We start from the raw sequence: 461,373 nt of genomic DNA on the forward strand, positions 1-461,373 counted from the left end.
GGGTGCAAGTGGCAACCCAAACGTACCAGGCCTGGGCTTCAGGTACGACTCAGATGAACGCTGGCCTTACCCAAACGTAACCGGCCTGAAAGGAATAATGGAAGGTTATTGCCCCCCTCATTACCCAACCATGCGTGCTGCAGTGGAAGCAATCTGCGACAGGAAGTTCGGAAAAGGCGGCCCTTTTAATACGACCACGCCCGGCCCTTGGAAAGAATCTGCAAAAGTACGTGGCGCTGCAGAAGTGCATCCAGAAGAATTCAGAGAATGCGTTGCCTTGCAGGCGCAATATATTTACGATACGTTTGGGAAGTTTCCGGGCACAGTACCTTCCATTTTTATACTTACCTACCTGCAGGCGCACCACCTGGACCTTGAATTTTACGATACCTTTTTTAAACCGGGCTCATACCTTACAACACACGCCGGGCACATGGCTAACTGGCATAAATTGTAGTTATTCAGCAAGTATAATTGCACCTCCTGTTTTCTCTTTTCATGCTGAATTACATAATGCGATAGCCATACTTAAAAAGCAGTGTCCCGCTCCAATCGCCGTTGCTGTAAGGCTGTGCCATTGCCTTTATACTTGCCAAAGACTTTTCGCCAACGGAAAACTCATTTTCCAGGATCAGGTTCAGGCCAGGCAATAATTTACCCTCCGGATTATCTGGTACAACATCGCCCTTATTTTTGTACCAGTGGTTCATGTATAAAATTGTAGCACCTGTTCCGAGCTTCAGGTTATAGTTTCGGTTATTCCCAAAAGGCGAAAGAAATACATTTCCATCCACATGTGTAGCCAGGGCATAATGTTTCAGATCTTCGCTTATAATACTGGTTCTGTTTCCATAACCCAAGCCTACAGCCACCGAACCACTAATCAGTTTATTATACTTCTTGGTCAGTTCGGCTTCCATCGCGCCAACTAAGATATTCGCATTTGTTTCTTCCTGTGCTAATAGCAAACCACCAATTCCTACTTTTATATCCAATTTACCTTCGAGCCCTGTTTGAGCCCGGGCAATTTCTGATAGCCCAAACAGCATGACAATAAATATGATTAACCAGAAATTCTTATTCATTTGCTTTTTATATGGCTTTTAAAATTTGACTGAATCTTTAACGGCAGAACACCTCTCTTTTATATAAATATTTTAATTTAATTTTTAATTTATTAATCAACAATTCCATAATGCAGTGATAATGGTTAATTATGAAAGCCATTTAAATAACTGACAACCAATCACCTAAATAATTTACAACAAACCACTTATACTCCATACTTCAATTACTATTTGCTTATAAAACACAAAACAATTTGCAGGTATAAGTAAAACCTTAAACCGCAGCTTTAAAAAAGCTTGCAGGAAACTATTGCATTACATGAAGCGTTATTGTTTATATTTGCATGTACATACATTATTTGTATAGATAATAATAAGAATAAATATGAGCCTTTTAAAGCATTTGAATTGGAGATATGCCACCAAGCGTATGACAGGTGAGCAAGTACCACAGGAAAAAGTTGATTATATTCTGGAAGCGACACGTTTATCAGCTTCGTCTATGGGTTTGCAGCCATACACTATTTTAGTAGTTGAGGATGCGGACCTGCGCAAGCAGATTCAGAAAGTTGCCTATAACCAGCCACAGATTGCAGAAGCATCGCACCTTCTTATTTTTGCCGCCTGGGATAATGTGACAGAAACACAGGTAGATGAGTATATGCAGAATATTGCCGCTGTACGTAATGTACCAGTTGAGTCTCTTGCTGATTTTAAAAACAGCCTGATGGGTGCTGTAGTTAGCCGTACACAGGAGCAAAAATATGAGTGGGCCGCACGCCAGGCGTATATTGCACTAGGCACCGCTTTGGCCGCAGCCGCAGAGCAAGGCGTAGATGCCACCCCTATGGAAGGCTTTGACCCTACTGCCCTGGATGAGCTCCTGAACCTGAAAGAAAAAGGATTACGCAGCGTAACAATGCTTCCGTTGGGTTACCGCCACGTAGAAGCCGATTTCTTAGCAACTGCTAAAAAAGTACGCCGTAGCAAAGACAAGCTGTTTGTAAAACTTGCCTAAGTATAAAAACATCACATAAACACAAAAGCCACCTGAATCGGTGGCTTTTGTGTTTATATAATTAGTGCTTCTTCCCTTGTTGCTGAAGAACAAGTATAAATGCTATTTCAGCATTGAGGCTGTGGCCGGGTTAGAAAGCAGCTCACCGAAAAGCTCCCATCGCTTGGCAGGGTTATCTTCAGTGCCGCCATTGGTTTCTATGTAATTGCGTACCAGTTGCTTGCCCAGGTTATAATTGATAACGTAGCTGCGGTATTTATCCATAAAGCGGGTGCGTTGCAGCGCTTTGTCTTTTGGGTACATGTTATACTTTACCAGCATATCAGCAGCTTGCTCGCGCGATATTTTTCCATCCAGGTATAGCCTGGCAGATTCGTTGCCGGCAAAATCAAGCTGGCCCATTTTACCAAGTATAGCATAGTAGCGGTCTGCCTCGGCAGCATTTAAACCTGCCAGCGGAAACAGCACTTCTTTCTCAAATTTTATACGCTCCTTCGCCGGGAAAGCCACATCAATGCCATAGTTGGCACTGCCTTCGGCTATTAAACTCTGTGGCGAAAAAAGAGGGTAAATTGAGTATTCTTTCCAACCTTTTTTATCCACTAAGTTCTGCTCCAGTAACACATTAAATACGTGGTGGCCCGGGTAACCTTCGTGCGAGGCCAGGTCAATGGCTCGCTCAATATAGATCGGAAAATCGGTGTTGATCTGTATTAAACTATAGCCTTTGCCTTTGTAATAATTGTAACCAGACCAGGCTTTATCGGTCACGAATTCGAGTTTAAAGTTTTCGTTTTCAGGCAGTTTATAATGCACTTTGGTACGATTGCGAGCTTCTGCAATGGCAGCTTTAAAAACGGCATCTAACTTAGCTTTCGGTATCTCAAATTTTACGCGGTAGGCATCCCAGCGCTCGCTTATACTTCCTTTGCCCGGCAACTCGCGGTCTATGGCTGTAAGTATAGAATCGAAATGGGCCAGTTCGTAGTGTGGAGGTACAGCATCATAAAGTAGTCTGGCTTCTTCGTCAAAGCTATACTTTTTGCCCTGCATCATCTCTACTTTGGTAATAGCAGCCAGCACCTGTTTCTTAAACATCACCAACCGTCGATTCTCATCTACAGGCAATTTATCGGTTTCCTGAGCCTCTAACTGCTGTTGTATAGCTTTAAATTCAGCTAAAAATTCTTCGGCAGGCAGCGAGTCGGCTGCTTCTCCGGTTGGTTTCCATTCTTCAGGCCCATAGTAAGCATCCACCACATCGCTGTCGTATTGGCCCAGTTTAAGCAGAGTTTTAACGTAGCGCTCGGCCAGTTGGTCCATGGTAACTACATCGGTTTTCCCGGTTTCAGTTTTAGTCGATGAACAAGCCCAGCAGGCAGCAAGCAGCAATAGAAGAAATGTTTTTTTCAGAGTTTGCATGTAAGGTAATTATAGTTCAGGAAGGCAAGTTATGGTTGTTTGGGCAAGATGAAAAAGTATAGCTCAGGATTTATACTTAGCCGGTAATTGTATCGGCTAAGTATAAGAAAGTGTCGGTAAAAGGACCAGACCTACGGCGTTCGCAAAACCTCGGAGCGTCTTCGCAGGAGCTACGCACGCTGAGAGGCCTGTTAGTTTATACTTCTATTTCGCCGGTGAGGTAGGTTACGGCATTGCCCGTTATTTTTACCCTGTCGCCCAGGTATTCGCATGTTAAGTCGCCCTGCCTTTTAGAGAGTTGTTTGGCTGTTAAGGTTTTTTTGTCCAGCTTTTTGTTCCAGTAAGGCGTTAGCGTGGTATGTGCCGAACCGGTTACAGGGTCTTCGGATATGCCTACCTGCGGGCAAAAGAACCGCGATACAAAATCCACTCCGTTGCCAGGAGCCGAAACGATAACGCCCCGCGCTTCAACCGAATTTATAAGGTTTATATCCGGTGCAAAACAAGCCACATCATCTTCCGAAGTATAAATCAACAGGTAGTCGGTTTTACCTTTATAGGTTTCCAGCGGAGCCTTTCCGAAGGCTTTTACCAGAGCTTCCGGTGTTTCAGTTTTTTCCAGCTTATCTGTGGGGAAGTTCAGCGTAAGGGCATTTCCTTGCTTTTCAACGGTAAGCAGTCCGCTACGCCGCGAGTATAGTTTAACCGGATTGGTTGGATGGTTGTAATAGCGGAACAACACATAAGCTGCGGCCAGCGTGGCGTGCCCGCACAGGTCAACTTCTACGGTTGGCGTAAACCAGCGTATCTCGTAATCCTCACCGGTTTTCACCACAAAAGCAGTTTCGGCAAGGTTATTTTCTGCAGCTATACTTTGCATTTTCGCATCATCGAGCCACGCATCGAGCACACAAACAGCAGCCGGGTTGCCACCAAAAACTTTATCTGTAAAAGCGTCTATCTGGTATAGTTTAATTTTTGCCAAGGCGAGTATGGTTTATAGTTTGGTTAAAGTATGAAAATAAGAAAAAAGGGTGAACTGTCAGCTTAACAATTCACCCTTCCCGCTAATGATGCTATACTTCTACTTCAAAATCAGCTTTTCTGTACTTTGGAATTCTCCCGGAACAGGCGTAAAAAGTTGCCGCCCAGAATCTTCTCAATATCTTTTTTGCTATAGCCTCTGGCCAGCAACTCTTTTGTTATCAGCGGCATATCTGCTACGCTATCCAACTGCTTTGGCGTTGACGTGATGCCATCAAAATCAGAGCCTAAACCTACATGGTCTACACCAACTAATTTTACTATATGGTCCAGGTGATCGAGCAGCAAAGCTAAAGGCGGGCGGAGGTCAGCGGCTTCCTGCGGATAAGCATTGGCAGCCCAAACGGCTATTTCATCCCGCGATTTATTGAGCTGTCGCAGAGAATCTATTTCAGCCTGATGCCTGGTCATGAACGCTTTCTGGCGCTTTTCAAAAGCAGGATCCAGGAAACCGGAGAAGAAGTTAAGGTGAATTACACCGCCGTTTTTACCCACAGCTTTTATCTGCTCGTCGTTCAGGTTACGAAAATGCGGATTAATGCCATGCACACAACTATGCGAAACAATTACAGGTTTTGTAGTGGTCTGGATTGCATCCCAGAAAGTCTGCTCACCAACGTGGCTTAGGTCCACCATCATTCCCAGCTCATTCATTCTTTGTACTACCTGCCTGCCAAAGTCGTTCAGCCCTTTTTTAGCGTTTGGCACCGTACCTTCTGCTTCATCTTTGGCCGAACTTGCCCAGGAAGTAGAGTTGTTCCAGGTCAGGGTCATGTAGCGTGCGCCACGATTGTAAAGTTCATCGAGGTAACTGAGGTTATCCTCTATCATATGGCCGCCTTCCACACCAATCATGGCTGCCATCTTCTTCAGCTTCACGGTTTTTAATAATTCTTCCGGCGTTTTTACAACCACCATTTTATCCGGGTTGCGGGCCGCAATTGCATTCAGGGTATCGATCTGTAGTTTTGCAAAATTAAAGCCCCTGCCCATGCCATAGGTTTCGTCGCTCCACACCGAGAATATCTGCACATCTACCCCTCCCTTTTTAAAGCGCGCCAGGTCAGAGTGCGTTTTGCCGGTCAGATCTTTAGCAATGTCCAGCCCTTCCAAAACAGAAATCAGAACATCGTTATGGGTGTCTACCACAATGGCTTTCTCATGGAGTGTTTTGTAATTCTGTGCATTTGCAGCCACGTTGCCCAGTAAAAAAGCGCCAAACGCAAGACTGCCGGCAACCAAACCTTTATACTTCATATTCAAGTTTTATAGCGTGATATCATTTAGTTAGGCAACAAAAGCGGCCTACGCATTAAATATAAGAAATCGAAAGTATAACTACTACTTAGGATGAAGTATGTAATACCCTATCTTTCCAAGATGGTCCTGTATAAGTCGTCGAAAACAGTAATACCTTATTTGCCTTCACTTCCCAGGATAAATATTCTGCCATAAACTGCTCCGGCCCTACCATTACCTAAGAAAGTAGCTACTATACTACAAACTCCTGTTAGCTGTCCATCCCGATTAATACTTACCTGCTGCAGCAGCCTGTTATTTTATACTTTGAATGATATCGCCAGTATCTACAGTGGCGCGTTTTACCTTCTCCTTCTTATCTCCCATAAGGAAGTAAAAGTTACTGAAGTAAGATGGCAATCCTTCGGCTGCGTGATCTGTGCTGGTTCTTATCTCAAAGTGCAAGTGCGGGAAAAAAGAGCTGCCGGAAACACCAATCTGCCCTATTTGCTGCCCCTGCTGTACATTGTCGCCAACTTTAAGAGGTATGCTGCTTTGCTTCAGGTGCCCGTACATGCTAAGCTCTCCTTTGCTATGCTCCACTACTACATAGTTGCCGTAAAGCGCCAGCGCGTTTGTTTTCAAGCTGGGCACATCGAACTTCTTGTTATCAGGCTGATCGTTTCGTACTGCCACCACTTTACCTGCTGCCACCGCCTGCACTCCGGCGCCGTAGCCATACCAGTCTTCATCTGCTTTCCCATCCGATTTATACTTTTTGTTCGCTGCATCCACCACTACAAAATCATAGGCATAGCGCATAAAATTGGAAGCAAGGCCTAATTCTTTAATCGGTGGAAATTCATAGTTGAAGCGGCGGTGGTGAGAAAGCTGGTCGTGGCCATCGTATACCAACAGCCTTTGCTTCAATGGAAGTATAAGCGCCGTTTTCTGCTTGTATGCCACAGGCTCTACAACTTTTTCTACTATCGTCTCCTGCCCTTTCGGACCAGAGAACACAAACTCATACTTTATAGTTTTAACAGGCAAGGCAGCCGGATAAGGCGGGAAAGGATTAAACAAAAGATGCCGCTCTGCACCGCTCCACTGCCGTACCGCGATGGTTTCTATACTTGGTGCTGTACCATTGTTATCTAAAAACTTTTGCTGCAACAACTGTCCTTTCGCATCATACACCGACATGGTTAGCTTGTCGAGTTGCAGAGAGTCCTGCGATTTATTTTCTATCACAAAATCAAAGTTGCAGACTTGTTGCCCCCGCACCTGCTCTATCAATATTACATCAGGTTTTGCGCTGACAACTATCTTTTGCTGTGCTTTCATACTTAGTGCAACAAATAGCAGCAGCGTGAGTAGTATGTGTCTATCTCTCATTATTAATTCTTTTTATTGATTTCTTTGGGTAAGCAATAAAGTTACTTAGCCATTTATATAATCTGGCAAAAATTACAATTATTCATACAAATAATAATAAACAAAAAAGAGAAGATTTGAGAAACAGCAATCCGTTTTGCTGAAAATGGCCTCAGCAACTATTAAACAAAAAAGCTATATTTGTTTAGCCTGCTGTTGGGCGAACTCTTAACCAAGTATAATTTGGCTATAGTCTTAAGTATAGAAAACCTCTCGAAGAAGTATGGTAGCCTGAAAGCGGTAGACCAATTAACACTTCAGGTAGAAGAAGGCAGCATTTATGGTTTGCTGGGGCCAAACGGCAGCGGAAAAACCACCACGCTTGGCATGGTGCTGGATGTGATACGGCCCGGTGACGGCAGTTTTTCTTGGTTCGGGAATGGCATCAGCAAAGAGACAAAGCAACGGGTTGGGGCTTTGCTCGAAACACCAAATTTTTACCCCTACCTGAGTGCTAAGCAAAACCTACAGGTAGTAGCCGATATTAAAGGCGCGGATTACAGCAACATCAATAAGATGCTGGACCTGGTAGGTTTGGGAAGTCGTGGCAACTCCGCTTTTAAAGGTTTTTCGCTGGGCATGAAACAGCGCCTGGCTTTGGCCGCGGCCATGCTTAACGACCCTGAAGTGCTGGTGCTGGACGAGCCTACTAATGGCCTTGACCCGCAAGGCATAGCTGAAGTGCGCGACCTTATACTTCGTATTGCGGCACAAGGCAAAACCATTATACTTGCCAGCCACCTCCTGGACGAAGTAGAGAAAGTATGCACGCACGTTGCCGTATTGCAAAATGGCAAATTACTGGCCAGCGGCCCTGTAGCAGATATTCTGGCTGCAAATGAAAATGTCCTTATCAGTACTCCAGACACTGAGCGGGCGCTTGCGTTGCTGGCCCATCTGCCTTACGTAGCCAATTTCAGGCGCGAAAAAGAGTTTATTATACTTACCCTTCAGGAGGGCTATAACAGCACAGATATTAACCGCGATATGTTTGCGCAGAATATTGTGCTGTCGCAACTAATAGTGCGCCGCAAAAGCCTGGAAGCCCAGTTTCTGGAAATCATTAACACGGAATCAAAATGAACTTACTACGCATAGAGTTTAGAAAAATATTCCCATACCGCACGTTCTGGGCAATACTTGGCATTTATACTTTGCTGTTAATCCTGATTGTGTATGCGAGCAGCAACATTACCATAAACGGACAAACGATGGGCAGTTCAACCTATCAGTTTCCGGGAATCTGGCAACGCCTTACCTTTATTGCCAGCTACTTTAACCTGCTGCTTGGTATACTTATAATTGTACTCGTATCGGATGAGTATAGCTTCCGTACTTTTCGCCAGCAAGTGATAGATGGCTTATCGCGTACCGAGCTGGTGAAGGCTAAATTTTATGTGGTACTGGCCATAGCTTCTTTCAGTACTATATTTCTGTTAGCACTGGGCTTATACTTTGGCTTGCTTTATAGTGCTACCAAAGGATTCGAAACGGTCGTCAGCCAGATCGATTTCCTCTCATATTATTTTGTGCAGTCGGTGGCCTATATGGTGCTGGCTTTGTTTTTCTGTATACTTATCCGGAAGAGTGGTTTAGCCATCATCGCGTTTATTGCCTACGCCAAAATAATAGAGCCATTACTGCATTTTGGCCTGGATGACAAGCTGGATAAATTTCTGCCTATGAAAGTGCTGTCGAGCCTTACGCCTATGCCCGGCCAGGAAATGCTGGACCAGTTAACTACCCCGACTGATATGCTGACGCCACAATGGGCTGTGTTACCCGCGCTGGTTTATACTGGTTTGCTGTTACTGTTTTCTTATTTGATTTTGAAAATGCGTGATCTTTAATGTTTACAAGCTGTTATAATAGTTAACTATAGTCGTTAGCTCATAAGGATCTTCGTAGCTCAGATCGTTATTCTTTACAAAAGCTTTAACCAGGTCCGATTTCTTACCAAAGAGAGCATGCAATTGCTTCCGCACATTTTTCAATGTCATAATATCACCATTGGGCAGCAGAGCGAAGTATGAAAAGCGGGGCTTCATTTCCGGATCGGAAGCTGAGGGTTCGTAATAAGTATCCAGAGATGCGAATCGGCGAATGGCACTGCGGCTGCTTCCCTTTTGTATATTCGATTCGCGCATGATCAGGGTAATGGCTCCCTGGTTAAGCTGTTCAAAAAATGTGGGCTTTTTAAAATCGCTGCCTTCCTTGCCTAAATTCCAGTTATATGATCTGTAAAGATGCGGGCGGCCACTGGGTACTTCGTTTACAATAAAATAATCCACATTTACCGGTGATAAAGTGCTGGTATAACCTTCGTTGTGCTTAACTTCTATCACATCCTGGCTGCGGTGGTACGTTATGGCGCCAATCAGGCTATCGCCGTTAATGAGCATTACTTTACCAGAAGGCCACTCCTGCACGTCCGGGTTACTGCTAATCTGTGCTGTTACTAATCCGGGTATTATAAAAAACATAAGTACCGGCAGTCTCAATAGCCAGTATTTTAATACTCTCTTCATAGACTTTTATAATTTAAGATAAGGATGAACGCCTCTTAAACAACATCACACTTTAAGCACAGTAAATCAACGCATTAATGCACATTGGTGGCAATCCTATATATCTTAAAATCAGAATTTTGTTGCCTATATAGTTCAATTTAACCAGTGTTTATACATAAAATATAATCGGTTTGAATTTCAATAGCAGTTATTTCAAATAAGTTTTCTTTTACATGACTTAATGAAAGACCGAATATTGTCTCTTTATTAAGTCTGGAGGGTTTAAAAACAAAACACCTGCACCATTGCCTGAAAGCAATGGTGCAGGTGTTCCTGATATATTAAAATTATACTTAGTCCTTCAGGATATTGTGACCAAGTTTATCGCGCTTTGTGGTTAGGTATTTCTGATTGTGCTCGTTAGGGGCTATTTCATTAGGCACATTATCAACCACTTCCAGTCCATAACCTATCAGGCCGGTTCGCTTTCTTGGATTGTTTGTAATGAGCTTCATTTTAGTAACACCAAGGTCGCGAAGAATTTGAGCACCAACGCCATAATCACGGTTATCCATATCAAAGCCAAGTTTCAGGTTAGCCTCAACGGTATCCAGTCCCTGCTCCTGTAATTTATAGGCCTTCAACTTATTAATAAGGCCAATACCACGGCCTTCCTGGTTCATGTACACAATTACTCCTTTGCCTTCGCGCTCAATCATACGCATAGCTTCATGTAACTGAGGACCGCAATCGCAACGGCAAGAGCCGAAAATATCGCCGGTTACGCAAGACGAATGCACCCGTACCAATACAGGCTCGCCCGGCTCCCAGGTACCTTTTACCAAAGCCAGATGCTTGGCACCATTACTGCGTTGCGTAAAGGCATACAAATCAAACGTACCAAAATCGGTTGGCAACTGTACTGCAATTTCACGCTCTATCAGGCTTTCCTTTTTAAGGCGGTATTCTATAAGGTCTTTTATAGAGATCAGTTTAAGGTCGAAACGTTCGGCAACTTTCACCAGGTCTGGCAGTCGGGCCATAGTACCGTCTTCGTTCATGATCTCGATAAGTACACCAGCAGGCGCAAGCCCTGCCAGTTGTGCCAGGTCAACGGCAGCTTCGGTATGACCGGCACGTCTTAACACGCCTTCTTTCTTGGCTTTAAGCGGAAAAATATGGCCCGGTTTTCCAAGCGAGTGCGGATCTGTTGTAGGGTCTACAAGGGCCTGTATGGTTTTGGCACGATCAGAAGCTGAAATACCGGTAGTACAGCCATGCCCGATCAGGTCTACTGACACTGTAAAAGGCGTAGCGTGAAGCGCAGTGTTGCGGCCAACCATCAGCTCCAGGCCAAGCTCATCGCAACGCTCTTCTGTTAGGGGGCAGCAAATAAGGCCGCGGCCATGCGTAGCCATAAAGTTGATGATCTCGGGTGTTACCTTTTCGGCAGCACAAATAAAATCGCCTTCATTTTCGCGGTCATCATCATCTACCACAATAATGATTTTACCCTGACGGATATCCTCAATGGCGGACTCTATTGAATCAAGTTTTATGGGTTCTGTTTGTGTAGTATCCATTTCTATGTTCTTATACTTGTTTCAGCTTTTGGCCACAAGTTTTAATGTTTAGCTAACTGCGATACAAATCTAAAAAGTTTATGTCGCAATCCCGTTTTATTTGGATAACACTTTAGCAAGAGGTTTAGTTGAATTGAGGAATAGTTAGTAGATTTTGCATGGGATTTTATACTTCTATGCGCTCCTTATTGTGTAATGGTGCTTTTAATTGCCACTATTTCTGTTATCTCGGTGGTATGAGAGATCTGAATCTGCTAAAGTATAAACCCACCCCTGCCCCCTCCAAGGAGGGGAATTTCTGCTATAGCTGTAGTTGAAAGTATACTTTTATAGTTACAAACCTCGCGCGGACAGGTCGCGACCTATCCCTACAAATCACTTGCTTCCAGTTGCATAACTGCTAAGAAAGCAGTGTTCTTTCCAGTCCTTGGGTTGAGCGCCTTCTATTGTTGCGGTGCCCGCAAGGGAAGCCCGCAGCGGAGCGAGGAGCAGCGTCAATAGACAGTGCGATGCCAAAGGACGAGCCCTCGCGGGCTTGGAGCGAGCCAAAGTATAAATTGAAACAATAGGTAAGCAAGGCTAAAGATAAAAGTATAGCCTGTTTACCAGTAGAAGACAACTAAACTTTGAAATAGTATCAGACTTCTCTTTCGTTGAAATGACAAACTACCATTTGAATTGAAAAAAGCACTTACTTAAACACTACAATCCCTAACATATCCCCCATTTGCTTATGGAGTTTCTTTAGGCTCATTACGTAAGTTATCTGGGTAATTTGCTCCTGCGGGTCAGTTACAAGTTTTAATTTACCGGCTTCTATGTTTACAACACTCTCCAGGTAGCGGAACTTCAGGCGTAAAACAGCGCGCTCGGTACCATAAGGCAAAAGATCCGACTCATGCGGTACATATATCTGATGGGTAGCCCAGTTAGGACTTAGTTCGTAAGGGTCCGAGAGCAGGTTAGTAGTTTCGGTACGTATTTCGTTATCCGGGTAATTAATAAAATCATCCGCTGACGGAAGTATACCCTGATTAAGCTTGTCTTTTACAATTTCTACCAGCCGGCGGTAAATCGGGGTCTGGAATTCGATATCTTCTAATTGCTCCAGAATATAATGGCTGGTTGTAATGCCATCTTCCAGTAAGCGGTCGGGGTAGCTAAGCAGCATGCGCACAATTTCGCGTTCGTAACGCTTAAGGGCATCATTTTCATTGGTATCAGTTTCATACTCCGCCGCCTCAGCAGCTAAAGCCGCCTGCTCATAATCAAAGTAATCTTCTTCGGGGCTGCCAGTTTTGGGCTGTTGCTGCTGCTGGCGCCCCTGTAACTGCATTTTATTGTATTCCGAGATCAGCAGTTGCTCATCTATATCAAAAATCAGGCTACAGCTCTGGAAGAATACAGTACGCTTGATTGAATCCGGTATCTTGGCAATAGACGTAACGATCTCACGTATGGCTTCGGCTTTCTTAACCGGGTTTCCTTGCGCTTCGGCAGCATACAGGCTGGTTTTGAAAGAGATAAAATCCTGTGAATGCTCACGGACATACTTTTTAAAAGCCTCATCCCCAACCTTTTGTATGTAAGAGTCAGGGTCATCGCCTTCCGGAAACGTAACTACATTCACGTTCAGGCCATTTTCCAGGATCAGGTCGATACCACGCAACGAAGCTTTTACGCCTGCCGCATCGCCATCATACAGTACCGTAATGTTTTGGGTATAGCGTGCAATTAATTTGATCTGCCCTTCTGTAAGCGAAGTACCCGAAGAAGCTACCACATTCTCGATGCCGCCCTGGTGCAGCGAGATCACATCCAGATAACCCTCTACCAGGTAGCAAAGATCCTGCATACGCATCGCCTGTTTCGCCTGAAACAAACCATACAGCACATTACTTTTGTGGTAAATATCCGACTCAGGTGAGTTAAGATATTTAGGACTTTTCTTGTCGTTTGATTTTAAGGTACGCGCCCCAAAGCCAACCACACGGCCCGAAACGTTATGGATCGGAAACATGACACGTGCCCGGAAACGATCGTATCGCTTATCGTCTTTAACTATGGTAAGACCGGTAGCCTCCAGGTATTGCTGCTTATAACCGGCCTTTAATGCGGCATCCGTAAAATCAGACCATCCGTCTAAACTATAGCCCAGCTCAAATTTACGTATGGTGTTGCCGCTGATGCCGCGCTCTTTCAGGTATGCCTGCCCAATTCCGCCCTGCTCGTGTTGCGTCAGGTTTTGCTGGTAATGCTTATTAGCGAAATCAGAAACAATAAAAAGGCTATCGCGGTCGCTTTGCTCTTTTGCATACTCCGGGTTTGCCTGCTCTTCCGGCACTTCAATGCCATACTTTTTGGCCAGGTACTTAAGCGCTTCCGGAAAGCTGGTGCCCTCCACATCCATGATAAACTGCACCGAGTTACCCGCCTTGCCGCAACCAAAGCACTTGTAAATACCTTTAGCAGGCGATACAGAAAAAGAAGGTGATTTCTCGTGGTGAAAGGGGCAGCACGCCCACATGTTCTGTCCCTTTTTCTTGAGCGACACAAAATCACCCACTACCTCTACTATATCAGCCTGGGCAATAATCTGGTCAACGGTTTCTTTGGGTATCAGCGACATGGAAGTATACTTTGAGGAATTACAAAGATAGTATTCTAGCTGAAGCTGGAGCTTAGTGAATTATACTTTTTATTATAAATGCGGATTGGAGGAGCTCAGAGTATATCTGTGCACTATTGATAACTTGCAAGTGGTTTATTGATAACGTAAACTTAGGAGTTCTGCCTTATCTATTGTAGCGGCCTTTATTCCTTAGTTTCATTTACCTAAAGTTTTATAGTTAGCATTTGCTCGCTCCAAGCCCGCGAGGGCTCGTTTTCCTGCTCGCCACTGTGGTGAGTCCTGCCTTCGGCTCCGCCTGCAGGCTGCCCTAAACGGGCACCGGACACACCAAGGCGCCTCACAGAAAAACTGGGAACAGTTTTCCTTCGATTAAGGACACAAGATTATACTCCTATTCTTTGATTTTAAATGTAACAATCTGAAAGACGATTCATTACCAAATCAAGTAGAAACAAAAAGGGCAAGTATAAACTTTACAGCTATACTTGCCCTGTTATACTTCTGATTAATGATTTTATAAAGCTGGCAAAACTTTCGCTTTTACCTCGCCGAAACCAATTCTGATGCCATCGCGCTCACCATAGCCGCGCATGATAACGGTATCTTCATCGTTAATAAACTTACGCTCTGTGCCGTCTGATAATTTTATAGGTTGCGTGCCGCGCCAGGTAAGCTCCAGCATAGAACCGTAAGAGTCCTTCTCATGGCCGCTTATAGTGCCTGAAGCATACATATCTCCAACCTGTATGTTACAACCATTACTGGACTGATGTGCCAGCTGCTGGTTCATATTCCAGTACATATACTTAAAGTTAGAGCGGCAAACGCTGTTTTCCTTTCCTCCCTCCGGCTTGATCAATACTTCCAGGTTAATGTCGTAGTTGTGGTGGCCGTTAAACTCCAGGTATGGCAATGGCTTAGGATCCTGAACCGGTCCTTTTACTTTGAATGGTTGCAGTGCATCCAGCGTTACTACCCATGGCGAAATAGACGATGCAAAACTTTTAGCCAGGAATGGCCCTAATGGCACATATTCCCAGGTCTGAATATCACGTGCCGACCAGTCGTTAAATAATACTAAGCCAAAGATATAGTTATCTGCCTCGTTTGGTGTTATACTTTCTCCAAGCTTAGTTTCCCTGCCTGTAATAAAAGCAACTTCCAATTCAAAGTCCAGAAGTTTAGTAGGGCCAAATGTCGGGGCATCTTCGTTAGGAGCCTTAGTTTGTCCGTTTGGTCTACGGATGTCGACACCGGAAACTACGATGGAAGAAGCACGGCCATGATAACCGATCGGAATATGCTTCCAGTTTGGTAACAATGCATTTTTGGGATCGCGGAACATGGTACCCACGTTGGTAGCGTGCTCAATGCTGGAGTAAAAATCGGTATAGTTGCCAACCTTAACAGGCATTAGCATACGGGCATCCTGCATTCTTACCAGGCAATCGTCCATCAGCTCCCTGTTGGAGCTTATCTCTTCGTTATCGTTGCGCAAAAGTTCTGATACCCGATTACGCACCGCGCGCCAGATTGGCTTACCCAACGAAATGAAATCATTCAGGTATGGGCGGTGAAATACTGTAGGGTCTATATCAATCAGCTCAAACAAATTATTCTGTGCAACTGCATACAGATCAAGTATATAATCGCCGATGGCAACTCCTACACGTGGGTCTTTCCCGGCAGTTTCAAAAATACCAAAAGGCAGGTTTTGTATAGGAAAATCGCTGTTAGGCGCTATTTGTATCCAGGAATGGAGCGATGGGTCGTTGGCTTTTAACATAGCTGTATCTAGCAGGTTTGTACAGACAAATATAGTTGTTTTGACTTGGAAGGTAAAGTATAAATAAAACAGGCGAAGTTACTAAGTATAACTTCGCCTGTTAAAGACTTATTTTTGAAAGTATAACGTAGCCTAAGCCATTGGTGTCATGTTCACAGCTTCAACAGCTTTGATTTCAGGCACAGCCTTCAACACTGATTGCTCTACGCCGGCCTTCAATGTCATAGTAGACATAGGGCAGGTACCACAAGCGCCTAGCAACTCCAGCTTAAGTACCATATCCTCTGTTACTTCCAGCACCTTCACGTTACCGCCATCAGCCTCTAAATAAGGCCTGATCTGGTCTAACGCACTTTCGATGCGAAGCAGGAAATCGTTGTCTACGTTTAGGACTGCCATTTCAATTAGCTTTTAATTTCTACAATTTTGGTTTTAGACAAGGTAGCATTGCGTACAGAAACCTGCTGCGCCACTGCCTGTGCCAACTCAATGAAAACACCTGAAGCCGGAGAATCGTTCTGCATGGCCACCGGTGTTCCCGCATCGCCACTTTCGCGGATGCCTTGTACCAATGGTACCTGGCCAAGCAAAGGCACTTCGTACTTATCTGCCAGCTGCTGGCCGCCACCTTCACCAAATATATAATACTTGTTTTCAGGAAGCTCAGCAGGTGTAAAGTATGCCATGTTCTCTACTATACCTAGTATAGGTACGTTTATCTGAGGCTGACGGAACATCTGAAGACCTTTCATGGCATCAGCCAAAGCAACTTTCTGTGGCGTAGTCACGATCACAACACCAGTTACCGGCAAGGCCTGTACCATTGTCAGGTGAATGTCTGAAGTTCCGGGAGGTAAATCGATAAGCAGGTAATCGAGGTCGCCCCATTCTACATCCGTAATAAACTGGCGCAAAGCCGAGCTGGCCATTGGGCCACGCCAGATAACGGCATTATCAGCAGGCGTAAGGAAACCAATTGACATCATTTTGATGCCATATTTTTCTACAGGGATAATAAAGTTCTTACCGTGGTCGCCCTGCACTACATGCGGACGCTCTTCCTCGGTACCGAACATAGTTGGTATAGACGGGCCATAAATATCGGCATCTATCAAACCTACTTTTGCACCAGTCTGCGCCAGCCCAATAGCCAGGTTTGTTGTTACCGTAGATTTACCTACGCCACCTTTACCCGAAGCAACTGCAATAATATTTTTCACGCCAGTAAGTACAGCGTTGTTATCTGCTCTACCCGATGTTACACGCGAAGTCATATTCACAGTAACTTCTGCTTCTTTATCCACCATTGTATGAATGGCCCGGATACAGGCATTGCGAATCAGGTCTTTAAGCGGGCAGGCCGGTGTTGTAAGTATAACAGTGAAGCTCACGTTTTTGCCGTCAACTGCTACATCCTCCACCATGTTCAGGGTGACCAGGTCTTTGCCAAGATCCGGTTCCTCTACATAGCTGAGGGCTTTTAATATATCTTCTTTTGTGATAGCCATAAGTATAGAATAGCTTGCTTTAAATGCCCTGCAAAGATACAAACAAATTATTCTATTCGCATGCAATAAGCCAATTCTAAACTAACAAGCTACTATGGTTCATAGTTTAGAGTTATAACTTGTTTTAGATATTGCGTGCTTAATCGTCGTTAAACTTGCTGAGTTTTAAAAATGAAAGTGAAGTATAAATTTTGGAGCCATATTCATAACTCTAAGCTTTCCAATTCGGATAAAAGCCAAGGTGGGGTTGGGGTGGTTGGATACCTGTAACAATAGAACTATATTGTCAACTATAGCATCAGCCAAAATGCATTCTTGGCAGAGGCTCCAATATAGGTTTATACTTTACTGTACCAAGTATCACAATCGTTATTGAAACCTTTGGCTAAAGTTTTCATTTATTTGGGCGGCATTAAATCAGGTAACAAAACTAATTGCCTCTTCAAATCAATCAGCATGGCAGAATCTGGATCTAAAATGGGCTGTGCTACTAGCTATACAGATTGGGTTCTTTAACAGATTTAAAAATGAGAAGGCCTGCAACTCATGTTACAGGCCTTCAATATTCATCAAATAAAGTATAAACTTTTAGTTCACCAGGGGAGAATCCAGCTTCTCGAATCTGGAATTTTTGCTGATAAACTCCGGTACGATGTCCTTCATTTTACGAACAACTTTGGTATCATCGCCGTGTTTATTTAAGCTGATAAGTTCATTTAAATCCAGCACCACTTTATCGTAAGCATACTGCCTAACTTTTGATATTTTGATTTTGCTGTGGTGCGTTGGTATTGTCTGCTCTTCTTCGTTCAACAACTCCTCGTATAGCTTCTCGCCTGGGCGAAGTCCTGTATACACGATCTCAATATCTTTAGCCGTTAACCCAGCCAGTTTTATCATTTTTTTAGCCAGATCTACAATCTTCACTGGCTCGCCCATGTCAAATATAAATATCTCACCTCCATTGCCCATAGTACCGGCTTCCAATACCAATTGTACAGCCTCTGGTATGGTCATGAAGTAACGGGTGATATCCGGGTGTGTAACAGTAATTGGGCCGCCTTTCTCTATTTGAGAACGGAATCGCGGAATTACAGAACCATTAGAGCCAAGTACATTTCCGAAGCGGGTAGTGATAAATTTTGTATGAGGCAACAGCATCTCGCTTAGCGAATCGTCATTGCCAAAATCTTCCGGACGCATGGTATTAAGCGATTGGATATAGATTTCTGCGATACGTTTAGATGCCCCCATAATATTGGTTGGATTAACCGCTTTGTCTGTTGAGATCATCACAAATTTCTCCACATCAAAACTCATGGAAAGATCTGCCAGGTTTTTGGTACCCTTTACATTTGTAAGTATAGCTTCCGATGGGTTGTTCTCCATCATTGGCACATGCTTATAAGCCGCAGCGTGGTAAACAAATTGTGGTGTATGCTCTTTAAACATGGCATACATCCTGTCGAAATTCTGGATATCGCCTACACAAAGAACAATGTTAGCATCCGGATAAGTCTCTTCGATTTCCAGTTGAAGCTCATGTAACGGCGATTCGGCCTGGTCGCAAATAATAAGCATTTCCGGCTTATAGTTTAATACCTGGCGAACAATTTCAGAGCCAATTGATCCTGCTCCGCCAGTTACAAGCACACGTTTTCCGGCAATGTCGTTACTGATCCTGTCGTTTTCAATAACAATTGGCGGGCGCTGCAGCAGATCTTCGATCTTCAGGTCCTGGATCTGGTTCATGCGCAGGTGCCCGGACATCCATTCATCTGTAGGCGGAACAGTTAGTACTTTTATACCAAGCTCAATACATTTTTCGATTGCCTGCTTTTTTGCCGGAGCCTTTAAGTCCTCGCTTAGTACCAGCAATTTATCAATGTAGAGCTTATTCTGCAGTTTCTCAATTTCATCTACATGATACACACGTACCTGGTGGATGTCCTTGTTTACTTTATTTGGGTTGTCATCCAGGAAACCGGCAATAACAAACTTACCCATACCACTGGCTTCAAGGGCATGTTTTACCAAGATAGAGTAACTATCTGCTCCGTAAATTAATACCGTTTCCTTTTCATCTGTGGTGTTTCTTCTTAAAAAGAAGAACATACTTTTTGCCCCAATTCTTAGCATCGTAAGCAGGGAGGCAGAAATAAAGAAATTAAGAATCAGAACGACGTAGATATTTACCGAGTCGATATGATACACAGGCTCTACCCATATATTTACAAGAGCACTGTATGTTAAACTGGAGGTAAGTACAGCTGTAAAAATTCGATATACATCCTGAATGCTGGAATATCTGATCAAGCCAGTGTGCAAACGCATCATGTAAAACACGACTACAGAAACGCAACAATATAGACCAATATAGATAAAGAAATGGCCTCTAAGGATATTTACAAATTCGAATTGCTTAATCAGGAAGAAAGATAGGATAAATGCCCAGCTCGTGATCACCTGGTCCATCAATAGAATTATCCATTTAGGCAATGATCTGTTCAGTAAAAATACCTTCATACTCTGAAAGTTTGTTTTAAGGGTGTTGGTGCAAGTGCAATATATTGTGCCTCTGTATAAAAACGTTGACCCATTTTACTATAAATACTATAAGTATAAACCCGAAATAAAATGCTTTACCTCAATTGCTATACTGTTCAATGATTTATTAACTCGATCTTGCAAAATAAATTGCATGCAAAGATAAGTCTAAAGCTAAAATATGACAAAACTATTTCAACTATTAAATAAGCAGCCTACTCAATCTTGGTTAATTACAAATTAAACTTATACTATATCAATTAACATGTTTTTAAATTCAATGCAAAATTGAACAAGAATACTCGGATTAAATCTACAGCTAGTATATTTTGAATAGAACAGAAGAAAATACCTAATTAATCATCTGATAATAAGGTAACTAATAAAACAAGTGTAATACTGACTTACTGAAGGGATTTTACACAGAACAAAATAACGTATAGTATAGCTTAAAACTTGGACAGCCTAAGTTTAGTAAAACTGAAAGAATATAATTTATGCTATATTTTAGTGAAGGGCTTTGTACTTATACTTAAAAGTATAAGTACACGGTAGATTTATCAATAATTAACATAACTAGGGCAACGAACTATATTCTTTGCCCCAGTTATGTTTCTATTTACTTAAAACTGTATTGAAGCAAGCTTCTGTCTTTTCTATAACTCTTTGAAGATCATCTTCGGTTAAGTTTGAGCCGGATGGCAGGCAAAGTCCTCTTTCAAAGAGTCTTTCACTTGTACCATCACCATAAAAAGGAGCTTCAGCAAAAATTGGCTGCAGGTGCATTGGTTTCCAGAGCGGGCGGCTTTCTATATTGTCTTTCTCAAGCGCCAAACGCAAATCTTCACGGCTAACACCAGAAGCATCATCCACCAATATAGTTGTCAGCCACCTGTTTGAATAGTAATCTGAATCCGGTTCTTCCGCAAAAGAAACAGCGTTGTTACCCTCAAAGGCTTTTTTATAGAATTCAGTATTCTTTCGGCGCTGCTGCACACGATCAGTCAATACTTCCATCTGGCCACGTCCGATACCCGCGCAGATATTACTCATGCGGTAGTTGTAGCCAATATGTGAGTGTTGGTAATGAGGAGCGTTATCACGAGCCTGCGTAGCCAGGAAACGTGCTTTTTTGATCCACTCTTCGTTAGTAGAAACCAGCGCTCCACCACCAGAAGTAGTAATAATCTTATTGCCATTGAATGACAAAATGCTCATGGCGCCAAAAGTACCAAGCTGTTTTCCTTTGTAGCTGGAGCCCAGCGCCTCAGCAGCATCTTCTACAACTGGTATTTCATAGGTATCAGCTATTTCCATAATGCGGTCCATTTCGGCTGGCATGCCGTACAGGTGAACTACTATGATGGCTTTAGGCTTACTGCCTTTGCTGATTCTGTCTTGTATAGCAGTCTCCAGATGCTCAGGCGACATATTCCAGGTGCGATCTTCGCTATCCACAAAAACAGGCGTTGCGCCCTGGTAAGCAATTGGATTAGCAGAAGCCGAGAACGTCATAGACTGGCAGATCACTTCATCGCCAGCCTTTACACCAAGTATGATTAATGCTAAATGAAGTGCTGCCGTACCAGAACTAAGAGCGGCCACATGCACATTGTTACCTAAAAAGCTTTCCAGGTCCTTTTCAAAACCATCTACATTTGGCCCTAGTGGCGCAATCCAGTTTGTATCAAAAGCTTCTTTTACATACTTCTCTTCCGAACCGCCCATGTGCGGAGAAGAGAGCCATATTTTGTTATTCATTTTATTTTGCTATATTCTTTTCTTCAGTAATCTGAATCTGTACTCTGTACTTTTTCCCGTTCTTCTCGAAATAAGCCGCCTCTGCCAAAGAGTTCGTTGTTAAGGCTCTTAATTTTTTAAGCAACTCTCCCGCTTTATACTCTTCTTCAAGATTTATCTCCTGAACCTCAGGCTTAAAAAGATCTTTCCGGTTATGAGATGTACCAAGACTTAGATTTTGCACCTGACCGTTTGGTTCTAGCTTTATAATAGATGGAAAAGCTTCTTTAAAAACATCTAATTCCAAGTCCTTAAGCCTTCTATATAAACTATTTGCTGTATCATTTGGCAGTACATCTAATTGTTTCTGATGTATTATGTCACCAGCATCTAGTTCTTCAGACATAAAATGTAAAGTTGCTCCGATTGGAGTTCCTTCTAATATGGCCCATGTAGGTGTATGCCACCCCCTGTTATAGGGCAGATAAGCCGGATGCAGATTGAGAAAGCCAATTTTAGGTATATTAAGAACTTCTTTCCGAATAATATAAGGAAAATGAATACCTATTATATAATCAGGCTGCAACTCTTCAAAAAGAGCAATAGCCCCCGGAGCCTTAAAATCTACTCCTCTAAAGATTAGCTCCTGTGGTAATCTACTTAACGAAATAAGTTCCTCTGCATGTGAAGCTCTGTCCTCTCCTGAAACTAATAGTGCTGCTGGTTCATAGCCTTGCTGCATTAGATAACTAAGAACACTTAATGCTATATCACGGTCACCTGCAAAAATATACTTCATACTTTAATTCTATTGTAGGCATTTAAAAAAGACTCTTTTGCTTCTTTAGGAAAGGGTAAGCTATTCGGAAACCTTTCAAAAACAAATATAGTGGAAAGAGAAGGATTTAATTCCTGTACGAGTTCATCAAACTGAGCCATCCATACATCATAATGGGCTATAAGCTGTAAGGCATGTACACTTTGCTCATCATCAAAGATTCCTAAGCTTGTTTCAAGCTGCTGATAGATTCTATCATTTGCCTTTCTAATACAAGAAGCGTAGAGGAAGATCTTCTCTCTTAGATAGCTTGCATAGGCATTGTCAGCCCTCTTAAACTGATAATACAGCTCTTTTAAAACGATAGAATTATCACTCATGATTTCCGGTAAAGTACTGCACAGTTGCCTGGCCCTCTTGGCTGATTCCTTCTGATTTAAAGACTTTAATTATAGTTAATAATACAATCTTTAAATCTAATAACAGACTGCAGTTATTAACATACCATACATCGTACTCAAACTTCCTGCTCCAGCTTATAGTATTTCTGCCATTAACTTGTGCCCATCCTGTTATACCAGGCCTTACCTCATGCCTTCTGCTTTGCTCTTCGTTGTATAGCGGTAGGTACTCTACAAGCAAAGGCCGTGGCCCAACTAAGCTCATATCTCCCTTGATAACATTTAGTAGCTGTGGTATTTCATCTAGAGATGTCTTACGCACAAATTTACCGATAACTGTAAGTCTTTTACCATCAGGCAACAGATTCCCATTGGCATCTTTCAAGTCGTTCATGGTTTTAAACTTTATAACCTTGAAAATTCTACTATTTTTACCTGGTCGTGCTTGTAAAAAAAATGGCTTTCCATGATTTGCAATTGCCAAACATATGGTAACAACTATAAAAATGGGCAGAGCAACAACAAATGCTGTAGAGGAAAGAGTAATATCAATGAGCGGCTTTATAAAGCTACGATACATAAAGATGTTTTTTCTGTTCTTGTACCTGAACCTCTTTAGTTAGACTCCTGTACTCTTTTAAGAGTTGCTGCCACAAATATTGCTGATCATAACGAGATACTATCATCTGTCTGCTTATACTTGCCATCCGTATCAACGTAGATTCATCTTTTATTAGAAACTCTAAAGCCTTTTCTAATGCTTTCGCATCCTTAGCTGGCACAATTAAACCGTTCAAACCATGCTCAATTATTTCATTGCAGCCATTTATATCACTTACAACGCATGGCACACCCATAGCTCCTGCCTGCATCACCACATTAGGAAAACCTTCTCTATAACTAGGTAAAATAAAAATGTCGCTTATTGCCAAGAATGGCCTGACATCTTCCTGATAATCTGTAAAGCATATATTTGGATTATGTAAGATAGCTCTTTCGGTTTGTTCATGAAGAGCATCTAACTCACGTTCAAAAGGACCTACAATTACTAATTTCAGGTTATGATGTTTGCTAATAAGGTTTATAAAAGACTCTACTAATTCGTTTACTCCTTTATCTGTCACAACCCGACCAACAAAACACAATACCTTATCAGTTGAGCTTATTTTCAGTTCAGCTTTGAGCTTCTCCTTAGCTGTATTATCAATAGTGGATGGAGCAAAATGGTTAGTATCTATGCCATTAGAACTTCCGTTACCTATTACACCAAGTTTACCAGGAGAGCACAAATCGTTCTCTAACATGATCTCCATCATCTTATAAGAATTAGAATAGACATTACAAGCACAAGCACTTGTAAGCCGTTCAGTTAGTACTAAGATTTTCCGCTTAATACCATCAGCTTCTAATAATGGTAAGCCTGCCACAGTATGCATACGAACAGGAACTCTTGCCAGCCATGCCGCCAACATCCCTATCAAACCTGCTTTAGGGGTATGTGTATGTACAATTTGGGGCTTCTCCTTTTTAAATAACAGGTAAAGCTTTGCTAGTGATACGAGATCACTAATAGGAGACACTATTCGTGTCATATTTATTCCTACAACTCTAATGCTCTGCTCATCAGATACTCTTCTAAGAAGCTCACCTTGAGAAGCCACCCCAATTACCTCATAATGGCTATTCATAAACTTAAGTTGTTTACCAAGTAGTTTATGTAAAGAAAGAGGAACAGTAGTGACTCTTACTAATTTTGGTTTGGGTAACATAAAGAAAATGGCAAGTTAAGCTAATTTAAGACTTAGATCTTTAAGAATAGATTGGTAAAAATTATCTCTCTTCTCATCTAATTTTTCCTTTTGAAATGGTCTTATCAATTCAATACTTCTAAGAGATTGTCTGTATAGTATTTCCCTATCACAAATGACTCTATTGATTTGTTCCGATAATCTCCTGAAGTCTTTTGCATCATGTAAAAATTCATCATCAACTATATCGGGTATACCGCCGACTTTAGATCCCAATACAGGACACCCAACACTCATTGCTTCTAATAAAGCTCTTGGCATTCCCTCAGTTAATGATGGTTGTACATATAAACTAAGGGTTGATAAAAAATCAAAAATTTCTTTCCCAGACTCTTTAGGACCTATAAATTTTATATTTGATGATAACTTTAATTTATTTGCCAAATCAATTATCCAAGCATGATCTCCCTTGCCTACAAAATATAACTCTATTTGGTCTCTCGCAGATTTGTCAATAAGTGATATTGCTTTTAACAGTACATCTTGACCTTTATATTTTGCATCAAACCCACCTATTAACCCAATCTTTACTTTTTGCTGCAAGAAGCGTTCTTTGACAATATCATTATATTCAAATGTTCTTGTTATGACAACATCTGAAATTGATGCATTAACACCATTAGTTGGATAATCTATCTGTAGCTTTTTCTGTGTAACATAAGACACGTAACTAGCTCTACTAACTATCCACCTATTAATAAATTCAAAAATTGAGCTGATAATTTTTCCTTTCAATGAGCCGTGTGTAACCATTGCTTCTTTTGCATTTCCAACTTGCTCAACAATGAATGGTTTATTGATCTTTATACATATAAAGCCTGCTATGAAGCTTAAAACACTTGGCAGTCTTATTAAAATCACATCAGCCTTCTGAACCTGCAGATTGATTTGTTTATACAATCTTCTGAAGTTAATAAAAAGGCTTAATGTTGAAGAATATCTTTCTGTTAATTCAAATACTACTGAATTATCATCAAGATTGGAAATCACTTTCTTATCTTTCTTATTTCCACTTCTTCGCGCAAAGACATGGACTTTCCTAAAATACTTTAAATAGTTTAACCAAACCTTACTAGGAAGTCCCCCCCCACTATATACTTTGTCAAGTTCTTGAAAGAACGGATGATCATGTATAAATAATAACTTCATATTTCTTTTATTAATCGGGCAGGCACTCCACCAAAAATTGCGTTAGACCTTACATCTCTATTTACGACTGCACCAGCTGCGACAATAGCTCTTGAGTTAATATTGACTCCACCTAAAATTCTGCACCCACATGCTATCCAAACATCATTATTGATAAATACACTTTTAGTAGTTACACTATTATACTTGATAGGTAAAGTGTAATCACTCCAATTATGATCAGCAGATAATATAGATGTATTATGTGCTATGGAAACATCATTCCCAATTTTGATTCCACCTGCACCATCTATATAACAGTTTGGATGTATACTCACATTGTCACCTATTTCTATAAATTCCCAGTAAATAAAATTTACATTTTTACCTACTCGTACATTATCTCCACATTTTTTTATTAAACATTTTAACAAAATATACCTCAATCCTACAAAGGGCAATTGAGAGAAAGGACTAACTAAATCCCATATAAATACATGTAATGCTTTTGGCAATGTTTTGAATCCAGCCACTAACAGATTAATCAAAAATATATTTTTTTTGAACTTCTGTCGTCCTGTTATTCTATTTGCGTTCTCTACATAACTCATCTAAAAACTCATTAAACAACTTATTTGGATTATATTTATTAATGGCCCATGCTGAGAGGTTATCTATAGTAGAATTACTTGATAGGTGATATGCTTCCAAAATTTGGCGACTATAACCTTCTACATCATTAGTGTCTAACAACTGTCTGTGCAACTCTTCTGGAACGGTCTCTTTTATAGGCTCAATATTAGATGCAATGATTGGTAGTCCTGTTATAAGAGCTTCTATTAAAGAATTAGGCTGACCTTCTGTAATGGAAGGGAAGAAAAATATATCAAAACTTTTAAGAACTCTATTTATATCAGCTCTATAACCAAGCAATAAAACCCTATGTCTTAGTATTGAATCCGAAGCAACATTTTTATTAATTAGCCTTTCTGTATTCTTACCACAAAGTATAAAATAAATATTATTATTTTCATTGCAAACTTTTTCAGCTACTTGAAGAATTGTTGAATGATTTTTAGCACTATTGACTCGCCCTGTATGACCAACAACAAAAGCTTTCTTAGGTATCCCTATTTCCTCTCTAATAATACTTTTATCTACACTCAAAATAAAGCTAGAAGCATCTATACCATTATATATTACTTTAAATTTATGTTTTTCAAAATTATAAAGGGAAGGAAAGAAGAAATGTAAAGCAGATTTAGAGTTTGAAAGAATCTTCGTAGCACTTTTGATAACAAGCCAATTCATAAGTTTGTTATAAATTAGCCTTAAAGTTGTTTCTTTAAAATGATTTTGAGAACCTCTGTAAAAGACTATTCTGTTTTTAACAGCAGCAACTCTAGCAATAAGTAGAGTTAACCCTGCAAAATTACCTGTGAAATCACAAACTGCATCAAATTGTTCGCGCTTAAAAAAAAGATAAAGAGTTTTCCAGCTAAGTATATTATAAAATCCAACAGGCAAGATAATGACGTTAACATTTTCTAACGCAGCATATTGTTGCTTGAGTTCACCTATTCTTCCACCTTTACAAATCACATATGCTTGATACTCTCCTCCGGTAAATCTTAAAAATCTCAATAGATAATTTTCTATACCACCTGCATCAAGGGCAGTAACAAAAAAAGCAAACTTTTTAACTTTACTCATATTTTATACTGAACCGCTTTATTATAAAACTATCAATCACGAGAGTCCAAACAATGGCTTTCAAAGGAGTTAAAATATTTGATCTATTTAGATAGAGTGCAACTGTAATTAAAATTAAATATACTACAACCACCCTATGTTTCTTGTTGTATAAAGCATTAAACGTTAAAAAGGAAATAAAATATCCAAAAACAATCATTATAAAAGCTGTGCCAACTATCCCCACATTTATATACAAGTCAGCAATAATTTCTGAGCCTTCACCATACTGAAAGAAGACCCCTTGACTTTGTATAGTGAAGAAATAAGATGATGAAAGATATATTATTGGCAAATTTGTTAAAGATATATAAGCACTACTACCAAACGGGACAACCCCTACAAGGTCAGAAACTATAGTTGCACCATTTAAATAAGGATGCTTTTCAGGCACAATATCTAAAGCTGAATAGAGAATTCTTACACTAGATGCTAATTCATCTGTGGGATTGAAATCCTTTTCATTGTCTTGCAAATTTTTAAATCCTTCAGAGAGTATATTTGTACTTCTCTGAGAAGCGTCTCGTGTTCTACCTTCTCGAATGATTGTAAATAAAATTGACCCTATCAAGATCAATGAGATGAGAAAGCCAAATGATACATGTTTTTGATAAATTGAATAACCACCTAATATCAAAAGTACTAATTCCATTAATGGGCCTCGATCGCCTGCTTTTAAAAACATTAAACAATAAACAAATAATAGGATAAGCAACGTTTTGTTATAAAATAAGATACTTACTATATTTTGTTTATTGAGTTTAATTCCTTTGCTGTTTATAAAAAAGTATATAATCCTTAGATATAAAATAATTCTTAAAAATAAAAAAATATAAGTCGCCCCTGCACCCCAATTTTCTGTTCCAGAATAGCTGCCACTTAAAAAATCCTTCCCAACTAAACCTATAAAAAATATCATTAAAACCCAAAGCATCGCATCTATTGCTTTTGTCTTAACATAAAAGTCTTTACTTTTTATTATTATATTAAATCTTCTTAAAAAAAGATTATATCCTATCAACCAAAGCAACAACAAAATCGAACTTAACCATGTCGCAAAATTAACTACATGTTTATTAACCCAAATAAAGCTAGGTTTTTCAGGCTCTATACCTAAGCTTGCTAGAAACGGAATTTGGAAATGAACAATTAGAAAGCCGATTAAAAATAAAACATCAAATCTTACCCACGTTTTATAGTATTTTCTAGTTGTATAGAAAAACCAGAAAACATTAACAACACAAATAATTGATAAAAATCCTACTTTTTCTTCATTAAAAACTTCATTCCTTCCGGGGGTTAAATATAGTACTACTATAAGTGATATAACTAAAAGCAAATATTTATTAAAAAGATATAATTTATTTTGCATTATTTTCTTTACAATTTTTATTTCTTCATAAATTGCTTATCTTGTAAAGCCAATAGATAATTCCGCTTTTCTACATATCCCATCATCTTTGTTCCAGTATTGAATTTAGAAAGCTTTCTCTTTAAATCTTTTACTTCTCCTACTACCCTACCAGGATTACCGACAACAACACAATTGTTTTCAATACTTCTTGTAACAATTGTACCCGCCCCAATTACAACATTATCCCCAATACTTACACCGGGCATAATCATTGAACAGTTACCAATGTAAACATTGTTACCAACTTTGATTTTCCCAAAGCAATCGAAAGAGGGATGTTCTTCTCTAAATACCCATCCACCACCATGTGTAAAAAATCGTACATCACTAGTTATCTGCACATGGTTACCAATTTCAATTAAATAAGGTTCTGATCCAAAGTACCGAGTGGCTATAGAACATTTATCTCCAATTTTTACACCAATATGCCTAGCATATTGTTCGTCTGTCCACAGAATTTTTCTATATAAATTAATTACCCTTTGCCAAATCATTTATATTAACTTTTTTATACCACTTGGCCAAAACGTACAATCGCCATATATTTATAGAATAATCATTTTTACCTAGTAAATGTTTATTTAATTGTTCCTTGAACTTTTCTATATCAAGATTTGAAACTGTTCTAAGGAACTTATCATTTAACTCTTTTAATACATCGTCTCTTAAATCTTCTCTTATCCATTTACCTAAAGGTATTGCAAATCCCTTTTTGGGTTGATTGAAAACATCTTGAGGTATGTACTCCTTCAATATATCTTTAAGTATTTTTTTCTTTGATCCTTTGTTATATCTATAATTTATTGGTAAGCTTCTAGCAAATTCTATTATTCTATAATCTAAAAATGGGCTCCTAACTTCTACTGAATAAGCCATGCTACCACGATCAACCTTTACATTGCTATCATTTTCTAACCATAATTTTATATTTAGGTCAGCAGCTCTTTGCTTTGGACTATGGGACAATTTTTTATATTGTTCATAATATTTAAGCCAACTATTATTTTTATTCTTATGAACACTGCTAAAACCAGTGAATATTTTATATGCAAGTTCATCACTATTCTTTGAGCTTAATATTTCACTAATAGTCTCTGGTCTGCCTCCAAAAATTTTGTACCATGGGATCCTCGCCAAAAACCTCCTTAACAAATGAGGCACAAACTGAATTTTTTCAAATTTATTTATTAAATCAAAATGAATATAGCCTAAAAAGCTTTCGTCTCCACCATCACCTGATAAAGCTACAGTAACATTTTCTTTCGTAACTGAGTTTAATAAAAGAGTTGGAAGAGCAGACGAATCCGCAAAAGGCTCATCAAACACTTGAAAAAATTTTGGAAGAAGCTCTAATATTTCATTCGGTCTACACTTCGTTTTTGTATGTCTACTACCAATTATTTTGCTATATTCTTCTGCAACTTTACTTTCATCATAATTTTTATCTTCAAACCCAATTGTATATGTTTGAATTGGATTATCAGATAACTTGCTAGCGAGACTGGCAACCAATGCTGAATCAATACCACCTGACAAAAAAGCTCCAATTGGCACATCAGATTGCATCCTAATTTTCACAGCATCTTTTAAAAGCTCATGTAACTCTCTCTTTGCTTCTTCATAAGAAATTGAATTTTTATGCTCAACTTTCTTAAGATTCCAATATTCTATTATATTGAAGCTCTTAGATTCTATATCTATTTCCATATAGTTTCCAGGAGACAACTTGTATACGTCCTTTAATATTGAAAATGGACTTGGTACATATCCGCAATCTAAATAGATAGATACAGCTTCGTCAGAAACTTTACTATTTTTACTTATTAATGGACCTAATTGACTACAAATCTCAAATTCACCGTCTTTCCAGTAATAATAAAATGGCTTTACACCTACCCTATCTCTTGCTGCAAAAATCTTGTGTTTTTCTATATCATAGATAGCAAAAGCAAACATTCCATTTAACTTAGCAAGGATTTGCTTTCCCCATTCCTGGTAACCTATTATCAAAACTTCTGTATCACTTTCTGTTTCAAATTGATATCCAATTTCAGATAATTCATTCCTAATATCCTTAAAATTATATATCTCCCCATTAAAGACAATACTTAGATTTTTATATCGATATGGTTGATTTGATCTAGTGTCTAAGTCTAATATTGATAATCTTAAATGCCCAAGACTAATTTTATTAATCTTTTCATAGCCTAGGTTATCAGGCCCTCTATATTCAATTAAATTTAATTTCTCGATAACTTTTGATTTTTCAAAAGGTATATTAGTTAGATATATTCCACACATACTTTGAAATTTTAACTTATTTTAAACTTATCAATTAAGCTTGAAATAAATCCATTAATCTTAATAAATTTAAAAAGGTTATTTGCTTTTACTTTCCTTATATAACTTATAAATAATTACTGTTAAGTACATCACTAGCATAAGTATTTCGTTAGTGATTATGACATAGCATATTTTGCTCAAATTTATTGTCTCATGTCCATTTATCCAGAGAAGTAGAAATAAAGTCGCGAAACCTATAATATGAATTGGTAATTTAACCCAATCAATTCTCATGCTAGTAATTGCAGTACCTATTAAATTATAGGAAAATGAAAATGCAGTTCCAATTAATATTAAAATTAAAATATCATTATATTTTGAATATGTTTCTGTATAGATAACCTTCAATATTGTGTCTCCCCAAAACAAGAATGGGATTAACAAAATAAGTCCAGCACTAAATCCAAAAACCACTAATCGAAATACTTTTAAAACAAATTCCTTATATCTTTCATTAATATAGCTATTAGCTAAACTAACTATTTGTACCTGAGCAACCGAAGAAACAACTTGTCCTCCGATATTTTTAATATACATCAATGCTCCGAATATGCTTAACTCACTTAACCCTATTTTTTTTTCAATAAACAATCTAGGATAATTAAAATAATAATTATTTAGTAGTAATGTAAAAAAAACAGGCCCACCAAGAATCAAAAAGCTTCGCCAATCATTTTTTGATAAGCTTGTAAAAGAAATTTTAGCAACAAAATTTCTTTTAATTAGCAATTTGCGTTCATAAATAATATAAAAGAGACACCAGACTAATAGATATACAATTAAAATCCCAGTTATATTTTTGATAAATATTGAGCAAATTAGAACAACTACAATGCTTGATATTCCTCTAAAAAGTTTTGAAATAGCTATCAAGTCTTGTCTACTTTCTTTATGATAAACTCCGTGTACTAAATCAATTTGTGATTCAATTACTTTGGAAAAAGCGACAACTATTATAATATTATATATTTCCCTTTTAGCAACTAGAATTAAAATAACAACTATTATTATCCCAACAATATTAGTTAAAGTTCTAAATGTCAGATATTGATTAAATCTTTGTTTTCCATTTTTATCAGTGATATAAAAGTATCTTAACTGCATATCTAATGCAGCAAAGATTGGCGTCACAAAAGCAAGTGCGTAAATAAAAGCACCAACATCATCCTCTGAATAAGTTTTAATTAATATTAAAAGGATACCATATTGACATAAAGAGTATATAGTATTACCAATAAACGCATAACCATAGCTAATTTTATCAATGAGTTTATTTTTTAATGCAAAAATCAAATCTTAACAGTTTTTGTTGTACTAGATTCCTTTGTAGAAAGTATATGTCAATTTTAAACCTTTGTTGATATCGAATTGCGGGACATACCCAAATAACATTTGCGCTTTTGTAACATCTGCTAAACTATGCTTTACATCGCCTTTCCGCTCTTCTCTATATTGAGGCTTTAAATTGATACCACCAACTTCATTTACCCTACTCCACAGCATATTTAAAGTTGTCCTTTCCCCAAAAGCAATATTCACTACTTCATGCTGTGTTATATTTACAGCTAATATTGCCTTAATATTAGCCTGAACAGCATTTTCCACAAAAGTGAAATCGCGACTAGTCTCACCATCTCCATTTATGAAAGGAGCTTCACCTTTCAAAGCTGATTCAATAAACAAAGGAATTACAGCAGCATATGGCCCTTTAGGATTTTGCTTTGGACCGAACACATTAAAGTAACGAAGTCCTATAGTATGAAAGTCGTAAGTTCTAGAGAATACATCACCATATAACTCATTAACATACTTGGTGATAGCATAAGGAGAAAGTGGCCTTCCAATTTTATCTTCTACCTTAGGTAAACCCGGATGATCGCCGTAGGTGCTGGAGCTGGCAGCGTATACCAGTCGTTTCACTCCTGCATCGCGGGCTGCCACTAACATGTTCAGGAAACCACTTACGTTTACATCGTTGCTGGTTATAGGATCATTGATAGAACGAGGCACAGAACCAAGAGCTGCCTGGTGACTTACATAATCTATTCCCTCCAATGCCTTCCTGCAAGTCTCCAGGTCTCGAATATCACCTTCTATTAATTCGAAAGCAGGGTTAGATTTAAACTCCTCTATGTTTGCATGTGAGCCAGTCGCAAAATTGTCCAGTACTCGTACTTTGCCTGCACCATATTTAAGCAGGTACTCTACTATATTAGAACCTATAAAACCGGCGCCGCCAGTAACTAAGAATCTAAATTGGCTAAGGTCTTCGGAATGATATTGGGTTTCGTACACTTCGGGGAGAATTATGAATGATGAATTAGGAATAATGAATGGGTGGTATTCAAACCACCCCTAACCCCTCCTTGTCTAAGGAGGGGAATTTATTCTGGTGTCATTTCGAATGTAATGAGAAATCTGGGAGCTGTAATTTGATTTTCAGATTTCTCACTACATTCGAAATGACAATTATTACATCTTTATGATTAATTATAGCCTTGCGTCAGCTAGTTCTTTTGGAAGTACGCCTTTTACATCGTAGATCACGGCATTTTCTTTGCAGAGCTTGCTTAGATCAAGATCTTTGAACTCATCATGAGATACTGCAAGTATAACAGCATCGCAGTTGCTAGTGCCGTTTAGCTCTTTTACCGAGTCCCAACCATACTCATGCTTCACTTCGGCAGGTTCAGCCCATGGGTCGTAAATCGTGATGTTGGTATCATAACCTTTCAGCGTTTGCAGGATATCTACAACTTTAGTGTTGCGCACATCCGGGCAGTTTTCTTTGAAGGTAACGCCCAGCACCAGGATGTTGGCTCCTTTTACCGGTATATCCTTTTTCACCATTAGTTTGATCACTTCATGTGCCACATATTCGCCCATGCCATCGTTCAGGCGGCGACCAGCCAGGATAATCTCTGGATGATAGCCTACTTCCTGCGCTTTCTGTGCCAGGTAGTAAGGGTCCACGCCAATACAGTGTCCACCAACCAGACCAGGTTTAAACTTCAGGAAGTTCCATTTGGTGCCTGCTGCCTGTAATACCTCATCTGTATCTATATCCAGGCGGTTAAAGATCTTTGCCAGCTCATTTACAAAAGCAATATTAATATCGCGCTGTGCATTCTCGATTACCTTGGCAGCCTCTGCCACCTTTATAGAAGTCGCTTTGTGCGTGCCGGCTACAATAACAGATCTATATAACTGATCTACCTTTTCAGCAGCCTCTGGCGTTGAGCCGGAAGTTATTTTCAGGATCTTGGCAACGGTGTGTTCTTTATCGCCCGGATTAATGCGCTCAGGGGAATAACCGGCAAAGAAGTCTTCATTAAACTTTAATCCAGAAACGCGCTCCAGCACAGGCACGCATTCATCTTCTGTTACGCCCGGATAAACAGTAGATTCATATACCACAATGTCGCCGCATTTCAAGACTTTGCCTACAGTTTCGCTGGCTTTGTAAAGTGGCGTCAGGTCAGGGCGATTATGTTTATCTACAGGGGTAGGTACTGTAATAATAAAGAAATTGCATCCCTGTATTTTCTCCAGTTCCGTTGTGCAATACAAGCCTTTATTTGTAGTGCAGTCCTCTGTGATCACGCTTTTCAGCAGATCTTCCGATACTTCCAGGGTATGATCCAGCCCATTATTCAGTTCCTCAACCCTTGCTTTGTTAATATCGAAGCCAAAGGTTTTAAATTTTTTGGCAAACTCAACTGCGAGTGGTAGCCCCACATAGCCTAAACCGATTACTGCAATTTTAGCGTTCTCTACTGTAGCTATACCTGACATATGATTATTATTAACTTGTTTACGTCTAATCTAAAATTAAAAAAGTTCTAAACACCTATTCCTACTTTACTTCTAATCTTTTTGTTCCAGGACTTTGTGGTATTATTTTCTACATCACCGTAGCCATAACCGTAGCCATAACCGTAGCCATAACCGTAGTTGTTTTCTTTCTTAGCATCATTCAGTACTACCATCGGGTGTTTCAGCTTTTTCTGCTTATAGATATCATCAATAATAGCTACATGGTTCTTATAGGTGTAATTGTAGCGGATAATGTAGATGCTGGAATCAATAAACGGTGCCAGGTTAAAGGCATCGGCTACCTGCCCTACCGGCGAAGTATCGATTAACACATAATCAAATTTGGACTTCAGTTCTTCCAGCAGTTGCTCTACCCGCTCACTCAGCATCAGTTCGGCCGGGTTAGGCGGTACTGGGCCGGAACCGATCACAAACAGGTTCGGCGAAATTTCAGTAGGCTTTACCACATCCTCTATAGAGAGGGCATCTGATACTAAGTAATTCGTAATACCAACATCGTTTGTCAGGCCAAGGCTGCGGATCAGGCGTGGCTTTCGGAAGTCGAAACCTAGTATAACCACCTTCTTATCGGTAAGCGCCAGGCTTGCGCCAAAGTTAATAGTAAAGAAAGTTTTGCCCTCACCACTGATGCTGGAGGTAACCAGGATTACTTTATTGCTTTTGCCAGCCGTTGCAAACTGAATGTTTGTGCGGATAAGGCGGAACATCTCGGCTACAGGGCTTCTGCTATCTTCTGTTACGACCAGGGTATTATCAGAATCACTATGGTAAATTTCACCCAAAACAGGTGTTTTAGTAGTGCTCTCTACATCTTTGTATTGCTGTACCTTATCGTTCAGCAGGTCTTTTACATATATACCAGCAAAAGGCACTCCTAACCCTACTAATAATGCCAGCAGGTATATTAATTGCTTTTTAGGCTCTACCGGGAAATCGCCTGCTGTGGCGGCATCAATTACGCGTGAGTTGGAAACTGTAGCCGCCAGCGATAGCGCTGATTCTTCTCTTTTCTGCAGCAGGTACAGGTACAAGCCCTCCTTTATACTTTGCTGACGCGCAATTTCAACCAGTTCCTTTTCAATGGAAGGCACCTCGTTGATCTTAGACTCAAACTGTTCTGAGCTTCTTTGTAGGTTATTACGCGTAATAACCAATCCGCCTTTAATGTTGCGCAGGTTCTCCAGCACATTGGCACGCAGGTTGGTAAGTTGCTCGTTAATATTCTGCACAAGCGGGTTATTAAGCTGCGTTGTTCTCAACAGGCGTTGGCGCTCCAGTTGCAGTTCATTGAATTTAGAGATCAAACTTAATAAGGTGGGGTCTTCGATGTTCAGTGTGCTAGGCACCAAGTCGAACTGGCCGTTTCTCCTGGAGAGGTAGTTTTCTATAGACTCCAGCACACTGATGCGTATACCAAGATCAGCCAGCTGTTTATTATAATCGCCGGCCTTCTGCAGGTATAAGCTTGCCTCCGACTTTACATCTGTTACGTTGTTCTGGCGCTTATACTTTTCTACATCTTTTTCCACATCAGAAAGCTCGGTAGTCAGGTAACCCATACGCTCATCTATAAATTTTATAGTGCTTGCCGCTATCAGGTTTTTATCTTCTACTTCTTCTGTGTTATAAACTTCGATAAGTTTATTCAATATAGCCTCTCCTTTTGCCGGAACAGGATCTAACAAACTCAGGCTAAGCACGCTAGCATTTTTATTAACAGGAACTACTATTAATTTTTGATTAAAATCCTCCGAAAGTTTACGTGTATCATGGAATTTCACCGTCACTTCACGGCCTTCGGTCGCACTTGCAGCCCCGGCTACAACCGTAAAGGTAGCATAAGGCTTCTGTATCTGCTGGCCGAACTGGTGCCTTGTTGTAGTATGGCCGTCTTCTTCAAGCTCAAAGTTGTTATTGCCTTTCAGGTGTACCGTAACTGTTTTGTCAAAGGCAGCCGAATCGAGCTTGCTGATGATAACTTTAATAGGCGCAGACTGGCCAAAAACTTCCGTACGCTTGATTCTGCCATCCACATAATAACTGGTGTGCAGCGAAAGCTCATTAAAAACACGATGCATCAGGCTCTTTGCCTTCAGCACCTCTATTTCGTTGTCAATGTTTTTACCTGTTTGAAAAATCTCCAGGTCTTCAAAAACAGCAGCCTCAGATAAAGATGGTCCCTTTTTGTCATCTTTGATTAGTAAGGTCATGCTTACCTTGTATTGCGGTGTTGTATAGCGCAGGTACAGGAAGGCAATACCCAGGCACAATACCACGGCTAAAGCAAACAAATACCAGTAGCGCAGGTACTTGTACAAAATGCCTTTAATATCTATTTGCTCAGACTCTAGCTGAAAAACGTCTTGCTCGGCCATGCCTACAGGTATTGATTAAAGAATTCTCGAAAGTATAATTGCTATTGCAGACATAGTTGCTGCTATAATTGTAGTGTTCCTTGGATTTACAGTTGCTTGTATTGCCTTGGCTTTATCAGGTTCCACGTACACGATATCATTCTGCTGCAGGTTAAAGTATGGGGAACTTAGTAAGTCTTTGCTATTAAGATTAACCCTAACTGTATTTTTAACACCTTCTTTTTCCCTGATGATCAAAACATTCTCGCGTCTGCCAAAAGCTGTCATGTCACCTGCCAGGCCGAGCGCTTCCAGTATGTTTATCTTATCGTTAGGGATAGTAAAAGTAGAAGGTTTATTGACTTCGCCGATTACTGTTACTTTAAAATTCAGGAAACGAACATTTACGATCGGATCTTTCAGATAATCTTTAAGCTCAGCAATAATCTTGTTTTTTGCTTCTGCTTTGGTCAGGCCACCAAGTTTTAATTTTCCAACAATCGGAAAATCTATGAAGCCATTTTCATCTACCAGGTAGCCTTCGTTTGTTGTACTGGCTGTGGGGTTCAGATTGCTTCCGGTTGGTGTAAGTACTCCTCGGTTAAACAATGCATTAGACTCAGGATTCAGGCTACTGATCGTAATACTCAGAAGATCATCTGGTTGAATTCTTGTCTGAGTGCTGTTAAGTGTATCAGAAAAAGCTGCCTGTTCCTTTAAATCGCTGAAATAAGCAAGGTTTCTGGTTGGACCGCAAGACACAAGAAAAAGAAAACCAAGAAAGTATAAAAGTTTAATCTTCATGTTTAGAATTCGTGGATCAAAGTCTGCATATATTTCTAATTTCTGCTAGAAACCTGAGACGCCATCTTGGATATCTCGTACTGCAAACATTTTTCAAAATTAGGCAAAATGTTTGCTAAAAGCATTTATAAAATGTTAAAAAAACAAAAAACTTATCTCAAACACTTTTAAATCAACAATTTAACACCCATTACAGCAATTCAATCTACAAATAAAGCCAATTTAGCTGCAAGCTCTAATTCAACTCAAAAATAAATAAATTACAATTTATTACACATTAAACTATAAAAATATTTAAATGGTTATAGAGCACAATGAGTATGATAAGGCAAAAAATCAGCTGAAAGTTTCAGCGTGAAATATTTTATTTAAAAAGTAAGGAGCATTAAGTGCTACAGATTTGTATTTAGACACATTGTATACTCTTATTGGAGCTATCAGATTAAAAATCATACTTATATAAAGTATTGTTATTTTATATAAGTACTACTACCTGTAGTCAATTATAGTGGTATATCTTCGGTATTGCATATTTAAACATAAACTGTTAGTCGCCCAAGACTGCCATACATTTTATGACATTATAGTATATTGCAAGGCTTTTTACTGGTTGAAGCTACTGTTTTCTCAGAGCCTCACTTACTAACGACCAGGTATACCTTAAAGTATCCAACATCAAAAGATGAAATCAATAAACCCGAAAGAAGTTAAAACTGCCGAGTTTCATGCTTTATTATTAGGCGCTATTGCGCCCAGGCCGATTGCTTTTGCCAGCACTACCGATGGTGAAGGCAACGTAAACCTGAGCCCGTTCAGTTTCTTTAACGTGTTCAGTGCCAAGCCTCCCATACTTGTTTTTTCACCTGCCCGGCGTGTACGCGACAACACAAGCAAACACACGTTGGAGAATGTGATCAAAACAAAAGAGGTAGTAATCAATATTGCCAATTTTGATATTGTGGAGCAATTATCCTTGGCCAGCACGGAATATGCAGAAGGTATAAATGAATTTATAAAATCTGGCCTTACCCCAGAAGCCAGCCAGTTTGTACAACCGCCGCGAGTTAAGGAAGCTCCTGTGGCTTTTGAATGCCGCGTGAATGAAGTAATTAGCTTAGGGCCAGAAGGAGGCGCCGGCAACCTCGTAATTTGCGAGGTTTTGCTGATGCATGTAAGTGAGCAGGTCCTGGATGAACATGGTAAGATCAGCCCTTTTAAATTAGATGCTGTGGCTCGTATGGGTGGCGATTATTACCTGCGCGCAAACGGCGACTGCATTTTCGAGCTTCCAAAGCCAGTTTTAAACAAAGGAATCGGGGTAGATGCGCTCCCAGATCATATCCGCAACAGTTCTATACTTACCGGGAACAATTTAGGAAGGCTTGGTAATACTGAAGTAATTCCATCTGAAGAAGATGTGGAAACATATAAATCAGAACCTATGGTAGACTATACATTAAACAAGTATAAAGCGGATACTCCTAAACTAAAGCATGAGTTGGAATTACTGGGCAAAAAGCTTTTGGAAGATAACCAGGTACAGGCAGCCTGGAAAGTACTTTTGTTAAGTGGGCAGGTATAAATAGTCGGAACCTATACTCTACAAAGTATAAATGCTGCAAATTTGAGTGCAGCTGTAATCAGTGACTGTGTGTTTGAGGAGGTGTGTAACTTGTACAAGTTGAAAATTTGCTGATAAAGCAACTCACATGTTAAGCTATCGCAAAACTTGAGGTATGCACGGACAAGGTATATTAAGCTCAAATTATCCTCTAAAGTATAAAACCCGCTAAGGCGGGTTTTATACTTTATGGAGGTATAGCTTCTAAAATCTATTGTCTATTGTCTACCGTCTAATTTCTTACTGCAATCATCAGCCCAAGCTCCTTATAACGCATTCCGAATTTCTTGGCAATGTGCGCGTTGGTTAAGCTACCTCTGTAAATATAGACGCCGCTACGGTAATGCTCATTAGTAAACAGCACTTCGTTTATGCCGCCATACTTTGAGATTTCAGAAAAAATTGGTGTAAATATATTGCTGAGTGCATTAGTCGCCGTTCTGGGCACACGCGAAGCGATGTTTGGTACGCAATAATGTATGATATCATACTTGCGGTAAATAGGGCGGCTATGCGAGGTAAGTTCTGATGTTTCGAAACAACCACCCTGGTCTATGCAAACATCAATAATTACGGAGCCTGGGTCCATTTGCGCAATTACGCTTTCTTCTACCATGCAGGTAATTTTACCTTCTTCGGCAACAAGTGCCCCAATAACCACATCTGCCTGCTTTATCTCGTTGTAAAGCACTGTTTTATCGAGCGTAGAAGTAAATATCTGCGAGCCAATGTTGTGCTTCAGGCGGCGAAGTTTGTAAATATGGTTATCAAAAACTTTTACTTCAGCCCCAAGTCCTAAGGCAGCGCGGGCAGCATATTCGGCTACAGTGCCGGCACCAAGTATAACTACCTTGGATGGTGGCACACCTGTAATTCCGCCAAGTATAACCCCTTTGCCATCGTTGCTGCTGCTCAGGTATTCTGCCGCAATCAGCATCACCGTACTTCCGGCAATTTCACTCATGGCACGAACCACAGGTTTAGATTCTGATTTATCGCGGATCAGCTCAAAAGAAATAGCATTGATTTTTTTTCGGAGCAGCGCATTAATGTAATCTGAGGTAAGATTGCCGAAGTGAAGAGCGGAGATTAGTGTCTGGCCGGGGCGCAGGTATTCAATTTCGTCGTAAGTTGGAGGCGCTACTTTCAGTATGATATTGGCCTGGTATACTTCATCTATAGAGTAAACCACTTTTGCGCCAGCCTCTGAAAATTCGTGGTCAGAGTACTTGGAAGGACTTCCGGCACCGGCTTCGATCCAGATATCATGCCCCTGATCTGTCAGCTGTTTTACGGCATCAGGCGTAAGGCCAATGCGGTTTTCCTGGAAAGACGATTCTTTCGGTATGCCAATAAACAGGTTTTTACGGCGATCTTCCACAGCCAGCATCGACTCTTTGGGATACAAAGCCTGGCTCGTTGCCAACTTTCCTAACTCTACGGCGAATCTCTCCGTCATTTTATACTTTGTTAATGATCATAGTACGCTCCTCGCTATCAGCATCAGGCTCAAGCGAAATTAGCAGATAATGTTCCGGCAATAAGTTCGGTATCAGCGACGGCCATTCGATCAGGCAAATATTACCCGATTCAAAATATTCCAACGCCCCGATTTCAAGCGCTTCACGCTCATCTTTGATCCTATAAAAATCAAAATGGTAAATAAGTTTCCCAGTGCCTGTGGCTTCGTATTCATTTACAAGCGCAAAAGTAGGGCTACTTACATTTTCTGCAACACCTAACTGGCAGCAAACTTCTTTTATAAGGGTTGTTTTACCGGCTCCCATGGGGCCTTCAAAAAGTATAACGGGCTCATCCTGGAAATACGTTATAAGCAAAGAAGCCGCCGCAGGCAAATCAGCCAACGACGACATCTTTATTTGAGCCTTTTCTACTCCGGTATTATACATTCTTCGGCGACAGTGTGATAAACGGAATTATTACTTCTTCTAACGACACGCCTCCGTGCTGAAAAGTATCTTTGTAATAATTCACGTAGTAGTTATAGTTGTTCGGATAAGCGAAGAAGTAATCTTCAATCGCGAATACAAACGTAGTAGAAACATTGGCTTTTGGCAAGAAAAATCGCTCTGGCTTGCGCACCGTAAATACATCTTTATCAGTGTAGCCCAGGTTTTTACCATGCTTGTAGCGCAGGTTTGTATTGGTTTGGCGGTCTCCGATAATCTTGAAAGGCTTTTTAACCCGAATGGTACCATGGTCGGTAGTAATAATCAGGCGGCCTTTTTTCTCAGCAATCATTTTCAGAGTATCGAACAGCGGCGAGTGCAGGAACCACGATTTGGTTATAGAACGGTAAGCCGATTCGTCAGGTGCCAGTTCGCGCACCATGTTACTGTCGGTGCGGGCATGCGAAAGCATATCCACGAAGTTATACACGATCACGTTCAGCTTGTTATTATCCAGGTTGCTGAACTTACCGAGCAGATCTTTTCCGGCAGCCACGTTTGTAATTTTATGGTAGCTGTGCTTATCGGTTACGCGGTTCTGCTGAAACTGAATATCCAGGAAATCGGGCTCGTTGAGGTTTTTGCCTTCTTCTTCATCATCACTCACCCACAGGTTCGGATATTTTTTAGCGATATCGGAAGGCAGCATACCGGAGAAAATCGCATTACGGGCATAGGCTGTAGTGGTAGGAAGTATAGAATAATACATCTCTTCCGAGTCTACGGTAAAATAATCCGAAATAAGCGGCTCCAGCACTTTCCACTGGTCGTAGCGCAGGTTGTCGATCAGCACAAAGTATACCGGCCGGTCAGATTCCTTCATCATCGGGAAAACCCGTTCTTTAAAGATCTGGTGCGACATCAGCGGCGCATCATCCGATTCATTGTTGATCCAGTCTTCATAGTTATCCATGATAAAGCGCGCGAAGTTGGAGTTGGCCTCATCCTTCTGCATGTTTATCACATCAGCCATACTTTTGTTCTCGGTCTCGTCGATCTCCAGCTCCCAGTAAACCAGCTTTTTGTAGATATCGGACCATTCGTTCGGGCTCAGGCGCTCGCCAAATGCCATACCCAGCTGCCTGAAATCGCGTTGGTAACTCAGGTTAGTGCGCTCTGAAACAAGGCGCTTATTCTCCAGCGCTTTTTTAACCGACAGCAAAATCTGGTTAGGGTTCAGTGGCTTTATCAGGTAGTCTGTAATTTTAGAACCGATGGCCTCCTCCATAATGTGCTCTTCCTCGCTTTTCGTGATCATGATCACAGGTACGGTCGGGCGTATAGTCTTTATCTCGTTCAGGGTTTCGAGGCCGCTGATGCCGGGCATGTTTTCATCCAGGAAAACAATATCATAAGGCTGTTCCTGTACTTTATCAATGGCATCGGTGCCGCTGTTTACCGGAGTTATATCGTACCCCTTATCTTCCAGGAAAAGAATGTGTGGCTTGAGCAGGTCAATTTCGTCATCGGCCCACAAAATAGTATATCTTTGCATAATTTTATCTTTGATTTGCGTAGTCAGTTATCAGTGTAGCATTGGGTAACGGCTATAGTTTGGCGGTAGCTACAGGATAAAGCCCTGCCCTACTTTACTCACTTTGCCAATGAACGGTTCGCTTAACTAAACCTATATTTATTTGAACAAGAAAAAAATCTTTAACGATCCCGTTTACGGTTTTATTACCGTTCCGTCTGAGCTTATCTTCGATATCATCGACCATCCTTACTTTCAGCGTCTTCGCCGTATTAAGCAGCTTGGCCTTACGGAGATGGTTTATCCCGGAGCTTTGCACACGCGCTTTCATCATGCGCTCGGGGCTATGCACCTGATGAACACGGCCTTAAGCACACTCAGGAGTAAAGATAACGAAATTAATGATAAGGAATTCGAAGCCTCACTTATCGCTATTCTGTTGCACGATATTGGCCACGGCCCTTTCTCGCATGCGCTGGAGACAGCCATTTTTAAGGAAGTACACCACGAGCATCTCTCGCTGCACATTATGCAGTTGCTTAACAAAGAATTTGGTGGAAAGCTGGATCTGGCAATTCAGATATTTAAAGGCACTTACGAACGTAACTTTTTCCATCAGTTGGTATCGAGCCAACTCGATGTAGACCGCCTGGATTACCTGAACCGGGATAGCTTTTATACCGGAGTATACGAAGGCAAGATCGGTGCTGACCGTATTATAAAAATGTTGGATGTTGCCAACGACAAGTTGGTAGTAGAGGAAAAGGCCATTTATAGTATAGAAAACTTCCTGGTGAGCCGCCGCCTGATGTACTGGCAGGTATACTTGCATAAAACGGTGATCAGTGCCGAAAATATGGTATTGAGAACAGTGCAACGCACACGCCAGTTACTGCAGCAAGGTATGGAAGTACCGGCAAGCACCTGCCTCAAGTTTTTCCTTTCCTCAAACCTGACCCTTCACGATTTTGAGGCGGATAACAGCATCCTGGAGCGCTTTGTATCGCTCGACGACCACGATATCTGGAGCGGCATTAAAGAATGGGCAGCACACCCGGATCCTATACTTTCATTCTTATCCAAAAGTATACTTAACCGACGCCTATTTAAGGTTATCATATCAAACAAACCAATAGAGGAAGATATCATACTTGGCCTGAGTGAGCTGGTACAGGAACACTTCAAAATTAAACCCGAAGATGTAGAGTACCTGATGATCTCAGGCAAAATCAGCAACAACGCTTATGATGCCATTGGCGAGTCTATTGATGTACTGACTAAATCAGGTTATGTCATAAACGTATCAGATGCCTCTGACCTGCCTAACATACAAGCACTTAGCAACAAGGTAGAAAAATATTATGTGTGTTACCCCAAAGAGGTAGCGCACCTGTAAAGTTTATACTTCATTTTAAGTTTCCTCAAGTCCTTCTCTTTAGAAGGGCTTTTGTTTTTATAAGCTCATCAATTATACTTCAAATACTCATCTAGAGCTCCAATATCAATTCAATATTTAAAGTTTTGCTTCAATCAGCCTGCAGCTGAACATATAAACAACGCCTACTCAAATATATATAGTTATAAATATAATAAGCGAAATCCAAACTAATTTATTATTATACTGTATAAGATCTATATATTTATATCATGTATATGATTAATTATAATTACGTTTTATGCAGCAACCTCTTCTATTTCGGTTAGATCGCTTGTCTATTTTAAGCTTTATGTGGGCCGTAACTGCTCTTATACATCCATGGCCATTTTATAGAAGAATAGTTTCAGGTCAGGAAGGTGTACTTTCAATTCTGCTTGCTCTTGCTGCAGTAGCTGTAATACTTAGGCCTAAATCGGTTTATCTTTTTTTGTTTATGCTGGCGGTAAGTATACTACATGCCATAGATGGAATGCCATTCTTGCAAAACCACATTATGTTTGAAGCAGCTTTGCAGCTCTTTATTTTAGGATGCATAGTAAGTATAATCGCCCCTGAAGCTTTTAGAAACAGATTAAAAGACCAATTAACCAGCACAGAATTCAGAAACAAGCTTTTTGACTCATTTGCTCCGGTGGCCCGGATAAGTATCGTTATACTTTACTTTTTTGCCGTATTCCATAAATTAAACTCGGGCTTTTTCGATATTACAATCAGCCAGAGTATACACCTGCTAAAAGATATTAAGCAGCATATACAGTTTCTGCCCCTTACCGATACCATAAAATATGTTTCAGTTTGGGGTACTGTTATTACAGAAACAGCTATAGCTGTTCTACTTTGCTTCAGGAGTACGCGGCTTCATGGGATTTTCCTGGCCATGATATTTCATATCTTTATCAGCTTTAACCCGATGCATCGTGGCTTTACCAGTTTCTCGGGTATGCTTTATACTTTGTTTTTCTTTTTTACCCCAAAAGAGTTGCCTGCCGCCCTTTCAGAAATAACTACAAACATCTGGTGCAAACTAACCTCTCCTAAAACCATAACTATAAAACTGATAGTAATTGCCTTGCTGGCAATCATTTCAGTGCTCGGTTACCTTATTTATAATTGGAACACTTTATATGGCAAAACAGGTCTTTATTATTCGGTTTACAGCCTGATCATAGTTTGGTGGTTGTTCCTGTTTATGAGTTTGTTATTTGCCACCCGCTATTATAAAATGACCCCGGAGGCCCATGCATTTCGCCTGCCATTTAAGCTACATATCCTTTTTCCGGCGCTATTAGTACTGAACGGAATGCTGCCTTACCTCGGTTTAAAGACCAATACAAGCTTTAACATGTTTACCAACCTGCGCACCGAAGGAGGCTATACAAACCACCTGTTTATACCTGCATCGCTGCAGGTCTTTGACTTTCAGAAAGACCTGGTGCAAATAAAAAGTACAAACCTGGAAGAGCTGAAAACCTACGCAGGTCCGTCTAAAAAAATGATGGTATATTTTGAGTTTTCGCGCACTATTGCAAATACAACCCAGGATGCCTACATAGAATATATCCATAATGGTTTGCCACAACGCCTGGAAATAAAAAACGGAAAAATACAGGCCACAGAAAGTATAAAAAAATACCCTGACACACTCTACAAGTTAATGTGGTTTAAACAAGTATACGCTAGTATGCATAGCCTCGATATAGATCATTAAACTCAAATTGTCAGTCATAATATTAGTTGTGAGTTGCCAGTTGGTAAACCCTTTTTTTAAATACCGCATACATAATACCTCCGCCGAAACGTAGCCCAAAGTTCTTTTTGTAAAAAATGCGCTAAACAAATCAGAACCCACTACATTGCAAATATCCAATTCCTAAATGCGGGTTAGTTAAAGCAAAAACCATCCTGTAATTTTTGAAATAATTTCCAAATCTGGTCATCTGCATGGCAACCGTTTGCCGGTTTAAGCCCAAAAAGTGTTAAGTTTGCAGCCCGAAACAAGAAGCATTTATTTTTTGCTCAAATTTTACAGAATGGAATTTACAGTTCAACAAATTGCGGACCTTTTACAAGGGAAAGTAGAAGGAGACAATCTGGTAAAGGTCAGCACGTTAGCTAAAATAGAGGAAGCCCAGCAAGGCGCTCTCGCTTTTTTATCTAATCCCAAGTATGAACCCTATCTTTATACCACCGGTGCCAGCGCCGTAATTGTTTCTGAAAGCCTGGAGCTACAAAAACCAGTATCGGCTGCGCTTATTCGTGTGGCAGATCCCTATTCCAGTTTTTCAACCCTCTTACAATATTACCAAACTGCACTAATAGCGTCTAAGGTTGGAGTAGAGGAGCCTAGCTTTATGGGAGAAAACACCCAGATTGGCGAAAACCATTATCGCGGAGCTTTCTCATACATCGGCCATAATTGCAAAATTGGTAACAATGTGCGCATCTTCCCGCAGGTATACCTCGGCGATAATGTAGTAATAGGCGATAATACTACCATTTTTGCTGGCGCTAAACTATATGCAAACACAGTAGTTGGCAGTAATTGCACCATTCATGCAGGAGTTATACTTGGCAGCGATGGCTTTGGCTTTGCCCCACAGGCAGATGGCAGCTACAAAACAGTACCCCAGATTGGAAATGTAGTAATTAAAGATGATGTATCCATAGGAGCCAACACTTCTATAGATTGCGCAACCATGGGGTCTACTATTATTGGCAAAGGCACTAAAATTGATAACCTGGTGCAGATAGCTCATAATGTGGAAATTGGAGAACATACCGTTATTGCCGCCCAGGCAGGCATTTCAGGCTCTACTAAAATTGGCAACCATTGTGTTATTGCTGGCCAGGTAGGTATAGTTGGCCACATTACAATTGCTGATAAAACAACTATAGGAGCACAATCAGGCGTTTCCAAAACAGTAAAAAACCCGGGTACGATCATACAGGGCTCCCCTGCATTCGATTACAAGGAAAATTTACGAGCTATGACTGTATTCAGAAAATTACCTGAGTTGCAGCGCCAGTTAGAGGAGCTTAAAGGCCAACAATAAGCTACCAATCATCACATCTCATTGCTTCAGCAAAAATAAAAGTGGCGTCTGCAAATTTAAAACATTAAGTTTGCAGACGCATAGCGTGAGCAACTGTGTACTTTAAACAGAGAACGCACCAGCCTAGCTAAGCCTTGTAACACATATACAAGCATTTAACAACACGACGGATACGTTAATGAATTACAAACAGCATACCATTCAGGGTCCGGTTACAGTATCGGGCATTGGCTTGCACACAGGCGTGGTTTCTAACATGACCTTTAAACCTGCGCCTGCTAACCATGGCTATAAGTTTCAGCGCATTGACCTACCGGGTCAGCCGATTGTAAACGCTGACGTTGATAATGTGGTGGATCTTTCGCGCGGCACTACCATTGAACAAAATGGCGCGCGCGTAAATACAGTAGAGCACACGCTGGCAGCCCTAGTTGGTTTGCAGATTGATAACGTACTTATTGAGCTTGATGGCCCGGAGCCTCCGATTATGGATGGTTCATCTATCGAGTTTGCAAAAGCATTGCTTGAAGTTGGTTTACAGGAGCAGAACGCGCTACGTAACTACTTTGAGATTACAGAAGGCCTTAGCTATAAAGATGAGCAACGTGGCGTAGAGATTGCGGCTTTGCCTTTGGATGACTACCGTCTGACGGTAATGGTAGACTATAATTCACCTGTACTTGGTAGCCAGCATGCATCTATAACAGACTTTAACCAGTTTGTTGATGAGATTGCCCCTTGCCGTACTTTCTGCTTTTTGCACGAACTGGAGGCACTTTTTAAGCAAAACCTTATCAAAGGCGGCAACCTGAGTAATGCTATAGTTATAGTAGACCGTGTAGTGGAAGATGATGAGCTTTCTTACCTATCTGAATTGCTTAATAAGCCAAAGGTAGAGGTTAAGGAAGAAGGAATCCTGAACAACACTGAGCTGCGCTTTAAAAATGAGCCGGCACGCCACAAGCTTCTTGACCTTCTGGGCGACCTTGCCCTGATCGGAAGGCCAATAAAAGGCCAGATACTGGCTGCACGCCCGGGCCATGCGGCAAACATTGCTTTTGCCAAGCGTGTAAAAAAACTGATACAGGAAGCTTCTATCAAGAATGTACCAACTTACGACCCTAAGAAGCCACCGGTAATGGATATCAACCAGATTTCGGCTACGTTGCCGCACCGTTATCCATTCCTGCTGATCGATAAAATCATCCACTTAGACGAAACCACAGTAACGGGCGTTAAGAACGTGACTATGAATGAGCCTTTCTTCCAGGGCCACTTCCCGGGTAACCCTGTGTTGCCGGGTGTGATCCAGATCGAAGCTATGGCGCAAACAGGTGGTATACTTGTATTAAATACAGTAGAAAATCCGGAAGATTACTGGACATACTTCTTAGGAGTAGACAGATGCCGCTTTAAGCGCAAAGTAATTCCTGGAGATACTATTATTTTTAAATGTGAACTGTTGGCTCCCATAAAACGTGGAATCGCCAAAATGTCAGGACAGGCTTTTGTTAATGGCCAACTGGTAATGGAAGCGGAAATGTCGGCAAGTATAGTAAAGAAAAACGCATGAACCAGCCATTAGCATACATCCACCCAGAGGCTAAAATAGCACACAATGTGGTAGTAGAGCCTTTTTCGACGATCTACAAAAACGTAGAAATTGGCGAAGGCACCTGGATAGGCCCGAACGTGACTATTATGGAAGGTGCCCGTATCGGCAAAAATTGCAAAATTTTTCCTGGTGCAGTTATCTCCTCAGTACCACAGGACCTGAAATTTGCAGGCGAAGACACTATTGCGGTAATCGGCGATAACACGGTTATCAGGGAGTGTGTTACTATAAGCCGTGGCACCATCGATAAGCTAAAAACGGTGATAGGTAATAATTGCCTTATCATGTCGTATGCTCACGTGGCACATGACTGTGTTATTGGCAATAACTGCATCGTGGTTAATGCTGTGCAATTGGCAGGCCACGTAGAGATGGGCGATTATGCCATTATTGGTGGTTCAAGTGCTGTTCACCAGTTTGTAAAAATTGGTCCTCATGCCATGATCTCGGGCGGATCATTGGTGCGCAAAGATGTACCGCCTTATGTAAAAGCTGCACGCGAGCCGCTTTCTTATGCAGGTGTAAACTCTATAGGTCTGCGCCGCAGAGGCTTCACCAGCGAGCAGATAAATGAGATTCAGCAGATCTACCGCATCCTGTTCATGAGTGGTTATAACAACACTGAAGCGCTGGATAAGATTGAGCTGGAGCTTTCGCCAAGCCGCGAGCGTGATGAGATCCTGAATTTCCTGCGTAACTCCGGCCGCGGTATTATTAAGAGCTACTCTTCTAAAGATGCAAATTAACCTAAGCAACTTAGGTAAACGATACAATTACGAGTGGATTTTCCGGAACCTGAACTATACTTTAGAACCAGGTTCATCCTATGCCATACTTGGGCATAACGGATCCGGAAAATCCACTTTACTTACCATTATCTCCGGCCACAACCTGCACAGCGAAGGAAGTATAACCTATACTTTGCGAGATAAAATCATTCCGTCAGAAGAAGTTTTCCGCTATCTGTCTATAACAGCACCTTACCTGGAGCTTGTAGAGGAATTTACCTTGCTGGAAATGCTGGATTTTCATACTAAATTCAGGCCGCTGCGCAATAACATCAAATCCGGGGAGCTAATAGATCGGATGGGATTGCAGAAAGCTCGCAACAAGTTTGTAAAAGATTTCTCTTCGGGTATGAAGCAACGCCTTAAATTAGGGCTGGCTATTTACTCCGACACTTCCCTGCTGCTTCTCGATGAGCCCACTACTAACCTTGACCAGGAAGGCGTAAGCTGGTACCAAGAGCATGTAGATCAAAATAAGGCGGATCGCCTTATTATTGTAGGTTCTAACATTCTGCACGAGTATAGTTTTTGCCAGCACCACCTGCGCATTTCCGATTTTCATGTGCCTGGCAAAAAATAATGCTAAAGCTCAGCGGTAATTTATCTATTTCATTATCAACTTATAGTACAGCGTTCCCTTACTGAATTTAGAAGGAACCTATAGGCGAACCTGTGCTAAGTATAAACCATACTTAGCGAGCAGCCCGCGGTTATACTTTAAGCATATACTTCGTAAAATAAAGTTTCTGTAATTATACTTTCCAAAAAGCAGCAATTTTATCAGCTATACTACCAATTTACGTACAAGCTGCCTAAATTTGCACATACACATAACCAGACATAAAATGGGACGCGCATTTGAATTTAGGAAAGCCCGTAAGTTTAAGCGATGGGATAAAATGTCGAAGGCTTTTACCCGCCTTGGCAAAGAAATAGTAATAGCTGTTAAAGAAGGTGGACCTAATCCGGAAACAAATGCCCGCCTCCGCACGGCTATGCAAAACGCCAAAGGCGTTAACATGCCGAAAGACAGAGTAGAAGCTGCCATAAAACGTGCTTCTTCTAAAGACGAAAAAGATTACGAAGAGGTAGTATATGAAGGCTATGGCCCGCATGGTATTGCTATACTTGTAGAAACTGCTACAGATAATATTAACCGTACCATTGCAAACATGCGCGTATACTTTTCGCGTGCAGGTGGTGCAGTAGGCAAAACTGGTTCTCTGGACTTTATTTTCACCCGCAAAGGTGTATTTAAGATCGCTGCCGAAGGTTTGGATGTGGAAGAACTGGAGTTGGAGCTAATCGACTTTGGTGCAGAAGATATTTACGAGCATGAGAACGAGATTATTGTAGAAACTGCTTTCACTGATTTCGGCCAGATGCAAAAAGCGCTCGAAGAAAAAGGCCTGAATGTTATAAGTGCCGAATTGCAGCGCATCCCTAATACTCGTACCGAACTTACCGAAGAGCAGGAAGAGGAAATCGAGAACCTGATTGAAAAAATAGAAGAAGACGATGACGTGCAGGCTGTATACCATAACATGGCGTAACGGCTTTTAAAGTATAGAAACGGCCACCTGAAGTATAAATCTTCAGGTGGCCGTTTTTTTTTATAAGGCAGCCCACTACCCGTTTTACCCGTAGTGCTAAACAACAGCAGCCTTAACCTTTATGCTCCTCTATGTTCTGTTCGTACTAGGATTCATTTTGCTAATAAAAGGAGCAGACATACTTGTATCGGGTGCAATTGCCCTTGCCAGGCATTTCCAAATTCCAGAAATAGTAGTTGGCCTGACCATTGTTTCATTTGGCACCTCCTTGCCAGAAATGGTAGTGAATATACTGGCAAGTATACAAGGTAAATCTGAACTGGCTATAGGTAATGTATTTGGCAGTAATGTGGCTAACCTGCTGCTCATACTTGGTATAACGGCATTGATCTGCCCTTTGCCAATCAGGCGGAATACAGTACTGACTGAGCTTCCATTTTCACTGATTGCTACATTGCTTGTTGGCTTTTTAGCTAATGCCGCACTATTTGATGAACAGAACGACCAGCTCTATATCAGCCGGGTAGATGGCTTGATTTTACTATTCTTCCTGATGCTCTTTCTGGCTTACATTTATAACATTGCCCACACACACAACGATACTTTAGTTAAAGAAGGTGAAAACGGGCAGCCTTTGATGGCTAAATGGAAGGCTATATTTTTTATACTTCTGGGAGCAGGCGGGCTGTTTATAGGAGGTAAATGGGTTGTAGACGGCGCAGTAGGGATTGCGAAAAACTTTGGCCTGAGCGAATCTTTTATAGGCTTAACCATAGTAGCAATTGGCACCTCGCTACCTGAGCTTGTAACATCTGCACTAGCTGCCTTTCGCAAAAACATTGATATTGCAGTTGGCAACGTAGTGGGTTCTAACATTTTTAACCTGCTCTGGATATTGGGTATAAGCGCCTTAATAAACCCGCTACCTTTTAATGTAGTAACAAATGCAGACATTGTAATGATGATATTTGCCAGTACCCTTTTGGTTATTACAATGCCGCTGGGACGCCATAAAAATTCTATAGGCCGCCTAAGTGGCACTATTTTCCTGCTTGTTTATATTACATACTTAGCTTTTCTGGTGCAACGGGGATAAAGTACATCACTGCTTAATAAACAAAGGGTATAGTTTGGCTTCTGAATCATCAAGAAAATAAGGGCATCAAAGTAGGCAGGAATAAAAGCAGGCACATACTTGCCAAACTGCTCATACCTGAGGTCGTAAACAACACCAATCGTATCGAGCGCTAAGTACTTTTGCAGTTCGTAAAACTCCCGCAGGTCTTTGCTAAGTATGATCTTAACATCGGTGCTGAGCTGGTGTAACATAGCTTCCCAGATTTATTATTCAAAATCCTTCAGCTCTTCATAATCCAGGCCACTATGTCAGATTCCACAACACTTTAATTTTCCTAAAGACCAGCGATATCAGGTAATAAAGCAAGGCTAAACATTACACCATAAATAGCTATGGATAAACTACTTAGGCATATTTAATTTTAAGTGACGTAGTTATGACGTAGTCAAAAAGTAGCTATGATGTGGCTACTTTTTGTTATGCTTCAGCCTAATTAGAGTAAAATTATATCACATAGCAGTGGACCTATACTTCAACTAAACTTTAGTCATTGATTTCTCAAAACAGTCGCATAAAAACCGCTCCTAAATTCCGATTATATAAGTTACTTATTTTTTAAAACCTCTAGTTCTTAAGCCTGTAAAATGAGTTTTACTTCTAACCTAACCAACACCTTCTTATGAGAAAATATTTATACTCAGCTGTGGGCTGTCTTTCCATGGTTGTCAGCATCCAAGCTTCTACCTATGCGGGCAATCCTGGCAAAGTAAAGTTCACAAAAGAAAGGCGCTTTGCTATTACAGTAACCGGCAAAGTAACCTCTGAAACAGGGGAGCCATTAATTGGAGCAAGTGTTTCCTTAAAGGGGACAACTATAGGTGCCATTACAGATGTAAAAGGTACATACTCTATAGAGGTACCCGATGCAGGAGGAGTATTATTGGTCTCTTACATTGGTTATGTAACGCAGGAAGTTCCTGTTAACAACCGAACTACGCTTAATATTATACTTCAGACTGATGCGAAATCGCTCGAAGAAGTGGTAGTTATCGGTTATGGTGTGCAAAAGAAAAGCGTGGTAACGGGCGCCATTTCCAGCGTTAAATCTTCGGATCTGGAAAACCAGCAGATCACGCGCGTAGAACAAGCCCTGCAGGGCAGAACATCCGGCGTAACGGTTGCTTCAAACTCAGGTGCTCCGGGCGCCGAATCTACGGTTAGGGTAAGAGGTATTACTACCTTAAATAACAACAGTCCGCTTTATGTAGTGGACGGCGTGGTGGTAAATGGCGGTATAGATTACCTGAATCAGTCGGATATTGAATCCATCGAAGTACTGAAAGATGCGGCTTCTGCTGCTATTTATGGTACTCGTGGAGCCGCCGGCGTTATTTTAGTAACAACTAAAAAGGGTAAAGAAGGAAGCATCCGCTTAAACTATAATGGTTATGTTGGAACACAGGCTCCTGCAAGAAAACTTGATCTCCTGAATGCAACGGAATATGCTACGCTACGCAACGAGGCATCTGTAGGAGGCGGTGGTGACATTGTTTATGAAGATCCTCGCTCCTTAGGCGAAGGTACGGACTGGCAGAAGTATGTTTTTAATGATAACGCCCGCATTCAAAGCCATGACCTTGCAGTAAGTGGAGGCAACAATGTTTCTACTTTCTATGCTTCTTATGGTTACCTGAACCAGGAAGGAATTGTATTAAGTGCAATTTCTAACTTTGAACGCCACAATGTAAGACTAAACTCTACTCACAAAGTAGCCAAATGGCTCACTTTAGGGCAAACACTTGGCTACTCCCATGTCAAGACCCAGGGCGGCTTTAACCCTAACACCGAGTTTGGTGGTCCGCTTAACTCTGCAATCAACCTCGACCCTATTACACCTGTTCTTATAACAGATCCGGCTATACTGGATGACCCGAGCAGCATCTATAACAAGCAACCAGTTATACGAAATGGGCAGGGCTACCCTTATGGTATATCCACCACGGTGCAGCAGGAAATGACTAACCCTCTAGCTTATATTCAAACGCAGTTAGGTAACTATGGCTGGTCTGATAATATAGTAGGTAATGCCTTCGCAGAAATTGAACCGCTGAAAGGGCTTAAGTTTCGTTCTACGCTGGGTGGCAAACTTGCCTATTGGGGTGGCGAAAGTTTCAGACCCATTTATTATCTGAATGCATCTACAACAAGCCAGCAAACAGCCCGAAGCCGCGACAGAAATCAGGTTATAGATTATAACATCGAGAACATCCTTTCTTACTCTAAAGAATTTGGCAGCCATAATGTTAGTGCTATGGTTGGCCAGGGTGCCTACAGAGATGGCTTAACAAGCGGGCTAAGCCTTAATTACAATGCCATTCCGGCTACTAATTTCGACGATGCTTCTTTTAACTTACCTGTGCCAACTACCAGCATTACAGCCGGTGCTTATGATGGAATCGCACATACGATCAGCTCCCTGTTTGGGCGTGTAACCTATGATTATGATGAAAAATACTTATTTACAGGTATTATCAGAAGAGATGGATCCTCGAGATTTGGCTCTAACAATCAATACGGTTATTTCCCATCTGTTTCAGTAGGTTGGGTAACATCCAGAGAGGCTTTCTGGCCAGAAAACAAAGTAGTTGATTTCCTGAAAATAAGAGGTTCTTACGGTGTAGTAGGTAACGATAATACCGCAAACTTTGGATTTGTGCCTACAATCGGGGCTGGCAGAAACTATACCTTTGGCTACGAAGGCTATACGATAGGCTACAGCCCGAATGCGCCAGCCAACCCAGACCTTAGATGGGAAGAAACTGCACAAACTAACATCGGTTTCGAATCAACCTTGTTTAGCAACTTCAATTTAACATTCGACTGGTTCAACAAGAAAACTTCGGGAATTTTAAGACCACTGGAACTGCCTGGCTATGTAGGTTCTACCGGAAACCCAATGGCTAACATTGCCGACATGCAGAACAGAGGTATAGAACTGGAACTGGGTTACAACCAGAAATTCGGAGAAGTGAACTTCGGTATCTCAGGAAATGCCTCTTATGTGAAAAATGAAATTCTTTCGCTTGAAAGCGGCAAGGATTTTACAGAAGATGGAAGCGCCAGTATCCAGACATTTAATGGCAGACTGAACCGTATGATCGTAGGCCAGCCTTTTGGTGCTTTCTACGGCTACAAGACAAACGGTATTTTCCAGAATGAGGAAGAAGTTGCCAGCTACGTTAATTCAGCCGGCCAGAAAATACAGCCCAATGCCGTGCCTGGCGATTTCCGCTGGGTTGACCTGAACGACGATGGCCAGATAAATGATGACGACCGAATGGTTCTTGGTAAGCCACTACCCGACTGGACCTTTGGTGTAACTATGACTGCTTCCTGGAAAAACTTTGACCTGCTTATGTTTGGTCAGGGTGTTACAGGTAACAAAATCTTCCAGGGATTACGTCGTCTGGAAATAACTAATGCGAACTGGCAGTCCAATGCTTTAGGCCGCTGGACGGGCGAAGGCTCTACAAACGAGTATCCAAGGCTCTCTACCAACGACCCTAACAGGAACTTCTCAAATCCTTCAGACTTCTACTTAGAAGATGGTGATTATTTCCGAATCAAAACCTTACAGATCGGTTATACACTGCCAAGCTCTCTAACTAATAAAGTTTCCGTTCAGAAAGCCCGCTTTTATGTAAGCAGCAACAACCTGGTAACCTTCACAAACTATACCGGCTACGACCCTGAAATAGGCGGCAGCATTATGGGTATAGACCGTGCATTTTACCCGCAGGCGCGCTCATTTATGGTTGGTGTAAATGTAGGTTTTTAGTAGGTAGGTATTCTTAAATAAAAAGAAAGATGAAAAGAAAATACATCATATATACTGCACTCTTTGCATTAGGTCTACCTATACTTAGCTCTTGTAAAGATGATTTTTTAGAGGTTGACCCAAAAGGCACTATCCTGGAAAGTAACTACTATAAAACGCCTGAAGAAGCTTTTACAGGTTTAGTTGCAGCTTATGACCCACTCGGGTGGCAGGCTGGCAATACCTACCACAATTTCGGAGCTGTTAACGCCGCTTCCGACGATGCACACGCAGGTGGTGGCGGTCCTTCTGACATGAACACCTGGCAGGTATGGAACAGGTTTACCCTCAATCCAGCTCTTGGCCCTCAGGAAGAATACTGGAACAGAAACTTCAGAGGTGTTTCCCGGGCAAACACTATACTTTCTAAAGTAGAGGCAGGTGTACCAGGGTTAGCCGAATCTGTAGCTAAAAGATATGTAGCTGAGGCTAAATTCCTGCGCGCATATTATTACTTCGACCTTGTGCGCCTGTTCAAAAATGTGCCACTATTTACAGCTCCCCTGGCAACATCAGAATTGTTTAACCAGGAGCAGGTTGGGCCGGAAGTGGTGTATGCCCAGGTAGAAAAAGACCTAACTGAAGCTATACCTAATTTACCTGTAACTGTACCTGCCTCAACAGAAGGTGGCCGTGTTACGCAGGGTGCGGCTAAAGCATTGCTGGGTAAAGTATTGCTTTATCAGAAAAAATGGTCGGCAGCGGCTGCTCAATTTGCAGATGTAAACGGCACCCCAGGTGGTACAAGCATGTATGGTTACAGATTATTGGATAATTACGGCGCCATCTTTAGCCCTGCCAACAAGTTTAACAGCGAGTCTATTTTCGAGATTGTACATACTTCGCTGGGCAATGGCGGCTGGGGCAGCTGGCCAAACTTTGAAGGCAACGTCGCCGTGCTGATGTTCGGCCCAAGAGGTTATTCCGGGCCAACTTACGAAGCTGGCTGGGGCTTTAATCCCCTTACCTTGGACCTGGTAAATGCACTGAAAGGTGACCCTCGTTATGAGCATACTGTACTTGATATTAAAAGTATAGATGGTGCAACGTACGAGCCCAGCTTTGACGACACCGGCTACTTTGTTAAAAAGTACGCGCCTACAACAGAATGGCTAAGCAAAGGAGGTGGCGACGTGATCCTGAACTACCCGAACGATTATATCGAGATCCGACTGGCAGACACTTACCTGATGGAAGCTGAGGCGTTGGTGCAGGCAGGTGGAGATGCCAACAGAGCAGGGCAGCTATTAAATGCTGTTCGTGCCCGTGTTAAGCTGGCTCCGGTTGCTGCTACACTGGATAACATTTATAAAGAGCGAAGACTGGAATTGGCAACCGAAGGCCACCGTTTCTACGACCTAGTACGAACAGGCAGAGCAGCAACCGTATTGGGGTCTATGGGCTTTGTTGCCGGCAAACATGAGGTGTTGCCAATACCTCAGCGGGAATTAAATAACACAAAACTGGTTCAGAACCCTGAATACAGATAAAAGCAAGGTTATTTACTTTAATCAGAAGAAATCATGAAATACAATAGATTTTTATCCAGCGTTTATTCCTACCTGGCGATGGCACTGATGGCAACTTTGTTTGCCGCGTGTACGCCCGATGAAATGGACGGCGGTTTAGCCCCGGAACCACAATCAGATATAGTGCAGTTCACGGCTACTTCTACCACAAACAATGCTAACATCATCACATTCACCAACCAAACTCCGGGGGCATTTAAAGCTATCTGGGATTTTGGAAACGGTACCACCGCAGAAGGCAACCAGGTGAATGGTTCTTTCCCTGTTGAAGGCAGCTATACTGTAAGGCTCACCATCTTTACAAAAGGCGGCTACGCCTCTAATACAAAAACAATCTCCATTGCTGAAACCAATGTTTCTATGCTCAACAGAGAAGATTATAACTTCCTGACAGGTGGTGCAGATGCAGCCAATGGCAAAACCTGGGTGATTGAGAAAGATGCAAAAGGACACCTTGGTGTAGGTGACGCGACAGCTCCCAACCCATCAGCTAACTGGTGGGCTGCTGGTGCCAACGAGAAAGCAGGCGTAGGCTTGTATGATGATGAAATGAATTTCAAACTGCAAGGCTTCTCTTATACTTACAACAACAACGGCGATACCTACTCTAACAAAGACTATGCTTCTGGTATAGGCGGAACAAACGCATCCTCCGATGTAACGGTAAATTATACCCCTCCTACGAATATGTCGTGGAGCATTACAGAAGAGAATGGCAAGAAGTTCCTTACCATTTCTAATGGCGGCTTTATCGGCTACTATGTGGGAGAGTCTAAATACCAGATCCTGGCGCTAAGCGAGAACGAATTATACCTGATGAGCTCTCAGAAAGGTGTTCCGGGCAACGCCTGGTTTTACCGCCTGGCACCTAAAGGTTACACCAGACCAGTAGAAGCCAAGCCATACAAGATCACTGACATCTATGACAACTTTGACACAGACGGTAATGTAACCTGGAAGAAAGAAACGTTGATGCTAAACGAGAGCTACGACAACCCTGCCCCGGTTCCGATTAACACCTCAGCCAAGGTAGCCATGTATGTAAAGCAGGATGGCCAGCCTTATGAGTTTGCCAACATGTTCACTGATTTTGCACACAAACTGGACCTGCGCCAGCGCCATATTTTTAAACTGAAAGTATACATACCAGGCTATAACGATTATGTAACGGCTGCCGGCGAAGACTGGGCTAATAAAAATTTGCTGAAACAGGTATCTGTAAAGCTACAGGATGGTACGGCTGCCCAGCCATGGGCAAACCAGGCGGAAGTAAAACAAGCTGTAACTGTAACCGACAAGTGGGTAGAACTTACTTTTGATTTTGGCCCTCATGCTGCCAGAACAGACCTTGACAGGATTGTGATACAGATTGGCGGCGAAGGTAACTTTATTCCGGGCATCTTCTTCCTTGATGATTTCAGACTAGAATAATGTCACAATTAAGATAAGCCGGAGCTACAATGGTTCCGGCTTATTTTAATTGCCTTTTCATACTTAATATCAGGTTGGACAATCAACCATCGAATTTCTATGCCTTTTATAAGCCGTTTAAAAAAACCGAATATGCTATTTATAGCCACTTCTCTTTTTCTTTCGCTGGTAGCTTCTTCATGCTCTACAACAGAAACGCCTAAACCATACATACCTCAGCCGAAAGCGCCTCAAGACCTGAACTGGAAGTTCGAAAATGCTCCTGTCTGGGCAGAAGAATTTAATTATACAGGCAAGCCAGATGAGACCAAGTGGGGTTATGACATTGGCGGAACCGGCTGGGGCAACAACGAACTGCAGTATTATACCAATAGTACCAGCAACGCCAATGTAGCAGATGGCACCCTTAAAATAACTGCCAGAAAAGAGAACAAAGAAGGGAAAGAGTATACTTCAGCCAGGCTGGTTTCCAAAAACAAAGGCGACTTCTTATATGGCAGGTTTGAAATAAAAGCCAAGCTACCTACAGGCAGAGGCACCTGGCCCGCCATCTGGATGCTGCCAACTGACTGGGCTTACGGCGGCTGGCCAAAATCCGGCGAGATCGATATTATGGAGCATGTAGGCTACGACCAGAACAACGTTCACATTACGGTACACACCGAAGCCTTTAACCACAGCAAAAATACCCAGAAAGGCAAGAGTAAAGTGATCGAAACAGCCAGCACAGCTTTCCACCTTTACCGCGTCGACTGGACACCTTATGCTGTAAGGGGCTACATCGATGATCTGCCTGTTTTCGAATTTATAAACAGCGGAAAAGGCTTCGAAGAATGGCCATTTGATAAACGATTCCATTTGCTATTAAACTTGGCCGTGGGCGGCAACTGGGGCGGCGCACAAGGAGTTGACCCAAGTGTTTACCCCCAAACTATGGAAGTAGATTATGTAAGGGTGTACAAAATGATTGAAAAGTAAGACTTAGCTCCCATAAATTCAGTGCCCCAATATAATTAACCAAGCTTAACAACATGAAATACTCTGCTGCGAACTATTTGCTGAAGCCCTGGATGCTGCTGCTAATGCTTCCTGCTTTTCTATCGTGCAAAAAGGAAATCTCTGAGAATAATACTGGAGACGGCAGAAAGGATATACAAACAACTGAGGAAGTGGCGCTTTGGCTTACTGACCCCGCTGTATCAATTCTGTTTCAGCAGCAAAACACTAAGCTTGCTTTTGGAGCTGTAGAAAACCAGCACCCGACCATCGACATCGACACCACAACCACTTACCAGACTATAGACGGGTTTGGCTATACTTTAACAGGTGGCAGTGCTATGCTCATCAACAAAATGTCTAAGTCTGCACGGGCCGCCCTGCTAGAGGAGCTTTTTGCTACAGATGGCAATAATATAGGCGTCAGCTTTTTGAGGGTAAGTATAGGCGCCTCTGACCTGGATAGCCGTGTTTTCTCTTATAATGATCTGCCTGCCGGGCAAACAAACCCTGAAATGACAAAGTTTAGTCTTGATCCGGATCGGGCAAACCTGATACCTGTGCTAAAAGAGATATTGGCTATTAACCCGCAAATAAAGATCATGGGCTCGCCCTGGTCCCCTCCGACCTGGATGAAGACAAACTACAACTCTAAAGGCGGCAGCCTGAAACCAGAGTTTTATGATGCTTATGCCAGATACTTTGTGAAGTATGTACAAGGTATGGCAGCTGAAGGGATTCGGATTGATGCGATAACGGTACAGAACGAGCCATTGCACCCCGGTAACAACCCTAGCCTACTGATGCCGGCCACGGAGCAGGCACAGTTTATTAAAAAAAGCTTAGGCCCTGCTTTTCAGGCTGCCGGAATTGCTACCAAGATCATAATCTACGATCACAATGCCGATCAGATAAATTACCCGATCAGCATTCTTAATGATCCGGAAGCCAGAAAGTATATTGATGGCTCTGCCTTTCACCTTTACGGAGGCTCCATTGATGCCCTGGAACATGTGCACCAGGCACATCCTGACAAGAATTTATACTTTACAGAACAATGGGTAGGTGCCCCAGGTAACCTTGCCGGCGATTTAGCCTGGCATACCAAAAACCTGACTATAGGCGCTACCCGCAATTGGTGCAAAACTGTGCTGGAATGGAATCTGGCAGCAGATCAGAACCAGGACCCACACACCGAGGGCGGCTGCACAGAATGCCTTGGAGCAGTTACTTTAAATGGAGGCATAACCCGGAACCCGGCTTATTACATCATTGCACACGCGTCCAAGTTCGTCAGGCCTGGCTCTGTAAGAATTGGCTCTAACTTGCCCGGCTCTTTGCCGAATGTGGCCTTTAAAACACCTAATGGAGATAAGGTCCTGATCGTTCTGAATGAAGGCCAGGCCGCTAAAAATTTCAACATCCGCTACAAAGGCAGAATAGTTACCACCACCCTGAATAAAGGGGCAGTTGGCACTTATATATGGTAAGACGCAAGGGCACATTAATCCGGCACGAAAAGAGTTTCAACGCTGGTAAGAGCAATCACTTCTGCTCTTTCGGGAAAGGATACAGGAAGTATAAAACCTTAAAGTTACCGGCTCAGCCAGAAGATTACCACCAGTAATACAGATAGAAAACAAAACGAATACCCAACAATAGACCAGCTACATGAAATTAAAAAATGTTACGCTCACAGCCGTGTTAGCTTATACTATACTTTCCGGTTGCCAGACACAGAAACCAGTAACCGCTCCTTCTGAAGAGTCAGCCGCTACTGCACAGTCAGACCGGAATGCATCGGAAATAGACAGGAAAATTGAAGACCTGCTCAGCAAAATGACGCTGGAAGAAAAAGTTGGCCAGATGGCACAGATTACACTGGACGTGGTAGGCAAAGGCGACAACAGGTACTCCAGCTACGAGCCGCTAAATCTGGACACAGTCGAGTTACGAAAAGCACTGGTTGATTATAAGATCGGCTCGGTGCTGAATACAGCTAACAACCGGGCGCGTACCCCGGAACAGTGGTACAAAATCATCAGCCAGATACAAGAGATGGCGATGAACAAAACGCGCATGAAGATTCCTGTTATTTATGGGTTGGACCAGATACACGGTGCTACTTATACGGCGGGTGGCACCATGTTTCCGCAGCAGATTGGCCAGGCAGCAAGCCGCAACAGAGAGCTGGTTAGACGTGGCGCCGAGATCACAGCATACGAAACCCGCGCCAGCTCTATTCCCTGGAACTTCTCTCCAGTGCTCGATCTTGCCCCGGACCCACGCTTTTCGCGCCAGTTCGAATCTTTTGGCGAAGACCCATACCTAACCTCAGAGCTGGGTGTACAAATGATCAAAGGCTATGAAGGTGATGACAACTCAATTGGCCATCCGGAGCATGTGGCTTCTTGTATGAAACACTTTCTGGGCTACCAGGTACCAACTTCCGGAAAAGACAGAACGCCAACCTATATCTCAGAAGAGGCACTTCGCGAATACCACCTGCCCTCTTTTAAGGCAGCCATAGAAGCAGGCTCTCAGACAATCATGATCAACTCCGGAATCATCAACGGGGTACCGGTGCACTCTAACCACGACATCCTGACCAAACTTCTGAAAGAAGAACTGGGCTTTAAAGGGCTGGTAGTAACTGATTGGGGTGATATCGAATACCTGCACACCCGCGACAAAGTAGCTGCCACTATGAAAGATGCCATTATGCTGGCCATCAATGCAGGTGTGGACATGTCGATGATTGCGTACCAGTATGAGCCTTTCTGCAACGGCCTGGTAGAACTGGTTAAAGAAGGTAAAGTAAAGCAGGAGCGAATAGATGACGCTGTTCGTCGCATACTTCGTGTAAAGTATAACCTGAACCTGTTCGAGAAACCAACTACCGACCCGAAAGACTATCCTAAATTTGCCAGCAAAGAACATGAAGACGCGGCATACCAGATGGCTGCCGAATCTATCACGCTGCTCAAAAACGAGAACAATGTACTGCCTCTGAAAAAGGGTACGAAAGTGCTGGTAACCGGCCCGAATGCCAACAGCATGCGCACTCTGAACGGTGCCTGGACTTACTCGTGGCAGGGCGAGAAAGTAGAAGAGTTTGCAGGCAAGTATAACACCATACTGGAGTCTGTGCAGAAAGAGATTGGCGCTGGCAACGTAACCTATGTACCGGGCGTGAGCTACAAAATGGACGGCTTTTACTACGACGAGTTTGCCGACAAAATGGACGCTGCAGTGGCAGCCGCCAGAAAATCAGACGTAATTATACTTTGCCTGGGTGAAAATACCTCTACTGAAACTCCCGGTAACATCAACGACATCTACATTTCTGACCTGCAAACAGAGTTGGCCAAAAAGCTGGCAGCCACAGGTAAACCGGTCATACTTGTACTGAACGAGGGCCGGCCGCGCGTGATCAGCCGCTTTGAGCAGCAAATGAAGGGAATTGTTCAGATTTACCAGCCAGGTAATTATGGTGGCGACGCACTGGCTGATGTGTTGTTCGGCGATGTAAACCCATCCGGCAAATTGCCTTACAACTACCCGCGTTACCCAAATGCCCTGGTACCTTTTATACACAAACCATCTGCAGAGCAACGCAAAGCGGAAGGCGTTTATAACTACGAGGCCGACTACAACCCGCAGTACGAGTTCGGCCACGGCCTGAGCTACACTTCGTTCAAGTATGCCAACCTTACCCTTGGCAAAGAAAGTGTGCAGATGAATGAGCCGATCAATGTAAGCATCCAGGTTACCAATACAGGCAAACGGGTTGGCAAAGAAGCAGTACACCTTTATACTTCTGACTTATATGCTACTGGCATTACACCGGATGTGAAACGCCTTCGCCGCTTTGAAAAAATAACTTTGGAACCAGGGGAAAGCAAAACACTCTCCTTTACCTTAACTGCTGATGATCTGAGTTATATTAACCGTGATGGCAAAAAAGTAACGGAAGCCGGCGAATTCGAGATCAGAATTGGCGACCAGGTAAAGAAGTTTATGCTTCTGGGCAATAATACAATTGGAAAAAACTAACCCTTATACTTTAAACCCCAACGTACTTTAAGCTGCATGTATAGTTGCTGAATAGGTGAGAGATTTGTAAGCAACTCAAATAAAAAGGGATAAGCCTGAAGTGGCTTATCCCTTTTTATTTGAGTATAAATGTGTTTAATATTTAAGTATAGACTCTGTAAGACTCACATCCTGGTCCAGGTTCATCTTTTTCCTGATGCGGTACCGGCTTGTTTCTACGCCTCTAAGCGAAAGCTTTAACAGAGAGGCTATTTCTTTGCTGGACAGGTTCAGGCGTAAATACGCGCACATTTTCAGGTCTTTTTGTGTCAGATCCGGATAGTCAATGCTCAGACGTTTTAAGAAATCCTGGTGCACCTGGTTAAAATGCGCTTCAAACTGCTCCCAATTGTTCTCAATCTTTATTTCCTCATCCACCGATCGTAAGATTTTCCTCAGCTGGTGCCGGGTTTCTTTATCAGAAACCTGCTCCATTACCTCTTCCAGCTGGTTCTTTACTTTATAAACAGCCTCCATGTTCTGCATCACGTGCATCGCCGAAGACGACAGTTCTCTCGATTTATGATTGAGTTCGTGCTCAAGTTTTTCGTTATTCAGCCGGATAATTTCCTTCTCTGCTTTCAGTACTTCTTCTTTGTGCTGTGCTTCTTTGAGTTTAAGGGCTTTTTCCTGCTCCTGTTGCAGCTGTTCCTCCGCTCTCCTGATGCGTATTTTGATTATCTTTCTCAATAAGAAAATTGCAAAGACACCAAGCAGTGCATACACCATATAAGCCCAGGCAGACCGGTACCAAGGGGGCAATATCCTGAAAGTATAAGTTGCCTCTTCGCTCTCCTGGTTATAAATGTTACGCGCTCTTACATGGAAAGTATAAGTGCCTTCTCTTAAACTGGTATATTCTTTCTGCAGGGCATTCGTCCACGGTGACCAGCCTTCATCAAACCCCTCGAGGTAGTATTGGTACTGCACATGTTCAATACCATCATAAACAATGGCCCCATACGTGAATTTAAGCGAATTAAACTTGTACAGAAAGGATGACACTTGTTTTGCGCCAGATTCCTGCCCTGGGTTAGCGCCACCGTAAACAAGTGAATCGGTGGCCTGTGCCGTAACTTTTACCTGCCGTACCAGCACATTGAATTTATCTTCCAGGATATTATTCTGCAGAAAAGTAGGCCGATAGTGCACGAAACCTTCATCTATACCTATCAGCACATGCTGGTTATTATAATAAGCCAGGTGTTCAAAGCCACCAACCAGTTTGCCTTCCAGTTTATTAAAAACGTTTTTAATTGTTTCGTAGCTACCGTTGCTGAGTTTCCGGATAAAGCCCATTTCATTACCTGCCGAAAACCAGATATTTCCTTCCTTATCTTCAACAAGTTTGCGTACTTGTTTGGTCTTATCGAAGTGCTTATTCAGCTCATCGTAAATTTCAAACCGGTCGGTGCTTTTATTGTAAGTATAAACTCCGCTCAGGCCGGTAAAAACCAGCCTCCCGTTTATTTTAAATACATTGATACCTAAATCAGATGGAAAGCCATGCTTCTGGTTATAAAAACTGACCTTGTCGATCTTCTGCAGGTTATCAGCTAACTTAAGTTTGAACAAACCAACATACCCGTGCGCAACCCAGATGTTTCCATCGCTGTCTTCTTCCATTATCCGCGCTGATGTGTTGAACCCCTCCAACTTGCGCTGAAACACTAGCTGGCCATTCACCATTTTGTAGAGCAGCAAGCCATAGTAAGTGCCACATACCATATATTCCGGATGCTTTTTGAGCTGCATAAACATCCAAGAACCTTGGTGCTCCGATAGCTTTACGGCCTTGTTATCGATTATTTCAAAAGGACCTTTATGATGAGACAGCAGAAGCTTGCCATTTATTTTCTGCAGATTGTATACCTGCCCCTCCGAATTTGCAATGCCTTGAAGCGGTATGGGATTAAGGGGGTTTTCCTGCGCAGATACTTGTTTATAAAAAAGCCCGTCGCTGGTACCAAGGTATAACTTGTTGTTATCAAATAACGAAGTATAGGCCGTTCCCGGCACTCCCATACGGGTATCAAAAAGTGTAAAAGGAGAATTTGATTCTATAAAATCTATACCGTTGTTAAGCGCCAGCCACAGGTTGCCTTTCTTATCCTGGTAAATGCTGCGGACTGTACTGTTCTGTAGCCCCCGCTCGCGGTTAAGGTGCTGGCGTGGTATGCCATCTGTATCAATTATAAGGATACCGTTCAAGGTGGTGCCAATTGCGTAACCCTCAGTTAGCGTTGTGGCGATGTTTATTTTATTTTTCTTAAGAAAATCTTCTATGCCCCAGTTGCTCTGGCTAAAGCCACTGTACTCATCATAAATAAAAATGCCATTTTCTTCGGTAAGAATGAGGGCTTTACCGCCCGGGTAGGGAAGTATGGAGGCTATACTATAGGATGCAATTTTCTCACTGCCGGGTACATGTGTTAGCTTTTCATCCCTTAACTCATAAAGCCCTTTACCCAGAACCGGCACAAAAAACCGGCCTTGTACATAAAAAGGAAAACCAGATGGGTCAGCTGGTGCCCGGTATACTTTTACCTTTTCGTTCTTATAGTGATAAATCCCGGATACTGTACAAAAGAAAACTTCATCGTCGTGGGTATAAATGTTCCATACATCGGCAAAGTTACGATCATCGCCTTTGATGGCATTTTTAAGCGAAACAAACGCCATCATGCCCTGCTTGTCAGGCTGCAGGTAGCCAAAATCGTTCTGGCCACCAACATATACCCTACCGGATTTACTTATAGCAAGCGACCTTACAATGGATCTGTTTGGAAGCCCTAACAGACGCCAGTAATTACCATCAAACTCCAGCACACCATAATTGTTACCGAAGTACATAATGCCTCTATGGTCCTGCACTACAGACCAGTTTTGAGGTGATGCCTGGTATTCTGTAAGTTTATAATTTCGAATGTAAGGGATACCCTCATTCCTAACCTGAGCCGATACAGACAGGCTGAAGAGGAGCATAAGAAAAAGAAATACACAATATTTTTTCACAAGACGGAGATTCCCAATTATTCACTTTAAATATCAGAAATCCACCGCTTATTTCAAACTTAAACAATAAAGTCCTCAGCCAGCCGTGTTTTTATACTTGGTATTTTGCTTATTTAACTTACTAACTGGCATTACTTTTTCCCATAATAAAGTCCCTGCACAAAACATAAAAGTTTTGCTCAGGGGCTTTAGTAATTATAGTTATACATTACCTTATTAATAATTCCACGGGTACAGTTCGGGTTCTTCGGTTCCGCGCGGTTTCATGTGCAACGGGTGTACGGCTTCTGTTTCATCAAAATAAATGAAAGCATCGTAGCGGGCCGGTATAATAGTAGGTACATAGTTGCCAAATTGCTCATACTTGGGGTCGTATACAACACCAATGGCACGGTGTCCGATGTGCTTTTGCAGTTCAGGAATCTCCTGCAGGTCTTTGCTAAGTATGATCTTATCATCGGTGCTGAGCTGGTGCAACATAGCTTCCCAGCTACCAGGTTTTGCAGGCGGCACGTCCATTTTCTGCATCGGGGCGCCCCACGATTTACCTGCGATCACACTGCCCTGGTAAGAGCCGAAACCAACCAGCTTCACCTGGTGAATTCCATACTTTTCGCGGGCCAGCTGGCCAATGTTTACCATGCCATCGTTTGCCATATCGGTGGCGCTGGCATCGCCAATGTGGGTGTTATGTTCCCAGATAATTGCTTTTGAATCGGGCCCATGAAGCTCCAGCAGGCGGTCCAGGGTTTCCATCATGTGCCTGTCGCGCACATTCCAGGAGCTGGCCCCTCCCCTAACCATAGCACGATAATACTTTTCTGCGTTTACAGCTACCAGCGCATTCTGTTTGGTATTGAAATCATACTCTGCATCGTCTGTATACTTTGGCTGGCGTTGTATGCGCTGCAGCATCTCGATCACTTCATGCTCACAATCTGTGGGCACAAAAGCAGTTGCCTGGGCGTAAACCTGTGGATCGCGGTTAAACGGCTCGAAACAGTTAATGGCATTACGGGCTGCTTCTGCCGCCTGCCCATCGTTCTTATCCAGAAAACGTACGATCTGCTCCAGCGACTCCCACAAACTATAAACATCTAAACCATAAAAACCGGCTTTTTCCTGTACCTGCCGCAGATTATTATACTCCCGCATCCATTCTATCAGGGCTGCTACCTCCCAGTTTGCCCACATCCAGGTTGGCCAGCGGCGGTAAACCTGCAACACATCGGCAATCTTACTACCCGAGTTCTGGTATCCTTTTATGAAACGGTTAACTGCATAACACTCCGGCCAGTCGCCTTCAACTGCTATAAAATTAAAGCCCTTTTCCTGTATCAATCTTTTTGAAATGGCAGTGCGCCAGGAATAATATTCTGATGTACCATGCGAGGCTTCTCCCAACATCACAACACGGGCACTCCCAATCTCCTCAATCAGCACATCCAGGTCTTTTTCTTTGGTGATGGGGCGGTATTTTAATTGTTTGTTTTCCATAGTTTTAGGCGCGCAACAAGCTAATTTGCAGGGTTTTAAACAGTGCTGTATTTTACTTTCTTTTAGCCTGTAATGTTTTCACAAAAAAGCCCGCTATACTTTTAAAGTATAGCGGGCTAAGCTTAAAGTATAAAAACTGAGGGTCTACGACTGATTCTCTCTCGTGAAAACGCGGCGAAGCAACTCTGTAGTTCGGGCAATCGGGTTCTCACGGATGTTGGCTTCTTCCTGCGCCACAAGTAAGAACAAACCATCAATAGCCTTTTGGGTCGCATACTCTTTCAGATCGGGGTTTGCTTTCTGCACCAACGGAATGCGGTTATACTGGTTTACAAGCTCGGTGTAATATTTTGTAGCATTGGTCTTATCAAGCGACTGCTGCACCACAGGCATAAAAGCGTTGCGCAGCTGGCTCGATGTAGTGCGCTTCAGGTACTGTGTGGCGGCATCCTTATCGCCTTTCAGAATTCCCCAGGCATCCTGTATTGTCATTTGCTTGATGGCACTTATAAAAATAGGCACAGCACTTTTGGCTGCGTCTTCAGCCCCACGGTTAAGCGTAAGTATAAATTTATCAACTTCATTGCCTAAACCTACTTTCCTCAGTGTAGTTTCCACGCGCTGCACATCCTGCGGAAAAGGAATGCGAATAAGGGAATTTCTATAATAACCATCTGTTTGAGATGCTTTGCCCGCACCACTTTTTATACCTACCTCCAGTGCCTGCCGCAGGCCGGCGGCTACTTCACTCTGCGTTACGGGTACTCCGGTAGCAGTGCCGGCAAGCACATCGTCTACGGAGCGTTGCACATCAGCCACAGTGCAGGCACTGGCACTTAAAGCCAAAGCCAAAAAAGAAGTGTAAACTAGTTTTTTCATATTTCAGAACATCTTTAACTTGATACAGTTTAACAAACCTACGCACAAATCAGACCAAAATATACATGAAAGCGGTAAACGCAGAAATCATTACCATCGGCGACGAAATATTGTTCGGCCAGATAGTAGATACCAACTCCGCCTGGATGGGCACTGAGCTTACTAAGATAGGTATCCGGGTAAATCAAATAACATCCATATCAGACAATGCCGGGCATATTGTAGCCGCACTGAACGAAGCAAAAAAACGTGCTGATATTATACTTATTACCGGCGGTTTAGGACCAACTAAAGACGACCTGACCAAAGATGTGCTCACTGCTTATTTCCATACGGAGCTAAAACTACACGAGCCATCGCTGGCGGATATTGCAGAAATTTTTAAAGCACGCGGACGAGAGGTAACAGAACTAAACAGGCAACAGGCATTTTTACCAGCAAACTGCACCCCAATCCGTAATGTACTGGGCACAGCACCAGGTATGTGGTTTGAACAGGAGGGCAAAGTATACATTTCGATGCCAGGCGTGCCTTTCGAAATGAAGCGCATGATGACAGATATTATACTTCCCAAACTCAAAGCGCATTTCAAAACACCGGAGATCATCCATAAAGTTATCCAGACCACGGGCATTGCCGAATCTATACTTGCTGCTAAAATAGAGGACTGGGAAAATAAGCTGCCTGCACACATAAAATTGGCTTACCTGCCGCACCTGGGCGGTGTTCGCCTGCGCCTTACGGGCCAGGGAGATGATGTGGCTATACTTGAGCAGCAAATTCAGGAGCAGGTCGAAAAACTTTCACACATCATACCAAATTATATTTTTGCCTATGGCGAGGTGTTGCTGGAGGCTGCCGTTGGCGAATTGCTGAAAGCAAAAGGACTAACTATAGCTACCGCCGAAAGTTGCACAGGAGGTTACCTGGCGCATAAGATAACAAGTATTAGTGGCAGCTCGGCGTATTACCAGGGAAGTATAATTGCCTATCACAACGAAGTAAAAATCCGGGAGCTGAATGTAAAACCTGAAACCCTGCAGCAGCATGGCGCCGTAAGTGAAGCCACTGTGCGTGAAATGGCAGAGAACATTCGTTTAAAATTTAAGACAAGTATAGGGGTTGCTACCAGTGGCATTGCCGGCCCCGATGGTGGCACGCCCGAAAAACCTGTTGGCACCATCTGGATAGCGTATGCAGATAAAGAAAAAACCGTAGCCAAGCTTTTGAACTTTAATAAAGACAGGTTACTCAACATCGAATACACCGCATTGGCTGTCTTAAACCTCATCCGCCAAAGTTTAACCAGAACCGTTGAGGAATAGGCCAAAATCATTAACTTTGTTTCAAATTAGACATCTAGTATATAGATGTTAGATAATAGACTCTTGGATAAGTAATGTAATACTGAGTTTCTGATTCGGTCTAGAATCTAACTTCTAATATCTAATATCATAGAAATCAACAACAAAATATGGCACTTGTAGAAATGGTTATGCCCAAGATGGGCGAGAGTATCATGGAAGGTACCATTCTGAAATGGCTCAAAAATGTGGGTGATACCATTGAGCAGGACGAATCGGTGCTGGAAGTGGCTACAGATAAAGTGGATACTGAAGTACCTGCCATACAAGGCGGTGTGCTAAAGGAGATATTGGTGAAAGAAGGTGATGTTGTAGCCGTAGGCGCTACTATTGCCATTATCAGCACGAATGGCGAAGAAACTGCCACGCCAACTGCCACCGAAGCTCCTGCCGCTCAGCCACAGGCTGCACCTCAGCAAGCCGAACAAGCAGTAAGCGCTGCTCCTGCAGCCAAGCTCGACCAGCCAGCTTCTGGCCGTTTCTATTCACCATTAGTACTTAACATTGCCCGCGAAGAAGGTATTTCGATGCAGGAACTGGAGTTTGTACCAGGCACAGGCAGCGAGGGTCGTGTTACGAAAAAAGATATATTGGCTTATGTTGAGAACCGTGGAAACGCGCCTCAGCAAGCTGCTGCTCCTCAGGCTCCTGCTGCGGTAGCACCTCAGGCAGCTCCTGTTGCACAACCACAGGCAGCTCCAACACCTGCCGTAAAACCGGCTGCATCTTTTGGCGGTAACGTCGAGATCATCGAGATGGACCGTATGCGCAAAATGATTGCCGACCGAATGGTTGACAGCAAGCGCATTTCGCCACACGTTACCTCTTTTGTAGAAGCGGATGTTACAAATCTGGTGAACTGGAGAAACAAGTGGAAAGATGTTTATAAGAAGCGCGAAGGCGAGAATTTGACCTTCACTCCTATCTTCATTGATGCGATTGCCAAGGCGATCAAAGATTTCCCGATGATCAATGTTTCGGTAGATGGTGGTACCATTATCCGTCACAAAGACATAAACATTGGTATGGCAGTAGCTTTACCAAGTGGAAACCTGATCGTGCCGAACATTAAGAATGCGGACCAACTGAACCTAAATGGCCTGACCAAGAAAGTGAACGACCTGGCAAACCGTGGCCGTATGAACAAACTGACCCCGGACGATCTGGCTGGCGGTACATATACTGTTTCTAACGTAGGTTCTTTCGGTAACGTAATGGGTACGCCTATTATCATGCAGCCGCAGGTTGCTATTATGGCTGTTGGCGCTATTAAGAAAAAGCCTGCAGTTATCGAAACTCCTGAGGGCGATTTGATCGGTATCCGCCACTTCATGTTCCTGTCGCACTCTTACGACCACCGCGTTGTAGATGGTTCATTGGGTGGCATGTTCGTGCGCCGCGTAGCAGATTACCTGGAAAACTTCGATATCAATACAACAATCTAAAGTATAATATCAGTCAAGTATAAAAGCCTGCTGCAGAAATGTGGCAGGCTTTCTTTTTGGCTATAGTTTTATACATATTCCAGCTTTCGCTCTCAGGACACGAGTGAGAGCATTCCCAGGTAAATCCTACCGATTTATAGTAGCGTAAAACATATCTTTTTGGTAATATTAAAAGTATAAACTAAGGCTGTTATAAGTATAACGGCAAGTATAACTCAACTTAAGCAAAACTATGAGAAGCATATTACCCTGGCTCTTAGCGGCCATTTTCCTGTTTATGGCGGTGTATTTTTACTGGCAGAAAAACGAAGCCGAAAGCAGACAAGCCATTGCCGATAAGCAAGTAGAGAAGATTGATGAAAAACTGGAGCAAAAAGATGAAACAGTAGACTCGCTGGAAGAAATGGTAATGCCACCTGATACAATGGAAATGGTGCCTCCGGGCGGTGCAGCCTTTGTAGATGAATTGGGCAGCCTGAGCGAAAGCGACATACAGAAACTACAGCGTAAAGGCCTGAAAAACCCGGAATCGGACCTGATGAACGACCTGAACCGCAAACAGAACCAGCTAATACCCGAAAAAGGCACCATGGGTGGCACCATGACCATACGAGACAGCCGTATCCTGAACGACCGTTATGCACTTGCCTATTATGAAGATGGCCACAACGGCGGTTACCTGCTGCTGAAGTATACTGTAAACAACGGAACTATAAACTGGACGGTGGTAGACAGCTCCAAACTATAACCAAACCAACCTTAACTTTTAGCCATACATGAAAATTAAACTTACGTTTATTCTGCTGTTGCTCTGCTTTATTGCTAAAGCCCAAACTGTTACACCTGAAAACCACATTGTAGTAATTGGCCATGCAACTATAGATGTGCCTGCCGATCAGGTAAAATTTTCTGTTACCCTACAAACTATAGATTCCACGAGCGTAGATAAAGTATACCAGTTACATAAAGTAAAAGAAGATAAGTTGGTAAAGCTATTACAGGCGCTTGCAATTCCGGCTTCCGATATAAAGTATTCTCTTTTATCAGTGAACAAACGACAGGATTACAACAACAGGAAAAGAGTAAGTTACTTTTCTGGTAATCAGTCAGTGGTATTTGTCCTAACCGATATGGCCAAGTTCTCTGAGCTTCAGACCCGATTGATAAATGATGGGTTTACTGATTTTTACAGCAACTTTACGTCGAGCGAATTGGAAAAGCGAAATACAGAAGTAATGGAAAAGGCCATAGAAGTTGCCCGCTCTAAAGCTCAGGTGATGGCCAAAGCAGCTGACCGGAAAATTAAACGCATCATAAAGGTAGCCGACACTGAAGATACAGACCCGGTTTTCAGGAACTATAATCAGTCTTATTCACTTGCTGAGCGGATCGAAACTAATTATAGCTCTGAACAGCTTATCAGGTACCCCCAAACTATAGCTGTTTCTGCGCAGGTAAAAGTAGTTTTCGAACTGAAATAACAGCACGAAATTTGAGAAAGGAAGTATAAACTATAAACATATACATATGCTATTGCTCAAGTTTATACTTCCCTTTCTATTTCCAATTCTGCCCGTACAGGTTGGTAATTTATTGTTAAAGCAGGATCTTGAAAAAGATCTGAAGCTGCTAAACAGCTCCTCTGTTTTTATCAGCGACAATACCTCTGCATCACCTTCGGTGCAAACTCTTGTGCACGATTTGCAGTTGTTTGGCGTGATAGCAACTATAGATTTAACAAACAGCAAGTATAGCAGCAGCTCACAGGGCAAGCATAAAATACAGAAATGGCAGTTTCAGGAAGGCAACATTAAAGCCATTTATCAGATAGAAACAAGTATAGCCCTGGATACTACGGTTACGCAACGCTACCTGGAAAGAGCTCCTACCCAACACCGCATCCAGAATAAATTCTTGTTCCGTACCTATGCGGTTTCCACTGCTGCAGATTCAGAACACTTATACTATATGACTGAAGCCGAGCAGGGACTATTGGAGTATAGGATAGGCACCCGCCAAATACAGGTAAACTATCCCGACAAAAAAGAAGGCCTTGATGATATTCTTCCTAAGATGGAAGAAGAGGTAAGTATAGTTCTAACTTCTGTATTGAAGGAGTAAAATATGACAAGCTTCATAGCTGAAGTATAAATTTACCCCAACACTCCCGGTAATTTTGGTTCTTGGATGAGTTGAAAGTATAAGTTTTATGTTGTCGTAATCCAGCCCCCTACCCCTCCTTGTTTAAGGAGGGGAGTTTTTACTGCCTTTCTTATAGTTACATTTATAGTTTTATGTTGGTGTGTAACATCCCCCTTCCCCCCCTTCAAAGGGGGAATTTCTGAATTTGCTATAGTTTGAAATTATTGTTCTATAGTTTACGATATTGAGCGGACAGGTCGCAACCTGTCCCTCCGGAATGGTATTGCAGGGAAAGCTAAGAGCTTATCAGTCTAAAGTATAAAAGTAGTTACTATCGAATTGATCTCAGTCTTCGGGCATCTCGGCCGTGAGCGCACCAAAGAAAACTATAAGACGGTAAGGAAGTAAAGCTCCCAGGATTAGACACAACTATGAAAGTATAGCTTGGTCGGGGAAGTATAGACTTCAATTATAGGACGTATAAGATTTCTCGGCTAACACTCAAAATGACATTAATAAGTCAACTATAAAACAACAGCGGCCGCTCTCCTAAGAAAGCGGCCGCTGTTGTTTTATAGCTAATCTATACTTTAGAGCGAAGCTAAACTCTGCTCAATCGCATTGATCTTGGCTTCGGCATCCGCCATTTTCTTACGCTCGTTGGCAATAACCGACTCCGGTGCACCACTCACAAAACGTTCGTTGCTAAGTTTTTTGCTAACCGACATCAGGAAGCCTTTGGTATACTCCAGTTCCTTCTGCAGGCGCTCACGCTCGGCAGCTACGTCAATGTTACCTTCCATCGGTATAAAGAACTCGTCGCCGGCTTCTACAAAGCTGATAGCGCCTTCCACATTTTCCTGCACAAAACTGATCTCGTTGATGTTCGCCAGCTTACGAATGATGCTCATGAAAGCTTCGTAGCCATCCTGGTTCATTACCTTTATAGACAGGTCAAGCGACTTAGTCTGCGGTATGTTCTTTGAGTTACGGATGTTACGGATGGCAGCCACAACTTTCAATACGCTGTCCATACGGGCGTTCAGGTTCTTATCAAACGTATCCTTCTTCGGCCATGCAGATACGATCAGGTACTCTTTATCTTTACGCTCTTTCAGGTCGTGCCAGATCTCTTCTGTGATGAATGGCATGAATGGATGAAGCACTTTCAGTACTCTTTCCAGGAAAGCTGTCGTAGCATCCAGTGTTTGCTTATCAATTGGCTGCTGGTAAGCCGGTTTGATCATCTCCAGGTAATTCGAGCAGAAATCATCCCACACCAGTTTATACACCGAAAGCAGCGCATCCGAAATACGGAACTTCTCGAAATGGTCTTCGATCTGGGCAAAGGCTTCGTTAAAGCGCGACTCAAACCATTTGATAGCTGTTTCGTTCGGGCATGGCAGGTTTTCGTCTACTTCCCATCCTTTTATCAACCGGAAGGCATTCCAGATCTTGTTGCTGAAGTTACGGCCCTGCTCAACCAGTTTCTCGTCAAACAACAAGTCGTTACCAGCCGGTGAGCTGAACAACATACCGGCACGAACACCGTCAGCGCCATATTGCTCGATCAGATCCAGTGGATCAGGTGAGTTGCCCAGCGATTTAGACATTTTACGGCCCTGAGCATCACGAACTATACCTGTCAGATACACATTCTTAAATGGCATCTCGTTACGGAACTCGAAACCAGCCATGATCATACGCGCCACCCAGAAGAACAAAATCTCAGGAGCAGTTACCAGATCGTTGGTTGGGTAATAGTATAGGATGTCCTTGTTATCAGGATCTTTAAAACCATCGAAAACAGAAATCGGCCATAACCACGACGAGAACCACGTATCCAGCACGTCTTCGTCCTGGTGCAGGTCGGTTAGTTGCAAGTCTGCGTTTCCGCTTTGCTTGCGGGCAAGTTCCAGCGCTTCTTCGGCAGTGGTTGCCACTACAAAAGAACCATCCGGCAGGTAATACGCCGGAATCTGCTGACCCCACCAAAGTTGGCGCGAGATACACCAGTCGCGGATATTCTCCATCCACGAGCGGTACATGTTCTTGAACTTTGGCGGATGCAGGCGTATCTGGTCTTCCATTACAGACTCCAGGGCCGGCTTTGCCATCTTATCCATTTTGCACCACCACTGCATCGACAAACGCGGCTCAATTACAGCACCGGTTCGTTCAGAAGTTTGCAGTACGCTTGGGTACTCATCTATTTTCACAAGAAGCTCAGCTTCCTGCAAATCTTTTACAATATTTCGGCGTGCAGCAAAACGATCCTGGCCAATGTATAACTGGGCTTTCTCGTTCAGCGTACCGTCGTTGTTCAGTATGTCGATAATCGGCAGGTTGTGCTTCTGGCCCAGTTCGTAGTCATTCAAATCGTGGGCAGGTGTTACTTTCAGCGCACCTGTACCGAAGTCTATACTTACATATTCATCCAGAATAATCGGGATAATCTTGCCCAGCAACGGAATGCGAACAGACTTGCCATGTAAATGCGTGTAGCGCTCGTCGTTTGGATTAACAGCCACGGCTACGTCGGCCATAATAGTTTCAGGGCGTGAGGTAGCTACGGTAATGTATGTTTTCTCGGCGTTGTCTGATACCACTTCATACTTCAGGTGGTACATTTTCGCCATTGTCTCCTTCGGAATTACTTCTTCATCAGAAAGGGCAGTTTTACCTTGCGGGTCCCAGTTTACCATGCGCACGCCACGGTAGATCTGGCCTTTGCGGTACAGGTCCACGAATACTTCGATAACGGCCGCCGACAGGTCTTCTTCCATCGTGAAGCGGGTACGATCCCAGTCACAAGAGGCGCCTAGCTTTTTAAGCTGCTCCAGAATAATGCCGCCATACTTCTCTTTCCACTCCCAGGCATATTTCAGGAACTCCTCGCGGGTAATATCTTTTTTCTCGATGCCACGCTCTTTCAGCATAGCTACCACTTTAGCCTCAGTCGCAATAGAAGCATGGTCGGTGCCCGGTACCCAGCAAGCCTCTTTGCCCTGCATACGCGCACGACGAATAAGCACATCCTGGATCGTGTTGTTAAGCATGTGGCCCATGTGCAGCACGCCTGTTACGTTTGGCGGCGGAATTACAATGGTGTAAGGCTCTTTATTCGGGTTTGGCTTAGAGCGGAAGAAGCCACGCTCCATCCAGCTGCTGTACCACTTTTCTTCTACTTCTCTGGGATTATATTTCTTTGCTATCGACATCTTGAACTATAAACTATGGTAAGCAAAATTAGGGAAATTTCTGAACCTTTGATTAAGAGGATCAGCAGGATTAATGATGATTTTAGTGTTAAATAACATAAAAGAACAACATTGGCAGCTTGAATCCTGGGCAATTAACGGTTACTGCATAAAAAAACCTGCCCTTTGTAGACAGGTTTTCAAATTGGTGTTTTTTATACTTATGCTTCCTGGTGCAACCAGCTTTTCTTAGCAAGCAATTCTTCTTCTGTCTCGCGGTAGTCCGGGTCGTCTACGCAGCAATCCACCGGGCAAACGGCCGCACACTGCGGTTCTTCATGGAAACCCATGCACTCGGTACACTTATCTGAAACGATGTAGTAATATTCATCTGAAATAGGAGTTTGTGGCGCATCGCCGGCAATAACCTCGCCGCCGTCAATTTCCACTTCTTTCAGCGCAGTACCACCGCCCCATGTCCACTCTGCACCGCCTTCGTATATAGCAGTATTAGGGCATTCTGGTTCGCAGGCACCACAGTTAATACATTCGTCAGTGATCATTATCGCCATAATCGTATCTCCTGTATATTTTTTATACTTTTGTATGTCTTATTTTCTAAACCGCAAAATTAGGAACATTAAGGCTGCCTATCAAATATTTTTACAAGCTATTTGCCATGACATTAGAGAACAGGATTGAAGCTTTCGTAGAGCTGGGACTAAGATTAAAAAAACTTACCCCCGATGAGCGCCAGATATGGGCCCGCATGGCCTCTGCTAAAAATAACTGGTTCAACGAAGAAAATGTTTCCTGTGCACTGCGCGGCATTGCCACCATGCTCGAAGAGCAGTACCTACGTGAGTGGATTTACCCCTATCACCTGAAACATGTGACGCCTAAAAAAGTAGGTGTGGTTATGGCAGGCAACATACCAATGGTCGGTTTTCACGATTTTTTATCGGTGCTGATGAGCGGGCATTACCTGAAGGCTAAACTAAGCTCTGACGATGAGGTGCTGATGAAAAAACTGGCAAGTATGCTGGTAGAAATAGAACCTGCATTTGCTAACCAGTTTGAGTTTGTAGATATGCTAAAAGATGCCGAAGCAATTATTGCTACTGGCTCAGATAATACAGCACGCTATTTTGAATATTATTTCGGAAACAGACCGCACATTATCCGGAAGAACAGAACAAGTATAGGTATACTTACCGGCCACGAAGAAGCCGACGACCTGGCAGCCCTTGGAGAAGATATTTTCCGTTACTATGGCCTTGGTTGCCGCAACGTTTCTAAAGTATTTGTGCCTGCAGGCTATACTTTTGACAAGTTTTTTGAAGCTAACCAACACCGCAGTACCATACTGGAGCACCACAAATACCAGAACAACTACGATTACAACAAATCGATACTACTGGTAAACCGCGTGCCACACTTCGATAACGGTTTTATGCTGGTGCAGCAAAGCGAAAACATGGTATCTCCTATTTCGGTTTTGTTCTATGATACGTTTAGTTCGCTTTCAGACCTGCGCCAGAAAATAAATGCTGTAAAAGACAAAACGCAGTGTATTGTTTCAGCGCATGGCTGGCTGGAAGGAAGTATACCATTTGGTGAAGCACAATGCCCGATGGTTTGGGATTATGCCGACGGTGTAGACACCATGGCATTTCTGCAGAAGCTGTAATTAGTTCTACTATAGAAATTATCGCCTTTGATGAGACATGGGGGATGACAAGTTTCCAGGAACGTTTTAGATGAACAAGAAGCTTAATAATAACTATAAAACAACACAGCCGGATGAATATGCTTCATCCGGCTGTGTTGTTTTATAAAGTATAAAGTTTAAATCCTCTCCAGCGTTTTTACGATCAGGCTGTCAATTACTTCTTCGGCATTAGGAGCGAACTGCTGCGTAATCCGGTTGGCAACTATAGCATTCAGCGACAACATTTCGTGGCCCAGCAAGCGGCCCATAGCATAATAACCGGCAGTTTCCATCTCAAAGTTTGTCAGTTTAAAATCGCACACGCTGAAATCCTGGTAAGTTTGCAGCAGGTTCTGGTTACGTAAACCGGCACGAAGCACCCGGCCCTGTGGCGCGTAAAAACCCGGACAGGTAAGTGTATTGCCCGGCACCATATCAAAAGCAATTTTATCGATGAGGCTCTTAGAACCATTTACACAATATGGTGTAAAGCCAATGCCTAATTGCTCTTTTAGCGCCTTCGTTATACTTTGTTCATTCTCATTTTGCTCCAGCGGATAAAACTCCATCAGCGAGTCCAGGCCTACGCTATAATGCGAAGCCAGATGGCTGCCCAGCGGAATAGATTCCTGCAACGAACCCGAAGTACCTACACGCACGATCTTCAGCGAAATTCGCTCCTCGTTTGGCTCGCGGCTCTGGAAATCAATGTTTACCAGGGCATCCAGCTCGTTCATCAGTATATCAATATTATCGGTACCCATACCTGTAGAAATAACGGTAATACGCTTGCCTTTGTAGTAGCCTGTATGCGTTACAAATTCGCGCTTTGCTACTTCTATTTCAATCTCATCGAAATACTTGCTCACCATGGGCACACGGTCCGGGTCGCCTACTGTAATAATGGTGTCGGAGATGTGCTCTGGTAAAAGGTTTAGGTGATAAACAGTTCCGTTTTTATTGATGATCAGTTCTGATTCTGGTATTGCAGCCATGGTTATAGTTAAATTTTGAAACAGGTATGACGCTATCCTGATTTATACTTTGCAGGTGCCGCAGGGTTCAAAATAAACATAACGGCAACAGAGGCAAAAGTAGGAAGCTTCCGGTACAAATACACGGTTAGCCTGATTTTCTTCTGTTATTGTGATTAAGTTAAACAGCAATATAAATGGCTGCTCTATCCCGTTTTGGCTAAGTAACTTACTCTGCTTGTTTGCTTTAAAATTTCTGTTACATTTACTTTATAAGTAATCTATATTCACATGAGGTCATTTTTAATATTGTTGCTGATGGTAAGTATGATTTCTCAGGTACGGGGCCAGGAGCGCAGGCGGGCCAGGGAATATGGCCTGAAGATAGGTGTACTGCCCACAGGCAAGTATAATGCGATTACCGATGTGCCAGGCGTGAAAGTGGGCCATACTACGCTTATCCAGGGCAACAATATTCGCACAGGTGTTACAGCCATACTTCCGCACGAAGGCAATCTTTTTCAGCATAAAGTACCAGCTGCCGTGTATGTGGGTAATGGCTTCGGTAAACTGGCCGGCAGCACACAGGTACAGGAACTGGGCAACCTCGAAACTCCCATTATACTTACAAACACACTAAGTGTAGGCACAGCCCTTAATGCTGTTGTAGATCATACTTTAAAACAGCCCGGCAACGAGGAAGTGCGTTCTGTAAATGCCCTTATAGGAGAAACAAACGACGGCTACCTGAACGACATACGAGGCAGGCATATATCCGAAACGCATGTAACACAAAGTATAAAACAAGCCAAAACCGGCGCCGTGGCCGAAGGCAATGTTGGTGCCGGAACAGGTACGGTTTGCTTTGGCTTTCAAGGCGGAATTGGCACCTCATCGCGCCGCCTCCCAGAAAAACTTGGAGGCTATACTATTGGCGTGCTGGTACAAACTAACTTTGGAGGTGTATTGCAGATAGATGGCGTTCCGGTTGGCGAAGAGTTAGGTCAGTATTTCCTGAGCCAGCAAATTAAAGACAGCGCCGATGGTTCGTGCATGATAGTTGTTGCCACCGATGCTCCGCTGGATGCCCGTAACCTGGAGCGATTGGCTAAGCGCGCCATGCTTGGTTTGGGTAAAACTGGCGGAATTGCCTCCAATGGCAGCGGAGATTATGTTATTGCTTTTTCTGCTAACCCTGCCATACGCGTTCCGCATACTTCATCCGATAAAACCCAGACAGGCACTTATCTCCGCAACGACGAAATATCACCGTTGTTTATGGCTGCGATAGAGGCCACAGAAGAAGCAATCATCAATTCTCTTTTTAAAGCAGAAACCATGGAAGGCGCAGACAACCATAAAGTGGAAGCCCTTCCGATAGATAAAGTCGTTAAGATCCTTAAAAAGCATCATGCAATCAAACCCTAAGCTTTTCGCCTATATTCATGGCAACATCCAGCCATTGGATACCGCCTTTCTTCATGTCAGCGATCTGTCTATTCAGCGCGGTTATGGTATTTTTGATTACTTTAAAGTACAGCAAAGCCAACCTGTTTTCCTGGATGATTACCTGGGCCGTTTTTACGAGTCGGCACGGCTGATGCAGCTAACAATTCCGCTGACAAAGGAAGCTTTACAGGATGTTATCCTGCAACTGATCGAGGTAAACAAGATGCCCCTATCCGGCATTAAAATGATCCTGACTGGCGGCTATTCGGCAAACGGTTACGACCCCGGAGAGCCAAATCTCATTATTATACAGCAGCCTCTCCTGTTGCCAACCCAGGAAATGATTGAAAATGGTATTAAGATCATTACCCATGAGTATGTGCGCGAAATACCAAGGGCCAAAACTATAAATTACTCGATGGGCATCAGGCTCATAAACCAGATAAATGCTTCTGGTGCCAGCGATGTGTTGTACCAGCAGCATGGTGTAGTAACAGAGTTTCCGCGCTGCAATTTTTTCATCGTTACCCAGGATAACACAATAGTTACCCCAGCCGAAGATGTGTTGTTGGGCATTACCCGCAAAAATGTACTTGCGGTGGCAGGTAAGAAGTATAAAACGGAGGAAAGAGCTGTAACTATGGAGGATGTTCACCAGGCGAAAGAGGCTTTCCTGACCAGTACTACCAAACGCATTTTACCTATCGTTCAGGTTGATGATGTGGTTATTGGCGCTGGAAAACCGGGAGAAGTTACACTCGGGCTACTTCAGGATCTGATAGAGCTGGAGCAGAAGCAACTATAGTTCAGAGATAAAACCGATATAAAACAAAAAAAGCGTGGCCAGCCGGCACACGCTTTTCTTGTTTTATGGGATATTTTATACTTGCACGTCTGATTTTTTGCGGCGGTTAAATCCTTTTAATGGGTTGTAACCGTTCATTTCTTTCTGGTAATAGCCGGTGCCGTCATATGGGCGTTTTTCAGGGTGGCTTTTGCATTCTGTAGAGCAGGCTCCTTCCAGTTCCCAGCCGCATTTCTTACAGATAGCCACATGCAGGTTACATACCGGGTTAGCACAGTTTACCATGCGGTCATCCTCAGTACCGCATACATAGCAGGTGGAGATCACTTTCGGGTTAACACTGTTCACATCCACAGCCACGCGGTTATCGAACACATAGCATTTGCCTTCAAAGTCTTCGCCGCCGGCTTCTTTGCCATATTTTATAATACCGCCATGCAGCTGATATACATCATCAAAACCCTGCTCCAGCAAAAAGGCGCTCGCTTTCTCGCACTTGATACCGCCAGTGCAGTAGGTTAGTATCTTCTTGTCTTTATACTTCTCCTTCAGCTCTGCCACCTTCTCCGGAAACTCACGAAAGTTCTCGATATCCAGGGTAACAGCATTCTTGAAACGACCAACATTATACTCATAATCTGAGCGAACGTCCAGCACTACCACATCGTCGCGGTCCTTCATTTCCCTGAATTCTTTTGGCTCCAGGTGCTTGCCGGTACGGGCATTCGGGTCTATGTGTAGCAGGCCGGAGTGTACGATCTCGGCTTTGGTACGCACGTGCATTTTTGTGAAGGCATGTGCATCCGACTCATCCACTTTAAAGTCGATCTTAGCGAATCGCGGATCAGCGTGCATCAGCTCCATGTACTTTTCACAGTCTTCTTTCAGACCGGAAACGGTACCGTTAAGACCTTCTTTTGAAACGATGATACGGCCAAGCAGATTCAGCTCAAGGCACATCAGGTGGTGTTGCTCACGGAAAACTTCCGGATCTGCTATCGGGGTGTAGCAGTAGTACAGTAGTATGCTGTATGGTTTGTTCATAACGGCTTAGTTTCAGCTAAGTGTTTTAATTGATTATTAGTTGTTGATTGTTAATTGAAGTAATGCCGAAAAGAAAAATCGACAATCATCAATTAACAATCAGTTTACAAAGCTATAGTTTACTTTTTTGACCTGAAATGACTTTTATCAGTTCGGCAGAATAACAGCAACTATACCTATAAAAGTTTACTTAATGGCTGCGGCCGGGTTTCCGAAGACAGTGGCTTTAGCTGGCACATCGGCCACTACTACCGAGCCGGCACCCACGCGTGCATTCTTTCCGATCTTAACGCCAGACACAATAACCGCACCCGAGCCTATAAACGCGCCTTCTTCTACCTTTACTTCAGAGTTGATGATAGCACCTGCACCGATCTGTACAAAATCAGCGATTTCAGCGTTTGTATCAACCAACGCTCTGGACTGGATAACGCAGTTGTCGCCGATCTTAGCATTGTTATTGATGATAGCACCAGCTGCCACCATGTTACCATGACCCAGCCATGCATACTCTGATACCGAGCTGAATTTATGAATAGCATTTACCGGAACCACTTTATACTCGTCCTTTAGCATGTTTATGAGGCCTTTGCGGGCAGCTGAATCTTCTACAGCCACAAACACATCGCACTTTTTACCTATCAGCTTCAGAAACTCGCCATCTTCGGTACTGCTCATTACCGACACATTGTTAATTTCCTGCTGCTGCAGGTTTTTGCTGTCATCGAGGAAACAGTATACTACTACACTGTTGCTGTTGAAAATATCTAAAGCGGCTGTACCCAGTTGCTGGGCACCCAATATAATTACAGGATTCTGCATAGCTTATTTCAAATAAGGTGCAAAGGTACGAATAAGTGATTGAGATTTAAAGTATGGTTATGAGAGTGTTTTGGGATGATGAAACCTGATCTAAAGCTGTTCCGGATTTCCTAGATCAGAAACTATACACTGAGGCGGACATCTCTGTCCATAGATAACAGGGGATTAGGAAATCCACGGCAGATTGCTTTCAGCCATGGAAGTCCGAAAGAGCGCAGGAGGCTCAAATAAAGTTCACAAGCAAAGGTGGTTGCGCTGTTTAAAGCTTTGCCAGTAGTTTTTGCGCTATTCTGTTTTGAAGCAACAGGTATACCAGAAAAGGCAGGAAAATAATACGGTAGCGGCTGAGAGTGCCGAAGTTTGGTGTGCTCAGCCCGATCATAGTGCCGGCTACAAGTATAAAAAGTAAGAGCACCAGGTGTAGCAGGTTCATATTTTGCAAACCATTTCTGATCAATGAAATTACCGCTATTACTACCAGCACTGCCAGCAGTACGTTTTCAAGCCCCATCAGAATATACAACCCTTGCCACGACTCGCCTAAGTATGGCCTGAAAATGCTGCTAAAGAATGCCTCCGGAGCATAAAAAACTATACTTTGCAGGTTTGGAGCTAAGGAAGGATAAGTAAGATGAGGGCCATGTTTAGATATAGCCAACAACCCTGTATAGGTTCTGACAAGCTGGTTTGCCACAAAATCAAACTTATAAAAACCAATGGTCTGCATGGCCAGTAAGCCAGGCACGGTTACAAAACCAAGTATAACCAGTAGCTGCACAGGCAATTTCAGGAAGGCTGGTTTATACTTTGCCAAAACCATGACCACCAGATACCCGATAAGTAACAGCAACAACGCCAGCGAGAAAAACACCTTTATCCGGACAAATAAATAAAGCATAAAAAAAGCCAGAAGCCACCTGCCTATACTTTGCGGCTTATTCTGAGCCAACTCAAGTATAAAAGCAACTATCCAGCACATACTTCCAATCATTACAGCGTCCTTCAATAAACCCGAACTCCAGAACACGACCGAAGGAAAAAACAAAAAGGCCACCACAGCTGCTCGTTTTGTGCCAGGGAAAAGTACACTTAAAACCGCTGTTAATTTCGCCGTGCCCCAGAAACTGAATAAGGAGAAGTATAAGCTATTTAGCCAGTAAGAGCTATTGGTAAAAAAATTCAGGGCACTCAGCCATTTTATAATAAAAAAGGAATTTGAAAAACCGGGGTGTCTTGTAAACGGAAGGGTAGCACGAAAAGCATCGCTTTCGAACTCATTAAAAAATAACAACCTCAGGTAAGCCGCGAAGTTATGTTCGGCATAAGCTGAAAGTTTCAGGGAAGCCTTGTAGTATGTGATGGTATCGCCGGCAGTGTAATAATAGTGATAGAGCAAGCCCAGCAGCAAGCCACAGATTAGCTTCAGCAACAGCGCCGGGAAGAAGTATGGTTTTATTTCCGTAAACCGGTATTGGCTTTGCAGCCACCATACCAGTACTGCCAGCAGCAGCGCATTTAGCAAGTATAAAAGCACACTCACGCGGTAGGGGTTTGTTTAAGTATCTTGTTGCCGATGCTGCAGTACAGGCAATTTACGGGCTGGCAATAATTCCTGAAAAGCCCAAGTGCTGCCTGGTTGTCGGCAGCAGATTTAGCGCTCCAGCCAAGCTCCTCGTACAGCCTTGTATACTTGTTGCTGGCTTCTTTTACTTTCTCCAATAGTTCTATAGCCTTTTCCAGGTAAGACCGTTCGCCGGTATAGTTTGCATAAGCTGCCAGTAACGGAACCGCCACATTAATGATAAGGTTATGCGCGCTGCTTTTACCCATACCTGCCTGCAAAGCTTTGGTAGGTTTGCCTATATCATAGTGCTGTTGCCAGTAGGCGGAAACAGGAACCATAAACAGCACTTCATATTCTTTTATAGTTTGTGCCGTTAGCACCTTTGAGAAAAAAGCCTGTGGCTGAAAAAGTATGGCTGCTAACTGTGCCAGCCTTACGGTGGGGAAATTAGCCGGCCGCATGCGTAGGAAATTCCAGTGGTGGCGCTGCAAGCCTTTTTCTCCCAATTTATACTTGTGCTGCAGAAACGAAAACTCTTTGGCAAGCTGTTGTACATACACTTTGGCTTCAGGTATTTCTAAAAAGCCTGCCATACCATACAAAAGCGCCTCCACCTGAAACATCGATTGCTGCCTCCGCACCACCGATAAAGGCAATGCTTTGGCCAGCCTCTCAAATGCCTCCTGATTAATTTTAAATCCAAAACCTTTACAAAGTATATGGTAAGCAGTTTGCTCCCAATCGTTGCCGTAGCTTTGGTATACCTGCAATACCTCCTCTCCTTTCTGCTCCAGGCGTTCTACAAGAGCACGCTCCAGCATCATGGTTTTAGTAATCTCAGGTATAAGCGGCCAGTAATTTTCGCAGGGGATAGTATGTTGCGACAGTTGCAGTTGCTTGTATTTATTAAGCAGTTGCAGGTCTATTTTTCCTTTGAGCGCTATCGTTGGTATCAGGCTGCCGTCAGTTCTGGTTATTGGAGCATCGTCTTCCCAAACGACATGCAGTATTATCTGGTCATACTTCTGGTCGGCTTCGTGGCCGTGGCGTTGCCAGTCTGATGCCCGCAGGTGTATTTCTATACTTCCGGCCCACTCCACTTCGCCTATTCTAAGCTTGGCCTCTTTAAAATCGGGGCCCGAATCTGTGTTATAAAAGCCTACCCGCACTACCTGCACCGGCTCGCCTTCCACTGTAGCCAGATCGGCCTTGTCGAAGTACTGGTGCTGCCAAATGTAGTGCAGGAATTCTTCTTTCATGGGATAACAATACGGGTATGAGTCGGAAGATTATATTTTTAAGCACTCAACTTAATTTGAAGCAGCTTGCCGCAATCACCTTCAGCCCGTCGTCAAACATCTTCCACACCCGGATGTATTTGAATTTTCCTTCGATAGGGTTTCCTAACATGCTGCCTTTGGTGTCATACACGATAGTAGACACAGCAGTATCGCCTATGATGCGAATGTCTTCAATGGTTGGGGTTAATTCTTCCACTATCATTTCCCCTGCTTTATGGGACGCCAGATCCATTGCCTTTGTAATGGTCCGACCATCCGGGCCCATACATAACAGGTCATCGTGGATGGTTTTATCTAAAAAGTTGATGTCGCTCTTTTTGATGCCTTCAATCAAGAGCATTTCCATTTTCTCGATTTCTGATCTTTGAATATCCATTTGATTGAAATTATAAAGACCTTTTAACTTTTAAGTATGACCACCAACGTTTTATGTACTTGCGCAGCAGCGGTTAACTATGCCTTTCGCACGAACTCCGATTTAAGACCCATCGAGCCAAAACCTTCAATTTTACAGTCGATGTTATGGTCTCCGTCTGTGAGTCGTATATTTTTAACTTTTGTACCAGCCTTAACAGGCTTTGGAGCACCTTTTACAGGTAAATCCTTAATTACAATAACAGAATCTCCATTCTGAAGCTCGTTTCCGTTTGCATCCAGCACTTTCAATGCTGCCTCTTCTTTTACCTCATCCGGATTCCACTCATGTCCGCACTCAGGGCAAGCATATAGTCCTTCACCCATTGCGTAACCATAAGGCGACTTACATTCCGGGCATTGTTTCATTTCTTCTGACATAGGGTATTATATTCGTTTTATCTCGTTTTGATTGTACACAACGTCTTTGCTAAAGCACGCCTTGGTGTGGTTTAGGTTTTGTTGGTGGAGGTGGTTCTTTTGTTCTTCTCTACAATATAGTAGTATCCTGCATTGATAATCAAAGAAGCTGCAATAATCACATAGTACAGTTCTTTTCCTAGGGTATTCACCGCTTCATTTAGAACAACTGCAAGTAGAGCTGGCACAAGCAATAGGAGGAGACGTCCACTAAACTTAGTTTGCTCACTTATATTGAAAAGCAAGCCGCTAAAGAAATTGTAAACTACAGCAGGGAACAGGTAAACTACTGGATACATAGATGCAGTATTTATATCTCCACCTTCTTTTATATAACCATAGAGTAGAATAGTAATGAACTGTAGAACTGCTACAACTATTAGGTAAATGCCAATTCTAAAGTTTTCCATTTTTTATCTATAATTTCTATCATCATCAACTACTGGATAGCACACATAAACATACGGTTTATTGTCATTTTCAACAGATAAACGTAACTGGCTACACAAATATGCTTCCTCTACAAATGCAGCACATACTGCTCCAGGTACTGCTCCATTTCGCGCTGCACTTCAAGGGCTGCTTCACGGGCTTTTTCGGCAAAGTCGGTGCCGGAAGAGGCATAGATAATGGCGCGGGAAGAATTCACGAGCAGGCCGCATTGCTGGTTCATACCTAAACGGGAAATCTCTTCTAAACTGCCGCCCTGCGCACCAACACCCGGCACCAACAGAAAGTGGTCTGGCACAATGGCGCGCACACGCTGCACATACTCGGCTTTGGTAGCACCCACCACATACATCATTTGGCCCGGCGTGGCCCACGTGGAACTTTCACGCAACACCTGCTCAAACAGGTACTCTTCGCTTCCATCTGCCAGCTTCAGCATCTGGAAATCCTGGCTGCCCGGGTTAGATGTAAGCGCCAGCAGTATAACCCACTTGCCACCCTGAACCAGGAACGGCTTTACAGAATCCGAACCCATGTACGGCGCCACGGTTAACGAATCGAAGTTCATGGTCTCGAAAAAGGCGCGGGCGTATAGCTCAGAAGTATTACCAATATCGCCACGTTTGGCATCGGCAATGGTAAAGATCTCCTCCGGTATGTGCTGCAACGTTTTCTCCAGGCTAACCCAGCCTCTTGGCCCCTGCGCTTCATAAAAAGCGATATTAGGTTTGTAAGCCACGCAAAGGTCGGCGGTTGCTTCTATGATCTGGCGGTTGAATTCGAATACCGGATCTTCATAGTCCAGCAGGTGCTGCGGGAGCTTTTTCGGGTCGGTATCGAGGCCGATGCATAGGTATGATTTCTTTTGCAGTATCTGCTCAAATAGTTTTTCTCTTGTCATGGGTAGGATGGGTTAGCGTGTGGTTTTACAAAAGTATAAATTTGCATCAGCCCGGGAAACTTTCCGGTATCTTTCCTGTGGTAGCAACCTATCATCTTATAAAAGGGTCTTTAAATTAAAGTGAACACATGAAAATAGCATATACCATATTTGCCTTTGCATTTTCTATGCTCCTTTTAACAGGATGCAGCAATAACGACGATGAAGCTACCCCTAACTGCCGGGAAAATAACTTAGAAGAAATAACGCAGCAGAACAAAAAGAAGGTAACAATACAACAAGGTATAACCGGCACGCTCACATACAAAGAAGGCAACTGTATACCTACCATCGGGCCAAACGGCCCCTGCGAAGGGTACAGCTCCTGCAAAGAGTACACGGTAAAACGGAAAATAATTATCTACTCTTACACCACCTTGCATCAGGCTACAGAGCATGATTTTGTATACTACACGCTTGATGCCAACCCAGTTTTAACTGTGGAAAGCGATGCAGAAGGGTTTTACCAAGCCATACTTGCGCCCGGCTCCTACTCGGTATTTATCCAGGAAAACGGAAAGCTTTATGCCAAGGGTTTTGACGGACAGGGCGGCATAAACCCGGTACGTGTTGATGAAGATAAGGTGACAAATTTTAACCTGCAGCTCAATTACTCAGTTTATTAACCGCCCCAAAGTATAAAAATAAAAAAGGCTGCCCTAACAGAGCAGCCTTTTCCTATCATAAAAGGTTAGGTGTTATCTTAAATCCACTACACTCACGCCTTTATACTTTGCCTTGTTAAAAGAGAAAGCATCGGCGGCTAGCGGAGGGTTTGCCTGAAAATTCTTGATAGCATAAGTATAGCGGTTGCCGTTGTTACGGAACATCTGCCAGCTTTTCAGCGATTTATCTTTCTGGCTTACATAGAGGCGAACCTTGAAAATCGGGTTGTTACGATCTTCCGGAGCCATTTCAATTACATCTACTTTCTCGCCAGCGCGGGTTTCGGTGCCGGCATACGCATACTTGTAGCCTTTTTTATACATCTCGAAAATCTTGCTCGGCGCCATTGCCTCTGCTTCGGCATCGGTTTCTGTAATAGTAACCTCGTTTACATCTTTCAGGTAGGTCCACATTAGTTTTCCATCGCTGATGATTTCCTGGCCGCTTACTTTTAGTCTATACTTCGGGCCTGCAACCAGGATATCGCCTTCCATGGTTTCTTTCATCTTGGAAGATGAGTTTTCCATAGTCTGGGCAAAAGTGGCTTTAAATCCTTTCATGGCTTTATACTTGGCGCTCATGGCGTTCAGTATTTTAGTGGCCTGCGGGTCTTTCTGAGCACTTGCCAGGTTCACAACCGTGAAAAGGATCAGTAAGAGCGAGAATATTTTTTTCATGTTGGTAATCTAAGTTGTGTTGTCTTACTACAACGTATTCAATAACTGTTCCAAACTGTATTCGTCCGGAATTTTTACTTCGCGGGCCTTGCTTCCTTCAAATGGCCCCACTATACCCGCCGACTCTAATTGGTCTATTAATCGGCCTGCACGGTTATAGCCCAGCTTCAGGCGGCGCTGCAACAACGAGGTACTTCCCTGCTGGTGCTGCACTATAATGCGGGCAGCTTCTTCAAACAAAGGATCTTTAGAGCTCGGATCGAAGTCTGTCTTCTCAGAACCACTTTCATCGCCAACAAATTCCGGAAGCAGGTAAGCATCGTCGTAACCTTGCTGTTCGCCAATATAATCGCAGATACGATCCACCTCAGGCGTATCCACAAAAGCACACTGAATACGAATAATATCCGACCCGATAGAGAACAGCATGTCACCCTGCCCGATCAGCTGGTCAGCACCACCGGCATCCAGAATTGTGCGTGAATCTATTTTAGAAGTTACTTTAAAGGAGATCCGCGCCGGGAAGTTCGCTTTAATGATACCCGTAATTACGTTTACCGAAGGGCGCTGTGTAGCAACAACCAGGTGTATACCAATTGCTCGGGCAAGCTGTGCCAGGCGCGCAATCGGCGTTTCCACTTCCTTACCGGCAGTCATCATCAAATCCGCCAACTCATCTATTACCAATACAATGTATGGCATAAAGCGGTGGCCTTTTTTCGGGTTCAGGCGGCGCTCCACAAACTTGCGGTTATACTCTTTCAGGTTACGGCAGCCGGCATCTTTCAGCAGGTCGTAGCGCATATCCATCTCCATACACAGCGAGTTCAGCGTGTTCACTACCTTTTTAGTATCGGTAATGATGGCTTCGTCGGAGTCAGGCAGTTTGGCTAAAAAGTGGCGCTCAATTTTATTAAAAAGCGATAATTCCACTTTCTTTGGATCGACCAATACAAACTTAAGCTGCGAAGGATGTCGCTTGTAAAGTAACGAGGTAAGTATGATGTTCAGACCAACCGATTTACCCTGGCCGGTAGCACCTGCCATTAGTAAGTGCGGCATTTTGGCCAGGTCGGTAATGAAAACTTCGTTGGTGATGGTTTTACCGAAAGCAATTGGCAGGTCCATATCGCTCTTCAGAAACTTCTCTGTACTCAGGATAGATTTGATCGACACCATTTCCTTTTTGGTGTTCGGCACTTCTATACCTATGGTTCCCTTACCCGGAATTGGCGCAATAATACGGATACCCAGGGCCGCTAAGCTCAGGGCAATATCATCTTCCAGGTTCTTGATCTTGGAGATACGCACACCGGCATCCGGCACAATCTCATACAGCGTTACAGTTGGGCCAATGGTAGCTTTAATGCTGGCGATACCGATGTTATAGTTACCCAGCGTTTCTACGATCTTGTCTTTATTGGCTTCCAGCTCTTCTTTGGATACCGATACTTTGCTGGCACCATAGTCAGTAAGCAATTCTATTGTTGGGTACTGGTAGCGGGCAAGATCTAAAGTTGGGTCATAGTTTTCGATGGCAAGGCCGGTTTCTTCTTCCGGGGCTTCTTCTATTTCCAGGTCCAGGGGCTCTTCCACTTCATCCTCTATAGTATCAAATTCATCGCCTGACGTATCAAATTCATCTTCAGCCAGTTCATCATTCAATTCCACATCCAGTTCCAGCGCAGGTGCAGCTGGCTTTACAACTACCGGCGGAATTGAGCGCAGTTCCATTTCAAGCGCGCGGTCTATGGCTTCCTCGTCTTCTTCATCAAAAGGAATCCCAAAATCCTCTTCGTCTTCTTCCTGTTCTAAAGATGCCGTAGGGTCTGCGTAATGGTTGATGCCACCACGTGCCGGCGCATTAATAACATCGCTAAGCGAAGAGGCACGGCTGTTGTCTATACCAGGATTTTCTTCGGATTCATCCTCAGATTTGCCCCAGTTTATACTTGTGACATTAAAGAAGAACACCACAAATACCAGCAGCAAAAAGCCCAGCACCAGCCACGAGCCGCCGCCAATCAGGCTGTTAAGCCAAAGCGCTGTTTCAATGCCAATGCCGCCGCCCAAGAAGCCAAATTCTTCGATGTTATCCAGCGAGAACACCATATAGCCCATGGTTAAGCTAAGCCACAACATAGAAAAGCTGCAAAGCCCCAGCACATAGGACAGGGAAACTGCCACACGACGGAACACAATTTTACTGCCGGCAAAAAACATAATCGGGATAAGGAAGAAAGCACCTATACCCAACCATTTAAAAATAAAAAGGTGCGAAATGTAAGCGCCAAAAAGGCCCAGCCAGTTCTCAGCCTCCTGCCCCGATTCTTTCACGCCTGTACCAGCAATAGACTCCACCACACTTTGGTCGGCGTGGCCGGTAAAGAGGTAAGAAACAAATGCTATGGTAAGGCAGAAAGAAATTAACAGAAACGTAAAGCCTACAGAAAGCTTAAATCGCCTGTCTTTCAGGAAACCGAACTGCAGATTTATACTTGGAAAAGAAAATTTAAAAGAGCGCTTTGGCTTTTCGGGCTGCCTTGGCTTTTCGCCAATAGGTGTGTTAGCCCTGCGAGGTTCGTTTCGTGCGCCCCGCATCTCATTCTTTGCCCTACTCCCATTAAGCGCTTCGTTTCTGTAAGTGTTCTTTGCCATACCCTCGACTAAGTTAGAATCTCAAATTTACAATTTTTCAGAAGAAAGCGTTCAGCAAAAACGGCAGGATGCAATTAAATTATTTTGTGAGCTGAGTATTGAGTTAAACAGCCAATAGCTTTCTATTGATCCGGCTGATAAGCGCAGGGCCTTCATAAATAAAACCAGTATATAATTGCACCAGATCTGCGCCTGCATTCAGTTTTTCCAGGGCATCTTCGGCCGTCATAATGCCGCCTACGCCAATAATCCGGACCTCCTGCGGCAGGTGCTGGCGAAGATACCTGATGATTTCCGTTGATCGTTCTGTCAGCGGTTTTCCGCTAAGTCCGCCGGCACCAATATCCTGTACTTTTTGGTTAGAAGTATGAAGCCCCTCGCGGCTGATGGTAGTGTTGGTAGCAATAATGCCGCTAAGCTTTGCTTCTTTGGCAATTTCGATGATATCGTTTAACTGATCTTCGTTCAGGTCGGGGGCAATTTTCAGCAGCAACGGTTTTGGTTTCGGCATTTTATTGTTCTGCTCCTGCAAAGCCAGCAACAGTTGCTGCAGCGGTTCTTTTTCCTGCAAGGCGCGCAGATCCGGGGTATTAGGCGAGCTAACATTCACCACAAAATAATCTACCACATCAAACAGCGCCTTAAAGCAATACAGGTAATCGTTTAGGGCTTCTTCGTTTGGTGTTACTTTATTTTTACCGATGTTGCCACCAACGATAACTTTGCTGTTCCGGCTTTTAAGGCGGGCAACAGCAGCATCTACGCCTTCGTTGTTAAAGCCCATACGGTTAATAATGGCCTGGTCCTCGGGCAAGCGAAACAAACGCGGTTTTGGGTTGCCTTCCTGTGCTTTCGGTGTTAGTGTCCCGATTTCGATAAAGCCAAAACCAAGGTTTGCCAGCTCGTCAATCAGTTTCGCATCCTTATCAAAACCTGCAGCCAGGCCAACCGGGTTCGGAAATTTAAGCCCGAACAGTTCGCGTTCCAGCCTGGGGTCCTGCACCTGGAACATACTATTGCTTATACCTTTCGCAAAGGGCAGCTTGTAAACAGTGCGCAGCGCATCGGTGGTCAGATAATGTACTTTCTCGGGATCGAGCTTGAAGAGCAGGGGGCGAAGCAGGCTTTTATACACGGCAGCAGATTTAGGTTATACTTGCTGCTGGCAAAGATACTATCTGAAACTTAGGATTACAGGATTAACGGCATTTTTTAAGCTGATAGAAGGCATAGATTTCTGACATACTTTTCAAGATAGATGAGTTGCCGGCACAATTGTTTCACCGAAATCATATCTTCTATCTTACAGCAACTCAGAACTATGCCTGAAGTATGATTCTCACCGGAATTAAGCGTCTACTTTCTGTTTAAGCTCATCTTCCGGTTGTTTCTCTTCCAGTTTGTTTTTCCTGGTCAGCCACCAATACATAGGCAATCCCGTCGACATCAGCACCAGGCCAATACCCGCTTCGCGTGGGCGCGTCATGATGGTGTTAATGAAAAGTCCGGCGCAGAACAGGATCATAAAGGCTGGCACAACCGGGTATCCCCATACTTTATAAGGCCGCGGTGCATCTGGCATTTTTCTACGAAGTATAAATACCCCTAAAGTGGTAGCACCATAGTAAATGAACACGGCGAAAATCACCATATCGGTTAACTGGTCGAAGGTGCCGGAAAGGACCAACAGGCAGGCCCAGATGCCCTGAAAGATAAGCGAGTTTACGGGAGTTTGCGCCTTATTAAGTTTGGCCGCTTTCTTAAAGAACATCCCTTCGCGGGCCATGGCAAAGTATGGGCGCGCACTGGCAAGTATGGTGGCATGGGTGCAGCCAAGTGTGGTTACAAGTATAAGCACCGACATAAACAAGGCGCCATTGCCGCCCCAGAAACTTCTTACAGCCTCTATAGCCGCTATTTTGTTACCGGCCTGGTGCACCTGCTCCAGCGCCGGAATTGATAACACAGAAAGGTAAGTAACATTTACCAGCAGGTAAATGGCTATCACTACAAAAACACCTATGGCAATACCCTTGGGTATGTTGCGACGGGCATCTTTAATTTCGCCGCCAATAAACCCGATAGCCGCCCAACCCTGGTATGCCCAAAATGCCGATAGCATGGCCGTAAAAAGTGCACTTATAGTTACAGGGGTATTGTTGACAGTGCTCAGGTTAACGGTATTACTTACTGCCGCACCTTTGCTACCTAAGCCAAATGCTACAATCGTAAAAATACCGATAAACACCAGCAATAGGATAATACTGCTCATACCTGCCCCGGTTTTAACACCTTTGGTATTTACCCAGGTAAGCAAAAGTATAAGTATGATGGCAGTCAATTTTACCGAAAAATCGGCAAAGGGATAGAATACGCCCCCTATGGTAAAAGTGCTTAAAGAAGGAAATAGCTCAGGCAAGGGCACAATGCTGTTAAGCGACTGCGCAAAAACATAGGCCAGAGAAGAAATGCCCGCCGTCTGAATTACCGTAAACAGCGACCAGCCATAAATAAAAGCAAAGAACCGGTTATATATCTTTTTATAGTAAGCATACTCTCCGCCGGTACTTGCCAGCAAGCCAGCCACCTCGGCATTGCTGAGCGCACCCAGTAAAGTAATAAGTCCACCTAAGGCCCATGCTATCAGTACCCAACCTGCCGAGTGTAGCTCTGAAGCCATTGGAGCCACTTTTTTGTAAACCCCGGAGCCGATTATATTGCCTATAACAACTGCAATTACAAAGCTAAGCCCTAACGACCTGTTGAGTTTGGATGGTGTGCCCATAAGCGATTTGCGGTGACCTTAATTATGCCCGGATTTCGGAATCTTAATATTAAGAAAGTTTAGCGAGTTATAAAGTATAAGCAGGCATTTATTCAAAACCCAGGTTAATGGAGTTTATACTTTGGTGGTTCATACTTTATAGCCATAATTACTTTACCGACTTAAGGGCTGCCCATGCGGCTTCCAGTTCAGGGTTAGGCTGCATTTTATACTTTGTTTGCTTTATCTGGCTTTCAATTTCTTTGATGCGGTCATTAGTATTTGGATGGGTGCTGATAAACTTCATAAACTCAGGTGCACTTGAATTAAGCCGTTCCATGAGCCAGACCATACCTTTCGGGTTCAGATTGTTTTGTTTCAGCAATTCCAGGCCAGCTTTGTCAGAATCTGATTCGGCACTGCGACTATACTCCAGCTTGTTCAACGTAGAAGCGTTATCCACTATAATGGCTGCAATGCCGCTCACATCGCCGAAAAGTATAGATAGCAACATATAGTAAGACAAACTGCGGGTAAGGGCTTTGGTGGAGTGGCGCATCTGTACGTGTCCTATCTCGTGGCCCAGCAAACCGGCCAGTTCTTCATGATGCTCCATTTTATCCAGTATGGCATCGTGCACCACAATAAAACCACCCGGCACGGCAAAAGCATTTACCATGTCGTTCTTTACCACCGTCACGGTTATCGGGAAATCAGATTTTACATCCAGAGCAGCCAGGTAATCTTGTAAAGCCTTTGTTTTGGCAGAATCTATACTTTTGCCCAGCATCATCTGCTCGTGTAACTGCTCTCCCATTGCCCGCTCATACGCTAACGGAAAATGCGCTGCGGCTTTTTCAGCCAAGGCCGGAATGCCCCATACGAACAGAACTATAGCCAATGCCAGCAAGGTCAGCCCGCCAACCAGTAAGCCCTTTACACCGGTTTTCTGGAAGGAATTATACTTCGACTTCAGGAATTTTGCCCCATTATACTTCTGATCCAGCGCCTCCCTGAAACCCTGTTCAAACACAGCTATACTTTGCCTCGGAAAGCTTCCATACTCCAGCACCGTGGTATCATCATTAAACTCGGAAGTATGGATATCAGGTAAATACCATAGCTCGGTACCGCTTTCTTCGCCGGTTTGCCAGGCAATGCTGATGTACGTGTGCTCCAGTGTAATAAAAGCGGGCATACCTTTGGAGGTACGCCCGTTATAATATTTGCCTTTAAACATAATCTATATAATGCCAATGTCCAGCATGTCGGCCATGTCTTCAAAGGTAGCGTTTTTATACTCTGCCTCGGTCTGGGCTAGTGCATCCGGGTTAAAATCTCCTATTATTTCGCAATTGTTAACGATGGCTGCCATGGTACGGGTAACCACCCAGGCATAACCAAGGCCAAGTGTAAATACCATGATCAGGAGGTTACCTACAGCCAGCTTAAAATATTTACCTCCTGTTAAAGAAGAATCGAGGCGGCTATACTTGCCATCCTGCTCAATTAATGTGTTGTTGATGTTGAAATTGATAAGGTCTTTCATGTACCAGAAACTATAGATACCCAGCGTAAGAAGTGTCAGGAAATAACCTTTAATGTGCACCAGCAGCAGGTCGCTGCCATCAGCGATAAAACGGAATTTTGCATTTCCGAAACGGGTATTACTCAGTATCTCTTTGCGCAGGTTTGTAGTGAACCAGAAACCATAGAAACCCAGTGTTATGACGCTCAGGAAAAAGCCTGTAAGGTATACTTTATACATACTACCCAGTGTGCCACGGTAGCCCATGTGTATGCCGCGCCAGCTTGTGCGCGAGGTGCGGTAGCGCAACATGCCATGAATAGCCAGCGGAATCAGGGCGAGTAAGCCAAGAAAATAAGCGGCAAAGCATAAAAATTTAACACTGTTATCGCCATGCATAAAGCCATACATAAATATACTTACCAATACAGCCATAATGCCTAGGCCTTTTATAAAGCCAATAAACATCTCTTTACCGGTGCCATGGAACGTGAAAGGACTGTCGGCCAGTTCGGTTTTGCGGTAAATGTATTGCAGGTTTTTAGCTTTCGCCCACGGGTAGTATAAGCCCAGCGTCACCAGCATCAGCGCTATGTTCACAATCTGGATGCTGAATAATTCGGAGCCCTGTCCTTTAAAGGCCAGCGTTGGTTTTGTAAGAGTTGTTCCCTGTACCGGTTCAGTAGAAGTGTCTTGCATAAGGTTTGTTTTAGGTTGTTTGGTAGATTAGCGAAGTATAGCCTGCTTGATTAAATCCTACAGATTATCCTTTTCTAAATATATATAACATAAGCTATATTACCAAATGCGGGCAGGGCTTTTTCAGTAGACAAGAACAAGTATAGTTAAAAAAGTAGTGCTGCTAGGTAGTTTATACCTATAATTTCACCTGTAAAGAACTGCATAAAAAAATCCGGAGAAATCAGTTTTAAGGACTTACCCGGATTAAGAATTGCTGTGAGTATATTCCTTTAAACAGTTACCCTCTGCGTCTTTCAAGCAGGATCATCATCATAAGGCTAAGGATTGTGCGCTCCTCTTCCCCATCCTGAAACTCGCCAGTTTTAGAAACTGTAAAGCGGCGCCCGAAAAACGATGGCTGCTTTTTAAGCCTGGCTACTTCTTCGCCGTCTGGCCGTAAAACCAGGTATGTCGGGTTAAATACATAGCCGGTAAACATACCAAGTATCGGAATTTCACCCAACAGGCCGTCAGCAACTTTTATCCAACCGTTTTCTTCCTGTATGACAAGGTCTTGAGACTGTTGAGCATCATAAATTTCGTAGCGGGCTTTCCACAACGAGGTCCAGCCTTTGCGGGCTACGCTACCTACCTTATTACCCTGCTGGTTTGTAAAATTATAAGCCGCTGAAAAATCGATCCATTTGTTAGCGTTAATGGTATATAAATGCTCCGTTTGCGATTCGTCGCTGAATACGTTTACTTCTTCTATAAACTTTAACAGCTTCTGCTTCACGTAGTTAATAGTTTGACCGTTTGCGTCTTGCACGGTAAAGTCGTTCGAGAAAGTAGAGATCTTGAAAGTAAGGGTAAGCGGAAACTGAATGTCTTGCATGGGTTAGGTTGGGTGTAGTTATGTATAGTTGTTTGATAAAGTATAGCTATTCAATTTATCTTTTAAGGTATAGTTGCGAAGTTTACAACTATGGTTTATTTGAGACTTTTTACCGCTTTGTATTGTGCATCTATCACAGCCTGGTTATGCCCGTGTGCAGCACCTGGTACAAGTATAAACTCTTTCTTCGGAGCTTTCACTTTGTCGAAATAAGCTTTTGTAGTTTCCTTAGCGGTTAAGATATCCTCCTCACCCTGAATGAAGATCACCGGTATTTTATAGTTCAAACCATTTTCCATAAAATTAACCCCAGCGGCCATCGATTTTATACCCATCTTTTTAAATCCCGCAAAGTGAATGAAAGAATAATCGTCGCCGTCATACCTGTGTTGGGCATCTTTCTCGTTGTCGTATTCGCTAGCCAGTTTCCACCAGGTGGCAGGTGCCGGTTTTGAGTTCTGCTTTTCATATTTTTTGATGATGCGCATCAGCTGGCCTTCTTTTTTAGCATCTTCGTAAGGCGGCGGGCCAAGTAACTTCAGCTTTTCTATCGACTCCTGGTCGTTAGTTTGTTGGGCCATTTCAGATACTTTTTTATAGGCAGTGGCAAACCCCGCTGAATAATTTACTACCTGGGAGTGACCAACGTAGGCTGAAAAAAGATCGGGGCGGGAAAGCGCCATGTTCGCACCAAGTATAGATCCCCATGAAGTTCCTACAAGAATTATTTTCTTCTTCCCGAGGTGTTTGATCAGGTACTCTGACAGTTCGATACCGTCAGCAGTCATTTGCTCCACTGTCAGTGGGTTTTCTATCCAGTAATCTTCAGTTACTACTTCGGGGGCATTCCGGCCAAAGGTTCTTCCTGCTCCCCGCTGGTCCCAATACACCAACACAAAATCTTTTTCCCAATGGCCATAGGCTGCGTCATCGTACTGGCTCATGGTGCTGCCCGGCCCGCCATGCAGAAACAGAACCACAGGTTTAGATCTGTCTTCTCCGCTTATAGTTACCCATTGCTCTATACCGCCTATCGGAATAAAACCAGCCTCGTTTATGGCCTTTGGTTGAGCTGCTAAACTACCCGAAACCAGGGCAAGAAATGCAATAAGTAAGAATTTATACATTTATAAAGGGCTTAAAAGTTAAACAGAAAATTGCGCTGTAATGTGTTTATGAGTGGATTAACAGTGCACATGTAGGTGTAGGAGCGCTTTTCTTTCGGTGTAGCACAAACTTTAGATGCACAGACTTTCGATTCACCACTTCGCCTCTATTGCCACAAATATGCTATCAGTGGTTCGGGCTTTTATCCGGTTTAGCTGTAAATTTCATTATCAGCTTCAGAATTAATGGTCTGATAAATCTATAAGTGATAATACCTATAGCTGCCAATACAAGTATAAAAACAGTTGGCAGGATTGCTCCAAAAGTATAGGTCATGCCAAGAATAAATCCTAATATAAATTCTGAGTAATATATGGGAATGATCAGGCTAAGCACTAATATGATGTAAGGAACATTGTCTAAAAAGAGGCTGTACCCATTCGTGAATGAGGTAGCTATTAAAACTCCAAGTACTAAGCCTGTTACAAAAAGCTTTATAACCTTACCATGGAGATTGTTCGGTTGGTGCACCTCAGAAGATTGTTTGCCAAGTCTCTTTTCGGTCCTGCTTAACAGAAACCAGGTAAGAACTGGAAGAAATAGTCCGTTCCACCAGTTAGAGATTGCAGGCAGGTTTTGTTGTTGCAAAATATGATGACTGGCAACACCACCATGAAAATGCTCCCAGAAAAGGAAGCCAAATATAAAAACCGTTACAACTCCCGTAATAAGGATTTTCATCTTTGTCATGTTTTGCCTTGGAAGGGCTTCCTGATTAATCATCATTTTTATCTGGCTTTTGATTGTTTTCTGGGGTAACTTGCTAGTGCATAGTATGGGGAGGCGAAGCCGAAGTATGGCTTATATGCCTTGTTAGCCAATTTTATTTTATTGTAAGTCTAAGATAAGAAAAGTCCTTCTGCTTTGGTTCTCCTTGAAGCTGTTCATACTGTTCTATTGGTATCATTTTTATGATGATTGCTTGTGTAGATTCCCAGCGCAATTCAAAAGGCTCCCATTCCTGTTGCTCTATTTCAACATACTTCACAATATCTTTTCTTGCTCCTTGTTCTACTATTTTCAATACTTGTATTCCATTAGGTGAAGGTTCCATCACAGTTGGAATAGAAATATTTGCTAAGTGCTTTTTGTCTGGTGATACAACTGGCTCTGTCCATGTTGTCGCTGCTACTTCACCAGTAGTCATGTCGACAAGGTAAGTCTGATAATCTTCGTAAAAGGTACCAGAAACAAGGTATTTGTTCAGGTCTATGTTCTGACCCAAATACCTATACTCTCTAATGTCAGGATCATCAGTATTCAGAAGCGTATCCGTGAATGCTTCTATTGACCTCCACTCCCCATTTATTTTTAAATTTATTACACCCTTTACCTTGCGAGCTTCCTCTTTGCCCATGTTAAAGCCAATAGTAGGTTTTGCTGCCGCTTTTATGAAATCTTCTTCTGTTGCTTGCTCAATAGTATACTTCGAAGAAGGTAATTTTTTCTCTTCTTTGCCTTGGATAATAGCTTTAACTGGAATAGCTTCATTTGCAGCAGCCTGTTCTTCGGTTTGACTGGTGCAACTAAGTATGAATAATGTTAAGGGCAGAAGAAGGGCTTTTTTCATTGTTACTAATTTTGGCTTACTATTAGATAAACGACTACATACGCTTATATGCACTAGTATTTAATTGCTGCTGTCTAATTTCTATACTTCCAACACTCATCGCATAATATAGAATTCACCCAATATAAACATTTCTTCCTGAACTTATACTTTTTGTTCTTTGGCTATAGTTTCTGTGCCACTCCCAAGTTCCAGCAGCATGTCGTAATAAGACCTTGAAAACATTTTAGCTTTTAACCAGGCATAGAAACTGATTTCCTGTATGTCAGTTCGCTCAAACGTAGTATAGGCCAGCGTTTCCTCCACATGCTGCATAAAAGCCGGGGTAGTTACTGCCTGCGGGTTATCAATCAGGAACTTAATCAGCTGTAGGAAACGGCTCACGTTACTATAAACAGGTTGTTGCAGCAGGTCTTTAAACACTCGTTCTATACTTCTGATCTTGTTCAGAGTCAGGTCGATGTTGCCCAGCTCTAGTTGTATGATCATCTCGCCCAGGTTCTTTTTAAGTATCCATTCGCGGCCCATTTTGCTCTCGCACCACTTATCCGAGCGCTTTATACTCATCAACACCCGGTTCGCCTTCCCGAACGCGCCTTGTGTAAAATAACTGAAACTGAGGCCAAGCTGGGCGGTCAGCTGGTCTTTGGTGCTAAGGGTAAGTTTTGCTTTGTGCAGCAGGTGCTCCATCAGTTTTATAGCCTCGTCGTTGCGGCGCAGGAAGATCAGGTTTGCTACCAGCAGGAAAGTATAACGCGGGTAAAAATGTGCGTAATGCCCTTTGCCATCGCCCTCCAGCCCTGCCTTTAGCTGCTCCAGGTACTGCACCGATTCCGTGAATTTCTTGTTGCGGTACAGCACGTGCGCGATCATGTACATCAGGCTCAGTTTATAGTATTGGTTGGCTTTCGAGAAACCGTACTGCTGCTCCGTTTCGTGGTACTGCTTTATAATGTAAGGCTCAAAAGACAGGAAATCCTTGCCGGCAAGTATAGCGCTCCGGGCAATAGACATGAGTTTAAACAGCAAAGCCGGACGCTTGCTTACCGCTTCCGAAAGCCCGTATTCCCTTAGTACATCCTGTATAATGCGGCCAAAATGCACATCGCTGCCCTGTTTTCTTACATCGCGCAGCCTTTTATGGATGATGCTGTTGGCAATATTGGCACGTTCCTCTTCGTCGGCGGCCAGTTTGTTTATGTTGCGCTTTGAGATGATCAGGTCCAGATCGTCGGCAAACTCGTTTTCGGCTTTCTCTATCTGCAGGTTATAGATCGTGTTCAGGAGATCGAACTGTTCGTTGGTTTGTGCTAGTTTCTCCGCTTTCCGCAAATATGCCCACGCCAGTTTATCCAGCCGCACCTCGAACAGGTAACGCGACAGAGATAGCATTCCCATGATTGCTGCCGATGCCGTGGTATCTTCTTCCATGCGTTTGAGCAAATTAAAATCAGAGATGTGGCGCATCAGCCGCTTGCGCAGGGCATAATAGGCTACCGGGTTCGGATCATCTTTATAAAGCCGGGCAATGATCTGCTCAGAGGTAAGTAGTTTTGGCAATTGAAGCAGGTGCAGCAGTTCCAGGTCTTTACGGAATGCCTTCTGTTTCTGTCGCTGTATAAAAGCAACCAGTGCCTGTTTGTCTTCTTCGTCCAGTGTATCGAGTGTCGTTTTCAGATCATCCATCCCGAAAGTTTTTCTAAAGTATAAAGTTGGTTTAATATTACAAATTAAAAGTCTGATTGCGACAATACAACAAACTATAAAACAGAAGATTACAAACTATGAATAAACAAAAATAAAGTCTGATTTTCAGAAAGATTGTTTTCTTACTATATAGAAAGGTTATACTTTTGATCCATCTTAAACACGAAAAACTAATATCTCAACATCAAAAGTATAACCATGAAAAAAACCATACTTACACTGCTTGCCTTGTTTATAGTTATAGTTTGCCAGGCCCAGGACGTAATGACCAAGCGCAACGGCGACGAGCTTAAGGTTAAGGTGCTGGAAATAAGCCCTTCTGAAATTAAGTATAAGCGCTTTGATAACCTGGAAGGCCCCATCATTTCTATACTCAGGTCAGAGGTTTTTATGATCGTTTTTGAGAATGGCACAAAAGAGGTTTTTACCACTGCAGCTCCGCAAGCCACCGCTTCACTGCCCGTTTACTACGAGCCGAAACATTTAAAATTATCGGGCCCGAGACTCGGGTTTACCATTCTAAGCCAGCGCTTGATCGACAACATGAAAGAAGAGCATGAGGAAAGTATAAGCCCGTTTATTACACAGTTTGGCTGGCAGTTTGAGACTCGCATTTTCACACTGGAAAACGGCACATCAGGTTTGTTTGAATTTGTGCCGCTGGTTGGTGGCCTGGAGCAAGGTAAGTTTCTGCCAAGTTTAAGTGCCCTGGTTGGCATTCGTGGTCCTAAAGGATTGGAGTTTGGTGTGGGACCTAACCTTTCGGTAGCCGGAGCCGGACTTGTGTTTGCGGCTGGCACTAACTTCCAGAGCCAGGGTATAAACTTCCCGGTAAATGTGGCCTTTGCTCCATCTAAAGAGGGCGCCAGGTTCAGTTTGCTGTTCGGCTTCAACTCACGCCGCAATTAAGCTATACTTACCACGAAAGCCATGAAACCTAGATATCTCGAAATATAAAAAAAGCCCTTCCGGAGATGTAATTCCGGAAGGGCTTTTTTATACCTGTAAAGGTATTATTGTTTATCGGTGGTCCAGGTTTCGAAGCCTTTAAAGTATGCGCTTTTCCAGAAATTATACCTTGGAATGATGGCGGTTTTAAGTCTGCGTTTAAAATCTTCGTAATCTTTTTTCTCCTTCGGCGACCAGAGCACTTCGCTTAGTGCCGTCATCCTCGGGAAGATCATGTATTCCACTTTTGCCGGGCTGCCTATGTATTCGGTCCAAACGTTGGCCTGTGCACCTATAATATAGCTATCAAGTTTCTGCTGGCGCAAAGCATCGGGCACCGGCTCAAAATTATAAACCGATTCGGTTGGGTTATAGCCATGTATGGCCAGGCTGTCGTTCGGGTCTTTAGACTGGTAATGGTCGAAGTATAGCGGCTTGCCCGGCGACATGATTACTTTGTGCTTGCGGGTAGCAGCAGCAATTCCTTCCTTTTCGCCTCCCCAGTTCATCACAATTGCCGAGGTATCCAGGTCGCCCTCCAAGATCTCGTGCCAGCCTATCACTTTTTTGCCTTTCTCCTGCAGGTAACCGGCCGTTTGCTCGATAAAGTATGTCTGCAGGCCTTTCTCGTCTTTCAGGTTATGGTCTTTAATAAACTGCTGCGATACAGAATCGGCTTTCCACCATATTTTGCTGCATTCATCGCCTCCTAAATGGAAATACTCGGAAGGGAACAACTCGGCTACCTCCTGGAAAACCGTCTTCAGGAATTTAAAAGTGGCAGGGTTAGGCTGTAGTACGTTGTTCTGGCGGTTATACATGCCCCAAGTGGTGGCCACGTTCCAGGTAGTATCGGGGCGGGTACTAAACTCAGGGTAAGCGGCAATGGTAGCACGGCTATGGCCAGGTATATCAATTTCAGGTATGATCCTGATGCCACGCACAGCAGCATACTTAATTACTTCGCGCACTTCGTTCTTGGTATAAAAACCACCGTAACGTGTAGAGTCGTAACGGGCCGGCGTATCCTTAAAATGCCCGATTAAGGTTGCTTCGCGCCACGAGCCGATGCTGTTCAGCTTTGGATAAGACTCAATTTCTATGCGCCAGCCCTGGTCGTCGGAAAGGTGCCAATGAAAGGTGTTGAACTTGTGGAACGCCAGGTAATCAATATATTTTTTAATGAACTCCAGCGGAAACATGTGCCGAACCACATCCAGGTGCATGCCTCTGTAAGCAAAGCGCGGGTAATCGGTTATTGCCACATCCGGAACCTTTACTTTTTCTACCTGCTTAAGCGGGAACAGTTGTAGCAGCGTCTGTATGCCGTACACCATGCCGGCAGTGTCTTTGGCCCTGATGGTAATATCTTTTCCTTTAACTGTTAAAGTATACATTTCAGCTTTGCTGATGGCTTTGGCATCGAACAATAAACGGATATGGTGTTTTACTTTACCAGTGCTTTGCCCGTTCAGGTTTGATTGCAGGTTGAGGCCGGTTTGCGCGGCCAGCATTTCTTTCAGGAAACCTGCTTGGTCAGTAAACTGCTTGTCAAATACAATCTGTGCTTTTCCGTCGATGGACACGTGCCCTCTCCGGGATTTCTTCACCTCAACCGGCCTGGGAACGATGTCGTCAACCGATTGTGCAATGGTAGTTAAAGAAATGGAAAAGAATAGAAATAGGGCTAAAAAGGTACGCCAGTGCTTAAAAGTCATTAGTTGTGCGGGTAAAGTATAATGTAATTATAGTTGTTAAGGGATAATCGTGCTTTTACTAAACGTGAAGCGTTAAAGGCAAAGTATAAAATTGCTCAACTCCTCGGATGAAAATCCTTGATCACCTGTTTCAGGTAATCGCGGTCCAGGTGGGTATAAATTTCGGTGGTGGTGATGGATTCGTGCCCCAGCATTTCCTGCACGGCACGCAAATCGGCGCCGCCTTCTATTAAATGCGTGGCAAAAGAATGCCGGAAAGTATGCGGGCTCACTGTTTTCTGTATGCCGGCTTTGGCAGCCAGGTCTTTAATGATCGTAAATATCATAACCCGGGTAAGTTTGGCTCCACGGCGGTTCAGGAACAGGATATCTTCGTGGCCTTTTTTTATTGTAAGATGGCAGCGCACGCCTTCGCGGTAAAGGTTTATGTGCTTCAGCGCATCACGCCCGATCGGCACCAAACGCTCTTTGTCGCCTTTACCAGCCACTTTAAGGAAGCCCATCTCTTCGTACAGGTTGCTCATTTTCAGGTCCAGCAACTCCGACACGCGCAAGCCCGAACTATAAAGTGTCTCGATGATAGCGCGGTTGCGGGTTCCTTCCGGCGTAGAAAGGTCAATGGCAGCTAACAGCTCCTCAATCTCATGAAAACTAAGCGTATCGGGCAGTTTCCTATCCAGCTTCGGGGCTTCAATGGTATCGGTCGGGTCCACGGTCAGCATATCCTCCATGATCATGAACTTGTAAAAAGCCCGGATGCCGGAAAGCGTACGCGCCTGCGAGTGGGCTGTCATGCCCAGTTCTGTAATCCACTCCAGGAAATCACGAAGTATAAGCGGGGTAATTTGCTCCGGTGCTACCTGCAGGCCCTTCAGCTCCAGGAAATCGGTTAACTTGCGGATATCGCGCAAATAAGCTTCTACAGAGTGCCCCGAAAGCGATTTCTCAAGTTGCAGGTATTGTTCAAATTGCTTTTTGCAGATATTCCAGTTCACAGGTATAGTATAAAGTTATTTTACTGCGGGCATTCCTTAACAGGTCATTTGGTAATTAACGCGTAGCAGCAATAATTTTTAGTCAAGCAAATATAGTTAATCCTTACCTTTGCAACTTGTGTTTTAAGCTGAAACCTATACTATGAAAATACTTATCCTGAACGGACCCAACCTGAACCTGCTGGGCAGGCGCGAAAAGTCTGTGTATGGCAGCCGCTCCTTTGAAGATTATTTTGAAGAGCTGAAAGAAAATTTTCCGAAGCTGGAGCTCGAGCATTTTCAGTCGAACACAGAAGGCGTGCTAATAGATAAGCTGCACGAAGTTGGTTTCAGCTACAAAGGCATTGTAATAAACGCTGGTGCTTATACTCATACTTCGGTTGCCCTGTCAGATGCCATAAAAGCTATTGATACGCCGGTTATAGAAGTGCACATCTCCAATGTGTATGCCCGCGATGCTTTCCGGCACAAAAGTATGCTGGCCCCGTTTTGCAAAGGTATAATAACTGGTTTTGGCCTCGAAAGTTATTGGCTTGCCCTTCAGTACTTTGAAAAACAAAAACCAAAACAAATCGGATTCGGGTCGCATAACTCGTAACATTTTTCGTTAAACCTTCGTCTGCGTATATTTTTATAGCATATAGCATAAAAGCTATATTATTCTTATCTTTCCTTTATGCTTAACTTTTATCCCGGTCCTTCTAAAGTATACCCTGAGGTGCGCACCTACCTGACAGATGCGTACGATGAGGGCATGCTGGGTACACCGCATAGAGGAGAGCAATTTGTGCAGCTTTCCAGGGCCGTAGTAGGCTCTATTAAACGCAAGCTCAATATTCCGCAGGATTATTATGTGTTCTTTGCAACATCAGCAACCGAGTGCTGGGAAATTCTGACACAAAGCCTGACCACAAAAAAAAGCTTTCATATTTACAACGGCTCCTTCGGCGAAAAATGGTACCAGTATGCCAAAAAGCTGCGCCCTAACGCAGAGGGGCTGCAGTACGATGCGAACGAGCCCCTGCCGGTAGAGCAACTTAACATCAGTTCAGATACCGAATTGATCTGCTTTACTCAAAATGAGACTTCTAACGGTACGCAGGTTTCATCTACTACTATACTTAACCTGCACAACCGCTACCGCAGTACACTTACCGCCGTAGATGCCACCTCTTCTATGGCTGGCCTGAACCTGAAATTAATTAAGGCAGATATCTGGTTTGCATCGGTGCAGAAATGTTTTGGCTTACCTGCCGGCCTGGCCGTTCTGGCTTGTTCGCCACGCACTATTTTCAGGGCCAAACAAATAAACGAACGCGCCCATTACAACAGCCTGGTAACGATGTATGAAAAAATGCTGAATTACCAGACCACGCACACACCAAACGTACTGAATATTTACCTGCTCAAGCGCATGCTCGAAGACAGGCCCTTTATCAAGCAGATAGACCTTGAACTATCGGATCGGGCGCAGGACCTTTATACTTTCTTTAGCCAGTTTACAGACATGAAACCGCTGATAGAGAACGAAGAAGTACGCTCTAAAACAGTTATTGCCGTGCAGGCAAGCGAGCGGCTGGTTGATGATATCAAGAAAAGGGCACTGCACCACAACATTCGGCTGGGCAACGGCTACGGCGCCTGGGCACGCAACACATTCCGAATTGCCAATTTCCCGGCTATACTTAACGAGGAATACGAAGAGCTGAAGCGTTTTTTCCTGCACTATTACGCCTAAAATTCTACCTTTGTCCGCAAATCAAGTATAAGCGCACATGGACATTTTTAACTTCAAGGAAATTATCTCTGTAACGCTGATCCTTTTTGCGATCATTGATATCCTGGGCTCCATTCCTATTATTATCAACCTGCGCAAGCGAGAGGGAGTGATTCATTCGGAAAAAGCCACCATCGTTTCCGGTATCCTGATGATCGCGTTCCTTTTTGTGGGTGATGGTATACTTAAGCTTTTTGGCCTCGATTTTCAGTCGTTTGCCATGGCCGGTGCTATCATTATCTTCCTTATCGGCCTGGAGATGATCCTGGGCAAAGACTTTTTCCATACCGATCCTGAAATTAAAAGTGGCTCTATAGTGCCTTTGGCTTTCCCGCTTATAGTTGGCGCCGGCACCATGACCACGCTCCTTTCGCTACGCGCTGCGTACTCGGTTCCTAATATCCTGGTGGGCATTGTCCTCAACCTAATTTTTGTATACATCGTGCTCAAGGCATCCGGGTGGATAGAAAAAAAGCTAGGCAAAGCAGGCGCTGATATACTTCGTAAAGTGTTCGGGGTTATACTTCTGGCCATTGCCATTAAACTGTTTAAGAGCAACCTGCCTGTTTAAAACCTTTAATTTGAAAATTTGGAGATGTGAAGATTTGAAAATTAATGACTTCTCCTTTTACAATTTTCACATCTTCAAACTTCCGAATCTCCAAATCTCAACTTCATGATAGAACTTTTCACTGACGGGGCTTCTCGCGGCAATCCGGGACCAGGTGGTTATGGCGTTATACTTCGCTGGAACCAACATGTAAAAGAGCTTTCCGCCGGTTTCCGGAAAACAACCAATAACCGTATGGAGCTGCTGGCCGTGATCGTTGGTTTAGAGGCAATTACAAAACCTGGCATTCCGGTTACTGTATTCTCTGATTCGAAGTATGTGGTAGATGCCGTAGAGAAACGCTGGGTATTTGGCTGGCAGAAAAAGGGCTTTGCCGGTAAAGCCAACGGCGATCTTTGGGCGCGTTTTCTCAGAGTTTACGCCAAGCATAACGTAAAATTTGTGTGGATTCGCGGGCATGCCGGTCACCCCGAAAACGAACGCTGCGATGAGCTTGCAGTTGCCAGTGCGCTCTCTCCTAACCTGCCCGCCGACGAAGGCTTTGAATCCGGAATGTTCAATTCAAAGTAATTTTGCTTGAATTTATATTTTTTAAGTATGACTATAGGTGAACGTATTAGAGTAGCTCGAAAAGCTGCCAAAATGAGTGGTGAACAGCTTGGGTCAACTATTGGAGTAGGTAAATCTCAGATTTCTAATTTAGAAAAAGGTGTAAGTCATGTAACTCGAGCCAATGCAATTGTTTTAGCAAACGCACTTGGTGTGAGTTTAGATTGGTTATTATTTGGGGTTGAAGATAAAGAAATTGTAAAACTTAAAACCGACCTTTCTGCCAGTAAACAAATGTCTGAGCATACGAATTGTGAACAACAATTAGCCTTAGCATTAGTTGAAATTGCTGGTTAAAAAAAAGAAGTTGAGCTTTATAAACAGCTAGTTGAAGCATTAAAGAATAAGTAACTCTTACTAACAACAGTGGCCAATTCATACTTCCAGTTTAAACAGTTTCGGGTAGAGCAGGCGCAATGTGCCATGAAGGTATGCACCGATTCCTGTGTGTTCGGGGCTTATGTGGAGGTTAAAGAGGCAAAACGAATCCTGGATATTGGCACCGGCACAGGTTTGCTTTCGCTTATGGTGGCGCAACGCTCGGATGCAAGTATAGATGCCGTTGAAATTAATAAAGAGGCACAACAGCAGGCCACCGAAAACTTTGCCGCAAGTATATGGGCTGAGCGGTTACAGTTGCACCCGGTAAGTTTACAGGAGTTTGCCAGGGAAAACCAGCAGACATATGATGTCATACTTTCAAACCCACCCTTTTTCCTGTCGTCGCTGAAATCGGATAACTCAGCCAAAAACACGGCCAAGCATACCGGCGATCTGTTTTTTGAAGATATACTCAGCTTCGCACAAAAGCACCTAACACCGCAGGGTAAGTTATACTTGCTGCTGCCACCTGCCGAAGCCAGGCACTTTGCTGAACTTGCCTTAGTTCATACTTTATACTTAGCCGAGACGCTGGAAGTCTATACTTATACCAACGGCCAGTGCATCCGCCACATCCAGACGTATACTTTTACACAACAACCTACCCCAACTATAAGCCAGCTCCACATCCGCGAAGCTGATAAAGTGACCTATACTTCTGAATTCAGGGAGTTGTTAAGTGAGTATTATCTTCATTTGTAAGCGCAATTCTATGGCGCGAGCGTCCTCGCTCGTGGCTAACTATAGCGTGGGCCTCTGGCCCATTCTAATCACAGATCCTAAAGTATATTTAAGCACAGAAAATACTTTCGCTCCTGTTTATACCTTCGCACCCTTTAGGGTTGCGTCGCCAAAGATTTCTACTTTTTGGAAAATGGGCCGGAGGCCCTGGCTATAGTTCGTCACGAGTCGTTGATCCCGGACTTATTCCGGGGCGAGGACGCTCTCGCCATACTTGCTTAGCTACTTTATACTATACCAACACTTTTTCCTGCTCCATAAAATCGACTCCGTACTGTTTCAGCTCTTCCAGCACCGGCTCGTAAAGCTCCGGAAGTATGGGTATAACCACGCCGCGATACTGAATCTTGCCCTGTAACAGCAATTTAGCAAGTATAGCTGCCGGCAAACCAACCGTTTTAGCCATGGCGGTATGTACTTCATCATCCCCTATTACAACCAGCGACGATGTTAGCGCATGGCTTTCACCATTCAGTTCATACTCAAACAGGTGCTGCATCACGATCATATCCTTATCGCCGGGCTCCAGCACCCATTTCTCTTTCAGGATTTTCTCAAGCACCTGCGCAGGCGTAGCCGCAGTTAATCCAACAGGAGTATCCGTAAAAATACCCAGCCACTCCAGTTTCTGCATTACCTCGCCATCAATTTCTATACTTAAGTAGTTGCTTAACTGCTCTTTTATACTTTGCGTAGCACCTGATGCCGGTGGCAGAAAAGAGGCCAGGTAGCTGCGGTAGGTCATGTTTTCGGAGCCTTCCAGCGTATAGGTATCGTCGGTTAAGCCCAGTTGCACGAAAACATCCCAGGCCTGGCAGTAGCCTTTGCGGCGCAATGTGCCGCGCAGCATGGTCGGGATGCCTTTTAAACCATAAGGCTCACGGTAACTCAGCGAGTCGCGGTTTGCATACCCGTCAAAGTGGCCATAGCCTTCTACATAAAGTTCTTCGGTGCGCCGGAAAAGCTGGTGGTATGGAATATACTTATAAGTTCCGTTTTCTATATACTTGGCCGTGCCTTGCCCGGCTAAAACCACGTTGCGCGGGTTCCAGCTGAATTTATAGTTCCAGGGGTTATTATCAGATTCGGGAGCTACCAAACCACCCGTGTACGATTTAAACGATGTGAACCTGCCGCCTTTCGCCTGTACTTTCTTTATTACAGCCATTGCCGACATATGATCTATACCCGGGTCGAGGCCAGACTCCATCAGCATGATCAGGTTTTTGCGCTTCGCTTCTTCGTGCAACTCCAGAAAGGCAGGTGTAACATACGATGCCGTTACCAAGTGCTTTTCCTGTTTCAGGCATTCGCGCGCAACTTCTATATGAAAAATGGCCGGCAACAGTGAAATTACCAGGTCGGCCTGGCTTACTTCCTGCGCAAGCTGTTCAGCGTTATGTATATCAAACTGCAATATTTCGGCAAAAGGTAAAGGCGCTACCATTGCCTGCAGGTGCGTAACAGCTATATCTCCAATCCTGATCTGCCAGTTTTCCTTCGGGGCATTTTCTAGTAAATAAGAGATTAAAGAAGAAGCCGAACGGCCGGCACCCAGCAACAGTATCCTTTTCATAGTGTGCGTAAAGTATGGTTTTGTCTCAAGTTAAGGATAATGATTTTGAAGGCAAACCCCTTATGTATTGTTTTATCAGAATATTGACTTAAATTTAAACCCCTTTTCAAATTCTGAGATTAATACTCAATTAAATGGCTACTGAGCTAACTATAAATATCAGCATTGACGTGCTGGAAAAAGCAGAAGAATTAAATGCACAGGAACGTGAGGCTATGCAACTGGCACAGGATGCTGCTAAAGATGCCTACGCACCTTACTCTAATTACCTTGTTGGCGCTACGTTGCTTTTAGAAGACGGTACTTTCTTTAAAGGCAGCAACCAGGAAAACGCGGCTTACCCATCAGGGCTTTGCGCTGAGCGCACGGCTTTGTTTGGCATGAGCGCCAACCATCCTAACAAAAAGATAAAGCTGATTGCAGTAACAGCACGCCGCCGCGAAGACACGCATTTTCTGCCGGCTATGCCATGTGGTGCCTGCCGCCAGGTAATGGCCGAGTACGAGCACAAACAGCACGATAAAATACCGGTGTTGCTGCAGGGCCCTGATGGCAGCTTCTATCGTTTCAAAGCTGTATCGGACCTGCTGCCTTTCCTGTTTACCAGCGATAACCTGTAACCATACCTGAATAACCCTCGGCAAGTATAAGCAGCCAGTTTGTTTATACTTTTACCTGCATCATACCTGCTTTACCAGCTGTGAAAGAGCATAAACTGACCGTACCGCGCACCGCCCGGTTTTATACATTGGGTACGCCATCTGCCGCAACACGCAGGTTGTGGGTAGTTTGCCACGGCTATGGGCAATTAGCTCGTTTTTTCCTGCGGCACTTTGGTGTTCTGGATGATGGCGAAACTGTAATAGTAGCTCCGGAAGCCTTATCAAGGTTTTACCTGGATGGTTTTTCGGGCCGTGCAGGGGCCACCTGGATGACCAAAGAAGACCGTTTGGCTGAAATACAGGACCAGGAAAACTACCTAAACCTATTGCTACAGGATATGCTGGAGCAACTACCACAGGATGTACAGGTTACAGTGTTGGGCTTTTCGCAGGGAGGCGCCACCGTTAGCCGTTGGCTGGCATCGGGTAATGTGCCGGTACACCGGCTTATACTTTGGGCTGCTGCTTTCCCAGAAGATATTGACTTTGCCACCGGCAAAGAAGCTTTTGCAAACTTACCTGTTGCCATGGTCTATGGCACCCAGGACGAATTTATCACTCCCGAATCGCTGAGCCGCAAACAAGAACTGATGCGCCAGCTCAGCATCTCTCCCCAGATTTATACTTTCGAAGGCGGCCATACTTTACACATCGAAACACTGCAACTAGTAAATCAGCAGCTATAGTATATAAGTATAATTTTATTATATTTAGCTAATAAAATTACTATATTTTCTGAGATGCTGCCTAATGCAACATCCATACATAGTACAGATAGCAGGAGTAGGTACTTCTGTTAGCTGATAGTTGGCAAGTATTACAATCAAAAAATGGAACCCAATATAACTGAGAAGAACTACTATGTTCCTTGCTTTTGGACAGCTTGCTGGAACTTATCTTATCTTGATTCCTTAAGAAAACTTGATCCTTTTATAGAAAGACCCAGAGATCAAGAAGTTATTTATCTGAATTTAAAAAGTAACAAAATTTTAAAGGGAAAAACTAAGAGTGTCTTCTTAGGAGTAAATATTGGTACTAGCCTCAAGAACAATTTACTGCAAATACTCAATGAGCCTAGATACCTGCATGTAAATAACTACCAAGGGGTATTAAGTAAATCAGAATATAAAATAGAGCTTATTGAAGAAAGAGTAAACTCATAACCACACCCATAAGCCAGCTACGCCGCCTTATGGCCAAGTCCGTTGGGCTTATGTTCCACAATATATTTAATGATAAACCATAAGAATGAAAAAAATCACATCTGCAATCCTAACGGTTCTGCTAATTACCTTATTCAGCTGTTCAGAAATGAGCGGAGAATTTAAATACATGAATCAACTAAAAGAATCTATATCCAAAAAATATGAAACGGAGAAAGTTGAAATAAACATCAAGAACAATAATGAATTGACTGTATCACTTATTGACCCAAAATTTGTTGATTACTCTCCAGCAAAAAAAGAACAAATTGCTCTAGAAATTGGAAAGTTAGCAAAGGACCTTAGTGAAGATAAGGAAACAATAAAATTAGGTGTTGTGAATTTCCGTGATGAAGCAAACTATGGTATAGTTAAAACCAGTGACTCGGAAACTTTCCAGATGTACTAATTGAAAAACCTACGCCCAAAAAGATGTAAACGTCAGCCTCCGGCCGGCGGCCTTGCACGTCGTTTACACGAGATCGTTACCAGTAATTATACAGCGACACAACAACAAATGAGACAATAAGAAAATGATAGAGAATTTACCGAAATACATTTCATTGACTTTTGGACTGACAACAGTTGCGATGTTGTTACTTTTTATTTGGACAATCAGAAAATCAGTATTTGAACAGACACGAAAAAAATCAACGCCTATTTTTATCGGTTTGATAATTTGGTTGACGATTCAAGCAGTTTTGACTTTAAAAAACATTTACAATCTTGATACTGATTCCTTTCCACCAAAAATATTATTGACAGGAGTTTTACCGACAATTTTGACAATCATTTTATTGTTCGCAACCTCAAAAGGCAGGCAATTTATCGACAGTTTACCACTCAAAAATTTAACCTATCTGAACATTGTGAGGATACCTGTCGAAATAGTCTTGTTTTGGCTTTTTCTCAACAAAGCAGTTCCAGAAATCATGACTTTTAGCGGTCGGAACTTTGACATACTCGCTGGGATTTCTGCACCAATTATTGCATATTTTGGACTGACAAAATCTAAACTGAACAAACAAACAATTCTGATCTGGAATTTTATTTGCCTTGGGCTTTTAATAAATATCGTTGTGAACGCACTATTTTCCACACCTACACCATTCCAAAAATTTGCTTTTGACCAACCCAATATTGCTATTTTATACTTCCCGTTTAGCTGGTTGCCTACTTTTATAGTGCCAATTGTATTGCTGGGGCATTTAACATCTATCAGACAATTATTGAAGTATAAAACAGAGATTAAAGCAAACGAAAAAACTACGAACGACTAATCAGCCTTTATGCCCGGCGGGTTAAAGTACAATACCGAAGTTCTGTACTTCTTTTGAAATTTATACTTTAACAACACGTTTCGGCCTCGAAAGTTTGACCATCAGCTGCGCAAATGCAGGCGCATTAACCTACCCTCCCGCTATAATTGGTATTCTCATTATCAATCCATTTTAGCAATCGCCTTTATACTTGCTGGCGAAAACATGCGGTCAAGGCATTGGTTGCAACGGCTTGCTACTATACAATCTCACTAACTTACTATAGCCTACTCTCCCATTTACTCATATAAATCAAGCCACACGAGTTATCTTTCCCACATTCCTTCCATTACTACCTCCAGCAAGTGCTGGTCCGGGTCGCGGAAGTAGAAAGATAAATACCCTTGCCCCCAGTCAAATTCCTGCTCCAGTTTAATGCCTGTTTCCAGTAGTTTTGTTTTGTAAGGCTGGTAATCCTGCTTTTTAACCTCAAAGGCCAGGTGTAGATGGCCAGACCCAAAATGGGGCGGCAGCTTTCCCTTCCTCCGGGATTGCGCAGCAATAAAGCATAGCAGCACCGACTCTCCCGCCCTGAAAAACACGTGCCTACCCTTTACTTCGCCTATTATTTCGAGGTGTAACAGGCCCTTATAAAATGCTTTAGATCGCTCCAGATCAGCCACGTATAAACAGGTTTCCTTTATTTTCCTGATCTCCATCCTGAACTATACGTTAGCAATATAGCCAGGTATGCTAACAGCAAAGCTGCAGATTACAAAACCGGCTCACCTGGCTTATCGTTAAAAAACATTCGTACTGCCCATTTTCTAACATACAACTATGAAGCTTATGATTAAAGTTTTTATAATTCTCGCATCGGTAACGGCGCTTGTAGCTTATTTCCTGAATAAACCCTTTGCTTCGGAAACCAAAGCGGATAAACACACCTCAAACAAAAATGGCCTGCAAATGCTTACGGCCTTACCAAGCCAGGTGAAAGAGAGCTCAGGTATTGCGGTATTATCGGAGCAAGGCCAATACATAACCCAGAACGACGCGGGTAATAAGCCATACTTATATAAGATCAATGAAAAGGGAAATTTGCTGGAAACTATAAAACTGGATTTACCCAATGTAGATTGGGAAGACCTTTCGCGCGACGATGAGGGCAATATTTACATAGCAGACACCGGCAACAACGACAACAACCGCCGCGAACTGGCTATCTATAAAGTAAACCCGGAAAACCCATCTGAGTTAGAAGCCATCCGGTTTACGTACGAAGACCAGAAAGAGTACCCTCCCGCTAAAAAAGACATGAATTTTGATTGTGAAGCGATCTTCTGGCATAACGGTACCATATACCTGGTATCAAAAGACAGGGGCCGGAAACAGACAGCCAAAGTATACAGCCTTTCAGATAAACAAGGCCAGCAGAAAGCAAAATTACTTGGTAGCGTAGAGCTTAAAGGAGAAGTTACGGGCGCAGCCTTAAGCCCCGAAGCTGACAAAATAGCCCTTTTAACCGAGGGCAAATTACATCTGTTTTCGGATGTAAGCGACCCTGCCACATTTTATAAAGACCAATTTCAGACAATACCATTAAAAGATGCTGGCCAAACCGAAGGCATTGCTTTTGAAGATGCCAATACTTTGGTCATAACCAGCGAAGGAGGCAACCTTTATAAGTATAGCCTGAACTAAAACGTATTAATAGTATAAAACAGAAGCGCCGGATATTGTTGTATCCGGCGCTTCTGTTTTATACTTTCTTATTTTCCTGATGGGGCTACTGCTATTCTGCCGCCGGGTAGTGCGGGTTTTGGGTTCATCCATACTTTAACCAATATCCCAATCCCGATCAGGATGAGTGGTATACTTAGTATCTGCCCCATGTTCAGAGCCATTGTATTTTCGAAGTCTTCCTGGTTCTCTTTCAGGAACTCTACCAGAAAACGGAACGTGAAAAGAGCTGTTACAAAAATACCGAACAGTAATCCTTTAGGAAGTGCTTCTTTATACTTGTTCCAAAGCCAGTACAGCAACACAAATAACAGGAATACACTTAGTGATTCGTATAACTGTGTTGGGTGGCGTGGTACCTGCGAGAACTCGGTGTTACGCACAAATATAAACGCCCAGGGTACATCAGTTGGTCTTCCAAAAATCTCGGAGTTCATCAGGTTACCCAATCTTATCAGGGCACCGCCCAGGGCAACTACTATAACTATGCGGTCAAGCACCCACATGTAATCAAATTTATAGCGACGGCTGAATAACCAGAGAGCCAGCAGTATACCAATGGTAGCACCGTGGCTGGCAAGCCCGCCTTCCCAAATTTTCAGAATCTCGATGGGGTTGCTCAGGTAATAGTCCGGGGCATAAAACAAAGTATGGCCGAGCCGTGCGCCTACAACTGTACCAATGATCATATACAGCGTAATCACATCAACATCGCCTTCGGTGCGGCCCTCTGTTACATAAATTTTGCTCAGAATACGCTGCCCGATCACAAAACCAAGTGCAAATAAAAGCCCATACCAGCGTACCGATAAAAAGCCAACATGAAATATTTCAGGATTTACATCCCAGGTAATATAGTTAAGTAAATTCATGGTTAGGGTGATGCTTATGCAGGTAAAGTTACAATAAATCAGGTAGCGAAAAAATCAGGAAGCTAAAGTATAGTAACTGAGGAATATAGTAAGAACGGCCTCTGCTATTATGGTGTAGCAAGAGGCCGTTTTGCAGGTATAAAGTCTTGAATTAAGCGTGCAGGTTGTTGAGCTCTTCCCGGAAGCCACCGCTCAGGATCGGGAAACGCAACCAGCTGCGCGGGTCCAGGTTATAATCATCGAGGTGGAAAGAGGCTGCATAGCGCTCGCGTTTCCATTGGTTACGCGACCACAATGTATAAAACTTCTGCAGATACTTTTCTATAGTTTCCACATTACCCACACCCTCGCCCACTAAGCGCTCCTGCACCTGCTGCGGCGACAGGCGTTCGTAAAAAGCCAACCTTTCTATTTTGTTTAGTATCTCGTAGGGCATCAGGTCTTTTTCATCGGTCTGCGATTCGGAAGCCGGCCTTAGCTCAGCGCTGGGTTGCAGGTTATTCACAAACTGCAGTCCTTCATAACCAAGCTCGCGTTGCATCCAGATCAAAAACTGACGGATAAAGGCTTTATCGATACCTGCAATTGGAGATATACTTCCGGCTGTATCGCCGTCCATAGTGGCATAGCCTACGGCTGCTTCGCTCCTGTTTGATGTGGCCAGCAGAAGCGCATTGTTAATGTTTGCCAGCATCCAGATACCCGGGGCGCGTACCCTAGCCTGTATGTTCTGGAGCGTCAGGTCATCTTTGTCCCAGGTAAGCGGGCGGTCCAGTACATCTTCAATTTTAGAAACATAGCCTTTTACTTCTTCATCTATTGTCCAGCTATAAAACTGTGCATTAATAGAATTGGCCAGCTCTTTAGCAGAAGTATAGGTATCGTCGGAGGAGTTAATGGTGCCCTGGTAGGCACAGGTAAGCAACCGGTTTACCAGCTCTCTGGTTGCCTGCTCCGGTGGTAGCTCGTCAAAGTATGCGGCATCTTTCACACCAAACATTTGCGTTTTAGCTACAAACCTTAGCACTCCGAGTTGCTCTACTCCGCGCCGTATCATTTCGGCAACAGCCACTGCACACAACGATGAATCAGCCCCCCCACTCAGCGACAGCACAAAACCACGGCTGCGGCTTTTGCGCATGTAATCAAAAAGGGCAAGGCTGAGTGCTGCAATAAGTTCTTTATTTTCATCTATCGGCGGCAGGTATTGTATTGTTTCTGCCGGCTCAATGTTATCTCCGAAATAAACTTCTGCACATTCCAGGTCTACATCTTTAAAAGAGAGTAATTCGTTTCTGCAGATCAGTTTACCACTCTGGGCTATCAGCACTTCTCCGTCATAGATCATCCTCCCAGATTCATTGCCCAGCAGATTCGCATAAAGGTAGGCGCAGTTATACTTTTTAGAGGCATCCACCACCAGGCGGTAACGCACATCTGTTTTGCTCAGCGCAAAGTGGCTGGCACTTGGGTTAAGTATAAGTTGCACGCCTTTGCCCATGTGCCGCTCAGCCGGACGGTTCGGGCGCCAGGCATCTTCGCAAATTTCAAAGGCAAATTTTACGCCTTGCTCTTCATATATAATATCCCCGAACGGGTAAAGTTTTCCTTGAATTTCAATTTGGCGTACTTCGTTTGCAGGCCAGGGCGTAAACCAGCGCGGCTCATAATGCACGCCATCTCTGGCAAGAAACTGCTTTGCAGTAAAGCCAATTATATCCTTATTCCGGATAACGCAGGCCGTGTTGTATACATCTTTATCTAACAGCACATGCACTCCCACGCACACAGTTATATCTTCACACCACTCCTTTATCTGCAATAGCTTATCCATTGCCTTTTCAGCAAGCCATGGGCTCAGGAACATATCCTCGCAACCATAGCCGGTAATGCACAACTCGGGCAGTAAAAGTATAGCGGCTTTTCTGGAGATTGCTTCTGTAATGGCAGATTTTATATTCAGCAGGTTACCTTCCCAGTCCATTGGTGTCTGGTTTAAGGCGGCTCCTGCCAACACAAGTTTCGTTTCTTTCATGAGTTTGTCTAACGCAAGTATGCTGAGGCAAGTTAAGCGTTGGAAAGCCAATTCTGAATAAAAGCAGTATAGAATTATTGAATAACGGGTGCAGGTTTAGCTAGCCATCACTATGAAAATGCATCGGATAGTTATTCAGAATAGAAAGGACAAGAATTATACTTAGCTGATTTTCAGAAACTCCAACCCTTTTTCTGCGGCAGACTGATCAGCTTTTTTCTTGGAGAGGCCTACGCCAATGGCAATAGGTTTATCATCGATGTATACTTCGCAGGTAAATTCGGTTGTGTTTCCCTGCTGTTTACGCTTAATAATATCGAACCGGATATTGAGGTTCTGGCTCTGTGCCCACTCAATTAATTTGCTCTTAAAGTTGGCCGTAGTATTAACAAGTGTATGCAGGTCTACATGCGGTTTAATGAGCTTGTTAAGTATAAACAGGCGGGTAGTATTGTAGCCTTTGTCTAAGTATACGGCCCCAACCAAAGCTTCCAAAGCGTTGCCATTCACAGATTTATGGCGCATACTCTGGTTACTGGTATCTACTTTTACCAGCAGGTTCAAACCAATTTTAAGGGCAATACTATTCAATGACTCACGATTTACAATGCGCGAGCGTATCTCAGTAAGAAAACCTTCGTCTTCGTAAGGAAATTTCTTGAACAGTAATTCCGCTACAACTGCACCAAGCACAGCATCTCCTAAAAACTCCAGGCGTTCGTTTGTATCGTGCTTGCTGGCTGCTGCCTGGCGCGCAAACGAAGTGTGGGTTAAAGCAAGCTTGTATAAACGGATATTATCAGGTGTGGAGCCAATAATACCGGAAAGGGCGCGTAGTAACTCTCTGTCTCTTGTAAATAAGCTGTGGTAGAAACGCCGTACCGGTTTTATAGGACCAAACACACTAATCGTTCAGTTGTCGGAATAAAACAGATGTATTATGACCACCAAAGCCAAACGTATTACTTAGCGCTATTTTAACTTCACGCTCCTGAGCCTTGTTAAATGTAAAGTTCAGAGCCGGGTCAAAGCTTTCGTCGTCTGTAAAGTGGTTGATGGTTGGCGGCACCAGGTTATTCTGGATAGCCAGGATAGAAGCAACAGCCTCTATGGCACCGGCAGCACCAAGCAAGTGGCCCGTCATTGATTTTGTTGAGCTGATATTCAGTTTATAGGCATGCTCTCCGAATACTGTCTGGATTGCTTTTACCTCGCTGATATCGCCAAGTGGAGTGGATGTACCATGTACGTTGATGTAATCCACCTCTTCCGGGCGAATATTGGCATCACGCAACACATTTTTCATCACATTCAAAGCACCTAATCCTTCCGGATGGGGAGCTGTAATGTGGTAAGCATCAGCAGACATACCGCCACCTATAACTTCTGCATAGATCTTGGCGCCACGCTTTTTAGCATGCTCATACTCTTCCAGTATAAGCGCACCTGCTCCTTCACCCAATACAAATCCATCGCGGTCCTTATCGAACGGGCGGGATGCAGCATGAGGAGCATCGTTACGCTCAGAAAGAGCTTTCAGGGCGTTAAAGCCACCGATACCAGCTTCAGTTACTGCAGCTTCTGAACCACCAGTTACCACTACATCAGCCATACCCAAACGGATATAGTTAAAAGAGTCGATAATGGCGTTTGTTGCCGAAGCGCAGGCAGAAACGGTTACAAAATTTGGTCCGCGGAAACCGTGCTTAATAGAAATATGGCCGGCACTGATGTCTGCGATCATCTTCGGAATGAAGAACGGATTAAAACGCGGTGTACCATCGCCATGAGCGAAGTTGACGCATTCTTCCTGAAAAGTTCGCAGGCCGCCGATACCAGATCCCCAAATCACGCCAACGCGATCCGGATCATAATTACCCTCTACCAAGTTTGCATCCTGTACTGCCTCATCGGCAACTACCATAGCAAACTGTGTAAACAGGTCCATTTTGCGGGCCTCTTTACGATCGAAATAATTTTCTGCGTCGTATCCTTTTACTTCGCAGGCAAATTGAGTCTTAAACTTACTCGCATCGAAACGTGTAATAGGCGCGGCACCACTCACGCCATTAGACAAACCGTCCCAGTAACCTGCAACAGTATTCCCAACTGGCGTGAGTGCGCCTAACCCAGTAACTACAACTCTCTTAAGCTCCATAAGCTGCTAATAGAGGACAGATAGTAAAAATTCGTAATCTTAATAAAGGGATATTATTTCGCGTGCTCTTCCAGGTAGCTAACAGCCTGACCTACAGTAGCAATGTTTTCAGCCTGATCATCTGGGATAGATACGTTGAATTCTTTTTCGAATTCCATGATAAGCTCAACAGTATCCAATGAATCAGCGCCAAGGTCATTTGTAAAGCTAGCCTCAGGAGTAACTTCTGATTCTTCAACACCAAGCTTATCGATGATGATAGCTTTTACTTTTTCTGCGATTTCTGACATTTTTCTTATAGTTATTTAAAACACTGTGCAAAGAAATATATTTCAGCAGACAATGTCAAAAAAAATTACACCATTCGTCTTATTATAAAAGTTTTGGTACTTGTTTGAGGGTTTTGCGCATAAGGTTTATAAATTTGGGAATCTGTACGATGCCTACATGAAAACACTGCTGCTGGACATTTCATACGATTACGACTTTGACCTTTACGGCCTGGTCTCTTCCAGCAAAGAATATAAATTAGCCTGGACTATAAACCAGTTATTGGGCCTGCGCCTTGTTAAACAAAAGGATCTGTGTTATGAACTGGTTGGCAAAGAGCAACTTCTTATATCAAATTATGAGCAAATTACAGATCACAGTATTATCCGGCTTATGCGCAACAAGGCATCAGGCATTTGTACGTTAGATAAACCTTACCTGCTGCCCGATATTAAGCAGTTTGATTATGTATTACAGATTACCGGAGCCATGCAGTGCTTATCTCCGCGTGAATTATTACAACAGCTAGCCCGTTTGCCTTTAGTACAGTATGTAAAACAGGTTGACCCCTTAAAATTAAAATTTAAAGAGAATCTTATTTTCTAGCATATTATATGAATATCCCGTTTAACAAAACCAAAATTCTTGCTACTATTGGCCCTGCCAGTAATACGCCTGAGCGTTTGTTTGCTCTGGTACAAGAAGGAGTTGATGCATTCAGATTGAATTTTTCTCACGGTGCTCACGAAGAACACCTTGAAGTGATGAACCATGTGCGCAACATTAACCGTGAGCACAACACCAATATTTGCCTTGTACTTGACCTTCAGGGGCCTAAAATAAGAATTGGCGACGTTGAAAACGGAGGCGTTGAAATAAAGCAGGGCCAGCGCATTAAGTTAAGATGCGATGGCTCCATCAGTACAAGCGACAAACTGGCAACCAGCTATACTGAGCTTGCGAAAGATGCCCGGGTTGGCGATGCTATCCTTATTGATGATGGCAAGCTGGAACTGAAAGTATTATCTACAGACCACGTTTCTGAAGTTGAGGCAGAAGTAATTTACGGTGGTGTAGTAAAACCACGCAAAGGCATAAACTTACCAGACACGAAGGTATCAGCCCCATCACTTACCGAAAAAGACCTGAGCGACCTTCATTTTGGCCTGGACCATGACATTGAGTGGGTTGCCTTATCCTTTGTTCGCCGTCTGGAAGATATAATTGAGATTAAGCGCATTATTAAAGAACGCGGCAAAGACACCCGCGTGATCGCAAAAATCGAAAAGCCGGAAGCCATTACTAATATTGATGATATTATTGAAGCATCTGATGCGCTGATGGTAGCCCGTGGCGACCTTGGTGTTGAAGTTGGTATGGAACAGGTGCCGATGATCCAGAAAATGCTGGTAGAAAAATGTAACAAGGCTGCCAAGCCAGTTATTATTGCTACCCAGATGATGGAAAGTATGATCGTAAATCCGCGCCCTACACGTGCCGAGACAAACGACGTAGCCAACGCTGTTATTGATGGTGCCGATACTTTAATGCTTAGCGCAGAAACTGCTGTTGGAGCTTACCCTGTAGAAACTATCCGGGCTATGAAGCTAACGATACAGACAGTGGAAAACCATGCCGATGTATTTAACAAAAGTTACATACTTAACCCGCATTCCGAAACTTTTTACAACGATAGCCTGGTTGCTAATGCCTGCCATTTAGCGCGCGACACAAACGCAAGTGCTATTATAGGTATGACAAAATCGGGTTATACGGCTTTCCATATTGCCAAGCATCGTCCTAAATCAAACATCTTTATTTTCACAGAGAACCACAAGCTTCTTAATACACTGAATTTAGTGTGGGGAACGCGTGGCTTCTACTACAACAAGTTTGAATCAACGGACGCTACAATTTCTGATATAAAGCAAATCCTGTTGGATGGCGGCTACCTTGAAAAGGGAGAGGTGTTCATTAACACAGCAAGTATGCCTATAAATGAACAGAAACGTACTAACATGATCAAGCTAAGTATAGCTTAGACTGATTTATACTTTAACAAAAAAGGCTTGGGCGCACAACGCGCTCCAGCCTTTTTTGTTTTTTACTTAGTTTTTGCTTTGCTCTAGGTGCAGTTATACTTTAAAAGTATTCTTAAAAAGTATTCTTCCCTAGGTAGTGTTATACTTCTTTGCAAATCATACTTATACTTTGCCACGCGCCCTTGCATATGCGGCTATAATTTTCATTACATAACTGCAACAATGCTTAAAAGTATAAATGCCTGATCAAAGTATATACAAATACAAAAAGCCTTACACTTGCGTGTAAGGCTTCGGAAATGGTACCAACAAAAAATTAAGCTGCAGCCAGTCCGTTTACGAACTTAGCCAGTTTAGACTTGTTGTGAGCAGCTTTGTTTTTGTGGATGATGTTTTTCTTAGCCAAACGGTCAAGCATAGAAGAAACTGTCTTGTACAGTTCCTGCGCCTCGGCCTGGTCAGTAGTGCCTTTCAGCCTTTTGATGAAAGTACGAGTAGTTTTCGCTTGGTATCTGTTACGAAGACGTTTAGCGTTGTTCGCTCTGATTCTCTTTATTGCCGACTTATGGTTAGCCATGTTATTCTATAAAATTAATTCTTTGTATCCGTTTCCTAAATGAGTTTGCAAAGGTATATCCTTTATACTTAATTTCCAAAACCTCATTTGGATAAAATATTGCAACCGCTATTTTGCGCTGCTACAGCACAAAGATAATGTAAGTATACTTTTGTTCAAGCACTACAGCCAATTTTTGATATATAAAAAACGGGCCACGGCAGCTTATGTGCACCGTGGCCCGTTCAAAGGCAGTTTGCCCGAAAAAAAATTAATCTTTATTCGTCTTCACATCTACGTCAACATCCACGTCGTCAACTTTTTTCAGACGCTCCTGCACTTTATTTTCTGTTTTGTTCCAGCGGTCTTTTACCTGCTGCCACTCCTGCTTAGCATTCTCGTCCCATGTTTCGCTTTTAGCATCCAGTTCTGCCTCGCGGCGCTTGTACTCAGCGTCCATTTCATCCCACTCTTCTTTAGTGGCAGTTTCGGCACGGGTACTATTTTCGTCTACCCAAACAGCGGTTTCATTCCACTCCTGTTTTGCTTCTGTGTTGGCCTCATTCATTTCTGTTTGGGCCTCGTCCACTTCGGCATTTGTTTCATTCTGTGTTTCCTGGCTGCAGGCAAACATGAACGTACCAAGTGCTATTGCTAAACCTAAGGTTTTTATCTTTGCTGTAATTTCCATAGTTAAAATAATTTGATTTAGCCTTGAATACGGAAAAAATAGAATATTGATATACAACATAATCTTATTAGACCGTTTTCGCACAATATTCGTAAAATAAGACAAAATTAGCTTACCAAATTTATTTACAAATGCCTGTTGTTTACTCTAACCATAAAGCACCCTTTTACCTGTTTAACGGGCACATGCAAACTATTTTACCCAGCCTTTTCAGGCAAGTAGCGGGTATACAGTACGAAAGAGAACGCCTCACAACCCCTGATGAAGATTTTATAGATATAGACTGGTCCAGGGTTGGCTCAGACGAGCTGGTAGTGCTTTCGCATGGGCTGGAGGGCGATACCGGGCGGCCTTATATGCAGGGGATGGTAAAGGCTTTTAACAACTCCGGTGTAGATGCCATGGCCTGGAATTACCGCAGCTGCAGCGGCGAGCCTAATAAGCTGCTTCGCTCCTATCACCTGGGCGCTACCGATGACCTTGATTTTGTGCTTCGGTATGCCCTGCAGGCTGGCTCATATAAAAGCATTTACCTGATCGGGTTTAGTGCGGGTGGAAATATTAGTTTAAAATATCTAGGTGAGGATCCGGAAAAAGTGCCGCAGCAGGTAAAACGGGCAGCTGTATTTTCAGTGCCGGTTGATCTGAAATCTTCTGCTCAGAAAATATCCTGGCTGTATACCCAGCGTTTTCTGAAAACACTGGGCGCTAAACTGGAGCAAAAACAGAAAATGTACCCCAACGAGGTTAACCTTAACGACTATAGTATACTATGGACTTTCCCGGAATTCGACGATAAGTTTACCGCCCCGATTCATGGGTTTAAGAATGCAGATGATTATTATGCGCGCGTTAGTTCGCGCCAGTTTTTGCCTAGTATAACAGTGCCTACCTTACTGGTAAATGCCAAGAACGACCCTTTCCTGAGCCCGGAATGCTATCCTGTGGATGAAGCTGAGCAGAACCCATACTTATACCTGGAAATGCCCGAAGAAGGAGGCCATGTAGGCTTTGCCGAAGACATGCGCAATAACGTGTATTACTCAGAAAGCCGCGCCGTCAGTTTCCTGCTCGATGGCGAGTAAGCAGAATGCGTTTGTAGCTGGGTTGTTAAGTATACTTGGCCAGCCTCTTGCTGTATAAGTAGCGGCTTTATAGTTACAGTATCTGTTATCAACCACATAACTACGGCATCGGCACAAATACTACTTTCTTGGTTTCGAAGAATTCTTCTGTGAAATAATCGCTCAGGTTATAAGTATGCGTAATCAGGCCAGATTCTGCAATCTCTTCTGCCAGGTCGCCGCCTTTTAAGTAATAGATGCCTTTCTCCGGCGATTTGCCTTTTTTAAAGCTATTGGCCACCCAAGGGTAAAAATTAGCCAGGCGGGTTACGGCGCGGCTCACCACAAAATCAAATTTATCGCGCACCTGTTCAGCTCTTGTTTGGGAGGCCGTTACATTTTGCAAATGCAGCTCGCGGGCAATTTCCTGCACCACATGAATCTTCTTGCCTATCGAATCTACCAAATGAAATTTTACATCTGGGAACATAACGGCCAGCGGCAAACCCGGCAAACCACCACCAGTGCCCACATCCAGTACATGCGCGTGTTCCGGAAACTGTATTACTTTGGCTATACCCAGCGAATGCAGAATATGGTGCACTCCCAAGGCATCCATATCCTTGCGCGAAATCACATTTATCTTCTCATTCCACTCACGGTATAGTTCGGCCATTTGCTCATACTTAGCCAGTTGGTCTTCGGTAAGTTCAGGAAAGTAACCTGACAGGAGCGTACGGATAGCAGTAGAATGTGGCATAGCCTATCGTTATTTATGAATTACGGGTTTATAAAATGAATGACCTCAGGCAGTAGCAATGTATAAAGCCACGGCTATAAGCCCAACTACGGCAACTACAGCTAAGGCCATCAGCAGATCGAACAGTAAAACCATTCCGGCATTGCTATACTTATTATCATACTTCACTGCCAGTTCCCGCTCTACCTGCTGCCTGTTGCGGTAGCGCAGGCGCAAGTATAACTTACCTACAAAATAAAGTATAGATCCGGAAGTCACAGGTTTGCTAAAGTATAAGTTAAAATGCTGGCTATAGTTACTTCTGCAAAAGTATGAAATTAGCAGCACTAAAAAACAAAAGCCCCCGCTATGGCAGTAGCAGGGGCTTTAAAATCAATAGTAACCTTAATTTATTATGCTGTTAGATCAGGTGCTTTTTGTTCTTAACCATGTCATAGAGCAATTCGCGTGCGCGGTGCAGCTGGGCCTTAACCGTACCAAGCGGCGCATTTAACTCGGTAGCTATCTCTTCGTAGCTCAGCTCGTTAAAGTAACGCAATGTTACCAGGCGCTGGTATTTTTCTGGCAGCTTTGCTACCACGTATTGCATGATCTCGATCTTCTGGTTCTTGATCGCCTCCTCCTGCGGGTTCAGGTTCTTATCTTTAAAATCGATGGTTATTTCGTCGCCGTTATCAATTTTGATTGCCGAGTCAATGCTCATCGTTTTGATCCTGTTCTTGCGGATAAAGTCGATACAGTTGTTGGTAGCGATGCGGAACAGCCAAGTACTGAAAGCATACTCCGGGTTAAATTTGTGCAGGTTACGGAATGCCTTGGCAAAAGCCTCTATTGTCAGATCCTCCGCATCGTCTGCGTTACGCACCATCTTCAATACCACGTGGTATACCGGTTTTTTATAGATACTCATCAGCTCAGCATACGCCTTCTCATCATTGTCCTCAACGGCAGCCTGAATGAGTTTAAAGTCGTGCTTTGCTTTAGCAGAGAATTGTTTGTTTACTTCCATCTGAATTTTTTATACATTAATACAGATACCCCAAGGATCATGTAATAAAAAAAGTACACCAGGTCTAAAACGAGTAGCAATGGTAGCGATATCTTCTCGCCTAGCCTTCGTGCTGCAAGCACATAAACCGGGAACACTGCCAGGTACCGAAAACCTGCTATAGCGCCCAATATAGCTAAATGGCTATTTAAAACAAGAAGAACACATATAAGTATGTAAAAAAGAATGTTTGATGCTACAAATGCTCCTATTCTTCTCCTATCTGCTGCTTTATACTGCCCGCCTACCGAAAGGTGCCTTCTTTTCTGGATAACCCACTCCCGAAACGTCTTTTTGGGAATGCTGGCTGTCTGACTGTCCTTGCTGATAACAATGCTTACTTTACTATTACGGGCTGCGTCGCGTACAAAAAGGTCATCATCGCCGCCAGTTGTTTTAATATGAGATGCAAAACCTTTGTTTTTAAAGAAACAAGTTTTGGTATAGGATAAGTTTCGGCCCACGCCCATATACGCGTGCCCCTTGTTTGCATGAGACAAATACTGAATTGCGGTCAGTAAGGTTTCAAATCGGATAAGATCATTTAAAAATCCTTTGATCTGTGCATACGGAGAATAGCCAAGTACTACTTCTGTCCCGTTTTTGTAGCCGCTCTGCATTTTATCTATCCAATGGTTGCTGCATGGCATGCAGTCGGCATCGGTAAACAGCAGGTGCTCATACTTAGCTGCCCGTATACCTAAGGCTAACGCATATTTCTTCGGATTCAGATATTCGGGCGTTCTTTTTATAGTTACTACCCTGAAGTTCGGGAACTGCCGCTCCAGCTCGTAAGTATAAAATTCGGTATCATCTTCAGAGCGGTCGTTTACCAGTATCACTTCAAACTCAGGATACTCCTGGTCGATGAGTGCTGGCAGCAACTGCATCAGGTTTTCAAGCTCGTTATGGGCTGCCACAATTACCGAAACAGGGCGCTTCACATCGGTTTCAGGGTCCTGGTATTTTGTAAGGGGCAGAAAGTAAAATAACGTATAATAAAGCTGCACAAGCACACAAATACCCAGCAGTGCTAAAAGTATAATTGGTATCAAATTACTGTAAACGATTAAAGGGTTGAATTGGTAAATCTGAACTTTGGCACCGCACAGGTCTCCATTATACTTCCTTTGGCCTTATTTCAGAATTATACTTCAAAAATAGCCATTCTTCAGGCATTTCCGAGGGCTAATGCGATTTAATAAATGTTTATGGTTTAGGCAGTGTAGTTCGTATCTTTGCAGATTAATTTAATCAAAGCATCATATTGCCAGTTGTACTATCAGCAGCTGCAATTGTCCGGTACTGTTTTAACTGCAGAAGCCGGCGTTTTTCAGAACTATGCAATTTAACTTAGTAGCCAAAGACGCACAGTCAAAAGCCCGCGCCGGCGTAGTGCACACCGACCACGGCGCCATCGAAACCCCGATTTTTATGCCTGTTGGTACAGCAGGCACTGTAAAGGCCGTGCACCAGCGCGAGCTGAAAGAAGATATAAAAGCTGAGATCATACTTGGCAATACCTACCATTTATACCTGCGCCCCGGCTTGGATGTGTTGGAGAATGCAGGCGGCCTGCACAAGTTTAACGGCTGGGACCGTCCTATACTTACCGACAGCGGTGGTTACCAGGTTTTCTCGCTGGCTGGCACACGCAAGATCAAAGAAGAAGGCGTTAAGTTTAAGTCGCATATAGATGGCTCTACCCTGAACTTTACGCCTGAGAACGTAATGGATACACAGCGTACCATTGGTGCAGATATTATCATGGCTTTTGATGAATGCACGCCTTACCCCTGCGACCATACTTACGCTAAATACTCGATGGAGCGCACCCACCGCTGGCTGCAACGCTGCGTAGACAGGTTTGACAGCACAGAACCAAAGTATGGCTATAACCAGACACTTTTCCCGATCGTTCAGGGCAGCACCTACAAAGACCTCCGCATACAGTCAGCAGAAACTATAGCCAGCTTTGGCCGCGAGGGTAATGCGATCGGAGGTTTATCAGTTGGGGAGCCTGCCGAAATGATGTACGAAATGACGGAACTGGTATGCGATATTTTACCAGCCGACAAACCGCGCTACCTGATGGGTGTGGGAACACCCGCCAACATACTTGAAAACATTGCTTTGGGTGTGGATATGTTCGACTGTGTGTTGCCAACACGCAATGCCCGAAACGGCATGCTGTTTACAACGCAGGGTATTGTAAATATTCGTAACCAGAAATGGGCCAACGACCACAGCCCGATTGATGCCGAACTGGGAGGCTATGCCAGCACGTTTTACAGCAAGGCATACCTGCGCCACCTGGTGCACAGCACCGAAATGCTGGGCGCGCAAATTTCAAGCGTACACAACCTTACGTTCTACCTGTGGCTGGTAAAGCAAGCCCGCGAGCAGATCATTAACGGAACTTTCCGGGAGTGGAAGGATGTGATGGTAAAGAAGCTGATGACAAGACTATAGAATTAAGAGTGAAGAATTAAGAATGATTTTCGCTTAACAATTCCTGATTCCTAATTCGCAATTCGTAATTCAACACATGAAACTACTCGACAAGTACATACTGAAGAAGTTCCTGACCACTTTTTTGTTTGTGGTGCTTATATTGGTATCAGTTATCTGTGTGATTGATTTCACAGAGAAGAACGATGACTTTATAAAGAACAATGTGCCTATCACGGAGATCCTGTTTGATTATTACCTCAACCTGATTCCGTATTATGCCAACATGTTAAGCCCGATTACGGTATTTATTGCTACCGTTTTTGTTACAGCAAAGCTAGCATCGCACACCGAAATTGTAGCTATACTTAGCAGCGGTGTCAGCTTCCGCAGGTTTTTGGTGCCTTACGTAATCGGCTCATCCATAATTGCCATTACCATTTTTGGCCTGATAGGCTGGGTTATCCCAAATGCAAATAAAGAGAGTGTGGCTTTCCAGGTTAAGTATGTTAAAAATCCCTTCACCTACGACAGCCGCAACATTCATATAAAAATCTCTCCCGACACTTATGTATACCTTGAAAGCTATAACAACACGGCGCACATGGGGTATAACTTTGCGCTGGAGCAGATAGAAGGTACCAAACTGAAACGAAAGCTTACTGCCAGCAGCGTATCCTGGGATGCCGAGAAAAAGAAATGGCACGTAGACAGTTATACCTTACGCACTTTCGATGGGCAGGATGAAACCTATTTTAAAGGTGGCGCCCTGGACACGACGCTTAACATGCTGCCCAAAGATTTTGAAAGTACCTACAAGCTGGAGCAAACCCTTACCCTGACCGAGCTTAATCGCTATATTAAGCAAAAAATGGACCGCGGCGCCGATGACATCGAAACCTACTTAATCGAGAAGTATGAGCGTTTCAGTTACCCGTTTGCCATTATCATACTTACTATAATAGGCGTAATTGTGAGTGCGCGCAAAGCAAGAGGCGGCGTTGGTTTTCAGATTGCGCTGGGCTTCTTCCTGGCTTTTATCTTTATCATTTTCGTGATCACGAGCCGCAGCCTGGCACAGGTTGGCGATATTGACCCTGCCATTGCTGCCTGGATTCCGACGATCATTTTCACCGGCATCGGCTTCTTATTATACCGCTACATACCTCGCTAATGCCTACTTTTAAACATTACCTGGAGCTTCATTTCGTTATTTTCCTGTGGGGATTTACGGCTATACTTGGCAAGCTGATTACCATTCCGGCAGTGGAACTGGTGTTTCTGCGAACCATGATCACGGCGCTGGCTTTGGGTGCCATCATTTATAAACAAGGTACACCGTTTTACCTGGGCCGTGGTAATGTGGTGAAAATAATGGGGGTTGGTGTACTGATAGCAGCGCACTGGATGCTTTTCTTCGTATCGGCACGCGTATCTTCAGTTTCTATCTGCCTGATTGGTTTGGCTACCTGCAGCCTCTGGACGGCTTTTCTGGAGCCGCTTTTTACAGAGAAGAAGGTAAAACCGCACGAAATCATACTTGCCCTGCTTATACTTATCGGCTTGTATATCATTTTCCGGAGAGAGACCAATTTCAATAACTTCCTGGGAATTGGTTTGGCGGTAGGTTCTGCTTTCCTGGGTTCGGTATTCACGATCATTAACTCCAGGCTGGCCAAAATGCACCCGGCTACTACCATTACCTGTTACGAAATGATGGGAGCCTGCCTGGGTACAGCGCTTTTCTTCCCTGTTTATACTTCATCTTTTGCAGAAGGTGGTACGCTTAATTTTGCCATGGCAAGTATGGATTGGGTATACCTGCTGGTACTGGCGCTGGCTTGTACGGTTTATGCCTATACAGCCTCAGTGCGCCTCATGCAGCGCATTTCAGCCTATACCATGAACCTGACCGTAAACCTGGAGCCTGTGTATGGCATTGTGCTTGCCTGGATCATTTTTAACGAAGATGAGCAGGTATCGCAGGACTTTTACTATGGTACGTTTGTTATCCTTTTCAGCGTGTTTATTTACCCGGTACTGGATGCTTATGCCGAGCGCCGCAAGAAATTAAAGCAGACCTTTCCAGACGAGGTAATTCTGGGAGAAGACTAAATTGGCCGGCACTTCGCCTTTAAACAAACCATACACAGCAGAGCCTGAACCTGTCATGGAAGTATAAACTGCTCCTGCTTCGTAAAGCTGTTCTTTTATCAGGGGCAGTGCCGGGTATTTGGGAAACAGCGCCTCTTCAAAATCATTTTTCAGGTGCTTCTTCCAGGTGCTTACATCCTGTAGTAACAACTGTTCCATGTCGTAATCAAGTACTTTAGGTACAATATTACCGTAAGCCTCGGCGGTAGTAATGTGCAGCCCCGGGTAAACTATAACACAACTATAGCCACTCAGATCTAAAGCTATCGGCTTAAAAACATCGCCTTTCTCGATGGCCATTACTGGCTTATTATCGATAAAAAAAGCGCAGTCGCTGCCCAGTTGGCGTGAGTAATTCTGAAGTGCTTCGGAAGCTAATTTAAGCTCAAACAGGTCGTTTAGCATTTTAAGAGCAAAAGCCGCATCCGACGATCCGCCGCCCAGCCCCGCACCCATAGGTATCACCTTGTGCAGGTGTATGTGCACCGGCGGCAAATTAAAATCCGCTTTCAGCAAATTATAAGCTTTAAGTATAAGATTTGATTCCGCATTGCCGGGCACTGGTAAACCGCTCATGCTAAAGCAGTCGGTTTCATCTGGCAGTATTTCTAAGGCATCACACCACTTTACCGGGTAAAAACAAGATTGCAGGTTATGGAATCCATCCGGGCGTTTGGCCGTAACAGCAAGTCCAAGGTTTATTTTTGCGTTCGGGAATTGTAGCATGCGACTTATACTTGTTTAAAAAGAGCTGCAATCTATAAAAAGGACATGAAAAGGCAGCGCCTTCTAAAAATTTACAGCCCCTCCTGCTATTGCAGTAAAAAGGAATATCGTATCTTGAGATGTGTTATATATCAAATTGTTGCCACCTGACGTTACAACGTTGTCGTGCCAGTAAACCCGCACGACATCCTGTTTAAAAAGTCATCAGCAACGTGTAAAGTATAGCACCAGACTATAGTTGGCGCCATTTTATTAAACCTGAATCCTGCATAAGTACTGCCAAAGAATTACTGGCGAAAAACATACACCATGATACACTACAAACCTGGCCGGATCTTTCTTTCTGTGCCGCACATGGGCGGACACGAAACCAACTATGTTCAGAAAGCACTCGAGGATAACTGGGTTTCTACAGCAGGGCCAAACCTGCCAGGCTTTGAGCACGACATCTGCCAGCACACCAATGCGCGGTACGCCGTGGCGCTTAACTCCGGAACGGCAGCTATACACTTGGCGCTTCAGTTACTGGGCGTAAAGGCTGGCGACGAAGTGCTTTGCTCTACTTTCACTTTTGTTGCCACGGCTAACCCTGTTTTATACATTGGCGCTACACCTGTATTTGTAGAAAGCGAGCCCGAAACGTGGAACATGTGTCCAGCTACTTTGCGCGAAGCCATTGAAGCACGCCTCAAGCTTGGCAAAAAGCCGGCCTGTATACTTTTGGTTCATCTCTATGGTATGCCTGCCAAACTGAAAGAATTGCTGGCCGTAGCCGAAGAATTTGATATTCCGGTAATTGAAGATGCTGCCGAAGCACTTGGCTCGCGTTATGGTGGCCATCAGGTAGGCACGTTGGGCAAGATAGGTATCTTCTCGTTTAACGGTAACAAGATCATTACTACATCAGGTGGCGGAGCCCTGATTACAAACGAGGAAGCATTGGCAAAAAAGGCTTTGTTTCTGGCTACCCAATCCAAAGACCCGGCCCCTTACTACGAGCACTCGCAAATGGGCTTTAACTACAGGCTGAGTAATATTTGTGCAGGTATTGGCCGTGGCCAGTTGGATGTACTGGAAAAGCGCATTAAGCAGCGCCGCGAAATTTATACTTACTACAAAGATCAGCTCGAAAGTATAGAAGGAGTTTCATTTTTACCTGAACCGAAAGGTTGTTTTTCTAACCGCTGGCTCACCAATATCGTGTTATCAGAAGAGCTGAACACTACTCCTGAAAGTATAAGACAAGCGTTGGAGCAGGAAAATATTGAAATACGCCCTCTCTGGAAACCCATGCACCTGCAGCCGTTATTTAAGGATAATGCTTATTATGGCGATAACTTCAGCGGTCGCTTATTCTCCCGTGGGCTAAGCTTACCAAGTAGCAGTAACCTCTCCGACGAAGACCTTGAAAAAGTAGTCAGATTCCTGAAACGAGAGCTATTGGCAGCAGCGCCCTCAGCCTGATCTATACTTCAGATTTTAGCAGTAAAGCAGCTATAGTTTATTTCCTGAACTACAGCTGCTTTCATCATTTTATACTTTATCTAACGCCTGTCCCAGGTCGGCTATCAGTTCTTCCACATCTTCTATACCAACAGATAACCTGATAACGCCCACAGTAATACCCATTTTCTGCTGCTGCTCCCCTGAAAGCGAACGGTGCGACGTACCCAAAGGGTAAGATAAAGATGTACTAACCCCAGCCAGCGACGGCGCAAAGGGTATACTTTCCAGCGCCTGCATAAAACGATTTACTGCTTCAGTGTCATCAGCTATCCTGAATGAAAGCATGCCACCAAACAGACCATTGCCTTGCTCCTGCGCCAGCTGATGTTGTGGGTGCTGTGCCAACCCTGGGTACCATACTTTGCTGACTTTCGGATGCTCTTCCAGAAAATGCGCGATTGCCAAAGCATTTGCAGCATGCTGCCTGATGCGGAGCTTCAATGTTTTAAGCCCCCTGGCAGCCAGCCAGCTTTCGAATGGGCTAAGGTTCAAGCCATAGGTTATCGCTATCTGCCTCGAGCGCTTATAGTCTTCCTCGGCACCGCAAACCAGCACACCTGCTGTTACATCGCTGTGGCCTGAAAGATATTTTGTAACACTGTGTACCGACATATCGGCTCCTAAAGCCAGCGGCTTGGTTATAACCGGCGAGGCAAAGGTGTTATCAATCACCAGTTTTATACCATGTTGCTTTGTTTCCAGAGCCAGCTTTTTAATATCCAGCACCTGCAACAGCGGGTTGCTCATGGTTTCGCCTAATAGCAGCTTGGTATTAGGCTGCACATAAGTCGCTAAAGTATAAATTTTATCGCCGGGCACATAGGTAACGGCAATTCCCATACGTGTCAGTTCTTGCGATAGCAGCACCGACGAGCCACCATAGATCTCTTCTGCGCACAGAACATGGTCACCGGCCTGGCAATAGGTTAGAATAGCAGTAAGTATAGCCGACATACCTGATGAAGTAACAACAGCTCCTGCGCCGCCTTCCTGCTCATTTACCTCTTCGGCCAGTTCATCGGAGTTCGGGTTACCATACCTGGAGTACATGTACTGCTGCCCCGGCTGCTCAAAGTATAACTCCAGTTCGTTCAGGTCTTCAAAAGTGAAAACGGAGGTCTGGTATATGGGGGTAACTTTCGGTTTTATGTGCGGCATAACTCAGGTATAAATTGAGCTTTAAGTTAAGAAGGAATTGGTTATCTTGTAATGGTCTGAAAAAGTAAAGAATTATTAAGTATAAAATTTCCATACAAAACGCAGGTAGTGGGAGTATGTACCACTGCTCGAATAGCCTAACCGTTAACGGTCATTATAAAAATATCTCTATATCAAGAATCAGACAGAAACTCAATTATGACAAAAAGCAGATTACTGGAAATGCACAATGTCGGTATCGTTGTTGAATCTCTTGATAACGCAATTGCTTTTTTCATGGAAATTGGTCTGACGCTTGAAGGGCGCATGCTGGTTGAAGGCGAATGGGCTGGACGGGTAACTGGACTTGGCAATCAATCAGTTGAGATTGCCATGATGGTTACTCCCGATGGACACTCCCGACTTGAACTTTCACAATTCCTGACTCCTCGAACAATTGCAGACCACAGGACTGCCCCGGTAAACTCTCTTGGCTATCTCCGTATCATGTTCAGGGTTGACAACCTTGACGAATTGCTAATCAGACTTGAAAAACACGGTGCTACAGTTCTGGGTGAAGTGGTTCAGTTTGGAGACATGTACCGGCTCTGTTACATTCGTGGGACAGAAGGGCTACTTATTGGATTAGCCGAGCAACTCGGCAATAAAACAGCATCAAATATTCTTGAAAATGCATGACAATTATAGCATAAAGAACTGTTTGACAAATGGTATCAATTGACACTTTCAGAAAGTTAGCTTTGTCTTTTCCGGAAGCAACAGAAGAAGCTCACTTTGAAAAAACTTCTTTTAGAGTGAAAAAGAAAATCTTTGCAACCTATGACAAAATAGAGCAAAGGGCTTGTATCAAACTATCAGAAATTGACCAGGATGTATTTTCTTCCGCTGATAAAACGATCATCTTCCCCGTTGGCAACAAATGGGGCAAACAAGGCTGGACACTAATTGAAATGAGCAAAGTGCGCGAAGAATTATTTATTGCCGCTTTGAAAACAGCTTATTGTGCTATTGCACCTAAAAAACTTGCGGAGCAAATCAGGCAAAGTGAAAACTTTTAGACACGAACGAACCGCTGACATCATTATTGGCAATAGCCGGCTGATAGCAGTAATTTCAGCGTTTATACAAATGTCAGGTAGGCATTTTATGGGAAGCAAAGATCATATGTTCCACAAAAAAGCACTTTGATTGCCTCTTCTGCTAGTATGTTCGAAGTCAAAGAATACAAAGTAGAAACGCTGACCGAAAAATAAATTCCTCACCTAACACAGTTCAGCCTTAATACTTGCCCCGCCTCGGGCTTTGGCTACAGGGCCCGTTAAAACAAAAATGCCTTCTGCTCATAAAGAACAGAAGGCGTTTTTGTTTATTGTAGATAGATATCGTTACTCGATCACAGATTCAGCAAGTACAATAATCTTATTGTTCAGCACTTCTACCACACCGCCATCTACGGTAAAGAACTCCTGTCCGTTTTTGGTAGTGATACGGATTCTGCCTTTTTCCATGGTGCTGATAAGTGGGGCGTGCATGTTCAGAACTTCAAAAGAGCCGTTAGCTCCCGGAAACTGAGCTGCATCTACCTCACCGGCAAATACCTTTTTATCTGGTGTGATTATCTCTAAATACATTTTTATGAGTTCTGAGTCACGAGTTCTGAGTCTTGAGTTAACCCTAAAACTCGGGACTCAGAACTCAGAACTCATAACTAGTTAAACCTATTTTGCTTCGGCCATCATCTTCTCACCTTTCGCCACTGCATCTTCAATTGTACCTACAAGGTTGAAGGCTGCTTCTGGCAGGTGGTCATACTTACCGTCCATGATCTCGTTAAAGCCTCTGATAGTGTCTTTGATATCAACAAGTACACCTTTAAGACCTGTAAACTGCTCAGCTACGTGGAACGGCTGAGATAAGAAACGCTGTACACGACGTGCTCTCGATACAACAAGCTTATCTTCATCAGAAAGCTCGTCCATACCAAGGATGGCGATGATATCCTGAAGTTCTTTGTAACGCTGCAGGATCTCCTTAACGCGCTGTGCTGTGTTGTAGTGCTCGTCGCCCAGAACGTCAGCAGACAGGATGCGTGAAGTAGAGTCCAGTGGATCCACCGCAGGGTAGATACCAAGCTCAGCAATTTTACGGGAAAGTACTGTAGTAGCATCCAAGTGAGCGAAAGTCGTCGCTGGAGCAGGGTCAGTCAAGTCATCCGCAGGTACGTAAACCGCCTGTACAGATGTGATTGAACCACGCTTAGTAGACGTGATACGTTCCTGCATGGCACCCATTTCAGTTGCAAGTGTTGGCTGGTAACCTACCGCAGATGGCATACGACCTAGAAGGGCCGATACCTCAGAACCTGCCTGAGTAAAGCGGAAGATGTTATCGATAAAGAAAAGGATATCACGACCTGCACCAGTACCATCACCATCACGGAAGTTTTCCGCTACAGTAAGACCTGCAAGGGCAACACGCGCACGCGCCCCAGGAGGCTCGTTCATCTGGCCGAACACCAGCGTAGCCTGAGACTTAGCCAGTTCGTCCATATCAACTTTAGTAAGGTCCCAGCCGCCTTGCTCCATAGAGTGGGCAAACTCTTCACCATACTTAATTACACCAGACTCGATCATCTCACGCAGAAGGTCATTACCTTCACGCGTACGCTCACCAACACCGGCAAATACAGAAAGACCTGCATAAGCTTTCGCGATGTTGTTGATCAATTCCATGATCAATACTGTTTTACCCACACCGGCACCACCGAACAAACCAATTTTACCACCTTTTACATAAGGCTCTAAAAGGTCAATTACTTTGATACCTGTATAAAGTACTTCAGAAGAAGTAGCTAGATCTTCGAAACGCGGAGCCGATCTGTGAATTGGAAGACCGCCTGCACTAACTGGCTGCTGAATACCGTCAATGGCTTCGCCGATTACGTTGAAAAGGCGGCCTTTAATGCCTTCGCCTGTAGGCATAGTGATCGGTGTGCCTAAGTCAACTACTTCAGCGCCACGGGTAAGACCTTCGGTAGAGTCCATCGCAATGGTACGTACACGATCTTCGCCAAGGTGCTGCTGACACTCCAGGATGATCTTCTGGCCATTGTCTTTCGTCACTTCAAGGGCATCCAAAATATTTGGTAGTTTAGTGTTTACACCCGCAAAGCTAACGTCCACAACCGGACCGATAACCTGGGTAATTCTGCCAATATTCGCCATTTGACTTTTTATATTGATTAACTTGTATAACGGAGTTATTTCAGGGTGCAAAACTAATGTATAAATCTATTAAATCCATGCAACACCCTAAAAACTTTTAACTTATTCAGTATCAGAGCTACGGTTTAAACAAAACACAGCTCCCCGGCAAAAGTATATAGTTGCCGGGGAGCTGTGTCTATAATTACTTTAAATATGTACTTCTACAGTGTTATACGCAATACCCATCGGCCTGGATCGTTTACCACGAAGCGCACTTCGCGGTCATATACTACAGTGCCGAGTTTGTTGGCGGCCTTAAACCGGATATTACCTTCGAAAGGAAGAATAATATTATCAAAGCCAAGAAAATTATTAGAAGAAACCGGAGTGCCACTACTACCCAGTAGCTGCAGATCATCTAAATTACGAATAGGCTGGCCTGAATTGATCACTTCAATTTCTACATGGCTGCCTTCTTCACTTCTCCGGGCTAAGGAGGCACCCTGTACATCACGTTTCATAACCACGCGCGTAGATTTATTCTGCACTTTTTTCGTGGTCTTCTTTTTCTTCTTATCTGATTTGGAAGTTTGCTGCACTGTATCCTGTGCCTGCAAATAAAGTGGGTTAGCAGTATCAGCAGCTACTTTTCTGCTGCCACCTTTGGTTGCCAGACCAGCTCCTGAGCCGATCAAAAGTAAAAACGAAAGTATGTATGCATAGCTCATAGAGGTAATTTTTGAAATGGAACGAAACAAACTATAAATATAATCCTTCCAAGTATAACTACCAATTTTTAAAGCCTGTTTTTTAAAGGTTCTTTAGCATCTCGATCTGCTCATCATTCAGCAGTATGTACCTGTTGTTAAAAGGGTTGGCATAAAACTTTTCAGCTATGATATATTCGCCAGAGTTTAACTTGAGAATGTTATAGCTGAATAAGCTGTTGGAGCGCTCAATTACCAGTTCGCTTGTGCTCAGATCTAGCTGACGGCCACAGGTAGTTGTAATGAAATCAGGGTTGGATGTCATGGTCAGGTACATAGAAAATAGAGTAAGGTTGGTCTCTTTACGCAGATTTATTTGGTAGGTGACAGTGCTGCAGGTAATTGCTATCATTATTTATCCACAGCCATTTAAAGGCAGCTATTAAACCTTATTACAACTATAGCTGAGCGGCATATTTAAGGAAAAACAGAAAGTTGTTCTACAAGCTTATGCTTTAAATTATTAGTTTTGCTAATCCGTTAAATCAACCCAGACAAACGTGGAACAACAACTGACAACAGTAGAAACCGCCCAGAAGCTTGGCCTTCTGGAAGAGGAATTTGAAAAGATAAAACAGATTCTGGGCCGCACGCCTAATTTTACCGAGTTAAGTATCTTCTCTGTAATGTGGTCGGAGCACTGCTCTTACAAAAACTCCATTGTCTGGCTGAAAACGCTGCCAAAAGACTCTCCTCGCATGCTGGCAAAAGCTGGTGAAGAAAACGCCGGCCTTGTAGACATCGGCGACGGTTACGCCTGCAGCTTCAAGATAGAATCGCACAACCACCCATCTGCCATTGAGCCTTATCAGGGTGCAGCAACTGGTGTGGGAGGTATAAACCGTGATATTTTTACTATGGGTGCCCGCCCGATCGCACAGCTTAACTCCCTGCGTTTTGGCAACCCTAATTCAGAAAAAACAAAAGGATTGCTACGCGGTGTAGTGAAAGGTATTAGCCACTATGGCAATGCCTTTGGTATACCTACTGTTGGTGGAGAACTTTTCTTTGATGAATGCTATAACATAAACCCGCTGGTAAATGCTTTCTCGGCAGGTATAGTTAAAGTTGGTGAAACAGCTTCGGCAACCTCTTATGGCGTAGGCAACCCTGTGTTTATAGTTGGTTCGGCCACCGGGAAAGATGGTATACATGGTGCCGCCTTTGCTTCTAAAGACATCAACGAAGATTCAGCAAAAGACCTTCCATCTGTTCAGGTGGGCGATCCATTCCAGGAAAAACTTTTATTGGAAGCTACGCTGGAGATCATTCAGTCGGGCCACGTAATTGGTATGCAGGATATGGGTGCAGCAGGAATCACCTGCTCTACTTCTGAAATGAGTGCCAAAGGCGAACACGGTATGGACATCTGGCTGGATAAAGTTCCTACCCGCCAGGCTAACATGGTTCCGTTTGAGATTTTGCTTTCGGAGAGCCAGGAGCGCATGCTTATAGTTATGAAGAAAGGCTATGAGCAAACTATAAAAGATATCTGCGATAAGTGGGATCTTTACTGCGAACAAATTGGTGTTGTGACGGAAGGCGGCCAGTTACGCTATTACCAAAACGGCGAACTCGTTGCTGAAGTACCAGCTAATGACCTGGTGCTGGGCGGAGGCGCTCCGGTTTACCATAGAGAATATAAAGAGCCAGCCTACTTCCAGGAAGCAAAGAAATTTAATATTAACCAGGTAGAAGAACCACAGGATTACCAGGCTGTAGCTGAGTTTTTAGCCACGCACCCGAATATTGCCTCTAAGCGCTGGGTGTACCGCCAATACGATTCTATGGTTGGTACGGCTACTGTAACTACTAACGCTCCTGCCGATGCCGCTATAGTTAAAGTAAAAGGTACCAATAAGTCGATTGCGGTAACCGTGGATTGCAACAGCCGCTACGTGTATGCCGACCCGGAAGAAGGAACTGCTATTGCCGTTGCTGAAGCTGCACGTAATATAGTTTGCTCCGGAGCCGAGCCGGTAGCTATTACCAACTGCCTTAACTTTGGCAACCCGTATGTGCCGGAAGTATACTGGCACTTTGTAGGCGCCATTAAAGGTATGGGTAAAGCCTGTACTGCTTTTGGTACGCCGGTAACAGGTGGTAACGTAAGTTTCTACAACCAGTCATCAGACGAAGGCCCTGTGTTCCCGACGCCAACTATAGGTATGCTGGGTATACTGGAAGATAAGAACAACAAAATGACGCTGGCTTTCCAGAATGCTGGTGACACAATCTATATGATAGGCGATGCGCAGAACGACATTGCTTCTTCAGAGTACTTGTATTCTTACCATAACGTGAAGCTCTCTCCTGCTCCTTATTTTGATATGGATGCTGAACTGAAGTTACAGGCAACTATAAAAGAAGTGATCGAGCAGAAGCTTATCAAGTCGGCGCACGACGTGGCAGACGGTGGTTTATACATCGCGTTACTGGAGTCGGCGATGCCAAATGAACTGGGCTTTGACATCGAGACAGATAAAAATTTCAGAAAAGACGCATTTTTATTTGGCGAAAGCCAGAGCCGCGTAGTTGTGTCAGTTTCGCCGGAACAACAGGCAGCTTTTGAAAGCGCGCTTCAAAATAAAGGGGTGAATTTCACTAAATTAGGTGTCGTAACAAGCCACGATTGCCATATTGACGGTGATCTTTTCCATGGCATAACGGTAGCCAAAAAGCACTACGATACAGCGCTGGAGCAGATTTTAGACTAATTTTTTTCGATTTTTTTTCGACAAATGTTTGCAGTTTAAAATCGTCTCTCTATCTTTGCATCACTGAACGACGAAGGGGCTTCCACTCTGAAATCTAGTAGGTAACTTGTCCGATGGTGTAACTGGCAACACGTCTGATTTTGGTTCAGAAGAGTCCAGGTTCGAAACCTGGTCGGACAACATAAAAAGCCCTTAGAGCAATCTAAGGGCTTTTGTGTTTTATAGCCTTTTATACTTTCTTTCCCTTGCTTGTCAGCAAAGTATAACTTAATACGTTTTATGCATTCCCAATCCAAAAGTTATACCAAGCCCCGCGTAACTATTCCGGGATACGTTGCCAAAAAACTTAAAACCTATACTGCGCGAAAAGGCTGTGGGCTTACCAATTGGCACCAACCCGTATAAAATCCTGAATCTATCCTTATTGCTTTTAAAAATCTTTAAATCCACCTCGAAAGGCAAGCCGAGGTATACATACTTCCGTTCCGGGCTATCATCAGCAGGATAAAAAGTATGCCTGTTATGCGACGCACCTAAAGAGAAGCTAAGCGAGCGGTTATCTTTTATAAAGCGCCAACCATACATAGCAGCAATTTCCGACGACTCTCTTTCTACCCTGATGGTGGGCAAAGCCATCATACCCATAAGAATTGCACCAGTACCTAAACCAACCGCACCACCATAGCGCAGGGCAAATACATGGCGGTTTACCTGGTAATTTAAACCAGCACCAACGGCAAATCCTCCTGCGCGCCCTCCGGCAAAACCTACATAAGTATCAGCAAAAATGATCGGGTTGGTTTTTTCGGTTTGCTGGGCATAAGCAGCCCTTACACCTAAACAAAGCCAACAAGCAAGTATAAGTTTCTTCATAACAAAGCTATCAGCCCGCTAAGTATAAGCAAGAAGCGCAGGTGTAAAGTATAAGCAGCACGTTAAACTATCTTAATATAAAGCAGATATTATATTAAAACTAACTATAACTCAACTTTATACATTTTATACTTATCGAATAAATCCGGCTACATTTTATATGCATAATCAGAGCATCGCTAACAAGTTATTTCGTAGCTTTGCAGGCATAATATCCTTAACCTAAACCTTCATTTAGCTTTAAGTAAGACTATGCCCCAGGTAAAAATCTTTTCCGGATCGGCCTCCCAGTACTTAGCTGAGAAAATTGCCGCTGCATATGGCACTAAACTCGGCGACCTAACTATCTCCCGCTTCAGCGATGGTGAAATTGGCGTACACTATAACGAGTCGGTACGTGGTGCCGAAGTTTTTATAGTTCTTTCTACTTTTCCGCCGGCTGATAACCTGATGGAACTGATGTTGCTGGTAGATGCTGCCAAGCGTGCCTCAGCGCATAAGGTAATTGTAGTAATGCCTTACTATGGCTACGCCCGCCAGGACAGAAAAGACAAGCCGCGTGTATCGATAGGTGCAAAAGTGCTGGCCAATGCCGTACAGTCTTGCGGCGCCGACCGCCTGATGACCTGCGACCTGCATGCAGGCCAGATCCAGGGCTTCTTCGATATACCGGTTGATCATCTGGATGGATCGGCCATATTTGTGCCTTACCTGCGCAGCCTTAACCTGGGCACTAACCTTATCTTCGCTTCTCCGGACGTGGGGGGTGTGGTAAGAACAAGATCATTTGCCAAGAATTTTGGTGCCGAGATGGTTGTTTGCGATAAGCACCGTGTTCGCGCAAACGAAATTGCTTCTATGCAGGTGATCGGTAATGTGGAAGGTTTGGACGTGGTACTGGTAGATGACATGGTAGATACTGCAGGAACTATAACCAAAGCTGCGGAACTACTGAAAGAAAAAGGTGCCAGAACGGTTCGCGCTATTGCTACACACCCTGTACTTTCGGGCCCGGCTTACGAGCGCATTCAGAATTCTGTACTCGAAGAACTTGTAGTTTCAGATACAATTCCGTTAAAGCAGGATTGCTCTAAAATAAAAGTATTGAGCTTCTCTGAGCTGTTTGCCAGAGCCATCAACAACGTAGTAACACACGAGTCTATCAGCTCGCTGTTTATTTAATTGATTTTTAATTGCTGGTTGTTTTTCGAAATGATCGGCAATCGGTTTAATATATACTTTTAAGGCAGACCGGGTAGGGAGTTTAAAGGTTGATTTAGAGTTAGTTGTACAGTAAAAGAAAAAAGCAATCAACAATTTAGCAATCAACAATTAAATCCATACCTTTGTGGCCTGAAAATTTTAACAAATTCATTTTATGAAAACTTTAGAGATTATAGGGTTTAAAAGAGCAAATCTCGGCAAAGCGCAGACAAAAGAACTGCGTAATGAGTCTTATGTACCAGGTGTATTATATGGCGGCGCTGAGCAAGTTCACTTCTACGCACCAGCTATCCTGTTCAGAGACTTAGTTTATTCTCCAGAAGTATACGAAGTAGACCTGAATATTGAAGGCACACACTACAAAGCTGTGATGCAGGACGTACAGTTCCACCCGGTTAACGAAATGCTGTTACACGTTGACTTCCTTGAGCTTCAGGAAGACAAGCCAGTGAAAATGGACATTCCGGTTAAAATGGTTGGTACTTCTCCAGGTGTAATTGTTGGTGGTAAGTTAGTAACTAAGCTACGTAAGCTTAAAGTGAAAGCTCTTCCTGCTAACCTTCCTGATTATGTAGAAGTTGACATCTCTGAACTTGAACTTGGTAAGTCTATCAAAGTTAACAAGATCAAAGCTGGTAACTACGAGATCCTTACTAACCCGCTTGCTCCGGTAGCAACAGTTACTATTCCACGTGCTCTTAAGAGTGCACAAATGGAAGAAGCTCGCGGCAAGAAATAAGCAGCAAACGCTTTTTATAGTACAAGATCCTGTTCTGCTACAAGCAGGGCAGGATTTTTTGTTTAAATTGGTTAGTTAATTAGCAGTTAGATATTAGTCGTTAGACTCTATACTTCACAAGATGAATAAAAACCTAACATCTACTGCCTGAGCAAATGCTACAAAGTATAAAACAATGGCTGGGCTTTGCACCGCAGGCTCCTGCCACACCCGAAGATAATAGTATGAAATACCTGATTGTGGGCCTGGGCAACATAGGTCCTGAATATGCTGACACACGACACAATATCGGTTTTATGGTACTGGATTACCTGGCTGCCAAGTATGAAGGCAAATTTGATGTTAGCCGCCATGCTTTCGTAACCGAGATCAAGACCAAAGGACGCATATTTGTACTGGTAAAACCTACCACCTACATGAACCTGAGCGGTAAAGCAGTAGGCCACTACCTGAACAGCCTGAAACTGCCGCCAGAGCAAATGATGGTTATAACCGATGATATAGCCATACCTTTTGGGAAAATACGCATACGAGTTAAAGGTAGTGCAGGCGGGCATAATGGCCTGAAACACATTGAGCAGACACTGGGCCACAACAACTACCCAAGGCTGCGCTTTGGGGTTGGCGACAGTTTCCATAAAGGCAAGCAGGTAGACTATGTACTAAGCAAGTTCAGTGCTGATGAACAGATCGAGTTACAGACGCTGATAGAAAAAGCGGCGGATGCCGTGGTCGCTTTTGGTACCATTGGCCTGGAGCGCGCCATGAACCAGTATAACACCAAGTAAAACTTACATGAACAGCAGAATATCATCGCTGGATTACCTACGGGGCTTTGCAGCCTTTGGTATTCTGGCTTACCACTTCATTAGCTGGAGCTATGGCCATTTGCCAGCCGATAGCTTTCTGGGGCGTGTGGGCTTGTATGGTGTTGCTGTATTCTATGTACTTAGTGGCCTGACGCTTTACCATGTGTACGAGCAAAAGCTTGTACCTACGCGTACTACCATAGCAGATTTTTACCTGAAGCGGGTGTTCAGGCTGATGCCTTTGCTGTGGGTAGTAATGGCGGCATATGTAGTGGTGGCACCCGAGTTCCGTGAACTGCAAATGATCCTTCTGAATTACACCGGGCTTTTTGGCTTTGTAAGCTGGGATAAAGCCATTGGCACAGGCGTATGGTCGATCGGGAACGAGTTGGTGTTTTATGCCCTATTCCCACTTTTTATTTTTGCGGCTAAGTATAGCAGGCTCTCCTTTATACTGCTGTGTGTCTTGTTTTTAGGTGTGGCTTTATACTTTGCCTATAGCTTGGTTTCACCTTCTGTTATACTTGAACAGCAGTGGCACTTGTATGTTAACCCGCTCAACCAGGTATTCCTGTTTTTAGGAGGCTGCGCTTTAGGCCGTTTCAGTAAGTATAAAAATTTTACTCCTGCGCTAACTGCAGCATTGTTGCTGGCCGCTATACTTATCTTCAGTTTTTACCCCACGCCTGTTGCCTCATCAGCAATCGTTACGGGTTTTAACCGCTTTGTATTTGCTGGCTGCTGTTTTATGGCTTGTTTGGCGATGTATAAACTCCCTTTAGTGCTGCCAGAGTTACCGGGCAAAGCGTTGAAAATACTGGGCGAAGTGAGTTATGGTTTATACTTGCTGCACCCCTTAGTATATAAAGTTTTTGATGCGAAGCCATTCGGGCTGGCACCCTGGCTGGTTGTTATACTTTCTACCATTACAAGTATAGGCCTGAGCTACTTTGTCTATCATAAATTCGAGGTCCCGTTTATCAGGTTAGGGCAGAAAGTAAGCAAGCAACTTCTCACCTCCCGGGAAATTCAGAACACGTCAGTAACCAGGTAAGCATCCGGGAGCTCTTTCAGGCTGTATCCCGGATTTTATACTTCAAAGTGTATAATTTTTAGCCAGGCACATTTTTGTTTCCGGCTAAAAAACTACATTTACTATTATGCCAATTCCCCCGCGACTATGAAGAAAGTACTTTTGCTTTACCGTAACGCTTTTGGCGGCCTCTCCCGGCAAGCCTGGATGATGTCGCTGGTGATGTTTATAAACCGAAGCGGGGCCATGGTTACGCCTTTCCTGGGCGTTTACCTGACAGAGGTACTGGATTATAGTTTAAAGGAAGCCGGGGCTATACTTAGTATCTATGGTATGGGCTCTGTTTGCGGTTCGTTCCTGGGTGGATGGCTTACAGATAAAATAGGCCATTTTAAGGTGCAATGTATGAGCCTGCTGGTAGGCGGCAGTTTATACTTTTTATTACTTAACCTAAAACAGTTTGAATATTTGGCAGCCGGTGTATTTATACTTAGCCTTGTAAACGATACGTTAAGGCCAGCCAACTCCGCCTCCATTGCCTCTTATGCCAAACCTGAAAATGTAACAAGAGCATTCTCGCTTAACCGTATGGCCTTAAACCTTGGCTTCTCGGTAGGCCCGGCTTTGGGTGGTTTGCTGGCGGCAGTTTCGTACAGGTGGCTATTTATAGCAGATGGCGCTACCTGCATTGCGGCGGGTATTTTCTTCTTTTTATACTTCCGTAACCAGCAAGGGCATCGCCCACAACACCATAAAACACAGCATTCTAAAGCTACTGCCCGCTCCCCTTACAAGGATCTTACATTCATACTATTTGTAATTTTCTGCAGTTGCTTCGCCATTGTCTTTTTCCAGTTCATTACTACCTTGCCGCTGTATTACCGCCAGGTTTATACTTTACCGGAAAGTAAAATTGGCGGCCTGCTGGCCATGAATGGGGTTGTTGTGTTCCTGCTCGAAATGCTGGCTGTATACCTTATTGCCGATCGCATCAAAAAATCCATACTTATTCCGGGAGGTGTGTTGATACTGGGTGCTTCTTTTGTGCTGCTTAACCTGGTTGGTAATATTGGCGTACTGTATGCTTCTATGCTGCTGCTAAGTATAGCCGAAATAATGGCAATGCCCTTTATGGCTACTTTAACCGTGGAACGCTCAAACGATAGTAACCGGGGTGCTTACATGGGGCTATATACCATCTCTTATTCTGCTGCCCACATACTTGCACCTTACCTGGGCACAAGCTTGGTAGCTGCATTCGGATTTGCTTCGCTTTGGTGGGCTACCGGCGGGCTGGCTATTTTTACTGCAATAGGTTTATACTTTGTTGTGCAGCACATGGAACGCGAAAAGCTTCAGGAGCAAGCTTTTGTTGCCTCCGGCGAGGCAGGTATAACAGTTAGTTAGCCTAATTTATCATTCCAACCGTAAAACTACAGTTAATTTATATTATATTTGATTTTTTACAGAGATCACAACCTTAAAGACTAACAGGGCCTTTAGAATCGTGTTATCTAGAGTTAGGTATCTGTTTCAGCTTTATGAAAAAAGAAATAAGCAACGCTTTCGGGAAAATCTTCCTGACAATAGAATACATCGAGAAAAATAATTTAACCCATAACAATTGGTTAGGGTACCAGACTTTGGATGGAATTATGCTGGGCGCAGACCAGTGCATTGATGTAATTTCCTTTTATAAATGCCCATACCTGCTAAATGATAACCGTTTGGTAGTAGGCCCCTGGGACCATGCCCTGGAGTGGATAGCCAACAACTGGACACCTCGTGCCATTAAAGCCGGACTTACGCATTTTGCCCATGTGGTAAGCCCCGAATCATTTGCGGCCTTATCTGCAGAAGCCATGAACGCCAAAATTGGTGATTCTTTTCAAATGCAGATCTTCGGCGATTTTGATGAAGCGAAAAAGTGGTTACTGGCCGCCCAGCAAGAAAAGGAAATGGCAGTATAAACTGGTTCAATTCCTGACCGGAAACAGAAAGGCCTCATGCTAAATACATGAGGCCTTTTTGTTATTTATCAGCTGCCTGGTTTATACTTAGCTAACGCCGCCGCCATTCATAATTTGTTTGCTTGGCTGCACAAATGCTAGAGACCCATCTGAGTTCTCTGCCATCAGGATCATGCCTTGGCTCGTGATGCCTTTTATATCGCGTGGCGCCAGGTTTACAAGTATACTTACCTGCTGGCCAATGATATCTTCCGGGTTAAAGAACTCCGCTATGCCGCTTACTACCGTGCGCTGGTCTATACCTGTATCTATGGTTAGTTTCAGGAGCTTTTTGGTTTTGGCTACTTTCTCGGCGGCAAGTATAGTTCCGATCCGGATATCCATTTTAGAGAATTCCTCGAAGGTAATATTCTCCTTGGCCGGCTCAGCTACTGCATTGGCTGCTTCGTTTGCCTTTTTTGTATCCAGTAGTTTCTGTACCTGTGCTTCTACGGCAGCATCTTCTATTTTTTCAAACATCAGTTCCGGTGTACCAATTACATGCCCAACAGCTAACAGATCAGCAGCGCCGGCTTCAGCCCACTTACCAACCGGCTTATTCAGCATATTAGATAACTTTTGTGCAGAAGCAGGCAGGAATGGCTCCATCAGGATGTTCAGGCTGGCAGAAATCTGCAGCGCTATGTTCATGATGGTTTTCACGCGTTCCTCATCTGTTTTTATCAGCTTCCAAGGTTCGGTGTCGGCCAGGTATTTATTACCTAAACGTGCCAGGTTCATCAGTTCGCTCAAGGCATCACGGAAACGGTAGCGCTCCAGGTAAGTAGAAATTACCAACGGCATACCTTCCAACACGCCCAGCACTTCTTTGTCGTAATCTGTCAGTTCGCCGCGCTCCGGCACAGCGCCATTGTAATACTTTTGCGTGAGTACAACAGCACGGTTAATGAAGTTACCAAGTATGGCCAGCAGCTCGTTGTTGTTACGCGACTGGTAATCTTTCCAGGTGAAGTCGTTGTCTTTTGTTTCCGGGGCGTTGGCGCAAAGCATGTAGCGCAGCACGTCGCCTTTGCCCGGGAAATCCTGCAGGTACTCATGCAACCAAACGGCCCAGTTACGCGAGGTAGAGATCTTGTCACCTTCCAGGTTCAGGAACTCGTTGGCAGGCACGTTATCCGGTAAAATATAGTCGCCATGCGCTTTTAGCATAGCCGGGAAAATAATGCAATGGAAAACAATATTGTCTTTGCCGATAAAGTGTACCAATTTGGTTTCCTTGTCTTTCCAGTATTTTTCCCAATCAGGCGTAAGCGCTTTGGTAGCAGAAATATAACCGATAGGAGCATCGAACCATACATACAACACTTTGCCTTCGGCGCCTTTAACAGGCACCGGCACGCCCCAGTCCAGGTCGCGGGTTACGGCACGAGGCTGCAGCCCTTGGTCTATCCAGCTTTTGCACTGGCCGTATACGTTTGGTTTCCAGTCGCTTTTATGGCCTTCCACGATCCATTCGCGCAGCCAGGCTTCATACTCGTTAAGCGGCAGGTACCAGTGCTTAGTTTCGCGCATTACCGGCACGGCGCCGCTTAAGGTACTTTTCGGGTTAATCAGGTCGGTTGCATTCAGGGTAGAGCCACAGCTTTCGCACTGGTCGCCGTAGGCATTCTCGTTTCCGCACTTAGGGCAGGTACCCACAATATAACGGTCTGCCAGAAATTGCTTTGCTTCTTCGTCGTAGTACTGCTGCGTGGTCTGCTCTATAAATTTACCATCGTTGTATAGCTTCAGGAAAAAATCAGAGGCTGTTTCGTGGTGTATTTTAGAAGAAGTACGGTCGTAGATATCAAACGAAACATTGAAATCTTCGAAAGATTGTTTGATCAGTTCATGGTATTTATCAACTGCCTGCTGCGGCGTGATACCTTCTTTTTTAGCACGTATCGTGATCGGAACACCGTGTTCATCAGAGCCACAGATAAATTTCACGTCGCGGTTCTGGGCACGCAGGTAGCGCACATAAATATCGGCAGGCAGGTATACGCCCGCCAGGTGCCCGATGTGTACCGGTCCGTTTGCATAAGGCAAAGCAGCGGTTACTGTATATCTTTTATAATTTTCAGCCATAGGTTCTGTTTGAGATAGCAAATATACGAATAGTGCGCCTAATGTACCTCCCCTGCCTGCACATCACTTTAATTCAGGTTTACAACTGCCTAAGCTGCCGGTTTTTCGTACACTCAACATCACTTATTTTATACTTTACATGAAGCAGCAAAACAGCCCGCGCACATCTAAAAAGAACGCCGAAAAACTGGGGCAAGAAACTGAAGGAAAAAATCTAAAGGCTAACCCTGCGCCCGATAATGATACCAGAGAATCAGATACGACCGCGCCCGACCATGAAGTATACGTAGACCTAGAACCGGACGAACTACACCCGGATGAGGAACCGCTGGATGTAGATGAAGAAGAAAGATAGTATGAAAGTATTTTAACTGAAACGCCCTGCCAATTGCTACTGGCAGGGCGTTTCAGTTAAAATTAATTTACCCGTTTTTTAGTTTTAAAGGGCCGTTGCACATTGTGATGCACAGTATCAATGGGGGCATTTGGCAGTTGCTGCGGCCTGAGCATGGGTGGCGTGGTGGCCGGGCTGTTACTGCCTTGCTCCTCTATGTTACGCTTGCGGTTTATATCGCTCGACTGCTCGTTCATTTGCCTGCGCAGTTCAGCATTGTTTCCTCTTTCGAACTGCACACGCCTGTCATTATCCGGGTTTGCCGGCAAATTACCACTTCCCTCCGACAGCGATGTACAAGCCACCATGCCAAACAAAAGTAATATTCCCCAACTGCCAGTTTTATACTTTGCCATACTTCAGTCATTTTTCAGTTTAGGTGAAAAACACCTGCTTATACTTTAGTCTTACGAAGTACAAAGTATAAATGCTCTTACTTAGCTTCGCTCAGCGACTTGTAGCCTACCTGCGTTAACATAAGCCCATCGGGAGCCGGGTTTACATAAGCTAGTTTGGCAAGGTGTTGTTCAGCTTCCTGTTGCACGTCTTTATACTTTGGGTAACGCTCCTGCAAGTATGGGTACAAATCCTGGTAGTTTAACACTTCGCCTTCCTGCACATTCATTTCTTTAAAAGCATTCATAATGCTTTGTGCGGTATTCTCTATATTTTCTGCTTCTGATGAAAGAGCCATAGTTTTAGGTTTAATAGGTTTGGATAAAAGATACGGCTCAGCGTTGTTAATTGTTAATTGCCAGTTGTTGATTGTTTTATTGCTGCTTGTTAGGTGGTTAATTATTTGAACAGGCTACAAACCATAAAAACCTGGTATCATCTAATCATATAAACCTGACTTAAACAATTAACTATCAACAATCAACTAACATGTAGCTATCACTTTTTCTTAAAGCCCAAAGCCACTGAATTAAGGCAGTAACGCAGCCCGGTTGGCTTGGGGCCATCTTCAAAAACGTGGCCTAAATGCGACCCGCAGCGCCCGCAAACAACTTCCGCACGCACCATGCCCATACTTTTGTCAGGCACTTCCTTTACCTTTTTAGCAGAGATGGGTTTAAAAAAACTAGGCCAGCCGGTACCAGAGTCGAATTTGGTATCGGAGGTAAAAAGCTCGTTGCCGCAAGCAGCGCAGGTATAAATTCCTTTCTCTTTATAGTTATTATACTTCCCTGAAAAAGCCCGCTCGGTTCCCTTCTTTCGCATCACATAATACTGCTCCGGGGTCATTTCTTTCTTCCATTGGGCATCCGTTTTTATCACAGTATCTTGTGTGGCCTTACTATTATTTGCTGATACGGGTGAAATAGAAGAAGTATAGCCAGCCTTAGTATCTGGCTTTTCCTGCTGGGCACAGGCCTGTAAATGCAGTAGTGCCAACAAGCTGATCGTAAATACATAAGTTGCTTTCATACTTATACTTACGAGGCAAATCATAGCCTGGCTTTCGCTGGTTTTACTTATTTTTTATGTGATTGAACAAACGTTGTCTGGCTTGTGTTAGCCTCCATAACCAGTGTCATTACATTGGCAGCGAAGTACTTAATACAACCATAACCTGTTTATTTCGAGCAGCATACTAATAATGTGAAGGCTTTTTAGTACTTTTGCGGCTCGAAAACCCAATTCAATGCAGAACATTCGAAATATCGCGATTATCGCACACGTAGACCACGGCAAAACAACGCTTGTGGACAAGATCATCCACGCTTCTAAGCTATTCGCTGACCACCAGCAATTTGATGACCTGATTTTGGACAACAACGACCTGGAGCGCGAGCGCGGGATCACAATTGTTTCCAAGAACGTGTCGGTTCGCTACAAAGACGTTAAGATCAACATCATTGACACGCCTGGTCACGCCGATTTCGGTGGTGAGGTAGAGCGTGTACTTAAAATGGCCGATGGTGTACTACTTCTAGTAGATGCCTTTGAAGGTGCCATGCCACAGACTCGTTTCGTATTAGGTAAAGCTATTCAGCTTGGCCTGAAGCCGATTGTAGTGGTAAACAAAGTAGACAAAGAGAACTGCCGCCCTGATGAAGTGCACGAGCAGGTATTTGACCTTATGTTTAACCTGGATGCTAATGAAGATCAGCTTGACTTCACTACGCTATACGGTTCTTCTAAGCAAGGTTGGATGAGCACTGACTGGATGCAGCCAACTGACAACATCACACCACTTTTAGATGCTATCATTGATGTGATACCAGCTGCTCCGTTCCGTGAAGGTACACCGCAGATGCAGATCACGTCGCTTGACTATTCTTCATTCGTAGGTCGTATCGCTATCGGTCGTGTTCACCGTGGTACACTTAAAGAAGGCATGCCTATCAGCTTGATGAAAGCAGATGGCACTATCAAAAAAGGTCGTATTAAAGAACTTCAGGTTTTTGAAGGCCTTGGTAAGAAAACAGTAACTGAAGTATCAGCTGGCGAAATCTGCGCTGTAACAGGTATAGAAGGTTTTGATATTGGCGATACAATTGCTGATGCTGAAAACCCGGAGGCACTGACTCGTATCTCTATCGATGAGCCTACGATGAACATGTTGTTTACGATCAACAACTCTCCTTTCTTCGGTAAAGAAGGTAAGTTCGTAACATCACGCCACCTGCGCGATCGTCTGTTCAAGGAAACAGAGAAAAACCTTGCCCTGCGCGTTCAGGAAACTGACCGTGAAGATTCATTCCTGGTATTTGGTCGTGGTATCCTTCACTTGTCTGTACTAATCGAAACAATGCGCCGCGAAGGTTATGAGTTACAGGTTGGTCAGCCACAGGTAATCTATAAAGAAATTGAAGGCCAGCGCCACGAGCCTATTGAGCACCTGGTAGTTGACGTTCCGGAAGAAACTGCCGGTAAGGTAATTGAACTGGTAACGCAGCGTAAAGGTGAGCTTACGATTATGGAGCCAAAAGGCGACCTTCAGCACCTCGAATTCAACATTCCGGCGCGTGGTCTTATCGGTCTTCGTAACAACGTACTTACTGCTACTGCTGGTGAGGCTATCATGAACCACCGCTTCCAGAGCTACGAGCCATACAAAGGCACTATCCCTGGCCGTAACAACGGTTCTATCATCTCTATGGAAACAGGTCCTGGTACAGCTTATTCTATCGATAAACTTCAGGACAGAGGTGTATTCTTCGTTGATCCGGGTGTAGATGTTTACATGGGCCAGGTAATTGGAGAGCATAGCCGCCAAAACGATATCACGGTTAACATTCAGAAAGGTAAGAAGCTGACAAACATGCGTGCTTCCGGTTCTGATGATAACGTAAAAATCGCGCCTGCTAAAAACTTCTCTTTGGAAGAAGCCATGGAATACATACAGAAGGATGAGTACCTGGAAGTAACTCCTAAGAGCATCCGTATGCGTAAGATCTACTTAGATGAGAACGAGCGTAACCGTATGTCTAAAAGCGATAACTAAAATACTTTAAGTATAAAATAAAAAAGGGAGCTACTTTCGGTAGCTCCCTTTTTTATTTTATACTTCTGATCGCGCGTAATTTTACACTATCAAAGTATAGATTTATTTATAAATCCCCCATACATTTTCCTCCCTGTTAGCTGTTTATACTTTCACCGGCTATACTTTCTCCTTCACTAAAAAAAAGCTGCAAAACACGGTAAAGGCTACTTGTAAATTATGATTTAAACAATATTTATTTTAATATTTACAATTAAAATAACTATTGTAACTATGAAAAAAATATTTTTTATGCTTACCTGGGCAGTAGTGTTTCTGCTCTTTGTACAACCAGTTTATGCGCAGTTTAATGTCGGAAGAAAGCTTCAGGACAAGCTTAATCAGAAAATCAACCAGAAAGTAGACCAACAGGTTGATAAGAAAGTGGATGATGCACTGAGCGGCAAAAAAGGAGGCATGTCTGGAAATGGTGATGCTGAATCAGAGGACGGAACAAGCACTGCATCAGCGGGTGGCAAAGGAGAAGGTAAATCAAAAGCATGGAGCAAGTATGATTTTGTGCCTGGCAGTAAAGTGCTTTTCTCAGATAACCTGGCAGGTGAAGAAATTGGAGAGTTTCCATCGCGCTGGGACCTGAACAATGGTAACGCCGAAGTAGCTGTTTTTGGCAACGACCGCGTGATAAACCTGGTGAGTTACGGAACAAGTATAAAACCCCTGATGAAAAAAGAGCACTGGCTGCCTGAAACCTTTACCATAGAAATGGATCTGTTTTTCGATAGCGACAACCCAAATGTTGAGTATAACATTTACCTGGTTGATGACAATAAAACCTATAAGGAAGAAATAAACGGCCATTTCTGGGATCCGATAGCGATAAGAGCAAACCAGGCTAAGTTTAAAACTTTTGGCACAGAGTCAGAAGATCTGGCTGCCCAGGATATTAAGAGCCAGTGGCGCCACGTTGCCATTGCCTTTAATAAGCGGAGTATGAAAGTATACCTCGACAACCAGCGCCTGATAAATATACCAACCGTACAGGGCAAGCCAACCGGCCTCCGTATCGAAATAGATAAGCGCATAGAGTCTAACACGATGGTTAAAAATGTGCTTATAGCCGAAGGTGGCAAAAAGCTTTATGACCAGGTAATGGCCGACGGCAAGTTTGTAACTTACGGTATTAAGTTTGATGTAAACAAAGCAACTATACGACCAGAATCAGCGGGTACGTTGGCAGATATTGCCCACCTGATGCAGGAACAGCCCACTATGAAATTTACAATAGAAGGCCACACCGACAGCGACGGTGACGAAAGCGCTAACATGAAACTGAGCCAGCAACGCGCCGAAGCCGTGAAATCATACTTAGTGGACCAAGGTATAAAAGCAGACAGACTGGAAGCGAAAGGTCTTGGAGAATCTAAACCTATAGACAAAAACAGTACACCGGAAGCTAAATCCAATAACCGCAGAGTGGAATTTGTGAAGCGATAAAACAAGTATAAAACTAACAAAGCATCAGGCCCGGCTAACTTCTAAGCCGGGCCTGATGCTTTGTATAGTTGCTGCAACGAAAGATTAACCCTTCTCCTTCTATTTCCAAAGTATAGATCTATACTTTCCATTTTACATACTTAAGTACACAAAGTATAACCTCAAAACAAATACAATCAAACACTTATATTGGCAGTGGTAGCCCCCATGAAAACATTATACCTGTTTTACGTTAAACAGAGTCATATATATATTCACCTATTCTTGTCATGAGAAACCACCTACTGCAATTTATATTTATACTCTGCATACTACTAAGTACCGGCTGTGCCAGGAAAAACTTTTTTACCGAAACTCCCCTTACAGATACTGCCCTGCACGACCAGTTACACAATAAAAACTCCAATACTTTAGATAGTGTAAACATCCGGGCAGGCGAGCATTACAAACGAGGTTTCTTTCATAATTTGTTTTGGGGCAAGCACTATAGCGCTGTTTGGGCAGCCCCGGTTACAGTGCCTGTTTTTCGCCTCGAAAAGGAATATGGAGGCCTTAAAATAGAAAAACTTGGCGGCGGTTTTCAGACTACCAGCATAACCCTTAGCGATAAAGATGGTTTTATGTACGCCATGCGCTCACTGGATAAAGATCCGGTAAGTGTGCTGCCTACTATATGGCGCAAAACATTTGTGGCCAACATCATCCGCAACCAGACATCGGCTATAAACCCTTATGGCGCTTTGGTTATACCACCAATGGCGACAGCTGCAAAATTACCACACTCCACACCTAAAGTAGTATATGTGCAGCCCAACGACAGCAGTTTCGGGGAGCATACTGAACGCTTCAGCGACAGGGTATTTATGATTGAAAACAAGTTCGATGACGATGGGGCTGTTCCTGAATCACTGGGCAATGCGAAAGCGATAGTTAACTCAAACAAAATGCTGAACAAGCGTTTCGAGAAAAACACCCATCATATAGACCAGCAGGCATTTGCTAAAGCCCGGCTTTTTGATCTGTTCCTGAACGATTGGGACCGACACGAAGGCCAGTGGGAATGGGCCGAGTACGAAGAGGGAGAAGAAACCATTTACCGCCCTATAGCCAAAGACCGAGACAATGCTTTCTTTAAATTTAACGATGGAATACTTACCTGGTTATTTAGCCGCAATTGGGCCATAAGGAAGTTCGAAACCTTTGATGAGAAGTATAAAGATGTGTATGCGCTGGCCATGAACTCTAAATTTATAGATGAGCGTGCCCTGTCAGAAGTTACAGCAGAAGATTTTCAGAAACTGGCCAAAGAACTGCAAACTGCTTTAACCGATGAAGTGATCGAGAAAGCCATTCGCCAGTTTCCGGATTCTGTATATGCATTGGTTGGTAAAGATACCGAACAAAAGCTAAAGAGCCGCCGTGATAAGTTGCCGGAAGCCGCACAGGAGTTTTACAGGATTCTGGCAAAAGAGCCAATAATAGTTGGCACTGACCAGGAAGAAAAGTTTGAAGTAAAGCGCCTGAACGACGATGAAACCCGTGTTATCGTAATCCGGAGTGATGATAAAAAGAAAATTTACGAACGTACTTTTAACCGTGCAGAAACACAACTGATTACCTTATATGGTTTAGCTGAAGGTGACAAATTTGAAGTGAGCGGCGAGGTAAATAAAGGTATAACTGTAGCTATAGTTGGTGGCCGCGGCGAAGACGAGATAAAAGATACATCGAGGGTAAAAAGTCCGGGCAAACAAACTATAGTTTACGATACCAAGCGTGGTACAGAAATAAAAGGCAGCAAAGAAACAAAAGACAAAACCGGCCATGATGTGCGCGTACATGCTTTTGATAGAGAAGGCTTTTAAGCTGCTTTCGCTTCAGAATAAATTCTTACAAAAGCCCTTATTCATCAGTCAACGTAACATCCTGCAATACAACATGTTGCATTTTATACTTTATGCACCTACAAACCAACTATAACTTTATCAAAATTTTTTTACCAGTGTTGGTGATGCTGCTTTTTGGCTGTAGTCAGCGGTTCAGCCATTCGGTACAGCAAATACCGCCACCCAAAAACTATAACGCCACCTCCATACCTGATTATAAAGACAGCACTATTGCAATTGCTCCTAACCCTGGCTATGACCATAGTAAGCTCTTCACATTATTTTATGGTAAGCATTACCGCAATGCCTGGGCTACACCGGTGCAGGTAAAAGTGCTGGATATCGGAACTGCCAAAGGTGGGCTCACCCCTTTAAAATCTGGTGGTAGCCGCCAAAGTATAAACTTGCGTTTGCAGGCACCGGATAGTACTGAATACGTGCTGCGCTCTATCGATAAAGACCCGGCGAGTGCATTGCCGGAAAAATGGCGCAAAAGTTATCCGGCTCATATCCTGCGCGATGCTACATCTGCCACCCACCCTTATGCAGCGCTTGTATTGCCGCATATGGCCGAAGCCATAGGTGTATACCATACCGATCCGGAGCTGGTTTTTGTTCCGCACGATCCGCGCCTGGGCGAGTTTGTGCAAAAAGTTGGTGGCATGATGGCGCTTCTGGAAAAAAGGCCTAGCGGCGATCAGTCCGGTAACCCGAATATGGGCAATGCCAAACACATCCAGGACACAGAAGAAATATTACAGGCCCGGCTTACAGATAATGATAACAGTATTGATGCCCGCCAGTACCTTAGATCGCGCTTATTTGACATGCTGATAGGCGACTGGAGCCGCCATGAAGATAACTGGCGATGGGCCGAGTTCAAGAGCAAAAATGGCAACGCATACCAAGCCATCCCGCGCGACCGCGACAACGTTTTTTACAAGCTTACGGATGCCCCTATTCCATGGCTTTTCATGCGCACCGGATTCAGAAACCAGTTTCAGACGTATCGGCCTAAGGTAAACGATATTAAAAGCCTGAATGAAAGCGGCCGCAACCTGGATGATCTTTTACTTTCGGGGCTATCGCTGAAGGATTGGCAGGAAGTAGCAGATAGTATAAAACTTGAACTTACCGATGAGGTGATAGAAGAAGCGTTCCGTGCCATGCCAGATACTATTTACAAACTAACGGCTGCCCCTATTATTAACAGCCTTAAAACCCGCCGCAACAACATCCAAAGTATAGCCAGCTCATACTTTAAAGAGTTGGCAACCTCTGCTATAGTAGTAGGCACGGATAAACATGAAACGTATGAAATAAAAATATTATCTGCTGATGAAGTGCAGGTAAGCGGTTTTAAAACAACCAAAGAAGGAGAACGGAAAGACGAAATTTTCAACCGAATATACCATGCCAGCACTACAAAAGAGCTTAGCCTTTTTGGGCTTGATGGCCGCGATATTTTTATAGTGGAAGGCCACGTTAAGCCTCGTATAAGTATAAAAATAAGGGGTGGCGCCGGCGTAGATAGTTATACTGTAAAAGGCCACGGCTCCAAGCTCGGCAAACAAGTATGGATCGAGGACTCCAAGTATAAAAATAAAATAGAGGCTGATAAGTATACCAAGGTTAAAGTAAACGATAATCCGCCGGCCAACACGTTTACCAGCACTGGCTGGCTATTGCGTTATTATTTAAACTAAAAATCTTAAGACTGATTAAAGTATAAAAAGGGCGCAACTTCAGGTTACTGCCCTTTTTAGTTGTATAGTTGAACGTATTGTAGTTACCGGGTCTTTTTATTTGTATTCTGCCCGCTATCGCTTCCGCTCCGCTTGTTATGATCTTTGGCACTTCCGAGGCCTTGCCCCTGCTGTTGCGATGCAGTAGCTTTTGTGCCATGCTGCCCTGTATCTACGGAACCCTTAACATTTGCTTTGTTAGAAACACCTCCTGCTTGGTTTTGCCCTGTAACATTAGCTTCCGGCCTGTTTTTATTCTGATTTTCCTGTTGCTGATTCTCTTCTCTGCTGTTCTTCATAGTATGGTTTAGTAAGTTTAAAAAACTAAAAGGGTGGTTGCATAACTGCAACCACCCTTTTAAATACGGCCTCAACTTTACAGAAGTTTACAGCCTATAGTTTCTTATCTACTATGGTTGCCGATGCCTGGGCAGCTGGCAAGATCAAAACTTCAGCAAGATTAACGTGGGCTGGCCTAGTAACCATAAATACAATCAGGTCTGCCAGGTCTTCGGCTTGCAAGGGCTGGTAGCCTTGGTAAACAGTAGCAGCGCGGGCTGTATCTCCTTTAAAGCGAACTTCAGAGAACTCTGTCTCTACCAATCCAGGGTTAACTTCCGATACTTTTATACCTTCCTGTAGCAGGTCTATGCGCATGGCTTTGGAAATAGCATCTACTGCAAACTTAGAACCGCAATAGACGTTGCCGTTAGCATATACTTCTTTGCCGGCAATGGAGCCAATGTTTACAATGTGTCCTTTTTTACGCTCGATCATGTAAGGCAGTATAGTATGCGTTACATACAGCAAACCCTTCACATTAATATCCAGCATGGCATCCCAATCATCCAGAGAGCCGCTTTGTATAGATGCTAAACCATGGGCATTGCCGGCATTGTTTACCAGCACATCTATACTTTGCCATTCTTCCGGCAACGAGCCCAAAGCCTGCTGCACCGCTTCTTTATCGCGCACATCAAACTCTAATGTTAATACAGGCACGTTTGTAATCTGAGCTTTAAGTTCTTCCAGGCGCTCAGTGCGTCGGCCGGCGGCAATTATACTATAACCTTGTGCGGCAAGCGCAAGGGCTGTGGCTTTGCCTATACCGGAAGTAGCTCCGGTAACCAGTGCAATTTTAGACATCTGCTTATTCAAAGAAAAGTATAAACGATATGTTGTGGTTGGTCATGCGCTGCAGGCTGCTGCTGTAAATGTTATCGTCTGGTATATGCTGGTTAAGCAAACCATGCGAAAAGCGCACTTCCGGGGCAAATTTAAAGAACGGGTAAAAAATATCAAGGCCTACGCCATACTCTAAAGCAAGATCAAATTTTTCGGTTCGCAGCTCAGAGCCGGGCTGGTCGGTTTTGCGGCTGCTCAGGTCAATACCGGGCTTTACGCCACCCACCATGTACATGCGGTAATTGGTGCGGCGCTTGGCTTTATACTTTAAAAGTACGGGCAGTTCCACTACAGTAGAGCTTAATGTAACATTTACATCTTTACGCTCGCCGCCTTCCTGCACTACGTTGGCATACTCTATGGTACGGCCATAAAATCCTACACCAGGCACAAAACGTGCATCCAGGTACTCGGCAAGGCCTACATTTAGTACAAGACCGGTATAAAAGCCGGGCGTTGTTTTAGCGTTCACGGTCATGTGCGAGCTAAAACTTAGTTGATCGGCATACTCCTGCGAGTGCTCCAGGTTATACTTTGTGAGCGGCAACGCCAGGTAAAAGCCATAGTGTACGGTTTTAAAGTCGTAGTCCGGTTTGTTTTTCTGGCTCAGCTTTTTTTGCGCTACTGCCGCGTTTCCGCAAAGCAGCAGTAAAGCCAGCAAAGGTAAAAGGGTTATTTTTTTCCGGTGTAAATAGAGCTGATGCCGAATGTAAGTGAATGCCATTTCGTTGATTTAAATCCAACTTCTTGAAAGATGTTTAGAAAAGCTTCCCCGTCGGGGAACGCCTGCACCGACTCGGGCAGGTAAGTATAAGCCGCCTGGTCCTTAGAAACGAATCTACCTACCACTGGTAGTATATTCTTAAAATAAAATTGATAGAGTTGTTTCATCGGGAAGCTACGCGGCATCGAAAACTCCAGTACGACAGCTGTTCCGCCAGGTTTCAGGACACGGTTCATCTCAGACAATCCTTTTTTAAGGTTCTCGAAATTGCGCACCCCAAAAGCTACTGTAATGGCATCAAACGTATTGTCTTCGAATGGCAGGTTCTCTGAATCGCCGTACAAAAGCTCTATTTTATGAGAAAGGCCTTTGCGCGCCAGCTTCTCGCGGCCAACTGCCAGCATACCTTCCGAAATGTCTACGCCAACAATTTTGTCTGGTTGTAAACGCAGGGTTTCGATGGCAAAGTCGGCGGTACCGGTAGCAATATCCAGTACCAGTTTTGGTTTTTCGGGAGCCAGCAGGCTTACTGCTTTTTTACGCCAGATAATATCTATGCCGGCACTAAGGAAATGGTTAAGAAAATCATACTTGCCGGCAATGTTGTTAAACATCGTGGCCACCTGCGATTTCTTATTATCGTTCTGGTCTTTATAAGGTATTACTGCCATTCGCTTCTTTAACGTGTAATCCTTGCAAAAATACTGTTCCTAAAACTATAAAGCATGGTTTATGTACCGAAATATAAAAAGAAACAGGCTGAGCGTTTGCCCAGCCTGTTTCTTTTTAGAGGTATGCCTATACTATTTTTTAGCTGGCTCGTCTCTTCTTGGTATAATTCTGAATTCAGTTCTGCGGTTAAGCTGCATGTTTTCAGCAGATGTGTTCGGTACTGCCGGACGACGCTCGCCGTAGGTAACTGTTACCATACGCTTAGGCGAAATGCCTTGCTTAACTAGGTAATCGTAAGCAGCATCGGCACGGTTGTTACCCAATGTCATGTTGTAGGCATCGCTTGCACGGGAGTCGCAATGGCCTTCTATGCTGATGTTTACAGTTGGGTTAGCTTTCAGGTAACGTGCTACGTTATCCAGTTCACGCACCGACTCAGCACGCAGGTTATACTTGTCTGTATCGTAGTAGATGTTCTTCATGCCGGCAATACGGGCAGCAGTAGTATCTACAAAATCAATATAGAAATCCTGGTAAATGGTAGTGGTATCGTTCAGTACAACCGGTACGTCCAGCTCCTGTGTGGCAACTATTCTTCCGTCTTTACCAAGCTCTACCTGGAATTTACGACCAGAAAGAATATTTACTTCGTAGGTGGCAGAATCAGGCTTTGTTACATCGCGGTAAGCTATCGGGCGTTTATCAGCCTGCTGGCCACTGAATGTAATTTCTATACCTGGTATGGCTGTACTATCAACAGAAGAATATACATGGCCTTTAACCTGCACAGTGCGTAGGTAGTTGATGGTGTAGATATCCTTTTCGCCGTAGCCACCAATGCGGTAAGACGACAGGTAAGCATAGCTTCCATCAGGGCTTAAACGATAGTAGGTATCATCATCGGGCGTATTTACCGGCGAACCTAAGTTAACAGGGCGGCTCCATCTTCTGGCTACCGAGTCATACTTGGCAGAGAAGATATCGTAACCACCCATGCTGTTGTGGCCTCTTGATGCAAAGTATAAAGTACCGTTTTTAGCCAGGTACGGGCTGTCATCATCAAAAGGAGTGTTAATGGTTGTGCCTATACTTCTTGGCTTATCCCAGCCGCCGCTTGCATTGCGCTTTGATACATAAATATCCAGGTCGCCGTTTTCTGAGTAGTGGCTTGTTGAGAAGAATAATGTCTGGCCATCTGGCGTGATGTATGCATCCGATTCAAAATCTTTTGTGTTGATGTTGCTGCTGATGCTCTTTGGTTCACCCCAGCTACCATCTGCCTGGCGCTCCGATACAAGTATATCGCCGTTGTCGCTTTTGCCACCACGGTACATAAGCATTTTGGTGTCGTTGTCGAATAGCTGGATAGAGGCATCGTGGCCGGAGCTGCGAAGTGCCGCTGCTACTGAGCGTGGGTTTTCCCACTCACCAGCTTCGTTACGGGTAGCTTCGTAAATTTCTTCAAAATATTCACCGTCGGCTGCTTTTCTGCCGCTGGCAATATCGCCACGCGAAGTATAAAGCAGGTAATTATCCTGAGATGAAATAACCGGGCTATGCTCAGAGAAAGCTGTGTTTACAGTACCACCCAGGTTTTTAACGAATACATCCTTCGGGTTAGCTACTTCGCGCTTGGCGTTGCGGGCATGCTGGATCAGCTGTGCAACCTCTTCGCGGCGCTCTTCATCACGCTTACGGATACCTGTTTTCTGATACGCCTGAAAATGCTTGATTGCATCGTCGAAACGATAGTTAATATGATCTACACGGCCCAGCCAGTATTCCAGGTCACGGTCTACTTTTGGGTCAATTTTCTGGGCGCGGTAAATATAATCGGCTGCCTTTTCCTTATCAAACGTCATATAACTGATACCCGCAAAGTATAAAGCCTTTGCATCGTTAGGGTTATTGGTTACCGCTTGCTCATAAAAAGGAATAGCTGCCCTATAGTTTTCCCGGTCAAAAAACTTGTTTCCACTACGTATCAGTTTCCGGTTGCTTTGTGCAGAGGCTGAGGCTGCCAGAAGGCAAACCACTGCAAGCAGCAGAGAAAATCGTGAAAACGATTTGGCTAAATTGCTCATGTTGTAAAAGGTTTGTTATATGTACTTAAGGTTTGGTTGAACATACAATAATAGAGAGACCACTGCAGAAGCTAGTCTGCGCCTTCCCAAAAGAAACTTCGGGTGTATACGTTAATTAAAAATTAAAGTATATCTGAATAGGTATACTTGCATGAAACTCCCCTGCCCCTGGCCGTATCTGATTCAGGCTTTTTGCTATAAATGTACGTTTCCGCAGTATAAAGTATAAAATTTTCTGCAAAATATTAAATCAATCTGCTAATATATATAAAATTTAATATTTATATACTTTTTAAATACTTCTTTGTGCGTAAAACAGTGTGATTTAGCCGCTTGCAAGTTCAAGAGCTTTTTCTTATGAAGTTTTATTACAGAAAAAGGTGAATGTTAGAATGCAAGTATGAAGTTACCAAACCACCTGATAAATATCTTTGGCTCCGTGTCCGCCGGGCCTGTCGGAAGAGAAATAAGCGCTGTTTTTTAGAGGTGAAAGTATAAAGTAGATATCGTCGTATGGGGAATTAATGGGTATGCCCAGGCTTTGCGCTTTGCTCCAGGAAGAACCCTTAATATGAGATTTAAAAATATCATAACCGCCTATGCTGTTATGGCCTGTAGAACTGAAGTATAACGTATTTGTAGTTGTATCTACAAAAGGGGCATCTTCATCATAAACAGTATTAACGGTTGGTCCCATGTTAAGGGCTTCGCTCCAGGTGCCATCCGGTTTCTTGTAACTGATGTATAGATCCAGGCCGCCGAAACCACCGGAACGGTCGCTCGAAAAAAATGCGAAGCGGCCATCTTCGGTAACAAATATTGATAGCTCTGTGCTTCCCTGGTTAAAGGGCGAGCTGAGGCGCTCTGGTTTTGCCCAGCCTGTCTCGGTTTGTCGGGTACAGTAAAGTCCTTTCCCGGTTAAATAAGTATACATTACCCGATCTTGTTGCGCTACCGAAACAACAGCATGGTTTGCCAACCCATTTGTTTCATTTAAAAACGGCAAAGCCGCTTGCCATTCCTTATTTTTAAGTACCGAACGATAGATCTGTTCCATACCTTTATTTTTAGCTGTAGAAGGCTGGCGGACAGAATAAAGCATTACAGAATCGCCCGACAAAAGAACGGGTACATAATCTGAGAAGCTGGTGTTTACTGCCGGCCCCAGGTTATGGATACTGGCTATTTGTGATTGCTCCAGCATGGCCATACCAGCTTTACATTCGTCTATACATTTTTGCAGAAACTCAATGTATAACCCGTCGCGGCGCGAAGATGCAGAAAGCTCCTGCTTATAAATTATAACAGCCTGCTCGAAGTCAGCATTGAGATGGTAAGCCCTGGCCAGCATTAGCAGTATTTGGCTAGAGATAGAAGCATTTTCTTTATAAGCTTTGTTCAGGTACAGTTTTGCATTTCCGGGCTCATTGAGTTCCAGGTAGCACAAGCCCGCTTTATAATTGGCGTAGGCATCATTTGGTGCCGATTTCAGGTAGCTGTTGTACAAGTTGCCAGCTAACCGGAAATGCTCTTGTTCAAAAGCTTTGTCTGCTTTTTTAAGTATAGCCTTATTACCCGGGCCAGCTAACCCGGTACTTACCATTACCAAACACGCCAGTGCTATCAGCTTAATCCAAATCTGCTTCACCTTATCACTTGTTTATAATGTTTAGGGGTTGCCTGCGTTTACTTACCCAAAGTATAGCCCAAGTAAAAGCATATACTTCATGATTATAAAATTATGTGGTAACTTTACAGGCTAAAAACTTTTTACCGCCTGCTCCGGCATAAGCGGAAAGAGTACTAATTACATGGCGCTGCATTACTTCCGGGTAAAATTAAGGTTGTAGCGCCTTTAAACAATACAACATGGTTATTAAGGAAGCAAAATTTTTGATGAGCAACACGCGTGTGGATCAGTGCCCCGTGGCGGATAAGCCGGAGTACGCCTTCATCGGGCGCTCCAACGTTGGCAAGTCTTCGCTCATCAATATGCTTACGGAACAAAAGGGACTTGCCAAAACATCATCATCGCCAGGCAAAACCCAGCTTATCAACCACTTCCTTATCAATAACGAATGGTACCTGGTTGACTTACCCGGTTACGGATATGCTAAAGTAAGTAAAGGCTCGCGCGACGACTGGCGCAAGATGATCAATTTCTATTTCCAGAAGCGTGAGAACCTGACCTGTGTATTTGTGCTGATAGATTCGCGCCACGACCCGATGAAAACCGACCTGGATTTCATAAACCTGCTGGGTAATATTGGCGTGCCTTTTGTGATCGTGTTTACTAAAACAGACAAGCAGTCGGGTACAAAAACCGACTCAACTATAGCCGCTTATGCCCGTAAACTTCGTGAAAGCTGGGACGAGTTGCCACGTATGTTTAAAACATCGGCTGTAGACAGGGAGGGCCGTGCCGATATACTTAATTTTATAGAGGAAGTAAACGAACAACTTAAGAACCAGCCGGAAGAATAAGCTTGCAGAAGTCCCTCTCGCTCCGTTAATTAGAATTTTTAATTTTTACCCTTATGAAAACCAAATTATCATTTTTGTTTATTTTGTTTGCCTTTGCAGCTATAACTGCATCAGCGCAAACCCAGGAGACTAAAGCTCAGGCCCCTCAGGAAGAGAAAGTATGGATGCCTGACAAAGTTATTCCGATTGCTGAGTACTACGAAGGTGGAAAAGAAGCTATGTATAAGTTTATAGCCAAAGAGCAGAAGTATCCGCTGCTGGCTAAGCGTAACCGCGTACAGGGCGATTGCATTATCAGCTTTACCCTGAACGAAGATGGCTCTACATCTGGCTTTAAAATTTTAAGCAATGCTGGCGCCGGCACGGGCGAAGAGGCACTGCGAGTAGCTAAGTTGCTGAAGTTTAAGGCGCCTGGCTTTAGCGTAGTGGGCAGCCTCCCGATTAAGTTTAAACTATAACCAACAGAATTATACCTGATTATGCCTATTGATTTAAGACAAGTTGCTGCCATTTCTGGCATGAGCGGCCTTTACCGCGTTGTAAAGCCTACACGTACTGGTGTAATTGTAGAAAACCTTGCCGATAACTCTCGCCTGGTAGCACAAGCCCGCCACCGTATGTCGCTGCTTGATGAGATTTCGATCTATACAACCGACGAAGAAACTACTGTGCCACTTGCCGAAGTATTTGACCGTATTCACCAGAAGTATGGCAACGACCTGCCACTAAGCGAGAAGCCAACTGATGCAGAATATAAGTCCTTTATAGAAAGCGTACTGCCTGACTACGACGAGGACCGCGTATATGTATCGGATATGAAAAAACTTGCCAACTGGTACAGCATTGTTAGTAAGCACATAGAGTTTACTAAAGAAGACGCAAAAGAAGAAGCAAAGGCAGAGAAAGCTGCCAAAGCAGAAAAAAAAGCATAACAGAAAGGCCCTTCTAACCGGAGGGCCTTCTTCATTTATCTGTACTTATACGTTACCTGCTGATGTCAGAATCACCAGTTATACTTACCAGTGCTGCCAACCAGCTGCAAAAGCTTTTTGACACGAACGAACTGCAGGCACCCGACCGCGACCAGCTGTTACGTAAACTTACCCACGCCGTAGCCTACCTGCTCCGCACCGATCTTAACCGCCTGATGCATATCCTGTACCGTATTGATGTGGAAGAGCGCCTGGTTAAGCAAGCTATGGCACCCGCATCTGTAGACGAAGATATAGCTCACAACATCGCCCTGCTTATACTGCAGCGCGAGCTTCAGAAAGCCCATACCCGCCAGAAGTATAGTCAGCTGTAAATTTTATACTTTAATACTCCAGCCTGGTTTAAAGTATACTTTGCTACAAAATGCAAAAGGCAGAAAGTCTCCTCTCTGCCTTCTTTATAAGTATAAACAGTAACCTTATACAGCTACTTCTGCTTTCATAAACTCTTCTACTTTATCTACCATATCGGCAGATCCGATTATAAGCGGGCAACGCTGGTGCAGCTCTGTTGGCTCAATTTCCATAATGCGGCGTATGCCATCAGTGGCCTTACCACCGGCTTGCTCTACTATGTAGGCCAGCGAGTTACACTCATACATCAGGCGCAATTTACCATTAGGTGCTTTTGCTGTAGACGGATAAATATAAATACCACCCTTCAGCAGGTTACGGTGGAAATCTGCCACCAATGAGCCAATGTAACGGGCCGAATAGTTATTGTCTTTGCAATAAGACAGGTAATTTTTGATGCTCTCCGGGAAGCCATTTACGCCACCTTCGTTGCAGGAGTAAATGGTGCCGGTTTTAGGCGTTGTAATGTTAGGGTGAGACAAGAAAAACTCGCCCAGCGATGGCTCATAGGTAAAGCCATTTACGCCATGCCCTGTGGTATACACCAGCATTGTAGACGAGCCATACACAATATAACCTGCTGCTACCTGGCGTGTTCCTTCCTGCAGGCAATCTTCCAAAGTGCCATTACAGCCTGCATCGGATGTTCTTCTGTAAATAGAAAATATCGTCCCGATGGAAACGTTCACATCTATGTTAGACGAACCATCCAGCGGGTCCATGGCCACAATGTAGCTGCCTTTGGTATTGCCTGTATGTATTACTTCATCCTCTTCTTCAGAGATAATAGCACATACCTCGCCGCCGTTGCGCAATGCTCTTATAAAACGAATGTTGGCAATTACATCCAGTTTCTGTTGCTCCTCGCCCTGCACGTTTTGCTGGCCGTAAGTACCGGTAACATCCAGGAGGCCGGCCCGGTTAATTTCGCGGTTCACGATCTTTGCTGCTAAAGCAATATCGCGCAACAACTGAGATAATTCTCCGGTTGCAAAAGGGAAATCCTCCTGCTTTCTCATAATAAACCTGTCTAGCGTGGTGCCAACAGGAAGGGCAAGTCTGTCATTCATAAGGGTAAGGGTTTAGGCTATTGCTACAAAAATATCAATTTTTATAAAATATATACGAAGGATACATAATTTTACGCACTAAGACGCAAAATCGGATGAAAGTTTACAAGTTTGGAGGTGCCTCTGTAAAGAGCGCCGAGGCATTTAAAAACCTGGCCCACATTGTACAGACCCAAGGCGCTGGCAGTCAGCTACTGCTTGTGGTATCTGCTATGGGTAAAACTACCAATGCACTGGAGTTAGTATTTAACCTGGCCTATGCTGGCAAACCATACACCCAGGAACTACAGCAGTGCTTTAGTTACCATACAGAAATAGTAAAAGAGCTGTTTACAAATGCGGGGCACCCTGTATACGAACGACTGGAACACTTGTTTTCAGGTTTAGAGCATGAATTACAAAGTATAAAGTTGCCAGATAGTTACGATAAACTATATGACCAGACGGTTAGCTACGGCGAGCTGTTTTCTTCTACTATAGTGCAGCATTTTCTGGAACAGCAAGGTATGAAGGCGACCTGGATAGACAGCCGCAAGTATATACAAACCGACAACACCTGGCGCGAGGCAAAAGTAGACTGGGCATGGAGCGAGCGCGTTATAAAACGAGACTTGCCTGCCCTGCTTGCGCAGCAAATAATAGTAACACAGGGCTTTATAGGTGGTACTAACAACAGGCTAACCACTACACTTGGCCGCGAAGGCTCTGACTTTAGCGCCGCCATTTTTGCTTATTGCCTTGATGCAGAGGCCATGTATATCTGGAAAGATGTGGAAGGTTTGTTAAATGCTGACCCCAAGTACTTTTCCGACACAGTGCGTTATCCCGAAATTTCGTACCAGGAAACGATAGAAATGGCCTATTACGGCGCTTCGGTTATACACCCCAAAACCATAAAGCCATTAGCCAATAAAAAAATACCGCTCTATGTAAAATCATTTCTGAACCCAACTGGCGCAGGAACACGCATCTGCGATTGCAGGTTTGAGAAAATAGCGCCTGCTTTCATTATCAAAGAAAACCAGTGCCTGATCTCGTTTAGTGTTAAAGACTTTACTTTTATAACCGAGCAAAACCTGGGTACTATTTTTAATGCTCTGTCAGAGTTACGCATTAAAATAAACCTGATGCAGAACTCGGCTATCTCCTTTTCTATCTGCACAGATTATAACGAAGAGCGCCTGCAAAAACTACTGAAAACACTTCAGCAAGATCAGTTCACGATTCAATACAACACTGGTTTACAGCTATTTACAATCAAAAATTATGATAATGAGTGCCTGCAACGAACCATGCAGGGCAAAGAAATATTACTGGAGCAACGTACCAGAACAACTTTCCAGTTTGTCAGTAAATAATTAGTAACATTTAAATATTTTTTACAATTATTTAAGCAATATATGTAAATTTTATCTATTTTAGATCCATAATACGCTTTATGCCGTATCTGTGTCTTTAGATCCATTATTCACCCCGAAAAAGTATGCAGGCAACTGAAAAAGTAAACCGCCAGTTTATCTTTAAACTTCTCTTGCTTTTTGCCCTGTTGATCACGGGGTTTGTTCTAAGGGTTTCTAAAGGAAATGAGAAAGCCTTGGCCAAAGAAGTCAGAAAACCTTCTGTTTCTTTGGTTAGCACACAGTTGCATCGCTAATACTTTTACTCCCAGTTCGGGCCTGCATTATAATTAGCCCCTACCCTATTTTTTCCTGTATTACTAAAAACCGTATCTTGAGGCTTAAATAAAAGATACAGGCAAACTATGGAATTTATACTTGTTACCCCCCAGGCACAACCTCATGTTGCGCTGATTCAATTAAATCGTCCCAAAGAATTAAACGCTCTGAACCTGCAACTGATGGGCGAATTGCGCGATGCCCTGAAACAACTTGACGAAGACGAAAATGTACGCGCCATTATTATAACCGGAAACGAGCGTGCCTTTGCTGCCGGGGCCGATATTAAGCAAATGGCTGGCAAAACCGCTATCGATATGCTGAATGTTGACCAGTTCTCGACCTGGGACCAGATCCGCAAAACTAAAAAACCGATTATAGCAGCAGTTTCTGGTTTTGCCTTAGGTGGTGGCTGCGAACTGGCCATGACCTGCGACATGATCATAGCATCAGAAACAGCCATGTTCGGTCAGCCGGAAATTAAAATTGGTGTTATGCCGGGCGCAGGCGGAACGCAACGCCTTACTAAAGCTATAGGCAAAGCCAAAGCCATGGAAATGGTACTTACCGGCAAATTCATGACAGCCGACGAAGCCGAAAAGCATGGTCTGATCAATCGTGTAGTTCCGGTAGAGCTATACTTAGACGAGGCTTTTAAACTGGCTTCCGAAATTGCACAAATGTCGCCGGTGGCAGCCAAGTTAGCCAAAGAAGCCGTAAACCGCTCTTTCGATACCAGCCTGGACGAAGGTTTATACTTCGAGCGCAAGAACTTCTACTTGTGTTTCGCCTCTGAAGACCAGACCGAAGGTATGAATGCCTTTGTAGAAAAGCGCAAACCCGAGTTTAAAGGAAGATAGAACATCTATTGCTCAATAACTTATACTTTATTTATTGCATTTCAAAAGTCATTCTGCGCATCAACAGAAATTTATCAGGCTTTCTTAAAGCTTATATAAAACCCTTGTATGATGCCAGGAATGACTTTTTTATTTCAACCAGTATCTACCACACAGGTAAATATTTTGCACTGGTTTGCATGTTAAATCCTTTCGCCTTACCTTTGCAAAAAATTCTTAGTTAGGAATTTTTCTTAATTAGAAAATGCAGCAAAGTATAACTCTTCACAATTTACGGCAACAACTGGTAGATAGCGGCCTGAAGGCTACGCACCAGCGCATTGTTGTGCTTGAAGCGGTAACGGCGCTGCACGGTTTGCACCCGATGGCAGAGGAAGTATACCAGCGGCTTAAACCAGCTAACCCCAGCATTTCGCTTGGCACGGTTTACAAAACCCTCGACACTTTTGCAGATACCGGCTTAGTACGCAGGGTATTATCGCAGGATGGAGGTAAACGCTACGACGCTAACACCGATGCCCACAGCCACATTTATTGCAGCAATACCAAAGAGATCGTGGATTTTGAGGACGCCGAACTAGATGAATTACTGACAGCTTTCTTCAAGAAACGAAACATCGAAAACTTCGACCTGAAGGGCTTTTCGGTGCAGCTGACGGGCACAAAAGTGGAACCGGATAAACAAATAAGGATTTCAAAAGCATAACAATAGATTTTTAACTTTAAAACAACACATAATGGCAGTATTAGTAGGTAAAAAAGCGCCAGCTTTCAAAGCTACAGCAGTAGTTGACGGCGAGTTCGTAGAAAACTTCTCTCTGGATCAGTACATCGGTAAAAAACATGTGATTTTCTATTTCTACCCAATGGACTTCACTTTCGTTTGCCCTACCGAGATCATTGCTTTCCAGGACAGAATGGAGGAGTTTGAGCGCAAGAACGTAGCTGTGGTTGGTTGCTCTACCGACACGCATTTCTCTCACTTCGCATGGTTAAACACGCCACGCGAGCAGGGTGGTATTGAGGGTGTAAACTACCCGCTTGTAGCTGACGCCGCTAAAACTATCGCTCAGAATTTCGATGTTTTAGCTGGACACTATGACTATAACGAAGAAGGCGAAGCAGTTTTTGTAGGCGAGCCGGTTGCTTACCGTGGTCTTTTCCTGATCGACAAAGAAGGTATCGTACGCCACCAGGTTGTTAACGACCTTCCGCTTGGCCGTTCAATCGACGAGGCTATCCGTATGGTAGATGCGCTTCAGTATTTCGAAGTAAAAGGCGAAGTATGCCCTGCTAACTGGGAAGAAGGTAAAGAGGCTATGCTAGCTACAAAAGAAGGTGTATCTAACTACCTTGCTCGTCACTAAGCATAACAGCTCAAGTATATAAAAAAGCCCCGGCATAGGTCGGGGCTTTTTTATTTTGTGTGTAAATGAATACGCTGTTTCCGGATTAGTGCTTTTGCTCGTAATCGTAGTTCACCATCCAGTTAATACCGAACTTATCGGTAAACATACCGAACAGCGCACCCCAGAAAGTTTTGTTCAAGGCCATAGTTATGTTACCACCAGCCGATAGTCCTTCGAAGAGTCGTTTTGCTTCTTCCTCGTTTTCAGCGTTAATAGATATTGAAAAGTTATTGCCTACTGTTGTTACCTGTCCAAATGCCTCAGATGAATCGCTACCCATTAGAACAGTTTCTTTGCTGATAGGCAGTGAAATGTGCATGATCTTGTTCGCTTCAGATTCCGGGATCGAGCGTTCGGAAGGCATGTCTTTAAAGCGCCCTACATACGGAAACTCGCCTCCAAAAACAGATTTGTAAAAATTGAATGCCTCTTCGCAGTTGCCGGCAAAGGTTAAATAAGGGTTAATAGCTGCCATTTTAATAAAGGTTATAGTTAGATTTTTAAATCAGTAAGGTTGTGGTTTGAAGTATAAAGTTTACGATTTTCAAATATAGAATATTTAAAATGTATCTCAATTGCTGCAACTTAAATTGGTCCTTATACTTTCAGGTATTGTAAAGATCTATCTTCTAACCTCAACAGCTATACTTCCCCGTCTCCTCTTTTCAACTCCATATGCAATATCGGGAAAGGCTTACCCATACTATCTAACTCCGAACGGCTTTTTATCTCAAAGCCCATGTGCTTGTAAAAATCCACAGCCTGCGTGTTCTGCTCGTTTACATCTACCAGCGTTGCATGCAGGTTATTTATAGCAAACTGTAACAGCATTTTGCCGATACCTGTGCCCCGTCTGTCCGGATGAATAAACAACATCTCGATCTTACCATCGGCTACCCCCAGGAAACCGGTTATGCTCCCGGCTTTATCGCGCTCACAATATAAATCTACAGCCTTCAGAAATTCATTTAGAATAAGCGGCTTGAAGTATAAAATATCTTCCTCTTTCAGAAAGTGATGCGTTGCTCTTACTGAGGCTTCCCATACTTCCACTATTTCGGGATAGTCGGCTGCGTGTGCTTTTTCCATAGCTTAAAAGTTGGTTAGAGCTCAGGTATTTTACAATCCTGCTCAAACAAATATAAGTGGCAGCGGTACATTATCCTTCTCCTGAAACTATACTGTGCTAAGCAAGTAGCAATACCTTATATTTGCAGCGCAGAAGGCTGTTTCTCCGGCCAAGTATAAAGAGTATAAATTTGAAGTTACTATACGATATTGGCTTAAAAGCCTACCAGGGTGCTATTGCATTGGCTGCTCCTTTTAACAAAAAAGCGAAGCTTATGCAAACAGGACGCGAACAGCAGTTTGAGCGTATGCAGCAGGCTTTTGCAGGCAATCAGGCACCGGTGGTTTGGTTTCATTGCGCATCGCTGGGTGAGTTTGAGCAGGGCCGGCCGGTAATGGAAGCTTTTCGCGAGACTTTCCCAAAGTATAAAATTATACTTACCTTCTTCTCCCCTTCCGGCTACGAGGTGCGCAAAAACTACGCAGGTGCAGACCTTATCTTTTACCTGCCACTCGACAGCGCCAGCAATGCCCGTACTTTCCTGAAAATAGTGCAGCCAAAACTGGCCGTGTTCGTGAAGTATGAGTTCTGGCATTACTATCTGCAGGAGCTGCACCAGCACGGGATTCCAGTGCTCTCCATATCGGCTATTTTCCGTGAAGGACAGGTTTTCTTTAAACCTTATGGTGGTTTTTACCGGAACATCCTGCAGCACTTCACTCACATTTATACTCAGAATAAAACATCGCTGGAGCTGCTTAAAAGTATAGGTATAACCCGTGCAAGTATAGCCGGCGACACCCGCTTCGACAGGGTGTTACAGACAGCTGCAAGTATAAAACCTATACCTTTGGTAGAAGCATTTACGGCAGGCCAGGAAGTATTTATGGTTGGCAGCAGCTGGCCTGCAGATATGAAGGTGTTGTTGCCGCTCATCCAGAAGTATAAACCAGATATAAAATTCATTATCGCGCCACACGAGATACACGAAAGCGGTATTAATACCATGCTCCAGCAGATAGGCGAAGGCGCTATCCGTTTCTCTGAAGCCAAAGCAGCTGATGTAGCAAAGTATAGAGTGCTGATAATTGATAACATTGGCATGCTCTCGGCGCTGTACAGTTATGGCACTTATGCTTACATTGGCGGTGCTTTTGGCAAAGGTTTGCATAACACGCTGGAGGCAGCTGTGTTTGGTTTGCCATTATTCTTCGGACCAAAGTATGGCAAGTTTCAGGAGGCAATGGAGCTAGTGGAGTTGGGTTGTGCATTTCCGGTACAAACATCGGAAGAGCTTTTAGAGAAGTTTGAGCAGGTACACGAGCACAAAACAGAACACCAACGTATAACCGACACCGAAAAACAATACGTAAAACAGCAGGCAGGCGCTACTGCGCAAATTATGTCTGATATTACACAGTTGCTTAAACAAAACGCATGAAAGGAGTTGTAGTAAAATCTACGGGGTCGTGGTACCTGGTTCGCGATGAAAAAGGACAATTGCACCGCGCCCGCCTGCGTGGCAAATTCAAGCTGAAAGGCCTGAAGGTGAGCAACCCGCTGGCTGTTGGCGACCGTGTAGAGTTTGATGTAGAAACTACCGGCGAAGACACCGCCGTAATTCATAAAATAGAAGACCGCGAGAACTATATCATCCGCCAGAGCACGCATAAATCAGCACACGCCCACATTATCGCAGCCAACCTTGACCAGGCACTGCTTATAGTTACGCTGGTATCGCCGCGCACTTCGTTTGGGTTTATAGACCGATTTCTGGTAACTGCCGAGGCCTACGATATTCCAACTGTACTTGTCTTCAATAAAACCGATTTGTACGATGATGACATCCGCGAATACCAGCGCCAGATAAGTTACATGTATGAGCAGATCGGGTATAAAAGTCTGGCTGTTTCGGCACAGAATAATGAAGGTATAGAAAGTATAAATGCGCTGCTGCACGGTAAAACCACGCTCCTGTCAGGGCACTCGGGTGTTGGCAAATCATCGCTCATCAACCTTATTGTTCCTGATCTGGATTTGAAGACTTCCGAGATCTCTAACTTTTCCGACAAAGGCGTGCACACCACCACATTTGCCGAAATGTTTGAAATTGATCCCGAAACGTTCGTGATTGATACGCCAGGTATAAAGGAACTGGGCATTGTGGATATTCCTAAAAACCAGTTGGGGCATTATTTCCCGGAGATGCGCCAGCTTATGAACAAATGCCGTTTTAATAACTGCACACACTTTAACGAGCCTGGCTGCGCTGTAATACAAGCCGTGCGCAACAGCGAAATTTCACTGAGCCGCTACGAAAGTTACCTGAGCATGCTGCACGGCGATGATAACCGGAAGTAAAGAGTAAATTCAAATACTCAACTATCATCCGGTTTCAGGAAAAATGACTTTATATAAAAGCAAAACAGCCTCAGCTTATACTTTAAGCTGAGGCTGTTTTGCTTTAAGTTGTTCAGTTTAAAAATTCCTGATTCTACAACAAATCCTTTTCTTCCGGCATCAGCACTTTGTCCACCACATGAATTACACCGTTGCTGCTAATGCCATCTGCGGCTTCCACAGAGGCGCCATTTATCATGATCTTACCTTCGCGGTTGCTAACCTCCAGCTGTTTGCCGCCGGCAGTTTTAAGTATCGTTCCGTTTTTCAGGTCTGCAGAGCTTAGCTTCCCGGCTACTACGTGGTTGTTAAGTATTTCGGTCAGGCGCTGCTTGTTTTCAGGTTTCATCAGGTCTTCAATGGCACCGCCTGGTAAGTTTTCAAATGCCTCTTCGGTTGGGGCAAATAAAGTATAAGGCCCCGAAGCATTAAGCGTTTCAACCAGGCCAGATTTGTTGAGCAAAGCGCCCAACGTAGCAAGTTTTTCGCCTGCTGTTATATTCTGAATAATGTTACGTGAGGGCGTCATTACCGTACCCCCCACATTGGAACTGGGAACTTCAGCTTTTTCGCTGGTTCTAGATTCCGTCTGAGTCGCATCCAGGTTTGCGCTTTTGTTTATACTTTCTTCTGATGTCGGGCTCTCACGGCGCGTATCGCAACTGGTTAAAGCAACGCTTAGCAGCAGCAGCATTCCCAGTGCTTTTTCTATTATTTTATTCATAAGTTCAGTGTTAAGCTGGCAGATTAATGGGCAATCGCCAAATTCTATACTTGGTTTTAAGTCTTAATTGTTTTGATTTCAGCGTGTCAGGCACACTGCATACGCATCTGTTCAGATACAAAAGACCTTATATAGGCCTCTTAAACTATAAATTACGTACTTTTGTTTATGATTATGTTTCACAGTAATTAGTATAAAAAGAATGAAGACAGCAGAAATCCATACCGGCAAAGGCGTAATGAAAGTTGAGTTTTACGAAAAAGACGCTCCTAACACTGTTCAGAACTTTGTAGACCTTGCCAAAAAAGGCTATTACGACGGACTTACTTTTCACCGTGTTATTCCTGATTTCGTAATTCAGGGTGGTTGCCCTAACAGCCGCGAAGGCGCTAAAGGTGTACCAGGTACAGGTGGCCCGGGCTATAAAATTGATTGCGAACTGACTGGCGATAACCAGTTCCACGATCGTGGTGTGCTTTCTATGGCGCATGCTGGCCGCAACACAGGTGGCTCGCAGTTCTTTATCTGCCACAGCCGCAAAAACACCGCACACTTAGACCGTAACCATACTTGCTTTGGCAAAGTGGTGGAAGGCCTGGATGTGATCGATCAGATCAAAGCCAACGATAAGATCGAGAAAATTGTAGTGAACGAGGAATAATCCTCCTGCATCATACTTCAGAAAGGCTGCCTGTTCGGGCAGCCTTTTTTATTTTGAGCTGTAACTGGTAAACACCAGATTTGTAAACAATCATTCCCTGAAGTATAAATCAGCCGGATAAATTCGCCAACATCTTACTTTTTCGTTATCTTAAAACATAAATCGTAAACAACTTACCACCCAACGTATAAAACCTGAGAGCTCCCCGGACATGAAACAAAAGGACATGCGCTTTTTACAGTTCTATCCGCTTGGAGACTCAGCTATTGTACTTCAGTTTGGCGCTATTATCAGCCCCGAAATTCACCATAAAGTCAGGGCATTTGCCAACTACCTGCAGAAGCACCCGTTCCCGGGCCTGGTTGAGTTTGTGCCTGCCTTTACAACGGTTACTGTTTACTATAATCCCTGGCTGGTAAGCGAAAAAGGCAACGTTGACCCTTACGAGAAAGTGCTGGGCATTATGAAGAGCATGCTCATCAAAACAAAAGAAAACACGGAAACCTATAAAGCTGATACCATAAAAATACCCGTGTGCTATGGCGGCAGTTTTGGACCCGATCTGGAGTTTGTAGCTGCCTACACCAAACTCACCCCCGAGAAAGTAATTTATTACCATAGCAAGGTTACTTACCTGGTTTACATGATTGGCTTTGCACCGGGTTTCCCATACCTGGGAGGCATGAACAAAAAAATTGCCGCTCCCCGGAAAGAAACGCCAAGGTCCGTTATACCTGCAGGCTCCGTAGGCATTGCCGGCAACCAGACGGGTATTTATTCTATCGAAACGCCCGGTGGCTGGCAGCTTATTGGCCGCACACCTATCTCGGTTTTTAATCCGCAACAGGAAAACCCAAGTTTACTACGAGCCGGCGACACCATCCGGTTTATACCTATTACAGAGCAGGAATACAACCTCAGAAAGGAGCAGCAACATGCCTCTTGAGATCCTGAAACCCGGCCTGCTTTCTACCATTCAGGACTTGGGCCGCTACGGTTATCAGAAAGATGGCATTATCGTTAGCGGCGCCATGGATGTCGTGGCGCACCGGATAGCCAATATACTTGTGGGTAGCCCTGAAGATGCAGCAACTATAGAAGCAACCCTTATCGGGCCAACCCTACGCTTTACTACCCCTGCGCTCATCGCCATTACAGGCGGTAATCTATCGCCGGAAATAAACGGGGAAGCGATGGGTATGTGGCGGCCCGTGTATGCAGCAGCAGGAAGTATACTCTCGTTTCAAAAGCCTGTTACAGGTTGCCGTACTTACGTGGCCGTTGCAGGAGGCTTCGCAATACCTGAAGTGCTCAAAAGCCAGTCTACTTACCTTAGGGCCGGGCTTGGTGGGTACCAGGGCAGGGCGCTGCAAACCGGCGACCTTATACCTCTAAATGAACCTGCAGATACTATACCCGAAGAGCTTAAACTACAGCAAAATCATACTTCATTTACCCAAACTACCTGGGCACTGGCTCCGCAGCTTTATTACACTTCCGAAGAGCAGCCAACTATACGTGCAGTGCACGGGCCAGAGTATGATCTGTTCTCGGAAACAAGTAAAACGGATATCTGGGAAAAGGAATTCCAGGTAACGATGCAGTCAGATAGAATGGGTTACCGTTTGAGCGGCGCGACTTTAGCCTTGTCAGAGCCTGCAGAGCTTATTTCGAGTGCTGTAACTTTTGGTACCATACAGGTTCCCGCCGAGGGCAACCCGATTATATTGATGGCAGACCACCAGACCACCGGAGGTTATCCGCGCATTGCGCAGGTTATAACAGCCGACCTCCCGAAACTGGCACAGGTACAACCGGGCAAAATAATACGCTTTCAGGAAGTAACCCTGGAGCAGGCACAACAGCTGTATATTCAGCAGGAACTCAACATCCAGAAAATTAAATGGGCAGTACACAACAAAACGCACCACACCAGCTAAGCAATAGCTTTTCAGTAGACCTTAACTGCGATATGGGCGAAAGCTTTGGTGCTTATACTATCGGTAACGACGAAGCTATTTTACCTTTTGTAACTTCGGCTAACATTGCCTGCGGTTTCCATGGCGGCGATCCTGCTGTCATGAAAAAAACAGTACTGCTTGCGCTGCAACACAAAGTAGCCATTGGCGCCCACCCAGGCCTGCCCGACCTGGCTGGTTTTGGCCGCCGCGAAATGGCAATTACGCCGGAAGAAGCATATGATATGGTGGTGTACCAGGTTGGTGCTTTACTGGCTTTTGTGAAGGCCGAAGGTGGCAAGCTGCATCATGTTAAACCTCATGGAGCACTTTATAACATGGCTGCTGTTAATAATGCCCTGGCCGAAGCCATTGCGGAAGCTGTTTATAAAGTATACCCCGAAGCTGTTTTGTATGGCCTGGCCGGAAGTGAACTGATTAACGCAGGACATAAAATCGGTTTAGCCACAGCCAATGAAGTCTTTGCAGACCGAACTTATCAGCAGAACGGCACTCTTACCTCCAGGCGTTTACCCGATGCACTTATTACAGATCATGATAAGGCAGTACAACAGGTAATACGCATGGTAAAAGAAGGGAAAGTACTTTCGCAGCAAGGCGTTGATATTGCCATAAAAGCAGATACGGTATGCATACACGGCGACGGGCCTCACGCACTTTCTTTTGCCACTCGCATAAGGGAAGCGCTATTGAATGAAGGTATAACCCTGGAGGCTACAACGGGCAAATGAAGCAGAAGAAAAACTGGAGCGTGCTATTAGGCGCTGCTTTCCTGATGGCTACCTCAGCTGTTGGCCCCGGCTTCCTGACCCAAACTACAGTATTTACACAATCGTTGCTGGCTAGTTTCGGCTTTGTTATACTTACCTCCATTATTATAGATATTGGCGTGCAGCTGAATGTGTGGCGCGTAATTGCGGTGTCGGAGAAGCGGGCGCAGGATATTGCCAATGCTGTTTTACCGGGGCTTGGTTTATTTATAGCTATACTTATTGTGCTGGGCGGGCTGGCTTTTAATATTGGCAACGTGGGCGGAGCCGGGCTTGGTTTTAATGTGCTGTTTGGCATATCTGCCGAGGCAGGCGCTATACTTGCAGCTGCCATGTCTGTAGGGGTGTTCCTGGTAAAAGAGGCCGGTAAAGCTATGGATAGATTTGCCCAGGTTATGGGCCTGCTCATGATCCTGCTTATTGTGTATGTGGCGGTTACTTCAAATCCTCCTGTTGGCGAAGCGGTAGTAAAAACTTTTGCTCCTGATAAAATAGATTTTATTGCCATTATTACCCTGGTTGGCGGTACAGTAGGCGGCTATATTACTTTTGCCGGTGGCCACCGTTTGCTCGATGCAGGTATAAAAGGCCGCGATGCGTTGCCGGAAGTAACTACAAGTGCCGTGTCGGGTATTACTATTGCATCTGTTATTCGCGTTTTCCTCTTCCTGGCTGCGTTGGGCGTTATCAGCAAAGGGCTTGCAATAGATCCGGCTAACCCGCCTGCTTCTGTTTTTCAGCAGGCTGTTGGTGCGGTTGGGTATAAACTCTTTGGCATTGTGATGCTGTCTGCTGCTATTACGTCGGTTATCGGGTCGGCTTATACTTCGGTATCCTTCATAAAATCATTTAACAGAAGTATAGCTCGTTATGAAAACTGGGTGATCATCGCTTTTATCACGCTTTCAACCATCATATTTGTTACCATTGGCAAACCCGTGAAGCTGCTTGTGCTGGCCGGTGCATTAAACGGCCTTATATTGCCTGTTACGCTCGGCACTATACTTATAGCTGCCCATAAAAAGAAAATCATCGGAAATTATAAACACCCGCTGTGGCTAACGATCTTTGGGTTTATAGTTGTGCTGGTAATGGCCTGGCTGGGCGGTTATACTTTAATAAACCAGTTGCCTACTTTGTTTGAGTAAGTATAAACTACAGTGCCAGCAAAAGTATGGCGTATAATCCTGCACCCACCACAAAGGCCCAATAGCGGCTTTCGCGGTCTTCTGGTAATTCTTCTTTTAGCACGTTCAGTATAATGCCGCCTCCTACAAAAGCCATCACAAGTACAATAAGCGTTTCGCTGAGCTCCACTACAAAACCGGTACCCCAGCCCAGCAGCAATGCTATTACCAGTATCCAACGGCCTACTTTTAAGTAGCTTTTGTGGTGGTGCTCCTGCAGGCCGAAATCGTTAACTATAAAGTGCAGCGCCATGGCCACAGAGAAAAGCAACATGCCCTGCAACTCGCCCTCTTCGCGCTGAAAAAGTATATACCCGATTAAGGCATTGTAAATAGCAAACGACCCGATATGTACCCAGAAAATGCCGCTATGCGTTACCATTTGCTCCTCGTTTTTCTGTCGCCTGCGCTCCGTTACAACTGCCCGCTCTAAACCATAAAATATAGCCAGGCCTAACAATGCCATCAGGTATACATGGTGCTTCAGAAAATCTTCTGCCCAGTTTGTTTTCTCTACATGCGCCTGCCCTGCGCCCAGCTCCGGAAACAAATGCAGAAACACATACGCCACCGAAACGCCACCAGCCGCCGACAGCCAGATGCTACGTGGCACGCCACCTAAAAAGCGAAGCCTGCTTCCTAAAAGATGTATAACTCCAAGCGCCAGTATTGGCCACACAGATATATGTTGCTCCATAAGTATAGGCTACCGAAATATAGCAACTTGAGTTATCCGGCAGGTATAATTTTGTGAGTTTATACTTTGAAGTAGCAACTATACTTATTTCTGAACAAATGGTTTATTGCAGATTTTGACAGATAAGCGTATGTTTATGTGTGCTATACAATAGTTGGGCAGAATTTGAATTAAGGAAAATGGTAAAGTCCCAATTCATAAAGGATATTCTCACTTTGCTTCTTGATGGCGATAAAGAAGGAGTTGAAGCAAAGAAACAAATTGACTTTTTAACAGAAAGTAAAATCGATTATACAGGTGTTGGAGTGTTTATTTCATTTAAATATGAGAAAGGAATTGAAAAATTTAAAGCAACAAAAAGCGATTTAATTCTAAACGGAGTGACAATCAAATCACCTATCTTGAAAAGAGGTGCTGATACAACTTTATTCTTTAAGGACGGGCTTATTGACAACCTAGAAATATGGTCATTTGATGGAGAATATCCTCAAAAGGAATTGAATGAATACGAACTAAAACAGGAATGGGAAGGCTCCCCAAGACGAGATATCAAAAAGAAAAACTAAAAAAACCTTTGCACAACAAAAGTTATAGTGCATAAACGCACCATAGCCTAACCGTTATAGGTAAACTAAAAGTATGAAAACAATATTATTGACAGGTCTTTTATGTTTTGCCTTTGGAATAGTAAGTCAAACTCTAATAATTGGCAATTTCATATATTTTGTTCCCGTTCTCTTCTCGTTAGGTGTAAGCATTGGCAATTACAATAAATTTAGAATTAACAGATTAAAAGGGTTGATTCTAAACGCTATTTTTTCCTTGGCTATATTTTTTCTCGCGATTCTCTTCGGGTTAGGAATCTCATATGTGATAGGCTTCGTCGCAATTCTTGTTTCAGGTGTCGTAGCAGCTTTAGGGCTATTCTTACTGAACAGCCTGATATTTAAAGTTGAAAGAAAAGGATTGGGGCTAATAGTTATACTTGCTTCTAGCATAATATTTTTGCTGATGTTACAAGGAATAAGAATGCTTTATAAAAACGAAAGTTATCTTCTAAATGAAGCTCAGCTATATGTGTTAATTTGGATGACGCTTATAGGTATAGGGTTCGGAATAGCATTGAATTTGAAAGAAGTAAGCCATCCCACAAAAAAACCCATAAGTTAGCTACGTTACCTTTAGAACTGTTACCCACAACTTACCTCAGCAGAACTTCAGTAAACCAACCAATGACCACCCAAGCATACACAATCAGAAATGCTAATCCTACCGAGCATGAGGAAATAGGCAAGTTAATGGTGCGGGTTTACTCACAGCTGGATGGTTTTCCGAAGGAGACTGAGCAGCCGGCTTATTATTCTATGCTGGCTAATGTTGGTGATTTTACACAAAAGCCCGGTACAGAAATTTTAGTCGCTGTTTCGCCTGCAGGCAACATAGCGGGAGCAGTTGTTTTCTTCAGCGATATGCAATACTATGGCTCTGGCGGAACAGCCACGCAGGAAAAGAATGCCGCTGGCTTCAGGTTACTGGCTGTTGATCCTGCTGCCAGAGGCTTAGGTATAGGCAAACTGTTAACAAATGCCTGCATACAGAAAGCAAAAGAAAAAGAACTTTCTCAGGTCATAATCCATACCACAAAGGCCATGCAGCAAGCCTGGAAAATGTATGAGAGCCTTGGCTTTAAAAGGTTTGAGGAGCTGGACTTTATGCAAGGCGAGCTTCCGGTTTTCGGATTCAGATTATACCTTTAACCTGAAGTATAAACACCATGATACAGCTGATCAGAACTGATTCTGAAAACCCGGACTTCCGGCACCTTGTCGTTTTCCTTGACCAGGAACTTAAAGTTAGAGACGGAGAAGAGCACGCCTTTTATGATCAGTTCAACAAAATTGATAAGATCCGGAACGTGGTGGTAGCTTACCAGAATAACGAACCTGTAGGCTGCGGCGCTTTCAAAGAATATGAGAAAGGGGTTGCTGAGATTAAAAGGATGTTTGTTTATACTTCGGTACGCGGCCAGGGAATTGCAAAAAGCATTTTAACAGAATTGGAGCATTGGGCTAAAGAACTGGGTTATGAAAAGTGCCTGCTGGAAACCGGTAAAAAGCAACCCGAAGCTATAGCCCTGTACCAGAAATCAGGTTATACTTTAATACCTAACTACGGGCAATATGCCGGTGTAGAAAACAGCGTTTGCATGCAGAAATATCTGCTCTGACTGCTTATAAAGTATAAAGGCAGAAACATGGGTTTCTGCCTTTATACTTTCAGGTTACTTATACTTTCTGTTAATAATCTTCGTCTTCTTCCTCGCCAAAGTTTGGCATGGTAAACATACCGCTAAGTATGTCTTTAAACTGAAGCCCGGTGCTGAGGCGGTTTTTACTAATTTGGCTGTGCTCGGCAAGGCCATGCAGGGCAAACTCCATCAGGAAAAGCTTTTCTTTTGCGTCAACTTTTGGCTGGTGTTTCTCTACCAGATCCTCCAGTCCGGGTATGTTCTGCAATGCTTTTTTATACTTGGCAGCATCGGCATCATTCAGAATATCAACTGTATTGCCATCTCCAAACCAATCGGTTATACTTTTATAGGGGTTAGCAACGGCCTTGTTTTTCTTGGCCTTGTCAGGGTCAGGGAAGTATTTCAGGAATTGCGTCCGAATGGCCTTGCCCATCAGTACCTGCGCCACATGGCCGGCCCCCTCCTGCTCGCCCTCGTACACCAGCTCTACCTTACCAGTTACAGAAGGTATGGTGTTCAGGAAATCAGATACCCGGATATAAGTCGATTTTTCGCCATTCAGCAAAGCGCGGCGCTCGGCAGCACTCAGTAAATTTTCGAAAGCAGAAATAGTTAAACGTGCCGAAACACCGCTTTTAGGATCTACATACTCACTTTCACGGGCTTCAAAAGCAACCTGTTCAATCAGGTCGCTGATGATCTCGTTTGTTTGTACAATCTTGCTCTGCTCCTCTTTTACATGCGCTTCCTGCAAAGTAATTTTCTTACCGGTTTCAATAGTTTTTGGATAGTGCGTGATGATCTGGGAATCAATACGGTCTTTAAGCGGCGTTACAATAGAGCCACGGTTGGTATAATCTTCGGGGTTGGCCGTGAACACAAACTGGATATCCAAAGGCAAACGTACTTTAAAGCCACGTATCTGTATATCGCCTTCCTGCAGAATATTGAACAGTGCTACCTGTATGCGCGCCTGCAGATCGGGCAGCTCGTTTATCACAAAAATGCCACGGTGCGAGCGCGGAATCAAGCCAAAATGGATAACGCGTTCATCAGAGTATGGCAACTTCATGGTGGCAGCCTTTATCGGGTCGGCATCGCCAATAAGGTCAGCAACGGATACATCGGGTGTAGCCAGCTTTTCGGTGTAGCGATCTGAGCGGTGCAGCCAGCTGATGGGTGTATCGTCGCCATGCTCGTGCACCAGGTCTTTGGCGTAGCGCGAGAGTGGTTGCAGCGGGTCGTCGTTCAGTTCTGAGCCCTGCACTACCGGTATATACTCGTCCAGCAAGTCTATCATCTGGCGGGCAATACGTGTTTTGGCCTGCCCGCGCAAACCCAGCAGGTTAATGTGGTGCATCGAAAGTATAGCCCGTTGCATATCCGGAATTACCGTTTCTTCATAGCCCCAAATGCCCGGAAAAACCTCCTCCTTGTTCTGCAGTTTTTTGATCAGGTTATGTCTCAATTCCTGCTTTACCGTCTGCGGCTCGTAACCGGCCGCTTTAAGTTGGCCCAGTGTCTTTATCTTCAGTAAATTCTCTGCTGGAATGTCTTTATATTGCATGTTTTCAGTTATCAGTGAACAGTTATCAGTAACCTTTTCATAGGGCTACCAAGCAACGATTGCATTTATACCTATCGTTTGCTGTTTAATTTTTCTCCTAGTTAAATCATATGGAGCATTTTAATCTTATATTTATCCATATGAAAAAGCCTTCTCTTTATACTTCGTTAATAATTCTTTCATTTCTTATTGCTGTTGGTACGCTTATCTTAAGAATTTCTCATGAGATCAGCTCTACCTTGTCGCAACTGCTGTTTGCCCTGGCGCTTTTGCTTCAGTTTATAGCAAGACGCTTTAAGGTTAAAAACGAAGATCAGAACGCATAATCAATAACTTGCTGCCTTATATCATTTGCTCTTTGGATTTCCTGATCCAAACAAACCATAATCATAAGACCTACAACTATTTACAACTCCACACTCTCAAAAACCCGCGGGATGCTGTGAGGTTTTATCAGTACATCAGAAGCTCTTTTTACGGTTCTGCCCGTAATCCCGGAACACTAAATGGCCTAAACCTTTCAGGCTGCTATAGTAGGCTTGTCCGTTATTTACCTTCGTGAACTCATCTACGAATTGCTGCAGGTATGGGTCTGTGGCAATCATAAAGGTGGTGATCGGAATTTTAAGCCGACGACACTGTGCAGCCAGGTTAAGGGTTTTGTTTACTACCTTCCTATCCAGGCCAAAGCTGTTTTTATAGTAACGAAGCCCCTCTTTCAGGCAGGTTGGTTTGCCATCGGTAATCATAAAGATCTGCTTGTTCGGCGTTTTGCGTTTTCGCAGGATATCCATGGCAAGTTCAAGCCCGGCAACCGTATTGGTATGGTAAGGACCTACTTCCAGGTATGGTAAGTCTTTTATCTCGATCTGCCAGGCATCGTTACCAAACACAATCACATCCAGGGTATCTTTTGGGTACTTCTGTTTCACAAGCTCGGCAAGCGCCATGGCTACTTTTTTGGCTGGGGTAATGCGGTCTTCGCCATACAGGATCATGGAATGCGAAATATCAATCATCAGCACCGTAGACGATTGCGTTTTGTGCTCTGTTTCGGTTACTTCCAGGTCCTGCTCCGTAAGCCGCAGGTCGCCGATGCCATGATTAATCTGGGCATTCCGGATAGAGTCTGTCATGGATATCTGTTCCAGCGCATCGCCGAAGCGGTATTCGCGCTGGTCGGTACTGGCTTCGTCGCCGGTGCCGGTATGCGGCGTGGCGTGGTTGCCCCTGCCGCCTTTCTTCAACTTCCCGAAAATCTCTTCCAAAGCACTTCGCCTGATGCCCTGCTCGCTTTTAGCGGTGAGCGAAAAAGCGCCACGCTCCTGAGGGTTTTCATCCAGGTAGCCTTTCTTTTTCAGGTCTTCTATAAAATCTCCTATACCATACTCGTCTGAGGTAAGGTTGTATTGTTTATCCAGAGAGCTAAGCCAGGCAAGCGCCTCAGCCACATCGCCGGAACTTATGGTTACCAACTGCAGAAAGATCTTGAGCAATGTTTCAAAGCTGGGCTTATCGTCCTGCGGCGGCACATATTCTGTAAATCGGAATCCTATAGCCATACTTTTGTAATTTATACTTTAACAACGTTGCAACACCTTATGTTCGTGCAGCGGTAAATAACCTTCCCTGTGTTTACGGCAACGGGCTATACTTTATACTTGCTTCAGAAAATTTATACCTACCAAAGCTGAAAAGTGCCGGTAAAAACAAAAGGCCTGAATTGCTTCAGGCCTTTTGTTTTATGGTTATAACGCTGCTTGCTTAGGCAATCCAGCGGAATTTGTATTCTAAAGATGGAGCTTTCATGCGGCTGGCCACACGCTTTAAGCGATCCGGCAGGGCAACTACATAATCGCGGGCACGCTCTCCGGCATCGTTCAGGCCGGTAAGTGCTTCAATTTTCCACTCCTGTATAAGGCCTTCCAGAATATCGGTGTAATCGTTGGCGGTATATACATTTATGCGTTGTGCGGCATCGGTAAAATGGCCGAAAGTTTTGCCCAGTTCCACACCCATTTCGCGCATATAGTGAGCCGGCATAACGATCTTTTTACGCATCATGTCTTCAAATGCCAGCATCATCTCGTTCGGGTCTGCTTCAAATATTTTGCTTACAAACGATTTATAGGCTTTCGCGTGGCGGGCCTCATCTGCAGCAACGTGGCCGCAAAGTTTAGCCAGCAGGTTATCGCCTTGTTTTTTAGCGATCTGGGCTACACGTCTGTGCGAAATATTAGTTGCCGTTTCCTGGAAAGAAGTATAAACAAACGCACGATACGGGTCATTATCTGTCTGAAGGTCAAAACCATCGGCGATCAGGTATTGCGTAGAAGCTTCCATCTCGCGCATGTTAATGCGGCCCGATAAGTAAAGATAGCGGTTCAGCACATCGCCATGGCGGTTTTCTTCGGCAGTCCAGCTGCGCACCCATTTCATCCACGGGTTATGTTCGTTTTGCGGCAGGCCTTCAATGCTCATCAGCCAGCTTTCGTATGTTGGCAGTGCCTCCTCAGTAATGGTATCACCTACCAGTACGGCAAGCAGGTCGTAAGAAAGGTCGCGGGCGCGCTCACGCAGTTGTTTTACTTCATCAAAAAAGTTATCCAGTGTCGAATCAGGCAAAAGGTCTGCAGGCTGCCAGCTCTCTTCAACAGTTTTAAGAAACTCGGAGTATTTTTCGCTCACAAAGTCTTCCATCCATCTTATAACTTCACTTCGGGAGGCAACTGTTGTAATCATGTCGGTTGTTATAGTTTAAAATTCAAATATACTTATAATAGCTCAGATAGAAGCGTTGTTGCAAAATATTTTGTTAACATCCTGCGTTTTAATCACTTCAGAAAGAGAGTTATGCAATTAAGTACGTAAAAAAAGCGGACAAAAGATACACAAAACGGTTTTAATCTAAAGTTGGGGAGCATCTTAGTGCAATAACCACCTATACTTCAAACTATAATACAATTTGCGTATGCTGCTTAAGTCAATTTTATACTTGTTAAGCAGATAAAGTCCTTTATAGCTTAATGATAAATCAGTTACCTGCTTTAGTAAAGCAAGAAAACTTTCTGCTTCTGTATAGTTTCCGGTCAGGTACGCATGGCGGGCTTCGTATTTAAGCCGTTTTGCCAGTGCGGCGCGTTCGGCCGGAGTTCGTACAAGCTTTAGTGCCTTCTCGCATACCCTAACAGTAGAATTTAAAAGTAAGTTGCCTTTGCGGTAAATACCCTGCGAAAGCGAGTTATCGTGAATGCGCCTTTTCGTTGTAACTTCAGGCAGGTATTGGTATTTATACCTGCGCGCCGACCGTACCCAGAAATCAAAGTCTTCGTAAGCCAGGCTTTCATCGTAACCGCCCAGATACTCCAATACTTCACGCCGCATAAGCATGGTAGGCGGGCAGATAAAATAGCGGCTGATAACATCGGCAAAAACATCACCGCAGGCAGTATAGGTATACTTCTGGCTATGGAAGCTAATGTGTTGTGAGCTATCGCTGATGTATTCGGCATCGGAATAAATTACACCATAGTTTATATCTAAAGCTGCAAATGCCGCTACCTGTTTCTCCACTCTGTCAGGAAGCAAGACATCATCGGTAGCAAAATCTATTATAAAATCACCGGTAGCCGCATGCCAGCCCATATTAAAAGCTGCACAATTGCCCCTGTTTTGCCCGGTGCTTATAAAACGTATCTGAGGATGTTGCTGCAGGTAAGTTTGAATGATGCTGACGCTATTATCAGTACTGCAATCGTCTACTACCAGAATTTCGAGGTTAGGGTATGTTTGCGCAAGCACCGAGTCAAGGGCTTCGCGGATAAACCTCTCGTGGTTATAACACAGGCAGATAACAGAAACCAGCGGCAGCTTATCCATGCAGGTGAGCGAAAAACGATTTTATACTTCGGATTACAGCCTGCTGCTCCGCTTCCTGCATTCCGGGGAATAAAGGCAAACTCAGGCTGGTTTGTGCCAGCTCTTCCACCACCGGAAAATCGCCGGGCTTGTGCCCCAGGTAAGTATAGGCCTGCTGCAAATGCACCGGCACCGGGTAATGTATGGCTGTTGCAATTCCTTTTTCAGTGAGCCAGGCCTGCAACTCGTTTCTATACTTTGTCCGGATACTGAAAATATGGTATACGTGGGTGCAGCTTTCAGCAGTATAGGGCAAAACAAGCGCATTTATACTTTGCAACTCCTGTAAGTATACTTTAGCCAGACGCTGCCGTTCAGAATTTAACTGATCCAGGTATTTTAACTTTACCTGAAGTATAGCGGCCTGCAGTTCATCGAGCCGTGAGTTCACGCCAATTATTTTGTTGTGATATTTTTGCTGCTGCCCGTAGTTACGGTATATACTTACAAACTCAGCCAAGGCAGCATCAGAGGTCACTACGGCACCGGCATCGCCAAAGGCTCCCAGGTTTTTGGTGGGGTAAAAACTGGTGGCATTTATACTTCCGAAACTACCAACCGTTTGCCCGGCATACGTGGCACCATGCGCCTGCGCGAAATCTTCTACAAGCTGTAATTTATACTTTGTGGCCAGCGTCATCAGGGGTTCCATTTCGCAGGCCTGCCCATACAAGTGCACGGCTATAATGGCTTTGGTTTTTGTGCTGATTACAGCTTCTGCAGTTGCGGCTGTCAGGTTGTAAGTATGCTTATCTACATCAGCAAAAACAGGCCTTGCACCCACCTGAACAACAGCATTAGCAGTGGCAATAAATGTATTGGCTGGAAGTATAACTTCATCGCCAGCGCCTATTCCTAATGCTTTCAGCGACAGCACCAAGGCATCGTATCCATTGCCAACACCTATGCTATACCTGGTGCCTGTAGCTTTGGCAAACTCATGCTCGAAAGCAGCAATTGCATCGCCTAAAATATAGTTGTTGCTGCGTACAGCTGCCAAAAGCGCCTGCTCTGTTTCAACGGTCATTCCCTCCGGAAAATCCCGGAATGCAAAGTATGGCACCACCTGCTCCATCATACGCTGGCCTTAGCAACTATGCTTCTGAAGTCCTGGTAATCCCGGATGTAATCACTTTCTTCGAAATCTGTAGAGGCCAGGCACACGGCCACCGTTCCTTCAGAAAAGTGCAGGTTGGTCCAGCAGAGGGCCGGAATGTATAAGCCAACAGACGGGCTATCTAACACAAATTCTATACTTCCCTGGCCCGAATCAGCAGTTACAGTTATACTTCCGGTTATGGCTATCAGCACTTCCTGCGTGGTTTTGTTGGCATGGTTACCTCTTATTACGCCGGCTGGAGTGGCATAGGTCCAGAACACACGCTTCACGGCAAAAGGCAAGTTACTGGCCTGCTGCGTAGACGCGATAAAACCGAAGTCCTGTTCCCCGATCTGGTCGAAATGTAAAAGGTAAGGTGGTGCTGGCAAAGCTTAATGAGTTAATGCAGGCACAATTTAACTATATTTTAAGATAATCATACATCCTGATTTATACTTGGTTTTGTGCTTGCTTATACTTTAAACTACCTTTGTTGCGGTTATAACCAGGGCTAAAAGCCTATACTTTATACTTGCTTCTTACATGTTATACTTGCTTTTAAGCGTTGCGTCCACCACCTTACTTTTCTTTATTTTCAAGCTTTTTCAGAAGTACAACATACCTACTTTTCAGGCGATTGTAGTAAATTATGTTACCTGCATACTCGTCGGGCTGGCCTTTCCGGGCGGCACTGCTGTACTCCATCCGCAGGTTTTCACGCAATCGTGGGCAATTTTTGCTTTTGCCCTGGGTATTATATTTATCGGTACTTTTTATTTGATGGCACTTACTACCCATAAAGTAGGCGTAACAGCCACATCGGTAGCCACTAAAATCTCACTCATTATTCCGGTGCTTTTTAGCTTGCTCGTACTCAAATCCAGCCTGAAAGAGTATACCTGGGTAAATTATGCGGGCATGGCAGCGGCAATTGCAGCCATTATACTTTCATCCATACGCCTAAGTAATAGTAACTCCAGCATCCGCACTCCTGCAGCAGCAGCCATGGCCTTGCCCTTTATTATTTTCCTTACCAGTGGCATCGCCGATTCGCTTATTAACTATACAAACCAATACCATTTACAGGCCGGTGAGGCCAGCCAGTTTACCATGCTCACTTTTACAACCTCCGCTACTGTGGGTTTACTGGTGCTGGCATACTTTATACTTGCAGGCAAAACGCGTTTTATACCCCGCAGTATAATTGCCGGTGTGCTGCTGGGCGTGCCTAACTATTTCTCTATTTTCTTCCTGATAAAGGCACTTTCTGCGTTCAACAACGATGGCGCTTTTCTGTACCCGATCAATAATATCGGCATTATACTGGCTGGCGCGGCTGGGGCAGTCATCTTTTTCCGGGAGAAGCTGAGCACCGTGAATTTGGTTGGTATTGGCATGGCCGTACTGGCACTTATCCTGATCTCGTACCAGGAAATAACAGCAAACCTGTTTTAAACCTATGGAAGATACCTACCGCACCATCGCTGCCCCATCCGAAGGTCTTTACAAAGAAAAAGGCAGCAAATTTATTGCGCTGGCTTACCCGGTTTACTCCGAAGAGGATGTGAAAGAGCACCTGACCGAGCTGCGTAAAAAGTACTTCGATGCCCGCCACCATTGCTATGCTTATAGTTTAGGAGCCGATAAAAGCCGCTACCGCGCCAACGACGACGGCGAGCCCAACCATTCAGCCGGCGACCCTATACTTGGCCAGATCCGTTCTGCCGACCTGAGCAATGTACTGGTTGTAGTAGTACGTTATTTCGGTGGCACAAAACTGGGTGTCAGCGGCCTGATACATGCCTACAAAACCGCTACTGCCGAAGCCATTGCTAACGCTACTATTATTGAAAAGCACGAAACTGCGCTGCTGCAGGTACATTTTACTTATCCGCAGATGAACGATGTAATGGGTTTGGTAAAAGAGTATGAACTGGCTGTGCGCGACCAACAGTTTGAGCTGGAGTGCCAGATGACACTGGAAGTACGCAAAAAACTACAGGCTGAGCTTACAACCAGACTCGAAGACCTTGATGCTGTTACTGTTGCCGTTGTAGCTTAATTCAAAGTATAAATCTACGTTTATACTTTCTCGCGGTACTCTAAATTAGCCCGCAATGCGTTGCAGCAAGTATAGCAGCATGTATATTTATTAAGTACCTTGTTACTTTCCTTAAGCTGCCATGTCGAAACACCAACGCCCACATACCCGGAGCAAAATTTTAGAACGCAAAGCAGGCAAACGCCCTGGTTATTTATTTGTTCCTTCTGATGCCATCGCGCCCCGTTTTTTCCTGATGTCGTTTAACGAGCAGGGTTTTGAGCAACAGGAATACACCTCCTATGATAAATTGCTGAAGCAAGTCAACACGCACCCGGATCAAAAGCACTGGATCGATATTCGTGGCTATGGCGAATTAAATTTACTTGAGCGGCTGGTTGATGATTTTGGTATTCACCCGCTGCAGATGGAGGATGTGATAAACGATTACCAGCGCCCAAAAGTAGAAGAGCACAATGGCAACCTGTTTATTATTACGCGCATGCTGCGCTGGTCGGCCACGCAACGTACCCTGGACGATGTGCAGCTTTCTGTTTTCTCAGGCCCCAACTATGTGCTTACCCTGCAAAGCGATTATGATGATTGTTTGGACCCGCTTCGCGAACGCATCAGAACCGGCAGAGGTGTTATCAGGCAGCGGCCTGTGGCTTATCTACTTTATGCCGTGCTCGATGTGGTGCTGGACTTTTATTTCCCGGTAATTAGCGAAATCAGCAATTACATCGAAGAGCTGGAGCAACGCATTTTAGACAAACCATCCAGGCAAACCTTGCAGGAAGTTCTTGCCCTTAAAAGCGAGCTTGTAAAACTGCGCCGCATTACCTGGCCACAGCGCGATATACTGAACGAATTGCTTCGCATGGAAGACGACATGATACCGGAAAACATTAAAGTATACTTCCGCGACGCTTACGACCATACCATACAACTCATCGACCTGATCGAAAGTCAGAAAGAAATGGCCTCCAGCCAGGCTGAGCTTTATATGTCCACGGTTAGCAACCGCATGAACGAGATCATGAAAGTGCTCACCATCATCTCCAGTATCTTTATTCCGCTAAGTTTTATTGTAGGATTGTACGGGATGAACTTCGCACATGTAAACCCTGAGACCGGTAGGGTCTACCCGCTCAGCATGCCCGAGCTATACCAGCCTTATGCATACCCCATATTACTTACAGTTATGGTTATACTTATACTGGTGCAGCTATACTTTTTCTATAAGCGGGGCTGGTTCCGGAGCTTCTGAACAGGGCAGTTACTATAGTTTATACTTACTTATTAGGCAGTTTAAAACTCAGCTTCTTAAGCTCGTTGCGGTATACTTTGTATAAGGTATAGCTGTTTGCCACGTCGTTATAGAAAATGGTAACCGGCTGGTTATTATCTAAAGTATGGTTGCCGATGAGCGTGCCTTTGGCGTCGTAGAGGTAGGTTTTCTGAGGGCCGGTTTCTGTAATGGCGTATACTTTCCTGTCGCCTCCAAAATGGAAATACTGCACAATTTTAGGCGCTGAAGTTACATACCGTTTTTCAAAAAGCTCTTTCAGATCCTGGTCAAACACTGTTACGCGGCCTTCGTCCTGGCGCACGATCACAAACGATTTGCCAGCATTTTCTGCTACCATTTCAAACATGGCGCGTTTGGTTGGCCGCAGCAATTGCTCTCTTTTTAAGACTCTGCCCAGCAGGTTAAAGACCACCACTTCGCCGTACTTGGTTACAGTAGTTATTTCTGACTTTTTAAAATCTGCCCCAGGCTTAACCAGCACACCAGAAGTTACCGGCGATCGTAAACTGAACGGAAAACCCGGATAGGTTTCGCCCTGTTTGTCGAGCGCGTATACATAGCCATTCTCCAGTAAAACCAGAATCACATCGCGGCCACCAACACGCAGGTGCTGCGGGGCAGCTGCAAGGCGGTAATCCATGCGGCGCGGCGACCAGCCATCTATAGCATTGCCCCGGATATCATACATATACAGGTTGCCCAGGTAATCATCTACCAGCAAGCGGTAGTTGCCGTTCTTCTCATAATCAAAAACAGACAGCTGCTGGATATTCAGGGAATCGCCCACGTTGAATGGGAAATTTTCGGCATCCTGCCCCTGGTTATCAATAGCATGAATACGGTTAGCAGTAGCAAAAACGTAACGAAGCTTTTTATCCGGACCAAATTCTATCTGCTGAATGCCTCCCCGGATGCTGCTGCTGAGCGTATCGGTCCAGCCGGGTTTGCCTACTGCAGAAATGTTGTGAAGTATATTAGCCGAATCCTGCACCACCACTTCGCTGCTTCTGTCTACAGCACTTTGCACCGGATAAGGTTTCGAATCAAGGCGCGAAGAAAATGGTAAAGCTACCTCTACCGCAAATTCATCTTTTGTAGTATTCGACCGGTCCTGGCTGCGGAATACAAAGCTTGTATAGTATTGCTCATCTGCCCTGGCAAACTGAAAGCTGATCTGGTTAAAGCGCTTTATAAGTGTGGCGTGTTGCAGCAAATCTTCACGGCTTTCGTCGGTCATGTAACGGCTGAGGATATACCAGGCATTTACCGTATTCAGGTATAAGCTGAAATTACTTTCATGCAGCGTTTCATCCAGAAAAGCTTTTTGCTGCACCGATTTCCCCCATACATTATCTGTTGCAATATCATCCAGTAACGAGCGCAGGGTGGCTACTTCCGAAGCGAACAACAGATAATCATCAATCTGCACCACGTAGCTTTGCTCAAACCCTGTAAATAATTCCCCGAAAAGCTGGGAGGGCAACTCTGTTACATTTACCTGCTGCAAAGTATAACTGCCGTAGCGTTCGCTATGCGGCCTTATCTTATTGGCGTTGCTTACCTGCTTGTTTAACTGGGCTAACAGGCTTGCCGTGCGTGCTGGCTTAGCCATACGCGCAAATACGATTTTTTCCGGCTTGCTTTTGATGTTATAAGCCTCTAGGTAGGCAATGGCAACTTCCTGCTTTATACTTGCCGCCAGCGAATCTAAGGTTGCAGCGTAAACAGTGCCTGCCGCCTTAGCCGGGTTGTGCAGCCTGGCAACCTGGTTCACACCAAAATGCAGCAGGGCTGCAGTACGAGCCGGGAGGTAATTTTTTACCAGTAACGGCTTTGGTGCAGCAGGCTGCATACGGTTATGTAAAGAGCTTTTTAATTCCTCCGGGTTAGAGAATCCGTTCAGGAAGATCTTGTTACTCTCGAGCTTCAGCTCCAGCATGGCATTCCGGCACAAGCTGCTCAGGTAACGCACCTGCGGCATAATATCATCCTGCAGAAAAAGCGCCAGCACACTGGGCAGCTCCCTGTAGTTTACATAAATGTTGGCGTATACGTCGGGCTGGCTCAGGTAATTGGTATGCTTAAACTCGGCTGCTATCGAAACCGGTTCGCCACGTTTTATGCGCCTCACAATCGCCTCTATCAGCACTGGCGAAGCACTAAGTATAATATTGTTATGGTGGGTAAAATAAGTAAAGCTGGTACCCAGGCTGGCGTTGGTAATATCTGTCAGCAGTACTCCCTCGTAATTCCGCGACTCTTCTTTAAAGAATTCGCTTTTAGATAAGTTTTCGGTGAGGGTACGCAGGAAACGATGTTCGCCAACAGTATTTACAGGCACATAGTATACAAACTCCAGGTCTGTTTTGCCAACTACGTGTACCGATGTCAGGATTTCTTTTTTGTTCAGGAAACGCTCCAGGCGCTGGTTACCCGGGGCTATACTATCGAGCCACAGTATATTTTCTTCGAAGCGCTGCACAACCGGCAACGTAGAAAAACTATCCCAGAGGCCTGTGCCACGCAGGTGCTTTACAAGTGCTGAATGATTGTTTGTTTCGATCACGAAGGCAGCATCCTCAGGCACAAGCGTCCAGAGGTCTACTTTTTCGCGCGCGCTCTGCCACCTGCTATAGCCGTAATAGGCCAGCGATGCAAGCACAACAAATCCAAGAAGGTATAACAGGATGCGTTTAGGCATGGCAAGCGTTCTCAGGCTGCAAAATTAACTTAAAAATCAGAAATACACTGACAGAAAGCATTAGGCGCTGCAATTACAAATACAAATATACATATAAGCGCCCTGAAAGCATTTTTATATCTGAATATTCAAACTTTAAAGACGCCCCGGCACGTATAAACCAGCCTATACTCAAGCTAAAACTATGTTTAAAATATTACTACCTGTAGATTTTTCCGATAGCACCGCTACCGCAAGCCAATATGCCCTGGCCCTGGCAGCCGTTGTGCCAGACTCCCAAATACTCCTCCTGCATTGCTCACAGGATTACCTGGCCGAAGGCGACATGACCATTACCCCGATAGATGAGCTTACAGCCTCAGAAATTGTAGCCGAACGCGTGCTCCACCGCAACGAAGAAGAAGCACAAAACCAGTTGGAAGAGCTTTACCTGGAGATGCAGAATCAAAACACAAAGTATGTATACCCGGTACTGATAGAGCGAACTTTCGTACATGGCCTGCCCGGAGACAAAATTCCGGAGCAGTTGCAACGCTACAAAGCCAATCTGTTGGTAATGGGTACAAAAGGAGAAGCCGGCCTGATGCGCAGTCTTTTTGGTACAGTAGCTACCGAAATAGCCCGAAATGTAGCCATACCTGTACTTACCGTACCTGAAAACTATACTTCTACTCAGCTTCAGAAAGTACTTTTCGCCACCGATTTTGACTCAGAAGATGTTAGTAGCCTGGCAACTTTACAACAGTTCCTCCACCCTTTCGGCGCATCTGTTGTAGTTGCGCATATTTCGGATAAGGGTGATAAACAGGAAGATAACCAAAAATTAGAGGTACTAAAGCAAAACCTGGAGCAAACCAGCAACAACAGTAACATAAGCTATACCTTACTAAAAGGCGATAACGTAGCAGAAGCACTGCAGGAATTTGTGCAGCAGCAAAACATAGATATGATTGCTGTAACTGCCCGCAAACACGAAGGTTTAAATGCCCTGCTCCGGACCAACACCGTTAAAAACCTGATACTGCATGCGCCTGTACCCTTACTGGTTTTTCATAGCCCGGAAGTAAGCTAAGTATACTTCTACCTGAGCTGTGCTGACAGTGCCTCGTAATAGTTTTCCAAAGCGTGCTCGTTGGTAGCCAGGAACAGGAATGGCTCGATCAGTTCCAGTTCCATCAGCACGAGTTCGCCATTCAGCTCAACGCCATCCACGCGGGCATACAGGCAATCAGAAGCAACGCTATTAATTATTTGCTGAGCAGTTGCCAGTAGTTCCTGCTGTGGAGTTGGTGTATGTATGGTACCTCCAAAAAAGTGCTGTACCCTGAAATCGCCGGGCTTGGCAGTTTTAAGCACCGTATGGCTATACTTGCCGTTAAAGAAAAGAAACGACCACTCGCCCTGCGTTTTTATTTCTTCCAAGAATGGCTGCGCCAGGAAAGGCTCTTCCTGCAGCAACTCGTTAATTCTGGAAGTATAAGCAGTTGCATCGGCTCGCTCTATGGCCAGCGTATTTTTAGCGCCGCCACTTACACGGGGCTTCACTATTATTTTATCGCATTGTAGGGCATCGAAGGCAGCTTCGGCATTAAAGGTGCTGCCTTGCTCCAGCCAAACGGTTGGCACAACCTGTATACCTTGCTGCTGCAGGTCTTTAAAGTATAATTTATCGGCATTCCAGCGCAGGGTACGCACAGGGTTTAGCACACGGCAGCCTAAATGCTCCAACTTATCTAGCCAGGTATAAAAAGCAGCAATTTTATCAAAATAATCCCAAGGCGACTTTATGATAATGGCATCAAAAGCGGCCCAGTTTACAGCTTCATCATCCCAGACCTGAAAAGAAATTTGCAGGCCTTTTGCCTGTAAAAAGTGGAAAAGGCGTTCGTCTTCGCTATCGGCATTGTTGGTGTAACTCCCCAGGCTCTGGCAAGTTACCAGCGCTATTTGCAGTGTTTGCATAATTGTTGATATTTGCTGCGAATTTATGCTTTATACCACGCAGATTATACTTCCGGAATAACATTTTTAACTAAAACTTTTTCTTGGTCAGCTCTCGTATGTCAGGTATAAATCTCACTCCTCTTTTATAAAGCGTTCACATGTTTTACACCTTCCACAACGGCATTTGCTGCAGGTACAGCTTAACTGTACGCTTGCTGCTTTTGGTGCTGCTTTTATGTCCGCTAACCGGCGCCTGCTCTGGCACCAGCGAACAGCACGACATGCCGGAAGAGCGAACGAACGAGGCTACCATTTCCGATACAATGGGCACAAAGCGCAACTCCACCTCGCCTGCTACTGTAGCCCTGCTGGAGAACCCATTCCTGAGCGACCGCAACCAGACAAGGAAACTGGAATCATACATAGCCCGCATTAACACAGACTTTACCGTAGAGGCAGCCCCTATAGAAAACATACACGAAGCCGGCCTTTCAGATACTATTTATACTATAAATTTTGGCAGTTCTTCGCTGGAGCTATACGCCCCTACCCAAACCGGCGAGCTTTTGCTGCAGGTAGCCGATATTAGAAGCAACGCCCTTACGTTGCGCAACAACATGCGCGTAGGCATGAGCCAGGCTGAGCTGATGACCAAATTAAAGAACTACGACGTACGCATACTGCAAACTAACACAGAAATAGTTGCTACCAACCGCGAAGGTGCCCCTACCTCGCTCCGCTTCTTCCTTAAGAATGGCAAAGTAAGCCGCATTCGCTACGAAGGGTATGTAGATTAAAGATTGGGAAATTTAAAGATGTAAGGATTTGAAAATAAGGTTATTTAGTAGCAAATCCAGATGATGAGATTATAGAATATCACTATAGAGGCGCATTCCATTTTCAAATTTCTAAATTTCCAAATCTCCAAATCAATACCTTTGCCACACACAAAGTATAAATTACTATGCGCATAGTTGTACAGCGGGTAACGCAGGCATCTGTAACAATTGATGGAAGTATAAAAGGGCAGATTGGTTTAGGCCTCTTGCTACTGGCTGGTTTTACACCCGACGATACCGACGAAGACCTTAAATGGATTGCTGGCAAAGTAGCCCAACTCCGTATATTTGGCGATAGCGAAGGCAAAATGAACCTGAGCGTACAGGATGTGCAGGGCGATATGCTTGTTATAAGCCAGTTTACGTTGTTTGCCAATACCAAAAAGGGCAACCGGCCTTCTTACATCGGGGCTGCCCCGCCGCCAATTGCCATTCCGCTTTACGAGAAATTCATTGTATACTTAGAAGAAGCTTTCGGCAAAAAAGTACAGACCGGCGAGTTTGGGGCAGACATGAAAGTTGCCTTGCTTAATGACGGCCCGGTTACGATTGTTATCGATTCTAAAAATAAAGAATAGGCCAGCTTTCCCAATCAATAACAATGTATTAGATATTGCTTATATTTAATAGCAATATCCATACTTCTGTTATATGCGCCACCTTACACTTCTGAAATTCCCGGTATTAGCCTTGGCTATACTTTGCCTGTTGTTACTTTCTGTTGCTGCAAAAGCACAAACCGATTCCACTTCTGCTCAGACCGACACTACTGCCCAAACCGGGGTTGGCAAACGTTGGGTAATCGAAACAAAAGACGGCTCAGTTATACAAGGCAGGTTTATGGGGCAAACAGAGGCAGGTATAAAGTTAATGACCGAAAGTGCAGGCGAAGTGCTCATCCCCAACAACCAGATCAGGAGTGCGAAAGTACTGGATGAGGCAAAGTTTAGAAAAGGTGTGTATTGGTTCGAGAACCCCAACTCCAGCCGTTATCTTTTCGGGCCATCTGCATTCAGTCTGCGCAAAGGCGAAGCCTATTACCAGAACACGTACCTGGTGCTTAACTCTTTCAGTTATGGCGTTACCAACAATTTTACCATAGGTGGCGGTTTCGAGCTTATTTCCACTTTTACAGGCAACCCGATTGTCTTTCTCACGCCCAAGTATAGCTTCCCGATAACTGAAAAATTACGTGCCGGCGCCGGTGTTTTTTACGCCAATGCCATCGGCACTTCCGATAACTTTTCAGGGCTTGGCATTGGCTATGGCCTGGTAACCTATGGTAACACAGATGACAATGCTACTGTAGGCCTGGGCTACGGTTTTGTAGATGAAGAATTCTCGAGCCAGCCCGTTATAACTATAAGTGGCATGAAGCGGGTAAGCCGGAAAGTAGGGCTTGTAACTGAAAACTGGATTGTGCCGGCTGATGGCAGTTATGGCATTTTCTCTTATGGTATGCGCTTTATGGGCGAGAAAATAACCGTAGACCTGGCCTTCCTCAACAATGCCGATATCGCTTCTGAAATTCCCATTGGTGTGCCTTATGTGGATTTTGTCATTAAATTTGGAAAGTAAACCAAACACAAAACTTACATGACCATTGCAGAGGCACAGCAGATTGTAGACGACTGGATAAAAGAAAACGGCGTTCGTTATTTTAATGAGCTTACCAACATGGCCATACTTACCGAAGAGGTAGGCGAAGTAGCCAGAATAATTTCGCGCCAATACGGGGAGCAATCGTTTAAGAAAAGCGACGAAGGCAAACAGCTTTCTGATGAACTGGCTGATGTACTCTTTGTTTTGATTTGCCTGGCCAACCAGACAGGTATAAACCTGACCGATGCGCTTCAAAAAAACCTGGAAAAGAAAACCAGCCGCGACAGCGAACGCCACAAGCAAAACGAAAAACTGAAGTAAGTTCAACGTATAAATCGCGGTTTAAACAGAACACATAAAAGTATAAAGGCCGGTTTATGAACCGGCCTTTATACTTTTTTATAGTTTACACTAAGCTATGTTTGGCATTTAAATCTACCAGGCGATCGTGCTTCCAGACTGGCAATACATTGAAAACATTGTGCTGCAAACAGAATTCGATATCCTTATGAATTTCCAGGTTTTCGAGGCGCTGCACATGCGACGACTGCCTCAGAAAAGAAACCATATCCGATTTGGCGGCATGATATAAGTATAAAGAAGCCAGTGTAGCGTCGTTTTCAAACTCAAACTGGCTTTGTAAACGCTCTGCCAATGCCCCTGCATACAGGGTATCTTCCAGGTTAAATTTACCTTTCCAGCCGGCACAAACAACAAGCACATCCAACTGCAGCTCTGCCAGGTGTTCTGCCACTGTCTGCAGGTTCAGGAAAGAACCTACCACAATCTCCTCAGCTGCTTCCGACATGCGAATGGCACGTGTACCGTTGGTTGTTGTGATAGCAATGGTACGGCCTTTTATACTTTCGCTCATGTAGGCAAACGGCGAGTTGCCCAGGTCAAACCCTTCAGCTTTCACGCCATCGCGCTCGGCAGCTGTCAGGCAGCCCTGCTCGGCATAAACCAAACATTCTTCCAGCTTCATTACCGGTATAATATCGGCAACGCCATTTGCGAAAGCCGTAACCATAGTAGAGGTGGCACGCAGAATATCTACAGCAACTACTGCCTTTCCCTTCAGATCATACAAATGCAACAGCTCCGGGCTGTAGCAAACATCTATACTTGGCATTACTTTTTATACTTTAGAAGACGCAAGACACAGAACTTTTCGAGCAAAACATTTCTGTCTTGTGTCTAACGTCCTGTGTCTTGCGTCTATTATAAAATTACTTCTTTACAAACGGTAGCTTCACCACCTGCGCTTTCATGTCTTTGTTACGTACGCGTACAAACACTTCGCTGCCCGGCTTGCTGAACTCGTTCTGTACATAACCCATACCTATACCTTTGCCCAGCGTTGGCGACATAGTACCAGAAGTTACTTCACCAATTTGCTCTCCTGCTGCATTCACGATCTCGTAATGCGATCTTGGAATAGCTTTATCAACCATCTCAAAACCAACCAGCTTTTTAGTAACGCCGGCAGCTTTCTGCTCTTTCAGGTTTTCTGAGTTTGTAAATTCTTTATCAAACTTCGTGATCCAGCCAAGGCCAGCCTCCAGCGGGGATGTTTTATCATCGATGTCGTTGCCGTAGAGGCAGAAACCCATTTCAAGACGCAACGTATCGCGGGCACCTAAACCGATTGGCTTAATTCCGAATTCTTTGCCAGCTTCCATAATGGCCTCGAATACTTTCTTGGCATCCTGGTTCTTCACATAGATCTCGAAACCACCCGCACCGGTATAACCTGTAGCAGAAATGATCACATCCTGGGCGCCAGCAAATTCGCCTTTCTCAAAAGTATAATATACCATGCTGGCCAGGTCTACACTTGTAAGCGATTGTAGCGCCTCAACTGCTTTTGGCCCCTGCACTGCAAACAAAGAAATCTCGTCAGAGATGTTCTCCATTTCGGCACCTTCTGTGTTATACTTGCTTATCCAGTTCCAGTCCTTTTCGATGTTGGAGGCGTTTACAACCAGCATGTATTCTTCTTCGCCTAAGCGATAAACCAGCAGGTCATCCACAATACCGCCGTCTTCGTTTGGCAGGCACGAGTACTGAATTTTATTATCTGATAATTTAGAGGCATCGTTAGATGTTACACGCTGGATCAGATCCAGAGCCTTTGGGCCGCGTACCATAAACTCACCCATGTGCGATACATCGAAAATACCTACAGCATTACGCACCGTATTGTGCTCATCTAGGTCTGATGAATAGCGCACAGGCATGTTATAGCCGGCAAAAGGCACCATTTTAGCGCCAAGCGCTTCGTGCACATCATTTAAAGCAATTTTTTTAAGGTCCATTTCTTTCTGCTTGTTCAAGTGGTTGCGTGGCAAAAATAACTAAAATTAAACCGCTTCCGAAATTTTATACTTCCGGCTTTTGCGCCATGCCTTACCGCCTTATTTATACTTACTTACAGCCGCTCTAGCCAAATATTCTTCTAATAATGCAGCACTATATTATAAATTAACCATAACTATACTTCTAACATGTGCGTAAGTTGTAGTTCATTCTTTTAGCCAAAAAACCATGAAATCAGATTTTACTCCTGCAATGGTTCAAACCAGCACAACCATAAGTTTACCCAGGGCATTTCATCTTCAAATTTGTTCTATTCAGCTGCTTCGCTTTATTTTGATGTAAATGCTAAACCCACAGTCAGTAATTTTTTAACCGGCTACTCTAACGAGAGCATTCTGCACTGTTTTATTCTCTGGTAATACTTTCTAATGAAATTATCCGTTAAGTTATTTGCCGGGTTCGTTATGATCTCGGTTCTGTTCACGGCGGTTGCCATCGTAAACTTCAGGCTTTCCGAAGATGTGATCGCAAACTCCCAATGGGTATCGCGTTCTCAGATTGTGGTACGAAACTCTGCTGCGCTGCAACGTAACATTATTGATATGGAAACCGGTTTGCGCGGTTACTTGCTTAATGGCGACGTGAAATTTTTATTACCATACGCCCAGGCTAAACAGCAGCTTCCAAACCTCTTCCGTGAGACAAAATCTTTTACAGAAAACTCTCCGGAACAGATAAAAAATATTGATAAAATGATGCGCCTCCACGATCAATGGGAACGCCAATACGCGGAGCCTCTTATCGAACTCAAGCGCATTGATTCTATTGATTTTATGGTTACCAGGTACGACCTGTCACGCGATAGTTTGCTGAATGGTGAAAAAGCCTTGATTGATACGCTTCGTGAAGGCTTTCGTAAATTTAATGCTTACGAGTATAAGATTCGCGAATACCGCCGTGAGCGCCTGAGCCAAAGTATAAACAATACACGCCAGATATCTACTGTTTTAACCATTATATCTGTATTGCTGGGCCTTAGCTGGGCATACTATATCACGCGCCTCATTACCAACAGAATCATGAAAATGGTAACGCTGGCCGATAAAATATCAAAAGGCGACTATAAAACGCAGATAATAGATACAGCGAACGACGAACTGACGCAGCTCTCTAACTCGCTTAACCTGATGTCGTCTACTATTGATACTACATTTACCGAATTGGACCGCAAGAACAAAGAACTGGACCAGTTTGCTTATGTAGTTTCGCATGACTTAAAAGCGCCATTGCGTGGAATAGAAGTAGCATCGCGCTGGGTAGAAGAAGACATGGGCCGCGACTTGCCGCCCAATGTGCAGGAATACCTGATGATGATGCGCGTACGGGTACACCGCATGGAAAACCTTATTAATGGTATACTTGCGCTTGCCCGCATCGGGCGAACTAATCAGGTAAAAGAAGAAGTAAATGTGCAGCAACTCCTGGCAGAGATCGTAGATATGATTTCCCCTCCAAAGGGATTCACAATAAAACTACAGGATAATATGCCAACTTTATTAACAGTACGTGTGCAACTGGAGCAGGTATTTTCAAACCTTATCAGCAATGCCCTTAAATACCACGATAAAAAAGCCGGCCTGATTACTATTATGCACCACGAAACCGAAACAGCGCACGTATTCTCTGTTTCAGATAACGGCCCCGGCATAGACCCGGAATATCATAAGCGTATTTTTGTGATCTTCCAGACCTTACAGGAGCGTGATGCCGTAGAAAGTACCGGCGTAGGTTTGGCCATTGTTAAGAAGATAGTGGAGCACCAGGGAGGCACAATTTGGGTAGATTCAAAGTTAGGGCAGGGAGCCACCTTTACATTTACCTGGCCAAAAAACAGGGCCTTAAAAGTATAATTTTTCAGTTAAATTTATTCAAAAGCAGTTTTATACAATTTACGATAGCATGAGCGAGAAAATAGTAAATATCCTTTTAGTAGAAGATGACTACCTGGATATTATGAATGTAGAGCGGGAGCTAAAGAAAATAAGTATCACTCACCCTATACACGTTGCCCGTAACGGACGCGAAGCTTTAAGTATGCTTCGGGGCGATGGTGTAGCCAAAATATCGCCGGCACCCAGCGTTATACTTCTCGATATTAACATGCCTAAAATGAATGGCCTGGAGTTTCTTGCAGAACTGCGTACTGAGCCGGAATTCAGCCATATCCCGGTGTTTATCATGACTACATCTAACGAAGACACTGACCGCCTGGAGGCCCAGCGCCTGAACGTGACCGGCTATATCGTGAAGCCCTTAAGCTTTGACAACTTCGAGAACAGCCATTCTTCTCTGGATAGTTTCAGCCTGTTCCTGGACCTGATCAAGCTAAAGTAATAGCCTCAGGCAACGTAGTAAAAACACCCGGTTTTATACTTCGAATAAAGTAGGTTGCTGCGGCAGTAAGGCAAATGAATGACGGTGATGCGGCGTTGTGCCATAAAGCGCAATGGCTTTGCGGTGCGCTGCAGTTGGGTAACCTGCGTTTTGTTCCCAACCATATAGGTTATGTTCTTCAGCCAACCTGCTCATCACATCATCGCGGTGGGTTTTGGCCAGCACCGATGCCGCCGCTATAGACAGGTATTTTCCATCACCTTTCACAATACAGGCATGCGGCAAAGCCTGATAAGGCTTAAAACGGTTGCCATCGATCAGCAGATATTCAGGCACGGTTACTAAACCGCTTATTGCCCGGTGCATGGCCAGGTAAGTAGCCTGCAAAATATTAATAGCGTCTATTTCCTGGTTTGTTGCCTCTCCTATTGCCCACGCCACAGCATCCCGGTAAATTTCTTCGCGCAGTTGTTCGCGCTGCTTCTTATTCAGCTTTTTAGAATCGGTCAGCAAGCCGTGTTTATAGTCTGCCGGAAGTATAACTGCAGCCGCCACTACCGGCCCGGCCAAACAACCCCTGCCAGCTTCATCTATGCCAGCTTCAAGTATAAATCCGCTATGGTTAGGTAAAAGCATGTTCGTATAGTTTTACAAGCCAAATATAAGCTAATTGTAAACTGTTATCAGGCTAACTTGAGTTTCCTTCTGACTAATTTAAATATCAGAAATGTACTTCAGGGCTCTTATACAAGTATAAACTCTCTGCAACCATGTATAAACAAAAAAGCCTCTTCATTTGAAGAGGCTTTTTTTAACAGCTAAATCAATATTAGGTTTTGCTTAAAGACCAGGGTTTGTTGTGGTCTCTGAAGTAGGAATTGGCAATACATAACGAGAATCTGTAGCGTCTATTGAAGCCCCAGCACCTCTCGAGTTAATTGGCAAACCTTTTCTGAACAAATCGTTTGTTCTAAAGCCTTCTCCTAATAACTCTATTCTTCTCTCGGTTAAAATTGCGTTAACAAGATCCTGCTTTGTAACACCTGTGTATAGCCAGGTAGCATCTGAACGGTTATGAACGGCTTGCAGTAAAGCAATAGCTCGAACCTGATCACCAACTTCAGCCTCTGCTTCTGCAATGTTCAACAGAACTTCTGCATATCTGATAAGCGGAACCCAGTCCGTATATGGAGAAACAGCAGAATATTTAAGTGAAATTACCGGCTTAGAAGACAAGCCTGTGTAAACAGCTGTTAAGTCTGTTTTACGTTTGTCATCAGCCTCGAACTGAGGATTATTGTAAATACCTTGGATACCTGTAGTATTAGTATTGAAGTAATACTCAATATTACCAGCATTGTAGTAATAACCAAGCTGATTCTGTGTACCAGGAGCATCTGTTTCAGTAAACGGTGCAGCAAAGATTATTTCCTGATTTACATCTGTTGCAAACACAGAAGCAGGATCAGGCAATAACTGGTATTTAACGCCTTCAGCTATACTGGTATTAGGTGCCGTTGAAGATACCAACTTGTTGCCTTCAGTAATTACATCAGCATAACGACCCATTACAAGATAAACTCTTGTTTTAAGTGCTATAACTGTGTTCTTCTGTGCGCGGGTAACATTAAGTGCATTGTTTGCAGTACCTGTACCATAGCGAGCAGGTAAATCAACTTCAGCCTCATTCAAATCCTTAAGAATCTGAGCATAGACTTCTGCTACAGTACTTCTTTTCAGGCTATTATTTTCTGTATTAGACTCTGCATTTAATCTTAGCGGCAGGCCTGGAGAAGCACCATTATCAAGTACATATGGTTTAGCAAACATCTGTACAAGTGATAAGTACGACATTGCTCTGATAAACTTAGCTTCTGCTCTATATTGAGCTTCTAAAGCATCATCTACTTTATCTGAATTCTCTTCAAGACCTTTCAGGAATGTGTTTACCCTGTTAATAGTCAGGTAAGCTCTTGACCAAAGATCAGTAGTATAATTCTCATCTGCACCTGCAGTCTGGTTCCAGATGCTGTAGCCCGTTACGTTGTTTGCAGTACGGTTAATAAACTCCTCTGCTCTTATATCATTATAAGCCTGATAACGACCACCTAAAAAGCGGCCATGCTTCATAGATGCATACAAACCATTAACCTGAGCCAGTACCAAATCTGGTGTATCAAAGTTCTTACCCTCTAACAAAGTCAGTTCAGGCTGTGCATCAAGAAACTCTTTTTCACAAGAGGTAAGCATTGGAGCGAAAGGTATGGAGAGTAAAGCAAGCCTTACTACATACTTCTTCTTTGAATGTATATCAAATATTTTCATTTCTAAAGTAATTTTAATTAAAAGCCTAAGTTAACACCGAAGGTAAATGCTTTACCTTGAGGAACTGTGTTACGCTCTACACCAGGCGCTATGTTTGAGCTACCATTTGAAGAAATTTCCGGGTCAACACCTTTGTAGTTTGTAAGCAGGAATGCATTATCAACCTGGCCGTAAACTCTCAGAGAGCTGATACCTGTTTTTCCGAAGAAGCGCTGTGGCAATTTGTAACCTAAAACAGCATTCTGCAGACGTACAAAGTCGCCTTTCTGAACGTTGGCATCAATTGGGAAAGCAGAACCGTTAGATACGTTATCGCCATAAACCGGGCGAGGAATATCAGTGTTTCTGTTTGCTTCAGTCCAGTGGTTAAGAACATCTGTATGGTTGTTCCAGATACGCTGATCTCTTAAGCCAGCTTGTGTACCGTTGTAGATGTAGTTACCGCCAGAGTAAGAAAGCAGGAAGCTTAAATCGATGTTGCCATAAGAGAAGTTATTAGTGAAACCACCATACCATTTTGGAAGCGTGTTACCACCTATAGCAGCATCAGCACCAGAAATTGGATTAGCTTTTGTTCCATCTAAATAAGTCCATGCATTAGCACCACCACCGTGCAGATATTGCACTTTCTCGCCTGCTTTGTTGATAAAAATTCTGCGGCCATTTTCAGGGTTCACGCCAGCTGTTCTAACTACAAAAAGGCTACCAACAGGCTGTCCTACAGTAGTAATGTTACTTGTTTCCAAACCACTGGTAACACCAAATATAGGAGCATCACCAACCAGTTCTGTAACTTCGTTTTTGTTCAGCGTAACGTTAAAGTTAGTAGACCATCTGAATTTACCATTGTCAATTGGGGTAGCATTCAGCGCGAACTCGTAACCTTTATTATACATTGAACCTACGTTTTGCAGGATTGAGTTACCAGGGATACCTTTAGAAGGCGCCTGCGGAACACCAAGAATCAAACCATCAACATCATTGTTGTAGTAGTTAGCTTCTAAATTGATTTTGCCGTTCAGTAAACCTAAGTCGATACCAATGTTAGTTTGCTTACTTGTTTCCCAAGAAAGGTCGTTGTTACCAGCCTGAGCATAAACTAAGCTAGGAACTGAAGCATAAACGCCATCAGAGTATTGTGTATAGGCACCGTAATTATCGCCTAAGTTACCATTACCTACACGGCCCCAGCTTGCTTTTAATCTTAAGTTAGATATCGCACTGCTGAAAGAGGCATTCTTAAAGAAATCTTCTTCAGAAATTGCCCAACCAACTGAAGCACCTCCAAAGTTACCCCAACGTTTAGCAGAAGCTAAAGCAGAGTTACCATCTCTTCTGAAGTTACCGCTTACAAAGTATTTACCGCCATAGTTATAGCTTAAGCTTGTAATATAGGCTTCATAAACTCGCTTACCGATAGAGCCACCTGCAGTTTGGATACCGTAAGTAGCCTGGAAGTCGTTAAATGTAGGGATTGACAAGCCCTGACGTGATGCCCACCAGTAGTTAGAGTTAGTTTCCTGCACATCTGAACCTACTAATAAAGATACATTATGCTTATCAGCGAAAGTTTTCTGATACTGAAGTGTATTTACCCAGTTCCAGTTTTCTCTTCTGCCATTTGAGTTTGTTGCTACACCCTTTTGGTTGAAACCGTCACCATTGATTGGATTATAGAACAATTTGTTCTCGGCATTGCTCAGGTCAAAAGAGTATGTAGTCTTAAAAGTAAGACCTTTTAAGATATTGAAATCAGCACCTAGGTTAGATAATAATCTGTTTGTTTCAGAGGTACTGTTATCATGATCTAAAAGAACAACCGGGTTATAATATGTCTGAGGGAAAAGGTTAGCCCCTGGTGCTAAAGCATTACCACTCAAGTTATAGCCACCTGTTGCGTTGTAAGGTGAAATATTTGGTGCAAGTACAAGACCAAGGCGGCCAAGACCTGCTACACCGTAAGCCTGACCTGGAAGTGAGCCACTGTTAGGAGATGAGTTTAAACCGTTTGTGTAAGTGATGTTACCTCTTAGGCTAAACCAGTCAGTTACCTGGTGTGTTAGGTTTAAACGTGCATTTTTACGCGTAAAGTCATTCTTTTTAATGAATCCTTGCTGGTCAGACAAACCGGTAGAGAAAAAGTAAGTAGTTTTTTCTGTACCACCAGATACTGATAAAGCATGGTTGTGAGACAGCGCTCTACGATAAACCAGGTCTTGCCAGTCAGTATCTACCATAGATCCGTCTGGGTTAGTGCTTGGGAAGAAACTCTTGTTTTCTGCATTGCGGTTAGCAGCAGGAACAAGTGCAGGGTTAACAGCAATGGCATTAGCTACAGCTAAGTTTTTGAAATCCATGTACTGTTGTGCGTTAAGCATTTCCGGTAATCTGGTAGCTTTGCTAGTACCAACCCAACCATCATAAGTTACTTTCGCTCTACCTTGCTTACCTTTTTTAGTAGTGATGATTAATACACCAGAAGCTGCTCTTGAACCATAAATAGAGGTAGAAGCAGCATCTTTCAGTATGTCGATAGACTCTATATCAGATGGATTAATATCTGAAAGCGGGTTATTCGCAGAGTTATTATCAGAAACATCGCCTGTAGAAATCGGAATACCATCTACTACAATCAGAGGAGAAGAGCTCAATGAAATTGAGTTAATACCACGGATACGAATTACAGGCGCATTGTTTAGCACTCCATTTGGCTGCACAATATTTACACCCGAAGCTTTACCAGTTAGCGCCTGAGCAAAGCTTTGCACCGGACGATCTTTAATTGCTTCAGCGTTTACAGTTGCTGCTGCTCCTGTAAATTCTTCACGGCTTTTAGTAGCATAACCTGTAACAACTACCTCACTCAGCTGCTTGTTATCAACTGCCAGTGTAACGTTAACATTGCTTGCATTACCGATAGCTCGTTCTACTGTTTGGTAACCAATAAAACGGAATACAAGTGTATTGCCATTTTCCGGAACATTCAGTGTATAAGAACCATCAACCCCGGTAGCAGTACCTACAGTGGTACCTTTTACTAATACGGCCACTCCGGGAAGCCCCTGACCTGTTGCCTGGTCGGATACCTTACCAGATACGGTCTTGCTCTGGGCCATTGCCTGCTGCAGCAAGGCGAACACCAGAACAAAACTCATTAGTAGTAGTTTTTTCATTGTGTTGTAATTAAAGTGAATAAATTGTTTAAGGTGTAAGTTGAGATAATTTAGAGCAAAAAATTCCCTGTCCACCTCGAAGGAGGCGGGTTAAACTATAAGCAAAGGCCACCGTTTATGGCCTATCAAAAACAGATACAGGGGAGAATATAAAATTTACTTCCTTGTTGTTAAAAACACTTAGTTGTATCCATACAAGGTTAAGGATTCAGGCTTATTTATGTCCAATTATGAGCCAGCACAATCTGCTAAACTCTAAAGCTCTTTTTCCTAAGCCAATAATATCAATATATTCAAATAAACGCAAGAGATTCACGAAATTTAATCAACAATCAAAACACTCTACATACCAATCACTTACAATACAAAACATCCTTAACAGGCCTAACCGAAGACTTTATTCAATAGCTTACAACCGTTTAACACAGGATACACTTAACACAACCACTCGCTTTCAACAACAATGTTTAAACACAATTAAACCAAAGCAAGCAGCCTTGCTCAAGCAAATATCAAATTCGGAAGAATTCCAAAAAGAGAAGTTCCCGAATGAAAACTATAGCTTAAAGAGCTTACCATAACGAACCCGATGAAAATCAGCGTTATAACATAAACCACTTTTGTTTGCTTACCCTTGCATGGCCCGGATGATAGTTGCAGCCTCGTGCTGTAAGCTTTGCCAATTTATATTTAGCTAAAGTGTCATTTAAAGAAACTACTTACAGCACAACATTGCTCAGATTCACTTTAAACAGAAAATGCCCGGCGATTGCTTGCCGGGCATTTTTAAGTGTTATATTTTATACTTGCACTTAATCTTCTGTGCCATCATCCCACCAAACACCATTTGTAATCTGCGTACTGGGTACGTTGGCAGCATTGGCATCTAGCTCTGATTGTGGGTACGGGAACCTGAGCGGCGCAGGGCCTATCGGGTGCGTGAGCGCAGGAAAACCTGTACGCCTGTAATCATTGAAAGCTTCGATTGGCTGAAAAAGCCAGAATGAGATCCATTTCTGGCGGATTATACTTTCCAGGTTAAGCCCGCCGCTTGCTATAGAAGCTACATAGGTTGTAATGGCAGCGTTAGAAAGCTCCGGAGCCTGGCGTTGCATGGCAGCCGTTACAGCTTCTGTAAAGGCAGTAACAGCTCCGGCTGCATTTCCAAGTCTTAGGTTTGCCTCTGCTTCAATAAACTTTAACTCATCGTAAGTCATTAACGGCATCGGCGAAGTAGCATTCAGTACAGCCTCTGTTGGGTCTGAAAATAACTGGCTGGCCTGGTCGTTTGTTTGCGTGCCATTAGGGGCTCCGGTAATTTCGCCAGTCTCGGGCGCAGGCGCTACCATTACTGCAAGCCGCGGATCATTGAGGTTATCCAAGGTATTCACAAAAGTCTGGCTTACGGCATGGTGGGCCCGGTCATTAGACTCCTGATACCACGGATGCTCCCCTGCTGACTGGGTCGTAAACTTATTGAACACGAAATTATCCGCTGAACTTTGGAAACCGTTTGCAGCAGCTGCCAGCGCCTGTGTTGCCGAGCCGGTAGCATCAATGTTACTTAACCTGTTATAATAACGTGCTTTTAATGACCAGGCGGCTTTTGTCCAGCTATCTGCATCACCACCATAAATCAGATCTGCCTGGCCAGGGCTGGGGCCACCTTTTGCCAAGTCGGCGATGGCCTCGTCTAACAGGGTTTGTATATTAGTATAAATCTCCTGCTGGTTATCAAACTTCGGCGTACGCAGCTCAGCGCCTCGCCCTATTTCTGCATAAGGTACACGCCCCCAGGCATCGGTTGCGATGGCAATAGTATAAGCTTTCAGAATTTTGGCAATACCTACTTCTATAAACTTACCTTCTTCATCGCCTCCTGCAGAGCCTTTTGTGATAATTGCATTCAGATCGGGCATGGTGGTGGCGTAAATGGTACCCCAGGTATTGTTCACCAACGTATTATTGGTGTTACCTGAACGAAGATCTGCTGCTTGTAGCTGGGCATGTACGCCTGCTGTATGTTGCACAAACACCGAGGAGTACCAGGCAAGGTCAGTGCCTGAAATGGCAAAAGACACATCGGTAATTACCTGGGGCAATAAGAGGCTAATGGGTACATCCAGCGGGTTGTTTGGGTTGGTGTCAATTTCATCCAGTTTGTCCTCACTGCAGGAGCCGGCAAAGAAAAGCAGCAACGTTACGGCTACAATCCGGCTTATATATTTATTCGTTTTCATGATTTTCAACTTATAAGGTTAAAACGTTACTCTGATACCGGCGCCATAGCTCCTGGTTTGCGGCAGCGATACATACTCAAGCCCCTGGAAGTTACCAGCTCCACCCACACTTGTTTCAGGGTCGAAGTTCGGGTAATCGGTTATGAGGAACAGGTTGCGGCCGGTCAGGTAGAGTGAAGCTCCCTGGAAAGGAGTTTTCTTAACCAGGTTTTCAGGTATAGTATAACCGAGGGTTACCTCGCGCAGGCGCACAAACGTAGTGGAGTATACATTCGACTCATCTATAACATCCATGGCGGTTTGCCAGAAAGTCTGCCCCTGTTCAACAGCTATATCGTTAGGACCTTCCACTACCAGGTTGCCATCTTCATCAATAAATCCTTTAGAGCCTTCGAATACTTTCGGTGTTTCACGATCCTCGGTTATTTCTGCCATACCATATAGTTTGAGCAATCGGGTATTACCTGCATAAGCATTTCCTCCTTTTCGCCAGTCTAGCTGAGCTGTCAGGTTAAAGCCTAAGAAGTTGAAACTATTCTGAAAACTCAGCTCAAAATCAGGCTGCACGTTAGCAATAGCTTTTGCCGGGCCTGCAAGTGGCATACCATAGTATGGGTTTGGCTCTCCTTCTATTGTTTCACGGCTGTCTACTACAATATTTCCACCGTCATCGCGCACAAACGAGGCACCGAAAATAACAGGGTAAGCGTCGCCTGCCTGCGCCCGCACGTTTGGTATCACAAAACCGCCCAGGAAGATATTTTCTACTCCGGGTGCCAGCTCTTTAACCTCGTTATCATAGGTAGAGAAGTTTGTAGTAAGCTCCCACTGGAAATTTGTGGACCTGACAGGAGTTATACCTACCACCAGTTCATGGCCCTTGGTTTGCAGTTTACCGGCATTGCGTAACTCGGCTGTAAAACCACTGGTTGGGGCTAATGGTACCGGGAAGATCTGATCTTCCGTGGTTTGGACGTAATAAGTATAATCTACTGTGAACCGGTTATCCAGAAATCTCAGGTCACCGCCAAACTCTGTTGTTTTGGTATTCTGAGGGCGTAACTGATCGGAACGTAACAGATCTGACAGTGAGTAACCGTTTAAGTCGTTAAAAGGAAACTGGATATTATCTGCAAGAAAGCCGGAACCCGAGCCCCCTACCAGGTAAAAGTTCCTAGTCTGGAATGCATCATCCGGTGCCTGGCCTACCTCTGCAAACGAAGCTCTTATTTTGGCAAAGCTCAACCAGTTGTTCTCGATCTCGAAAGCATCTGTTACTACAAAACCCAACCCAATAGATGGGTAGAAGAAGGATCGGTTATCGCGTGGCAGGTTAGAAACATAATCCTGGCGGGCACTGGCATTCAGGAAGAGATAATCTTTATACCCCGCTTCCAGGTTGGCATAAAAACCAGCTACACGCCTTCTACTTATAAAATCTGTGGCCCGCTGCGTATTTGTACTACCAATGTTACGGAAGCCTCCTATGGCTATACCTGTACCAAAGTTACTGATCAGCCTGCTACGTATATCATACACCTCATTACCCAATAGTAGGTTCAGGTTGATATCTTCTGTTACATCCCGGTTAAAATTCAGCGAAATGTTAGAGTTAATCTGGTTCTGATTATTGGTGTAGTCGTTTATCTGGCCGGCTCCGCCTGTATTACCTGAGCCTAACTCGTATACTTCCTTACCATCTGTTGTAAAATAATCTACACCAAGCCTATAGTTCAGCGATACCCAGTCGAGGGGTTTATAGGTTAAATTAGCATTACCTATAACCCGGCGTGTTTGCTCCGTAAATGAGTTATTGGCCAGCGACCATCTTGGGTTATCAATGGCACTTCGGTAATTATACTGGCGGTAAGGTTCTCCAGGAAAAGAGAAAGGAGATCCCCACAGATCAAATGTGCGGGGTGCGGCATATAATGTAAACAGTGGGTTAGATAAGTTACTACCTCCCGGTATCTTGTCCACATTTACATCCGAATAATTTACAGATGCTCCTAAGGTCACTTTCTCATTAAGGTTAAAATCGCCGGCAACTTTACCAGTATAGCGTTTCATACCTGTAGTTGGCACTATACCTTGCTGATCGGTAAAACCAAAACCGAAAGCATAGTTACCTAACTGCCCGCTGTTACCTACCGTAATGTTGTTGTTCCAGGTATGGCCGGTTTCGAAGAAGGGGTCAACGTTGTCGAAAACCCTGTTACCGGGCCGTGTATTGCCCAAGCGGTCGGTAATATCGCCGAGTTCGCTTATGCGCGGACCCCATGAAAGTGAAGTAAAATTGGAATAATTTCCGGCGCTACCTTGCGCATAAGTGCTCTGCAAATCTGGCAAGCGGGAGACTTTATCAAACGTATAATCGGAGTTAAAAGTAACGGTAGCTCCTTTTTTAGCAGTCAGGCCCTTTCCTTTTTTAGTGGTGATGATCACAACCCCGTTTGAGGCACGCAAACCATAAAGCGCAGCAGCAGCACCACCTTTAAGCACCGAAATTGATTCGATGTCGTTCGGGTTAATATCGAGTGCTCTGGAAGAAGCGTCTGCCCCACTTACACCACCTGTACCAGGGCCATTGCCGGATGCATCCTGGATTAAGGCGTTACTTTCAATAGGCATACCATCTACCACATATAGCGGCTGGTTGTTACCTATAAGCGCCCTGCTGCCACGTACCGTAATAGTAGAAGAAGAGCCAGGCAAACCGCTCGACTGCCGCACAATCACACCGGCTACTTTACCTTGTATGGCATTGGTAACGTTTGGCTGCCCTGCTTTGGAAACCGTTTCGCCTCCGAGCTGTTGCACCGAGTAACTCAGCGCCTTTTCTTCCCGCTCAATACCAAATGCCGTTACCACCACCTCGCTTAGTTGCTTTGTATCAACACCCATGGCCACATTTATAGTTGTAGCGTTGCCAATAGGGCGTGTAACTGTAGTATAGCCAATAAACCTGAACTCCAGCGCAGTACCAGTTGCCGGAACGTTTATAGTATAGGATCCATCGGCACCAGTGGTTGTGCCCACCGTTGTGCCTTTTACCAGAACAGCCACCCCCGGTAACGGCTGACCAGTAGCCTGGTCTGTAACCGTACCTGTAACCGTTCCGCCTTGCGCCATGGCTTGTTGCAATATGCCAAACACAAGGATGAAGCTTATTAGTAATAGTCTTTTCATTGTGGTATAGTTATAGTTAACAAAATTGAAGGAGTGTTGATTTTACTCGCTTCTAAGTAGCTTAAGAGCTAATAATGCCAGTTAATTTGTTCTTAACTGGTAATCAGGGTAGCAAATATGTTAGTGTGCATGTAAAGCAATTACCAGATTGCACAGGGGCGGTAACACCACGTGTTGTGGTGGCTGGAAGGGGTAAACTTATATTTCAATGGATTTAAAATATGCATTCCAAGCTTTTCAACTTGAATCAAGGATTTTTGTAGCCATAAAAGAATTAGTAAAAGTGTTATACCATCTATTTATACTTGGTTATTCAGATTAATTAAACAAAGCCCATATATACATACTACAATTTAATCTTTGTTTATTTTTAATATATACGCATCTCTTACTTTAAAGTATAGCCAGAAATTGCATTAACACACAACTTAAGACACAATTCAATCAGGTATAAAAAACTATAAATCAATATATTAAAATACATTTATTATACTTCGCTTATACTTTACACTACAACTCAAGCATAACTTAACTCTGCTATTTCAATTGAGAATTATAGTTAAGTGTAAAGCAATTAGTCCTTAAACCTGCCAACAAAAAAGGGCACCATTGCTGGTGCCCTTTTTTGTTCTAAACTTATACTTTATACTTTATGCCTGCATCAGGTAAGCTTTGATATATTCATCCAGGTCGCCGTCCAGTACGTTTTGTACATCTGTTCGCTCCACTCCGGTACGAATGTCTTTTATCAGTTTATATGGATGTAAAACATAGTTCCGGATCTGAGAACCGAAATCGATACGTTTTTTGGTGCTTTCGATGCGGTCACGTTCCTCGTTGCGTTTTTCCATCTCTATCTGGTAGAGGCGCGATTTCAGCATGCGCAGAGCATGTTCCTTGTTCATCAGCTGCGAGCGCTCTATCTGGCATTCTATTACAATACCAGATGGCTTATGCTTCAGGCGCACGGCTGTTTCTACTTTGTTCACGTTCTGGCCACCTGCACCACCCGACCGGAAAGTATCCCATTCGATATCGCTTGGGTTAACCTCAATGTTAATGGTATCGTCCACCACAGGATAGGCAAACACGGAGGCAAACGAAGTATGGCGCCGCCCACCCGAATCGAAAGGCGAAATACGCACTAAACGATGCACGCCGATCTCCGATTTGAGGTAACCATAGGCAAAGTCGCCGGTAATTTCCAGGGTAGCCGATTTTATACCTGCCCCATCGCCAGCGTTATAGTTAATCTGTTTTACACCGAACTTATGCGATTCTGCCCACATAATGTACATGCGCATCAGCATTTCGGCCCAGTCCTGGCTTTCGGTACCGCCCGCACCGGGGTTTATTTCAAGTATGGCACTGAGCTGGTCTTCTTCACCGCTGAGCATGCGCTTAAACTCCAGCCCCTCTACAGCATCAACTGCTTTTTTATACTCCTGCAGAATCTCTTCTTCGCTTACGTCGCCCTCTTTGTAAAAGTCAAACAGCACTTCAAAATCAGCAACTGCTTTCTCTACCAACTCGTAATGGTCGGTCCATACTTTTACTGATTTTACTTCTTTCAGCACCTTTTCGGCAGCTTTCGGTTCATCCCAGAAATCGGCGGCCAGGGTCTGTTTTTCGGTTTCAGCTATCTGCTCTTTCTTGGCATCGTAGTCAAAGATACCTCCTCAAAGCCTCTACTCTGGCCTTTAACTCTTTAAGTTGTTCTGTTGTCATGTTATAGTTTTATACTTGCCTGTACTAAAAAAACAGATGCTGAAGTATAAACGTGCAGCTTATACTTCAGCATCCGGTACATAGGTTATACTTTATAAGTTGATTTTGTATACCCAGTTATGAATATCGGGATCCTGGCCGGTCTTAATTCTGTCCAGCGCCTGCGCTATGGTATTGGAAATGGTTCTGCTCTCTACCGGCGGCAGCTCAAACTCTTCATCTTTATAAGCGATGGTCGCGATCTGGGCAATGGTGGCAGCCGTACCTGTACCGAAAGCTTCCTGCAGCTTACCCGCTCTGTGTGCCGTTACTATTTCATCTACGGCCACTTTGCGTTCTTCCACTTTATATCCCAGGTCTCTGGCTAATTGCAGTACGCTTTTGCGCGTGATACCATCCAGAATGGTTGTACTTACGGCAGGGGTTACCAGCACATCATCGATCACGAACATCACGTTCATTGTACCAGATTCTTCGATATACTTATGCTCTTTGGCATCGGTCCAGATAAGCTGGTGATAGCCGCGCTCCTGCATTTTTTTGGCCGGCAACAAAGCCGCGCCATAGTTACCGGCAGCTTTGGCAAAACCGGCGCCGCCCTCTACAGAGCGAACATAGTTTGGCTCAATAGCTACCTTTACCGGCTGGCCATAGTATGCGCCTACCGGGCAGGAGAAAATAGTGAAACGGTAATTTGAAGAAGGACGAACCCCTATAAAATCATCGGTAGCGAACATAAACGGACGGATGTACAGCGCCGAACCGGCAGTTGGCGGTACCCAGGCTGCATCCAGGCGCAGCAGCTGCTCCAGGCCCTGCATAAAAATATCCTCCGGTATTTCTGGCATGCACATACGCTCAGCCGATAGATTCAGGCGCTTCAAGTTATCGTATGGCCTGAAAAGCAGAATTTCTCCTTCAGCACTGCGGTAAGCTTTCATGCCTTCGAAAATAGCTTGCCCGTAATGTATGGCTGAGGTTGCCGGGCTCAACGACATATTACCATAAGGCAATATCTCGGGCGCTTGCCAGGCACCGTCTTTATAATCGGAAACCAGCATGTGGTCCGAAAATATCTTACCAAATTCAATGTTATTTACATCCAGGTCGGTAATACGCGATTGCGCCACCTGCTGTGTTTGTATAGTTAGGGTATCAACTGACATAAGTATAGGTTTTGTTGATGTATAGTTATAGGCGCGGCTTCCAGGCCACTTCTTCTGCCTTTAGCTCATGCGTCATCAGGCGGCAGAGTGCAAACAGGTAATCGGATAATCTGTTTAAATAAATTACCACCAGGTCATCTACCTGAGATTCTTCCTGTAACCGGATAACGAGCCTTTCGGCGCGGCGGCAAACGCAGCGGGCTACGTGGCAAAACGAAACCGACTGATGCCCACCAGGCAACACAAAAGAGCGGAGCGGCGGCACTTCCGCCGTATACTTGTCTATTTCCTGTTCAAGCAGTTCTATGTCCTCGGCGTGCAAGTCCGGGGTTGCCATTTTTACAGCTTTTTCGGGGTCTGTAGCCAACGTAGAGCCAATCGTAAACAACCTGTCCTGGATCTCTTTTAATATATCGGCCCGGTTTTTATTTACTTCCTGATCGCGCACCAGCCCTATGTACGAATTAAGCTCATCTACGGTGCCGTAAGACTCTATACGGAGATGCGATTTAGCCACGCGGGTACCGCCAATAAGCGCGGTAGTGCCTTTGTCGCCTGTTTTAGTATATATTTTCATTTAATTATGTGCTGCCTGTAATTTTGCGGCTGTTACCACATCTTCGTTCACCGTATCCGACTCTATCAGGCCATCGCGCAGGCGTACGATGCGGTGTGCATACTTGGCAATATCTTCTTCGTGCGTTACCATAATAATGGTATTGCCTTTGGCATGCAGGTTCTCGAACAGCTCCATTATCTCGTAAGATGTTTTAGAGTCGAGGTTACCGGTTGGCTCATCGGCCAGAATTATACTTGGGTTATTGATAAGCGCCCTTGCAATGGCAACACGCTGCCGCTGGCCACCTGAAAGTTCGTTTGGTTTATGCTTGCCACGGTTACCCAAGCCCACACTTTCCAGGGCAAGCTGTGCCCGCTCCTCGCGCTCGCTTTTATTGTAGCCGGCATATATAAGGGGTAATGCTACATTCTCCAAAGAAGTCTGGCGGGGCAACAGGTTAAAGGTCTGGAACACGAAACCTATCTCTTTGTTTCGGATCTCGGCCAGCTCGTTATCCGTCATGTTGCTCACATCATTGCCATTCAGGATATACTGCCCGCCGGATGGTGTATCGAGGCAGCCAATGATATTCATCAGCGTAGATTTACCAGAGCCTGATGGGCCCATAAATGCCACATACTCTCCTTTCTGAATGTTGATGGATACCGACTTAAGCGCGTTTATAGTTTCGCTGCCCATGTGGTATACCCTGGAGATATTGTGTGTTTCGATGATGGTGCTCATACAGCCGGATTTTATAGTTGCCAGTCGTCGGCGCGGGTCGCTGCAGCCTGGCGCTGTTTCTCAAATTCAAGAATAAATGTACTATATTCCGATTCAGTAAGCAAATTTCGAAGTTCCTCTAATGCCTGATCTGCATAGCTTACCAATCCCTGATTTATACTTTCCAGGGCATACGCTTTGTATAACCTTGTCGAGTACGGATTATAGGTGATGCCATCCAGCAGAATATTATAGGCTTTCATACCTTTTGGTGCTTGTTTTGCAAAAAAAGCAGCAGCTTTCTCTACTACTTCCTCATCATATAACAGCATTTTAACAGCCTGAGTATATTGCTCGGAGGCTTCGCGTGTACGACCTTTTGATTCGGCAATTCTGGCCCTGAAGTATACTAACTGACGTTTGTCTTTCGGAGTGAGGTAAAGCTTCTCCATACGCCCGAGCAGGGTATTATAGTTTTTGGTATACAACCATAACTTCATCTGTTTCAGGTTAAGCTCAGAGCGCAGGCTGCCTTCTGGCGGCAATTGGTTAGCAGTTTCTTTTACGGCATCGTTAGCGGCTTTCCAGTTCTTTTGCTGCATCAGGTAATCTATGCGGGCCAGCAAGGCTTGGCGGCGCAGCTCTTTCTCCTGAACGCTGTTAACAATAGCATCTACCTGACCTAGGCTAAGCTGTGGCAAATAGGCCAGCAGGTACTGCACTTTATCTTTGTCGGGTGCCTGGTTAACAATAGCCTGTGTATGCTGGTCCAGCACAGTAAGCAGCGATTGCGCTACTTCGATAGCAGGCTCGTATTCTGTAAAACCTACTTCCTTCAGGGCTTCTTTGGCGGCACCAGGCTGGTGGGCCAGCGCCAAAGCGTAACTATGCGCCAGGAAAGCATTGTTATAGCCTCTGTCTTTTGCCAGCTTAAAGTATGCGGCCGCAGCACCATAGTTGTTTTCCTCCATCATCCAGAGGCCCAAGGCATTGTAATAATACCCGCTTCTGCCCGAAGATGCCAGCGCCAGGTTCTCCACCACGCTTCGCGCCTCTTTCGGTCTACCGTTATAGTGTTGTATCAGGCCTTTCAGGTATAACAGGTCTTCCATAAAGAGCTGATTCCCTTTCTGGTTGAGGTATTTATTAAGAGGTTCAAGTTTGCTGGTATCGCCGTTACTAAGTGTGCTAAGCGTACTATTATAGAAAAGTGTAAAATCCTCCACCTGTTCCAAAGAATCAGGCGTAAAGCCATCCTCATTTGCAGGCTGTTGCCCTAATAATTGGCGCAGGGTAGTCAGGTTGGTTCTCAGCGGTTTATACTTGCCGCCATTACTTTCCAGCAATAGTTCTTCGGCCTGCTTCAGCATTGCCTGGCGTGTATAAAAGGCCAGCCGGTTGCTTCTTACAAAATCCTCATCCGAAGTATACTTCTGGGCAAGGTTAAAATAATAATCGGTGCTGTCGTTAACGCTGGTCTGGGAATAAAGCAGGGCCAGGTTGTTATAGATCTCCCCTGATTCCGGGAAAACTTCTGCACCTTGCTGCAGTACGTAAAGCTTCTCAAAGAAATATTCTTTCTCGTCGTAGAGGTTGGCCAGTCGAATATAAAGCTTTGGGTCAGGGCGCTTCTCCAACGATTCTTTCATGCGAAGTATCTCGTTGTTACGCTGATTTTTTTCGCGGTAAATACCGGCCAGGCTATAGTTGGCCTTCACGTTGTTGTTGTCGTAAAGGGCACTCTCCTGGTAAAAACGCTCCGCAAGTATGGTGTTATCAGTGGCTTTGTACAGATCGCCAAGGTAATTGTAGTAACCGGCGTAAACATAAAAGTAAGCCCTGTACTGCGTGCGCATCACAAGTATGGCCAGCAATATGGCACCCATCGTGAAGACAGTATAAAATGGCAATCGTTTAGCCTGGTACACCACTTTGTAAACCTGCAGGCGCTGGTCTATCAAACGCCCGAAGTTAAACATCACATACACAAAGAACATGAAGCCGAAAGCCAGGTGCGTATATACGATCAGGTCGTGGTAAACTACAGTGAGCGAGTCGTTGGCGGTAGCAAAAGCATAGCCTATACTTAAAACGGTAATGGTGGCAAATACCAGGTAAAGTATTGCTCCGGCTGGTTTAAACGCCATAAAACGGCCATAGTACTGCTCTCGCTGGCGCATGCCCCAGAAGCCCGAAATAATCGAAAGCAGCAGAATAACATAACCATTGATATAGAACAGATCTAGCTTTACATACCCGACATGGCGCAGGTATAACAGCAGCAGGTTAAGCAAGTATAAGATACTTACCAGCATAAACTGCCATAAACTAAAACGGCGTTCCGGCGTTTTGGCCTGTGTATTTATCCAGAGCAGCGCGTTTACGTTTTCGTAGGCTATCCAGATCATAAAAAGCAGGGAAGCGATCAGCGTACCGATAGCACTATAGTTTACAAGGTGCAACGCCGTTAGCGTAGCGGGAAACCTGGCCTCTGAAAACACAAAAAAGCTTAGCAGCAACAAGATGCCGCCAAGTATAAGTACACGGGTAGTAAAACGAATATGGCTGTAAAAAGCCTGAAAAGCATAACTGACCGAAGCCAGCACACCTATACTTAGCAGCAATACCGGCTGTCCGGCTTCTGTACCGTAAATTCCCAGCAGATCGAGGTTAAAACTGGCCAGCAAAAGCATCAGCAAAAGCACGCCAGCAAAGTATGCCAGGCGTTTCATGGTACTGATGGCGGCGGTATAAAAGGCAAGGCAAATACCCAGGATAGCCAGAAACACAGAGGCGGCAGTAGTATTTACCACAGGCGCGGCCACATCGTATTGTTCCGTTAGCAGGTAGCCATCGGCGGTAAGGGTAAAAGTCTCGAGCATGCGTGAGAACTCATGCACCGGCACCGGCACTACCTGCAACTCCGACATTTTATCCCAGCCAAAAGCCAGTTCTTCGCCAGAGAAATAGTAGTACACGCCCAGCAGCATGCTCAGCAACCCAAGTGCCATTAAAAAAAGATAGGGATACTTGGTGTCAGTATCCCAGTTCTTCCAAAACCTGATTTTATTCATAGAGTGGTTCTGTAGCTTATTCCAGTACTTTTGGTACCCTGAAATAATCAGAATCTTTCTTAGGCGCGTTTATAAGGGCCTGATCGTGTGTAACGGTGTTTACCGCCACATCTTCGCGCATTACATTCACCTCTTCCGACATATGCACCAGCGGCTCCACGTTTTCAGTATCAAGCTCGCGCAGCTGGTCTACCCAGTTCAGTATCTTGTTCAGGTCCTGCAGTACCTGCTGCTCTTTCTCCTCATTAAACTCAAGCCTGGCTAAGTGTGCTAATTTTCTGATGGTCTGAATATCTGTTGACATGCGTATTGTTATGTTTCGAAATTTCTGTTTGAATGATCTGAAATACCTGCTCTTTTAGCGCCGGCAAATCCTGCAGGGTCATGCCCTTTGTCTCGATCGGCTCGTGGAGCACGATTTTGAGCGGATGCCAGCGCACTTTCAGCTTTCCGTCCAGGTCGGGCAGGAAGTACTGGTTATAGGGCATTGTTACCGGCACTACCGGCAGCTGCTTTTCTATTGCCAGCTTAAAAGGGCCGTCTTTAAACTCCAGCAGCTTTTCACCGGCTGTTTTAGGTATAGTGCCTTCCGGAAAAATAACCAGATTACGGCCTGCCTCTAAACTTCTTACAGACTGGATATAGCTTTTGGCACTGCTCATGGCACTTTTCCTGTCTACAGCAATGTATAATTTCTGATATACTTTGCCCCAAAGCGGCACTTTGGTAAGCGAGCTTTTGCCCACAAAGTTAAGAAAACCCGGAATAGTGTGCAGCAGTAACGGAATATCGAGGTAAGAACTATGGTTTGGCGTGAAAACATACTGCTTGTTGCGGTCGAAATGCATGCGCCACTCAAGCTGCAGCGGAGCCAGGAACATGCGCAGCGATGAGCTGGACCAAAACCTATTGATGTTGTGCACATGCCTGTACCACTTGGCTTTACGCAACAAAACAACCTGAAAAGGATACGTTACCACAAACGGCAACACAAACCAGGTTACGCACCAGGTCGTGTAAATTCGGTGTGATAAATACTTCAGGGTTTTCATGCTTTCAAATGTACTAATAATACGTGAGTTCTCAATTGGGAGGCTTGCCTGTAAAACGCTAAGTTTATACTTAACCAAGCCTTTTACTCGGCCGGGAATTACTTTACAAAAGCAGATAATACAGAATTAAGAATTCCTATTTAACACCAAGTATAAACGCTGCTTTAAGTATACCTGCCACACTGATAGCATCTGTTATTTCGTTGTTCAGGGCCATGCGCACTGCCTCCGAAAAAGGCACACGTTTAATGTGCAGCTCCTCTGTATCTTCAAATGCTGTTTCGCCGGCAGTTAGTTCCTGAGCTAAGAAAACAAAGCCTTCTTCGTCGGTTACAGAGTTGGAAGTATGCAGGCGGCAGATATTGGTCCAGCGCGCAGCGGTAAAACCTGTTTCTTCCTGTAATTCCCGCTTCGCAGATTCCAGCAGGTCATTTTCTATCAAACCGCCACCCATTGGTATTTCCCAGCTGTACTCGTTTAGCGCATAACGGTACTGCCCAACCAGGTAAGTATAGCCTTCGTCATCTACAGGTATAATGCCGATGGCTTTATTTTTCATACTTACCACACCATAAATTCCTTCACCGCCTCTGGGGTTCAGCACCTTGTCTTCGCGTACTTTAATCCAGGGGTTCTGGTAGATATCTCTGCTGGAAAGAGTGGTCCAGGGGTTATGCTGCTCGTCGATCATAAGTATACTTTGTTGCAATGCAAAGATAAGGCGGTTGGCGGTTCATGAAGCAGAAATGCTTGAATTAGCAAATTTAACTGAGGTAAGTTTTTGAAGCAGTCCTAGCTAACAGACCTCTTTTCTCACTTCCCGATTAAGACGTTGTATTCTGATGGTATAGTTACTCCCCTGAACCGGTTTGTTAGCCCGTAAAAAACAAAAACTGTCAGGCAAACCCCTATCATTGAGATAATTATTGATTGTCCGAAAGGTGTTATTCCTAAAACATTGCGCTTCATTTTGGTATTATGAATACCAGCAATATGCCCGAAGAAAGACATGATTGCGAGCCCATAATAAGGAATAAAAACCAGGTTTAAAGGGAAGGTATTAAGGCCGGCTACCCCAAAATAAAAGTTTGTATCGAGTTGCAGGAAGTGCCGCCCAACTAGAACCGCACTTAAATGGATTATAAAAAAGATCGCTAAGTATAGCCCTGACCACACTTGCAGCCTTTCGAAAAATAATATTGCAGTTTTGCGTTTAAACAAAAAGAGCTTAAGCCCGGAAATAACCTGAAAAAGTATAGCACCTAATAAAATTGCTTCGAAGTATAGATTGCGATAAAGATGCCGGAGGTTATCCATTACCCTGATGTGTTCTTCTACACTTACAATACTATAAAAATGATTGGTCAGATGTATCCCGATAAAACCTGTAATGATAAGCCCGGAAATGTAATGCAGTTTCTTTATAGTCATATCTCCAAAATCAGGGAGTGATGCTCAAAACTAATATATAAACTGAACAAAAATACGGCTGCCTGTTTGAAATAACAGACAGCCGTATTCGCATAAGTAACTATAAAAACCTACAAAGCCCCTTCCTTTATCTCATCCACTACATCCGGGTCAAGCAAGGTAGAAGTATCTCCCAGGTTAGACGTATCGCCTTCGGCTACTTTGCGCAGAATGCGGCGCATGATCTTACCGGAACGGGTTTTGGGCAGGCCACTCACAATCTGTATCTTATCCGGCTTGGCGATCTTACCAATCTTTTCTACCACCGTTTCGATGATTTCAGCACGCAGGTAATCTTCGCGCTCCGGTTTTTCTTTGCAGATCACAAAGGCGTAAATCCCCTGCCCTTTCAGGTCATGCGGATAGCCAACTACTGCTGATTCTACCACATGCTCGTTATGGTTAATGGCCTCCTCGATCTCGGCTGTACCAAAGCGGTGACCGGATACGTTTATCACATCATCTACGCGGCCAATGATGCGGTAATAGCCATTCTCATCGCGTTTGGCGCCATCGCCGGTAAAGTATAAACCTTTGTAAGTTGAGAAATAGCTCAGGCGGCAGCGTTCGTGGTCGCCATAAGTGGTGCGTATAATGCCCGGCCACGGGAATTTCATACACAAATGCCCCTCTACTTCATTCTCGGTTATCTCGGTTCCATCGCTGTTTACAAGTATAGGCTGTATGCCCGGCAGCGGGAAAGCTGCGTGAGCGGGTTTTGTAGGCGTAACGTTTGCCAGAGAAGAAATCATGATACCTCCGGTTTCGGTTTGCCACCAGGTATCTACCAGCGGGCAGCGCTCCTTGCCAACATGCGTATGATACCAGTGCCAGGCCTCTTCGTTTATAGGCTCGCCCACAGAGCCCAGTACTTTTAAGGAGTCTAAACTATAGGAAAGCACGTGGTCTATGTCGCCGCTCATAAGCGAACGGATAGCCGTTGGCGCTGTATAGAAAATAGATACCCCGAACTTATCGCACACCTGCCAGAAACGGCCCATGTCCGGGTAAGTCGGCACGCCTTCGAACATAAGGGTAGTTGCGCCGCTCAGCAGCGGACCATACAACAAATAAGTATGGCCGGTTATCCAGCCGATGTCGGCGGTACACCAGTAAATATCGCTTTCCTCGTACTGAAACACGTTGCTGAAAGTATACTGGGCATAAATCATATAGCCACCACAGGTATGCACCACACCTTTTGGTTTGCCCGTTGAGCCCGAAGTATAAAGTATAAACAGCATGTCTTCAGCATCCATTTCTTCGGCCGGGCATTCTTTGCTTACACCCTGCACTTCGTCGTGGTACCACACATCGCGGCCTTCCACCATGTTCACTGCCCAACCCAAGCGCTCTACCACAATCACTTTCTCTACAGACGGACAGGTTTCCAGGGCTTCGTCTACCACACGCTTTACAGGTATTTGTTTGGAACCACGGTTCAGACCATCAGAAGTAAGTACCATTTTAGCACCGGCGTCGTTAATCCTGTCGGCCATGGCAACTGCTGAGAAACCGGCAAAGATTACAGAATGTATGGCACCGATACGCGCACAGGCCAGCACAGCAAATGCCAGCTCCGGAATCATAGGCATGTAAATACACACGCGGTCGCCTTTCTTCACGCCATTCTTTTTCAGCACATTGGCAAACTGGCATACACGCTCGTACATCTCTTTATAAGTGAAGCGCACAAAGCGTTCTTTGGGATCGTTAGGCTCCCAGATCAGGGCAAGTTTATTGCCGCGGGTTTTCAGGTGGCGGTCCAGGCAGTTTTCCGTGATGTTCAGTTTTCCACCTTTAAACCACTTTACATCCGGCTCCTCAAAATTCCACTCCAGGGTTTTATCCCACTTTTTACGCCATGTAAAGGTATCGGCAATGTCTGCCCAGAATCCTTCGGGATCTTCCACGCTTCGTTTATAGGCTTCCTGGTACTGTTCAAAAGTTTTAATCTGATAATTATTAATCATGATTCCAGTATTTTTAGGTAAAGGATTAGTCAGTTTATACTTTTTATATAAAGGCTTTGCCGATCCCGCGATCGCGCAGGCAATTATGTATTTCGGTAAGTATGGCAGGATCGTCTATAGTAGATGGTATGGCATAATGCTCGCCATCTGCTATGTTGCGAATGATCTTGCGTAGTATTTTACCCGAACGTGTTTTAGGCAATCGTTTAACTACCAGCGCGTTCCGGAAATAAGCCACTGCGCCAATTTTCTCCCGGATCATACTTACCAGCTCCTGTTCAATCTCACTTTCACTTATCGTCTGGCCATCTTTCAGTACCACCAACCCAATCGGCCGCTGACCGCGCAACTCATCTGAAATGCCCACCACGGCGCACTCGGCCACAGCAGTATGAGATGCCACCATTTCTTCCATTTCGCCGGTAGAGAGCCGATGCCCCGAAACGTTGATCACATCATCTATCCGGCCCATGATGTATACATAGCCATCTTCGTCTATGTAACCACCGTCGCCGGTCATGTAATAGCCTGCAAAACGCTCCATGTATGATTTAAAGAAACGTTCATCGTCTTGCCACAGGGTGGGCAAACAACCAGGAGGCAGCGGCAGTTTTACGGCTACATACCCCTCCTGCGCCGGAATCAGCACCTGCCCTCCTTCACCCAGAATCTCTACTTTATACCCGCACACCGGCTTGCCAGCAGAACCCGGCTTGGCTGGCATTAAACCATAGCCTACCATATTAGCCACCATTGGCCAGCCAGATTCGGTCTGCCACCAGTGGTCTATAACAGGTACTTTCAGCATGTCTTTGGCCCAATAGTAAGTTGCCACATCGCAGCGTTCCCCGGCCAGGAACAAATACTTAAGCGATGGTAAGTTATACTTTTGTTTATACTTTCCATCGGGATCTTCTTTCTTAATAGCACGGATGGCGGTAGGCGCTGTAAATAATACTTTTATTTCATGCTCCTGTATAATCCGCCAGAATGTACCTGCATCAGGAGTGCGTACAGGTTTGCCTTCGAACAATACTGTAGTGCAGCCATGTATGAGCGGGGCATATACCAGGTATGAATGGCCAACAGCCCAACCCACATCTGAGGCAGCCCAGAAAATATCGCCCGGATCTACACCGTACACGGCTTTCATACTATACTTCAGGGCTACAGCGTGGCCGCCGTTATCGCGTACTATGCCTTTGGGTTTGCCGGTGGTGCCGGAAGTATAAAGTATGTACAATGGGTCATGGGCGTCAACAGGCACGCAATCTACAGGATGGGCATGCTGCATTACCTCCATATAATCGAGGTCGCGGCCGGGCTGCATTGCTGCTACTACATAAGGGCGCTGTAAAACTATGGTATGGGCAGGTTTATGCTTACTATCGTTCAGGGCTTTATCGAGCAGGGGCTTATACGGGATGTGCTTATCAAACTCAATACCACAGGAGGCCGAAATTACAACCTTAGGCTTTGCATCATCTATCCGGACGGTGAGCTCATGTGGCGCAAAACCACCGAAAACCACTGAATGTATAGCTCCAAGGCGCGCACAGGCCAGCATGGCAATAACAGCTTCCGGAATAACGGGCATGTAAATTACTACCGTATCGCCTTTACTTACGCCCAGGTTTTGCAAGCCACCGGCAAAGCGTGCTACCAGGTCACGAAACTCCCGGTAAGTATACTTGCGCACAGTATCGGTTACCGGCGAATCGTAAATGAGGGCTGTCTGGTCGGCACGGCCATTTTCTACGTGGTAGTCCAGGGCCAGGTAGGCGGTGTTCAGTTTGCCGCCTTTAAACCAACGGTAAAATCCGTTCTCATCGGTGCTCAGTATTTGCTCCGGTTTCTGGTACCAGGCAATATCATCTGCCTGCTCGGCCCAAAACCCTTCCGGGTCATTTATACTTTGGTTATAGGCTTCGGTGTAGGTTGTGGATGAGTTCGCTATAGTTTCCATGGCTCCTGTTTTTATACTTGCTTATACTTCTGTCAGTTCATCTGTCTATTTAAGTAGGTGGCGCGGCAAATACGATTAGGAAATGATTAATCAGTGCTGCTTCGGGCCACAAAAACCTTGAACCTGTTTTTACGCATCATAAACTCTAAAGGCTCCTTGTTAAGATTCTGTTTACCAGACTCAATACGCTCTGGGTCCGGCCTTTGCCCAGCTTGCTTTACTCTAAAATAATGACCATACTTTTACAATGTAGAAGCCCCAATTATAAAGCATTGATTCAAAACCACTTTAACAGGTTGTTACCTTCAATATCAATTTAGCAAATTATACTTAAATATATCGCTACCGCTGTCAAACTATAAACCAAGTAGAAGCAGCAAAAAAGCCCGGCTGTTAGGGCCGGGCTGTATTTTAGTTAACGGAAAGTTGTGCACCTGATCACATATCACGCACCGATACTATTACCTCGTTATACTTATCTGTGTTGTGGAGGAAATGAACGATTTTGCTGCCTACTTCTTCCGGTGATGCAAGCTCTCCGCTGGCTTTATACTCCCTGAATCGCTCTACATTGCTGAAGCGCGCTGCGTCCGACTCCCGGATATGCTCCTGCATGGCTGTATCCACAACGCCGGGCGAAAGTGCGTATACTTTCACGTTGCTGCCGCGTACTTCCTGCTCTTTCTGTACGGTCATGGATAGCATATCGAGCGCGGCTTTGGAAGCGCAATAGGCAGCCCAGCCATCTATCGGGTATTTGCCGGCACCAGAGCTGATGTTAAGTATAACTTTTGGCACGTGCAGTGGCTGGTAAACCTTCAGGAAAGTATTCATCAGCATGGCCGGCACAATCACGTTTACATCAAACACAAACTCAAAGCGCTCGTTTGGGATGCCTTCGCCTACATAACCAATATCGCCCAGTACGCCGGCATTATTTACAAGTATAAGCCGATCTGCATCAGTATAAGGCAGAAAAACTTTTTGCAGGTTATGTTCTACGGCTGGAATGTCAGAAAAATCGAGGGGCTGGTGGCGGTAGTTTTTATGGGTGATGGTGTTGTTGCGACACACACCTATTACGCAGTTTTGCTCGTCTTTTAAAAGCTCTTCAGCTATGGCTTTGCCAATTCCTTTGCTGGCTCCGGTTACGAAGTAGTAATTCATGGGTGAATTAGTTAAGAGTTGAGAGTTATAGGTTAAGAGTTACGGGCTGGAAGGCTTCAAAGATATAATTTAGTTAAGAGGTTGATTTATACTTTCAGAGAGGGGTATCTCTTCCATCAGTTTGCTATATCAAAGTATAAAATCCCAGCCAAAAACAAAAGCCGGCAGCTCTGCTTCTGCAAAACTGCCGGCTTGTAAATTATAGTTATGATGTAAGCGAATCCGGAGACTCGCGCCCACCCTTCGTCGCCGGTCAAATACCGGCGCCAGTGTTGTAATTTTAATTCGCCATTAAAGTATATACTGGCTCAGATCGCGGTTGCGGACCATATCAGAAAGCCTTTCTATTACCATTTCGCGGGTAATTACGATTTGGGCATTGGCACCAATTTTATCCGGCACATCAAACAGAATATCGTTGAGCAAACGGCTCATTACGGTATGCAAACGGCGGGCACCAATGTTTTCTACTTCAGAGTTTACCTCATATGCAATGGCAGCTATTTCATCCAGCGCTTCATCGTTAAAGGTAAGCGATACGTTTTCAGCAGCCAGCAAAGCCTCGTACTGCTTGGTTAAAGCGTTTTTCGGGAACTTCAGAATCTGGTAGAAATCTTCTTTGGTAAGGCTTTGCAGTTCTACACGGATCGGGAAACGGCCTTGCAACTCGGGTATAAGATCGGATGGCTTTGCCACGTGGAACGCACCGGCAGCAATGAATAAAATATGGTCTGTGTTGATGACGCCATACTTCGTGTTAACAGTTGAGCCTTCTACAATCGGTAAAAGGTCGCGCTGCACACCTTCGCGGCTTACGTCTGGCCCGCCTCCGCCTTTCTTGCTGGAGCTGGCTACTTTGTCTATCTCATCTATAAAAATAACGCCGGAGTTCTCTGCTTTAAAAATAGCTTCTTCCTTCACCTCATCCATATCAATGAGTTTGGCGGCTTCTTCGTCCAGCAAAATCTTACGGGCTTCGGCTATGGTTACTTTACGCTTCTTGGTTTTCTTAGGCATCATGCCGCTGATCATCTCCTGGATGTTCATCATCGATGCCTCGTCCATACCCGGGCCCATTACGCCAACGCCCGGCATACCGCTATGCTGAATTTTGATCTCGATCTTACGGTCTTCGAGTTCGCCGTTACGGATCTTGTCTCTGAATTTTTCGCGGGTACGCTCGTTGAGTTCATAATCGCTGTCGGGCACACCGTTTATATCGGTAGAAGTAGTAGAAACCGGCGCACCTGCCCTGCCCTGAATTGGCGGAATTAGTGCATCCAGGATAATGTCTTCCACCATTTCGGCTGCTTTAACTTTTACCTCTTCTTTTTTGCGGGTTTTTACCATGTTCACGGCCTGCTCTACCAGGTCGCGTACCATACTTTCCACATCGCGGCCAACGTAGCCAACTTCTGTAAACTTAGAAGCTTCTACTTTGGTAAAAGGCGCATCTGCAATTTTAGCCAAACGGCGGGCAATTTCTGTTTTACCCACACCGGTAGCACCAATCATCAGAATATTATTAGGCACTATCTCTTTGCGGATGTTCTCATCGGCGTTCATGCGGCGCCAGCGGTTGCGCAGCGCAATGGCCACGTTACGTTTTGCATCCTTCTGCCCGATTATATATTTATCCAGCTCCTCTACTATCTGAGCCGGAGTTAAGTGTTCAATACAATCTAACATTTCTGTTCTTTTAAATTGAAAAATAAAAAAAGCTTATACCTGCGCCAAGTATAAACTGTAGTTATGTTTTTGTCTTCCTTTTCAGGAAAGTGCCTGTATCAGTACTGATGGTAATGTAATGGCTGGCCCCTGATGGATGATAAAAAGCACTGCCATAGTTTAGCTCGAAAGCCCGCACCCGCAACATCAGACCAGCCGAAAAACCTGCGCCTCCCGAACCGGATTCTAACTTAAGTTCTTTGCTACGTAAATGGTTATACCCCGCCCTCATCTGAAAGTTCTTGCTGAAGATAAACTCCGTGCCTATTACAAAGTGCCGCGCCAGCTTATCGCCGAACGTTTTCTCTTCCTTTATCTCGTTTCCATTCTCATCAAGCTGCCCTTTTTCATTCGGATCAAGGTACACAATATCGAACTGGTGCAGGTGATGCGCTGTAAGCGATAACCTCACCGGCATGTGTTCCGGTTTAAAGCTGGCTCCCAATTGTGCATCAAACGGCATTGGTTGCCGCGCTGCCCCATCAAAAGCTTTAACTTGGTAGCCTACATTTTTAAAAACCAACCCTACCGAAAAGTCGTGCTCAGGGTGCTTAAAACCCCCGCCTACATCGGCCAGCAGCCCCAATGCTTTATTACCTGCCATACTTGATACCGCTACTTTAGCAGTGGCGCCAATTGTAAAAGCATCCGACTGGCGGGCATGGCTCAGGTTTAAAGTATAATCATTTGCCGTAAAGGTACCTTCCGTAGCCCCGGTTGCATCGCGCTGCACAAACTCTCCATAATTGGTATAGTTTATACCTGCAGCCCAGCGGCCATACTTACGGTGGTTAAAGCCATAAGCCACATTGCTCTGCTTAATATCGGCCAGGTAACCCGCATAACTCAGACTCAGTTGCCTGTCCATTTCGGGGTTCAGCAGAGCGGGGTTTGCAGCCACCATGTTCACATCATGGCCACCGGCACTCACATTTATACTTCCCAGTGCCGCAAGTTTGGCGTTTGTAGGCAGGCGCAGAAACGAAAAGGCCTGCTGCCCTCCTACCTGCGCCTGCGTTGTAAGCGAGAAATTCAGCAACAAAAAAAGTATAAGTGCCGCTGCCTTTCTCATGCTATACTTTATACTTTAAAACTGCTTACTCGGCAGCTATTTTATCTTCGGTTACAACCAGCTTCAGCGGGTTTTTCACCTTTTCCTTCAGCAGGGCAATTTTCACCACATCATCCACCTTATCTACATAATGTATATTCAGGCCTTTAATGTACTGCTCCGGAATCTCGTTTATGTCTTTCTTATTTTTCTGGCAAAGTATAATATCAGAAATACCTGCACGCTTGGCGGCCAGAATCTTCTCTTTTATACCTCCTACCGGCAATACCTTACCACGAAGCGTAATTTCACCCGTCATGGCCAGGCGCGATTTCACTTTGCGTTGCGTAAATACAGATGCAATTGAAGTAAAAATGGCAATACCAGCCGACGGACCATCTTTCGGAACGGCACCTTCCGGGAAGTGAATGTGCAGGTCGTATTGGTCGAACAGGCGGTAATCAATATTCAGCAGTTCGGCGTGTGCTTTTAAGTATGAAATGGCCGTCATGGCAGACTCCTTCATCACATCGCCCAGCTGGCCAGAAAGTGTAAGCTTGCCTTTGCCTTTGCTAAGTATAGATTCTATGAAAAGTATGTCACCGCCAACCGAAGTCCAGGCCAGCCCTGTTACTACACCGGCCGTATCAATATCCTGGTAAATTTCCTTATCGAAGATCTCAGAGCCCAGGCGCTTTACAACTTCTTCGGGCTTAATGGTGGTAGGGTATTCCTCTTCCATTGCCTTTAGTTTAGCCGTATGGCGCACCAGCTGGCCCAGTTTTCTCTCAAGGTTTCTTACACCCGATTCGCGGGTATAATCTTCGATCACTTTCTGGATGGTTTGCTTCGGTATCTTTACATCCTCCTCTTCCAGGCCATGCTCTTGTATTTGTTTTGGTACAAGATGGCGTCGGGCAATTTCGGTTTTCTCTTCCAAGGTATAACCAGTCAGTTCGATGATTTCCATACGGTCGCGCAGGGCTGGCTGAATGGTATCGAGTGAGTTGGCTGTAGCTATGAAAAGAACTTTCGAAAGATCGTACTCTACATCCAGGTAGTTATCCATGAAAGTATGGTTCTGCTCCGGATCCAGCACCTCCAGCAAAGCTGATGACGGATCGCCACGGAAATCAGAAGCCAGTTTATCGATCTCATCCAGTATAATTACCGGGTTAGAAGAACCAACCTTTTTTAACTGGTTAATGATTTTGCCCGGCATAGCGCCTACATAGGTGCGGCGGTGGCCACGAATTTCAGCTTCGTCGCGCACACCTCCCAGTGACATTCTGACATATTTACGCCCCAAGGATTTTGCAATAGAACGGCCAAGCGAGGTTTTACCCACACCCGGAGGTCCATACAGGCAAAGTATAGGCGCCTTCATATCATTCTTCAGCTTCAGAACGGCCAGGTATTCCAGAATGCGCTCTTTTACCTTTTCCAGACCATAATGGTCGGCATCCAGTATTTTTTTGGTGCGCTTCAGGTTAAAGTTATCTTTGGTATACTCGTTCCAGGGCAGGTCTAACAGGAACTCGATGTAGTTTACCGCTACCGGGTACTCGGCAGCCTGCGGGTTAAGGCGGGCCAGCTTATCAATTTCTTTCTTTAGGTGCAGCGCTACCGGCTCCGGCCATTTCTTTTTCATGGCACGCTCCCGAAAACGCTCAATTTCCTGGTCTGGTCCTTCCTGCCCCAGCTCATCCTGCAATACCTTTATCTGCTGGCGCAAAAAGTAATCGCGCTGCTGCTGGTCTAAGTCGGTGTGTACTTTTGTATGGATTTCCTGTTTCAGCTCCAGCAACTGTACCTCGCGTAACATAAGCTGTAACAGTTGCGTGCCGCGCTCGGCTCCATCATTCACTTCCAGCAAAGCCTGCTTTTGGGCAACCTCCACGTTCAGGTTACTCGACAGGAAATGCGTAAGAAAACTAGGACTATCGATGTTATCCAAAGCTACCTGTGCTTCCTGCGGAATTTCAGGGTTTAGTTTCAGGATTTTGGCTGCAGCATCTTTCAGCGACTGCACAAGTGCCTTAACTTCTTTGCTTTTCTTGTTCGGGAATGTCTCCTGGCAATAGCTTATTTTGGCAGTCAGATAAGGATCTTCCTGGGTAATTTCATCTATCTTAAAGCGGCTGTGCCCTTGAATAATAATGGTGGTATTGCCATCCGGCAGCACCAGCATTTTCAGTATTTTAGCTACCGTACCTACTTCAAACAGATCTTCCGCCGATGGGTCGTCGCTGTTCACGTTTTTCTGTGCCACCACGCCAATGGTTTTATCGCCTTTGTGGGCTTTGCGCACCAGCCTGACAGATTTTTTACGGCTAACAGTAATCGGCAATACCACCCCCGGAAACAACACAGTGTTTCGTACAGCTAATAAGGGAAGTTCATCGGGCAATTCATCGGCAGGAATCTCTTCTTCAGGGTCTGTGGTTATAACCGGAATAATATCATCGTTGTCGTCGGAAGAGGCACTGCTGTTAAGTAGCAGGTTGTGTAGAAAATTCTTTAAAGTATAGTTCATATTGTGATTACGTGCCAATTTGACAGAATTCGTATCTTTTTCAGCCAAATTCTGAGTTGCATTTACTAATGTCAAGTCCTGTGCCAACACCTGTATCTGCCGTTTTTGTCGTGTGTAATTAATTGAGTTAATAAAATTTTACGCGAATTATACTTTAAGCAGCAATGGATTTCAAAAATATAGTATAAAAATAATATATTTGGCATAAGGTAACTAATCGAAGGCCAATGAGACGCGAATACCTGATTTTCCGCATTTTTATTCTGCTGCTGCTACCTGTAGCAAGTATAGCTCAATTTAAACATGTACCTCTTAACGAGGCACTTGGCCTTAAGGTAGATAAAAAATTACCAAACCCCGAACTGCACTTCGAATTTCCGCAATTAAACAGAACCACTTACTATCAGAACGAAAAAAAGCTTGCCACTATCCAAAAACTGGAAAGGGCCAAGCAATACAACCAGGTACAGCTTTTACTGGAAGAATATATAAGCAATTTCGGAGTTCAAAACTTTTACAAGGATACCAACCTGCTTTGGCGTTTGGGCCAGTTATACGAGAAACAGGGAAATCTAGAAAAGGCAAAAGTGCTTTACCGGCTCGTGCTCAAACACCACCGATCCGATATACGCCGTGTGCAATCTTACTACGACTCGCTGGAGCAGAATACCAGAGCCTACTACGTACCACTGGATTATTACTACAAGCTGGTGGAGTACCGCAAATCGGTCTCAACTTTTAAACCTCCCAAAGGTGTATACCTGAACATGGGCAATGCTTTAAACTCAGCTTACGAAGATTATGGCCCTGCTATCAATGACGAGAATGACACCTTCATTTTTACCTCAAAAAGACACATCCAGGGCCTGAACGGGCGTGCAAATGAAGACCTGTTTTTCTCGAAGCAGGTAAACGGTTTCTGGCAGGAAGCCAAATCTTTTGGCAAGCCTATTAACAGCATTTACAACGAAGGATCTGCGTGCCTGAGCCGCGATGGCAAAACCCTGTACTTTGCCCGATGCGAATCGCCGGATGGTTTTGGAAACTGCGACCTTTACGTGGCTACCATGCAGGAAAACGGCACCTGGGGCGATATTAAAAACCTGGGGCCAGATGTAAACACCTCCGGCTGGGATTCTCAGCCTACCTTATCCAGCCAGGAAGACACCTTATACTTTGCCTCCGACAGGCTGGGTGGCTTTGGTTTATCCGATATATACTTTACACACAAGTATAAAAATGGAGAATGGGCACCCGCACAAAACATGGGCCCTGTAATTAATACCCGAGAAAGCGAAGTAAGCCCGTTCTTCCACCCTTTGTACCAGGTTTTATACTTCAGCAGCAGAGGGCAGCTTTATAACTTAGGCGATTTCGATATTTACAAGACCTATAAAGTACAGGGCCGATGGCAGGAACCCCGCAACATTGGCCCTTTGGTAAACGGCCGTGGCAGCGAGTATTATTTTACGATAGATGCCGCGTCCAAAAACCTGTACTATGCCCGCTCCGAAGCCAACGACATACAGAACCTGGACCTTTTCTCGTTCCCGCTGCCTATGGAAGCACACCCGCTGGCTGTTACCAAAGTAGAAGGCGTTTTAAAAGACTCTGTTTCCCAGAAACCATTATCGGGCGTTATTTCCATTATCGATCTGGATAACGGCATCGAGATATCATCGAAATACATCAGGCCGGATGGCTCTTTTGAGTTTGACCTGATTGGCAACACACGCTACATGATGATCATACAAAGCCCCGACTTTTTTACTATTGAACGAGAACTGTCCCTGAAAGACGATACTTCCTTACAGATCATGACCACGCTGATCGACCACAGCATCCCGATCGTTTTTAAAAACATTGAGTTTGATCAGAACCAGTCGGAAATAAAAGATGGCATGATTACCATACTTGATGAAATAGCGCTTTTCCTGCTAGAGAACCCGGGCTTTAAACTTGAGATTGCCGGCCACACCGACCAGGCCGGAGATCCGGAATTTAACCTGGCACTGTCGCAGGACAGGGCCGATGCCATCAAATTTTACCTGGCCGAAAAATTACAGATGCCGGAGCAAAACAGGATAGAATCTTTTGGATTTGGCAGCAGCAAGCCTTTGCGGGAAGAAAAAACCGAGGAAGACCGCCAGATAAACCGCCGGGTAGAATTTAAACTTATAAAACCAGAGAAAGCAGAATAAGGTATAGGCAGGTAATATTCCGATTATAGATCATGCCTTTTACAGCCGCTCACCCTGCTATAATTTTACCTTTGTTTCGCTATTGCCGCTGGTTATCGGTAACAGGTTTGGTTACGGGTGCGCTTGCCCCTGATTTCGAATATTTCTTTCGGTTACAGGCAATGAGCACCATCAGCCATACTTTGCGCGGGTTGTTCCTGTTTAATTTGCCGGTTGCTTTGCTGTTGGCTACTGTATTTCAGGTAGTGGTGCGCGATGCCGTGGTACAGCAATTGCCCGTATACTTCCGGAAGCGTGCCCTGGCAGTTCCTAAAGTTGATTGGTTCGCGTATCTGCGCTATAACTGGCACCTATTTATACTTTCAGCACTTATAGGGTCATTCTCACATCTCTTCTGGGACAGCTTTACACACTATACCGGCTTTTTTGTAAGAAATTACCCTATCCTGCAAACGCCAATTCAGATCGGTAATAAATCGCTAATACTTTGCCGTGTGCTGCAGCACATCAGCACCCTAATTGGTTTCCTTGCACTTCTCCTGTACATCCACCGAAGCCCCATAGTAAAGCATGCAACATCCATACAAAAACCAGTTCATTGGCTAACGTTCTGGGCTTACGTATTCTTTCTGGGTGTCAGCTTTATGGTTTGCATTGTCCCAATCCGTATCAAATATTACATGGTACACCAAATGGGCATCACCCTTATAAGCGGCTGGCTATTGACAGTAATACTTCTCAGCACCATTCAAAAACTACAAAAGGCAAGGCAAAGGTACTTTTAGTTGAAGAGGTTAGAAGGGGGCTGCTGCAATGCCGGTAGCTTAAGCCGATTGTCATCCGGACACTAAGAAAAGCTGATTCGGGTATACTTATCCGGGTCTCCAAAGTCGACCCTACTCCATGCTATTAATTATTGAGCTATGGAATTTTAGGCCGAGATAAGCCAACAATTTCAGAAAAGTTATTTCAGATTAAATGCCTTTACAGCATCGTCTTTCTGCAGCAGCATACTTTCTATTTTACCTTTGTAATTGATGTTCACAATGTTCATCTGGTCTTCGAACAAGTCTGTAAGCACTGCATTTTTAACGTATAGTTGCTGCAGGTTTGGTGTGCTTACCGGTACTTCCACGTAAATCCAAACGGCGTCCGATTCTTCCTCTGAACCCACCAGTTTATACTTCAGCGGCTTTCCTTTAGTGGTTTCAAACGATAGGGTATTTTGCAGGTAAGCGCTCAGGTAGGTGTTTACTTTTTCAGAATTACTATAGGTAACCTTTACTTTATTTTTGCGCGAAAGTACATTCTCCAGGTCATCGGTAAATACCTTCACGGCAACCTCCAGGCTTTGCGTGCGCGGGTTATACTTTATATCAGTTATGCTGGTATGAAAATCGTGGGCGTGGGCAAAAAAGCTGAACGTTGATAGCGCCAGCATCAGAATTATACTTTTATACTTCATCTTTATTTTGATGCGGCAGGCAAATCAGAAAGTACACGCTTTGCCATAGAAGGCATATTATCGCTCACAATCCGCTGCACATCGTTCATATTTGAGTTATACAACACTTTCACTTTGTTCCCTGACACCAATGCGCCATTACTGTCATAGATCGAATAATGAACCAAGAAATTGCGCTCATAGTTCTGTGCAGCGCGATCGAGGCAGTTTTCATACACCGTTTTTACCTCAAACTGGTTGATAAAAACGTAGTAATCGATGCCGTATTGGTTATTAAAATAGCTGAAGAAGTTAGGGTCTTTTACCTTAACGCCGAAATGTTTGTTCTGATCCTGAGCAATGGGCACCACAGCAGGCGCGTTATCCACCCCCATTTTCTCTTTCTGGTCTTTTACCCAGTTCAGCACGCCGCCTTTTTCCTCGCTTTTTACTACAGGCTGCTTGTTATACTTTGATGTCTTGTTATCCTGGTAACTATAGCTAAGAGATTTGTAAAGCCGGCTTAACTCGTTTACGCTGTCGCGGTACACACCACCCAGCAAATGTATGGTTTCATACCCTTCCGGAGCCAGCAAGGCATTTAACCTGCCCCTGAAGGCGTGGCGCACATTCTGACGTGGTATATGGGATTGTTGTGCTATCTCATCATCGGCATCCGAAAAGTATAAATACGGGTCGAAAGGGATGACCATGATACGCTGCTTTGTTTTGTATTCAGCGGTTTTAGGAGTAGCAGAAGCAGAAAAAGAGTTGCTGCCCGCAGCAGGCGTAGCGGCTGGTTTGGTTACAGCATTCGATTTTACCGTAGGTTTCGGACTGCTAACCGGCAGATTGTTTTTAGATGCAGTCTGTCGGCTAAGGTATAGTTTCTGGCCAACCTGCAGCTGGTTATTGTTCCACTTTTGCAGCGAATCGACAGGAATGTTAAGGCGGCGGGAAAGGCTGTAGTAGGTATCGCCTTTTTTAACCAGGTACACGCTGTCGGTTTGTGCGACAGCGTGCTGGTTTATACTTGAAGGCCAGTCTGCCGGGGCGGCGCTGGTACTGTGAATCTTAAAAACTAAAACTAAGAGGGTAAAGACAAGGGCATACTTCACAATGGCTTTCATAGCAAGATCTTTGGTTAGAAGATAATCTTGAACACATCGTTAAATATAGCAAATGCCATTAAGCCTAACAATAAAACCATACCCACTTTTTGGGCATTTTCTAAAAAATTATCAGATGGCTTACGGCCACTGATCATTTCGTAAGTAAGAAAAACTACGTGTCCGCCATCCAAGGCTGGTATTGGCAGGAAGTTCATGAAAGCCAGCACCATAGAAAGCATAGCTGTAATAGACCAGAACTTGTACCAGCTGAACGTATCGCCAAAGATCTGGGCTATACCTATCGGGCCGCTCAACGATTTAGAAGCTGACACCTCGCCACGGAAAATCTTGCCAAAGCCTTTCAGGTTAGCGGTAATTACACCAAAAGCCTGCTCAGTACCTAACGGAATTGCTTCACCAATGCTATAGTCGCGGGTAGCATACTGTAGCAACGGCACCTGCATAAAACCAAGCGTTCCTTCTTCTGTTACCTGGGCCTGCAGCTTAAACGGCTTACCAGCACGCTCAACCATAATGGCTACCGGTTTGCCGGCATTGGCATGCAGCGCCTGCTGTAACTCGTTAAAGAACTTGATTTCGTTGTTATTGATTCTGGTAATAAAGTCACCTTCCTGTAAGCCTGCTTTGGCTGCCGGACTGCCAGCCATTACCTGGCCTACTTTAAATGGCACTCTTGGCTGCACAAAGAACATACGCTCTTTATTGTCAGAAACGCGGTCCATCAGGTTAGCCGGTACTTTTATATCAACACGCTGGCCGTTACGGTCTACAGTGTAATAAGCGTTGCGGCCCAGCAGCATATCCATAGAATATACATCTTCGAAGCGCTGCAGCTCTTTGCCATTAACAGCCACAATTTTGTCGCCGGTCTGGAAACCGATTTCTTTACCGATCTCATTGGCTACAACTCCATACTTGGCTTCGTTGGCTGGCAGGTAGCTTTCGCCATAGTTATAGGTAAGCGCAATGTAGATAACTATACCCGTGATCACGTTTACGATAATGCCGCCCATCATTACAATAAGGCGCTGCCAGGCCGGCTTAGAACGGAACTCCCATGGCTTTGGCTCTTCTTTCAAAGCTTCAGTATCCATCGACTCATCCACCATACCCGAGATCTTTACAAAGCCCCCGAGCGGAATAAGGCCCAGCATGTACTCTGTTTCACCTATCTTTTTACCAAACACTTTCGGCGGGAAGCCAATAGCATATTTTTCAACACGCATCCCAAACCATTTAGCAGCCAGCATGTGCCCCAACTCGTGCAGTCCTACTAAAATTGTAAGGCCCAGAATGAGCTGGCCTACCATTACTACAATATCCATCTAAGAAATTTAAATTATAATGATTTTAAACGTGTGTTATCTTACCTGTAAGGCTGCAAAGTATAAACTTATCTTTTTACCAGCTCAGTAGAGCGCAATCGTGCTTCTCTGTCTGTATTAACATAGTCTTCGAGAGAAGGATTCGCAATATACGCAACTTTTGCCATACAGCTTTCGATGATATCCGACATCTCCAGGAAACCAACTTCATCGCGAAGGAAAGAACTGACAGCCACTTCGTTAGCCGCATTAAGTATACACGGCATATTGCCTCCCTGCTCCATGGCATTAAAAGCCAGCTGCAGGTTGCGGAAGGTATTAAGGTCGGGTTGCTCAAAAGTTAGCTGTGGGTAATCTAAAAAGTTAAACCTCGGAAAGCTGGACTTCAGCCGGTTTGGATAACCCATTGCATACTGGATCGGCAGTTTCATATCGGGCAGGCCAAGCTGCGCTTTAATAGAGCCGTCTTCGAACTGCACCAGCGAGTGAATAATGGATTGCGGGTGCACTACTACTTCGATCTGGTCATTTCTTAACCCAAAGAGCCATTTCGCTTCTATCACTTCCAAGCCTTTGTTCATAAGCGAAGCAGAGTCGATGGTGATTTTAGCGCCCATATCCCAGTTAGGGTGTTTCAGAGCCTGGGCTTTGGTAACCTGTTGCAGCTCAGCCGCCGAGCGCCCTCTGAACGGGCCACCGGAAGCCGTAAGTATAATTTTCTCGATCGGGTTATGAAACTCACCGGCCAGGCATTGAAAAATTGCGCTATGCTCCGAATCTACCGGGTAAATGTTAACACCTTTCTCGCGGGCCAATTCGGTTATCAGCTGGCCGGCCACCACCAGGGTCTCCTTGTTTGCAAGCGCGATCTCTTTACCAGCCTGTATGGCACGAATGGTAGGCTGCAAACCAGCGTAACCAACCATAGCGGTTAGCACCATATCTACCGTGCCCATTTCTACTACCGAGTTCAGGGCATTTGCGCCTGCGTATACTTTAATGTCTTCGTGCTGCAATGCATCCCGCACCTTATCGTATAAGTCTTCGTTTGCAATTACAACGGCATTGGGTTTAAAGGCCAGAGCCTGCGCAATCAGTAAATCGGCGTTGCTATGGGCAGTAATTACTTCCAGCTCAAAACTATCGGGGTTGGCTTCTATTACTTCCAGGGCTTGTGTGCCGATGGAGCCGGTAGAGCCAAGTATGGCAATTCTTTTCATTAATTATGATTAGGGATTACGAATTTCGAAACGGTGTTTTTCCCAGCTTCGTGTTGCTCGTAATAATGATGCTATTTAAAATATTTATAATCTCCTCGCAGCCAGCAAGTATACTTCAAACTGTTTCTGTTTATGTAACCGGTAACTTGTAACAACCTGATCAGGCAACTTGTTTCTCCGGCCACTTAGCTGGCTATACTTCTAAGCCAATCAACTATACTTGCTTCTACTTTTGAGCCTTGCTTCAGTTGCTATCCGCTATCAGGAGCTGGCAATTTTAATGATATCGTCGGCTATACTTCTGTCGTTGCTCAGGCGAGGTACTTTGTTCTGGCCTCCAAGTTTTCCTTTCGATTTCATGTAGTTCCGGAAAGTGCCCAGAGGCAGCGACCGTATCTTAAGGTTAGACAGAATATTGCCGGCAATCAGGTCGTCGTAATAGGTATTCAGTTTCTGAAGCTGCTCGTTTAGTTCTTTCTCAAAAGCATCCAGATCCATTGGTGGCTTCGAAAACTCTACCAGCCATTCATGATAAGACTGCCCTTTGCCCTGGCTCACATAAGGTGCTACCGTAAACTCCAGCAACTCAACCGAAGTATACTTTGCCATAGTGCGTTGCATGGCCTTTTCTACTTCTTCTCCTATTACGTGCTCGCCAAAAGCAGAAATAAAGTGCTTGATGCGGCCGCTCACAATCAGCTTATAAGGCTTAACAGAAGTAAACTTAACAGTATCACCGATGGAGTAACCCCACAAACCGGCGTTGCTGCTAATAACCAACGCATAGTTTACCCCTGTTTCTACTTCGCCTATCGTTAAGCGTGTGGGGTTTTCATTAAAAAACTCATCTGTAGGTATAAACTCATAAAAAATACCCGAATCGAGCAGGAGCAACAGGCCTTTGTCGTTCTGCTGGTTCTGGTAAGCAAAGAAACCTTCCGAAGCCGGAAACAGCTCTATCGAATCCACTTCTTTGCCAATCGACTCGATCATCTTGGTACGGTAAGGCTCAAAATTCACGCCACCATACACAAACAAAGAGAAGTTCGGGAAAATATCCTTTATCTTTTTACCTGTCTGGCGCATCAGCTTATCGAAATACATCTGCACCCACGGCGGAATGCCCGAGATCAGTGTCATGTTCTGATCTATGGTTTCTTCTATGATCTGATCGAGCTTGGTTTCCCAGTCCTCGATGCAGTTAGTCTCGTAGGTTGGCAATTGATTGGTGCGCAGATAGCCGGGCACGTGGTGGTTGGCTATTCCAGACAACCGGCCTGTTTTTATACCGCCAACTTCCTCCAGCTCCGGGCTGCCCGACAGAAATATCATCTTGCCATCCAGAAACGCTGACTTACCGGTTTCGTGCACATAAGCCAGTAAGGCATCTTTGGCGCCGTTAATATGGTTCGAAATAGACTCGCGGGAAATAGGGATATACTTGGTACCGGAAGTAGTGCCTGAAGTTTTAGCCAGGTATAAAGGTTTGCGTGGCCAAAGCACATTGCTTTCGCCGGCTTTAACCCGGTTAAAGTATGGCAGTAAAGCTTCATAATCGCGTACGGGTACGGCTTTTACAAAATCGGCATGCGTTTTTATACTTGCAAAATCATGATCCTGCCCAAAGCTGGTATCGCATGCAGTTGCTATTATTTTCTCAAAAACGGCTTTCTGCGCCTCAACAGGGTTTTGTATCCAATGCTGGTGTTTTTTGTGCATGTAAGCCGCTAGGGGCTTACTCAACCAGGCCTTTACACCCATATCATTCAGTTTTGTCCGAAGGTAAATATAGAGAGATATACTTTCAAAGCCATACCACAGCACAATAATATCTGGCTGAACTATAACAATACCAACAATATCTAAAATTTAAGCAACCTATAGCCCCGAAATTAGTTTTATACTTTACCTAAAAACAATTAAAACTATGAAACAACACAACGCAAAAGCTCTTTGGAAAGGCAGCCTGAAAGAAGGGTCCGGTGAATTTGAGACCGGCAGAGGCAACGTTAAAACAGGTTACTCCTACGCCTCCCGCTTCGGCGACGATACCAAGGCCACATCGCCGGAAGAGTTGGTAGGGGCAGCGCATGCCGGATGTTTCTCTATGTTCCTGAGTGCACTGCTTAGCAATAAAAACCTGAAACCAGACTACATCAGCACTTCAGCTGTAGTACACTTAGGCGAAAAAGAAGGAGCTCCGCTGATCACAAAAATCGAACTGACTACCGAGGCCAGAATCCCTAACATCGAAGACAGTGAATTTCAGCAGCTTGTTAAAGAGGCAAAGGCTGGTTGCCCGGTATCGAAAGCACTGGCTGCTGTGCCCGAGATAACGGTAAATGCTACATTAGCGCAATAATTTCGCTATATTGCGGGAACGCCATATTTCGGCTGTTTATGTATAACCTTAATTTCCTTTCATGTCAGCAAGCGGAAACAGTGCAAGAGCATCGCTAATGGTACAGCTTAGCCCATCGCGAAGCACCAAAATATCATTTTCAGTGCAGTTAATTTTAACCTTATTCTGGCTTATATGGGCATCTATGCTGCTCTTTTCAGATAACGATCAAAATTACCTGTATTACGTGTTTTTTGCGCTGGCCCTGTGCTTCATGATCTATGTGATCTTGCAGAATACTTCTGTTTTCGGGGTGCAGTCTTACATTGAAGTTACGCCGCAATACATTGTACACAAGCTGGGAGTTTTCCGGACAAAGCACATTATTGCCATGCCTGATATCGCTTCAATACAGATCACACAATTAGGGCTGAATATTACAGAGCTTACAGGTGCTAAAATTTTCCTGAACCTGAAGCAGGTGCGTAAAAAGCGAGACCTGGATAAGATAAAGAGCAAGATCCGTGAAATGGGAAACCTGCATAACTTTAAAGTAACCGAAACTGCCGTTAGCTAAAGTTATACTTGTTAATCGCTATAAAAAGAAGCGGGCCATACTTGTAGTAAGTATGGCCCGCTTCTTTTTATACTTTATACTTCTTAACCGGCTTTGGATTTAAACTTCTTCTGAAGCTCCTGTATGCTGGCTTTAAATTTCTTATCAGTATCGATCAGGTCAGAAACAGTTTGTACTGAGTGAATTACAGTACTGTGGTCGCGGCCCCCGAAATGGTAACCGATAGACTTAAGCGAGTGGCTCGTAAATTCTTTTGCAAAGTACATAGCCACCTGACGTGCTGTTACAATCTCTTTCTTGCGGGTTTTAGCCTTCAGCGAGTCCAGGCTTACCTGGAAGTATTCAGCCACCGTTTTCTGGATGAAGTCGAGGTTAACCTCCGTTTCCACATCCTCGATGATATGTTTCAAAGCCTGCTTGGCAAGCTCCAAGTCTACTTCTTTTCTGTTAAGCGACGACTGTGCAATCAGTGAGATCAACACCCCTTCCAGTTCACGCACGTTTGTATCGACGCTGTAAGCCAGGTACTCCACCACGTTATCCGGAATATCAATGCCATCGCTCTGCATCTTTTTCTGGATAATGGCCATACGCGTTTCAAAATCCGGGCTCTGCAGATCGGCAGTTAATCCCCATTTAAAACGAGAAAGCAAACGCTCTTCCAAACCTTTCAGGTCGCGTGGCGGGCAGTCTGAAGTCATCACGATCTGCTTGCCGGACTGGTGCAGGTGGTTAAATATATGGAAGAACATTTCCTGGGTCTTGTCCTTACCGCTGAAGAACTGCACATCGTCTATGATCAGGATATCCACCAACAGGTAAAAGTTAGCAAAGTCCTGCACATTGTTCGTTCTTACAGACTCGATGAACTGGTTCACGAATTTTTCAGACGACACATACAGCACAAACTTTTCAGGGTTGCTGTTTTTGATATAGTTACCAATGGCCTGTACCAGGTGCGTTTTACCCAATCCTACACCGCCATAAATCATAAGCGGATTGAAAGAGGTAGTGCCCGGTTTATTTGCAACGGCATAACCCGCAGAGCGTGCCAAGCGGTTGCAATCTCCTTCAATGTAATTATCGAAATCGTAAGCCGAGTTCAGCTGGGAATTCAGGAAGTTGCGGTCAATGGTCTTAGACTCGAACGGGCTTTTAATAAAGCTTTGCTCGGGTTTATAAGAGTTAACAACAGCCTGTGGTATTTTTTTGGTAGGTATATTAACCGTCTGCGGTTTGTTAGAATCGTTTCCCTTATCAACAATAATGGAATATTCTAACCTGCCCTCGCTGCCCAGTTCCTGGTAAATAACCTTTTTTAACAGGCTAACATAATGCTCCTCCAGCCACTCATAAAAGAACTGGCTAGGCACTTGTATAGTAAGTACGCTATCGCGCAGCGATATTGGTCTGATTGGCTCGAACCAAGTCTTAAAACTTTGTTCTCCAATATTTTCCTTTATCACCTGCAGGCAGTTACTCCATACAGTAGAACAGTCTTTAATCATCCAATTTTCCAAAACTCACAAGATTCGTTAGGTGCAACAAACCTCTACTTAATCGGCAGGGGGTCACAAATTTGCTTAAATAATTTAAAACAAAAAATTATTTATTTATGAAGTTAATACAGGGTTATCCACAGGCAGCATTGCTGTTCTGACGCCCGCTTTTTCTTTTGTTTTTTTATTGAACTGAAAGTCGATACGTCCTAAAAATATACCCGACCAGCCAACCTGGTTGATCATGGTGTCGTAGCCTGTGGCGGCATGGCGCACTACCTCCGGCTCATCCAGGAAAGTATGGGTATGGCCACCAAGTATAAGGTCGATGCCGCTTACCTGTTGTGCGAGTTTACGGTCGTCTATCTTTTCTTCTTTGTAACTATAACCCAGGTGCGACAGGCAGATAACCATGTGGCATTTCTCGTTTTCGCGCAGCACCTGCACCATTTCCTCAGCTTTCTTTACCGGGTCAAGGTATACGGTTTCTTTATAGTTGTTCTGCGATACCAGGCCGGCAAGTTCTATACCTAAACCAAACACGCCAATGCGCAGGCCCTGCTTTTCAAACACTTTGTAAGGCTTAAACTTATCTTTCAGGATGGTATTCGAGAAATCATAGTTCGCCACCAGGAACGGGAACGCGGCATGCGGCAATTGCTTTTGCAAGCCTTCCAGGCCATTATCGAAATCGTGGTTACCCAATGTGGCTGCATCATACTTCATCTGCGACATAAGCTTGAACTCAGGCTCGCCGCCGAAAAAGTTAAAGTATGGCGTGCCCTGCCAGATATCGCCGGCATCGAGTAAAAGCACGTTGGCTTCCTGCTTGCGTATACTTTCTACCAGAGTTGCTCTGCGGGCCATACCTCCCATACCGCCATACTTGCGCCCATCATCCGGAATAGGATCGATGCGCGAGTGCTGGTCATTGGTATGAAGTATGGTCAGGTTTATAGTTTTGCCTGCAGCTTCAGAGGCAAAAGGCAACCCCAGCATGCTAAGACCAGCCGCTCCAACTGCAGTCGTTTTCAGAAAATCTCTTCTTTTCATCTTACTTTATACTTTATGGGAGCACGGTAACACGGTTTGCAGTTTCAGCTGTTACAGGTTTGCCTGCTGCCGTAAGCTGTTTAATGTGTGCAAGTATAGCATCACGCAACAGGATTCCCACTTTTTCAGTCTTTAGTGTTTTTTTCAGCATAGCCAGGTTGTCGCCGCCACCAGCCAGGTAATCAGAAGTAACCAAGGTATAAGTTCTTTGCAAGTCGAATGGCTTGCCTCCTATTTTGATATCGGTTGCTATGCCGTTTTTAACTGTGTAAGTAGCGTTACCAACATACGCTATTTTAGTTTTAGCAGCAAAATCGAAAAGCTCTTTTACCGCAGGGCCATCCAGTGTAAGCACTACTAACTCATTCTCGAAAGGCATTAGTTCAAACACATTGCCCACATTTATATCGCCTTTAGGCAATGGCACGCGCAGGCCGCCATTTGTTGTAAGCGACAGGTCAATGGGTTTGCCATAAAGCGGAAGGCTTTGCGAGCGCTGCAGGTCTACTACAAAATTACCTAGCGGCGATTGGTAATCTCCTTTTCCAAGCTCTACCGGTGCATTGCCAACCACCTCCGACATTTTGGTAGTTACCTCTTTGCGGTAAGGCACTATAAAGGTCTCGGTTTTCTGATCGGCCGAAAGGGTTTTATCGACAGGAACATCTGTTTGCGTAATAGCAGCCTCGGGTTGCCAGACGCGCTGCTGGCAGGCCACCAGGTTTAGCGCCAGTGCAAGGGCGCTTATACTTTTAATTAAGTTGCGGTTCATGTAATTGCGTAATTCCGACTCTAATTTACCAGCCTCATCAACAGCAACCAAATGCAGTAAGTTCTTGCCTTGGAAAATCCACTCTGTTCGAGCAAAATTTTGTAACATTTCTTATATTTTATTTACATATAAAAACGTTTTATAGTATATTCACTATAAAACCTGCCATACTATGAAAATAAAACTTTTACTACCTGTACTGGGGTTACTGCTGTTCCTGCCTCTTCTGAGCAATGCCACCCATTACAACGGCGGTTACATTAGCTATACCGTAGACCCAAAGAATCCACTGACTTATAATTTCACTTTTACCCTCTTTAACAATGATTTATCTACAGCTGATGATCCAGTTGTAAAAATTAACATGGGCAACTTTAATGAGGTCATTGTACCAAGGACAAAAGTAATCCGATACTTGAACTATAACAGTATAGAGGTTTTTGAGTGGCAGTTTACCTACCAGCAGCCGGGAGATTATCTCGTTTATTGGATTGGAATCAATAGGAACCCCAATATAATAAACACCATGGACACCTCAGATCAGTTGACACAATTTATACAAACAAGAATACAAGCGCGCCTTACAAACCCGAACATCAACAGTGTTAAAACCATAGTACCCGCTCCGCTCGAAGCATTTACCGGAGAACCTTTTAAAATGAACATGATTACCTATGACGCCGATGGCGACAGGCTCACTTATGAGTTAGTGCCAAGTCAGTACTGGAAGGATGCTTCTCCGCAGAATCTTCCGGGTTATTTCGTTCCGGAAGGGTTAACTATAAATAATGCAGGAGAACTTACATGGCAAAACCCTACTACCAAAGGCGAATATGCGCTTTCAATTAAAATAACAGAGTATAATAAGGATGAAAAATTGATGGGTTATACTATAGTAGACATGAACCTATTTGTAAAGGATAGACAACAACATCCAAAAGTAAGCCTTGTAAACGAAAATCGATTGCGCTATAACCAGGATGGATCTGTTTTAGCAACACCCGACCAGAAACTTAAACTGGAGTTTTATGTACAAAAAGCACCTAACAGCACTAAACCAATAAAAGTTAAGCAATTCAGCGACCTGGATACACTTGACTTGCTTACACCCTCCATGGCAACACGAGATTCGGCCGGCGGTTTTGCAGTAACAGTAACCCTTACCCCCAATGCAGCTATGCTTCCTAACTACCTTTATACTTTAGGATTAAGAGGCGGAGCTGCAGTGAATAACGAGTACGCTGAACATCAATTAGATTATAGTTGGGATTTTGTCAGCCTTTCCATCGGCGAGCCGAAGATAATACAACCTTCTCCCACTTCATCAGGAGATTTGCCAGAGAATGCACCTCCGCAACTATACCCGAACCCGGTGCGAGGGCAGGAATTTGTAGTGGAAGCTCTGAACGTGCCGTCTATACTTATACTTTATACTTCTGAGGGCAAAACCGTGCATCGTGTTCAGCTTGAGCAGGGCAAGAATAAAGTCAGAAGACATGCCAGCCTGGCTCCCGGCCTTTATACTTATCGGATCATCGGCAAGGGAAGTAAAGCTAAATCAGGAAAGATCATACTTCAGTAAAGTATAAAAACAAAGCTAAAAGGGCAGGTACAAAATAATGTACCTGCCCTTTTAGCTTTGAAGTATAAACCACTTATTTTTTACCTTCCATATAATTCAAGGTCAGGCTGGTAAGCGTTTTAACACCTAGCTTCATGCCGCTTTCGTCTATAACAAAATCCGGCGTGTGGTGCGGAGCTACTTCTTCGGGCTTCTTGCCTTTGGCCATGCCTCCAACAAAAACAAACAAGCCCGGTATCTTTTCCTGGTAGAAAGCAAAGTCTTCGGCACCCGTTACAGCTTTGGTATGCAACACATTTTCGCGCCCGGCTACGGCCTGCAGAGTTGGCAACATTTTCTCGGTCAGTTTCGGATCGTTGAAGGTAACCGGAGTCTGAGGAATGATGCTTACCTCGGCAGTGGCGCCGGCACTTTCAGCTATTTTGGTAGCCGTGAGTTTTATCTTTTCATGGATTTTTTTCTGCATGTCCACATTCAGGGCTCGTATGGTTCCTTCCATCAGCACTTCTTCAGGTATGATATTGTTACGTACGCCACCATGTATACTTCCTACGGTAATAACAGCAGCATCTTCGGCAAGTTCTGTCTGGCGGCTGATGATTGTTTGTAGTCCATTGATGATCTGGGCAGAAACCACGATCGGGTCTACGCCACCCCATGGGTACGCGCCATGTACCTGCTTGCCTTTTACTTTTACTCTGAAGATATCTGCACTAGCCATAGTACCGCCCGGCCTGTACTTTATTTGCCCTACTTCAGTTTGCGAATTAATGTGCAAACCGAAAATCACTTCTGGTTTTGGCCCTTTATCCAGCACGCCTTCTTTTACCATCAGGTAAGCTCCGCCTTCCTCCCCTACCGGCGATCCTTCTTCGGCAGGCTGAAAAATAAACTTCACAGTTCCTTTTAAATCTTTCTTCATACCGGCCAGCACTTCGGCGGCACCCATCAGCATGGCAATATGTGTATCGTGGCCACAGGCATGCATTACGCCCACTTCCTGCCCGTTATAAGTACTGCGTTCTTTAGAGGCAAAAGGTAGCTTGGCACGTTCCGTAACCGGCAAGCCGTCAATATCGGCACGCAGCGCTACAACAGGCCCGGGCTTTCCGCCTTTCAGTATGCCTACCACGCCCGTTTTTGCCACGCCGGTTTGTACTTCTATGCCCAGCGATTTCAGGTGCTTTGCAATTTTTTCAGCCGTTTTAACCTCTTTATTTCCAAGCTCGGGGTACTGATGAAAATCCCGTCGCCACTCTATTACTTTTGGCTCCAGTTTATCGGCCATTTCGTTGGCTTGCGTAAGTAATTTGATGTTTTGGGCAAGTGCAGGAGCAGTGGTTAGCAAGCCTAAGCCCAGGCAAACCGGCAGTGCTTTATGCAGTAAAGTATACTTGTTCATGTAGTTCAGTTTTTGGTGTTGTTGTTATCTCTAAATCTAGCAATTTTTCTAAAGAATTAAGTATAGAAATGCGATGATTTTAGCATTTACCTCACCCTGGTTTCTTCCTTTAAACCAGGAATTCTCAGACCTCGCAGCGTGCGCAGCTCCTACGAGCGTCTTGCTAATAGTTGTAGGTATCCAACCACCCCCAACCCCTCAGAGCTACGCCCGCTAGTTTCGAACTTGCGTTCTCACTAGTCCAAGGCGGGGAGCTTAACAGTCCTTTACTAAATGCTTCTAATAAAATTTATTATGTTGCTTTGAACTAGCTTTTCGCCTCGCCGGCTAGGCCTCACTTTTCTCCTTGATGAGAAAAGTAAGCAAAAGAATCAAGACGCTTTTGAACTCGCTGAACGCTCAAACAAAAAAACGTCATTTGATGCACCTGGTTGAAGTCGTTACTTTATAGTTGCAGTTTTCATCTCACCTTAGCCCTCTCCTCAAGGAGAAGGGCTTTGGCTATACTTGAAGTATAAGTGCTATAGTTGCAGGTATAGCACGGACAGGTCGCGACCTGCCCCTACAGATTGGTTCCTATTGCATAGCAGCTAACTATCAAATCTGATCCCAGTCCTTGGGTTGAGTGCCTTGTGAGATCCGGTGCCTGAAAAGGCAGCCGTAGCGCAGCGGAGGCAGGAGCGAAAGCAGCGCGATACCAAAGGACGAGCCAAAGTATAAATTGAAACGATAGGCAACTAAAGCTCTCAGGATAATAGGTAACTATGGAAATATAACTTGGTCCAAGCAAGTATAAACTTCAACTATAAAACTATACCGGCTCTCCCCTATCATTAAGATAACCCTTGTAAATCAATCCAATAAACCTTCATCACGTAAAAAGCATCATGCTGCAAAAATGGAAAGAGAAAACTAAAAAACTGAAGGAAGATATCTATACTTTATACCTGGCCCGGCGCGACCCGCGCATTCCATTTATGGCCAAAGCAGTTCTTGTAATTACTGTAGCATATGCTTTCAGCCCTATCGACCTGATTCCTGATTTTATACCTGTACTGGGTTACCTCGACGACTTGATACTACTCCCGCTTGGGATCTGGCTTTGGATCAAACTGATACCTCCCGAAGTACTGCACGAATATCGCAACAAAGCAAAACAGCAGCTACTCGAGCGTAAACCAAATTATATCGTGGCAGCGATCATCGTTATACTTTGGCTGTTGTTAGGTTTCTGGGTGTACCAGGTATGGTTTGCCAACATCCGCAAAGAAAGCTAAAACATCAACTATACTTCCGGTATAATACTCGTAAAGTATAAACAACTATATTTACAGGAAATAACACCAGAAGCATGAAGACTGACGAGCAGCACACACCGGGTAAATTATTCCCGGAGTTTAGCCCTGCCACGGCCGCCGATTGGGAAGAGAGAACACGCAAAGACCTGCGCGACACACCACTCGAAAGCCTGACCTGGCACACCTACGAAGACATTGACATTAAGCCATACTTTACCAGAGTCGATAGTGAGAATCTGCCGTTTGTGCAGCAGAAGCCTGGCAATTACCCGTTTATGCGCGGCCGCAACACCGGCAGCAATAAATGGTTGAACGTACAGCAGATAATAGCAGAAGGAGATGGCAAAGAAAGTATAACCAAAGCAGCTGATGCACTTACACGCGGTGCCGATGGTATTCACTTCATTTTAAAAAATGCGGCACAGTTTGATATAGCAAACCTCTGCGCCAGCATCGACCTTACAAAGCACACCATTAGCTATACTTTAAAGCAAACTCCTGCTGATTTTGTAAAGCGCCTGTATGAACAATTACATGCGCACAACATATCGCACCGCAACCTGAAAGGCTTTGTAAACACCGATTCTTTGTCAGATTCAGGCCATTTTGAGAAGGCAGCACAGGACGAACTTGCCAGTATACTGGATCTTACCAAAGACAGCCCGGAGCTGTATGGCATAACAGTAAACGGCACCAGTTTCAGCAGCATTGGCGCTTCGGCAGTACAGGAAATTGCCTATACTTTAAATGCGGCAGTAGCTTACGTAGATAAACTGACCGATGCCGGCGAAACGCTGGAGTCGGTGCTGCGCAACATGCAACTGCACCTGGCAGCGGGCACCAATTACTTTTTCGAAGTAGTAAAACTGCGCGTTATCCGCTTGCTGTGGGCCAACATACTGGAAGCTTATAAGGCCGAACCGGCTCTGGCAGCCCAGCTGCGTATTCATGTTTCCACGTCCAGCTGGTACCAGACTACCCTCGACCCTTACGTGAATATGCTGCGTGCCACTACCGAGGCTATGTCGGCGGTAATTGCCGGTTGCGATTCGCTTGCTGTTCTGCCTTTCGACAGCACCTTTAAACCATCTGATGAATTCTCGGAGCGCATTGCCCGCAACGTTTCCATCATACTTAAAGAAGAAGCATATTTAGATAAAGCCATTGACCCGGCAGCCGGCTCTTATTACCTGGAGTCATTAACAGACCAACTGGCAGCCAAAGCATGGGATTTGTTCCGTGAAGTTGAAGCAATGGGTGGCTTTGAACAAGCTTACCAGCAAGGTTTTATACTTGGCACCATCACAGATGTAAGTCGCCGGAAATTTAAAGCCATTGCGGCAGGCCGGCAAGTATTGGTGGGTACTAACAAATACCCGAATCCAAAAGAGAAAATCGATTTTGACCCGGAAGAGCTTATTCAGCACGCCGATTTTGACACAACCCGTGCAGCCTACCCAACAGAGGTAATGCGCATGGCAACCGAGCTGCATTTGCGGAAGCGCAAGCGCCGGCCAAAAGCTATTGTTGCCGTTATCGGCGATGCATTGAAACGACACATAAACGCTTCGTTTGCACAGGAGTTTTTTACCTGCGCCGGTTTCGACACAGAAATACAAAAGTATGAAAATGTTGAAGCAGCATCTGAAAGGTTATTACATGCTGCTGCAGAAGTGGTGGTGGTATCTACTTACGAGACTGCTTATGCCCGCGAGTTCGGACCTAAACTTAAATCACACCAGGCAAAACCAACTATTATTCTGGCAAATGATCCGCAAAACATGAAGGAAGAACTGATAAACCACGGTTTCGATGAATTCCTTTTTGAAGATTGCGATACTACTGCCATACTGGAGCTGATTCAGCGGCGCCTGGAGCAGAATGGTAATCATCATAATGCGTAAACTATACTTCACCCTGATGCTTATGGCTGCTGCAACTATACTTTCGTCGTTTACTATGCCTAAAGGCGATGCCGTTCAGGAGGTAAAAAAAGCGCTTGAAGGACAGATTGATGCCTGGAACAAAGGCGACCTGGAAACAGCCATGGCCTTTTACTGGAACTCTCCGGAGATGCTCTGGATAAGTAAGAACGGTACCGAAAAAGGGTATCAGCAAGTATACGACATGTTTCTGCAGGACTTTACTGACCGCAGCCAAATGGGCGTTTATACTTACGAGCCACTTCACATAGAGCAGGTATCTGATAAGGCCGTATACTTTGTTTTTAAATGGAAAATAGAGCTGGATGGCAAACGCCTGATGGGTGGTGTATCGTCGCAGGTCTGGAAAAAGATTGGCAACCGTTGGGTTGTAACCTCGGAGCACGCCAGTTAAACAATAACTGAATTTTGAATAATTGAATAACAGAATGCGAAGCAACAACTCAGTTATTCGATCATTCAGTAAATCAAAATTAGAATATGAAGCCTGACTTTTCTAAAATAGATATAAACAAGGTAGCCTCAGCTGAACACGGGCCGAAAGACCCGCTGCAGCCGAAGACCTGGAAAACGCCGGAGCAGATAAAAGTGAAGAGCTTTTATACTTCGGAAGATGCCGCGCACTTTGAGCACCTGGATTTTGCTGCCGGCTTGCCGCCATACTTACGTGGGCCATACAGCACCATGTATGTGCAAAAGCCCTGGACCATCCGCCAGTATGCCGGTTTCTCTACTGCTGAGGAAAGTAACGCATTTTATCGTCGCAACCTGGCTGGCGGTCAAAAAGGCCTATCAGTAGCGTTTGATTTGGCTACCCATCGTGGTTACGACTCCGACCACCCACGCGTAGTTGGCGATGTGGGTAAAGCCGGTGTTGCTATTGATTCTGTAGAAGACATGAAAATCCTTTTCGATCAGATTCCGCTGAACGAGATGTCAGTTTCCATGACGATGAACGGTGCCGTATTGCCGATTATGGCGTTTTATATTGTGGCTGCTGAAGAGCAAGGCGTAAAACCGGAGCAACTAAGTGGCACCATTCAGAACGACATCCTGAAGGAGTTTATGGTGCGTAACACCTACATCTATCCGCCTGAGCCAAGTATGAAGATCATCGCCGACATCTTCGCTTATACTTCCAAGAAGATGCCGCGCTTTAACTCGATTTCTATCTCTGGTTATCACATGCAGGAGGCTGGAGCCACCGCCGATATTGAGCTGGCTTATACCCTGGCTGATGGCCTGGAGTATGTGCGCACCGGTTTGCAGGCAGGCATGGACATCGATGATTTCGCGCCACGTCTTTCCTTCTTCTGGGCTATTGGCATGAACCACTTCATGGAGATCGCCAAGATGCGTGCCGCGCGTATGTTGTGGGCCAAACTCCTGAAGCAATTCAACCCGAAAAACCCGAAATCTTTAGCTTTAAGAACACACTGCCAGACCTCAGGCTGGAGCTTAACCGAGCAGGACCCATTCAATAACGTAACCCGTACCTGCGTAGAAGCCCTGGCTGCTGCACTTGGTGGTACGCAAAGTTTGCACACCAACGCCTTGGACGAAGCCATTGCCTTGCCAACTGACTTCTCGGCACGTATTGCACGTAACACGCAGATCTACATCCAGCAGGAAACCAACATCACCAAAGTAGTTGACCCATGGGGTGGCTCATATTACGTGGAGGCGCTGACGCACGAGCTGGCACATAAAGCCTGGGCACTGATAGAAGAAGTGGAAGAACTGGGTGGTATGGCGAAGGCTATCGAAACTGGCCTGCCTAAAATGCGCATTGAAGAAGCCGCTGCCCGCAAACAAGCCCGAATAGATGCTGGCAAAGACATTATAGTTGGCGTAAACAAGTATAAACCAGAGCAGGAACAGGAAATCGAGATCCTGGATATCGACAACACAGCTGTGCGTGAATCGCAGTTGCGCCGCTTAGCCAGTGTAAAAGAAACTCGTGACCAGAATGCCGTTACCAAAGCTTTGGAAGCATTAACAAATGCAGCACAATCTGGCGAAGGTAATTTACTGGACCTGGCTGTAGAAGCAGCACGCCATCGTGCTACTTTAGGTGAGATTTCCGATGCACTGGAGAAAGTATACGGCAGACATAAAGCAGTAATCAGAGCTATATCAGGAGTGTACTCAGCAGAAATAACCGACGACGAAAATTTTGAGCGTGCGAAGCAATTAGCTGATCAGTTTGAAGAACTGGAAGGCCGCCGACCACGCATTATGGTTGCCAAAATGGGCCAGGACGGCCACGACCGCGGCTCCAAAGTAATTGCCACCTCTTTCGCCGACCTCGGTTTTGACGTGGACATAGGACCATTGTTCCAGACGCCTGCCGAAGTAGCTATGCAAGCCGCTGAAAATGACGTGCACGTGGTAGGTGTTTCGTCGCTGGCTGCCGGGCATAAGACTTTGGTTCCTCAGTTGATAGAAGAGCTCCACAAGCTAGACCGTGATGATATTATGGTTATAGTTGGTGGTGTTATCCCGGCCCAGGATTACGATTTCCTGTTTAAAGCCGGCGCTGCAGGTGTGTTTGGTCCGGGCACTATCATTTCGGTAGCTGCTCAGAATATTCTGGAGAAGCTAATAAAACGAGTAGAAGCTTAACTAAGTCAACATCTTAGAGAAAAGCCGTAGCTAAACTAAAATAGCTGCGGCTTTTTAGCTTCTTACACCGGCATCCAACCGGTGCTAGCTTAAAACCCCTTTCAGCAAAAACTATCGCTAATTCCTGAATCAACCTCCTGTTAGCCCACATACCGCAAACAATCAATAATTAACCCTTTAAAAGCTGATGATAATTTAGCAATTTTGCAGCTTGATTTTGAGACATCACTTTTAGTATATAATCGCATGCAACTGAGCGAACAGGAACTACGCCGTAGACACGAGCGTGAAGAACTGGAGAAAATGGGCATTAACCCATATCCATCTGAGACATTTGAAGTTACGGCAACAGCCAAAGAGATAAAGGAGAATTTTGATAAGGAGAAGAACAACTACCAGGAAGTAACGCTGGCTGGCCGTTTAATGAGCCGCCGCATTATGGGTAAAGCTTCTTTTGCGGAGCTGATGGACAGCACCGGCCGTATACAGATCTATGTATCCAGAGATGATATTGCGCCAGGCGAAGACAAAGAGATGTACAACACCGTGTTCAAGAAAATGCTGGACATTGGTGACTTTATCGGTATCAAAGGCTATGCCTTCGTAACGCAGGTAGGTGAGATATCTGTGCATGTTACAGAACTTAAAGTACTTACAAAATCTTTGAAGCCGCTGCCAATAGTGAAGCGTGAGGTTGATGAGAACGGTGTAGAACATGTGTACGATGCCTTCAGCGACCCGGAGTTGCGTTACCGCCAGCGTTATGTAGACCTTATTGTGAACCCGCACGTGCGCGATACTTTTAAGAAACGTTCGCAGCTGGTTAGTACGATGCGTAATTTCTTAGGCGACAAAGGTTACTTGGAAGTAGAAACACCAATTCTGCAGCCTATACATGGTGGCGCGGCGGCCCGTCCGTTTAAAACGCACCACAACACCCTGGACATGACGCTGTACCTGCGCATTGCCAACGAGCTATACTTAAAGCGCCTTATAGTTGGTGGTTTTGATGGCGTATACGAGTTTGCCAAAGACTTCCGTAACGAAGGTATGAGCCGTTTCCATAACCCGGAGTTTACGGTAATGGAGCTTTACGTTACCTACAAGGACTACAACTGGATGATGGAGCTGGTAGAGGAAATGGTAGAGAAAGTTGCCCTTGCCCTACATGGTAAAACCGAAGTACAAGTAGGTGAAAACCTTATAAACTTTGCCCGCCCATGGAAGCGCTACACGATGTACGAAGCCATCGAGCACTTCACTAAGATCGATATCTCGAACATGGAAGAGCCGGAATTGCGCCAGGCAGCTCAGCAACTGGGCATCCACGTAGACCCAACCATGGGTAAAGCCAAGATCATCGATGAAATATTCGGTGAAACAGCTGAGCCATACTTAATACAGCCGACCTTCATTACTGATTACCCTGTAGAGATGAGCCCGCTGGCTAAGAAGCACCGCAGCAAGCCAGGTTTAGTAGAGCGTTTCGAGGCAATCTGTAACGGTAAAGAAATCTGTAACGCCTTCTCAGAGCTGAACGACCCGGTAGATCAGCGTGCCCGCTTTGAGGAGCAGCTGGAACTGGCAAAACGTGGCGACGTGGAAGCCATGGCGCTCGATGAAGACTTCCTGCGTGCACTGGAGTATGGTATGCCGCCAACCGCAGGTCTGGGTGTAGGTATAGATCGTTTAACGATGATCATGACTAACTCAAACTCAATCCAGGATGTGCTGTTCTTCCCGCAGATGAAGCCTGAGAAAAAAGACGAATAACTATAGTTTGACTATAAAACAAAAATCCCCTGCTAAACTATAGCAGGGGATTTTTTTATTTCTTTCAGTATATACCTGCTTGCTACCACTGTTGTTCGTCATCGTCCATGTCGGCCATCATACTTTTATCAGCAGCATTAGGACGGTTTTTGTACGTACCTTCTTCAGACCTTCCTGATTTATTTATGCCAGTCCAGGAGCCTACTTTCTCTTTACCTGAGGTAACCACATCGGTTATACCACGGCCAACCCAGGCAGCAGAATCGGCTACTCTGCGGCGGGTAATACGGCCCTTATCAGGAGCCAACAAAATACCGGCGAGTACGCCAACCCCGGCACCAGCCAGTAAACCAATGGCTACTTTGCCCGCACCGCTATCCCCAACAGCCTTCCTGCCTTGTGTAACCTGCCCTACAGATGAGTAAGTAGATCCACTTTCTTTTCTATAACCCTGTCCTGTGTTTGTCTCCATGGTAAAACTCCTTTCGTAAATAATTAATGAACTGAATGTATGAAGTATAAACGTTCGCCTATCGTTAAAGTTAAGACAATGCATTGCAGGTGAAACAAAAAAGGTTCAGCCGTACACCGGCTGAACCTTTTCTTTTGAGTTATGCAATTTGCAGCTGCTTTAGCTTGCAGATAGTTTATATCTAAGCCATTTCACCGACTGCCTTCCAAAAGGCAATTACATAAACGCCTTTTATACTTTAAAATAATTAAGCGTTTCCGCCGGTAGCATTGCCGTTACCAGAAGTTGAGCCTGAGCCAGAACCTGTAGTTCCGCCAGTAGTACGTCCGCTTGCAGAGCTTCCAGTATTAGAAGCACCAGTTTCGCCACCGCCTGTCATTTTACCCAGGTTGCCGCTCATGTTTTTCAGTTCTTCCAAACCAGCATTCAGGTTTTTCTCAAGGTCTTTGCTTAATTTGCCAGCCCACTTAGAAATACCTTTTCTGGTTGTTTCACCGTTATCCGGAGCCATTAATAAACCTGCAATAACACCAGCGCTTGCGCCAGCCAGAAGAGCTAATATTACTTTTCCGCTATTGTCTTTCATAGTAGTATAATGATTAAATTGATTATAGTTTTTTTCTCTTTAGGTAAATTCTGGTTTAATAACGGTTAACCATTGCATTAAGTTATATCTATAAACCGGAATACTATTATAGTATATTTTTAGAACTAAAAAAAGCTCAGAATGTAGTCTTTCTGAGCTTTTCGTTTTAAAAAAATTATACTTTAAAAGTTAGAGATCATTCGCATGATATCATCTTTTGTCTGGCCTAATTTGCGTTGCAGGCGGCCCAGTAATTCATCTTCCTGGCCTTCTACATACAACAGGTCATCATCTGTCAGGTCTGCGTAGTTTTTCTTCAGCTGGCCTTTCACATCGTCCCATGAGCCACGCATTACCAGGCTGCTGCCTGCGCCGGTTACGTTACGGTTTTCCAGTTTATCCATCCAGCCTTTTACAGTACTTTGCAGGTCATCGCCTACTTTGGTAAGCGATCTTTTTACTGCATCGCGGGTACCACGGCCATTATCAGGTGCCAGCAGCACACCTGCCATTATGCCTGCGCCTATTCCGGTAAGTGTAGCAAGTAAGATCTTTCCGTTGTCGTTACTCACGCTTGCAGCTACTTTCTGTCTGTTATTTTTAGTCTTTTTCATAATTTTGGTTTTGAGCTCGTGCACTAATAAAGTATAAACTCTATACTTTAATCTTTAATTTTACGCACCAACTAACATACGGTTAAGGCCCAGGTAAGTTAGTTTTGTAATTATTCTACCAATTAATCGCTCCATATGGTTTACCCGTTTCAGGAGTGTGCACGCTTTAGTTTACAATACTTATATAAACCTATGAAAAAAATGTTCCTGCTTATACCTGCCCTGCTGTTGGCCGGTATGTTTTCGTGTAAAAATGCCAAGGTTGCCAACTGTATAGACCAAAGCAAAATTAACCCCGACCTGATGTGCACTATGCAGTACGATCCTGTATGCGGCTGCGATGGCAAAACGTACGGAAATGCATGCGAAGCCCGTCGTGCCGGCGTTACCTCTTACACAAAAGGCGCCTGTGCTGAAGCAGGCAAATAACTTATACTTTAATACTGATATAATGAGCCAAAAAAGATACGTAAAGCAAACCAAGCCATTCCGGGTGCCTACCACTGATGGTAAATTAATTGAAGAGCATTTTGGCCATGCCTCTACCCGTACTTCCGGGTTTAGTGTAGCACACATGATTGCGCCGCCACACTGGAGCGAGCCGCACCAGAACCCTGAATTTGATGAGGTAACTATAGTATTGCGTGGCCGCAAACTTATTGAAATAGATGGCGAGGAGATAGAGGTAAATGCCGGCGAAACTATACTTATAAAAGCCGGGGCCCGCGTGCGTTATGCCAACCCATACGACGAAGAAACTGAATACTGGTCAGTGTGCGTACCTGCTTTCGACATTAATACTGTTCACCGCGAGGAAGAATAAGTATAGATCTGAAAATGTAGAGATTACAACATAAAAAACGCCACTGCTATAGTTTAGCAGTGGCGTTTTTTTATACTTCAAAATGTAAAGACCCTTTTTAGCTCTTCACATCTTCAAATTACTTAGAAATCAACTCCACGATATCCTCAGAGATTCCCATAGTAGAGAAACCACCATCGTGCATCAGGTTCTGCATGGTTACGTAACGGGTCAGGTCAGAGAACAGCGTAATGCAGTAGTCAGCGCAGGCTTCAGCTGGGGCGTTGCCAAGTGGAGACATTTTATCAGCATAATCAAAGAAGGCATCAAAACCACCTACACCTGTACCGGCTGTAGTTTTTGTTGGCGACTGAGATACAGTGTTTACACGTACTTTTTTGCTGCGACCTAAACGGTAGCCATAGTTACGGGCAATAGACTCCAGCACCGCTTTCGCCTGCGACATGTCTGTATAATCAGGGAATACGCGTTGCGCAGCGATGTATGACAAGGCAACTATAGAACCCCACTCGCTCATGGCATCCTGCTTCTCAGCTACGTGCATAACTTTATGGAAAGACAACGCAGAAATATCAAGTGTTTTCAGGAACCACTCATAGTTCAGGTCACCGTAAGACTTGCCTTTACGGATGTTCGGGCTCATACCAATAGAATGCAGTACGAAGTCGATCTTGCCACCCAGGATTTCCTGTGCCTTTGTGAAAAGGTTTTCCAGGTCTTCTACCGAAGTTGCATCAGCCGGAATGATCTGCGCGTTGCAGTGTTCAGCCAGTTTATTTATCTCGCCCATACGCATAGCAAGTGGCGCATTTGTTAACACAAACTCTGCTCCTTCTTCCTTAGCACGCATTGCTACCTTCCAGGCGATTGACTTCTCGTCCAAAGCACCGAATATGATTCCTCTTTTTCCTTTTAAAAGATTGTAAGACATGTCTTTATCAAGTTATTTTTTGTTCCTTTTCAATATTTCTGCTCGCTAAACCTTAGTTAGCCGAAATGAGGCGGCAATATAGCAATATCTTATTACAGTGAAAGCAACTCTTTTGCACTTTGATAGGCATTTGCACTTGGATTTGCGCCCGCGATCATATGTGCTATCTCGTTTACGCGTTCCTCATCGTTTAGTCGTTTTACACGGCTGATGGTGCGGTCTTCCCTATCCTCTTTGTAAACGAAATAATGTGCATTGCCCTGAGCTGCAATTTGTGGCAAGTGTGAAATAGCAATGATCTGGTGCTTCTGCGCCATTTGCTGCATCATTTTACCCACCTTCACGGCCACTTCACCGGAAATACCTGTATCAATCTCATCAAAAACGATGGTAGGCAGGGCAGTTTTATCGGCCAGCATATACTTTACGCTCAACATCAAACGCGAGAATTCACCACCCGATGCGGCTTTTACAAGGCTTTGAGGCTGTGCTCCTTTGTTGGCACTAAAAAGTATGCTTATCTCGTCGGTGCCAGTTGCTGTTGGTGATGTGGTGTTATGCTGGATAACGATGCGTGCATTAGGCATGCCAAGTTCAGCCAGCAAACTATATAGCTCCTGCTCAAAGTGAGGAAATACCGATTTACGACGCTCCGACAGAACTTTTGCATGTTCCAGCACCTCCTTTCCTGCCACTTCCATTGCTTTTTGGGTCTGCGCAATGGCCGCATCAAGGTTAAGTACACTACCTACTTTTTCTTCCAGGTCAGCCTGTATGGTTAGTAATTCGGCTATACTTTGTACCTGGTGCTTGCGCTGCAAAGTATAAATCAGGTTAAGGCGCTCTTGTACCTCTACAGTGCGTTGCGGATCGGCTTCTGTGTTGCGGTCAGCATCTTCCAGCTCACCGGAAATATCTGCCAGTTCGATCATGCAGCTCTCAGTGCGGGTGCGCAGCTCTTCATACTTTGGCGAGAATTGCGCCAGCTGCCCGATAATGTAAGCTGTATCTTTTAAAGCCGCTGTAATATTAAATTCCGATTCCGACAAAGACTGTACTGCCTGTGTCAGCTTTAGCTTAATATCCTCGGCATTCTCCAGTTGCTTTAACTCAATTTCCAGCGATTCCTGTTCTTCGGCCTGCAGGTTGGCATCCGATAACTCGTTTAACAGGAAAGTATGGTAATCAAGCTCTTTCTGAGATTGTGCCAGTTGGTCTTCCAGGCGTTTATATTCTGACTCCAGCTTTTTATACTGCCGGAAAACATCATTGTAAGCTTTCAGATAAGAGGTATTGCCTGCGTAAATATCAAGTGAGGTATTGCCTGCATACACATCCAGAATGTTCAGCTGGAAGCTGGTATCGCCGAGTTGCAGCGTATCGTGCTGCGAATGAATGTCCATCAGGTTATCCCCGATCTTGCGCAGCACGTCCAGCGTTACGGGTGTGTCGTTCACAAAAGCGCGCGATTTTCCGCTTGGGCTTATTTCGCGGCGCAGAATACACTGGTTATCAAAATCAAGGTCCTCGGCGGCAAATACTTCCTGCAGGTTGTAAGAAGAAATATCAAAAACGCCTTCGATTACGCATTTTTCTTCCTGCTTAAACAAAAGCTTGGAATCAGCACGGTTTCCCAGCAACAGACCGATAGCACCCAGCATAATAGATTTACCGGCTCCGGTTTCGCCTGTAATAATATTAAGTACCGGCGATGGGTTCATCTCCAGCTTCTCTATCAGGGCGTAATTTTTTATTTTAAGATCAATCAGCATATATAAGATACTAGACGATAGACACAAGTTACAGCTTTTTGCCTATGCCGGAGTTTGCTTTCTTTTATCTGTTAAGTATAAGCGTTGTTACTAATAAAGTATAAAATATACGCTGTTAGTACGCGGCTTCTTTATCGTAAATAATTTCTTCAATCTGGTTTACAGGCAGTTCATGTTTGTTTCTGCGCCCGTCAAGCAGTTCCAGCTTTTCAGTAGTAAGCGACAAGATCGTACCTTGCACCACCACTTTAGTACGCAACACCACCTGCACATTAGTTTGTTGCAAAATCTCTGAAATATGCTGAGGAATATCTTTTCTGAAGATCCTGTACTGGCGTTTGCCCATAGGTATGCGTTAAATCACGGCAGCTTTTTCTGCTCCGTGAATTTACACCCTTTTTAGTAAATTCTAAAAATTTTAGCGTTTTAGCAAAATCTCGTACTTCGAGTTGTTAGTGGGGTCAACCTGGGTTAGTACGGTATAGGCTGCTTGTTTATCGGCGGGGGCTGCCGTTTTAAACATGTTCACCAGCTCATCTGATTTAGCTTCGAAAAAAGAGCGGATAATGGCAGCGCCTGGTTTTTGCTGAGAAAGTTTCTGAATATCCTGCAAAACTGCCAGAACAGATTTCCGCGCTTTCTCCGGATTCTCGGCCATTAGGTCCAGACCCTGGCGGTGGAAAGTATAAATACCTTCGCGCAAGGGCAAAAACTGAGGGTCCTGCAGGTTATCGATCATCCAGTAACGGTTGCGGTTACTTTCGAAAGGCTTCCAGCCCGGGTAAACTGCTCCTTGCGAGGCAGCCAGGTTAAGTATAGCGCGCGCCTTATCAAAAGCGGGCGCACCACCTAATTTACCGAAACTGTCATTATCCATACCTATGATCATGTAGGCATAAAAGGCCAGCATAGATGACAGGTTGGATCTGTAATTATTTTCGGCGTAATCTAATGGCTGAGCTTCGTTGTACTGGAAAGTCCAGTCTTTATCAACAAAAGAGAAAAGAGTGGTTTCATAACCGGTGCCATAAGCAGGCCTAACCGAAATTACCTGCACATTTGCTTTAAAAGTTCCGATCTCGGGCATTTCGGTGAGGCTGATGAGCAGGCGGCATTTAATGCGCTCCTCTACCCGATATGCTTCGTCTGTCCACCGGCGGTTGTTCATAAACTCGAAAATGCGGTTCTGCATATCGGTAAACAACTGGCGGTCGGTATACTGTACCTGTTCGCTGTTAACTACTACATCGCATTGCAGCTCCTGTGCTTTAGCACCTAAAGCAAAGGCAAGTATAAACAGCAAAACAAGTATATTTTTAAGCATGCGTACGCTCCCAGATTAGGTTTACAATATCCTGTGCTACTTCAGTCTTTTGTTTAAGCTCAAATGCAGTTGTAGTTTCAGGCTCTATAATAGTGATCTTATTTGTATCGTGCTTAAAACCGGCCCCCGGATCGTTGAGCGAGTTCAGAACGATCATATCCAGGTTCTTTTTTTTCAGCTTTTCCTGCGCATTGGTGTTTTCGTTATCAGTTTCGAGGGCAAAGCCTACCGAAAACTGGTGCTCTTTTTTAAGCTTACCAAGGGCTGCAGCTATATCAACGTTCTTTACGAGTTCAATCGTCAGCTCGTCGCCGGATTTCTTTATTTTTTTTAAGCTGGCTGCTTTGGGTTTATAGTCTGCCACGGCTGCAGCAAATACCCAGATATCAGCATCAGATGCCAGCTTTTGCACAGCAGCATACATTTCGTCGGCGGAAGTAACGGGTGTAACCGCAATAGAAGTATGAGTTGGCTTCAGGTTTGTTGGCCCCGCTACTAACTTAACATTAGCACCACGCGCTGCAAAGCACTCGGCAAGGGCAAAGCCCATTTTACCAGTAGAATGGTTTCCTATAAACCGAACAGGATCGATGGCTTCGTAGGTTGGACCGGCTGTAAGTAGCACGGTTTTGCCGCTAAACGTTTTTTCCACTGCCAGCAAAATAATTCTCTAATACTTGCACTATCTCTTCCGGCTCTGCCAGTCGCCCCTGCCCTATAAGCCCGCTTGCCAGCTCGCCGTACCCTGCTTCTATAATCTGATTGCCATAGCTGCGTAGCTTCGCAAAATTAGCCTGTACCGATGGGTGCTGATACATATCCAGGTCCATGGCCGGCGCTACAAAAACAGGGCATCGGGCAGAAAGGTAGGTAGCACTGAGCAGGTTATCGCAGAAGCCGTTGGCAAATTTGGCTATAGAATTGGCACTTGCCGGCGCCACCACCATGGCATCAGCCCAAAGGCCAAGCTCTACATGGTTTGCCCATACACCGCGCTCATCCTGCACAAAACTGGAGAGTACAGGCCGCTTAGATAGGGTGGCTAAAGTAAGAGGGGTTATAAAGTCAGAAGCAGAAGCAGTCAAAATGACCTGAACTTCTGCTTCTGCTTTAACGAGTTGGCGAACAAGTATAGCTGCTTTATAAGCTGCTATACTTCCGCAAACTCCCAGTAAAATCTTTTTGTGCCGGAGCATCCGGATTACAGCGTATTTTCCTGTGTTTCTTCGTCTGGCACTCGTACGTATACTCCGCCTTCCAGAAACTCCTCGATAGCAAGGTTAGTTGGCTTAGGTAAACGCTCATAATATTTAGAGATCTCGATCTGCTCGCGGTTCTCAAATACTTCTTCCAGGTTATCTACTGTAGTAGCAAATTCTGCCAGCTTAGAGTTTAACTCCTCTTTTAGCTTAACGGCAATCTGGTTTGCTCTTTTAGAAATAACTGAAACAGACATGTAAACATTACCAGTTTGCTTAGCAAAATCGGCCATGTTACGTGTTACAATTGATGATGGAACTGATGCCATATATACTCCTTTATGAATTTTCCTTATTAATTTTCTTTATTTTCTCCAGCTCAGACAGCGTGTTCTCGTAGATCTGCTCGGCATTACGCAAATAACTACTTTCCGGATACTGGTCTATAAAGCCCTGGTAAAAATCAGCTGCTTCCATAAACCGTTCCTCCTGCTTGCTGGGTATACTTTCCATTGCAAATTTATACTGCGCATCCAGCTTCAGATATGCTACTTCTTCGCTGTAAGGCGATGCCGGGTGCTCGCGCTGGAAGTTTGTAAAAGCCACCACCGCAGATTTGTAATAACGCAGCTGATAGTATAAACGTGCACTCTCAAATGCCTTTTTGTCCAGCTTCACATTCAGGCCATCGATCATCTCGTTCACCTCTTTGGCGTGTTCGCTTGCCGGGTAGCGTACTAAAAATTCCTGCAACGCCTCTAACGAAGTAGCGGTGCTGGTCTGGTCCTGCTCGTGCGCCGGCGACTGGTTGTACAGCGATTTTGCCTGCAGGAACATAGCTTCTTCAGCCAGCGGACTTCTTGGGTAAGTGGTATAGAAAGTCCTGAAATAATTTTCGCTCAGGATATAGTCGCCTTGCTGAAAGTGAGTCATTGCCTGGTAATACTGGGCTTTCTCGGCCTCTTCGGTTCCGCTTAGCAAAGGAATAACCTGGTCCAGCAACTGGCTGGCGCGGTAGTAATCCTCTTTTTCGTAATACTGCAGGGCGGCCTGGTATTTTTTAGTTACGTCGTTGCTTTTCAGCAGCTTCTGGAAGTTACTGCAGCCAGTGGCCATCAGCAACAAGCCTAAAAGTACAACGGTATGGAAAAAGCCTCTATTCATGAACGGGCAAAATTATAGAATATCTGTGTGATTTACAAAGATGAAAAATATCGTGCAATATAACTGGTTACTTTTTAGGTCGGGCAGCTTTCTTTTGCTTTGTAGTTGCTTTTCCTTTTTTTGTTGATGACGCAGCTTGCTTTTTAGCCTTTGGAGCCGCCGGGGCACGTTTAGAGAAAACTGTTTTTTTGGTCGGCCGCAGGTCTGCCATCCAGTTAAAGCCTTCCAGTTTGCGGTCTGGCTCTTTCAGTTCATGCGGCGGAATAAAACTTGCATCCGGATTTACAAGAAACGAGATAGACTTGAGTTTATTTTCTGCAAACTTTAAAACCATATCGCTGCAGATGGCCTTGTTCATGCCTGTTAAGGTAGAGTCTCCTTCCAGGGCAAAGTATAAGCTCTCGCCATTCCCGTTCACATTTACCCGCCGGATATTTCCTTTCTGAAAAAAGGCTACCATGTCTCGGCCCTTCACCTGGTTATAGTTCTTCAGGGTATCTTCAGAAGTTATAAAGGCGTTGCCGAACATAAACATCCTGTCGATGGTTTTGTTGCGCAAATGAATACGGATCGTGTCTGACACCATCTGGCTCTCTTCGCTCCACAGTACCGGCTTTACATTCATGTACATAACAGAATCAGTGCGGTTGTAACTGAGCGAATCGCATTTACCCTGCAGGTCAGATTTAAAGATTTTCACCTTGTTGTAAGCATAAAGCATACTTGGCATCTTCGGATTCTTTGACTCCTGCGACATAAGCGTATCGGCAGACATGTATAAAGTATCTTTATCCATGATGGTTTCCATAACCGGGCTACCGTACACTTTGGCTACTCCCCTGTCGCGCCAGTAGCGGCCTACATTACCACGAATGGTTACATCATCTTTCAGCGAACGCAACGATACGTTTTTCTCAGCATAACCATACCCCCTGGCCTGATCATAGTATAATTTATCGCCACCTAACCTGTACTCTGGTGTAAGTATATAAGCGTTGCGGCCAAAGTTTGAGATTTTAGTAATGGTGTTATAATTACCTTCTTCCGCGTAAAGGTCGCCTTGCTGGCCTTTGATATAAGTAGGTCCCTGAAAGTATACAATCTTGCTTTGTGTATTATACTTCAGGTTCTGGGCTGTAATGTTATACTCTGCAGAAAACACTTTTACATTCTGCTGGAAAGTATACATGTTGGTTTTGGTGTCGTAAGATCCGCGGCGGCTTTCGAGTCTGTTCTCAGGGTCTACAATAGTACCGCCTTCGGTGTAAGTAGCTGTGCGGGTATTCAGGTCGTAATCTAGGCTGGGCGTGGTAAGTGTCATGCGCGGGTCGCGCATCACAACGTTGCCGCTCATACGGGCAGTGCGCTTGTTGCCATCGTATGTAGCACGGCTACCCGACATACTGATAGAATCGCCTTGCGCAACACGCACATTGCCAAATGCCTCCAACACCTGCCCATCGCTGTATCTGTAAACTGAATCGGCGTGCAGGAACGTTTCGTTTTGCTTAAACACCACGTTCCCTATCAGCTTGGTAATCCGCTGACCGTTAAAAATGCCACCTTCCAGATTATCGGCACCCTGCAGCTCTACTTTATCTTTTTTGGGTTGCTGGCCCTGTTGCTGTGCGAAAACCGACAGCGAAAGCAGCATAAAGACAATAGAATACAGTAGTTTTGTGATCTTCATTCGTTTTAGATGTTAGACAATAGATTTCAGATGTTAGACCTACAGAAATGACAGACCTTGTAAAGCTGAACACTTCTAATAGCTAACTTCTAAATACTAGCGTCTATTTATACTTCAAAATTATAAAAAATTTACCAGCCGCTGCCTTATGCTACAGAAAGTTTTAGGTTTTATCCAATCGCACAACCTTTGCCAACCCGATAGTAAGATTTTAGCTGCCGTAAGCGGCGGCATAGATTCGGTAGTGCTGTGCGAGGTGCTGCATAAATTAAAGTATACGTTTGCATTGGCGCATTGTAACTTTGGCTTGCGCGCCGAAGACGCAGAAGCCGACCAGTTATTCGTAAAAAAACTCGCCAAGAAGTATGAGGTACCCTTTTTTACTGAAAACTTTAACACCCGCGCATTTGCCGAGCAGGAAAAACTTTCGATACAAATGGCTGCCCGCACCCTGCGCTATACCTGGTTTGAGCAGGTAAGGCAGCAGGAAGGCTACGATTACATTGCCACCGCCCACCATAGCAACGATACCACTGAGACCATATTGCTGCACCTTACCAAAGGCACAGGCATAGCAGGTTTACATGGCATTCCGGCTAAAAACGGTCACATCATCCGGCCAATGCTTTCGGTTACCAAAGATGATATCTTTGATTTTGTTACAAGCAACAAGCTCATTTGGCGCGAGGATGTATCAAACGAGACCACCAAGTACCAGCGCAACAAAATACGCCACGAGGTAATTCCTATACTTAAAGAGATAAACCCGAACCTGGAAGAAACCATGCAGCACACTGCCGAACGGGTGAGCCATGCCGAAAGTATAGTTGCCGCTTATATCGAAAACCTGCGCGAGCAAAGTATAAAAGAAGCTGAAAATGCTTTTTACATATCGCTGAGGCCACTGCAGAATGCAACAGGTTTGCCTGTGGTGCTGCACGAGCTGCTGCGCCCATTTAACTTCAGTTATAGTGTGGTTTTAGAATTGGTGGATGCGCTGGACGGAATATCAGGTAAGCAGTTCGAGTCGCCGAGCCATATACTTGTTAAAGACCGCGAGCAGCTTGTAATTACCCCAAAAAACCTGGGCAACTTTGGAAGTATAAGTATAGCCGAAGGCCAGACTGAAGCTGAAATGGGCAACATGCACTTTACTTTGCGCTATGTTGATGCCGACAAGTATAAACTAAACACCAAACATAATGTGGCCGCACTGGATGCAGAACAACTGCGGTTTCCGTTGAAGCTGCGTGCCTGGCAGGAAGGCGACTGGTTTGTGCCGCTGGGCATGAACGGCAAGAAAAAGATAAGCGACCTGCTGATTGACAAGAAAGTTCCTGCAAACCTTAAGAGCCAAACACTGGTATTAGTATCTGACCAATCCATAGCCTGGGTTGTAGGCCAGCGCCTTGATAACCGTTTTAAGGTAAGCGACAAGACGCAGCAAGTGCTGGAAATAACTCTTGACAGATGCTAGCTATAAGATTTTAGCCGGTAAAATTTTTCATGCTATGATATTCAATAAAATTTTATAGTCTAATATCTAATATCTAACGCCTATTGTCTGTCTTTAATAATAGATTTTTCTAATTTTACAGGACTTAACCGAATTTCAAACTAACATAAAGTATATCCGACAATGAAAGTAACCGTAGTTGGAGCGGGTAACGTTGGGGCAACATGCGCCGATGTACTGGCTTACCGCGAAATCGCGAACGAAGTAGTGCTAGTGGATATTAAAGAAGGTTTTGCTGAAGGCAAGGCACTTGATATCTGGCAGAAATCGCCTATCAACCTGTACGATACACGCACTGTTGGCGTAACAAACGACTATACACGCACCGCTAACTCTGATGTTGTAGTTATTACGTCTGGCTTGCCACGTAAACCAGGCATGACCCGCGATGACCTTATCTCTACTAACGCGGGCATCGTTCAGTCGGTAACTGAGAATATCGTAAAGCACTCTCCAAACGCCATCATCATTGTGGTTTCTAACCCGCTTGATGTTATGACTTACGCAGCTCACATTACTTCAAAGCTGCCACGCACTCGCGTTATGGGTATGGCTGGTATCCTGGATACTGCCCGCTACAGAGCTTTCCTTGCTGAGGCACTTAACGTATCTCCAAAAGACATCCAGGCAGTATTGATGGGTGGCCACGGTGACACAATGGTTCCGCTTCCGCGTTACACTACGGTTGGCGGTATCCCGGTAACGGAGCTTATCGACGAAGAAACGTTGAACGCTATAGTTGAGCGCACTAAGAATGGTGGTGGCGAGCTTGTGAAACTGATGGGTACTTCTGCCTGGTATGCACCAGGTTCAGCAGCTGCTCAAATGGTAGAGGCAATCGTTCGTGACCAGCGTCGTGTATTCCCGGTTTGCGTGAAGCTTGAAGGCGAGTATGGCATCGAAGGCGTATACCTGGGTGTACCAGTTATACTAGGCAAGAACGGTATCGAGAAGATCATCGAACTGCAACTGAACGAAGACGAGAAGCAATTGCTTGAGACTTCTCGCGGACACGTGAAAGAAGTTATGGACGCGCTTGACAACATTAACGCAGCCAAAGCTTAAGTATAAATTTTATACTTGTAATTACTAAAAACGCCGCTTCTGAAAAGAAGCGGCGTTTTGTTTTATATCAGTTCCAGTTTTAGTAAAGGCCTCGTAGCGTTCCCGAAAGCTTTCGGGACAGGTCTCGGGCTCCTGCCAATGTCTTGCTACTAAGCAACGGCATTGGCATAGACCTTCTGACGCTCGGAGTTCTGAAGATCCTGCTTGAGATTCCTGCTATGGCTCAAAATAACAAATGTTCCCTACTCCTTCTGGCTTGCCTGGAACAGCTTCTGTTTTTCTTCTTTGGATAAGCTTTCGTAACCTGAGCTGGAGATTTTGTCAAGTATAAGATCTATCTCGGTCTGGCTTGGTTTGTTAGAAGCATAGTTCATTGTTGCGCCTCGGCTGGCTGTTGTAACCGTTTGGCGGTGGGTTACTTTCAGTTTTGGCCTGCGCGTGAATAAACCAGTAAAGAAATTTAGAACAGCATGCAAAGGCCGGCCCAGGTCGGTTCCGCGCTGCAGCTGCTTAATGTAAAGCCATCCCAGGAAAGCGCCGCCTAAGTGGGCAATGTTACCACCCGCATTATCGCCTACTGCTCCCGAAATAGAAAGTATAACCAGGAAAGCAGCAATATATTTTATGCGTACCGGCCCGATCAGGATCAGGTTGAAAGTATAGTTTGGCAATAAAGTAGCCGCCGCCACTACCGTGGCCAGCACACTTGCCGAAGCACCGATCATCACGGAGAAAGCGGCCCTATCTGCAAAGTATGGAATAAAGTTATAGCTCAGCATGTAAAGTATACCGCCTGCAACACCACCCAGCATATACAGGCTCAATAGCTTTTTATCCCCAAGGTATTCCCGAATCAACTGCCCAAACCAGTATAGGTTCAGCATGTTAAAGATAATGTGCAGAAAACCTTCATGGGTAAAGAAGTAAGTTATCAGCGTCCAGGGGCGGGTAATAAAAGTAATGGGGCTGGCATGCAGTGCAACAAAACGCATTAGCGAATTATAAACACCAGAGCTCCCCACTAAAAACAGCACGGTCTTCAACACGATCAATGCTACAAACACGATCACGTTGATCAAGATTAGCTGCTTCAGGGTGTTATTAGGCCTGCGGAAGGCGTCTTTTATATCTTCAAATATACTCATGGTAGGTTTAGTAGTGATCCTGGTAATCGTTGCTCTGCCACATTTTTACCAGTATATACGCAAACAACATCCCGCCGAGGTGTGCAAAATGGGCTACATTATCGCCCGGCACACGGTTAAATCCGGCATATAATTCATAAGCCCCATACATGAGCACAAAATACTTTGCCTTTATAGGTATGGGCAGGAAGAGCAGGAATAATTCGAGGTTCGGAAAGAGTAATCCAAACGCCATCAGGATACCAAAAACTGCACCGGAAGCACCCAGCATCGGGCTGTTGAATACCTGGTTAAATACATAACGCACCGCATCCTTGCTTTCTGATACATAGGCTTCGTTATCAGGGTTGCGCTGAAATTCTACGGCAAAATTCTTATCGAAACGACCGGCATAGTGCTCCTCCATATAGTTATAGTACCCCATTGGCGTAGGGGCTTCTATATACTGCGTGGTGTCTGCCCGCAGTTGATGTATTTCATAGGCTCTAACGCCAGAATATAATACACTTGCGCCCAGACCAGTAATCAGGTAAAAAGCCAGAAAACGCTGCCCCCCCCAGAATCGCTCCAGCAAAGGCCCGAAGATAAACAAGCTGAACATGTTGCTGAACAGGTGAGACCAGTCGCCATGCAGAAACATGTGCGTAAGCAACTGCACCGGCATAAAGTTTTGTGAGCCAAAGTGGTAGAGCGCAAAATCTGCCGAATTAAACAGCCTATCCTGCAGCATAAAAACGACCACATTAATGATCAGGAGGTTCCTGACCATAGGGGTGATATTGAACATGCGAATTTTCGTTTACAAGTATAAATTCTGAGCAGGTTTAGCCCGGAGTTATACTTAGGTCAAAGGTTGTGCTGTAAGTTATCAGCTAATAGCACCTAACAAACAACGGTTTAACAATAAACTCAGCCTTTCTGAAAAAGGGCGTGCAGCTGGTTAAGCTCCATCATTACCAGCGTTTTTTGTCCGCTTGGCGAATAGTTGGGCACTTCACAGGCAAACAGCTTATCTACGAGCGAATTCATTTCGAGGTCAGACATACGCGTCTGAAGCTTGGATGCCAGCCTTTTTGCCATAGCACGCGCCAGGTTTTCTCTTTTATCAAGCTTTAACGTAGCCGAATTGTTTTTATACTGCTCAATTAATTCTTCCAGCAGCTCTTTTTCGTTGGCAGCATGCACATCGGCAGGTATACCGTTCAGTATAATCGTATTGCCGCCAAAATCTTCAAACTGAAAGCCCATATCCTGAAACTCAGCATAAAGTTCTTTCAGAAGCGTAGCATCGGCTGGTGATAAATCTATAGTTTGCGGGAAGAGCAGCGCCTGCGAAGCTCCGGTTTTCCGGTGCTGCAGCGAGGCCATATACTTTTCATACAAAATCCGCTCCTGGGCTGCCTGCTGGTCTACTACCATTACGCCGGATTTAACCTGCACCAGCAAGTATTTCTGATGGATCTGCAATGCCTTGCTACTGCTGCCGCTTGCCGGACTTGCCGGCGCAAAGGCATCATCCAGAAAATTCATGGTAGAGGCTGAGGTGATGCGCTCTTCGCTGGCTGGCTGTTGCTTTAAAGGTTCGTACAATTGCTCCCACCCTTTCGAGCTCATGCGTTTTGGTGAGGCAGGTGCCGTAAATCCTGAAAAGCTGCTTTCTCTTTGGTTCTGGCCTTCGTTTTCAAACTCGCTTACCGTATTCTGAATCCGGATGGGCTGTAGAGGCGCAAAATTCACATCCCCGTCAAAATCCAGGGATGGTGCTATGTTGTGTAACCCCAACGATTTTTTAACAGCAGCGTGCACGATGGCATACACCGTTTTTTCATCCTCAAACTTGATCTCGGTTTTGGTAGGATGTACGTTTATATCAATTTTTTCAGGCTCTATATCGATGAAGAGCACATAAAAAGGATGGCTTTCTTTTGGCAGCAAACCTTCAAAGGCCGTCATAACGGCATGGTTCAGGTAGCCACTTTTAATAAAGCGGTTATTCACGAAAAAGAACTGCTCGCCACGTGTTTTACGCGCAAACTCCGGCTTGCCGATGTAGCCGCGCACCTGCAGAAATGATGTATCTTCCTCGCAATAAGCCATCTGCTCTTTATAGTTATTCCCAAACATGCCTACAATGCGCTGGCTTAATTTGGTAGCAGGCAGGTTAAAGATCTCGGCATCGTTGTGGTACAGGGCAAAGGCAACATCCGGGTAAGCCAGTGCCACCCGCTGAAACTCATCCAGGATATGGCGCATTTCTACTGCATTTGTTTTCAGGAAATTACGGCGTGCCGGTACGTTATAAAACAGGTTCTTGACAGCAATAGAAGTACCCGCCGGGGTAGCTACAGGCTCCTGTATAACAACAGCCGAACCTTCTACCAGCAGCTTGGTTCCGGTTTCGGCTGCCTGTGGTTTTGTCTTAAGTTCTACTTGGGCAACTGCACCTATAGATGCCATTGCCTCGCCCCTGAAACCCATGGTACGAATCCTGAAAAGGTCTTCAGTTGAGCTGATTTTAGAGGTTGCATGGCGCTCAAAGCACATACGGGCATCCGTTTCCGACATGCCTATTCCATTATCCACTACTTGTATCAACTGCTTGCCTGCCTCCTTCACAATCAGCTGCACACTGGTAGCATGAGCATCAATGGCATTTTCCAGCAACTCCTTCACTACCGAAGCCGGACGTTGCACCACTTCGCCGGCAGCTATCTGGTTGGCAAGGTAATCAGGCAATAAATGTATAATGTCGGACATCCGCTATAGTTAATCAAATACTAACTTATTACCCCTCAAAATCCCGGTTTTATACTTTGGTCAGGTTTTTGAGATTTACTAATTTGTAAAAACAGAACTTATTCAGAATTAAATTTATTACTAATTTACAGACCGAATACAAAAAGGACCGGAAATATCTGTAAATGCCACTTCGCCTTCCTTGTTGAAAATTACAAATTTGCTTGTATGAATTTTGGAAGATGTGGCGTTAGCAGTTATAAAGGCTGATTCCGGGTTACATGCTGTAACCCGCTCAGTCTGGTTCTCCAACTTAGCGCTGTTCAGCTATGGGCAAAAGGCAGCAGATATTTTATACTTCTGCACCTTGCCGCCTTCTGCAAAAATAGGCTTAATTTCGACTTGTTCCAATATTATAAATACCAGTGCAGGATGTTGAAGAGTTTTAGTTTAGGGCTGCTTATACTTATTTTTCTCGGGATGGGACCACTGATGTCTTTAAAGCCATCGGAAGAGGTTGTAGTGGGTGCCAAAGAGCAAAACTGGGTAGACAGCGTTTACAAATCTCTTACTCCGGACCAGCGCCTTGGCCAGCTTTTTATGGTGGCCGCCTACTCCAACAAGAACGAAACCCACTTTCGCGAAATAGACACCCTGGTTAGCCGTTACGGCATTGGCGGTCTGATGTTTATGCAGGGCGGGCCTGTGCGCCAGGCTGTGCTTACCAACCGTTTTCAGGGCCAGGCCAGAGTGCCTATGCTGATTGCCATGGATGCAGAATGGGGCCTGAACATGCGCCTGGACAGCAGCATGCACTTTGCCAAGCAGATGACACTGGGCGCATTAAGCGACGACAAGTATATTTACCAGATGGGCCGCGAAATTGCCCTGAAAATGAAGCGCCTGGGCGTAAACGTAAGTTTTTCGCCGGTAATGGACGTAAATGTTAACCCTGCCAACCCTGTAATCGGAAACCGCTCTTTCGGCGAATCTAAAGAAGAAGTGACCCGCCGCGGCATTGCTTACATAAAAGGACTACAGGACCACGGCATTATAGCGGTTGCCAAACACTTCCCCGGCCACGGCGACACAGACACAGACTCTCATCTTGCCCTGCCAGTTGTAAGCCACGATATTAAACGACTGACAGAAGTAGAACTATACCCTTTCAAGAAATCATTTGAAGCCGGCGTGATGGGTGTAATGGTTGCGCACCTGTACATGCCAAGTATAGATACTACCCGCAACCTGGCCACTACTTTATCTAAGCCCCTTGTAACCGGCTTGCTAAAAGAGAAAATGAAGTATAAAGGCCTGGTGTTTACAGATGCGCTGAACATGAAAGGCGTTAGCAGCTATTACAAACCAGGCGAAGTAGACCTGAAAGCCTTGCTGGCAGGTAACGATGTGTTGCTTTTCCCGGAAGATGTACCCACAGCTGTAACCAAAATAAAAGAAGCTATTACCGCTGGCAAGATCGATACTACGGACATTGGTTTGCGGGTAAGAAAGATACTGCATGCTAAATATTGGGCTGGTCTGAACAATTTTAAACCGGTAGTGCTGCAAAATCTGAAACAGGAAATTGACAGGCCGCTTAGTACAGTAGTGCAGGAAGAACTTTATGAGCACGCTGTAACTGTAGTGCACAATAAAGCCAGCCTGCTGCCATTCCGTGCCCTGGACACTTTGAATATTGCGTCTGTAGCCATTGGTGCAGGTGCAGATAATGTGTTCCAGCAGACGCTTGGCAACTATTCTCCGGTTACAGCCTTCAATATTTCAAATCGCTTCGCGCCGGATTCTGTATTTACCAAGATCATCCCTAAACTGGATGACTATAATGTGGTGGTGGTGAGCATACATAACATGAACAGCACGCCTCTTAAAGATTTTGGCATCAGTACAAGTGCAAGAGCATTTATCCAATACCTACAAGAGCGCACCAATAAGAAAGTAGTAGTAGCCGTAATGGGCAATGCCTATAGCTTAAAGTACTTTGAAGGTACTAACTGGCTTTTATGTGGCTACGAAGACAACTCTATTTCACAATCGCTGGTGCCGCAGGCTATTTTTGGTGCAAGAGCCGCAAAAGGCCGGTTACCTGTAACAGCATCTGCAAAGTTAACGGCAGGTACAGGAGTTATTACTCCATCGTTGGGCCGCCTGAAGTATGGCGTGCCTGAAAGTGTAGGTATGGATTCCAAAATCCTTTCTCAGATTGATAATATTGCCCTGGAAGCTGTTGCATATGCTGCCACTCCGGGCGCGCAGGTATTGGTAGTAAAAGATGGCACCGTGATCTTCAACAAATCATACGGATATTATACTTACGATAAAAAGAAACCGGTTACCAACAGCACCATTTACGATATTGCCTCTATTACCAAAGTTGCCGCAACGCTTCAGGCCATTATGTTCCTGAAAGATCAGGGCAAGCTTAACCTCGATGAAAAGGTATCTGCATACTTGCCGGAACTAAAAGGCACGAACAAGGAAAACCTCATAGTCCGTGATATATTGTCGCACCAGGCGGGCTTACAGGCGGGCTTACCGCATTGGCAGAAAACACTCGACTCTCTGCAACTAAAGCAGACTTTTTATGCCAGTACCCAAAACGATGTATTCCCGAATGAAGTGATTCCGGGCGTATACTCTATTAAATCTATGGAGGATTCGCTCTGGACCTGGACGGTAAAATCTAAACTGGTGCAACGAAAAAAAGGAGCTAAAACCTATGAGTACAAGTATAGTGATCTGGGCTTTTACATCATGAAAAGGGTGGCAGAGAAAATGCTGAACCAGCCGCTAAACGAGTTCCTTGACCAGAATTTTTATGCACCGCTTGGTCTCAGCACCATGACCTTTAACCCACTGCTGAAGCACCCGCGCGAGGTAATAGCACCAACAGAAGATGACCGCTACTTCCGCAAAAACCTGATATGGGGTACTGTGCATGATCAGGGGGCTGCTATGTTAGGTGGTGTTGGTGGCCATGCAGGCCTGTTCTCTAATGCCAACGACCTGGCCATACTTTTACAAATGGACATGCAGAACGGCACTTACGGTGGCCATAAATTCTATAACACCAACGTGGTTACTGAGTTTTCCAGAAAGCAATTTAAAGATAGCCGCCGCGGCCTGGGATGGGATAAGCCGGATCCGGATGGAAACGGGCCAACATCGGCACTGGCTCCTTTAAGCACTTTTGGCCACACTGGCTTTACCGGTACAGGTGCCTGGGTTGATCCTGAAAACAAATTGATCTATATTTTCCTTTCAAACAGGGTATATCCGGATGCAGGAAACTCGAAATTAGTGAAGTATAATATTCGTACACGTATACATGATGTGGTGTACAAAGCAATAGTACCTAAAACTTAAACTAAAGCAAACGGTTAAAGAAAGCGCAGCCATTCACTGCGCTTTCTTCATACATAGCAAAAACAACTCTATGAAAATCGGAATTGTCTGTTATCCTACCTTCGGAGGAAGCGGCGTGGTAGCCACTGAACTTGGCAAAGCATTAGCCATGAAAGGACATCAGGTGCATTTTATAACCTATAGCCAGCCTGCCCGCCTTGATTTCTTTAACGAGAATCTCTTTTACCACGAAGTATACATCCCTACTTATCCGCTTTTCCAGTACCCACCTTACGAGTTGGCGCTGGCAAGCAAAATGGTAGATATTGTGCAGTTCGAGAAACTGGATGTGCTACATGTGCATTATGCCATTCCGCATGCCTCGGCAGCTTATATGGCCAAACAGATCTTGAAAACCAAAGGCATACAGATACCAGTTATTACTACGCTTCACGGCACCGATATTACGCTTGTAGGTAAAGATGCTTCTTTTGAACCGGTTGTTACCTTCAGCATTAACCAGTCGGATGGCGTTACGGCAGTTTCTGAAAGCTTGCGCACCGAAACCTACGATTTCTTCCCGATAACAAAGGATATTGCCGTAATTCCAAACTTCATTAACCTGGATAAATTTAAGCGCCTGCAAAAAGAGCATTTCCGGATGGCCATTAGCCCGAACAATGAGAAGTTGCTAGTGCATACTTCTAACTTCAGGGAGGTTAAGCGCGTGGAAGATGTGATTTCTATTTTCAGTAAAGTGCGCGATAGAATGCCTAGCAAACTATTGCTGGTTGGCGATGGACCAGAGCGACCAAAGATGGAAAAACTTTGCCGGGAACTTGGTATTTGCAACGATGTACGCTTTTTAGGTAAGCTTGAAGCCGTGGAAGAAGTTCTCTCCATCGCCGATCTTTTCCTGATGCCTTCTGAAAAAGAAAGCTTTGGCCTGGCTGCGTTAGAAGCTATGGCCTGCGAGGTGCCGGTTATTTCATCGGATGCGGGCGGTATTCCGGAGCTTAACATTAACGGTGTTACCGGTTTTGTAAGTCCCGTTGGCGATGTAGCAGATATGGTAAAGAATGCCCTTTATGTACTGGACGATGCCAACCTGCCAACGTTTAAAGCAAATGCCCTGGCACGTGCCCATGAGTTTGACGTAGACAAGATTGTACCCCAGTACGAAATGTTTTACAGGCAAAACATAGAAGCTCAACTGGCCGAATTACCGAAAGTATAAAGTATAGCTAGTTACTATCAAATAATAAAGAAGGCGATCTGTTACGATCGCCTTCTTTATTATTGTATGATGTATGTTAGTTAAAATACCTGCCCTATTTCCTGTTTTAAAAAGTTGATGGCACGGCCTGTCGGGTCAATCTCTCCGGTTAATACATTCTCCAGTACCCGCTTCGCCAGATCAGTTCCTTTTGATTTGTCTTCTAAACTCTGGTAAGAGGTATTAATCAGGTTTACCACTTCTTCGCGGGCATGCTTTACCTGCTGCCATGCCTGGTCGGTCATGTATACCTGCTGCGACATATTGTGGTTAAATTCGTTGCGTATCTCAGCCAGCAAAGTTCTGTGATAATCGGAGGCTGTATGGCCAGAGCCGCTTACACGCAGCAGCAGGTTGCTAGGTGTTATACGCTCTAATAGAAGCACAACACGCTCGTATGCCTGTAGCCTGATTGGCACTACCACTTCAACATTCTTCTGGCGCAGCTCCAGCAGGCGTATTTTATAATCCCTCTCGAAATGTTTTTTCACGAGGTAATACATAGCTGCTGCCACAATCAGGGCTGGCAATGTAATTTTCAGAATATCGATGATAAAAATAAGTATCTGGTCCATGGTTTATACTTTACGCGTCTAAATATCGTAAAAATTTAATTCACACTTACATGAATCATTTGGCAAGTGTAGCTGTTTACTATCCAAAGGGCACAGCCATGTATATTAATTTATAATTGTGTAAGTTTGTGCCTACAAATAATGAACATATTACACTATGGCAACTGAAACCAAAACTGCACCTATAACGCTTACTGAAAAGGCTTTAGCTGAGGTTAAAAATATAATGCAGGAGAAAAACGTACCGGCCGAATATGGCTTACGCATTGGCGTACAGGGCGGTGGCTGCTCTGGTATGTCTTACCTGCTTGGCTTTGATAAAGCAAAAGAAGCTGACGAAGTATACAATGTGGAAGGCATTAGCCTGATTATGGATAAAAAACATGCTATGTATGTACTGGGCATGGAGGTTGATTTCCAGGATGGACTAAATGCCCGTGGCTTCGTTTTCAATAACCCGCAAGCCAAGAGTACTTGTGGTTGTGGCAGCTCTTTCTCTGCATAACAAGCACCTTCTTTCTCTTTGAATAGGCAAAGCCCGGCTGTAAAGTCGGGCTTTGTTGTTTTAATTCCGGACCTGAGAAGGACTTTATTGCTAATGGATTTGCAGGCTGTACTTTCAATTTTGCTGTTTTCCTGGGAGCTCTACTTGCCTATCGTTTCATTTTATACTTTGGTGCCCTCAGGCCGGGCGGCCTCGTCCTTTGGCATCACGCTGTGTTCCCTTCCTTTGCTCGTGCCTCACAATGCCTCACGGCACCGGAATCTCACAAGGCGCTCAACCCAAGGACTGGGATTGGCACTTCTTCGCAGGCGGTTATGCAACAGGAACTACAAAGCAATAGCTTTTCGAAGTGCACCTATTGACGATTCGATGTTTGAGCGTTCAGCGAGTTTCGAATTGTCTTGATTCTTTTGCTTACTTTTCTCATCAAGGAGAAAAGTGAGGCCCAGCCGGCGAGGCGAAAAGCCTGATCAAAGCCTAAAAGATGAATGTTAAACAGAATGTTTACAAAGAATCATTGAGTTTCCCGCCTCTGAGGGGCTGGGATTGGGTTTATACTTTTCTAAATCATATCTCTTACCTGCGAGAGTACAGAATCAGCAACTCTAGAAAGTTCTCGTCATACTTTCAGGTACTACAAGTATAAAATCGGCTTTGGCCTTGTTCTCGTCAATCAGCTTCTCTAAATTCTCCTGAGTAACAGTGGTTATAGTTGCAATTTTTAAGTTGGGGGTTGCTTGCTTCAGGTACCATCCAATTCCTTCAAAATTATCGGAGTGGTAAGCACCATTCAGGTGCAATAGCTTTTTGCCGTTTGCTACCTGCTGAAGTATAAAATGCGCCATGGTAGCATCTTTCAGGGCTTGTGCCTGCACAATATTTATACTTTTGGTATTACCGTGTGTGTTGCTGCCAAACATACTCAGCATTTTCTGATAACCAGGCAAATTCATATCAACCTGTATGGGCAGAGGCGCCATAAAACGTTTCGCATCGGGGCTTATACTTTCCAAAGCCGTTAAACTACCTCCCGATACCATGGCAGCATAACGGCGTGGCACGTTGGTAGCTATAAAAGGAATACCTGCTTCCTTGGCAAACTTAACCACCGGCTTATAGTCTGTTTTATAGTTGTTCCATGGCCGCGACTCCTGCTCGAAGTTATTCTCAGCTACCTTTCCGCTTAAATATTCATCCATCACTAGCTGTACATCCGCTTCAAACATTTCGGCACCTATTGCAAAATTTTGCTGATGGGCTTTGTGCAGATCTTTGGCTACTTCCAGCTGCAGCCAGTGCGCGATGGGGTCGTTGTGCTGTTCGCCAAACAAAACCACATCAGCTTTCTGTAGCTCATCCAGCATTTTGCCATACTTTATACTTTTGCCTTTTTTATTGAAAAGGTTGTAAGCCGGTTTTTCCTGGGCTGAAGCGGCAGTAGCTAACATAAAAAGCAGCAGTATAGTAAAACAACAGTTACGCATAGTTGGCAGGTTTTATCTTTATACAATATACTAAATTTACTTTTGATGTTTTGGTACACCCTGAACAAACATGTATGCGATAAGCCTGTTAAACCTCATTCCCTAAATGTATTGTGCCGACAAATTACTTTGATCATGAAAGAAATATATTACCTCCTGGCTATACTTGCCGGCCTGGCTGTTGCCACACAAACAGGTATCAATTCGCAGTTAAATGTATTAACCCGTAATCCTGTTTTTACGGCTCTTATCTCCTTTGCTATCGGTACTGTGGCACTGCTGCTGTATATTTTATTTACAGACAAGTCGGTGCTAATGCAGCAACCTCCCGGCATGCAAACGCAGTGGTGGAAGTATACCGGCGGGCTTTTAGGGGCATTTTATGTTACTGCTATTGTTATTATTGCACCGCGTTTGGGCGCAGCAACCACCATTAGCATAGTAGTAGCCAGCCAGCTTATTTTTGCCGTGATATTCGACCATTTCGGGTTACTCGGATTTCCACTTAAAGAGGTATCTTTTACAAGAATTGCAGGCGTTATACTTCTTATAGCGGGTGTTTACCTCATCCGTAAGTTTTAACCGGTTTACACTTCTGGAATTAAAAAGGCCGGCACTTTGCAGCACCGGCCTTTCCGTATCGTTTATACTTTATACTCGGTAGAATAACCACTTAGAGAGTTCTTTGTAATTTACTTTCTTGCCATACATCAGAATACCGACACGGTAAATACGGGCCGCAATCCAGGTTGTGAAGATGAAACCAAGCACCAGCAGCGCCATCGATAGCAGCAACTCCCAGGCAGGCACACCAAACGGCACCCGCACCATCATCACAATCGGCGATGTTAGCGGAATCATCGACATCCAGAAAGCAACCGGCCCATCAGGGTTTTTCAACACCATGGAGTACGACATAATGAACGAGATAACAAGCGGAATCGTGATCGGGAACATGAACTGCTGCGTATCGGTTTCGTTATCTACGGCAGAGCCAATAGCCCCGAAAAGTGAACCATACAGCAGGTAACCTCCTAAAAAGTAAAACAGGAAACAGCCTATAATAAGCGGAAAATTCAGGTTGCCTGCAGCATTGATCAACGACGCAATTTCATCGCTGGAGTTTGCTTTACTGGCTTCCTCTTCAGTTTCTTCACCGTTTACTTCTTCACCAGTTGCGGCAATTTGCCCCTGTGCCATCTGTTGCGCCGGCGATGTTGCCTGTACGCCAAACGCGGCCTGCACACCCGTTACCACCACCGATGAAAGAATAACCCAAAGCAAAAACTGGGTAAGCCCAACTCCTGCTATGCCTATTATCTTACCCATCATCAGCTGAAAAGGCTTTACAGAGGAGATCATAACTTCCACAATGCGGCTTGTTTTCTCCTCTATTACACCGCGCATAATTTGCACACCATACAGGAAAATGAAAAAGTAGATGATAAACGCACCAGCCAGCCCCGCCCCTGAAGTTACAATGGCGTCGTTGTCTTTTTCGCCTTCATCGCTCAGGCTGATGGATGCTACCGAAATATCAGCTTTCATACCTTTCAGCATTTCGCGGTCGATACCGGAGGCCACAAGTCGCTGATTTTCTACTTCTTTTTCCAGCATGTTCTCCAACCGGATTTTGGTCTGGAGGCTCGTATTTTTCTTTGAGAAAATTTTTATACCTGCCGGATTATCGATGGTAAGCTTCGGGATGTAAAGCAGTGCGGTATTGTCGGTGGCTTTGTAAATTTCTTTTGCCTGCTCCAGGGTACCGGAAACAAACACCAACGTCAGGTCTTTTTTATTTTCGAGCTTGCCTTGGAACAAACCACTTTCATCCAGCACCATCACGGTTTCATTCTCGTCCGACATGCTAATGAGCAGCCCCGGAATTATCATAAAAGCAGCCAGCAACAGTGGCGTCAGGAAAGTCATGATAAGAAAACTCTTCTTGCGAACGCGCGTCAGGTATTCGCGCTGAATTATAAGCCAGATCTTATGCATGGTGTGTTTCGGTTACTTTACGGATGAAAATATCATTTATACTTGGTACCAGCTCCACAAACGAGTGCACCTCAATTCTATCGATCAGGTAACGGAGCAGGTCGTTTGGCGTGCTGCCATTTGTAAGCCTGATAGAGGCACGCAATACGCCGTGGTTTTCGTGCTGCTCCAGCACCTCAAAATCAGGCGACAGCACCATCAGGCTGCCATTACCGATCACCTGGAACGTATCGGTTTTATAGGTATCCTTTATCTCTTTTACCGGGCCATCCAATACTTTTTTTGCCTGATTTATCAACGCGATGTTATCGCACAGCTCTTCTACAGATTCCATGCGGTGCGTTGAGAAAATAATAGTTGCCCCACGCTCGCGCAGCTGTAAAATTTCGTCCTTAATGAGGTTGGCATTGATCGGGTCGAAGCCGGAAAAAGGTTCGTCAAGTATAATCAGCGATGGCTCGTGCAATACAGTAGCTATAAACTGCACCTTCTGCTGCATACCTTTCGAAAGATCTTCGATGTTCTTGCCCAGCCACTCGCGTATTTCAAACCTATCTACCCAGGCCTTGATGCGGCTTGTAGCATCGGCTTTGCTCAGCCCTTTAAGTTGGGCCAAGTATAACAGCTGCTCGCCTACTTTCATTTTCTTGTACAGGCCGCGCTCTTCAGGCAGGTATCCTATATCTTTTATATGGCTGGGCCTAAGGCGCTCGCCTTTAAAGTATATTTCGCCGGAATCGGCACCTGTTATCTGGGTAATAATGCGGATAAGCGATGTTTTACCGGCACCATTTGGACCTAACAGGCCAAAGATACAGCCAGCCGGAATATCGAAGCTAACATGGTCAAGGGCAGTGTGGTTGGCGTAGCTTTTAGATACACCGTCAATTTTCAGGATGCTCAAGATTATTGGGGGTTGATACGTTTTTAAAATTACGCGCTTACTATATATAAACCAAAGTATAAAGCGCTCAACAAATATAAAATAGACAAAAGCCTGTTTTGTTTATACGAAAATCATTACACACACTTCGTTAGGGTTAAGTATAAAAACACAACGTAGCACAAGTTGTTCAGTTTTAGAAAAGAAGAAAGTTTCCACCCTGATAAACTAAAACAGCAGCGGGCACTCTGTTTAGAAAGCGCCCGCTGCTGTTTTATACTTTAACGTAAGTATACTTCTTACTGGAAATAATCTTTTACCTTCTCGAAAAAGCCCTTATCGTTTTTACCCGGATGCGGAGCAAAGTTAGAAGATGATCTTAGGTTTTCGAGCATGGCACGTTCTTCGCTGCTCAGGTGCTTCGGAGTCCAGACGTTGATATGGATCAGCTGATCGCCTTTGCCATACCCGTTAATGTCTTTTATGCCTTTGCCGCGCAGCCTGAAGATCTCGCCACTTTGAGTACCCGGCTTAATACTGATCTTTACTTTTCCGCCTATAGTTGGCACTTCTATATCGGCGCCCAGCGCTGCATCCACAAAGCTGATGTACTGATCAAAAACCACGTTATTGCCGTCGCGCTTCAGGGTTGGGTGTACTTCTTCTTCAATCTGTATTAGCAGATCGCCTGGTACACCGCCACGCTCAGGGTAGTTACCTTTGCCACCCATTGATAGCTGCATGCCATCCATTACGCCGGCCGGCACATTTATAGTGATAACTTCTTCCTGCAGTTCGCGGCCGCTACCGTGGCATACGTCGCAGTTTTTAGTTACAATGCGGCCCTCGCCGTTACAGGTAGGGCATGTTGCCGTAGATACCATCTGGCCCAGCATGGTGTTTACCACCTTACGTACCTGACCTGAGCCCTGGCAGCTACCACAGGTTTGCATCTCGGTGCCGTTTTTAGCCCCGTTGCCACCACAAGTATTACATGCTACGTAACGCTTAACCTTTATTTTTTTCTCTACGCCGTTGGCAATTTCCTCCAGGTCCAGCTTCAGCTTTATACGCAGGTTAGAGCCTTTGCGCATGCGCTTGCCACCGCCACCTGAGCGACCACCGCCAAAAAAGCTTTCAAATGGACTGCCACCGCCAAAAATATCACCGAACTGAGAGAAGATATCTTCCATGTTCATGCCGCCACCGCCGCCGAAGCCGCCGTTCATGCCCTGGTGGCCAAACTGGTCGTAACGGGCACGCTTTTGCTCATCGCTCAGCACTTCGTACGCTTCAGCAGCTTCTTTAAACTTATCTTCTGCTGTATGGTCGTCCGGGTTTTTATCCGGGTGATATTTGATGGCTAGTTTACGGTAAGCTTTCTTAATCTCCTCCTGGCTCGCCCCTTTGCTTACTTCTAAAACCTCGTAGTAATCTCTCTTAGCCATTGCTTAAGCTCCTATTATAACTTTTGCGAAACGGATAACTTTATCGTTCAGCGTATACCCTTTCTCAATCACGTCTACTATTTTGCCTTTCAGCTCTTCAGACGGAGCCGGAATCTGCGTTACAGCCTCATGCATATCCGCATCAAAACTAGTACCTGCAGGTATATCCATCGGCTTCAAACCTTTCTGGTGTGTTACATGCTTCAGTTTATGGAAAACCAGCTCAAGGCCTTGGAGCATGGCATCTACATCCTTGGTAGCTTCCATAGACTGGCGCGCGCGCTCCATATCATCCAACACCGGTAATAACTCGCTCATCAGGTCCTGGTTAGCTGTCTTAAACAGCTCCTGGCGCTCTTTGGCTGTTCTGCGTCTGAAGTTCTCAAACTCAGCCATCAACCGGATGTATTTATCTTTCATTTCTGCAAGTTCTGCCGCAGGGCCAATTTCAGGCTGGGTTTCCTCACTTTCGGCAGTTTCATCTACCTGGTTCAGGTTCTCGTCTGCTTCAGCACTGGCAGTATTCTCCTGCAATTCCTCGTGCTCCTGTTCTTTTTTAATATCTTTATCTGACATAATGCCTTAAAAAAGTTAGATTAATAGGTCTACTTTGTCTTTTCAATTGTCTTGCCAAACCGGTGCTTGTGCCAACTTGACACAAGTATAACTTTGATTGCGTGAATGACTGAATAGATAGCTAATATTCAATTACTCAAAACTCAGTTATTCAAAATTAAACCCGAAGGCGTTCAAAAAAAATCGGTAGATAGCCAGGAAGCTTCTACCGATCTGATTTTAAAGTATAAATATCTCCGGTTTAGCTGTTAAGAGCCGACCAGATCATATCTTTCAGTTCTGAAATATTCTTTTGGGTCATGCTGGAGATAAATATGGTTGGCAGGCCTTCCGGCAATGTCTTCCGCATTTCTTCTTCCAGTTCTTCATCCAGCATATCCGATTTAGTGATAGCTAAGATGCGTTTTTTATCCAGCAGCTCCGGGTTATACTTCTCCAGCTCGTTCAGCAGTATGTTATACTCCTGCGCAATGTCGGCACTCTCGCAAGAAACCATAAAAAGCAGCATGGAGTTCCGTTCTATGTGGCGCAAGAACCGGATTCCCAACCCTTTACCTTCCGCAGCGCCTTCAATTATACCCGGAATATCGGCCATCACAAACGATCTGTAATCGCGGTATGCAACCACACCCAGGTTAGGCTCCAAAGTTGTAAAAGGATAGTTGGCAATTTTAGGCTTGGCAGCAGAAATTACTGACAGTAAAGTAGACTTACCGGCATTCGGGAAACCTACCAGACCAACATCAGCTAATAGTTTCAGCTCCAGAATCACCCACTCTTCTATGCCTGGTTCGCCTGGCTGAGCGTGTCTGGGTGTCTGGTTTGTTGGCGATTTAAAATGAGCATTGCCCAAGCCGCCGCGCCCGCCGGGTGTAAGTATAATTTCCTGGCCATCCTCGGTAATTTCGCATTTAAGCTCGCCTGTTTCAGCGTCGCGTGCTATAGTTCCGAGTGGTACTTCTAGAATTATATCTTTACCCTGAGCCCCAAAAGAATGGTTAGGACCGCCGTTACCACCATTTTCAGCAAGTATGTGCTTGCGGAACTGAAGGTGTAGCAATGTCCAGAGCTGCGCGTTGCCACGCAGTATAATATGTCCGCCCCTGGCACCATCGCCGCCGTCAGGACCACCTTTTGCCGTCAGTTTATCGCGGTGTAAGTGAGCTGAACCAGCGCCACCGTGTCCGGAGCGCGAGCAGATTTTAACGTAATCTATAAAGTTGGATGAAGCCAAACTTGGTAATTAAAAGGATAATAAATTTACTGTACTGCAATCTTACTTCTGCTGCTTTTCCTTCAGAGAATCAATCTGGTCGCATAGCGCCTGAAAAATTTCCTCAATATCGCCTATGCCATCTACAGCACAGAACTTGCCTTGTCCGGCATAATAATCGGCAACCGGTGTTGTTTTGTCGTTGTATTCCTGTACGCGTTTGCGGATAAGCGCTTCATTCTGGTCGTCTGGGCGTCCGGAAGTCTGGCCACGCAGTAACAGGCGCTTGGTAAGCTCCTCGTCGTCTACTTTCAGGGCAATCATACAAGAGATCTCGGTGCCATGGTCCTGCAACAGTTTATCCAGCCCCTGTGCTTGTGGCACAGTGCGCGGAAAGCCGTCGAAAATAAAGCCGGTGGCATGTTTATTCTCTTTCACTTTGTTTGCGATCATACCAATCACAACGGCATCAGGCACCAAAAGACCATTGTCCATCAGCGACTTGGCCTCAAGGCCAAGTTCAGTTCCGGCAGCAATTTCTGAGCGAAGCAGATCGCCGGTAGAAAGATGAATAAGATTATATTTATCTATCAGCTTTTGGCTTTGTGTACCTTTCCCGGCACCCGGAGGGCCAAACAAAACGATATTCAGCATATTTTTCTAAATAAAAGGCAAAAGTAAGTATAATATTGATGTACTACTTATTTTTTTGGACAGGCTAACTGAAGTATAGAGAAAAAGCTCTATACCATTTCTAACGTTGCGATAGCCGGAATAGGTTACGAAACTATTTTATAAATATCGCGCAGGTTGCGGCCCAGGCCGTTGTAATCTAAACCATATCCAACCACAAAATCGTTCGGAATTGATTTGGCTACATACTTTATGTTGAGCTCGTGCTGCAAACACTCAGGTTTCATAAGCAGCGTTGCTATTTCCACAGAAGCAGGGTTGCGCTCAGCCAGCTGGTGCAACAGATTGTTTACCGTATGGCCAGTATCTACAATATCTTCCAGCACTACAATATGGCGGCCACTAACGTCCTCGGTAAGCCCTAATACTTCTTTTACTTTACCGGTGCTCTGCATATCCTGGTAAGATGATAAGCGGATAAACGAAATTTCGCAAGGTATAGAAACACGTTTCAACAGGTCGGCGGCAAACATGAACGAGCCATTCAGCACGGCCAGGAAAAGCGGGTTCTTACCTGCATACTCCTGATCTATCTGCTCGGCAAGTATGTTTATACGGGCAATGATTTCCTCTTCAAAAATGTAAGTACTGAAGTCGCAATCATGCAACGTAATCAAACGGGGCTCCATAATGGTTTTGGTTGTTTTGTCAGACAAAGGTACGTATAAATAAAAAATAAGCCCAACCTGAAAGCTGGGCTTATTCAAAATCAAACGATCATACCTTATTTACGGGCAGCCAAAGCGCTAACTACAACTGTATTTGCCTCTTTATCTGTTACCTTTCCTGTTTCCGGCGATGCCTTTGCAGCATCCATGTTTATTTCAACGGGAGCTTCCGGAATGGCTGGTGTGCGGTCTATGGCAATGTGCGGCGCAATTACCAGCGACACAATAGACATCAGCTTGATAAGAATGTTCATACTTGGGCCCGAGGTATCTTTGAACGGATCGCCTACAGTATCGCCTGTAACAGAAGCTTTGTGGGCATCAGAGCCTTTATACTCCATTTTTCCATTGATATCAACGCCTTTCTCAAACGATTTTTTAGCATTATCCCAGGCACCACCGGCATTAGACTGGAACATGGCCATCAGTACACCCGATACGGTTACGCCAGCCAGCAAACCACCTAAAATTTCGGCAGAAGAAGTATCTTCGAACACATTTCTGAAGCCAAAACCAACTACAACCGGCACGATCAGGGCAATAGCACCAGGCAACATCATTTCGCGGATAGCCGCTTTCGTAGATATGGCAACACATTTCTCGTATTCCGGCTGACCTGTTCCTTCCATAATACCCGGAATTTCGCGGAACTGGCGGCGTACTTCATGCACCATGGCCATTGCGGCTCTACCAACTGCCGAAATTGCAAGAGCAGAGAATATAAACGGAATCATGGCACCGATAAATAAACCTGCAAGTACAGGTGCTTTGTAAAGATCTATACTTGGGATACCGGCTATACCTACGAAAGCTGCAAAAAGGGCCAGCGAAGTAAGCGCAGCCGATGCTATGGCAAAACCTTTACCAGTGGCAGCAGTTGTATTACCAACAGCATCCAGTATATCGGTGCGCTCGCGTACTTCTTTCGGTAATTCGCTCATTTCGGCAATACCACCGGCATTATCAGCTATCGGGCCGAAAGCATCAATAGCAAGCTGCATTGCGGTGGTGGCCATCATACCTGCTGCTGCAATGGCAACACCGTATAAACCTGCCGCCGAATAAGATAACACAATACCAGCTGCCAGCACAATAATCGGCAACACAGTAGAGTGCATACCCACTGCCAGACCTGCAATAATGTTAGTAGCATGACCAGTAGAAGATTGCTGCACAATAGAATTAACAGGCTTTTTACCCATAGCCGTGTAATACTCTGTAATGATACTCATGAGTGCACCCACCACAAGGCCAACCATAACAGCCAGGAACACATCATTTGCTGTAAAGTCGAAGTTACGCAGGTTCATAGTTTCAGGCAGAATCCAGTGGATGGCAAAATAGGCCCCAACAGCAGTAAGCACCACCGAAATCCAGTTGCCCAGATTAAGAGCGCCCTGCACGTTACCACCTTCTTTAACACGCACAAACAACATCCCGATAAGCGAGAACACAATACCCATACCTGCGATAAACATCGGAAGTATAACCGGTGATATGCCGCCAAAATTATCGTCTACAATTACCTCGCGGCCAAGCACCATTGTAGCAAGTATAGTAGCCACATAAGAGCCGAATAAATCTGCTCCCATACCAGCTACGTCGCCTACGTTATCGCCTACGTTATCGGCAATGGTAGCCGGGTTACGCGGATCATCTTCCGGAATCCCTGCTTCTACTTTACCTACAAGGTCAGCGCCAACGTCGGCAGCTTTAGTATAAATACCACCACCTACACGGGCAAACAGGGCTATACTTTCAGCTCCCAGCGAGAAACCGGTAAGCACTTCCAGTGCCTTTTCCATTTCAATGCCATTGGTATCTGCACCGGTGCTCTGCACGAAAATATAGTAAAACACGATAAACAGAGAGCCCAGGCCCAGCACTGCCAGACCAGCCACACCCATACCCATAACGGAGCCCCCGGCAAAAGACACCGTTAGCGCTCTTGACAAGCTGCTTCGGGCTGCTTCGGCTGTACGAACGTTAGCTTTGGTAGCAATGCGCATACCTATAAAACCTGCCAGGGCAGATAAACATGCACCTATAATAAAGGCAACAACTATAAGAGGGTGCGAACGCTCGCCTGTAAAACCTAAATAAAATAAAAACACCGAAGCGATAAGTACAAAGAATATAAGAACCTTATACTCTGCTTTAAGAAAAGCCATAGCGCCATCAGCGATATGCTTGGCGATAGTGCTCATGCGCTCATTGCCATGCGGCTGCTTCGTAACCCAGGCCGACCTGATAAAGGTGTAAATCAAGGCCGCCAGTCCAAATCCAGGAATTGCGTAAAGAATAGTTTCCATTTAAAGGGTTTAAGGTGAGATGAAATATAGATATATAACTATTAAAGAAAGGATTTTAACCTGACTTTTCCAAACTGTTTTCATCTATAGTTACCGCCTTACCCTGCTCACTTATAAAATGTTGTAACTTTAATCAGGTTCTAAGCCCGATGATTTGTTGTTTTTGCTTTAAGTTGGCACAAAAAAAGCCAGCCCCTCCGAGCCAGCTTTTATACTTTAACCTTAATTTATACTTAACTATAGTTTCTCCATTAATACACGGTAAAGCGCTACCATACTTTCGATGTCTTTTTTATGCACGATCTCGTCCGGAGAATGTACATTATCTTCCGGCGCTCCAACAAAACACCAGTCCCAGGGGTAGGCAGCGTGCTGTAATTCTTTGGCATCGCTTCCGCCCGCACCTTCAACTTCCAACTGAAAAGGCACACCCGATTCCTTTGCTATACTTATAATTTTCTGCACATAGGCGCGTCTCGGTATTAAACTATCCCGCATAGAAATGGCCACGCCCTTGCCCGGGTGTACGCCCTCCGTTACCCATGTAATATCAGAAATGAGCGCCTGGCGCACGCCATATTGTTCGTAAATATACTTTGCCATATAGGCCACCGAGCCTCCACCGTGCTCCTCCCACGCACCAAAAGCGATAATGCCGTTTTCCAGGGTTTCAGCCACTTTCAAAGCATTCCAAACACCAAGGCGGTTGTCCATGTAACAGGACTGAACTGTTTCCTCTGTCTCCCTGAAATCGCATTTAAAAACGAGTTCGGTACCACGTTCTATTTGGCGCTCATAGTTATAGGTGAGCTCACCTTCTTCTTCATCGTAATGCAGCGTACATTCTATTTTACCCTGTGTGTCTTCTCCTACAAGTTTATAACCGGTTTCTGTCTGTGGGCCGCCAATTTTAACAAGCTGGTTTCCGTAGCGCACGGTAAAGCCAATAGAATCCATGTGCGCAAATATGGCTGTACGGGGCTTTCCAAATATTAACAAAATGCAATCCTGAAAAGCATCGCCCTTAACTATTACCGGCTGGCTCTTCCACTGAACTTTATGTGCTTCGATATAGTTTAGCAGGAATTCGGAAAGATTTTTTTCGTTGCCCGAAGGGGCATGAATTCTGCATAGTTGCTCTAAAAGCTTCATAGTTTATTTTATATTGTTGGAATTCAAAATTAGTATAATTGTTGTACTTTTAGGCTTTAGGCATGCTAACACAAACAGGAAAGCACGTTAGCACTGAATTTTCTTATTTTTCATGAAGAAGCTTTTATTAGTTGCCTTTATTATACTTGTGCCATTTTTAGCATCGGCACAACAGAATGGCACCCCTTCCGACACCACTATGCGTCATGTCACGTTCGAGTCTATCGAGGTGATTCCGAGTGCGGGTACTGTAAAAGGCATGTTGCTCCTCGACCGTGATATCCAGTACGAACTGGAAGGCGCCGTGGATAATATGTACAATTTCAAATATGAGCGTGCCGAAAAACAGTTCCGGTCGTTGCGCCGCCGCTACCCGGAGCACCCGCTGCCATACTTTTTGCTGGGCCTGAGCCAGTGGTGGAAAATTGTGCCTACCAACATCCAGACTACAAAATACGACAACCAGTTTTTTGCTTACATGGATACTGCCATTACCAAAGCAGAAACCATGTATGATAAGAACGAAAAGAACTTCGAAGCCTCTTTTTTTCTGGCAGCTGCCTATGGTTTTACAGCCCGCCTGCACTCTGAGCGAAGCAACTGGCGCAAAGCTACTGTTGCCAGTAAACGCTCGCTGGAATTTATGGAGAAGGCAAAAGCTGGTAACGGCCTGAGCCCCGAGTTCCTGTTTGGCGAGGCGCTATTCAACTATTATTCTGTCTGGATACACGAGAATTACCCTATGCTGCGGCCTGTGCTGGTTTTCTTTCCGGATGGTGAAAAACGACTTGGTCTAAAACAATTGCGCTATGTAGCTAACAGCGGGTTTTATACGGGTACCGAGGCCAAGTACTTCTTGATGAAGATTTATTCTAATGAAGAAAATAACCTGGAAGAGTCGCTGAAAATATCGCGTGAGCTGGCAACCAAATACCCAGACAATGCTTATTTCCAACGGTTTTATGTGCGCCTATTGTTTGTGATGGGCCATTTTACGCAGGCAGAGCGTCTTTCTCTGGAGATACTTCATAAACTGGAGCAGAAAATGCCGGGCTACGAAGCTATCAGCGGACGATATGCATCTTACATACTGGCTTATGTAAACCAGAATAAATACCGTGATTTTGCAAAGGCAAAAATGTATTACCAGAACTCGATCATGTATGCAGAAATGTCGAATGAGCGGGAATCCGGCTATTTTGTAAACTCATACCTTAACCTTGCCCGTATTGCTAACCAGGAAAATAATAAGCCTCTTGCCAAGCGTTACTACACCATTGTTATCAACAACACGGAGAAGAAATCAGCTGCATTTAAAGAAGCACGTACTTTCCTGAAAGCAAACCGAAAAGTTAAGTAAAAAGCTTAAGGAAAGTTTTCTGATGAGCTTTTGTGGAATAATTCTCCTCTACCCAAAGCTGCCCTGCTTTACCTATTTGGGTTCTGAGTTCAGGGTTTAGCAGCAGTTGTTCTAAGTAAGTATACCAGTCCTGTTGGCTTGAGCAAACAAAACCGGTTGTTCCATGCGGAACAGCGGTAGTGTTTGCTCCGACTTCCGAAACAACAGCCGGTATACCTAGTGCCATGTATTGAAGCGCTTTAAAGGCGCACTTTCCTTTCGCCCAATCTGTATCGGGCAGCGGCATTACTCCAATATTAAAACTCAGCAAATCTTCTATTTCGGTTTCTTTCTGCCATACTTTATACTTAAAGCTTCCAAGTTTTAGTTCAGGTACGGTATCTGCTATAACCAGGAAGTCGAAATCATACTTCTCTTCCAACTTTCTTAATACAGGCTCCAGAAGTTTTAAGTACGGCAGCGTAGAATGCGAGCCTGTCCAGCCGATTACCAGTTTCTCTGTATGCTGGTTCCTGGTTTTATTATGCAGGTTTCGTGTATCTATAGTAGTAGGCAGAAGTATGGTGTTGGAGTTATACTTTAATGCATAGTTTTGCAGGAAGCTATTGCCGCAACTTACCTTGTAACTCCACCGGCAGATGTCAGCAGTTTTGTTATGCCATTTATACTTAGCGACTAAGCTATTATCAGGAGAAATATTCGGCATCCAGATAGCATCATCAAAATCGAATATAATGCGCTTCCTAAAAACCCTGGAAACCAACCACTCAAACCAGGGAGGCCCAAGTGGCGTTGCCTCCCGATGGATGAAAACAAAGTCGTAAGTTAGTACCCGGGGCAGCAACATAACACGTTTCAGATAGCCAATTGTCAGGCCCAAGACCTTCTGCCAGGTTTTTCCGGGTTTGTAAAGTATAGCCCAGGTTTTGTTATTCCAGAAAGGTGCAAGTTTATACTTTATACTTTGCGCTTGTAACAGAGACAGGTATTGTTCATACCGAAAGCGCTGCGATGCTGCCTCATTAACAGGATACGGCACTACAAACAGTATTTTCATACTTGCCCGTTTCTGTTAAAAAAGTACTCATACGCCTCCCGTATCCGATCCGGAGAGCGGTATTTCTGAGCTAACTTCGGTATTTCCTTCCTATGGTTTGGATCGTTTAGTATCTGCTTTATTTTATCCATCGCCTGCTCCAGGCTCCCCTCCTGTTGCAAATTAAAAGTAGCTCCACCACCTTCTGAATTAATGATATCACTATCGTCGCCAACTCCTTCTGTAAGCAGCACTGGCAAGCCATTTGCCCAGTATTCACCTACTTTCACGGGGGACAGGTATTTTTTAGAAGGTCCGGGCTTGTAAGTAGCAAAGGCAAAATCGGCCAATGAAAGATAAGCAGGAACTTCATTGTGCGGCACGGACGCAATATAAATCCGGCCAAGGTCAAGGTTATACTGCTTTAGCTGCGTTGTAATCTCCTCTTCCGGTTGCGGAGAAAGTATAACCAATCTGAACCCAGAAATCAGTTTAAAGCAAAGCTGATAGATCTGGGAAGCTTCTTCGTTATAGTATAGCCCGCCAAACTTGCCAACATAAATACCTATAACTGCTTTTTCCCATTGCAACTGCCTGCGAATACTTTCTCTCTGCTTCTCATTAAACTCAAAAGCAGCTGCATTAACAGAGCAAGGCGCTACGAACACTTTTTCAGTAGCCATACCTTGCTCCAGTAACTTAGTTTTAAAGCATTCTGATACAGGCATCAGCCCGGCTGCATGTTTCTGTTGCTCATGTTCCCACTTTTTTTGAAATCTATACTTCAGGCCATACTTGTTCCACACTCCCGACTCATACATATAGTCTGCATGTGGTTCAAATAAACTTACGAAGAAAGGAGTTTCAGTTTGCCGCCATACCTGGTAAGCAATGGATCCAGCCGGAGAACCATGTGCGATAACCAACCGAATATCATTTTCATTAACAAGCTGCTTTAGTTGTTTATATCCATTTTGGTGATCCACTACCTGGCTCAGTATCCTGCTTTTATACTTAGAAGTTAAAAATGGCAACCAATGTATTTTCGGATCATTAATCAAGCAATTCGCTGCAGCATCACCACAATCCTTAGCATTATCTTCAAGTGTAATAAGTATAATCTTACTTATATGCTGAAACTCCACCAAAGCCAAAAGATGCGGTATTACTGTGGAAACAGTAAGCCCATCTTCTAATTTCCAGCGACAAAAGAATGCTATGTTCACAGTTACCAGGGCAGATATTGTTTATACAAACCTTCTAATTGACTCAAATACTTTTGCTTCTGAAACATTTCAGCTCTTGCCTTACCAGCTAAAGATAATTTATTTCTTAGCTCAGCATCCTCAGCCAGTTCTGTTATTCGGGCAACACAGTCTTCAGCATTATTCAGATCAAAGAAAATTGCATGGCCAGCAGTAACCTCTCTGTTAGGCTCTATATCAGAAAGAATACAAGGCAAACCTACCGCCATAGCCTCAATTACAGCCAAGCTCATTCCTTCGTAAGTAGAAGCAAGTATGAAGGCATCATAATTTTTCAGAATTTCATGCACGTTGTTGCAAGCTCCAAGCAATCTAACATTTCTCAGAGCGTTTTCTTCTACAATAGCTTTTAGCTCTTGCATTAAAGGCCCTTCGCCAATAACATCTAAGTATATTTCCCTTTGCTTTAGTAATGCCATTACTTTTAACAGGTATTGATAATTCTTCTGATGTTTCAAAGTACCCACTGCTATCATGTGCAGTTTGGTTTGCCGCTCTTTTGTTGGTTTTAGATAACGTTCATCATAAAATTTTTCAGCTACAAAATTATAAAGCACCGTTGCTTTTCCTTTTAAACCTATACTTGCGCTATAGTCCTTTTTAACTGCCTCAGACACAAAAACTGCATGCTGCTTGCTTTGGTAAGTATACTTTTCCAAGTAAAAACTCAGTCGATTTAAGTTAAATGCATCTTTACTTAAAGGATTATGCACTGAAAATATAAGCGGTACAGAAGTTGGTTTTGCCAGCCGCGCAACTATAGTTGGCCAGTAATGATGGGAGTGGATTAAACTTATATTCTCTCTTTGGATAATTTTACGTAACTGAAATATACTCTCTAAAAAGCTACGCTTACCTTTATAGTTAAGGCAATATACTTTATCAACTTTAACCGCTGACAGAAGCGTAGCCGGTTGCCGCATATATACAAGTACATGCCTATACTCGTTGGTAATATCTTTAAGCGATTCTGTAAGTAAAACTTCCGCGCCACCTACTGCCAACGATTCTATAATATGTAGTACAGTGGCTTTCAAGTTATCTTAACTGTGGGTAAATTAGCATTTGCAACCTTTATTACATGGTAACTAAACCAAATTTACTCATTGTTGGCGAATTCAACCGGAAAGATTATATAGATTTATTTAAAGCCAGTCAGCATTACTTTAACTTTTATTTTTTAGAATATATATCGCCTAAAGAAGTTAAAAGCAATTATTACCAGAACTATGGACAAGCCATTTTTTGGGGAGATTTCAAAAGCGCTAATGATTTACTTCATATAACCAGACCAGACAAGGTAATTTTCCTTTGCATAGAGTCTTATAATCATGTTGCGCTTAATCTTGCTTGTAAAAATGCAAACATACCTACTTACCTGTTAGAGCACGGACTGCGAGCAGATTATATACTTGGATTTGACCCTAAAATTAGCCCACCCTTACACCAAACAACAGCAAAAAAACTACGCTATTACGGATTGGTGTTTCAAACTATACTTGCGAGAATTAAAAACAGGCTTTTTCTTTTAAATACAATTAAAGTTTTACCACCAGCAGACGCTGCTTTTGTAAAACAATTTGTAAAAGTAAGGAAGCATTATAATTGTCTTGAAACTTTCAGGAGAATAAAGTCTGATAAACGTCTTGCTGACATCTATATTTCTTTTACTCCACAAATTTTCAAGGTTCACCAGGCACACAATTCTCTTCCTCCGGATCAGAGAGTTATTCATATAGGTGTTCCATACTTTGATCACCTAATTAATATTAAACCTAAAGCTATTGAAAAAGCTATACTATTAATAGATCAACCATTGGCTGAACATGGCTTACTAAAGTGGGATCAGAAGTATAAAGAAACGTTTATAGCGCAATTCACAACTATCTGTAAAAGCCATCATTTTAAGCTTTACATAAAGCCCCATCCAAAACAAGACGAATCTCTGTGGCTAAAAGCCCAACAAAATTCGTTGTGTGAGTTAATTGATGATGATAAACTTACGAAGCTGGCGCCCTCAATTCCAGTCATTACAGGCTTTTACTCTACTTATCTTATGCCGTTTGCAGCATTTAACTACACCACACTTTTAACCCTCGAAAACCACCCTGCTGGCAGACTGGACGTTTCAAAATCCTTTACAGATGCTGGTGTTGCCTATCCTGTTTATGATTTAGAGGAGCTTCACAATCTTTTACCTAACATTGAGCAATTACACGCTCAACAACTAACTAACAAAGCTAAGTTTACGAAAGATTGGATGTATAAATTTGATGGGAAAAGTGGCGAGCGCCTACGCGATATATTACTGAATGATGCATAATAAAAAAGCTCAGGCTACTTAGCCTGAGCTTTTTTATCAAGTATTGTTTTGTTTGTTAAGCGTTCTCTACCGTTTCAGCCGGCACTTGAATCTTATCTTTAAAATACTCCAGTGTTCTTCTTAAACCTTCGGCGCGGTTAACCTGAGGTTCCCAACCTAATATTTCTTTTGCTTTTGTGATATCAGGCTGGCGTTGCTGCGGATCATCTTTTGGCAGTGGCTGATATTCTACTTTCAGCTCTACGCCTGTTAAATTGCAAATCTCTTCAGCAAACTCTTTTATAGTTATTTCTGAAGGATTACCAATGTTTACCGGCATTGAATAGTCGCTTAACAGCAGGCGGTAAATACCTTCTACTAAATCATCCACATAACAGAAAGAGCGGGTCTGGCTACCATCACCGAAAATGCTAAGCGGCTCACCACGCAAGGCCTGGCTCAGGAAAGCAGGCAATACACGGCCATCGTTGAGGCGCATGCGCGGGCCATAAGTATTAAAGATGCGCACAATGCGAGTCTCTAAGTTATGGTGCATGTGGTAGGCCATAGTTATAGCTTCCTGAAAGCGTTTTGCTTCGTCGTAGCAACCACGTGGGCCCACCGGGTTTACGTTACCCCAGTAATCTTCTGTTTGCGGGTGCGCCAATGGGTCGCCGTATACTTCAGATGTAGATGCGATCAGCATACGTGCACCTTTTGATTTGGCAAGACCCAGCAGGTTGTGCGTACCTAAAGATCCAACTTTCAGTGTCTGAATTGGAATTTTCAGGTAATCTATCGGGCTGGCCGGCGAGGCAAAATGCAAAATATAATCCAGGTGGCCAGGCACATGCACAAACTTTGAAACATCGTGATGATAGAATTCAAAATTCTCCAGCTTAAACAGGTGCTCTATGTTATCAAGGCTGCCTGTGATAAGGTTATCCATGGCAATTACATGATAACCTTCTTTAATAAATCTGTCGCAGAGGTGGGAGCCCAGAAAGCCGGCACCGCCTGTTACCAGTACACGTTTTTTTGTCATAAAAATTTTAAACTGTCGCGTCTAATTGCGGAACATCCTGTTTTATACCAATGCCGTAATATGCAAAACCTTTTTCACGCATTTCCATTGCATCGTAAATATTTCTGCCGTCAAACACCACTTTATCTCTCATCAGCTTGCTGACTACAGCAAAGTTAGGCGAACGGAACTCAGGCCACTCAGTAACCAGCAGCAGCGCATCGGCATCGATCAGGGTTTCATACTCATCTTTGCCATATTCAATCGTGTCGCCCAGGTGGTGGTGTGCCTCTTTCATGGCTACCGGGTCATAAGCTCGTACTTTAGCTCCTTGCTCGAGTAGTTTATCAATAATTACCAGCGATGGCGCCTCGCGCATATCGTCTGTTTTTGGCTTGAATGACAGGCCCCAGATAGCGAAAGTCTTGCCAGTCAGGTCACCGTTAAAGTGGTTGTAGATCTTGTTATAAAGTACCGATTTCTGGTTCTCGTTCACTTCTTCCACTGACTTAAGCACACGCATATCATAGCCGTTCTCAGAAGCCGTTTTGATCAGGGCTTTCACGTCTTTTGGAAAGCACGAGCCACCGTAGCCAATGCCTGGGTAGATGAACTTGTTACCGATACGCACATCCGAACCGATACCTCTGCGAACCATGTTCACATCTGCACCCATGATCTCGCACAGGTTGGCAATGTCGTTCATGAACGAGATCTTGGTTGCCAGCATGGCGTTAGCAGCATACTTGGTCATTTCAGCAGATGGGATGTCCATAAAGATAAGCGGGTGGCCGTTCATCAAAAATGGCTTGTAGAGCTTGCTCATCACATCTTCGGCTCTTTCCGAAGAAACACCTACTACAATACGGTCTGGCTTCAGGAAGTCGTCGATGGCGGCACCTTCTTTCAGGAACTCAGGGTTAGAGGCCACATCAAACGGAATATTTACACCGCGTGCTTCCAGTTCCTGCTCTATGGCCTGGCGCACTTTATTGGCTGTACCAACCGGTACAGTACTTTTGGTTACGACCACCAGGTAATCGGTCATGTTCTGGCCAATACCACGGGCTACCGCCAGTACGTGTTTAAGGTCAGCAGATCCATCTTCGCCCGGAGGTGTACCTACGGCGATAAAGGCAACATCGCAGCCCTGGATCGAGGCGGCAAGGTCATTTGAAAAAGAAAGGCGCTCTTTTTGTGAATTACGCGTAACCATTTCTTCCAGACCCGGCTCATATATAGGCAAAATACCTTGTTTCAGGTTTTCAATCTTTTTAGTATCTATATCGATACAGGTAACATCTATACCAACTTCGGCAAAACAGGTTCCTGTTACCAGGCCCACATATCCGGTACCAACTACAGCTATTCTCATAGTAAAAATATTTAGTAGAATTTACAAATTTATAACTTTTATACTTAAGTGTTCTTTACAATATTATTCATTCGGTTCAGGCTTTATCCACTTCTGCCACCAATGCTGAAAAACCAGCAGCGTCCATACCTGGGTCTGCACAGTGCCAGCAGCTGATGTATAGAGTGCTTTCCGGAGTGCATTAACCTGACCTACATCAAAAATCCCCTGACTTTCCACAAAGTCTTCTGACAAGTACATCTCTGTTAGATCTTTTGCCTGTGTTTTTAAAAGCGACAGTAGCGGGATTTCAAATCCTTGTTTTGGTCTTTTGTATAGTTCGGGAGGCAGAATTGTTTTAAAAGTATCCTGCAATATCTTTTTACGGATTCCGGCATCAATCTTAGACTGCACCGGCAACGAAAAAGCAAACTTTACAAGACGATGGTCTAAGAACGGACTTCTTATCTCTAACCCGTTTGCCATTCCCATCAGGTCTGTTTTAGGCAGCATATCATTACCCAGTACCAGATGCCAGTCGGCACATAGTACGCTGTTTATGCTATATAGGTTTTCGTTTATGCAATCTAATAACCTGCTTTTGCGTGCAGCATACAATCTGTTATCGGCCTGGCGTTTATGCTTTTGCCCCAGCAAGTCGATAGCGGCGCTTTCAGTTTGCCAGGTTGCCCACAACCAATACCTGTTTTTAGGCGATAGTTGTGCCCCGGCTGCAAAACGCTGCAGTTGTCTTACTTTGTTTGCTGTAAAAGAGTTACGGGATTTTGGCAGCATGTTCCACAAAAAATGTAAACCCGTAACAATAGCTGTGTCAAAGCCGCCGCTAAGTAATTTATACTCTGCATGATGCTTGTTATAACCAGCAAAAAGCTCATCGGCACCGTCGCCGGATAAAACTACTTTCACATCCTGCCGGGCGCGCTTAGCCAATGTATAAACTGCCAGTGCCGATGCATCAGCAAACGGTTCGCTCATATTATCAAGCATTTCCGAAAGGTTAGCATACAGCTGATCGTTTGTAACCCGAAGCTCAGTATGATCGGTTTTATACTTTCTGGCTACCAAACGGGCATAACTGGTTTCATCAAAGTATGGCTCGCCTTCAAACCCAAGCGAATATGTTTTAAGATTAGGCACTTGTTTAGCAGCCAACGCCACAACTACCGACGAATCTATTCCGCCACTTAGAAAAGCACCAACTGGCACATCTGCTGTTAAGCGTTCAGCAACTGCCTGCTCCAGCAACTGACAAAGCTTTACTTGCTGCTGCTTATAATTTAGGGGGCCGTGTTCAGCTTTTTCAGCATCAAATGGTAGCCTGTACCAGACGTGTTCCTGTACTTTATTGCCTTTGATGAATAAAGAATGGCCTGGCAGTAGTTTTTTAACACTTTTCACCATGGAAGCCGGCGCTGGCACATAGGTAAGTTGCAGGTACTGGTATAACGAAACAAAGTCTACTTCACGTGGAACGCCAAGCGCAAACATAGCTCCCATTTCAGACCCGAACAGGAAAGTATCAGCATCTTTAAAGTATAGCAGTGGTTTTTCCCCGAAACGATCGCGGGCAATGAATAGTGAGTCTTCCAGAGTGTCGTAAATGGCAAAGGCAAAGAAACCACGTAGCTTTTTCAGGCAATCCTGGCCATACTTGGCATACAGTTGCAGTATAATCTCAGTATCCGAGTCAGTCTCGAAAGTATAACCTTTATCCTGAAGTTTGTGGCGCAGCATTTTATAGTTAAATATCTCGCCATTGTATACTATGGTATAGCGGCCATCTGCTGTTGTCAGGGGTTGGTTAGCGCTGGCCTCGGGTGCTATTACAGAAAGGCGCCGGTTAGCAAGGCCTATACGACCATGCTTAAAAATACCATCGGCATCAGGACCTCGATGCGTAAGCATAGCCGACGCTGCCTCCAACTTGCCAAAAACTGCCTTACCAGCTTCCGTAAAAGCCAAAACTCCTGTTATTCCGCACATAGTTGAAGTAAAGTTACGTTTTATCTACTTACAACTTACTTCTAATAAACCTTCCGGAGGCAGTATATTACATAGTTTGCAGCGTTTTTTAAATAAATAAACAACCTCGCTCCTTTACAGAAGTATAGCCTAAGTAGTAACACCCCATATTTTTATGAAACCAGAATGGCTGGATACGAAAGAATATCCCTTTGAATCTAATTTCCTGGAGTTGGAGGCTGGAAAAATGCATTACATTGATGAAGGTCAGGGCTCTCCGATTGTGATGATACATGGCACACCAAGCTGGTCGTTCCTGTATCGTAATCTTATTAAAATACTGAAGAAAAACCATCGGTGCATTGCCATGGACCTGATCGGGTTCGGGCTTTCGGATAAGCCCGAGGACTGGAGCTACAAACCCAGGGCCCATGCCGATAACTTTGAGAAACTGATGGAGCATCTTCAGCTAAAAGACATTACATTGCTTGTACATGATTTTGGGGCACCGATAGGCCTTGCTTATGCCATTAAACACCCACAGAATGTGAAAAACATTGTGATGCTGAATACCTGGACCTGGTCTCTGGCAAGGCACCAGAAATTATCGAAGGCAAGTAAATACCTGGTTGGCCCTTTAGGCAAGTTTTTGTATAACAAGCTTAATACTACCAACAGCGCAGCCGTTAGCGAACTTTTTGACGAAGAAACCAAATTACCAAAATCCATTCAGCAACAGTATGTGCAGGCCTTGGGAAATCCTGAAGACCGTGTTGGTACTTTAGCCTGCGCACGTGAGCTAGTGGGTGTTAGCAAATGGTACGATGAACTATGGCAGGATCGAAAAAAAATACAGGATATACCTACGCTCATACTTTGGGGCGAGCGCGACAAGCATGTAAAAATTGAAGCGCTACAAACCTGGAAGGAGTTTTTCCATGAGTGTTATGTGATCCATTTTGAAGACAGCGGCCATTTCTTACAGGAAGAGAACGCGGACGAAGTGGCCTGCTTTGTGCACAATTTCATCAAAGAGGAGCAGAAGAAAAAAGAACCTGCACACTTACACTCATAACCTTTAGCCGTGTTTATGGATAAAAACCAAGCCTTGCATCCTAAATCCCCCAATTCTGAGAAAGATCTGGAACGAGTAAACCAGGTACAGCAGGAACTCTATGCCATGCATAAGCAAACACATCAATCTGAAACCCGGCAAAATACAGAGCAGCCTATTCCCATAAACGAGTCGCCTTATAATGTGGTGCAATCATGGCATAAGCTCCGCGAGCTGGATGAAGATCTGGCTGAGCACAAGTATAAAGACATGGCGAATGATAGCGGTAAAGAAATACGTTAGTAAGTATAAATCCGGCACGTACACTATTTTATACTGCTAAAAATTTAAAGTATACTTTTCAAATCGTCAACAAGGCCCAAGTTTATACTTGGGCCTTGTTGATTTTAAGCCATCTTATTAGAAATTAAGCGGTTATAAGCCTGCTTAAACTACGTACCAGTTTTTCTTAAATAACCGCCTGAATCAATGTATAGCTTTTATAACATAGCTGCATAATATGGCTTGGCTAAGCGGCGTTAATAATTTTAATTACAACATCTTCCTATATTTCAGGCTTATAATTATCAACACAACAATCTGTCAACAACTTAAATATCAACATTTTACACAAAATCATCACTAAAAAAAGCAACCAGAATAACGACCGAAGCGGGCGAAGCAAGTTCAAATTTCATTTTTATTAAGTCCGGCTAATATTTAACTTTAACCAGAACTTATACTTTGTAAAACAGCATAGGCTACTAACAGTAAGGCTTTGAAAACATATTTTACCTCTTCCGTTTTATTCATCTTCTTTTTAATCCTGATGGCTTCCTGCCAGTCGTCGCAACCAGTATTCAGTAAGCGTGGCGAAACTTATAAATCTGCCCGTGAGATTGCAGAAGAAAAACGGATGGCCAGAAAAATGGCCCGTAAAAATGGCAAGCGAACCAATACAGTAGCATCCAAAGACAGAACCAGCCGCACGCGCGTACCTTCGCGCCATGTAAAAGAGGATGTTTCTACTGTTATTCAAACGGCCCGCTCCTTTACCGGCACCCCTTACAGATGGGGTGGCACTACCCGCGTTGGCATGGATTGCTCGGGTTTGCTATGCACTTCTTTCCAAAGTATAGATGTAAAATTGCCCCGCACATCTGATGAGCAGAGCCGCTTTGGGGAAGAAGTAAAAATAAAGCACATAAAAGAGGGCGACCTGGTATTTTTCGGGGCCAGCAAAAATAGCCGCGAAGTAACCCATGTGGGCCTTGTTACTGAAGTAATCGGCGACCAGGAAATAAAGTTTATACATTCCTCTACTACGCTTGGCGTTATCGAGAACAACCTCTTCTCAGAACATTATCAGAAAATCTTTATTAAAGCTGTAAGACCACCTGTTTTCTAAAAAATTGGTGTAGAAGACTTCAAACCAATACTTTCAGTACAATTTTTACGCAAAATCATTATTCAAAACTTGCGGCATACGTACTTATAAGCAATTGATAAGTAATTAGTTAACCAATTGCCGTAAGTATTATGAAAATTTTCTACACAAGATTACTCTGGGGCCTTTTTCTTGTTCTTCAGACACAGCTTGCCTGGGCACAGGGCGCCACTACCGCTGCTATGTCCGGTGTAATAAAGGACCAGAGCGGGACTGCCTTACCGGGCGCCACCGTCATCGCTATCCATACTCCTACCAACACCCAATATGTTGCTAATACTGATTCCGAAGGACGCTATAATATTCAAAATATGCGTGTTGGGGGCCCTTATACAGTTACAACCTCCTACATTGGTTACCAGGAACAGCGTCAGGATGGCGTTATGCTTGCCCTTGGCCAGACAGGTCGTGTAGATTTTACGCTTTCAGAAAGCAGCAGGCAATTAGGTGAGGTAGAGATAGTTGGAGAACAAAACGATGTGTTTAACCAGGACCGGACCGGCGCTGCTACCAACGTATCACGCGAGCAACTTGAGCAGCTCCCTACCCTTAGCCGAAGCCTGCAGGATTTTACCCGCCTTACCCCACAAGCCTCCGGCAACTCTATTGGTGGTACTAATAACCGCTATAATAATATTACAATAGATGGCGCCGTTAATAACGACGTGTTCGGGCTTTCGGGTAGCGGCACGCCGGGGGGCTCGGCGGGCACGCAGCCTATTTCGTTAGATGCAATTCAGGAAATCCAGGTAGTGATAGCCCCTTACGATGTAAAACTTGGCAACTTTACAGGCGGTGGCATAAATGCTGTTACACGCAGTGGTACTAACAAGTTCTCTGGCTCGGTTTATGGTTTTGGCCGAAACGAAGAGATTATAGGCAAAGCTGTAGAAGGGCCACGCGTTAAGGCTGATGAGTTTAAAAACATTCAGTATGGAGCACGTATAGGAGGCCCCATAATTCCGGATAAGCTTTTCTTTTTTGTTAACTATGATGCTACCCGTGTAAGAGAGCCTGTGCGTTTTGCCCCTGGCTCTGCAGAATCGCAAATTCCATTGAGCCTGGCTACTCAGGTTGCAGATTTTGCTCTGGAAACCTATGGTTATGACGTTGGTAGCTTCGGCGGATTTGACCGCGACACCGAGAGCAATAAATATTTTGCCCGTCTGGACTGGAACATCACTAATAATCATTCGCTTACTTTGAGGCACAACTTTGTAGATGCCTTCCAGGAATCTTTTTCCAGAAGCAGAGCTGAAGCCCGTTTTGGCAATAACGCCTATCAGTTCAACAGTAAAACCAATAGCAGCGTGCTGGAGCTGAACAGCCGCATCTCCAACAGCCTATCGAATAACCTGATCATTGGGTACTCCAGAATCAGGGAAAACCGTGAAACTTTCGGCAGCTTGTTCCCACAAGTAACTATATTTGACCCTATAGGCACGTTAGTACTGGGTTCTGAACGTTCCTCAACAGCCAATGAACTAGACCAGGATATTTTTGAGTTTACCGATAACTTTACATACCTGTATGGCAAACACAACTTTACTCTTGGCACACACAACGAGTTTTTCAAGTTCCGTAACCTGTTCATTAACAACCTGAATGGCCGCTGGGATTTTAACTCTGTAGAAGATTTTATCAATAACAGACCAGCACGTGTAAGGGCTTCTTACTCGCTTACCGATGACCTGAGGCCGGCAGCAAGGTTTAATGCCGCTCAGCTGGGATTTTATGTGCAGGATGAATACACTGCCTCAGAACAATTAAAAGTAACGCTGGGCTTACGACTTGATGTACCGATTTTCCCGGATGAGCCTGCCCGAAACACCAAATTCGAAGGCGATTTCCCCGGCCTGTCCACAAACCGTACGCCAAGCGGACAGTTGCTTTGGGCTCCTCGCCTGGGCTTTAACTATACCCCAACCGAAGACAGATCTTTCCAGGTGCGCGGTGGTACAGGAATATTTACAGGCCGCGTGCCTTTTGTGTGGTTGTCTAACCAGTTTGTAAATACAGGTACTATACTTGGCACTATCGATCAGCGCAACCCGCCTACGTTTGTAGCAGACCCTACCCAACAACAAAGTGCAGGTGCGGCTGTTAGAACGGTAGAGGTTAACGTGATTGATGACGAGTTTAAACTTCCACAAATATGGCGTAGCAACTTGGCCTTCGATTATACTTTACCATATGAAATTATAGCAACTTTAGAGGGAATCTACTCCAAAACTATAAACGATGTGGTTTACAGAGATCTGAACCTGGTTGATCCGCAAGGACAACTACCCGGCATAGATAATCGAAATATATACCCGGTGCAAAGGCGCATAAATGCTGATTACACAAACGTAATTTTCCTGGATAATACCAAAGAAGGATACCGTTACAGCCTGACAGGCCAGTTGCGCAAAGATTTTACCTTCGGCCTTAATACCTCTATTGCTTATACTTATGGCAAGTCGAAAGACGTAAATAGTGGTACCAGTTCAACGGCGCTATCAAATTACGAGTTTAACCAGATCATCAACAATCCTAACGATCCTGAACTTGCTTACTCCCGCTACGATGTACGACACAGAATTGTAGGCACTGGCGGCTATACTTTCCGGTATGCTGATAATTTTGCCACCACTATATCCTTGTTCTACCAGGGCCAGTCAGGTTTACCTATTACATACCTTTATTCGCAGGATCTGAACCGTGATGGCAACATAGCCAATGACCTGATTTATATACCGCGCAATCAAAGCGAGATTAACCTGGTACCTTTTACAGACCGATCTGGAAACGTAATACCTGGTTCTGCAACCCCAGACGAGCAATGGGCTGCATTAGATGCTTTTATTGAGGATGATAATTACCTGAGTGAGAACCGGGGAGAATACGCAGAACGTTATGCAGGCCGCATGCCTTGGACACACCAGTTCGACGTTCGTTTATTACAGGATTTTTACATTAACGTAGGCGATAACAAACATACTTTCCAGCTTACCTTCGATATCTTTAACGTTGGCAACCTGATCAACAAAGACTGGGGCCGCCAGTATTTTGTAAGTAACAATGCCAACGAGATCATTCGTTTTGTAGGTTATGATGCCGTAACAGGTGAACCGAATTTCACATTTAATCCCAGCACGAGAGCCTACAACATTTCCCAGTTCGACTCCAGATGGCAGGGTCAGCTAGGCTTAAGGTATATCTTTAATTAACTGCATAACATGCTATAAACTAAGAAAGGCGGGAAGATTCCCGCCTTTCTTTTTACTGATTTTTTGCTTCAACCAACGCTGCCAATATAAACATATAAATGCTTCTGTACAAGCAAATAACCCCTATATTAATAATAATAAATTCATGATACTATGATTGGAATATGCAAAAGCACTCTTACTTTTGCAGCAAAATCAATCAACCCTTTTATGAAAAAATTTTTATTATCAACACTTCTAATGTTGCTGAGTGTGGCTTTTTTGCACGCACAGGTAACAACTAGTAGTATTAACGGATCTATTAAAGATTCGAAAGGCGAGGCCCTTATCGGTGCAACCGTTAAGGCTACTCACCAGCCATCCGGTACTGTGTATGGTGCTGCTACAAATGCAGAGGGTCGTTTTAACATCCCGAACGCAAGAATTGGCGGTCCTTACATTGTTGAAGTAAGCTACCTTGGTTTTAAAACCAAAACCATCACGGGCATTGATCTTAAATTAGGTCAGCCATACGTTCTTAATTCTTCTCTTTCTGAGTCAGGTACTGAGTTACAGGAAGTAGTTGTAAGTGCAGACAGAACTTCTGTTTTCAACTCAACTAAAACTGGTGCAGCTACAAACGTAAGCAGCCGCCAGATTGCTACCCTGCCAACCATCTCAAGAAGTATTACCGACTTTACGCGTACTACTCCTCAGGCAAGCGGTAACAGCTTTGCAGGTCGTGATGCCCGTTATAACAACATACAGGTAGACGGTGCTAACCTGAACAACAACTTCGGTTTATCCAACGATCCACTTCCTGGTGGTGGCGCGCAGCCAATTTCTCTGGATGCTTACGAAGAAATTTCAGTAAACATTGCTCCTTACGATGTTAGACAATCAGGCTTTACTGGTGCAGGTATAAATGCTGTAACTAAAAGCGGTACTAACACATTCCACGGTTCTGCTTATGGTTTCTACAGAGACCAGAGCTTCTTAGGTACAAAAGTTGGCGATAACGATATCAGCAAACAGATCACAGACTCTAAGTCTCAGACTTTTGGTGGAACTATCGGTGGCCCGATCATCAAGAACAAAGTGTTCTTCTTCCTGAATGGTGAATTAGAGAAAGGATCTAAGCCAGGTATCACGTACTCACCTGCAGGTGGTTCCGGCATTGGTAACATCTCTACTACATCAATTGACTCTCTGAAGAAATTCTCTGATATCCTGAAAACCAAGTATGGTTACGATCCAGGTGCTTACGACAACTTCCCTAACTTCGAGAACAAAAACCGTAAGATCTTAGGTAAGATTGACTGGAACATTAACCCGATCCACAAGCTTACTTTAAAGTATAGCGACTTCGAAAACACAAACGATGTAGCGTTGAACGGATCAAGCGTACCTAATGGTGGTGGATTTACACCAGCAGGCGGAAGAAGCTCATTGAGCCGCTTGCCTTACAACCGTTTCAGCAACAACTCTATGGCTTTTGCTAACAGCAACTACGGCTTTAAAGATGTTGTAAGAACAGGTACTTTTGAATTGAACAGTAACTTCGGTGGCAGAATGGCTAACCAGTTCCTGGCTACTGTAAGCAAGATCCAGACTGTACGTACTTTCCCTGGCAGTGTATTCCCAACTATCGATATTTTTGATGGCAAGGGCAACAACTACATGTCTGCCGGTATGGACCCTTATACTTATAACAATGAAGTTATCAACGACATCTATAGCATCACGGATAACTTTACTTACTACTTAGGCAAGCACACGCTTACAGCAGGTGGTACTTACGAATACCAGAATGTAGGTAACATGTTTATGGCTGGTTCTAACGGTTACTATGCTTACAGCTCACTTGATGACTTCGCAAAAGACCGCGCTCCTGCTTACTTTGCTTATACTTACTCTTTAGTACCAGGTGTTAAAAACCCTTACTCTGCAGAGTTAAAAGTAGGTCAGTTGGGCCTTTATGCTCAGGATGAATACCAGATTAACCCTTCTCTGAACGTTACTTTTGGCGTTCGCGCTGATAAAGCTATCTACCACGAAGATCCAATTGCAAACCCTTCTATAGATGCTCTTGAGCTATATAACGAAGAAGGTAAACTGACTAAATATAGCTCAGGTAGCTGGCCAAAAAGCCGTATCCTTCTATCACCAAGAGTAGGTTTCAGATGGGATGCACTTAACAACAACTCTCTTGTTGTACGTGGTGGTACTGGTCTTTTCACAGGTCGTATTCCTTTTGTATTCCTTACTAACATGCCTACTAACTCAGGTATGTACCAGTTTGGTGGTGCTATCAAAGATGCTGCTACACTTTCAGGCATCCGCTTTAGCTCTAACCCGGATGCACACGCTGACCTGTTCCCTAAAACTGCCGGTACTTCTGTACCAAGCAACATCGTGCTGATGGATCCTGATTTCAAATTCCCACAGGTTATCAGAACAAACCTTGCTGTTGATAAAGAATTAGGCAATGGCTTTACCTTAACATTAGAAGGTCTTCACACACAAGACGTTAATGGCGTGAAAATGCGTAATGCTAACCTAACAACTCCAACTGGTACTATTAACGAGGGTAACTTAACAAGACCTAGATTTGTAGATACAAACGGAGACAACAAAGTTGATTCAAAAGACAGAAGCAAATACTCAGCAACTAACACTGCTATTGTATTAGAAAACACAGACAAAGGTTATTCAACTGCTTTAACAGCAATGTTAAGCAAGTCTTTCTCTAACGGTTTCTACGGTTCAGTTGCTTACAACTTTACGCATGCAAAAGAAGTTACTGCTAACCCAGGTTCACAGGCTTCTTCTGTTTGGAACTCTAACCCGAACGTAGGTACTTCTAATGCAGTTGAGATGGGTTATTCACAGTATGGTACTCCTCACCGTGTTGTAGCTAACTTATCATACAAAAAAGAGTATGCAAAGCACTTTGCTTCAACTCTTTCTGTGTTCTATGAAGGCTCTTACCAGTCTAGATACAGCTTCGTAGTTAACGGTGACCTTAACGGTGACGGTAACAGCTCTACTGACCTGATGTATATCCCGAACAATGCTTCAGAAATGAACTTTGCGGCGTATGAGATTAAAGATAAGGCAGGAAACATTGTTAACTCTTACACACCAGAGCAACAGGCAGCAGCTTTCGAACAGTTCATCAACAATTCTTCTTACCTGAAAAACAACAGAGGCCAGTATGCTGAAAGAAATGCAGCCCTGACTCCATGGTATAACAAGCTTGATGTACGTTTCCTACAGGACTTCTACATTGAGACTGGCGAGAAGAACACAAAGCATACATTACAGTTCACAGCTGATATCCTGAATGCAGCTAACCTGATCAACAAGAACTGGGGTATTCAGCAGCGTTACATCACTAACAACCCGCTTCAGTACAGAAGCATTAATGGTGATGGCGAGCCAGTTTATATTTTACAGAACATCAATGGTGAATTAGTAACTGAACACATTCAGGATAACATTAGCACAAGCAGTACCTGGAGTATGCAGCTTGGCTTACGTTACAGCTTCTAATCATCAACAAGATTAAATACCTAAAGAGCCCCGCAATGCGGGGCTCTTTTTTTGCCTATACTTTTATACTTGAGTGTAACTATAGGCCCTTAAGTATAAATATGTTTTAGCAAGTATAAATATGTTATAACACGCAAATCCCTCATATTTTATTCCTTCTGCACTTTAGCAACCATACAGGCTATGTTATTGATTTTAGATTAATAAATAACAATAAAATAATATAGCAAGAGATTGAAATACACAAAACTCCAGTTACTTTTGCGCCAAAATCAACCAAACACTTTTTATGAAAAAACTTTATAGTACGTTGTGCCTCTTTATGGCGCTAGTGCTGACTGTTCAGTTTAGCTGGGCACAAGGAAGTACCACCTCCGCCATGAATGGCGTTATCAGAGACGGAAGTGGCATGGGATTACCGGGAGCTACCGTTATAGCTATACACACGCCAACCAACACCCAATATGTTGCCGGCACAAATGCCGATGGCCGCTATAACCTGCAGAACATGCGCGTGGGTGGTCCTTACACTATTAAAACAAGCTATGTAGGTTTCCAGGAAAAGCGCCAGGATAATGTATACCTGAAGCTTGGTCAAAACCTGAGCCTGGATTTTAAACTGACACAAGGCGATATCGCTTTGGGCGAAGTTGAAATCGTTAGCAGAAAAGACAATGTTATCAACGCTGACCGTACTGGTGCTGCCACTAACTTAAGCCGCGATCAGATAGAAAAACTGCCAACCCTTAGCCGCAGCATCCAGGACTATACACGCCTTACACCGCAGGCAAATGGTAACTCATTTGCAGGCCGTAGCAGCAGCTACAACAACACTACCATAGATGGTGCGTTGTTCAACAACTCATTTGGTCTGCAGTCTAACGTAGGTTCTCAGACAAGTGCCCAGCCAATTTCGCTTGATGCTATTGAGCAGATCCAGGTAAACCTTGCCCCTTACGATGTTAGACAAGGTGGTTTTACAGGTGCTGGCATTAATGCTGTTACACGCTCTGGTACAAACGACTTTTCTGGATCAGTATACTGGTTCGGTCGTGATGAGAGACTTGTTGGCCGCAATGTAGGCGATACTAAAATGCCAAAGCAGGATTTTACTTTGTCTCAGCGTGGTGCCCGTTTAGGTGGCCCGATCCTGAAAGACAAATTATTCTTCTTTGTTAACTATGAGCAGGAGCGCCAGTCTACGCCGGGTTCAAGCTTTATCGCTTCCCGTCCGGGCCTTACAGGTTCTAACGTATCGGCTGCCGATGCAGCTCAGCTAGATCAGCTTAGCAAGTTCCTGAAGGATAAATTCAACTACGATGCAGGTCCTTATGAGAACTATAACATGGAGACCTGGAACAACAAGATCAACACTAAGCTTGACTGGAACATCAATAAGAATCATACTTTCTCTTTCAAGTATAACTACCTGAAATCATGGAAAGATATTCCTGCGTCAAACTCTGGTGCACCAGCAGGTAACCGCCAGCCAAGCGTTACATCGCTTCCTTTCAAAGCTTCTACTTATATCATCAACAACAACCTTAACTCATTTATTGCAGAGTTAAACAGCCGTTTCGGTGATAAATTTGCCAATAACTTTATTGCCGGTTATACTGCTTTCCGCGATTTCCGTGAGAGTCGTGGCGGTATCTTCCCGCTTGTTGATATCGAAAACGGTAACAAGGCTACATTTACCTCTTTCGGTTATGAGCCTTTCTCTGCTAACAACGTGTTAAATTCTGATGTTTACCAGCTAAGCGACAACTTCTCGATTTTTGCAGGTAAGCACGTTATTACGTTAGGTACAGCAAACGAAGCTTATAAATTCACGAACGGTTTTGCCCCTAACTACTATGGACGCTACCGTTATGCATCGCTTCAGGATTTTTATGATGACGTAAACAATGGTACAGCTAAAGCTACAGAATACCAGTTACAATATTCTGCACAGCCAGGTGGTTTCCCTTATGCAGTTATCAAAGCTATGCAGTTTGGCCTGTATGCACAGGATGAATGGTCGGTAACAAACAACCTGAAAGTAACCGGTGGTTTGCGTGCTGATATGCCAATTATCAACACAGATTTGTTAGAAAACCCTGCAGCAGCTGCACTTTCTTTCCGTAACGGTGAGAAGATTGATGTTAGCAAAGCTCCTGAAACACGTGTATTGTGGTCTCCTCGTTTAGGTTTTAACTGGGATGTAACCGGCGATGCTACTACGCAGGTACGTGGTGGTACTGGTATCTTCACTGGCCGTGTACCTTTCGTTTGGATCTCTAACCAGGCATCAAACAACGGTGTGCTGTTTGGCTCGTTCCTGGATACCAAGCAGAATTATAAGTTTACAGATGACGTAACGGCCTATATCCCACAAGGTGGTGCAGCTTCTGCTACCTACAACCTGGCTGTTACAGATCCTAACTTCAAATTCCCGCAGGTATTCCGTAGCAACTTAGCTGTAGATAAGCAATTGCCATTTGGTATGGTTGCTACTTTAGAAGGTATACTTACAAAGGACATGAACTCTGTATACCACAGAAACGCAAACCTGCCTAACGCTTCTGCTTCCATGAAAGGTGCTGATAACCGCCCTATCTATTATAAAGTAGATGCCAATGGCAACCCTGTTTATGAGAACTCTAAGCTAGTAGGCCTTAACCGTGTAAATGGCAATATCTCTGATGCCATTGTAATGGAAAACACAAGCAAAGGTTACTCTTATACTTTAACCGGCCAGCTGCAGAAGTCTTTCACAAATGGCCTGTTTGCAAGTATAGCTTATACTTATGCTGATGCCAAATCTGTTAACGACGGTGGTTCTATTGCGCAGTCTATCTGGAGAGACCGCCAGATCTCTGGTGACCCGAACGATAACGTGCTTTCTTACTCTAACTACCTGACACAGCACAGAGCTATTCTGGCGCTTTCTTACAAGAAAGAGTACATCAACCACCTGTCTACCTCCATCTCTACATTCTTTGAAGTAGCTTCTGGTAACCGTTTCTCTTATACTTACTCAGGCGACCTGAACGGCGATGGTTTATCTGGCAACGACCTGATCTATATTCCACGTGATGCAAGCGAAGTTGCCCTTGTTGCTGACAAACTTGATACGCGCGATGCAGGTACGATCTGGAGCCAGTTAGATGCCTACATCAGCCAAGATGAGTACCTAAACTCTAGAAGAGGCCAGTATGCAGAGCGTAACGGCGCTGTTACTCCTTACACAACACGTATGGATGTGCGCTTACTTCAGGACTTGTTCACAAACGTAGGTAACAAGAAGAACACGCTTCAGTTAAGCTTTGATATCTTTAACTTCGGTAACCTGCTTAACAAAGACTGGGGTATTGTAGAAACTACTAACCGTGCTGCGCTGTTAAACTTTGTTGGTTACAATGCACAAGGCCAGCCTACAATTTCTTTCCCGTACCTGAACTCTTCTAAACAGGAAGTACTTACTAAATCTTTCCGTGACAACACCAGCGATATTTCTCGCTGGAAAGCACAGATTGGTGTACGTTATATCTTTAACTAAGCCGGTTTAGCTTATACTTATGAAAGGGGCAGCAATAGCTGCCCCTTTTTCTTTCTGCTATTTTATACCAGTAAATTTTGCATTTAATAAAAAAGGCCTATTTTTGTGACACAAAGCACGGGGGATTAGCTCAGCTGGCTAGAGCGCTTGCATGGCATGCAAGAGGTCATCGGTTCGACTCCGATATTCTCCACAAAAGGCAACTATCTATAGTTGCCTTTTTCGTTTTGTGGCTTCTATACTTACATACTCAATCCTGCCATCAAAGACTGCTGTTGGCAGTTGCAAGAATCTTCACAAAAGGTAGAGCAACATAATGTAGCCCGCAACAGAGTATAATCTACAATAAGCTAATTGTTAGCCCTAACAACTATATAAAAGACTTATAAGTGTCTAAAACAAAAGCCTGCTCTATTGGAGCAGGCTTTTGTTTTAGACACTATTTTAACGATAATGTATAGTTTATAATACCATCAGCTTATAGTTAAACTGATCCTGTTGGGTTGTAACTTTCAGCATATAAACACTTTTACCCTTTACATACTTCCCTAAACCTAAAATCAGTTCCTGATTTGCCTCAATAGTGCCTTTGTACAGCACACCAACAGTTTTTCCAGTCAAATCCACCAATTCAATTTTTAACTCATCAGCTACATTTGAGTTTATTCTGAGCTGGCCATTATGGTTTACTGGATTAGGGTATACTGTAATTTGCCCCTGTGCTTCATCAAGATTATTAATGGCAATTGATTTAGATGTAGAGCTTGCCGATATCTTGCTAGCAGATGAAGTTGTAGTGTTGCATGGCCCTAAAACGGCTCCACGCTGTAGCTCTTTTGCTACATTTTGCTCATTCACTTCTTTCTGCTTACCATCTTTACACATAATTACTACTGTAGGCTTGTTACCATTAACAGGGGTTGTAGTAGTTGTATCACCTCTCACATCCTGTACTGTAACAGTTACATCGCTCAGGGCAGTGCAACCCAATGCATCAGTTACCATAAGATTATAGGTTGTTGTAACTGTAGGGCATACCTGCAACGATTGAGAGGTAGCTCCTGTACTCCACTTATAAGTATAAGGTGCCTTCCCTCCGGATGCAGTTGCTGCCAGCGTCGTGCAGCTTTCCGGGGCATAACCATAATAAACCACAGCATCAGCTCCTGCATCGGCTACCAGCGCATCCAGTACAACAATCGTTGCTGAGGCAGTATTGCTACACCCATTGGCATCTGTATAACTATAAACTATTGTGTGAGTACCTACTCCGGCAACTTCCGGATAAAACACCCCGTTCTGAATGCCATTCCCCTGGTAAATACCTCCATTCGGGCTTCCGGCTAATGTTACAGGCCCTGCATTTAAACATACTTCGGCAGGTAAGTTTAACGCTACCTGAGGCAGTGGAGCCTCATCAAGTGCTATATGCACATGCTTACTAACGCAACCCAGGGCATCTACTACTATGCCAGTGTATTCACCTGCTGGTAAGCCTTTAAATTCAGGAGAAGTCTGATAAGTATTGCCATCATTAAGTGAATATTTGAAAGGAGCAGTTCCGCCCACTACGTTAAAAGTGATAGCACCATTACTGCTGCCAACACAAGGCTTCGAAACTATAGTATAATTTGGAGCAGGCAGTTCGCAGGCAGCAACTTCAATAATAAAGTCGCGGAGAATGTATGCCCCCGTATAGTCCCCTCCTATCTTTTCTCTGAGTTTTACATTAACCAGCCATTTACCATTTACGGGAGTACCCCATGTTAACAGGCCATTGCTGCTTACCTGGAACCCTGTTGCCTGCATTTTTTGATATACGCTATCAGTCAGGCCGTAAGGTACCTCGAGCGCATATACTTGTTCATGCCCATCCGGGTCTTCCATATTCAGACTAAAACTAATATTCTGGCCAGCCTGGAAACTGAGCAAGGGCAGATCCTGAAACTTTGGCGAAGAACTTGGCGCTGACAGTGAGTAGTTTACTACAGCAAATAACCCGATAGAATTATTATTGAAGTTAGAACCTACAGATCGGCAACAGCTCTTCCAGGATATTTCGTAAACCCCTGGCAGAGCCCATTTAACAACCTGCCTCTGAAAGTGCTCAACAGTTGTGCTATCCGAAAGAAATGTTTGCGAAACAGTTTTCATTGAGGTTTCAAGCTTGGGGCTGCCCTGATAACGAGGTATAACAGATCCGACTTCGCTCTTATCCCAATAACTTTTTATCAGTATCTCATACCTGCCATCACCAAGATGATTATAAGAAATTATACCGCCTTTAAAATGAGAGGCTGTAGCCGAAAAACCTATTAGAAAGAAAGCAAGCAGGCATAACAGGAATCGAAAAATGGGAAAACCTTTGCATTGGCTGGCACTGTTCTTTATAAAGGCTGATGAATTGATGAGTAAAGCTTGCTCCATATAGTATCCTTTTAAGTTTGTAAAGCAACACATACTAGTGCGCCATTCATAAATTTCAGAAACAATATAGTAAGCTTATATAATTAACAATATAAATTATCGAATATTATAACAAATTATAATTTAAAGAATAAAACAAACTACTGCTAGCCCACCATTTGTACTAAATCATATCAGTAAAGCAATTCAGAAACGGCATGTTCACAAAGCAGTCTGATAACACCTACCGCACACAAGCAATAAGCAATTAAAAACATATCGGATTAGTAATATTGCAAATCCATCCACAGTTTACTAATAGCCAATAGTCAGCTATAAACACTTAATTAATTACAAAGGCATAATCACAACACAATCCAACCTTATTCACCTTAACACATTCAACCACTTAAATATTTGCAATTTCTACCAGAAGCTACTACAATTGTATAAAACATATCAATTTTGAATATACAATATCACTAACATTAAAATGTTTATAAAATTGATAATTTAAAAACTAATTCAACCAACTTCTTTAGGTTACTCAAAAATTAATATCAGGAGTATGTATGCTTGCATACATTTTTAATTATTCAGAGCCAATAAAATTATCTAGCCTTATAAATGCCTTACCAAACAGCTAAAAAATTAAATTTTTAAATATGATTATTCAATCAAAACCATAGCACTAATACAGTATTTATACTCCGTTAAAGCTGACATCAATCTGAGCCTCTTAATCTATACCATATGAAAACAATTCTACTACCATCAACACGTCTGCTATACCACTTCTGCCTGCTATGGATTGTTTTGCTTTTTGCTAATGCCAGAACGCATGCATGGGCCAATAACGCTTACCAACAGGCAACTACGCCGACTATTGAATTAGTGGATCCGCCTCAGACTATTACTGCAACAAACGGAGGAGAGCAAACTCAATTTTATGTTATTTATTTTAATGATATCCCGAAATTTCAATCAGCATTCATCACGGTTACAGACCCTTCTGGAGAATTTACTATCTCAGCCGACTCTGTTAATTTCAGTCAGGTATTAGAAATTAAATCGAACGTAGATGGCTCTTTTCCGGAAACTGTACAAATCCATGTCAAATATAAGCCCTCAGGATCTGGAGAGCATATGGCAACCATTTCTCATAGCACACCAGGCGCAGAAACGCAGAATTTTAATGTTACAGGAGTAACTATTATCCCATTGCCTGTTCAATTACGGTCATTTAAAGCAAATAAGAGTCAATCTTCAGTGGTGCTGTATTGGAAAGCCGCTGCTGATGAAGATCTTTCACATTTCGAAATAGAAGCCTCTGCCAATCCTGGAAACGGATTTAAGAAAATAGGCACCATTGCTATTAACCTTAAGAATACGAAACTGGAAACTGATTATACTTTTGTTCACAACACTGCTAATAAAAGTAACTGGCAATATTTCCGGCTGGCGCAGGTATACTTCAACCACAGCACTTTATACAGTAAAATTATTGCAGTAAATGTAGAACTGATAACCGAAAACACAACTGCTGTATCGCCAAACCCCTTTTCCACAACTTCTCAGCTAAGCATATCGGCAGTAGAAGCCGGAAAGGTGAAAGTAGTAATGCATAACTTAAAGGGAGCGGAAGTCTTTAATGGATCTTATGATGTAATAGGCGGCGAAAACAAATTAGACCTGAATGCCATGCAAGAGCAGCCAGCGGGTGTGTACATCCTAACCTCAGAACTACATGGTGTAGTGAATAAGCTTAAACTTGTTAAACTATAACTGTTAAACTGATCAGGTATAAACTATACTTCAGAAAAGGTTATACCTATTGCCTCAGTTTTAAGCCTTACTTACCCTTTAACTATACTTTATACGACCCGCCAACCCTGCTAAGCGTACTTGTAAAGACCAATCACTAATTTAAAACGAGGGGAGGAAAGTATGGCGTTTAACTTTGAGGACAATAAGAAAGATGCGGTAGTACTTTTAAATGCCGTAGCGCAGGAGCTTAATACCGATGATATGAATCAGGCAGGGCGCGTGTTCAGGGCGGTATTGCAAAGTATACGCGACAGGCTGCCGGTAAACGAAGCCGTGCATTTTGCAGCACAGCTGCCTATTATCTGGAAAGGAATATACTTCGACCAGTATGAACCGGATAAAGTACCGATAACAATTCGGGATGCGCAGGCCTGGCTCGATTACATCAGAAGCAAAAATGCGTTTGCAGCCAACAACGATTTTCAGCAGGACGAAGAAATAGCACACGCTTTCAGAGCTGTTTTCAACACTTTACAGAAGTATATTTCTGAAGGACAGTTGCAGCAGGTAAAACAGGCCTTGCACCAGGACATACAGGAAATGCTGGAAGTATAAGTATAAACAAAGAGCCACCCGACCAGGTGGCTCTTTGTTGTTAGCGGTATCGGGCTTTGGCAAAGTATAAAAGTATACCTATCCAGCCCCTATAATAATTGTTACACAAACAAGCCCTCCACAGAAAGGTAACGCTCGCCGGTATCGTAGCAGAAAGTAAGAATCCTGGAGCCTGCCGGCACCCCTTCATCTAACTTCTGGGCCACAGCGGCCAACGATCCTCCTGATGATACACCTATAAAGATACCTTCTTCCAGGGCAGCACGACGGGCATAATTAAAGGCATCATCCGCTTTTACCTGTATCACGCCATCTAAAAGTGTTGTATCCATTATTTTAGGAATAAAACCTGCTCCAACGCCCTGTATCGGGTGCGGCCCTGGTTGTCCGCCGCTAAGCACCGGCGAAGCTTCCGGTTCTACAGCAAATACTTTCAGGTTAGGGAAACGCTGCTTCAGCACTTTGGCCACACCGGTAATATGCCCGCCTGTACCTACACCTGTTATTAAATAGTCGAATCCTTCCGGGAAGTCGCGCAATATTTCCTGTGCAGTTGTATCAATATGAATCTGTGTATTGGCTTCATTATCAAACTGCATCGGCATCCAGGCATCAGAAATATCTGCTACCATTTCCTGCGCTTTTTCAATAGCTCCTTTCATGCCTTTCTCACGTGGCGTAAGTTCCAGTTTGGCACCATAAGCAGCCATCAAACGCCGGCGCTCTATCGACATCGATTCGGGCATTACCAACACCAACTGATAGCCTTTTACAGCAGCTACCATCGCCAGGCCAACCCCTGTGTTACCCGACGTAGGTTCTATGATCACGCTATTCTTGTTAAGTATGCCTTTGCGCTCGGCATCCTCGATCATGGAGAGGGCAATGCGGTCTTTTATACTTCCGCCGGGGTTGCTGCGCTCCAGCTTCATCCATACTTCTGCCTGCTTATCAAACAGCTTGTTGATGCGCACAACAGGTGTATTTCCTATAGTTTCTAGTATAGTATTGGCTTTCATATAGTCTAGCTTTATAGTTTAGATTGAATAATTAAGTATACCGGCCGGCTCAGAAACTTGGCTTACTTTTATTTGTGGCCGATGGTAGATACGTGAATAAGGAGGCACGCTTTCAGTAAGCCACACGTTGCCGCCTACTATGCTATAAGCACCCACTACCGTATTACCGCCCAGTATAGTTGCTCCGGAATAAATAATAACATAATCCTCTATAGTTGGGTGGCGCTTAATATTGGCCATAGCCTTGTCTACGCTAAGTGCGCCCAGCGTTACACCCTGGTATACTTTCACATGATTGCCGATGATGGTAGTTTCGCCGATGACAACGCCGGTACCGTGGTCGATGCAGAAATGCGAGCCTATTTTGGCGCCAGGGTGAATATCGATACCGGTTTTGGCATGTGCATACTCTGATAAAATACGTGGCAGGAACGGAATATGCAGGCGATAAAACTCATGGGCAAGCCTGTGCGCCGCCACTGCTCTGAACCCCGGGTAAGACCTTATCACTTCAGTTATACTTTGCGCAGCCGGGTCGCCGTCTGCAATGGCAACAGCATCCGTCATACAGAGGTGATAGACAGTAGGCAATTGCTGCATTATTTCCTCCGACAGTTGCTTTGCCGGCGCAGGCAACACCTTTTCCAGGTTCATCAGTATCTGCTGGAGTTCAATCTGCAGGCCTTCTGCATACACAGCCACTGCTTCGGTCGTATCCAGGCGCTGCTCCGACAAAGGCGGGAAAAGCAACTGCATAATGCCTTCCAGAAAATGACAGGCCGCAGAGCCAGGCATCTGGTTATGAAGCTTCTGGTGCTCCTCAAAAAGTTTCCTTATAAAATGATTGTCCATGGATATAGTAACAACAGGGTTTGTAGCCAACTGTTTTAAATACGAAAAGAGGACCTTTTGTGCGGTCCTCTTTTCAGGAGAATTCAAATTGAGTTTTTCAGCTACAGGAATACGAGCCAAAATAGATTAGTCAGCCTAATAAATCAGGGAGTTATAACAGGTTTTATGCAACCCCGCTGTGCAATGTAAAAGCGGTTTATACTTTGCTTCGATGACTTGAAAGTATAAGCTGACAGCGCCTATAGTTTATGATCCTGGGCTTTCACGATAAATACCAGGAAAAGGAAAGAGATGAATGCGCAGGCAGCAGCGGCTAAAAATACTATTGAAAAGTTTGCAGGATTGTTACCGTACAGCCACCCCGCTGCCAGGGCGCCTAAACCAATGCCGGCCTCCAAAGCAATATACATGGTAGCCATGGCGCGGCCACGATGGTCTTTGTGGCTCAGGTCGATGGTCCAGGCGAAAATGGTGGGAGAATTCATACCGGAGGCCACACCAAACAAAACACCCGACAGCAATAACTGCGTTGGCGTTGCCGAAAAACCTACTGCCAGCATGGCTAACACAAGCAGCGCTGTGCTTACACGCAACAAGTTCACACGCCCATACTTATCAGAAACGCGACCTGCCATAAACCTTATTGCCAATGAAGAGATCGTAAAACTCAGAAAGAACAAGCCTTTGTTTTTAATGCCCAGGTGCTCGCTCAGGTCAGGAATAATGGTTAGCACCACGCCATAAGCAAAGTAGCAGAACAACATAACCACAGAAGGAGCAAGTACGCGGGGTTCAAAAATTTCGCTACGCGATATCTTGAGCAAACCCATTCTGAAACGGTGCGGATCGCTGACTGTTTCGTGCATGCGGGCGATTACAGCTACAGATAAAAATGCTGCACCCGACGAAGCATAAAACATTGTATCCAGTGAAAACTGGTTAGCTATGGCCCCGCCCAAAGCCGGCCCGGCTGCCATGCCCAGACTACCCGACAAGCCAAGTAAGCCGGTAGCCTCGCCTCTCCTGTTTGTAGGTATAATATCGGCTACATAAGCAGCGGTGCCTGTTGGCGTAAAACCAGTAGAGAAACCATGCACAAACCGCAACAGCAGAAAAGCAGCTACAGAACCTGTTAAAGGGTATAAAAAGCCGCAAAGTATACAAACAGCACCGCCAACCACCATTACCGGTATTCTACCGATCTTATCAGCTAGCTGCCCGCTAAAAGGGCGCGATAAACCCGCTGTTAAAGTAAAAAGAGCAACGATAAGGCCTTTATACTCAGCGCCACCCAAACTGGAAATATAGGCAGGCAGCTCTGGTATGATCATGTTGAAGCTGGCAAAAAAGAGAAAAGAACTCAAACAAAGCAACCCAAACTGAAGCCCGTACACCCGCGATACCTGTTCTGCCATAATAATTAAAACGTGCCGCAAGTTGGCAAAAACCCGGAATAATGCCGCCAGATTTAAGCTATAGTTTGCATAAAAAAGGGGAGGCCGGCATTCTAGCTGCCGGCCTCCCCTTTTTTATACTTTATACTTTTGGGTTATGATGCCAACACAGTTTTAGCATGCATTTGAACCCCATTTACCTCAATATTTTTCTCGATGGCAGCCAATCGTAGACTTGTGGCTACATGATTTGCCACCTCGCGCGCAGGAATAGCACTCAGGCTTAACCTTTTTTTATGACCGCCCTGAAGTTCGAACAGAACAAAGGTTTCAGTTACCCGCATACTTAAAACCTCAGCCCAGTAAAGCACGCTATCGTTACCGTACAGGCCCAATCTATAAGATATCTTTTCTGGAGTCATAGAAAAATAAGCATCTTTAAGGCGCAGGCGATCGGTAGCTACGGCCAGGGCAAGTATACCCAGCAGGCTGATTATACCGGCAGCAACAATCCAGTCGAACCTGAGCCGTGCCTCTTGCAACTCACGAACAAGCGCGTAAGCTCCACCAGAAAATAAAAAGATCCCTGCCAGCAGGAAGCTTCTTTTAGTTCTTTTTAATTCTTTCTGTGGGTATAAACTAACATACATAGGTACTATACTTTAAATTGTAAGCAATCTGGCATAGATAACTGCTGTACTTCCTGCCATTAAAGAAATTTCCTCTATACTTTCCGAAGCTAAACAAGAGATTTTATAGCCCCTTTTCGCTTTACAAATTAAATATAGCTATATTTTACCATACAACCTTATTTTTATAACTATATTAATACAAATATTAATATACCAACAAATAAAATAAAATAGCCCGGTAGACAACTAAAACAAGTATGAAAAAACAGTATACTTTTGCTTTTGCCCTTCTCATGCTGGCATCTTGCCGCCAGCAACCCCAAGTAAGCACTCCTACGCAACAGCCGGCAGAGTCCAAAGCTGCGATTAATAAGTTTTCTGATAATACACTTCAGCAGATTTATACTTTGCAGGACGAGCGTAAAACCTCCGACTTGCTCCCGTACCTGCAACATCCTAAAGCAAAATACCGCTACGAAACCGCACTGGCCTTCGCCTCTGTGCAGGATACTTTGGCGATACCGCAACTACTGGGTTTACTTTCGGATACAACCACAAATGTGCGCAGGGCTGCGGCGTATGCTATTGGCCAGATTGGGAACAAAAAGGCACAGCAAGGTTTAATACAGCATATTCAGCAAGAAAAAAGGGCTGTAGTACAGGCAGAAATACTGGAAGCTTTGGGTAAACTTGCAACAAGCGAAGGCGTTTCTTACCTGGCTTATCTTCAGGCGACCGATACAACTGCACTGGCAGGCCAGGCCTGGGGACTTTACAGAGCCGGGCAACGCCAGAAGCAAAACACACAGGCCATAGAAAAAGCTGTTAGTTTTTTAAAACCTGAAATGCCATACGAAGCCCGCCTTGCCGCTGCTAACTTCCTGGGCCGCACTCCAAAACTAGACCTGACCAACTATAAGCAACAACTGCATGCCGCCGCAACCGCCGATAAATCTGCTGATGTGCGCATGGCTGCCACCCAGGCCCTGGCAAAAGTAAAGGCAAAAGATAAAGCAGTTTTACTTACCGGCATCGTACAGCACGACTCGGATTACCGTGTGCGCCTGAGCGCGATAAGAGCTTTAGCCGGGCTGGAGTTTGGAGCGATAAAAGATGTTGTAATGGCAGGCCTGCACGATCAGAATGTGAACACGGCGGTTGCCACAGCCGAATTTCTGCAGGCAAACTATAAAGGCGCTGATGTGAATGTGCTGAAGCAGGCGCTTGGCTCTGTAAAAGATGGCCGCGTGCGTGCCGGCCTTATCTGGGTTATACTGCATAACAGCCCTAAAAAAGAAGCACTAAGCGCACAGTACCGCCAGCTTTATACTTCTACCCAAAACCCTTATGACAAAGCACATCTGCTAAAAGCTCTTTCAGCCGATTACGGCAACTATAAATTTATTGAGCAGCAAACATTTAATGCGCCACAGCCTGTAATTGCTACTTATGGTATAGAGGCCCTGGCAGCTATGCGCCAGCAACCTGATTTCCCGAAAACACTGGAACAGGACTTTGCCGCAACATTTAAAAAGGCCATTGCCTCCGGCGATGTAGCTATAGTTGGCGTAGCTGCAGGCACAATCCGCGACCCTAAGCTGAACTATAAAGACCTTTACAAAAATTGTACTTTCCTGACCGAGGCCCAGCAGAAACTTGTATTGCCGCGCGATATGGAAACCAACATTGAGCTGCAGAAAACCATTGATTACTTGAGCGGGAAAGCTGAAACCACACAACCTCAGAACCCTTTTACCCACCCGATAGACTGGAAACTCATTCAGACGATAGCTGCTAACCAGCAAGCGATCATCAAAACTGAAAAAGGCGATGTAGTACTGCAATTGTTCGTAGAGGATGCCCCCGGTTCAGTGGCCAACTTTGTGGAGCTTACAAATAAGAAGTTTTTTGATGGTTTATACTTCCACCGGGTGGTGCCCAACTTTGTAGCACAAGGCGGCGACAAACGCGGCGATGGCTGGGGTAGCTCTGATTACTCTATCCGGTCGGAGTTTGCACCGTTGCATTACCGCGAAGGCTACGTAGGTATGGCATCTGCGGGCAAAGACACGGAAAGTAACCAATGGTTTATAACCCACTCTCCTACGCCACACTTAGATGGCCGCTACACTATTTTTGCCAAAGTAATAAAAGGCATGGATGTCGTGCATAAACTTAAGGTTGGCGATAAAATTATAGCAGTAGAGCTGAAGCAATAACAAGTATAAAGTATAAAAGGCAGCCCATAGAGGCTGCCTTTTATACTTTATAACCTATCTATCTGTTGGTTCTGCGGCTCAACCAGTTGAGACCAGTCTGCCAGTAAAAGCTTAAACTCCTGCTGCAAAGTCTGGCTGCGGTCTTTGGCATACCAGCCGTGTAATTTCTCTACAAACTCCTGATAAGGCGTGTTGTTTGCCTTCATTTCCAGAAACAGTTTCTGTGCCGGCTCCGGTCGTGGGCCCCAGGTTCCTAACTCTTCCAGTGTATCTGCTTTCAGGGCAACCAGTTTTGGTATGGAGCGGCCGCCGTTCGTTAAGTAGGCATCCATTACTTCGGGATTCTCATCACGTAGCAAAAGCTTTACTTCTATGTTTGGCGATGCATCGGCAATTTTAACGAGGGCTGGCACAATCTGAGCTGCATCGCCGCACCAGGGCTCTGTTAGTATGGCCCAGACCATTTTAGTTTGCACACTAAGCAATACCTGCAACAACTCATCTGTCAGCACGGTAGTCTTTTCCACGCGCCGCATCCGGTGCACATTCATTCGGGTGTATTCTATCATCGCTTCCGATTGGTTCGGGCCGGTTGTTTTCCCTTCTGCCAGCAGCTGATCGGTCATTTCGCGGTACTGGGTATAGGTAAGCGCCTTGGCTAAATGCTCTTTTGTTATTACTGTATTTGACATTATTTACTCTTTAAAACCTTTTATAAGTATACACTATACTTGCCGGCAATTAACTGATGGTTATTTTTTGAACTACACTTCCACCATCAGCATATTCCTTTATTAACACCTATCCAGGCAAAGTGTTTTCTTAAGCTTGTGGTATCAAGCCATACTTCCTAAACCTGATTTATGTACGTACGGAAGTATGGGTAATTGGTGAAATACAATGCGGTAGCCGACAATAGCCAACCTTAATGCCCGGCTTCGTAGCTTCTTTCTCCGGCAGGCACAGGTATAGGCAAAAAGTTTTGCCGTGGTGGCAGCGGGCAGGTGGCGTAAGGCACAAAAGCGCATGGCGGATTGGTAGCTTTGTTAAAATCCAGCACGGTGGTTCCGTCGGCAGCGGGCCTGGCGGCATACAGGTAACGGCCAGCACCGTAAGTTTCGGTTCCGTTGGTCTTATCAGCAAAAATGATGAATAACTTATCCTCTTCCTGAAGTGCATCGAGGCGGTATTCTTTCCCATCTACTGTAAACACCAGCGCACCCGGCGAATCCTCTTCGGATGTTTGCCCCAGCACGTTTGTTATGGCTATCTTTTTCGGAAAAGCGTTGGGTTCTAAGCGTGCCTGCACGCGCCAAGCCGGCGATACCTCGTAGCGATCCACGCCTTTAAAATTAGCGCGCGCCTTACTTTCCGAATCCCGTAACCTGATGCCATACTGGTCGCCGCGCCTAATCACAAACCAGGTTAGCGAGCCATACGTTAGTTGTGGCACTTCTTCTTTACCAGAAGTATAAATAACCGTTTCTTCGTTTATCGCTTCGCCGTTAAGCTTAATATTTATACTCGGGGCTGGTTTTATACTTACCTTATCGCCTGCAAGTATAAAACTGCCGGCGCTTGCAGGTACTTTACCCTCCGGAAACACTATGCTATTCTCTCTGGCACTGCCAAAGGTGTTTGTACCCGGCTTCAGCCAGAACAGGCCTGCTAATGCCAGCCAGCCATCTTCCTTTTTCAGGTTGGCTTCACGCTCCTGGTGCCATTGGTTTATACTTTCCACGTAAGCTGCTCCCGACTCAGGAGAGGCAGTTGTAGCCGGTGTTTCGGGTTGGTTGCTGGTGCAGGCTGTTGCGAGCATTAGCCCGGAAAGGCCAACAACAAAAAGTCTTTTTATCATAGTTGATTTTATACTTCAGGTATAGATTATTTGAGTTCAGTTTGTGGGAAAATTCCCTCTACATGGTGGCCTTACTGGCGCTTGAAAAGTATCTAACTCTTCTGCCAAAGTTACGCCACTTACAGAAGTAAAAACAAGAAAGCTCCCGGATTGATGCACCTATAGTTTACTAAAGTATAAAAGTATATTTTTATACTACAGCCAGAAGAAATACCTTCAACGGCAAAGGCTACAAAACATACGGTTATCTGTTAAAAATGACAATAAGCTGTATTTAAATGTGTGCAAGACAGTTGTTAGCAGTGAATTAATCAAGAACCAAAGCATTGAAAACAAAAAAATTTATACTGGTAACTCTAATCCTGCTAACTGCAGTAAGTAAGACTTTTGCTACAGCACAGGTTCCTGATATTCTTATTTATAACGGAGATACGCTTTCTATCTTCGCAAATCCGCTCGAACAGCTCCCTAACATTGATACCTTAAGACCAAAATTATTTGGAAGCAAAGAAGGCTGTACTACGACAGCTTGTTGGAGAGGATATCAGGCTGAATGGACTATAATTGAAAATCAACTCTTTTTAACGGGTATCTATAGTTGTTGCCATCATAAAGACAAGATTCAAGCAAATCTCAAACAACTGTTTGGCAATAAGCTAATTGATGAAAAAGTACAGGCTGATTGGGTTACTGCCGATTTAATTTCGCCTTTGGGGAAAGAGCTATACTATGTCCATATGGGATATGAGTCTTTATATGAGAAGGAAGTGTTATTCCAAATAGTGAAGGGGAATCTTATACGTAAGCACGTTTTTGATAACTCTAAATCAAGGCAGTCAATTTACAGTCAAGACAGTGAAAAATTGCTCAAACATATTTACAGTAACATTAACTGGGAAGAGCTGCCAACACAGGAAAAGACAGTAAAAGTTTTCATTCAATTTTCAGCAAACCAATACGGTACTATTGATAGTGTAACGATACTGAAAGGATTTAATGGAGTGTTTGACCGAGAAGCCGTAAGAGTTGTAAAGACCATTCCTGAGTGGGACGTTTATTATAGGCTTGGAAAACACGAAAGACGTGCTTGGTATATGCCAATTGTTTTCAGTGAGGAAAACTGGAGCAAGTATAAAAAGTAAAAGCTGAAAGAAGATAAAAGCCATTAGCTTTCATTTTATCTATCCTTTTCTAAATAAACTTGTATAAAAAAGGAGCTTTCACATTCCTTTATATTATTACCAGTTTTACTTATGGCACAACCAGATAAGAAAGTTACCGAAGCTTTTCTCCAATCCTTTGCCGATGCATTTAATGCCCATGATATTAAGGCGATAATGGCTCATATGACTGATGATTGTGTATTTGAGGCTTCGGCGGGGCCAGATATTGATGGTGAAAAATTTACCGGGCAACAGCAAGTCAGACAATCATTTGAAGATGTATTCACAACATTCCCTGATGCACACTGGGGCAATCCCAAACATTTTGTTTTAGGAGACAGGGGTTTTTCCGAGTGGGTTTTTACAGGCACTAAAACAGATGGTACTAAGGTTGAAGTTACAGGATGTGATTTATTCACTTTTAGGGATGGCAAAATAGCTATTAAAAATTCTTATAGAAAGAACCGCCTTCCAATGAAATAAGTATATAAATTCCCGCTAACAGTAACTAAAACATATTGAAACTTGCTTAAGTAAATCTGTTGGGAACAATATAGTTAACAGGAACACCTCTTTTACCTAGTCAATAAATTATAACTTTATTAATACTGTTTAGTATAAAAACACACTAAGTGTAGTATGTAAATTTCAACATATGAAAGCAAGACCGCTTTTACTGATAGTTTCTATCCTATTTATATGCGCCTGCGGAAAGGATAAAGATGCAAAATCATGTCTTGTACAGAGTATGATTGAAACACGAAATGGTTCCCCCATTATTAGTTCGTTCTTTACTTATGATGGTAGTAACAGGCTACTGGAGGTTAGCAGAACAGATCTGCCAGAAAGCCCTGATAATCGTGTTAAAACAACAACTTATACCTATGACGACAAAGGAAGGGTAATTGAAATAGTGCATCGCTATAGTGTCGGCGGAAGAACCGAAGATGCCTTAGATATTGAAACTTTCGATTATAATGAGCTAAATCAGGTTATAACTAAAGTGGTTTATGTTAAGCATGGCACCAATGCAAGAACTGAGTTACAAAGGCTTGAATTTACTTATGCAAAACCCTTTGAGCTTAAAATGGAGAAGTTATATTTTGAAGGTGCTCTACAGGTAACGAGTGAGTACACTTATACTTCAGGATTGATGACAAGAGTAAAGGAAACCTTCAAAGATCAAAGAACACATGAAGTGGAAATAAAGTATGATGGCAAGAAAAACCCTTATTCTACGTCTCCAGCCTTATTGGCCATTCAACTTGGCTATGGTTATCCTCACCAACACAATATAAGCAGCCTGTCTGGTAAATTATCGGGAGGAAGGAGTTATACAACTAGTATGAATTACACTTACTCTGAGAATGGTTATCCTGAAACCGCGCAGGAAATAACTTCACAGGAGGGCTCAGGGTTGAGTCTCAAGTATAACTATAATTGCTTTTAGAAAGTAATTAAGTTAACTCCTGTATAGTAAGAGGTCAGCTTAGCAGGAGTTAAACCGATTGTACTTCTCTTTTTAATACCCCGTCTCTTTCAGAATTCCCAGCCTGATTATCCTTTGCCAGCAACTTTTTGCTAACTTCACTACTGCACAGGAATCTACTGAACCAATGCCATACTTTAGTGTTGTCAAGCGAATGCTTACATTATATATCCGTTAGCTTGCCCTACATAATCATACTACAGCACCCCTATGAAGTATATTTTAGAAACTGAAAGACTAAGGTTAAGAGAATTTATACTTGCCGACACAAAGTTTATAATAGAACTTGTAAACACACCCGGGTGGATACAATACATCGGCGAAAGAAACGTAAAAACTGATGAGCAGGCAGTAAAATACCTCGAAAATGGCCCTCTGAAAAGCTACGCCCAACATGGTTTCGGTTTATACTTAGCAGAAACGAAAGACGACAAAAAACCAATCGGGATGTGCGGTATACTTAAACGCGATAACCTGGAAAACCCGGATATAGGCTTTGCCTTTTTGCCGGATTTTAACGGAAAAGGCTATGCTTTTGAAGTTGCCAGCGCTACTTTATCTTACGCAACAAATAAGTTAAACTTACCTACAGTTCTGGCTACCGTTTTACCTGATAATGCACGGTCTATTAAGCTTTTAGAGAAACTCGGGCTCAGGTTCATCAAAACGTTTTGTTACCCCGACAGCAAACAAGAACTACGCCTATACAGTAACTAAAAATACGGGCAAAATCTGTGTGGCATCAGACAATACAGAAAAATGGATCGAAATAAAATCACAACTGAAACCTGGGATAAGCTGGCATCGGCTTACCAGGACAGATTCATGGACCTGGACCTGTATAACGACACCTATGACACTTTTTGCCAATTAATTGAGAAGCCCTACGCTAAGATTTTCGAGATCGGGTGCGGCCCAGGCAACATAACAAGGTACCTGCTTTCTAAACGACCTGATTTCAAGATCGAAGGTATAGATGTGGCCCCGAACATGGTACAGTTAGCGCAGGCCAATAACCCAACCGCCAGTTTCAAGGTGATGGATTGCAGGGAAATTGATACACTCACCGATAAGTTTGATGCCATTATATGCGGGTTCTGTATGCCATATTTATCTAAAGCAGAGTGCGTAAAACTGATAAGCGATTGTTCAAACTTACTCGATAGCAACGGCATTTTATACTTCAGCGCGATAGAGGGCAACTACAGCAAATCCGGCTATGAAACCAGCAGCAACGGGCAATACAGCATGTATGTTTATTATCACGAGGCCGAATATCTACAGAAAGGGCTGCAGGAGAATAATTTTGAATTGATCGGGTTGAGCCGCAAACAATATCCCAAACCGGATAATTCAAGCTCAACTCATATGATCTTTATTGCCCGTAAAAAGTAAAACCTACCCTGGCAGATAGCTGCATTTTAGCTTCAAAATTGCTTTAATATTTATCAGCCATACTTTACAGCAAGTATAAAAATTAAAATGCCCCGCTTTTCTTAAGCAGGGCATTTAACTTCAAAAGAGTATAAATAAGTACTTATTTCCAGGAAGCCCAGTTAGAAGCTGCTGCCCAGTTATCTGTTCCTACTGCTCCTCTAAATGCTACCGTAGTAAAGAAAGTAGAATAATCCGGTCCGGAGAAATTAGCTCCCGTAAGCGCTGCTGCGCCACCCTGCAACGAAAAGTCCGGAGCTGCCGAGGCAGCATAAGGCGCTTTCAGTTTCAGGTCGGCAAGCGACTGGATTACCGTATTCTGGTTAGTTGAATTTGTTGCGAAGTTTGTTAGCTCTTCGTCTGCAACCACTTCGGTGTTTAGGTCCCAGGTAAAGGCTCTTGCAGAGTTATCGCTGTGCACCAGGTTAAACATAAATTCTGAGCCCTGGCCATTTAAAAGTATAGGCCGTGTTTTCATACATACCATTAAGCCGCCTTGCGGGTATTCTGCCACAATAGAGTTGCGCACGGCAAAGCGTGTAGCCTTCCGGATGTATACACCCTGGTTCAGGTTGGTTTTGGTAGTTTCGGCGCCTTGCGGGCCAAGTATGGTCATGTTAGAAATAACCGGGCGCGTATGAGGAACTGGCCCAAGGGCATCTTTGTCGTTGAGGCTTTCCATGCCGTTTGCCCGAAGCGCATGCGCAGATGGTGCCGCTGTACGATATGAGATTATGTACTGCAATTTGCCGGTATAGCCACGGTCAAAGTCAAAGTCGTCGTCGCCGTTGTTATAACCAATAAGGTATTTTGCGTTAACAGTGCCACCCACAAACTGAAAAGCATCGTCGCGGGAGTTGCGCACCATTACATGTTCTACTTTAGTTGCAGAGCCAACACTGAATAAGCTAAGGCCGCTGGCCATATCGGTTTCCCATTCATCTTCCGCATCCGGGTTCAGGCCACCGCAATACTCCAGGCGCAGGTAGTTTATTGCTCCGGAATTATCTCCGGCCACGTCGCCACCAAATTTAGTATCATCTGAAACAGGCAAACCAGGCACATTTCCGGTTACCAGGTTAGTAGGCGCTTTACCTAACAAAACTATACCTGCCCAGTCGCCGGGTGTTTTGGCTGTAGCTGCTGATGTAAAAACAACAGGCTTTTGGGCGGTGCCATTAACAAACAATTTAGCGCCTTGCTTAACTACCAGCCCGCCTTTTTCTGCTGTACTTTTTGCACCAACAAGAACGGTAACACCGGCTGGTATAGTAAGCGTTGCATTATTTTTTACATATACCTGCCCTTTCAGGTAGTAAGTGGCATTTTCCTTAAGTACCAGGTTTTCTGTGATAGCACCTTTTATAGTATCTGCCTTCTGTTCAGATGGGTCTGTTATATCAGGAGAAATATGGGATCCTTCGTCATCGCAGGACGCAAGGGATAGCAGTGCCAGGGAAGCACATAAAAAGTAAATCCTTCTCATAAATTAAGTAAAATTTTAAGTATCAATCTTATTTAGGGTAACAGTGCCAGGCTCCTGTTTAACTCATAGTTTATAAGTATAGCCTGGCATAATGATCTGAAACTACAACCCTGCATTTCTCCTCTATTTACAGGCAGTTAGCTAGTGGGCTACTGCAGAGAAGTATAGTACTTATGCAAAGTTTAGTTTAATCAGAATACGCTAATAAGAAGAACGTGAACTTCACTTAAATCTGTATAAACAGGATTTTTTAGTTAAAAATAAAAAATATTTAATGGATCGTTTCGTCTGAAGAGCAAGAAGCAATTAACTGAGCAAGTGCTGTGATGATAAGTATAATTTAGCTGTTATTAAGGTACCGGGTCATAGCCGCTTCCGCCCCAGGGGTGGCAACGCCCTATACGCTTTGCAGCCAGCTTACCGCCTTTAAAAGGTCCATACTTTTTTACAGCATCCACGGCATACTGCGAGCAGGTAGGTGTGAAACGGCAACTGGCGGGTGTTAACGGCGAAATCAGGTGCTGGTAAACCCAGATGAGCGCGAGCATTATTTTTTGAAGTATCCAGGCCATGGTTTAATAATTGTGTAAGCTAATTCGGCTAACATCCGTTAGGAGCCACATTTTTTTATAAATTTGCTTCAGTTAACTCATCTAAACAAAATTTCATGATAAAAAGGATTCTTTCACTACTACTTTTAGTCTCGCTGAGTGCGCCATTTGCTGCCAAAGCCGACGAAGGTATGTGGCTGCCTATGCTTATCAAGCGCTTAAACCACGCTGACATGCAGAAAAAAGGGCTTAAGCTTACAGCCGAAGAGATTTACAACGTTAACAACTCCAGCTTAAAAGATGCGATCGTACAGTTCGGTGGTTTCTGCACCGGCGAGTTCATCTCTAAAGAAGGTTTGCTGCTAACAAACCACCACTGCGGTTACGGAGCTGTTCAGTCTCACTCTACTACCGAACACGATTACCTGACAGATGGTTTCTGGGCTACTGACCGTAACAAAGAACTTCCGAACGAGGGGCTGTTTGTTGATATACTAGTGCGCATGGATGATGTAACCGGCAAAGTGCTGGAGGGCATTAATAACAATACGCCAGAACAGGAGCGCGCGCAGGCTGTAGCACAGCGCATGCAGGCCATTGCAAAAGAAGCCAGCAACAACGGCCAGTACGTATCTTACGTGCGCGATTTCTACAATGGCAACGAGTTTTACCTGTTCGTGTATGAGCGTTTCAACGACGTGCGCTTAGTAGGTGCTCCTCCGTCATCGGTTGGTAAATTTGGCGGCGACACTGACAACTGGATGTGGCCACGCCACACCGGCGACTTCTCGATGTTCCGTGTTTACATGGCCCCGGATGGCAAACCAGCTGCTTACAGCAAAGACAACGTTCCTTACAAGCCAAAGCACCACCTGCCAATTAATATTGGTGGCGTAGACCAGGACGACTTTGCCATGGTATTCGGTTTCCCGGGTCGTACCAAGCGTTTCATGACATCGCAAGGCCTGCAATTGGAAGTTGACCAGCTGAACAAGACCCGCATTAAACTGCGCGACAAAAAGCTTAACCTGTGGAAAGAAGACATGGACAAAGATGCGGCTACCCGTATCAAGTATGCATCCAAGTATGCGTCTATCTCTAACTACTACAAATACTCTATCGGCCAGAACGAAGGCATTAAGCGTATGAAAACAATCGAAGGCAAGCAAGCCGACGAGCGTAAGTACCAGGCTTGGGCAGATGGCGATGCACAGCGCAAAGCCCTTTATGGTAACGTGCTGAAGGATATTGATGAGGCTTATGCCAATATTGCCAAGTATAACTTGGGCAGCGTGTACCTGAACGAAGCCATATTAGGCACTGAGTCGCTGATGATGGCTTACCGCTTAACAGCCCTGAACAATGCGCTTAAGTCTGGCGATGCGGCGGCTGCTAAAAAAGCTGCTGAAGACCTGAAGCCTCGCGTTGATGCTTTCTTTAAAGACTATAATGCTGCTACCGATAAAAAGGTATTTGCATCAATGCTGAAGTTCTACAACGATGATATCGCTAAAGACCAGCAGCCGGAAGCTTTCAAGAAACTGGTAGCAAAGTATAAAGGCGACTTCAATAAACTGGCTGACTATGTATACAGCAACTCTATAGTTGTATCAGAGCAGAAAATGAATGATTTCCTGAAGAACCCGGCTCAGAAGAAACTGGAGTCAGATCCGGCTTTCCAGATCGTGAATGCCATCATGGAAAACTATACTGCTAACATCGCACCTAAACTGGCTGAGAGCAATGCGAAACTGGCTAAAGCCAACCGCGTTTATGTGGCCGGCCTGCGCCTGATGAACCCTGATAAAGTATACTCTGCGGATGCAAACTCAACCCTGCGCCTGAGCTATGGTACTGTAAGAAACTACAAACCTGAAGATGGTGTAACGTATGAGTTTACAACCACAATGGAGGGTATCATACAGAAAGAAGACCCGAACAACGAAGAGTTTATAGTTCCTGCTAAACTGAAGCAACTATACCAGGCAAAAGACTATGGCCGTTATGGCAAAAATGGTCAGCTGGTAGTTAACTTCATTACTGATAACGACATTACAGGCGGTAACTCTGGTTCTCCTGTTATTAACGGTAACGGCGAGTTGATCGGCCTTGCATTCGATGGTAACTGGGAAGCTATGACAGGTGACCTTGTTTACGACCCGGATTACAAGCGTTGCATTAACATGAGCGCAAACTACCTGTTGTTCATAATCGACAAATACGCAGGTGCTACTAACCTGATAAACGAGATGACGATTGTAGACACGAACAGCCCTGGCGCTAAAGATGCTACAACAACTGCTGCTGCAGGATCATCTGAACTACTGGAAGATGCTGTAAAGCAGGCAAAAGCTGACCTTGCTTCTGGAAAGAAATCAGTAAAGATCAAAAAATCTGCCGGTAAGAAAAGAGTAAAGCTGGAAGTGAAGAACTAAGCCATAGCTTTAAGTATAGAAAAGGCGCTGAAGATAACTTCAGCGCCTTTTTTCTTTTATACTGACTGTAGTTTCAACCGCCTAGCAATTTCACCTCACCCTAGCCCTCTCCTTGAGGAGAGGGGATTTGGCCTTTGACTATACTTCAAGTATAAGTTTTATAATTCATGTATCCAACCACCCCTGCCCCTCCTTGTCTAAGGAGGGGAGTTTTCCGCCTGTTGCTGCTTCAGCTTTCATCTCGACGAAAGGAGATATTATACTTTTATGCTTCAGATTTCTCGCCCTGCTCGAAATGACAAAGCATAAAAGACCTGTCCTTACAGATTGGTTCTAGTTGCATAGTCAGCAGCTAAGCAGTATCATTTCCAGTCCTTGGGATGAGCGCCTATGCGAGTTTTTCCGGTGCCTGCTAAGGCATTGCGACGTCAGGAGCAAAGGGAAAGCTCCCAGCGCGATGCCAAAGGACGAGCCCTCGCGGGCTTGGAGCGAGCTAATGCTGAAGATGAAACTATAGGTAAGTATAACTGAGGAATACAAGCAGCTATATAGCAACAGGCATGAATTCATTTTCTACTTAAAACCTATAATCCAAATCACAAAAGGAGCGTACAAGCAACTTCAATAAGTGCAAATTCAAAAATTTGGAGTGAAGCTACTTTTACGTACAATTTTATACTTCTCTTTTCTGTTTGTTCCGTGGGTGGCACGCGCCCAAGCAGGCATGCCTTTTGGCGCCCGCGCAGCCGGTTTAGCCAATGCTTCTGTTACACATCCAGGGCTTTGGGCCTTGCAGAACAACGTAGCAGGTATAGCTTCATTAACAAAACCACAGGTTGGCGTTCAAACCAGCAACCAATTCGGTATCAGGGCATTTAATACAGTAGCGCTTCATTCGGTTTACCCCACCACAAGGTATGGCAACTATGGCATAAGTATAAGTAGCTTCGGCGATGACCTGTATAGTCAGCAACATATCGGCTTTGGCGCAGCACATAAGCTAGGGCAATTTAGTTTAGGTGCGAAAGCAGATGTATGGCAGGTAGCCGTGCAGGGTTACGGCAGCCGGAAAGCAGTAACATTATCTATCGGTGGCCAGGCCGAAATCATTCCGGATTTATACTTTGGCGTGCATGCTTTTAACCTGAACCAGGCAAAACTAAGTTCTTTTGAAGATGAGCGTTTACCTACCATTCTGAAAGCCGGATTAGCATACCGGCCTTACAAAAAGCTATTACTTGCTGCCGAAACTGAAAAGCAAATTGAGTTTGATGCTGATTTTAAAGCAGGGCTTGAATATATGCTATTAGAAAAGCTGCCGTTGCGCAGCGGTTTCAGTACACAAACAAACCAGCTTACATTTGGTACCGGCTTCACGGCAAGACAACTACAAATAGATTATGCTTTCAGCTCTGCCACCTTGCCAGGCAATAGCCACCATCTTTCATTGGTTTATACTTTCAGAACCCCGGAAAGATGATAAAGTGGCTGACGACAAGCTTTTTTATACTTTATACTTGCCTGCCAGCAGCGGCACAGGATTACCCACGCCAGCAGATAGATTTTGACTTGTTTGTGCAGGAGCTTTTTGCACAGCAGGAAGACGACAACATACCTTACGAAGATTTCTACGAAACCCTTTTCCAATACTACCAGCAACCCATCAACCTGAACAATACCACACCCGAAGAACTCGCATCGCTGTTTATACTTTCGCGGCCGCAGATCGCCTCATTTTTCAACCACATCCAGCAAAACGGCAAACTGCTCAGCATTTACGAACTGCAGGCTATTCCCGGCTTTGACCTGATCACGATCTATAAACTAGTGCATTTTGTGCAGGTACCCGATGCCGGCCTGCAAGCCGACCAACGGCCGCTGTGGCAACGTATGATCGGCGAAGACAACAATGCATTTATACTCAGGCACGAACGTACCTTGCAACAGCGCCGCGGCTACGCCCCTGTTGACACCGGCAGCCGGTCCAATACACGCTATCTTGGCTCCCCGGACAAACTATACATGCGTTTCCGGAGCAGCCACACACAGGATTATAGTTTTGGCATAACCACAGAAAAAGATGCCGGAGAAGCGTTTACCTGGAGCCCCTCAACGCAACGCTATGGATTTGACTTTTACTCAGCGCATTTCCAGCTTTACAAGAAAGGCCGGTTTAAAACCATAGCCATTGGCGATTACCAACTACAGATAGGACAGGGTTTGCTACTTTCATCAGGGTATAGCATAGGCAAAGGCAGCGAAACCATTACTACTGTCAGCAGGGCCAACCTGGGCATCAGGCCTTACAGCTCGGTACTGGAGTATGCGTTTTTCAGGGGCGCAGCTGCAACTTACAGGGTAGGAAGTATAGATTTAACGGGTTTTTACTCAACCAAAAAAGTAGACGCTAACATACAAACAGACACACTGCAGGAGGCTTCTGATTTTTTCAAGGGTTACCAAACATCAGGCTTCCACCGCACACCCACTGAACTCGCCAACAAAGATGCCGTGCAGGAGCAGATTTTCGGGGCTAATGCCAATTATCAATCAAGAAACAAAAGCTTTACGGCAGGTATAACCGCCCTTGGCACACACTATAATTCTCCTATTAAAAAGGCAGAGGAAGCTTACCAGCAGTTCGAATTTGAGGGCCAGCGCAACTATAACCTGGGCACTAACTATAGCTATACCTGGCAAAACTTCTACCTGTTTGGCGAAACCGCGCTTAGCAAAAGTGGCGGCGTAGGAAGTATAAACGGGCTGATTGCCAACCTATCGAATAAGTTGGAACTGGCCATGGTTTACCGCAACTACAGCCGCAATTTTCATACATTTTATGGAGGCGCTTTTTCGGAAGGTACACGCAATATAAATGAATCGGGTTGGTACACGGGCATTAAGCTGAAGCCTTTTGCCAAATGGGAGCTCACCGCTTACTATGACAGGTTCCGGTTTCCGTGGCTGCGCTACCAGGTTGATGCTCCCTCCTACGGCGACGAATACCTGGTCAGGTTATACTTTAAACCAAACCGGCAAAGCTCGCTTTACGCCCAGCTTCGTACCGAGCGAAAAGGCCGTAACCTCCCCGGAAATAACTCGGCCATGGATATAGTTGGCCAGGCAGAACGCCGCAATTATCTTTTATACTTTGATACCGCACCTACCAAAACGCTTAGCCTGAAATCCCGTGTACAGTTTAGCAGTTATAAGCACGAATCGCCTCAAAGTACAGGTTACCTTATTGCACAGGACATTAACCTGAATTTCGGCTATTTTCAGGTAAGCACGCGCTATGCTTTATTTGATACCGATGATTATGAGAACCGGCAATATGTGTATGAGCGGGATGTATTATATGCTTTTTCAGTGCCGGCACTTAGCGGAAAAGGAACGCGGTTCTATACTTTGTTACAGTTTAAACCACTGCGCCGGGTTGATGTCTGGGTCAAGTATGGCCTCACACATTTCCGGAACCAGGATACGATTGGGTCCGGGCTGGAAACCATAGAAGGCCCCAGAAGATCAGATTTAAAGGCACAGGTAAGGTATCAATTTTAGCGTAGGAAGTGATCTCTTATGCTTACAAGTGCTTCGGACGATCAGAATGAGAAACAGTAAATCAATCTATACTTTGCCTTGCAGTGGCGTGCAATCGGACCTTACGTGGGCGCTTAAAAGTTCTCCGTTGCGGCCCATTTCCAGGTGGCAGCACTCCATAAATTTTTGCTTTAATAGCTGGCGTCCGCGCTGTACTCTTGACTTGGCTCCTGAGTAAGAAATACCCAAGCGCTCTGCTACTTCTTTCTGGCTTATGCCTTCTATCTCGCTCAGTCGCAACGGCTCGGCATAGGATGGCGGTAGCAGTTGTAGCAGTGGCAGCACCAGCATTTCCACATCCTGCTGATTGGGTTCCTGTTTCAGGTCGGCTAACTCGCTTTCTTCTTCTATACTTATGCTTCTGCCCTGGCTTCTGAAATAATCATTTACAGCATTACGTGTTATTTGGTAAAGCCATGCGCTCATGTTCTGCACCTGCTGCAGCTGTTCGCAATTTTTGTAAAGTTTCAGGTAAAGTTGTTGCAGAATGTCATTAGCCTCATCTTTATCCTTTACACGCTTTAAGACAAAACCCTTTAGTTGCGCCTCATACTCCAGAAAAACCGGGGCCACACAGGCACAAGCAGCGTTACCATCAGGCGATTTTATAATTTCATCAGCAGCCATCAGCTATCAAAGTATAAATTGTATTGAGCTCGAAGTATAAATTTTTTCTAACAACCAGAGATTTCGGAGCTCTTTAGTTCAATAGTTAAGTTAACATAATTTTAAAGCAAAAACTGCAGCCACAAGTATAAATTTATACCTGTGGCTGCAGAAAAATGTGTTTTATTTTGTACTAAATGGCAGCAGTTTCTTCTTTTGGTTTTCGCGCATTGGCACCTTCGCCATACACAGTGGCTTCCCCGAAAGTATAAAAGGTTTCCCAATCCACTCCCTGCGGGTCTGTAATCCACGACTTCTCAGATTTGGCGTAGCAACAGGTGCATTTTCCTTCTTCCCGGATGGCGCCTTTTGCGTTTTTCATCTGCGCATAAACGCCCTGCAATTCTTCCTCGCTTTCTACCTGAATCCCCAGGTGCTCAATGCCGGCATTCTCAGGGTGCAGCGAAAGCGCGAAATTGATACGCGGATCTTCCAGCATCCATTTGGCATAATCTTCTTTCAGTACAGTAGGTTTGGCGGCGAATAGCGCGGTATAAAAAGCTACGGATTCTTCCAGGTTCTTTACTCTTACGTTTACGTGAAATCTTTTCATGGCTATGGCTTTTTAATTGTTTCTGATTACTTACAACCTGAAGACGCGGCCACTTTTAAAAAGACGCAGCCCCACGAAAAAATATTTCGTGAGGCTGCAAAAAATTTCATCTTAACTAAAGTTAAGCCTGCTTATGGTACATTCTTTACAAAAACCACCTGCTGGTTATCGGCTTTAATGATGTTGTTATAAAACTCAAGCAGCTTTGTATAGGAGGCCGGGGTATAGCGCCCGGAGCCCATTTCTATGGTGCGAATGTATTTTACTTTCTGGCCATCTACTTTAACTGTAGCTTTATACTTGCCAAACTCAGAGGTATAGCTCATTTCCTGTGGCTGATATTCGAGTGTGTAACCAGCAGGCAGTTCAAACTCTACCACATCCTCATCCACAAAAGCCATTTCGCGCACTACCTCGGTTTTGCGGTTTGCAATCGGGTGGGGCGTATAGGTCCATTTGTTCATCAGGTTCGGACTCAGAAACATGCGCTTTCCGCTGATGGTGGCACATTTACGCACGCTCAGTTCCAGCTTTTCGGTTACCAGAGGCACACTTTTTTTCTCCTGTGTAAGTGTAAAATTGTTTATATCGAACAAAGGCACCTTCACCTGCTGATACAGCCATTTGCGCTGCTCTTCCGGTTTCAGGTTATGTATAGCCTGATCGCGGCTTTCCTGCTGAAGACCGGTATAAACTGTTGTTACATTGGCAGTAGCATTACCGGCTTCGTCCAGCTTCACCAAAGCAGTTCTTTTCTGAACATTATCATTTGCGTTATAAGCAGGTGTTTTTACCAGTTTGCCTCCCTCCGGGGTAATCAGCAAGGCATGGCGGCTTCCGGTAAAACTACCAGCATAACCGGCGGCGGCATTCTGGCTCGTACACTCCAGCCAAATGGTATCTTTAGCAGTAGGCACGCTCAATATTACATGGTTAAACTGACTGCTCGGAAAATCAATGGCAATATCGGTTACATCATCGCCGGCCCTGATCAAAGCCTGGTAAGAATTCACACCTACCGCCTTCAGCATTGCCTGAGTATAGTTGGTAAGCGCTTTGCAATCGCCGTAGCCTTTGCTGTCTACAAAAGATGCCTCGAAGGGCTGCCAGCCACCAATACCTAACTGAATGGAAACATAGCGCGTGTTTGCCTGCAGGAAATCATATATTTTGCTGATCTTCTCTTCCGGGGTTTTAGCGTTAGCTACCATGGCCTGCAGTTTCTGTTTGGTCGCTTCCGGTAGCACATCGCGGCCGCTGTTGAGTTTGTTTATCCACTGCCCGTAGCTTTTCCAGCTTTCCATATTTCCCTGGTACCCTTCCACCTCAAACGTAACCGGCGCTGTACGAACTTCCGGCACCAACTCGGCAAACGATGGCCCATACGGTTCCATATCTATCGGGGCCAGTTTTTCTACCTGCCAGGTATATACTTCATGCGTTGGAGTTACTGCTTTGGTCGCTTTAACAGGCAAGTTTGTTTCGCGGTAACGCAAAGGCATTCCAATCGGCATAAGCACCTGGAAATAAGCTTTTTCCACAGCCAGCTTGTCTTCATCCAAAGGGCGCCATAAAGGGTAAAGCATCATGTTGCGGGAAGTGGTCTGGTACTCAAACTCTACCGTGTAAGGATAAATAGAGTAGGTCATGTTCGCTATTTTTACCCGGTTATCTTCAAACAATGAGATGTTGGATACAGCACTTACATCTACTATATCACTGCTTTTCAAACTCTTTATTTTCTTACCGCTTTTATCGAAAGAAGTAGCCTTTATGTAATCTACCTTGCTCAGCTTATCATAAGGCACATACAGTTTGGCGCGGTGCATGCCGTTATCGTTAAGTATAGTTATGGAGGTTTTTACCTTGGTTGTGCCGCTGCCTATAGAGTTTACAGTAAATACTGTCTCTTCGGAGTTAATAATAATATGGGCACCTTTGGTAAAATCTTCCGGTATGGCACTATGCTTTTCGGCTCTGGCAGGCAATGCTGAAAACCCGATCAGGAAGTATAGGAATGTATAAAAATACCGCATGGGATCTTTGTATCGGTTTAAAGTATAAGATGTGTTAACCTGAAGTATAAAAGCACCTTATAGTTCAGAAGCTGAGTTATAAGGTGCCTTATTATTTTAGATAAAGTGTAGCCGATTTATACTTCGCTATTATTTGCCAGCTATCTTTTTCAGCACGATCTGCTCCGCGTGCTTGGCAACTATCTGGTTGTAAAACTCCTTCAGGTCAGCATATTCAGGAGCATAAAACATCGGCTTGTTAATGCTTATTTTGCTCATTACCTGTATTGTATTGCCATCTTTCTGCACCATATACGTGAAGCGTCCTCCATTTTCCGGCAGTGCCATAACTACGCTTTTAGGCGCTTCTTCCATTTCATACCCATCAGGCACAATAAATCTACCTACATAGGTCTCATCTATAGGTGCTCCGAAATCTACCGGATAAACGCGCTCTTCCAGTTTAAACGGATTTTCTTTTTCGCCGCGGCCCAGCATAGGGTTTAAGTATAAAACCGAATTCTGCTGGCCGTTGCCGGTTGCCGTAATATCGTATGTAATGTTCAGGGGTGCATCAATTTCGTGCAGGTTCTGGATGGCTGGCTTACCTACTTTAAAATCGCCTACTTCCTTGGCCAGTTTTTCGGCATATTTATCTTCTCCTTCTTCCAGGATTCTTCGGCGCAAGCTAAGTGCCTCGTAACCGCCCGCTGATTCCATGCCGCTGCCAGTCATATCGCCGTTGCTATTGATGGTCATGTTGCTGCTGAATACTTTCCTGAAGGGAGATGTACTTGTTAAGGCAACCCAACGCTGATCGTTTTTCTTGATCAGGCGGCCCTCGCCGTTCAGGCAGCGTACCGGAATAGAACCTGCTGGCAACAGAGGATCTGTAGCATCAAGCAGGTATTCATTTTCACCTATACGCACATGCGAAATCACATAGTTAAACTTTGAAAGCATAGGTGAGCCCTTGTGCACGCGGCCGTGGCTACGTGTACTTACCAGAACAGGTGCGGCATCAAGGCCTGCCTCCAGCAACATAGAAGTCATAAGCAGGTTGATTTCGGCTGCGTTGCCGGTTTTGGAATCGTATACTTTCCGGATCGGGGTTATAGCGTAAATACTGTTTTTACCATCCCACTTCACCGTCTTTTTAACCAGCCCATGTATGGCGGCCATCTGCTCCTCAGGCGTTTTATACTTTGCTACAATAGCGGCTACTTCATTTTTAAAGAAGCTATTCCTGTTCAGCTGGGTACCAAATTTTTCAGATTGCAACAGGTCACGTGTTACATCTTCCCAGTTACCGGTCATAACCTTGGGTGCTTGGCCGGGGTATTTAACCAGTTGTAGTTCAAATTCCAGTTTTGCCTGGTAATCGCTAAGTGTTGTAATGTATTTTTCCTCGCGCAGGGCAGGTACATCCTTCATAATCCAGATGTAGGCATCGCTGCGTGTATCTACCTGGTTAGTGCCGCCTGGCTGTCGTGTCATATTAAACCCTGCGCCAGTAGTTTCACCGCTGTAGCTTACATTAAACTTATCCTGGGATGCTTGCTTTTCGGAAGTATGAAATGGCAGGTAGCCCTGTTGCAAAAGTTTATAGTTAAAATACTCCGGTATGCGGGCATGGTATTCGCTCCAGGCTACTGGTATGGTAGTCTGGAATTCCCACTCGCGCATATTGTACAGGAAATCAGAATAAATAATGTAAGAATACTCTATCACAGAACCTTCTTTTACGTTAGGCATCGTAAACTTTTTCTGCGACCAGTTTTCGTTCATTTGCTCATCAAAAACGGCTTTAGTTTCAAGCTTTTCTTTCACTTGTTTACCATCAACCAAGTTATAGGTATAGCCTTTAATATTAGCTACCTTTTCTTTTCTGGAGTTCTGCTGGTAATAAGGCACTTCTATATCGGCCCACTCATAGCCGGATTTCTTAAGAATTTTAACACGTGTTTGCCGTTCGAACACTAGCTGAAATCCGGTGCTGCTTGAGTAAATAAAATGCGTATTGCCGTAGTCTGAAAGTATAACAGCAGCTGCTGTGGTGTCTTTATCATATACTTTCATGGTGAGCTCGGCATCTTCTATTTTGCCGAATTTTGGAACCTGTGCCAGCACATTTGTACTGATGCCGCTAAGTATAAAAAAGAGTAAACAATAAAAAGTAGAAGTACTTGATTTCATAAGCATGTTTTTGGCTAAAAGTAGAAAAAAGGCTTTTGTCTGTAAAAAGAACCAGCTGGCAGAATATCTTAACAGCAAGGCCAACCAGACGTAAATTGGATATAGCGGCTTAAGTAGAATTTTCATAAAAAAACTACAAATCTGCTATATTTCAAAATCTTGGTAACATAACTTTATTCAATTTATTCCGGATTAACTTAAATTCTTATTTTTAACCCACTTTAACTACCTACTATGAAAAAGCTCCTGCTACTATACTTTATACTACCATGGTGCCTTATGTTACAAGCCGCCCCAAACAGTGCACAAACTTCAGGAGCACGTATAAGAGAAAGAATGGTTGATGCTTTTGGCGGACAGCGTGCTATAGATAAGATCAAGTACCTGCAATACTCTATTTTAAAAACCAGTTATCGGGAAGATACCGTTATTACTACCCGCACAGATTATAAACTTGACCTGAAACAGCACTCTGCCACCGCCACTACCAATAGCAATAATGAAACTATAATTAAAAAGATTGGGCCCGACGGGGCATGGCTTATACAGAATGGCCAGAAGCAGCAATTGCCTGATAAAGACAAACAAGAGTTGGAGGCAATATTCTTTAACAACTTCTTATTGATGCTGCAAAACAAGAAACTTCGTTTTGAGCATGTTATGGAGTCGAGTTATAAAGGGCGCGATGCGGACGTGGTGCGTGTAACCAGCCCTGAAAACCCTGAACATACCCTGGATCTTTTTGTGGCGAAAGATAACGGGCAAGTTCTAACTTCTTCAAAAGCGCAACCGGGCAACGCCTTAAACTACCCTTATTATGCCGATGAACTGGAGTATAAACCGATAAACAGGAAAATCAACTTCCCGATGGTGTACCAGGTTTTTGCAAATGGCAATATGGTTACCGAAGGGCGTTTCGTAAATATGAAACTAAAGGATTAGCGTAAAGAGACAGGCCCAGGGAGTGCGTGCGGACCTGCCTCTTTACTTTATACTATAGGAAGGATGAAAAATTATTACTGTTTTGCCAAAATTGGCGGCATGATTCACGTTGCTCTTCTATAAATTCTGGTTTTCTCTTCAGCTCTTTCCAGTCGCCATAGCCAAGGCGCTCACATAGTCTGAAAAAGCTATCGCCTTGATTGTTGTTTCCTTTTGTGCGCACAAGGGCGCTTAATAATGGCCGGCCGGCAGCATGCTCTTGCTCAGATATCTCGGAAATAACCTCTGCCAATTGTAATTTCTCATGCGGGTTATCCAGGTTTAAGCCCAGGTCGGCTTCATAGATCAGGTTCTGGAAGGTCATCAGGTGTGCTCTGCCCCGGGCCACTTGAATCAGTTTTTTTCGGATGCGGACATTCATAGTGCAAAAAGCTTTAGGAGAAACAGCTGCTTAAACATTGCCTTAATGGCCATAGCTTACTAACTGCTGCATTACAACCAAAATCATATATATGTTTATATACTTATTTAGGCAGTAAAAAGTTGCAACACAGTGCAATTTTTCAGTAAGTCGTTTTAGATCAGGCTGTTTAATATATGTAGTACGTAATTTTTATAACAAAGGATGTACTTTCTTTTCAGATAAGTATTTCCAGTACCGTTTGGGCATGTGTCGCAGGTGCAGTTTTGGGTTTTTGCGTTCTGGTATATTCACGTGCTTAAAGTATACCTGCCACAGTTGCTGATACAAATCTTCTTCATAATGCCGTGCCGACTCAGGCAGTTTTCCCTTTTGCCTGCCAGCCTGCGCAGCAGACAGATGCATTAGAGAGGTTGAGGCAAGATCATAATAAGCACCATAGCTGCGCTTTATATCGTATATGGCCCAGCGCTGGTCGGCGTAGCGCTTTTCGAAATGCTGTATGATAAGGGGCAATACATTAAAATCCGGCGAGATGGTTGCGTAGAATAAGTCATCGGCTGTTTTCTCGAAACGTACAAAAGCCTCCATCCTGTGTTTCTCGCGGTGCACTTGCTTGGCAATTTGCTGTATTTGCAATACAGAAGCCGCTGTATAATTACCCTCTATACTGTCATTGCTGCTAAATGTAAGACGAGCGTAATCAAAGATCAGCATTTCGAAGCCCGGTTGCTCCCAAAGGTAAGTATGGTATAAAGCCTGTAGGGCACTTACCGAAAGCTTTTTTTGCAAGCCCTGCCATACCCTGGCCGCTTTTAAATCATCTGTAACTACTGCTACATTTTCACCAAACATAACAGGCTGCGCTATACTTTCCTGCACAATGGAGGTAGGCCAGGCTTTGCGCTCGTAAGCTTCAAAAACCACGCTTAGCAATCCTTCAAAAGTGCCGTCGTAGGTATAGTGGTGCATGCTTTTATACTTTGCTAAGCGTTGCCGTTCTTCGCTTTGTCGTGCTTTTGCTCTGCCTGCATTCTTGTCGAAAGGCTTTTTAACTGGGGCACCAGCATGTTCAGTTTGCAATGGATAGATACATGGGCAACTTTCTGATTCTTTCTCATGATTACTTTCTTGATAGTTTTAACGGGCGCTTGAGTTGATTTTATAGTTGAGGCATTCTTTTTTGTAGAGGCCATAATGTATACTTTAAGATTTAGCCAACCTGCCTGAACAGGTCTAACTGCTGCGTTAGCAATGCGCTCCTGACAGAGCGGTCGCCAAATAAAATTTTCTGACGTATCAGCTGCGATTCAAAGTCCTGGCGTTGCAGGCTTTTGGCCTGGCAGGTTATAAAATATTTAGCCCGCTTTAACACCACACCCATCTGGCGCAGATGTTCAAAGTTTAGTGGGGCGAATCTGCGTGCTGATACAATCTTCTTAGCCGACTTCACTCCTATTCCTGGCACTCGCAAAATCATTTCGTAATCGGCTGTGTTCATCTCCACTGGAAAACCATGGCGGTTTCGCAATGCCCACGATAGTTTAGGATCAATCTCCAGGTCCAGGTTCGGGTGCTGATCATCAACAATTTCTTTCACATCAAACCCATAAAAACGCATCAGCCAATCGGCCTGGTAAATGCGGTTTTCTCTAATAATGGGTGGCTCTGTAAGTATGGGTAAGCGGTTATCTGAACTTACGGGCACGTAACCGGAGTAGTACACGCGCTTCAGGCTATAGCTTTTGTAAAGGTTATCAGATAGCTGTAAAATCTGTTGATCATTCTCGGCAGAAGCGCCTACAATAAGCTGTGTGCTCTGGCCGGCAGGTGCAAATATTGGAGCCGATTTAAAAATCTTACGTTCTTCCTTTGCCTGCACCAACTGTTCTTTGATATTGCCCATCGGCACCAGTATTTCGCTATAGTTCTTTTCGGGGGCAAGCTGCTGCAGGCTCTGTTCTGATGGCAACTCTATGTTCACACTCAGGCGGTCGGCATACAGGCCGGCTTCCTTTATCAGTTCTTCGCTGGCACCCGGTATGGTTTTAAGATGAATGTAACCGTTAAACTTATGCTCTTGGCGCAGCTTTTTGGCTACCCTTACCAGGCGCTCCATGGTATAATCGGCATCCTTAAAAATGCCGGAGCTCAGAAACAGCCCTTCTATATAGTTGCGGCGGTAAAAGTTTATAGTCAGATCCACCACTTCCTGCACCGTAAAAGCTGCCCTTTTTATATCATTGCTTTTGCGGGTAATGCAGTAGGCACAATCGTAAATGCAAAAATTGGTAAGCAGTATTTTCAGCAACGATACGCAACGGCCATCTTCGGTATAACTATGGCAAATACCCATACCTTCGGCATTGCCCAGTCCTTTATTTTCATTTTTGCGTTTTCCTCCGCTTGATGAGCAGGAAACATCATACTTGGCAGCATCTGCTAATATTGTTAGTTTTTCTGTTATCCTCTCGTTCATCTATCCTTATACTTGCTGTTAAACGTTTTAAAATTAACTAACCTTACTAACAAAAGCCACTATATTTAGCATTTACTTTTACACAATCTTATCAACATGCTGTGTAAAACTAATTTTATTAGCATTCAGTTTTATTAAAATCGTGTGTTCATTCAAGGCCAAAAGCTGCTTCTTATCATTTAAAAACAGAAACCGTTATATTAGGAGGTTCAAACCAAGCCGAATCAGTATCCGGTAAAATCATGCCTCTTCTGCACCTGCTTTTTCGCATTAAAATGCTGCCTTGCCTGCTTGGCCTGTTATTGCTTTGCGTTGTTTGCCAGGCACAGGTTAAACCTAAAACAGACACTACCCGCACCGATACTACTTACCAGAAATTTGATGAGCGCATCATGAAAAATCTGCGCCAGATGTCGGAGCGCAAAACCATAATGGGCAAGCTGCTGAAATCTATACTTGTATTTGACCGGGTGGAGGAAGAAGTTACAGGGCTTGATGCAGAGCTGATTGAGCAGGAGTATGAAAAACACAACTATAAAATAGTTCGCCGCATTGATATCCGGACGCTGGATGCTTTTGGCTACTCTATAAATGACACCTCGCGCGTACCCCGCAATGCGCTGGAAAAAGCTGCGAACTCGGTACATATAAAAACAGGGCGCGGGCTAATCCGGAACAAGTTACTGTTTAAGAAAAACGAGCCGCTTGAGCCGCTGGCGCTCGTAGAATCTGAGCGTTTGCTGCGCCAGACCGAATACTTGCTGGATGCCCGCATTGTGGTAAACGAACTGACATCTACCAACGACAGTGTGGATGTTTTTGTAGTTACGAAAGACGTTTTCAGTATAGGTGGTTCGGGTTCTTACTCCCCATCTTCGGGCTCAGGCCGCATTTCGCTGCGCGACCTTAACTTTCTGGGGCAGGGCCACCAGGTACGCACCACTTACCGCTTCAACATGGACCGGCCCCGTCCATGGGAGCTGGCCGGCTACTATACCGTGGAAAACATTGGCAAAACATACGTTTCGGCTGATATAAATTATGTTGACCAAAATTACTACAAAGAGAAAAGCGCTTACCTGCGCCGTGATTTCTTCTCTACAAATACAAAGTATGCGGGCGCTGTAGGTATGGCCTCGATAGAAGAACTTATACTTATACCCTCTACCCCGCAAGATACCATAGCGCATTATGAGCAGCTTGGCTACCTGAAGCGCGATATGTGGATTGGCCGCTCCTTTAAATTTAAAACCTATAACCTGGGTTATGAGCCACGCAGCCGTCTTATAGTAGGCCTGCGCCTTACCGATACCGATTATTCCAAAATACCGACGACTAATTTCCAGGACAATACCGTGCTGTTGGGCAGTGTGGGTTACAGTTTGCGCCGTTACTATAAAGACAGGTTCCTGTATGGTTTTGGTAGAACAGAAGATATTCCGGCAGGCACATTATTTATGTTTACGGCAGGGTATGAGAAAGGCGTAGTAGCCAGCCGGCGTTACTTTGGTGTAGAATCCTCATTTGCAAAGTATAGCACGGGCAAAGGTTATTTTTACGGCCGGGCTGCGTATGGTTCTTTCATCAGAGATGATAATTGGGAACAAGGCGTACTAGATCTGGAAACTTTATACTTTACCCGCCTTTACGAGAACGGCAACTGGAAGCTTCGCCAGTTTATTATTGGCCGTGGCACATTTGGCATTAACCGCAACCCGGAAGATCTTATAAATATTAACAACGAAAACGGCTTGCGCGGTTTTCGGTCGGATATGCTGCGCGGGAGCCGGCGTGTGGTCTTAAACTACGAAGCCAACCTTTATACCCCGCTTTCATTGCTGGGCTTCAGGCTGGCAGCATTGGCTTTTGCAGATGTGGCCTGGCTTTCCAGTGGCAACACCAGCTCTCCTTTTAAAGAAAAACCTTTCCAAGGTTATGGCATTGGCTTCCGGTTTCGTAACGAGTATCTGTCTTTCAGCACCATACAGGTATTGTTTGCTTACTACCCCAAACTACCAGACACCGGTAACTACCGCGACTATAAGATCTACGAATCCTCCCGCCCTTACTACGACTTTGCCGATTTCCGCTTCCGCCAGCCCGGCACGGTTAGTTTCAGGTAAGTATAAAGTATAAAAGCCATACAAAGCCTCCAGCTTTTATACTTTACACAGAAAATATAGGTAATCCTTACTATTCGCTGTTTACACTTTTACCACACACTCGTTTTTTATAGATTTGTAAGACAGGCAACAGCAAAATTAAATACGGCACACCATGGTAGATCTTGGCAATTACAACGAACTGGAAATAGCACGCGAAGTAGACTTTGGCGTTTACCTTACTTCTGAAGATGGCGACATCCTGCTTCCAAGCAAGTATGTACCCGAAGGTGCGAAGGTAGGTGATAAAATACGCGTGTTTGTTTACCGCGATTCTGAAGACCGTGTAATTGCTACTAACCTGAAGCCTTACGCAACTGTGCGCGAGTTTGCCTGCCTTTATTGCAAAGATGTGGCTCCTTTTGGCGCTTTTCTGGACTGGGGCCTGGAGAAAGACCTTTTTGTACCACTGCAAAACCAGAAAGAGAAAATGCGCGCCGGCCAGACCTACTGTGTATATTTATACTTAGACGAAACCACCGACCGCGTTGTAGCCACTACCAAACTGGGCAAATACCTGCACAACGAAGACATTAAGCTTACCGAAAATCAGGAAGTACAACTACTGGTAATTGGTTTTACCGAGATTGGTATTAAAGTGATTATTGATAGCGAGTACATTGGCATACTTTACAAAAACGAAGTATTCCAGGATGTACGCCTCGGCGATAAACTTACCGGCTATATCAAGAACATCCGCCCGGATAATAAAATAGATGTAACGCTGCGAAAGCCGGGCGTAACCGGGCAGGTTGAGGTAGAAAGCGCCTCTGATAAAATTCTGGCGCAACTACAGAAAAACAAAGGCTGGCTGCCGCTTTCTGATAACAGCAGCCCCGAAGAAATTTACCTTGCCCTGAGCATGAGTAAAAAAGTGTTTAAAAAAGCCATCGGCACGCTTTACAAAGCCGGCCAGATCAGGATAGAGGAAGACAGCATCAGGCTAAACACCGATAGCAGCAAATAGCTTTCAGGCACTTTACTTCAGCAGTTTATACTTTCATTAACCATAAAGTCGCCGGTTTCTCACCTTAACGGCAGCAATTATGTTACGCACACCTCTACTTTTAGCCTTTTTAGTTTCTTCGCTAACCGCTATTGCCGGCCCGGGCAATACAGCGGCCAGCATACAGAAAACCACCAGCGCACACCGCACCACAGTAGCACCTGTTATTGACGGAAAACTGGAGCCTGAAGTATGGCAACAGGTAACTCCGGCTACAGATTTCATTACCTTCGACCCAGCTAACGGCAAGCCCTCTGCTCAGAAAACAGAAGTATACACGCTTTATGATAACGATGCTGTATACATTGGCGCCATACTTTACGATACCGCCCCCGACTCGGTACTTACTCAGCTTGGCTACCGCGACTCAGGCGAGAATAACTCCGATATGTTTGGAGTATACTTTGATACTTACAACGATAAGCAGAATGCCTTCTCATTTCTGGTTTCGGCTGCCGGGGTGCAAACAGACATTAAACTATCGCAGGGGCGGCAGGATGGCAGCTGGGATGCCGTATGGGCAAGCCGCGTGCAACTCCACGATAAAGGCTGGACCGTAGAAATGCGGATACCGTATTCTGCCATCCGTTTCCCGAAAACAGAGGTACAGACCTGGGGCCTTAACTTTATGCGTATCGTGCGCCGTACCCGCGAAAAATCGTACTGGAACCATGTAAACAATTCTGTAGATGGCTTTGTAAATCAGTCGGGCCGATTAATTGGCGTGCAAGGTGTAGAGTCGCCGGTTAGGTTACAGTTTGTACCTTATGTATCTGGCAGCGTTAACCATTACCCAAGCAACATCGAAGGCAAAAGCAACTATAGCCGAAGTATAAACGGCGGCATGGATGTAAAGTATGGCATTAACGACGCCTTCACCCTGGACATGACCTTGGTTCCTGATTTCGGCCAGACACAATCTGATAACCAGATCCTTAACCTGTCGCCGTTTGAAGTAAAGTATAACGAAAACCGCCAGTTTTTTATAGAAGGCACGGAGCTGTTTAATAAGGCAGGCCTGTTTTACCCGCGGCGCATTGGCGGCACACCTATAAAGTATGGCGCTGCATCGGCACAGCTACAGGAAGGCGAACAGCTAACAGAAAACCCAACCGTAACCAGCCTGGTAAACGCAACCAAAGTATCGGGCAGAACCAAGAAAGGCCTGGGTATAGGTTTGTTTAATGCGCTTACACGAAACACCCACGCCGTAGCCGAAGATGCCGAAGGCAACCAACGCAACATCCTCACAGACCCGATGACAAACTATAACGTGTTTGTGCTGGACCAGACATTAAAAAATAACTCCTACATAACGTTTACTAATACCAATGTTACCCGCGGCAGCAATTTTTACGATGCCAACGTGAGTGGTGTGAATGTGCGCTTTGCGGATAAAAGCAATACTTATGCTGTGCGGGCAAGCGGTGTACTTAGCCAGCTTTTTAACAAGTATACCAACAGCGAGGGCAAATTAGAGCCCCTTACTTTGGGCCATAAGTATGATGCTACCATAGCCAAGGTAAGTGGTAATTTCCTTTATAGTTTAAGCCACAACGTTGAGTCGGATACTTATGAAATAAACGACCTGGGTTACCTGCAGAACAATAACGAAATGAGCACTTCGGCGCAGGTAAACTATAACTTCTACCAACCTATCTGGAAGTTCCTGAGCTGGGGTAACCGCCTGAGCTTTAACCATAGTATGTTATATGCTCCGCGCCAGTTTTCGAGCTACAGCTTTGGAGGCGGCACGAATGTGCGCTTCCGTAATTTTGTGGGTGCCTGGTTTAACTGGGGTGTCCGCCCGGAAGATGCCCGCGACTATTTTGAGGCTCGCGCATTTCCGAAGGTAGTGTTACGACCACCCGCAGCAGATGCCAACATTGGTATTTCTTCTGATTACCGTAAGCGCGTTGCCCTCGATGCCTCTACAGGTTTGTGGTACTCAGGCAAGTATAACCAAACCAGCGTATGGTGGACTTTAAGCCCGCGCCTACGCGTGAACGATAAATTGATGCTCATCAACAGCAACGATTTCAAGATTGAAGATCACAACATTGGTTATTTCGGAAGCTCTACCGTATTAGGCGACCGTAACATTAAAACGCTTACAACTACTGTATCAGGGGCTTATATCTTTAACGAGAATACTGGCCTTTCGCTGAACATGCGCCACTACTGGTCTAGGGTTGCTTACAATGCTTACTATTCGCTGCTGGATGATGGGCACATCACTCCGCTGGCTACAGAACAATCTCTGGCAGATGATATCAATTTTAACCAGTTTAATATAGACCTTACGTACTCCTGGCGCTTTGCTCCGGGCAGCGAGCTACGCTTAATGTGGAAGAATGCCATTCAGGAAAAAACTAATACCATCCGTAGTAGTTACCCTGATAATTTCTCTTCTACCATACAAGCCCCGCAAAGCAACAATATTTCAGTAAAATTATTATACTTTATAGACTATATAGCAATTAAACGCGTACTTTCAGCATAAACCAAAATCGTTTATGCACAGAACCCGAAACGCACTAATTGCCGGTGCCAGCGGCCTTGTAGGCGGTCATTGCCTGCAGTTACTTCTTAATAGTGAAAGGTATAGCCAGGTTATTTCTATTGGCCGACGCGACCTGCCAGTTATTCACCCGAAACTGGACCAGCGCGTGATCGATTTCGATAACATGGAGCGCTACGCTACAGAGCTGGCAGCCGATGATGTATACTGCTGCCTGGGTACCACTATAAAAAAAGCGGGTTCTAAAGATGCCTTCTATAAAGTTGACCATACTTACGTTACCAAACTGGCGGAAATAACGCTACAAAAGCAAGCATCTCAGTTTCTGGTTGTTTCTGCCATGGGCGCTGATGCCGGCTCCATGATCTTTTATAACCAGGTTAAGGGTAAGATGGAAGAGCATGTAATGGAGCTTGGTTTCGAAACAGTGCACATTTTCAGGCCATCCCTGTTACTGGGCGAGCGAGAGGAGCACCGGGCCGGCGAGGAGTTTGCCGCAAAAATTATGAAGCCCTTGCAGGGCCTGATGGTTGGCCCCTTACGCAAGTATAAACCAGTTCAGGCCGAAACAGTAGCCAAAGCCATGCTGTATGCTGCTTCTCTGAACCAAACCGGCAACCACATCCACCCTTCCGACGAGATTCAGAAAATGGGCCGTAAACTATAATTTTATACTTCGCGTAAGTGCCAGGGCATCCAGCTTACAATAAAATGCCTAAAGCACAAAGTATACACCACGTTTTCCCGAAAGCCTCCCAATACGACCCCAAGTGGGTGCGCAAGCATTCTATGGGCGAAAATGTTTTGTTCAATTTAGAAAGCCTGACCAAATCGCTGAAACTGGAGCCGGGCATGCGCGTACTCGATCTTGGTTGCGGCAAAGCCATCAGTTCTATTTTTCTGGCAAAAGAGTTTGGGGTAACCGTGTGGGCAGTAGATGAAGCTATTTCGGCAAGCGCCAACTATGAGCGTATTCTGGAAGAAGGCTGTCAGGACAAAGTTATTCCGCTGGAAATTGATGCCCGCTCACTGCCTTTTGCCGAAGAGTATTTTGATGCCGTAATTGTAGTGGATTCTTATACTTACTTTGGCACCGACGAAAAATACCTGCCCTTCATTGCCCGTTTTATTAAGCCCGGCGGCCACATTGCCATTGTAGATGTGTGCTTTAAAGAGGAAATAGAAACGCTGGAGCAGGTGCCCGATTTCCTGCAAGAAGATTATCAGAACTACTGGTATTTTATACATACTATAGCCTGGTGGCGCAAACTATGGGAAAAAACCGGCCTGGTACAGATTGAGATTGCAGCACAATTACCCGAAACAGAATTAGTACGGCAGGAGTATATCCGGGATTATGAAAATGCGGAAGAACCCGACCCTTTTGCTAAAGCCTTACAGCTTGACGAGCAACATTTTATAGCATTTTTCAAGCTTATTGGCAGGCGCACTAAAAAGTCTGCTTACCTGCAAACGTATAAAACACAGCCTAAAAATTAAGTACCTTTACACAATAAAAACCGTTTACCACGTTAGAACTTGTAATTTTGCAGCCTCCGCGGCGCCTTATACGCACCGGATTCTGCTATGTTTAACTCTTAATAAAAAAATGAAAACTTTATTACGTATTTCTTTTGCACTGCTTCTTTTGCTTACTGTTACAGTTGCAGCACAGGCTCAGGATTATTCTACCGGTATTGGCGCCAGAGCTGGTGCTGCTGCAGGATTAACCATTAAACACTTTATTAAAAGCGATGCCGCTATTGAGGGTATCATCGGTACAAATTTCCGCTACAGAGGTACTACCATTACTGTATTATATGAAAAACATGCCCCTGCTTTTAACACATCAGGCTTAAAATGGTATTATGGTCTGGGTGGCCACGTTGGTTTCCATGAAGGCCATTACTACTACGATAAGCACCACGAGCACTACCACGATGAGCATGTGGTTGGTGTGGGTATAGATGGTGTACTTGGCCTTGAGTATTTTATCCGTGATATTCCGTTTACCATTGGCGCCGATATAAAACCATACCTGAACATCCCGCGCGGTGGTGGTTTCTGGGACTCAGCGGTACACGTACGTTACGTATTCTAAGCTGACAAATAACCTATGCTGGCTCTGACTGGCAAGTATAAAACAGAAATGCCCTGCTAAAGTATAGCAGGGCATTTCTGTTTTATACAATTATAAGTTTAGTGCTGGCAACTAAGTTCATGCCCTGTTTAGTCTGATTCTAAATTTCAACAAAAAGCACCCCGCTACAAACCAGCCTTGCTCTCCTGAAGTATAAGTAGATTATTTACATCCGTTTAATTAAAACAAACATACTATGGAAGCAACATGCAATCACTGCAATCATTGGGAGCAGGACCCAAATAAAGTACAGCTCCAGAACAAAGACTTTGGGGTATGCGATGAACTAACCGGACAGCATGCAATGGAGCCTTCTTATGTGCTTCCGCTAGTGCACGAAGCATCTGCCGACCTGAAACCTAAGCAGTTTGAAATGATAACAGGCGCCCAGTTTGGCTGCAACCACTTTAGCGAGCGTAAGAGCTGGGTATAAAATCTGATATACTTTAAATTAAAAACAGCGAGCTCCTTGAAAATATAAGGAGCTCGCTGTTTTTGTGTGGTACTATAATGATTTAAACTTTCAGCAAGTATAAAATAGAAGTATACTTACTGAATGTTATGTTTTAAAAAGCAATATGCAGGATGGCATCGCCCTGGTTCACGACCGGCATGTTGTTTAAGCCTACCACATAGCCGTTAGCCGGGGCATTCAGCCTGACTTCCATTTCGCCGTACGGGTCGGTTATACTTCCTACTACCTGGTTCTTTTTCACGTAATCCCCAACCTTTATAGTACTCCGGAACAAACCGGCATTTTTAGCCCTTAGCCAGATATCTTTCATGCATACTTTTGTATCCTCGCGCGACGCTGGCGCACTGGCCAGCATGCCCAGGTGATGCAGCAGGCGCATAGTTCCTTCCATACCTTCACGTATACCCAGTTCATCAAACCGAAGCGACTCACCCGTTTCAAACACAAGTATGGATTTATCTATTTTGGCGGCCTCTTTGCGCAGCGAGCCCTGCCTGTAGCCGGCATTAAGTATAAAAGGCGCACTAAATGCTTTGGCTAGCTCCTCGTTCTTTTTATTACTCATTACACAGCGTATCTGCGGATAGTTGGTACGGCTGGAGCCACCCGTATGAAAATCCACGCCATAATCTACGTAAGGCATTACTTCCTTCATAAAACGATGCGCCACGCGGCTGGCTAATGAGCCATCGCGGTTACCCGGAAAACTGCGGTTCACATCTTTGCCGTCCGGTACCTGCCTGGAGAAGTTCAGGAAACCATAGATATTAAGTATAGGCACTGCAATAATGGTACCTTTAAGCGGGTACAGCATTTTTTTGCTCAGCATGCGCCGTACAATCTCAATGCCGTTCACTTCGTCGCCATGCATACCTGCCATCAGCAATACCACAGGCCCATCGTGCACCGAACGGAAAACATAAATGGGTATTTCTATGACAGTGCCGCTGGGCAGTTTAGAAATAACAAGCTTGGTGAGCACTTTTTCGCCTCGGTCAATGCTCTTACCGTTAATCACAATAGTTTCTGGCATGCTACTCGGTAACTCCTTTCTTCAGCTTTTTCTTAGCCAGATTCTCCACGTACTCAATAATTTTGCCTGCTATGTCTTTCTGGGTGGCTTTTTCTATACCTTCCAGGCCAGGCGAAGAGTTAACTTCCAGAATAAGTGGCCCGCGCCTGGATTGCAGCATATCTACACCGGCTATACCCAAACCCATTGATTTTGCAGCCAGCAAGGCAGCAGCTTTTTCCTGGCGCGTTAACCTGATCAGGGTTGCCTTACCGCCACGGTGCAGGTTAGAACGGAATTCGCCCTCCTTGCCCTGCCGCTTCATGGCGCCTACCACTTCGCCGTTAACTATAAACGCACGAATATCAGCGCCTCCTGCCTCTTTTATAAATTCCTGCACAATAATGCGTGCCTTCAGGTTATGGAAAGCCTCAATTACCGATTCAGCAGCTTTTTTGGTTTCTGCCAGCACAACGCCAAGTCCTTGTGTACCCTCCAGCAATTTAATTACAAGCGGAGCGCCGCCCACTTCTTTTACCAGTTCGGAGGTTTCTTTGGAATAATTGGTGAAAGCTGTTTTAGGCATACCTAATCCGGCTCGGGAAAGAATCTGGAGGCTGCGCAGTTTATCGCGGGAACGAACGATAGCCTGGGAGTCTACAGCACTTTTCACTTTCATCATCTCGAACTGGCGCACTACCGCTGTACCATAAAAAGTAACTGAAGCCCCGATACGTGGTATAACCGCATCTATACCCGTAAGGCGCTCACCTTTGTAAAGTATGTGCGGGTCGCCTTGCTCAATAATAAGGTCGCAACGCAAATGGTCGAGCACAATGGCCTCGTGCCCCCGCGCTTGGGCTGCCTCTACCAAGCGGCGTGTAGAGTAAAGCCGCGGGTTGCGGGAGAGAATGGCTATTTTCATAAAGGGTTACTTTTTCTGATTTTGTTTGATTTTATACTTTCTGGCAACGTTTTTACGGGAAACGTCAACTATAAACCGCTTTTGCAGAAGCTTGCGCCCAATCAGTACGGGATATTTCATATCGCTGCGGTCTGATAACGAAAATTCGGCCTCTATCAGCTCGTCGTATACCTGGATTTTTGTGGTAATAACGTAGCGTTGCTGTACTTCGCCAAAAGAGCTTTTTATATCGCGGAGGTGATACTCCGTAAATTCCAGCTTTTTGTGGTTGTACTGTGGGTGCGAAGGGTCCAGCAGGTCCAGGCAAATTACCTTGGTACCATCGGCGCGCACCTCTTCGTGTATATCAGAGCAATGGATAGCCGAAGTATAAGCGCCGGTATCCACTTTGGCTTCTATCTCGTCTATACCCAGCTCGGGGAAGGCTACTAATTCGCGCCGTCCTATGAGTTTTTTCTCTGGTTTGGGCTTCTTTTCGATATCCTCTTTCATCAGAGGCCAAGTTAATAATTTGAATTACGAATGACGAATTATCAGGGTGGATTACATACTTGGGAAGTATAAATCAGCTTATACTTAATATACCCCGAAGTATAACTCCTGATAATTCGTTATCCGTACCTCGCAATTACTTTTTGTATGTAATGCGGTAAATGGCATTGTTGCTGTCATCGGAAACAAGCATGGAGCCATCTTTCATAATGGCAACATCTACCGGGCGGCCCCACTCTTTACCATCCTGCAGCCAGCCCTCGGCAAAAGCTTTATAGGTGGTTTTTCCGGCAGCATCCTGCGTTACAAGTGCTACGCGGTAACCAATTTTCTCGGAGCGGTTCCATGAGCCGTGTTCTGCAATAAACACCTGGTTTTTATACTCCGCCGGAAACATGTTGCCTGTGTAAAACTTCATACCTAACGAGGCTCCGTGCGGGCTTAATGTCTGCACCGGTTTTACAAATTCATCGCAGCTGCGCTGCTTGCCAAATTCTGGGTCTGCTATAGTGCCTGCGTGGCAGTATGGGTAACCAAAATGCTGGCCTTTTTTAGTAGCCCGGTTGAGTTCATCAGGCGGCATATTATCGCCGAGCATGTCGCGTCCATTATCGGTAAACCATAGTTCTTTGGTTACCGGGTGCCAGTCAAAACCAACTGTATTCCGAACGCCTTCTGCATAAATCTCCTGCCCCGAGCCATCCGGGTTTATAGTTGTGATAGAGGCATAAATTGGCTTTTCGGATTTGCAGATATTGCAGGGTGCACCTACAGGTACGTATAGTTTTCCATCAGGACCAAAGGCAATATACTTCCAGCCATGGTGGGCATCGCTTGGATATTTATCGGTTACAACTTCATACTTGGGCTTGTTCCGATAGGTGTTCTCTATATCCGGGAAACGGAGAATGCGGTTGATTTCGGCCACATACAAGGCGCCGTCTTTCAGGGCCACGCCATTTGGTGAGTTAAGCCCCGATACTATTTCAACAGTTTCATCGGCTTTGCCATCTTTGTTTGCATCTACTACGGCATATACTTTGTTGTCTTCGCGGGTACCCACAAACACAATTCCCGACGGGCTGATGGCCATAGAACGGGCATTCTTCACATTTTTGGCGTAGTAATCAATTCTGAAACCCTCTGGTAGTTTTATACGCTGCAGGTCTTTATCGATCGGGCCGGTTGGTATATTGGTGCTGTCGCTGCTGGCTACCGGCGGATTTTCTGTTTTAACATCCTGCTGCTTTTCATCATTAGACGTACATCCGATGCTTATACTTAAGAGGGCAAAGAAACAAAGGAAACTGACTGGTTTTTTCATGGTTGTGGAGGTTAAGGCTTTAACTGATTATCAGGTTCAGGTACGTATACTATGGCAGGCACCGGGTGGTTTTACATAAGCCAAAGTAGGTGAACAATAAATTCAGAAGTACTGAATTCTGCAAAGCCAATTTATACCTACCGTAACTTATACTTCAGAAATGCGCTTCTGGTGCAGCATAGCAGCCACATCCTGCAACAAGTGCGAGTGCCCGGTTTTAAGTATGATCAGCTCTCCCTGGTCCAGCGATTTCACAAATACTCCCACCCTTTTTGATTCGATGATCTGGTCATACTCGCCCAGGAACATGGTTACCGGTACGTTATACTTGTTCAGCAATTTCACGATCTTCCGTATGTCGAAACTCAGTTCCCGGAAGCCGATCCAGCTGCGGTATACGCGCAGGCGTTTCTCGGTGCTGTCCATCTGGTAGCGGGCAAAACGAATCAGGCTTTTGTGCACCATGTTATACTTGTGCAGCGCATCAAGCAGCTTAAAAAACAGGTTGGGCTTAAGTACAGTGCGTTTAAAAAGCTGCTGCATCCAGCCCGGATATGTGGCAATGTTATACCAGAAACTTGTTTTGATGCCGTCGGGCGCAATCAGGTATAGCTCCTGCACGCGTTCGGGCATTTGTTCTACCAGCGAAAGCGCAAACTTGCCTCCCATGCTAAAGCCCATCAGGGCAAAATTTTCAATCCCCTCTTTTTCCAGGAAGTGCAGGATCATTCCGGCCAGGTATTCTTTGGTCAGGGGCAGATAATTTTTATGCAGATCGCTGTTGCCATGGAAGAAAAGATCGAAGGCGTAAATGGTATAATCGTTGCCCAGCGCCTGCTCCATAGGTTCGTAATAAGCGCTGCTTTGCCCATATCCATGAAAAGCCAGCATAGGCCTGCTGCCCCGGCCTATAACCCGGTAAAACAACCGCGACTTATTGTAGAGGATCTGGGGCAAGCTCTCGGATTAAAGGGTTACTACGTGTAAGTATAGAATGAGGCAGCAATTTTAGATCTGCCTGATTAAAGTATGAGTTTATACTTTAAGTACTATAGTTTAGATACACCACCGGATACTACAAACTTCATCACTTCGCTGCTTGGCAGATCGAGGTAGGTTACGTTTGCCTTTGGCACTATAAAAAGCTCGCCTGAAAAGTTATAAGAGTGCGGAAAGTATACGGCCACTTTATCTTCTATATTAATGTTCTGCAACGACTCCTGTGTTACAAAGCCCAGCTTATAGTTGTCAGATTCTTCCGACATTTTTACCATCACCGGCTTATTGAATTTCTGATTATCACCAACAAAAGCATTGAACAGGTCTTTTATACTTGAATAGATGATGCTGATAAGCGGCACTTTATGCAGAATGCGCTCTGAGAGTATAATAAAAGGCTTTACCAAAAACGACGAGCTGATAAAACCAACCAGTGTTAGTAATGCCACCATCATCAGGATGCCCAGGCCAGGAACCCCCAGATCGAACATGGTATCAAGCCAGTCTATAATAGCCACCACAATCCAGATGGTGATGGAAATCGGGGCAATAATAAGGAGTCCGTTGAGGAAGTAGCGTAAAAAACGTTTCATGTTTATTTTGTTCACAAAAAAGGCCTTGCCGAAGCAAAGCCTAAATTAGCAATAATGCTTTATAGTTGATTATACTTTCCTGATTACACTGTTTCTGCGTTCAGGGCTGTAATACCTTGTTGCACCTGTTGCATCAGCCACATTGGTGTTGAGGTAGCACCGCAAATACCTACACTGCCGGCATTCGCAAACCACTCTTTTTCCAGTTCTTCCTCGTTCTCTACAAAGTAGCTGTTCGGGTTGTGCTGCTTGCAAACGCTGTAGAGCGCTTTACCGTTAGAGCTTTTCTTGCCGCTCACAAACACGATCACATCATGCTCGGTAGCAAATCTGGCCAGTTGTGGTTCGCGGTTAGATACCTGCCGGCAAATGCTGTCGTTAGCATCGAACACTGGCAAGGTACTATCTTCGTTAGCTTGTTTTATACGCTCTTCTATTAAAGCCTTAATGTGGTAGAAACCTTTGGTGCTTTTTGTTGTCTGGCTGAAGAGTGTAACCGGGCGCTTAAAGTCGATCTTATCCAGATCTTCTTCGGTAGTTACAATAATGGCTTCGTCGCCGGTCTGGCCTGCAATGCCAATTACTTCTGCGTGCCCCACCTGGCCGTAAATTACGATCTGGCTGTTCTGGCTTTTACCTGAGTCATAGGCATGTTTAACGCGGTTCTGCAATTTCAATACTACAGGGCAGGATGCATCTATCAACTCTATGTTATTTTCCAGGGCAGTTTTATATGTTTCCGGGGGCTCGCCGTGCGCTCTTATCAGCACTTTGCAATCGCGCAGGTTCTTAAGCTGTTCCCTGTCTATAATGCGAAGGCCTTTATCGTAGAGGCGCTTCACTTCCATGCCGTTATGTACAATATCTCCGAGGCAGTAAAGCTCTTCGCAATGCTCCATCTCGTCTTCAGCCATTTGTATGGCGAATTCTACACCAAAACAGTAGCCGGAGTTTTTATCAATTGTTACGTTCATAGCTTACGCTTCAACTCTGCTGAACTGAAATTTCTCTATCAATCAATTTGGACGTTACCTTATTCAGCACAAATTCTACCTGCTCATCAATTGCCATGTGCGATGTATCCAGTAAAAAGGCATCTTCGGCACGGCGTAATGGGCTTTCAGTACGGGTTGAGTCTATCAGGTCGCGCTTTTCAAGGTTCTGCTTTATCTCCTCCAGGTTTACAAGCTGTTTTTTAGCAAGTAGTTCCTGTTGGCGGCGTTTAGCCCGGGTATCAACATCGGCAGTCATAAAGATCTTTACTTCTGCATCAGGAAATACAGCTGTGCCGATATCACGCCCATCCATTACCACACCACGGCGCCTGCCCATTTTTTGCTGCTGCGCTACCATGGCACGGCGCACTTCCACTATCACGCTCACTTCGCTTACCTGGTTCGATACATACATTTTGCGTATCTCATCTTCCACGCTCAGTCCGTTAAGGAATACTTCGTTGCGTTTGGCCTTTGCGTTATAATGAAACGTAATATCAATATTATCTAGCGCTTCGCGGATCTCTTTCGGATTGGTAAACGAGACATGGTTCTGAAGAAAGTATAACGTAACCGCCCGGTACATGGCGCCAGTATCTATATAAGCATAGCCAAGTTCAGCTGCTACCAGTTTAGCGGTGGTGCTTTTACCGCATGAGGAGTAGCCGTCGATGGCGATAACGATTTTCTTCATAATAAGCGAAATGGTATTTAATTGGAATCGCAAGGACATGGCACTTTACCGCGCTTGCTCTTTTTCATGTATGAAGCCGTCTTTTTTTGCTGCGGTGTTTTTGTACTGCAACCGGAAAGTGTGCCCGTGGCCAGAAAACAGCCTACTATCAGGTATGAAATTATCTTTCTCAAAACGACCAAATTTTATGCAAATATAAAGTAATTTACGGGTTCCTGCCCAACGGCAAGGCAATTAATCTGAATAACCACCTACTACCATGCAAAGAGACTTTACCGTTAGCGGACGCATCATAAACCTGCACCAGCAAGAGATTTTTGAAGGCACAGTTCATGTGTCAAACGGCCGGATTTCGGAAATAGTTCGTGAGGCCACCTCTGCTACACATTATATTTTACCGGGCTTTGTTGATGCCCACGTACACGTTGAAAGCTCTATGCTGGTACCTTCCGAGTTTGCCCGCCTGGCTGTTCCGCATGGCACGGTGGCAACCGTATCAGACCCACACGAGATCGGCAACGTACTTGGTGTAAAGGGCGTGGAGTATATGATTGAAAACGGTAAAAAAGTGCCTTTCAAGTTTTACTTCGGAGCCCCTTCGTGCGTGCCCGCCACTCCTTTCGAAACTGCCGGCGCTGAGATAACGGCCGCCGATATAGAAGAATTATTTAAGCGGGATGAAATAAAGTACCTGGCTGAAATGATGAACTGGCCCGGTGTTTTGCACCGCGACCCGGTGGTGATGGCGAAAATCGCCCTGGCCCAGAAGTATGGAAAAGCCGTTGATGGCCATGCCCCTGGTTTACGTGGCGAGCAGGCCAGGCTCTACGCTTCTGCCGGCATCACCACCGATCACGAATGCTTTACCGCCGAAGAAGCGCTGGATAAGCTGGCTGTTGGCATGAAAATACTGATCCGGGAAGGCAGCGCCGCCAAAAACTTTGAAGCCCTTATCCCGCTATTAGCTGAGCACTCCGACAACATCATGTTCTGCTCTGATGACAAGCACCCTGATAACCTGGTAGAAGGCCACATTAACCTGTTGGTAAAACGCGCGCTGGCAAAAGGACATGACCTGTTCCACGTATTGAAAGCGGCAAGTATAAACCCGGTACAACATTACAAACTGGAAGTAGGCCTGCTGCGCCAAAACGATCCAGCCGATTTTATACTTGTCGATAACCTGGACGATTTTAACATTGAAGCCACATACATTAACGGAGAGCTGGTAGCTGAAAAAGGCAATACGAACATAAAGTATAGCCCAAGTGAGGAAGTTAACAACTTTAATACAGAACCTAAAACAGCAGCCCAGTTTGCAATACCTGCCGCTGATGCTACAAGGATCAGGGTGATAGAAGCATTTGACGGGCAACTGATAACGCACGAAAGCTGGGCCACTCCTAAAGTTGATGCCGGAAGTATAGTTTCGGATGTGGAGCAGGATGTGTTGAAAATTACGGTAGTTAACCGTTACCAGAATGCAGAACCCGCTGTTGCATTCATCAAAAATGTTGGCTTAAAGCGCGGTGCCATTGCCTCCTCTGTTGGCCACGATTCGCATAACATTATTGCCGTTGGCATTGACGATGAAAGTATAACCCGTGCCGTTAACCTGATCATCGGCGCGAAAGGTGGCGTATCGGCGGTAGATGGTGAGCTGGAGCAGCTTTTGCCTTTACCGGTGGCTGGTATTATGTCGGCAGTGGATGGGTATAAAGTGGCAGAAGCTTACTCGGCTATCGATAAAATGAGCAAAAACATGGGCAGCCAACTAGCCTCTCCTTTCATGACACTTTCTTTTATGGCCTTGCTGGTAATTCCATCGCTCAAACTCAGCGACAAAGGCTTGTTTAATGGCGATGTGTTCCAGTTTGTGCCGGTAACAGACAAATAAGTATAATTTAGCCGGTGTTATATTCCGGATCTAACTATGAAGTATGATTTCCAGCTATTTTAACTTTACAATTAGCCATAAACAAGGAGAGGCGCTAACAACAATAGCGCCTCTCCTTGTTTATACTTTTTATACTTTAGTTTTTAGTCGTTATTTCCTTGTCTAAATATTTCTTCAGAAGTGCGTCTACTTTCTCCGCTGTCAGTGGCTTTGTCAGGTATTCTGCTGCGTGTTTTTTCACACTTTGCATATCCTGCGGGTGATTAGAAGTGGTAAGCACCACCATTATTATCTTATCTCTGAAACTCTTGTTAAGGCGTTCGTAAAGGTCCAGCATCTCAAAACCATCCATTACCGGCATATTGATATCCAGAAAGATAAGTTCTGGCTGAAAATACTCTTTACTTGATCGTTCGTAGTTGTTATTACCTACATTATACAAATAATCGAAAGCCTGTTTGCCATTCACAAAGGTGCGAATATTCTCTGCCACATCCATCCTTTCCAGTAAACGCTGGTTCAGAAAATTGGTAGTCTCGTCGTCATCTATAAGCAGGATACCGGTAAGTTTTCTCATGCTTTATATAAGCTCCTTTTCTATTTTATGTATGGGTAAATGGTAAAGGCAAAAACTTGCCTGTAACCTGGGTCGCCAATCTTTAAATCATTTTAAATAATTAAGTCGGCTTTTAAGTATTAGTAAAATACGTTGCAGTAGTAACAGTGTACATAACAGCAAATTCTGTTCCGGGTTTATTCTGGCACTGGCCTAAACCCTAAACGAAGGATATAAACAAAAATAAAAAAAATTATCCTTTTTTGGAAGCAATTTTCAAACTGGTTCAGGCTTTTGCTTACCTTCCTTAAATGCGTGGCCCCAATCTGATAAAGGCTGCTTTACGGCATAACAACTATAGTGTTAGCACAAAACGGGGTTTTAAACTAAAAAGCCCGGAATATACATCCCGGGCTTTCAAATATTATACTTGCTAAACTTTATACTTAGTCGATGTAGCCCTGGGCACGCATCCATTCGTCGTTGTAGATCTTACCCAGGTAACGCGTTCCGTGGTCTGGCAATAATACCACAATCACATCATCCTCAGTTAAGTTATTCTCACGGGCATACTCCAATGCGCCAAACACCGCTGTTCCGCAAGACCAACCCACAAACAGGCCTTCTTCTTTCGCCAGTCTGCGTGTCATTACAGCACCATCCTTATCCGTTACTTTTATAAACTGATCGATCAGGTCGAAGTCCACATTCTTTGGCAGGATATCTTCACCGATGCCTTCTGTCGCATAAGAGTAGATCTCGTTCTCGTCGAAAATGCCAGTCTCTTTATACTTCTTGAACACAGAACCATAGGTATCAATACCGATCGTTTTTACAGCCGGGTTCTTCTCCTTCAGATATTTAGAGATACCGGTTACTGTACCACCCGTACCTACACCCGTAATAAAGTGCGTTACTTTGCCCTCGGTCTGCTCCCAGATCTCAGGGCCGGTGCTTTCGTAGTGAGCCGCCCAATTCGACATGTTATCGTACTGGTTCGGGTAAAATGAATTTGGAATTTCCTGGTTCAGGCGCTTAGCCACCGAGTAGTAAGAGTCCGGATGATCAGGGGATACGTTGGTTGGGCAAACTACCACTTCGGCACCTACGGCACGCAGGATATCCATTTTCTCTTTGCTCTGCTTATCAGCTAAGGTAAAAATACATTTATAACCTTTAGCAATGGCAGCCAGCGCAAGGCCCATACCTGTATTGCCGGATGTGCCTTCAATAATGGTTCCGCCCGGCTTTAGAATACCTGCCTTCTCGGCATCTTCAATCATTTTAATGGCCATGCGGTCTTTAACTGAGTTGCCCGGGTTCAGGTACTCTACTTTAGCCAGTATGGTAGCTTTTACGCCTTTAGTTACGTTGTTAAGCTTTACCAAGGGGGTGTTACCGATTGCTTCGGTAATATGGTTCAGGTACTTCATCTGAATTCTGTTTGGATTCGGGTGCAAAGGTAAGTAATTAAAATTATGTTTTGCTGCTATACCTGCAGCACTGTTATACTTAACCAACATAGTTACAGGCCTATCACGTTCCTTAAGTTGGCAAACGAGGGCTTATATTAGGTATAACTATTTTTTGTGCAGGCCATAAAAAAGCCTATTTTTGCACATCCTTATTATTAGACGGTCTATACACAACTAAATAAGATACACATGAGTGTTTTAGTAAATAAAGATTCGAAAGTGATTGTACAGGGCTTCACAGGTTCTGAAGGTTCTTTCCACGCATCTCAAATGATTGAGTATGGCACTAACGTAGTTGGTGGTGTAACTCCGGGCAAAGGTGGCCAAAACCACTTAGACCTGCCGGTTTTCAATACAGTGGCTGATGCTGTAAAAAAGACTGGTGCTGATGTATCTATCATTTTCGTACCGCCGGCTTTTGCTGCTGACGCTATCATGGAAGCTGCTGATGCAGGCATAAAAGTGATCGTGTGTATTACAGAAGGTATCCCTGTAAAGGACATGGTAGCTGCTAAAAACTACATCAAGTCCAGAAATGTAACGCTTATCGGGCCAAACTGCCCGGGTGTGATTACGCCAGGTGAAGCTAAAGTTGGTATCATGCCAGGTTTCGTGTTCAAGCCAGGTCGTATCGGTATAGTTTCTAAATCTGGTACATTAACGTACGAAGCTGCTGACCAGATCGTGAAAGCTGGTTTAGGTATCTCTACTGCTATCGGTATCGGTGGTGACCCAATTATTGGTACGCCAACTAAAGATGCGGTTCAGTTACTGATGGAAGACCCTGAGACGGATGCTATCGTGATGATCGGTGAGATTGGAGGTAACTATGAGGCAATGGCTTCTAAATACATCAGCGAAACTGGCAACAAAAAGCCGGTAGTAGGTTTCATCGCTGGCCAGACAGCTCCAGCTGGTCGCCGTATGGGCCACGCGGGTGCTATAGTTGGTGGCGCTGACGATACTGCTGCTGCTAAAATGGCGATCATGCGCGAGAATGGTATCCATGTGGTAGATTCTCCTGCTGAGATCGGCGAAGCAATGGTGAAGGCTTTACAGGAAGCTGGCATCAACGCGTAATCTGAAAGTATACTCTAAAGTATAAATCATAAGCAAAGGCTGCTCTTAACGGGGCAGCCTTTGTTGTTTATATAGATCTATAGCTTATCTGCTGACCCCGGTATCTAACTGGTAACGCAAAGTGCACCAGAGAGCCAGAAATCTTTGTAGTTGCTGTTTAATGCTCGCTGCAAGGTCATTAACCCTCTAACTTATACTTACTACTTTTTGCTTTTTCCTATTTCTTATACTTTCCGGCAGGCCTTCTAAAATTTCGTTCTGCAGTGCTTGTATCAGCTTCTTTTTCAGGAAACTTTTATGCACTACCAGGCTAACTTCACGCACCGGTTGCGGCTCACTAAAAGGTCGTACCAGTTTCTTTTTATCTTCCGGCATTTCCAGCACCGATAGTTCCGGTAGCAAGGTTAGGCCATGCTGCGTTTCCACAATGCGTTTTAAGGTTTCCAGAGAACCGCTTCTATAGTCGAAGTTTGCGCCCTCGGAACCGCCAACTTTACCGCCACGGTTACAGATATTCAGCACCTGGCTCCGGAAACAGTGGCCTTCATTCAGTACCCACAGGTCGTCTGGCAAAAGCTCTACGGGGTCTATTTCGGATTGCTTTGCCAAGGCATGCTTCGGATTTACATACACCATAAAAGCTTCGTAAAACAGGGGCAGCTCTTTTATACTTTTATCTTCGAGGGGTGTCACTAAAAGGCCAACATCCAGCAATTCATGGTTCAGTTTTTCTATGATCTGGTCTGTGAGCAATTCCTGCACTACCACGCGCACCTGCGGGTACTTCTCCATAAAGCTGGTAATAAACAGCGGGATCAGGTAAGGTGCTATAGTTGGAATCACACCTATGCGCAATACACCGGTTAGCTCCTGCTTCTGGTTCTGCACCAGTTCCTGAATTTTCTTCGATTCTGCTAGTACAATACGTGCCTGTGCAATTACTTCTTTCCCCATTTCAGTTGGCCGCACCGGCACCCGGCTTCTGTCGAAGAGTTGCACGCCCAGCTCTTCCTCCAGTTTCTGCAACTGCATGCTTAAGGTAGGTTGCGTTACAAAACAATGCTCTGCTGCTGTGGCAAAATGCCTGAAAGTATCAACGGCAAGCAGGTATTCAAGCTGTACTAAGGTCATATTTTTATTTTTTATACCTCCCGATAAGCATAGAAATATAGCTATACATTATCAAAAAGCACATCATCGAACCAAACTATAAAGGTATAAATATAATCAATTTGATTTATAATCACCACTCCGGCACCTTTGTATCGTAGCTATTGAGCAGAACTAAAATAATAAGAACACTATGGAAAACTTAAATCAGATCGGGTTAGAACAAGCAGATAGCAAGCAGGTTGCCGAAAAATTAAATGAGCTGCTGGCTAACTATCACATATACTACCAGAATTTACGCGGTTTTCATTGGAACATTAAAGGCGTTCATTTCTTCCAGTTGCACGCCAAATTCGAGGAGCTTTACAATAGTGCCCTTGCCAAAATCGATGCCATTGCAGAGCGCATACTTACGATCGGGCAAAAGCCGCTCTCCAGCTTTTCAGACTATATGCGGGTATCAAGTATACAGGAAGCTAATGGCTTAAGCGGCGATAAGGAAACTGTTTCGGCCACGCATGCCAACCTGACCACAATCATAAGCCTGGAACGGGAAATTTTAAGTATGGCTGCAGAAACCGGCGACGAAGGCACCGTAGGCCTGATAAGCGAAGACATTAACGAGAACGAGAAAACCCTCTGGATGCTGAATGCTTTCCTGAGCTAATCTAAAAAATAATCTACACCAAATCATACCTAATTACTTATTTACCATGCCTCAAAACAGAATTTTATCAGTAGGGTCAACATTCCCGGAGTTTAAGAAAAAGGCCGTTGTATCGCTTGAAAGCGGAAAAGAGTTTGCCGATATAACCAACAACACGCATATAGAGCGCGAGCAATGGATGGTGATGTTCTGGTGGCCGAAAGACTTTACGTTTGTGTGCCCTACCGAAATTGCTGAATTCAACAAAAATTACGACGAGTTCCGTGACCGCGATGCCATGCTGATAGGTGCCTCAACTGATTCAGAATTTGTGCACTCTGCGTGGCGACAGAACCACAACGACCTGCGCGACCTTCGTTTCCCGATGATGGCTGATACTTCTAAATCGTTGGCTGAAGAACTTGGCATTCTGGAAGCAGAGGAGAAAGTAGCTTACCGTGTAACTTACATTGTTGACCCACAAGGCATCATCCGTTGGGTTAGCCTGAATGACCTGAGTGTGGGCCGCAATGTGGCCGAAGTACTGCGCGTGCTCGATGCCCTGCAGACAGATGAACTTTGCCCTTGCAACTGGAAAAAAGGCGAAGAAACTTTAACAAAGGCTTAATCCCATCCTTTTAAAGATCTTGTTTTATGGTGATTGAATGAAGCAGACTGGCAGTGGCGAAAGCTACTGCTACCTGTTTCTTTATTGCCCAAAACGCAAGCCGTAATTATACTTTCCATACTACCTTTTATACTTATGCTAACCGCAACCCAAGAAACCAAATCTGACCTGCTTAAAGATCTGGGCTTACCAGAAAACAGTGCTTTTGCAGCTCTTGATAAATTAACCGACACCGAATCGCGCTACCTCCGCGACCTACGTGTAAACCTGAAAACGGCACTTGCCGGCGAAACGCTTAGCTTAAAAGAAGCTTACCTGCTAGCCGTAGCCAGCGCTGCCAATGAAGAAAACCACCATTTAAGCCAGGCATTTGAAGCGAAAGCCATAGAGAATGGAGCTGAGCAAGGCGAAATTGCTGAAGCCATTGCCTGCGCCTCTTTGCTGGCAACCAACAACATACTATACCGCTTCCGCCATTTTGCACACAAAGATGTGTATGAGCAACTGCCAGCCCGCGTAAAAATGAACATTATGGCAAATCCTGTATTAGGCAAAGAGTTCTTTGAACTGGTTAGCCTTGCTATTTCGGCTATTAATGGTTGCGAGCGATGTGTAGCTGCCCACGAAACATCAGTTTTAAAACTAGGAGCTACAGAAGCCCGCATCTTCGATGCTATCCGGGTTGCTGCCGTAGTTGTTGGCTTAAGCAAGATCATCAAATAAACTAATACAGCTTAATTATATAGGTAAAGCACCTGTGGTTTCCGCAGGTGTTTTTGATTTTATGGTAAGTATGGAAGGTAAATAAATCAAGATTTACAGGATTGCTCAGACCTTGAGCGGACAGGTCGCGACCTATACCTCATATCTATAGTAGATTCCTCACTATAATTGAAATAACAAATAGTATAAAACAAAACCGCCTGCTATACTAAAGTATAACAGGCGGTTTAACCTTAATTTAAAACTATAAATTACTTGGCGTAGCTGATGGCGCGCATCTCACGAATTACCGTAATCTTAATCTGGCCTGGATACTGCATTTCCTTTTCGATCTTCTGAGAAATATCAAAAGAGATCTGGGCAGCTTTTTCGTCGGTTACGTTATCGGCATCCACCATTACGCGCAGCTCGCGGCCGGCTTGTATGGCGTAGCACTGGTTTACACCATCAAACGAAACTGCTGTTTCTTCAAGTTCTTTCAGACGCTTGATGTAAGACTCCATCATCTCACGACGGGCACCTGGTCTTGAACCGGAGATCGCATCGCAGGCTTGTACCAACGGAGAGATCATGGCAGTCATTTCAATCTCATCGTGGTGGGCACCAATAGCATTACAGATATCCGGATGCTCCTTATACTTTTTGGCAAGCTCCATACCTATGATTGCGTGCGGCAATTCCGGCTCATCTGGCGTTACTTTACCAATATCGTGTAACAGACCGGCACGTTTCGCATGCTTCACGTTCAGGCCAAGTTCTGCGGCCATAGTGGCGCAAAGGTTTGCTACTTCGCGCGAGTGCTGTAGTAGGTTCTGGCCATATGAAGAACGGAAACGCATACGGCCCACCATTTTGATCAGCTCAGGGTGCAGGCCATGTATACCAAGGTCGATGGCAGTACGCTCACCGATCTCGATGATCTCTTCGTCAATGTTTTTGCGGGTTTTGGTTACCACCTCTTCAATTCGGGCCGGGTGAATACGTCCGTCAGCAACTAGGCGGTGCAACGATAAACGGGCAACTTCACGGCGAACAGGGTCGAAACCAGAAATAATGATTGCTTCAGGTGTGTCGTCTACAATAATTTCCACACCAGTAGCAGCTTCTAAAGCACGTATGTTACGGCCTTCACGACCAATGATCTTACCTTTGATGTCGTCACTTTCGATGTTGAAGACAGAAACGCAGTTCTCAATAGCATGTTCCGCAGCAGTACGCTGTATGGTTTCGATAACGATTTTCTTTGCCTCTTTTGTAGCGGTAAGTTTGGCTTGGGCTACAATGTCTTTGATGTGCGATGAAGCGCGTGTCTGGGCCTCATTTTTCAGGGCTTCTACCAGTTGCTCGCGTGCCTCGGCGGCAGTAAGGCCGGCAATTTTTTCCAGTTGGCCAACAATTTCTTCGTGCTGGCGCTCTACCTCTTCTTTGCGCTTTTTAAGGTGCTCCAGTTGCAGGTCAAGGGCTTCTTTCTCTTTGTCGAGTTCGGTTTCGCGGCGCTTGGTCTGTTCCATTTGTTTGGCAACATGCTGCTCACGCTGTTTTACCTTGTTCTCATTCTGGATAATGATGTTCTTTTTCTTGTTCGAATCTTCTTCAAACTCAGATTTCAGGCGCAGGTATTTCTCCTTAGCCTCCAGTATGCGGTCTTTTTTAATGCTTTCGGCATTCAGCTCAGCCTCGCGAATAATGGATTTCGCTTTTTGGCGGGCGACTTCTTCCTGCTGCTTGTACAATTTCTGCAGCAGCATACGCCCTATGTACACGCCCACCCCGAGCGCTACAATAGCCGTAATTAAAATGTAAAGAATATTGGGCATAACTATAAGCTTTTATGGTTGATAAAAACAAATAGCAGCACCTGCAGAGACAGTGTTTTAGCTTAAAACTGAAGTATAAATTGCGGCAGTAAAGATGGCTGCCAATTTATAGCTTTTACTTAGCTGATGATAAGAGATCGTCCAGAACGCTTAATTGATGGCCTACGTTGGAGATGTGATTATTCTTCTCCTCCTCCATTTTAAGCTTTTCTACCATGGTTTCAAAAGCAACCATAGCCAGAAGGTCCTGTTTATCCTGTATGCCGAACTGATCCTTGAAAAAGCGTAAACGCTCGTTCAATAGCTTTCCGACAACCCGAAGCCTTTCTTCTTCTTCTTCTTTCACCCGCATCGGATACTCGCGTTCCGCGATGCGAATCTTTATAGATAATTCACCCATCCGTGCGTTTCTTTATTTTTAGTCACCTCAGTTTCCATTGTTCGTAAGGGAGCAGCCATAAAGGGCCACAAGTATAAACTCCTCACGTTCAAATAGCTAGTCCTGTAAGTAAGCAATACATTTGTCGATTTCGCGAATGTATTCGTTTAACTTCAGCTTTAACTCTGTCGAATTTGCAGCGTTACCTGCTATCGTGTCTACAATTTTAACAATATTCTCCTGATTTTGAAAATTTTTTATTTGCTGTTCTTTCTCTTCTACCGTTGCTTCCAGAAGTTTAATTTCTTCCTGAGCCTGTATAAGACGCTGCTGCACATCGGCGTAGCGCGCTAAGAGCTTTCGCAGCTTATCTTCAATAGCATGGAGCTGTTGTATTTGCTTTTCTTTTGGCATAACACTATTTGCGGATAAAAGCTCCCAATTGTTTCTCAAATTGTTGCATCAGGCGATTCATAACAGAATCAATCACCTTATCGGTCAGGGTTTGCTGTTTATCCAGCAACGTGAAGCTGATGGCATAGGCTTTTTTGCCTGCCTCTATTTTATCGCCCTCATAAACATCAAACACATTCACATTTTGCAGCAATTTGCGCTCTGTTCTCAAGGCAATCTGTTTTACCTGTTCAAAGGTAACATTCTTATCCAGTACCAGCGACAGGTCGCGGCGTACTTCCGGGAATTTAGGCAGCTCTTCGGCTACCAGCGTGTTTTTATACTTCTTCAGGAGGTAATCCCAGTTCAGCTCGGCGTACCATACCTGCTCTTTAACTTCCATCTGGCGCGCAACTTTGGCATCAACTAAACCGATGCGGGCAATGGCAGTACCGTTTTTCATATAAGCGATGCCCTGACTTATAGTCGGGTTCTGCTCCAGAGGCTGTACTTCGTAATCGGCAGCATTCAGCTTTAGCAGTACATTCTGCACCACACCTGCCAGGTCATGGAAAGCGGCCTTCATACCTGGTTGTTTCCAGCTTTCGGCAGTTACATTACCCGCTATGTATAGCACCAGTTTGGTATGTTCTTTATACTTGCCATCTGCCTGCTCATAGGTTTTGCCCAGTTCAAACAGTTTCAGGTCGCGCTGGCGGCGGTTAATATTGCGGCGCAGCACCTCCAGCCCGGAGTATACCATGCGCTTGCGCAGCACATCCAGGTCTTCGGAGTTATAATTAACTATGCGTACCAGCTCTTCTTCTTCCTGGCCATAATAGTTGGAATTGGAAATTGAGTTAGTAATGATCTCATTAAAGCCATTGGCCGCAACATAGTTAAGTATAGTTTGCGTGATGTGCTCCGGATCAGGGTTCGGGAATTTAGCTAAGTAGGAAGTAGCCAGGTCTTCGCCCATCTCGATATTATTGAAACCGTAAATACGCAGAATTTCTTCCACGGCATCGGCTTCGCGCTGCACATCTACTTTAAATGGCGGCACCGACAACGTTAAATCTGTTTCGGTTTCACCGGTGATCTCAATTCCAAGATCTGTCAGAATTTCTTTGATGCGCTCCACACCAATATACTGCCCGATAAGGCGGTGCGTGCGTTCAATGTTCAGGTTAATATCGTGGTTCGGAACCGGGCTAGGATAAACATCCACTACCTCGGAGCTGATCTCGCCACCGGCTACTTCCTGCATTAACAGGGCAGCGCGCTTCAGGGCAAGTATAACCATGTTTGGATCGGTGCCACGCTCGAAACGGAAAGAAGCATCGGTTTTTAAACCATGTGCCTGCCCTGTACGGCGCACAAAATCCGGCGAAAAGTATGCGCTTTCAATAAATACAGAAGTAGTTTCGTCTGATACGCCAGAAGTCTTACCACCGAATACACCCGCTATGGCCATCGGCTCTTCAACATTGCATATCATCAGGTCGGTGGCCTTGATCTTGCGCTCAGCTCCATCCAGCGTAACAAAAGGAGTTCCTTCAGCTACCGTTTTCACTATTATTTTACCACCTGTTATTTTATCGGTATCAAAGGCATGCAGCGGCTGGCCCAACTCGTGCAGCACGTAATTGGTAACATCAACTATGTTATTAATTGGCGACAGATCAATTGAACGAAGGCGCTTTTGCAACCATTCCGGCGACGGGCTTACTTTTATACCAGTTATAGTTACACCGGCATAACGCGGACAGGCTTCTGTGTTTTCTACCTCAACGGCTATACTTTTAGATGTACTGGCAACTTTAAAACCAGCTACATCAGGCAATTGGTAAGGTGTTTTAAGCAGCGCCTGCAGGTCGCGGGCAACGCCTAAATGCGAAGCAGCATCGGCACGGTTTGGAGTAAGGCCAATCTCGAATACTTTATCAGAACCAAGCCCAAAAAACTCAGCGGCTGGCGTACCATTTGGCAGGTCCGTATCAAGCACCATAATTCCGGCATGCGATGTACCGATACCAATCTCGTCTTCGGCACAGATCATTCCTTCTGAGGCGGCACCACGGATCTTTGATTTTTTGATCTTGAACGGCTCGCCTCCGGTTGGATACAACGTACTGTTAACTGTGGCAACCACCACTTTCTGGCCGGCAGCTACGTTAGAGGCACCGCAAACAATCTGGCTGGGATTTTCCTCACCAATATCCACGGTAGTTATACTTAAGCGGTCGGCATCGGGATGGCGCTCACAGGTTAGCACCTCTCCTATAACAATGCCCTCTAGTCCGCCCTGTACCTGGTCAAAGTTATAAATGCTTTCTACCTCAAGGCCTGAGCTTGTCAGCAGTTCGCCTACTTCCTCAGCCGTTTTATCTATATGTATAAGTTGTTTAAGCCAGTCGAATGAAATCAGCATGGTGTTTCTGTTGATTTAAAGTATAACCCAGGCTACAACAGCCATGGATTGTCAAAATTAAGGATTATTCTGTTAAGCCATAATAGACTTTAGCCGGTTGTCGCATTTAAAGTATAACTTTAACTAACCTTCTGAACCGGATCTATACTTTGCTTTATTCTGTAGCGCCAGTTTTAGCCAGGTCGTAAGTCTTTTCACCTGCCGGTATGGCCACTGTCAGGCGGTTGGCTTTAGGTGGCACGGGGCAAACATACTCCGGGTTATAAGCGCAGAAAGGGCTATAGGCTCGGTTAAAATCCAGTACTACTGTCTTGGCATCTTCTTTAAAGGGCACATCGAGGTAGCGGCCGCCGCCATACGTATCAAAGCCATTGGTTTTATCGGTAAAAGGCACAAAAAGCTGTTCTTTTGCTTCGTTCACTTTTTTGTAGAGTACAAGGCGTTGCGGCTTATCATCCAGCTTGAAAGTGGCAATACCGTATTGCAGGTATGGCTCGGTAGTGCCGTTATTCATTTGCATGTGCAATGTATCTTGTTTCGGCAGCTTTTCTACCTCGGCTCTTACCCGGTAATCAAGGTTTGGCTCAAAGTATACCAGGTTCCTGAATTTCTGGCTTGTTTCGCTGGGGAACGGGCTGTTCTCTTTGCTTCTGAAAGATAAATCCTTTTCCTCCCGCTCCTTTTTTAAAGGGATGAGATAATTATCATCGCTCAGAAACGACTCTTTCACGAAATAATAAAGCACCAGCGCTATGCCGGCAAATACGATAAGCTTTATAGGGCGCTGCATAAGTATCTGCAAGTATGGTATAGTGCAAAGTTCGCAAAAATTCGGCGAGGTAGGAAGTTTACACCAGGTATAAGATTTTTAAAGAACCGTTATCCTTCTTTTTGATATCTGCCTATATTGGGCCGCCTACTACAAGTATACTTTTAAACGTATGCAGGTAGTTTATACTTTATACTTAACATCATACTTACAAACCAGCGAAATGAGACCGTACATTCTTGCAGAAACAAACTGGAAAGCGATAAAGGAACAACAAATAGACCTGGCTGTATTGCCCTGGGGAGCCACAGAGGCGCATAATTACCACCTGCCGTATGGCACCGATGTAATTGAGGCCGATTACATTTCAGCAGAAGCAGGCCGCATTGCATGGGAACAGGGCACCAAAGTGATGGTACTGCCCACCATCCCGTTTGGTGTAAACACAGGGCAATCCGATATTACCCTCGACATTAACCTGAACCCCAGCACGCAGCTCCTGATTCTGAAAGATATTGTGGAGGTGCTAAACCGGCAGGGCATTCATAAACTGCTTATCATTAACAGCCACGGCGGCAACGATTTTAAGCCTATACTTCGCGAACTGGGGCTAAAGTACCCGGAAATGTTTCTGGTAACGTGCAGCTGGTTTCAGGCATTGGATAAAAAAGAGTATTTTGATGAAAAGGGAGACCACGCCGATGAAATGGAAACAAGCCTGATTTTATACTTAACCCCTGACCTGGTACTTCCGCTGGAAGAAGCAGGCGAAGGCAAAGAGCGTAAATCGAAAGTAAGAGGCATAAAGGAAGGCTGGGCCTGGTCGGAGCGCAAGTGGTCTATGGTAACAGAAGATACGGGCATTGGCAACCCAAAGGCCGCTACCAAAGAAAAAGGCGAACGTTATTTTAAAGCAGTAACCCAGAAAATGGCCGAGCTGATGCAGGACATGGCCCAGGTCGACTTCCGGAACCGCTACGAAGTATAAACAGCTCAAATCCAGTAACAGGAAGTATAACTACGCGCATCCTCATTGCTACAGTTAATGCTGAGGTTATGAGGCAAGTGAAGTTATACTTCCCATACTTTGTTTTTCATACTTCATTACCAACTACAACTATAGCACAACCTAAACATAAGATCCTCAGTTAGTAAACTCAGCACCATTGCCGCCCAACATCATGCAGCAGGACACAGAAAAGCTGAACGCACTGGAATTGCAGATAGACACTTTTTTTGAGGAAGCGCTGGCGCTTGAAAAAAAGTTTGCCCCCACTCTGAAAGAGATTGATCCTAGATTCAGCAAAAGCGCCCGCAACCTGTTGCATTACCTGGCCCTGCGTCACCACGATGTCCGGAATTTACAGGATGAACTGGCGCAATTAGGCCTTTCGTCGTTGGGCCGTGCTGAGGGGCATGTGCTAGCCAGTTTGCAGGCCGTGCGCAACCACCTTTGTTTTCTTATCGGGTGCGAACCCCAACTCAGGCCGCTGGCAGTATCTTATTTCGAGAACAGGGAGCTTCTGGCCACCCATACTTCTGCCTTACTAGGGCCAGTGCAAAATAAGCGCAACACCCGCATCATGGTTACTTTTTCCACGGACCTGGCCACTGATTACGACCTGGTACTGCGCATGCTCAAAGCCGGCATGGACTGCGCCCGCATTAATTGCGCCCACGACAGCCCCGAAACCTGGCTTGCCATGATCCGAAACATAAAACAAGCTGAAAAAGAAACCGGGCTTTCGTGCAAAATCCTGATCGACCTGATGGGGCCTAAACTACGGACCGGGCCACTGGCTCCAGGCCCAGAAGTGCTGGTAATACACCCCATACAAAACGAAGTTGGCCAGATTGCTTCGCCTGCTAAAGTATGGCTCGCCCCGGTTGGTGCGCCTGCCCCTAAAACTACAGATGCAGCTTTGCCAGTTGATGCAGCCTGGATAAATCAGTTGCAGGAAGGCGATATTATCCGGTTCAGGGATACGCGTGGTCGCAAACGTAAGCTTTCTGTGGTGCAAAAAGAGGCGAACGGCGTTATAGCACACTTGCTTAAAACATCATACATAACCAGTGGACTTAAACTTATACTTAAAACCCACTCTGCTGCAGACCATACCACAACTGTAGGGAAATTACCTGCTATTGAAGTACCTATACTTTTGAAGAAAGACGATTTACTTATACTTCACCGCGAGGCCATACCCGGGAAACCGGCCAAATTTGATGCTAACGGTCATATTGTGGAGTCAGCCCATATATCGTGTACCTTACCAGCCATTTTTGACCAGGTAAAAACAGGCCAGCCTATACTTTTTGATGATGGCACTATTGAAGGGGAGATACAAGACGTTCGAGAAGATGCCTTGCTAATTAAAATAACCTTTGCGAAAGATAGTGGCAGCAAACTACGCGCCGATAAAGGTATAAACCTGCCCGACAGCAAATTGCGGCTGCCCGGCCTTACCGAAAAAGATAAGCAGGACCTGAAGTTTATAGTTAAGCATGCCGATATTGTTAACCTGTCTTTTGTGAACGATGTAAAAATGGTAGAAGACTTGCAGGCGGAGCTCAAAAAGTTAAGCACCCCTGACCTGCCCATTATGCTTAAAATAGAAACGAAAGAAGGTTTCCGGAACCTGCCTCATTTGTTGCTGGCCGTTATGAAATCTTACCCGGCAGGCATCATGATAGCGCGCGGCGACCTTGCCGTAGAATGTGGCTGGCAACGGCTGGCCGAAGTACAGGAAGAGATTTTATGGCTATGCGAAGCAGCTCATATGCCTGTGGTCTGGGCTACACAGGTGCTCGAAACGCTTGCTAAAAAAGGCCGCCCTTCGCGAGCCGAAATAACCGATGCAGCCATGTCGCAACGTGCCGACTGCGTGATGCTGAACAAAGGCCCCCATATTATTCAGGCCATCAATATGCTTGATGACATCGTGAACAGGATGCAGGCGCACCAGAACAAAAAAACATCGATGCTGCGCAGCCTTCACATTTCCGACATGGAACCCTAATTACATGATAATCACAAGGCTAATAATTAAAATTTTAGTAACTTCCTGAAAGTATACTTCAGCTTACCTGACGCCAACCAGTTCTATGAAAAAAATATTACTCCCTGCCTTTACAATGGCCTGCTTAGCTGCACATCCTGTGTTGGCCCAAACACCCTCAGCGTACGAGCATCCGGAATTAACAAAACGCCAACTGATTGTTGAAAAACCTGACCCGCTTGTTTTGGTAGGCACTCAGGAAACCCGCATGCCGGCACTTATCCTTAACCCCGAAAGAATCAAAAGTATGGATGTACTGAAAGCCGGGGCCGAAGCAAAGTATGGAAAAAAGGCGAAGAACGGGGCAGTTATTATCTCCTTAAAAGAACAGACTAACCTTGCACGCCTGGAGCAGATTTATGCAAAGTATACTATACCCAAAACCCAGCAAACTTTGCGGGTAGCAATTGACGGGAAACTTGTACCCGAAAAAGAAATGATATTGGCAGACCTGCGCGATATAAGTAAAATAGAAATCCGGAAACAGGATGTTACTGACCCTGCCCGCTGGGGCTTTAACGAAGACGAGCTATATCTGCACATCACTACATCAATAGAGTAACAGGTAAAAAAACAAAAAGGCTTCCGGAAATTATTTCCGGAAGCCTTTTTGTTTTGAAGGAGTTGATCCTTATCTGATATCTAAGAAAACACTTTCAGGAGCATTAGCAGCTACATTAATAGTTGCAGCAGCTTCACCAGTATCGCTCAGTTTGAATCCTAAGATCTTGTTAGCGCTTTTTTCTGCAACGTAGATCATGTTTTTACCTTCTCTGTCATCAATAGTAACTTCAACCGGGCCACTCAGCAGGTTGGTAGCATTACCTGTAATTGTGCGTGTAGCAGAAATTTCGCCGCTTGCACCAGACAGTACCGTGTTGGCATTATCAAAGATGTAGATTTTACCATCAGTAGCAGTAGCAGATGTGCTGGCACCCAGATCAGTTACAACCAGTGCATTGGCTGCGCTTGAGTAAGCTATACCGTGCAGACGTGAAGCACCTGCAATTTTAAAGCTAGCTGTTGGCGTTACTTTACCTGTTGTTAAGCTAGATGGAGAGTTGTATACTTCGATAGAACGGGCTGCTTCGTCAAGAGCTACCAGCAAACGGTTGTTTTTGCTATCGAAGTGCAGAGCCCAAGGCTTGCCACCAGCAAGTTTCAGAACTTTAGTAGCTGCTACTTCGCCAGTTAGCGCCAACGGATCGCTGAATACGTGGATGGTGCTATCATTTGGCTTAGAGATATAAAGCAACTTATTTGCTTCGTCATAAGCAATGTCACGTGCGTTTGTAACATTAGTAAGCTTGAACTTAGAAGTTACAGTAGCGTTATCGGCTAATTTCGCTGCATCAGCAAAAACCAGGATCGCTCTTTCGTCGCGGGATACCTGGAACAGGTGTCCTGAAATAGGAGCTACAGCTATACCGTTACCTTTATTGGCCGTAGTTTGCACCGTTTTTGGTGCCTGAAGTGTTGCATCAGTATTCAGGTCGTAAATGCTCAGCTGGCCTGCAGTTACATCATTAGAAACATATAAACGTGCCGCTGCATCAGGGTTAGTACCGCCGCCATTATCATCGCCGCCGTCGTCGTTGCCATCGCAACCTGTCATCATAAAAACTGAGCAGCATATAACCGGAAGGGCAAGGAATTTTCTGAAGTTGATCTTTGTAAAGGACATGGTTTCCATAGGTTTTAAAATATTATTATTTGTGGAATAAAACGCCTATTCCGTGGCTTAAGTATAATTTGTATTAATAAAAATTTATAGTAATCAGTTGAGAAAAGGTCAGGTGCCCGGGGAAGGAACACCAGTTTTCAGGCACCACACCCGGGGATACGGATGCTTAACGGTTCTGAAACACTACCATTACGGAGAAACTTGTTAAAAAGGATTCAATAATCGCTATTTTATTATAAACAATAGTTTTAATTAATTTAAAGCACCTTTTTTTGTGATATTACTAAGCTCAGGCTCCAAACATTATAAATGTGTAAATATGAACCCAACTAAACGCGCCAATATCACGGCAGGCCTTAAAGTAAAAATCGTGATGAAGGAAGACCAGCGCTCCGGCTATCTGACCGAAGGCTATGTTCAGGATATTCTAACCAACTCATCCACTCACCCGCATGGCATTAAAGTTCGCCTTGAAACCGGCGAAGTAGGCCGTGTGCAGGAAATCATGGAAGAAGACTGATTATTTGATCACGATTTTCGAATCCAATTACGGAGCCGTTTTCGAATTGTTTAAAAAATATTGCTATATCGCTATACCTGCCTGATATTCAGGCAGTATAATTTAAAACACTTTACTAAATGTGAAGGGAGTTTTGCACCATTCTACAGCAGTCCTTCGTCGGCGAAGCTGTAATAATCGGTATCGGTAAAGATGATGTGATCGAGCACAGGCAGGTCTAAAAACTGACCGGCCTCTTTCATTTTTTTAGTGAGGGAAATATCTGCGGCGCTGGGTTTGGTATTACCGCTTGGGTGGTTGTGCACCAGTATAATGGAACTGGCCAGCTGCTCCAGCGCTTTTTTGAAAATGATCTTAGGGTCAGCTACAGTTCCGGCTACACCGCCAGAGCTTATACTTTCCTTTTTCATGACCACATTGGCACGATTCAGAAGTATGATCCAGAACTCTTCATGCTGCAGGTCGAGTAGCTGGGGCTTTATGTAATTGTAAATATCGGTAGAGCAGGTTATGCGGGTGCGGGCGGCAGCGGCCAAGTTCCAGGGCACTTACTATAGTTATGGCTTTAGCTTCTCCTATACCTTTGTGCTTCATCAGGTCCTTCACTGATAATCTGGCAAGCTCGTTCAGATCGTTGCCAACAGCGGCAAGTATAAGTTTGGCCACATCTACAGCCGTTAGTTTGGGTGTACCGGAGCCTATAAGTATAGCAATCAGTTCGGCATCGCTCAGGGCAGCTTTGCCTTTTAACAGCAGTTTTTCGCGCGGGCGGTCTTCTTCGGCCCAGGTTTTAATGTTCAGCGATGTCTGATAAGGCGAAGCGCCTGCCGTAAGTATACTTTCTTCCACTGCGGTACAAAATTTGATAGGTACAGAATGTTAGCTGAATCCTATTTTTAAAGAAATAGTTCAGCTGGAGCCAATTCAGTTTTTATTTTGTTCTTTAATACTTAGCAATCAATCTTAATCAGGCACAGACTGCAACAGCTTTTTATGCCTCTAAACCATACTATGCAACAATTTCTTTCAAAGTTCTTTTCATTAGGGCTTGTAGTTTTAATCCTGTTTCTCATCGACCTTTACGTTTTCCAGGCAGTCAGAACGGTAACACAAAACCTGTCGCCGGTGGGGCAGCGGGTGATTTATACTTTATTTTGGTTGATTTTTGCCATAACGTCAGCAACTTTCATCTTCATAACTGCCACACGTGGCAGCATTTCGCTTAGCTTTTTTAAGACATACCTTACCAGCGCCCTTTTCATTCTTTTCGCCTCTAAGCTGGTAGTGGTTGTTTTTTTAATACTAGATGACCTGGTGAGGCTGGGCAAAATGGCTTTAAACGCCGCTTCCACCGATGCCTCATTCGATCCATCGCGTAATGCCTTCCTGAACCAGATGGGCCTGGTTTTGGCAGCTGTACCCTTCTCTGCTTTTATTTATGGTATGGTAAAAGGCGCTTATGATTACCGTGTAAAGCGTGTTACCCTCAAATTCCCTAACCTGCCCCAAGCTTTTGATGGCTATAAAATGCTCCAGATCTCGGATCTGCACACAGGCAGCTTCACTTCTACAGCCCCTCTAAAAGAAGCTGTAAAGCTAATTAACAAGCAGGAGGCAGACCTGGTATTTTTCACCGGCGACCTTGTAAACAACATGGCTGTTGAACTGACTGACCACCTGGATACCTTAAAAGAGATAAAAGCGAAAGAAGGTGTATACTCCATACTAGGCAACCACGACTATGGCGATTATGTAACCTGGGAAAGCCTTGAGGCAAAGCAGCAAAACCTGCGAAACCTGGTGGCGGCACATGGCAAAATGGGCTGGGATATACTCCTGAACGAACATCGCCGCATCGAAAAAGATGGTGAGCACATAGCTATACTTGGGGTAGAAAACTGGGGCAACCGACACGGCTTTCCGAAGTATGGCAAACTGCACCAGGCCCATCAGGGTACGGCTGAAAGCCCGTTCAAGGTGCTGCTCTCTCACGACCCCTCACACTGGGATGGCGAAGTAAACCACCTTTACCCCGACATTGACCTGACCTTATCCGGACACACACATGGCATGCAGTTTGGCGTTAACATACCTGGCCTTAAGTGGAGCCCGGTTCAGTACATTTACAAGCACTGGGCAGGACTTTATAAGAAAGGAGAGCAGTACCTGTATGTAAATACCGGCCTGGGCTTTTTAGGCTATCCGGGCCGCGTGGGCTTTCTGCCAGAAATTACGGTATTCGAACTGAAGAAAGCTTAAAGCCAATTACCTTATACTTCTACCTGAAAAGGGCGTAGCGCTATGCGCGCCCTTTTTCTGTTTACGCCCGGACTAACTTACCTTAAAAAGTATACACGAAAGCATTCTTAGGCATCAATACCTGACAATAGAGTGGTAATTCATCAATTTAAATTGCACTCTAAAACCCTCTGAAACAGCTTATACTACATAAGCTTTAATGAACATAATCAGGGGCATACCGTAAAAAATGAGTGGTTCTGGAAAATTAGTTTTATACTATTTCGGGAGCCATTACATTTTAATTTCATTAAGAGGGATGATTATGAAGAAGATATTTTTTTCGGTATGCTGTGCAGGTGCGCTCTTTTATACTTCGTGTAACGGAGACCGTGGAACTACTACGGAAGTGGTAGATGCTAATAAGAACGAGCAAGTAGACCCAAACACTATCAGGGGCTATGGCAATGAGCCCGCCAGTACCAATGTTCCGGCAGACGAAAATGCTGACATGATGTACCGCAAGCAGGCACAAACCACAGCCAGCATGATGGCAACCGATATGAAACTCGACAAAGCTACCCAGGATAAAGTGGCCGCCGTTTTGTACCAGCGCAACCAGCAAATGAGTGCCCTGGAAGACAGGTATAATTACAGCTCAACCAACCGCATGGGTGGCCAGGCCAAAAACGATACCGAGAACGATTCGGCCATGAACAAAAACACCAACATGGACGCCGCGCGCCCTAACAATGCCGGAAACAAGTATACAGGCAACGCGGCGAAAAACGATGCAATGGGCAATAACCTGAACATGACAGAAACCCAAATGAATGCTGAGCGCTCCAAAATAGACGCAAAAACCGACAAGGATATGAAAGCCATACTTACGCCGGAGCAGTATAGCACCTATACTAAAAACCGTAGCAAGTACAGCAACATGTAGCATTTATAAAAAACCAGCTTATGAAAGCTTACCAAAAGATAAACTAAGCTTTTAGGTTTACGTATACCTTATTAAATGAAAGCCTGCAGCGCCCGTAGCTGCAGGCTTTCGCTATTATAGCCTTTCAGTATTAGTTAACTTTGCATAACTTTATACTTTGCAATATTTTAAATCGGAGTTGGTATAATTTTTTAACCTGTTATGGCGTATAGTAATAAGTTAATATTTCATTAACCTGCTGCCACCACCCCTTTACATGCTCCGACACCCGCTATTATACTTCATTTTGGTTATTCTGCTGCTGGGCACTTTGCCAGCATCTGCACAGCATACCATACGGGTAAGCGGCACCATTCTGCAACCAGACAAAAAAACACCTGTAGCAGGGGCAGGCATTATTAAAGTAGGTACCAACAAAGGCGTAGTTTCTGACGCAAAAGGCCAGTTTCTTATTGATATCCAACAGCAGGACACGCTCCTGATCCGGGCTATCGGCTATAAACCGCTTTTGTACCTTCCTAAAAAATTACCTGTTTCAGAAATCAGAACAACGATAGTGCTGCAGGAAGACAGCGTACTGCTGGGCGAAGTAGAAATTACCAGCCGTCCGTCTGAGGAAATGATACAGCGCGCTATCCGTAACATGAAACGCTCAGAGACCAGCCAGGTTAAAAACCCGGGCTATATTCCGGGCTCAGAGCCACCCCCTCCCCCGCCACCTACACCGGCTACCATGCTCAGCCCCATGACAATGCTGTATGAGATGCTCTCCAAAGAAGGAAAGCAACGCCAGAAACTTCAGGAATTATACTTGCAACAGGAGCTGGAGCGCCGCAAAAAAGAGCGCGATAACTACAATAGGTTCTTTAAGGATAACAGAGGTTACTAATAAGTTTTCATCCCTGAAATACAGAATAGAGGAAATTATACTTTAAAAATTCTTAAAAACTGATTATCAACAACTTTATAGTATAGAATTTTATACTTCTACAAATCCTTTGAGCGCCTTTTATACTTTCGTCTGAACATTTAGCTGCTGCGTAGGTTAGGTAATACTAACACCTGACACTATGAAGATTGGTTACCCGTGCATGAACGAGACACTGGATTGTTCCTCAGCCAGAACTTTCCGGCTGGCATCTTATTCTGAAGAGCGCCTGATACAAACTGTAGAAATGAACCTGGCCTGCCTGCGCCGCATACTGGAGTATAACCTCGAACATGGCCTGCTCTTCTTCCGCCTTACCTCCGGGCTCGTACCTTTTGCCTCGCACGAAATTAATTCCTATAACTGGCAGGAGCATTTCAAGATGACCTTCCGGCGGCTGGGCGATTTTATTAAGAAGCATAACATGCGTATTTCCATGCACCCCGATCAGTTTGTGGTGCTTAATTCTCCTAACCAGAACACAGTAAAGAACAGCATTGCAGAATTGGTTTACCAGGGCTCTATACTTGACCTGATGGGCCTCGACAGCACTGCAAAATTACAGATACATGGCGGAGGTGCCTACGGCGATAAAGGGAGTGCGATCCATCGTTTTGCCGAAGTATACCACAGCCAGTTACCCGATGCCGTAAAAGCCCGCCTCTGTGTAGAGAACGACGACCGGACGTATAGTTTACAGGATTGCCTTGTACTGCATGAATTAACCGGCATGCCCGTTATACTTGATAACCTGCACCACGAGTGTGTGAATAATGGCGAACCGCTAAGCGAAGCTGTACTTCTGGCAGCCAGCACCTGGCACCCCGAAAAAGATGGCGTACTAATGATGGATTATAGCTCGCAATCGCCGGGCGAGCGCAAAGGCAAACACATCCAAAGTATACAGGAAGACCTGTTTCATGACTTTCTGGTAGAAACCGAAGGCACAGAACTGGATGTAATGCTGGAAATTAAAGACAAAGAAGGCAGCGCCAGAAAAGCCCTGGAAGTAGCCCGCGCTATGGGCCGGCTATAGGTAACTCCCTATTAAATGGTAAATCCACTCGGCCAGTTGCCATAGCGCCCATAACAAAAGTATAAACAGTAACACAATACCCACTAAAGCCCCTATAATAATGCCTTTGCCGCTGCCTTGATAACGGCCTTCTTCGTAGTGGCTGCGCAGCAGTTTTACGTTGCGTTGGTTGGCCTTAAAGAAAAAATCGAATACATTGCCCAGTACAGGTATACTACCCAGCAGCGTATCGAATGCAATGTTCAAAAGCATAAGCGCCACCACTTTTCCGCTGGCGCCATGTCGGGCCATGGTCATTACCAGCATAGCCGAAACACCAAACGAGGCCAGGTCGCCGGCAACGGGCAACAAGCCAAGTATAGGATCTAAACCAAAACGAAAATTAGTACCCGGCAACCGGAACTGGTTATCCATCAGCTTTACAATGTGGTCTACCCACTTCAGCTTTTCAGATTGCGGCGTGCGCGTATAATGTGTGTTTTCAAGGGCCATAAGCGCTTATACGGAGCATTCCGCCAAAGGGTAAGCAGAGGTAAATTATGAGGCAGATCCGGCTTAATAGCGGTTTCGTTTTTTATAATTTTTCTTTTTACCGCCTGATTTTTTATCCCACTTTTTACTTGGCTTGCTCTCTCTCCTACCATTCTCGTAGCGCATGCTGTGGCCATACTCATCTATAACTATGGCTTTGCTGCTTCTTTTAAGCGGGGAGCAGGAAGCAAGTATAACAACCACTAGCAGCAGTATACTTATACTTTGTAAAGCCGAGGTTAAAACCGGCTTTCGCGTTATGCCTGTATCTGGCACTTGTGCTTTTGTACTTATGATTTCTTCGGATACTTGCTGTAGTTGTAACGGTTTGAGTAAAATCTGTTTCATGTGTAGCTATTTTAAACATAGGCACATATACGACAAAACACAAAAACAGATAAATAATGTTATATAATATTCTGTTTACTATACTGATCATAAAACAAAAAAGGCCAGCCGTTAAGCTGACCTCTTTTTGATGTATTTGGGTATTAATGCTTTTTGCCTTTTCCTTTACCCTTGCCTTTTTTGCCAGGCGCAGCCTTAGCCGACGAAGAAGCAGAATTCTTGATTATTACCGTATTCCCTCCTTTTTTGTGTTTGGTGTGTCCAGGGTTTGTAGTATAGGGGTGGTGTGGGTTATTAGGGTTCTTGTACCAGCCTTTGTGCAGGCCGTTATCTTTTTTAGAACTACCTATACGCACATTTCTACCATCTTCCACTACAATTACCCTACCCGACCTGGATGTTTTCTTAGAAGAGGAGCATGAAGCCAGCGTAGCAACCGCTGCCAGCATCAATAGCCCGTGTTTTAAAATTTGCATGATAAAGTTTAGTAAACGTATTTCTGGCACCTTAACGTAAAGCGCCTTACAAAAGTATAAACTTCAAACCTCAATCCATAAAAACCACTGATGCTCAAGCCCTAAATTTACTTAAGCCTGCCTTAGCCAACATAAAAAAGGCGCAGCTTATGGTAGCTGCGCCTTTTTTATACTTTGGTTTTCTGATACAGTGCTTAAAGCCTGTTCTGAAGTATAACAATATTATGATCTGATTTTATGGCCTGCCACAGCATAGTACAGGATAAACAGGTAGCAAGGCACCATTATCCAGTAAGCTTGTTGCGAGTTAAACGCATCTGAAAGCGAGCCATAAACCAATGGCAGAATAGCACCACCGGCAATACCCATAATCAGAAGGGAAGAACCGATTTTTGTAAAACGACCTAACCCTGAAATAGCAAGCGGCCAGATAGCAGGCCACATCAGTGAGTTTGCCAAACCTAGCAGAGCGATAAACAATACCGAAGTATAACCTTCTGTAAGTATAGCAGCTATAGAAAACACAACGCCCAAAATAGCTGAAATTTGTAAGGCTTTTTCCTGCTTCAAATATTTAGGAATGGCTACAATACCGATAACATAACCTACCAGCATGGCACCCAATGTAAACGATGTAAAGAATTTAGCAGTAGATAGCGCTATACCTTGCGAAGCGCCATAGCTGATAATCGTATCACCGGCCATTACCTCCACGCCCACATACAGGAAAAGGGCAATAACACCCAGCACCAGGTGCGGAAACTGGAAAATGCTTTTCTTATTAGTGTTGGCAGCTGCTACCGTTTCGTCTTCCTGGTCAGTATCGATTTCCGGTAAAGAGGATAACAATACAAGTACAGCCAGTATTACCAGCACAACAGCCACAATAATGTATGGCGTTATCACACGTTCAGCCAGTGCATTCAATTCCAATGCTTTTTCTTCAAGGCTCAGTGTATCCAGTTTGCTAACCAGAGAGTCGGCATCAAGCAGTACAATGGTACCCAGTATAATTGGAGCCAGCATACCACCTATTTTGTTGCAGATACCCATAATGCTGATGCGTTTTGCAGCACTTTCGGCAGGGCCCAGAATGGTAATGTATGGGTTAGATGCTGTTTGCAGCAAAGCAAGGCCAGTACCCTGTACAAATAGTCCCAGCAGGAAAACACTGTAAGTACGCGTTAAGGCGGCAGGTATAAATACCAATGCACCTATTGCCATTACAGCAAGTCCGGCAGCCATACCTTTTTTAAAGCCTGTTACCTTTAAAACCCACGCCGATGGTATGGCCATTACCAGGTAAGAAATGTAAAAAGCAAAGGCTACCAGGTACGACTCAAAATTAGTAAGCTCACAGGCTAACTTCAGGTAAGGAATCAGTACGGAGTTAAGCCAGGTAACGGAACCGAAAATAAAAAACAAGGCCCCGATGATCATAATATACTTGGTGTAATTTGATCCGTTTGACTGTACTGCGGTATCCTTTGCAGTGGAAGCTACTTTTGTCATTGTGGTTAGTTTGTAGGTTATTCTGTGCAATCAGTTAGTGCTGCTTGGCAATTAACTTAAGCTTTCGGAAAGAAGACAATCCTTTATAAAAAGGCCAGTGTAATACTTTCTAACAAATCGCAGCATTAAGATAAAAAGAAAGATTGAAGCGCCATACTTCTTTTTTTAATTCACCATTATTTCATCGGCAAACAGCCAGGTTTTCTGCCCTGCTGATGGGTATTTTGCCGGGCTAACGCCTATACTTTTAGCTTTCACTTTTACAAAGCGTGCTTTTACAGGCGCTATATCTGCTGTAACCTCGCGCTTAAGTATACCTTCTGCTGCGTCCGGGTTAACTGTTGTTATCACTTTTACGGTTTTGTAAGTAACACCGTCCGTTGATACAGCATACTCTACCTGTGCCGGCAGGAAAATACGATAGCCAATATTTTGCATAAAGGAGCTGCTAAGTCTTTTAACCGGTGTTATTTCTTTCAGATCTATTACAGCTTCCATATCTGTGCCAAGAAATCCGGTCCAGTGGCCGTCTGTCTGGTCGGTAGAGCCTCCTAAGCCATTTACCAGGGTAGCCTTGTTAGCGTAGCTTTGGTGTGCCGGGATAATCAGGTTTACCGTGCGGGTAAAAGCCTTATGCGCATCAAAATGCTTTGTACTTACTTTCCCAACTACTTTTCCATCTGCAAAAGAGGCCGCCTTTATAACAGCCGATTGCTTCAGTACAAAAGGTTTGGTGTATAAATGCGAGGCTGTTGTCGGCTCAGTACCATCAAGGGTATAATAGATCTTCTCATCGGCTGCATCTGTCAGGAATTTCACTTCTACCGATCGGTTCAGGGTATCAACCTGCAGTTGCTGCCGTACATTAAAAGCGCTTCTGGAGTAGTTTACTCCCATCGCATCATAGCGCTTGTATTGTTGCTGCATGCGTATTTTAAAGTCCTCCCAGTTCTTCTTCTGAGCAGGTATCCAGAGTACTTCCGACAACGCCGATATGCGCGGCATGATCATATACTCAACGTGTTCTTGTGTCGGGATATACTCCGTCCAGAGGTTAGCCTGTGCGCCCAGAATATACTTCTTTTCGTCTGCTGAAAGATCTGCCGGTGTTGGCTCGAAAGAGTATACATTTTGTAAAGTGCTGTAGCCATGTATAGCAATCGGCTCCAGGTCGCGTTCGCCCTGGTAATGGTCGAAGTATAAATGCGTGCCGGGTGTCATTACCACGTAGTGTTTCTGCTTTGCTGCAGCTATACCTCCTTTTGTACCGCGCCATGACATTACGTAGGCATTCGGAGCAAGGCCACCTTCCAGTATTTCATCCCAACCGATAATGGTTCTGCCGTTTTTGTTCACAAACTTCTCCATGCGCTGCACAAAGTAGCTCTGCAGTTCGTGCTCGTCTTTCAGGTTTTCGTTATTGATGCGGGCCTGGCATTTCGGGCATACTTTCCAGCGTGTTTTCGGAGACTCATCCCCTCCAACATGAATAATCTTGCTCGGGAACAGATCCATCACTTCGCTCAGCACACCTTCCAGGAAAGCAAAGGTCTGCTCGTTACCGGCACAGAACACATCAGGAAAAATACCCCATTTCGACTCTACTTTAAAAGGACCACCAGTGCACGAAAGTTCAGGGTAAGCCGTCAGGGCTGCCAGTGCGTGGCCGGGCATTTCAATTTCAGGTACCACGTTAATGTAACGTTCCTGCGCATACTTTACTACCTCACGAATCTGCTCCTGGGTATAGAAACCACCGTGGCGCTCCTTTTTATAGGTCTGTGGCAGGTCCCAGTAATGGCCGATCATGGTGCTGTCGCGCCAGGCGCCAACTTCTATCAGTTTCGGATATTTTTTGATCTCGATTCGCCAGCCCTGGTCATCGGTAAGGTGCCAGTGAAAGGTGTTCATTTTGTGCATGGCCAGGTAATCGATATACTTTTTCACGAACTCCACCGGCTGAAAATGCCGTGTTACATCCAGGTGCATACCACGCCAGTTATAACGAGGTTTGTCGGTAATTTCAAGTGCAGGTATACTTACAGTTAAGGCAGCTTTTTTAACCGGAAGCAGCTGGCGTATAGTTTGCGTACCCAGGAAAATACCGTTGGCTTTATTTGCGGCCAATGTAATGCGCTTAGGCTGTACCTGCAAAGTATAACCTTCTTCGCCCAGCGAATCCGGTGCGTTATGCAAGGTCAGGAAAATCAGGTTGGCGGCCTTTGTTTTTGGCTTCTTACTGATCACCTCCGGCTGAAAACCTGCTGTATGCTGTATATCCTTTGCCAGGCTTTGCGCTATTTTTTTGAGTTCTTCGTTTTTCGGGTCTGTATAGATTTTAGTACCTGCCGAAAGTATAAAGCTGCCCTTCTGTTCAGTCAATTTTAATGGCTGCGGTATAATGGATATTTTTTCCGGCTGATTGCTAACCTGCGCAGTTGCAGGAGTAACTGTTGTAGCACAGAAAATACAGACTAGTAGTGCGAATAACTTCGTTTTGATGTTCATGCCAAAGCGTTTGAAATCGGGAATGATAGTATAAACTTTTGGTATAAATGGAGTTTTGTGGTACTCCTGCTTCTTCGTTTTATACTTGGGAAGAACCCGCCAAAGTATAAAGTATAAATTTTACCTGTGACTTTACAGATAAATAAAAAAGCCAACGGCAGGGCTGCTTTTACCCTACCGTTGGCTTTTGCCTGTTTTAGAATTTCCACTTCACAAAAGCTTCCATTGCCTCGTAGTTTGCAAGGCCCAGGTCGTCGTAGCTTTTTGCTGTTTCGCGGTTTCTTTCTTCTGCTCTTACCCAGAACTCGCGGGCATCGTCTCCCGGGAATACCGGCCTGTCTTTCTGCGACTGGTGCTTGAAGATAGCGTTACGCTTACGTTCCACTTCCTGCGGCGACAGCGGTACTGCCATCTCAATTTCGTGCGTTTCGAACTCGTGCCACGCGCCACGGTACATCCACAGCCAGCAGTCTTTGGTCCACTCTTCGGTTTTACGCAAGCGCTCCATTGCCTCCAATATAATTCTGAAGCACACAATGTGCGTACCATGCGGATCGGCAAAATCGCCGGCGGCAAAGATCTGGTGTGGCTTTACTTTTTGTAACAACTCCATTGTCAGCACCACATCTTCTTCAGTAACAGGGTTTTTAACTGTTTTTCCTGTTTCGTAAAAAGGCAGCGCCATAAAATGAATATGATCATCTTCCAGACCGGCATAACGCGCGCCTGCGATTGCCTCGCTCTTTCTGATAAAAGCTTTCACATCACGAATCTCCTGCGTATCAAGCTGGTTAGGCTGCTTCACTTCCAGGAAAACGCGCATATCTTCGTAAATCTTTTTCAGGGTGCTGTTATCCTGGCCAATGCTTTTGTTAAAGTCGATGGCAAATTCCATGTACCGCAGCACGTCATCATCCCAGACAGCCGTATTGCCGGAGGTCTGGTAGGCAACATGCACATCGTGGCCCTGGTCTACTAAGCGGATAAACGTACCACCCATCGAGATCACATCATCATCAGGGTGCGGCGAGAAGATTATTACTCTTTTCTGAGCTGGCTCGGCGCGCTCCGGACGGTAAGAAATGCCAGAACCTGGTTTACCGCCTGGCCAGCCGGTAATAGTATGCTGCAGGTTGTTAAACACATTGATGTTGATGTCGTAAGCCGTACCTTTTTCGGTAATCAGCTGTGCCATACCGTGGCTGTTATAGTCTTCTTCTGTCAGCTTCAGGATTGGCTTTTTAACTGCACCCGATAACCAGATAACAGCTTTCTTGATCATGGCATCATCCCAGATGCAATCTTTCACCAGCCATGGCGTGTTAAAGCGTGTCAGGTCAGAAGCGGCATCCTGGTCCAGCACAAACTCCACACTATCAGACAGCTGCAGGTAAGTAGCCGGCACCTCGCTCGACATTTCTCCTTCTACCGCCTTTTTAATGATCGGAGCCTTCTTTCCGCTCCAGGCCATCAGGATAATTTCGCGGGCTTTGAAAATGGTACCAATACCCATGGTAATGGCTTTGCGCGGCACATTCTCTTTACCACCAAAGTCACGGGAGGCATCACGGCGTGTCAGGTCGTCGAGGGTTACCAGACGTGTACCGGAGTTTGGCGCTGAGCCCGGCTCGTTAAAACCGATGTGACCCGTACGGCCAATACCCAGAACCTGCAGATCCAACCCACCCAGCGATTCTATTTTTTGCTCATAGTTCAGGCAGAATTCATGAATCGCCTCCAGTGGCAGCGTACCGTCAGGAATATTGATGTTGTCTTTTTCAATATCGATGTGATGGAAGAGGTTTTCGTTCATGAACGTTACATAGCTCTGCGCTGCCGTTGGCTGCATCGGGTAGTACTCGTCCAGGTTAAAGGTGATTACATTTTTGAAGCTTAACCCCTCTTCGCGGTGCATGCGCACCAGTTCTGCATAAACCTGCACCGGAGTAGCACCGGTTGCAAGCCCCAGAACTGCGTTCTCTCCTTTTTGCTGCTTTGCTCTGATCAGGTCTGCTATACGCTGCGCTACTTTTACTGAGGCTATATATTGGTCAGGGAATACCGAAACAGGAAGCTTTTCAAAACGGGTCTCTTCTAAAAGATTTAATCGGGCCATAGTTTAAAATGGTAGTATACTTGTGTTAAAAGAAAATTTCAATCTATAAAATACTTATTATTCATAAAGGGACGATTGGCGCAGGTCAAGCAGGGTTGCCTGCGGCGAAATGCGTTTTGCCCTTAAAAAGCGTTTAAATTCGGAGGCATCATAGTTAGGCGCTTCCGGGTTCATGCTGTTAATTTTTACTTTTCCGGCAGAGTGTATAAACTCCTGATTGCCGCCAATCCACATGCCTACGTGCACTACACGCTCCGGCTTATCGGCTTGTGCCGGTACGCCAAAGAAAAGAAGATCGCCGGGTTGCATATTTTGCCAACCCTGCTCTGTATTCACAAGCTCGCCTAAATGTATCTGCTGCGAGGCATCGCGCGGAAGAACCAGGCCATTCATAAAGTATACCGTTTTAGTAAACCCGCTGCAGTCTACACCTTTAAAAGATGTACCACCCCACAAGTATGGCACACCAAGCATGCGCTTGCTGGTAAGTACCAGGTTATCGGTGGTAGGCTGGCGGCTGGCTGCCCAGTCTTTGTAATTTACAGCTTCGTTAGCCTGCACATAACCAGAGCGGCCATCAGGTAACTCTACATGATAAAAACCTTTTACCTGGCCTTTTAAAAGCAGCACATCGCCATAAACCATGTCAGAGATGGTAGCTCCCTGGGCATCTGTTGTAGCATAGGCAAAGCCATAAGGGTGTGTATACAGGAGTTTTTTAGGCTGCTTCCATTTTTCGAACCGAGCTTCATCCATCAGGGTAATACCGCCGGCATCAACCCAAGCAATGTACTGGTCAGGAGTCTGCACGAGGTACCAGCCACCATCTTTTTTCAAAACATGCAAAGGCGTGCCCATTGTAGCCTGTGTTGCCAGTTCTGCCGCATGCTTCGGCTGCGACCGTATATTTGCCACCGAAATAGAAACTACAGCCCAATGTTTGCCTTCCAGCTCAGCCTCCGGAAGTACCTTTATACTATCCTGGAAAGAAATAGCAGCAGCATTAAGCTTTTCTAAAAGAGCGGCTTTTGCCTCAGGCATGTTTGTTTCTCCGGTAAGTGTAGTTCCGTTAAGCTCTACCTGAAACAGGGCTGTACGCTTATCCGGAGCATATTGCTGGCGAACAGCATCGATGTGAGATTGTGCCATAGCAGTTTTTGAAACAGTATCTGAAGTAGTTTTTGTAATTGTGCAGGATGCCAGAATGGCGAATAAAAACACTAAAGGAAAATTTCTCATTTTAAAGAAGTATAAACTATAGTTCTGAAAGCCAATTGTCGGTTTATAACCTGACACATAATACTTGAAAGTTTCTTTAAATTATACTTATCAGGGTGCTACATACTGCATCATGATGGCAGACAAATAACCGCCGTAAGTACCTAAAGCATAACCAAATATAGCCAGCAACACACCCACAGGCGCTAAAGCCGGATGAAAAGCACTTGCAACAATTGGCGCTGATGCCGCCCCGCCCACATTAGCCTGGCTACCAACAGCCAAGAAGAAGAAAGGTGCTTTTGTTAATTTACCAACTATAAGCAACAGCAACATATGAATGCTGATCCAGATGAGGCCTACTAAAAACAGACCAGGCTGGCTTACAACAGCTGTAATATCCATCTGCATACCTATGGTTGCCACCATAATGTAAATAAATACACTCCCAATACGGGTGGCGCCTACTCCTTCCAGCTCACGCGCTTTTGTAAAAGACAGCAGCATGCCAAATGCGGTTGCCAGCACCACTATCCAGAAAAAGCCGGAGGTAAGACTGAATTTTTCGAGGTAAGGGGCATGCACCTCAATCCAGGGCGCAATCAGGTCGGCAAAAAAATGAGAGATGCCGGTAATACCTAAACCTATACCTATTATCATCATGGTATCGGTCATAGTTGGTATCTGCATAATGCTGAGCCTGTACTTCTCTACCTTTTCTTTCAGGTCGTCTACACTAGAACTATCAGCTTTAAAAAATCTATCGATCTTTTCTGTTATGCCGGTGCCATACAAGAGAACAGCCATCCAGATGTTGGCTACAATTACATCTACTGCTATCACAGCAGAAAACAAATTAGAGCTTGGCTTAAATAACTCGAACATGGCCAGCTGGTTTGCTCCTCCCCCTATCCAGCTACCCCCAATTGTTGAAAGCCCGCGCCATACGGCATCAGGCCCCTGCCCTCCCACTATTTCGGGTGCGAAAGATGACACAATAAGTATAGCCAACGGGCCTCCGATCATGATACCGACAGTACCGGTAATAAACATAAGCCCTGCCTGCCTGCGCAGTTTCCATATTTCTTTCAGATCAAGGCTGATGGTGAACAGCACTAAACTTGCAGGTAACAAATAACGGGACGCCATCTGATACAACCCTGATTGCTCGCCCGAAATAATGCCAAAGGAATTAAGTAAGCTGGGAATAAGGTAACACAGCAACACCGAAGGCACTACCGAATAAAATTTCTTAAAAATGGGCCGTTTGCTGGCTGACGTTTTGAATACAGTGGCCAAAATAATAACCAGTATACCCAGCACAACGGCATCATTGGTAATTAAAGGTACTTGAGTAGCGGATTGCTCCATATCGGGGGGCTAAAAGTCTATTTTAATTGTAAAGGTTAAATGTTCGTTTTCATAGTTTCAGTGGCTTTCCGCATTAAAAGGATTCTGCTTCAAGGTGGTTAATTATACTTGCTACGCGGTCTACATCATCGGTTGTATGCAGGCTGCTAAGTATAACCCGCGTAATGGGCTCATCTGCCGGAGTTGGGTACCGGAAGCTCGATATCAGGACCTTATGCTGCAATAAAAAAGGGCAGAGCTCCTGATTCTGGGTATAAAAGACAGGGTACTGATCAAAAAAGTTGAACAGCTCCGGCCGGGCCAGTTGTTGCCTGAACTGCTTGATATTGGAAAACAACTTTTGCCTTGCTTCTGCAAACACGTTCTCAGACTTCAAAAAAGCATACAAGTAGGCAGGTATGGCCGGCGATGCCCCGCCAAACTGAGGCGAAACCCTGAGCTTATCAATTAGCTGTTTATCGCCAAGTATAACGCCTGCCGGCACGCCAAAAGCTTTTCCTAAAGAGCCTACCACCAGAACGCGTACTCCGGGCAGCTGCTTTTTTAATTCCTGAAATATTCCGGCACCATCTTTTCCTGTTACCCCAAACCCATGCGAATCATCTACAACAAGGGTAATTTTTTTATTCTGTGGCAAACCAGCTACCCAGCCAAACGAGTATTGCTGCGCTTTCAGGGGGTCGATGGAGTTACATACTATGATTACCTCTTCGCTTGTAGCAGCCTGCACCTCCTGCTCCGCTTGCTTAACCCAGTCTTCATACTTAAGGTTTGCTGAGGTTGTGTTTGCTTTGCTGTGCCAGATAGCCGGATGGGCGCCAGGCGCATATATAAAGTGCCCGCTGCCCTGCAATGCCTGTACCAGGGTTTGCCCGGCCAGGTACCCCGACGACATGGTAAGTACAGCTTCGGCGCCGGTATAAGCTGCCAGGTAGTTTTCTGCCTCCTCGAATACCTCCAACTGCAAATTTGAATTGCGGGAGCTGGCGTAGTTGGTACCGTAGCGGTTCATGCCTTCTACCACGTACGCCTGAAACGCGCGGTTACGTGGAATGCCCAGGTAAGAAGCACCACTGAAAAAAAGGTACTCCTCACCTTCTACCTGGAGGGTACGCCCCGGCATCTCGTTTACATGTACTGGCGCAGCGTCAAACATTAGCCTAGCAGGGTTGTTCCTGTTCCGTTAAGTTCACTGTAGCTGACCTTACCATATTCAATGGTAACGCCTTTGGCAATATCTTCGCGGAGCAGTAATGCGCCATCCATATCTACATAATCCAGGAGCGGTAATAACTGGGCGATGGCCGAAATACCTATACTTGACTCGGTCATACAACCCACCATAACTTTCATGCCCAGGCTTTTGGCTTCGGCTATCATTCTGCGGGCAGGTGTAAGGCCTCCGCATTTTACCAGCTTAATATTTACACCATGAAAATGCCCGTGGCATTTGGCAACATCCTGTTCGGTAATACAGCTTTCATCGGCAATAAGCGGCAACACAGACTGTTCGTATACTTTCTTCATACCTTCCATGTCATCTGCCTTCATGGGCTGCTCTATAAACTCTACACCAAGTGGTTTCAGCTGGCGTGAATTTTCTATAGTTTCTTCCACACCCCAGGCACAGTTTGCATCTACACGAAATACTGCATCGGTGTGTTTGCGCAGCTCCTTAACTATAGCCACATCGTTGGGGGTACCCAGCTTTATCTTATAAATCGGCCACGGGCACTCCTTTAGCTTTTTCACCATGTTCTCTATCGTATCAATGCCGATAGTATAATCTGTCAAAGGTGTACTGTCGGCGTTAAGCCCCCACATCTGGTATAAAGGTTTGCCGTGTATCTTGCCGAACAGGTCGTTAGCGGCCATGTCCAAGGCGCAAAGCGCGAAAGGATTATCGACAAGCAATGGCTGCATTTTAGCCCAGAACGCTTCGGTACTGGTTAACTCAGCTGACTCAATCTGCTCCCTGATATTTTCGAGGGCATCGGTCATACTTTCGATGGTGAAACCATAATACGGGTTGCTGGTAGCTTCGCCGTAGCCTTTATGCTCCCCATGCTGTAATTCTACAATCAGGGTTGGTTGTATATCGCGCGAGTCATAAGCTATGGTAAACGTGTGCTTCAGAGGCAGGTCGAAAGAACGGATGGTGAGTTTCAGCATAGTTTATAGTTTAGAATAAGATGTTTTTTGAGAGTTAAGGCCATACTTTTCATGCACTTCTGTCATGATGCGCTCCATTTCGTTGCGGATATCAGAAGAGGATACGTTAAAGTTATTGTTCATGAAGCTGTACAGTAAAACTTTTCCGCTTTTGGTAATGATGTAGCCGCTCTGATTATGCACATGCGAAAGCGTACCTGATTTTCCGAATACAAAAGGTACATTGGCTTTGTAAATATTCCGGAAAGTACCCGCCCGGCCACCTGCTGCCAGTAAAGGAAACAGCCGCTCGTTGCCACGCTCCTGCTGCAGTTTCTGCAACACGGCAATTATACTTCGCGGCGTGATCATATTCATGTTAGACAAGCCAGAGCCATCTACCCAAACAGGCGCATCGGGCAGGTCAGCCAGGTATGTTTTAAGTACATGCTTGATGCCGGTTTCTACAGATAAGGTATCTGATAAAGTACCCGAGCAAAGAATCATCAGCTGCTCCGCCAACAGGTTATCGCTTACCTGCAACATACGCTTGTATACTGAGTCGGCGGGCAGGCCTTTCAATATCCGGGCATTTTGTGGTATCGTTCGCTTCAATAATTTAACCGGGCGCTTCAGTGTATCGGCCAGCAGTTGCACGGTCATTTCGGGCGAGGTTATAAATGGTACTTCCTCTGAAAAAGTAGCTTTGGCATGTTTCGGGTAAAAGGTAAGATCGTTGGTACGCCAGGCTCTTACAAACGGGTCGCCGTGCTTGTAAGCTAACGTGTCGGTTTTCAGCGACCGTTTAAAATAGGCAGGAGCTGTGGCAAATGGTCCGTCTTTCTTACGGGTAAACTTTACGATGTTGCCATGAATTGGAAATACGTTTCGTTCCGGCTGGTAGTAGTAATTATAGTCGTCCCATCCCCAGTTTACGGCAAAAGGTGTGCTGGCAAACGGAGCATCTATATAGTATAATTTCTCTTTGCGGCTTTTCAGAAAATCATAAGCAACGGAGTTCTTCACATCCATGTGCGTAAATGTAGGATCGCCGGTTCCCCAGAATATAAGCGAGTCGCCGCTGGTGGTATACTTGAGCGCAGGTATAGTATCGCCAAGCATTTTAAGCGAAGCATAAAAAGTGAGCAGCTTCGTGTTTGAGGCCGGCACAAAATACCTGTCGGCATTATGCTCTACCACCATTTTACCAAGTTCAGGGTCGTAAAGGGCAAAGCCAACAAAACTGTGCTTCTGCTCGCTCAGCGCAACAATCTGGCGTTTAATTTCATCGGGGCCATAAGGTACAGATGCCTGCGGTTTCTCGCGGGTGGTGCTGCAACCTGAAAACAACAATACACCAAACCCGACTAGCAGGTACCGGCAAAGCTTAGAGACTAGAACTAGGTTTGATGTCATAGGTTCCTGTTTTTTTAACTACCTAAACTATAAATACTTTTTATAAAGGTTAAATAGAATCCGCTTATCTGTTTCGGTTAATACCGGTGTTGTGTCGTTTTGTATAAAATGCAGCTTAAAAGATCTGATGGCTGCTGAAAGATCGCGTGTATCGTACCCGATAATGCGCAACGCCTCCTGCGGGTTAAAGTTATCAGGAACATCGCCATGCACCGGCACAGATTCAAATACCAGCGATGGCTCTTTTGCCTTTGTAGTATCGATTACCGGAACCTGGGCAAGTATAATCGTATCCTGCAGCACATCCGCATCATACCATAAGCCAAAACCATTGTCAGCCAACAATTTCCACGGGAACACAGGGCTTGGGTCTACTTTACGAACAGGGGCAATATCTGAATGGCCTATAAAATTAGCAGTAGGAATATTATACTTTGTTTTCAGTGTGCCCAGCACCCCGATCAGGCTGGTCATTTGCGCTTCCGAAAATGGCTCTGACCCGTTGTTATCTAACTCAATACCAATAGAAGAAGAATTAAGATCGGTAGCATTTCCCCATTTGCTTATCCCACCATGCCAGGCACGCAGGTAATCGTTCAGCATCTGGTATACTTTGCCATCGCGGCCAATGACATAATGTGCGCTAACCTTGGTAGCTGGTTTGGTAAATGTATTCAGCGTTTGTTCTGTAGAGTTCTGCGCCGTGTGGTGAATAATTACATAGTTCGGCTTGCGCATATCAAAGTTAGTGGCACCTACCCAGTAATCGCCCTGCTTATAGGCCAGGCCTTCGGCATTGCCCAGCGGCGTTGCCCTTAAGGTGCGGGTATACGCCTTCAATTGTTTTTTATACGATCGGTTGGTGGCCGCATAAGGGTTAACTGCGCAAGAGGCCAGCACTATACTTGCCAATAAAAAGAAAGCAACCTGAGTTGGTAAAAACTTCATAAACCCGATCTTTGTAACTATAGATTTTAAAATTTAAGCACTTTAATGAAAAATACAATAAGCCAGCCTTATAGAATTATATACAGTGACAGCTCTTACTAAAAACGAAGTATAAAATTACAAGACCCTAATATTGCTTTTATTTGCAGGATTTAAAAAAAATAACGCAAATAAAAATGCAAACCAGCTGAATCCTATTAAATTGCAGTAATAACTGCTTTACCAAAAACCCTGATTACTTTGAAAAAGAATCAATTTATCTCTCTGTTACTCATCTGCATGATGATGGTTGGCCTGCATAATTTGCAGGCTCAGTCTAAAAAAGCAAAAATCCGCAAGGCTCCTGTAAAAAAAGCAGCCGCGCCTGTTTTTAATCCTGATCAGGACCCGCCTTTCCTGAATGCAAATCAGAAGTGGGTAGACTCTGTTTTCAAGTCTTTAACTCCTGACGAGCGCATTGCCCAGCTGATCATGATCCCGGTGTATTCGAACAAAAACCAGGCACACATCGACTCTATCAGCACCCTTATCAAAACTTATAAAGTGGGTGGGGTAATATTTTTCCAGGGTGGGCCGGTACGTCAGGCCAAAATGACTAACCGCTACCAGCAGGAAAGCAAAGTACCCCTGATGGTGTCTATCGACGGGGAGTGGGGATTAGCCATGCGCCTTGACAGCACTGTACGTTTCCCGTACCAGATGGCCTTAGGCGGCATAGATAACGAGAAGCTTATTTACGATATGGGCGTGGAAATTGCCCGCCAGTGCAAGCGCCTGGGCGTACATGTAAACTTTGCCCCTACTGTAGATATCAACAACAACGCCAACAACCCTGTTATCGGCTTCCGCTCTTTCGGTGAAGACAAGTATAACGTAGCCAGCAAATCACTGGCTTACATGAAAGGTATGCAGGACCAGCATGTACTGGCAAGCGCCAAGCACTTTCCTGGCCACGGCGATACTAACGTAGATTCACACTATGGACTTCCGCTGATCAACTTTTCCCGCATCCGCCTGGACTCTGTGGAGCTACACCCTTTCCGTGCACTGATGAAGAACGGCTTAGGCAGTGTTATGGTGGCGCACATGAACATACCGGTATTAGACAACACCGTTAACCTTGCTTCTACACTCTCTAAACCTATAGTTACTGACCTGCTTAAGAACGAACTGAAGTATAAAGGACTCGTGTTTACGGATGCTTTGAATATGCAGGGTGTTGCTAAATTTTACCCTCCGGGGGTGGTTGATGTAAAGGCTTTGCTTGCCGGTAACGATGTGTTGCTGAACACCATGGATGTAAAAACCACCATTGCAGAAGTTAAAAAAGCAATTGCCAACAAAGAAATTACCCAGGCCGAGATTGACGCCCGCGTACGTAAAGTACTGGCTGCCAAACAATGGGTAGGCCTGGATAAATGGCAACCGATCGAGACGGCACACCTGGTGGAAGACCTGAACAACCCACACGCCAATTACCTGACCCGCCAGTTAACAGAAGCTTCGCTTACACTGCTGCGCAACAAGAACAACATACTTCCTATCCATTCGCTGGACACGCTTAAAGTAGCGGCTTTAGCAATTGGCACAACAAAAGAGACAAATTTCCAGCGTGACCTGGCACGTTATACCCAGGTAGATACCTTCTTCCTTTCGCCAACCAGCACCATTGCCGATCTGCAAAAACTGAAAGAGAAGCTGCAAAACTATAACCTGATCATAGCTGGCGTACACCAGTTACAGTTAAAAGCCGGTAGCGGCACTTTTGGCATTACCGCCGAAATGAACCTGTTCCTGAAAGACCTGATGCGCTCTAAACGTACTATTGTAGGTGTGTTTGGTAATGTATACAGCCTGGCCAAGTTCGAAAATATCGAAAAAGCAGATGCTGTAATTGCAGCTTACCAGGAAAACGCCCTGACCCAGGACCTGACTGCCCAGATGATATTTGGAGGCATTGGTGCTAAAGGTAAATTACCTGTAACAGTTAGCAACAGCTTTAAAATCGGAGATGGCCTGCAAACGCAAGGTGGCGTTCGTTTAGCTTATTCTGTGCCGGAAGCTGTTGGTATTAGAACGCAGGACCTGGCAGGTATCGATTCGCTTGTGCACCAGGCCATAGCGGAAAAAGCAACCCCTGGCGCGCAGGTACTTGTAGCCAAAAACGGGAAAGTAATTTACTACAAATCATTCGGTTACCATACTTACGACAACAAAACGCCGGTACATAACACAGATTTGTATGACATGGCATCGGTAACCAAGATCAGCACATCGCTGGCTGCTTTCATGAAGTTAAAAGGCGAAGGCCGCTTCGATGTTGATAAAACCCTTGGTGAGTACCTGCCACTGGTAAAAGGCACTAACAAAGAAAACCTGAAGTACCGCGATATTCTGACGCACCAGGCACGCCTGTACGCCTGGATCCCGTTCTGGAAAGAAACTGTAAAGAAGAACGGTAAATTTAAGTGGAGAACATTTAAAGCAGATTCTTCGGCCCGCTTCCCGATCAAAGTAGCTCAGAACCTGTACATCCACCGCAAGTATTCTGATAAGATCTATAAAAGTATACTTGAATCTCCGCTGAACGAGAAGCCGGGTTATGTATACAGCGACCTGTCGTTTATACTTGCTCCGCTGGTAGTACAGAACATTGTTGGCCAGGATTTCGAATCTTACCTGAAAGAGAATATTTACAAGCCGATTGGCGCTACTACGCTTACTTTTAATCCTTATAAATATTACCCGCAATCGCGCATTGTGCCAACCGAATTTGAGCCACACTTCAGAAAGCAATTGCTGCACGGTACCGTGCACGACGAAGGTGCTGCCATGTTGGGTGGCGTTAGCGGCCATGCCGGCTTATTCGGAAACGCCAACGACCTTGCCAAACTGATGCAGTTATACTTGCAGGATGGTACTTACGGTTATAAGCGCTACATCAGCGGCAACACGGTAAGCGAGTTTAGCAAATGTCAGTTCTGCGACCAAGGTAACTACCGCGCCATTGGTTTCGACCGACCATCCAAGCCGGGAACTGAGAATGGCAATGCAGCCAAGAGCGCGCCAGTTGAAAGCTTTGGGCACTCCGGTTTTACAGGAACTTATACCTGGATAGACCCTGTAAATGACATCGTTTATGTGTTCCTGTCTAACCGCGTTAACCCAACACGCGAGAACAGCAAGTTAAGCAAGCTGAATACCCGCACCAGCGTTCTGCAGGTAGTATATGATGCTATGGAGAAAGCTAAAAAGACCCCAGAAACATCCATTGCTCAATAACAATTTCACTACAATAGCAACAGCCGCCTGGAAAATTCCGGGCGGCTGTTTTTTTATCCTCAATAACTATAAAATTTAAAGTATAACTGTTAAATTATACTTCCGGAAGTATAATTTAACAGTTATACTTCCGGAAGTATAAACCTAAACACAGGCATATAAGCCTGAAACTAAGCTACCTTTATCTTTCAACCGATACAATTTATGAACAAAGCCGCTGTGGTTAGTAATTATGCAGACACGGGTCTGTTGCCAAACAAAACCTCCGACCGATACCTTGCACTCGATGTACTGCGGGGGATGACAATTGCCCTGATGGTGATCGTGAATAACCCCGGAAGCTGGGGCAGTATTTATGCTCCTTTTAAGCACGCTGCCTGGCACGGCTTTACCATTACCGACCTGGTTTTCCCGTCTTTTTTGTTTGTGGTTGGCAACGCCACGAGCTTCAGCATGCGCAAGTTCGAAAAGCAGTCTGATTCTGTTTTCCTTCGCAAAGTTGTAAAAAGAACGGTTCTAATCTTCCTGATCGGTTTGTTCCTTAACCTTTTCCCGTTCGTGAAGTGGTCAGATGCAGGTGAGTTGGTAATGAAAGATTTTACGGCCGTGCGTATTCTGGGTGTGTTGCAACGCATTGCGCTTTGTTATTTTATTGCCTCGCTGGTTATTCGGTATTTAAAGTATAACGGTGCAATGGTTTTTGGCATTGCAACGTTGTTGGCTTACTGGGCTATCATGTACTTCTTCGGCGACCCAACCGACCCGTATAGCCTGGAAGGTAATGCTGCCCTGAAATTCGATCGCCTGTTTTTACCTGAGGCAAACACCTACAAAGGCTTTGGCATACCTTTCGATCCGGAAGGATTGCTGAGCACATTGCCTGCTGCCGTTAATGTAATTGCAGGTTATTTTGCAGGCGTTTTCATCCAGAAAAATGGCAACAACTTAAACTCGGTATTTAAGTTAAACCTGGCTGGCGCTGCACTGGTAGCTGTAGCTTTTGTATGGGATTTATACTTTCCGATCAACAAACCACTTTGGACAAGCTCTTACGTGCTGCACTCAGTTGGGCTTAGCCTGATCATACTTGGCGTACTCATGTTTATAATCGAGATTGCCGGTTACGTAAAATGGTCATACTTCTTTGAGGCATTCGGTAAAAACCCGCTGTTCATTTTTGCTTTCGCCACGCTGGTAATTAAGCTGTTAAACTTCATTAAAATTGGTGATGTAAGCCTGCAAAAATGGATCTATGAGCGCTTATTCCTGACATGGTCTGAAGGCGAAACAGCCTCTTTGCTTTTTGCAGTTTCATACATGCTGGTTATGTGGCTGGTAGGCTTCTGGATGGATAAGAAAAAGATCTATGTAAAAGTATAGCCTCCGTTTTATACTTGCTTGTTTAGCTATAAAGCATAAAGTTAAGAAGCCCGCCTGCTCCGCAAACCTGAAAAGGACGTGAAGCAGGCGGGCTTCTTTTTTACTTATAAATTACTACTTGCCTGATCTGTTAAATCATCTTAAAAGATACTCACCTATTATATAAAAAATAATTTATATTTGGATGATTACCATACAAACCACGATAACATGCTAAAGGAAGAACGTCAGTCTTTTATCATAAAACAGATAAATATACACAACAAGGTACTTTCTTCGGACCTGAGCCTAAAGCTTAATGTGTCGGAGGATACAGTGAGAAGAGACCTGCACGAGCTAGCCGAAAGCGGCAAAATATTGAAAGTACATGGTGGCGCGCTGTCTAAATCTTTCCATAATCCGTTTCAGCAGATCGAGGTTTACGCCAAAGAATCAAAGAAAGAAATTGCACGCAAAACAATACAGTTGCTGCAGGATGGCATGACGGTGCTGGTAGGTGGAGGAACAACCATGATAGAAGTGGCCCGCATGATACCGGATACCCTGAAATGTACTTTTTTTACTGTAAGCCCGCTTGTTGCGCTGGAGCTTGCCGAACGTTCTAATAGCACTGTTATACTTTTAGGAGGGCAGCTTTCCAAGAACTCGCATATTATGATAGGCTCACAGGTAGTTAATCAACTTTCCGAAATCCGGGTAGACCTGTGTATACTTGGCACCAACAGTATTTCGCTGGAAGATGGCCTTACAGATTCTGACTGGGAAGTGGTGCAGGTAAAAAAAGCCATGATACGATCTTCAAAAAAAGTAGCCATCATGAGTATTGCTGAAAAACTGGACTCAGTGCAGAACATGAAAGTATGCGACCTCAACTCTATTCATTACCTGATAACAGATATTAAACCAACTGACCCTTCTCTAAAAGAATACGCAAGAATAATTACCGTGCTATAGTCCTTTACACTTGGCGCAAGTATAGTTAGGGATAACGCCAGTTACGAACGGGATGCCATAAGCAACCACTAGTTATCGCTTTGCTCAAACTGGCAGCATCAACGGATTATAAAGCAAATCGCCCGCTTCTTTTGGGGAGCGGGCGATTTGCTTTATACTTTGTTTATACTTTAAATACACTCATCCAGCATGTACACGATCGATTCGTAGTTTTTACCTACTGCCTCGGTCATGGCCATTTCGCAGGTTTTAGCCGATGAATAATAACCGTCGTACTCGCATTGTTTTACTTCGGTTGCTTCTGGCAAAGTAGCTGAAGCCGTAAGCTCCGGCACCAAGAAACCTCGGTCGCCGGCCATGCCGCAACAGTCTGCGTGAATGGGCACCGTTACTTCTTCTGCCAGTTGTTTGGCTATACTTACAAATTTACCTTCGAGCCCCATTTTCTGCAGCGAGCAAACCGGGTGCAGCACCACGCGCTCTTTTTTTCGCAGCACGTTTGCTTTTGGCAACAGGTAATCGGCAATATAATCTATATTATCGATAATGCGGATGGCATCGAATTTCTGCTTGTTTTCCGGTGTAAGTACCGGGCGGCAATGCTGCAAAGTATAAGTACAGGAAGTAATATCCAGCACCAGTGGCAGGCGACCTCCGTCGGTCCATTTCCAGATCTTCTGAATTGTTTCGTTGGCGGTATAAATAAAAGCCTGGCTGTATCCTTTAGAGGAAAATATCTGCCCGCAGCAGGTACTTTGTGCATCCTGCGGTATCATAAATTTCACTCCTATCTTTTCAGAAACGCTGATAAAGGTTTCGATAATATTTTTTTTACCTCCTTCAGCGCCACCCATCGTGCGGGAAATACAGGTAGGGTAGTATACTACTTCTGCCTGCTGCTGTACTTTCTGCTCAGACCAGGATTTATACTTTGAAAAACCCGGAACAGGCTCGAGTAAATTAGACCACAACGGCATAGCCGGTACCACGTTTTTCACTCCCTGGGTTAGTTTAGCCAGTGTGTTTGCGCCTAATACCTTATTTATTCCTACCCCGGCTATCAACCCAACTTTTACGATAGCTGAAACCGGCTTGAAGTTTTTTGCTACCAGCAGCGCCAGGCTATTCGAAATATCATTGTGGCTTTCGCGGCGCAGGCGTTTTACAAGATCGCCTGTATTAATATCAACCGGGCATGCAGTAGAGCACAAACCATCTACAGCGCAGGTATCAAGGCCATCGTACTGGTATTGCTCCAGTAGCTCGTCATGCTGTTTTTTCTGTCCCTTACTTTTCAGGTTGAGCAGTTCCCGTCTTACTACAATGCGTTGGCGTGGTGTAAGCGTGAGGTTACGGCTCGGGCATTTGTGTTCGCAGAAACCGCATTCCATGCACCTGTCCACTTCCTCTTCCACCTTTGGCAGGTCTTTCAGGTTTTGGATATGCGCATTTTTATCGCTGTTGATGATCACGCCCGGGTTAAGCAGGTTCTTCGGATCAACCACTTCTTTCAGCGATTTCATGATCTGGTAGATCTCGCCACCCCACTCCGTTTCTACAAACGGCGCCATGTTGCGGCCGGTACCATGCTCGGCTTTCAGGGCGCCGTTATACTTTTGCACCACCAGTTCCACCACTTCTTTCAGGAAACGGTCGTAACGCTCAATTTCTGTTTTATTATCGAAAGCCTGCGTTACCACAAAGTGGATATTACCATCTTTGGCGTGGCCGAAAATGATGGCGTTAGTATAGTTATACTTCAAGAAAAGCTCCTGCAGGTCAAGTATAGCATCGCCCAGTTTTGCTACCGGCACGGCAATATCTTCGAGCAGCACTGTTGTACCACTGGCACGCACAGCACCTACGGCCGGGAACATCCCTTTTCGCACTTTCCACAGAAATGCCTGCTCTATCGGGTCGGTAGTAAATACAGGCTGCTCCAGCAAAGCCAGCTCCGGCGACAGCGCCATAAAGCTGAGTATCTTTTCCTGCACCTCTTCAGATGTATTGGCCTGATACTCTACGAGCAAAGCTGCAGCCATTTCCGGTAAGGTTTTGATTACTGCCGGCACGCCCGCCATGTGTTCTATTGAGCGCAACGATGCACGGTCCATTAACTCTACAGCTTCCGCACCCGACACTGTCAGAGGTACTATAGCCTGACAGGCAGCATAAATATCCGGGAAGTATAAAAGTGCAGTAGACTTGGCAGGGTAATCAGGCACCGTTTGCAATACCGCTTCGGCTATAAAGCCCAGCGTTCCTTCTGCCCCGATTAGCAAATGCGCCAGTATATCGAGCGGGTGCTCAAAATCGATGAAAGCATTAACAGAGTAGCCAACCGTATTTTTGGTTTTATACTTGTGCCGGATAAGATCGTGGAGTTCCGGGTTATGCTGAATCTGCGCTTTTAATTCCTGCAGTTTCAGATATAATTCGGGGCATTCTGTTTCAAACCTTATGTAGTCTGCCTGCGCTTCGGTAGTATAGGTTTTTCCGTTTGGTAATACAAAGCGGATAAACCGGGTAGTATGGTAGGAATTCTTACTGACGCCGCAGCACATACCGCTGGCGTTATTGGAAAGTATACCACCCATCATGGCCGAATTTATACTTGCCGGGTCCGGGCCTATCTTGCGTTTATACCTGCGCAGGTGCGCATTCACAATACCACCAATAATGCCGGGCTGCACCCGTACCATTTCACCCTCTTGCTCTACGGTAATCCTGTTCCAGAACTGGCTCAGATCTACCAGTATACCATCTGTTATAGATTGCCCCGAAAGGCTGGTACCGGCTGTACGGAAGGTAAGCGGAATGTTATGTGTATGCGAAAGCGCGAACAGATTTATTACTTCTTCTTCTGAAACAGGCTGCACCACGGCTTTTGGCCTGAGGTAGTAAAAGCCCGCGTCAGAAGCGTAAGACACGACATCAATCAGCCGCGCCCGTATGCGTGCTTTTGGCAAAACACTTTCCAAAAGCTTTTCAATTTCCATAAAGGATGTATGCTTAATAGGTTGTTTGTTTTACTTTGCTGCCTCTCTCCGCTTCTTTCAGGGCATCCATCATAACGCCTCCGCCCGGCTTGCTGGTTACAAGCAGCAGTATAAATGTAATGGCAGCATTGATCACGATCAGTTCAAAACTCATGGCATAACCCGTCCAGGCAACCGAGTTGCTATCAAGTATAAATGTGATGATCGGCGAGATAATGCAAATGTATGGCACCAACTTATCAGCTACAGCACGCTTGTTAGCCATACCAAAAGCGAACAGGCCTAGCAACGGACCATAAGTATAACCGGCAGCCTTAAAGATCGCATTTACGACAGAGTCATCGTTAATCAGCCTGAAAACCAGGATCACAAACAACATTACTACTGAAAAACCGATGTGCACCAGGTGGCGCGTACGGATCAGTTTAATATCATCGTGATTCTCTTTTTTAGTGAAGTTCAGGAAATCTACGCAGAAAGATGTTGTAAGGGCTGTTAATGCAGAGTCTGTAGTGGCAAATGTGGCAGCTGTCAAACCCAGCATAAACGTAACAGCCGGTACCAGGGCCATGTGGTTCAGGGCAATTTCAGGGAACAGGTGATCCGGCGTTTTAAGTGCCGTTACATCAATTCCTTTTGCCTGGGCAAACATGTAAAGCAGGGCACCTACGCTCAGGAAGAAAATGTTAATAGCAACAAATACAGCTGTAAAAGTCAGCATATTCTTCTGCGCTTCACCAATATTCTTGCAGCTCAGGTTCTTCTGCATCAAATCCTGGTCAAGGCCGGTCATAGCTATAGTTACGAAAATACCGCCCAGGAATTGCTTCAGGAAATGACTCTTGCTACCCATAAAATCTTCCCAGAAAAACATCTTAGAGTAAGAGCTTTCCTTTACCGCTTCAAACGTTTGCATCACGTTCAGGTCAAGGCTTCGGGCAATAAATACAATAGAAAGTATAACCGATGATACCAGAAACACAGTTTGCAGAGTATCCGTGATTACAATGGTTTTAAGGCCGCCTTTGTGTGTGTAGATCCAGATAAGGATGAGGCAGATGGCTACTGTAGCTGCAAAAGGCACATTCCAGGCATCAAAAATAAATTTCTGTAGTACGATTGCCACTAAGTATAACCTGAAAGCAGAACCGATCGTGCGCGATACCAGGAAGATCATGGAGCCTGTTTTATAACTCCAGTAACCAAACCTTTTCTCTAAGTAAGTATAAATGGAGATCAGGTTCATGCGGTAGTAGAGCGGCAGCAGTACAAAAGCAATTAGCAGAAAACCTACGGCGTTGCCCAGCACAAACTGGAAATAACCAAAACTGTTGTTGCTTACCGCACCTGGCACCGATATGAATGTAACCCCTGACAGCGCAGTACCAATCATTCCGAAAGCCACGAAATACCATTTCGAATTTCGGTTAGCGATAAAGAAACTGGAGTTATCCGAGGCACCTCTCGACGTGAAGTAGGAAATACCTATCAGCACGGCAAAGTAGCCAATTAAAAAAGATAAGAGAACGATTGGAGACATAAACTAATAGTTTCAGAGACAGTTACCGGGCCGTTAATGGTTAGTATTTCGCGGAAGCCTGCTGTCAGATTAAAGTACTAAAGTATAAAAAACCCGCCAACTATAAACTATAATTGGCGGCGCTTTAAATCAGGATGTAACAGAAACGCTTGCTACTGCCTGGCGTACGTTGCCATACTTTTCCAGTAATGCAGTTGCTGTTGCCTCATCTTTGCCGGTTTCGGCCATAATAATGCGAACGCCGCGCTGATATAGCTTATGGTTAGTTAGTTGCATATCAAACATTTTATTGCCTTTAATGCGGCCTAACTGTATCATTACGGTAGTGCTCAGCATGTTCAGGGCCAGTTTTTGTGCTGTACCAGCTTTCATACGCGTACTACCTGTAACAAATTCAGGGCCAACTACCACTTCTACCGGGTGTTTTGCTACTGCCGCTACCGGGCTTCCGCTGTTACACACGATGCAACCGGTTTCCAAACCCATTTCGTTAGCTTTTTTCAAGCCACCAATCACATAAGGCGTAGTGCCTGATGCAGCTAAACCAACTACCACATCGTTTTCATCTATCTGGTATTCTGAAAGGTCTTTCCAGGCTTGTTCGGCATCATCTTCGGCAAATTCTACCGCTTTACGAATGGCAGTGTCGCCACCTGCAATAATACCAACTACCCAGTCAAAAGGCACTCCAAAAGTTGGCGGGCACTCTGATGCATCCACTACACCCAAACGCCCGCTGGTGCCGGCCCCGATGTAAAACAACCTGCCTCCGGCCTTCATCTTCTCTGCCACCACTGTAGCTAGTTTCTCCAGTTGCGGAATCGCCTTCTCCACTGCGTAAGGCACAGTTTTATCCTCGTTATTAATATTTACAAGGATCTCCTTCACAGACATCTTTTCAAGGTTGTTATAGTTCGAGTCTTTCTCGGTGGTAATTTCCATTGATATGTAATAATTAAAATTAAGTCTTCTGTTGTTATGCTTTCTGATCAAGAAAACAATTTATACTTTGTTAAGGGTTTGTTTCTACCTCGAAATATACTCAAGGCAAGTCACTTTACCATCCATTGTGCTTACTACTACCCTGTTTTTCCCTAATGGCATAACCGGGTTCATCAGGCTGTTAGAAGTTTTATACTTCCAACGCACTGCCCCGCTTTTTCTATTGATGGCGGCAGCCATACCTGAATGCGAAGGCACATATACCACGCCATTGCTTTCAACTATAGCTGAAGGAGCCAGCTCGTAAGGCAGTTGCAGTTCGGATTTCCAGCTTACCTGCATCGAGTCGGAAGAGGTAGAAATGCCGTATAGTTGCCCATCCATTGTTTTTACGTAAACCAGCGCTCCATCTTCAGAAATCCCCATAGATTCCCGCACCCGAACATCCTTTTTCTGCTCACGCCAGATTACCTTGCCGGTTTCTGCGTCAAGTGCTGTCATAAAACGATCCGGGGCAACTAAAAATATGCGGTTATTTACGGCCACCGGGTAGCAGGCTGCCGGCGAGAACATGCGGTTTGCAGAGCCGTTGCTCCACTTCCAGGCTAACGTACCGGTAGCTGCGTCTAGTGCATAAAAATCGTTACCCCAGCTACCAAAGTATACTTTGCCTTTATAAAGCAAGGGCCTAGTAACCACAAAGTTATTTACCTGGCCAAAGTCCCAGATTGTTTTACCGCTTTTTAGGTCCATTGCCCGGAAATGCCCGTCGGAAGCCCCTATGTATACTTTATTTTTTTCGATTACCGGCGAGCCTAGTACAGCTTTCTTCGCTGCTGCTTTCCAGATAAGTTTGCCGGTTTTAGCCGACAGGCAGTAAATATAATGATCTGATGAGCCGACCACTACATAGTTTTTAGCAATGGCCGGGGTAGAATAGATTTTGCCATTGGTCTGATAGCTCCATATGCGTTTCCCGGTATTTTTATCAAGGGCATAGATCAGCCCGTTCGTATTAGTAGCTACCACCAGATTTTTGGCTGTTGCCGTGCCAGCGCCAACATCGCTATCGGCCTGGTACTCCCATACTTTTCTTACTGTAGGATATACCTGGTTTACCGCATAGGAAGGCCGATGATATTTCCCCGGATTTGTGCTGAACTGATGATCTGCCAATTGCACTTCCAGCCATGGCTTTTGTGCTTTTGTTACTGGGTTTCTTTCTGCAAAACTGGCCTTACCATCCTGAATTGTTACAATGTTATAGCCACCGATTTCAGCCTTGGCACGCAGGTTGGAGCGCCCCATTACAGTAGGAATGCCATCATAATTAAAGAGTTTGTTGTTATGCCCGTGGCCATGCAGCATCAGCTGTACATTACGTTTCTTTAGCAAGTCGATGGCATCGTACCAGTTATTCAGGGATGAATCCTGCGGGTAATGATTCAGGTAGATAACCGGCATTCGCGGATCTTTCATATTTGTCAGCACCGAATCGAGCCATACAATATTTTCGCGGGGCACCTGACCGGGGCCCATACGCATGTTTGGCCCTGAACTGGTAGCGGCAAACAGGTAACCATTATACACAAAACTGAACGTCTCGGCTCCAAAAACTGTCCGGAAAGAATTGCTACCACTCTCCGACCAGTTAGAATCGTGGTTACCGGCAATAATATACCAGGGCTTGTTCAGTTCATTTAAAACCTGCTTCGCCAGATTCAATTCTTCATCGGAACCAAATTCTGTTATATCTCCAGTAAAAACGGCAAAGCTTATGGAGTCATTGCCGTTGATGTCTGAGACCGTACGGCGCAGGTCTTCCGCTGCTGTCGGGTTACCGATATGCGTATCCGAAACAAAAGCGAATTTAAACGACTGTGCCTGCCCTAAACTGGCTAGCAGCAACAAAGCAATTATTCCGATATACTTCAGTAGGTTCATTCAGTATGGCTTACTATGAAGAAGCAATTTATATTTCAGGCCAATTGATATGTCAGAAATTCAACCCAAAAATCCAAATACGCACAAAAGCGCACTCCATCCAGATTATCCCTTCCTAATAATTAGATAAAAATAAGAAATCAGAAGCTAAAGTTACTATTGTATGCGAGCTTTTTTATTAAAATCCGCAAAAAAACGCAACCTTATACTTTTTAAACCCACTAACCTCTCAAAACTTACAGGCTATCAATTTGTGTCCACCTCGATTTCACAGGATATAAGATTAACAAGAGCAGTCAATTTAGTCAGCTTGTTTTCTTACCAGTTGCTGCAGTTGCCCTACTTCGGTATACAGTTTTTTACCCGGGCAGGCAGTCTGTGCATAGTCTTTGTGGGTGGCTATACTATCTGCCGGGATTTTATAACGCTTTGCCAGTGCCGGCACCAGCAGGTGCAAGGTTTTCATCTGCTTTTGAGTAAGTTCTTCTTCTTCAAAGTTGCCTTCCACCACTACCAGCAAATGGCCGGCAGGATCATAGGCCGTGTTTGAATCGCCAGCATACATTATATCACGCCCTTGCCCTACTTCTCCGTTCACATCTACATACAGGTGGTATGGTATATCGGCCCAGGCTGGCTTCATACGCCCATCAGCTAATAGACTCTCTGCCTGCGAGAATTTTTGTAGGCTTCGCATTTTATCTCCTAATGTTTTTTCCGGCAATTGCCTGGTAGCTGTGTGGTGGATAGTGAGTCGTGTGAGGGTATGGCTTCGCATTGGCAGCACCGGCGGGTTGGCGCCCCATGCCTCCCTTGTGAGATATGTTATACTTGCCGGAATAACTTTTTTTGAAGCCATTCGCTGGCAGCTTATTAACAGGCCGGCCATGGCGGCAACTATAAGCAATATTCTTATCTGCATCAGATTTTATACTTCAGGTTATTTTTCAGAAAGCTGTTGGTCTATTGTTACAAATTGGTAGCCTTTATACTTTAGTTTGGTTAGCAACTCATCCAGCCGGCTGTAAAACTTATCTTCACGCCTTGGGTCGGTGCCTATATGTAGCAATAATAAAAACCCATTCAGGCCATGCGAGTCCTGCTCCTCATACTTTAGTATCGACTGAAGTATGGTTTCGGAGCTAACGTACCGGTTGCCCATTTCCGGCCAGGTATAGTCGGCAGCAGAGCGGGTGCCGGGCGTAAAGTTCACAAGCCGGAGCCCTTCTGCTGTTGTCCAATTGGCGATCTGGCTGTTGTACCATTCGTAGGGTGGCAGAAAGTATAATGCATCCGTTTTCCTGATCCCGAACCTGGCCATCCTTTTATAATTGCGCTGCAGGTCTTCGCTAAATTGCTCCTGCGTTACAAGCAGGCTGTCGCGCTTTGCCCAGTCGCAGTACAGCAAATGCGCATCAGAATGAGCTCCCAGGTAATGCCCCGCCCGCTTCAGCTTCCGGATTTCCGTATTAAAATCAGAATTACCATAAAAGCGGCCTGTAAAAAAGAAGGAAGCTTTTGCTTTGTGTTTCTTCAGCGTTTTCCGGATACTTTCTGCGCCATCGGCAAATTCATCGCCTGTAAAAACCAGCGCTATACTTTTGTCTGATAAATCTCCTCTAACTATAGCGCCGTGTTTATCAGTTATTACTTTTTTACCTGCGCCCCCTCCTTGGCGCTATGTTCCTGGGCCGCAAGTAAGTATATGAGCGAGGCCGTGCCGTCCATAGTTGGTTCATTTGTACTATAGTCGCCGAAGTCATCGTGGTAGACTACGAAGTTGGATTGAAAAGCCGCATACTCATCTTCGTTATATAGTTTTATACTTTTCAGGTTGTTGTAAATGCTGCCGTAAACGGGCCCATCTACTAGGCCACCATCAAGCGGGTATTGGTGTAGGTAAGTAAGCGACGAATGCGGATCTACGGGTGTATTGCCGTTTGCAGGCAGGCCAAAAACCATACTGGTACCCCAAGGGTTGCAGCCAAAAAGCCAGTCTATATTGGCCTGCTCCAGCTCGCTATAAGTCTGGTCGCTGGTTAGCTCGCGGTACAAATGGCTCTGGATGGCAAATGATGTGGTCAGGTTGTTAGAGCACCAAATAAATGGAACACCGCGGTAAAAAGCGTTTTTCTTTGCTTTGGCAAACACCCGCTCGATACCTTCTTTATAAAAACCGATAAGTTCGGCTTTAGACTTTGCATCCGCTTTTTTGGCCAGCTCAAAGTGCCCGAAATTATGAAACGGGTACCACTGGTAATGGCGGGCAGTGTCGGCTCCCATCCACGGGGTTACTTTCTCCTGCAGCCCGTAAGTATAAGATTGCTTAAAGTAGGTTTGATCATCGGTTAGCTGGTATAGTGCCGCAGCGCCCAGTTGCATATCGTCTACCCAGTTATCTTCTTCATAAAAGTATGGTGCACGGTTTGGAGCTGTCTGGGCAACGCCTGGTTTGGCAAGCCCGAGCTTATAAGCTGATAATGCTTTCTGGCTGAACAGCTGCGCCAATTTATCGTCCTGGCTTTTGTAAGTTTGAGCAGCCAGAGCAAAAGCACTGGTAAATTTACCTGCTATAGAGGCTACGCCGGTTGCCCTGTTTTTATACTTGCCCAAGCCCTGCGGTTCGCCGGTGGCAAAGTATACCGGGCGTTCTTTCCCTTTGCCCATACCATAATCCACATCGTCTTTGGTGGGCAAGCGCATACTTTGGTGGTCGCGGTCATCGGCCAGCTGGTTAAAAAGCCAGTTTTCCCGTGGGTGCATTTTCAACAGCCAGTCCAGGCCCCACTTTGCTTCATCCAGCACATCGGCTACACCGTTATTGCCTTCCAGCCCATTACCCAGGTGCTTATCCGTAAATACCTCCGGAAAATCGCGGTAGGCAGCCAGCAGGTGATAGGTGGCATTGGCCGAGGTGGTAGAATATTGCAGGTAATCCGAAGCATCGTGCCATCCACCCGAAACATCAATTTTAGTGCTATCCGGCATCGGGCCATACATGGTATAGCCATCTTTGGTGTGGCACGAATCCTTCAGGTAAGGGTTAAATCCGCTTCGTTGCTGGCGCATATAACGCAAAGCAAAATCAGCAGTGCCTTTGTACAGATCGTTTGCCAACTTAAATACCGGTGACTTTACTTTGCCAGCCTTCAGGTAGTAATTGCCTGGTTTAGTATAAGCAGAAAAGTTTAACCTGTAGGATTCCTGAAAAGGACCATAAGCGCCGAAGGCCTGCCCTGCTTTGCCTTTAAAAACCACTTTGTTTGTAGCAGCATCCACCAGTTCAAAACGTTTTAAACCTTTTGATGATTTGCTCACCCATACGGCTACTTTTATACCCGAAGGCGTATAACCCAGCTGATTTATGCGTATCCAGGCATGCGTCTCGGTTTTACTTTCAGTGAGGCTGCTAATGGCAAAGTCTGAGCGTACTTGCTGGTTAAAAGCAATCGCATTTGCTGCCAGAATGCACGCCCCAAAGGCAACAGCCAGCCACGTTTTCTTTCTTTTCATCATTCTAAATATGCTTAAAAGAACTGAAAATTTATACTTATACTTTGGCAATTGAATGATGCATATGCATCTGTTTTACAATTTATCTGCAGCCAGAACCCACACCTAACCCCTCCAAGGAGGGAATTTGATTGTAGTTATAGAAAATCTGGTACCCGCTACTCAACTGTTATCGGTTTTTATACTTTACCGATACCTGAAAACTATACTTTAGATCAGTCCAGCTTCTTTCTGAAAAAGTTGGAAGGTGCGCTTTCATTTTTAAGCCGATCAATAGAAGTAACCACGTATTGGTAAGACTTGCCACGTTTCGCACTTTTGTCATGAAAGGATGTTTGCGCTTGGTCAAAACTGATATTGATTATATTTTGGGCACGATCCAGGTTTATACTTTCATTTTCATCGAAGCGGTAAACAACATAGCCAAAAACACTGGCATCCTGTGGTGCCTGCCATTTTAACCTGGCGTTTCGGAACGGTTTTATAAACAAGAAGTTTTTATCGCGAAGTGCTGTCGGAGCAGCTGGTGCCGTATTATCCAGCCACTTCATTTCTGGCTGTAAAGCAGGAAAACGGTAAAAATCATGTTGCAGGGAGTCGCGGAAGCCAGCCAGGTTATTGGTCAGTGATTTGGAGCTAAAATAAACGCTGCCCTGCACATTGGGATTATTACGTAGGTAACGAACCTGGTTCGGAAGCTGCTGCTTGTCGCGCCAGCCTTCGCGGTCTTCCATGGCCCGGTAAACGCCCTGGCCTATGTATACATGTTTGCCAAAAGCATTGGCGGCCCACCAGTCGAGCAGTTTTTCGTAAGGAGCGGCTTTATAGTTAAAAGGAAAGTATAACTGCGGATTTACGTAATCTACCCAGCCTTCCTGTACCCATTTGCGGGCATCGGCATACAATGCGCTATACCCTGATAAACCTGTACTTTCAGAACCAAGCGAATCTTGTGCCTGGTTGCGCCAGATACCAAAGGGGCTAATGCCAAATTTAACATGTTTTTTTTCTTTGTGTATACTTTCAGATAATGCCTGAATGAGTACATCCACGTTGTTGCGGCGCCAGTCTTCTATGTTCGCAAAGCCCTGCCCATGTTGCTGGTAGGCTATACTATCCGGGAGTTGCTCTTTGCCTGGGTACGGGTAAAAATAATCGTCGAAGTGGATACCATCTACATCATAGTTGCGAACAATATCCATGATCACACCTGTGATATAAGTCCGTACTTCCGGCAGGCCCGGGTTAAAATATTTTTTATCGCCGTAGGTAAAAAACCACTCCGGCTTGGTGCGGGTAATATGGGTTTGGCTGGTAAGAGAGTCAATTAGGCTGGTAGTGGCACGGTAAGGGTTAATCCAGGCGTGTAGTTCCATACCACGTTTGTGCGCTTCTTTTATGGCAAACTCCAGCGGATCGTAAAAAGGTTTAGGAGCCAAGCCTTGTTTACCTGTCAGAAATTGGCTCCACTCCTCGCGGCCCTTGGCATAAAAGGCATCGGTTGAAGGGCGTATTTGCAGCATAATGGCGTTGATACCGGTTTTCTGGTGCATATCCAGTATCTGGATCAGTTCCTGTTGCTGACTTTTTGAATCTGTGCCGGGTTTAGGTTTCGAAGGCCAGTCAATGTTTTGCACCGTCGCGATCCAGACACCTCTGAATTCACGTTTGGGTGTAGTGGTATTAGTTTGAGAAAAAGCAGTACCAGCAGTAAAAAGGCAAAGTATAAATAGTATAGAATTTCTGATCATAGTCAAAAGGTAAGTATAGGATATTAAAAAGCCCTCCAGGTTAGTACCGATGGAGGGCTTTTTTAATTAGCTTTTAAAGCATTATCTGTCGCGAACCAGTACCCTGTTAGTGGTAGCAGGCTTGTTTGTATAATTACCTCTTGTATAAAGCGTGTATACTCTGCCTGCAGTTGGCGCAACACCAGTCATTGTAGTGTATGCAGTAGTAGAACCGCTTACATAGATCGGGAAATCATATGTGCCTGGCTCAATTTCTACATAAGCCGTGTTGCCTTTATAGGCAACGTTTGTACCAATAACAGTAGTTGTTGATGGTTTATCGGCAGTGGCTTTGCGTACTGCTGACATATCAAAGTTAGCAGGAGCACCAGCCATAACGTTCACAAACCTGATGTAGGCTTTTGAATAATTACCTTCCGGCAATTTATCTTCAATTAACAGAGTTTCGAACGCGCCTGTCGTACCAATCAAAAAAGCAGAGTAAGGAGTTTTGTCATTTAAGTTAACAGATGCCGTAGATACTACAACTGCTGAGCCCTTTTTTGACGTGGTGTCAATCATCTGAACATTATAGTTACCAGCTGGTACATTGGCATAACCATAAGATGCCGGGAACACTGCTGTACCTGCGTATGATAAGCCTGTAATAATCGTATCAGTGATTGTAACAGTTGGTGCCAGGGCTGTAACTTTTTCATTGCCCAGGTACATATTCACCATTGGGGCATCCTGTGCTGCATGTATCATTTTGATATGTGCTCCGGATTCGAATGGTGCGAAATGTTCTTCAATCGTATTCTTTTCGCAGGCTCCTAATAAGAAGCCTGCTGCCAGTATTGCAAAAGATTTTGTTACTATATTCTTCATGGTGTTATCAGATTATTTTTTGCTGAACCACATTTCGTAAGTATGATAGTCAGGGTTTAAGCCGCCTATTTTTTCCAGAGCAGACACGTTCCACATATACTCAGAGTTATATCTCGGTCTGAAACGGTAAGCAGGCTTACCCTGGTTCAAGCCATACAGTGGATTAGGTAATTCAAAGCCAGTAAATACCTCGTTATTGTAGTGGTATCTTCTCAGGTCAGACCAGGTTTCCAGGAAGCCCCATCCCCACTGAGCGATATACTTCTGCAACATAATTTTAGGCAATGTCAGATCAGCAGCGTTCAATGGAATCAGGTCCTCGCTTGCTTCATATAACTTTCTTCTCTGTGCATAAACTGCAGCTTCGTCTTCTGGCGTAGCTGCATCGTTCACAGCATACTTCTGAACAAAGTCAAGGTGCGCTTTCACACCTTTAGTATAAGCATCAAGAGCCAGCGCTTTATCACCTTTCAGAAAGGCAGCTTCCGCTTTGATGAACTGCAACTGCGAGTAAGTCATGATCGGGAACCTTTCGTTGTTACCGAACAGGTATTTGTTAGGCGTTGTAGCAGCAACCACATCAGTTGGAGTGTTCCAAAGGTTGCGTGGGCGCTGTGCCTCTACATATTCTGTAACACCTACACCTGGGGTAACGCCTCTGTATTCGCCGTCAGCAGCTGGTGCCAACATAACCGGCAAACGTGGGTCTTTCAGGTGCTGGCCGGCAAACTTCGGATCAAGACCAATAAGATCAGCATCACGTAATGCAGAGTTTGTACCATCTAACAGGCCAACAATAAACTTAGACTGGCGATAAGTGTTCATGTTACCTCTTCTCGGGCCATAGAAGTTCGTATCATTAGACACGGCACCCTCAAAGCGAACAGATGCATCATCGGCGTTGCTTGCCAAAGACTTATCTACATACTCAATTACTTTGTCCGGATTGTAAGAAGACTTGTTGCTCAGGTGATGCTCGTTAATAGCAAGCAAACCATAAGAGAACTTTATCCATTTAGCACGGTCGCCACCATAAATCAGGTCGCCTTGCTTTAATTGTGAAGTAGCTACAGCACCATCTGTTTTCTCCAGGTTCTGAATAGCAAGCAGCGTTAAGCGTCTTACTTCTTCATAAATCTTGTCTTGGGTATCATAGTCAAAGCTCGTTCTGCCCGGCTCAAAAGCCTGCGATACGATAACCTCTCCATGATAATCGGTTAGGGTCTGCCAGCCAAAGGCTCTCATTACATAACCTACACCTGCGAAGTCCCACTTCTTATCCTGCTCTGCTTTCGAGATCATGTCGGTCAGGTTGGCGCCCATGCTATAGTAGATAGCTCTCCAAAGCTGGCCTGAAGCGTCGCTGCTGGCAACAAAACCATGCTGGTCCCACACATCGTTTGCAGAGTTCTGGTTCCAGTTTTGTACATACTTACCTATGTAACGTGCATCGAACTGAATACCCAGTGCAAGCTCCGACTGTATAGCCGGAAGGTAGAACTGTGGGGCCACAACCTGGTCAGGGCCGTTCGGGTTGGTATTAACGTCCAGGTAATTATCGCAGCTGGTAGCAGTAAACAAACCGGCTGTTAATAAAGAAGCGCAAAGTATCTTTCTCATTGATCGTTCTTTCTTTCTCATTGCTTTGTTAATTAAAATCCAACGTTTACACCAATATTCAGACCCATTGGCATTGGGAAGTTACCATAGTCGAAACCGGCACCACCGCTACCACCTACAGCAGCAGAGTTACCATTCACTACAGGATCAAGACCAGAGTAATTAGTCAGGATGAACACGTCAGTTGCAGTAACAAACACACTTCCATTTCTGATAAACTTAGTGTTTTTAAGCAGAGATGAAGTAAAGTTATAGTTAAGCGTAATATCTCTCAGGCGTACCCAGTTGATGTCTTTCTCGATAAAGTCAGTTTCAGGAAGACCGTATGTAGTAGACCAGAAGTTAGCATCACGAGAAGGATCGATCACGATTGTGTTTTTAGTTGGATTAGCACTGTTCTCTAAACCATCTTTCAACACACCTTCGAAAATTACAGGCTGGTTACGGCGGTCAACAGATCTCTTGCTAAGACCACGAGCAGTCAGGAAGTGCTCTGTACCGTTGTAGATATCGCCACCTTTTCTAATGTCTAACAGGAAGTTAAGCGAGAAGTCTTTGTATCTGAAGCTGTTTGTAAGACCAACTGTGAAATCTGGCTGTCTGTCGCCTACAATTACCCACTCAGTAGTATTTCTTAATGGGTAACCTGTAGTCGGGCTTATCAACATTTCGCCTTTTTTGTTACGCATGTAATCAAAACCAGTGAAAGTTGTTAGCGGGCCACCTGGTCTTGCACCGTTTCTTACGTTACCGTATAACCAGGTATCAGACATGTAGAATTCGTTAACACCTTTTGGTAATGTAAGCAGTTCGCTCCACAAGTGTGTAAAGTTTGCTAACACATCCCACTGGAAATCAGTAGAAGCAACCGGAGTTGCATTTAACTGCAATTCTATACCTTCTGTTTTCATCTCGCCGGCGTTGAAAGCCTGCAATACGAAACCAGTAGCGTAGCTTAAGCGCATGTCACGTACGATCTGGTCAACAGACTTCTTGTTAAAGTAAGTTGCGTCGATGCCGATACGGTCATTAAAGAATTTCATCTCTGCACCAAACTCGTAAGAAGTCGTCATCTCTGGTCTCAGGTCCGGGCTAGGGCCTGTAAAGGCGTAACCAAAACCACCACCTGTTGTAGACTTAGGCTCCAGGAAAGCACGGATACTGTAAGGGTTTGCATCTTTACCAACCTGTGCAACTGAACCTCTCAGTTTACCATAAGAAAGGATATCTCTGATGCCTTGGAATGGCTCAAGCTCTGTGAAGATAAAGCTTAATGAGGCAGATGGGTAAAAGAATGAGCGGCTTTCAACTGGTAGTGTAGAGCTCCAGTCGTTACGGCCGGTCAGGTTCAGGTATAACATGTCGCTGTAGTTCAGGCTCAGGTTACCAAAAGCACCAACCAGTCTTCTCTGGAACAATCTGTTTCTACCACGGTGTGTAGTTCCGTCTGTATTTTCAATTGAATACAGGCCAGGAGCCAGGAAGCGCTCACCAGTTACAGCCTGTGTATAAGAGTTTTGATCTCTTACTTCGCTACCTACTTTCAGGTCGGCATGGAATTTATCGCCGAAGAATGAACGGTTAAGCTGAGCATAATACTGCACGTTGAAGTTACGGGTGTTATCCAGCGACTGGTCAAAAATACCACCTCTTGATACGCCATAGTTAGACTCCGGATGGCGAACCATAGTAATTTTACCTGTAGAGAAGTCAAAACCAACGTTACCAACAAGCTTTAACCATGAAGTAGGGTCGATCATCAGTTTTGCACTGGTGATGTAACGGTTGTTAACATCATTGATCTTATTGCTGTTAATGTTGAAGAAAGGGTTTTCTACTTCGCTTGCACTTGTAGTAAATACTCTTCTTGTTCCGGCAGGAGTCAGGTAAACGCTGGCATCATCGTTTGATGGCCATGTTAACAAACCAAGCAGCGGACCACCCGCACCTTTAAAGGCAGAGTTGTTATCTGAGTAAGTATAGCTGAAAGACACGTCTGTTGACATATACTTGTTCAGCGTAGAAGTAATAGCAGAAGAAAGGTTTAATTTGGTCAGATCTGTACCTGGCACAAAACCTTCCTGATCTGTTATAGAGCTGGAAACACGGTATTGCGATTTTTCAGAACCACCTGAGAAAGACAGGTTATGTTTCTGCGTAAGCGCTGACTGGAAGAAGTTATCTACGTTATCATAGAACTTGGTTCCTTCAGGGTAAGGAGCTCCAAAGTATACTACTTCACTAGCAGTACCATCTGTTACACCATTCTGACCTCTGTCGTATACTTGCTGAATTTCAGGGAATTTCGTGATACGATCAAATCTGAAACTATTGCTGTAATCGATCTGGCTAGTACCGGCCTTACCTCTTTTAGTAGTAATTACGATAGCGCCTGATGCTGCATCAATACCATAAAGAGCAGATGCTTCCGGTCCTTTCAGGATTGTAATGCTTTCAATATCCTGTGGGTTAATATCGGCACCTCTGTTTGTAAAGTCAGTAGAGCGGTTATCAAGCGATGTTGCAGAACTAGCAGAAGATGCAAATGCAGATGTATTTAACGTGTTGTTGTTGATAGGCAAACCATCAACAACATACAGTGGCTGGTTGCTGCCGCTAAGCGAGCTCACACCACGTATCATAACAGAAGATGAAGATCCTGGCAGACCAGAAGTAGTAGTTACTTCTACACCAGCTACACGGCCAGCAAGACCATTCACGAAGTTCTCACGTTGTGTCTGGGCAACTGTAGCACCTTTAACTTCTGTTATAGCATAACCAAGGGCCTTTTTTTCCTGCTTAATACCAAGAGCAGTTACTACAACTTCATCCAGGCTTTTAGCATCGTTAACTAATGCCACAGTAATTGTAGTAGAATTGCCTACAGGGTATTGCAGAGGCTTCATACCAATAAAGCTGAATACCAGAACATCAGTTGGCACCGCTGTAATTGTAAATTTACCGTTTGCATCTGTCACGGTTCCTCTTGCTGTGCCTTTTACACCCACAGAAACACCTGGCAATGGAATTTTATCTGATGCCGAGGTTACTGTTCCGGTTATTGCTTGGCCCTGGGCTAAACTTTGAAAGTGGAACAGGAGAAAACACACCCCCCACAGAAAACATTGTAACTTTTTGTTCATAACAGCTTGTGTATTAGGTTGATTATTGTGAATTATAGCAGCAACAGATCCATTTATAGTTAGTAACCCGTTGCAAATTATTAATGGTAAAACAAGTGTTTAACTGGGCCATACTTTGCTTAAAATTTTCGGCCTTACTGCAATCATTCGATTAATAGGTATATAGATAAATTCTTAAGGATAAAGCAGATATTTGGCACGAGTCTGCTTATACTGGCTCAGGCCCGGCTCCCAGCTTTTGCGGATCTCTTCTTCTGATGTTCCGGCTATTATCTGCTCTTTTAACTGCTTAGTACCAGCCAGCTTATCAAAATTGCCTATCTGGTTACTTTGCTTGGCATCAAAGAATTTCTCTTTATAAGGATATGCCTTGTAAAGCTCTATCAGCCATGCCAGGTTAACCTGTCTGCTGTTTCTAAGCTTATTTACATCATACTTTCTTAGGTCTAACCCATAGCATGCTTTATCCTGGTGCAATGGGGTTTCGCTCATGCCTTTTATACTTACAGGAGTAAAGTTAAAATCATACTTCCCTTTCAGGTCAGGATTGCCAAGCACTGTAAAAGGAAAGTAAGTACCGCGCCCCTGGCTGATAATGGTGCCTTCGAACAGGCAAAGCGACGGGTAAAGCAGGATAGATTGAGGGGTATTAAGATTCGGGGATGGGTTTACCGGTAAGGTATATGGGGTATCGTGGGTATAGTTCTTTACTTTCACGATATTGAGTTTGCATTTCAGGTTATTGGCCAGCCAGCCTTCGCCATTTATCATTTGGGCATATTCGGCAACCGTCATGCCGTGTGCGATGGGAACCGGGTGGATACCGATACCTGACTTAAGGCTCATATCCAGAATTGGACCATCTACGAGGTAGCCATTCGGGTTTGGCCTGTCCAGGATCATCAACTCAACACCATTCTCTGCACAGGCTTCCATTACGCGGTGCATAGTAATAGTATAAGTATAAAACCTGGCTCCTACATCCTGGATATCAAAGATCATGACATCAATATCGGCGAGGTTTTCTTTTGTAGGCTTGTTGTTTTTACCGTAAAGTGAAACAACAGCTATACCTGTTTTTGGATCTACGCTATCGTCTACTTTAACACCGGCGCTTGCATCGCCACGAAAACCATGCTCCGGCCCGAATATTCTTACAATGTTTACGCCCAGTGCATGCAGGCTATCTACGCTTGGTGTTTTACCGATAATAGATGTAGGGTTCACAACCATACCAACCCGTTTTCCTTTCAGGTAAGGCAGGTATGCTGCTGTCTGGTCAGCTCCTGTTATGATGTTAGTTTTTTCGGAAGTATCGGCAGCTTTTTCTGCAACCGGTGCAGGACTTTGGGTTGCCAACTGTTGCTGACAAGAACTACCTGCCAGTAAAGCAAACGCCAGCGGTAACAGAAAAATAAAGGGCACTTTCATACTTAAGTGTCTATAGTTGGAAGAATTCACTTTATGCTTTTAAAATCTTGTATTCTGGGTTTGTATTAGCTATTCCAACTGAGCACTGTTAATAAAATTGTCCTGCAACTGGTATTAATTCTTATGCCAACCGGATACTATGTTTAACCTTCTTTCGAGCTATATTTTCTTTGCTTAAATGCCGCTGCTATAAGCCAAGAGCTTTAAATAGAGAAATGGCACCTAACAAATATAAAACAGCAAATAACCGCAAGAAAATAAATTTTATATAGCCTTTTATTCGATTTTCCCATAAAAAAAAGCAAACTCATCAAGAAAACCTAGCTATTGATGCACTTTATTTTGCAAATGCGCAAAAAACAGCATCTGCTGAATAAAATATATACATTAAATAATTTAGCCATTTTATATTTAATGTTATAACATGCAGAAATCTAGCGCTGTTAGCCTTATAAAAGTTGAGATGCCCAGGAAACTCTATAAGCAGAGATGGCAAAGAAAGTGAATAGCAAGTGACACTACCTGAGAAGTACAAGTATAAAAGCCCGCTATCTTTCCTGACAGCGGGCTTTTATACTTGATGGTAGAAATGAAAGCTAAAGCGCTTATATTTTCTGTTAAAACTTAGGCAAGATTTAACAAAGAAAAAGGAAGCAGTGGGATTTACAGCGTATTAGCAGGTATGTTTGCAGCTATCAGCACATAATTTTCTAACCAGGTATGCAAACGTACGCATTTACCGAAGGCACTTACACGCATAACATGCTAATTTCAGCCTGGTTAAGGTTCTTAAGAATTGGAAATGAAATACTTTCTTTGCTATTCAGGCTTAACCTTGTAATTACTGTTGCCTTCTTTTTCGCGCACAATTCTTTCCTCTTCCATAAGAGCATCGATAATCTCGTATACATACTTCCTGGTAAAGCCTAGCCTTTCACCTAAAGTGGTTTCATCATACCTTCCATTATTGTCACTCAGTACAGTAAGGAATCGTTCTTTATCTCTTTTCATTTTAATCAACCTTAATGTTCAGATACAAATTATTTATTGGATAATAATATATACGAGTAATTTCAGGAAGCTATTACCCTGTGTACCAGCAAATAAGATTGTTAAGTTAGGTAAATAATTACCCTGTGTTTAAATCGCCAAGTAATCAGGTGGCGCATTTAAGGAAGAAGCATTAATTATTGCCTGCTTTTGGGAAGTCTGCAACTAAGCTATAAATCAGTATATCAGGTTTAGGGACGTTTTGGCAAGCAAATTAATTTAATGGAGCCCCGAAAAATGAACTTACAATATTGGCCGAAGTATGACCGAGTGCAACAAAAAAAGCCCGCAGTTTTCACAAACTGCGGGCTTTTATACTTAATGGTGGAGATGCAGGGACTCGCAACCATGCTCCTCCTTGATTTTTGCTATTTCTTATTGCACTTCACAGTTAACTAATGATGCTCATTTCTATGATCATTATACCAACTAGTTAAACCTAAAACCAAATAATAGTAAAAACAGTGTCCGAGATTTATCCGAAAACGAAACAACCATAATCACAATATAACAATATAATACCTATAAAAAAATCCTAAATTCTATGACAATAAGATTTTACCTTGACAAGCCAAACGCTACCTGTAAGACGGCTATATATTTATTTATCCGTGCAAAGAAAAAGACATATAAATTTAATACCGGACGCAGCATCACCCCAAAGTTTTGGGATTGCAAAAAGCAGGAGGTTAAATCTGGCCACCCATCTAAGGCAAAGCTCAACCAATTCTTAACAAACCTAAAAACAGATGTCTTCAATGCGAAAGAAGAGCTAGTGCAAAAAGGTGCAACCACACTTGAAGAAATAAAAAACACGGTAGCTGCTATTGTCGCTGGCAAGGATTTGCAGGAAACTAAAGTCGGCTTCCTTGAGGCATACCAGCTATTTTTGAATGCCTATAAGGTCTCTCGATCTGAAGCAACTGTTAAGAAGTATAAAACTATTCTATCCCACCTGAACAAATATTCTGAACAAAGCAATAGCGACCTTTCTTTTAACATGATGGATATAGATTTCCAGGAAAGGTTTGTTGCCTACTTAATTCAAACTCCTAAGCTTACCAATAACACTATAGCCAGGCATATAAAATTCTTGAAAACGTTCCTCGTATGGGCTACTGAGCGAGGCTACAATAGTAAAGCGGATTTCAAGAAGTTTAGGCAAAAAGAAGAGAAGGTTGATATTATAACCTTAACCTATGAAGAGCTTATAACCTTACACAAGCTGGATCTTTCTACTAAACCTAAACTAGAGCGTGTTAGGGATGTCTTCTGCTTTGGCTGTTTTACTGGACAGCGGTTTTCAGATATAGCGGCTTTGCAGCCAGAACACATCAAAGAAAACAAATGGCATCTACATTCACAGAAAACCAAGGATATAATCACGGTACCCCTAAACGAGTTTGCACTTGAAATCTTAATCAAGTATACAATACATGGTCAGAAGCTACCATCTGTTTCAAACCAGAAGACAAATAAGTATCTAAAAGAACTCGGAGAGTTAGTGGGTATCAATGAACCGATTACACATGTCAGATACCAAGGAGTCAAGAAGATACAGTGTACTCTGCCGAAATATAAATTCATAGGCACCCATACTGCTAGACGAACCTTTTGCACTTTATCACTCGAAAAGGGCATGCAGCCAGAAATAGCCATGAAGATTTCAGGACATAAGGACTACAGAACATTTCAAAAATACATCAATTTAACTAGTAAGGTAGTAGATACATCCATGCAGACTGTATGGTGCAGAAATTAGTACATCCATTGACTAGGAATCAGAGTTAATGAAATAATATAATACGCTTGCCAACCAATTTTAGGCCTGGCAAGCGTTTTTACTTATGAATCCTTGACAGACCTATCTATATCACAAATTTACAAGAAGCACTTTTGCATTTTATAAAGAAATTTTCATTTCACACCGTCTTAATATCAGCATTTTCAGGGCGCAAATATTAAGAATTAAAGATATATAATATACATATTATATTTTTAGCATATACACGGTAAAATCATATATCAAAACACAAGTTGCATAATCATCAATTTCTTTTTTTATAGCTCAAACAATCCTAATTTCCAACAAAATTAACATACCTGAATGTAAATCTTTACAGATAAAGAATCTTATTTAAACACAAATTTGTATAAAGCACTAACATACCAACAATCATCTTCAAAATTAAGGTATATATAACATTTAATATTATCAAGAAGGATGAAAACCATGCAAAAGCCAAATACAAATGACCCGTATTTAGAAATTCAGGAATCGATAGTTTCGAAACTAGGCGAAATCATCAGTTCCCTTATGAGCTTAATTAAACCTTTCATAACACAGGCTGAAAAAGGAGGAGAAATCAATCCAACCGTTATACCTATTCCATATGAGCCGGAACAAGGATTTTACACACGTAAGCAAGCAGCTAAATTCATGAGTTGCAGCCCATCTACTATCAGAAATAGAATGAAAAGTGGCAAACTCAAATACTACAGCTGGGGCCGTAGAGTATTTTTTAAGAAGGAGGATTTAATAGCTTCTGCAATACCTTCTACTGATTTAAGCTAAATCACAAGAAAGCACCATCCAGTTGCTAGGTATTATATCTGAAGTAAATATATAAATACTCATATGTATACTATCATCTTAGCAGCTATGCTATCACTTTGCTTAACGTGTCCCTATAGTAAGAATAATTTCGTTACACTTTCTGTAACAGTCAGCTATGATACCATCATATGATACTGTCAACTGCTGGCTACCTAGAGACTACATTAAAGATGCAGCGCAAGAGAATTGTATCCTTGACAAATTAAGTAATGTAGGTCACAGCTACAAAGAAAGTACTGGGCATACTCAGTATGGACAGCTAGGCAATTTGGCATTAACTATCACCGAAAGGCGCATTTCTATAAGAGGTAGCCTTTGCAAGTATTATTATGGAGACAATTTGCACCCGTTAAACTTGAATGACACCAAATTAGCCATAGAGAAGCTTTCTGACAACCTCTTATTACCAATAGGTAATGCTCAGGTCTCTAGATTAGATTTGGCTAGCAACATATCGATGCAACACCCTGTTTCTCTTTACCTGCATTATCTAGGGTTAGCTAAATCCTACACACGACTTGAGAATCCAAAGAGTGTTACTTACAACAAAAGCAATCTCAAGCTCTCTTTTTATGATAAAGTCGCTGAAATGAAACAGAAAAAGATAACAATGCCCCCTGCAGTTAGGTTAATGCATCTGTTACGGTATGAAATGAGTTATATTAAGCAAATAGACAAGCAACTTAAACGGAATGTAACAGTGGGTATACTCTACCAACCAGCATTCTACCATAGTATAGTAGACCATTGGCACAAAGGTTATCTTGCTATACTTAAGGAGCGATCTATCAGAATAGGTTCTACAGGCTTAGACATAATAGACAATCCTCGTCTTTTAGGAGAATTGGCCCTTATTAAAACATATGGAGGTGTTATGGCAACTTTAGAAGCACTTGAAGAAGCAAAGCAACTAAAGCCATATACTGACAAAAGGAGAACTGCTGCAAGTCGACTATCTCGAAGAGTCAAGGAGCTGGCATCTCATTCTGAATACACCTTTCAAAGCCCCCTTATCGATGAACTAGATCAGAAGATAGCGGAGGCAGTTAATTATGCTTTGTTACAATAGAATATTTATGCCCTAATGGCATGGCAAAACTATTGAACAAACTAGCATGAAACATTGTGTACGGTTTTTAACTTAAAACCCTAAACTGTCTTTAAGTAGTAACAAATAGAATAAACCTTATTAAACCTCCAAAATATCACGCATTTAGCTTGTCTCAATCGTTACATATAAATAATATATATATTAAACTGCTTATCTGTACTACATTGTAGGACAATATGTTAATAAACAGGGGTTGTTCCGGATACATATATATAAAGCTTATTGTTATTTTATAAGGCCCCAAAATCCTACTTAAAGCCAATAGATTTAATTACAGTTTTTCTCACTCTATGAGCTGCTTCTATCTAAAAATCATCCGATATAAGTAACCGAATACTTTTTAGATAATCCTATTAAGTGTGTGCAAAATAAACCTTTAGATAAAAGCAATAGTAAACGTAGCTTAGTAAACATTGGCATTTATATCTACCTTTGCGTCCATGAAGTACCCGACAGTCATTTGGGGGTTATTTATCTTTCTACTGGCGTGCTTGCCTTGCACGGACGGCGGGACGGCTTATGCCCAGGGTATAGAAACAGAAGTACAAGCTGATTTAACCCATTCAGACGCTGATCAGGAAGCAGACCTTTGTTCCCCTTTATGTGAATGCAACTGCTGCGGAGGTATTACCTTAACTATTCAATTTCAAAAAGTAACCCAGCCGCTTGTGCTTCCACAAAGCACTAACCATTCTACCTATATGGTCCGCGGCCCTGTGGCTCCGATCATCCCATTCTGGCACCCGCCTAAAGCTTAACCTATTTTTCTTTAGAGTAAGAAAACACGCTTAGTTGCATCCATATGCGACCAGAAAGGCGTGCGCATACACTTGGTGTATGTGGTATTTTGGGTTTAATCAACACACAAGTGCTAGACAGAATCATTCATTTTTCTATCTACAACAAGCTTATTATCGGCCTTTTTACGCTGGTGCTTGTTGTATGGGGCAGCTATTCCCTAACGCAGCTGCCCATCGATGCCGTACCGGACATCACCAATAACCAGGTGCAGGTTATTACCACCAGCCCTTCGCTGGCTGCCCAGGAAGTAGAACGACTGATCAGCTTCCCGGTAGAGCAAACGATGTCTACTATTCCAAACATCGAAGAAGTACGCTCCATATCCCGCTTTGGCCTTTCCGTAGTGACCATCGTCTTTAAGGAGCGGGTAGATGTGTACTGGGCCAGACAGCAGGTGGCAGAGCGATTGGTAGAAGCTGCTGAAAACATTCCCCCAGGCGTGGGCAGTCCCGAAATGGCTCCTATTTCAACTGGTCTTGGGGAGATTTACCAGTATGTGGTTCATGCCAAGCCAGGCTACGAAAAGCAGTATAGCCCCGTAGAGTTACGTACCATCCAGGACTGGATCGTTCGCCGGCAGTTGCTCGGAACGCCTGGAGTGGCTGAAGTAAACAGCTTTGGCGGCTATCTCAAGCAATATGAAATCGCGGTTGATCCTGACCGGCTGAAGGCTCATAACTTAAGCATTTCGGATGTGCTGGAAGCACTCGAACGCAATAACGGGAATACCGGCGGAGCCTACATAGACAAGAAACCGAACGCTTACTTTGTCCGCAGCGAAGGCCTGATTGAAAGCCTGGACGAAATAGGCAAGGTAGTGGTACAAAACACCTCAGATGGCACTCCTGTTCTTATCTCGGATATTGCGCAGGTGCAATTTGGGACGGCCAACCGGTACGGGGCTTTAACGGATGCAAAAGGCGAAGCTGTAGGTGGTATTGTGATGCTGCTCAAAGGCGAGAATACCAACCAGGTAGTAGCTCGCGTGAAAGAGAAGATGAACCAGATCACCAAGTCACTTCCGGAAGGGGTAGCAGTGGAAGCTTTCCTGGATCGTAGCGAGCTGATTGGCCGGGCGATCGGCACGGTAGAGCGTAACCTGATCGAAGGGGCGCTGATCGTTATCTTTGTGCTGGTACTCTTCCTTGGTAACTTCCGTGCAGGCTTAGTCGTGGCTTCCGTGATCCCGCTTTCGATGCTCTTTGCCATTATTATGATGAACCTGTTTGGAGTAACAGGCAACCTGATGAGCTTGGGAGCTATTGACTTTGGGATCATTGTAGATGGTGCCGTAATCATTGTAGAAGCCACTATGCACCATTTGGGGCTTCGGAATGGTAACAGGCTCACCCAGGCACAAATGGACGAAGAAGTTTACGACTCCGCCCGTAAGATACGTACATCCGCTGCCTTTGGGGAAATCATCATCCTGATCGTGTATTTACCTATCCTGGTACTGGTAGGCATCGAAGGGAAGATGTTCCGCCCAATGGCCTTGACCGTGTCATTTGCAATCCTGGGAGCTTTTATACTTTCGCTGACCTATGTGCCGATGATGTCTGCCTTGGTACTTAGCAAAAACACGAATCGTAAGCGCAATATTTCAGATAAGATGATGGACTTCTTTCAACGTCTTTATGATCCAGTTATTCGGGGCGCGCTAAAGTTCAAAGCATTGGTATTACTTCTGGCGGTAGGGTTATTTGCCTTGGCCCTGGTTATGTTCTCCCGCATGGGCAGCGAGTTTATTCCTACGTTGGAAGAAGGCGATTTTGCTCTGGAAACCAGGTTGCTAACCGGCAGCTCTTTATCTGAAACGATTGAAAAAGTATCGCTGGCATCCCGTATCCTTAAAGAGCAATTTCCGGAAGTAAAGGAAGTGATCAGCAAGATCGGGGCTGCAGAAATCCCGACAGACCCGATGCCAATGGAATCGTCTGACATCACCATTATGCTGAAGGACAAATCAGAATGGACGAGCGCCAATACCAGGGAAGAACTGGCCAGTAAAATGACTGAAGCCCTGGAAGCAATTCCAGGTGTTACGTTTGGGGTGTCACAGCCCATTCAGCTGCGTTCTAACGAACTCATTTCCGGGGTGCGACAGGACGTAGGTATCAAGATATTTGGAGAAGACATAGCAGAGCTAACCCGTCTTTCTCAGGAAGTAGGGCGCGTGGTGGCATCCGTCGAAGGGGCAGAAGATCTGTATGTAGAACAAGTATCAGGGCTTCCCCAGATTGTAGTGGACATCAACCGTGACCAGATTGCCAAGTTCGGACTGGACGTGGAAACAGTCAATCAAACCATTAATGCAGCATTTGCCGGGCAAAGTGCCGGGATGGTGTATGAAGGGGATCGTCGCTTTGATATGGTGGTTCGCCTTACGCAGGACGAACGGCATGACATCGACGATGTGCGGCAGCTTTATATTACGACATCCACCGGCCTACAGGTGCCACTTACGCAGTTGGCTAATATCCAATACCGTCAGGGACCTAACCAGATACAGCGCGAAGATGCCCAACGACGTATTATTGTGGGTTTTAACGTCCGTGGCCGCGATATAGCCAGCGTAGTAGAAGAAGTACAGGAAAAGATTGATCGGGCAGTGCAGCTGCCCGTAGGGTACTTTGTTACCTATGGGGGTCAGTTTGAAAACCTGGAGCAAGCCAACAAACGGCTCTCGGTCGCTGTACCGGCAGCTTTGGCGCTGATATTCCTGCTGCTTTTCCTGACATTCCGTTCCGTTCGTCATTCGCTGTTGATCTTTACAGCGATTCCGTTATCTGCTATTGGTGGTGTACTCGCCTTATGGGTGCGCGGGATGCCGTTTAGTATTTCTGCCGGGGTCGGGTTTATTGCGTTGTTTGGTGTAGCCGTGTTGAATGGTATTGTGCTAATTGCAGAGTTTAACAGGCAACGCAAAGAGCAGCCAGGCTTAAGCTTGCGGGACGTGGTGTTGAACGGTACTGCCATCCGTTTGCGACCAGTGCTGATGACAGCTACCGTAGCTTCGTTAGGCTTTCTGCCAATGGCACTCTCCAGTACTGCTGGAGCAGAAGTTCAGAAACCATTGGCTACCGTGGTGATTGGTGGGCTTATTACAAGCACGCTACTTACGCTGGTGGTATTACCTGTGCTGTACATCCTGCTAGAAAACTATTACCTGAAACGCCTGCAAAGGAGATCGGGCGGTAGTGATTTCTCTACAGCTGCAGCATCTGTACTCCTTATTCTTTTGACCTTCGGCTTTATAGTTGGCGCAGCACCTGCTGCACATGCACAAGGGCCAATGAAGCAGTATACCTTACATGAAGCAGAGGAACGCACACTCGCGCAGAATCCTGCTGTAGGCGCTGCGAAGTTAGAGGTAAAAAGGATTCAAGCTTTGCAGGGAGCTTCCTGGGATCTGGACAAAACGCAAGTACAGTTTTCAACCGGTAAACTCAATACTGGCACCTATGACAACGAAGTTTCTGTTTCGCAGTCCTTCTCAATGCCCACGCTGTATAGCAGGCAGGCTAAGCTTGCCAACGAACTCACTGAGGTCAGCAAAGTTAATCTGACGCAACGCCAGCGGGAAGCAATACGCGATGTAAGGCTCAACTATTATGGTCTGGTGTATGCCCTGTCACGGTTACGATTACTTGCCTACCAGGACAGTTTATATGTGCAGTTTGCCAAAGCTGCACAGACGAGGCTGCGCACAGGAGAAACGAACCTGCTGGAAAAAGTAACTGCCGAAGCACAACTCTCTGAGGTGCGTAACAATGCTTTTCAGGCAGAAACTGATGTTGCCGTCTTCCAGGAAAGGCTACAGGCATTGCTGGTAACTGATACGCTTGTTGCGACAGCAGATACAATGCTGAACCGGCTGCCTATGCCTATCATAACCGAGGCGCAACTGGAACAAAATCCAAGGCTTCGCCTGGCACAGCAGCAAGTAAGTGTTCGGCAGGCAGAAACAAAGCTGGAACGCGCGAAGTTGTTACCAGACCTGCAACTTGGGTATACGAACCGCACCCTGGGGGGCAACCATGCCAGCGATGGTGCAGAAGCCTTTGAAGCGCCACAGGAAGTTTCCGTTGGGCTGGCTATCCCACTCTGGGCAAGACCACAGAAGCGCCGCATTGATGCTGCTAAACTACAATCAGAAGCAGCAGAGTTGAACCTGCAACAAACCCGCAACGAGGTGCAGGCAGATGCCCAAGTGGCACTACAGCAAGCTCTAAAACTACAAAGTAGCTTGGCTTATTACGAAAAGACTGCCTTGCCACAGGCTCAGCTTATTATTACCCAGGCCACGAAAGCTTACCGTGCAGGAGAGATAAGTTACCAGGACTACATTCTGAATTTGAACAGGGGGCTGACCATCCGGACCAATTACCTGGAGACGCTTTATACTTATGATCGAGCGGTTATCGAACTGCAGTACATCCTGGAAAATCAACAATAATGAATTTACAAGAAAAATCATCCGAAATGAAAAGGATCATCTATATCGTATACCTTACCTGTTTTCTGATTTTCACTGCCTGTGGCAATTCGGCTGAACCAGCACAGGAAGAGGCGGAAGCTCATGAAGAAGAAAGTCCCGATAGAGCAGAACTTACCGCAGAGCAGTATCAGGTAGCCGGGATTACCTTAGGCAAGCCCGAAATGCGCAACTTGAGCAACATGCTCACCTTAACGGGCAAACTGGATCTCCCCCCGCAGAATATGGCTTCGGTAACAGCCCCGCTTGGCGGCTTTATCCGGAAAACAGAAGTTCTGGAAGGCCGCTTCGTGAAAAAGGGGGAATTACTGGCTACCATTGAAAACCCGGAGTTTGTAACTTTACAGGAAGATTACCTGGAAGCCAGAAGCCGCCTGGACTACTTGGAGCTGGAATACAAACGCCAAAAGGAATTGCACGAGGAGCAGGTTACGGCTGCGAAAACTTACCAGCAAACCGTTGCAGAGTATAAAAGCATGCAAACGCGGGTAGAAGCCCTGCAGGAACGTTTAGCCATCATCGGCATTACCAATGGTTCGCTGCGAACTGGCAAAATCAAACGTGTTTTGCCACTTTATGCGCCGTTGGAAGGGTATATTACTTTTGTTAATGCGGATGTGGGTCGATACGTGGCTCCTACCGATGTGCTTTTCCGCATTGCTGATACTGACCACATGCACGTAGAGCTGACCGTGTTCGAGAAAGACCTGGCTACGTTGAGAAAGGGACAGAAAGTACATTATTCGCTTCCGGGTGAAACAGTCGTGAACCATCAGGCTACGATCTACCTGATCGGCAAAGAGATCAGCCCGGAACGTACTGTGCAGGTGCATGCGCATATGGAAGACGAAGACAAGGACCTGGTACCAGGCATGTATGTGCAGGCGCAGGTAGCACTGGATAACAGGCAGGTACTGGCTTTACCAGAGGCGGCAGTTGTGCAGGAAAATAACAGCAATTTTATTTTTCTATACACAGGTCAAGCAAAGGAAGGAGAAGCTGTGATGAAGCAATTCCGCATGGTGCCAATAGAACGCGGCATGGAAGAAGGCGGGTTTGTACAGGTAGCCCTTCCTGCTGGCGTCGATACGGCTACAAACAACTTTGTAACTAAAGGCGCACACTCGTTGCTTGCCAAAATGCGAAACTCCGAGGAAGAAGGTCATCATTAATCAAGAAGCTATGCTACAAAACTTAGACATGCTGCTTCAAGAAAAGCACATTCGGCCCACGGCCATGCGCTTGCTGGTGCTAGATTTTCTTAAATCCCAAAGGGCAGCAGTAAGCCTGAATGATCTGGAAACCGCTTTTCACCGCTCAGACCGCATCACGTTATACCGTACTCTGAAGACCTTTGAAGAAAAAGGTTTAGTTCACCCTATTGCTGACGGAACCGGTTCGGTAAAGTACGCGCTGTGTGCAGATGATTGTCAGACCGAGAACCATCAGGACCTGCATATTCATTTCCATTGCAGTAAATGTGCCGAAACGTATTGCTTACCTACAACTCGTATCCCTGAAGTCTCTATACCAGCAGATTTTGAAGCGGAAGAAGTAAGCTTGATGGTGAAGGGGATTTGTAGGAACTGTAAGAATGAAAATGCAATGCAGTTGCAGGCAAAGGAGCAGTAGATTTGTAACAGAAACTAAAAGAACTTGATCATGAAGTTTAACTGGAACATGCCTGCTAAGCTCCGCCCTTATTACCAGCAGGAGCTAGCTACTTACCACACTAATTGGGAAAAGGGACAAGTAGTACAAGCATGGCGACATTTGGAACGGGCGCATATTCTGGGACAACCGTACCCAGTGGCACATACAGCAGTGCATTGGCAAATGCTTTTGTTTGGTTTTAAAACCAGGAACACAAGAGAAGTCTTAGGTCAATTGCCACGCTTGCTAGTAGGCGGCATTAAATCCTGGGCAGGAATGATTCCACTCGGCAATACTGGCGGGGCAAACGTACATCCGCTGAAACCGATGCCGATTCCGTACGATTTGCAGCAAATCATACAGGCTGCCCATTAACTAACAATGTAAGAACAATGGATAAGAACGCTGAAACAACTAAGAACATAGAAGAAGATTTTAAACCCTTGGAGATCACTTCCCCTCGCACCGCAGAAGCACCGGGGCCAAACGTGGGCGCAGAGTGCTGCTCAGCGGATGGGAAAACGAAGGTAAAGGGTGCTGACGAGCATGCGCATGCCGAAGAAGAGGCTAAAGCATCTTATTTGCCGACAGCTCTGAGTCTTGCCCTGCTACTGGGCGGCATCTTGTTAGACTACCTGGATACCCCTTGGTTTTCAGGCTATGTACGCCTTTTAAGTTATGGAATTGCTTATGTGCTGGTTGGCTGGCGGGTGGTATGGCACGCCATCAAAAGCCTTCAAAGTAGTTTTTTTAATGAGTTCTTCCTGATGACCATGGCCACGCTTGGTGCCTTCTACATTGGAGAATACGCTGAAGGGGTTGCCGTGATGCTTTTCTACGTGATCGGCGAACACTTCCAGGAGGCTGCGGTACTACGCTCCAGGCGCTCCATCAAAGCACTTATTGACAACCGCCCAGATGAAGTGGGTGTCGTATCCGGAAATAGCATAGTTAGTAGGAAAGCGAAAGAGGTACAAATAGGTGAGGTCGTGCAGGTGAAAGCCGGTGAGAAAATAGCGTTGGATGGTGAATTACTGACCGAACGCGCTTCTTTCAATACCGCTGCCCTAACTGGGGAATCCAAACCGGATACCAAAGCAAAAGGCGAAATTGTGTTGGCAGGGATGATCAACCTGGACCAGGTGATCGAGCTGAAGGTCACATCTGCCTATGAGAATAGCGCACTATCAAAGATCCTGAAACTGGTAGAAGAAGCGGGTAGCCGTAAGGCCAAAACCCAGCAATTCATTACCAGGTTTGCCAAAGTATACACGCCGATCGTGTTTTTCCTGGCTGTGGGGCTTACCTTCATTCCTTACTTCGTTTTCGAAAGTTATGACTTTAACGAGTGGCTGTACCGGGCGCTGATCTTTCTGGTCATCTCCTGTCCGTGTGCGCTGGTGATTTCCATACCGCTGGGCTACTTTGGAGGCATCGGAGCTGCTTCGCGCAACGGCTTGCTGTTTAAAGGTTCTAATTTCCTGGACCTGATGACGCAAGTTAACACCGTGGTGATGGATAAAACCGGAACGCTCACCGAAGGCGTTTTCCAGGTGCAGCAGATAGAAACGGTCTTGCCCGATAAGGCTTGGTTCTTATCCGCAGTGGCCGCATTGGAAAGCAAGTCTACCCATCCGATTGCCCAAGCTGTCGTCGCTGAAGCAGGCCATTCTTACCAACAACTTACAGTAAGCAATGTAGAAGAAATATCCGGTCATGGCTTGAAGGGTACAGTAGATGGCAAAGAACTGCTGGTAGGCAATAGCAGGCTGCTGGAAAAGTTTAAGGTAAGTTATGACTCAAGCCTAAATGAGATTGTTGAAACGATTGTTTTAGTAGCTGTGGACAGTGTTTACGCTGGTTACATTACCATTGCAGATAAAACAAAAGCAGATGCACCACAGGCTGTTAAACGTATGCGGGAGCTGGGTGTAAAGAAATTGGTAATGCTCTCGGGGGATAAAGACTCTATTGTACAGAAGGTGGCCAAAGAACTTCAGCTGGATGAAGCATATGGTGGATTGTTGCCCCAGGATAAGGTAGCCCATGTCGAAAAACTGAAGGCTGAAGGGCGCATGGTAGCCTTTGTAGGCGATGGCATTAACGATGCACCTGTGATAACGCTAGCTGATGTAGGCATGGCCATGGGTGGCCTTGGCTCGGATGCTGCTATTGAAACGGCAGACGTGGTGATTCAAACAGATCATCCTTCCAGAATAGCAACTGCAATCGAAATTGGCAAGAAAACGAAACAGATCGTGTGGCAAAATATTGCGCTTGCGTTTGGGGTGAAAGCCATCGTACTGATCTTAGGTGCTGGTGGATTGGCTACTATGTGGGAAGCAGTTTTTGCAGACGTAGGCGTGGCCTTCCTGGCTATCTTAAATGCAGTACGTATTCAGCGGATGAGGTTTTAGTTGGATTAGAGCATCAGGAGGTATATGCAATATTAGTTTTAGTGGAATATCTGCTCAAAATATTGCATATACCCTGTTTGCCTTCAATGTACTATAGCTATGAACAGCAAGACTTGTTTAACTGGATAGGTGGGCATGCCACCGTGCCATAGCTGCAATACACGCAACAATCACCCTGTTTAGGTTTCAGTACGATATGGCAATTAGAACACTCATAAAAGTATTGGCAAGCATCCGTCGGCATTGTTTCTTGCTTATCAAAGCCGCATTCAGGACACGTAAGTGTTGACTGTAAAGTAGGTGTTTTTTCCATCGTAAATTATTTTTTAGAACAGCATGATTTACCACTTTCTGCCGAGCATGCTGGCTCTTTTCCAAAGACTAAGCTAGTAGCAGTGCATAGTTCCACATGCGGCATTTTACCCTTCCCTACATACTTTTCTCCAGCTTGCTGAATCTGACGCTCTACTTTGTTATAGGCTTCGGTGGTCAGGTCTTTGTAAGAAGATATAGACAGAAACAGGTTTGTGTAGATGCCAGTGATGTCTTTCTCAAACTGCTTTTCAAATGCTGGTTTGATAAGGCCCTCTTTTTTGTAGCCTGCAATCGTGTTTTTCGCAATAATAGCGGCTTCCTGCTGGCTTAACTTATCCACTTCTTTGCCCTTGTACCACGCGCTCCCTTTAGGAAAAGAGGCAGTATAGCTCTTTGATTCTGCAGAAGCTAATGCAGTTATCCCAATATTATGACTAGTACTTACCGTTTGGATGATCTCAGCTCTCTTGCCGTTAGCAGTGTTTGGTAGCCATTTAACAGCTACCACAGTTCCTTTCTTGTTCAGCCAGGCTCCCTCTACTGCCTCTTTGTGTTTTTCCAGATCGATCAGCATGAACTTGGCTTTACTACCACAGCCGATAGAAGGTGCCGCCTGGCAAACCAACGGGGCTTTGTAGAAAGACACAGTTGAAGTAGATGCAGTCACAAGGTTATGCGCTGTTACTTTATAGCCTGTCTTTTGTATGGCTGCTGTAATGGTCTTCACATCAACCTCTGTCTGATCAAAAGTCACTAAACTACTGTTGGTCGAATACGAAGTATTGAAGACCTCCACCCCTTTTACCTTAGCAAGTTCCTTGTTTACATGGCTTTCACAACCTGCACAGGTCATGCCTTGGATGGCGAACCTTACCTGTTGTTTAGTGTCATTTAACGCCACAGGAGTAGCCTGTGGTTGTGGCTGAGGATAGAAAATGTTCGCATAGAGCGGGAAGGACATCAAGCCAATCGCAACCACGGTTACGATGGCCAAAAAAGCCTTGGATTGAAGGAAGGATACCTTCTTGGGTATTTCGCAGTTACAATCCATCGTAGTTGTTTTAACAGGCTTAAGTTTACTATACCAGGCAATGGCAAGTACTACCAAGGACACGCCTATCAGATAAGGCCTGGCTGGTTCAAGCCACGAAAAGCTTGCAGCTAAACTGCTGCTGCCAGCCAGTAAGGCAATAACAGGTAAAACACAACAAAGCGATGCTGCCATCGCAGACAGAAATCCAGCACCAGTAAAGGTGCCTGACAATTTTATTCCGCTCATACTTTTTCCAGTTCGTTAGCATGCTGATTGATATGTTTGAAAAATGGCTGCAGGATCTCCATATTATCCTGTGTGAGTGAATAAAAGATAGTTTGCCCTACTTTTCGAGTCTCCACAATGCTTCCATCCTTTAACTTCCTTAAATGCTGTGAGACGGCAGGAATGCTGATACCTAGAATGTCAGCCAGGTCGCAAGGGCATAATTCCTTTTCTGTTTCAAGCAGGTAGAGCATTTTTAACCTTACCTCATTGCCCGCTAAGGCTAATATATTGGATAGGGCTGTCAAGGATTTTTGGGCTGTTCCCAGCTTGTTTTTACAATTCCTAATTTGGCCTTGATCTGCAAATATGCGGCTGCAATTTTTATTATTCATGCAGCAAAGATATAGGAAACAAGTATTTAAGCAAATACTTAAATACAAAATTCTTAAGAACCTAACTTATAAAAATCGTATCAAAATAAGTCTCCCTTACAAAACCCTTTCATACGCTGTCCTATAGAATAATTAAAATCAGCCTCAATGTATCATATAAAGCAGTAGCATAATCTGATACAGACAGCAAAAGGAGAGAGGATTTTGCAGAAAAATGCTTTTGGATGGAGTTTTAATGGATGTGTTGCGCCCTCATTCGCACCCTAAACTTAACAAAACGTATTTAGACTCATCAGAGGCATATTTTACAATCCTATAAAGATTGTAGGCGATTTGGTAGTTATAAGCCAATCTTTGAATCCACATACTTAAATTCCGAATCCGGATCGTTGCAAACCTTAAGTAACCTTTCATAGTCACTACTCATTGCATAAAATTCGTCCTTACTAATGACCGGAAATTGAAACTCTGATCCCAGTGATTCTTTGTCACCTCTTCGATCTCGTATTTTCTCAAGCCTTTCATTCATATATTTTACAATAAACTTTATGTGATGAAATTGCTGTACTTCTTTTAATGAACTGTGAATCAATATATCACTCTCTATCTTTTCAATAAACATTGATATAACATTCAACCTTTTACTAAAGATGGAAATGTTTGTTAAGTTCCTCAGTTCATTGGCATAAAACCCATTTTCAGATTTAGATGGATAATGTGTATTTGGCGGAGTAGATTGCCCTATCAGTTGAATGAGTTTACTCAATTTCGTTTTAGTCTTCCATTCGTCTAATTTGCGATCAATCCCATACTTGATGTAGAGTGCCATAACCCCAAACCCAAATGCAGTTAATGGTCCAATAATAGTCCCGTAGTCTTTAAGTATATCTTTCATTTCTCAAAATTGTTTATGGCACGTGTAGACAATGAGGTGGCGCCAGACGAGCATTATGCTTGTAAATTATTAGCATATAACATATATCTATTTTATAGAGGTTAAATCTTTAGATCTCATTATCTATCAGATTTAAGGTATCTAACACAAAACCTGCAAGCTCAGTAACATTCATTGTATTTGGGTTTGCACCAAGTGTATTAAAGTCTGGTATAGGCTCACCGTGATGTGGCTTACAAGAAATACCATTAATAGCCTGTAGTTTTGATATGATTCCCGCCCTATTTGCATTATTTCTAAACACAACCCCTTGGCTATCTAAAGTTGTGATAAGATTACCAAAGGTTTGATTATTAGCCGGCAAGCCTCTTAGTTGTCTATAGAATTTAAAGCGTAGATGCGCTTCAAGTACATTGCGCAGCCATCCTAGAACAATGTCTTTCTTAGCAAGGTCAGGGTCCTCCAGAAACTTTTCTAGCTCTTTGACATGCTTAAAATATTCATTCTCAACCAAAGTCTCTAAAACTAAGGGTTGAATTGTAGAAGCCTTAGTCAAATAGTTTTCTGCTATCCTTAGAGTTTTTTTATCCCCAGCACCAAACCCTTTAGAGAGTTCATATAGGAAATACTCGTTATGACTAAGAACGATAATTTGCTTAATGGTCGGGAATAGATCCTTTATTAGCTGAACAGTATACATTCTTCTGTTGCTGTCGAAGCTTGAGAGGGGATCATCAAATACTAGAATCTTGTTACTAATGCCAGGGTCAATGTCAAGTTTAGAGAGGAAGAAAGCCAAGGCAATGGTACTCTTATCACCTTCGCTCAAACAGTCCTTCACATTATTCTCTTGCTCGGGTTCAAAGGATATATCCTGCCCATCAATGGTGAGCTTATAGCCGATTTTACTCTGTGTTGCTTTGCCTTGTGGCGGTACATGTACTACATCCTCGATTTTGAACAAAGTTTTAAATACCGTTACCAGATAGTGGTTGATCCTATCCTTATAGCTTGTAAAGAATGTATTAGCAGCCTGCTGTTGCTGCTGAACAAGCAGAGGATAGGCAGTTTCTAACGTACGAAGTGATTGCTTTTGGGCAATAAGTTGGCTGCACAACAAATCAATAGCTGGCTCAAATCTGGCCTTCGTTCTTTTTAATCTATCAAGCTCTGCCTGAGCCTGAGGAACAGATATGATTCCATTCTTAAAAGCTACAATGCTGGCATTATATGAATCTACTCTCTGGTTATATTTAAGGATTTTTGAATTAACACCCTGTAACAATTCTTTCACTCTAACGGAAATGCTACCCGATAGAGGTGCTGACGGGTTCTGAAGTTTTTGCTGGAGTATAGTAGTTAAAGAGTGGAGTTCTATTCTTATCAACTCTTCATCGATCAATACATCAAAGTCAGGCGCCTGTACTGTAGCAGGTAAGTAAGCAGACCAACTTGCAGCACGACTTGTGTTTAATTCATTTATGCTGTATATAGTTTGTATAACAGCTTCTAAGCCAAAGGCCTGAACCGCTCTTACATGAAGTGTCAGTCTATCTACAAGTGCATTAAATTCCTGATTAAACTGAAGAGCATATGTACTTACCAAGCCTATAGTATCGTCTATAGTATGCTTACAGAATGGGCATTTAGTGGGAACAGGGGATTCGCCAGGTGTCTCTTTAGTCTTATTTTTTAAATAGGTATACCCTTTTTCAAGCCAACCTTCCGGATTTGCAATTCCACCGTTTGATAATTCATCACAATGATTGGCAAATAATTGTTTCAGCGCTGCATCCTGTATCGTTTGTGTGGTTGTTTCAAGATCAGAAATCAGACCATTAATATCAATTCCAGAATGGATAAGGTTGAGGTGAGATAAGGATTGCAGGGTTTGTATAATGGTGTTTCCGGTTGCACCTGCCAATACAGTCTCTGCATCCCCTATAAGCCTTTCTATATTGTTGGGTTGTGGCCTTTGAAGAGAAAGGAAGGAGGAAATTAGGGTTGATGTAAGATTGTTGCCTACCTGTTGCAGTAATTGGGACTCAGTAGTAGTAATATTATCTCTAATAGCGGCTTTATCTCTTTTATTTTCCTCAATTTGGTGTTGAATCGCTACACCTTGCGCACCTATTACAAATTGATGAAGTTGCTTTTTATGTCTGTCGTTAAATTCACAGCCTGAATAAACATTCTCATCAACAAAGTGCGTGTCAAATATCTCAATGTCAGGATAAGGTGCAGCCCAGCCTGTTCTATGGTTGAAAGTATGCCTAGTATCACCTGAGGTGTTTCTCTGAATAATTTGTGCTGCCTGATTTGCAGCCAAGTTTGTAGATTTTCTTCTCCTTATTAACTCAGGGTTATTTTGATTGAGGGAGCGCAATATTGATGTTAATGTAGTTTTACCACTGCCATTATCAGCATAAAATAGTGTCAGCTTCTTAAATGCCACATCACCTGTTGCCTGGTAATTTCTGTACTTACCTATAGAGGCAAGTCTTTCAATTTTATGTATCATGAGTTAATTTGGATATACCTGCGCTTTACCAGAGTGACTTATAGGTTCTTGAAGTCTTAAATGGAGAGCTTTATATACAAATATATATATTCTTATATGATACATAATACTATTTAATCGTAATACATCTTAGTATAAACCTACTTATCTATTGATGCATTATTTATCCTGTAGACAATCCCGATAATGTGTGGAAGATATTCTGTCATACCAAAAGCCAAAGGACGCTCCAAGACATCCAAGCTTTTGGAAAAGCATTTGCAGGAAGCTAATTATAACGCTGCTCCCAGCCAAGCACTACCTGTGGTCACCAATACCCAACCTGACAAGCTGCAGTTCTTCTCGTGGGGTCTACAGCCTTTCTGGGCCAAGGATGCCAAAGCAGTCAAGCGCTCGATCAACGCAAGGGCAGAAACGCTTACAGAAAAGCCTTCTTTCCGCAAGCTGCTGACATCTAAGAGGTGCCTAGTGCCAGCTGATGGCTTCTTTGAATGGCAAGTGGCCGACCATGGCAAAGTACCTTATAGAATCCTGTTAAAGAGCGAGGAGTTGTTCTCCTTTGCAGGCCTGTGGGACGAGTGGACTGATAAAGAAACAGGCGAGGTGCTGCATACCTTTACCATTATCACAACGGAAGCCAATGACGTAGTAAAGCCTATCCATAATCGTATGCCTGTGATGCTCTCGCCTGAAGCAGAAGAGTTGTGGCTCGATGCCCATGAATCACAGCAGGAGTTGCTCTCGTTGCTGCATCCCTATAAGGCAGCAGACATGAAAGCTTATCCTGTCTCACCTCTGGTCAACTCCCCGCTGAATAATGTGCCTGAAGTGCTGAATTCTCTATAGATTAAGATGGTGGTTATAGAGGCCAGTTTCTTGACATGGGAGCATTATATAATGCATTATAGGCATAGATTAATTTATTTACAGGATACATGCTTCACTTATTGATAAATCATTGACGCTTTTTTTGGGATGCACCAAAATTTCATGTAACATTGCTGAGCGTAACATACCTGTAATACAGACAGTAAACCTAAATTAGGTTATAAAAAAGGTGTAGGCCTTATGACCTACACCTTAATAAATTTACTGTTTAAGAATGATTGAGAGTGTTAAATCGATATCCAATATAAACTGGAATTCGTATCCAACATCGTAATCAAGCAATGACAGTAAATACCCGAAGCCCAACATTAGGGCTTCTTTCATGAATCTGGAATGCGCAAAAGTTTTGGCGAACCCACGCACTCTGGATTTTACACTTCCCTTACTGGGGGACTGGGGTAACTCAGGATCTAGGTCAGATGACTTCGAGGAATTGCACTTCCTTTGGTCGCCTGACCTTTTCCTTTTGCCACCCTTCTTCAACTTTCTCATCGTTTCTGAATTTATGGTGAAAAGTAAATTATTTGTTCTGATTATCAGAACGTTGTAAACTCAAATATAGAGAATTGAACTTGAAACTTGGGGCTAAAGTTGTTCAGTTTATACACAAATATATAAGTGATTGTAAATGTGTTAATTACAACGAAATACACAAAGTTATACACATGGTGTGACTACTATATTAGGTCGTTGATATATTGGTATCAATAATATTTTTGTTTAAATAATACAATTAAGGTGAAATTTATATAGGTTTGATTATATCAAATGGGTTCTTTCATCCTCTATTGTCAAATAAGTTATATTATTTAAATACAAGCTACTGTACATAAGTATACCTGTTCAGAACAAGAGTTGATAAGCTAGAACAACCACAACCGACTCAAAATGCTTTAAATCAGCATTATATCACAGATTTATATTCTGTAAATATATGCTATGTCTGTTTCAACACAGTTTTCCACAATTAAATATTCTATTTTTTTTACCTCAGATTGTAAGTAGCTGAGTTAAAAAATAGTATGATTTTACTCTATTATCAATAGGCAAAAGAATTGTAATTTAAAGAACGCTTAACCTGTCTTGTACCCCAAATTATGTTGTAAAACGGAATCCATTTGCTACCTAGTCCAACATTAATCTAAAGGGGGCGTTGTGTTTACTATACCTATTACCTTTTAAAATGAAGCTGTTTACCCGTTCTACCCGTTACCTTTCAATTCTTGTCTTATCCCTGCTTGTCTTCAGCTGCGAGGACACCGAAGTTACACCTGATAGGCCGCTCACGCTGGAAGAAGAGCAGCTGCTTTTAGGCAACCCCAGCCAAGCCAGTGATACCGATGCCAATAACTACCTGATTACGCGACCACAGTATGCCCTCTCCTACAGCAGGGACCGCGGCACGCCTAACTGGGTCAGCTGGCATGTAGAGCAAAAGTGGCTGGGGCAGGCAAATCGACAGGACGACTTTCGAACAGATCCCACACTTCCGCAGGGCTGGTACCGTGTAGGGCCATCAAGCTATACCGGCAGTGGCTTTGACCGTGGGCATAACACGCCTTCAGCAGACCGCACCAGCAGTGTGGAAGATAACTCAGCTACCTTCCTGATGACGAATATGATCCCGCAGGCACCTAACCACAACCGCGTGCTATGGGCTGACTTGGAGGAATACACCCGTGAACTGGTAGAGGATGGTATGGAAGTGTATGTGATCATGGGCAGCTATGGCGCTGGCGGCACAGGCAGCAACGGGGCAATGCAGAGCATTGACCAAGGCAGGGTCATCGTGCCAAACCGCATCTGGAAAGTGTTGTTAGTACTGGAAGCAGGAGAAGATGATCTGGAGCGTATCTCTGCTTCTACCCGCGTGATTGCAATCAATACCCCCAACAGCAACAGTGTTAGCGCAGACTGGGGATCGTACCGTACCAGCGTGGATGCCATAGAGCAGGCAACAGGTTATGACCTGCTTTCCAACATACCCCCTGCTGTACAGCATTCACTGGAGGCTAAGGTAGACACCGGCCCTACGCAATAGGGTGTGAGTAGAGCGGTAATATGCCTTGTTCTGAAGCAATTTAAATAGTTTAAGTGATCGTGAATTAAAGGGTTTCAATAACCTATTCTATTAGTGCTGTGACGAAGGCAAGCTAATACCATGCGCAAATGCAGGCCCTGCAAAACAGACCTACCCAGTCCACCCCAAACTGTTCCATTTCCCCAAGACTCCCCCACCCCTAAATTACAAGGCTCTAAAACGGAGGTGTGAGATATTTTTTTGGGATTTTTTTTTAATTCCAGTTGAGTATGCCCTCTCCTATCAAATACAGCTAGCTAGTTTTAACTGTCTTTAATTTCTCAATTACTGCTATTGTATCACATCTCCATTAGAACTACATTAGTAGTTCTATACAAAATATCCACACTTAAATCCCATTACATGGAACCACTCTTACTCATTGTCTTGGTAGTCATCATAGCCATTTGGCTAACAGGCAGAAGCAAACTTAAGAAAGATAATCTCACCTTAACCTTACTACTGCAGAACACCAAGCAGGACAATCTGAAACTGCAAGGCGAGGTAACCAACCTGAATGGTAAAGTCTCAGAACTGGAGCAACATAACAATGTCTTAAGCAAGTATCAAGGCATTGTTGATGCTGACTTGGCGGCAAGAGAGCTGCTGCTTAGAGCAGAGCTGGAAGCTACCACCCTCACAACGGATGCCCAGGCGGAGCTATCCCAAGCGCGCTCTGAAGCCAGAACAATTCGAGCCAGAGCCAAGGAAGATGCACAGGTGACAATAGACAAAGCAGAGAAGTTTTTGTCTACTGCATCCGTGGAAGCAAAGAGCATTGTGGAAGCTGCTAAAGGCAGAGCAGAAGAGATTGCCGGTGAAGCCTATTACGCCCTTAATAACGCGGGTGAACTGGAGCGTACTGCCAAAGCCATGAAGAACATTGTCGATGGCTATGGCGACCGTTACCTGGTGCCAACTTTCTCCTTACTGGATGACCTTGCTGAGGAGTTCAGTCACACCGAAGCAGGTGAACGCCTGAAGGCTGTAAGGCAGGTAACGCGCTTGATGATCGAGGATAACCGAGCAGCAGCCTGTGAGTATGCAGAGCCAGCCAGAAGAACCACAGCCATACGCTTTGTACTGGATGCCTTCAATGGCAAAGTGGATTCAATCCTATCCAATGTCAGCAAGGACAACTACGGCACGCTAGAACAACAAATTAGGGATGCCTATCAGGTGGTGAATAACAACGGGAAAGCCTTCCGTAATGCGGTTATTACGCCTGAATACCTGGAGGCCAGGTTGCAGGAACTGAAATGGGCAGTCGTGGCACAGGAACTCAAGTGGCAGGAGAAGGAAGAACAGCGCCGTATCCGCGAGCAGATCCGTGAAGAAGAGAAAGCCAGAAGGGAATTCGAACGGGCCATGAAGGAAGCCCAGAAAGAGGAAGACACACTGAAGAAACTCATTGAGAAAGCCCAACAGCAGGCCAGTCATGCTACCGAAGAACAAAAGGCCCAGTATGAGCTGAAGCTGCAGGAGCTGGAAGGCAGGTTGAAGGCAGCAGAAGACAAGAACCAGCGTGCCTTATCCATGGCGCAACAGACCAAGTCCGGTAATGTGTACATTATATCGAATGTCGGTTCCTTTGGGGAAAATGTTTACAAGATCGGTATGACCAGACGCCTTGAGCCACTGGATCGCATCAAGGAACTGGGGGATGCCAGCGTACCCTTCGAATTCGATGTACATGCCATGATCTACAGTGATGATGCACCTGCCTTTGAACGTGAACTCCACAAGAAATTCCTGCGCCTGCAGGTAAACAAGGTGAACCCGAAGAAAGAGTTCTTCCGCATTGGACTAAAGGACATACGGGATGAAATCGAACGTCAAGGTATCAATGCTAAATGGACTATGACTGCAGCAGCACGGGAATACCGTGAGAGCTTAGCTTTGGAGCAGGAACTGCTCACGGATACAGTAAAGCAGGCGGAATGGGAAAGATACCAGC

396 protein-coding genes, 2 tRNA genes and 2 pseudogenes (2 of these 400 only partly in view) are annotated in these 461,373 nt (G+C 44.4%); 169 read left to right on the forward strand and 231 right to left on the reverse strand.

Translation table 11 applies throughout. The annotated features are described in order from the left end of the window. Positions 1-457: the 3' portion of a hypothetical protein gene (locus LWP20_RS07540; protein WP_242927513.1), read on the forward strand. The gene continues 821 nt to the left of window position 1, outside the view; the window shows 457 of its 1,278 coding nt (coding positions 822-1,278); its start codon lies off the left edge, out of view; the stop codon is at positions 455-457. 49 nt (positions 458-506) lie between these two features. Here the strand turns inward: LWP20_RS07540 and LWP20_RS07545 are convergent, their stop codons facing one another. After that, positions 507-1,085 carry a hypothetical protein gene (locus LWP20_RS07545; RefSeq protein ID WP_242927514.1) on the reverse strand — a complete coding sequence of 193 codons (579 nt, stop codon included), beginning with the start codon at positions 1,083-1,085 and terminating at the stop codon, positions 507-509. A gap of 385 nt (positions 1,086-1,470) precedes the next feature. Between LWP20_RS07545 and LWP20_RS07550 the strand changes: the two genes are divergently transcribed. Next, the gene (locus LWP20_RS07550) at positions 1,471-2,085 is read left to right on the forward strand and encodes a nitroreductase family protein (protein WP_496197210.1); all 615 of its coding nucleotides are present in this window, start codon (positions 1,471-1,473) and stop codon (positions 2,083-2,085) included. Positions 2,086-2,187: 102 nt separating this feature from the next. Here the strand turns inward: LWP20_RS07550 and LWP20_RS07555 are convergent, their stop codons facing one another. From LWP20_RS07555 to LWP20_RS07570, 4 genes are all read right to left on the reverse strand, one after another. After that, entirely contained in the window at positions 2,188-3,507 is a 1,320-nt protein-coding gene (locus LWP20_RS07555) for a hypothetical protein (protein WP_242927516.1), read from the reverse strand. A 196-nt stretch (positions 3,508-3,703) separates the two neighbouring features. Beyond that, complete coding sequence (locus tag LWP20_RS07560) at positions 3,704-4,492, reverse strand: PhzF family phenazine biosynthesis protein (protein WP_262914552.1); 789 nt, start codon at positions 4,490-4,492, stop codon at positions 3,704-3,706. Between the two features lie 110 nt (positions 4,493-4,602). Beyond that, positions 4,603-5,808, reverse strand: a complete 1,206-nt coding sequence (locus tag LWP20_RS07565) for a dipeptidase (RefSeq protein ID WP_242927517.1) — start codon at positions 5,806-5,808, stop codon at positions 4,603-4,605. A gap of 297 nt (positions 5,809-6,105) precedes the next feature. Beyond that, the gene (locus tag LWP20_RS07570; protein WP_242927518.1) at positions 6,106-7,185 is read right to left on the reverse strand and encodes a M23 family metallopeptidase; all 1,080 of its coding nucleotides are present in this window, start codon (positions 7,183-7,185) and stop codon (positions 6,106-6,108) included. Between the two features lie 222 nt (positions 7,186-7,407). On the opposite strand from LWP20_RS07570, the gene LWP20_RS07575 reads away from it, so the two are divergent. Both LWP20_RS07575 and LWP20_RS07580 read left to right on the forward strand, forming a co-directional pair. Then, on the forward strand, positions 7,408-8,307 hold the full coding sequence (locus LWP20_RS07575; protein WP_242927519.1) for an ABC transporter ATP-binding protein: 900 nt from the start codon (positions 7,408-7,410) through the stop codon (positions 8,305-8,307). Then, positions 8,304-9,074 carry a DUF2705 family protein gene (locus LWP20_RS07580; RefSeq protein WP_242927520.1) on the forward strand — a complete coding sequence of 257 codons (771 nt, stop codon included), beginning with the start codon at positions 8,304-8,306 and terminating at the stop codon, positions 9,072-9,074. Before LWP20_RS07575 ends, LWP20_RS07580 begins: the two co-directional genes overlap by 4 nt. A gap of 3 nt (positions 9,075-9,077) precedes the next feature. Here the strand turns inward: LWP20_RS07580 and LWP20_RS07585 are convergent, their stop codons facing one another. From LWP20_RS07585 to LWP20_RS07700, 24 genes are all read right to left on the reverse strand, one after another. Beyond that, positions 9,078-9,707: a hypothetical protein gene (locus LWP20_RS07585; protein ID WP_242927521.1), complete on the reverse strand. Its 630-nt coding sequence runs from the start codon at positions 9,705-9,707 to the stop codon at positions 9,078-9,080. Positions 9,708-10,087: 380 nt separating this feature from the next. Continuing rightward, positions 10,088-11,317: a bifunctional 3,4-dihydroxy-2-butanone-4-phosphate synthase/GTP cyclohydrolase II gene (locus tag LWP20_RS07590; RefSeq protein ID WP_242927522.1), complete on the reverse strand. Its 1,230-nt coding sequence runs from the start codon at positions 11,315-11,317 to the stop codon at positions 10,088-10,090. Positions 11,318-12,008: 691 nt separating this feature from the next. Continuing rightward, positions 12,009-13,946 (reverse strand): DNA primase, encoded by a 1,938-nt coding sequence (dnaG, locus tag LWP20_RS07595; protein WP_242927523.1) that lies wholly within the window; start codon positions 13,944-13,946, stop codon positions 12,009-12,011. Between the two features lie 206 nt (positions 13,947-14,152). Then, the gene (locus LWP20_RS07600) at positions 14,153-14,290 is read right to left on the reverse strand and encodes a hypothetical protein (RefSeq protein ID WP_242927524.1); all 138 of its coding nucleotides are present in this window, start codon (positions 14,288-14,290) and stop codon (positions 14,153-14,155) included. Between the two features lie 173 nt (positions 14,291-14,463). Beyond that, a complete protein-coding gene (fahA, locus tag LWP20_RS07605; protein ID WP_242927525.1) occupies positions 14,464-15,735 on the reverse strand; it encodes a fumarylacetoacetase in 1,272 nt (423 codons plus the stop codon). A 132-nt stretch (positions 15,736-15,867) separates the two neighbouring features. Then, positions 15,868-16,134: a NifU family protein gene (locus LWP20_RS07610; protein WP_242927526.1), complete on the reverse strand. Its 267-nt coding sequence runs from the start codon at positions 16,132-16,134 to the stop codon at positions 15,868-15,870. Positions 16,135-16,139: 5 nt separating this feature from the next. Next, positions 16,140-17,243: an Mrp/NBP35 family ATP-binding protein gene (locus LWP20_RS07615; protein ID WP_242927527.1), complete on the reverse strand. Its 1,104-nt coding sequence runs from the start codon at positions 17,241-17,243 to the stop codon at positions 16,140-16,142. A gap of 588 nt (positions 17,244-17,831) precedes the next feature. Next, positions 17,832-19,769: a polysaccharide biosynthesis protein gene (locus LWP20_RS07620; protein WP_242927528.1), complete on the reverse strand. Its 1,938-nt coding sequence runs from the start codon at positions 19,767-19,769 to the stop codon at positions 17,832-17,834. Between the two features lie 636 nt (positions 19,770-20,405). Beyond that, a complete protein-coding gene (locus LWP20_RS07625; RefSeq protein ID WP_242927529.1) occupies positions 20,406-21,551 on the reverse strand; it encodes a DegT/DnrJ/EryC1/StrS family aminotransferase in 1,146 nt (381 codons plus the stop codon). 1 nt (position 21,552) lies between these two features. Further along, the gene (locus LWP20_RS07630) at positions 21,553-22,329 is read right to left on the reverse strand and encodes a methionyl-tRNA formyltransferase (RefSeq protein WP_242927530.1); all 777 of its coding nucleotides are present in this window, start codon (positions 22,327-22,329) and stop codon (positions 21,553-21,555) included. Beyond that, positions 22,326-22,688 (reverse strand): hypothetical protein, encoded by a 363-nt coding sequence (locus LWP20_RS07635; RefSeq protein WP_242927531.1) that lies wholly within the window; start codon positions 22,686-22,688, stop codon positions 22,326-22,328. Before LWP20_RS07635 ends, LWP20_RS07630 begins: the two co-directional genes overlap by 4 nt. After that, the gene (locus LWP20_RS07640; RefSeq protein WP_242927532.1) at positions 22,681-23,289 is read right to left on the reverse strand and encodes a sugar transferase; all 609 of its coding nucleotides are present in this window, start codon (positions 23,287-23,289) and stop codon (positions 22,681-22,683) included. Before LWP20_RS07640 ends, LWP20_RS07635 begins: the two co-directional genes overlap by 8 nt. After that, entirely contained in the window at positions 23,279-24,478 is a 1,200-nt protein-coding gene (locus LWP20_RS07645; RefSeq protein WP_242927533.1) for a glycosyltransferase family 4 protein, read from the reverse strand. Before LWP20_RS07645 ends, LWP20_RS07640 begins: the two co-directional genes overlap by 11 nt. Before the next feature lie 15 nt (positions 24,479-24,493). Next, on the reverse strand, positions 24,494-25,666 hold the full coding sequence (locus tag LWP20_RS07650; RefSeq protein WP_242927534.1) for a glycosyltransferase: 1,173 nt from the start codon (positions 25,664-25,666) through the stop codon (positions 24,494-24,496). Continuing rightward, a complete protein-coding gene (locus LWP20_RS07655) occupies positions 25,663-26,256 on the reverse strand; it encodes an acyltransferase (RefSeq protein WP_242927535.1) in 594 nt (197 codons plus the stop codon). Before LWP20_RS07655 ends, LWP20_RS07650 begins: the two co-directional genes overlap by 4 nt. After that, positions 26,231-27,358 (reverse strand): glycosyltransferase, encoded by a 1,128-nt coding sequence (locus LWP20_RS07660; protein ID WP_242927536.1) that lies wholly within the window; start codon positions 27,356-27,358, stop codon positions 26,231-26,233. The genes LWP20_RS07655 and LWP20_RS07660 overlap by 26 nt, the downstream gene beginning before the upstream one ends. Next, on the reverse strand, positions 27,351-28,769 hold the full coding sequence (locus LWP20_RS07665) for a hypothetical protein (protein WP_242927537.1): 1,419 nt from the start codon (positions 28,767-28,769) through the stop codon (positions 27,351-27,353). The genes LWP20_RS07660 and LWP20_RS07665 overlap by 8 nt, the downstream gene beginning before the upstream one ends. Positions 28,770-28,786: 17 nt before the next feature. Further along, entirely contained in the window at positions 28,787-29,305 is a 519-nt protein-coding gene (locus LWP20_RS07670) for an acyltransferase (protein WP_242927538.1), read from the reverse strand. After that, positions 29,283-31,112: an asparagine synthase (glutamine-hydrolyzing) gene (gene asnB, locus LWP20_RS07675; protein ID WP_242927539.1), complete on the reverse strand. Its 1,830-nt coding sequence runs from the start codon at positions 31,110-31,112 to the stop codon at positions 29,283-29,285. Before asnB (LWP20_RS07675) ends, LWP20_RS07670 begins: the two co-directional genes overlap by 23 nt. A 78-nt stretch (positions 31,113-31,190) precedes the next feature. Further along, the gene (locus LWP20_RS07680; protein WP_242927540.1) at positions 31,191-32,447 is read right to left on the reverse strand and encodes a lipopolysaccharide biosynthesis protein; all 1,257 of its coding nucleotides are present in this window, start codon (positions 32,445-32,447) and stop codon (positions 31,191-31,193) included. Between the two features lie 21 nt (positions 32,448-32,468). Then, positions 32,469-33,449, reverse strand: a complete 981-nt coding sequence (locus tag LWP20_RS07685) for an SDR family oxidoreductase (protein WP_242927541.1) — start codon at positions 33,447-33,449, stop codon at positions 32,469-32,471. 195 nt (positions 33,450-33,644) lie between these two features. Further along, positions 33,645-34,949 (reverse strand): Vi polysaccharide biosynthesis UDP-N-acetylglucosamine C-6 dehydrogenase TviB, encoded by a 1,305-nt coding sequence (gene tviB / locus LWP20_RS07690; protein WP_262914553.1) that lies wholly within the window; start codon positions 34,947-34,949, stop codon positions 33,645-33,647. A gap of 47 nt (positions 34,950-34,996) precedes the next feature. Further along, the gene (locus LWP20_RS07695; protein ID WP_242927542.1) at positions 34,997-37,366 is read right to left on the reverse strand and encodes a GumC family protein; all 2,370 of its coding nucleotides are present in this window, start codon (positions 37,364-37,366) and stop codon (positions 34,997-34,999) included. Between the two features lie 15 nt (positions 37,367-37,381). Further along, positions 37,382-38,149, reverse strand: coding sequence for a polysaccharide biosynthesis/export family protein (locus LWP20_RS07700; protein ID WP_242927543.1), 768 nt, complete (start codon positions 38,147-38,149; stop codon positions 37,382-37,384). Between the two features lie 682 nt (positions 38,150-38,831). Here LWP20_RS07700 and LWP20_RS07705 point away from each other — a divergent pair. Beyond that, the gene (locus LWP20_RS07705) at positions 38,832-39,731 is read left to right on the forward strand and encodes a flavin reductase family protein (protein WP_242927544.1); all 900 of its coding nucleotides are present in this window, start codon (positions 38,832-38,834) and stop codon (positions 39,729-39,731) included. Positions 39,732-40,002: 271 nt separating this feature from the next. On the opposite strand, the gene LWP20_RS07710 is transcribed toward LWP20_RS07705, so the two are convergent. From LWP20_RS07710 to porX, 3 genes are read right to left on the reverse strand one after another with little or no spacing between them, the layout of a single operon-like run. After that, positions 40,003-41,229, reverse strand: a complete 1,227-nt coding sequence (locus tag LWP20_RS07710) for an alanine dehydrogenase (RefSeq protein WP_242927545.1) — start codon at positions 41,227-41,229, stop codon at positions 40,003-40,005. A 1-nt stretch (position 41,230) separates the two neighbouring features. Then, positions 41,231-41,680 carry a tRNA (adenosine(37)-N6)-threonylcarbamoyltransferase complex ATPase subunit type 1 TsaE gene (gene tsaE / locus LWP20_RS07715; protein WP_242927546.1) on the reverse strand — a complete coding sequence of 150 codons (450 nt, stop codon included), beginning with the start codon at positions 41,678-41,680 and terminating at the stop codon, positions 41,231-41,233. After that, the gene (gene porX / locus LWP20_RS07720; protein ID WP_242927547.1) at positions 41,673-43,235 is read right to left on the reverse strand and encodes a T9SS response regulator signal transducer PorX; all 1,563 of its coding nucleotides are present in this window, start codon (positions 43,233-43,235) and stop codon (positions 41,673-41,675) included. The genes tsaE and porX overlap by 8 nt, the downstream gene beginning before the upstream one ends. 142 nt (positions 43,236-43,377) lie before the next feature. On the opposite strand from porX, the gene LWP20_RS07725 reads away from it, so the two are divergent. The 8 genes from LWP20_RS07725 (at position 43,378) to LWP20_RS07760 (ending at position 52,757) form a co-directional block, all read left to right on the forward strand. Further along, on the forward strand, positions 43,378-44,610 hold the full coding sequence (locus LWP20_RS07725) for an HD domain-containing protein (RefSeq protein WP_242927548.1): 1,233 nt from the start codon (positions 43,378-43,380) through the stop codon (positions 44,608-44,610). A 280-nt stretch (positions 44,611-44,890) separates the two neighbouring features. After that, positions 44,891-46,360, forward strand: a complete 1,470-nt coding sequence (locus LWP20_RS07730) for an HTTM domain-containing protein (RefSeq protein ID WP_242927549.1) — start codon at positions 44,891-44,893, stop codon at positions 46,358-46,360. Between the two features lie 322 nt (positions 46,361-46,682). Next, on the forward strand, positions 46,683-47,705 hold the full coding sequence (gene lpxD, locus LWP20_RS07735) for a UDP-3-O-(3-hydroxymyristoyl)glucosamine N-acyltransferase (RefSeq protein ID WP_242927550.1): 1,023 nt from the start codon (positions 46,683-46,685) through the stop codon (positions 47,703-47,705). A 178-nt stretch (positions 47,706-47,883) separates the two neighbouring features. Then, the gene (locus LWP20_RS07740; protein WP_242927551.1) at positions 47,884-49,278 is read left to right on the forward strand and encodes a bifunctional UDP-3-O-[3-hydroxymyristoyl] N-acetylglucosamine deacetylase/3-hydroxyacyl-ACP dehydratase; all 1,395 of its coding nucleotides are present in this window, start codon (positions 47,884-47,886) and stop codon (positions 49,276-49,278) included. Beyond that, positions 49,275-50,066 carry an acyl-ACP--UDP-N-acetylglucosamine O-acyltransferase gene (gene lpxA / locus LWP20_RS07745; RefSeq protein ID WP_242927552.1) on the forward strand — a complete coding sequence of 264 codons (792 nt, stop codon included), beginning with the start codon at positions 49,275-49,277 and terminating at the stop codon, positions 50,064-50,066. Before LWP20_RS07740 ends, lpxA begins: the two co-directional genes overlap by 4 nt. After that, positions 50,056-50,688, forward strand: a complete 633-nt coding sequence (locus LWP20_RS07750; RefSeq protein WP_242927553.1) for an ABC transporter ATP-binding protein — start codon at positions 50,056-50,058, stop codon at positions 50,686-50,688. The genes lpxA and LWP20_RS07750 overlap by 11 nt, the downstream gene beginning before the upstream one ends. 265 nt (positions 50,689-50,953) lie before the next feature. Further along, the gene (locus LWP20_RS07755; protein WP_242927554.1) at positions 50,954-51,661 is read left to right on the forward strand and encodes a YebC/PmpR family DNA-binding transcriptional regulator; all 708 of its coding nucleotides are present in this window, start codon (positions 50,954-50,956) and stop codon (positions 51,659-51,661) included. A gap of 121 nt (positions 51,662-51,782) precedes the next feature. Beyond that, positions 51,783-52,757 carry a calcium/sodium antiporter gene (locus LWP20_RS07760; RefSeq protein WP_242927555.1) on the forward strand — a complete coding sequence of 325 codons (975 nt, stop codon included), beginning with the start codon at positions 51,783-51,785 and terminating at the stop codon, positions 52,755-52,757. Here the strand turns inward: LWP20_RS07760 and LWP20_RS07765 are convergent. Beyond that, positions 52,718-52,990 carry a hypothetical protein gene (locus tag LWP20_RS07765; RefSeq protein WP_242927556.1) on the reverse strand — a complete coding sequence of 91 codons (273 nt, stop codon included), beginning with the start codon at positions 52,988-52,990 and terminating at the stop codon, positions 52,718-52,720. The two genes, LWP20_RS07760 and LWP20_RS07765, sit on opposite strands and share 40 nt — an antisense overlap. Before the next feature lie 428 nt (positions 52,991-53,418). Here LWP20_RS07765 and LWP20_RS07770 point away from each other — a divergent pair, with 428 nt between their 5' ends. The 6 genes from LWP20_RS07770 (at position 53,419) to LWP20_RS07795 (ending at position 64,628) form a co-directional block, all read left to right on the forward strand. Continuing rightward, positions 53,419-56,577 (forward strand): SusC/RagA family TonB-linked outer membrane protein, encoded by a 3,159-nt coding sequence (locus LWP20_RS07770; protein ID WP_242927557.1) that lies wholly within the window; start codon positions 53,419-53,421, stop codon positions 56,575-56,577. A gap of 29 nt (positions 56,578-56,606) precedes the next feature. Continuing rightward, positions 56,607-58,106, forward strand: a complete 1,500-nt coding sequence (locus tag LWP20_RS07775; protein ID WP_242927558.1) for a RagB/SusD family nutrient uptake outer membrane protein — start codon at positions 56,607-56,609, stop codon at positions 58,104-58,106. Between the two features lie 33 nt (positions 58,107-58,139). Further along, positions 58,140-59,576, forward strand: coding sequence for a PKD domain-containing protein (locus LWP20_RS07780; RefSeq protein ID WP_242927559.1), 1,437 nt, complete (start codon positions 58,140-58,142; stop codon positions 59,574-59,576). Positions 59,577-59,708: 132 nt separating this feature from the next. After that, the gene (locus LWP20_RS07785) at positions 59,709-60,554 is read left to right on the forward strand and encodes a glycoside hydrolase family 16 protein (protein ID WP_242927560.1); all 846 of its coding nucleotides are present in this window, start codon (positions 59,709-59,711) and stop codon (positions 60,552-60,554) included. 53 nt (positions 60,555-60,607) lie between these two features. Next, the gene (locus LWP20_RS07790) at positions 60,608-62,062 is read left to right on the forward strand and encodes a glycoside hydrolase family 30 protein (protein WP_242927561.1); all 1,455 of its coding nucleotides are present in this window, start codon (positions 60,608-60,610) and stop codon (positions 62,060-62,062) included. A gap of 181 nt (positions 62,063-62,243) precedes the next feature. After that, entirely contained in the window at positions 62,244-64,628 is a 2,385-nt protein-coding gene (locus LWP20_RS07795) for a glycoside hydrolase family 3 N-terminal domain-containing protein (RefSeq protein ID WP_242927562.1), read from the forward strand. Positions 64,629-64,763: 135 nt separating this feature from the next. On the opposite strand, the gene LWP20_RS07800 is transcribed toward LWP20_RS07795, so the two are convergent. The 3 genes from LWP20_RS07800 to LWP20_RS07810 all read right to left on the reverse strand — a co-directional run bounded on the left by LWP20_RS07800 (position 64,764) and on the right by LWP20_RS07810 (position 70,058). Then, positions 64,764-67,652 (reverse strand): two-component regulator propeller domain-containing protein, encoded by a 2,889-nt coding sequence (locus LWP20_RS07800; RefSeq protein WP_242927563.1) that lies wholly within the window; start codon positions 67,650-67,652, stop codon positions 64,764-64,766. A 246-nt stretch (positions 67,653-67,898) separates the two neighbouring features. Continuing rightward, a complete protein-coding gene (locus LWP20_RS07805; protein ID WP_242927564.1) occupies positions 67,899-69,179 on the reverse strand; it encodes an erythromycin esterase family protein in 1,281 nt (426 codons plus the stop codon). Between the two features lie 144 nt (positions 69,180-69,323). Beyond that, positions 69,324-70,058 carry a DUF4197 domain-containing protein gene (locus LWP20_RS07810; RefSeq protein WP_242927565.1) on the reverse strand — a complete coding sequence of 245 codons (735 nt, stop codon included), beginning with the start codon at positions 70,056-70,058 and terminating at the stop codon, positions 69,324-69,326. 65 nt (positions 70,059-70,123) lie between these two features. Here LWP20_RS07810 and LWP20_RS07815 point away from each other — a divergent pair, with 65 nt between their 5' ends. The 5 genes from LWP20_RS07815 to LWP20_RS07835 all read left to right on the forward strand — a co-directional run bounded on the left by LWP20_RS07815 (position 70,124) and on the right by LWP20_RS07835 (position 74,988). Continuing rightward, a complete protein-coding gene (locus tag LWP20_RS07815) occupies positions 70,124-71,383 on the forward strand; it encodes a competence/damage-inducible protein A (RefSeq protein ID WP_242927566.1) in 1,260 nt (419 codons plus the stop codon). A 149-nt stretch (positions 71,384-71,532) separates the two neighbouring features. Then, on the forward strand, positions 71,533-72,867 hold the full coding sequence (locus tag LWP20_RS07820; RefSeq protein WP_242927567.1) for a dihydrolipoamide acetyltransferase family protein: 1,335 nt from the start codon (positions 71,533-71,535) through the stop codon (positions 72,865-72,867). Positions 72,868-73,099: 232 nt separating this feature from the next. After that, entirely contained in the window at positions 73,100-73,615 is a 516-nt protein-coding gene (locus LWP20_RS07825; protein ID WP_242927568.1) for a hypothetical protein, read from the forward strand. Between the two features lie 28 nt (positions 73,616-73,643). Then, positions 73,644-74,348 carry an SIMPL domain-containing protein gene (locus LWP20_RS07830; RefSeq protein ID WP_242927569.1) on the forward strand — a complete coding sequence of 235 codons (705 nt, stop codon included), beginning with the start codon at positions 73,644-73,646 and terminating at the stop codon, positions 74,346-74,348. Between the two features lie 46 nt (positions 74,349-74,394). After that, on the forward strand, positions 74,395-74,988 hold the full coding sequence (locus tag LWP20_RS07835) for a hypothetical protein (RefSeq protein WP_242927570.1): 594 nt from the start codon (positions 74,395-74,397) through the stop codon (positions 74,986-74,988). A gap of 611 nt (positions 74,989-75,599) precedes the next feature. On the opposite strand, the gene LWP20_RS07840 is transcribed toward LWP20_RS07835, so the two are convergent. Next, a complete protein-coding gene (locus tag LWP20_RS07840) occupies positions 75,600-78,230 on the reverse strand; it encodes a valine--tRNA ligase (RefSeq protein WP_242927571.1) in 2,631 nt (876 codons plus the stop codon). A gap of 200 nt (positions 78,231-78,430) precedes the next feature. Next, positions 78,431-78,781, reverse strand: coding sequence for a 4Fe-4S dicluster domain-containing protein (locus tag LWP20_RS07845; protein WP_242927572.1), 351 nt, complete (start codon positions 78,779-78,781; stop codon positions 78,431-78,433). 107 nt (positions 78,782-78,888) lie between these two features. Between LWP20_RS07845 and LWP20_RS07850 the strand changes: the two genes are divergently transcribed. Then, the gene (locus LWP20_RS07850) at positions 78,889-79,899 is read left to right on the forward strand and encodes an aldehyde dehydrogenase family protein (protein ID WP_242927573.1); all 1,011 of its coding nucleotides are present in this window, start codon (positions 78,889-78,891) and stop codon (positions 79,897-79,899) included. A gap of 158 nt (positions 79,900-80,057) precedes the next feature. Here the strand turns inward: LWP20_RS07850 and LWP20_RS07855 are convergent, their stop codons facing one another. Continuing rightward, positions 80,058-80,915 carry a nucleoside phosphorylase gene (locus LWP20_RS07855; RefSeq protein ID WP_242927574.1) on the reverse strand — a complete coding sequence of 286 codons (858 nt, stop codon included), beginning with the start codon at positions 80,913-80,915 and terminating at the stop codon, positions 80,058-80,060. A gap of 270 nt (positions 80,916-81,185) precedes the next feature. Between LWP20_RS07855 and LWP20_RS07860 the strand changes: the two genes are divergently transcribed. Together LWP20_RS07860 and LWP20_RS07865 are read left to right on the forward strand one after the other, a co-directional pair. After that, positions 81,186-82,322 (forward strand): DmpA family aminopeptidase, encoded by a 1,137-nt coding sequence (locus LWP20_RS07860; protein WP_242927575.1) that lies wholly within the window; start codon positions 81,186-81,188, stop codon positions 82,320-82,322. Next, positions 82,306-83,148 (forward strand): aminotransferase class IV, encoded by an 843-nt coding sequence (locus LWP20_RS07865; protein ID WP_242927576.1) that lies wholly within the window; start codon positions 82,306-82,308, stop codon positions 83,146-83,148. Before LWP20_RS07860 ends, LWP20_RS07865 begins: the two co-directional genes overlap by 17 nt. 75 nt (positions 83,149-83,223) lie before the next feature. Here LWP20_RS07865 and trhO read toward each other — a convergent pair whose 3' ends face one another. The 8 genes from trhO to pyrF all read right to left on the reverse strand — a co-directional run bounded on the left by trhO (position 83,224) and on the right by pyrF (position 90,064). After that, positions 83,224-84,192 (reverse strand): oxygen-dependent tRNA uridine(34) hydroxylase TrhO, encoded by a 969-nt coding sequence (gene trhO, locus LWP20_RS07870; RefSeq protein WP_242927577.1) that lies wholly within the window; start codon positions 84,190-84,192, stop codon positions 83,224-83,226. Positions 84,193-84,378: 186 nt separating this feature from the next. Beyond that, positions 84,379-85,014 carry an acetyltransferase gene (locus LWP20_RS07875; RefSeq protein WP_242927578.1) on the reverse strand — a complete coding sequence of 212 codons (636 nt, stop codon included), beginning with the start codon at positions 85,012-85,014 and terminating at the stop codon, positions 84,379-84,381. 259 nt (positions 85,015-85,273) lie between these two features. Beyond that, the gene (locus LWP20_RS07880) at positions 85,274-86,554 is read right to left on the reverse strand and encodes a hypothetical protein (protein ID WP_242927579.1); all 1,281 of its coding nucleotides are present in this window, start codon (positions 86,552-86,554) and stop codon (positions 85,274-85,276) included. After that, the gene (locus LWP20_RS07885; RefSeq protein WP_242927580.1) at positions 86,551-87,837 is read right to left on the reverse strand and encodes a DUF2851 family protein; all 1,287 of its coding nucleotides are present in this window, start codon (positions 87,835-87,837) and stop codon (positions 86,551-86,553) included. The genes LWP20_RS07880 and LWP20_RS07885 overlap by 4 nt, the downstream gene beginning before the upstream one ends. A 46-nt stretch (positions 87,838-87,883) precedes the next feature. Continuing rightward, a complete protein-coding gene (locus tag LWP20_RS07890; RefSeq protein WP_242927581.1) occupies positions 87,884-88,255 on the reverse strand; it encodes a nuclear transport factor 2 family protein in 372 nt (123 codons plus the stop codon). A 77-nt stretch (positions 88,256-88,332) separates the two neighbouring features. Then, complete coding sequence (locus LWP20_RS07895) at positions 88,333-88,674, reverse strand: zinc ribbon domain-containing protein YjdM (protein ID WP_242927582.1); 342 nt, start codon at positions 88,672-88,674, stop codon at positions 88,333-88,335. Between the two features lie 71 nt (positions 88,675-88,745). After that, entirely contained in the window at positions 88,746-89,123 is a 378-nt protein-coding gene (locus LWP20_RS07900) for a hypothetical protein (RefSeq protein WP_242927583.1), read from the reverse strand. A gap of 110 nt (positions 89,124-89,233) precedes the next feature. After that, complete coding sequence (gene pyrF / locus LWP20_RS07905; RefSeq protein ID WP_242927584.1) at positions 89,234-90,064, reverse strand: orotidine-5'-phosphate decarboxylase; 831 nt, start codon at positions 90,062-90,064, stop codon at positions 89,234-89,236. 128 nt (positions 90,065-90,192) lie between these two features. Here pyrF and LWP20_RS07910 point away from each other — a divergent pair, with 128 nt between their 5' ends. Next, the gene (locus LWP20_RS07910; RefSeq protein WP_242927585.1) at positions 90,193-90,729 is read left to right on the forward strand and encodes a hypothetical protein; all 537 of its coding nucleotides are present in this window, start codon (positions 90,193-90,195) and stop codon (positions 90,727-90,729) included. Positions 90,730-90,801: 72 nt separating this feature from the next. Here the strand turns inward: LWP20_RS07910 and lolA1 are convergent, their stop codons facing one another. The 11 genes from lolA1 to LWP20_RS07965 form a co-directional block, all read right to left on the reverse strand. Beyond that, positions 90,802-91,446, reverse strand: a complete 645-nt coding sequence (lolA1, locus tag LWP20_RS07915; RefSeq protein WP_242927586.1) for an outer membrane lipoprotein periplasmic chaperone LolA1 — start codon at positions 91,444-91,446, stop codon at positions 90,802-90,804. 27 nt (positions 91,447-91,473) lie between these two features. Beyond that, on the reverse strand, positions 91,474-94,104 hold the full coding sequence (locus LWP20_RS07920) for an FtsK/SpoIIIE family DNA translocase (RefSeq protein ID WP_242927587.1): 2,631 nt from the start codon (positions 94,102-94,104) through the stop codon (positions 91,474-91,476). Between the two features lie 103 nt (positions 94,105-94,207). Then, positions 94,208-95,239 carry a quinone-dependent dihydroorotate dehydrogenase gene (locus tag LWP20_RS07925; protein ID WP_242927588.1) on the reverse strand — a complete coding sequence of 344 codons (1,032 nt, stop codon included), beginning with the start codon at positions 95,237-95,239 and terminating at the stop codon, positions 94,208-94,210. 213 nt (positions 95,240-95,452) lie between these two features. Beyond that, positions 95,453-96,889 (reverse strand): APC family permease, encoded by a 1,437-nt coding sequence (locus LWP20_RS07930; RefSeq protein WP_242927589.1) that lies wholly within the window; start codon positions 96,887-96,889, stop codon positions 95,453-95,455. A 148-nt stretch (positions 96,890-97,037) separates the two neighbouring features. Continuing rightward, the gene (locus LWP20_RS07935; protein WP_242927590.1) at positions 97,038-98,108 is read right to left on the reverse strand and encodes a M48 family metallopeptidase; all 1,071 of its coding nucleotides are present in this window, start codon (positions 98,106-98,108) and stop codon (positions 97,038-97,040) included. Between the two features lie 3 nt (positions 98,109-98,111). Then, positions 98,112-99,095 (reverse strand): YjgN family protein, encoded by a 984-nt coding sequence (locus LWP20_RS07940; protein WP_242927591.1) that lies wholly within the window; start codon positions 99,093-99,095, stop codon positions 98,112-98,114. A gap of 280 nt (positions 99,096-99,375) precedes the next feature. Next, complete coding sequence (locus LWP20_RS07945) at positions 99,376-99,972, reverse strand: LURP-one-related family protein (RefSeq protein WP_242927592.1); 597 nt, start codon at positions 99,970-99,972, stop codon at positions 99,376-99,378. A gap of 95 nt (positions 99,973-100,067) precedes the next feature. Continuing rightward, entirely contained in the window at positions 100,068-101,099 is a 1,032-nt protein-coding gene (locus tag LWP20_RS07950) for an alpha/beta hydrolase (protein ID WP_242927593.1), read from the reverse strand. 166 nt (positions 101,100-101,265) lie between these two features. Beyond that, a complete protein-coding gene (locus LWP20_RS07955) occupies positions 101,266-101,829 on the reverse strand; it encodes a hypothetical protein (protein ID WP_242927594.1) in 564 nt (187 codons plus the stop codon). 133 nt (positions 101,830-101,962) lie between these two features. Next, positions 101,963-102,709 (reverse strand): hypothetical protein, encoded by a 747-nt coding sequence (locus LWP20_RS07960; protein ID WP_242927595.1) that lies wholly within the window; start codon positions 102,707-102,709, stop codon positions 101,963-101,965. Between the two features lie 144 nt (positions 102,710-102,853). Continuing rightward, positions 102,854-104,395, reverse strand: a complete 1,542-nt coding sequence (locus LWP20_RS07965) for a hypothetical protein (protein WP_242927596.1) — start codon at positions 104,393-104,395, stop codon at positions 102,854-102,856. 219 nt (positions 104,396-104,614) lie between these two features. Here LWP20_RS07965 and LWP20_RS07970 point away from each other — a divergent pair, with 219 nt between their 5' ends. Next, a complete protein-coding gene (locus LWP20_RS07970; RefSeq protein ID WP_242927597.1) occupies positions 104,615-105,325 on the forward strand; it encodes a hypothetical protein in 711 nt (236 codons plus the stop codon). A 104-nt stretch (positions 105,326-105,429) separates the two neighbouring features. Here the strand turns inward: LWP20_RS07970 and LWP20_RS07975 are convergent, their stop codons facing one another. After that, positions 105,430-107,082 carry a beta-N-acetylhexosaminidase gene (locus LWP20_RS07975; protein ID WP_242927598.1) on the reverse strand — a complete coding sequence of 551 codons (1,653 nt, stop codon included), beginning with the start codon at positions 107,080-107,082 and terminating at the stop codon, positions 105,430-105,432. A gap of 95 nt (positions 107,083-107,177) precedes the next feature. After that, positions 107,178-108,077, reverse strand: coding sequence for a site-specific tyrosine recombinase XerD (xerD, locus tag LWP20_RS07980; RefSeq protein ID WP_242927599.1), 900 nt, complete (start codon positions 108,075-108,077; stop codon positions 107,178-107,180). Positions 108,078-108,219: 142 nt separating this feature from the next. Between xerD and aroQ the strand changes: the two genes are divergently transcribed. The 6 genes from aroQ (at position 108,220) to LWP20_RS08010 (ending at position 112,117) form a co-directional block, all read left to right on the forward strand. Continuing rightward, positions 108,220-108,675: a type II 3-dehydroquinate dehydratase gene (aroQ, locus tag LWP20_RS07985; RefSeq protein ID WP_242927600.1), complete on the forward strand. Its 456-nt coding sequence runs from the start codon at positions 108,220-108,222 to the stop codon at positions 108,673-108,675. A gap of 78 nt (positions 108,676-108,753) precedes the next feature. Beyond that, positions 108,754-109,815: an aminotransferase class V-fold PLP-dependent enzyme gene (locus tag LWP20_RS07990; RefSeq protein ID WP_242927601.1), complete on the forward strand. Its 1,062-nt coding sequence runs from the start codon at positions 108,754-108,756 to the stop codon at positions 109,813-109,815. 43 nt (positions 109,816-109,858) lie between these two features. Next, the gene (locus LWP20_RS07995) at positions 109,859-110,425 is read left to right on the forward strand and encodes a MarC family protein (RefSeq protein WP_242928024.1); all 567 of its coding nucleotides are present in this window, start codon (positions 109,859-109,861) and stop codon (positions 110,423-110,425) included. 105 nt (positions 110,426-110,530) lie between these two features. Continuing rightward, on the forward strand, positions 110,531-110,995 hold the full coding sequence (gene rnhA / locus LWP20_RS08000; protein WP_242927602.1) for a ribonuclease HI: 465 nt from the start codon (positions 110,531-110,533) through the stop codon (positions 110,993-110,995). Between the two features lie 27 nt (positions 110,996-111,022). Next, positions 111,023-111,331 carry a helix-turn-helix domain-containing protein gene (locus LWP20_RS08005; protein ID WP_242927603.1) on the forward strand — a complete coding sequence of 103 codons (309 nt, stop codon included), beginning with the start codon at positions 111,023-111,025 and terminating at the stop codon, positions 111,329-111,331. A gap of 69 nt (positions 111,332-111,400) precedes the next feature. After that, a complete protein-coding gene (locus LWP20_RS08010; RefSeq protein WP_242927604.1) occupies positions 111,401-112,117 on the forward strand; it encodes a tRNA1(Val) (adenine(37)-N6)-methyltransferase in 717 nt (238 codons plus the stop codon). A gap of 271 nt (positions 112,118-112,388) precedes the next feature. On the opposite strand, the gene LWP20_RS08015 is transcribed toward LWP20_RS08010, so the two are convergent. Further along, positions 112,389-113,732, reverse strand: coding sequence for a saccharopine dehydrogenase family protein (locus tag LWP20_RS08015; RefSeq protein WP_242927605.1), 1,344 nt, complete (start codon positions 113,730-113,732; stop codon positions 112,389-112,391). A gap of 134 nt (positions 113,733-113,866) precedes the next feature. Here LWP20_RS08015 and cdd point away from each other — a divergent pair, with 134 nt between their 5' ends. The 5 genes from cdd to LWP20_RS08040 all read left to right on the forward strand — a co-directional run bounded on the left by cdd (position 113,867) and on the right by LWP20_RS08040 (position 116,876). Then, positions 113,867-114,352, forward strand: coding sequence for a cytidine deaminase (gene cdd / locus LWP20_RS08020; RefSeq protein ID WP_242927606.1), 486 nt, complete (start codon positions 113,867-113,869; stop codon positions 114,350-114,352). Positions 114,353-114,432: 80 nt separating this feature from the next. Continuing rightward, positions 114,433-115,080, forward strand: a complete 648-nt coding sequence (locus tag LWP20_RS08025) for an alpha/beta hydrolase (RefSeq protein ID WP_242927607.1) — start codon at positions 114,433-114,435, stop codon at positions 115,078-115,080. A 144-nt stretch (positions 115,081-115,224) separates the two neighbouring features. Beyond that, the gene (locus LWP20_RS08030) at positions 115,225-115,557 is read left to right on the forward strand and encodes a hypothetical protein (protein WP_242927608.1); all 333 of its coding nucleotides are present in this window, start codon (positions 115,225-115,227) and stop codon (positions 115,555-115,557) included. A gap of 85 nt (positions 115,558-115,642) precedes the next feature. Beyond that, positions 115,643-116,005 (forward strand): hypothetical protein, encoded by a 363-nt coding sequence (locus tag LWP20_RS08035; RefSeq protein WP_242927609.1) that lies wholly within the window; start codon positions 115,643-115,645, stop codon positions 116,003-116,005. Between the two features lie 124 nt (positions 116,006-116,129). Continuing rightward, a complete protein-coding gene (locus LWP20_RS08040; RefSeq protein ID WP_242927610.1) occupies positions 116,130-116,876 on the forward strand; it encodes a DUF8737 domain-containing protein in 747 nt (248 codons plus the stop codon). A gap of 305 nt (positions 116,877-117,181) precedes the next feature. Here LWP20_RS08040 and LWP20_RS08045 read toward each other — a convergent pair whose 3' ends face one another. Then, complete coding sequence (locus tag LWP20_RS08045) at positions 117,182-117,574, reverse strand: VOC family protein (protein WP_242927611.1); 393 nt, start codon at positions 117,572-117,574, stop codon at positions 117,182-117,184. A gap of 130 nt (positions 117,575-117,704) precedes the next feature. Here LWP20_RS08045 and LWP20_RS08050 point away from each other — a divergent pair, with 130 nt between their 5' ends. Then, entirely contained in the window at positions 117,705-118,559 is an 855-nt protein-coding gene (locus LWP20_RS08050; RefSeq protein WP_242927612.1) for an NHL repeat-containing protein, read from the forward strand. A gap of 68 nt (positions 118,560-118,627) precedes the next feature. Here LWP20_RS08050 and lgt read toward each other — a convergent pair whose 3' ends face one another. The 5 genes from lgt to LWP20_RS08075 all read right to left on the reverse strand — a co-directional run bounded on the left by lgt (position 118,628) and on the right by LWP20_RS08075 (position 123,953). Further along, complete coding sequence (gene lgt / locus LWP20_RS08055) at positions 118,628-119,470, reverse strand: prolipoprotein diacylglyceryl transferase (protein WP_242927613.1); 843 nt, start codon at positions 119,468-119,470, stop codon at positions 118,628-118,630. 151 nt (positions 119,471-119,621) lie between these two features. Continuing rightward, positions 119,622-121,505, reverse strand: coding sequence for an NAD(+) synthase (nadE, locus tag LWP20_RS08060; protein ID WP_242927614.1), 1,884 nt, complete (start codon positions 121,503-121,505; stop codon positions 119,622-119,624). A 162-nt stretch (positions 121,506-121,667) separates the two neighbouring features. Further along, a complete protein-coding gene (gene rnc, locus LWP20_RS08065; RefSeq protein ID WP_242927615.1) occupies positions 121,668-122,408 on the reverse strand; it encodes a ribonuclease III in 741 nt (246 codons plus the stop codon). 1 nt (position 122,409) lies between these two features. Next, positions 122,410-123,663 (reverse strand): beta-ketoacyl-ACP synthase II, encoded by a 1,254-nt coding sequence (gene fabF, locus LWP20_RS08070; RefSeq protein ID WP_242927616.1) that lies wholly within the window; start codon positions 123,661-123,663, stop codon positions 122,410-122,412. A 53-nt stretch (positions 123,664-123,716) separates the two neighbouring features. After that, on the reverse strand, positions 123,717-123,953 hold the full coding sequence (locus LWP20_RS08075) for an acyl carrier protein (protein WP_018477241.1): 237 nt from the start codon (positions 123,951-123,953) through the stop codon (positions 123,717-123,719). Positions 123,954-124,110: 157 nt separating this feature from the next. On the opposite strand from LWP20_RS08075, the gene LWP20_RS08080 reads away from it, so the two are divergent. Then, complete coding sequence (locus LWP20_RS08080) at positions 124,111-124,539, forward strand: IPExxxVDY family protein (RefSeq protein WP_242927617.1); 429 nt, start codon at positions 124,111-124,113, stop codon at positions 124,537-124,539. A gap of 8 nt (positions 124,540-124,547) precedes the next feature. Then, positions 124,548-125,975: a pyruvate kinase gene (gene pyk, locus LWP20_RS08085; protein ID WP_242927618.1), complete on the forward strand. Its 1,428-nt coding sequence runs from the start codon at positions 124,548-124,550 to the stop codon at positions 125,973-125,975. Between the two features lie 316 nt (positions 125,976-126,291). Here pyk and rpsT read toward each other — a convergent pair whose 3' ends face one another. Both rpsT and LWP20_RS08095 read right to left on the reverse strand, forming a co-directional pair. Then, the gene (gene rpsT / locus LWP20_RS08090; RefSeq protein WP_242927619.1) at positions 126,292-126,552 is read right to left on the reverse strand and encodes a 30S ribosomal protein S20; all 261 of its coding nucleotides are present in this window, start codon (positions 126,550-126,552) and stop codon (positions 126,292-126,294) included. 250 nt (positions 126,553-126,802) lie between these two features. Continuing rightward, the gene (locus LWP20_RS08095) at positions 126,803-127,222 is read right to left on the reverse strand and encodes a hypothetical protein (protein ID WP_242927620.1); all 420 of its coding nucleotides are present in this window, start codon (positions 127,220-127,222) and stop codon (positions 126,803-126,805) included. A gap of 131 nt (positions 127,223-127,353) precedes the next feature. Here LWP20_RS08095 and LWP20_RS08100 point away from each other — a divergent pair, with 131 nt between their 5' ends. Continuing rightward, a complete protein-coding gene (locus tag LWP20_RS08100; RefSeq protein WP_242927621.1) occupies positions 127,354-128,307 on the forward strand; it encodes a YheT family hydrolase in 954 nt (317 codons plus the stop codon). Positions 128,308-128,407: 100 nt separating this feature from the next. On the opposite strand, the gene rsmG is transcribed toward LWP20_RS08100, so the two are convergent. The 4 genes from rsmG to LWP20_RS08120 form a co-directional block, all read right to left on the reverse strand. After that, positions 128,408-129,046 carry a 16S rRNA (guanine(527)-N(7))-methyltransferase RsmG gene (gene rsmG, locus LWP20_RS08105; RefSeq protein ID WP_242927622.1) on the reverse strand — a complete coding sequence of 213 codons (639 nt, stop codon included), beginning with the start codon at positions 129,044-129,046 and terminating at the stop codon, positions 128,408-128,410. A gap of 45 nt (positions 129,047-129,091) precedes the next feature. Then, positions 129,092-129,304, reverse strand: coding sequence for a hypothetical protein (locus LWP20_RS08110; RefSeq protein ID WP_242927623.1), 213 nt, complete (start codon positions 129,302-129,304; stop codon positions 129,092-129,094). Positions 129,305-129,446: 142 nt separating this feature from the next. Further along, entirely contained in the window at positions 129,447-130,055 is a 609-nt protein-coding gene (locus LWP20_RS08115; RefSeq protein ID WP_162347085.1) for an RNA polymerase sigma factor, read from the reverse strand. Then, positions 130,046-131,149, reverse strand: a complete 1,104-nt coding sequence (locus LWP20_RS08120) for a glycosyltransferase (protein ID WP_242927624.1) — start codon at positions 131,147-131,149, stop codon at positions 130,046-130,048. Before LWP20_RS08120 ends, LWP20_RS08115 begins: the two co-directional genes overlap by 10 nt. 286 nt (positions 131,150-131,435) lie before the next feature. Between LWP20_RS08120 and tgt the strand changes: the two genes are divergently transcribed. From tgt to LWP20_RS08135, 3 genes are all read left to right on the forward strand, one after another. Continuing rightward, positions 131,436-132,566: a tRNA guanosine(34) transglycosylase Tgt gene (tgt, locus tag LWP20_RS08125; protein ID WP_242927625.1), complete on the forward strand. Its 1,131-nt coding sequence runs from the start codon at positions 131,436-131,438 to the stop codon at positions 132,564-132,566. Between the two features lie 76 nt (positions 132,567-132,642). Further along, the gene (locus LWP20_RS08130; RefSeq protein ID WP_242927626.1) at positions 132,643-133,719 is read left to right on the forward strand and encodes an LptF/LptG family permease; all 1,077 of its coding nucleotides are present in this window, start codon (positions 132,643-132,645) and stop codon (positions 133,717-133,719) included. Then, positions 133,719-134,660, forward strand: coding sequence for a DMT family transporter (locus tag LWP20_RS08135; RefSeq protein WP_242927627.1), 942 nt, complete (start codon positions 133,719-133,721; stop codon positions 134,658-134,660). The genes LWP20_RS08130 and LWP20_RS08135 overlap by 1 nt, the downstream gene beginning before the upstream one ends. Here LWP20_RS08135 and ispE read toward each other — a convergent pair. Beyond that, positions 134,616-135,425 (reverse strand): 4-(cytidine 5'-diphospho)-2-C-methyl-D-erythritol kinase, encoded by an 810-nt coding sequence (gene ispE, locus LWP20_RS08140; protein ID WP_242927628.1) that lies wholly within the window; start codon positions 135,423-135,425, stop codon positions 134,616-134,618. The two genes, LWP20_RS08135 and ispE, sit on opposite strands and share 45 nt — an antisense overlap. 309 nt (positions 135,426-135,734) lie before the next feature. Here ispE and LWP20_RS08145 point away from each other — a divergent pair, with 309 nt between their 5' ends. Next, the gene (locus tag LWP20_RS08145; protein ID WP_242927629.1) at positions 135,735-136,889 is read left to right on the forward strand and encodes a DegT/DnrJ/EryC1/StrS family aminotransferase; all 1,155 of its coding nucleotides are present in this window, start codon (positions 135,735-135,737) and stop codon (positions 136,887-136,889) included. 69 nt (positions 136,890-136,958) lie between these two features. Here the strand turns inward: LWP20_RS08145 and LWP20_RS08150 are convergent, their stop codons facing one another. After that, positions 136,959-138,089 (reverse strand): trans-sulfuration enzyme family protein, encoded by a 1,131-nt coding sequence (locus tag LWP20_RS08150; protein ID WP_242927630.1) that lies wholly within the window; start codon positions 138,087-138,089, stop codon positions 136,959-136,961. Positions 138,090-138,287: 198 nt separating this feature from the next. Between LWP20_RS08150 and LWP20_RS08155 the strand changes: the two genes are divergently transcribed. After that, positions 138,288-138,767 carry a VOC family protein gene (locus tag LWP20_RS08155; protein WP_242927631.1) on the forward strand — a complete coding sequence of 160 codons (480 nt, stop codon included), beginning with the start codon at positions 138,288-138,290 and terminating at the stop codon, positions 138,765-138,767. Positions 138,768-138,829: 62 nt separating this feature from the next. Beyond that, the gene (locus LWP20_RS08160) at positions 138,830-139,147 is read left to right on the forward strand and encodes an MmcQ/YjbR family DNA-binding protein (RefSeq protein WP_242927632.1); all 318 of its coding nucleotides are present in this window, start codon (positions 138,830-138,832) and stop codon (positions 139,145-139,147) included. Positions 139,148-139,474: 327 nt separating this feature from the next. On the opposite strand, the gene atpC is transcribed toward LWP20_RS08160, so the two are convergent. From atpC to LWP20_RS08180, 4 genes are all read right to left on the reverse strand, one after another. Continuing rightward, positions 139,475-139,720: an ATP synthase F1 subunit epsilon gene (atpC, locus tag LWP20_RS08165; protein ID WP_242927633.1), complete on the reverse strand. Its 246-nt coding sequence runs from the start codon at positions 139,718-139,720 to the stop codon at positions 139,475-139,477. A gap of 87 nt (positions 139,721-139,807) precedes the next feature. Further along, the gene (gene atpD, locus LWP20_RS08170) at positions 139,808-141,313 is read right to left on the reverse strand and encodes a F0F1 ATP synthase subunit beta (protein WP_242927634.1); all 1,506 of its coding nucleotides are present in this window, start codon (positions 141,311-141,313) and stop codon (positions 139,808-139,810) included. A gap of 203 nt (positions 141,314-141,516) precedes the next feature. Next, complete coding sequence (locus LWP20_RS08175) at positions 141,517-142,023, reverse strand: hypothetical protein (protein WP_242927635.1); 507 nt, start codon at positions 142,021-142,023, stop codon at positions 141,517-141,519. An 82-nt stretch (positions 142,024-142,105) separates the two neighbouring features. Then, positions 142,106-142,414, reverse strand: coding sequence for a hypothetical protein (locus LWP20_RS08180; RefSeq protein ID WP_242927636.1), 309 nt, complete (start codon positions 142,412-142,414; stop codon positions 142,106-142,108). 148 nt (positions 142,415-142,562) lie between these two features. On the opposite strand from LWP20_RS08180, the gene purL reads away from it, so the two are divergent. Both purL and LWP20_RS08190 read left to right on the forward strand, forming a co-directional pair. Then, positions 142,563-144,779, forward strand: coding sequence for a phosphoribosylformylglycinamidine synthase subunit PurL (gene purL, locus LWP20_RS08185; protein WP_242927637.1), 2,217 nt, complete (start codon positions 142,563-142,565; stop codon positions 144,777-144,779). A gap of 107 nt (positions 144,780-144,886) precedes the next feature. Continuing rightward, positions 144,887-144,959 (forward strand) — tRNA-Gln (locus tag LWP20_RS08190). Between the two features lie 87 nt (positions 144,960-145,046). Here LWP20_RS08190 and LWP20_RS08195 read toward each other — a convergent pair. Further along, the gene (locus LWP20_RS08195; RefSeq protein ID WP_242927638.1) at positions 145,047-145,652 is read right to left on the reverse strand and encodes a hypothetical protein; all 606 of its coding nucleotides are present in this window, start codon (positions 145,650-145,652) and stop codon (positions 145,047-145,049) included. Between the two features lie 252 nt (positions 145,653-145,904). Between LWP20_RS08195 and LWP20_RS08200 the strand changes: the two genes are divergently transcribed. The 6 genes from LWP20_RS08200 to LWP20_RS08225 all read left to right on the forward strand — a co-directional run bounded on the left by LWP20_RS08200 (position 145,905) and on the right by LWP20_RS08225 (position 151,427). Next, positions 145,905-146,834 carry a ribose-phosphate pyrophosphokinase gene (locus tag LWP20_RS08200; protein ID WP_242927639.1) on the forward strand — a complete coding sequence of 310 codons (930 nt, stop codon included), beginning with the start codon at positions 145,905-145,907 and terminating at the stop codon, positions 146,832-146,834. A gap of 196 nt (positions 146,835-147,030) precedes the next feature. Further along, positions 147,031-147,615: a 50S ribosomal protein L25/general stress protein Ctc gene (locus tag LWP20_RS08205; RefSeq protein WP_242927640.1), complete on the forward strand. Its 585-nt coding sequence runs from the start codon at positions 147,031-147,033 to the stop codon at positions 147,613-147,615. Between the two features lie 224 nt (positions 147,616-147,839). Then, entirely contained in the window at positions 147,840-148,403 is a 564-nt protein-coding gene (gene pth, locus LWP20_RS08210; RefSeq protein ID WP_242928025.1) for an aminoacyl-tRNA hydrolase, read from the forward strand. Between the two features lie 7 nt (positions 148,404-148,410). Beyond that, on the forward strand, positions 148,411-149,478 hold the full coding sequence (locus LWP20_RS08215) for an acyltransferase family protein (RefSeq protein ID WP_242927641.1): 1,068 nt from the start codon (positions 148,411-148,413) through the stop codon (positions 149,476-149,478). A gap of 126 nt (positions 149,479-149,604) precedes the next feature. After that, positions 149,605-150,864 (forward strand): MFS transporter, encoded by a 1,260-nt coding sequence (locus tag LWP20_RS08220; protein WP_242927642.1) that lies wholly within the window; start codon positions 149,605-149,607, stop codon positions 150,862-150,864. 134 nt (positions 150,865-150,998) lie between these two features. Beyond that, complete coding sequence (locus LWP20_RS08225; protein WP_242927643.1) at positions 150,999-151,427, forward strand: STAS/SEC14 domain-containing protein; 429 nt, start codon at positions 150,999-151,001, stop codon at positions 151,425-151,427. A gap of 87 nt (positions 151,428-151,514) precedes the next feature. On the opposite strand, the gene metG is transcribed toward LWP20_RS08225, so the two are convergent. Beyond that, positions 151,515-153,554 carry a methionine--tRNA ligase gene (gene metG / locus LWP20_RS08230; RefSeq protein ID WP_242927644.1) on the reverse strand — a complete coding sequence of 680 codons (2,040 nt, stop codon included), beginning with the start codon at positions 153,552-153,554 and terminating at the stop codon, positions 151,515-151,517. 139 nt (positions 153,555-153,693) lie between these two features. Between metG and LWP20_RS08235 the strand changes: the two genes are divergently transcribed. Beyond that, on the forward strand, positions 153,694-153,909 hold the full coding sequence (locus LWP20_RS08235) for a hypothetical protein (protein WP_242927645.1): 216 nt from the start codon (positions 153,694-153,696) through the stop codon (positions 153,907-153,909). A 62-nt stretch (positions 153,910-153,971) separates the two neighbouring features. Here LWP20_RS08235 and LWP20_RS08240 read toward each other — a convergent pair whose 3' ends face one another. From LWP20_RS08240 to msrB, 3 genes are all read right to left on the reverse strand, one after another. Further along, entirely contained in the window at positions 153,972-154,304 is a 333-nt protein-coding gene (locus LWP20_RS08240; RefSeq protein WP_242927646.1) for a hypothetical protein, read from the reverse strand. Positions 154,305-154,381: 77 nt separating this feature from the next. Then, positions 154,382-154,642, reverse strand: coding sequence for a hypothetical protein (locus LWP20_RS08245; RefSeq protein ID WP_242927647.1), 261 nt, complete (start codon positions 154,640-154,642; stop codon positions 154,382-154,384). 200 nt (positions 154,643-154,842) lie between these two features. Next, entirely contained in the window at positions 154,843-155,376 is a 534-nt protein-coding gene (gene msrB, locus LWP20_RS08250) for a peptide-methionine (R)-S-oxide reductase MsrB (RefSeq protein WP_242927648.1), read from the reverse strand. A 217-nt stretch (positions 155,377-155,593) separates the two neighbouring features. Here msrB and typA point away from each other — a divergent pair, with 217 nt between their 5' ends. The 4 genes from typA (at position 155,594) to LWP20_RS08270 (ending at position 162,485) form a co-directional block, all read left to right on the forward strand. Then, positions 155,594-157,399, forward strand: coding sequence for a translational GTPase TypA (typA, locus tag LWP20_RS08255; RefSeq protein WP_242927649.1), 1,806 nt, complete (start codon positions 155,594-155,596; stop codon positions 157,397-157,399). Between the two features lie 273 nt (positions 157,400-157,672). Continuing rightward, positions 157,673-158,893, forward strand: a complete 1,221-nt coding sequence (locus LWP20_RS08260; RefSeq protein WP_242927650.1) for an OmpA family protein — start codon at positions 157,673-157,675, stop codon at positions 158,891-158,893. Positions 158,894-159,162: 269 nt separating this feature from the next. Next, complete coding sequence (locus tag LWP20_RS08265) at positions 159,163-160,758, forward strand: hypothetical protein (RefSeq protein ID WP_242927651.1); 1,596 nt, start codon at positions 159,163-159,165, stop codon at positions 160,756-160,758. Between the two features lie 92 nt (positions 160,759-160,850). Further along, entirely contained in the window at positions 160,851-162,485 is a 1,635-nt protein-coding gene (locus tag LWP20_RS08270; protein WP_242927652.1) for a hypothetical protein, read from the forward strand. Between the two features lie 83 nt (positions 162,486-162,568). Here the strand turns inward: LWP20_RS08270 and LWP20_RS08275 are convergent, their stop codons facing one another. The 6 genes from LWP20_RS08275 to LWP20_RS08300 all read right to left on the reverse strand — a co-directional run bounded on the left by LWP20_RS08275 (position 162,569) and on the right by LWP20_RS08300 (position 168,837). Then, positions 162,569-162,823: a hypothetical protein gene (locus tag LWP20_RS08275; RefSeq protein WP_242927653.1), complete on the reverse strand. Its 255-nt coding sequence runs from the start codon at positions 162,821-162,823 to the stop codon at positions 162,569-162,571. Between the two features lie 94 nt (positions 162,824-162,917). Continuing rightward, positions 162,918-163,670, reverse strand: a complete 753-nt coding sequence (locus LWP20_RS08280; protein ID WP_242927654.1) for an SDR family NAD(P)-dependent oxidoreductase — start codon at positions 163,668-163,670, stop codon at positions 162,918-162,920. A 4-nt stretch (positions 163,671-163,674) separates the two neighbouring features. Further along, a complete protein-coding gene (gene porT / locus LWP20_RS08285; protein WP_242927655.1) occupies positions 163,675-164,370 on the reverse strand; it encodes a type IX secretion/gliding motility protein PorT/SprT in 696 nt (231 codons plus the stop codon). An 11-nt stretch (positions 164,371-164,381) separates the two neighbouring features. After that, positions 164,382-165,104, reverse strand: a complete 723-nt coding sequence (gene ubiE, locus LWP20_RS08290) for a bifunctional demethylmenaquinone methyltransferase/2-methoxy-6-polyprenyl-1,4-benzoquinol methylase UbiE (protein WP_242927656.1) — start codon at positions 165,102-165,104, stop codon at positions 164,382-164,384. 132 nt (positions 165,105-165,236) lie between these two features. Then, a complete protein-coding gene (locus tag LWP20_RS08295; protein ID WP_242927657.1) occupies positions 165,237-167,189 on the reverse strand; it encodes an OmpA family protein in 1,953 nt (650 codons plus the stop codon). Positions 167,190-167,595: 406 nt separating this feature from the next. Further along, positions 167,596-168,837 carry a tetratricopeptide repeat protein gene (locus tag LWP20_RS08300; protein WP_242927658.1) on the reverse strand — a complete coding sequence of 414 codons (1,242 nt, stop codon included), beginning with the start codon at positions 168,835-168,837 and terminating at the stop codon, positions 167,596-167,598. A 221-nt stretch (positions 168,838-169,058) separates the two neighbouring features. Here LWP20_RS08300 and yihA point away from each other — a divergent pair, with 221 nt between their 5' ends. From yihA to LWP20_RS08320, 4 genes are all read left to right on the forward strand, one after another. Then, positions 169,059-169,673: a ribosome biogenesis GTP-binding protein YihA/YsxC gene (gene yihA / locus LWP20_RS08305; protein ID WP_242927659.1), complete on the forward strand. Its 615-nt coding sequence runs from the start codon at positions 169,059-169,061 to the stop codon at positions 169,671-169,673. A 53-nt stretch (positions 169,674-169,726) separates the two neighbouring features. Further along, a complete protein-coding gene (locus LWP20_RS08310) occupies positions 169,727-170,131 on the forward strand; it encodes an energy transducer TonB (protein WP_242927660.1) in 405 nt (134 codons plus the stop codon). Between the two features lie 21 nt (positions 170,132-170,152). Continuing rightward, the gene (locus tag LWP20_RS08315; RefSeq protein WP_242927661.1) at positions 170,153-170,605 is read left to right on the forward strand and encodes a DUF5606 family protein; all 453 of its coding nucleotides are present in this window, start codon (positions 170,153-170,155) and stop codon (positions 170,603-170,605) included. A gap of 62 nt (positions 170,606-170,667) precedes the next feature. Then, the gene (locus tag LWP20_RS08320) at positions 170,668-170,979 is read left to right on the forward strand and encodes a hypothetical protein (RefSeq protein WP_242927662.1); all 312 of its coding nucleotides are present in this window, start codon (positions 170,668-170,670) and stop codon (positions 170,977-170,979) included. A gap of 105 nt (positions 170,980-171,084) precedes the next feature. Here LWP20_RS08320 and fbp read toward each other — a convergent pair whose 3' ends face one another. Then, on the reverse strand, positions 171,085-172,089 hold the full coding sequence (gene fbp / locus LWP20_RS08325; protein ID WP_242927663.1) for a class 1 fructose-bisphosphatase: 1,005 nt from the start codon (positions 172,087-172,089) through the stop codon (positions 171,085-171,087). 95 nt (positions 172,090-172,184) lie between these two features. Here fbp and LWP20_RS08330 point away from each other — a divergent pair, with 95 nt between their 5' ends. From LWP20_RS08330 to LWP20_RS08350, 5 genes are all read left to right on the forward strand, one after another. Continuing rightward, positions 172,185-173,447, forward strand: a complete 1,263-nt coding sequence (locus LWP20_RS08330; RefSeq protein WP_242927664.1) for an aspartate kinase — start codon at positions 172,185-172,187, stop codon at positions 173,445-173,447. A 125-nt stretch (positions 173,448-173,572) separates the two neighbouring features. Next, positions 173,573-173,743 carry a hypothetical protein gene (locus tag LWP20_RS08335; protein WP_242927665.1) on the forward strand — a complete coding sequence of 57 codons (171 nt, stop codon included), beginning with the start codon at positions 173,573-173,575 and terminating at the stop codon, positions 173,741-173,743. Between the two features lie 108 nt (positions 173,744-173,851). After that, complete coding sequence (locus tag LWP20_RS08340; RefSeq protein WP_242927666.1) at positions 173,852-174,625, forward strand: enoyl-CoA hydratase-related protein; 774 nt, start codon at positions 173,852-173,854, stop codon at positions 174,623-174,625. Between the two features lie 244 nt (positions 174,626-174,869). Next, positions 174,870-175,331, forward strand: coding sequence for a Fur family transcriptional regulator (locus tag LWP20_RS08345; protein WP_242927667.1), 462 nt, complete (start codon positions 174,870-174,872; stop codon positions 175,329-175,331). Positions 175,332-175,362: 31 nt separating this feature from the next. Next, complete coding sequence (locus tag LWP20_RS08350; protein WP_242927668.1) at positions 175,363-175,992, forward strand: peroxiredoxin; 630 nt, start codon at positions 175,363-175,365, stop codon at positions 175,990-175,992. An 85-nt stretch (positions 175,993-176,077) separates the two neighbouring features. Here the strand turns inward: LWP20_RS08350 and LWP20_RS08355 are convergent, their stop codons facing one another. Both LWP20_RS08355 and LWP20_RS08360 read right to left on the reverse strand, forming a co-directional pair. Then, on the reverse strand, positions 176,078-176,509 hold the full coding sequence (locus LWP20_RS08355) for a VOC family protein (RefSeq protein WP_242927669.1): 432 nt from the start codon (positions 176,507-176,509) through the stop codon (positions 176,078-176,080). Between the two features lie 167 nt (positions 176,510-176,676). Next, complete coding sequence (locus LWP20_RS08360; protein WP_242927670.1) at positions 176,677-177,123, reverse strand: GNAT family N-acetyltransferase; 447 nt, start codon at positions 177,121-177,123, stop codon at positions 176,677-176,679. A gap of 170 nt (positions 177,124-177,293) precedes the next feature. Between LWP20_RS08360 and LWP20_RS08365 the strand changes: the two genes are divergently transcribed. Then, positions 177,294-178,544: a 3-deoxy-D-manno-octulosonic acid transferase gene (locus LWP20_RS08365; protein WP_242927671.1), complete on the forward strand. Its 1,251-nt coding sequence runs from the start codon at positions 177,294-177,296 to the stop codon at positions 178,542-178,544. Continuing rightward, positions 178,541-179,464 carry a ribosome small subunit-dependent GTPase A gene (gene rsgA, locus LWP20_RS08370; protein ID WP_242927672.1) on the forward strand — a complete coding sequence of 308 codons (924 nt, stop codon included), beginning with the start codon at positions 178,541-178,543 and terminating at the stop codon, positions 179,462-179,464. Before LWP20_RS08365 ends, rsgA begins: the two co-directional genes overlap by 4 nt. 133 nt (positions 179,465-179,597) lie before the next feature. On the opposite strand, the gene LWP20_RS08375 is transcribed toward rsgA, so the two are convergent. Beyond that, positions 179,598-180,227, reverse strand: a complete 630-nt coding sequence (locus LWP20_RS08375) for a fasciclin domain-containing protein (RefSeq protein ID WP_242927673.1) — start codon at positions 180,225-180,227, stop codon at positions 179,598-179,600. A gap of 202 nt (positions 180,228-180,429) precedes the next feature. Between LWP20_RS08375 and LWP20_RS08380 the strand changes: the two genes are divergently transcribed. The 5 genes from LWP20_RS08380 to LWP20_RS08400 all read left to right on the forward strand — a co-directional run bounded on the left by LWP20_RS08380 (position 180,430) and on the right by LWP20_RS08400 (position 184,785). After that, positions 180,430-180,888, forward strand: coding sequence for a peptidylprolyl isomerase (locus LWP20_RS08380; protein WP_242927674.1), 459 nt, complete (start codon positions 180,430-180,432; stop codon positions 180,886-180,888). A gap of 211 nt (positions 180,889-181,099) precedes the next feature. Continuing rightward, positions 181,100-181,834, forward strand: a complete 735-nt coding sequence (gene pxpB, locus LWP20_RS08385; RefSeq protein ID WP_242927675.1) for a 5-oxoprolinase subunit PxpB — start codon at positions 181,100-181,102, stop codon at positions 181,832-181,834. Beyond that, positions 181,824-182,828 (forward strand): 5-oxoprolinase subunit C family protein, encoded by a 1,005-nt coding sequence (locus LWP20_RS08390; RefSeq protein ID WP_242927676.1) that lies wholly within the window; start codon positions 181,824-181,826, stop codon positions 182,826-182,828. Before pxpB ends, LWP20_RS08390 begins: the two co-directional genes overlap by 11 nt. Next, a complete protein-coding gene (locus LWP20_RS08395) occupies positions 182,792-183,598 on the forward strand; it encodes a LamB/YcsF family protein (protein WP_242927677.1) in 807 nt (268 codons plus the stop codon). The genes LWP20_RS08390 and LWP20_RS08395 overlap by 37 nt, the downstream gene beginning before the upstream one ends. Further along, positions 183,595-184,785, forward strand: a complete 1,191-nt coding sequence (locus LWP20_RS08400) for an NRAMP family divalent metal transporter (RefSeq protein WP_242927678.1) — start codon at positions 183,595-183,597, stop codon at positions 184,783-184,785. Before LWP20_RS08395 ends, LWP20_RS08400 begins: the two co-directional genes overlap by 4 nt. A gap of 7 nt (positions 184,786-184,792) precedes the next feature. Here LWP20_RS08400 and LWP20_RS08405 read toward each other — a convergent pair whose 3' ends face one another. Further along, positions 184,793-185,521, reverse strand: coding sequence for a hypothetical protein (locus LWP20_RS08405; RefSeq protein ID WP_242927679.1), 729 nt, complete (start codon positions 185,519-185,521; stop codon positions 184,793-184,795). A 179-nt stretch (positions 185,522-185,700) separates the two neighbouring features. Between LWP20_RS08405 and LWP20_RS08410 the strand changes: the two genes are divergently transcribed. The 4 genes from LWP20_RS08410 (at position 185,701) to LWP20_RS08425 (ending at position 187,748) form a co-directional block, all read left to right on the forward strand. After that, the gene (locus tag LWP20_RS08410) at positions 185,701-186,087 is read left to right on the forward strand and encodes a hypothetical protein (protein WP_242927680.1); all 387 of its coding nucleotides are present in this window, start codon (positions 185,701-185,703) and stop codon (positions 186,085-186,087) included. 73 nt (positions 186,088-186,160) lie between these two features. Beyond that, positions 186,161-186,691 carry a hypothetical protein gene (locus tag LWP20_RS08415; protein WP_242927681.1) on the forward strand — a complete coding sequence of 177 codons (531 nt, stop codon included), beginning with the start codon at positions 186,161-186,163 and terminating at the stop codon, positions 186,689-186,691. Between the two features lie 62 nt (positions 186,692-186,753). After that, positions 186,754-187,278 carry a GNAT family N-acetyltransferase gene (locus LWP20_RS08420; protein ID WP_242927682.1) on the forward strand — a complete coding sequence of 175 codons (525 nt, stop codon included), beginning with the start codon at positions 186,754-186,756 and terminating at the stop codon, positions 187,276-187,278. Positions 187,279-187,295: 17 nt separating this feature from the next. Beyond that, the gene (locus tag LWP20_RS08425) at positions 187,296-187,748 is read left to right on the forward strand and encodes a GNAT family N-acetyltransferase (RefSeq protein ID WP_242927683.1); all 453 of its coding nucleotides are present in this window, start codon (positions 187,296-187,298) and stop codon (positions 187,746-187,748) included. A gap of 70 nt (positions 187,749-187,818) precedes the next feature. Here LWP20_RS08425 and LWP20_RS08430 read toward each other — a convergent pair whose 3' ends face one another. Continuing rightward, positions 187,819-189,339: a sigma 54-interacting transcriptional regulator gene (locus LWP20_RS08430; RefSeq protein ID WP_242927684.1), complete on the reverse strand. Its 1,521-nt coding sequence runs from the start codon at positions 189,337-189,339 to the stop codon at positions 187,819-187,821. Between the two features lie 140 nt (positions 189,340-189,479). Between LWP20_RS08430 and LWP20_RS08435 the strand changes: the two genes are divergently transcribed. Then, positions 189,480-189,665: a hypothetical protein gene (locus LWP20_RS08435; protein ID WP_242927685.1), complete on the forward strand. Its 186-nt coding sequence runs from the start codon at positions 189,480-189,482 to the stop codon at positions 189,663-189,665. Between the two features lie 135 nt (positions 189,666-189,800). Here the strand turns inward: LWP20_RS08435 and LWP20_RS08440 are convergent, their stop codons facing one another. From LWP20_RS08440 to LWP20_RS08460, 5 genes are all read right to left on the reverse strand, one after another. Further along, positions 189,801-190,901 (reverse strand): vWA domain-containing protein, encoded by a 1,101-nt coding sequence (locus LWP20_RS08440; protein ID WP_242927686.1) that lies wholly within the window; start codon positions 190,899-190,901, stop codon positions 189,801-189,803. A gap of 202 nt (positions 190,902-191,103) precedes the next feature. Next, positions 191,104-192,081: an acyl-ACP desaturase gene (locus tag LWP20_RS08445; protein ID WP_242927687.1), complete on the reverse strand. Its 978-nt coding sequence runs from the start codon at positions 192,079-192,081 to the stop codon at positions 191,104-191,106. Between the two features lie 183 nt (positions 192,082-192,264). Beyond that, entirely contained in the window at positions 192,265-193,218 is a 954-nt protein-coding gene (locus tag LWP20_RS08450; RefSeq protein WP_242927688.1) for a glycosyltransferase family 2 protein, read from the reverse strand. Then, positions 193,211-194,335: a DegT/DnrJ/EryC1/StrS family aminotransferase gene (locus LWP20_RS08455; RefSeq protein ID WP_242927689.1), complete on the reverse strand. Its 1,125-nt coding sequence runs from the start codon at positions 194,333-194,335 to the stop codon at positions 193,211-193,213. The genes LWP20_RS08450 and LWP20_RS08455 overlap by 8 nt, the downstream gene beginning before the upstream one ends. Continuing rightward, complete coding sequence (locus LWP20_RS08460; protein ID WP_242927690.1) at positions 194,332-194,745, reverse strand: sugar 3,4-ketoisomerase; 414 nt, start codon at positions 194,743-194,745, stop codon at positions 194,332-194,334. The genes LWP20_RS08455 and LWP20_RS08460 overlap by 4 nt, the downstream gene beginning before the upstream one ends. A 154-nt stretch (positions 194,746-194,899) precedes the next feature. On the opposite strand from LWP20_RS08460, the gene LWP20_RS08465 reads away from it, so the two are divergent. The 3 genes from LWP20_RS08465 (at position 194,900) to corA (ending at position 197,667) form a co-directional block, all read left to right on the forward strand. Further along, on the forward strand, positions 194,900-195,811 hold the full coding sequence (locus tag LWP20_RS08465) for a hypothetical protein (RefSeq protein WP_242927691.1): 912 nt from the start codon (positions 194,900-194,902) through the stop codon (positions 195,809-195,811). A gap of 4 nt (positions 195,812-195,815) precedes the next feature. After that, positions 195,816-196,418 carry an IMPACT family protein gene (locus LWP20_RS08470; RefSeq protein ID WP_242927692.1) on the forward strand — a complete coding sequence of 201 codons (603 nt, stop codon included), beginning with the start codon at positions 195,816-195,818 and terminating at the stop codon, positions 196,416-196,418. 121 nt (positions 196,419-196,539) lie between these two features. After that, positions 196,540-197,667, forward strand: a complete 1,128-nt coding sequence (gene corA / locus LWP20_RS08475) for a magnesium/cobalt transporter CorA (protein ID WP_242927693.1) — start codon at positions 196,540-196,542, stop codon at positions 197,665-197,667. 25 nt (positions 197,668-197,692) lie between these two features. Here the strand turns inward: corA and LWP20_RS08480 are convergent, their stop codons facing one another. Next, positions 197,693-200,410: a hypothetical protein gene (locus LWP20_RS08480; protein ID WP_242927694.1), complete on the reverse strand. Its 2,718-nt coding sequence runs from the start codon at positions 200,408-200,410 to the stop codon at positions 197,693-197,695. A 184-nt stretch (positions 200,411-200,594) separates the two neighbouring features. Here LWP20_RS08480 and LWP20_RS08485 point away from each other — a divergent pair, with 184 nt between their 5' ends. Further along, positions 200,595-201,482, forward strand: a complete 888-nt coding sequence (locus tag LWP20_RS08485; RefSeq protein WP_242927695.1) for a universal stress protein — start codon at positions 200,595-200,597, stop codon at positions 201,480-201,482. An 8-nt stretch (positions 201,483-201,490) separates the two neighbouring features. Here the strand turns inward: LWP20_RS08485 and LWP20_RS08490 are convergent, their stop codons facing one another. Next, positions 201,491-202,372, reverse strand: coding sequence for an ATP-grasp domain-containing protein (locus tag LWP20_RS08490; RefSeq protein WP_242927696.1), 882 nt, complete (start codon positions 202,370-202,372; stop codon positions 201,491-201,493). A gap of 140 nt (positions 202,373-202,512) precedes the next feature. Here LWP20_RS08490 and LWP20_RS08495 point away from each other — a divergent pair, with 140 nt between their 5' ends. From LWP20_RS08495 to LWP20_RS08510, 4 genes are all read left to right on the forward strand, one after another. After that, the gene (locus LWP20_RS08495; RefSeq protein ID WP_242927697.1) at positions 202,513-203,151 is read left to right on the forward strand and encodes a hypothetical protein; all 639 of its coding nucleotides are present in this window, start codon (positions 202,513-202,515) and stop codon (positions 203,149-203,151) included. Positions 203,152-203,318: 167 nt separating this feature from the next. Further along, positions 203,319-203,771, forward strand: coding sequence for a D-aminoacyl-tRNA deacylase (gene dtd / locus LWP20_RS08500; protein WP_242927698.1), 453 nt, complete (start codon positions 203,319-203,321; stop codon positions 203,769-203,771). A gap of 73 nt (positions 203,772-203,844) precedes the next feature. Beyond that, on the forward strand, positions 203,845-204,771 hold the full coding sequence (locus LWP20_RS08505) for a hypothetical protein (protein ID WP_242927699.1): 927 nt from the start codon (positions 203,845-203,847) through the stop codon (positions 204,769-204,771). Positions 204,772-204,789: 18 nt separating this feature from the next. Further along, the gene (locus LWP20_RS08510) at positions 204,790-205,116 is read left to right on the forward strand and encodes a nucleotide pyrophosphohydrolase (protein WP_242927700.1); all 327 of its coding nucleotides are present in this window, start codon (positions 204,790-204,792) and stop codon (positions 205,114-205,116) included. A gap of 85 nt (positions 205,117-205,201) precedes the next feature. Here the strand turns inward: LWP20_RS08510 and LWP20_RS08515 are convergent, their stop codons facing one another. Continuing rightward, positions 205,202-205,927, reverse strand: a complete 726-nt coding sequence (locus LWP20_RS08515; protein ID WP_242927701.1) for a 2-phosphosulfolactate phosphatase — start codon at positions 205,925-205,927, stop codon at positions 205,202-205,204. A gap of 97 nt (positions 205,928-206,024) precedes the next feature. After that, positions 206,025-207,113 (reverse strand): glycine cleavage system aminomethyltransferase GcvT, encoded by a 1,089-nt coding sequence (gene gcvT, locus LWP20_RS08520; protein ID WP_242928026.1) that lies wholly within the window; start codon positions 207,111-207,113, stop codon positions 206,025-206,027. 465 nt (positions 207,114-207,578) lie between these two features. On the opposite strand from gcvT, the gene LWP20_RS08525 reads away from it, so the two are divergent. Next, the gene (locus LWP20_RS08525; RefSeq protein ID WP_242927702.1) at positions 207,579-209,024 is read left to right on the forward strand and encodes a sensor histidine kinase; all 1,446 of its coding nucleotides are present in this window, start codon (positions 207,579-207,581) and stop codon (positions 209,022-209,024) included. Positions 209,025-209,073: 49 nt separating this feature from the next. Continuing rightward, positions 209,074-209,508 (forward strand): response regulator, encoded by a 435-nt coding sequence (locus LWP20_RS08530; RefSeq protein ID WP_242927703.1) that lies wholly within the window; start codon positions 209,074-209,076, stop codon positions 209,506-209,508. Between the two features lie 33 nt (positions 209,509-209,541). Here the strand turns inward: LWP20_RS08530 and rnhB are convergent, their stop codons facing one another. From rnhB to lon, 20 genes are all read right to left on the reverse strand, one after another. After that, positions 209,542-210,144, reverse strand: a complete 603-nt coding sequence (gene rnhB, locus LWP20_RS08535; RefSeq protein ID WP_242927704.1) for a ribonuclease HII — start codon at positions 210,142-210,144, stop codon at positions 209,542-209,544. Positions 210,145-210,348: 204 nt separating this feature from the next. After that, positions 210,349-211,833: a RagB/SusD family nutrient uptake outer membrane protein gene (locus LWP20_RS08540; protein WP_242927705.1), complete on the reverse strand. Its 1,485-nt coding sequence runs from the start codon at positions 211,831-211,833 to the stop codon at positions 210,349-210,351. Between the two features lie 17 nt (positions 211,834-211,850). Beyond that, a complete protein-coding gene (locus tag LWP20_RS08545) occupies positions 211,851-214,988 on the reverse strand; it encodes a SusC/RagA family TonB-linked outer membrane protein (protein ID WP_242927706.1) in 3,138 nt (1,045 codons plus the stop codon). A gap of 830 nt (positions 214,989-215,818) precedes the next feature. Continuing rightward, positions 215,819-217,246: a SusD/RagB family nutrient-binding outer membrane lipoprotein gene (locus LWP20_RS08550; protein ID WP_242927707.1), complete on the reverse strand. Its 1,428-nt coding sequence runs from the start codon at positions 217,244-217,246 to the stop codon at positions 215,819-215,821. A gap of 18 nt (positions 217,247-217,264) precedes the next feature. Further along, positions 217,265-220,435, reverse strand: a complete 3,171-nt coding sequence (locus tag LWP20_RS08555) for a SusC/RagA family TonB-linked outer membrane protein (RefSeq protein WP_242927708.1) — start codon at positions 220,433-220,435, stop codon at positions 217,265-217,267. Between the two features lie 650 nt (positions 220,436-221,085). Beyond that, positions 221,086-222,163 (reverse strand): peptide chain release factor 2 gene (gene prfB, locus LWP20_RS08560; protein ID WP_242927709.1). Its coding sequence is split into 2 segments (ribosomal slippage): positions 221,086-222,102 and positions 222,104-222,163, totalling 1,077 coding nucleotides; the frame shifts between segments, so codons are not numbered across the junction. A 92-nt stretch (positions 222,164-222,255) separates the two neighbouring features. Beyond that, entirely contained in the window at positions 222,256-223,329 is a 1,074-nt protein-coding gene (locus LWP20_RS08565) for a branched-chain amino acid aminotransferase (protein ID WP_242927710.1), read from the reverse strand. Positions 223,330-223,354: 25 nt separating this feature from the next. Beyond that, positions 223,355-223,906 (reverse strand): cob(I)yrinic acid a,c-diamide adenosyltransferase, encoded by a 552-nt coding sequence (locus LWP20_RS08570; RefSeq protein WP_242927711.1) that lies wholly within the window; start codon positions 223,904-223,906, stop codon positions 223,355-223,357. Next, positions 223,907-224,632, reverse strand: a complete 726-nt coding sequence (locus LWP20_RS08575; protein ID WP_262914555.1) for an ABC transporter ATP-binding protein — start codon at positions 224,630-224,632, stop codon at positions 223,907-223,909. Between the two features lie 11 nt (positions 224,633-224,643). Further along, positions 224,644-227,685 carry a tetratricopeptide repeat protein gene (locus LWP20_RS08580; protein ID WP_242927712.1) on the reverse strand — a complete coding sequence of 1,014 codons (3,042 nt, stop codon included), beginning with the start codon at positions 227,683-227,685 and terminating at the stop codon, positions 224,644-224,646. Positions 227,686-227,701: 16 nt separating this feature from the next. Then, positions 227,702-227,989 carry an Asp-tRNA(Asn)/Glu-tRNA(Gln) amidotransferase subunit GatC gene (gene gatC / locus LWP20_RS08585; RefSeq protein WP_242927713.1) on the reverse strand — a complete coding sequence of 96 codons (288 nt, stop codon included), beginning with the start codon at positions 227,987-227,989 and terminating at the stop codon, positions 227,702-227,704. Then, a complete protein-coding gene (locus LWP20_RS08590; protein WP_242927714.1) occupies positions 227,937-228,737 on the reverse strand; it encodes a lysophospholipid acyltransferase family protein in 801 nt (266 codons plus the stop codon). Before LWP20_RS08590 ends, gatC begins: the two co-directional genes overlap by 53 nt. 136 nt (positions 228,738-228,873) lie before the next feature. Continuing rightward, positions 228,874-229,428, reverse strand: a complete 555-nt coding sequence (locus tag LWP20_RS08595; protein ID WP_242927715.1) for an NUDIX domain-containing protein — start codon at positions 229,426-229,428, stop codon at positions 228,874-228,876. Positions 229,429-229,550: 122 nt separating this feature from the next. Further along, positions 229,551-230,168: a succinate dehydrogenase/fumarate reductase transmembrane subunit gene (locus tag LWP20_RS08600; protein WP_242927716.1), complete on the reverse strand. Its 618-nt coding sequence runs from the start codon at positions 230,166-230,168 to the stop codon at positions 229,551-229,553. Positions 230,169-230,278: 110 nt separating this feature from the next. Further along, positions 230,279-232,180, reverse strand: a complete 1,902-nt coding sequence (acs, locus tag LWP20_RS08605) for an acetate--CoA ligase (RefSeq protein ID WP_242927717.1) — start codon at positions 232,178-232,180, stop codon at positions 230,279-230,281. A 43-nt stretch (positions 232,181-232,223) separates the two neighbouring features. After that, entirely contained in the window at positions 232,224-234,146 is a 1,923-nt protein-coding gene (locus LWP20_RS08610; RefSeq protein ID WP_242927718.1) for a propionyl-CoA synthetase, read from the reverse strand. 438 nt (positions 234,147-234,584) lie between these two features. Continuing rightward, on the reverse strand, positions 234,585-235,313 hold the full coding sequence (locus LWP20_RS08615; RefSeq protein ID WP_242927719.1) for an SDR family NAD(P)-dependent oxidoreductase: 729 nt from the start codon (positions 235,311-235,313) through the stop codon (positions 234,585-234,587). Positions 235,314-235,604: 291 nt separating this feature from the next. Next, positions 235,605-237,002 carry an ATP-dependent protease ATPase subunit HslU gene (gene hslU, locus LWP20_RS08620; RefSeq protein WP_242927720.1) on the reverse strand — a complete coding sequence of 466 codons (1,398 nt, stop codon included), beginning with the start codon at positions 237,000-237,002 and terminating at the stop codon, positions 235,605-235,607. A 61-nt stretch (positions 237,003-237,063) separates the two neighbouring features. Then, positions 237,064-238,113 (reverse strand): type IX secretion system protein PorQ, encoded by a 1,050-nt coding sequence (gene porQ / locus LWP20_RS08625; RefSeq protein ID WP_242927721.1) that lies wholly within the window; start codon positions 238,111-238,113, stop codon positions 237,064-237,066. Between the two features lie 25 nt (positions 238,114-238,138). After that, the gene (gene lon / locus LWP20_RS08630; RefSeq protein WP_242927722.1) at positions 238,139-240,628 is read right to left on the reverse strand and encodes an endopeptidase La; all 2,490 of its coding nucleotides are present in this window, start codon (positions 240,626-240,628) and stop codon (positions 238,139-238,141) included. A gap of 227 nt (positions 240,629-240,855) precedes the next feature. Here lon and LWP20_RS08635 point away from each other — a divergent pair, with 227 nt between their 5' ends. Together LWP20_RS08635 and LWP20_RS08640 are read left to right on the forward strand one after the other, a co-directional pair. Beyond that, the gene (locus tag LWP20_RS08635; protein ID WP_242927723.1) at positions 240,856-242,829 is read left to right on the forward strand and encodes an OmpA family protein; all 1,974 of its coding nucleotides are present in this window, start codon (positions 240,856-240,858) and stop codon (positions 242,827-242,829) included. A 32-nt stretch (positions 242,830-242,861) separates the two neighbouring features. Next, positions 242,862-243,614 (forward strand): DUF4184 family protein, encoded by a 753-nt coding sequence (locus LWP20_RS08640; protein WP_242927724.1) that lies wholly within the window; start codon positions 242,862-242,864, stop codon positions 243,612-243,614. 179 nt (positions 243,615-243,793) lie between these two features. Here LWP20_RS08640 and LWP20_RS08645 read toward each other — a convergent pair whose 3' ends face one another. The 5 genes from LWP20_RS08645 to LWP20_RS08665 form a co-directional block, all read right to left on the reverse strand. Beyond that, entirely contained in the window at positions 243,794-244,294 is a 501-nt protein-coding gene (locus LWP20_RS08645; RefSeq protein ID WP_242927725.1) for a DUF6702 family protein, read from the reverse strand. A gap of 2 nt (positions 244,295-244,296) precedes the next feature. Further along, positions 244,297-245,403 carry a LysM peptidoglycan-binding domain-containing protein gene (locus tag LWP20_RS08650; protein WP_242927726.1) on the reverse strand — a complete coding sequence of 369 codons (1,107 nt, stop codon included), beginning with the start codon at positions 245,401-245,403 and terminating at the stop codon, positions 244,297-244,299. Positions 245,404-245,417: 14 nt separating this feature from the next. Continuing rightward, positions 245,418-246,731, reverse strand: coding sequence for an RIP metalloprotease RseP (gene rseP / locus LWP20_RS08655; RefSeq protein ID WP_242927727.1), 1,314 nt, complete (start codon positions 246,729-246,731; stop codon positions 245,418-245,420). Positions 246,732-246,799: 68 nt separating this feature from the next. Then, positions 246,800-247,951, reverse strand: coding sequence for a 1-deoxy-D-xylulose-5-phosphate reductoisomerase (locus tag LWP20_RS08660; RefSeq protein ID WP_242927728.1), 1,152 nt, complete (start codon positions 247,949-247,951; stop codon positions 246,800-246,802). Between the two features lie 261 nt (positions 247,952-248,212). Further along, entirely contained in the window at positions 248,213-249,712 is a 1,500-nt protein-coding gene (locus tag LWP20_RS08665; protein ID WP_242927729.1) for a GH3 auxin-responsive promoter family protein, read from the reverse strand. Between the two features lie 166 nt (positions 249,713-249,878). Between LWP20_RS08665 and LWP20_RS08670 the strand changes: the two genes are divergently transcribed. Together LWP20_RS08670 and LWP20_RS08675 are read left to right on the forward strand one after the other, a co-directional pair. Beyond that, complete coding sequence (locus LWP20_RS08670; RefSeq protein WP_242927730.1) at positions 249,879-250,313, forward strand: OsmC family peroxiredoxin; 435 nt, start codon at positions 249,879-249,881, stop codon at positions 250,311-250,313. Between the two features lie 61 nt (positions 250,314-250,374). Then, entirely contained in the window at positions 250,375-250,869 is a 495-nt protein-coding gene (locus LWP20_RS08675) for a hypothetical protein (protein ID WP_242927731.1), read from the forward strand. 83 nt (positions 250,870-250,952) lie between these two features. Here LWP20_RS08675 and dnaA read toward each other — a convergent pair whose 3' ends face one another. The 3 genes from dnaA to LWP20_RS08690 all read right to left on the reverse strand — a co-directional run bounded on the left by dnaA (position 250,953) and on the right by LWP20_RS08690 (position 254,301). Further along, positions 250,953-252,377: a chromosomal replication initiator protein DnaA gene (gene dnaA, locus LWP20_RS08680; protein ID WP_242927732.1), complete on the reverse strand. Its 1,425-nt coding sequence runs from the start codon at positions 252,375-252,377 to the stop codon at positions 250,953-250,955. A gap of 105 nt (positions 252,378-252,482) precedes the next feature. Further along, positions 252,483-253,421 carry a bifunctional metallophosphatase/5'-nucleotidase gene (locus LWP20_RS08685; protein ID WP_242927733.1) on the reverse strand — a complete coding sequence of 313 codons (939 nt, stop codon included), beginning with the start codon at positions 253,419-253,421 and terminating at the stop codon, positions 252,483-252,485. A gap of 13 nt (positions 253,422-253,434) precedes the next feature. Continuing rightward, positions 253,435-254,301 carry a 5'-nucleotidase C-terminal domain-containing protein gene (locus tag LWP20_RS08690; protein WP_242927734.1) on the reverse strand — a complete coding sequence of 289 codons (867 nt, stop codon included), beginning with the start codon at positions 254,299-254,301 and terminating at the stop codon, positions 253,435-253,437. Between the two features lie 64 nt (positions 254,302-254,365). Here LWP20_RS08690 and LWP20_RS08695 point away from each other — a divergent pair, with 64 nt between their 5' ends. Continuing rightward, positions 254,366-255,775: a T9SS type A sorting domain-containing protein gene (locus LWP20_RS08695; protein WP_242927735.1), complete on the forward strand. Its 1,410-nt coding sequence runs from the start codon at positions 254,366-254,368 to the stop codon at positions 255,773-255,775. Between the two features lie 73 nt (positions 255,776-255,848). On the opposite strand, the gene LWP20_RS08700 is transcribed toward LWP20_RS08695, so the two are convergent. Continuing rightward, positions 255,849-257,177: an amidohydrolase gene (locus tag LWP20_RS08700; protein ID WP_242927736.1), complete on the reverse strand. Its 1,329-nt coding sequence runs from the start codon at positions 257,175-257,177 to the stop codon at positions 255,849-255,851. Positions 257,178-258,064: 887 nt separating this feature from the next. Between LWP20_RS08700 and LWP20_RS08705 the strand changes: the two genes are divergently transcribed. The 5 genes from LWP20_RS08705 (at position 258,065) to lysS (ending at position 264,816) form a co-directional block, all read left to right on the forward strand. After that, entirely contained in the window at positions 258,065-258,454 is a 390-nt protein-coding gene (locus LWP20_RS08705; protein ID WP_242927737.1) for a YkvA family protein, read from the forward strand. Positions 258,455-258,528: 74 nt separating this feature from the next. Next, positions 258,529-260,379: a methylmalonyl-CoA mutase family protein gene (locus tag LWP20_RS08710; protein ID WP_242927738.1), complete on the forward strand. Its 1,851-nt coding sequence runs from the start codon at positions 258,529-258,531 to the stop codon at positions 260,377-260,379. Next, on the forward strand, positions 260,357-260,812 hold the full coding sequence (locus tag LWP20_RS08715) for a YybH family protein (protein ID WP_242927739.1): 456 nt from the start codon (positions 260,357-260,359) through the stop codon (positions 260,810-260,812). Before LWP20_RS08710 ends, LWP20_RS08715 begins: the two co-directional genes overlap by 23 nt. An 86-nt stretch (positions 260,813-260,898) precedes the next feature. After that, positions 260,899-263,043, forward strand: coding sequence for a methylmalonyl-CoA mutase (scpA, locus tag LWP20_RS08720; RefSeq protein WP_242927740.1), 2,145 nt, complete (start codon positions 260,899-260,901; stop codon positions 263,041-263,043). Between the two features lie 246 nt (positions 263,044-263,289). Continuing rightward, the gene (lysS, locus tag LWP20_RS08725) at positions 263,290-264,816 is read left to right on the forward strand and encodes a lysine--tRNA ligase (protein ID WP_242927741.1); all 1,527 of its coding nucleotides are present in this window, start codon (positions 263,290-263,292) and stop codon (positions 264,814-264,816) included. Between the two features lie 82 nt (positions 264,817-264,898). Here lysS and LWP20_RS08730 read toward each other — a convergent pair whose 3' ends face one another. The 3 genes from LWP20_RS08730 to LWP20_RS08740 form a co-directional block, all read right to left on the reverse strand. Next, the gene (locus LWP20_RS08730) at positions 264,899-265,288 is read right to left on the reverse strand and encodes a YtxH domain-containing protein (RefSeq protein WP_242927742.1); all 390 of its coding nucleotides are present in this window, start codon (positions 265,286-265,288) and stop codon (positions 264,899-264,901) included. Positions 265,289-265,535: 247 nt separating this feature from the next. Continuing rightward, positions 265,536-265,874, reverse strand: coding sequence for a YtxH domain-containing protein (locus LWP20_RS08735; RefSeq protein ID WP_242927743.1), 339 nt, complete (start codon positions 265,872-265,874; stop codon positions 265,536-265,538). A 182-nt stretch (positions 265,875-266,056) separates the two neighbouring features. Then, positions 266,057-266,488 carry a CsbD family protein gene (locus LWP20_RS08740; RefSeq protein ID WP_262914556.1) on the reverse strand — a complete coding sequence of 144 codons (432 nt, stop codon included), beginning with the start codon at positions 266,486-266,488 and terminating at the stop codon, positions 266,057-266,059. A gap of 192 nt (positions 266,489-266,680) precedes the next feature. Between LWP20_RS08740 and LWP20_RS08745 the strand changes: the two genes are divergently transcribed. Next, positions 266,681-266,917 (forward strand): Kazal-type serine protease inhibitor family protein, encoded by a 237-nt coding sequence (locus LWP20_RS08745; RefSeq protein ID WP_242927744.1) that lies wholly within the window; start codon positions 266,681-266,683, stop codon positions 266,915-266,917. A 22-nt stretch (positions 266,918-266,939) separates the two neighbouring features. Next, entirely contained in the window at positions 266,940-267,311 is a 372-nt protein-coding gene (locus LWP20_RS08750; RefSeq protein WP_242927745.1) for a cupin domain-containing protein, read from the forward strand. A gap of 118 nt (positions 267,312-267,429) precedes the next feature. On the opposite strand, the gene LWP20_RS08755 is transcribed toward LWP20_RS08750, so the two are convergent. The 9 genes from LWP20_RS08755 to LWP20_RS08790 form a co-directional block, all read right to left on the reverse strand. Beyond that, positions 267,430-268,242 (reverse strand): enoyl-ACP reductase FabI, encoded by an 813-nt coding sequence (locus LWP20_RS08755; protein WP_242927746.1) that lies wholly within the window; start codon positions 268,240-268,242, stop codon positions 267,430-267,432. A 92-nt stretch (positions 268,243-268,334) separates the two neighbouring features. After that, positions 268,335-270,014, reverse strand: a complete 1,680-nt coding sequence (gene recN / locus LWP20_RS08760) for a DNA repair protein RecN (protein ID WP_242927747.1) — start codon at positions 270,012-270,014, stop codon at positions 268,335-268,337. Positions 270,015-270,129: 115 nt separating this feature from the next. Beyond that, positions 270,130-270,360, reverse strand: coding sequence for a hypothetical protein (locus tag LWP20_RS08765; protein ID WP_242927748.1), 231 nt, complete (start codon positions 270,358-270,360; stop codon positions 270,130-270,132). Between the two features lie 72 nt (positions 270,361-270,432). Next, positions 270,433-271,338, reverse strand: a complete 906-nt coding sequence (porD, locus tag LWP20_RS08770) for a type IX secretion system protein PorD (protein ID WP_242927749.1) — start codon at positions 271,336-271,338, stop codon at positions 270,433-270,435. Then, positions 271,331-271,990, reverse strand: coding sequence for a bifunctional phosphopantothenoylcysteine decarboxylase/phosphopantothenate--cysteine ligase CoaBC (gene coaBC, locus LWP20_RS18335; RefSeq protein WP_367615739.1), 660 nt, complete (start codon positions 271,988-271,990; stop codon positions 271,331-271,333). The genes porD and coaBC overlap by 8 nt, the downstream gene beginning before the upstream one ends. Further along, positions 271,974-272,534, reverse strand: coding sequence for a flavoprotein (locus LWP20_RS18340; RefSeq protein ID WP_367615740.1), 561 nt, complete (start codon positions 272,532-272,534; stop codon positions 271,974-271,976). Before LWP20_RS18340 ends, coaBC begins: the two co-directional genes overlap by 17 nt. A 5-nt stretch (positions 272,535-272,539) precedes the next feature. Beyond that, positions 272,540-272,866 carry a DNA-directed RNA polymerase subunit omega gene (locus tag LWP20_RS08780; RefSeq protein ID WP_242927750.1) on the reverse strand — a complete coding sequence of 109 codons (327 nt, stop codon included), beginning with the start codon at positions 272,864-272,866 and terminating at the stop codon, positions 272,540-272,542. A gap of 10 nt (positions 272,867-272,876) precedes the next feature. Beyond that, positions 272,877-273,701: an outer membrane protein assembly factor BamD gene (locus tag LWP20_RS08785; protein WP_242927751.1), complete on the reverse strand. Its 825-nt coding sequence runs from the start codon at positions 273,699-273,701 to the stop codon at positions 272,877-272,879. Positions 273,702-273,768: 67 nt separating this feature from the next. Further along, positions 273,769-275,391 (reverse strand): OstA-like protein, encoded by a 1,623-nt coding sequence (locus tag LWP20_RS08790; RefSeq protein WP_242927752.1) that lies wholly within the window; start codon positions 275,389-275,391, stop codon positions 273,769-273,771. Between the two features lie 148 nt (positions 275,392-275,539). On the opposite strand from LWP20_RS08790, the gene tilS reads away from it, so the two are divergent. Both tilS and mdh read left to right on the forward strand, forming a co-directional pair. Beyond that, entirely contained in the window at positions 275,540-276,868 is a 1,329-nt protein-coding gene (tilS, locus tag LWP20_RS08795) for a tRNA lysidine(34) synthetase TilS (protein WP_242927753.1), read from the forward strand. A 162-nt stretch (positions 276,869-277,030) separates the two neighbouring features. Next, positions 277,031-277,972: a malate dehydrogenase gene (gene mdh / locus LWP20_RS08800; RefSeq protein ID WP_242927754.1), complete on the forward strand. Its 942-nt coding sequence runs from the start codon at positions 277,031-277,033 to the stop codon at positions 277,970-277,972. Between the two features lie 242 nt (positions 277,973-278,214). Here mdh and LWP20_RS08805 read toward each other — a convergent pair whose 3' ends face one another. From LWP20_RS08805 to mutL, 3 genes are all read right to left on the reverse strand, one after another. After that, positions 278,215-279,117, reverse strand: coding sequence for a rhomboid family protein (locus LWP20_RS08805; protein WP_242927755.1), 903 nt, complete (start codon positions 279,115-279,117; stop codon positions 278,215-278,217). A gap of 7 nt (positions 279,118-279,124) precedes the next feature. Next, a complete protein-coding gene (locus LWP20_RS08810) occupies positions 279,125-279,904 on the reverse strand; it encodes a rhomboid family intramembrane serine protease (RefSeq protein ID WP_242927756.1) in 780 nt (259 codons plus the stop codon). Positions 279,905-280,026: 122 nt separating this feature from the next. Continuing rightward, positions 280,027-281,874, reverse strand: a complete 1,848-nt coding sequence (mutL, locus tag LWP20_RS08815) for a DNA mismatch repair endonuclease MutL (protein ID WP_242927757.1) — start codon at positions 281,872-281,874, stop codon at positions 280,027-280,029. Positions 281,875-282,333: 459 nt separating this feature from the next. On the opposite strand from mutL, the gene LWP20_RS08820 reads away from it, so the two are divergent. Continuing rightward, on the forward strand, positions 282,334-285,237 hold the full coding sequence (locus tag LWP20_RS08820; protein ID WP_242927758.1) for a serine hydrolase domain-containing protein: 2,904 nt from the start codon (positions 282,334-282,336) through the stop codon (positions 285,235-285,237). 70 nt (positions 285,238-285,307) lie between these two features. Then, positions 285,308-286,453, forward strand: coding sequence for an N-acetyl-alpha-D-glucosaminyl L-malate synthase BshA (bshA, locus tag LWP20_RS08825; protein ID WP_242927759.1), 1,146 nt, complete (start codon positions 285,308-285,310; stop codon positions 286,451-286,453). 80 nt (positions 286,454-286,533) lie between these two features. Here bshA and LWP20_RS08830 read toward each other — a convergent pair whose 3' ends face one another. Further along, positions 286,534-287,067 (reverse strand): DUF7935 family protein, encoded by a 534-nt coding sequence (locus LWP20_RS08830; RefSeq protein ID WP_242927760.1) that lies wholly within the window; start codon positions 287,065-287,067, stop codon positions 286,534-286,536. A 157-nt stretch (positions 287,068-287,224) separates the two neighbouring features. On the opposite strand from LWP20_RS08830, the gene LWP20_RS08835 reads away from it, so the two are divergent. Beyond that, positions 287,225-287,572 carry a HesB/IscA family protein gene (locus LWP20_RS08835; protein WP_242927761.1) on the forward strand — a complete coding sequence of 116 codons (348 nt, stop codon included), beginning with the start codon at positions 287,225-287,227 and terminating at the stop codon, positions 287,570-287,572. A 605-nt stretch (positions 287,573-288,177) separates the two neighbouring features. Here the strand turns inward: LWP20_RS08835 and LWP20_RS08840 are convergent. Continuing rightward, on the reverse strand, positions 288,178-289,020 hold the full coding sequence (locus tag LWP20_RS08840) for a ChaN family lipoprotein (protein ID WP_242927762.1): 843 nt from the start codon (positions 289,018-289,020) through the stop codon (positions 288,178-288,180). Between the two features lie 171 nt (positions 289,021-289,191). Between LWP20_RS08840 and LWP20_RS08845 the strand changes: the two genes are divergently transcribed. Then, positions 289,192-289,638, forward strand: a complete 447-nt coding sequence (locus LWP20_RS08845; protein ID WP_242927763.1) for a DMT family transporter — start codon at positions 289,192-289,194, stop codon at positions 289,636-289,638. 69 nt (positions 289,639-289,707) lie between these two features. Here the strand turns inward: LWP20_RS08845 and LWP20_RS08850 are convergent, their stop codons facing one another. The 9 genes from LWP20_RS08850 to LWP20_RS08890 form a co-directional block, all read right to left on the reverse strand. Next, positions 289,708-291,054, reverse strand: coding sequence for an ABC transporter permease (locus LWP20_RS08850; protein ID WP_242927764.1), 1,347 nt, complete (start codon positions 291,052-291,054; stop codon positions 289,708-289,710). After that, on the reverse strand, positions 291,047-291,958 hold the full coding sequence (locus LWP20_RS08855) for an ABC transporter ATP-binding protein (protein WP_242927765.1): 912 nt from the start codon (positions 291,956-291,958) through the stop codon (positions 291,047-291,049). Before LWP20_RS08855 ends, LWP20_RS08850 begins: the two co-directional genes overlap by 8 nt. Positions 291,959-292,236: 278 nt before the next feature. Beyond that, positions 292,237-293,385 carry a molecular chaperone DnaJ gene (dnaJ, locus tag LWP20_RS08860; protein ID WP_242927766.1) on the reverse strand — a complete coding sequence of 383 codons (1,149 nt, stop codon included), beginning with the start codon at positions 293,383-293,385 and terminating at the stop codon, positions 292,237-292,239. Positions 293,386-293,388: 3 nt separating this feature from the next. Next, positions 293,389-293,961, reverse strand: coding sequence for a nucleotide exchange factor GrpE (locus tag LWP20_RS08865; protein WP_242927767.1), 573 nt, complete (start codon positions 293,959-293,961; stop codon positions 293,389-293,391). Between the two features lie 241 nt (positions 293,962-294,202). Then, on the reverse strand, positions 294,203-295,195 hold the full coding sequence (gene obgE / locus LWP20_RS08870) for a GTPase ObgE (protein ID WP_242927768.1): 993 nt from the start codon (positions 295,193-295,195) through the stop codon (positions 294,203-294,205). Between the two features lie 42 nt (positions 295,196-295,237). Then, the gene (locus LWP20_RS08875; protein WP_242927769.1) at positions 295,238-295,828 is read right to left on the reverse strand and encodes an adenylate kinase; all 591 of its coding nucleotides are present in this window, start codon (positions 295,826-295,828) and stop codon (positions 295,238-295,240) included. Between the two features lie 125 nt (positions 295,829-295,953). Next, entirely contained in the window at positions 295,954-296,523 is a 570-nt protein-coding gene (hpt, locus tag LWP20_RS08880) for a hypoxanthine phosphoribosyltransferase (protein ID WP_367615741.1), read from the reverse strand. Between the two features lie 68 nt (positions 296,524-296,591). Then, a complete protein-coding gene (locus tag LWP20_RS08885; RefSeq protein WP_242927770.1) occupies positions 296,592-298,847 on the reverse strand; it encodes a sodium-translocating pyrophosphatase in 2,256 nt (751 codons plus the stop codon). Positions 298,848-299,084: 237 nt separating this feature from the next. Further along, positions 299,085-299,999 (reverse strand): M20/M25/M40 family metallo-hydrolase, encoded by a 915-nt coding sequence (locus LWP20_RS08890; protein WP_242927771.1) that lies wholly within the window; start codon positions 299,997-299,999, stop codon positions 299,085-299,087. A gap of 112 nt (positions 300,000-300,111) precedes the next feature. On the opposite strand from LWP20_RS08890, the gene LWP20_RS08895 reads away from it, so the two are divergent. Beyond that, a complete protein-coding gene (locus LWP20_RS08895) occupies positions 300,112-301,359 on the forward strand; it encodes a tetratricopeptide repeat protein (protein ID WP_242927772.1) in 1,248 nt (415 codons plus the stop codon). Here LWP20_RS08895 and LWP20_RS08900 read toward each other — a convergent pair. Genes LWP20_RS08900 through LWP20_RS08910 form a run of 3 tightly spaced genes read right to left on the reverse strand, consistent with a single transcriptional unit; the run spans position 301,352 to position 304,697 of the window. After that, complete coding sequence (locus LWP20_RS08900; RefSeq protein ID WP_242927773.1) at positions 301,352-302,416, reverse strand: glycosyltransferase family 4 protein; 1,065 nt, start codon at positions 302,414-302,416, stop codon at positions 301,352-301,354. The two genes, LWP20_RS08895 and LWP20_RS08900, sit on opposite strands and share 8 nt — an antisense overlap. After that, positions 302,413-303,621 (reverse strand): glycosyltransferase family protein, encoded by a 1,209-nt coding sequence (locus LWP20_RS18345; protein ID WP_242927774.1) that lies wholly within the window; start codon positions 303,619-303,621, stop codon positions 302,413-302,415. Before LWP20_RS18345 ends, LWP20_RS08900 begins: the two co-directional genes overlap by 4 nt. Before the next feature lie 2 nt (positions 303,622-303,623). After that, on the reverse strand, positions 303,624-304,697 hold the full coding sequence (locus tag LWP20_RS08910) for a glycosyltransferase (RefSeq protein ID WP_367615742.1): 1,074 nt from the start codon (positions 304,695-304,697) through the stop codon (positions 303,624-303,626). Between the two features lie 44 nt (positions 304,698-304,741). On the opposite strand from LWP20_RS08910, the gene LWP20_RS08915 reads away from it, so the two are divergent. Beyond that, positions 304,742-305,983 carry a polysialyltransferase family glycosyltransferase gene (locus LWP20_RS08915; RefSeq protein WP_242927775.1) on the forward strand — a complete coding sequence of 414 codons (1,242 nt, stop codon included), beginning with the start codon at positions 304,742-304,744 and terminating at the stop codon, positions 305,981-305,983. Between the two features lie 55 nt (positions 305,984-306,038). Here the strand turns inward: LWP20_RS08915 and LWP20_RS08920 are convergent, their stop codons facing one another. From LWP20_RS08920 to asnB (LWP20_RS08930), 3 genes are all read right to left on the reverse strand, one after another. Next, complete coding sequence (locus tag LWP20_RS08920; protein WP_242927776.1) at positions 306,039-307,007, reverse strand: UDP-glucuronic acid decarboxylase family protein; 969 nt, start codon at positions 307,005-307,007, stop codon at positions 306,039-306,041. A gap of 7 nt (positions 307,008-307,014) precedes the next feature. Continuing rightward, positions 307,015-308,361, reverse strand: coding sequence for a UDP-glucose dehydrogenase family protein (locus LWP20_RS08925; protein ID WP_242927777.1), 1,347 nt, complete (start codon positions 308,359-308,361; stop codon positions 307,015-307,017). 63 nt (positions 308,362-308,424) lie between these two features. Continuing rightward, positions 308,425-310,344: an asparagine synthase (glutamine-hydrolyzing) gene (gene asnB, locus LWP20_RS08930; RefSeq protein WP_242927778.1), complete on the reverse strand. Its 1,920-nt coding sequence runs from the start codon at positions 310,342-310,344 to the stop codon at positions 308,425-308,427. A 154-nt stretch (positions 310,345-310,498) separates the two neighbouring features. Here asnB (LWP20_RS08930) and LWP20_RS08935 point away from each other — a divergent pair, with 154 nt between their 5' ends. The 7 genes from LWP20_RS08935 (at position 310,499) to LWP20_RS08965 (ending at position 323,304) form a co-directional block, all read left to right on the forward strand. Next, the gene (locus LWP20_RS08935; RefSeq protein ID WP_242927779.1) at positions 310,499-311,398 is read left to right on the forward strand and encodes an alpha/beta fold hydrolase; all 900 of its coding nucleotides are present in this window, start codon (positions 310,499-310,501) and stop codon (positions 311,396-311,398) included. Positions 311,399-311,413: 15 nt separating this feature from the next. After that, a complete protein-coding gene (locus LWP20_RS08940) occupies positions 311,414-311,680 on the forward strand; it encodes a hypothetical protein (protein WP_242927780.1) in 267 nt (88 codons plus the stop codon). A 475-nt stretch (positions 311,681-312,155) separates the two neighbouring features. Continuing rightward, positions 312,156-312,785, forward strand: coding sequence for a C40 family peptidase (locus LWP20_RS08945; protein WP_242927781.1), 630 nt, complete (start codon positions 312,156-312,158; stop codon positions 312,783-312,785). Between the two features lie 131 nt (positions 312,786-312,916). After that, positions 312,917-316,036: a TonB-dependent receptor gene (locus LWP20_RS08950; protein ID WP_242927782.1), complete on the forward strand. Its 3,120-nt coding sequence runs from the start codon at positions 312,917-312,919 to the stop codon at positions 316,034-316,036. A 210-nt stretch (positions 316,037-316,246) separates the two neighbouring features. After that, positions 316,247-319,570, forward strand: a complete 3,324-nt coding sequence (locus LWP20_RS08955) for a TonB-dependent receptor (protein ID WP_242927783.1) — start codon at positions 316,247-316,249, stop codon at positions 319,568-319,570. A 289-nt stretch (positions 319,571-319,859) separates the two neighbouring features. Beyond that, positions 319,860-323,111 carry a TonB-dependent receptor gene (locus LWP20_RS08960; protein WP_242927784.1) on the forward strand — a complete coding sequence of 1,084 codons (3,252 nt, stop codon included), beginning with the start codon at positions 319,860-319,862 and terminating at the stop codon, positions 323,109-323,111. A 119-nt stretch (positions 323,112-323,230) separates the two neighbouring features. Beyond that, positions 323,231-323,304: transfer RNA gene (locus LWP20_RS08965), tRNA-Ala, on the forward strand. Positions 323,305-323,573: 269 nt separating this feature from the next. On the opposite strand, the gene LWP20_RS08970 is transcribed toward LWP20_RS08965, so the two are convergent. Further along, positions 323,574-325,265 carry a T9SS type A sorting domain-containing protein gene (locus LWP20_RS08970; protein WP_242927785.1) on the reverse strand — a complete coding sequence of 564 codons (1,692 nt, stop codon included), beginning with the start codon at positions 325,263-325,265 and terminating at the stop codon, positions 323,574-323,576. Positions 325,266-326,270: 1,005 nt separating this feature from the next. Here LWP20_RS08970 and LWP20_RS08975 point away from each other — a divergent pair. Together LWP20_RS08975 and LWP20_RS08980 are read left to right on the forward strand one after the other, a co-directional pair. Then, positions 326,271-327,302 (forward strand): T9SS type A sorting domain-containing protein, encoded by a 1,032-nt coding sequence (locus LWP20_RS08975; RefSeq protein WP_242927786.1) that lies wholly within the window; start codon positions 326,271-326,273, stop codon positions 327,300-327,302. A gap of 162 nt (positions 327,303-327,464) precedes the next feature. After that, positions 327,465-327,899, forward strand: coding sequence for a DUF2267 domain-containing protein (locus LWP20_RS08980; RefSeq protein ID WP_242927787.1), 435 nt, complete (start codon positions 327,465-327,467; stop codon positions 327,897-327,899). Positions 327,900-328,000: 101 nt separating this feature from the next. On the opposite strand, the gene cysK is transcribed toward LWP20_RS08980, so the two are convergent. From cysK to LWP20_RS09000, 4 genes are all read right to left on the reverse strand, one after another. Then, positions 328,001-328,918: a cysteine synthase A gene (gene cysK / locus LWP20_RS08985; protein WP_242927788.1), complete on the reverse strand. Its 918-nt coding sequence runs from the start codon at positions 328,916-328,918 to the stop codon at positions 328,001-328,003. Between the two features lie 18 nt (positions 328,919-328,936). Beyond that, the gene (gene epsC, locus LWP20_RS08990) at positions 328,937-329,770 is read right to left on the reverse strand and encodes a serine O-acetyltransferase EpsC (protein ID WP_242927789.1); all 834 of its coding nucleotides are present in this window, start codon (positions 329,768-329,770) and stop codon (positions 328,937-328,939) included. Between the two features lie 239 nt (positions 329,771-330,009). Beyond that, the gene (locus tag LWP20_RS08995; protein WP_242927790.1) at positions 330,010-331,185 is read right to left on the reverse strand and encodes an MFS transporter; all 1,176 of its coding nucleotides are present in this window, start codon (positions 331,183-331,185) and stop codon (positions 330,010-330,012) included. Positions 331,186-331,319: 134 nt separating this feature from the next. Next, the gene (locus LWP20_RS09000) at positions 331,320-331,814 is read right to left on the reverse strand and encodes a hypothetical protein (protein WP_242927791.1); all 495 of its coding nucleotides are present in this window, start codon (positions 331,812-331,814) and stop codon (positions 331,320-331,322) included. Positions 331,815-332,053: 239 nt separating this feature from the next. Between LWP20_RS09000 and LWP20_RS09005 the strand changes: the two genes are divergently transcribed. Continuing rightward, the gene (locus LWP20_RS09005) at positions 332,054-334,015 is read left to right on the forward strand and encodes a peptidylprolyl isomerase (RefSeq protein ID WP_242927792.1); all 1,962 of its coding nucleotides are present in this window, start codon (positions 332,054-332,056) and stop codon (positions 334,013-334,015) included. Between the two features lie 47 nt (positions 334,016-334,062). Here the strand turns inward: LWP20_RS09005 and LWP20_RS09010 are convergent, their stop codons facing one another. Further along, a complete protein-coding gene (locus LWP20_RS09010; protein ID WP_242927793.1) occupies positions 334,063-334,707 on the reverse strand; it encodes a thioredoxin family protein in 645 nt (214 codons plus the stop codon). A 233-nt stretch (positions 334,708-334,940) separates the two neighbouring features. After that, positions 334,941-335,873, reverse strand: a complete 933-nt coding sequence (locus LWP20_RS09015) for a DUF1684 domain-containing protein (protein ID WP_242927794.1) — start codon at positions 335,871-335,873, stop codon at positions 334,941-334,943. Between the two features lie 326 nt (positions 335,874-336,199). Between LWP20_RS09015 and LWP20_RS09020 the strand changes: the two genes are divergently transcribed. The 5 genes from LWP20_RS09020 to LWP20_RS09040 all read left to right on the forward strand — a co-directional run bounded on the left by LWP20_RS09020 (position 336,200) and on the right by LWP20_RS09040 (position 339,920). Next, a complete protein-coding gene (locus tag LWP20_RS09020) occupies positions 336,200-337,015 on the forward strand; it encodes an energy transducer TonB (RefSeq protein ID WP_242927795.1) in 816 nt (271 codons plus the stop codon). A gap of 111 nt (positions 337,016-337,126) precedes the next feature. Further along, positions 337,127-337,519, forward strand: a complete 393-nt coding sequence (locus tag LWP20_RS09025) for a nuclear transport factor 2 family protein (protein ID WP_242927796.1) — start codon at positions 337,127-337,129, stop codon at positions 337,517-337,519. 172 nt (positions 337,520-337,691) lie between these two features. Next, complete coding sequence (locus LWP20_RS09030) at positions 337,692-338,486, forward strand: hypothetical protein (protein WP_242927797.1); 795 nt, start codon at positions 337,692-337,694, stop codon at positions 338,484-338,486. A 249-nt stretch (positions 338,487-338,735) separates the two neighbouring features. Further along, positions 338,736-339,242 carry a GNAT family N-acetyltransferase gene (locus LWP20_RS09035; RefSeq protein WP_242927798.1) on the forward strand — a complete coding sequence of 169 codons (507 nt, stop codon included), beginning with the start codon at positions 338,736-338,738 and terminating at the stop codon, positions 339,240-339,242. A 42-nt stretch (positions 339,243-339,284) separates the two neighbouring features. After that, positions 339,285-339,920 carry a class I SAM-dependent methyltransferase gene (locus tag LWP20_RS09040; protein ID WP_242927799.1) on the forward strand — a complete coding sequence of 212 codons (636 nt, stop codon included), beginning with the start codon at positions 339,285-339,287 and terminating at the stop codon, positions 339,918-339,920. A gap of 142 nt (positions 339,921-340,062) precedes the next feature. Here the strand turns inward: LWP20_RS09040 and LWP20_RS09045 are convergent, their stop codons facing one another. Further along, positions 340,063-341,445: a beta-helix domain-containing protein gene (locus LWP20_RS09045; protein WP_242927800.1), complete on the reverse strand. Its 1,383-nt coding sequence runs from the start codon at positions 341,443-341,445 to the stop codon at positions 340,063-340,065. Positions 341,446-341,795: 350 nt separating this feature from the next. Next, on the reverse strand, positions 341,796-342,017 hold the full coding sequence (gene yidD, locus LWP20_RS09050) for a membrane protein insertion efficiency factor YidD (protein WP_242927801.1): 222 nt from the start codon (positions 342,015-342,017) through the stop codon (positions 341,796-341,798). Between the two features lie 95 nt (positions 342,018-342,112). Here yidD and LWP20_RS09055 point away from each other — a divergent pair, with 95 nt between their 5' ends. From LWP20_RS09055 to LWP20_RS09070, 4 genes are all read left to right on the forward strand, one after another. Beyond that, entirely contained in the window at positions 342,113-344,431 is a 2,319-nt protein-coding gene (locus LWP20_RS09055) for a S46 family peptidase (protein ID WP_242927802.1), read from the forward strand. Between the two features lie 390 nt (positions 344,432-344,821). Next, positions 344,822-344,962 (forward strand): hypothetical protein, encoded by a 141-nt coding sequence (locus LWP20_RS09060; protein ID WP_242927803.1) that lies wholly within the window; start codon positions 344,822-344,824, stop codon positions 344,960-344,962. A gap of 118 nt (positions 344,963-345,080) precedes the next feature. Further along, complete coding sequence (locus LWP20_RS09065) at positions 345,081-345,911, forward strand: PorV/PorQ family protein (protein WP_242927804.1); 831 nt, start codon at positions 345,081-345,083, stop codon at positions 345,909-345,911. Then, positions 345,908-347,992 carry a ComEA family DNA-binding protein gene (locus tag LWP20_RS09070; protein WP_242927805.1) on the forward strand — a complete coding sequence of 695 codons (2,085 nt, stop codon included), beginning with the start codon at positions 345,908-345,910 and terminating at the stop codon, positions 347,990-347,992. Before LWP20_RS09065 ends, LWP20_RS09070 begins: the two co-directional genes overlap by 4 nt. Positions 347,993-348,058: 66 nt before the next feature. Here LWP20_RS09070 and sigZ read toward each other — a convergent pair whose 3' ends face one another. From sigZ to LWP20_RS09090, 4 genes are all read right to left on the reverse strand, one after another. After that, positions 348,059-348,658, reverse strand: coding sequence for an RNA polymerase sigma factor SigZ (sigZ, locus tag LWP20_RS09075; RefSeq protein ID WP_242927806.1), 600 nt, complete (start codon positions 348,656-348,658; stop codon positions 348,059-348,061). A gap of 172 nt (positions 348,659-348,830) precedes the next feature. Next, positions 348,831-349,250: an ArsI/CadI family heavy metal resistance metalloenzyme gene (locus LWP20_RS09080; RefSeq protein WP_242927807.1), complete on the reverse strand. Its 420-nt coding sequence runs from the start codon at positions 349,248-349,250 to the stop codon at positions 348,831-348,833. Positions 349,251-349,381: 131 nt separating this feature from the next. Then, the gene (locus tag LWP20_RS09085) at positions 349,382-351,286 is read right to left on the reverse strand and encodes a DUF3857 domain-containing protein (protein WP_242927808.1); all 1,905 of its coding nucleotides are present in this window, start codon (positions 351,284-351,286) and stop codon (positions 349,382-349,384) included. 129 nt (positions 351,287-351,415) lie between these two features. After that, positions 351,416-353,461, reverse strand: coding sequence for a DUF3858 domain-containing protein (locus LWP20_RS09090; RefSeq protein ID WP_242927809.1), 2,046 nt, complete (start codon positions 353,459-353,461; stop codon positions 351,416-351,418). Positions 353,462-353,695: 234 nt separating this feature from the next. Here LWP20_RS09090 and LWP20_RS09095 point away from each other — a divergent pair, with 234 nt between their 5' ends. Continuing rightward, the gene (locus LWP20_RS09095; RefSeq protein ID WP_242927810.1) at positions 353,696-354,403 is read left to right on the forward strand and encodes a hypothetical protein; all 708 of its coding nucleotides are present in this window, start codon (positions 353,696-353,698) and stop codon (positions 354,401-354,403) included. A gap of 52 nt (positions 354,404-354,455) precedes the next feature. Here LWP20_RS09095 and LWP20_RS09100 read toward each other — a convergent pair whose 3' ends face one another. The 4 genes from LWP20_RS09100 to LWP20_RS09115 form a co-directional block, all read right to left on the reverse strand. After that, complete coding sequence (locus LWP20_RS09100; RefSeq protein ID WP_242927811.1) at positions 354,456-354,824, reverse strand: hypothetical protein; 369 nt, start codon at positions 354,822-354,824, stop codon at positions 354,456-354,458. Positions 354,825-355,016: 192 nt separating this feature from the next. Then, positions 355,017-355,796, reverse strand: coding sequence for a TIGR03915 family putative DNA repair protein (locus LWP20_RS09105; protein WP_242927812.1), 780 nt, complete (start codon positions 355,794-355,796; stop codon positions 355,017-355,019). A gap of 14 nt (positions 355,797-355,810) precedes the next feature. Beyond that, positions 355,811-356,020 carry a hypothetical protein gene (locus LWP20_RS09110; protein ID WP_242927813.1) on the reverse strand — a complete coding sequence of 70 codons (210 nt, stop codon included), beginning with the start codon at positions 356,018-356,020 and terminating at the stop codon, positions 355,811-355,813. Between the two features lie 17 nt (positions 356,021-356,037). Further along, positions 356,038-357,303, reverse strand: a complete 1,266-nt coding sequence (locus LWP20_RS09115) for a putative DNA modification/repair radical SAM protein (protein WP_242927814.1) — start codon at positions 357,301-357,303, stop codon at positions 356,038-356,040. 242 nt (positions 357,304-357,545) lie between these two features. Between LWP20_RS09115 and LWP20_RS09120 the strand changes: the two genes are divergently transcribed. The 7 genes from LWP20_RS09120 to LWP20_RS09150 all read left to right on the forward strand — a co-directional run bounded on the left by LWP20_RS09120 (position 357,546) and on the right by LWP20_RS09150 (position 365,565). Then, positions 357,546-359,426, forward strand: coding sequence for a BamA/TamA family outer membrane protein (locus tag LWP20_RS09120; protein WP_242927815.1), 1,881 nt, complete (start codon positions 357,546-357,548; stop codon positions 359,424-359,426). Between the two features lie 154 nt (positions 359,427-359,580). Beyond that, positions 359,581-360,432, forward strand: coding sequence for a CvfB family protein (locus LWP20_RS09125; RefSeq protein ID WP_242927816.1), 852 nt, complete (start codon positions 359,581-359,583; stop codon positions 360,430-360,432). 79 nt (positions 360,433-360,511) lie between these two features. Further along, complete coding sequence (locus LWP20_RS09130; protein WP_242927817.1) at positions 360,512-362,974, forward strand: DUF5916 domain-containing protein; 2,463 nt, start codon at positions 360,512-360,514, stop codon at positions 362,972-362,974. Positions 362,975-362,987: 13 nt separating this feature from the next. Further along, a complete protein-coding gene (locus LWP20_RS09135) occupies positions 362,988-363,659 on the forward strand; it encodes an oxidoreductase (RefSeq protein WP_242927818.1) in 672 nt (223 codons plus the stop codon). Between the two features lie 44 nt (positions 363,660-363,703). Continuing rightward, positions 363,704-364,492: an SAM-dependent methyltransferase gene (locus LWP20_RS09140; RefSeq protein ID WP_242927819.1), complete on the forward strand. Its 789-nt coding sequence runs from the start codon at positions 363,704-363,706 to the stop codon at positions 364,490-364,492. Positions 364,493-364,601: 109 nt separating this feature from the next. Beyond that, on the forward strand, positions 364,602-365,093 hold the full coding sequence (locus tag LWP20_RS09145; RefSeq protein WP_242927820.1) for a hypothetical protein: 492 nt from the start codon (positions 364,602-364,604) through the stop codon (positions 365,091-365,093). Between the two features lie 235 nt (positions 365,094-365,328). Continuing rightward, positions 365,329-365,565 (forward strand): hypothetical protein, encoded by a 237-nt coding sequence (locus LWP20_RS09150; protein ID WP_242927821.1) that lies wholly within the window; start codon positions 365,329-365,331, stop codon positions 365,563-365,565. Positions 365,566-365,698: 133 nt separating this feature from the next. On the opposite strand, the gene LWP20_RS09155 is transcribed toward LWP20_RS09150, so the two are convergent. From LWP20_RS09155 to cmk, 8 genes are all read right to left on the reverse strand, one after another. Then, positions 365,699-366,640, reverse strand: coding sequence for a succinylglutamate desuccinylase/aspartoacylase family protein (locus LWP20_RS09155; RefSeq protein ID WP_242927822.1), 942 nt, complete (start codon positions 366,638-366,640; stop codon positions 365,699-365,701). 1 nt (position 366,641) lies between these two features. Continuing rightward, positions 366,642-367,544 carry a 30S ribosomal protein S6--L-glutamate ligase gene (gene rimK / locus LWP20_RS09160; RefSeq protein WP_242927823.1) on the reverse strand — a complete coding sequence of 301 codons (903 nt, stop codon included), beginning with the start codon at positions 367,542-367,544 and terminating at the stop codon, positions 366,642-366,644. A 6-nt stretch (positions 367,545-367,550) separates the two neighbouring features. Further along, entirely contained in the window at positions 367,551-368,036 is a 486-nt protein-coding gene (locus tag LWP20_RS09165; RefSeq protein ID WP_242927824.1) for an ATP-dependent zinc protease family protein, read from the reverse strand. A gap of 136 nt (positions 368,037-368,172) precedes the next feature. Continuing rightward, entirely contained in the window at positions 368,173-369,360 is a 1,188-nt protein-coding gene (locus tag LWP20_RS09170) for a PQQ-dependent sugar dehydrogenase (RefSeq protein ID WP_242927825.1), read from the reverse strand. A 147-nt stretch (positions 369,361-369,507) separates the two neighbouring features. After that, on the reverse strand, positions 369,508-370,317 hold the full coding sequence (locus LWP20_RS09175; protein ID WP_242927826.1) for an alpha/beta fold hydrolase: 810 nt from the start codon (positions 370,315-370,317) through the stop codon (positions 369,508-369,510). A gap of 92 nt (positions 370,318-370,409) precedes the next feature. Next, on the reverse strand, positions 370,410-370,952 hold the full coding sequence (locus LWP20_RS09180; protein ID WP_242927827.1) for a DUF502 domain-containing protein: 543 nt from the start codon (positions 370,950-370,952) through the stop codon (positions 370,410-370,412). Positions 370,953-371,035: 83 nt separating this feature from the next. Next, on the reverse strand, positions 371,036-371,926 hold the full coding sequence (locus tag LWP20_RS09185; RefSeq protein ID WP_242927828.1) for a 4-hydroxy-3-methylbut-2-enyl diphosphate reductase: 891 nt from the start codon (positions 371,924-371,926) through the stop codon (positions 371,036-371,038). A gap of 10 nt (positions 371,927-371,936) precedes the next feature. Next, complete coding sequence (cmk, locus tag LWP20_RS09190; protein WP_242927829.1) at positions 371,937-372,641, reverse strand: (d)CMP kinase; 705 nt, start codon at positions 372,639-372,641, stop codon at positions 371,937-371,939. Between the two features lie 259 nt (positions 372,642-372,900). On the opposite strand from cmk, the gene ade reads away from it, so the two are divergent. Further along, complete coding sequence (gene ade / locus LWP20_RS09195) at positions 372,901-374,538, forward strand: adenine deaminase (protein ID WP_242927830.1); 1,638 nt, start codon at positions 372,901-372,903, stop codon at positions 374,536-374,538. 136 nt (positions 374,539-374,674) lie between these two features. Here the strand turns inward: ade and LWP20_RS09200 are convergent, their stop codons facing one another. Beyond that, positions 374,675-375,115: a response regulator gene (locus LWP20_RS09200; protein WP_242927831.1), complete on the reverse strand. Its 441-nt coding sequence runs from the start codon at positions 375,113-375,115 to the stop codon at positions 374,675-374,677. Between the two features lie 428 nt (positions 375,116-375,543). Then, positions 375,544-376,527 (reverse strand): annotated as a pseudogene (locus LWP20_RS09205) (PLP-dependent cysteine synthase family protein); the annotation flags it as partial. Positions 376,528-376,758: 231 nt separating this feature from the next. On the opposite strand from LWP20_RS09205, the gene sucD reads away from it, so the two are divergent. Next, positions 376,759-377,649, forward strand: a complete 891-nt coding sequence (sucD, locus tag LWP20_RS09210; protein ID WP_242927832.1) for a succinate--CoA ligase subunit alpha — start codon at positions 376,759-376,761, stop codon at positions 377,647-377,649. Between the two features lie 186 nt (positions 377,650-377,835). Here sucD and LWP20_RS09215 read toward each other — a convergent pair whose 3' ends face one another. Further along, positions 377,836-378,780 carry a hydrogen peroxide-inducible genes activator gene (locus tag LWP20_RS09215; protein ID WP_242927833.1) on the reverse strand — a complete coding sequence of 315 codons (945 nt, stop codon included), beginning with the start codon at positions 378,778-378,780 and terminating at the stop codon, positions 377,836-377,838. Positions 378,781-378,952: 172 nt separating this feature from the next. Between LWP20_RS09215 and LWP20_RS09220 the strand changes: the two genes are divergently transcribed. From LWP20_RS09220 to LWP20_RS09230, 3 genes are all read left to right on the forward strand, one after another. Next, entirely contained in the window at positions 378,953-379,426 is a 474-nt protein-coding gene (locus LWP20_RS09220) for a Dps family protein (RefSeq protein WP_242927834.1), read from the forward strand. Positions 379,427-379,472: 46 nt separating this feature from the next. After that, positions 379,473-380,033, forward strand: a complete 561-nt coding sequence (locus tag LWP20_RS09225; RefSeq protein WP_242927835.1) for a peroxiredoxin — start codon at positions 379,473-379,475, stop codon at positions 380,031-380,033. Between the two features lie 135 nt (positions 380,034-380,168). Continuing rightward, positions 380,169-380,756 (forward strand): carboxymuconolactone decarboxylase family protein, encoded by a 588-nt coding sequence (locus LWP20_RS09230; RefSeq protein ID WP_242927836.1) that lies wholly within the window; start codon positions 380,169-380,171, stop codon positions 380,754-380,756. Between the two features lie 251 nt (positions 380,757-381,007). Here the strand turns inward: LWP20_RS09230 and rny are convergent, their stop codons facing one another. The 5 genes from rny to LWP20_RS09255 form a co-directional block, all read right to left on the reverse strand. After that, positions 381,008-382,573, reverse strand: coding sequence for a ribonuclease Y (gene rny, locus LWP20_RS09235; RefSeq protein WP_242927837.1), 1,566 nt, complete (start codon positions 382,571-382,573; stop codon positions 381,008-381,010). A gap of 115 nt (positions 382,574-382,688) precedes the next feature. Further along, positions 382,689-382,973, reverse strand: a complete 285-nt coding sequence (locus LWP20_RS09240; RefSeq protein WP_242927838.1) for a cell division protein ZapA — start codon at positions 382,971-382,973, stop codon at positions 382,689-382,691. A 96-nt stretch (positions 382,974-383,069) separates the two neighbouring features. Then, entirely contained in the window at positions 383,070-383,366 is a 297-nt protein-coding gene (locus LWP20_RS09245) for a hypothetical protein (RefSeq protein WP_242927839.1), read from the reverse strand. A 4-nt stretch (positions 383,367-383,370) separates the two neighbouring features. Continuing rightward, complete coding sequence (gene pheT / locus LWP20_RS09250; protein WP_242927840.1) at positions 383,371-385,776, reverse strand: phenylalanine--tRNA ligase subunit beta; 2,406 nt, start codon at positions 385,774-385,776, stop codon at positions 383,371-383,373. 154 nt (positions 385,777-385,930) lie between these two features. Continuing rightward, a complete protein-coding gene (locus LWP20_RS09255) occupies positions 385,931-386,566 on the reverse strand; it encodes a DUF1684 domain-containing protein (RefSeq protein WP_242927841.1) in 636 nt (211 codons plus the stop codon). A gap of 202 nt (positions 386,567-386,768) precedes the next feature. On the opposite strand from LWP20_RS09255, the gene LWP20_RS09260 reads away from it, so the two are divergent. From LWP20_RS09260 to LWP20_RS09270, 3 genes are all read left to right on the forward strand, one after another. Next, the gene (locus LWP20_RS09260) at positions 386,769-387,533 is read left to right on the forward strand and encodes a creatininase family protein (protein ID WP_242927842.1); all 765 of its coding nucleotides are present in this window, start codon (positions 386,769-386,771) and stop codon (positions 387,531-387,533) included. Positions 387,534-387,726: 193 nt separating this feature from the next. Further along, positions 387,727-389,565, forward strand: coding sequence for a pyruvate kinase (locus LWP20_RS09265; protein WP_242927843.1), 1,839 nt, complete (start codon positions 387,727-387,729; stop codon positions 389,563-389,565). Positions 389,566-389,650: 85 nt separating this feature from the next. Beyond that, the gene (locus tag LWP20_RS09270) at positions 389,651-390,166 is read left to right on the forward strand and encodes a hypothetical protein (protein WP_242927844.1); all 516 of its coding nucleotides are present in this window, start codon (positions 389,651-389,653) and stop codon (positions 390,164-390,166) included. Positions 390,167-390,235: 69 nt separating this feature from the next. Here LWP20_RS09270 and LWP20_RS09275 read toward each other — a convergent pair whose 3' ends face one another. Beyond that, on the reverse strand, positions 390,236-391,297 hold the full coding sequence (locus LWP20_RS09275; RefSeq protein WP_242927845.1) for a beta-propeller fold lactonase family protein: 1,062 nt from the start codon (positions 391,295-391,297) through the stop codon (positions 390,236-390,238). A gap of 310 nt (positions 391,298-391,607) precedes the next feature. Between LWP20_RS09275 and LWP20_RS09280 the strand changes: the two genes are divergently transcribed. Then, positions 391,608-391,808: a YwbE family protein gene (locus LWP20_RS09280; protein WP_242927846.1), complete on the forward strand. Its 201-nt coding sequence runs from the start codon at positions 391,608-391,610 to the stop codon at positions 391,806-391,808. A 143-nt stretch (positions 391,809-391,951) separates the two neighbouring features. Here LWP20_RS09280 and radC read toward each other — a convergent pair. Further along, a pseudogene (gene radC, locus LWP20_RS09285) lies at positions 391,952-392,657 on the reverse strand (RadC family protein). A 162-nt stretch (positions 392,658-392,819) separates the two neighbouring features. On the opposite strand from radC, the gene LWP20_RS09290 reads away from it, so the two are divergent. From LWP20_RS09290 to uvsE, 4 genes are all read left to right on the forward strand, one after another. Further along, on the forward strand, positions 392,820-394,067 hold the full coding sequence (locus tag LWP20_RS09290; protein WP_242927847.1) for a metallophosphoesterase: 1,248 nt from the start codon (positions 392,820-392,822) through the stop codon (positions 394,065-394,067). Between the two features lie 304 nt (positions 394,068-394,371). Then, entirely contained in the window at positions 394,372-394,992 is a 621-nt protein-coding gene (locus LWP20_RS09295) for a hypothetical protein (RefSeq protein ID WP_242927848.1), read from the forward strand. A 256-nt stretch (positions 394,993-395,248) separates the two neighbouring features. Beyond that, positions 395,249-395,881 (forward strand): carboxypeptidase-like regulatory domain-containing protein, encoded by a 633-nt coding sequence (locus tag LWP20_RS09300; protein ID WP_242927849.1) that lies wholly within the window; start codon positions 395,249-395,251, stop codon positions 395,879-395,881. Positions 395,882-396,062: 181 nt separating this feature from the next. Next, positions 396,063-396,956 carry a UV DNA damage repair endonuclease UvsE gene (gene uvsE, locus LWP20_RS09305; protein ID WP_242927850.1) on the forward strand — a complete coding sequence of 298 codons (894 nt, stop codon included), beginning with the start codon at positions 396,063-396,065 and terminating at the stop codon, positions 396,954-396,956. Here the strand turns inward: uvsE and LWP20_RS09310 are convergent. From LWP20_RS09310 to LWP20_RS09365, 12 genes are all read right to left on the reverse strand, one after another. Then, positions 396,951-397,448, reverse strand: coding sequence for a DUF4112 domain-containing protein (locus tag LWP20_RS09310; protein ID WP_242927851.1), 498 nt, complete (start codon positions 397,446-397,448; stop codon positions 396,951-396,953). The two genes, uvsE and LWP20_RS09310, sit on opposite strands and share 6 nt — an antisense overlap. 63 nt (positions 397,449-397,511) lie before the next feature. Continuing rightward, the gene (locus LWP20_RS09315; protein ID WP_242927852.1) at positions 397,512-397,835 is read right to left on the reverse strand and encodes a hypothetical protein; all 324 of its coding nucleotides are present in this window, start codon (positions 397,833-397,835) and stop codon (positions 397,512-397,514) included. A 143-nt stretch (positions 397,836-397,978) separates the two neighbouring features. Further along, entirely contained in the window at positions 397,979-398,311 is a 333-nt protein-coding gene (locus LWP20_RS09320; protein WP_242927853.1) for a hypothetical protein, read from the reverse strand. 222 nt (positions 398,312-398,533) lie between these two features. Continuing rightward, positions 398,534-399,823, reverse strand: coding sequence for a sugar MFS transporter (locus tag LWP20_RS09325; RefSeq protein ID WP_242927854.1), 1,290 nt, complete (start codon positions 399,821-399,823; stop codon positions 398,534-398,536). A 165-nt stretch (positions 399,824-399,988) separates the two neighbouring features. Beyond that, positions 399,989-402,331, reverse strand: coding sequence for a family 20 glycosylhydrolase (locus tag LWP20_RS09330; protein WP_262914557.1), 2,343 nt, complete (start codon positions 402,329-402,331; stop codon positions 399,989-399,991). A gap of 196 nt (positions 402,332-402,527) precedes the next feature. Continuing rightward, the gene (gene nagB, locus LWP20_RS09335; protein ID WP_242927856.1) at positions 402,528-404,447 is read right to left on the reverse strand and encodes a glucosamine-6-phosphate deaminase; all 1,920 of its coding nucleotides are present in this window, start codon (positions 404,445-404,447) and stop codon (positions 402,528-402,530) included. 57 nt (positions 404,448-404,504) lie between these two features. Continuing rightward, on the reverse strand, positions 404,505-405,596 hold the full coding sequence (locus LWP20_RS09340) for a C40 family peptidase (RefSeq protein ID WP_242927857.1): 1,092 nt from the start codon (positions 405,594-405,596) through the stop codon (positions 404,505-404,507). Positions 405,597-405,776: 180 nt separating this feature from the next. Then, positions 405,777-407,036 carry a DUF819 family protein gene (locus tag LWP20_RS09345; RefSeq protein ID WP_242927858.1) on the reverse strand — a complete coding sequence of 420 codons (1,260 nt, stop codon included), beginning with the start codon at positions 407,034-407,036 and terminating at the stop codon, positions 405,777-405,779. A 73-nt stretch (positions 407,037-407,109) separates the two neighbouring features. Beyond that, positions 407,110-408,192 carry an aminotransferase class I/II-fold pyridoxal phosphate-dependent enzyme gene (locus tag LWP20_RS09350; protein WP_242927859.1) on the reverse strand — a complete coding sequence of 361 codons (1,083 nt, stop codon included), beginning with the start codon at positions 408,190-408,192 and terminating at the stop codon, positions 407,110-407,112. Then, positions 408,192-409,205 carry a dipeptide epimerase gene (locus LWP20_RS09355; protein ID WP_437179403.1) on the reverse strand — a complete coding sequence of 338 codons (1,014 nt, stop codon included), beginning with the start codon at positions 409,203-409,205 and terminating at the stop codon, positions 408,192-408,194. Before LWP20_RS09355 ends, LWP20_RS09350 begins: the two co-directional genes overlap by 1 nt. Positions 409,206-409,211: 6 nt before the next feature. Further along, positions 409,212-410,603: a D-alanyl-D-alanine carboxypeptidase/D-alanyl-D-alanine-endopeptidase gene (locus tag LWP20_RS09360; RefSeq protein WP_242927861.1), complete on the reverse strand. Its 1,392-nt coding sequence runs from the start codon at positions 410,601-410,603 to the stop codon at positions 409,212-409,214. 27 nt (positions 410,604-410,630) lie between these two features. Continuing rightward, entirely contained in the window at positions 410,631-411,551 is a 921-nt protein-coding gene (locus LWP20_RS09365) for an N-acetylmuramoyl-L-alanine amidase (protein ID WP_242927862.1), read from the reverse strand. A 279-nt stretch (positions 411,552-411,830) separates the two neighbouring features. On the opposite strand from LWP20_RS09365, the gene LWP20_RS09370 reads away from it, so the two are divergent. The 3 genes from LWP20_RS09370 (at position 411,831) to LWP20_RS09380 (ending at position 417,167) form a co-directional block, all read left to right on the forward strand. Continuing rightward, positions 411,831-414,833: a serine hydrolase domain-containing protein gene (locus LWP20_RS09370; protein ID WP_437179404.1), complete on the forward strand. Its 3,003-nt coding sequence runs from the start codon at positions 411,831-411,833 to the stop codon at positions 414,831-414,833. A 204-nt stretch (positions 414,834-415,037) separates the two neighbouring features. Next, positions 415,038-416,213: an acyltransferase family protein gene (locus LWP20_RS09375; RefSeq protein ID WP_242927864.1), complete on the forward strand. Its 1,176-nt coding sequence runs from the start codon at positions 415,038-415,040 to the stop codon at positions 416,211-416,213. A 210-nt stretch (positions 416,214-416,423) separates the two neighbouring features. Further along, complete coding sequence (locus tag LWP20_RS09380) at positions 416,424-417,167, forward strand: DeoR/GlpR family DNA-binding transcription regulator (protein WP_242927865.1); 744 nt, start codon at positions 416,424-416,426, stop codon at positions 417,165-417,167. A gap of 170 nt (positions 417,168-417,337) precedes the next feature. On the opposite strand, the gene LWP20_RS09385 is transcribed toward LWP20_RS09380, so the two are convergent. From LWP20_RS09385 to LWP20_RS09445, 13 genes are all read right to left on the reverse strand, one after another. Beyond that, positions 417,338-420,166, reverse strand: coding sequence for an FAD-binding and (Fe-S)-binding domain-containing protein (locus LWP20_RS09385; RefSeq protein ID WP_242927866.1), 2,829 nt, complete (start codon positions 420,164-420,166; stop codon positions 417,338-417,340). A gap of 13 nt (positions 420,167-420,179) precedes the next feature. Further along, positions 420,180-421,706, reverse strand: coding sequence for a sodium:solute symporter (locus tag LWP20_RS09390; RefSeq protein ID WP_242927867.1), 1,527 nt, complete (start codon positions 421,704-421,706; stop codon positions 420,180-420,182). 129 nt (positions 421,707-421,835) lie between these two features. Then, on the reverse strand, positions 421,836-422,648 hold the full coding sequence (murQ, locus tag LWP20_RS09395; protein WP_242927868.1) for an N-acetylmuramic acid 6-phosphate etherase: 813 nt from the start codon (positions 422,646-422,648) through the stop codon (positions 421,836-421,838). Between the two features lie 84 nt (positions 422,649-422,732). Then, a complete protein-coding gene (locus LWP20_RS09400) occupies positions 422,733-424,592 on the reverse strand; it encodes an outer membrane protein assembly factor BamB family protein (RefSeq protein ID WP_242927869.1) in 1,860 nt (619 codons plus the stop codon). Positions 424,593-424,893: 301 nt separating this feature from the next. Next, complete coding sequence (locus tag LWP20_RS09405) at positions 424,894-425,451, reverse strand: peptidoglycan recognition protein family protein (protein ID WP_242927870.1); 558 nt, start codon at positions 425,449-425,451, stop codon at positions 424,894-424,896. Between the two features lie 81 nt (positions 425,452-425,532). Beyond that, positions 425,533-426,240 (reverse strand): polysaccharide deacetylase family protein, encoded by a 708-nt coding sequence (locus tag LWP20_RS09410; protein WP_367615746.1) that lies wholly within the window; start codon positions 426,238-426,240, stop codon positions 425,533-425,535. Further along, positions 426,240-428,108 carry a glycoside hydrolase family 9 protein gene (locus tag LWP20_RS09415; protein ID WP_242927871.1) on the reverse strand — a complete coding sequence of 623 codons (1,869 nt, stop codon included), beginning with the start codon at positions 428,106-428,108 and terminating at the stop codon, positions 426,240-426,242. Before LWP20_RS09415 ends, LWP20_RS09410 begins: the two co-directional genes overlap by 1 nt. A gap of 212 nt (positions 428,109-428,320) precedes the next feature. Further along, entirely contained in the window at positions 428,321-429,856 is a 1,536-nt protein-coding gene (locus LWP20_RS09420; RefSeq protein WP_242927872.1) for a glycoside hydrolase family 10-like protein, read from the reverse strand. A gap of 81 nt (positions 429,857-429,937) precedes the next feature. Beyond that, a complete protein-coding gene (locus LWP20_RS09425) occupies positions 429,938-430,723 on the reverse strand; it encodes a DUF4397 domain-containing protein (RefSeq protein ID WP_242927873.1) in 786 nt (261 codons plus the stop codon). A gap of 12 nt (positions 430,724-430,735) precedes the next feature. Then, entirely contained in the window at positions 430,736-432,364 is a 1,629-nt protein-coding gene (locus tag LWP20_RS09430) for a SusD/RagB family nutrient-binding outer membrane lipoprotein (RefSeq protein ID WP_242927874.1), read from the reverse strand. Between the two features lie 11 nt (positions 432,365-432,375). Then, positions 432,376-435,486: a SusC/RagA family TonB-linked outer membrane protein gene (locus LWP20_RS09435; RefSeq protein WP_242927875.1), complete on the reverse strand. Its 3,111-nt coding sequence runs from the start codon at positions 435,484-435,486 to the stop codon at positions 432,376-432,378. Between the two features lie 174 nt (positions 435,487-435,660). After that, positions 435,661-436,917, reverse strand: a complete 1,257-nt coding sequence (locus LWP20_RS09440; protein ID WP_242927876.1) for an exo-beta-N-acetylmuramidase NamZ family protein — start codon at positions 436,915-436,917, stop codon at positions 435,661-435,663. Positions 436,918-437,736: 819 nt separating this feature from the next. Then, the gene (locus LWP20_RS09445) at positions 437,737-437,928 is read right to left on the reverse strand and encodes a hypothetical protein (RefSeq protein ID WP_242927877.1); all 192 of its coding nucleotides are present in this window, start codon (positions 437,926-437,928) and stop codon (positions 437,737-437,739) included. Positions 437,929-438,511: 583 nt separating this feature from the next. On the opposite strand from LWP20_RS09445, the gene LWP20_RS09450 reads away from it, so the two are divergent. The 9 genes from LWP20_RS09450 (at position 438,512) to LWP20_RS09485 (ending at position 451,064) form a co-directional block, all read left to right on the forward strand. Next, the gene (locus tag LWP20_RS09450) at positions 438,512-439,729 is read left to right on the forward strand and encodes a site-specific integrase (RefSeq protein ID WP_242927878.1); all 1,218 of its coding nucleotides are present in this window, start codon (positions 438,512-438,514) and stop codon (positions 439,727-439,729) included. Between the two features lie 471 nt (positions 439,730-440,200). Then, positions 440,201-440,542, forward strand: coding sequence for a helix-turn-helix domain-containing protein (locus tag LWP20_RS09455; RefSeq protein ID WP_242927879.1), 342 nt, complete (start codon positions 440,201-440,203; stop codon positions 440,540-440,542). A 157-nt stretch (positions 440,543-440,699) separates the two neighbouring features. After that, entirely contained in the window at positions 440,700-441,653 is a 954-nt protein-coding gene (locus tag LWP20_RS09460) for a phage/plasmid replication domain-containing protein (protein WP_242927880.1), read from the forward strand. 482 nt (positions 441,654-442,135) lie between these two features. Then, the gene (locus LWP20_RS18350) at positions 442,136-442,453 is read left to right on the forward strand and encodes a DUF6660 family protein (protein ID WP_367615743.1); all 318 of its coding nucleotides are present in this window, start codon (positions 442,136-442,138) and stop codon (positions 442,451-442,453) included. 110 nt (positions 442,454-442,563) lie between these two features. Further along, complete coding sequence (locus LWP20_RS09465; protein WP_242928032.1) at positions 442,564-446,955, forward strand: CusA/CzcA family heavy metal efflux RND transporter; 4,392 nt, start codon at positions 442,564-442,566, stop codon at positions 446,953-446,955. Further along, positions 446,955-448,166: an efflux RND transporter periplasmic adaptor subunit gene (locus LWP20_RS09470; protein ID WP_242927881.1), complete on the forward strand. Its 1,212-nt coding sequence runs from the start codon at positions 446,955-446,957 to the stop codon at positions 448,164-448,166. The genes LWP20_RS09465 and LWP20_RS09470 overlap by 1 nt, the downstream gene beginning before the upstream one ends. Before the next feature lie 10 nt (positions 448,167-448,176). Continuing rightward, positions 448,177-448,626 (forward strand): Fur family transcriptional regulator, encoded by a 450-nt coding sequence (locus tag LWP20_RS09475; RefSeq protein ID WP_242927882.1) that lies wholly within the window; start codon positions 448,177-448,179, stop codon positions 448,624-448,626. A gap of 30 nt (positions 448,627-448,656) precedes the next feature. Then, positions 448,657-449,022, forward strand: a complete 366-nt coding sequence (locus tag LWP20_RS09480) for a DUF3703 domain-containing protein (RefSeq protein ID WP_242927883.1) — start codon at positions 448,657-448,659, stop codon at positions 449,020-449,022. 17 nt (positions 449,023-449,039) lie between these two features. Continuing rightward, on the forward strand, positions 449,040-451,064 hold the full coding sequence (locus LWP20_RS09485) for a heavy metal translocating P-type ATPase (RefSeq protein WP_242927884.1): 2,025 nt from the start codon (positions 449,040-449,042) through the stop codon (positions 451,062-451,064). A gap of 97 nt (positions 451,065-451,161) precedes the next feature. Here the strand turns inward: LWP20_RS09485 and LWP20_RS09490 are convergent, their stop codons facing one another. From LWP20_RS09490 to LWP20_RS09510, 5 genes are all read right to left on the reverse strand, one after another. Then, the gene (locus LWP20_RS09490) at positions 451,162-451,377 is read right to left on the reverse strand and encodes a GDCCVxC domain-containing (seleno)protein (RefSeq protein ID WP_242927885.1); all 216 of its coding nucleotides are present in this window, start codon (positions 451,375-451,377) and stop codon (positions 451,162-451,164) included. Positions 451,378-451,383: 6 nt separating this feature from the next. Further along, positions 451,384-452,658, reverse strand: a complete 1,275-nt coding sequence (gene merTP, locus LWP20_RS09495; protein WP_242927886.1) for a mercuric transport protein MerTP — start codon at positions 452,656-452,658, stop codon at positions 451,384-451,386. Beyond that, on the reverse strand, positions 452,655-453,032 hold the full coding sequence (locus LWP20_RS09500) for an ArsR/SmtB family transcription factor (RefSeq protein WP_242927887.1): 378 nt from the start codon (positions 453,030-453,032) through the stop codon (positions 452,655-452,657). Before LWP20_RS09500 ends, merTP begins: the two co-directional genes overlap by 4 nt. Before the next feature lie 340 nt (positions 453,033-453,372). Then, positions 453,373-453,927: a hypothetical protein gene (locus LWP20_RS09505; protein ID WP_242927888.1), complete on the reverse strand. Its 555-nt coding sequence runs from the start codon at positions 453,925-453,927 to the stop codon at positions 453,373-453,375. A 109-nt stretch (positions 453,928-454,036) separates the two neighbouring features. Further along, positions 454,037-456,448, reverse strand: coding sequence for an AAA family ATPase (locus tag LWP20_RS09510; protein ID WP_242927889.1), 2,412 nt, complete (start codon positions 456,446-456,448; stop codon positions 454,037-454,039). A gap of 186 nt (positions 456,449-456,634) precedes the next feature. Here LWP20_RS09510 and LWP20_RS09515 point away from each other — a divergent pair, with 186 nt between their 5' ends. The 3 genes from LWP20_RS09515 to LWP20_RS09525 form a co-directional block, all read left to right on the forward strand. Further along, positions 456,635-457,294 carry an SOS response-associated peptidase gene (locus tag LWP20_RS09515; RefSeq protein WP_262914559.1) on the forward strand — a complete coding sequence of 220 codons (660 nt, stop codon included), beginning with the start codon at positions 456,635-456,637 and terminating at the stop codon, positions 457,292-457,294. Positions 457,295-458,519: 1,225 nt separating this feature from the next. Continuing rightward, complete coding sequence (locus LWP20_RS09520; RefSeq protein WP_242927891.1) at positions 458,520-459,377, forward strand: DNA/RNA non-specific endonuclease; 858 nt, start codon at positions 458,520-458,522, stop codon at positions 459,375-459,377. Between the two features lie 402 nt (positions 459,378-459,779). Then, positions 459,780-461,373, forward strand: the 5' portion of a protein-coding gene (locus LWP20_RS09525) for an SNIPE associated domain-containing protein (RefSeq protein ID WP_242927892.1). The gene runs 50 nt beyond the window's last position; the window shows 1,594 of its 1,644 coding nt (coding positions 1-1,594); the start codon lies at positions 459,780-459,782; its stop codon lies beyond the right edge, outside the window.

The organism is Pontibacter vulgaris (genome assembly GCF_022758145.1).
Lineage (GTDB): Bacteria > Bacteroidota > Bacteroidia > Cytophagales > Hymenobacteraceae > Pontibacter > Pontibacter vulgaris.

Excerpts from the sequence above, each read along its gene's own strand:
- LWP20_RS07545 (WP_242927514.1), bottom strand. The coding sequence starts at position 1,085 with ATGAATAAGAATTTCTGGTTAATCATATTTATTGTCATGCTGTTTGGG.
- LWP20_RS07555 (WP_242927516.1), bottom strand. The coding sequence starts at position 3,507 with ATGCAAACTCTGAAAAAAACATTTCTTCTATTGCTGCTTGCTGCCTGC.
- LWP20_RS07565 (WP_242927517.1), bottom strand. The coding sequence starts at position 5,808 with ATGAAGTATAAAGGTTTGGTTGCCGGCAGTCTTGCGTTTGGCGCTTTT.
- LWP20_RS07570 (WP_242927518.1), bottom strand. The coding sequence starts at position 7,185 with ATGAGAGATAGACACATACTACTCACGCTGCTGCTATTTGTTGCACTA.
- LWP20_RS07580 (WP_242927520.1), top strand. The coding sequence starts at position 8,304 with ATGAACTTACTACGCATAGAGTTTAGAAAAATATTCCCATACCGCACG.
- LWP20_RS07585 (WP_242927521.1), bottom strand. The coding sequence starts at position 9,707 with ATGTTTTTTATAATACCCGGATTAGTAACAGCACAGATTAGCAGTAAC.
- LWP20_RS07590 (WP_242927522.1), bottom strand. The coding sequence starts at position 11,317 with ATGGATACTACACAAACAGAACCCATAAAACTTGATTCAATAGAGTCC.
- dnaG (WP_242927523.1), bottom strand. The coding sequence starts at position 13,946 with ATGTCGCTGATACCCAAAGAAACCGTTGACCAGATTATTGCCCAGGCT.
- fahA (WP_242927525.1), bottom strand. The coding sequence starts at position 15,735 with ATGTTAAAAGCCAACGACCCATCGCTCCATTCCTGGATACAAATAGCG.
- LWP20_RS07610 (WP_242927526.1), bottom strand. The coding sequence starts at position 16,134 with ATGGCAGTCCTAAACGTAGACAACGATTTCCTGCTTCGCATCGAAAGT.
- LWP20_RS07615 (WP_242927527.1), bottom strand. The coding sequence starts at position 17,243 with ATGGCTATCACAAAAGAAGATATATTAAAAGCCCTCAGCTATGTAGAG.
- LWP20_RS07620 (WP_242927528.1), bottom strand. The coding sequence starts at position 19,769 with ATGAAGGTATTTTTACTGAACAGATCATTGCCTAAATGGATAATTCTA.
- LWP20_RS07625 (WP_242927529.1), bottom strand. The coding sequence starts at position 21,551 with ATGAATAACAAAATATGGCTCTCTTCTCCGCACATGGGCGGTTCGGAA.
- LWP20_RS07630 (WP_242927530.1), bottom strand. The coding sequence starts at position 22,329 with ATGAAGTATATTTTTGCAGGTGACCGTGATATAGCATTAAGTGTTCTT.
- LWP20_RS07635 (WP_242927531.1), bottom strand. The coding sequence starts at position 22,688 with ATGAGTGATAATTCTATCGTTTTAAAAGAGCTGTATTATCAGTTTAAG.
- LWP20_RS07640 (WP_242927532.1), bottom strand. The coding sequence starts at position 23,289 with ATGTATCGTAGCTTTATAAAGCCGCTCATTGATATTACTCTTTCCTCT.
- LWP20_RS07645 (WP_242927533.1), bottom strand. The coding sequence starts at position 24,478 with ATGTTACCCAAACCAAAATTAGTAAGAGTCACTACTGTTCCTCTTTCT.
- LWP20_RS07650 (WP_242927534.1), bottom strand. The coding sequence starts at position 25,666 with ATGAAGTTATTATTTATACATGATCATCCGTTCTTTCAAGAACTTGAC.
- LWP20_RS07655 (WP_242927535.1), bottom strand. The coding sequence starts at position 26,256 with ATGAGTTATGTAGAGAACGCAAATAGAATAACAGGACGACAGAAGTTC.
- LWP20_RS07660 (WP_242927536.1), bottom strand. The coding sequence starts at position 27,358 with ATGAGTAAAGTTAAAAAGTTTGCTTTTTTTGTTACTGCCCTTGATGCA.
- LWP20_RS07665 (WP_242927537.1), bottom strand. The coding sequence starts at position 28,769 with ATGCAAAATAAATTATATCTTTTTAATAAATATTTGCTTTTAGTTATA.
- LWP20_RS07670 (WP_242927538.1), bottom strand. The coding sequence starts at position 29,305 with ATGATTTGGCAAAGGGTAATTAATTTATATAGAAAAATTCTGTGGACA.
- asnB (WP_242927539.1), bottom strand. The coding sequence starts at position 31,112 with ATGTGTGGAATATATCTAACTAATATACCTTTTGAAAAATCAAAAGTT.
- tviB (WP_262914553.1), bottom strand. The coding sequence starts at position 34,949 with ATGTCAGGTATAGCTACAGTAGAGAACGCTAAAATTGCAGTAATCGGT.
- LWP20_RS07695 (WP_242927542.1), bottom strand. The coding sequence starts at position 37,366 with ATGGCCGAGCAAGACGTTTTTCAGCTAGAGTCTGAGCAAATAGATATT.
- LWP20_RS07700 (WP_242927543.1), bottom strand. The coding sequence starts at position 38,149 with ATGAAGATTAAACTTTTATACTTTCTTGGTTTTCTTTTTCTTGTGTCT.
- LWP20_RS07705 (WP_242927544.1), top strand. The coding sequence starts at position 38,832 with ATGAAATCAATAAACCCGAAAGAAGTTAAAACTGCCGAGTTTCATGCT.
- LWP20_RS07710 (WP_242927545.1), bottom strand. The coding sequence starts at position 41,229 with ATGACGGAGAGATTCGCCGTAGAGTTAGGAAAGTTGGCAACGAGCCAG.
- tsaE (WP_242927546.1), bottom strand. The coding sequence starts at position 41,680 with ATGTATAATACCGGAGTAGAAAAGGCTCAAATAAAGATGTCGTCGTTG.
- porX (WP_242927547.1), bottom strand. The coding sequence starts at position 43,235 with ATGCAAAGATATACTATTTTGTGGGCCGATGACGAAATTGACCTGCTC.
- LWP20_RS07730 (WP_242927549.1), top strand. The coding sequence starts at position 44,891 with ATGCAGCAACCTCTTCTATTTCGGTTAGATCGCTTGTCTATTTTAAGC.
- lpxD (WP_242927550.1), top strand. The coding sequence starts at position 46,683 with ATGGAATTTACAGTTCAACAAATTGCGGACCTTTTACAAGGGAAAGTA.
- LWP20_RS07740 (WP_242927551.1), top strand. The coding sequence starts at position 47,884 with ATGAATTACAAACAGCATACCATTCAGGGTCCGGTTACAGTATCGGGC.
- lpxA (WP_242927552.1), top strand. The coding sequence starts at position 49,275 with ATGAACCAGCCATTAGCATACATCCACCCAGAGGCTAAAATAGCACAC.
- LWP20_RS07750 (WP_242927553.1), top strand. The coding sequence starts at position 50,056 with ATGCAAATTAACCTAAGCAACTTAGGTAAACGATACAATTACGAGTGG.
- LWP20_RS07755 (WP_242927554.1), top strand. The coding sequence starts at position 50,954 with ATGGGACGCGCATTTGAATTTAGGAAAGCCCGTAAGTTTAAGCGATGG.
- LWP20_RS07760 (WP_242927555.1), top strand. The coding sequence starts at position 51,783 with ATGCTCCTCTATGTTCTGTTCGTACTAGGATTCATTTTGCTAATAAAA.
- LWP20_RS07765 (WP_242927556.1), bottom strand. The coding sequence starts at position 52,990 with ATGTTACACCAGCTCAGCACCGATGTTAAGATCATACTTAGCAAAGAC.
- LWP20_RS07770 (WP_242927557.1), top strand. The coding sequence starts at position 53,419 with ATGAGAAAATATTTATACTCAGCTGTGGGCTGTCTTTCCATGGTTGTC.
- LWP20_RS07775 (WP_242927558.1), top strand. The coding sequence starts at position 56,607 with ATGAAAAGAAAATACATCATATATACTGCACTCTTTGCATTAGGTCTA.
- LWP20_RS07780 (WP_242927559.1), top strand. The coding sequence starts at position 58,140 with ATGAAATACAATAGATTTTTATCCAGCGTTTATTCCTACCTGGCGATG.
- LWP20_RS07785 (WP_242927560.1), top strand. The coding sequence starts at position 59,709 with ATGCTATTTATAGCCACTTCTCTTTTTCTTTCGCTGGTAGCTTCTTCA.
- LWP20_RS07790 (WP_242927561.1), top strand. The coding sequence starts at position 60,608 with ATGAAATACTCTGCTGCGAACTATTTGCTGAAGCCCTGGATGCTGCTG.
- LWP20_RS07795 (WP_242927562.1), top strand. The coding sequence starts at position 62,244 with ATGAAATTAAAAAATGTTACGCTCACAGCCGTGTTAGCTTATACTATA.
- LWP20_RS07800 (WP_242927563.1), bottom strand. The coding sequence starts at position 67,652 with ATGCTCCTCTTCAGCCTGTCTGTATCGGCTCAGGTTAGGAATGAGGGT.
- LWP20_RS07805 (WP_242927564.1), bottom strand. The coding sequence starts at position 69,179 with ATGGAAAACAAACAATTAAAATACCGCCCCATCACCAAAGAAAAAGAC.
- LWP20_RS07810 (WP_242927565.1), bottom strand. The coding sequence starts at position 70,058 with ATGAAAAAACTAGTTTACACTTCTTTTTTGGCTTTGGCTTTAAGTGCC.
- LWP20_RS07815 (WP_242927566.1), top strand. The coding sequence starts at position 70,124 with ATGAAAGCGGTAAACGCAGAAATCATTACCATCGGCGACGAAATATTG.
- LWP20_RS07820 (WP_242927567.1), top strand. The coding sequence starts at position 71,533 with ATGGCACTTGTAGAAATGGTTATGCCCAAGATGGGCGAGAGTATCATG.
- LWP20_RS07825 (WP_242927568.1), top strand. The coding sequence starts at position 73,100 with ATGAGAAGCATATTACCCTGGCTCTTAGCGGCCATTTTCCTGTTTATG.
- LWP20_RS07830 (WP_242927569.1), top strand. The coding sequence starts at position 73,644 with ATGAAAATTAAACTTACGTTTATTCTGCTGTTGCTCTGCTTTATTGCT.
- LWP20_RS07835 (WP_242927570.1), top strand. The coding sequence starts at position 74,395 with ATGCTATTGCTCAAGTTTATACTTCCCTTTCTATTTCCAATTCTGCCC.
- LWP20_RS07840 (WP_242927571.1), bottom strand. The coding sequence starts at position 78,230 with ATGTCGATAGCAAAGAAATATAATCCCAGAGAAGTAGAAGAAAAGTGG.
- LWP20_RS07845 (WP_242927572.1), bottom strand. The coding sequence starts at position 78,781 with ATGGCGATAATGATCACTGACGAATGTATTAACTGTGGTGCCTGCGAA.
- LWP20_RS07850 (WP_242927573.1), top strand. The coding sequence starts at position 78,889 with ATGACATTAGAGAACAGGATTGAAGCTTTCGTAGAGCTGGGACTAAGA.
- LWP20_RS07855 (WP_242927574.1), bottom strand. The coding sequence starts at position 80,915 with ATGGCTGCAATACCAGAATCAGAACTGATCATCAATAAAAACGGAACT.
- LWP20_RS07860 (WP_242927575.1), top strand. The coding sequence starts at position 81,186 with ATGAGGTCATTTTTAATATTGTTGCTGATGGTAAGTATGATTTCTCAG.
- LWP20_RS07865 (WP_242927576.1), top strand. The coding sequence starts at position 82,306 with ATGCAATCAAACCCTAAGCTTTTCGCCTATATTCATGGCAACATCCAG.
- trhO (WP_242927577.1), bottom strand. The coding sequence starts at position 84,192 with ATGAACAAACCATACAGCATACTACTGTACTACTGCTACACCCCGATA.
- LWP20_RS07875 (WP_242927578.1), bottom strand. The coding sequence starts at position 85,014 with ATGCAGAATCCTGTAATTATATTGGGTGCCCAGCAACTGGGTACAGCC.
- LWP20_RS07885 (WP_242927580.1), bottom strand. The coding sequence starts at position 87,837 with ATGAAAGAAGAATTCCTGCACTACATTTGGCAGCACCAGTACTTCGAC.
- LWP20_RS07890 (WP_242927581.1), bottom strand. The coding sequence starts at position 88,255 with ATGGATATTCAAAGATCAGAAATCGAGAAAATGGAAATGCTCTTGATT.
- LWP20_RS07895 (WP_242927582.1), bottom strand. The coding sequence starts at position 88,674 with ATGTCAGAAGAAATGAAACAATGCCCGGAATGTAAGTCGCCTTATGGT.
- LWP20_RS07900 (WP_242927583.1), bottom strand. The coding sequence starts at position 89,123 with ATGGAAAACTTTAGAATTGGCATTTACCTAATAGTTGTAGCAGTTCTA.
- pyrF (WP_242927584.1), bottom strand. The coding sequence starts at position 90,064 with ATGACAAGAGAAAAACTATTTGAGCAGATACTGCAAAAGAAATCATAC.
- LWP20_RS07910 (WP_242927585.1), top strand. The coding sequence starts at position 90,193 with ATGAAAATAGCATATACCATATTTGCCTTTGCATTTTCTATGCTCCTT.
- lolA1 (WP_242927586.1), bottom strand. The coding sequence starts at position 91,446 with ATGAAAAAAATATTCTCGCTCTTACTGATCCTTTTCACGGTTGTGAAC.
- LWP20_RS07920 (WP_242927587.1), bottom strand. The coding sequence starts at position 94,104 with ATGGCAAAGAACACTTACAGAAACGAAGCGCTTAATGGGAGTAGGGCA.
- LWP20_RS07930 (WP_242927589.1), bottom strand. The coding sequence starts at position 96,889 with ATGGGCACACCATCCAAACTCAACAGGTCGTTAGGGCTTAGCTTTGTA.
- LWP20_RS07935 (WP_242927590.1), bottom strand. The coding sequence starts at position 98,108 with ATGTTTAAAGGCAAATATTATAACGGGCGTACCTCCAAAGGTATGCCC.
- LWP20_RS07940 (WP_242927591.1), bottom strand. The coding sequence starts at position 99,095 with ATGCAAGACACTTCTACTGAACCGGTACAGGGAACAACTCTTACAAAA.
- LWP20_RS07945 (WP_242927592.1), bottom strand. The coding sequence starts at position 99,972 with ATGCAAGACATTCAGTTTCCGCTTACCCTTACTTTCAAGATCTCTACT.
- LWP20_RS07950 (WP_242927593.1), bottom strand. The coding sequence starts at position 101,099 with ATGTATAAATTCTTACTTATTGCATTTCTTGCCCTGGTTTCGGGTAGT.
- LWP20_RS07955 (WP_242927594.1), bottom strand. The coding sequence starts at position 101,829 with ATGACAAAGATGAAAATCCTTATTACGGGAGTTGTAACGGTTTTTATA.
- LWP20_RS07960 (WP_242927595.1), bottom strand. The coding sequence starts at position 102,709 with ATGAAAAAAGCCCTTCTTCTGCCCTTAACATTATTCATACTTAGTTGC.
- LWP20_RS07965 (WP_242927596.1), bottom strand. The coding sequence starts at position 104,395 with ATGGATGATCTGAAAACGACACTCGATACACTGGACGAAGAAGACAAA.
- LWP20_RS07970 (WP_242927597.1), top strand. The coding sequence starts at position 104,615 with ATGAAAAAAACCATACTTACACTGCTTGCCTTGTTTATAGTTATAGTT.
- LWP20_RS07975 (WP_242927598.1), bottom strand. The coding sequence starts at position 107,082 with ATGACTTTTAAGCACTGGCGTACCTTTTTAGCCCTATTTCTATTCTTT.
- aroQ (WP_242927600.1), top strand. The coding sequence starts at position 108,220 with ATGAAAATACTTATCCTGAACGGACCCAACCTGAACCTGCTGGGCAGG.
- LWP20_RS07990 (WP_242927601.1), top strand. The coding sequence starts at position 108,754 with ATGCTTAACTTTTATCCCGGTCCTTCTAAAGTATACCCTGAGGTGCGC.
- rnhA (WP_242927602.1), top strand. The coding sequence starts at position 110,531 with ATGATAGAACTTTTCACTGACGGGGCTTCTCGCGGCAATCCGGGACCA.
- LWP20_RS08005 (WP_242927603.1), top strand. The coding sequence starts at position 111,023 with ATGACTATAGGTGAACGTATTAGAGTAGCTCGAAAAGCTGCCAAAATG.
- LWP20_RS08015 (WP_242927605.1), bottom strand. The coding sequence starts at position 113,732 with ATGAAAAGGATACTGTTGCTGGGTGCCGGCCGTTCGGCTTCTTCTTTA.
- cdd (WP_242927606.1), top strand. The coding sequence starts at position 113,867 with ATGGCTACTGAGCTAACTATAAATATCAGCATTGACGTGCTGGAAAAA.
- LWP20_RS08030 (WP_242927608.1), top strand. The coding sequence starts at position 115,225 with ATGGAACCCAATATAACTGAGAAGAACTACTATGTTCCTTGCTTTTGG.
- LWP20_RS08035 (WP_242927609.1), top strand. The coding sequence starts at position 115,643 with ATGAAAAAAATCACATCTGCAATCCTAACGGTTCTGCTAATTACCTTA.
- LWP20_RS08040 (WP_242927610.1), top strand. The coding sequence starts at position 116,130 with ATGATAGAGAATTTACCGAAATACATTTCATTGACTTTTGGACTGACA.
- LWP20_RS08045 (WP_242927611.1), bottom strand. The coding sequence starts at position 117,574 with ATGGAGATCAGGAAAATAAAGGAAACCTGTTTATACGTGGCTGATCTG.
- LWP20_RS08050 (WP_242927612.1), top strand. The coding sequence starts at position 117,705 with ATGATTAAAGTTTTTATAATTCTCGCATCGGTAACGGCGCTTGTAGCT.
- lgt (WP_242927613.1), bottom strand. The coding sequence starts at position 119,470 with ATGAATTTACTTAACTATATTACCTGGGATGTAAATCCTGAAATATTT.
- nadE (WP_242927614.1), bottom strand. The coding sequence starts at position 121,505 with ATGAAAGAAACGAAACTTGTGTTGGCAGGAGCCGCCTTAAACCAGACA.
- fabF (WP_242927616.1), bottom strand. The coding sequence starts at position 123,663 with ATGGAGCTTAAGAGAGTTGTAGTTACTGGGTTAGGCGCACTCACGCCA.
- LWP20_RS08075 (WP_018477241.1), bottom strand. The coding sequence starts at position 123,953 with ATGTCAGAAATCGCAGAAAAAGTAAAAGCTATCATCATCGATAAGCTT.
- LWP20_RS08080 (WP_242927617.1), top strand. The coding sequence starts at position 124,111 with ATGAAAACACTGCTGCTGGACATTTCATACGATTACGACTTTGACCTT.
- pyk (WP_242927618.1), top strand. The coding sequence starts at position 124,548 with ATGAATATCCCGTTTAACAAAACCAAAATTCTTGCTACTATTGGCCCT.
- rpsT (WP_242927619.1), bottom strand. The coding sequence starts at position 126,552 with ATGGCTAACCATAAGTCGGCAATAAAGAGAATCAGAGCGAACAACGCT.
- LWP20_RS08095 (WP_242927620.1), bottom strand. The coding sequence starts at position 127,222 with ATGGAAATTACAGCAAAGATAAAAACCTTAGGTTTAGCAATAGCACTT.
- LWP20_RS08100 (WP_242927621.1), top strand. The coding sequence starts at position 127,354 with ATGCCTGTTGTTTACTCTAACCATAAAGCACCCTTTTACCTGTTTAAC.
- rsmG (WP_242927622.1), bottom strand. The coding sequence starts at position 129,046 with ATGCCACATTCTACTGCTATCCGTACGCTCCTGTCAGGTTACTTTCCT.
- LWP20_RS08115 (WP_162347085.1), bottom strand. The coding sequence starts at position 130,055 with ATGGAAGTAAACAAACAATTCTCTGCTAAAGCAAAGCACGACTTTAAA.
- tgt (WP_242927625.1), top strand. The coding sequence starts at position 131,436 with ATGCAATTTAACTTAGTAGCCAAAGACGCACAGTCAAAAGCCCGCGCC.
- LWP20_RS08130 (WP_242927626.1), top strand. The coding sequence starts at position 132,643 with ATGAAACTACTCGACAAGTACATACTGAAGAAGTTCCTGACCACTTTT.
- LWP20_RS08135 (WP_242927627.1), top strand. The coding sequence starts at position 133,719 with ATGCCTACTTTTAAACATTACCTGGAGCTTCATTTCGTTATTTTCCTG.
- ispE (WP_242927628.1), bottom strand. The coding sequence starts at position 135,425 with ATGCTACAATTCCCGAACGCAAAAATAAACCTTGGACTTGCTGTTACG.
- LWP20_RS08145 (WP_242927629.1), top strand. The coding sequence starts at position 135,735 with ATGATACACTACAAACCTGGCCGGATCTTTCTTTCTGTGCCGCACATG.
- LWP20_RS08150 (WP_242927630.1), bottom strand. The coding sequence starts at position 138,089 with ATGCCGCACATAAAACCGAAAGTTACCCCCATATACCAGACCTCCGTT.
- LWP20_RS08155 (WP_242927631.1), top strand. The coding sequence starts at position 138,288 with ATGACAAAAAGCAGATTACTGGAAATGCACAATGTCGGTATCGTTGTT.
- atpC (WP_242927633.1), bottom strand. The coding sequence starts at position 139,720 with ATGTATTTAGAGATAATCACACCAGATAAAAAGGTATTTGCCGGTGAG.
- atpD (WP_242927634.1), bottom strand. The coding sequence starts at position 141,313 with ATGGCGAATATTGGCAGAATTACCCAGGTTATCGGTCCGGTTGTGGAC.
- LWP20_RS08175 (WP_242927635.1), bottom strand. The coding sequence starts at position 142,023 with ATGAGCTATGCATACATACTTTCGTTTTTACTTTTGATCGGCTCAGGA.
- LWP20_RS08180 (WP_242927636.1), bottom strand. The coding sequence starts at position 142,414 with ATGATAGCAATTACCTGCAGCACTGTCACCTACCAAATAAATCTGCGT.
- LWP20_RS08195 (WP_242927638.1), bottom strand. The coding sequence starts at position 145,652 with ATGAAGAAACTTATACTTGCTTGTTGGCTTTGTTTAGGTGTAAGGGCT.
- LWP20_RS08200 (WP_242927639.1), top strand. The coding sequence starts at position 145,905 with ATGCCCCAGGTAAAAATCTTTTCCGGATCGGCCTCCCAGTACTTAGCT.
- LWP20_RS08205 (WP_242927640.1), top strand. The coding sequence starts at position 147,031 with ATGAAAACTTTAGAGATTATAGGGTTTAAAAGAGCAAATCTCGGCAAA.
- pth (WP_242928025.1), top strand. The coding sequence starts at position 147,840 with ATGAAATACCTGATTGTGGGCCTGGGCAACATAGGTCCTGAATATGCT.
- LWP20_RS08215 (WP_242927641.1), top strand. The coding sequence starts at position 148,411 with ATGAACAGCAGAATATCATCGCTGGATTACCTACGGGGCTTTGCAGCC.
- LWP20_RS08220 (WP_242927642.1), top strand. The coding sequence starts at position 149,605 with ATGAAGAAAGTACTTTTGCTTTACCGTAACGCTTTTGGCGGCCTCTCC.
- LWP20_RS08225 (WP_242927643.1), top strand. The coding sequence starts at position 150,999 with ATGAAAAAAGAAATAAGCAACGCTTTCGGGAAAATCTTCCTGACAATA.
- metG (WP_242927644.1), bottom strand. The coding sequence starts at position 153,554 with ATGGCTGAAAATTATAAAAGATATACAGTAACCGCTGCTTTGCCTTAT.
- LWP20_RS08235 (WP_242927645.1), top strand. The coding sequence starts at position 153,694 with ATGAAGCAGCAAAACAGCCCGCGCACATCTAAAAAGAACGCCGAAAAA.
- LWP20_RS08240 (WP_242927646.1), bottom strand. The coding sequence starts at position 154,304 with ATGGCAAAGTATAAAACTGGCAGTTGGGGAATATTACTTTTGTTTGGC.
- LWP20_RS08245 (WP_242927647.1), bottom strand. The coding sequence starts at position 154,642 with ATGGCTCTTTCATCAGAAGCAGAAAATATAGAGAATACCGCACAAAGC.
- msrB (WP_242927648.1), bottom strand. The coding sequence starts at position 155,376 with ATGAAAGCAACTTATGTATTTACGATCAGCTTGTTGGCACTACTGCAT.
- typA (WP_242927649.1), top strand. The coding sequence starts at position 155,594 with ATGCAGAACATTCGAAATATCGCGATTATCGCACACGTAGACCACGGC.
- LWP20_RS08260 (WP_242927650.1), top strand. The coding sequence starts at position 157,673 with ATGAAAAAAATATTTTTTATGCTTACCTGGGCAGTAGTGTTTCTGCTC.
- LWP20_RS08265 (WP_242927651.1), top strand. The coding sequence starts at position 159,163 with ATGAGAAACCACCTACTGCAATTTATATTTATACTCTGCATACTACTA.
- LWP20_RS08270 (WP_242927652.1), top strand. The coding sequence starts at position 160,851 with ATGCACCTACAAACCAACTATAACTTTATCAAAATTTTTTTACCAGTG.
- LWP20_RS08275 (WP_242927653.1), bottom strand. The coding sequence starts at position 162,823 with ATGAAGAACAGCAGAGAAGAGAATCAGCAACAGGAAAATCAGAATAAA.
- LWP20_RS08280 (WP_242927654.1), bottom strand. The coding sequence starts at position 163,670 with ATGTCTAAAATTGCACTGGTTACCGGAGCTACTTCCGGTATAGGCAAA.
- ubiE (WP_242927656.1), bottom strand. The coding sequence starts at position 165,104 with ATGGCAGTAATACCTTATAAAGACCAGAACGATAATAAGAAATCGCAG.
- LWP20_RS08295 (WP_242927657.1), bottom strand. The coding sequence starts at position 167,189 with ATGAGCAATTTAGCCAAATCGTTTTCACGATTTTCTCTGCTGCTTGCA.
- yihA (WP_242927659.1), top strand. The coding sequence starts at position 169,059 with ATGGTTATTAAGGAAGCAAAATTTTTGATGAGCAACACGCGTGTGGAT.
- LWP20_RS08310 (WP_242927660.1), top strand. The coding sequence starts at position 169,727 with ATGAAAACCAAATTATCATTTTTGTTTATTTTGTTTGCCTTTGCAGCT.
- LWP20_RS08315 (WP_242927661.1), top strand. The coding sequence starts at position 170,153 with ATGCCTATTGATTTAAGACAAGTTGCTGCCATTTCTGGCATGAGCGGC.
- LWP20_RS08320 (WP_242927662.1), top strand. The coding sequence starts at position 170,668 with ATGTCAGAATCACCAGTTATACTTACCAGTGCTGCCAACCAGCTGCAA.
- fbp (WP_242927663.1), bottom strand. The coding sequence starts at position 172,089 with ATGAATGACAGACTTGCCCTTCCTGTTGGCACCACGCTAGACAGGTTT.
- LWP20_RS08330 (WP_242927664.1), top strand. The coding sequence starts at position 172,185 with ATGAAAGTTTACAAGTTTGGAGGTGCCTCTGTAAAGAGCGCCGAGGCA.
- LWP20_RS08335 (WP_242927665.1), top strand. The coding sequence starts at position 173,573 with ATGCAGGCAACTGAAAAAGTAAACCGCCAGTTTATCTTTAAACTTCTC.
- LWP20_RS08340 (WP_242927666.1), top strand. The coding sequence starts at position 173,852 with ATGGAATTTATACTTGTTACCCCCCAGGCACAACCTCATGTTGCGCTG.
- LWP20_RS08345 (WP_242927667.1), top strand. The coding sequence starts at position 174,870 with ATGCAGCAAAGTATAACTCTTCACAATTTACGGCAACAACTGGTAGAT.
- LWP20_RS08350 (WP_242927668.1), top strand. The coding sequence starts at position 175,363 with ATGGCAGTATTAGTAGGTAAAAAAGCGCCAGCTTTCAAAGCTACAGCA.
- LWP20_RS08355 (WP_242927669.1), bottom strand. The coding sequence starts at position 176,509 with ATGGCAGCTATTAACCCTTATTTAACCTTTGCCGGCAACTGCGAAGAG.
- LWP20_RS08360 (WP_242927670.1), bottom strand. The coding sequence starts at position 177,123 with ATGGAAAAAGCACACGCAGCCGACTATCCCGAAATAGTGGAAGTATGG.
- rsgA (WP_242927672.1), top strand. The coding sequence starts at position 178,541 with ATGAAAGGAGTTGTAGTAAAATCTACGGGGTCGTGGTACCTGGTTCGC.
- LWP20_RS08375 (WP_242927673.1), bottom strand. The coding sequence starts at position 180,227 with ATGAATAAAATAATAGAAAAAGCACTGGGAATGCTGCTGCTGCTAAGC.
- LWP20_RS08380 (WP_242927674.1), top strand. The coding sequence starts at position 180,430 with ATGAAGACAGCAGAAATCCATACCGGCAAAGGCGTAATGAAAGTTGAG.
- pxpB (WP_242927675.1), top strand. The coding sequence starts at position 181,100 with ATGAAACAAAAGGACATGCGCTTTTTACAGTTCTATCCGCTTGGAGAC.
- LWP20_RS08390 (WP_242927676.1), top strand. The coding sequence starts at position 181,824 with ATGCCTCTTGAGATCCTGAAACCCGGCCTGCTTTCTACCATTCAGGAC.
- LWP20_RS08395 (WP_242927677.1), top strand. The coding sequence starts at position 182,792 with ATGGGCAGTACACAACAAAACGCACCACACCAGCTAAGCAATAGCTTT.
- LWP20_RS08400 (WP_242927678.1), top strand. The coding sequence starts at position 183,595 with ATGAAGCAGAAGAAAAACTGGAGCGTGCTATTAGGCGCTGCTTTCCTG.
- LWP20_RS08405 (WP_242927679.1), bottom strand. The coding sequence starts at position 185,521 with ATGGAGCAACATATATCTGTGTGGCCAATACTGGCGCTTGGAGTTATA.
- LWP20_RS08410 (WP_242927680.1), top strand. The coding sequence starts at position 185,701 with ATGGTAAAGTCCCAATTCATAAAGGATATTCTCACTTTGCTTCTTGAT.
- LWP20_RS08415 (WP_242927681.1), top strand. The coding sequence starts at position 186,161 with ATGAAAACAATATTATTGACAGGTCTTTTATGTTTTGCCTTTGGAATA.
- LWP20_RS08420 (WP_242927682.1), top strand. The coding sequence starts at position 186,754 with ATGACCACCCAAGCATACACAATCAGAAATGCTAATCCTACCGAGCAT.
- LWP20_RS08425 (WP_242927683.1), top strand. The coding sequence starts at position 187,296 with ATGATACAGCTGATCAGAACTGATTCTGAAAACCCGGACTTCCGGCAC.
- LWP20_RS08430 (WP_242927684.1), bottom strand. The coding sequence starts at position 189,339 with ATGCAATATAAAGACATTCCAGCAGAGAATTTACTGAAGATAAAGACA.
- LWP20_RS08435 (WP_242927685.1), top strand. The coding sequence starts at position 189,480 with ATGAAAAAGCCTTCTCTTTATACTTCGTTAATAATTCTTTCATTTCTT.
- LWP20_RS08440 (WP_242927686.1), bottom strand. The coding sequence starts at position 190,901 with ATGGCTATAGGATTCCGATTTACAGAATATGTGCCGCCGCAGGACGAT.
- LWP20_RS08445 (WP_242927687.1), bottom strand. The coding sequence starts at position 192,081 with ATGATTACAACAGTTGCCTCCCGAAGTGAAGTTATAAGATGGATGGAA.
- LWP20_RS08450 (WP_242927688.1), bottom strand. The coding sequence starts at position 193,218 with ATGGATAAGCTGCCGCTGGTTTCTGTTATCTGCCTGTGTTATAACCAC.
- LWP20_RS08455 (WP_242927689.1), bottom strand. The coding sequence starts at position 194,335 with ATGATGGAGCAGGTGGTGCCATACTTTGCATTCCGGGATTTTCCGGAG.
- LWP20_RS08465 (WP_242927691.1), top strand. The coding sequence starts at position 194,900 with ATGTTATACTTGCTTTTAAGCGTTGCGTCCACCACCTTACTTTTCTTT.
- LWP20_RS08470 (WP_242927692.1), top strand. The coding sequence starts at position 195,816 with ATGGAAGATACCTACCGCACCATCGCTGCCCCATCCGAAGGTCTTTAC.
- corA (WP_242927693.1), top strand. The coding sequence starts at position 196,540 with ATGTCGAAACACCAACGCCCACATACCCGGAGCAAAATTTTAGAACGC.
- LWP20_RS08480 (WP_242927694.1), bottom strand. The coding sequence starts at position 200,410 with ATGCCTAAACGCATCCTGTTATACCTTCTTGGATTTGTTGTGCTTGCA.
- LWP20_RS08485 (WP_242927695.1), top strand. The coding sequence starts at position 200,595 with ATGTTTAAAATATTACTACCTGTAGATTTTTCCGATAGCACCGCTACC.
- LWP20_RS08490 (WP_242927696.1), bottom strand. The coding sequence starts at position 202,372 with ATGCAAACACTGCAAATAGCGCTGGTAACTTGCCAGAGCCTGGGGAGT.
- LWP20_RS08495 (WP_242927697.1), top strand. The coding sequence starts at position 202,513 with ATGTTTTACACCTTCCACAACGGCATTTGCTGCAGGTACAGCTTAACT.
- dtd (WP_242927698.1), top strand. The coding sequence starts at position 203,319 with ATGCGCATAGTTGTACAGCGGGTAACGCAGGCATCTGTAACAATTGAT.
- LWP20_RS08505 (WP_242927699.1), top strand. The coding sequence starts at position 203,845 with ATGCGCCACCTTACACTTCTGAAATTCCCGGTATTAGCCTTGGCTATA.
- LWP20_RS08510 (WP_242927700.1), top strand. The coding sequence starts at position 204,790 with ATGACCATTGCAGAGGCACAGCAGATTGTAGACGACTGGATAAAAGAA.
- LWP20_RS08515 (WP_242927701.1), bottom strand. The coding sequence starts at position 205,927 with ATGCCAAGTATAGATGTTTGCTACAGCCCGGAGCTGTTGCATTTGTAT.
- gcvT (WP_242928026.1), bottom strand. The coding sequence starts at position 207,113 with ATGGACCTTAAAAAAATTGCTTTAAATGATGTGCACGAAGCGCTTGGC.
- LWP20_RS08525 (WP_242927702.1), top strand. The coding sequence starts at position 207,579 with ATGATCTCGGTTCTGTTCACGGCGGTTGCCATCGTAAACTTCAGGCTT.
- LWP20_RS08530 (WP_242927703.1), top strand. The coding sequence starts at position 209,074 with ATGAGCGAGAAAATAGTAAATATCCTTTTAGTAGAAGATGACTACCTG.
- rnhB (WP_242927704.1), bottom strand. The coding sequence starts at position 210,144 with ATGCTTTTACCTAACCATAGCGGATTTATACTTGAAGCTGGCATAGAT.
- LWP20_RS08540 (WP_242927705.1), bottom strand. The coding sequence starts at position 211,833 with ATGAAAATATTTGATATACATTCAAAGAAGAAGTATGTAGTAAGGCTT.
- LWP20_RS08545 (WP_242927706.1), bottom strand. The coding sequence starts at position 214,988 with ATGAGTTTTGTTCTGGTGTTCGCCTTGCTGCAGCAGGCAATGGCCCAG.
- LWP20_RS08550 (WP_242927707.1), bottom strand. The coding sequence starts at position 217,246 with ATGAAAACGAATAAATATATAAGCCGGATTGTAGCCGTAACGTTGCTG.
- LWP20_RS08555 (WP_242927708.1), bottom strand. The coding sequence starts at position 220,435 with ATGAAAAGACTATTACTAATAAGCTTCATCCTTGTGTTTGGCATATTG.
- LWP20_RS08565 (WP_242927710.1), bottom strand. The coding sequence starts at position 223,329 with ATGTCAGTTGATACCCTAACTATACAAACACAGCAGGTGGCGCAATCG.
- LWP20_RS08570 (WP_242927711.1), bottom strand. The coding sequence starts at position 223,906 with ATGAAAATATATACTAAAACAGGCGACAAAGGCACTACCGCGCTTATT.
- LWP20_RS08575 (WP_262914555.1), bottom strand. The coding sequence starts at position 224,632 with ATGAGCACCATCATCGAAACACACAATATCTCCAGGGTATACCACATG.
- LWP20_RS08580 (WP_242927712.1), bottom strand. The coding sequence starts at position 227,685 with ATGAATAAAATCAGGTTTTGGAAGAACTGGGATACTGACACCAAGTAT.
- gatC (WP_242927713.1), bottom strand. The coding sequence starts at position 227,989 with ATGTCAACAGATATTCAGACCATCAGAAAATTAGCACACTTAGCCAGG.
- LWP20_RS08590 (WP_242927714.1), bottom strand. The coding sequence starts at position 228,737 with ATGAAAACCCTGAAGTATTTATCACACCGAATTTACACGACCTGGTGC.
- LWP20_RS08595 (WP_242927715.1), bottom strand. The coding sequence starts at position 229,428 with ATGATCGACGAGCAGCATAACCCCTGGACCACTCTTTCCAGCAGAGAT.
- LWP20_RS08600 (WP_242927716.1), bottom strand. The coding sequence starts at position 230,168 with ATGACTATAAAGAAACTGCATTACATTTCCGGGCTTATCATTACAGGT.
- acs (WP_242927717.1), bottom strand. The coding sequence starts at position 232,180 with ATGATTAATAATTATCAGATTAAAACTTTTGAACAGTACCAGGAAGCC.
- LWP20_RS08610 (WP_242927718.1), bottom strand. The coding sequence starts at position 234,146 with ATGGAAACTATAGCGAACTCATCCACAACCTACACCGAAGCCTATAAC.
- LWP20_RS08615 (WP_242927719.1), bottom strand. The coding sequence starts at position 235,313 with ATGAATTACTACTTCGTAACCGGAGCCAGCAAAGGAATTGGCAAAGCC.
- hslU (WP_242927720.1), bottom strand. The coding sequence starts at position 237,002 with ATGTTAGATTGTATTGAACACTTAACTCCGGCTCAGATAGTAGAGGAG.
- porQ (WP_242927721.1), bottom strand. The coding sequence starts at position 238,113 with ATGAGAAAGGCAGCGGCACTTATACTTTTTTTGTTGCTGAATTTCTCG.
- lon (WP_242927722.1), bottom strand. The coding sequence starts at position 240,628 with ATGAACTATACTTTAAAGAATTTTCTACACAACCTGCTACTTAACAGC.
- LWP20_RS08635 (WP_242927723.1), top strand. The coding sequence starts at position 240,856 with ATGAGACGCGAATACCTGATTTTCCGCATTTTTATTCTGCTGCTGCTA.
- LWP20_RS08640 (WP_242927724.1), top strand. The coding sequence starts at position 242,862 with ATGCCTTTTACAGCCGCTCACCCTGCTATAATTTTACCTTTGTTTCGC.
- LWP20_RS08645 (WP_242927725.1), bottom strand. The coding sequence starts at position 244,294 with ATGAAGTATAAAAGTATAATTCTGATGCTGGCGCTATCAACGTTCAGC.
- LWP20_RS08650 (WP_242927726.1), bottom strand. The coding sequence starts at position 245,403 with ATGAAAGCCATTGTGAAGTATGCCCTTGTCTTTACCCTCTTAGTTTTA.
- rseP (WP_242927727.1), bottom strand. The coding sequence starts at position 246,731 with ATGGATATTGTAGTAATGGTAGGCCAGCTCATTCTGGGCCTTACAATT.
- LWP20_RS08660 (WP_242927728.1), bottom strand. The coding sequence starts at position 247,951 with ATGAAAAGAATTGCCATACTTGGCTCTACCGGCTCCATCGGCACACAA.
- LWP20_RS08665 (WP_242927729.1), bottom strand. The coding sequence starts at position 249,712 with ATGGGTGTAAAGGCCTGGTTGAGTAAGCCCCTAGCGGCTTACATGCAC.
- LWP20_RS08670 (WP_242927730.1), top strand. The coding sequence starts at position 249,879 with ATGAAACAACACAACGCAAAAGCTCTTTGGAAAGGCAGCCTGAAAGAA.
- LWP20_RS08675 (WP_242927731.1), top strand. The coding sequence starts at position 250,375 with ATGTCAGCAAGCGGAAACAGTGCAAGAGCATCGCTAATGGTACAGCTT.
- dnaA (WP_242927732.1), bottom strand. The coding sequence starts at position 252,377 with ATGATTAAAGACTGTTCTACTGTATGGAGTAACTGCCTGCAGGTGATA.
- LWP20_RS08685 (WP_242927733.1), bottom strand. The coding sequence starts at position 253,421 with ATGAAAAGAAGAGATTTTCTGAAAACGACTGCAGTTGGAGCGGCTGGT.
- LWP20_RS08690 (WP_242927734.1), bottom strand. The coding sequence starts at position 254,301 with ATGTTACAAAATTTTGCTCGAACAGAGTGGATTTTCCAAGGCAAGAAC.
- LWP20_RS08695 (WP_242927735.1), top strand. The coding sequence starts at position 254,366 with ATGAAAATAAAACTTTTACTACCTGTACTGGGGTTACTGCTGTTCCTG.
- LWP20_RS08700 (WP_242927736.1), bottom strand. The coding sequence starts at position 257,177 with ATGAACAAGTATACTTTACTGCATAAAGCACTGCCGGTTTGCCTGGGC.
- LWP20_RS08705 (WP_242927737.1), top strand. The coding sequence starts at position 258,065 with ATGCTGCAAAAATGGAAAGAGAAAACTAAAAAACTGAAGGAAGATATC.
- LWP20_RS08710 (WP_242927738.1), top strand. The coding sequence starts at position 258,529 with ATGAAGACTGACGAGCAGCACACACCGGGTAAATTATTCCCGGAGTTT.
- LWP20_RS08715 (WP_242927739.1), top strand. The coding sequence starts at position 260,357 with ATGGTAATCATCATAATGCGTAAACTATACTTCACCCTGATGCTTATG.
- scpA (WP_242927740.1), top strand. The coding sequence starts at position 260,899 with ATGAAGCCTGACTTTTCTAAAATAGATATAAACAAGGTAGCCTCAGCT.
- lysS (WP_242927741.1), top strand. The coding sequence starts at position 263,290 with ATGCAACTGAGCGAACAGGAACTACGCCGTAGACACGAGCGTGAAGAA.
- LWP20_RS08730 (WP_242927742.1), bottom strand. The coding sequence starts at position 265,288 with ATGGAGACAAACACAGGACAGGGTTATAGAAAAGAAAGTGGATCTACT.
- LWP20_RS08735 (WP_242927743.1), bottom strand. The coding sequence starts at position 265,874 with ATGAAAGACAATAGCGGAAAAGTAATATTAGCTCTTCTGGCTGGCGCA.
- LWP20_RS08740 (WP_262914556.1), bottom strand. The coding sequence starts at position 266,488 with ATGAAAAAGACTAAAAATAACAGACAGAAAGTAGCTGCAAGCGTGAGT.
- LWP20_RS08745 (WP_242927744.1), top strand. The coding sequence starts at position 266,681 with ATGAAAAAAATGTTCCTGCTTATACCTGCCCTGCTGTTGGCCGGTATG.
- LWP20_RS08750 (WP_242927745.1), top strand. The coding sequence starts at position 266,940 with ATGAGCCAAAAAAGATACGTAAAGCAAACCAAGCCATTCCGGGTGCCT.
- LWP20_RS08755 (WP_242927746.1), bottom strand. The coding sequence starts at position 268,242 with ATGTCTTACAATCTTTTAAAAGGAAAAAGAGGAATCATATTCGGTGCT.
- recN (WP_242927747.1), bottom strand. The coding sequence starts at position 270,014 with ATGCTGATTGATCTTAAAATAAAAAATTACGCCCTGATAGAGAAGCTG.
- LWP20_RS08765 (WP_242927748.1), bottom strand. The coding sequence starts at position 270,360 with ATGGGCAAACGCCAGTACAGGATCTTCAGAAAAGATATTCCTCAGCAT.
- porD (WP_242927749.1), bottom strand. The coding sequence starts at position 271,338 with ATGCTTAAAAATATACTTGTTTTGCTGTTTATACTTGCCTTTGCTTTA.
- LWP20_RS18340 (WP_367615740.1), bottom strand. The coding sequence starts at position 272,534 with ATGCTCCGGCACAAAAAGATTTTACTGGGAGTTTGCGGAAGTATAGCA.
- LWP20_RS08780 (WP_242927750.1), bottom strand. The coding sequence starts at position 272,866 with ATGGCATCAGTTCCATCATCAATTGTAACACGTAACATGGCCGATTTT.
- LWP20_RS08785 (WP_242927751.1), bottom strand. The coding sequence starts at position 273,701 with ATGAATAGAGGCTTTTTCCATACCGTTGTACTTTTAGGCTTGTTGCTG.
- LWP20_RS08790 (WP_242927752.1), bottom strand. The coding sequence starts at position 275,391 with ATGAAGATCACAAAACTACTGTATTCTATTGTCTTTATGCTGCTTTCG.
- tilS (WP_242927753.1), top strand. The coding sequence starts at position 275,540 with ATGCTACAGAAAGTTTTAGGTTTTATCCAATCGCACAACCTTTGCCAA.
- mdh (WP_242927754.1), top strand. The coding sequence starts at position 277,031 with ATGAAAGTAACCGTAGTTGGAGCGGGTAACGTTGGGGCAACATGCGCC.
- LWP20_RS08805 (WP_242927755.1), bottom strand. The coding sequence starts at position 279,117 with ATGAGTATATTTGAAGATATAAAAGACGCCTTCCGCAGGCCTAATAAC.
- LWP20_RS08810 (WP_242927756.1), bottom strand. The coding sequence starts at position 279,904 with ATGTTCAATATCACCCCTATGGTCAGGAACCTCCTGATCATTAATGTG.
- mutL (WP_242927757.1), bottom strand. The coding sequence starts at position 281,874 with ATGTCCGACATTATACATTTATTGCCTGATTACCTTGCCAACCAGATA.
- LWP20_RS08820 (WP_242927758.1), top strand. The coding sequence starts at position 282,334 with ATGGGACCACTGATGTCTTTAAAGCCATCGGAAGAGGTTGTAGTGGGT.
- bshA (WP_242927759.1), top strand. The coding sequence starts at position 285,308 with ATGAAAATCGGAATTGTCTGTTATCCTACCTTCGGAGGAAGCGGCGTG.
- LWP20_RS08830 (WP_242927760.1), bottom strand. The coding sequence starts at position 287,067 with ATGGACCAGATACTTATTTTTATCATCGATATTCTGAAAATTACATTG.
- LWP20_RS08835 (WP_242927761.1), top strand. The coding sequence starts at position 287,225 with ATGGCAACTGAAACCAAAACTGCACCTATAACGCTTACTGAAAAGGCT.
- LWP20_RS08840 (WP_242927762.1), bottom strand. The coding sequence starts at position 289,020 with ATGTTAGCTACTGCCGCTTCAGCCCAGGAAAAACCGGCTTACAACCTT.
- LWP20_RS08845 (WP_242927763.1), top strand. The coding sequence starts at position 289,192 with ATGAAAGAAATATATTACCTCCTGGCTATACTTGCCGGCCTGGCTGTT.
- LWP20_RS08850 (WP_242927764.1), bottom strand. The coding sequence starts at position 291,054 with ATGCATAAGATCTGGCTTATAATTCAGCGCGAATACCTGACGCGCGTT.
- dnaJ (WP_242927766.1), bottom strand. The coding sequence starts at position 293,385 with ATGGCTAAGAGAGATTACTACGAGGTTTTAGAAGTAAGCAAAGGGGCG.
- LWP20_RS08865 (WP_242927767.1), bottom strand. The coding sequence starts at position 293,961 with ATGTCAGATAAAGATATTAAAAAAGAACAGGAGCACGAGGAATTGCAG.
- LWP20_RS08875 (WP_242927769.1), bottom strand. The coding sequence starts at position 295,828 with ATGCTGAATATCGTTTTGTTTGGCCCTCCGGGTGCCGGGAAAGGTACA.
- LWP20_RS08885 (WP_242927770.1), bottom strand. The coding sequence starts at position 298,847 with ATGGAAACTATTCTTTACGCAATTCCTGGATTTGGACTGGCGGCCTTG.
- LWP20_RS08890 (WP_242927771.1), bottom strand. The coding sequence starts at position 299,999 with ATGAAGCTTTTAGAGCAACTATGCAGAATTCATGCCCCTTCGGGCAAC.
- LWP20_RS08895 (WP_242927772.1), top strand. The coding sequence starts at position 300,112 with ATGAAGAAGCTTTTATTAGTTGCCTTTATTATACTTGTGCCATTTTTA.
- LWP20_RS08900 (WP_242927773.1), bottom strand. The coding sequence starts at position 302,416 with ATGAAAATACTGTTTGTAGTGCCGTATCCTGTTAATGAGGCAGCATCG.
- LWP20_RS08915 (WP_242927775.1), top strand. The coding sequence starts at position 304,742 with ATGGTAACTAAACCAAATTTACTCATTGTTGGCGAATTCAACCGGAAA.
- LWP20_RS08920 (WP_242927776.1), bottom strand. The coding sequence starts at position 307,007 with ATGACAAAAAAACGTGTACTGGTAACAGGCGGTGCCGGCTTTCTGGGC.
- LWP20_RS08925 (WP_242927777.1), bottom strand. The coding sequence starts at position 308,361 with ATGAGAATAGCTGTAGTTGGTACCGGATATGTGGGCCTGGTAACAGGA.
- asnB (WP_242927778.1), bottom strand. The coding sequence starts at position 310,344 with ATGTGCGGAATAACAGGAGTTTTGGCTTTTACGGAAGCTGGTAAGGCA.
- LWP20_RS08935 (WP_242927779.1), top strand. The coding sequence starts at position 310,499 with ATGAAACCAGAATGGCTGGATACGAAAGAATATCCCTTTGAATCTAAT.
- LWP20_RS08940 (WP_242927780.1), top strand. The coding sequence starts at position 311,414 with ATGGATAAAAACCAAGCCTTGCATCCTAAATCCCCCAATTCTGAGAAA.
- LWP20_RS08950 (WP_242927782.1), top strand. The coding sequence starts at position 312,917 with ATGAAAATTTTCTACACAAGATTACTCTGGGGCCTTTTTCTTGTTCTT.
- LWP20_RS08955 (WP_242927783.1), top strand. The coding sequence starts at position 316,247 with ATGAAAAAATTTTTATTATCAACACTTCTAATGTTGCTGAGTGTGGCT.
- LWP20_RS08960 (WP_242927784.1), top strand. The coding sequence starts at position 319,860 with ATGAAAAAACTTTATAGTACGTTGTGCCTCTTTATGGCGCTAGTGCTG.
- LWP20_RS08970 (WP_242927785.1), bottom strand. The coding sequence starts at position 325,265 with ATGAAAACTGTTTCGCAAACATTTCTTTCGGATAGCACAACTGTTGAG.
- LWP20_RS08975 (WP_242927786.1), top strand. The coding sequence starts at position 326,271 with ATGAAAACAATTCTACTACCATCAACACGTCTGCTATACCACTTCTGC.
- LWP20_RS08980 (WP_242927787.1), top strand. The coding sequence starts at position 327,465 with ATGGCGTTTAACTTTGAGGACAATAAGAAAGATGCGGTAGTACTTTTA.
- cysK (WP_242927788.1), bottom strand. The coding sequence starts at position 328,918 with ATGAAAGCCAATACTATACTAGAAACTATAGGAAATACACCTGTTGTG.
- epsC (WP_242927789.1), bottom strand. The coding sequence starts at position 329,770 with ATGGACAATCATTTTATAAGGAAACTTTTTGAGGAGCACCAGAAGCTT.
- LWP20_RS08995 (WP_242927790.1), bottom strand. The coding sequence starts at position 331,185 with ATGGCAGAACAGGTATCGCGGGTGTACGGGCTTCAGTTTGGGTTGCTT.
- LWP20_RS09000 (WP_242927791.1), bottom strand. The coding sequence starts at position 331,814 with ATGTATGTTAGTTTATACCCACAGAAAGAATTAAAAAGAACTAAAAGA.
- LWP20_RS09005 (WP_242927792.1), top strand. The coding sequence starts at position 332,054 with ATGAAAAAACAGTATACTTTTGCTTTTGCCCTTCTCATGCTGGCATCT.
- LWP20_RS09010 (WP_242927793.1), bottom strand. The coding sequence starts at position 334,707 with ATGTCAAATACAGTAATAACAAAAGAGCATTTAGCCAAGGCGCTTACC.
- LWP20_RS09015 (WP_242927794.1), bottom strand. The coding sequence starts at position 335,873 with ATGATAAAAAGACTTTTTGTTGTTGGCCTTTCCGGGCTAATGCTCGCA.
- LWP20_RS09025 (WP_242927796.1), top strand. The coding sequence starts at position 337,127 with ATGGCACAACCAGATAAGAAAGTTACCGAAGCTTTTCTCCAATCCTTT.
- LWP20_RS09030 (WP_242927797.1), top strand. The coding sequence starts at position 337,692 with ATGAAAGCAAGACCGCTTTTACTGATAGTTTCTATCCTATTTATATGC.
- LWP20_RS09035 (WP_242927798.1), top strand. The coding sequence starts at position 338,736 with ATGAAGTATATTTTAGAAACTGAAAGACTAAGGTTAAGAGAATTTATA.
- LWP20_RS09040 (WP_242927799.1), top strand. The coding sequence starts at position 339,285 with ATGGATCGAAATAAAATCACAACTGAAACCTGGGATAAGCTGGCATCG.
- LWP20_RS09045 (WP_242927800.1), bottom strand. The coding sequence starts at position 341,445 with ATGAGAAGGATTTACTTTTTATGTGCTTCCCTGGCACTGCTATCCCTT.
- yidD (WP_242927801.1), bottom strand. The coding sequence starts at position 342,017 with ATGGCCTGGATACTTCAAAAAATAATGCTCGCGCTCATCTGGGTTTAC.
- LWP20_RS09055 (WP_242927802.1), top strand. The coding sequence starts at position 342,113 with ATGATAAAAAGGATTCTTTCACTACTACTTTTAGTCTCGCTGAGTGCG.
- LWP20_RS09060 (WP_242927803.1), top strand. The coding sequence starts at position 344,822 with ATGCGAGTTTTTCCGGTGCCTGCTAAGGCATTGCGACGTCAGGAGCAA.
- LWP20_RS09070 (WP_242927805.1), top strand. The coding sequence starts at position 345,908 with ATGATAAAGTGGCTGACGACAAGCTTTTTTATACTTTATACTTGCCTG.
- sigZ (WP_242927806.1), bottom strand. The coding sequence starts at position 348,658 with ATGGCTGCTGATGAAATTATAAAATCGCCTGATGGTAACGCTGCTTGT.
- LWP20_RS09080 (WP_242927807.1), bottom strand. The coding sequence starts at position 349,250 with ATGAAAAGATTTCACGTAAACGTAAGAGTAAAGAACCTGGAAGAATCC.
- LWP20_RS09085 (WP_242927808.1), bottom strand. The coding sequence starts at position 351,286 with ATGCGGTATTTTTATACATTCCTATACTTCCTGATCGGGTTTTCAGCA.
- LWP20_RS09090 (WP_242927809.1), bottom strand. The coding sequence starts at position 353,461 with ATGAAATCAAGTACTTCTACTTTTTATTGTTTACTCTTTTTTATACTT.
- LWP20_RS09095 (WP_242927810.1), top strand. The coding sequence starts at position 353,696 with ATGAAAAAGCTCCTGCTACTATACTTTATACTACCATGGTGCCTTATG.
- LWP20_RS09100 (WP_242927811.1), bottom strand. The coding sequence starts at position 354,824 with ATGAATGTCCGCATCCGAAAAAAACTGATTCAAGTGGCCCGGGGCAGA.
- LWP20_RS09105 (WP_242927812.1), bottom strand. The coding sequence starts at position 355,796 with ATGCACCACTATACCTACGACGGCACTTTTGAAGGATTGCTAAGCGTG.
- LWP20_RS09110 (WP_242927813.1), bottom strand. The coding sequence starts at position 356,020 with ATGGCCTCTACAAAAAAGAATGCCTCAACTATAAAATCAACTCAAGCG.
- LWP20_RS09115 (WP_242927814.1), bottom strand. The coding sequence starts at position 357,303 with ATGAACGAGAGGATAACAGAAAAACTAACAATATTAGCAGATGCTGCC.
- LWP20_RS09120 (WP_242927815.1), top strand. The coding sequence starts at position 357,546 with ATGCCTCTTCTGCACCTGCTTTTTCGCATTAAAATGCTGCCTTGCCTG.
- LWP20_RS09125 (WP_242927816.1), top strand. The coding sequence starts at position 359,581 with ATGGTAGATCTTGGCAATTACAACGAACTGGAAATAGCACGCGAAGTA.
- LWP20_RS09130 (WP_242927817.1), top strand. The coding sequence starts at position 360,512 with ATGTTACGCACACCTCTACTTTTAGCCTTTTTAGTTTCTTCGCTAACC.
- LWP20_RS09135 (WP_242927818.1), top strand. The coding sequence starts at position 362,988 with ATGCACAGAACCCGAAACGCACTAATTGCCGGTGCCAGCGGCCTTGTA.
- LWP20_RS09140 (WP_242927819.1), top strand. The coding sequence starts at position 363,704 with ATGCCTAAAGCACAAAGTATACACCACGTTTTCCCGAAAGCCTCCCAA.
- LWP20_RS09145 (WP_242927820.1), top strand. The coding sequence starts at position 364,602 with ATGAAAACTTTATTACGTATTTCTTTTGCACTGCTTCTTTTGCTTACT.
- LWP20_RS09150 (WP_242927821.1), top strand. The coding sequence starts at position 365,329 with ATGGAAGCAACATGCAATCACTGCAATCATTGGGAGCAGGACCCAAAT.
- LWP20_RS09155 (WP_242927822.1), bottom strand. The coding sequence starts at position 366,640 with ATGCCAGAAACTATTGTGATTAACGGTAAGAGCATTGACCGAGGCGAA.
- rimK (WP_242927823.1), bottom strand. The coding sequence starts at position 367,544 with ATGAAAATAGCCATTCTCTCCCGCAACCCGCGGCTTTACTCTACACGC.
- LWP20_RS09165 (WP_242927824.1), bottom strand. The coding sequence starts at position 368,036 with ATGAAAGAGGATATCGAAAAGAAGCCCAAACCAGAGAAAAAACTCATA.
- LWP20_RS09170 (WP_242927825.1), bottom strand. The coding sequence starts at position 369,360 with ATGAAAAAACCAGTCAGTTTCCTTTGTTTCTTTGCCCTCTTAAGTATA.
- LWP20_RS09180 (WP_242927827.1), bottom strand. The coding sequence starts at position 370,952 with ATGAAACGTTTTTTACGCTACTTCCTCAACGGACTCCTTATTATTGCC.
- LWP20_RS09185 (WP_242927828.1), bottom strand. The coding sequence starts at position 371,926 with ATGAACGTAACAATTGATAAAAACTCCGGCTACTGTTTTGGTGTAGAA.
- cmk (WP_242927829.1), bottom strand. The coding sequence starts at position 372,641 with ATGAAGAAAATCGTTATCGCCATCGACGGCTACTCCTCATGCGGTAAA.
- ade (WP_242927830.1), top strand. The coding sequence starts at position 372,901 with ATGCAAAGAGACTTTACCGTTAGCGGACGCATCATAAACCTGCACCAG.
- LWP20_RS09200 (WP_242927831.1), bottom strand. The coding sequence starts at position 375,115 with ATGAGAAAACTTACCGGTATCCTGCTTATAGATGACGACGAGACTACC.
- sucD (WP_242927832.1), top strand. The coding sequence starts at position 376,759 with ATGAGTGTTTTAGTAAATAAAGATTCGAAAGTGATTGTACAGGGCTTC.
- LWP20_RS09215 (WP_242927833.1), bottom strand. The coding sequence starts at position 378,780 with ATGACCTTAGTACAGCTTGAATACCTGCTTGCCGTTGATACTTTCAGG.
- LWP20_RS09220 (WP_242927834.1), top strand. The coding sequence starts at position 378,953 with ATGGAAAACTTAAATCAGATCGGGTTAGAACAAGCAGATAGCAAGCAG.
- LWP20_RS09225 (WP_242927835.1), top strand. The coding sequence starts at position 379,473 with ATGCCTCAAAACAGAATTTTATCAGTAGGGTCAACATTCCCGGAGTTT.
- LWP20_RS09230 (WP_242927836.1), top strand. The coding sequence starts at position 380,169 with ATGCTAACCGCAACCCAAGAAACCAAATCTGACCTGCTTAAAGATCTG.
- rny (WP_242927837.1), bottom strand. The coding sequence starts at position 382,573 with ATGCCCAATATTCTTTACATTTTAATTACGGCTATTGTAGCGCTCGGG.
- LWP20_RS09240 (WP_242927838.1), bottom strand. The coding sequence starts at position 382,973 with ATGGGTGAATTATCTATAAAGATTCGCATCGCGGAACGCGAGTATCCG.
- LWP20_RS09245 (WP_242927839.1), bottom strand. The coding sequence starts at position 383,366 with ATGCCAAAAGAAAAGCAAATACAACAGCTCCATGCTATTGAAGATAAG.
- pheT (WP_242927840.1), bottom strand. The coding sequence starts at position 385,776 with ATGCTGATTTCATTCGACTGGCTTAAACAACTTATACATATAGATAAA.
- LWP20_RS09255 (WP_242927841.1), bottom strand. The coding sequence starts at position 386,566 with ATGCAGCGCCCTATAAAGCTTATCGTATTTGCCGGCATAGCGCTGGTG.
- LWP20_RS09260 (WP_242927842.1), top strand. The coding sequence starts at position 386,769 with ATGAGACCGTACATTCTTGCAGAAACAAACTGGAAAGCGATAAAGGAA.
- LWP20_RS09265 (WP_242927843.1), top strand. The coding sequence starts at position 387,727 with ATGCAGCAGGACACAGAAAAGCTGAACGCACTGGAATTGCAGATAGAC.
- LWP20_RS09270 (WP_242927844.1), top strand. The coding sequence starts at position 389,651 with ATGAAAAAAATATTACTCCCTGCCTTTACAATGGCCTGCTTAGCTGCA.
- LWP20_RS09275 (WP_242927845.1), bottom strand. The coding sequence starts at position 391,297 with ATGGAAACCATGTCCTTTACAAAGATCAACTTCAGAAAATTCCTTGCC.
- LWP20_RS09280 (WP_242927846.1), top strand. The coding sequence starts at position 391,608 with ATGAACCCAACTAAACGCGCCAATATCACGGCAGGCCTTAAAGTAAAA.
- LWP20_RS09290 (WP_242927847.1), top strand. The coding sequence starts at position 392,820 with ATGCAACAATTTCTTTCAAAGTTCTTTTCATTAGGGCTTGTAGTTTTA.
- LWP20_RS09295 (WP_242927848.1), top strand. The coding sequence starts at position 394,372 with ATGAAGAAGATATTTTTTTCGGTATGCTGTGCAGGTGCGCTCTTTTAT.
- LWP20_RS09300 (WP_242927849.1), top strand. The coding sequence starts at position 395,249 with ATGCTCCGACACCCGCTATTATACTTCATTTTGGTTATTCTGCTGCTG.
- uvsE (WP_242927850.1), top strand. The coding sequence starts at position 396,063 with ATGAAGATTGGTTACCCGTGCATGAACGAGACACTGGATTGTTCCTCA.
- LWP20_RS09310 (WP_242927851.1), bottom strand. The coding sequence starts at position 397,448 with ATGGCCCTTGAAAACACACATTATACGCGCACGCCGCAATCTGAAAAG.
- LWP20_RS09315 (WP_242927852.1), bottom strand. The coding sequence starts at position 397,835 with ATGAAACAGATTTTACTCAAACCGTTACAACTACAGCAAGTATCCGAA.
- LWP20_RS09320 (WP_242927853.1), bottom strand. The coding sequence starts at position 398,311 with ATGCAAATTTTAAAACACGGGCTATTGATGCTGGCAGCGGTTGCTACG.
- LWP20_RS09325 (WP_242927854.1), bottom strand. The coding sequence starts at position 399,823 with ATGACAAAAGTAGCTTCCACTGCAAAGGATACCGCAGTACAGTCAAAC.
- LWP20_RS09330 (WP_262914557.1), bottom strand. The coding sequence starts at position 402,331 with ATGAACATCAAAACGAAGTTATTCGCACTACTAGTCTGTATTTTCTGT.
- nagB (WP_242927856.1), bottom strand. The coding sequence starts at position 404,447 with ATGGCCCGATTAAATCTTTTAGAAGAGACCCGTTTTGAAAAGCTTCCT.
- LWP20_RS09340 (WP_242927857.1), bottom strand. The coding sequence starts at position 405,596 with ATGGCACAATCTCACATCGATGCTGTTCGCCAGCAATATGCTCCGGAT.
- LWP20_RS09345 (WP_242927858.1), bottom strand. The coding sequence starts at position 407,036 with ATGGAGCAATCCGCTACTCAAGTACCTTTAATTACCAATGATGCCGTT.
- LWP20_RS09350 (WP_242927859.1), bottom strand. The coding sequence starts at position 408,192 with ATGTTTGACGCTGCGCCAGTACATGTAAACGAGATGCCGGGGCGTACC.
- LWP20_RS09360 (WP_242927861.1), bottom strand. The coding sequence starts at position 410,603 with ATGACATCAAACCTAGTTCTAGTCTCTAAGCTTTGCCGGTACCTGCTA.
- LWP20_RS09365 (WP_242927862.1), bottom strand. The coding sequence starts at position 411,551 with ATGAAGTTTTTACCAACTCAGGTTGCTTTCTTTTTATTGGCAAGTATA.
- LWP20_RS09370 (WP_437179404.1), top strand. The coding sequence starts at position 411,831 with ATGATGATGGTTGGCCTGCATAATTTGCAGGCTCAGTCTAAAAAAGCA.
- LWP20_RS09375 (WP_242927864.1), top strand. The coding sequence starts at position 415,038 with ATGAACAAAGCCGCTGTGGTTAGTAATTATGCAGACACGGGTCTGTTG.
- LWP20_RS09380 (WP_242927865.1), top strand. The coding sequence starts at position 416,424 with ATGCTAAAGGAAGAACGTCAGTCTTTTATCATAAAACAGATAAATATA.
- LWP20_RS09385 (WP_242927866.1), bottom strand. The coding sequence starts at position 420,166 with ATGGAAATTGAAAAGCTTTTGGAAAGTGTTTTGCCAAAAGCACGCATA.
- LWP20_RS09390 (WP_242927867.1), bottom strand. The coding sequence starts at position 421,706 with ATGTCTCCAATCGTTCTCTTATCTTTTTTAATTGGCTACTTTGCCGTG.
- murQ (WP_242927868.1), bottom strand. The coding sequence starts at position 422,648 with ATGGAAATTACCACCGAGAAAGACTCGAACTATAACAACCTTGAAAAG.
- LWP20_RS09400 (WP_242927869.1), bottom strand. The coding sequence starts at position 424,592 with ATGAACCTACTGAAGTATATCGGAATAATTGCTTTGTTGCTGCTAGCC.
- LWP20_RS09405 (WP_242927870.1), bottom strand. The coding sequence starts at position 425,451 with ATGGCTTCAAAAAAAGTTATTCCGGCAAGTATAACATATCTCACAAGG.
- LWP20_RS09415 (WP_242927871.1), bottom strand. The coding sequence starts at position 428,108 with ATGATGAAAAGAAAGAAAACGTGGCTGGCTGTTGCCTTTGGGGCGTGC.
- LWP20_RS09420 (WP_242927872.1), bottom strand. The coding sequence starts at position 429,856 with ATGATCAGAAATTCTATACTATTTATACTTTGCCTTTTTACTGCTGGT.
- LWP20_RS09425 (WP_242927873.1), bottom strand. The coding sequence starts at position 430,723 with ATGAAGAATATAGTAACAAAATCTTTTGCAATACTGGCAGCAGGCTTC.
- LWP20_RS09430 (WP_242927874.1), bottom strand. The coding sequence starts at position 432,364 with ATGAGAAAGAAAGAACGATCAATGAGAAAGATACTTTGCGCTTCTTTA.
- LWP20_RS09435 (WP_242927875.1), bottom strand. The coding sequence starts at position 435,486 with ATGAACAAAAAGTTACAATGTTTTCTGTGGGGGGTGTGTTTTCTCCTG.
- LWP20_RS09440 (WP_242927876.1), bottom strand. The coding sequence starts at position 436,917 with ATGAAAGTGCCCTTTATTTTTCTGTTACCGCTGGCGTTTGCTTTACTG.
- LWP20_RS09445 (WP_242927877.1), bottom strand. The coding sequence starts at position 437,928 with ATGAAAAGAGATAAAGAACGATTCCTTACTGTACTGAGTGACAATAAT.
- LWP20_RS09450 (WP_242927878.1), top strand. The coding sequence starts at position 438,512 with ATGACAATAAGATTTTACCTTGACAAGCCAAACGCTACCTGTAAGACG.
- LWP20_RS09455 (WP_242927879.1), top strand. The coding sequence starts at position 440,201 with ATGCAAAAGCCAAATACAAATGACCCGTATTTAGAAATTCAGGAATCG.
- LWP20_RS09460 (WP_242927880.1), top strand. The coding sequence starts at position 440,700 with ATGATACCATCATATGATACTGTCAACTGCTGGCTACCTAGAGACTAC.
- LWP20_RS18350 (WP_367615743.1), top strand. The coding sequence starts at position 442,136 with ATGAAGTACCCGACAGTCATTTGGGGGTTATTTATCTTTCTACTGGCG.
- LWP20_RS09470 (WP_242927881.1), top strand. The coding sequence starts at position 446,955 with ATGAATTTACAAGAAAAATCATCCGAAATGAAAAGGATCATCTATATC.
- LWP20_RS09475 (WP_242927882.1), top strand. The coding sequence starts at position 448,177 with ATGCTACAAAACTTAGACATGCTGCTTCAAGAAAAGCACATTCGGCCC.
- LWP20_RS09480 (WP_242927883.1), top strand. The coding sequence starts at position 448,657 with ATGAAGTTTAACTGGAACATGCCTGCTAAGCTCCGCCCTTATTACCAG.
- LWP20_RS09485 (WP_242927884.1), top strand. The coding sequence starts at position 449,040 with ATGGATAAGAACGCTGAAACAACTAAGAACATAGAAGAAGATTTTAAA.
- LWP20_RS09490 (WP_242927885.1), bottom strand. The coding sequence starts at position 451,377 with ATGGAAAAAACACCTACTTTACAGTCAACACTTACGTGTCCTGAATGC.
- merTP (WP_242927886.1), bottom strand. The coding sequence starts at position 452,658 with ATGAGCGGAATAAAATTGTCAGGCACCTTTACTGGTGCTGGATTTCTG.
- LWP20_RS09500 (WP_242927887.1), bottom strand. The coding sequence starts at position 453,032 with ATGAATAATAAAAATTGCAGCCGCATATTTGCAGATCAAGGCCAAATT.
- LWP20_RS09505 (WP_242927888.1), bottom strand. The coding sequence starts at position 453,927 with ATGAAAGATATACTTAAAGACTACGGGACTATTATTGGACCATTAACT.
- LWP20_RS09510 (WP_242927889.1), bottom strand. The coding sequence starts at position 456,448 with ATGATACATAAAATTGAAAGACTTGCCTCTATAGGTAAGTACAGAAAT.
- LWP20_RS09515 (WP_262914559.1), top strand. The coding sequence starts at position 456,635 with ATGTGTGGAAGATATTCTGTCATACCAAAAGCCAAAGGACGCTCCAAG.
- LWP20_RS09520 (WP_242927891.1), top strand. The coding sequence starts at position 458,520 with ATGAAGCTGTTTACCCGTTCTACCCGTTACCTTTCAATTCTTGTCTTA.